Source organism: Pseudoxanthomonas sp. SGNA-20 (assembly GCF_003931635.1).
Lineage (GTDB): Bacteria > Pseudomonadota > Gammaproteobacteria > Xanthomonadales > Xanthomonadaceae > Pseudoxanthomonas.
The window spans coordinates 1-451014 of sequence record NZ_RRYK01000001.1; the positions used below are offsets into that span (position 1 = coordinate 1).

Below are 451014 nucleotides of genomic sequence, written 5' to 3' on the forward strand. Positions count from 1 at the left end.
ATCGACCGTGCCGTTGATCACGCCGCTGTCGTAGCCGAACAGGAAGCCACCGATGGTGGCCACCAGGCTGATCAGGATGATGAAGAAGGTGTTCTCGTTGCCGGCCTCGGCTTGCGCCGCGCCAGGTGCCGTGTTGCCAATGCCCGCCATCCGCGGTCCCTCCAGTAAGTGCTGGGCGCCGGGCAAAGCCCGGCGTGTGGTTTGTCGCGAGGCTCAGCCCAGGCGCACCAGCCGTGCGCCCCCGGGCCCCACCTCCGCCGCCTCACCCGGCTGCAACTCCAGTTCCAGCGGCTGCCCCCGGTATTCGAGCCGGAAGCGGCCGCCACGATGGGCCTGGAGCCTGGCCTTGCGCAACCGGCCCGCGTCCCATTCCAGCGCGACCTCGGCCGCGCCGCGGACGCGCAGGCCGGACACTCTACCGCGTGGCCAGGCCCGTGGCAGCGCCGGTAGCAGGAAAACCGTCCCGCCCCAGCTCTGCAGCAGCATCTCGGTGATGCCGGCCGTGCCGCCGAAGTTGCCGTCGATCTGGAACGGCGGGTGCGCGTCGAACAGGTTGGGATAGGTGCGCGCGGGACTGAGCAGCATGCCCAGCACCTTGTACGCGCGCTCGGCGTCGCGCAGCCGCGCCCAAAGGTTCAGGCGCCAGCCGATGCCCCAGCCGGTGGCCTCGTCGCCGCGCAGCTCCAGCGAACGCCGCGCCGCGGCCGCCAGCGCCGGGGTATCGCGCACGTTGACCTGGCTGGACGGATGCAGGGCGTAGAGGTGGGAGACGTGGCGGTGGTCCGGCTCCGGCGCTTCCATGTCCCAGTCCTCCTGCCATTCCTGCAGCTGCCCCGCCTTGCCGATGCGGTGCGGCGGCAGGCGTTCGCGCAGGTGCGCCAGGCGCGCGGCCAGGTCGGCGTCCACGCCCAGCATCCCGGCGATGGCGATGCAGCGGTCGAACAGGTCGCGCAGGATCTGCGCGTCCATGGACGGGCCGGCGCACAGGCTGGCGCCATGCGGATGCGGATTCTCCGGCGACAGCGAGGGCGCGGTGACCATCGCTCCGGTCCGCGGGTCCTCCACCAGGGTCGCGGCGAAGAACTCGGCCGCGCCGCGGAACAGCGGCCATACCTGCTCCAGGTAGCCCGGCTCGCGGCCGTAGTCCCAGCGGTCCCACAGGTGCTGCAGCAGCCAGGCCCCGCCCAACGGCCACAGCCCCCACTGCGCGCCGTCGATCGGTGCGGCCTGGCGCCACAGGTCGGTGTTGTGGTGCGCCACCCAGCCCGGCGCGCCGTACATGCGCCGGGCCACGTCCGCGCCGGTCTGCGCCAGCTCGGCGACCATGCGCTGCAGCGGCTCCACGCATTCCGGCAGCGCGTTGGCCTCGGCCGGCCAGTAGTTCATCTGGGTGTTGATGTTGATCGTGTACTTGCTCTCCCACGGCGGGGCGAGCAGGTCGTTCCAGATGCCCTGCAGGTTGGCCGGCTGGGTGCCCGGGCGCGAGCTGCAGATCAGCAGGTAGCGGCCGAACTGGTGGTACAGCGCCGCCAGTTCCGGGTCGTTGTCCTCGGCGAAGCGGGCCACGCGCTCGTCGGTGGGCAGTGCCGCCAGCTCCCCTGCGCTGCGCCCCAGGTCGATGGCCACGCGCCGGAACAGGCGCTGGTGCCCGGCCTCGTGCGCGGCCAGCAATGCATCCCACGGCTTGCGCGCCGCCGCATCGAGCTGCGCGCGGGTGATCGCCTCCGGGTCGCCACCAATGTCGTCGTAGCGGCGGAAGCTGGTGGCGGCCGCCAGCAACAGCACCACCTCGTCGGCCCCGTCGACCTCGATGCGCTCGCCACGCCAGCGCAACCTGCCGCCGCTGGCCAGCACCTTCAGCCGCGCAGCGAAGCGCAGGCCACCCTCGATGCCGAAGGCGTCGCCATTGCGCCCGCGCAGCAGCAGGCCGTCGCCGCCGTCATGCACCGCTTCGGCCTCGGCGTGGTCGCTGTCCAGGCCGATGCGCACCCGCACCCGACCCGGCTGGCTGGTGGCCAGGCGCACGGCCAGGCACTGGTCCGCCGCGGAAACGAAGGCCTGGCGGGTGTGCTGCAGCTGCCAGCCGGAACCGAAGGTGGTGGTGGCCAGGGCGCGGTCCAGGTCCAGCTCGCGCCGGTAGTCGTCCAGGTCGGAGATCTCGGGGAAATCCAGGCGCAGGTCGCCCAGCGGCTGGTACGGCATCTGCTTGCGCGGCCGGCCCATCATGGTCGCGTCGGCCAGGGCCTCGGCCTCGGCGTAGCGGCCGGCAAACAGCAGGCGCCGCACTTCCGGCAATGCCTGCAGCGCGCTCTCCGGCACCGGGTCATAGGGCTGGCCGGCGTAGAGCGTGTCCTCGTTGAGCTGCAGCCGCTCCGAGCGCCCCCCGCCCCACACCATTGCCCCGAGGCGGCCATTGCCCAGCGGCAGGGCCTCGACCCAGCGCGTGGCCGGCCGCGGGTACCACAGGCGCAGCGGACGCTCCGGCGCCGGCAAGCTGCCCGCATCCGCCGCCCCCGCGCCGCGCGATGCCGGGGCCGTGCCGCCGCCCGGCGCCGCCAGTGCCGCCGGCGCGGCACCGGCCGCCAGCGCGGCCGCGGTGGCCTTGATCAGTTCGCGGCGGGTCAGGCTCATCGGTTCGCTGCTCCCCTGCTGGTCCGGCGATGCTGCCGCGTGCCGGGCCGGCCGGCGCGCGGCAGCGCTTCAGCTGCGCGGACGACGCAGCGTGATCGGCTTGCCGGTGTAGTGCACGCTGGCGTCCGCCTCCGGTTCCAGCGCGCCGGCATCGGTGCGCGGGCCGTCGATCCAGCGCACCCGGATCTCGCGCGCGGCGACCATGCCCGGGTAGCCGCCCTGGCGCGCGCCAATCAGCAGCTCGCCCTTCGCCTCATCCCAGCGCAGCGGGATGCGCGCGAACTCGCCGCGCTCGTAGCCATAGTCGCGGCCGTCGTCCTCGTACAGCGAGAAGCTGCCGTCGGCGCCGGTGTAGACCTCGATGAGCAGCGGCGCGCCGGGCTTCTCGTCCACGTACTGCTGGACCACGGTGCGCGGCACGATCGAGCCGGCGCGCACGAACAGCGGGCTGCGCTCCAGCGGCGCCGCGGCGGCGACCTGCTGCCCGCCGGCATGGCGCTGGCCGGTGTGGAAGTCGATCCAGCTGGTTCCCGCGGGCAGGTACACCTGGCGCTCGCGTGCCTTGTAACGGGTGACCGGGGCGACCAGGAAGGCCGGGCCGAACAGGTACTGGTCGGCGATGTCGCGCACCTCCGGGTCGTGCGGGAAGTCCATGGCCAGTGCCCGGAGGATGGTGCCGTCGCGGTGCCAGGTATCCGCCGCCAGCGTGTAGATGTACGGCAGCAGGGTGTAGCGCAGCTTCAGGTAGTGCACGAAGCTGTCGTAGTGCGGCGTGCCTTCCGGCGCGAGCTCCCAGATCTCGCGGTACGGGAACTGGCCGTGCAGGCGGAACACCGGCACGAAGGCGCCGAACTGGAACCAGCGCAGGTTCTGCTCGCGCCACTCGTCCAGGTGCGCCGGGTCCTTGCGCTCGTAGCGGCGCTCGGGCGAGAACCCGCCGATGTCCATCGACACGTTGGGCGCGCCGGCCATGGATGCGTTGACCAGGCCGGAGATCTGCTCGCGCAGGTCGTCCCAGCGCGGGACGATGTCGCCGCTCCAGAAGGCGGCGGCGGCGCGCTGCTGGCCGGCGAAGAACGCGCGCGAGAGGATGAACACGCGCCTGTCGGGATCGACCTGGCGCGAACCGCGGTACACGCCCTCCGAGTGCGGCAGCGGATAGGCGTTGAAGTACTCGGTCGACGAGCCCAGGGCATTGGGCATGGTGCGCGCCTTGCGCTCGCCGACGTCGATGTTGCTGTGCAGGTCCGGCTCGGTGGCGTCCAGCCACCAGGCGTCGAAGCCCTTGCTGTTGAGCTTGGCATTGACCTGGCGCCAGAAGATGCCCTGCGCCTGCCTGGAGAAGGGGTCGTAGAACGAGTTGAGGTAGCCCTTGCCGATCCAGTCCAGTTCGCCGACCTCGACGTTGCGGCGGTACATGAAGCCGGCCGCGTCCAGCTCCTTGTAGTGCTCGGTGGTCGGGTAGAACTTCGGCCACACCGAGATCATGATCTGCGCGTGCTGGTCGTGGACGTGGCGGACCATGCCTTCCGGGTCGGGGAAGTTGGCCGGGTCGAAGTCGTGCGAACCCCAGGCGTCCTCCGGCCAGTACGACCAGTCGAGCACGATGGCGTCGATCGGCAGCCCGCGGCGGCGGTACTCGTCCAGCACGCCGGTCAGCTCGGCCTGGGTCTTGTAGCGCTCGCGGCTCTGCCAGAAGCCGTAGGCCCACTTCGGCAGGATCACCGCCTTGCCGGTCAGCCAGCGGTAGCCTGCGATCAGCTCGTCGGTGTTGCTGCCCGCGACCACGTAGTAGTCGATCATCTGCCCGGCCTCGGACCAGATCGACAGGTCGGAGGCCTCCCCGGCCGGCCGCGGGTCGCGGTGCAGCAGGGCGATGTAGGCCGGGTCGATGGTGTCCCACTCGACCCGCACCGGATAGCGGCGCCCCGGCTCCAGCTCCAGGGCGAACTCGTGGTGCCACGGGTTCCAGTTCTGGCGCCAGCGGTCGACCACCAGCTTGCCGTCCACGTACACCTTCACGTACTCGCTGTTGTACATGGAGAAGGTGTGGCGCCCACCGCTGGACGCCTCGATCGCGCCCTCCCAGGTCACCAGGGTGCGGCCGCCCTCGGCCTTGTTCTTCGCCTGCTCCGGGAACGCGGCCAGGTCCTTGATGTACTGGTAGTTGATCTCCGCCTCTCGGCGCTGCACCCGGACCTTGCCGTCGATCGAGTAGGTCGCGGTGAAGCCGCCCGGCCGGCCCTTGGCGTCGTACACCCGCAGCGACTCCTGCAGCGGGCGCAGGCCCTTCGGATCGCCGTAGCGGGTGATGGAGTTGTTGTCCCAGAGGATGCCGTAGTTGCGGGTGGAGACCAGGTAAGGGATGGCCTTGTCGATGTTGTGCTGGAGCAGCTCGACGTCGCGGCCCTTGAGGTTCATCCAGCCCTGCTGGTGCAGGCCAGTGCCGTACAGCGCTTCGTCCTGCGGCGACTGGAAGCGCTGGCGCACGCTGTAGTAGTCGCGGCCGTCGAACGTGGCCGGCTGGAACTCGCGCGCGCCGGGGCGCTCGGCCAGCAGCGGCTTGCCGTTGGCATCGAAGAAGCTGACGCTGCCATCGCCCAGGGAAACCTCGGCGGCAATGCCGGACGCCTTGACCCGTACCCTGCCCTCTTCCTGCTCGACCTCGAACGCCGGCGGCGCCGAGGGCGCTTCGGCGCGCATCAGGCTGGGACTGCGCTGGAAATCGCCGTCCACGTCGGCGCTGACGCGCACGATGCGGTCGGACACCAGCTGCAGGCGCACGTCGGCGGCCTGCGTATCGGCCGGACGCACGATCACGCCGTCAGCCTGGCGCTCCACGCTCTGCGCCAGCGCCTGCATCGGCACAAGCGCGGCCACCACGGACATGGCCAGCAGCGCACGCCGGGCATGCATGGACCTGTTGTTCTGCATCATCTTCGTTCCTCTCCCTTTGCGGCACCCGGGGACGGCGCCGGCATTGCATTGCACTCAGTAGGTCGCCAGCTTTACCCGCAGCAGCTGGGTGGCGTCGGAAAAATTGAGGCCGTAGTCGGTCTGGTCGCCGTTCCAGCGGCGGCGGAACTTCCACTGGCCATCGACGTAGGTGCCCTCGTCCACGTATTGGTAGATCTGGCGATCGGCCACTGCCGGGTCGGTCGCCACCAGGTTCACGCGCGCGTGGATGCCGGTGACCAGGAACTCGTCCGGCCCCAGCTGCACCACCAGCGCCGCGCCTACAGGCTCGGGATTGCCCGGTGGTTCGCCCTGGAACCAGAACTGCGGCACGCCGTAGGTGACCACCGCCTTCCAGCGCCCATCGATCTCCAGCGTCTGCACCGGTACGCCCGGCTGCTCGGCGGTTCCGTGCACCCGGCCGTCGAAGCTGGCCTGGGCGATCACGTCCGCGGCCGGGCCGACCAGCCGGTAGTTGAGCGCGAACGGCTCCAGCGCCTGCGCATCGACCACCTTCGCGCCCAGCGGGTAGTTGGAATACTTCGAGAAGTCGATGCCGAACGGCGACCAGCCGATGGCCTGGCGGCCCAGCGCGGCGAAGAAGTAGCGCGCGTACTCGGGGCGGTTGCCGGTCTCGGCCACGAACAGCGGGTTGTCCGGGCGCGCGTAGCGGTCCAGCACCGTGGTGTAGTGCAGGTACTCGGGCATGTAGATGTCCGGCGCCAGCAGGTCGATGTGCGGCGCGGCGGCCTTGTAAACGTCCAGCACGTTGTCGGTGGGGCCGCCGCTGGCGTACTGGCCCGGCTGGCCGGGGTTGAACGGCCCGCGCAGCGCGGCATTGATGTACATCGGTAGCGGGTACTCGGCCTTGCCCGCCTCGGCCACCTGGTCGATGAAGCGGGCGATGTGCCAGGCGTGGAAGAACTCGTCGGCGTCGGCACCGAAGACCTCGCGCCAGGTGCCCGGCGGCCTGCCCAGCTTCTCCAGCAGCGCCTGCGGCACCGGGCCCTCGAACGCCTGCTGCGCCAGCGGCGAGAAGTCGCGCACGCCGCCGTAGGTGCCCGGCTCGTTCTGCGGCTGGACCATGATCACCGTGCGCTGCGGATCGTTGGCCTTCAGGTGGCGCATCAGCTGCACGAAGGCCTTGCGGTCGGCCTCCAGGGTTTCCCGGCCGTGCGGCGACAGCGAGTCGAGCGTGCGTCCGTCGGCGGTGACCACGCGCGGGAAACGCCCGTTGTCCAGCTTCACCCACGCCGGGGCGTAGTGCGGCGCGTTGTTCTTCCAGGTGGCGAACCACAGCAGGACCAGGCGCACGTCGTGTTCGCGCGCCTGCGCCAGCAGGGTGTCGACCCAGGAGAAGTCGAAGCGCCCCTCCTCCGGCTCGACCTGCTCCCAGGCCACCGGCACCATCACCGTGTTCGGCTTCACCAGTTCGATCGCAGGCCACACGTCCTCCAGCGCCTGTGGCCAGTTGCTGGAGTTGTTCACCTGCGCGCCGAGGACCAGGAACGGCTTGCCGTCCACCAGCAGGGCGTGGCGGCCGTCGCGGGTCACGATCCGCGGGATCGGCGCTTCGGCGGCCTGTCCGCGCGCGACCGGCCGCTCGCCGTCGGCGCCCGCACCGTCCGCGGCATCCCCTGCCCCACGGTTGCCACAGGCGGCCAGCAGCATGGCCAGCGCCACGCCCAGCAGCGGCAGCACCAGGCCAGCCGCGCGGGCGCGCACCGGGTCCCGCCTGTCCGGTCCGCGGCGCCGCATCGTCCTCACCACTCCGCGGTACGGAACGGCGAAGCCGGCAGGCCGTCGCGACCGACCAGGCTGGCCTCCTGCGGATCGTCGCTCCAGCCGTAGCGCGCGCTCACCGGGCGGGACACCGCGCTGGCGCGGAGCACCACGGTATCGCCCTCGATCCGCGCCTGCGCCGGATGGAAGCGGCCGTCGGCGCCGGCCAGTTCGAATCCCCCTAGCGCGCCGCCGCGCGCGGCCAGGGCGCCGTCGGCATGGTCGAAATGCAGCACCAGCTCGCGCCCGCGCACCTCGGCGCTGCGGTACACCGGCCCGGTCCAGGCGATGTCCCGGTCGCCGTACACCTTGTGCAGGGCGATCCGTGCCAGGCGCTGGCCGACGGTGCGCTTGTCGCGCGGGTGGATGTCGTGGGTGTCGCCGACATCGGTGATCACCGCCTGCCCGGTGGCCGGCAGCGCCAGGGTCGCCGACTGCGATTCGCGCAGCGTGGCCCAGGGGCTTTCAAGCACCCGCCCCCGCGCGTCGAGCCGGTCGCCGCCGGAGTGGAACGGCGCCAGCTGCACCCACAGGAACGGCAGCTGCGGCGTGCGGAAGCCTGCGCGCCAGCCCTCGATCAGGCCGCGGAACTGGTCGCGGTAGCGGTAGGCACCCTCCGGGCTGGCATTGGTCTCGCCCTGGTACCAGATCACCCCGGCCAGCGCGTAGGGCTGCAGCGGATGCAGCATGGCGTTGTACAGCACGGTATCGACCTGGTTCTTGTCGTCGAGCATCGACACGCTCACCTGCGCGGTGCGGAACAGCCACGGCCCGCCCAGCGCGCGCGGCGCGCCACCCTGCGGCTGCACGAAGATCTCCGCCGGCGCACCCATGATGCCGCCGCCACCACCGTCGTCCTGCACCCGCACCGCCAGCGTGTTGCGGCCGGCACGCAACACTCCCGCCGGGACCTGGTAGACACGCGGCTTGTTGTAGGCATTGGCCGTGCTGCCGACCAGGTGGCCGTTGACCCAGGTGGTGTCGGTGTCGTCGATCTGGCCCACGCCCAGGACGATGCCGGCGGCCGCCTCGGCCTCGCTGAGCTCGAACGTGGTGCGGTACCAGGCCACGCCGTTCATGCCGTCGTAGCCCTGCGTTTCCCACGCCGCAGGCACCTGGATGGGCTGCCAGTCGCGGGTGTCGAGCGCGTCGGCGGCGAAGGCCTCCGAAGCCGGGTCGACCGGCTCCCACGTGGCCACGCGCTGGCGCACCGCTTCTTCCGCACGGGCCTCGGCGGCGCGGCGTTCGCGCAGCTTCGCTTCCAGCCCGGCGGTATCCAGGCCCAGCATGCCGGCGCTCATCCAGGCCTCGATCGAACTGCCACCCCAGGTACTGTCGATGATGCCGACCGGCACCTGCAGGGTGCGGCGCAGTTCGCGGGCAAAGGCATAGCCGACCGCGGAGAACGCGCCCACCGTCTCCGGAGCGGCCGCCTGCCACTGCCCGCCCTCCAGCTGGCCACGCGGCGTTTCCGCCCAGGACCGCGGCACCTTGAAGTGGCGCAGCTGCGGATCGCCGGCGCCGGCGATGTCTTCCCCGCCATGCAGGGCCTGCGCCACCGGCCACTCCATGTTCGACTGCCCCGAGGCCAGCCACACCTCGCCCAGCAGCACGTCGGCGATCCTGCGGCGCTCGCCACAGGCCTCGACCGCCAGCACGTACGGGCCGCCGGCGGCATGCGCCGGCAGGGTCGCCTCCCAGCGCCCGTCGGCGCCGGCGGTGGCACTGGCGCGCTGGCCATCAAGCTCGACCCGCACCTCGCAGCCCGGGCGCGCCTGGCCCCAGACCGGCAGCGGGCGGTCGCGCTGCAGCACCACGCCGTCGGAGAAGACCAGGGGCAGTTCCAGGGCGCCGCCCTGCGCCGCGAACGCGGCCGGCGACAGGGCGATCCAGGCCAGGATGGCAGGCACGATCCGTGGTGTCATTGCTGCAGTTTCTCCGTCAGTTCGCCTCGCGCCTGCCGCTCGCCCGGCAGGCGCAGCCATGGGTTCGCGCTCCGCCGCAAGGCGGGCGCACGTGGTCCCGGGCGGGTCGCAGGTCCGCTCCCCGCCGGGTCCTCGTGGGCCGAACGATACCGTTCCTTCCCCTCACCCGCGCCTCTTTGCCGCCAGGATCATGTGCTGCACTGCGCAAGATCCACGCCGCGCGACGTGGCCCGGTGCAGGCACGGGCACGACACGGGCATCAGAAGTTGACCCGCAGGGTGGCCGCGTAGCGGCGGTCGTTGACGTACCAGGACGTCACCCGGTCCCCGGCGCCGTTCTGTTTCATGATGGTCCGCTGCTCGGCGTTGTTGAGGTTGTTCATCTCCAGGCCCAGCTGCACGTGGTCGTTGATGCGGTAGAAGACCGAGCCGTCGAGCTGGCCGAAGTCGTCGCTGAAAACCGGCAGCTTCCACGGGATGCCGCCGTCCTCGCCGTTGTAGCCGTTGGGCCCGATCGACAGCAGGTACTCGCTGCGCCAGTTGTAGGCGAAGCGCACCTGCCACGGGCCGCGCTCGTAGAACACGGCGACGTTGTAGGAGTTCTTCGACAGGCCGTCGGCCGGCAGGTCGGCGAAGCCGGTGCCATCGGTATCCACCGGCTGGGTATCCGAATCCACCGGCACCTTCGTCGAGCTCTTGATGTACGTGTAGTTGGCGGACATGCCCAGGCCACCGAGCGGACCGGGCAGGAAGTCGAAGAACTGGTTCCAGCCCAGTTCGGCGCCCTGGATGCGTGCGGTGCCCACGTTGACCGGACGGGTGACCAGGTACTCGTACTGGTTGCCGTCGCGCCCGGGATAGGACTCCAGCCGGGTCTGGCGCCGGAAGTAGTCCTTGACGTCCTTGTGGAACAGGTTGATCCAGGCCATGCCGCCGCGGTCCGGATCGAAGTACCACTCGGCCGACAGGTCGAACTGGTTGGCCCGCATCGGGTCCAGGTACGGGTTGTCGTAGGAACTGCCGGACAGCTCGAGGTCGCCGATCGGCAGGGTGCCCTGCTCCGGCTCGGTCACGCCATCGCGGGTGCCCACGGTCAGCACCTGGTAGGCCTGCATGTCGCCGAAGTCCGGGCGGGCGATCGCCCTGGACGTGGCGAAGCGCAAGATCAGGTTGTCCACCGGCTCCCAGCGCAGGTTGAGGCTCGGCAGCACGTCGGTATAGGCGTTGCGCGCGGCGATCGGCTCGACCTCGCCCGCGCCCAGGTACGGCGCGTACGGCACGTCCGGGTACACCAGGAAGCCGTCGGCGGTGTTCTCGGTGCGGACCACGCGCACGCCGATGTTGCCGTCCAGCAGCGCGCTGTCCAGGCCGAACTCCAGCATGAAGTACGCCGCGTAGGTGTCTTCCTTCTGCCTGTTGGTGTACTCGCCGCCGACCTCGCGCTCCTCGAAGCCGCCGTAGCAGCAGCTGTAGTACGGGGTCGCCGCGTCGTGGATGTCCTTGTAGCTCGCCGGGTAGCCCAGGGCCGTGCCCAGCACCGGGGCATGGAACGCACCCGGGGTGTTGGCGCCGCCGCGGTAGAAGTTCCGGAAGGTGTTGAGGTTGACCAGGCTGGAATTGATCTTGTCGTTGAGGTCCAGGCCCGGCATCTGGTCGGACGGCAGCGCCCACCAGCTCATCCAGGTCTGGAACACCGGCTGCCAGTTGTAGCCGGTGTCGATGTTGGTGGCCTTGCGCTGGGTGGTGCGCACGCCGGTGCGGAAGCCCTTGAGGAAGCCCGCGCCGGCGAAGGCGTGGTCGAGGTCGGCGCGCCACGCCACCTCCTCGGCCACGTTGTCCACCAGGTCCTCCATGGTGAAGCCCCAGTAGTAGTTGGCCGGGTCCGTGGTGAACCCGGCATCGATGCCGATCCGGGGCACGCCGCCGAGGCCGACGTCGATCCAGGGAACGTTAACTCCCAGGGCCACGGTGGAATCCAGGGCGCGCGTATCGGCCTTGATGTACTGCAAGTCGGTGGCGAACCGGGTGCGGTCGCTGAGCTGCCAGTCCAGCCCCAGCGACAGGTCGGTGGTCCTGGACTTGCGGTGCGAGGCGCGGATGTCGGTGCCCATCGGCACGCCGCCGGCCTGGGTCAGGCGGCCGGAGCGGAAGACGTTGCCGTCCAGGGCGTACGGCTGGCTGGCATCGAGCACGACCTGCAGCGGATCGTTGGAAACGAAGATCGCGTCCTCGTACCAGAGCTCGTCGTACTTGCTCTGGAACGCGGTGCCGGTGACCTCGATGCCGGCGTCCGGGCGCCATTGCAGGGCCACGTAGGCGCCGTCGCGCTGGCGTTCGTAATCCAGGGTGCGCCAGTCCGCCCCGCGCGGCAGCCACAGCAGCTCGTTGCCGCCGTCGCCGTCCAGGTCGGTGTTGGCATTGGCGAAGAACGGGCGCACGAACAGGCCGTCGGTGCGGGTCGCCAGCTCCGAGCGCGCCACGTCCACCAGCAGGCCGAACTCGCCGGCCGAGGTCTGCCAGCGGTTGCTGTACAGCAACGAGCCGGACGGTTTGTATTCCTCGACGAAGTCGCCGTAGTTCACGCTCAGCGACGCGCTGACCTTGCGGCCGTCCTGGTCGAACGGCAGGCGGGTGCGCAGGTCGACCGTGCCTCCCAGGCCGCCCTCGATCATCGCCGCGGTCTGGTTCTTGTACACGTCCACCCCGCCCATCAGCTCGGAGGGCACGTCCTGGAAGCTGAGGTTGCGCCCGCCGGAGGCGGAGAAGCTGTCGCGGCCGTTGAGCTCCGAGCGCACCTGGGTCAGGCCGCGCACCGCCACCCCGCCGCCCTCGGCGGAGAAATGCTCCGGGTCGCCCACCGAGAGGAAGTGGTCGATGGTCACGCCGGGGATGCGCGACAGGGTCTCGGTGACGCTGCGGTCCGGCAGCGCGCCGATGTCCAGCGCGGTGACCGAATCGACGAAGGTGTCGGCGTCGCGCTTGATGTCCTGGGCCCGGTAGACCGAGCCGCGTATGCCGGTGACCCGGACCGCGTCCAGTTCCACCGCCTCCTCCCCCGCCTGCTGCGCGGACACGGGGCCGGACAGCGACAGTGCCACGCCAAGGGCCAGCAGGCTGCGGGCGGACGCGGCGCGGGCGGGCGACCGCGACCGCCGGTTGCGCGAAGAATGCTTGGACATTGCGTTCCCTCCCAGGACACGTGTGGTCAAGCATGGACGGTGGCGCCGTCCGTTCGGGTTGTCTGCGCAAGGCCGGCGTGGGGATATCGGCCTGCGGGTCCGGGAGCTGCGTGCGCGTCGGGGACCCGCGTCGCCCGAGCATAGGTTCGGGCAGGCATGCCCCACCAATGAAATTATCCCCGTGCAGGTATTCCCCGCCGGAATGGACAAGAAAAAGGCCCGCGGGTTTCCCCGCGGGCCTTGGGCTGGCTGCTTCCGCCGCGTGCGCGGCGGTCGCTCCGGTTACCAGCTGGCGCGCAGCACCAGCGAGTAGCGGCGGTCGTTCTCGAACCAGGCGCGGTTGTACAGCGTCTCGTCGATGAAGCCGTCACGACGGTAGCCACGCGGACCCATCAGCAGCTTGGTGGTGCTGTTGGTGAGGTTGTTGGCCTGCAGGCCCAGCTGGATGTTCGAGTTGATGTTGAAGAAGATCGAACCGTCCAGCTGGCCGTAGTCGTCGTTCCACACCGGCTGGCGCATCGCCGGCATCACGTCGCTGGAGGTCAGCAGGTAACGCGAACGCCAGTTGTACGCCAGGCGCATCGAGATCGGGCCACGCTCGAAGATGCCCATCACGTTGTAGCTGCGGCGCGACAGGCCTTCCAGCGGCAGGTCCACCGGGACCTCGGTCGGCGCGTTGCCGTCGGGGATGCCGACGTCGACGTTGGTGCCGCCCTTGCTGTCCACGAAGGTGTAGTTGGCCTGGATGCCGAAGCCCGGCAGGAAGTCGAAGAACTGCGAGTAACCGACTTCGAAGCCGCGGATCTTGCCCTCGTCGAGGTTGCGGGTACGGGTCATCACGTACTCGCGCCCGTCGATGATCTCGGTGCTGATGCCGGAGGCGAAGTAGTCCTTCACGTCCTTGGTGAACAGCGTGATGTACGCGCTGTTGGCCGGACCGAAGTACCACTCCAGCGCCGTGTCGAACTGGTTGGCGCGCATCGGCTTCAGCTCGGGGTTGCCGCCGCTGCCGAAGTAGCTCAGGTCGTCGAAGCTGCACAGGTCGGCTTCGTCGCGCAGGCCGTCGCGCATGGCGTTGGCGCAGCCGGCGGCGCTGGCGCCCAGCGTGATCCAGTTCTGCATCAGGCGGAACTCGGGACGGGCGATGGCCTTGGACGCGGCGAAGCGCCACTGCAGGCCATGGTCGAAGCGCACGCGCACGTTCAGGCTCGGCAGCACGTCGGTGTACGAGGTGCTGTTCTCGCTCTCGAACGGCTGGCCGTAGAACGCCTCGCGCACGGCCGGGTCGACCTGTTCGAGGTAGCCGGTGGTCATGTCCGGCATCAGGCCGCCGCCCTTGCTCGTCACGCTGGTCTTGACCACGCGCACGCCCAGGTTGCCGTCCACCGGCACGCCGAAGCGGTCGTAGTTCTCGAAGTACAGCGCGCCGTACGCCGCCTGGGTGCGCTCATGCTGCTCGTTGATCGCCGACGGCGAGTAGGCGATCGGACGCCACTGCGCGCCCGGGATGGCACCCAGCGTGTCGCGGACCTTGGCGATGTTGACGAAGTCGTCCCCGGCCGTCCAGAACTGGGTCGGCAGGTTGACCTTGCCGCCGAAGAAGTCCTTCAGCGTGTACAGCTGCGAGTTGCCGCTGTAGTACTGGTCCAGCCACGCCACCGGCGGGCGGCTCGGATCGGGGTTGCCCTCGATCTTGTTCCAGTCGTCGCTGATCACGCCCCAGTTGTAGGTGGTGTAGAAGCTGGTGTAGCTGCGGTCGGCCACGCGCACGCCGAAGCGGGCCATGCGCCACCAGTCGCTGTCGAAGCTGTACTCGAAGTCCAGGCGGCCGGCGCGCTCGCGACCCTCGTTGTCGGCCAGGTGGTCCATGGCCGAGCGCCAGAAGTAGTTCTCCTGCTGCAGCGCGAAGTTCGGGTCGTCCAGGGTGACCGACGGGTACTTGCCGGTCAGGTCCAGGGTGATGCCCTCCAGCAGGCTGGAGGTATGGACCGCGAAGTCGACGTTGTCGCTCTCGGCCTTCACGTACTGGAAGTCGGCGCGCATGACCAGCTTGTCGGTCATGTAGTGGCGCAGGCTGGTCGACCAGTCGGTGGTCTGCGAGGACTGCACGTTGTAGCGGTTGCCGGCCACGAACTGGATGCCCGGGCCCTTGTACATCGACGGGGTCTCGTCGTCCGGCGTGCCGCGCCAGCCACCGAGGCGGATCGCGCCCTTGAGGAAGCGGCCGTTGGCGTCGTACAGGAAGCGGGTGCCCGGCATCGGGATCAGGCGGTTGGTGCGGTCGGCCAGGCCGTCGCCACCGTCGTAGGCGTTGCCGTAGTGGTTCGGATCGCCGGTCCAGTTGGAGGTGTCGTTGGCCTCGCCGGCGCCGGCGTACTCCATGTAGTGCTCGCGCCAGGCCATGTCGTACTTGGACGTGATGACCTGGGTGGTGATCTCGGTGTCGTCGCTGGGACGCCACTGGAACACGAGGGCGCCGCCCTGGCGCTTGCGGTCGAAGTCGGTGCGGCGCCAGTTCACGCCGCCCGGCACGAACACGTGGTCGCGGTCGGTGCCTTCCAGCAGCAGGTCACGCTGGCTGTCGGAGGAAACCCACGTCTCCTGCTCCCAGTCGTAAACCCAGCCCTCGCCGTTGGGCAGGCCTTCCGGCTGTTCGGCCGGAGTGCGACCGCGACGGGAATACGGCTGGATCTGGATGCCGTCGGACTGGGTGGCCAGCTCGGAGTACGAGAGGTTGGCCAGGAAGCCCACCTCGCCGATGCCGGTCTGCCAGCGGTCGGAGAACAGGAACGAGGCCGACGGACGCGCGTCCTTGGCCTTGTCGCCGTAGTTGTAGTCCACGCTGCCGGCGATCTTGCGGCCCGGCTCGTCGAACGGCTTGCGGGTGCGCAGGTTGACCGTGCCGCCCAGCCCGCCCTCGATGATCTCGGCCGAGGGGTTCTTGTAGACGTCGACGCCGGCCATCAGCTCCGCCGGGATCTCCTCGAAGCTCAGGCCGCGGCCACCGTTGGCGCTGAACACGTCGCGGCCGTTGAGCTCGCCGCGGACGAAGGTCAGGCCGCGGATCATCACGCCGCTGCCTTCGGCCGAGAAGTGGTCGGTATCGTCACGCGCCGCGAAGCCGGTAACCGTGACGCCGGAAACGCGCTTCAGGGTTTCGGTGACGCTGCGGTCCGGCAGGGCGCCGATGTCCTGGGCGGTGACCGAGTCGATGATCTGCTCGGCGTCCTGCTTCAGGTCCTGCGCGCGCATGAGGCTGCCGCGCAGGCCGGTGACCTGCACCGTCTCCAGCTCGACCGCCGGATCGGAGCCCGCGTTGGCGTTGCTGTCCTGCGCGTTGGCGCCGGCGCCCGCCAGGACGATGGCCACGCCCAGGGCCAGGGCGCAGGGCTGCGGATACAGGCGCGACTTGGCGCCGCGGCCCGCAGCACGGTTCATGTGGTTCGACATCCAGTTCCCCTCCCAGAGAGTAAGGATTTCTTTCGGTTTTCAGGGCTTGCAAGAACGTCCCCCGCGGTCCGGCGGGAGTACGTGAAGCCGACGTTAACGGTACCACGTGACGCCGGTCAAGCATCGTATGGAACGCCGTTGCAGTTGTGACTTCAGGCTCCCCTTGAGGGCAATCCAAGCCTGTTGCGGGCCCCGGGGTAGACCGCGGCCGCCGCCGTGCGCAGGGCCTCGAGCACGCGTTGCGCGGCCGGCGACAGCAGGTGGCCGCGGCGGCGGATGATCCCGAACGACTCCATCCCCACCCCCAGGTCCAGCGGCAGCACCGCCAGCTGGCGCGCGGTCAGGTACGGGGCCACCGCCTCCACCGGCAGGGCGGTGAGCAGGTCGCTGGCCCTCAGCAGGTTCACCGTCACCGGCAGGGACGAGGTCTCCACCACGTTGCCCGGGGTCGCCAGGCCGTGCTCCAGGAACATGGTCTCCAGCCGCGTGCGCAGCACCGAGTCCGGCGGCGGCAGGATCCAGCCATAGGGCGCAAGGTCCGCATGCGTGAGCCGGGTGCGCCCCGCCAGCGGATGCTCGGCCCGCACGATCACCGAATGCGGCTCGTCGGCCAACGGTTCGAATTCCAGGTCGGCGCCCCCGGCCGGCTCCATGATCCGGCCGACCACCAGGTCCAGCTGGCCGTCCAGCAGCCGCGCCAGCAGCGGCCGGCTGTAGTCCATCTCGATCCGCACCAGGATGTCCGGGTGCTCGCGCTTGATCGCGGCCACCGCCGCCGGCACCAGGTTGGTCCCGGGGTTGACCACGGTGCCGATCGAAGCGCTGCCCATGCGTCCGTCGCGCAGCGCGGCAATCTCCTCCTGGGCGCGGCCGATCTCCAGCAACGCGCTGCGCGCGCGCCGGATCAGCACCTGGCCATACCAGGTCGGCTGCACGCCGCGGGCGTGGCGCTCGAACAGCGGCACGCCCAGCAGGCCCTCGATCTCGGCCAGCAGCTTGGACGCGGCAGGCTGGGTCATGCGTGCCGCCTCCGCCGCGCGCAGCACCGACCTCTGCTCCTCCAGGTGCAGCAGCAACATCAGGTGGCGGGTCTTCAACCGGGCGGGATTGGCCCAATGCGAGGCCGAGGGCGTGCGGTTCATTGGACGATCCTATATGTCCCGGGAATAGTTCGGATCGGAAATTTCATTTCCAAACATATCCCAGAAAAGCGAGCCTTACGCATGCGGCGCGCATGTTCCGGCCCCTCCCCCGCAATGCGCCGCCGCCCAATGGAGGACACTTTGCACCCCATAGCGCCGGCGCAGGCGATCGTGCGTAGGATCGCGCCACGCCACCGCGGAGCCTGCCCATGACCCCTGCCCCATCGCCGTTCCGGCTGCCGCTGGTGGCCATCCTCCGCGGGCTTCCCCCGGGGCAGGCGCCCGCCCACTTCGCGGCGCTGCTGGAAGAGGGCTACGACGCGATCGAAGTACCGCTCAATTCCCCGGACTGGGCCACCAGCATCGGCGAAGCCGTGCGCGCGCACGGCAAGCGCGCCTGGATCGGCGGCGGCACCGTGCTGCGCCGGCAGGAAGTGGACATCCTGCACGGGCTGGGCGCGCGCTTCATCGTCACCCCCAACACCAACCCCGACCTGATCCGCCACGCCGCCGCGGGCGGGCTGCAGGTGCTGGCGGGCTTCGCCACCGCCAGCGAGGCGTTCGCCGCGCTGGAGGCCGGCGCCAGCATGCTCAAGCTGTTCCCGGCCGCGACCTACGGGCCCGGCCACCTGCGCGCGCTGCGCGCGGTGTTGCCGGCCGGGGTGCCGCTGTTCGCGGTCGGCGGCATCACCCCCGATTCCCTGCCCGCCTGGCTGGCTGCCGGATGCACCGGCGCCGGCATCGGCGGCGAGCTCTACCGCCCCGGCCAGGCGCCGGAAGCCACGCGCCGCAACGCCCGTGCCTTCCGCCAGGCCTACATGGACCACGCCGCATGAAGATCACCCGCCTGACCACCTACCACGCCGCGCCGCGCTGGCTGTTCCTGAAGGTCGAGACCGACGCGGGCATCACCGGCTGGGGCGAACCCGTGGTCGAGGGCCGCGCGCGCACCGTCGAGGCGGCGGTGCACGAGCTGGGCGAATACGTGGTCGGCAAGGACCCCTCGCGCATCAACGACCTGTGGCAGACGCTCTACCGCGGTGGCTTCTACCGCGGCGGCCCGGTGCTGATGAGCGCCATCGCCGGCATCGACCAGGCGCTGTGGGACATCAAGGGCAAGGCTCTGGGCGTGCCGGTGTACCAGCTGCTCGGCGGGCTGGTGCGCGAGCGCATGAAGACCTACCGCTGGGTCGGCGGCGACCGCCCCGCCGACCTGGTCGAGCAGATCCGCGGCTACCGCGGGCTGGGCTTCGACACCTTCAAGTTCAATGGCACCGAGGAGATGAAGCTGCTCGACAGCCCGCGCGCGGTGGACCAGGCCGTCGCCAGGGTCGCCGCGGTGCGCGAGGCCTTCGGCGACAGCGTGGATTTCGGCGTGGATTTCCACGGCCGGGTCGGCGCGCCGATGGCCAAGGCCCTGCTGCGCGAGCTGGAGCCGTTCCGGCCGCTGTTCGTCGAGGAACCGGTGCTGCCGGAGCAGGCCGAGCACTACCCGCGCCTGGCCGCGTCGACCCCGATCCCGCTGGCGGCCGGCGAGCGCATGTATTCGCGCTTCGAGTTCAAGCGCGTGCTGGAAACAGGTGGACTGGCGATCCTGCAGCCGGACCTGTCGCACGCCGGCGGCATCACCGAGTGCCTGAAGATCGCCGCCATGGCCGAGGCCTACGACGTCGCCCTGGCACCGCATTGCCCGCTCGGTCCGGTGGCGTTGGCGGCCTGCCTGCAGCTGGACTTCGTCGCCCACAACGCGGTGCTGCAGGAGCAGAGCATCGGCATCCACTACAACCAGGGCGCCGACCTGCTCGACTACGTGCTCAACAAGGACGATTTCCGCTGCGACAATGGCCACATCCGCGCGCTGCCCGGACCGGGCCTGGGCGTCGAGGTCGACGAGGAACGGCTGCGCCACGCGCACGCCAACCCGCCGGACTGGCGCAACCCGGTATGGCGGCACGCCGATTCCAGCATTGCCGAATGGTAGGGAGCCCATGGAACAGAGCCCTCGGCTGGTCGTCGATTCGAAGTGTTCGCATGGCGAAGGCGTGCTCTGGTGCGCCCAGCGCCAGGCCGTGCTGTGGGTCGACATCCATGGCCGGCGCCTGTGGCTGCACCGTCCCGGCGACGGGCTGACCCGCCACTGGGACCTGCCCGACCGCCCCGGCTGCATCGGCCTGGGCCAGGGCAACTCCGTGCTGCTGGTGCTGGCCAGCGCGCTGTACCGCGCTGAAGTGGACGCCGACGCCCCCGGGCCGCTGCAGCTGCGGCACCTGACCGACATCGAGCCGGCCCTGCCCGGCCACCGCAGCAACGACGGCCGCGCCGACCGCCACGGCAACTTCGTGTTCGGCACGATGAACGAGAACCCGGGGCACGCGCCCACCGGCGCCATGTACCAGTACTCGGCGGCCCACGGCCTGCGCCGGTTGCCGCTGGGCGGCATCGGCATCCCCAACTCGATCTGCTTCGCGCACGACGGCCGCACCCTGTACTGGTGCGATACGCAGGCCGGCAGCATCCTCCAGGCCGGGTACGACCCCGACACCGCGCAGGTGGGCGCGCCCTCGCCGGTGGTTGCCGCCGGCGCCGCCGCCGGCTCGCCGGACGGCTCCTGCATCGACGCCGAGGGCCGGATCTGGAACGCGCGCTGGGGCGGCGCCCGCGTGGTCCGCTTCGCCCCCGGCGGCGGGATCGAACGCGAGATCCGGCTGCCGGTGCCGCAGCCCTCGTGCTGCGCGTTTGGCGGCCCCGGGCTGGACACGCTGTACGTGATTACCTCGCCCGAGGGCCTGGACCCCGCCGCGCTGGCGCAGGCGCCCGGCTCCGGCGGCCTGTACGCCCTGGAGCTCGGCCGCCCGCTCGGCCTGCCGGAAAGCCGGGTGGAGCTGCCTGCTTGATCGCGGTCGACTGGGGCGGGAGCAACCTGCGCGCGTATCGCCTCGACGACCATGGCCGGGTGCTGGGGCAGCGCCGCGGCGAGGTCGGCGCACTGGCCTGCGACGGCCAGCACGCGCAGACCCTGGCCGGCGTGATCGGCGACTGGGACGATCCGCTGGTCCTGCTGTGCGGCATGGTCGGCGCGCGCGGCGGCTGGATCGAGGTGCCCTACGTGCCCTGCCCCGCCGGCATCGCGACCCTGGCCGCGGGCATGGTCGAGCTGGGCACTCACGCCGGCGACGCCTTGCGCGGCCGCCGGCTGTGGTGCGTGCCAGGCATGGCCGACCATCGCGGCGCCGCCGCCGACGTGATGCGCGGCGAGGAAACCCAGGTCGCCGGCCTGCTCGCGCAGCTGGGCCCCGGCCGCCACGACGTCTGCCTGCCCGGCACCCACAGCAAGTGGGTGCGGGTCGAGGACGGCGCCATCACCGGCATTTCCACCGCGCTGACCGGCGAGCTTTACGGCCTGCTGCGCCGGCACAGCATCCTCGCGCGCAGCATGCCGGCGACCGAACCGCCGCTGGACCCGGCCGCGTTCGACGCCGGCCTGGCCGCGGCGCGCGCCGGCGGCGGCCTGCTGCACGACCTGTTCGGCGTGCGCACCGCGGCCCTGTTCGCGCGCTTCGAGGCCGAGGCCCTGCCCTCTTACCTCTCCGGGCTACTGGTCGGCCACGAACTGCAGCCGGCCCTGGCCGGCGCCGCGGACGGCCCGGCGCACCTGGTCGGCAGCGATGCGCTGCTGGAACGCTACGCCCGCGCCCTGTCCGCGCACGGCCGCACCGTGCAGCGCCACCGCGAGGACCTGGCCGCGCTGGGCCTTTACCGCCTGGCCCGCGCGCGCTTCGGCTGAGCCCCGGCGCGACGCGCCCACCCCCGCTGGATTAGAATGGCGCGTTTCCTGAAGCTTCCATTGGTCCACCCATGCCTTTCGTCGTCACCGAGAACTGCATCAAGTGCAAGTACACCGACTGCGTGGAGGTGTGCCCGGTGGACTGTTTCCACGAAGGCCCGAACTTCCTGGTGATCGACCCGGACGAGTGCATCGACTGCACCCTGTGCGAGCCGGAATGCCCCGCCAACGCGATCTTCCCCGAGGATGACGTGCCGGCCGGCCAGGAAGGCTTCGTCGCGCTCAATGCCGAACTGTCCAAGGCCTGGCCGGTGATCACCGTGCGCAAGGAACCGCTGCCGGATGCCGCCGAGTGGGACGGCAAGCCGGACAAGCTCAAGCTGCTGGAGCGCTGAGGCGCTTGCCGGCCGCGCCGGCGGCGCGGCCCACGACATCGCGATGCCGCCGGCCATGCACCACGCCGGCCGCCAGGGCTTCCTGCAGGAAGAAACGTCCGCCCCCGTGCAGAGGGCGGCATCCGCGCCGGAAACGCCATGCGCCCGCTTTGCCGGCGCGCGCCCTGGCGTCGCCGCGACGCAGGCCCGGGGGCCAGAGGCTTCCCGCGCGGCGCGGAAACGCCGTGGCCCGCGCCGCGACCGGCGCGGGCCACGTGATACGGCAATCAGCGGGCCAGCGTGGCCTGCAGCGAGGCGATCACCTGGACCGCCGCCGGGCTGGTGGCGGCCACGCCGCGCGGATCGACCGCCGACACGTACGCGCCGCCGCGTACCGCGGCCACGCGCACCAGGAAGCTCTCGCCCTGGTAGCTGACGTCGTAGCTGCCCAGCAGCTGGGCGCGGTTGCTGATGCTCAGGCCCTCGATCGCCTCCAGGGCGGCACCGACGCGTTCGAACACCTGGTCGCGCTGGCCGCCGGCGACGGTGAAGCCGCTCTGCGAATCGGCCGGCGCGGCCGGCAGCTGCGCCGGGCTGCCGCCCGGCGACGGCACCGCCATGGCGCCGGAGGTATCCGGCAGGTCCAGGTCCGGCGGCACTTCCAGCGGGCGCTGCTCGGCGTTGAGCGCGTAGTCGCCGCGCGGCCCCTTGCGGAAGACCTTGCAGCCGCCCAGCGAGGCAACCACGGTGACGCCCAGCAGCAGAGCCGCGGAAATGCGCACGAAACGTGAGGAACGGGACATCGGCAATGCTCTCCGGATGGGTCTTGGTCAGGCCGCCAGCGTAGTGCAGCGGCAGTGTGCTTCGAGTTCGGCGGCCAGTGCGGCCATGCGCGCGGCCTCGTCGTGGTGCCGTTCAGACAGCGGCAGCAGCGGCAGGCGCAGGCCCTGCCCGTAGCCGGCGGCGCGCAGCAGGGCCTTGACCGGGATCGGGTTGGGCTCGATCCCGCAGAAGGCATGCAGCGGCGCCAGCCGCGCATCCCAGTCGGCGGCCGCGCCAGGGTCGCCGGCCCGGGCCAGGTCGCACAGGCGACGGTAGGCGGCCGGGGCAATGTTGGAACCGACCGAGACCAGGCCATGCGCGCCGGACAGCATGGCCCGCGCGGCGCTGCCGTCGTCGCCGCTGAGCACGGTGAAGTGCGCGCCGGACAGCGCGACCAGGGCCTGGATGCGGGCCGGATCGGCCACCGCTTCCTTGATCGCCACGATGTTCTCGTGCCCGGCCAGTTCGGCCACCGTTTCCGCCAGCAGGTCGCAGGCAGTGCGCGCGGGCACGTTGTACAGGACCAGCGGCAGCCCGCCCTGCCCGGCCACCGCACGGTAATGCGCGAGCAGCCCGGCCTGGGTGGCGCGCACGTAGGGGGGCGTCACCACCAGGGCCGCATCCACCCCGGCCGCCGCGGCGCGGCGGGTGCGGGCGATGGTCGCGGCGGTGCCGGACTGGCCGGTGCCGGCGATGACCGGCACGCGCCCGGCCACGGTTTCCACGGCCACCTGCAGCAGGGCGTCGTACTCGGCGTCGTCGAGCATCGCCGCCTCGCCGGTGGAGCCGGCCACGACCAGGCCCTGCGCGCCCGCGGCCAGCTGCCACTGCAGCAGCCGGCGCCAGGCGTCGAAATCGATGGCGCCGTTGCCGTCGAAGGGGGTGGCAAGCGCGGTGATCAGGCCGGTGGGGTGCAAGCCGGTTTCGCTCTGGATTCTGCGGCGCAAGCGCATGTCGCGGGGCCGCCTGAAGGAGGCCCGATCATACTTGCGGCCTCAAAGCACGGGCAAGTATGCTGGCCCGGCGGCGCGCCCCCTGTCGGCGCGCCTTCCAGCATGTGAAAACACCCGCGGAAGCCTCCTTGACCGACACCCCACAGCGGCCTTCGCCGAACGAAAACCACCTCCTGATCAACGCCTACACGACGCATCCGGAGTCCCCGCTGCTGCCGGTGACCCGCCGGATCGCCGACAGCGGCTGCAACCTGGTCGATGCCCGCCTGGCCACCGTCGGCCGCGACGTGTCGATGACCGCGCTGGCGGTGGGCTCGTGGGACGCGGTGGCGAAGCTGGAGGCGATGCTCGGCCGGCTGGAGCGGGAGGAAGGGCTCAAGCTCAACTGGTACCGCACCGCTGCCAAGCAGGTGCAGTCCAACCTGCTGCCCTACATCGTGGAAGTGGTGGCCGCCGACAAGCCGGGCATCCTGTTCCAGCTGGCGGACTTCTTCGACCGCCAGGGCATCACCATCGAGAACCTGCAGAGCACCCGCTACCGCGCCATGCAGACCGGCGCGGAGATGTTCTCGGCGCAGGTCACCATCGGCGTGCCGGCGAACATGCACATCGCCGCGCTGCGCGACGACTTCCTCGAGTTCTGCGACCACCTGAACCTCGACGCGATCATGGATCCGATGAAGTTCTGAGGGGCACGAACGGCACGATGAAACCCGCCAAGCTCGACCGCGCCACCCTCAAGCTGCCGCTGGCCCTGTCCGGCGGCGGCAGCGCCACCCTCGCCGACTACGCCGGCCGCTGGCTGGTGCTGTACTTCTACCCGAAGGACAGCACCCCCGGCTGCACCACCGAGGGCCTGGACTTCAACGCCCTGCTGCCGCAGTTCCGGGAGCTGGGGGCGGACGTGCTGGGCGTGTCGCGCGACTCGGTGAAGTCGCACGACAACTTCTGCGCGAAGCAGGGCTTCCGGTTCCCGCTGGTCAGCGACGGCGACGAGGCGCTGTGCCGCGCCTTCGACGTGATCCACGAGAAGAACATGTACGGGCGCAAGGTCATGGGCGTGGTGCGCAGCACCTTCCTGATCTCGCCCGACCACCGCATCGCGCGGGAATGGCGCGGGGTCAAGGTCCCCGGCCACGCCCAGGCGGTGCTGGACGCACTGAAGGCCGAAACCGGCAAGTGACCCGCCCATCCTTCCATGCCGACCGTCGCCCTGCCCCGCAGGCCGCGACGGCTCGCCCCTGTCCGGCGTCCGGCCCCGGCCGGTCCGCCACCCTCGCCCGTTCCGCACCAGCCACCAGGAACCCACGATGACCCGAGGCAAGCGCATCTACGTGCTGGACACCAACGTGCTGATGCACGATCCCACCGCGCTGTTCAAGTTCGAGGAGCACGACATCTACCTGCCGATGCAGGTCATCGAGGAGCTGGACAACGCCAAGAAGGGCACCTCCGAGGCCAGCCGCAACGCGCGCCAGGTCAGCCGCTTCCTCAACGACCTGGTGGAAAGCGCCGGCATGCAGCGCCTGGATGGCGGGGTGCCGCTGAGCCAGCCCAACGGCCTGCAGCTGCGCGGGCGCCATGCCGCCGGCTTGCTGCGCTTCCAGACCAGCCACTTCGAGGCCGGCAAGAGCTTCGGCGCGGTGATCCCGGACAACGCCATCCTCGGCGCGATCCTGGCGCTGAAGGAGGTCACTCCGCCGGAGATCCCGGTGGTGTTCGTGTCCAAGGACATCAACCTGCGGATCAAGGCGGCGATCGCGGGCATCGTGTCGGAGGACTACGAGAACGACCGCGCCCTGGACGACTTCAGCCTGCTGTTCACCGGCGCCACCGAGCTGCCGGCGGACTTCTGGAAGCGCCACTCGGCCGACCTGCGCTCCTGGTCCGACCGCGGCCGCACCTGCTACGAGGTGGAGCTGCGCGAGGACGAGGACTGGTACCCCAACCAGTTCCTGTACCTGCCCGGCGAGGACGAGGTCGAACTGCGCGTGGCCAGCGTCGAAGGCGGCCGCGCGGTGCTGGCCCTGGTGGACGACTACCGCCACGGCCAGCACGCGGTGTGGGGCATCACCGCGCGCAACCGCGAGCAGAACTTCGCGCTCAACGCGCTGATGGACCCCGAGATCGACTTCGTCACCCTGCTCGGCACCGCCGGGACCGGCAAGACCCTGCTGGCGCTCGCCGCCGGCCTGGCCCAGACCATGGACCAGCAGCGCTACCGCGAGATCATCATGACCCGCGCCACGGTCAGCGTCGGCGAGGACATCGGCTTCCTGCCCGGCACCGAGGAGGAAAAGATGACCCCGTGGATGGGCGCGCTGACCGACAACCTGGAAGTGCTGACCCACAACCAGGAAGGCGGCGCCTGGGGCCGAGCCGCGACCAACGACCTGCTCGCCTCGCGGATCAAGATCCGCTCGATGAACTTCATGCGCGGCCGCACCTTCCTCTCGCGCTACCTGATCCTGGACGAGGCGCAGAACCTCACGCCCAAGCAGATGAAGACCCTGATCACCCGTGCCGGCCCCGGCACCAAGATCGTCTGCCTGGGCAACGTCGAGCAGATCGACACCCCGTACCTGACCGAGACCACCTCCGGCCTGACCTACGCCGTGGACCGCTTCAAGGCCTGGCCGCACAGCGCCCACATCACCCTGCGCCGCGGCGAGCGCTCGCGCCTGGCCGATTTCGCCTCCGAGGTGCTCTGAGCCCCCCCTCTCCCCGGGGAGCGGGGACAGGGGAGCCGGGCGCCCGGCAACGCCTTTCCGGCCAGCTCCGGGCAGCGACCAGGTGATGCATGGGACATCACCTGGCAAGCCCCAGGCTTGCATAGGCATGGCTGGAGGGGGACCATTGCATCCATGATCACCGCTGCCCAGATGCGGGCCGCCCGCGCCCTGCTCGGCATCGACCAGCGCCAGCTGGCCGCGCTGGCCGGCGTGTCCCTGCCCACGATCCAGCGCATGGAAGCCAGCGAAGGCACCGTGCGCGGAGTGGTCGGTACCCTGACCAAGGTGGTCAGCGCGCTCAACGCGGCCGGCGTCGAACTGATCGGCGAGGACCAGCCCAGCACGGGCCGGGGGCGTGGCGTGCGCCTCAGGGAGCCGGCCTGATGCCCCGGGAGCCCCGCCGAGCGGCATGAACACGCGGCTGCCACGCTGGGTCTGGGTCGGCGCGATCACCCTCGCCGGGATTGCCGGCATGGTGAATGCGGTCGGCTTCCTCGGTTTCGAGCACCTGGCCGTCAGCCACGTCACCGGCACCACCACCCAGCTGGGCACGGCGCTGGCGGACGGCAACTGGCGCGGCGTGCGCCACCTGTGGGCGGTGCTGATCGCCTTCAGCCTGGGCGCCATGCTCAGCGGCCTGATCATCCAGGACAGCACCCTGCGCCTGGGCCGGCGCTACGGCGTGGCCTTGGCCCTGGAGGCGGCGCTGCTGCTGGCGGCGATCCCGCTGTTCCTGCGCCAGCAGCTCAACGGCGCGCTGCTGGCGGCGATGGCCTGTGGCCTGCAGAACGCGATGGTGACCACCTACAGCGGCGCGGTGGTGCGCACCACCCACCTGTCGGGCATGTTCACCGACCTGGGCATCGGCCTGGGCCACCTGCTGCGCGGCCTGCCGCTGCCGATGCGCCGGCTGACGCTGAGCGGCCTGATCATCAGCGGCTTCCTCTGCGGCGGTATCCTCGGCACCTGGGGCTTCCGCGCGTTCGGCTACCACGCCCTGGCGATCCCGGCCGCGCTGACCGGCGCAACCGGCATCGGCTACGTGATCTACCGCAACCATGCACTGCGCCTGCTGCGCCAGCCGGGCAGCACGCCCGACGACAGCGGCGCCCCGGAACGGGAACATCGACGGGAGGGGTAATGGACGCCACCCGGCTGCGCACCTACCTGCAGCAGTTCGAACCCAAGCTGTGGACCACCCTGCGCGAGGGTTACACCCTCCAGCACCTGCGCGCGGACGCGCTTGCCGGCCTGACCGTGGCCATCGTCGCCCTGCCGCTGGCCATGGCCCTGGCGATCGCTTCCGGCACCACGCCGGAGAAAGGCCTGCATACGGCGATCATCGCCGGCTTCCTGATCTCGGCCCTCGGCGGCTCGCGGGTGCAGATCGGCGGACCGACCGCTGCCTTCATCCCGGTGGTATTCGTGGTCATCCAGAAATTCGGCTACGGCGGGCTGATCCTGTGCACCCTTCTGGCCGGACTGATGCTCATCGCCGCCGGGCTGCTGCGCCTGGGCACGCTGATGAAATACATGCCGCAGCCGGTGATCACCGGCTTCACGGCCGGCATCGCGGTGAGCATCTTCTCCTCGCAGGTCAAGGATGCGCTGGGCCTGCAGATGGAGGAGGTACCGGCGGAATTCGTCGAGCGCTGGAGCGCCTACGCCCGACACTTCGCCACCACCCAGCCGGCCACCGTGGCCATGACCGTGCTCGGCCTGGTGGTGATCGTCGGCCTGCGTTACTGGAAGCCGAAGTGGCCGGGTTTCCTGGTCGCGCTGCTGGTGTGCACGGCGGCGACCACGCTGTTCGCCCTGCCCACCGATACCATCGGCAGCCGCTTCGGCGAACTGCCCACGGCCCTGCCCGCGTTCGACTTCCCGCGCATCCCCTTCGAGCGCACCTTCGAGCTGCTGCCCAGCGCCTTCACCATCGCCTTCCTGGCCGGCGTCGAGTCGCTGCTGTCGGCGGTGGTGGCCGATGGCATGACCGGCGGCCGCCACCGCTCCAACGGCGAGCTGGTCGCGCAGGGCGTGGCCAACGCAGCCTCGGCGCTGTTCGGCGGCCTGCCGGCCACCGGCGCGCTGGCGCGCACCGCCACCAACATCCGCGCCGGCGCGCGCTCGCCGGTGTCGGGCATGCTGCATGCCGGCTACCTGCTGCTGTTCATGCTGCTGCTGGCGCCGCTGATGCGCTACGTGCCGCTGGCCGCGCTGGCCGCGGTGCTGCTGGTGGTGGCCTGGAACATGAGCGAGTACGAGCACTTCCGCACCACCCTGTCGGCGCCGTGGGGCGACCGCGTGGTGCTGCTGCTGACCTTCCTGCTGACCGTGTTCTTCGACCTGACCGTGGCGATCGAGGCCGGCGTGGTGGTGGCGGCGCTGGTGTTCATGTACCGCATGTCCGAATCGGTCGAGATCAGCTCCGGGGTGCGCATGACCGACGACGACCTGGACGAGGCCGCCGCCCGCGCCCGCGACGAACAGCAGCGCCTGCGTCTGCCGCGCGGCGTGGAGGCCTACCAGATCGGCGGCCCGCTGTTCTTCGGCGCGGCCAACCGCCTGGACAGCCTGCTCGACCAGTTCTTCGAGAAGCCGAAGGTGCTGGTCCTGCGCATGCGCCTGGTGCCGGTGATCGACGCCAGCGGCGTGCACGCGCTGCGCAAGCTGGCCGAGCGCTGCCAGCGCGAGGGCATCGTGCTGATCCTCTCCGGCCTGCGCGACCAGCCCAACCGGGTGGTCGCGCAGATGGGCCTGGACGGCGGTGCCGGCGGCCTGCACCTGGCCTCCAACTTCGACCGCGCGCTGAAGCTGGCGCAGTCCCTGGTGGCTGCGCGCGGCTGAGCCCACGCCGCGCGCCGGGCACGGCACAATGGGCGCATGCAGACCCCATCCGTGATCTCCGCCCTGACCATCGCCGGCTCCGACTCCGGCGGCGGCGCCGGCATCCAGGCCGACCTGAAGGCGTTCGCCGCGCACGGCGTGCACGGCCTGTCGGCGCTGGCCGCGCTGACCGCGCAGCACACCCGCGGCGTGACCGCGGTGCACGTGCCACCGCTGGAATTCCTGCAGGCCCAGATCGATGCCTGCTTCGACGACTTCGACATCCGCGTGGTCAAGCTGGGCATGCTGGCCAACGCCGCCGTGATCGAGGCGGTGGCCGACGCGCTCGAGCGCCACCGCCCGCCACACCTGGTGGTCGATCCGGTGATGGTCGCCACCAGCGGCGCGCGCCTGCTGGAGGAGGACGCGCTGCACGCGCTGCGCACGCGCCTGCTGCCACTGGCCACGGTGATCACGCCCAACCTGCCCGAGGCCGAGCTGCTGCTGGGCCGCAGGATCGCCGACCTCGACGCCATGGCCGGGGCCGCCACCGCGCTGCGCGCGCTTGGCGCCGCGGCGGTGCTGCTCAAGGGCGGCCACCTGCCCGGCAGCGGCGACGTGGTGGACATCCTGGTCGACGCCCAGGGCGAACAGCGCACGGCGCACCCGCGCCTGCAGGGCGAGGCGCACGGTACCGGCTGCACCCTGGCCTCGGCGGTGGCCGCGAACCTGGCCCGCGGCCTGCCGCTGCGCGAGGCCTGCCGCCAGGCCACCGACTACGTGCACGCCGCGCTGCGCGCCGGCTCGCGTCCCGGCCGCGGCGACGTGCTGGTGCTGGACCACTTCGCCGTCCTTCCCGGCCGATGAGCGAACCGACCACGGTCGAACAGGTCCTCGCCGCCGCCGACGGCCACCGCTGGACGCTGGCCCGCGTCGCCCCGCCGCAGCCGCGCGCGCGGCTGCTGTGGCTGCCGGCGCTGGGCGTGGCCGCGCGCCACTACCTGCCATTGGCCGCGGCGCTGGCCGCGCACGGCATCGCCGTGCACCTGCACGAATGGCGCGGCAACGGCAGCAGTTCGCTGCGGCCCTCGCGCGAACGGGACTGGGGCTACGCCGAGCTGCTGAGCCGCGACCTGCCGGCAAGCCTGGACGCGGTGCCCGGCGACGCACCGCTATGGCTTGGCGGCCACAGCCTCGGCGGCCAGCTGGCCTGCTGCCTGGCCGGGCTGCATCCGCAGCGCATTGCCGGCCTGGCCCTGGTCGCCAGCGGCACGCCGTACTGGCGCAGCTTCCCCGCGCCGCGGCGCTGGCTGCTGCCACTGGCCTACCGCCTGCTACCGTGGCTGGCGCGACACCAGGGCGTGCTGCACGGACGCCGCCTGGGCTTCGGCGGCACCGAGGCGCGAGGCCTGATCGCCGACTGGGCCGCGGTGGGCCGCAGCGGACGCTACGCCGCCGCCGGCACCACGCTGGACCTGGAAGCCGGCATGGCTGCACTGCAGCTCCCTGTGCAGGCGGTGGTGCTGGCCGACGACTGGCTGGGTCCGGCCTCGTCGCTGCACGGACTGCTGGCGCACCTGCCGCGCGCGCAGGCCGGAATCGTCGTGCTCGACCAGCAACAGCTGCAGGTCCGCGCCGACCATTTCAGCTGGATGCGCAGCCCCGGGACGGTGGCCTCAACCCTCGCGGAAAAAATTTTCGACCAGACGCAAAAAAGGTGTTGACGACCCTGCCCCACCCACGCATAATTTCGCGCCTCAGCAGCGCGCCCGTAGCTCAGCTGGATAGAGTACCTGGCTACGAACCAGGCGGTCGGGAGTTCGAATCTCTCCGGGCGCGCCATTTTTCAAGGACCGTCGACTTTACCGTCGACGGTCTTTTTTTTGCCCCGCGCACCGCATGCAAGCCACGGACCCGCGCGAGGCCTGGTCGACGCGGCACGCGCACACGGGCCACACGCCAGCCACTTCCGCGCAGGCGCCCGTCGATATCCGCGGCACGCGACAAAGCCCGCAGGCCTGGCACGGAAGCAACACCAGTGGCGCAGCCTCCGGAGCGACGACAGCCTGCTGCAAGCAGGCAATCCCCATGTGCGGCCGCCCGCACACGTACGCGCCAGGTCCACCATCGCCGCAGCGCGCCCTGGCGACCATGACTGCACAAGGAAGCGTCTGCGGAGCACGGCTCTGGCCGCAACATGCCACCCGCGGCTCGATGCCGGGCATGCGGCCGGCGCGGCGGACAGGCGTCGCGTGCCCCACGGACCGGCACGAGGCCATCGGGAATCCCGCAGCCACAGGACAACAGGCGCACGAAGCGGCCGCGCCGGCGACCCCCGACCAGCCATTGGCCAGTCCATCAACTGGCACCGCTGCGGTCCTTGCGCGAACCCGCGGACATGCGGACCGGTCCAGGGCACCGCCCGCCACGCGATGCCAGCGCAGCGGCAACGGCAGCACGCCACCTCCATGCCTCGCCACCCTCGCGCCCTGCACCTGCACCCCCCGCCCGGCGCCGCCCCTTCCAGCCACCAGCCGGCCCATGGACGGCAGGCGCACGCAGCACACCAGAACCTCGTGGCGCGGTGGAGTGACGGCACAAAGGCGTGACAACGTGGGCAGGCGCGCCGGCACGGCCGGGAGGGCTCACGCCCTGCCATCACCGCCGTGCGTCGCGCCATCCGTCACTGCGGCCATGTCCGCACGCCGGCTGCTCCTTGCTGGCCGGTGTGCACCAGCCGTCGCGGCTGGCCGCGACGCGCAGGATGGATGCATCCGAGCCGCAACCAGGCGCCATGAGGCATTCGGGAAAAGAAAAAGCCCGCGAGCAGGTCGCGGGCTTTCGGGATCTGGCGGAGTGAGAGGGATTCGAACCCTCGATAGAGCTTTTGACCCTATACTCCCTTAGCAGGGGAGCCCCTTCGGCCTCTCGGGCATCACTCCGTTGGAGCCCGCCGCGCTGCACCAGCGCTGCGGGCCGCGCAAGGATACAGCCTGCGCACGTGCCCGGCAAACACTTCCTGCGTCATTCGCCGGAAGCGCCCTCGTCCTGGGCGTCGGCGGGCGATTCACCGCGCTGGATGCGCTGGTAGATCTCCTCGCGGTGCACGGCGACGTCCTTCGGCGCGGTGATGCCAATCCGCACCTGGTTTCCCTTGACCCCGAGCACGGTAACGGTGATCGAATCACCGATCATCAAGGTCTCGCCTACACGGCGGGTCAGAATCAACATTTTCGTTCTCCATGGCGTCGGCGGCCTCTCGGTGCCGACGCAGGGCTTCGGGTGAAGCCGCGCGCATCCGGTGTGCAGCGTCGGGGTCGGTGGATCGTACTGCCCGCCCTACGGTGCGGCAAGCGCGTGGCCGACTGTCAGCTGACTCAGGCAATACGCTCGGCAACCCACGCAGGCACGTCGGCAAGGGCAGGCGCAAGGGCGGGCCCGTCCTCGCCACCACCCTGGGCGAGGTCCGGGCGGCCACCGCCCTTGCCTCCAATACGACCGGCGACATGCGAAAGAAGTTCGCCGGCCTTGATCCGCCCCGTTGCGCTGCCGTTCACGCCGGCGACCAGGGCGACCTTGCCCCCCTGCGCGCCGGCCAGCAGCACCACCGTGTCGCCAAGCTGCTGCTTGAGGCGGTCCACCGCCTCGCGCAGGCCCTTGGCGTCGATGCCTTCCAGGCGCGCGGCCAGCACCTTGATGCCGGACACGTCCACCGCCGAACCGGCCAGGTCGGCGGCGGCGCTGCTGGCGGCCTTGGCCTTGATCGATTCCAGCTCGCGCTCCAGCTTGCGGATGCGCTCGGCCATCGCGCGCGCGCGATCGACCACGTCGCCGCGGCTGCCGCCCAGCAGCGAGGCCGCCTCGTCCAGCGCGCGGCCCTCGCCGGCCACGTGGTCCAGCGCGGCCTGGCCGGTGAGCGCCTCGACGCGGCGCACGCCGGCGGACACGCCGCCTTCGCTGACGATCTTGAACAGGCCGATGTCGCCGGTGCGCGCGACATGGGTGCCGCCGCACAGCTCCACCGAGTCGCCCATCTTCACCACGCGCACACGCTCGCCGTACTTCTCGCCGAACAGCGCCATCGCGCCCATGTCCAGCGCGTCCTGGATGGCCATCTGCTGGATCACCACCGGATGGTTGGCGCGCACCTCGGCGTTGACCATGCGCTCGATCCGCGCCAGCTCCTCGGCCGACACCGGCTGGAAGTGCGAGAAGTCGAAGCGCAGGCGGTCCGGCGCCACCAGCGAGCCCTTCTGCTGCACGTGGGTGCCCAGCAGCCCGCGCAGGGCGCCGTGCAGCAGGTGGGTGGCGGAGTGGTTGAGCACGATCGCGCGGCGGCGCTCGGCATCGACCGCGCCGCGCAGCACCTGGCCAAGCTTCAGCCCGCCCTCGAGCACGCGCACGAAGTGGCCGTGGAACTGGCCGGCGAACTTCTGGGTGTCGGTGACCTGCAGCTTCGCGCCCTCGCCCTCCAGCACGCCGGTGTCGCCGACCTGGCCACCGGACTCGGCGTAGAACGGGGTGCGGTCCAGCAGCACGATCGCCTCCTCGCCGGCGGCGATGGCCTCAACCGGACGGCCGTCGTGCAGCAGGGCGACGATCTTCATGCCCTCGGCCTCGAGCGCGTCGTAGCCCAGGAACACGGTCGGCTCCAGGGTGGCGACCAGCTCGGCCGGCAGCTGCACGCCGCCGCCGAACTTGCCGGCCGCGCGCGCGGTCTCGCGCTGCTGCTCCATCGCCGCCTCGAACCCGTCCACGTCCACGGTCAGGCCGCGCTCGCGCGCGATGTCCTGGGTCAGGTCCAGCGGGAAGCCATAGGTGTCGTACAGGCGGAACGCGTCCACGCCCGGGATCACGCCGCTGGCCTGAGACGCGACTTCCTCGAAGATCTTCATGCCGGCGTCGAGGGTCTCGGCGAAGCGCTCCTCCTCGGCCCTGAGAGCGCGCTCGACGGTGTCGCGCGCGGCCGGCAGCTCGGGATAGGCCTGGCCCATCTGCTCGACCACCGCGTCCACCAGCTTGTGGAAGAACGGCTGGCGCACGCCCAGCATCCAGCCGTGGCGCAGCGCGCGACGGATGATCCGGCGCAGCACGTAGCCGCGGCCCTCGTTGGAGGGCAGCACGCCGTCCACGATCAGGAACGCGCTGGCGCGGATGTGGTCGGCGATCACGCGCAGCGACTTGTTCTCCAGGTCGGAGGTGCCGGTCAGCTCCGCGGTGCGGCGGATCAGCGCCTGGAACAGGTCGATCTCGTAGTTGCTGTGCACGTGCTGCAGCACCGCCGCCAGGCGCTCCAGGCCCATGCCGGTGTCCACGCACGGCGCCGGCAGCGGCACCAAGGTGCCGTCGGGCTGGCGGTCGAACTGCATGAACACCAGGTTCCAGATCTCGATGAAGCGGTCGCCGTCCTCGTCCGGCGAGCCCGGGGGGCCGCCGGCGATGTGCTCGCCGTGGTCGTAGAAGATCTCGGTGCACGGGCCGCAGGGGCCGGTGTCGGCCATCTGCCAGAAGTTGTCCGAGGCGTACGGCGCGCCCTTGTTGTCGCCGATGCGGATGATGCGGTCCTCGGGCAGGCCGACCTGGTCGCGCCAGATCGCGTAGGCCTCGTCGTCGGTGTGGTAGACCGTGACCAGCAGGCGCTCGGCCGGCAGCTTCCACACGCCGGTCAGCAGTTCCCAGGCCCAGGCGATCGCTTCCTTCTTGAAGTAGTCACCGAAGGACCAGTTGCCCAGCATCTCGAAGAAGGTGTGGTGGCGGGCGGTGTAGCCGACCGAATCGAGGTCGTTGTGCTTGCCGCCGGCACGCAGGCAGCGCTGGACGTCGGCCGCGCGCACGTAGCTGCGCTTTTCCGCGCCCAGGAACACGTCCTTGAACTGGACCATGCCCGAGTTGGTGAACAGCAGGGTCGGGTCGTTGCCCGGCACCAGCGGCGCGGACGGCACGATGGTGTGGCCCTTGCCCTTGAAGAACTCGAGGAAATCGCTGCGGATGCGCGCGGTGGTATACGGGGTGGTGGGGGTCATCTGGCTTCGGCTGGCGGACGGGTCCGGGCCGGGACGCGCCTGGCGCGCCCGGACGGACGGGAAATCAACCGGTAAAGGGTATCAGAGCGCGGCCTCCGGCCGGCGGAACGCGGGGCCCTCCCCTGTCCGCCAGGCCCTGGCGCGGCCCGCGAGCGCCGGCCTGGCCTCAGTCGTCCGGATCCCAGCGGGTGGCGGCGCGGATGGCCTCGCCGTCGAATCCGCGGCGGGCCAGCAGGTCGGCCGCCTTGCGTCGCTGGGCCAGGTCGGCCGGGCCGGCGGGCCCGAAGCGGCGCCGGACCAGGTCGCGGGCCAGCTCGGTCCAGTCGCCCTCGAAGCCGTCCATGGCGGTGGCGACCACCTCGCCGGGCAGGCCATGGGTGCCCAGTTCGGCGCGGATGTACAGCGGCCCGTAGCCGGCATTGGCGCGGCTGCGGACCAGGAATTCGGCGAACCGGGCATCGTCCTGCCAGCCCTCCCCGGCCAGGCGCTCCACCGCGGCCGAGGCCTCCTCGGCGTCCACTCCGCGGGCGGTCAGCTTGCGGGTCAGCTCCCGGCGCGAGTGCTCGCGCCGCACCAGCAGGCCCAGGGCGCGCTGCACCGGGGTCTGCGGGGTGCGCGGCTTGCGGCGGGAGGGGGAGTCTTCGGTCATCGGAGCTGGCAGTGGATGGCGCCGGGACGGGGCTCAGGGGCGGTCGGGCGGTCGCGCGGATGGCCTGCGCGAGGCAGCGAACTTCGCCGTGCCGCGGGCAGGCCGGGGTGCGGGCAGCGGCAACGCGGCGGCGGTCGCCCGCAGCAGGCGCCGCAGCAGCTCCGGCTCCTCCAGGGCCCATCCAGCCGCAGCCAGGGCCTGGCGCCGGGGTACGGCGGGGCCTCGCTGGCGTCCGGCAGCAGCGCGCGTGCCTCGGCGGTGGGCTTGAGGAGCAGCTGGTTGTCGGCGGCGACGGCGACGAAGCGGCCGTCCAGGTAGAACCCGTACTCGCCAAACATGCGGCGCGCGGCCAGCGCGGCGCCCAGTCCGGCCTGTTCCAGCACGTATTGAAGGAACTGCGGATCGGTGGCCATCGCCTCCTCCTTTCCGGCCGGCCTGCGTCCCGTCGCGCCGCCCAGGTTGCGCCATCCCTGGCACCGGACCTCCTGGATGGGGAACCGTTCCCCGCCGGCGCGTCACTGACAGCACGCCGGCAGGGAACGGAGAGACGGGTGGACTCAGTCCGCGGCGTCCTCGTCGCGGGCGGCCTCGGCCGGCTGGAACTTCTCGCGCAGCTCGGCTTCGAGCTTGGCCGCGACCTCGGGGTTCTCGCGCAGGTACTGGCGCGCGTTGTCCTTGCCCTGGCCGATGCGCTCGGAGCCGTAGCTGTACCAGGCGCCGGACTTCTCCACGAGCTTGGCTTCCACGCCCATGTCGATCAGCTCGCCCTCGCGGCTGATGCCCTCGCCGTACAGGATCTCGGTGACGATCTGCTTGAACGGGGGCGCCAGCTTGTTCTTGACCACCTTGACCCGGGTCTGGTTGCCGATGATCTCGTCGCCCTTCTTGATCGAGCCGATGCGGCGGATGTCCAGGCGCACCGAGGCGTAGAACTTCAGCGCATTGCCGCCGGTGGTGGTTTCCGGGCTCTGGCCCGGCATCATCACGCCGATCTTCATGCGCAGCTGGTTGATGAAGATCACCAGGGTGTTGGAGCGCTTGATGTTGCCGGTCAGCTTGCGCAGCGCCTGGCTCATCAGGCGGGCCTGCAGGCCGGGCAGCTGGTCGCCCATCTCGCCCTCGATTTCCGCCTTCGGGGTCAGCGCGGCGACCGAATCCACCACCAGGATGTCGACCGAGCCGGAGCGCACCAGCATGTCGGCGATTTCCAGCGCCTGTTCGCCGGTATCCGGCTGCGACAGCAGCAGGTCGTCGACGTTCACGCCCAGCTTGGCGGCGTAGATCGGATCCAGCGCGTGCTCGGCGTCGATGAAGGCGGCGGTGCCGCCCTGCTTCTGGCACTCGGCGATGGCCTGCAGGGTCAGGGTGGTCTTGCCCGAGGACTCCGGGCCGTAGATCTCGACCACGCGGCCCTTGGGCAGGCCGCCGATGCCCAGGGCGATGTCCAGCATCAGCGAGCCGGTCGGCACGACCTCCACCGGTTCGACCACGCGGTCGCCCATGCGCATCACCGAGCCCTTGCCGAACTGCTTCTCGATCTGGCTGAGGGCCGCCGCGAGGGCGCGCTTCTTGTTCTCGTCCATCTGGGTGTGTCCTCGGTGTCAGTGAGTGTGTGCGTAGTGTGGCCGGGGGCGGTCGCAAAAGCTGCGACGCACGGAGCGGCGTGGCACCAGGCTAGCGGGCCGGGCCGGGCGCGCCCATCGCCGGAGTGCCCGGCATGGCGTCGGAAGACGCCGCGTTCGCGGCCGGCTCACCGGTTGGGGCGGACCAGGCCGCAGTAAAGCCCCTCGATCGCGAAGTCCTGGTCCGGCAGGACCTCGATCGGGGCGTAGTCGGGATTGCGCGGCAGCAGGCGGATGCGGTCCTTGCCGATCTTCAGCAGCTTGACCGTGATCTCGTCGTCCACCCGCGCCACCACGATCTGGCCCGAGCGCGCTTCGCGGGTGCGGTGCACCCCGATCAGGTCGCCGTCGAAGATGCCCTCGTCGCGCATGGAATCGCCCTGCACCCGAAGCAGGTAGTCCGGCGACGGCGAGAACAACACCCGGTCCAGGACCAGGAAGCTCTCGGCCAGGTCGGTGGGGACGTCGGCGCCGATCGGCATGCCCGCGGCCACCCGCCCCAGCACCGGCAGGCGCAGGGCGTCGTCGTTGGCCGGCGGCAGCGCCAGTTCCGGCTGCAGGGCCGGCGGCAGCTGGCGGAGACGGATGCCACGGGCCCGGCCCGGGACGCGTTCGATCGCGCCGGCGGCCTCCAGGGCCTCCAGGTGGTATTGCGCGGCGCGCACGCCCTTGAAGCCGAAGGCGCGGGCGATTTCGGCCTGCGAAGGTGGCATGCCCTCGGCCTCGATGCGCTCGGCGATCAGCCGCAGGATCGCCTGCTGGGTGTCGGTCAGGTCCATGGTTAGTAGTAATACTGCTAACCGAAGCTCGGCGCAACCCGGCCACACAGTCTTGACCCGGGCATAAATTTCTTTATGTTTTACGTAAACAACCCGCTCAAGGAGGAGCGCCATGACCCCGGAAATGAAGATCCGCCGGCACGGCTACCGCCTGATGTCGCTGGCCTCGCTCGGTACCGTCGTCAGTGTCACCCTCGGAATGGGTTCCGCCCTGTGGCTGCTGTCCGGGCACGGAAGCCTGTTCGGGGCCTGGGTGGTATTCGGCCTGCCCTGGGACGAAGCCAGCCGCCTGCCGCCCGGTGACCGCGGCCTGCTGGCCCTTTCGATCCTGGTCGCCACCGCCGCCTACGTCGTGCCGCTGGCCGCAGTACGGCGGCTGGGCAAGGCGCTGTATGCCTGCGATGCGCTGTCGCCGGCGGTGGCCACCGCGTTCATGCGCCTGGCCCACTCGCTGCCGCTCTCGGCGGCGCTGGTCGTGGCCGCCGGCGTGATCGCCGCGGTGGTGCGCAGCCAGCAGGGCGACTGGGTACTGCACATCACCGTGGACACCAACCCGTACTACTTCCTGCTGGCCTGCCTGTGCCTGTACAGCGTGGCGCACCTGCTGCGCCTGGCGGTGCGGGCGGCCGAAGACGCGCGGAGCATCGTTTGATGCCGATCGTGGTCAACCTCGACGTGATGCTCGCCCGCCGCAAGATGAAGTCCAGGGAACTGGCCGACGCGGTGGGCATCAGCGAGACCAACCTGTCGCTGCTCAAGCAGGGCCACGTCAAGGGCGTGCGCTTCGCCACCCTGGAGGCGATCTGCCGGGTCCTGCAGTGCCAGCCCGGCGACCTGCTCGAGTACCGGCCGGAGGACTGATCCGGCCGGACCGCGGCGCGCCGTCAGCCCAGCAGCGCGGCCACGCCTTCCAGCGCCTTGCCCACGGTCTGCCGCCGTACCGCCTCGCGGTCGCCCTCGAAGCGGAACACCGAGGCGCTGGCATAGCCGCCGCGGCGCTTCCAGGCAATCCATACCGTGCCCACCGGCTTGTCCTCGCTGCCGCCGCCGGGCCCGGCGATGCCGGTGACCGCCACTGCGAGGCTGGCGCCGGAGTGCACCAGCGCCCCGGAGACCATCTCGATCGCGGTCTCGCGGCTGACCGCGCCGTGTTCCTCCAGGGTCTGCGGGCGCACGCCCAGCAGCGCCTGCTTGGCCTCGTAGCTGTACACGACCATGCCGCAGTCGAACCAGGCCGAGGAGCCGGCGATGTCGGTCAGGCACTTGGCGATCCAGCCGCCGGTGCAGCTCTCGGCGGTGACCAAGTGCTCGCGCGCGGCGGCGAGGCGGTCGCCGAGGGCCTGCGCCTGCTCGCGCAATTGGGCATCGGTGGGTGGAAGCATCGGCATGGTCCGTGGGAAGGAACCGCACCGTTCTACCGCAGAACCACGCCCGCTGTCGTGCGCCGGCGCAATGCGCCGGCCCGCGGGCGCCGCTCAGGCGTGCCCGCAGCCATGGCAGGGTTCGCCGCCGCCGGCCTCCATCTGCAGGGTGACGTGGGCGATGCCGTGGCGCTCGGCGATCATCCCCGCCAGCGCGCGGCGCACGGCGTCGGCATCGGCGTCCTCGCCCACCACCACGTGCGCGCTCAGCGCCGGCGTGCGCGAGGCCAGCGCCCAGACGTGCAGGTCGTGCACCCCGGCCACGCCGGCCTGGGCCTCCAGGTCGCGGCGCAGCGCCTGCAGGTCCACGCCGTTCGGCACGCCTTCCATCAGCACGTTGAGCGCCTCGCGCACCAGGATCCAGGTACGCGGCAGCACCCACAGCCCGATCACCACCGCCAGCAGCGGATCCACCCAGGTCCAGCCGGTGAAATGGATGATGCCGGCGGCCAGGATCACCGCCAGCGAGCCGAGCATGTCGCTCCACACCTCCAGGTACGCGCCCTTGAGGTTCAGGCTCTGCCCCGCGCCGGCATGCAGCAGCTTCATCGCCGCCAGGTTGCAGGCCAGGCCGACGCAGGCCACGCCCAGCATGCCCAGGCTGGCCACCGGCAGCGGCGCGCGGAAGCGCTGCCACGCTTCCCACAGGATGTAGCCGGCCAGCACGAACAGCAGGCCGCCATTGGCCAGCGCGCCCAGCGCCTCGAAGCGGGCGTAACCGTAGGTGCGGCGCGCATCCGGTGGGCGCCGCGCCAGCCGCACCGCAACCAGCGCGATGCCCAGGGCAAGGGTGTCGGTGGCCATGTGCGCCGCATCGGACAGCAGGGCGAGGCTGTTGGTCAGCCAGGCGCCGACCGCCTCGGCCGCCAACACCGTGGCGGTCAGGCCCAGCGCCCACCACAGTGGGCGCTCGTGGCGGATCTCCGCGGGCACGTGGCTATGCCCGCCCGGGCCGTGGTGGTGGTGCCCGCCGTGGCCATGCTCGTGCCCGTCGTGGCCGCCCGCGGCGTGCGCGCCGGACGGAGCATGGTCGTGGCGGCCGGAGCCATGGGCGTCGTGGCCATGCTGCCCGTGTTCGCGCGCGTCATGGCCGGCACCGGCGGGCGCATGCACGCACCCGCCTGCGCCTAGGCCTGGATCGGCGCCGGTCCGCGCCGTCTGCGGATGATGTTGGTGTGCCATGGGCCGCACTATCGGCAAAGCCTCCGGCGGAGACTATTACAAGTCCGCGGGCGGTTGCCGCGGCGCAGGCCGGTGCCCCGGCACCGGGGCACCGGCGCCGCCAGTCAGAACTTCCAGCCCACGCGTGCGTAGTAGAAGCCGCCGTTGAAGCCGTAGGGCGAATGCACCGGATAGGCCGCACCGGCCACCGATGCACCCCAGGGGTTGTCGGCCGGCGTCTCGTCGAACAGGTTCTGCGCGCCGATGTTGAAGTACAGGCCGGAGGCCAGCTCCCAGCCGACCTCCGCATCCACGATCAGCTTGCTGCCCTCGTGGATCGGAAGCCCGCCGTCCTCGGCCCGGACCACCCCGCTGTCCAGGTGGTCCTCGTACCAGGAGCCGTAATAGCCCAGGCGCAGGTTGGCATGGAACACCTCGCGCTGGTGGTTGATGCTGAAGTAACCCTTGGTCCTGGGCAGCGACTCCTCCAGCTTGTACACCCGCGCCTCGTCGATGAAGTCCGGGTCCCAGGCGTCGACCTCGGTGCGGTTCCAGTTCAGCGCAAGTGAATAGGTGGTGCGCCCGCCGAAGTGCGCGGTCTCCACGCTGGCCACCAGGTCCACGCCGGTGGTGGTGGTGTCGAAGGCGTTGCCGAAGTAGGTCACCGAGGAGATCGACGCCGCTTCCGGGTTGCCGCCGGCCACCAGCGCGGCGCGCTCGGCGTCGCTGAGGTCGAAGCTGGTGCTCAGGGCGATGCGGTCGTCCACCTCGATGCGGTAGGCGTCCACGGTCACCAGCCAGTCACCGCTGTCCCAGACCAGGCCCAGCGACAGGTTGCGCGACTCCTCCGGGCCCAGCGGCCGCGCGCCCTTGAGCTCGGCGATCGGGTTGGTCGGCGGCAGGGTGGCGATGTCCTGCAGCGAGGTGCCGCCGAACACGGTGCTGATCTGGCTGATGTTGGCCTGGCCAGGGGTCGGCGCGCGGAAGCCGGTGCTCAGCGCACCGCGCAGGGCGAAGCTGTCGCTGGCGTCGTAGCGCGCGGTGAGCTTGCCATTGGTGGTGCCGCCGAAGTCCTCGAAGTCCTCGTGGCGCACCGCCGCCGCCAGCAGGAACCGCTCGGTGGACTGGGCTTCCACGTCCACGTATACCGCCCAGTTGCTGCGGTCGAAGGTGCCGGCGGTGCGCGGGCTGAAGCCGTTGAAGCCGTTGGAGCCCAGGGCGAAGCCCTGTTCGGTGAGCGGGCCGATGCCGGTGGAGGCAGCGTCGCCCTCGCTGACCTTGAAGCTCTCCTCGCGCCATTCGGCGCCCAGCGCCAGGCGCAGCGGCCCCTGGCTGAAGCCCACGTCGAAATCGCGGCCGAGGTCGACGTTGATGCCCTTTTCGGTCTGGGTATTGCCGCCGGGGCGGAAGCGCAGGTTGGCCGGCTGGTCCGGGCCAAGCGAGGCGTTGACCGTGTTGTAGATCAGGAACTCGATGTCGTTGCGGCCGTAGCTGGCGCTGAGGTCCCAGTGCCAGGCGCCCCATGCACCCTTGGCCCCGGCCACCACCGAGTAGTCCTCCAGCTCGCCACCGAAGCGCGGGGTGAAGCCGCCCGGCAGCGTCTGCAGGAAGGTGAAGCAGTTGCCCGGCAGCGCCGCGACCTGGGCGCTGACCGTGCTGTACGGGAACAGGTTGCCGTCGGCATCGCGCAGGGGGATCACCGGGCAGCCGCCGGCGCCGGTGAGGTCGCCGACCAGCAGGGTCTGGCCGTCGTCGTTGGAGTACACGCCCGAGCGCGCGGTCGGGTCGCGGAAGTAGAAGCCGCCGTCCACCTCGCGGCTGGCGTAGTTGCCGAACAGGTAGAAGTCCACCGTGTCGCCGGAGATGCCGAGGTTGGCGACGAACCTGAGGTCGTCCTCGACCTTGGGCGAGCCCCAGACCTGCGCCGGCGCGGGCACGCCGGGGTAGCCGGCGGCGATCGCGGCGGCTGCATCGTCGCGCTGCACGCTGCGCGAGGTGTCGTCCGCCTCGCGCCACTCCAGGGTCAGGGTGGCGAAGCCGCGCGCGGTGAGCGGCAGGCCCACCTGCGCCGAATACTGGGTGGTGAAGCCGTCGCCCTCGTAATACTGGCCGGCGAAGGCCTCGAAGGCGCCGCCCTCGTTGGCCTTCTTCAGGCCGAAGTTGATCACCCCGGCGATCGCGTCGGAGCCGTATTGCGCGGCGGCACCGTCGCGCAGGACCTCCACCTGCTCCAGCGCCAGCGAGGGGAATACCGACAGGTCCGGACCCTGCGCGCCGTCGGACAGGCCGTGGCCGAGGAAGGTGATCACCGCCGAGCGGTGGAAGCGCTTGCCGTTGACCAGGACCAGGGTGTTGTCCGGTGGCAGGCCACGCAGGTTGGCCGGGCGCACCAGGCTGGCTGCATCGTCGATCGGGATGGTGCTGACGTTGAACGAGGGCACCAGCACCCGCAGCTGGTCGAGGGCATCGGTGGCGGCCTGGTTGCGGAATTCGTCGCCGCCGAGGATGTCGATCGGCACCGCCGACGAGGACACCGAGCGTGGCTGGCTGCGGTTGCCCAGCACCGACACGGTATCCAGGTTGGTGGCACTGCCCTGCGGGGCCGCGGCCTCCGGCGAAGTCCCGGCCCCGTCGGGTGCCACGGCCTGCGCCAGTACCGGGGGACTCGCCACGGCCAGGGCCGTGGCCATGACAGCCTGGACGGCAATCGCCAACCGGGCACTCGGGAACATCACGCGCCTGCTATGGAGCGGTTTCATGCTGCGCCTCCGGATTAACTGGTGGTTTTCGTTGGGCTCCCCATCCGGCACCGACATTCGGTTGGTGCGCTGCAGCATTACATCCAAACAGGCGCGCGTTGGCAAACCGAAAAATCAATCACGGGTGATTTTCGATAATCCACTTATGCAAGCGGAATTAACCAGCAAGCGATTGATTACATGGCATTTCCTTATATGCACCGAACAGGTGCGATTCATTCGCCAGCACCGTTTTGATTCGCACCATCACCAAAATGGCGCCCATCATGCTTGCGAATGAATTACTCCAGCCGGCGTTTTATCCGGCACGGAATACCGCCCCGCCCCCTTGGCCACCTGTCCCGCCCCCCGCACGGATCGCCGGCCGGCCTGCGCGCCGCGTCGTCACGCAGGCCCTCCGCGACGGGCGATAATTGGGCATGGATGGTTCCCCCGACATGTCGACTTCCCCTGCCCCACACGCCCCCGCACACCCGCCTCCCGACCCCCAGCTGATCGCCGACTGGACCTGCCGGCTGCAGAGCGCCGGCGACGAGGTCGCGCGGCTGGTCGAGGACCTGGTGGCCGCCAACGCTCCCGCGCTTGCGGAGTGCTTCTACGGCGGCCTGCTCAAGGACCCGCGCGCCAACCGCTTCCTCGACCCGGACCAGGTCCAGGGCCGGCTCAAGCCCTCGCTGCAGCGCTGGCTGCGGCAGCTGGCCAGTGCCCGCGCCGGCGATGTCGAATCGCTGCACCGCCTGCACGAGCACGTCGGCCAGGTGCACGCCCGCATCGGCATCCCGGTCGACCTGGTCGGCCGCGGCACGCGCATTCTCAAGGAGCACATGCACCAGGTGATCGGCGCCGCCACCGCCGACGCCACGCTGGCGCTGCGCGCCAGCCTGCACCTGGACGGCCTGATGGACCTGGCGCTGGAGTCGATGACCCGCGCCTACGCCCGCTCGCGCGAGGCCGCCAGCGAGCTGGACGGCTCCTTCCGCCTGTTCTCGCTGATCCAGAACGTGGGCACCGAGCGCGAGCGCCAGCGCGCCCTGCTGCTGGCCTGGGAGAACGCCCTGCTCTACGCCCTCACCGCGGACCAGCCCGGCCCGGTGGAGAACCTGCTGGTCTCCCGCTCCGAGTTCGGCCTGTGGTTCCTGCACAAGGGCATGGCCAGCTTCGGCGAGACCAGCGAGACCCGCCAGGTCGGCGAGCTGGCCGAGCGCATCGACGCGGCCCTGCGCGAGCGCCTGCCGGGATCCGGCAGCGCCGCCGAACGCCGCGCCCTGCTGGACGAGATCCGCGGCTGGGCCGCGGAGATCCGCAACCTGGTCGGGGTGCTGTTCGAAGGCATCGGCGACCTGGAGTCCGGCCGCGACGCCCTCACCCGCCTGCTCAACCGCCGCTTCCTGCCGACCATCCTGCGCCGCGAGGTGGCGCTGCAGGCCAACACCGGCCGCCAGTTCGCGGTGCTGATGCTGGACCTGGACCACTTCAAGGCGATCAACGACCAGTACGGGCACGAGGCCGGCGACCGCGCCCTGCAGCACGTGGCCGCGATCCTGGTGGAGAACACCCGCGGCAGCGACTACCTGTTCCGCTACGGCGGCGAGGAGTTCGTGGTGGTGCTGGGCTCGGTCAGCCGTACCGAGGCGGTGGCCATCGCCCACGCGCTGCGGCGCGCGATCGCCGAATCGCCGGTGCTGCTGCAGGGCGGCGTGCGCCTGCCGCTGACCGCCAGCATCGGCGTGGCCCTGCAGGACGGGCACCCGGATTACGAGCGCGTGCTGGCCCGCGCCGACGCGGCCATGTACCAGGCCAAGCGCGGCGGCCGCGACCAGGTGGTGGTGGCCGACGGCGGCCTGCCAGACCCGCCGGGACAGCGCGCCTTGCGGGGCTGAGCGCGGCCGCGGCCGCTACAATCGGCAGCCCCGCAGAACCCGCAAGCCGATGGCCAAGACCGCAGACAAGTCCGCAGCGCCCGAACACACCCCGCTGATGAAGCAGTACTTCGCCGCCAAGGCGGAGTATCCGGACCTGCTGCTGTTCTTCCGGATGGGCGATTTCTACGAGCTGTTCTACGACGACGCGCGCAAGGCCGCGCGCCTGCTCGACATCACCCTGACCCAGCGTGGCAGCTCCGGCGGCGCGCCGATCCCGATGGCCGGCGTGCCGGTGCACGCCTACGAAGGCTACCTGGCGCGGCTGGTGGCATTGGGGGAGTCGGTGGCCATCTGCGAGCAGATCGGGGACCCGGCCACTTCCAAGGGCCTGGTCGAGCGCAAGGTGGTGCGCATCGTCACCCCCGGCACGGTCACCGACGAGGCGCTGCTGGACGAGCGCCGCGACACCCTGCTGATGGCGGTGGCGCACGGGCGCAGCGGCTACGGCCTGGCCTGGGCCGACCTGTCCGCCGGCCGCTTCCTGGTCAGCGAGGTGGAGAACGCCGACCAGCTGGAGGCCGAGCTCGCCCGCCTCGAACCGGCCGAACTGCTGGTGCCGGACGAGGAAGGCTGGCCGCGGCTGTCGGCCGGTGCCATCCGCCGCCGCCCGCCGTGGCTGTTCGACCCGGACAGCGGCCGCCGCCAGCTGCTGCGTTTCTTCGGCCTGCACGACCTCACCGGCTTCGGCATCGACGACAAGCCGCTGGCGATCGCCGCCGCCGGCGCGCTGCTGGGCTACGTCGAGGAAACCCAGAAGCAGCGCCTGCCGCACCTGACCTCGATCGCACTGGAGACCTCCGGCGAGGCGATCGCGATGAACGCGGCCACCCGCCGCCACCTGGAGCTGGATTCGCGGGTCGACGGCCAGACCCGCCACACCCTGCTGGGCGTGCTGGATTCGACCATCACCCCCATGGGCGGACGCCTGCTGCGGCGCTGGCTGCACCGTCCGCTGCGCGACCGCGGCGTGCTCGGCGCCCGCCACCACGCAGTGGCCACCCTGGTCGAGCAGCGCGCCGACGCCGACCTGCGCGACGGCTTCCGCGGCCTGGGCGACGTCGAACGCATCCTCACCCGCGTGGCCCTGCGCTCGGCGCGGCCGCGCGACCTGTCCACCCTGCGCGACGCGCTGGGCCTGCTGCCCGGCATCCGCCAGGCGCTGGCGCAGCTGGATTCGCCGCGGCTTCAGGCGCTGGCGGCCGAGCTGGGGCAGCACGACGAGATCGCGCACCTGCTGGCCACGGCGATCGCCCCGCAGCCGCCGCTGAAGCTGGCCGACGGCGGGGTGATCGCCGAGGGCTACGATGCCGAGCTGGACGAGCTGCGACGGCTGTCCACCAACGCCGACCAGTTCCTGGTCGACCTGGAGGCGCGCGAGCGTGCGGCCACCGGCATCCCCACCCTGAAGGTCGGCTACAACCGCGTCCATGGCTACTACATCGAGATCAGCAAGGGCCAGGCCGACAAGGCCCCGGTGCACTACACCCGGCGCCAGACCCTGACCGGGGCCGAGCGCTACATCACCGAGGAGCTGAAGGCATTCGAGGACAAGGTGCTGTCGGCGCGCGAGCGCGCGCTGGCGCGCGAGAAGTTCCTGTACGACGCGCTGCTGGACGCGCTCAACGAGGTGCTGGAACCGCTCAAGCGCTGCGCCGCGGCGCTCAGCGAGCTGGACGTGCTGGCCTGCTTCGCCGAGCGCGCGCAGGCGCTGGACTGGTCGCAGCCGGAGCTGACCGACGCGCCCTGCCTGTGCATCGAGCGCGGCCGCCACCCGGTGGTGGAGGCGGTGCGCGAGGAACCGTTCGAACCCAACGACCTGGAGCTGTACGGCGACCGCGACGGCCAGGCGCGGCGGATGCTGGTGATCACCGGCCCGAACATGGGCGGCAAGAGCACCTACATGCGCCAGAACGCGCTGATCGTGCTGCTGGCGCACATCGGCAGCTTCGTGCCGGCCAGCCGCGCGGTGATCGGCCCGATCGACCGCATCCTCACCCGCATCGGCGCCGGCGACGACCTGGCGCGCGGCCAGTCCACCTTCATGGTGGAGATGGCCGAGACCGCCTACATCCTGCACCACGCCACCGAGCAGTCGCTGGTGCTGATGGACGAGATCGGCCGCGGCACCTCGACCTACGACGGCCTGGCCCTGGCCGACGCGGTCGCGCGCCACCTGGCCACGGTCAACCGCTGCTGGACCCTGTTCGCCACCCACTACTTCGAACTGACCGCGCTGGCCACGCCGGAGAGCGGCATCGCCAACGTGCACCTGGACGCGGTCGAGCACGGGGACTCGCTGGTGTTCATGCACGCCGTGCGCGAGGGCGCGGCCGACCGCAGCTTCGGCCTGCAGGTGGCAGCCCTGGCCGGCCTGCCCAAGGCGACCCTGGTGCAGGCGCGGCGGCGCCTGGCCGAACTGGAGCAGCGCGGCCGCGAGACCCACGCCTCGGAAATGGCGCCGCAGGCACTGGACGCCCCGCAGCAGTTCGGCCTGTTCGCGCCGGCGCCCTCCGCCGCGCAGGAGGCACTGGCCGCGCTGGATCCGGACGAGCTGACCCCGAAGCAGGCGCTGGAGGCGCTGTACCGGCTGAAGTCGCTGCTGTAGGGCGGGGGCGCCTTCGCCCTGCCGCCCGAAGGCCCGGGAGCACTTCGTCCACCGGGCCACGGCTTCACCGGCGTAGCCCGGACAAGGCCAAGGGCCGCATCCGCGGATCCGCCACGCCAGGGGACGACCGGCGACAAGGGTGGCGGCGCGTGCGCCTCGCCTGCCCGCGCTACAGCGCGCGGAAGTCGGCCGGCGGGTTCATCCAGTTGTCGTGGCGGCCGTCGGCGTAGCGGATGCCGCCGCCGACCAGCTCGTCGATGCTGGCATCGTCCAGGGTGTTGACCCGCACCGCCAGGTAGTCGCCGCCGGCCTCGGCGATGTAGCCGTGCCCGTACACATGGGTTCCGCAGCGCGTGCAGAAGCGGTGGTGGATGTTGCCCTCGCCCCAGTCGCGGCCGTAGTCGCCCAGGGCCGACTCACCCTGCAGCAGCTCGAAATCCTTTGCCTGCGCGCCCCAGGAGCGGGTCTTGGTGCAGAAGGTGCAGTTGCAGCGGCCGGTGCCGGCCGCCAGGTCGATCACCGCCTGGTAGCGCACCGCGCCGCAGTGGCAGCTGCCGTGGTAGGCCTTCTCCATCGCTCAGGCCTCCTGCATCCCGGCCGGCACCGGGTGCTGCACCGCCAGCGCGTTGTCGCGCGCGTTGGCCGCCACCGCCGCCGGGCGCGCGGCGTGCAGCTGGGCGAAAGCGACGAACGCCGGCTTCTTCTCCAGCATGCCGACCATCATGTAGTAGCCGAGGAAGGCTGCCATCAGCAGGTCGGCGGTGGTGAAGCGGTCCCCGACCAGGTGCTGGCGCCCGGCCACCGCCTGCTCCAGAGTGCGCAGCAGGTCGGCCTCGGTGCCGTAGCCGGCCGACAGCGGCCTGGCCAGCGCGCCGGCTTCCTTGGCGGTGAGCAGCGACTCCACCGGCCCGGCGAGGAAGAACAGCCAGCGGTAGTAGCTGCCGCGCTCGGGCGCACCCGGCGGCGGCGCCAGCCCCTTCTCCGGGACCAGGTCGGCCAGGTAGGCGCAGATGGCGGCGTTCTCGGTCACCACCAGGTCGCCGTGGCGGATCGCCGGCACCTTGCCCATCGGGTTGACCGCCAGGTACTCGGGCGACTTCATCGTGGTGCCGAAGTCGAGCACGACCTCTTCGTACGGCAGGCCGGTCTCCTCCAGCATCCAGCGGGTGATGCGCGCCCGGGACAGGGGGTTGGTGTAGAAGGTCAGCGTCTTGCCCATGGTCGTCTCCGTCACTGGAAGGGAATCCAAGTCTGGGACGGGCCTGCTGACAGCTGCTGTCAGCAGCGTGCGAGGGCCTGCTCAGCCCTCGCTGCGGCGCAGGCGCAGCTGTTCCCAGCGGCGCAGCAGCTGGTGGCGGGTCTGGGGATAGCGGCGGCCGGTGTCCTCCAGGTCCAGCACGCGGTCGGCGCGGAAATGGCGGAAGTCGTCGCGTTGCTCGCACCAGGCGGCGATCAGGCGCATGTCGTCGAGGAAGGCCATGGCGAAGGGCCAGACGACGCGCTCGCTCTCGCGCCCCTCGGCGTCGCGGTAGCGCAGGCGCACGGCATGGCCGTCGCGGATCGCGCGGCGCAGCGCCGGCACCCATGGCTCGGGTGCGCGCTGTTGCCAGTACGGTGCGAACAGGCCGCTGGTCTCGATCTCCAGGCGCCGCTCGCCGGGCAGCACGCCGGCGATGCGCGACAGCGCGCGGTTGGCGGCGGCCGCCAGCTCAGGGTCGCAATGCGAGGCCACCCAGCGCGCGCCCAGCACCAGCGCCTCCAGCTCCTCGGCCGGGAACATCAGCGGCGGCATCACGAACCCGGGGCGCAGGCGGTAACCGACGCCGGCATCGCCGTCGATCTGCGCGCCCTGCGAGCGCAGCGCCTCGATGTCGCGGTACACAGTGCGCAGGCTCACGCCCAGGCATTCGGCCAGTTGCGCGCCGCGCACCGCACCACGGCGCTGGCGCAGTTCCTCGAGCATCCGTAGCAGACGGGTGGCGCGCTGGGTCATCCCTACGGCAGGCCTGGCGACGGGATGCCAAGCATAGCCGCGGCGGCGCGGTTGATCGCAGTCAATGCCACGGTCGCGGGCGCATCCGATAACTGCGCCACAGCCCCACCGGAGAAGTCCATGCGCCACCGCAGCACCGTCCTTGCCGCCGCCCTCGCCCTGGCCTGCACCGGCCTGCAGGCCCAGTCGACGCAAGCCGCCGACCAGCCGGACGCGGCCGCGCTGCGCGAGACCGCCAACGCCCTGTTCGGCCCGGTCCCGCACAGGATCGAACAGGTGCGCGGCCAGCAGGTCACCGCCGCCCAGGTGGAACTGGGCAAGTCGCTGTGGTTCGAGCCGCGCCTGTCGCGCAGCCACGTGATCAGCTGCAACACCTGCCACAACGTCGCCACCGGCGGCGCCGACAACGTGCCCACCTCGATCGGCCACGGCTGGCAGAAGGGCCCGCGCAACTCGCCCACCGTGCTCAACGCGGTGCTCAACATCGCCCAGTTCTGGGACGGCCGCGCCGAGGACCTGAAGGAGCAGGCCAAGGGCCCGGTCCAGGCCAGTGTGGAGATGAACAACACGCCCGAGCGCGTGGAAGCCACCCTGCGCAGCATCCCGGCCTACGTGGAAGCGTTCCGCAAGGCCTTCCCGGGCGAGCGCGAGCCGGTGACCTTCGAGAACATGGCACGCGCGCTGGAAGCCTTCGAGACCACCCTGGTGACGCCGGACTCGCGCTTCGACCAGTTCCTCGCCGGCAAGGACAGCCTCGACGCCACCGAGCTGCGCGGCCTGTCGCTGTTCATCGACAAGGGCTGCGCGTCCTGCCATTCCGGTCCCAACGTGGGTGGCCAGGCCTACTTCCCGTTCGGCGTGGTCGCGCGCCCCGGCGCCGACGTGCTGCCGGCCGGCGACAAGGGCCGCTTCGCCGTGACCCAGACCGCCAGCGACGAGTACGTGTTCCGCGCCGCACCGCTGCGCAACGTGGAACTGACCGCGCCCTACTTCCACAGCGGCCAGGTCTGGGACCTGCACCAGGCGGTGGCGATCATGGGCAGCAGCCAGCTGGGCCACGAACTGGACGCGGCCGAGGTCGAGGCCATCGCCCGCTTCCTGAAGACCCTCACCGGGCGCCAGCCGCAGGTGACCACGCCGCTGCTGCCGCCGAGCACTTCCACCACGCCGCGTCCGGAGTGATGCTTGGCGGGCCGGGCGGCCACGCGCCGCCCCGTTCTTCCGGTCCGGCGCCCTGCGGGGCGCCGCCTGTTCCATAGGCAGGTGCTATCGGGAAATTCGCAACTAACAATTTCTCTTGATAGCCCCTGCCAACTAGCCTGTGGCCGTTCGATTCACACCGGCTACGGGCTTGCAGCAGCAGTCCCTTCGCCACAGGCGGCGCGCGGCCCGCGCCGCATCGCATCCACCGCCCGCTCCCCCGTGGGCACGAAGCAGAGGGGCAATCCCAATGACGACCGAGAAGAAGTGTCCGTTCCACGCCGGCGTCGCCGGCACAGGCACCACCAACCGCGACTGGTGGCCGAACCAGCTGCGCCTGGACCTGCTGACCCAGCACTCGGAGCGCTCCAATCCGCTGGGCAAGGACTTCAACTACCGCGAGGAGTTCAGCAAGCTCGACTACGCGGCGCTGAAGAAGGACCTGCTGGACCTGATGACCAGTTCGCAGGACTGGTGGCCGGCCGACTTCGGCAGCTACGTGGGCCTGATGATCCGCATGGCCTGGCACAGCGCCGGCACCTACCGCGTCGGCGACGGCCGCGGCGGCGGTGGCCGCGGCCAGCAGCGCTTCGCCCCGCTCAACTCCTGGCCGGACAACGTCAGCCTCGACAAGGCCCGGCGCCTGCTGTGGCCGGTCAAGAAGAAATACGGACAGAAGATCTCCTGGGCCGACCTGATGATCCTGGCCGGCAACGTCGCCCTCGAGCACGCCGGCTTCCGCACCTTCGGCTTCGGCGCCGGCCGCGAGGACACCTGGGAACCGGACCTGGACGTGTACTGGGGTCGCGAGAAGACCTGGCTGGGCGGCGACGAGCGCTACGCCCGCGGCTCGGAAGGCGTGCCCAAGCCCGAGGGCGACAGCGTGCTGGTGTCCGAGGACGACGCCGACGGCAAGATCCACAGCCGCAACCTCGAGAACCCGCTGGCCGCGGTGCAGATGGGCCTGATCTACGTGAACCCGGAAGGCCCGGACGGCAACCCCGATCCGCTGCTGGCCGCGCACGACATCCGCGTGACCTTCGGCCGCATGGGCATGGACGACGAGGAAACCGTGGCCCTGATCGCCGGTGGCCACACCCTGGGCAAGACCCACGGCGCCGGCCCGGCCGACAATGTCGGCCCGGATCCGGAAGCGGCCGACCTGGAGATGCAGGGCCTGGGCTGGGCCAACAGGTTCGGCACCGGCAAGGGCGCCGACACCATCACCTCCGGCCTGGAGGTGACCTGGACCAGCACCCCGGCGCAGTGGAACAACGACTTCTTCAAGTTCCTGTTCGACTTCGAGTGGGAGCTCACCAGGTCGCCGGCCGGTGCGCACCAGTGGGTGGCCAAGGACGTCGAGCCCTTCATCCCCGGCCCCACCCCGGACTCGCCCAGGCGCAAGCCGACCATGCTCACCACCGACCTGGCGCTGCGCTTCGACCCGGTCTACGGCCCCATCTCCCGCCGCTTCCGCGATGACCCGCAGGCCTTCGCCAATGCCTTCGCCCGCGCCTGGTTCAAGCTGACCCACCGCGACATGGGCCCCAAGGCCCGCTACCTGGGCCCGGAAGTGCCGGCCGAGGACCTGATCTGGCAGGACCCGCTGCCCAGGCCGGTGCACGCCCCCGAGGCGGCCGACATCGCCGATGCCAAGGCGAAGATCGAGGCGCTGGGCCTGCCGGCCGGCGACCTGGTCACCCTGGCCTGGGCTTCGGCCTCCACCTTCCGCGGCGGCGACAAGCGCGGCGGCGCCAACGGTGCGCGCATCCGCCTGGAGCCGCAGCGCGGCTGGCAGGTCAACCAGCGCGCGATCAAGGCGCTGGAGAAGCTGGAGGAGCTGCAGCCGCAGGTGCGGCTGTCGCTGGCCGACCTGATCGTGCTGGCCGGCGGCGTGGCGATCGAGCAGGCGGCCAAGGCGGCCGGCGTCTACGTCGAGGTGCCGTTCGCGCCCGGCCGCGTGGATGCCTCGCAGGAGCAGACCGACGTCGAGGCTTTCCGCCACATGGAGCCGTTCGCCGATGGCTTCCGCAACTACCTCAAGGCCCCGTCCGAAGTGCCGGCCGAGCACCTGCTGGTGGACAAGGCCCAGCTGCTCACCCTGACCCCGCCGGAGATGACCGCGCTGGTCGGTGGCCTGCGGGCACTGGACGCCAGCTGGGACGGCAGCCGCCATGGCGTGTTCACCGAGCGCCCGGGCGTGCTCAGCACCGACTACTTCACCAACCTGCTGGACATGGCCTACGAGTGGACGCCGGTGGACGCGGAGCGCCAGCTGTACGAAGTGCGCGAGCGCAACGGCGGCGCGGTGAAGTGGACCGCGACCCGGGTCGACCTGGTGTTCGGCTCCAACTCGGTGCTGCGCGCCCTGTCGGAGGTGTACGCGTCCGACGACGGCGCGGAGAAGTTCGCCCGCGACTTCGTCGCCGCCTGGACCAAGGTGATGAACCTGGACCGCTTCGACCTGCGCGCCTGAGCCCACACGCGGCACGCAGCATGCCCCGCCCGGGTTCCGGGCGGGGCTTTTCGTTGGTGCTTATTGGTCGCGCGCGCGCAGGTCGAGCTTGATCCGGCTGTCGCGCTCGCTGGACCAGATCACCGCTTCCTCCGCCGGCTTGCAGCGGCGGTCGCGGCTGGTACCCGGCTGGCCCGGCAGCGCCGGCCCCTTGTCGCCGCCCACCAGGCAATCGGCGGCCATCGGGACGAGTGGATCGTCCTGGACACTGGCGCAACCGGCCAGGCCCAGCGACAGCACGGCAAGGGCGGACATCCTGCGAAGCATTCGGCAACTCCGGTCGGCGGGAACACGCCCGTTCTACACCGGCACGGGTGCCCGCGCGACAGGCCGGAAGTCAGGGGTGGATCAGAACGCGTCGATGTCGCCCAGGGCCTGGATCAGGCGGCGGGCGCGCTTGTCCGGCTTGTGCTCCGGCGGGCGGTAGCCATCGCGCATGGCGGCGCGCTGCAGCCGCTGCTCCTCGCGCCGCTTCGCCGATTCGGCGCTCTCGGCGTACAACGCCTGCGCCACCGGGGCCGGGCCGCGGGTGTCGCTCAGGCCCAGTACCTGGACCTCGAAGGTTTCCTCGCCGCGGGTCACGCGCAGGGCATCGCCGACCCGGATCGCACGCGAAGGCTTGGCGCGCTGTCCGCCGACCTCGACCTTGCCGGTGTCCACCGCCTGGCGGGCCAGGCTGCGGGTGCGGAAGAAGCGCGCCGCCCACAGCCAGACGTCCAGGCGCACGTGCGCGCCGGCTTCCGTCTCAGCCATGGGAGGCACCAGCGGCGCCCACGTGGGGCGGGATCATGCAGGCCAGGTTGCAGGTACGGGTGTTCGGCATCGATTGCGTGTACGGCCGGTGCGGATGGCGGCTGCCGGCAGGCCGCGGTACGTCCGCAGTGTGCGCCCGTCGGCGCGGGGACGCCAGCGCGCGGAGGCCACCACGCAAACGGCCGCCCTGGGGCGGCCGTCGCGGACAGCGAAGACGCGGCGGATCAGCCGGCGTTCTTCTCGGCCTTGGCCTTGGCCACGGCAGCCAGGTCTTCCTTGATGCGGGCCGCCTTGCCTTCCAGGCCACGCAGGTAGTACAGCTTGCCGGCGCGGACCTTGCCGCGGCGCTTGACCTCGACCGACTCGATCATCGGACTGAAGGTCTGGAACACGCGCTCGACGCCGTAGCCGTGCGAGATCTTGCGCACGGTGAAGGACGAGTTCAGGCCGGCGTTCTTGGTGGCGATGACCACGCCTTCGTAGGCCTGCACGCGCTCGCGGTTGCCTTCCTTGACCTTGACGTTCACCACGACGGTGTCGCCCTGGCTGAACTTCGGCAGTTCGCGGTTGATCTGGGCGGACTCGAACTCCGCGATGATGGACTTGTTCAGCTTGCTCATGGTGACCGACTCTTTGTTCGGGTGGGCGTGTCTGGATGACAACTCGGGCTAACGCAGTCGCCGGATTGCGCTGCGCGTTTGTTGTTGTGGATGCCTGCTCCGGCGCCCCTCGGGGCCTGCCTCTTGCAGGAATCCGGCATTGTAGCCGGTCCGCAAGGTCCGTGGCTAGTCACCCCATGGACCGGAACCGGGCAGGGTCAGGCCGGCGGTGCCTCCTGCCCCGCCGGGTCCTGTTCCAGCGCGCGCAGGCCCTCCTCCAGCAGCTTGCGGTCGACCTTGGACAGTTCCCGCCCCTGCAGCAGGTCCGGGCGCCGCAGCCAGGTCCGCACCAGGGCCTGCTGCCGGCGCCAGCGCGCGATCGCAGCATGGTTGCCCGATCGCAGCACCTCCGGGACGGTGCCGTACGCGTGCTCGACCGGGTGGCTGTAGTGCGGGCAGTCCAGCAACCCGTCCTCGAAGCTGTCCTGGGCAGCCGAGCCGGCGTCGTTGAGCGCGCCGTCCTGCAGCCGGGCCACCGCGTCGACCACCACCGCCGCGGCCAGCTCGCCACCGGACAGCACGTAGTCGCCAATCGACAGCTCCTCGTCCACCTCGGCCTGGACCAGGCGCTCGTCGATGCCCTCGTAGCGGCCGCACAGCAGCACCAGGCGCGGCATCGCCGCCAGCTCGCGCACCCGCTTCTGCTCCAGGCGCCGGCCCTGCGGGCTCAGGTAGACCACGTGCACCGGGGTCGGGTCGGCCTGCCGCACCGCCGCCAGGCAGCGCCGCAGCGGCTCCACCAGCATGACCATGCCCGGCCCGCCGCCGAAGGTGCGGTCGTCGGTCTTGCGGTAGTTGCCGTCGGCGTACTCGCGCGGGTTCCAGCCGCGCAACTGCAGCAGTCCGCGCTCGCGCGCGCGCCCGGTCACGCCGAACGCCGTGCAGCGGTCGACCTCTTCGGGGAACAGGCTGACGACGTCAATGCGCATGGAGCGGTGATTTTGGTGATTCGGGATTCGTGATTCGGAAAAGCGGGAGGCGCTGGCAACCCAGTTCGGCTGGCAATCCGAGCTTATCGCTCTTTCAAATCACCAATTACCAATCACGAATCACGGCCCCTAGAAATCGGGATCCCAGTCGACCGTGATGGTGGCGGTGTCGAAATCCACCGAGGTGACGTAGTCGGGCCGGACGAAGGGGATCATGCGCTCGCGTTCGCCGCGCACCACCAGCACGTCGTTGGCGCCGGTGGACAGCAGGTGCGAAACCTCGCCCAGGGCCACGCCGTCGACGGTGACCACCTTCAGCCCTTCCAGGTCGACCCAGTAGTACTCGCCGGGTGCCGGCGGCGGCAGCGCCTCGCGCGGGACCAGGATCTCGGTGCCGCGCAGGGCCTCGGCGGCATCGCGGTCGTCGCAGCCGGGCAGGGTCGCCACTACGTGCTTGCCGGTGTCGCGCCCCCTGGCCCCGCGCAGCTCGCGCTCGGCGCCGTTGGCCGAACGCAGGATCCAGGGCTGGTAGCGGAAGATCTGCGCGCGCGGCTCGGTCCAGGACTCGAGCCTGACGTCGCCGCGCACGCCGAAGGCGCCCGTCACCCGGCCCAGCAGAATCAGCTTCCGCGGTGCTGGAGTGGGACGCCCTGCGTCGTTCATGTCAGGTACCGGCCGCCGCCAGGGGCGGCCGTCGCCATCAGGCGGCCTGGGCCTGGCTCTGGGCCTTGACCACTTCCTTGTACAGGCTGCGGACCTTGTCCGTCAGCTGCGCGCCGTTGCCCACCCAGTAGTCGACGCGGGCGATGTCCAGCACAACGCGCTGCTCGTTGCCCTGGGCAACGGGGTTGTAGTAGCCGACGCGCTCGATGTTGCGGCCGTCGCGGGCGCTGCGCGAGTCGGTGACGACGATGTGGTAGAACGGGCGCTTCTTGGCGCCGCCGCGGGTGAGACGGATCTTGACCATGTGTTTTTCGTGTTGCCCAGTCGCCAGGATGACGAGGTAAGCCGGCGATTCTAGCCGAACACCGCCGCCAGGGAAACCACCCCGCCCCGCCCGGCCGCCCCGCCCGGCCGCCTTGCCGGCCACCCCGCCCGGCCGCGACTCGCACCGCTGCGGGCTCCTGCCCCCGCTTCGCGGGCGCGCGATCCCTGGTGAATTACGCGCAGCATGACCAAAGTCATGCAACCGCGGCAAACCGCTCCCGTACCATCACCGGGCAGGCGTCGCGCCGGGCGCACAGCCCGGCCAGGGAAAGCGGCGCCGCGACCCCAGGCCTTGCCCCGTACACCTCCCCCACGGTGGGCCCTGCGCCCGCCGCCCTGATGGACTACCGATGAAAAAGCTGCCCCGCCTCCTCAAAGCGCTCCTGGTCCTCGGCCTGGTGCTGGCCCTGGTCCTGCTGTGGCGGGGCTGCTCCGGGAAGGAGGACGCGCCTCCGGGCGGCGGTCGCGGCGGCTGGGGCGAGCGCCCGCCGACCCCGGTGCGCGTGGCCACCGCCGAGCGCGGCCCGCTGGACCTGGAGATCAAGGCGCTGGGCACCGTCACCCCGCTGCGCACGGTGACCGTGCGCCCGCGGGTCGAGGGCGAGCTGCTGCGCATCGCCTTCGACGAGGGCCAGCAGGTCCGCGCCGGCCAGCTGCTGGCCGAGATCGACCCGGCCCCGTTCCAGGTGCGCCTGGCCCAGGCCGAGGGCGCGCAGAAGCAGAACCTGGCCGAGCTGGAGAATACCCGCATCCAGTTGCAGCGCTTCCGCGACCTGGCCGGCGCCAACTACGTCTCCGCCCAGGAAGTGGCCGACCTGCAGGCGCGCGTGCGCCAGTTCGAGGGCCGCCGCGAGAGCGACCAGGCCGCGGTGGACGAGGCCCGCCTGCAGCTGCAGTACACCCGCATCACCGCGCCGATCGACGGCCGCATCGGCCTGCGCACGGTGGACGTGGGCAACCTGGTGCGCGCCGGCGACGAGGGCGGGATCGCCACCATCACCCAGACCCGTCCGATCAGCGTGGTGTTCGCCCTGCCCGAAGGCGTGCTGCCCTCGGTGCAGGCGGCGGTGCGCGGGGGCCAGGCGCTGGCGGTGCAGGCCTGGGACCGCGACGAGCGCCAGCCGCTGGCCAGCGGCACCCTGTCCAGCCTGGACAACCGCATCGACGTGCAGACCGGCACCCTGCGCCTGCGCGCCCTGTTCGAGAACGCGGACGAGTCGCTGTTCCCCAACCAGTCGGTCAACGTGCGCCTGCGCCTGGGCAGCGCGGACGTGGTCTCGATCCCCGATGCGGCGGTGCAGTTCGGCAACCGCGGCACCTACGTGTACGTGGTGGGCGAGGACGACACCGCCAGCGTGCGCGAGGTGAAGCTGGGCGCCAGCCACGAGGGCCGGGTGGCCGTGCTCGAGGGCCTGGCGGACGGCGAGCGCGTGGTGCTCGAGGGCCTGGACCGCCTGCGCGAGGGCGGCAAGGTGCAGGTGGTCGACGCCGACGGCGTGCCGGTCGCGGCCGACGCCGGCAGGCCCGTCGACGCCGCGGCTGGTGGCAGCAAGGCGGCCGCCGCGCGATGAACCTGTCCCGCCCGTTCATCCTGCGCCCGGTGGCGACCTCGCTGCTGATGCTGGCGCTGCTGCTGTCGGGCCTGTTCGCCTACCGCCTGCTGCCGGTCTCGGCGCTGCCCCAGGTCGACTACCCGATCATCCAGGTGCTCACCCTGTACCCGGGCGCCAGCCCGGCGGTGACCACCAGCGCTGTGACCGCGCCGCTGGAACGGCGCCTGGGCCAGATCCCGGGGCTGAACCAGATGACCTCGACCAGCTCCGGCGGGGCCTCGGTGATCACCCTGCAGTTCTCGCTGGAGGTGGACCTGGGGGTGGCCGAGCAGGAGGTGCAGGCCGCGATCAATGCCGCCTCCAACTTCCTGCCCAACGACCTGCCGATGCCGCCGGTGTACCGCAAGGTCAACCCGGCCGACACCCCGATCCTGACCCTGGCGGTGACCTCGCCTTCGATGGCCCTGCCCGAGGTCTACGACCTGGTCGACACGCGCATGGCCCAGCGCCTGTCGCAGCTGCCGGGCGTGGGCCTGGTGAGCCTGGCCGGCGGGCAGCGCCCTGCCGTGCGCATCCAGGTCAACCCGCAGGCGCTGGCCGCCGCGGGCCTGGGCATGGGCGACATCCGCCGCGCGATCGGCGCGGCCAACGTGAACATGCCCAAGGGCAGCTTCGACGGCCCCACCCGCGCCACCATGCTCGACGCCAACGACCAGATGCGTTCGGCCGAGGAGTACCGGCAGCTGGTGCTGGCCTGGAACGACGGCGCGCCGCTGCGCCTGGGCGACGTCGCCACCGTGGAGAAGGGGCCGGAGAACAGCCAGCTCGCCGCCTGGTCGGGCAAGGCCCCGGCGATCCTGGTCAACATCCAGCGCCAGCCCGGCGCCAACGTGATCGAGGTGGTGGACCGGATCCACGCCCTGCTGCCGCAGCTGCGCGCCTCGATGCCGGCGGCGGTGGACGTGGCCGTGCTCAGCGACCGCACCGAGTCGATCCGCGCCTCGATCAAGGGCGTGCAGCACGAGCTGCTGCTGGCGATCGGCCTGGTGGTGCTGGTGACCTTCGTGTTCCTTCGCACGGTGCCGGCCACGATCATTCCCTCGATCGCGGTGCCGCTGTCGCTGGTGGCCACCTTCGGGGTGATGCTGCTGGCCGGGTTCTCGCTCAACAACCTGACCCTGATGGCGCTGACCATCGCCACCGGCTTCGTGGTCGACGACGCGATCGTGATGCTGGAGAACATCGCCCGGCGCATGGAGGACGGCGAAGGCCCGATGGAGGCCGCGCTCAACGGCGCGCGCCAGATCGGCTTCACCCTGGTCTCGCTGACGGTGTCGCTGGTCGCCGTGCTGATCCCGCTGCTGTTCATGGGCGACGTGGTCGGCAAGCTGTTCCACGAGTTCGCGATCACCCTGGCGGTGGCCATCGGCATCTCGCTGGTGGTCTCGCTGACCCTGACTCCGATGCTGTGCGCGCGCTTCCTCAAGGCCGGGCACGGCCATGGCGAGGCCGGCGCCGACGGCGCCCAGGGCGACATGTTCGACCGCGTGGTGGCGCTGTACGACCGCGGCCTGCACTGGGTGCTGGCGCGGCAGCCGCTGATGCTGGGCGCCACCGCGGCCACCCTGGCCCTGACCGTCGCGCTGTACATCGCCGTGCCCAAGGGCTTCTTCCCGGTGCAGGACGCCGGCCTGATCCAGGGCATCAGCGAGGCGCCGCAGTCGGTCTCGTTCGAGGCCATGGCGCGCCGCCAGCAGGCGCTGGCCGACGCCATCCTCGCCGATCCGGACGTGGCCACCCTGTCCTCCTTCATCGGCGTGGACGGCAGCAACGCCACGCTCAACAGCGGCCGCTTCCTGATCGAACTCAAGCCGCACGCCGAGCGCAGCGCCGGCGCGCTGGAGATCATCGAGCGGATCAAGCGCCGCGCCGCCGCGGTGCCGGGCATCGACCTGTACCTGCAGCCGGTGCAGGAGCTGAGCATCGAGGACCGGGTCAGCCGCACCCAGTACCAGTTCGCCCTGACCACCCCGGACCTGGACGAGCTGTCGCGCTGGACCGGCGCGATGCTGCAGGCGCTGCGCAAGCACCCGGCCCTGGCCGACGTGGCCAGCGACCTGCAGGACCAGGGCCTGCAGGCCTGGCTGGACATCGACCGCGACGCGGCCGCGCGCCTGGGCGTGTCGGTCTCGGCGATCGCCGACGCGCTGTACGACGCCTTCGGCCAGCGCCAGGTCTCGACCATCTTCACCCACGCCAACCAGTACCGGGTGGTGCTGGAGGCCGATCCGCGCTTCCAGCTGGGACCGGAGGCGATCGGCCGCATCCACGTGGCCACCGCCGACGGCCGGCAGACGCCGCTGTCGGGCCTGGCGCGCGTGGAGACCCGCCCGACCCCGCTGCAGGTCAGCCACCTGGGCCAGTTCCCGGCGGTGACCTTCTCCTTCAACCTGGCGCCGGGCGCCTCGCTGGGCGAGGCGGTGGCGGCGATCGAGCAGGCGCGTGCCGACATCGGCATGCCGGCCAGCGTCGAGCTGCGCCTGCAGGGCGCGGCGCAGGCGTTCCGCAACTCGCTCTCCAGCACCCTGTGGCTGATCCTGGCCGCGGTGCTGGTGATGTACATCGTGCTGGGCGTGCTCTACGAGAGCTTCATCCACCCGGTGACCATCCTCTCCACCCTGCCCTCGGCCACGGTGGGCGCGCTGGCGGCGCTGCTGCTGTCCGGGCGCAGCCTGGACCTGATCGCGGTGATCGGCATCATCCTGCTGATCGGCCTGGTGAAGAAGAACGCGATCATGATGATCGACTTCGCCCTGGAGGCCGAGCGCGAGCAGGGACTGGCGCCGCGCGAGGCGATCCACCGCGCCGCCCTGCTGCGCTTCCGCCCGATCCTGATGACCACCCTGGCGGCACTGTTCGCGGCCATCCCGATGGTGTTCGCCTCCGGCTCCGGCGCCGAGCTGCGCCAGCCGCTGGGCCTGGTGATGGTCGGCGGCCTGCTGGTGAGCCAGGTGCTGACCCTGTTCACCACCCCGGTGGTGTACCTGTTCTTCGACCGCCTCTCGCGCCGCCGCGAGGCGGCGGCCGAAGGCGCCGGCGCGGCGGCCTGACATGCACGAAGGCGCCTCGCCCAACCTGTCGCGGGTGTTCATCGAGCGCCCGGTCGCCACCGTGCTGCTGGCGGTGGCGGTGGTGCTGTGCGGCCTGCTGGCCCTGCGCCAGCTGCCGGTGGCGCCGCTGCCGCAGGTCGACTACCCCGCGATCCAGGTCAGCGCCAGCATGCCCGGCGCCAGCCCCGAGTCGATGGCGGCCACCGTGGCCACCCCGCTGGAGCGGGCGCTGGGCAGCATCCCCGGGATCACCCGCATCACCTCCAGCAGCAACCAGGGCAGCACCCGCGTCGACCTGCAGTTCTCGCTGGACCGCGACATCGACGACGCCGCGCGCGAGGTCCAGGCCGCGCTCAACGCCGCGCGCGCGCAGCTGCCCTCGGGCATGCCGGGCATGCCGCAGTACCGCAAGATCAATCCGTCGCAGGCGCCGATCATGACCATCGCGCTGAGCTCGGACACGCTCACCCCGGCGCAGGTGTTCGACGTGGCCTCGACCGTGCTGGCGCAGAAGATCGCGCAGGTGCCGGGCGTGGGCGAGGTCGGCGTCGGCGGCGGCTCGCTGCCGGCGGTGCGGGTCTCGCTCAACCCCGGCGCGCTGAACCAGTACGGCATCGCCCTGGAGGACGTGGCCGCGGCGATCCGCAACGCCAACGCGCTGCGCCCGCTGGGCACGGTGGCCCGCGACGACCGCCAGTGGCAGGTCGAGGCCGGGCTGCAGCTGCGCACAGCGGAGGAATACCGCGACCTGGTGGTGGCCTGGCACGACGGCCGCGCGGTGCACCTGCGCGACGTGGCCCAGGTCGGCGAAGGCACCGAGAACCGCTACGCCTCCGGCTTCCACAACCGCCGCGCGGCGGTGCTGATGATGGTCAACCGCCAGCCGAACGCGAACATCATCCGCACCGTGGACGCGATCCACGGGCAGATGGACACGCTGCGGGCGCTGCTGCCGGCAGGCGTGGACATGAAGGTGGTGATGGACCGCTCGCCGGTGATCCGCGCCACCCTGCGCGAGGCCGAGGCCACCCTGGTGCTGGCGATCGGCCTGGTGGTGCTGGTGGTGCTGGCGTTCCTGGGCAGCTGGCGCGCGGCGCTGGTGCCCTCGCTGGCGATCCCGGTCTCGCTGTTCGGCGCGCTGGCGATCATCTGGCTGGCCGGGTTCTCGCTCAACACGCTGTCGCTGATGGCGCTGATCGTGGCCGCGGTGCTGGTGGTGGACGACGCCATCGTGGTGCTGGAGAACATCTCCCGGCACCTGGCCGCCGGCCTGTCGCCGGTGGCGGCGGCGATGCGCGGCGCCGGCGAGGTCGGCGCCACCCTGCTGTCGATGAACATCGCCCTGGGCGTGGTGTTCGTCTCGATCCTGTTCCTGGACGACTTCGTCGAGAAACTGTTCCGCGAGTTCTCGCTGACCCTGGTGGCGGCGATGGCGGTGTCGGTGGCGGTCTCGCTGAGCTTCACCCCGGCGCTGTGCTCGCGCCTGCTGCGCAGCGCCGGCCCGGACCGGGTGGTGCCGCCGTGGGAGCGGCTGGGCGAGCTGCTGTTCGGCGGCCTGCGCCGGCTGTACCTGCGTTCGCTGGACCGCAGCCTCGCCCGCCTGCCGCTGATGCTTTGCCTGCTGCTGGGCACGGTGGCGCTCAATGCCTACCTGTTCGCCAAGGTGCCCAAGGGCACGGTGCCGCAGCAGGACACCGGCCAGCTGCGCGGCTTCATCCGCGGCGACGACGGCCTCTCGTTCCAGGTGATGCAGCCGAAGATCCAGGCCTACCGCGAGTTCCTGCTGCAGGACCCGGCGATCGCCGACATCGCCGGCTACATCGGCGGCGGCACCGGGGTGAACAACGGCTTCGTGATGATGCAGATGAAGCCGCTGGCCGAGCGCAAGGTCTCCAGCCGCGAGGTGATCGACCGCCTGCGCCGGAACCTGCCCAAGGTGCCCGGCGGCAACCTGTGGTTCTGGGTGGACCAGGACATCCGCATCGGCGGCGGCAACGACGACGGCAACCTGGACCTGCAGCTGCTGGCCGGCGACATCGGGCCGCTGCGCGAGTGGACGCCGAAGGTGCAGGAGGCGCTGGCGGCGCTGCCGCAGCTGGTGGACGTGGACTCCAGCGGCGACGAGGGCATGCGCCAGGTGCGCCTGGAGATCGACCGCGAGGCGGCGGCGCGGCTGGGCGTGGACATGCGCACGGTCGGCACCGTGCTCAACAACTCCTTCAGCCAGCGCCAGGTGGCCACGCTTTACGACAGCCTCAACCAGTACCGGGTGGTGATGGAGCTGGATCCGCGCTACACCACCTCGCCGGAGACGCTGGACCAGGTGTACGTGATCGCCGCCGGCGGCCACCGCGTGCCGCTTTCGGCGATCGCCAGCTGGGGCTACGGCATGGCCCCGGACCGGATCCAGCACCATTCGCAGTTCGTCTCCACCCGGATCAGCTTCGCCCTCGCCCCGGGCGTCACCCTGGGCGAGGCCACCGCGGCGATCGAGGACGCGATGGCGAAGATCATGCTGCCCACCGAGGTCCAGGCCCGGCTCGGCGACGAGGCCGGCAGCCTGCAGGACCTGCGCAACCGCCAGGCGTGGCTGATCCTGGGCGCGGTGCTGGCGGTATACCTGGTGCTGGGCGTGCTGTACGAGAGCTTGGTGCAGCCGCTGGCGATCCTGTCGATCCTGCCTTCGGCCGGGATCGGCGCGCTGGTCGCGCTGCTGCTGTTCGACGGCGAGCTCAACCTGATCTCGCTGCTGGGCCTGTTCCTGCTGGTCGGCGTGGTGATGAAGAACACCATCCTGATGGTCGACTTCGCACTCGCCGCGCAGCGCGAGGGCCAGCCGGCGCACGCGGCGATCCTGGAAGCGGCCAGGCTGCGCTTCCGCCCGATCCTGATGACCAGCGTCGCCGCCCTGCTGGGTACCCTGCCGCTGATGCTCGCCACCGGCGAAGGCTGGGAAATGCGCCGTCCGCTGGGCATCGCCATCGTCGGCGGCCTGCTGGTCAGCCAGGTGCTGACGCTCTACACCACCCCGGCGGTCTTCCTGGCGCTGGACCGCCTGCGCGCACGCGTGGCGCGCAAGGCGGGCGTCGCTTCGCCGGCGGCGTAAGCAGGGGTAGCCCGGGCAAGCAGAGCGCACCGCGCCGCTGCAACGCCAGGGCTGGCGAGGCCTGGCGCGTCGCCACGCGCTGCGGAATTGCCGCCGGGCTGCGTAGGCGCATTGCCTGGGTACGCAGCGCATCCGGGGAAACGACGCACGCACCGGGACTGCGGCATGCGTCTGCTTCCGAATGCGGACCGGGCGCGGGTTACCTGCGCGGACTGGAAGCAAGGCGGACGCATGGCCCAGGGCACTGCGATGCGATACCCGTCGCCCTCCATGTCCCCCGGCTCCGTCCCCCGCTCCCGCGGGGGCCGCAGCCTCCTCCTTTACTTCCGGGCAACGGGCATCGCACCGCGGCTCCACGTAGCCCGGGTAAGCGGAGCGCACCCGGGGGCGGCGACCGACGCACGCATGAAGGAGCCAGGGCGGAGCGGGCGAACCGGGCAGAACCGAGCCACGTACCGGGTGCGGCATGCGCTTCCCGGAGGCGGCCCGCGCCCGCCTTCGCCTGCAGTTGCGGCCTTGGCCGGGCCATGTGCCATGGAAGCAGGAGCGTTGGGGGCGGACGCATGGCCCAGTGCACTGTGATGCAATACCCGTTGCCCTCCATGTCCCCCGGCTCCGTCCCCGCTCCCGCGGGGGCCGCAGCCTCCTCCTTTACTTCCGGGCAACGGGCATCGCACCGCAGCGCTGGACCGTCGCTGGCGGCCCAGTAGAGCGCACGGCTCCATGTAGCCCGGGTAAGCGAAGCGCACCCGGGGCGGGCACCGACACACGCATGAAGGATCCAGGGCGGACGGGCGAGCCGGGGCAGAGCCGACCCACGTACGGGTGCGCCTTGCGCCTGTTCCCCGGATGCGGCCTGCGCCCCCGCCTTCGCCTGCTGTTGCGGCCTTGTCCGGGCCATGTGCCCAAGGAAGCAGGAGCGTTGGGGGCGGACGCATGGCCTAGTGCACTGCGATGCAATACCCGCGGCTTCAAACTCTGCGCACGAGCCTGTAAGCCCCGCTTGCAGGCGGGAGACTGATGCCTCCAGGGCTCCTGGCCTTGCGCGCAAGGAGCGACGCTCCAGATGCAAGGCTGCGCGCTTTGCGTGCAAGGCCTGGAGCTGCAAGTGCAAGGCTGGGGACCCTGCACACAAAAATCCTGACACCCCTCCTGGGGGCTTTGCGTGCAAGCCTCGGAGCCTCGGCTTTCGAGCTCCGGAGCCCTGCACTCGAGGCTCACCAGCCCCGACCGCGAGGCTTTTTGCCTTGCGCGCGAGGCTCCAGGGCTTGCGCTTCGGGCTCCGGGGCTTGCGTGCAAGGCTTCGAGCCTCGTCGTTGCAAGGCTTGGAGCCTTGCACGCAAGGCAGGGGAACCTTGTGGACGAAGCTTCTTGCTCCAAGTGCAAGGCCCGGAGCCTCGCGCGCAAGGCTCCGAGCCCGACGGTTGGGGTTCAGAGCCTTGCGTGCAAGGCTGGAGGGCCTTGCACGCAAGGCTTTTTGCTCCGGGCGCAAGACCGGGTGCCTCGCATACAAGGCGCCAGGCCCGACGGTCGGGATCCGGCATGCGCAGCCCGGGCAAGCGAAGCGCACCCGGAACGCTGCAGAAGCGGGGCTGGCTCCGAAGGGAGGCGAGCGGAGGCCCGGGTTGCGGCTCCATAGCGGACTACGTCGCTGACAAGACCCAAGGTCGCTGGGCCGAGGCTTCCGCCGGGACGACGTGGCTGGGGACAGTCGCGTGGCAGCGCCCCGGATGCGGCCGTTGGCCTTATCCGGGCTACGAACCGAGCACCCGACCGTCTCCCCGCCCCCTCCCCCGTGGAAGGGGGCGTATGACGAAGCGACGGGACGAAACGCGCGCGAAGACGCGCTGCGCCGGGTGTGTCCCGGCAGCGGCCATGGATGGCCGCGGTAGCGAGTACGCACATGGATGTGCGACCGAGCGGCCGGGACACACCCGGTGCAGCGCGGCTCCGTCCGAAGTCCGCCGCCCCTTATTTGGCGACCACGCATTCGTAATGCGCACGTGCAGCGCTACGTACCCAACGTTCCTGACGATGCACGGGTATGGCAAGAGAGCAGAAGACCCTGCCCCCTCCCCAAACCCCGCTCCGCACCCAGTTCCGCTCCCTAGTCCGAGTCCAGCGGACGCGGCCGTTCGGCGGCGCGCAAACGCACCGCCCCACCCCGCGAGGGAGCGACCTTGAAGGCTAGGCGAGCGGTTCCCAGCGAACCTGCGCGGCAGCGGACGCAAGCAGCGCATCCAGCTCCGGCAACGGGCCAAACTCCACCTGGTCGATGGCGGCGATGCGCTGCAGGCTGTTGGCGTTGACCGCGAAGGCGGCGGCGAAACCGCCAACCTCCGCCAGCGCGACCGGGCGCACCTGCTGCGCGCAGCCCAGCGCATCGAGGCCGGACTGCAGCAACCGTTCCGAAGTACCACGCAGCGCCGGACCTTCCGGCCAGGTGATGCCCCGCCCGTCCCAGAAGCCGATGTTCCAGACCGTGCCTTCGACCACGCGCGCGCCGGCGCCCTCGCCGTCCACGAACAGCGCATCGTCATAGCCGTCCCGCATGGCCAGGCGCCGGTGCTGGAACAGCGGGAAGGTGGCCACGTGCTTGAGGTGCGGGAACGGACGCACGAAGGCGACGCTGCGCACCCGGATCGCCTTGCCCGATGGCCGTGCCGGCGCGGTGGCGGAGACCAGCACGTCCGCCTGCAGCGCGCGCAGCGGCTGGCGGTGGTCGAAACCGCGCGCGAACACGGCCACGCGCAGGGAGCAGTCGCCGCCTTGTTCCGCCGCGGCCTGGGCCATCCAGGCCCGGACCTGGGCCTCATCAAGCGCAGCGTCGAACAGCTCGGCGTTGCCCTGGCCCAGCCGCGCCAGGTGCAGCTCCATGCCCTGGGCGCGGCCACCACGCACCTGCAACGCGGTGAAGTGGCCGTAGTTCACCTGCGCCAGCGCGCGCAGGCCCTCGGGATCGGAGGCGGCCGGGCGGCCGTTGAGCAGGAAGCTGCCCGAAGGCGGCTGCGTCATCGCGTCCTCCATCGTCCTCGACCGGGCCAGCCGGCCGGCGCCGGGGCCGCGTGGCCAGCCCGCGCGTGGATCAGCGGAACGGCATGCGGCCCATGCCGCCCATCATGCCCTGCAGGCCGCGCATCATCCCCTTCATGCCGCCGCGGCCCATCTTCGCCATCATCTTCTCCATCTGCTGGTACTGCTTCAGCAACTTGTTGACGTCGGCCGGGGTGGTACCCGAACCGCGGGCGATGCGGGCACGGCGCGAGCCGTTGAGCAGGCCCGGGTTGCGCCGCTCCTTGGGGGTCATCGAGCCGATGATGGCGATCATGCGCGGCACCTCGCGGCTCTGCGCCACCTGCTGCTTGAGGTGCTCGGGCACCTGGCCGAGGCCGGGCAGCTTGTCGATCAGGCCGGCGATGCCGCCCATGTTCTGCATCTGCTCCAGCTGGTCGCGCATGTCGTTGAGGTCGAACTTCTTGCCCTTGGCGACCTTGGCGGCCAGTTTGGCGGCCTTCTCCTGGTCGACGGTCTGCTCGACCTGCTCCACCAGCGACAGCACGTCGCCCATGTCGAGGATGCGCGCGGCGACGCGGTCGGGGTGGAACACGTCCAGGCCGTCGACCTTCTCGCCGGTGCCGACGAACTTGATCGGCTTGCCGGTGATGTAGCGCACGGAGAGCGCCGCGCCGCCGCGGGCATCGCCGTCGGTCTTGGTCAGGACCACGCCGGTCAACGGCAGGGCGTCGGAGAACGCCTTGGCGGTGTTGGCCGCGTCCTGGCCGGTCATGGCGTCGACCACGAACAGGGTCTCGGCCGGGTTGACCGCGGCGTGCAGGGCCTTGATCTCGGCCATCATCGCCTCGTCGATGGCGAGGCGGCCGGCGGTATCGACGATCAGCACGTCGACGAAGGATTTCTTCGCGTCCGCGATCGCGGCGCGGACGATGTCCTCCGGCTTCTGCCCGGCGTCGGACGGGAAGAACAGCACGCCGGTCTGTTCGGCCAGGGTCTTCAGCTGCTCGATCGCGGCCGGACGGTAGACGTCGGCGCTGACCACCATCACCTTCTTCTTGCGCTTTTCCTTCAGGTGCCTGGCCAGCTTGCCGACGGTGGTGGTCTTGCCGGCGCCCTGCAGGCCGGCCATCAGGAACACCGCCGGGGCCGGGACGTTGAGATTCAGGTCGGTCGCGGCCGAGCCCATCACCGCGGTCAGCTCGTCGCGCACCACCTTGATCAGGGCCTGGCCCGGGGTCAGCGACTTGAGCACCTCCTGGCCAACCGCGCGCACCTTGATGCGCTGGATCAGGGCCTGCACCACCGGCAGGGCCACGTCCGCCTCCAGCAGCGCGATGCGCACCTCGCGCACGGCCTCGCTGATGTTGGACTCGGTCAGCCGGCCGCGGCCGCGCAGCCGCTCGAGGGTGCCGGACAGGCGCTGGGTCAGGGATTCGAACATGCAGGCGGACCGGAAGGCGGAAAACGGCCGGCGATTATAGCCGGCACCCGGCGCAGCGCCGGCCGGCGGTTCAGCCAGGCGCCGCCTCCACCAGCCGCTCCAGGTCGGCGGCGAAGCGCGTCAGCAGCCGCACCAGCTCCTCCACGTCCCGCTCCGGCCAGTCACGGAACACCTCGCGCGCCAGCCGTGCGCGGGCCTGGTCCAAGCGCTCGGTCATGGCCTTGCCCCTGGGCGCGATCACCGCCTCGCGGATACGCCGGTCCTGCGGGTTGCCGCGGCGGGTGATCAGCTCCATCGCCTCCAGCCGGGCCACCTGGCGGCTGACGGTGGTGTAGTCGCGGCCCACCCGGTCGGCCAGCTCCACCACCCCGATCGGCCCGACCCGCTCGATCATCACCAGCAGCCGGAACAGGGCCTGGTCCAGGCGCACCCCGGCCGCGGCGATCAGCCGCTGGTCGTTGCGCGGACGGTTCATGACGCTCACCAGGGTGATCAGTGCCCCGTGCAGCGCCCGCATCCGTTCGTGAATATGTGTATCTTGCACATTACCCGCCGACGCCATTAGCGTGCCCTCCATGTGTGCATTTTGCACATTCTGGAGGACGACGATGGAAACGCGCAACGAAACCGACGTGCTGGTCTGTGGCGCCGGCGCCACCGGCCTGGTCCTGGCCATCGAACTGGCCCGCCGCGGGGTCCGGTTCCAGCTGGTCGAGGTGCGGGAGCGGCCGTTCCACGGCTCCCGCGGCAAGGGCCTGCAGCCGCGCAGCCTGGAGATCTTCGCCATGCTGGGCGTGCTCGACCGCCTGGCGGCCGCCGGCGGCCCGTACCCGCCACTGCGCCGCTACCGCCCGGACGGCCGCCATGCCGAGGTGGCGGTGGCCGAGTCCGGTCCGCCCACGCCGGCCGAGCCCCACCCGCTGCCGCTGATGGTGGCGCAGGCCACCACCGAGGCGATCCTGCGCGAGCGCCTGCTGGAGCTGGGCCACCGCCCCCGGTTCGGCCACGCCCTGGTCGGCCTGGCCCAGGACGCGGACGGCGTGACCGCGCGCATCGCCGGTCCGGAGGGCGTGCGGACCGTACGCGCCCGCTACCTGGTGGGCGCCGACGGCGGCCGCAGCTTCGTGCGCCGGGCGCTGGGCATCGGCTTTCCCGGTCGCACCCTGGGCCAGCGCGCGCTGGTCGCGGACATCGTCCTGGAGGGGCTGGGACGCGAGGCCTGGCACCAGTTCGGCGAGGGCGGCGAGCGGCTCGCCATGCTGTGCCCGCTGATGGGCACCGACCTGTTCCAGCTGCAGGCGGCGGTGCCGCCGGACGGCGAGGTCGGGCTGTCGGCTGCCACGCTGGAGGCACTGGTGCGCGAGCGCAGCGGCCTGCCCGGGCTGCGCGTGCGCGAGGTGCACTGGGCCTCGGTCTACACGATGAACGCGCGCCTGGCCGAGCGCTACCGGGACGGGCGGGTGTTCCTGGCCGGCGATGCCGCGCACGTGCACCCGCCCACCGGCGGCCAGGGCCTGAACACCAGCGTGCAGGACGCCTGGAACCTGGGCTGGAAGCTCGCCGCGGTGCTGGCCGGGGCACCGGACGCCCTGCTGGACACCTACGAGGCCGAGCGCCGGCCGGTCGCCGCCGGGATGCTGGAGATGTCCACCCGCCTGCTCGGCCAGGCCCGCCGGGGCGAGCTGCGCCGCGACCGCGAGACCCGCCAGCTGGACGTGGGCTACCGCGGCGGGCCGCTGGCCCCGGCCGCCACCTGCCCGGCCGCGGTCCAGCCCGGCGACCGCGCCCCGGACGCGCGCCTGCTGGGCGCGGCCGGACAGTCGCGGCGCGTGTTCGAGCTGCTGGCCGGCCCGCACTGGACCCTGCTGGCCACCGGCACGCCGGTGCCGGCCCGGCCCGGCCTGCGCGTGCACCGGATCGGGCCGAAGGCCGAGCTGCGCGACGTGCACGGCGACTTCGCCGCCGCCTGGGGCCTGCCACCGGGCGGCTGGGCCCTGGTCCGGCCGGATGGCTACCTCGCCCGGATCGGCACGGAGGACGACCTGCCCGAGCTGGAGGGCTGGCTGCAGCCTCTGCTGCCCGCCCCGGCAACAACTTGAGCACCCAATATTTGCATTGGCAAACATCGGGCGGTACCCTGCCGCCCCATGTCCAACTCCCCCATCTGCACCGGCGCGTCGCTGGGCCTGCTCGTGCGGCAGGTCCGCGACGCCATGCGCGCCCGCTGGGAACGGGAGCTGGCCCGCGCCGGCCACGACCTCAACTTCAGCCAGTTCCTGACCATCAAGAAGCTGGCCGACGGCGTGGCCAACGCCACCGAGCTGGCGCGCATCGCCGAACTGACCCCGGGCGCCATGACCCGCCTGCTGGACAGGCTCGAGGCCCGCGGCCTGATCGTGCGCGGCGCCGATCCGGGCGACCGCCGCGCGCTCAACATCCGCCTGACCGAAGGCGGCAAGCAGATCGCGCGCGACATCGCCCAGTGCGGCGAGCGGGTCAGCGAGGCCGCCTTCGCCGGCCTGGACGAAGCCCAGCGCGCGCAGTTCGTGCGCCTGCTGGAGCAGGTCCGCGACAACCTTTCCATTCCGGAAACCTGACCGATGCCTGCCCTCCCCCACCCCGGCCGCCGCCTGGCGGCCATCGGTACCCTGTCCCTTGCGCTCGCGCTGGCCGGCTGCGCCAGCACCGGCGGGCTGGAGCCGGCCGCGCAGTTGCGCGATGCCGACACCCATGCCGCCGCGCGCAGCCTGGACGGCGCGCCCACCAGCCCGGCCGCGTTCCCGCGCCAGGACTGGTGGCGCGCCTTCGGCGACCCGCAGCTGGACACGCTGGTCGCCGAGGCCCTCGACGGCAGTCCCTCGCTGGTGGCCGCCGACGCCCGCCTGCGCAAGGCCCGCGCCCAGGCCGGCCTCGCTTCCGCCGCGCGCAAGCCGACCGTGGCCGGCAGCGCGCAGTACGCGGTGGCCCAGCTGCCCGAGGGCCTGGCCGGCGAGGAGCTGGGCGGCCAGCTGATGCACAACGCGGTGCTGATGCTCAACTTCGACTGGCCGCTGGACGTGTGGGGCGGCAGGCGCGCCGACTACGAGGCCGCGCTGGGCGAGGCCCGCGCCAGCCAGATCGAGGCCCAGGCCGCACGCCTGTCCCTGGCCGCGAACGTGGCGCGCAGCTACATCGCCCTGGCCCAGGCCCACGAGGCGCACGACATCGCCCTGCGCGAGCAGCAGCGCAGCGAGCGCCTGCTGCAGCTGGGCCGCCAGCGCGTGGACGCCGGCATCGACGGCGCGCTGTCGCTGCGCAACGCCGAGACCGCCATCGCCACGGCCAAGGCCCAGGTGGAGGCGGCGCAGCAGCAGATCGACGCCCTGCGCACTGCCCTGGCCGCGCTGCTGGGCCAGGGCCCGGACCGCGGCCTGGACATCGCCCGCCCACGCCTGCTGCAGGCTCCCGCGCCGGCGCTGCCGGGGGTGCTGCCGAGCGAACTGCTGGGCCACCGCCCCGATGTGGTCGCCGCGCGCTGGCGGGTCGAGGCCGCGGCGCAGGGCATCAAGTCGGCCAAGGCCACCTTCAGGCCCAGCATCGACCTCAGCGGCCTGGTCGGCCTGGCCGCCACCGACTTCGCCGACCTGTTCGACGGCGACGCCGTGCTCGGCTTCGGCGGCCCGGCAATCAGCCTGCCGATCTTCGACGCCGGCGCGCGCCGCAACCGGCTGGATGCGCGCAACGCCGACTACGACCTGGCCGTGGCCCGCTACAACCAGGGCGTGGTCGATGCCCTGCACGAGGTGACCGACGCAGTCCAGGCGATCCGCTCGCTGGACGCGCAGGAACGCTCGCTGCAGGAGGCGCGCGCCTCCGCCGAGGCCGCGCTGCAGCTGGCCGAGGCCCGCTACCACGCCGGCATCGGCAGCCAGCTCGAGGTGCTGTCCGCGCAGCGTCCGCTGCTGCAGGTCGAGCAGCAGCTGGCGGCGCTGCGCGCGCAGCGCTACCTGGCCGCGGTCGACCTCGACCGCGCGCTTGGCGGCGGCCTGTCCTTCGACGCGCCCGCTACCGCATCCACCGCCTCCGAACCGAACTCCTGAGCCCCCCACGCCCATGACCACCGAAACCAATCCGCAAGTGACCGCGCCGGCCGCGCCCGCCAGCAATGGCAAGCGCCAGCGCGCCCTGAAGATCCTGCTGCTGGTCGTGGTCCTGGCCGGCGCCGCCTGGCTGGCCTGGTACCTGCTGTACGCCCGCTGGCACGAGGACACCGACGACGCCTACGCCCAGGGCAACGTGGTGAGCGTGGTGCCGCAGACCGCCGGCACCGTGGTCGGCATCCAAGCCGACGACGGCGACCGGGTCGAGGCCGGCCAGGTGCTGGTGCAGCTGGACCCGAACGACGCCCAGGTCGCCTACGACCAGGCCGTGGCCAACCTGGCCGCGACCGTGCGCCAGGTGCGCGGTTACTTCGGCAGCGCCGACGCTGCCCAGGCCGAACTGCGCGCGCGCCAGGTCGCGGTCGAGCAGGCACGCGCCGACGTGAAGCGCCGCGAGGGCCTGGTCGCCAGCGGCGCGATCTCGCGCGAGGAACTGGCCCACGCCCGCGACGTGCTCGCCGCCGCCGAGGCCGCGCTGGGCACCGCCCGGGGCAACCTGCAGCGCAGCCGCGCCCTGGTCGATGCCACCACCGTGCAGGAGCAGCCGCAGGTGCAGGCCGCCGCCTCGCAGCTGCGCCAGGCCTACCTGGGACTGCAGCGCACCGCGATCGTCGCCCCGGTGTCCGGCTACGTGGCCAGGCGCCAGGTGCAGCTGGGCCAGCGCGTGCAGCCCGGCGCCACGCTGATGACCGTGGTGCCGCTGGAGCAGATGTGGGTGGAGGCCAACTTCAAGGAAACCCAGCTGGCGCGCATGCGCATCGGCCAGCCGGTCGAGGTCAGGGCCGACCTGTACGGCGGCAGCGTCCGCTACCAGGGCAAGGTCGCCAGCCTCGGCCTGGGCACCGGCAGCGCGTTCTCCCTGCTGCCGGCGCAAAACGCCTCGGGCAACTGGATCAAGATCGTGCAGCGCGTGCCGGTGCGGATCGAGCTGGACCCGGAGCAGCTGGCCCCCCATCCGCTGCGCCTGGGCCTGAGCATGCATGTCGACGTGGACGTGCGCGATGACAGCGGCCAGGTGCTGGCGCAGTCGCGCGGCGAAGGCGAGCCGCGCTTCTCCACCGCCGTCTACCGCAGGCAGCTGGACGAGGCCAACGCGCTGATCACCCGGATCATCGAGCAGAACCTGCCGCGCGCGCACGGCTGACGGACGCCCTCCCCCATGTCCTCCACCGCCGTCACCGCCCCCGGATCCGGCGCCGCGCCACGCGCGGCCGCCGCGGCCCAGCCATTCCGTCCGCCCAGCGTGGCCCTGGCCACCCTGGGCCTGGCGCTCGCCTCGTTCATGCAGGTGCTGGACACCACGATCGCCAACGTCTCGCTGCCGACCATCTCCGGCAACCTCGGCGCCAGTGCCAACCAGGCGACCTGGGTGATCACCTCGTTCGCGGTCAGCAACGCCATCGCCCTGCCGCTGACCGGCTTCCTCAGCCGCCGCTTCGGCGAGGTGCGCCTGTTCCAGTGGGCGACCCTGGCCTTCGTCGTCGCCTCCCTGCTGTGCGGCATCTCGCAGAGCATGGGCATGCTGGTGGCATCGCGCGCCCTGCAGGGCTTCGTCTGCGGCCCGATGTACCCGGTGACCCAGGCCCTGCTGCTGTCGATCTATCCACCGGCCAAGCGCGGCCAGGCCATCGCCCTGCTGGCGATGGTCACCGTGGTCGCGCCGATCGCCGGCCCCATCCTCGGCGGCTGGATCACCGACAACTACAGCTGGGAGTGGATCTTCTTCATCAACGTGCCGATCGGCCTGTTCGCGGCCTGGGTGGTGAGCTCGCAGATGAAGGGCCGGCCCGAGCGCACCGAGAAGCCGAAGATGGACTACATTGGCCTGGCCAGCCTGGTGCTGGGCGTGGGCGCGCTGCAGATCATGCTCGACCTGGGCAACGAGAAGGACTGGTTCCAGTCCACCGAGATCGTGGTGCTGACCATCGTCGCGGTGGTCGCACTGGCGGTGTTCGTGATCTGGGAGCTCACCGAGAAGGATCCGATCGTCAACCTGCGCCTGTTCCGCCACCGCAACTTCGCCGCCGGCACGGTGGCGATGGTCACGGCCTACGCCGCGTTCTTCGCCATCGGCCTGATGGTGCCGCTGTGGCTGCAGCGGAACATGGGCTACACCGCGATCTGGGCCGGCTTCGCCACCGCGCCGATCGGCATCCTGCCGGTGCTGCTGACCCCGTTCGTGGGCAAGTACGCCACCCGCTTCGACCTGCGCATGCTGGCCAGCCTCGCCTTCGTGGCGATGGCCACCACCAGCTTCATGCGCGCCGGCTTCAACCTGGACGTGGACTTCCAGCGCGTGGCGATGATCCAGCTGGTGCAGGGCATCGGCGTGGCCCTGTTCTTCATGCCGGTGCTGACCATCCTGCTGTCGGACCTGGAGCCGCACGAGATCGCCGCCGGGTCCGGCCTGGCCACCTTCGTGCGCACCCTGGGCGGCAGCTTCGCCGCCTCGCTGACCACCTGGGCCTGGAACCAGCGCACCACCATCCACCATGCGCGCCTGACCGAGCACCTGCCCGCCAGCGACGAAGGCGTGCGCCAGCTGGCGATCCAGCTGGGCCAGGGCGACCTCACCCGCGGGGCGCTGATGCTCAACCAGGAGATCGGCCAGCAGGCCGCGCAGATCGGCTTCAACGAGATCTTCCACCTGCTTGGCATCATCTTCCTGGCGGTGATCGTGCTGGTGTGGTTCGCGCGGCCGCCGTTCACGGCCAAGGGGCCGCGGCCGGTGGGCGGCGACCACTGAGCGCGCCCGCCGCCGCGGCGGGCGCGCAGCACGGCCACACACAGTGCCGCCCCGGGCACCGCGCCAGGCTGGCATGATGGCCGGCCCATCCCTCCCGCGCCGCCGCCAGCGGTGACGCCGCGACGCTGCCTTGGCGCCCGCCGTGGCGGTCAAGGCAACCCATGGCATTCCGGTTGGCCGCGGCGCTATGCGACACTCACGCGATGACAATCGTTCTCATTGCCGCACTTGCCTACCTGACCGCCGCGGGCCTGCTGTTCCGCGCCATGGGCCAGGGCCGGCCGCAGCCGGGACGCGCCTGGCTGGCCGCGGCGGCACCGGCGGTCCTGCTGCACGCCGCCTACCACCTCCTCGTCGCCTGGCGCACGCCCGGCGGCCCGGACATGCACTTCTTCTCCGCCCTGTCGCTGGTGGGCATGGGCATGGCCGGCATGACCATGCTGGTGGGCGCGCGCGGACGCATGGCCGCGCTGGGCGTGTTCGCCTTCCCGCTGGCGGCGGCGCTGCTGGTCGCCTACCACCTGCACGGGCACACCACCTCGACGGTGCTGGGCTGGCGCCTGCAGCTGCATGCCTGGCTGGCGCTGCTGGCCTACGCCACCCTGGCCATCGCCGCGGTGCTGGCGGTGATGCTGCGCATCCAGGAGCGCGCGTTGCGCCGGCGCACCTTCAGCACCTGGCTGCGCTCGCTGCCGCCGCTGACCGAACTGGAGTCGCTGCTGTTCCGCACGATCGGCGCCGGCTTCGCCCTGCTGAGCCTGACCCTGCTGACCGGCGTACTTTTCGTCGAGGACTTCCTGTCCCAGCACCTGGTGCACAAGAGCGTGCTGAGCATGCTGTCGTGGCTGGTGTTCGGCGGCCTGCTGCTGGGCCGCTGGCGCTACGGCTGGCGCGGCGTGCGCGCGGTGCGCTGGACCCTGACCGCGATGGTGCTCCTGCTGCTGGCCTTCTTCGGCAGCAAGTTCGTGCTGGAACTGGTGCTGGGCAGGCCCTGAACCGCCATGCGCTCGACCGCACGGCGCCCACACCGGCCCACCCGTAGCCGGCCCGCTCCCCGCGGGGCGGCGGTCCTGGCCGCGGCCCTCGCCGCGCTGCTGCCCCCGGCATCGGCGCTGGCCACGCCGCCGGATGCCGGCCAGGTGCAGCGCCAGGCCGAGCGCGCGCTTGGCATGGCGCCGGTGGCGCCGCCCGCGCCCGCGACGCGCGAACAGCCCGCGGCCGACGAAGCCGGGCCGCGGTTCGAGGTCCGCCGCTTCCGCCTGGAAGGCGCCACCCTGCTGCCGGAGGCGACCCTGCAGGAAGCGCTGGCGCCCTGGCGCGACCGCCCGCTGCGCTTCTCCGACCTGCAGGCGGCCCTGCGCCGGATCGTGGCGCTCTACCGCGCCCACGGCTGGTTCGCCCGCGCCGAACTGCCGGAACAGGACATCACCGACGGCACGGTCGTCGTGCAGGTGCTGGAAGGCCGCCTTGGCCGGATCGGCGTGCTGGACGCAGGCAGCCGCGCGCGCGGCAACTTCGTGGCCGCCATGGCCGGCCGCGGCCTGCGTGCCGGCGAGCCCTATCCCGTGTGGCGGCTGGAGCGCGGCCTGTTGCTGGCCAACGACCTGCCGGGCGTGTACGTCGACGGTGTGCTGCAACCCGGCCAGGAACCGGGCACCAGCGACCTGGTGCTGCAGGTCGAGGACGGCCCGCTGTTCGGCGGCAGCCTCGCGGTCGGCAACGACGGCAGCCGCTACACCGGGCGCGCGCAGGCGATCGGCCGGCTGACCGTGGACAACCCCAGTGGCTACGGCGACCAGCTCGGCGCCACCGTGATGCGCGGCGAGGAGCTGGAGTACGCCGGCGCCAGCTACACCCTGCCGCTGGGCGCCAGCGGCCTGCGCGGCAGCCTCGGCTATACCGACCTGCATTACCGCCTGGGCAAGGAGTTCGAGGAGCTGGAGGCGCGCGGCGCCTCGCGCCTGTACCGCGCCGGCGTGAGCTATCCCCTGCTGCGCAGCGAGGCGGCCAACCTCGAGATGGAGCTGGCCTGGGCCCGGCGCCTGCAGGAAGACGCCAGCCTCGGCGAGGAGCTGCGCCGGCGCCGCCTGCACGACCTGACCCTGAGCCTGTTCGGCGATGCCGTGCACGCCGGCAGCGGCCATACCGCCTGGATCCTGGACCTGGCCCATGGCCGCGTGCGCCTGGGCCTTCCGGTCGAGCTGGAGTTCGACAGCGCCGGCGTGCACGGCGATTTCTCCCTCGCCCGGCTGGAGCTGCGCCACGACCGCTGGCTTGGCCGGGACTGGTACCTGCGCGCGCGCGTCAACGGCCAGTGGGCCGACGGCAACCTCGATTCCTCGCAGCAGTTCGTGCTCGGCGGCCCCTCGGGCGTGCGCGGCTATCCGGTCAACGAGGCGCCCGGCGACAGCGGCGCGCTGGCCCAGCTGGAACTGCACCGTGTGTTCCCGGCGCCGGGCAGCAGCGAGGTCGACGCCTTCCTGTTCGCCGACGGCGGCCGCATCCGCGCGCGCCAGGATCCCTGGGACCCGGCGCTGGTCAACCGCTACGGCCTGGCCGCGGCCGGGCTGGGCCTGCGCTGGTACCGCCGCGGCACCACCCTGGGCCTGGCGCTCGCCGCACCGCTGGGCGACAACCCGGGCGGCCTGGACGGCGCCAACCAGGATGGCACCCGCCGCGGGCCGCAGCTATGGTTCAACCTGCGCCAGCGCTTTTCGCCATGACCCACCGCTCCGGCCCCAGCGAGTACACCGCCATGCGCCCGACCCGCATCCATGTCCTGTGCCTGGCCACGGCCGCCACCCTGACGCTTGCGGCCGGCGCCGGCGCGCAAGAGCGCGATGCCCTGCCGCAGGACGGGCGCGTGGTCGCCGGCAAGGCCGACCTGGCCCGCCACGAGCGCAGCCTCACCATCACCCAGCACAGCCAGCGCGCGATCCTGGAATGGCGCAGCTTCGACATCGGCGCCGATGCCGCCGTGCACTTCGTCCAGCCCGATGCCTCGGCGGTGGTGCTCAACCGGGTGCTGGGCGGGCAGCCTTCGCGCATCGCCGGCCGGCTTTCCGGCAACGGCCACGTCTACCTGGTCAACGCCGCCGGCGTGCTGTTCGCGCCCGGCGCGCAGGTGGACGTGGGCCGGCTGGTGAGCACCGGCCTGGACATCGCCGACAGCGAATTCATGGCCAGCGACGGCCGCTTCGACCAGGCCGCTCCGGAAGGCCTGCTGCCGATGGCGCCGGGCGCAGGCAATCCGCCGCTGCCCCTGCGGGTCGCCGATCCGCAAGCGGAAGATGCCGAACCGCCGGCCGGCGCAGGCGCCGCGCCCGGCCGCGGCCTGCTGACCCTGGATGCGGGTGCCGGCGGGCACCTGCGCATCGGCCTGCAGCCGGAGCAGGTGCAGGCGCTGGTCGACGAGGGCGGCCTGCAGGAGGATGGCGGGGACCTGGTGCTGTCGGATGCCGGCAGCGCCGCCCTGGTTTCCAGCGCGGTGGCCACGGGCACCACGCCGCAGGCGCGCGGCGTGGCCGTGCGCGACGGTCGGGTGCTGCTGGTGGCCGTTCCCGCCGGCGCCGCCCCGGCGGCGCCGCAGGCCTCCGCACCCGGCCGTCCCTGAGGCGCCGCCGCGCTCAGGCGTGTTCCAGCGCGTCGGCCAGGCGCTCGACCGCGATCACTTCCAGGTCCTTGTACTTCGCGCCGCCACGCGGGGCGTTGGCCCTGGGCACGATCGCGCGCCGGAAGCCATGCGTGGCCGCCTCGCGCAGGCGCTCCTCGCCATTGGGCACCGGGCGGATCTCGCCGGACAGGCCGACCTCGCCGAAGGCGATGGTCTTGTCCGGCAGCGGCTGGTCGCGCAGCGAGGACAGCACCGCCAGCAGCACCGGCAGGTCGGCCGCGGTCTCCTGCACGCGGATGCCGCCGACCACGTTGACGAACACGTCCTGGTCGCCGACCGCCACGCCGCCATGCCGGTGCAGCACCGCCAGCAGCATGGCCAGGCGGTTCTGCTCCAGGCCCACCGCGACCCGGCGCGGGTTGGACAGCGGCGAGGAATCCACCAGCGCCTGCACCTCCACCAGCAGCGGACGGGTGCCCTCGCGGGTCACCATCACGCAGCTGCCGGGCTGGCGCGCGCTGCCGGAGAGGAAGATCGCCGAAGGGTTGGGCACTTCCTTCAGGCCCTTCTCGCCCATCGCGAACACGCCCAGCTCGTTGACCGCGCCGAAGCGGTTCTTGAACGCGCGCAGCACGCGGAAGCGGCTGCCGCTCTCGCCCTCGAAGTACAGCACCGCGTCGACCATGTGCTCGAGCACGCGCGGGCCGGCGATGCCGCCCTCCTTGGTGACGTGGCCGACCAGGAACACCGCGGTGCCGGTCTCCTTGGCGTAGCGCACCAGGCGCGCGGCGCTCTCGCGCACCTGGCTGACCGAGCCCGGCGCGGCGGTCAAGGTCTCGGTCCACAGGGTCTGCACCGAGTCGGCCACGATCAGCCGCGGCTTGGCCTCCGCCGCGTGCTGCAGGATCGATTCGACCCCGGTCTCGGCCAGCGCCTGCAGGTTGTCCAGCGGCAGGTCCAGGCGCACCGCGCGCCCGGCCACCTGGGCCAGCGATTCCTCGCCGGTGACGTACAGCGCCGGCAGCTGCGGGGCCATCTTCGCCACCGCCTGCAGCAGCAGGGTGGACTTGCCGATGCCCGGGTCGCCGCCGACCAGCACCACCGCGCCCTCGACCAGGCCGCCGCCCAGGACCCGGTCCAGCTCGCCGATGCCGGTGGACACGCGCACCTCGGCGGCCTGGGTGACGTCCTTCAGCGCGGTGACCTTCGGCGGGTCGACCTTGCCGGCCCAGCCGCTGCGGCGCGCCGCCGGCGTCGCCGTGCCCGCGGCGGAGGCCGGCTCCAGCACCACCTGCGAGAGCGAGTTCCAGGCACTGCACTCGCCGCACTGCCCTTGCCACTTGCTGTACTCGGCGCCGCATTCGCCGCACACGTAGGCGGTGCGCGCCTTGCCCGGTTTCGCCATGGCCATCGATGCCTTTCGTCCAACGAGGGCGGCAGCATACCCGCCGCGGTTCGCGCCGGCTGAGACGCACGCGCCCGGCCGGGCAGGCCAAGGCAGGCGGCCCGCCGCCGCGCGCACCGCCGATGCCCCGTCCCCGGCCCCGCTGGCCTGCGCGGCGCCTGTCCGGTTAGAATCGCGCCCCCGGCCGCTGCGGCGCCCGGCCTGCCGGAATAGCTCAGTTGGTAGAGCGGCGCATTCGTAATGCGTAGGTCGTAGGTTCGAATCCTATTTCCGGCACCAATCCCGAACGCCCGGCCCCGTGCCGGGCGTTCGTCCTTCCGGCCGCCCTAGCCTTCCACCTCCGCTCCCGGCGGCGTCATCGCCAGCGGCCCGGATCCAGCCATCAAGCGACGGCACTCCAGGCCCGGGCAGCCGCTGATTGCAGCCGGCGCGCCAACAGAGGGCACCTGGAGGCTCCTCCTCTTCCCGCCCGGACCGGCCAGCCGGTCATCCTTCCGGGAACAGCCCGCCCTGCAGCGCCGGATAGACGAGGCCATCGCCGGCCGGGCGCGCATCGGGGTTGCCGGGGTGCGGCTGCGCCGGGCCGGCGTCGAGGATGTGCAGGACCTGCCAGCCGCGGTGCTGCAGCAGGTCGGAGAGCAGGCGGCGGTGGCAGCGCCACCACACCGCCTCGGCGCACATCAGCGCGGTGCGTTGCGTGGCTGCCAGTTCCAGTGCCGCGGCCAGGCCCTCGCCGAATTCGGTGCTGGCCATGTGGTCGGCGTAGCCGCGGAAGCCGGCATTGCGCCAGGCGGCGTTGGGCGAATCCGGCCGCGGTGCGCGGCGCCCGCCCAGCTGCGGCAGCCAGCGGTAGCCGATCCCGGCCTGCGGCAGCGCGCGGGCCAGGGCGTCGCTGGCGAACCATGGGTAGCGCCGCGAGCCCGGGTAGCGGCGCACGTCGGCGATCGCGCCGATGCCGTGCGCGCGCAGCAGCTCCAGGAACGCCTCCCACTCCAGGGTGGAATGGCCGACGGTCCAGATGGTCGGCGCCGCCGGGTCCTGCCTGTCGTGCTGCCGTTGCGCCATGTCGTCCGCCGCCAGGGATCCGGCCGCCAGCATGGTCCCCGCCCGGTGAAAGCACGGTCGCCCGTGCGCCGCGCGCCCGGTGCTAACGTAACCGCCCCATCCGCAACCCGACCGTCCATGCACCGGACCGCCTTCCTGCTGCGCCCGCTCCTGCTGCTCTGCCTCGTCCTCGGCGCGCCGGCCCTGGCCGACGGGCCCGACGTGGACGCGGGCCGGCGCCAGCTGGAGACGATCGCCACCCGCCTGGAGCGCTACGAGCACGATGCCGAGCTCGCCAAGGCGCGCGAGGCGGTGCTGGAGATCCAGGCCGCGGCGCAGGCGCTGATCGACGGCCGCACCCCGGAGCTGCAGAGCCTGGACGCGCGCCTGGCCGAACTGGGCGAGGTGCCGGAAGGCCAGGACGAACCCGGCGACGTGGCCCGCGAGCGCCGCGCCCTGCAGGACCAGCGTGCGGCGGTGGATGCGGAACTGCGCCAGGCACGGCTGGCGGTCGTGGAAGGCACGCAGCTGCTGGAGCGCATCGCCACGCTGCGCCAGCAGCGCTTCTTCGGGATGCTCTCGGAGCGGACCACGCCGCCGTGGCGGCCGGCGTTCTGGCGCCAGCTCGCCGCCAGCGCCCCGCGCGACCTGGGCCGGGTACGCAAGCTGTGGCACGCCGTCGTCGAGGCCAGCCGCGAACACTGGAAGGCGGCCGGCCTGCAGCCGCTGGTGAGCCTGGGCCTGGCCGTGCTGCTGGCGGCCGGAGCCTGGTGGCTGGGCCGCCGGATCCCGGAGCTGGCCACCCGGCACGTGCCGCCGGGCCGCCTGCGGCGCTCGGCCCCGCCGACGCTGCGGGTGCTGCTGGCACTGGTCGCAGCGCTGTGCGTGGCGCAGCTGGTACGCGGCGCGCTGCTGCCGAATGCGCCGCCGGCCGCGGTGGCGGCGCTGGCCGGGCATGCGCTGGCGCTGGCGGTGTTCGTGGCGGTGGCCACCGCCCTGGGCAGCGCGCTGCTGTCGGTGGACCGGCCCTCGTGGCGCCTGCCGGCGATCTCCGACGCCGGCGCCAGGGCGCTGCGCGTGTTCCCGCTGCCGGCGGCGCTGGTGATCGCCCTGGCCAGCCTGGGCCAGGAGGTGGTCCGGCTGGCCGCGACCAGCCTGGACCTGGCGGTGGCCATCACCGGCCTGTCGGCGGCGCTGTGCGTGGCGCTGGTGCTGGTGGTGCTGCTGCGGATCCAGCGCCTGCAGCCGCTGGCCGACGCGGGCGACGCGCCGCCGGTCCACTTCCGGCCGTGGATGAACGTGGCCGTCAGCCTGGGCTGGATCGGCAACGCGGTCGCGTTCCTGGGCCTGGTGGCCGGCTACGTGGCGCTGTCGGCCTTCGTCGGCATGCAGGTGATCTGGGCGGTGATGGTGGCCGCCACGGCCTGGCTGGCGATGCGCTTCGTCGACGACCTGGTGTGCACGGTCCTGGCCTCGCGCGGCGCCGCCGGCAGGCGCATCAACACCCGCTTCGGGATCGAGCCGCGCCTGGTGGACCGCGCCGCGGTGCTGCTGTCGGTGGCCTTGCGCGCGGTGGTCGCGCTGGCGGCGCTGATCGCGCTGGCCATGCCCTGGGGCGCCGGCGGCACCGACCTGGTCGACCGCAGCATGCAGCTGCTGCGCGGCATCACCATTGGCGAGCTGGTCCTGAGCCCGCGCAACATCGTCCGCGCCCTGCTGGTGTTCGCCGGCGCCAGCCTGCTGCTGCACCTGTTCCGGCGCTGGCTGGAACGCCGCCTGCTACCGACCACGCGCATGGACGAGGGCATGCGTGCCTCGGTCGCGACCCTGGTCGGCTACGCCGGCATGGTGCTGGCGATCGCGATGGCGCTGGCGGCGATCGGGGTTGGCCTGGAGCGGATCGCGTGGATCGCCAGCGCGCTGTCGGTGGGCATCGGCTTCGGCCTGCAGGCGATCGTGCAGAACTTCATCTCCGGCCTGATCCTGCTGGCCGAGCGCCCGGTCAAGGTCGGCGACTGGGTGGTGGTGGGCGACGCCGAGGGCGACATCCGCCGGATCAACGTGCGCGCCACCGAGATCCAGACCGGCGACCGCACCACGGTGCTGGTGCCCAACTCCGAGCTGATCACCAAGGCGGTGCGCAACCGCACCTACGCCAACGCCGAGGGCCTGGTGAAGATCCAGCTGCCGATGCCGCTGTCGACCGACCCGGACCGGGTGCGCGACCTGCTGCTGGAAGTGTTCCGCGAACACCCGGCGATCCTGGAAACGCCCGCGCCCTCGGTGGCGATCGACAACATCACCAACGACCGCATCGTGTTCAGCGCCAGCGGCTACGTGCCCTCGCCGCGCCAGGCCTCGGCCACGCGCAGCGCGCTGCTGTTCGAGATCCTGCGCCGGCTGCGCGCGCAGGAGATGCCGCCGGGCTGAGCCGGCGCGCCGCGCTCAGTCGACCAGGCGCAGGCGCAGTTCCTTCGGCAGGGCGAAGACCATGTTCTCCGGCTCGCCCTCCAGCTCGGTGACGCCGCCGGCGCCCAGCTCGCGCAGGCGCTCGATCACCCCGTCCACCAGCACCTGCGGCGCGGAGGCGCCAGCGGTCAGGCCGACCCGCTGCTTGCCGGCGATCCAGGCCGGATCGATCTCGTGGGCGCCGTCGATCAGGTACGACTCCACGCCCTCGCGCCGGGCCAGCTCGGCCAGGCGGTTGGAGTTGGAGCTGTTGGGCGAGCCGACCACCAGCACCAGGTCGCAGCGGCGCGCCAGTTCGCGCACCGCATCCTGGCGGTTCTGGGTGGCGTAGCAGATGTCGTCGTTCTTCGGCCCCTGGATCGCCGGGAAGCGGCGCTGCAGGGCCTCGATGATGCCCCGGGTATCGTCCACCGAGAGCGTGGTCTGGGTGGTGTAGAACAGGTTCTCCGGCTGGCGCACCTCCAGCCTGGCCACGTCCTCCACGCCTTCCACCAGGTAGATGCTGCCGCCGCCGCACTGGGCTTCCCACTGGCCCATCGTGCCCTCGACCTCCGGGTGGCCGGCGTGGCCGATCAGGACCACGTCGCGCCCGGCGCGGCAGTGGCGCGCCACCTCCAGGTGCACCTTGGTCACCAGCGGGCAGGTGGCGTCGAACACCTTCAGCCCGCGGCGCGCGGCCTCGTTGCGCACGTCCTTGGACACGCCGTGGGCGCTGAAGATCACGGTGTTGCCGTCGGGGACCTCGTCCAGCTCCTCGACGAAAATCGCGCCGCGGGCGCGCAGGTCGTCGACCACGAAGCGGTTGTGCACCACCTCGTGGCGCACGTAGATCGGCGCGCCGAGGGTCTCGATCGCGCGCTTGACGATCTCGATCGCGCGGTCGACGCCGGCGCAGAAGCCGCGGGGGTTGGCGAGGATGACGTCCATGGGCGGGATTATCCGATATCCGGGCCGCGGCGGCCGGCCGCGGCGCTGGCGGGGTTCAGGAAGCCGGCTTGCGGCGGGCGCCGGCCAGGCCGAACAGGGCGATGCCGATCGCGCCGCCGACCACCGCGCAGTCGGCGATGTTGAACGCCGGCCAGTAATAGTCGCGCCAGTGCCACTGGATGAAATCGACCACGTGGCCGTGGACCAGGCGGTCGATCACGTTGCCCAGGGCGCCGCCGATCACCAGCGCGTACGGCAGGGCCTGGCGCCAGTCGCCGCGCGGGGTGCGCCACAGCCACCAGCCCATCAGCCCGCTGATGGCGAAGGCCAACACGCTGAAGAACACGATCTGCCAGCCGCCAGCGTTGGCCAGGAAGCTGAACGCCGCGCCGGTGTTGTAGGTGCGGTACCAGTTCCAGAAGCCCTCGATCACCGGCACGGCGGTGAACTCGGGCAGGCTGGACAGCACCCAGGCCTTGCTCCACTGGTCCAGCACGATCACCGCCGCCGACAGCAGCAGCCACGGCAGCGCGTTCGGGCGCGGGGCGGGACGCGGGCTCAGAACCACCTCCGCGCTTCGCCCGGGCCCTCGATGTTGGACACGCAGCGGCCGCAGGCCTCCGGGTGCCCCGGATGCGTGCCGACGTCGGCGCGGTAGTGCCAGCAGCGCACGCACTTGGGCTTGCTGGTGGGCTGGGCGGTGACGAAGATGCCGTCGGTCTGCGCCGGCACCACGGTCACGTCGCCGCTGATGAACAGGAAGCGCAGTTCCTCGGCCAGCGGCTGCAGGTGGGCCGCGGTCTCGGCGCCGGCGGTCACGGTGATCTCGGCCTCCAGCGCGGCGCCGATCTGGCCGTTGGCGCGCATCGGCTCCAGCACCTTGGCCACCTGCTCGCGCAGCGCCAGCAGGCGCTCGAAGTCGGCCGCGCCCAGCTCCGCGTCCTCCGGCATGGGCGCCAGGCCCTCGTACCAGGTGGCGAACAGCACGTTCTCCTCGCGCTGGCCGTCGCCGGTGTCCTTGGGCAGGTAGCCCCACAGCTCGTCGGCGGTGAAGCTGAGGATCGGCGCGATCCAGCGCACGAAGGCCTCGGCGATGCGGTACATCGCGCTCTGCGCGCTGCGGCGGCCGCGCGAGTCCTCGCCCATCGTGTACAGGCGGTCCTTGGTCACGTCCAGGTACAGCGAGCCCAGGTCCACCGAGCAGAAGTTCAGCAGCGCCTGCACGATGCCGGCGAAGTCGTAGCGCTCGTAGGCGGCCTTGATCTTCTCCTGCACCTCCCAGGCGCGGTGCACGATCCAGCGGTCCAGCGCGACCATGTCGTCCAGCGGGCGCAGGTGCCGCGCCGGCTCGAAGCCATGCAGGTTGGCCAGCAGGAAGCGCGCGGTGTTGCGGATGCGGCGGTAGGCGTCGGCGTTGCGCTTGAGGATCTCCTGCGACAGCGACATCTCGTTGGAGTAGTCGGCCGAGGCGATCCACAGGCGCAGGATGTCCGCGCCCAGGGTCTTCATGATGTCCTGCGGCTCGATGCCGTTGCCCAGCGACTTGGACATCTTGCGGCCGTGCTCGTCCACGGTGAAGCCGTGGGTCAGGCACTGCCGGTACGGCGCGGCCTTGTCGATCGCCACGCCGGTCAGCAGCGAGGACTGGAACCAGCCGCGGTGCTGGTCCGAGCCTTCCAGGTACAGGTCGGCCGGCTTGCCCAGGCCGCGCTCCAGCAGGACCGCCTCGTGGGTCACGCCGGAGTCGAACCAGACGTCGAGGATGTCGGTGATCTTCTCGTACTGGCCGGCTTCGTCGCCCAGCAGCTCGACCGGGTCCAGCGAATACCACACGTCGATGCCGCCCTGCTCCACCCGGTCGGCCACCTGGCGCATCAGCTCGCTGCTGCGCGGGTGCGGCTCGCCGGTCTCGCGGTGCACGAACAGCGCGATCGGCACGCCCCAGGTGCGCTGGCGCGAGATGGTCCAGTCCGGGCGGCCCTCGACCATGGCGGAGATGCGGGCCTTGCCCCACTCCGGGTACCACTTGACCGTGTCGATCGCGGCCAGGGCATCGGCACGCAGGTTGGACTGGTCCATCGAGATGAACCACTGCGGCGTGGCGCGGAACGCGATCGGGGTCTTGTGGCGCCAGCAGTGCGGATAGCTGTGCTCGAGCCTGCTCGCGGCCAGCAGCACGCCGGCCTCGCGCAGCACCTCGACGATGACGTCGTTGGCCTTCCAGATGTGCTGGCCGGCCAGCTCCACGCCGCGCGCGGCCGGGGTCGACGGCAGGTACACGCCGCGGCCGTCGACCGGATTGAGCTGGGCCGCCGTGTACTTCTCGATCAGGCCGTAGGCCTTGCCGACCACGTAGTCGTCCTGGCCGTGCCCGGGCGCGGTGTGGACCGCGCCGGTACCGTCCTCGGCCGACACGTGGCTGCCGAGGATCACCGGGATGTCGCGCTCGGCGTAGAACGGATGCGCCAGCAGCTGGTGCTCCAGCGCGGAACCGGCGGCGCGACCATGCACGGTCACGCCGGCCACGCCGTAGCGCTGCAGCGCGCGCTCGGCCAGCGCGTCGGCCAGCACCAGCCAGCGGCGGCGGCCATCCTGTGCCGGGCCTTCGACCAGGGCGTACTCCAGGTCCGGACCCAGCGACACCGCCAGCGAGGCCGGCAGGGTCCACGGGGTGGTGGTCCAGATCGGCACCGCGACCTCGACGCCTTCCGGCAGCTCGACGCCGAAGGCGCGCGCCACCGCCTGCGGGTCGCGCGCCAGGTAGGCCACGTCGATCGCCGGGGAGACCTTGTCCTGGTACTCGATCTCGGCCTCGGCCAGGGCCGAGCCGCAGTCGAAGCACCAGTGCACCGGCTTCACGCCGCGGGTCAGGTGGCCGTTGTCGACGATCCTGGCCAGGGCCCGGATCTCGTTGGCTTCGAAGCGGAAGTCCAGGCTGCGGTACGGGTTGTCCCAGTCGCCGATCACGCCCAGACGCTTGAAGTCCTTGCGCTGGATCTCGATCTGCGACTGCGCGTATTCGCGGCACTTCTGCCGGAACTCGGTCGCGTCGAGCTTGACCCCGACCTTGCCGTACTTCTTCTCGATCGCGATCTCGATCGGCAGGCCGTGGCAGTCCCAGCCCGGCACGTACGGCGCGTCGAAGCCGGCCAGGTGGCGCGACTTGACGATGATGTCCTTGAGGATCTTGTTGACCGCATGCCCGAGGTGGATCGCGCCGTTGGCATACGGCGGGCCGTCGTGCAGGACGAACAGCGGGCGGCCCTTGGCATGGGCGCGCAGCTTCTCGTAGAGGCGCTCGGACTCCCAGCGCGCGAGGATCTCGGGCTCGCGCCGCGGCAGGTCGCCGCGCATGGGGAAGTCGGTGGCGGGCAGGTGTAGGGTGGCTTTGTAGTCCTGGCTCACGCCGTGGCTCGCAGTCGTTCGGATTCGGAAAGGATGGCGCGCGCCTGCTCGGCATCGCGCTGCATCTGCGCGGTCAGGGCCGGCAGGTCGGGGAATTTCTCCTCGTCGCGCAACTTGGCGACGAACTCGACCTCGATGTGGCACCCGTAGAGGTCGCCGGCGAAGTCGAACAGGTGGGCTTCCAGCAGCGGCTCCACGCCCTCGACCGTGGGCCGGGTACCGAAGCTGGACACCGACGGCCACGGCTGCGCGGCCACGCCGTGCACCCAGGTCGCGTAGATGCCGGACAGCGCCGGCGCCTTGGGGAACCGCAGGTTCGCGGTCGGGAAACCGAGGGTGCGGCCGAGCTGGCGGCCGCGCACCACGCGCCCGCCGATCGCGTAGGGCCGGCCCAGCAAGGAATGCACGCGGGCGAAGTCGCCGGCGACCAGGGCCTCGCGGATGCGGGTGCTGGAGACGCGCTCGCCCTGGGCCTGCACCGGCTCGATCTCGCCGGCGTGGAAGCCCAGTTCCGCGCCCATGGCCTGCAGCAGGGCCAGGTCGCCGCCGCGGCGGTGGCCGAAGCGGAAGTCGGGGCCGATCCACACCTCGCGCGCGCCCAGCCGGCCGGCCAGCACGCGGCGCACGAAGTCCTCGGCCGGCATCGCCGCCAGCGCGGCGTTGAAGCGCAACAGGCCCAGGTGGTCCAGGCCCTGGTCCAGCAGCAGGCGGATGCGGTCGCGCGGCAGGGTCAGGCGCGGCGGCGGGCTGCCGCGGCCGAAGAACTCGCGCGGCAGCGGTTCGAAGCTCAGCGCGACCGCCGCCACGTCCAGCGCGCGTGCGCGCGCCACGGCATGCCGCACCAGCGCCCGATGGCCGAGGTGGAGGCCGTCGAAGGCGCCGATGCAGACCACGCTGCCGCGCGGGCACAGCGACCCGCCATCGACGTCACGGAACAGCCTGCTCATCTGCTTGGGTATGACCTGGGACGCCCCGCGGCGCCAGCCGGCGCCGGCCCGGGGCCGAGCCTGCAAGTATAGCGGCCGGCGCGGGACAAAGGCCCGCGCCGGTCCGCCTCAGCCGCGCAACTCGCGCGGGCGCAGGCCCAGGGCCAGCAGCAGCGCGCCATAGGCCGCCGCGCCGGCGCCGACCATCACCGCCAGCCGCCACGCGCGCTCCCACCAGGCCCAGGCCGACCAGTCCGGCCACAGCCAGCCCAGTCCCAGCACCACCACGGCCAGGGCCAGCGCACCGGCGCCGACCTGCAGCAGCAGGCGGCCCCAGCCGGGCTGGCGCCGGTAGACCCCGGCGCGGCGCAGCATCCAGGCCAGCTGCAGGGCATTGGTCCAGCCGGCCACCGCCACCGCCAGCGCCAGCAGCGCATGGGCGCCGCGCACCGTGCCCAGGGCCGCCACCGCGCTGCCGCCGGCGGCGGCCAGCGCCTGGCGGCCGGTGTCGGTGGCGTACAGCAGGAGGGCGAAGAACAGCAGGGTGCTGGCGACGTTGACCAGCACCGCGAACACCGCCGCGCGCACCGGCGAGCGGGTGTCCTGGCGCGAGTAGAACGCCGGGGCCAGCACCTTCACCAGCAGGAAGGCCGGCACCGCCAGCGATTGCGCGACCAGGCTCAGCGCGCTCATGCGCGCGTCTTCCGCGCCGAACTCGCCGTACTGGAACAGGGTGGCCACCAGCGGCCGGGCGCACAGCACCAGGCCCAGGGTGGCCGGCACGCCGATCAGCACGCACAGGCGGAAGCCCCAGTCCAGGCCGCGCGAGAACCCGTCCGGGTCGGCGCTGGCGTGGCGCGAGGACAGGTGCGGCAGGATCACGGTGCCGATCGCCACCCCGAACATGCCCAGCGGGAACTCCAGCAGGCGGTCGCTGTAGTACAGCCAGGTCATGCTGCCGCCGACCAGCAGCGAGGCCAGCTGGGTATTGATCAGCAGGTTGAACTGCACCACCGAGGAACCGAACAGGGTCGGCACCATCAGCGTCATCACCCGGCGCACGCCGGCATGGGCCAGGTCCAGGCGCGGCCGCGGCAGCAGCCCCAGCTGCGCCAGCGCCGGCAGGTGGAAGGCCAGCTGCAGGATGCCGGCCACCAGCACGCCCCAGGCCAGCACCTTCACCGAACCACCCAGCCAGTGCCCGCCGACCACCGCGGCGGCGATCAGCGCCAGGTTCAGCAGCACCGGCGACAGGGCCGGCACGCCGAAGCGCTGCCAGGTGTTGAGGATGCCGCCGGCCAGCGAGGCCAGGGAGATGAACAGCGCGTACGGGAAGGTGATGCGCAGCATCTCCACGAACAGCGCGTAGGTCTCCGGCTCCTCGACGAATCCCGGGACCAGCAGCCGCCCCACCCAGGGCGCGAACAGCAGGACCGCGGCCACCAGCACCAGCAGGGCGGCCAGCAGGGCACCGGTCACGCGGTCGACCAGGGCACGGACCGCGTCGGCGCCGTACTTCTCCTTGTACTCGGCCAGCACCGGCACGAAGGCCATCGAAAACGAGCCCTCGGCCGAGAGCCGGCGCATGAAATTGGGGATGCGGAACGCGGCGATGAACGCGTCCATTGCCGGGCTGGCGCCGAACACGATGGCGTAGACCTGGTCGCGCACCAGGCCCGACACCCGGGAAACGAAGGTCAGGGAGCTGAACAGTGACGCGGAACGCAACAGGCGGGAGCCGCTCATCGACCGGCCTCCGGGCCGTCTACGGCGGGCCGACCACAACGGTTGACCCAAGCCCTTGAATAAACCATAATTTCGCGTTCGCTGTACTCCACCATACCGTTTTCGTACCCGTTTTTCAGGAATCCACCGCCGTGGCCAACATCAAGTCCGCCAAGAAGCGCGCCAAGCAGACGGTCGTGCGCAACGCGCGCAACACCGCCCAGCGCTCGCAGCTCCGCACCGCCGTCAAGAAGGTCCTCAAGGCCCTGGACGCCAACGACGCCGCCGGCGCCGAGGCCGCCTTCGCCATCGCCCAGCCGCTGCTGGACCGCTTCAGCGCCCGCGGCCTGATCCACAAGAACAAGGCCGCCCGTCACAAGAGCCGCTTGACCGCGCGTATCAAGGCCATCAAGGCCGCCGCCTGATCCCTGGCGGAGGGCGGGCCGCGCAGCGCGCGCCGGCCCTTCCGCGCCAGCCAGGCATACGAAAAACCCGGCTTCGGCCGGGTTTTTCGTTGCGCGGAATCCAGACTCAGGCCGATGCATCTTCATCGGCCTCGGCTTCAGCGTGGCGCTGCCGGTCCAGGAAACCCATCACCTGCTGCATGATCGGCCAGGTGCCCTCGCGGCCCAGGGCCGAGACCAGGAACCAGGGCTGGGTCCAGCCCAGCTCGGCGACGATGGCCTCCGCACGTTCGCGGGCCTCGTCCTCGAACATCAGGTCGGCCTTGTTCAGCACCAGCCAGCGCGGCTTGGCCAGCAGCCCGGGATCGTGCCGCTCCAGTTCGCGCTCGATCGCGCGCACCTGCTCCACCGGTGACATGACCTCCACGCCCTCGTAGCCGTCCATCGGCGCGATGTCGACCAGGTGCAGCAGCAGGCGGGTGCGCTGCAGGTGGCGCAGGAACTGCGCGCCGAGGCCGGCGCCGTCGGCGGCGCCCTCGATCAGGCCCGGGATGTCGGCGATCACGAAGCTGCGGTGCGGCTCGACGCTGACCACGCCCAGGTTCGGATAGAGGGTGGTGAACGGATAATCCGCCACCTTCGGGGTGGCGGCGGAGACCGCGCGCACGAAGGTGCTCTTGCCGGCATTGGGGAAGCCCAGCAGGCCGACGTCGGCCAGCAGCTTCAGCTCCAGCTTCAGCGTGCGCTGCTCGCCCGGCTCGCCCGGGGTCGCCTGGCGCGGGGCGCGGTTGGTCGAGCTCTTGAAGTGCATGTTGCCCAGGCCGCCCTTGCCGCCGCGGGCCACCAGCAGGCGCTGGCCGTGCGCGGTCAGGTCGCCGATGACCTCGTCGGTCTCGACGTTGGTCACCACGGTGCCGACCGGGACGGTGATGAACAGGTCCTCGCCGCCCTTGCCGTACATCTGCCGGCCCATGCCGTTCTGCCCGCGCTGGGCGCGGAAGCGGCGCTCGTGGCGGAAGTCGACCAGGGTGTTGAGGTTCTCGTCGGCGACCAGCCAGACGCTGCCGCCATCGCCGCCGTCGCCGCCGTCCGGACCGCCCAGCGGGATGAACTTCTCGCGGCGGAAGCCGACGCATCCGTTGCCGCCATTGCCGGCGATCACCTCGATTTCAGCTTCGTCGACCAGTTTCATGGGGCAGCAGGACTCGGGAGGGGGAATGCGACGGGGCACAGTCTAGCCGGCCCGGCCCGGCGCGGACGGCGCGGGCCGCGGGCGCCCCAGAAACGGAAAGCCCCGCCTAAGCGGGGCCTGCCGTGCGGTCCGGCCGCGCCAGGCGCGGCCAGCAATCAGGCTTCAGCGACGACGCTGACGGTGCGGCGCTTGGCCGGACCCTTGGTCGTGAACTGGACCTTGCCGTCGACCAGCGCGAACAGCGTGTGGTCGCGGCCCAGGCCGACGCCGGCGCCCGGGTGGAACTGGGTGCCGCGCTGGCGGACGATGATGTTGCCGGCTTCGACGGCCTGGCCGCCGAACACCTTCACGCCCAGGTACTTCGGATTGGAATCGCGGCCGTTGCGCGAGGAGCCTACGCCCTTTTTGTGTGCCATGACGGGATCTCCCTACTGATTAGCCGGCGATGCCGGTGATTTCGATTTCGGTGTAGTGCTGGCGGTGGCCCTGCCGCTTCATGTGGTGCTTGCGGCGGCGGAACTTGATGATCTTGACCTTGTCGGCGCGGCCGTGGCCGACGACCTTCGCGGTCACGCTCGCGCCCTTGAGGGCGTCACCGACCTTGATCCCGTCGCTGTCGCCCAGCAGCAGGATGTTGTCGAACTTGATCTCGGAGCCAGCCTCGGCCTCGAGCTTCTCGACGCGGAGCTTCTCGCCCTGCGCCACGCGGTACTGCTTACCGCCGGTTACCAGAACTGCGTACATGACCAGGCATTCCTCTGTTGTTATTGTGGTCAACCCTGCCCGCGGATGGGCGGACAGAAGCGGAATTGTAGGGGTCCGGCCAGGCCCGGGTCAAGCCACCCCCATGGACCTGAACGGCGGCCCCGGCCCGCCGCCGGGCGGGTTGCGGGCGCGGCCCGTTGCCCCCAAATCGGGCGTTCCCTTACGCTGGCGCATTGCCTCCGCAGAGCCCCCACTGATGGATGCCATCAAGATCCGCGGCGCGCGGACCCACAACCTCAAGAACATCGACGTCGACCTGCCGCGCGACAAGCTGATCGTGATCACCGGCCTGTCCGGGTCCGGCAAGTCGTCGCTGGCGTTCGACACCATCTACGCCGAGGGCCAGCGGCGCTACGTGGAGTCGCTCTCGGCCTACGCCCGGCAGTTCCTCAGCGTGATGGAGAAGCCGGACGTCGACCACATCGAGGGCCTGTCCCCGGCCATCTCGATCGAGCAGAAGTCGACCTCGCACAACCCGCGCTCGACCGTCGGCACCATCACCGAGATCTACGACTACCTGCGCCTGCTGTACGCGCGGGTGGGCATCCCGCGCTGCCCGGACCACGGCTACCCGCTGGAGGCCCAGACCGTGGGCCAGATGGTCGACCAGGTGCTGGCCCTGGACCCGGAGCAGCGCTGGATGCTGCTGGCCCCGGTGGTGCGCGAGCGCAAGGGCGAGCACGTGCAGGTATTCGAGCAGCTGCGCGCCCAGGGCTTCGTCCGGGTGCGGGTCGACGGCACCCTGCACGAGATCGACGCGGTGCCGGCCCTGGCCCTGCGCCAGAAGCACACCATCGAGGCGGTGATCGACCGCTTCCGCCCGCGCGAGGACATCAAGCAGCGCCTGGCCGAGTCGTTCGAGACCGCGCTCAAGCTGGGCGACGGCATGGCCATGGTCATGTCGCTGGACAACCCGGACGCGCCGCCGCAGCTGTTCTCGTCCAAGTACTCCTGCCCGGTGTGCGACTACTCGCTGCCGGACCTGGAGCCGCGCCTGTTCTCATTCAACGCGCCGATGGGCGCCTGCCCATCCTGCGACGGCCTGGGCATGGCCGAGTTCTTCGACCCGGCACGGGTGGTCGCGCACCCGGAGCTGTCGCTGGCCGCCGGCGCGGTGCGCGGCTGGGACCGCCGCAACGCCTACTACTTCCAGCTGATCAACTCGCTGGCCAGGCACTACCGCTTCGACCCGGACACCCCGTGGAACCAGCTGCCCGAGCACGTGCAGCAGGCGATCCTGTACGGCAGCGGCGACGAGGTGATCACCTTCACCTACCTCACCGAGGCCGGCGGCCGCACCCAGCGCAAGCACCGCTTCGAGGGCATCATCAACAACCTCGAGCGCCGCTACCGCGAGACCGAGTCGGCGGCGGTGCAGGAGGAGCTGGGCAAGTACATCTCCGAGCGCGCCTGTCCCGAGTGCGGCGGCGCCCGGCTCAACCGGGCCGCGCGCAACGTGTTCGTCGCCGACCGCGCCCTGCCCGAGCTGGTGGTGATGCCGATCGACGAGGCCCTGGCCTTCTTCCGCGACCTGAAGCTGCCGGGCTGGCGCGGCGAGATCGCGGCCAAGATCGTCAAGGAGATCAACGAGCGGCTGGGCTTCCTGGTCGACGTCGGCCTGGACTACCTGACCCTGGAGCGCAAGGCAGACACCCTGTCCGGCGGCGAGGCCCAGCGCATCCGCCTGGCCAGCCAGATCGGCGCCGGCCTGGTGGGCGTGATGTACGTGCTCGACGAGCCCTCCATCGGCCTGCACCAGCGCGACAACGAGCGCCTGCTGGGCACCCTCACCCGCCTGCGCGACCTGGGCAACACGGTGATCGTGGTCGAGCACGACGAGGATGCGATCCGCGCCGCCGACCACGTGCTGGACATCGGCCCCGGCGCCGGCGTGCACGGCGGCGAGGTGGTCGGCCAGGGCACCTTGGAGGACCTGGTGCGCTCGCCGCGCTCGCTGACCGGCCAGTACCTGTCCGGAAAGCGCAGGATCGAGGTGCCGGCCAGGCGCCACAAGCCGAACCCGAAGATGACCCTGCGCCTGTACGGCGCCAGCGGCAACAACCTCAAGGACGTCGACCTGGAGATCCCGGCCGGGCTGTTCACCTGCGTCACCGGCGTGTCCGGCTCGGGCAAGTCGACCCTGATCAACGACACCCTGTTCGCGCTGGCGGCCAACGAGATCAACGGCGCCTCGCACCCGGTGGCGCCGTACCGCGAGGTCGAGGGCCTGGACCTGTTCGACAAGATCGTCGACATCGACCAGTCCCCGATCGGCCGCACCCCGCGCTCCAACCCGGCCACCTACACCGGCCTGTTCACCCCGCTGCGCGAGCTGTTCGCGCAGGTGCCGGAGGCGCGCGCGCGCGGCTACTCGCCGGGCCGCTTCAGCTTCAACGTGCGCGGCGGCCGCTGCGAGGCCTGCCAGGGCGACGGCCTGATCAAGGTCGAGATGCACTTCCTGCCGGACGTGTACGTGCCCTGCGACGTGTGCGGCGGCAAGCGCTACAACCGCGAGACCCTGGACATCCTGTACAAGGGCCACAGCATCCACGACGTGCTGGAGATGACGGTCGAGGACGCGCTGCGGCTGTTCGAGAACGTCCCGCCCATCGCCCGCAAGCTGGAGACCCTGGTCGACGTGGGCCTGAGCTACGTCAAGCTCGGCCAGAGCGCGACCACCCTGTCCGGCGGCGAGGCGCAGCGCGTGAAGCTGTCCAAGGAGCTGTCGCGGCGCGATACCGGCCGCACCCTGTACATCCTCGACGAGCCGACCACCGGCCTGCACTTCCACGACATCGAGCACCTGCTGGGCGTGCTGCACCGGCTGCGCGACGAGGGCAACACCGTAGTGGTGATCGAGCACAACCTGGACGTGATCAAGACCGCCGACTGGGTCGTGGACCTCGGCCCGGAAGGCGGACACCGCGGCGGCCAGATCATCGCCACCGGCACGCCGGAGGAGATCGCCGCCAACCCGGCCTCGCACACCGGCCGCTTCCTGGCCAAGCTGCTGCCGGAAACGAAGACGCCGCGCGGCAGCAAGCCCGCCGCCGTGGCGAAGGATCCGGTGCTGCCGCCGCGCAAGAGCGCGGCGAAGAAGGCCCCGGCAAGGAAAACCAAGAGCAGGACCGCATGACCGCAACCTCCCCCACCCCGCAGCCGCGCCTGCTGGCGCGCGTGCCGATCAGCGTGCGCTGGCGCGACATGGACGCCATGGGCCACGTCAACAACGCCAAGTACGTGTCCTACCTGGAAGAAGCGCGCGTGCGCTGGATGCAGGGCGTGCCGGGCGTGTCCATGAGCGACCGCATCGCCCCGGTCGTGGCCGCCACCAACGTCAACTACCGCGCGCCGATCGTGTGGCCCAACGACATCGTCGTGGAGCTGTTCGTCGAGCGCCTGGGCAACAGCAGCGTCACCATCGGCCACCGCATCCTCGACCAGAAGGACGAGCGCATCCTGTACTCGGACGGCAACGTGGTGGTGGTCTGGATGGACACCCAGACCGGCCGCAGCGCGCCGCTGCCGGACGCGATCCGCGCCGCCGCGGCCTGACCGCCTGTCCGGCGCCGGCCGGGCGCCGGCTCCGCCTTCGTTTTCTGGGAACGCCGCGCCTGCCGGGCGCGGCGGGCCTCAGCGCGCGCCCGGGTCGCGCACCACCAGCATGTCCACCGGCGAGGTCTCGAGCAGGCGCTGGGCCACGCTGCCCAGCAGCACGTCGGCCATCGCGCTGCGCCCGCGCGAGGCGACCACCGCCAGGTCGACCGGGAACTGCGCGGCGTACAGCCGCAGCAGCAGGGACGGGTCGCCGCGCTCGGCCACCAGGCTGACCGCGCTGGCGCCGCCGGGCGGCTCGCACGCGGCGATGAAGGCCCGGCCCTCGGCTTCGGCGCGGCTGCGCGCGGCGGCCCGCAGTTGGTCGCGGGCGGCGTCGGCCAGCCCGGCCAGCGGCGCCTCGTAGCCGTGCAGCACGCTGACCGCGGCATCCGGGAACAGCGCCGCCGCGGTGCGGAACGCATGCGCCGAGGCCGCCGACCAGTCGCTGGCCACGGCCATGCGCCGGTACGGCCCGTGCGTGCGCCGGCGCACCACCAGCACCGGCAAGGGCGAGCGCCGCGCCAGCTGGTCCACGGTCGAACCCAGCACCAGCCGGCCCAGCGGCTCCAGCCGGGCGACGCCGGTGACCACCAGGCCGCAGCCTTCCTCGCGCGCCACTTCCAGCAGGCGCTCGGCGACCCGGCCGCCCTGCTCGACCCGCAAGGTAACGTCGACGCCGCGCGCGGCCGCGTCGTCGCGCAGCTGCTTCTCCGCCGCGTGCACCGGGTCGCTGCCGCGGTACCAGTCCGGCGGATCGCGGACCAGCATGGCGTGGGCCTCGACCGCGTTGGCGTCGACCACGTTGGCCACCACCAGGCGCGCGTCCCAGGCCCGGGCCAGCTGCAGCGCGCGGTCCAGCGCGCGGTCGCTGCGCGCGTCCAGGTCGCTGGCCAGCAGGATCGAACGTGGCCAGCCCTTCGATTCGCTCATGCCTCCCCTCCCTTCAGGCCGCGGCTTGGGCCTGGAGCCATGTGGCACGCCCCGCGCGGGGCGGCTCAGTGATGGTGGTGCGCGTGCGGGTCGGCCGCGGCCGGCCCGGGCGCGGCGCGGCGCACGGCCAGCTCCACCGGCACCTCGCGGCCGTCGGCCAGCAGCAGCACCAGCGGCACGCGCTCGCCCTCGGCCAGGGCCTTGCCCGGCTGCATCAGCATCAGGTGCAGGCCGCCCGGCTGCAGCACCGCCTCGTCGTGCGCCGGCAGCGGCAGCCGCTCCAGCTCGCGCATGCGGCTGAGGCCGTCGACCTGGGTGGTCTCGTGCACGCTGACCTCGGCGAACGCCGGGCTGCGTGCGCCGACCACCGCCACCGCCTCGCCGCAGTGGTTGGCGATGCGGCCGAAGCCGGCCAGCATGCGCGGCTGCGGCACCGGCGACAGCCGGATCCAGCCGTCCTCCATCACCACGCAAGCGGCCTTCGCATCGTCCGATGCGGGCGTGGCGGCGCGGTTGGCGGCGGGGAGCGCGGCCAGGGCGGCCGCGATGGCGATCGGGAGCAGTCGTCGGATGTCCATGGCCCCTATCATAGCCGCCCCATACGCATGCCACCGGACCGCCCATGAACGCCTTCGTGCAGACCATCGACCACGGCCGCATCCGCGAACTGCGCCTGGCGCGCCCGCCGGTCAACGCGCTGGATCCGGCGTTGTGCCGGGCGCTGATCGCCGGCCTGGAGACCGCGGTGGCCGAGGACATGGACGCGGTGGTGGTGTCCGGCGCGCCGGGCATGTTCTCCGCCGGCCTGGACGTGCCCTACCTGATGTCGCTGGGCGAGGACCGCCACGCCCTGCAGGCGGCCTGGGGCGCGTTTTTCGGCGCGGCGCGCGCGCTGGCCGGGTTGCGCATCCCGGTGGTGGCGGCGGTCACCGGACATGCACCGGCCGGCGGCTGCGTGCTGTCGCTGTGCTGCGACTACCGGATCATGGCGCGCTCGCCGGATCCAGCCAGACCGTTCGCCATCGGCATGAACGAGACCCAGGTCGGCCTGGCCGTGCCCGATGGCGCGCAGCAGCTGATGCGGCGGGTGGTCGGCCACCACCGCGCCGAGCGCCTGCTGGTCGCCGGGGCCATGGTTCCGGACCAGGAAGCGCTGCGCATCGGCCTGGTCGACGAGCTGGTCGCGGTGGAGGAAGTGGTGCCGCGCGCCCTGGCCTGGCTGGAGCCGCTGCTGCGCCTGCCGCGCGCGCCGATGCTGCAGACCCGCGCCCTGGCCCGCGCCGACCTGGTGCGCGCGCTGGACCCGGACCACCTGCACCTGGACCGCTTCGTCGACGGCTGGTACGAGCCGGACACCCAGGCCGGCCTGCGCGCCCTGCTGGCGAAGCTCGGCAAGGCCTGAGCGCTCAGCCCGGCCACGGCTCCAGGTGCTCGGCCAGCACCTGGGCCAGCCAGTCCATCACCTCGCGCACCCGGCGCGGCATGTGCCGCTGCAGCGGATACAGAAGGCTGACCGGCATCGGCGCGGCCGGCAGCTGCGGCAGCACCTCGACCAGGCGGCCGTCGGCCAGCGCCTCGCGCACGCCGAAGCGCGGCAGCTGGATCAGGCCCAGCCCGGCCAGGGCCGCGCCGACATAGGCCTCGCCGTTGTCCACGATGACCGCACCCGGCAGCTCCAGGCTGGCATGGCCGCCGCCGGGCAGCGGGTACTCGAACCCCTCCGGCTTCTGGCCGAAGGCCACCGCGAACTGCACCAGGCGGTGGGAGGCCAGGTCCTCCAGCGTGCGCGGCATGCCGTGGCGCTCCAGGTAGGCCGGACTGGCGCAGGTGACCACCGGCGCCAGGCCCAGGCGCCGCGCGACCAGGCTCGGATCGACGACGTCACCGGTACGCACCACGCAGTCATAGCCCTCGCGCACCACGTCGACCCGGCGCTCGCCGGCGCCCAGCTCGATCTGCAGCCCCGGGTGCGCCTCCAGGAACGCCCCCAGCCGCGGCAGCACCAGCTGCCGGGCCATGCCGCCGGACATGCCGATCCGCACCCGGCCGCTGAGCTGCTGCGGCTCGCGCCGGAACATGCTTTGCAGCTCCTCGGCCTCGCCGAGGAAGTCGCGGCAGCGCTCCAGGAACAGCGCGCCGTCGCCGGTCAGCTGTACCCGCCGCGTGGTGCGGTGGAACAGCTGGGTGCCCAGCTCCGCCTCCAGCCGGCGCACCGCCGTGGACACGCTGGCCTTGGGCAGGCCCAGGCTGTCGGCGGCGCGGGTGAAGCCGCCAAGTTCGGCGACGCGGAGGAAGATGCGGTAATGCTCGAGTTGGTCCATGGACTGTTCGCCCCAGGCGAACAAAGAAATCGGTTGAGCCGAGTTTATCAGCCAATCTGGCACCAATAGCCTGTGCGTGTCCCATTCCTCCCCACGCACGGAGCCTCGCCATGGATACCCCCGCCTCCCCCGTCACCCTGATCACCGGCGGCAGCCGCGGCCTCGGCCGCAACGCCGCCATCCACCTGGCCCGCGCCGGCCACGACCTGATCCTCACCTACCGCAGCAAGGCCGCCGAGGCCGAAGCCGTCGCCGCCGAGCTGCAGGCGCTCGGGCGCCGGGTCGCGGTGCTGCCGCTGGACGTGGCCGACAGCGGCAGCTTCGCGGCCTTCGCCGGACACGTGCGCGAGGTGCTGGCCGGCTGGGGCCGGCAGCGGTTCGAGCACCTGGTCAACAACGCCGGCACAGGCCTGCACGTGCCCTTCGCCGAGACCACCGAGGCGCAGCTGGACGAGATGTACCGGATCCACTTCAAGGGCCCGTACCTGCTGACCCAGGCCCTGCTGCCGCTGCTTGCCGACGGCGGCCGCATCCTCAACATCTCCAGCGGCCTGGCCCGCTTCAGCATGCCCGGCACTTCGGCCTACGGCTCGATGAAGGGCGCGGTGGAGGTGCTGACCCGCTACCTGGCACGCGAACTTGGCGAGCGCCGGATCAGCGTCAACACCCTGGCCCCGGGCGCGATCGAGACCGACTTCGGCGGCGGCCGCCTGCGCGACGACCGCCAGCTCAATGCCTGGGTCGCCTCGCAGACCCCGCTGGGACGCGTCGGCCAGCCGGACGACATCGGCGGCGCGGTGGCCGCGCTGCTGGGCCCGGGCACGGCCTGGATCAACGGCCAGCGCATCGAGGCCTCCGGCGGCATGCTGCTCTGAGCCCGGATGCCGGCCTGGCGGGCTGCGGCCCGCCGGGTGGCCTACTGGGCGCTGCGCGCCACCGGGCGCGAGGGATCGGCGATCCAGCCGCTCCAGGACCCGGCGTAGACCCGCGCGCCGGACAGCCCGGCGTGCTCCATCGCCAGCAGCAAGTGGCAGGCGGTGACGCCGGAGCCGCACATCAGCACCGCATCCGGCGGCGCCCAGCCATGCAGCAGCGGCTCCAGCTCGGCGCGCAGTTCCTGCGCGGGGCGGAAGCGGCCATCGCGCAGGTTCAGGGTGAAGGGACGGTTGACCGCGCCGGGCACGTGGCCGGCGACCGGATCGATCGGTTCGACCTCGCCGCGGAAGCGCTCGGCACCGCGCGCGTCCAGCAGCCAGCCGGCCGGCTCGCCCAACCGCTGCAGCACGTCCGCCGCGGTGGCGATGCGGGCCTGGTCGTAACCGGGCGAGGGATACGGCGGCAGCGGCGCCGGCGCTCCGGCGCCATCGCCGGATTCGGGCAGGCCGGCAGCGCGCCAGGCGGCCAGGCCGCCGTCCAGCACCGCCACCCGGGCATGGCCCAGCAGGCGCAGCAGCCACCAGGCGCGTGCCGCGGCCATGCTGCCGTCGCCGGCGTCGTAGACCACCACCTGGTGCTCCGGGCCGATGCCCCAGGCGCCCACGCGCCGGGCGAAATCCTCCGCGCGCGGCAGCGGATGCCGGCCTTCGCCCTGCACGTCGTGGTCGGACAGGTCGCGGTCCAGGTCGGCGTGGCGCGCGCGCGGCAGGTGCGAGGCCGCGAACGCGGCGGCGCCGGCCTGCGGATCGGCCAGCACCGCGCGCGCGTCGAGCAGGCGCAGGCCGGGGTCGTCCAGCCGCGCCGCCAGCGCGGGCACGTCCACCAGGGTGGTCCAGTGCATGCCGCTCATCTCCCCTCCTCCAGGCGTCTCCTCAGGTTGTACAGGATCGCCGCGGTCGCGCCCCAGATGCGCTGTTCCGGCCAGTCGTACTCCAGCACGGTGCGGGTGCGTCCGCGGTAGTCCATGTCGATCCGGCGCAGGCGCGCCGGCTCCATCAGGTAGTCCAGCGGCACCTCGAACACCTGCGCCACCTCGCCAGGCTCCGGGCGCGGCACGAAGTCCGGGTCGACCGCCGCCACCACCGGGGTGATGCGGAAGCCGCTGATGGTCAGCAGCGGGTCCAGGTAGCCCAGCGGCGCGACCTGGCACACCGGCAACGCGATTTCCTCGTGGCTCTCGCGCAGCGCCGCCGCCAGCACGCCGCGGTCCGCCGGCTCCACCCTTCCGCCGGGGAAGCTGACCTGGCCGCCATGGTGGCGCAGGCCGTCGGTGCGCAGGGTCAGCAGCACCCGCGTGCCCTCCACGCGCGGGACCAGGCCGACCAGCACCGCGGCCTCGGCCGGGGCATGCGGGCCGAGCAGGTCGGCCAGTTCGTCGCGGTTCCAGCCCGGCTCGCGCGGCGGCTGGCGCAACGGGTGCAGCACCCGCTGCAGGCCGTCCCGCTCGCGCAGGCGCTGCACGAAGACCTGGCGTTGCCGCTGGCGCTGCTGCAAGACCTCCTCCATCAGGCGCCGGCGCTGGCCCTCGTCCATCCGGCTCCAGGCACCGATTTCCTCGCCGCTGCGCAGGCAACCTTCGCACAGACCGTCACGGTCCAGGCGGCACAGCCCGATGCACGGGCTGGAAACGGTAGCCAGGTCTGGGGAAACGCTCACGTCACGGGATCCTGCAGGGCCGGAAACGACTGCGCCGGCACGAAGCCGGCGCAGCAACACGGACGGCGGTGGCCGCCGCGTATTACTTGACCGACACCAGCTTGATCTCGAACACCACCGCCACGTTCGGCGGGAAGCCGGTGCGCGGGTCGGCGCCGTAGGCCTTGTCCGGCGGCAGGGCGACTTCCCACTTGGAGCCGGCCGGCATCTGCAGCAGGACCTCGCGCATGGCCGCCATCTCGACCTCGCTGACCTTGATCGACGGGATCTGCTGTGCCGGGCGCGCCTGCTCCGGGCGCTGGCCGTAGGGGTACGGACCGGCAACCTCCAGCTGCACGGTGCTGGCCTGGGTCGGCTTGGCACCGTTGCCGGCCTCGACCACCTTGTAGGCCACGCCGCTGGGCAGGGTCTTCACGCCCGCCTGGCCCTTGTAGCTGGCGATGAACTGGTCGGAGCGGGTCTTGTTCTCCGCGGCGGCCTTGTCGTACTGGGCCTTGGCCTCCTGCATGCGGGCCTGCTCGCGCTTCTGGAAGGCTTCCAGGGCCGGGCGCAGCTGCTCGGCGGTGATCGCCGGCTCCTTCTTGGCCAGGGCGTCCTGCAGGCCCTTGACCACCGAATTGACGTCGAGCTGCTCGCCGCGGGCCTGCAGTTCGGCAAGGTTGTTGCCGTAGTCATAGCCGAAGTAGTAGCTCAGCTTGCCCTTCTCGGACGTGGTGTCCTGGGCGAGGGCACTGCCGGCCACGGCCATGGCGGCAAGGGCGACAGCGATCGGACGCAACTTCATCAAGTTCTTCTCCGGAAGGGGGACGGTCGGCCCCGGGTGTTCGACGCGCTAGGATAGCCGCCGCTTGGTTGCCCGCGCCAGAGCGCGCGGGACAGGCCTGTGACCGTGGCGGACCCGCGAAGTTCCGCCGCTTCCTTCACATTCCCGAACCGTACCGACAAGGAGCCCCATGGCGTCCAGTCCCGTCACCGTCCGCGACGCCGATGGCGTCCGCACCATCACCATCGACCGTCCCGAGCGGCTCAACGCCCTGGACCGGCAGACCCTGGAGGCGCTGGACGCGGCCTTTGCCGCGGCGTCGGCCGATACCGCCGTGCGCGTGGTGGTACTCACCGGCGCCGGCCCCAAGGCCTTCGTGGCCGGCGCCGACATCGCCGAGATGAACCAGCTCGGCCCGATCGAGGCACGCGAGTTCTCCCTGCTGGGCCAGCGCCTGATGCGCCGGATCGAGCGCATGCCCAAGCCGGTGATCGCCGCGGTCAACGGCTACGCCCTGGGCGGCGGCCTGGAACTGGCCATGGCCTGCCACCTGCGCATCGCCGCCGACAGCGCGCGCCTGGGCCAGCCGGAAATCAACCTGGGCCTGGTCCCGGGCTTCGGCGGCACCCAGCGCCTGCTGCGCCTGTGCGGCCGCGCCGCGGCGCTGGAGCTGTGCCTGCTCGGCAAGCCCATCGATGCCGCCCGCGCCCTTCAGCTGGGCCTGGTGAACCGTGTGGTCCCGGCCGCGGAACTCGAGTCCGAGGTCGCCACCCTCGCCGGCAGCCTGGCCACGGCCGCGCCGCTGGCGCTGCGCGCGGTCCTGGACGCGGTGGTGGTCGGCGGCGAGTGCGCGATCGAGGAAGGCCTGCAGTTCGAGACCGCGCAGTTCGCCCTGCTGTTCGCCACCGAGGACATGCGCGAGGGCACCTCCGCCTTCCTCGGCAAGCGCACCCCGCAGTTCCGCAACCGCTGACCGGGCGATGGCGACGATGCAGGACCCGGCCCGCCAGGCGCAGCGCGCGCGCCTGCTCGCGCTGCTGGCCGATGGCGACCTCGACGCCGCGCTGCAGGCCGGGCTGATGGACTACCCCGCCTCGCCCGCCGCAGCGGAGGACGCGCCGCTGCTTGCGGCGCAACAGCGCCTGCGCACGGCCTGGGCCGCGCGCGAGCGGCACCGCGCGCGCGCCGCGCGGCTGGAGCGGATTGCCGCCGAGCGCGAGGCCCGGCGCCGCGCCGCGGCCGTTCCGGCCGACGCGCCCGCGTCCAACCCGGCCCTGCCGCCCGCGGCGGCGGCGGCCCTGGCCCGCGCGCGGGCGCGCGCGGCGGCGGGGCGCAAGCCATGAGCAAGGTGGTACGCAAGCGCGCCTCGGGTCCCGGCGCCGCCGTCCCGGGACCGGCCGCCCGGCCCGCGGCCGCGAACAAAGCCGGCACGGCCGCGAAGGCGCGCGAGGCCGCGGCCAAGCCGCGCATCCGCGCCCGCGCCGGGCGGTTGGCGCCGGCGGAAGTACGCGAGCTGTTCTCGCGCCTGCGCGAGCTCAACCCGCATCCGACCACCGAGCTGGAATACAGCACGCCGTTCGAGCTGCTGGTGGCGGTGGCGCTGTCGGCGCAGGCCACCGACGTGGGCGTGAACAAGGCCACCCGCCGCCTGTTCCCGGTGGCCAACACGCCGCAGCGGATCGTCGAGCTCGGCGAGGAAGGGCTGAAGCGCTACATCTCCACCATCGGCCTGTTCAACGCCAAGGCCAGGAACGTGGTGGCCGCCAGCCGCATCCTGCTGGAGAAACACGGCGGCCAGGTGCCGCGCGACCGCGCGGCGCTGGAGGCGCTGCCCGGGGTGGGCCGCAAGACCGCCAACGTGGTGCTGAACACCGCCTTCGGCGAGCCGACCATCGCGGTGGACACCCACATCTTCCGGGTCGCCAACCGCACCGGGCTGGCACCGGGCAAGGACGTGCGCGAGGTGGAGGAAGGCCTGCTGCGGGTGGTGCCGCCGGAATTCCTGCAGGACGCGCACCACTGGCTGATCCTGCACGGTCGCTACACCTGCAAGGCGCGCCGGCCGGAATGCCCGCGCTGCCCGATCCGCGACCTGTGCAGGTACGAGCACAAGACCCTCGCCCTGCCCGGGGATTGAACGCGCCGGGCCCGCCCGCACCCGGGGGCCGGTCGGAGGCGGCGACGGCCGGCTGCGGCGCGCTCAGTCGTGCCGCCGCTCCCGCAGCCACTTGGTCGCGATCCACTTCTCCCCTTCGACCACGGGCGCGCCGGCATGCAGCGTGCGCGTCATCGGGTGCGCGCGGTCGTAGCTGAAGAACACCGCGTTCCCCTTCACCGCCGCCACCTCCAGCCGGGCGTCGGGGAATGAGGTGGCGCCGCCGCGGCGCGGCGTGTTGAGGTACATCACCAGCGTGGCCACGCGCTGGCCGCCGCGACGCAGCAACACCTCGCCGCCCGGCTCGGCCGGGTCGAAGTAGTCGTAATGCGGGCGATACTCCGCGCCCGGCGGGTAGTGCAACACCTGCAATCCCTCGCCGTTCTCCAGCGGCCAGTCCAGCAGCCGCGCGATGCGCGCCTCGATGCGCCGGCACAGCGCGTTCTCCCCGCGGGTGAAGAAGGTGCCGCGGCTGGTGCGGTCGGCGTGCACCTGGTCGCCGCCGGTGCGCATGTCCACCGTGGTCGAGCGGCGCAGCCCGGGCCGCGAAAGCTCGACCAGCGCGTCGCACTCCTCGTCCGACAGCAGCCCGCCGAACACCACCACGCGCGGCAGCATCAGGCTCATCAGCACGTGCACCTCGCGGTCGCCGGCGTCGAGCACCGAGGGGCCGTTGATGCCGATCGGCACCGGCACCGGGCAGGGCAGCGGCAGCCCGGCTTCCTGCGACCTGCGCTCGAGGAAGCGGGCGACCGCCTCCTGCACCGCGTCCACCGCGTCCTGTTCGTCCCAGCCCGCCTCGCGCAGCGGGCGCAGCACGTCTTCCGGGTCGGCGCCGGCCACCGCCTGCCGCACCACCCACTGCTCGAGTTCGTCGGGAAGCTGCCTGCGATCCATGCACGCCATTGTGCCGCAGCCGCGCGCGGATGCAGCAGGCCGCGCGCGTCGCATGAACAACATACGGCTGCAACAAAGCTGCTGAAACATGGCGTGCACGGCGACGCGATCGCCGACGGCCGCCCATTGCCCGCAGCGGATGCGCGCGACGCGGGCGGTAACCGCTTTGTCACGCAAGTTTCCTATACAGCCTTCTTAACGCTTTTTTGCTCGCCCGGACCACCCGTCCAACGACCGGAGATAGAGGAAATGCCTGTCCGCAACAACACCAAGACCCTGCTGATGACTTTCGGCGCCGCACTGGCCCTGAGCGCCTGCGGCGGCGGCGCCGACAGCGTCGTTTCCCCGGGCGAAGGCGCCTTCCCGCCGGCTCCGCCGCCGACCACGCCGCCGCCGACCACCCCGCCGCCGACCTCGCCGCCGCCGGCCGCCGGCCCGGCCGAGAACTGCCCGACGGGCTTCGCCAACGTCGGCACCGTCGCCGGCGGCACGCTGCGCGCCTGCCAGCTGCCCAACCGCATCGTCGGCAACCTGGTCATCGAGAAGCTGGACGGCGTGATCTACGCGATCAACGGCCAGGTCAACGTCGGCGACGACGCAGGCGGCAACGCCTCGGCCCCGGTGGCTGGCGCGCAGACCGGCATCCTGACCGTGGAACCCGGCGTGCGCTTCTTCGGCTCGGCCGGCGCCGACTTCCTGGTGGTCAACCGCGGCTCGCAGATCTTCGCCGAGGGCACCGCCAGCGACCCGATCGTGTTCACCTCGCGCGCCAGCGTCGAGGGCGAGACCAACGTGGACTCCATCGGCCAGTGGGGCGGCGTGGTCATCCTGGGCCGCGCGCCGATCAGCGCCTGCCCGGGCGAGACCGTGTCGGGCACGCCGGAGTGCCAGGCGCTCATCGAGGGCGTGAACAACGTCTTCTACGGCGGCAACAACCCGAACGACAACAGCGGCCGCCTGCGCTACGTGCGCGTGCAGCACTCCGGCTATACCATCGCCGCCAACAACGAGCTCAACGGCATCACCTTCGGCGGCGTCGGCCGCGCCACCACCGTCGACCACATCCAGGTGCACAACAGCTCCGACGACGGCATCGAAATCTTCGGCGGCACGGTCAACCTGCGCCACATCGTGCTGACCGGCAACGACGACGACAGCCTGGACACCGACACCGGCTGGGACGGCGGCGCGCAGTTCGGCATCGTGGTGCAGCGCGCCAACGGCGGCGACCGCATGAACGAGTGGAGCGCCATCCGCCGCGAGCCCTACTCCAAGCCCAGGATCGCCAACTTCACCTACGTCGGTCGCGCCGGCGGCGGCGTGGCGATCGAGCTGAACCAGGGCACCCAGGCCAGCTTCTACAACACCGTGGTGACCCGCCCGGCCGGCGGCAGCGGCAACGGCGCCACCTGCCTGAACATCGCCGACGCCAACACCACCGGCACCTTCCACTCGGTGTTCTTCTCCTGCCCGACCGCCTTCTCCGGCGCCACGGCGGAGGCCGCGTTCAACGCCGGCACCAACAACGTCGCCAACGGCACCTCGACCCTGGCCTCGACCTTCGTCAACGGCGCCAACGAGTCGGCGGTGACCCCGTACGCCAACCTGAGCGGGGTCCATTCCTTCTTCCAGAACGTGGACTACATCGGCGGCGTGAAGAACTCGGCCGACACCTGGTGGCAGGGCTGGACCTGCGGCCTGACGGCGGACAAGCCCTGCTGACGCAGGCCTCCGCCGCGCTACGCGGCGCGGCGGCGTCCTTCGCCGCCGCGCCGCACGACGTTTCCCTTCCGCCTGCCCTCCGCAGCCAAGGCTATCCTCCATGATGTCCAAACTACCCCGCATCGGACCGCCCCGCTCCAGCCTGTGCCTGGCCGTCGCCGCCGCGCTGGCGACGCCCGCCTGGGCCGAGCAGTCCGCCGACGCCGCCACCGCGGCCGTGGCCGCCGCGGTCCAGCTCGATTCCGTCCAGGTACGCGGGGAGCACATCCCCGAGCCGATGCAGCACACCACCGAAGTGGCCACCTTCGTGACCCGCGAGGACCTGCAGCGCACCGGCGACAGCGACGCCGCCCAGGCGCTGACCCGCGTCAGCGGGCTGAGCGTGGTCGGCGAGAAGTTCGTCTACGTCCGCGGCCTCGGCGAGCGCTACTCCTCGGCCCTGTTCAACGGCTCGCCGCTGCCCAGCCCCGAGCCGCTGCAGCGCGTGGTGCCGCTGGACCTGTTCCCCAGCGAGGTGCTGGAGGGCGTGACCGTGCAGAAGACCTACTCGGCGCGCTACCCCGGCGAGTTCGGCGGCGGCGTGATCGACCTGCGCGGCCTGACCGTGCCCGAGGAGGGCTTCCTCAAGCTGTCCATCGGCACCGGCGGCAACAGCGTCACCACCGGCGAAAAGGGCCTGACCTATTACGGCGGCGACGACGACTGGTGGGGCTACGACGACGGCACCCGCAAGATGTCGCCCGAGCTCAGGCAGGCGCTGGCCACCGGCCGGCGCGTGGACCTGGGCGCGGACTTCGACCGCGCGGACATCCGCACCATCGGCCGCAGCATCAACGACCCCAACCTGTACCTGCTGCAGCAGAAGGACAGCATCGACCCGGACTTCAGCTTCGGCGGCAGCGCCGGCAACTCGATGGAGGTCCAGGACGGCGTGGACCTGGGCTTCGTGGCCGTGGCCAACTTCAGCAACGAGTGGCGCACCCGCACCGGACGCCAGCAGGACGGATACTTCACCGACGACGAGGTGGAGTTCAACAGCAGCTACGACTTCGCCTCCACCCGCAACAACGCCCGCGTCAACGCCATGTTCGGCGCCGGCCTGAAGGGCGAGAGCCACGAAGTGACCTTCACCTCGCTGTACGTGCACGACACCGTCAAGCAGGCGCGCAGCCGCGCCGGCGAGGACAACCTGGCCGGCTTCGAGGTCCGCGACGACTACACCGAGTGGTTCGAGCGCACGCTGGTCAACAACCAGGTCAGCGGCACCCACCGCTTCGGCGAGTACGACGACCTGACCGTCGAATGGCGCGGCGCCGTTTCCCGCGCCAACCGCGAGTCGCCGTACGAGACCGGCATCAGCTACGAGAACGTGGAGGGCTACTGGAGCCACGACGCCTCGCGCGTGCAGAACTACATCCGCTTCGGCGAGGTGGAGGACGAGGTGGCCAGCGGCGGCGTGGACGTGGGCTGGCGCCTGCCGACCGAGCGCGAGTTCGTCCTCTCGGGCGGCGCGTCCTACTCGGACAACGACCGCAGCGCCTGGCAGCGCGAGTTCCGTTTCCTGGCCCTGGACGGCGCCCTGCCCTTCTACAACCGCTACCAGCGCATCGACTACCTGTTCTCGGACTACAACCTGAGCCAGGACCTGCTGCGCCTGCGCGAGACCACCGGCAACACCGGCGCGGCCGCCTACGACGCCACGCTCAAGGTGCGCGCCGCGTACCTGCAGCTGGAGGGCGAGGTGGTGCCGATGGTGCGCGCCAGCCTCGGCGTCCGCTACGAGGACGCCACCCAGGCCGTGCATCCGTACGACATCTTCACCGGCCAGCGCATCGAGTCGCCGGCGCCGCTGGAGGAGGACTACCTGCTCCCTGCGGCCACGGTGACCTGGAACTTCGCCGACAACCAGCAGCTGCGCTTCGGCGTCTCGGAAACCATCGCCCGTCCGCAGTTCCGCGAGATGGCGCCGCAGCAGTACAACGACCCGGACAACGACCGCCTGTTCTACGGCAACCCGAACCTGGTCGACAGCAAGCTGCGCAACTTCGACCTGCGCTACGAGTGGTTCTTCGGCGCCGGCGAGTACCTGACCGCCGGCCTGTTCCACAAGGAGATCGAACGGCCGATCGAGGCCAACGTGAACGAGGCCGGCGGCGTGGTGTTCCAGAGCTTCGTCAACGCGCCCTCGGCCACCGTGCAGGGCTTCGAGTTCGACGCCAAGAAGTACTTCGACCTGCCGATCCAGGCGGCCTGGTGGGGGGACAACCGCCTGTACGTGGCCGGCAACTACACCTGGTCGGACTCGGAGGTCGAGGCCGGCGAAGGCGACACCGTGCATCCCTACGGCTACGCCACGCCCATCCCGGCACGCCTGTTCGTCCGCGACGGCAGCCAGCTGCAGGGCCAGTCCGAGCACATCGCCAACCTGCAGCTGGGCATCGAGAGCGCCAGCTCGGGCTTCCAGGCGACCCTGGTGGCCAACCACGTCAGCGAGCGCATCCTGGCGCGCGGCCGTCCCGGCCAGCCGGACTACATGGAGAAGCCGGGCACCACGCTGGACCTGGTGGTGCGCAAGGGCTTCGACCTGTGGGACCGCCGCGGCACGCTGGCGTTCACCGCGCGCAACCTGCTGGAGACCGACCACGAGGAGTACCAGGAGCGCGGCGGCCGGCGCGTGGACGTGTACACCTACGAGCCGGGCGTCAGCTACAGCGTGAGCCTGTCGGTGGACTTCTGACGCGGGTGCCACGTGCGTCCCGACGGCCCGGCCCCGCGCCGGGCCGCTTTGTTTCAGTTCCGTGCATCGCGCGCGCGGACTGAAACCGGCACGTCACATTTCTGACTCATCCTGTCATCGAACCGGGGCTTTCCGGCCCCGCGCACCTATCGACGTGCCACGACCGCTCCCGAACTCGCTCCTGCGGCACTGGCCGGCGCTGGCCGAGGCCGCGCTCGTGCTCGTGCTGCTGCTGCAGCTGGCACGGCTGCTTTGGCTGGCGTTCGCGCCGGCGCCGGCGTCGGCCGGGGCGGCGCCGGTGGCGGTGGCGGCCGAGGCGCCGGCGCTGGCCGGCCTGGATCCGTTCTTCGGCAACGCACCGGAGGCGGCCGGCGAGGCCGGCAGCTGGCGGCTGTTCGGCCTGCGCGTGGCGGCCGACGGCGGCTCGGCCATCCTCGCCCGCGACGGCGGCCCGCAGCAGGCCTACCGCGTCGGCGACGCGCTCGCCCCGGGCGTGGTGCTGGAGGCGGTGGCCGCCGACCACGCCGTGCTGCTCGATGCCGGCGTGCGTCGCCGGCTGGAGCTGCCGGCGGTCCAGGGCGCCGGCCCGGGCGGCGGGCCTGCACCGGCCGCCCTGCCCGCTTCCGCGCCTGCGCCTGCGCCGGCCGCCCTGCCCGCTCCTGCGCCGGCCACCGCGGCCGCGCCCGAGCAGGAGACGCGCGACGTCGACCCCGCGCGCCTGCTCGCCGAGGCCGGGCTGCGCACCTACCAGGAGGCCGGCCGCGTGGCCGGCTACACGCTGATGCCCCGCGGCGACGCCGCGCTGCTGCGCGCCGCCGGCCTGCAGCCCGGCGACGTGCTGCTCAGCGTCAACGGCCAGGCGCTCGATCCGGAGCACCTGCCGGAAGTGGCCGAACAGCTCAAGTCCAACCCGCGCGCCGTCATCGCCTACCGACGCGATGGCCAGGTGCGGACCGTCACCCTCGGAACCGGCTCCCCATGACCCCACGCCCCGCCGCCCTGCTGCTGATCGCCGCGGGCGCACTCGTCTTCCCGGTGCCGCCGGCGCAGGCCCAGGCCGCGTCCGCGCCGGCGCTGCGCATGCAGAACGTGGAGCTGTCCGCGTTCATCCAGGACGTGGCGCGCGCCACCGGCACCACCTTCATCGTCGATCCGCGCGTGCAGGGCACGGTCACCGTCACCCGCGGCGACGCCATGTCCAACGAGGACCTGATGGGCGTGCTGCTGGCGGTGCTGCGCGGCAACGGGCTGATCGCCGTGCCCGCGGGCCCGGCCACCTACCGCGTGGTGCCGGACGACACCGCCGCGCAGCAGCCCGGTACGCCGCTGGGCTTCGCCACGCGCGTGTTCCCGCTGCAGCGCATCGACGCACGCGCCGCGGCCGAGACGCTCAAGCCGCTGGTCGGCCGGGGCGGCGTGGTGGTCGCGCTGCCGCAGGGCAACCAGTTGCTGGTGGCCGACTACGCGGACAACCTGCAGCGCATCTTCGGCCTGGTCGAGCGCATCGACCGCGACAGCGCCAGCATCGACACCGTCGCCCTGCGCAACACCTCGGCGCGCGAGCTGGCCGCCACCCTGGCCGGGCTCTACGGCGGCACCACCGACCGCAGCGCGGCCGCGCCGCTGTCCGTGGTGCCGGTGGAGAGCAGCAACTCGCTGCTGCTGCGCGGCAACCCGGCGCTGGTGCAGCGCGCCGCGCAACTGGCGATGGAACTGGACGCCCGCGCCGAGCGCAGCGGCGACGTGGCCGTGGTCCGTCTGCAGCACGCCAGCGCCGAACAGCTGCTGCCGGTGCTGCAGCAGCTGATCGGCCAGGCCCCGGACCCGGTGGCCGCCGCGTCCGGCGCCGACGCGGCGCGCATCCCGTCGGCCCCGGCCGGGGCCGCCACCGACGCGGCCAGCACCCAGATCATCGCCCCGGCCAGCGGCAAGCGCCCGGTGATCGTGCGCTACCCCGGCGCCAATTCGCTGATCGTGCACGCGGACCCGGACACCCAGCGCGTGCTGCTGGACGTGATCCGCCAGCTGGACGTGCGCCGCGAGCAGGTGCTGGTCGAGGCGCTGGTGGTGGAGATCTCCGACGAGGCCGCGCGCAAGCTCGGCGCGCAGCTGCTGCTGGCCGGCCGCGACGGACGCGTGCCCATCGGCCTGACCCAGTTCTCCAATGCAGGGCCGGGCATGGCCGCGCTGGCCGGCGGCGCGCTCGCCGGCGATTCGGAGAGCGAGGCGGCCGATCTGGCCCGCCGCGCCGCGGCGCAGGCGCTGCTCGGCCTGAGCGGCGGCCTGGTCGGCCTGGCCGACCGCAGCGACGACCGCCTGTTCGGCCTGATCATCAACGCGGTCAAGAGCGACACCGGCTCCAGCCTGCTGTCCACGCCCTCGATCCTCACCCTCGACAACGAGGAGGCGCGGATCATGGTCGGCCAGGAGGTCCCGGTCACCACCGGCGAGGTGCTGAGCACCAACAACGACAACCCGTTCCGCACCATCGACCGCCAGGACGTGGGCATCCAGCTCACGGTGCGGCCGCAGATCAACAGCGGCGGCGGCATCACCCTGTCGATCAAGCAGGAGGTGTCCTCGGTCAACGGCACCGTCAGCACCACCAGCGACGAGCTGGTGCTCAACAAGCGCGAGGTGGAGACCAACGTGGTGGTCGACGACGGCGCCATCGTCGCCCTGGGCGGCCTGCTGGACCAGAGCGACGAGGCGCGCACCGAGAAGATCCCGGTGCTCGGCGACATTCCGGCGCTGGGCGCGCTGTTCCGCAGCAGGTCGCGCAGCCGCAGCAAGACCAACCTGATGGTGTTCCTGCGCCCGACCATCGTCCGCGACGCCGCCGACGCGCAGCGCCACACCGCGGCCCGCTACGGCTACCTGCGCGAGCAGCAGCTGCGCGGGGACCCCACCGCGCTGGCCGAGCTCGACGCGGTGGTGCGCGACTACCTGCGCGCCAACCCGCCGGTCGCGCCGGTCGCGGCCCCCGCCCCCGCCCCCGCCCCCGCCCCCGCCAAGGCGCCGGTGCAGCCAGGCGCGGCCACGGACGGCGGTTCGCCGCGATGAGCACGGCCGCGCCTGCCCTGGCCTACGCCTTCGCCAAGCGCCACGGCGTGCTGCTGCTCGGCGCCGGCGGCCACGTCGCGCTGCGCGAGGGCAGCGACCCGCAGGCGCTGGCCGAGGTGCGGCGCGTGCTCGGCGTGCCCCTGCAGGTGGATGTGCTGGAGCGCGCCGAGTTCGACCGCCGACTCTCGGAGATCTACGCCGACGCCGCGCTCGGCAACGCTCCCGGAGTGGAGGCGCTGGACCTGCACGGCAACCTGGACTCGCTGGTGGAGGACATCCCCAGCACCGCCGATCTGCTGGAGAGCCAGGGCGACGCGCCCATCATCCGCCTGATCAACGGCGTGATCGCCGAGGCCGCGCGCATCGGCGCATCGGACGTGCACATCGAGCCGTTCGAATCGGCGCTGCGCGTGCGCTTCCGCGTGGACGGGGTGATGCGCGAGGCGGTGAGCCTGCCGGCGCGGGTGGCGCCGCTGCTGGTCTCGCGGGTCAAGGTCATGGCCCGGCTGGACATCGCCGAGAAGCGCGTGCCGCAGGACGGCCGCGTGTCGCTTGCCATGGGCGCCAAGGCGCTGGACGTGCGCGTCTCGACCCTGCCCACCCGCGGCGGCGAGCGCGTGGTGCTGCGCATCCTGGACAAGGATCAGGGCGCGCTTTCGCTGGAGCAGCTGGGCATGGAGCCGCCGGCGCTGGCCGCGCTGCGCGACGCGCTGCGCACGCCGAACGGCATCGTCATGGTCACCGGCCCCACCGGCTCGGGCAAGACGACCACGCTCTACGCCGCGCTGGCCGCGCTCAACGACGGCGAGCGCAACATCCTCACCGTCGAGGACCCGGTCGAGTACGCCATCGAGGGCGTCGGCCAGACCCAGGTCAACGCGCGCGTGGGCATGACCTTCGCCGCCGGCCTGCGCGCCATCCTGCGCCAGGACCCCGACGTGGTGATGGTCGGCGAGATCCGCGACGGCGAGACCGCGCAGGTCGCGGTGCAGGCCAGCCTGACCGGCCACCTGGTGCTGTCCACCGTGCACACCAACGATGCCGCCGGGGCCATCACCCGCCTGCGCGACATCGGCATCGAGCCCTTCCTGCTGGCCTCGAGCCTGCGCCTGGTGATGGCCCAGCGCCTGCTGCGCCGGCTGTGCCCGCACTGCCGGCGGCCGCGCGGCGACGACCGCCTGGACGCGGCGCTGGGCGGCGGGCGCGCCGGCGGCACCGTGTACGAGGCCGTCGGCTGCCCGCGCTGCAACCACACCGGCTACGCCGGCCGCATCGGCATCCACGAATTCATCGTCGTGGACGAGCGCATCCGCCGCCTGGTCGCCGAGGACGCCGGCGAGGACGCCATCGCCGAGGCCGCGTTCGCCTCCGGCGGCGGGCGGCTGGCCGACGCGGCGCGGCGCTGCGTGGCCGCCGGCGTCACCACGCCGGAGGAGGCCGTGCGCGTGACCCGCCAGGAGAACCCGGGCGATGTCGGCGTTTGAGTATTCCGCGCTCGACGGCCGCGGCCGCACCCGCACCGGCACGGTGGCCGCGGCCAGCGCGCGCGAGGCGCGCGCGCTGCTGGAACAGCGGCAGCTGGTGCCGGTGCGCCTGGAGCCGGCGCGTCAGGCCGCCGCGCGCGCCGCCGGTGGCCGCTTCACCGCGCGCGACCTGGCGCTGCTGACCCGCCAGCTGGCCACGCTGGCCGCCAGCGCGCCGCTGGAAGAGGCGCTGCGCACCATCGGCAGCCAGAGCGACCGCCGCGGCGTGCGCCGGGTGGTGATGGCCACGCACGCGCAGGTGCTGGAGGGCTACCGCCTGGCCGACGCCATGGCGCAGCAGGGCAACGCCTTCCCGCCGCTGTACCGGGCCATGGTCGCCGCCGGCGAGAGCTCGGGCGCGCTGCCGCAGATCCTGGAACGGCTGGCCGAGCTGCTGGAGCGGCAACAGCAGCTCCGCGCGCGCCTGGCCGGCGCGCTGGTCTACCCGGCGGCGCTGGCGTTCACCGCGGTGCTGGTGGTGGCGGCGCTGATGGGCTTCGTGGTGCCCAAGGTGGTGGAGCAGTTCGACTCGATGGGCCGCGCGCTGCCGTGGCTCACCCGCGCCGTGATCGCCGTGTCCGACGCGATCGCCCAGTGGGGCTGGCTGGGGCTGGCGCTGCTGGCGGTGGCGGGCGTGGCCTTCCTCCGGTTGCTGCGGCGCGAGGACTTCCGCATGCGCTTCGACGGCCTGCTGCTGCGCCTGCCGCTGCTGGGCCGGGTGCTGCGCGACCTGCATGCCGCGCGCATGGCGCGCACGCTGGCCATCATGCTCGAGAGCGGGTTGCCGCTGCTCGAGGGGCTGTCCATCACCGCGCGCACCGTGGGCAACCGCGTGCTGCGCGCGGCCACCGCCACCATGGTCACCGCAATCGACGAGGGCAGCAGCCTGTCGTCCGCCATGCGCCGCGCCGGCGTGTTCCCGCCCACCCTGCTGTACATGGCCGGCAGCGGCGAGGGCAGCGGCCGCCTGGCGCCGATGCTCGGACGCGCCGCCGACTACTTGGAGCGCGAGATCGACACCGTCTCGGCCGCCGCGCTGAGCCTGCTCGAGCCGGCCATCATCGTCGCCCTTGGCGGCGTGGTCGCGCTGATCGTGCTCTCCATCCTGCTGCCCATCCTCCAGTTCAACTCGCTCGCGCTCGGCTGAGCGCGCCCCGACCCCGCACCGAGGAACCGCCCATGCGACCGCCCCGCCGCTTCCGCCCGCATCCGGACGCCGCCGGCTTCACCCTGATCGAGCTGATGGTGGTCATCGTCATCATCGGCCTGCTGGCCACGGTGGTGATGATCAACGTGCTCCCCAGCCAGGACCGCGCCATGGCCGAGAAGGCCCGCGCCGACGTGGCGCTGCTGGAGCAGGCGCTGGAGACCTACCGCCTGGACAACCTGGCCTACCCGCGCAACGACCAGGGACTGCAGGCGCTGCTGCAGGCGCCGGCCGGGCTGGCGCGGCCCGAGCGCTACCGCAAGGGCGGCTACATCCGCCGGCTGCCGGACGATCCGTGGGGCAACCCCTACCAGTACCGGATCCCGGGCCGGCGCGGCGCGTTCGACGTCTATTCCTTCGGTGCCGACGGCGCCGAGGGCGGCGAAGGCGAGAACGCGGACATCGGCAACTGGCAGTGACCGCGCGCGCGCGCCCACGCCGCCACCTCCCCGCGCCGCGGCGCAGGCGCGCGCGCGGCTTCACCCTGCTGGAGCTGCTGGTCGCCGTGGCCATCGCCGGCCTGGCCGCCACCGCGGTGCTGCTCTCCCTGCCGGACGACGACGCCACCCTGCACCGCCAGGCCGACGGCTTCGCGCAGCGCCTGGGCCACGCGCGCGACGAAGCCATCCTCGGCGGGCGCACGGTGCAGGTGCAGGTGGACGCGGCCGGCTACCGCTTCGCGCGCCACGACTTCGGCGCCTGGGTGCCGCTGGAGGACGGTCCGTTCGCCGCCCGCGCCTGGCAGGACGGCGTGCGCGCGCTGCTGCCCGCGCGCCAGGACCGGCTGGGCTTCCGCTTCGATCCCACCGGCGCGGCCGAGCCGCAGGCGGTGGCGCTGGCCCTCGGCCAGGCCCGGGTGGAGGTGTCCGTCGATCCTGCCGGCAAGGTGGACGTGCATGGCCGCCCGCACTGAAGGGCCCGCCCGCGCGCCGGGCTTCTCCCTGATCGAACTGCTGGTGGCGCTGGCGGTGCTGGCGCTGGTCGTGGCCGGGCTGCTGAACCTGGCCGGCGAGAGCGCGCGCACCGCGGCGCATGTGGAGCAGCGGATACTGGCGGGCATCGTCGCCGACAACCTGGCCGCCGAGGCCATGCTGGCCGACGCCGCCACGCTGGCCGCCCCGGCCGACGGCGTGGCGCACCTGGGCGGGCGCGACTGGCGCTGGCGGCGCACGGCCACCGTAACCGGCGCGGACGGCCTGCTGCGGGTGGACATCGTGGTCGTCGGCGAGGACGGCGGCCAAGCCGCCGATGCGTGGGTGTTCCGGTGAAGGCGCGCGGCTTCACCCTGGTCGAAGTGCTGGTCGCGCTGGCGGTGTTCGCCCTGCTCGCGGCCGCGGCGGTGGCCATCCTGGCCTGGGCCGGGGACCAGCAGGCCGCGCTGCGCGCGCGCATGGAGCGGCTGGGCGAGCTGCAGCGGGCGCATGCGCTGCTCAAGGCCGACCTGTCGCAGGCCGCGGTGCGGCGCACGCGGTTGCCGGACGGCGGTATCGCGCGCAACGCCTTCGACGCCGCGCCGCCGGGCGACCTGTCGCGGCCGTTGCTGGGCTTCGTGCGCCGCGGCCGCGAGAACCCGGACGCCGAACCGCGCGCCTCGCTGCAGTACGTGGAGTACCGCGTGGTCGACGGCCGGCTGGAGCGCAGCGCGCGCCCGGCCCTGGACGGCACCGCCGCGGCCGCGCCGCAGGTGCTGCTGACCGGCGTGGAGGACGTGCGTGCCGGCTTCTACTCGCACGGGCAGTGGAGCGACGGCTGGATCGGCGGGGCGCAGGCGCTGCCGCGCGCGGTGCGTCTGGACCTGCGCCTGCGCGACTTCGGCCCGGTGCGCCAGGTGTTCGTGCTGCCGGAGGCCCCGCCGTGAGCGCGCCCCGTCCCGCCCGCCAGTCCGGCACCGCGCTGCTGTCGGTGCTGCTGATGGCCGCGCTCATGGGCGTGCTGGTGGTGGCGATGCTGGACGACATCCGCTTCGGCCTGCGCCGCACCGCCAACGCCGACGCAATGGCGCAGGCGCAGCGCCTCGCCTTGGGCGCCGAGGCGCTGGCGCGGCGCAAGGTCGCGGCGCTGGCGCGCGAGGACGTGGCCGTGGCCGCCTGGAATGGCCGGCCGTTGGCGTTTCCCGTCGAGCACGGCCTGGTCCGCGCGCGGCTGCGCGACGGCAGCGACTGCTTCAACCTCAACAGCGTGGTGGAAGGCGCCGCGGGCCAGTGGCGCCGGCGCGAGCTGGGCGTGCGCCAGTACGTGGCGCTGCTGCAGGCGCTGGATTTCAGTGCGGCGCAGGCGCAGGCGCTCGCCGACGCGCTGGCCGACTGGATCGACAGCGACCACCGCCGCGCGCCGTTGGGCGCCGAGGACGGCAGCTACGCCGCGCTGCAGCCCCCCTACCGCACCGGCGGCACGCTGCTGGCCGAAGTCAGCGAGCTGCGCGCCGTGCAGGGCTACACGCCGCCCGTGTACGCGCGCCTGCGTCCGTACGTGTGCGCGCTGCCGCGGCCGGACCTGTCGCCGGTCAACGTCAACGCGCTGGCCCCGGCGCGCGCGCCGGTGCTGAGCATGCTCACCTTGGGTGCGCTGACCCCGGCGCAGGCGCGCCGGGTGCTGGAGTCGCGCCCGGCCCGCGGCTGGCGCGACGCGGCCGCCTTTTGGGCCGACCCGGCGCTGCTGCAGGCGCCGGTGCCCAACGAGGTCTACGACCAGGTGTCGCTGCGCAGCCACTGGTTCGTGCTCGACGCCGAGGTCGAGTACGCCGGCGCGCAGGTCGTCCTCAGCGCGCTGCTGGAACAGGACGGCAGCCGCGAAGCACGCTTGGCCGCCCGCCGCTGGACCCGAGACGAATGATGAAACCGCCTTCCGCCACCCGCTTGACCCTGCTCGCGCGCGACCCGGCGCAGCCTTCCACCTGCCTGCGCATCGACCCGTCCGGGCGCATCCTCGCGCGGCAGCCGCTGCTTCCGGGGCAGGCACCGCCGCCGCCTCCGGGCGAGTCCGTGCGCGAGGTCGTGGCCGTGCCCGGCGAGTCGGTGCGGCTGCTGTGGCTGGAGCTGCCCGCGCGCCATCCGGCGCAGGCGCTGGCCGCCGCGCGGTTGCAACTGGAGGACCACGTCGCCGGTGCGGTCGAGGGACTGCACGTGGCCATCGCGCCGGCGGCCGCCGGCCCGCGCCTGCTGGGCGCGGTGGAGGACGCCACCCTGCGCGGCTGGCTGCAGCGTTGCGCACAACTGGGCATCTCGCCGCACGCGGTGGTGCCGGACTGCCTGCTGCTGCCCGAGGCCGACGACGGCACGCTGCTCGCCGCGCCGGCCGGGGACATGCTGGCCGTGCGCGGGCCTCGGCTGGCGTTCACCGCCGAGCCCGGGCTCGCACGCGCGATCGCGGGGGCGCGCCCGTTGCGGATGCTGGAACCCGGCGAGGCGGAGGCGCGCTTCGCCGCCGCCGCGGCCGGCGAACCGCCGCTGGACCTGCTGCAGTACGGCCACGCCCGCCGCGACCCCCGCGCGCGGCGCCGGCGCCGGCGGCTGGCGGTGCTGGCCGCGCTGGCGCTGTGCTCGCCGGTGCTGGTCGATGGCGCCCTGGCGCTGCGCTATGCGCTGGGCGCGCACTGGATGCAGGCGCGCGCCGACGCGCTGGCGGTGCAGCAGGTCCCGGCGCTGGCCGCCAGCGCCGACCCGTCGGCCGCGCTGCACGCACTGCACGCCGAGCTGGCCGCGCCCGCGGTGCTGGCGCAGCACTCGGCGGCGCTGTTCGGGGCGCTGCCGGCCGTGCCCGGCGCGCAGCTGGACAGCTACGAGTTCGCCACCGCCACCGGCGTGCGCGCCGGGCTGCTGCACGCGGGCGAACAGGACCTGGAAACGCTGCGCGAGCGCCTGGCCCCGGCGGGGCTGGCGCCGGTGCCGCTGGAGAGCCGGCCGGTGGACGGCGGGATGCGCAGCCTGGTGGGCGTGGAGGCATTGCGATGAGCGCAACGGGCAGAGGGACTTTCGCGCGCATGCACCCGTGGTGGGACGCCCGCGCGCCGCGCGAACGGTGGATGCTGGGGGCGATGGCCGCGATGCTGGCGGCCTTCGCCTACTGGTACGGGCTGCACCTGCCGCTGCGCGGGGCGGCGGAGGCGGCGCGGCTCCGGCACGACCGGGCCGCGGCGGAGCTGGCGCGGGTGCGATCGGAGGCGGCGGGAGTCGCGGCGCTGGAAGAGCGCATGCCGGCGCGGCCAAGCGACGCGGCGGCGCTGCGGGCGGCGGTGCTGGCCGCGGCGGCGAAGGCCGGGCTGGCGGTGTCGCGCGAGCGCGACGACGGCGGCTTCGGCATCGAGGCCGATGCGGCCAGCCCGGGGCAACTGTTCGCGTTCCTGGATGCGTTGCGCCAGGACCACGGGCTGGCGCCGGCCACGCTCAGCGCGGCCAAGAGCGAAGGCCGGCTGCGCGTGCAGGCGCAGTTCGTGATGGCCGCGCATTGAGACATCCGCATGAAAAGGAAGAGCCCCGCGCAGGCGGGGCTCTTCCGGAAGCCAGGCGGCTTACCAGCTGAACTGGGTGCGGACCGCGTACTGCCCGGTCTCGTCCCCGGTGGCTTCGTTGTCGCCCCGGGTGTAGTTGAACATGAAGCGCAGGTTGGGGTTGACGTAGTAGTTGACGCCGAGGATGACGCTGGTGGCCTGGCGGTCGTCGATGTCCCGGTTCTCGATGGTGTCGTAGCGGGCGGTCAGCTCCCACAGGCCCCTGTCGGTGACCTTGGGCGCGCCGAACACGCCGGTGGCGGACTTGTACGCCTTGTGCCCGCCGTTGATCAGCCAGCTGCCCTGCAGGTACCAGGTGGTCACGTCCTGGTCGCCGCCGATGGGCTGGCCGAACACGGCGTTGACGTACTCGCCCTGGAAGAACAGCGGACCGAACGCGCCGGCCGCTTCCAGGCCGTAGGCGGTGACGGTGTTGCGGCTGGCGCCGGTGGTGGTGGCGATGGCCTGCGACGGGCCGCGGCGGCCGGCGTAGCTGGCCGAGGCGACGAGGTCGGCCGAGCCCTGGTTGGCGTCCTCGCGGCTGGCCCAGCCGCCGAAGTGCAGGGTGTCGTTGTCGGTATTGATCGGCGCCCAGGTGACGCGGCCGGCCGCGCCCATGCCCTCGTTGCGGCTGCCCGAGGCACCGCGCAGGTTGAACACGGTGAAGCCGGCGGTGTAGTTCTCGCCTGCGCGCTGGTAGCCCACGCCCTGCTGGAACTGGCGGCCGTTGAACAGGCCGGTGGCCGAGGCGAAGGGCCGCTCCATCATCAGCAGGTCGTTGGAACTGGTCAGTTCCTCCATCGAGCGGTACGGCTTGAAGTGGCCGATGGTGACCTTGCCGCCCCACAGGCCGGTGGCGATGTAGGCGTCGCGCAGGCCTTCGAGGTTGGTGCCGGCGGCGAAGTCCTGCTCCAGCTTGTAGTCCCAGCCCAGCGCCTTGCCGGCCAGGGTCAGGCGCGCGCGGCGGAACTCGCTGGTGCCGGTGGCCGAGGCCTGGTCGCGGTCGAAGGCGTAGGCGTCGAAGTGGATACGGCCGCCGAGCGAGGCCTCGAACTGCTTGTCGGGCGAGGTGACCTTCAGGCCGCCCTTGGTCTCCACCTTGGGCGTGGTGGTGGCGATGTTCTCGATGCTCTGCTGGGTGCCGACGTTGATGTCCGACTGCGCGTCGGTGCGCGCCTCCAGTTCGGCCACGCGGGCCTGCAGCGCGGCCAGCTGCGCCTTCAGTTCGGCCAGCTCGGCGCTGTCGGCGGCGGCGGCGTCGAAGGCGGCCGTGCCGGCGGCCAGCGCCAGGGCCAGTGCCAGGGGTGAATGACGCATGGATGCTCTCCGGATGATGAGGGGGTGCCCCGGCCGGTGCGCGCGGGGAAGGTCGCGCCGCCAGGTTCCGCGCGCAGCATGTGGCGGAAACATGACCGGCGTATGACGCCGCCTGTCACATGACGGGAAGGCGCGGCGCAGGATGCCGCCGCCGGTCATCCGCCCGTCATGGTTACGACATCTGGCTGTCATGCATCGCCTGTGCAATGGCCGGGCCGACGCGGGTCCCGCCGCGCCCCCTCTGCTGCCCCAACAGGAGCCCCGCTTGAACGCCATGTCCAAGTTCCGCGCCGCCGCCGCGCTGGTCGCGCTGTCCTTCGCCGCCCAGGCGCACGCCAACGACGTCACCGGTGCCGGCGCGTCGTTCGTCTACCCGGTGATGTCCAAGTGGTCGGCCGACTACAAGGCCGCCACCGGCAAGCAGGTCAACTACCAGTCCATCGGCTCGGGCGGCGGCATCGCCCAGATCAAGGCCGGCACCGTCGACTTCGGCTCGTCCGACGCGCCGCTGCCGCCGCAGGAGCTGGCCAAGTACAACCTCGCGCAGTTCCCGTCGGTGATCGGCGGCGTGGTTCCGATCGTCAACGTGCAGGGCGTCGCGCCGGGCGCGCTGAAGCTGGACGGCCACACCCTGGCCGGCATCTTCCTGGGCAGGATCACCCGCTGGAACGACCCGGCCATCGCCGCCCTCAACCGCGGCCTGGCGCTGCCCGACACCAAGATCACCGTGGTGCACCGTTCCGACGGCTCGGGCACCACCTTCAACTTCGTCAACTACCTGTCCAAGATCAGCCCCGAGTGGAAGCAGAAGGTGGGCGAGGGCACCTCGGTGCAGTGGCCGACCGGCATCGGCGGCAAGGGCAACGAGGGCGTGGCCGCCTACGTGAAGCAGATCAAGGGCGGCATCGGCTACGTCGAGCTGTCCTACGCGCTGCAGAACAAGCTCTCCCACGTGCAGCTGAAGAACGCCGCCGGCCGCTTCGTGCAGCCCAGCGACGAGACCTTCGCCGCCGCCGCGGCCAGCGCCGAGTGGGGCAAGGCCCAGGACTTCTACCTGGTGATGACCAACGCCCCGGGCGAGAACGCCTGGCCGATCACCGCCACCAACTTCATCCTCATGCACAAGAAGCCGAAGAACGCCGCCGGCGCCCGCAACGCCAAGGCCTTCTTCCAGTGGGTCTACGCCAACGGCGACGCCCAGGCCCGCCAGCTGGACTACGTCCCCCTGCCCGACGCCCTGGTCAAGCAGATCGAGGCGTACTGGGCCCAGAACATGAAGTACTGAGCAAGGGGCGGCGAGCCCCTCTCTCCCCTCGCCGCCCGGCACAGGGGCGCGGACCGGACGGTCCGCGCCCTTTCCTTTCCACGGCCCCCGGGACCGTCCAGCGGGGCCGCGGGGAAATGTCATACGGGTGTAACAAAAACATCATTTCATTACGTCCACGCCGGCCCGGCCGGCGCTCCTTCCTGTCGTGAGATCCCCGATGCTTCCCGCCCCGGTCCGCCTCGCCGCCCTGTCCCTGGCCCTGTCCCTGGCCGCCACCGCCTGCTCGCCCTCCGGCGACGGCGCCCCCGCCTCCGCGGCTCCGGCCCAGGCCGGCGCCGCGCCCGCCGGCCAGCAGACGCCGGTCGCGGCCGAGATTTCCGGCGCCGGCGCGTCGTTCATCTACCCGCTGGTGTCGAAGTGGTCGGCCGACTACCACGCCGCCACCGGCAACAAGATCAACTACCAGTCCATCGGCTCGGGCGGCGGCATCGCCCAGATCAAGGCCGGGACGGTGGACTTCGGCTCGTCCGACAAGCCGCTGTCCAGCGAGGAGCTGGCCGAGGCCGGCCTGGGCCAGTTCCCCTCCGCCATCGGCGGCGTGGTGCCGGTGTTCAACCTGCAGGGCGTCGAGCCGGGCCAGCTGCGCCTGACCGGCGCGCTGCTGGCCGACATCTTCCTGGGCAAGATCGCCACCTGGAACGACCCGGCCATCGCCGCGGCCAACCCCGGCGTGGCGCTGCCGGCGGAGAAGATCACCGTGGTGCACCGCTCCGACGGGTCGGGCACCACCTTCAACTTCAGCAACTACCTGGCCAAGGTCAGCCCGGAGTGGCAGCAGAAGGTCGGCGAGGGCACCTCGCTGCAATGGCCCACCGGCGTGGGCGGCAAGGGCAACGAGGGCGTGGCCGCCTACGTGAAGCAGATCAAGGGCGGCATCGGCTACGTCGAGCTGGCCTACGCGCTGCAGAACGGCATGCCCTACGCCTCGCTGCAGAACGCGGCCGGCCAGTGGGTGCAGCCCAGCGCCGAGAGCTTCGCCGCCGCCGCGGCCAGCGCCGACTGGGCCAATGCCCGCGACTTCAACCTGGTGATCACCAACGCTCCGGGCGAGAAGTCCTGGCCAATCACCGCCACCAACTTCATGCTCATGCGCAAGCAGGCCAAGGACCCGGCGCGCAACGCCGCCACGCTGGCCTTCTTCAAGTGGGCCTTCGAGCAGGGCCAGGCGCAGGCCGACGAGCTGCACTACGTGCCGCTGCCGCCGGAGCTGGTGCAGCAGATCGAGGCCTACTGGGCCAGCGAGTTCAAGTAAGCCGGCACGCCCGCGCCACACCGCGTCCCCTGCGCCGCCGGGCGGCGGTCCGACCCTCCCCGGACCGCCGCCCCCGCGCGCACCTATTCCCAGCGAGCCGATGAACACCATCACCCTGCACGCCAGCCAGGCCGACGCGCGCGAGCGCAGCGACGCCCGCGCCGACCGGATGTTCCACTACGCCCTGACCGCCTGCGTGGCCTTCGTGCTGGTCGCCCTGGCCGGGGCGGCGCTGTCGATGCTATGGGGCGGGCGGGACGCGCTGCAGACCCAGGGCCTGAGCTTCTTCTACTCGGCCGAATGGAACCCGGTCGAGAACCGCTTCGGCGCCCTGGTGCCGATCTACGGCACCCTGGTCACCGCGCTGATCGCGATGCTGATCGCGGTGCCGGTGAGCTTCGGCATCGCCTTCTTCCTCACCGAGGTGGCACCGCGCTGGCTGCGCGGGCCGGTCGGCACGGCCATCGAGCTGCTGGCCGGCATCCCCTCGATCATCTACGGCATGTGGGGCCTGTTCGTGCTGGTCCCGGTGATGACCGAATACGTCACTCCCTGGCTTAACGACACCCTCGGCACCGCGCCGCTGATCGGCCCGCTTTTCCAGGGGCCGCCACTGGGGATCGGCCTGCTGACCGCCGGGTTCGTGCTGGCGATCATGGTGATCCCGTTCGTGTCCTCGGTCATGCGCGAGGTGTTCCTGACCGTGCCGGCGCGGCTGAAGGAATCGGCCTACGCGCTGGGGGCCACGCGCTGGGAGGTCAGCTGGGACATCGTCCTGCCCTACACCCGCTCGGCGGTGATCGGCGGCGTGTTCCTCGGCCTGGGCCGCGCCCTGGGCGAGACCATGGCCGTGGCCTTCGTGATCGGCAACGCGGTGCGCCTGTCGCCCTCGCTGCTGGAGCCGGGCACGACCATCGCCGCGCTGATCGCCAACGACTTCGGCGAGGCCACCGAGACCTACCGTTCCGCGCTGGTGCTGCTGGGCTTCGTGCTGTTCATCGTCACCTTCGTGGTGCTCGCCATCGCCCGCCTGATGCTGCTGCGCCTGGCCCGCCGGGAGGGCAACTGATGTCCGCCACCACCGCGCTGTACCTGCGCCGCCGCGTCGTCAACGTCGTCGCCCTGGTGCTGTCCTGCGCCACCGCGCTGTTCGGCCTGTTCTTCCTGGGCTGGATCCTGTGGACGCTGGTGGCCAAGGGCATGGCCGGCATCGACTGGAACCTGTTCACCCGCATGACCCCGCCGCCGATGCAGGAAGGCGGCCTGGCCAACGCGTTCTTCGGCAGCGCGGTGATGTGCGTGATGGCGATCGCCATCGGCACCCCGCTGGGCATCGCCGCCGGCACCTGGCTGGCCGAGTACGGCAACGCGCGCAAGGCCGGCACCGTGGTGCGCTTCGTCAACGACATCCTGCTGTCGGCGCCATCGATCGTGCTGGGCCTGTTCGTGTACACGCTGTACGTGATGCAGACCGGCGGCAACTTCTCCGCCTTCGCCGGCGCGCTGTCGCTGGCCTTCATCGTGCTGCCGGTGGTGGTGCGCACCACCGACGAGATGCTGCGCCTGGTGCCGGTGCAGATGCGCGAGGCCGCGCTGTCGCTGGGCATCCCGCAGTGGAAGGTGATCGTGCAGGTGCTCTACCGCAGCGCCAGCGCCGGCATCGTCACCGGCGTGCTGCTGGCCCTGGCCCGCATCTCCGGCGAGACCGCGCCGCTGCTGTTCACCGCGTTCGGCAACCAGTACTGGAGCACTCATGTCTTCCAGCCCATGGCCTCGGTGCCGGTGGTGATGAACCAGTTCGCCGCCAGCCCGTACGAGTCCTGGCAGGTGCTGGCCTGGGCCGGCGCCCTGGTCCTGACCGTCTTCGTGCTGCTGGTGAGCCTGGCCGCACGCGCCCTGCTGCTGCGCAACCGGATCTCCCATGACTGACCCCGCCCTGGACCTGGCCATGAACCTCCCCGAGACCACCTCCGCCAAGCCGCTGTCGCTGGCCGCCGTCGCCCGTCCGGAGGCCGCCGCGGCGCCGGTCAAGCTCGCGGCACGCGGGCTGGACTTCTACTACGACCGGTTCCATGCGCTGAAGGGCATCGACCTGGAGATCCCGGAGAAGCGCGTCACCGCGCTGATCGGCCCCTCCGGCTGCGGCAAGTCCACCCTGCTGCGGGTGTTCAACCGGATCTACGCCCTGTACCCGAAGCTGGAGGCGCGCGGCCAGGTGCTACTGGACGGCGAGGACATCCTCTCGCCGAAGTACCCGATAAACCGGCTGCGCTCGCGCGTGGGCATGGTGTTCCAGAAGCCGGTGCCGTTCCCGATGACGATCTTCGAGAACGTGGCCTACGCCATCCGCCACCACGAGCGGCTGTCGAAGGCCGAGCTGGCCGGGCGCGTGGAGCAGGCCCTGCGCCAGGCCGCGCTGTGGGACGAGGTCAAGGACAAGCTGCGGCAGTCCGCGCTGGGCCTGTCCGGCGGCCAGCAGCAGCGCCTGTGCATCGCCCGCGCCGTGGCCCTGCGCCCGGACGTGCTGCTGCTGGATGAGCCGACCTCCGCCCTGGACCCGATCTCCACCAGCCGCATCGAGCAGCTGGTGGAGGAGCTCAAGCGCGACTACACGATCGTCATCGTCACCCACAACATGCAGCAGGCCGCGCGCGTATCCGACTACACCGCGTTCATGTACCTGGGCGAGCTGGTGGAACACGACCGCACCGAGACGATCTTCTCCAGTCCCTCGAAGCGGCAGACCGAGGACTACATCACCGGCAGGTTCGGCTGACGCCGAACCTGCCGGTGCGGGATTGGGGATTCGTGATTGGTGATTCGTAAGAGCAAACCAACGCTGCCACCTGAATCCCTAGTCCCGAATGCCTAATCCCGAACCAAGCACCGGAGGTGCTGAATGCATATCGTCAGGAGCTACGACGAGGAACAGCGACAGCTGGTCGAACAGATCATCGACATGGGGCATGTCGCGGTGGCGCAGCTGGAGGCGGCGCTGGACGTGGTCGAGCGCCGCGACGACTCCGCAGCGCGGCGGGTGGTCGCCAACGACGACGCCATCGACGATGCCGAGCGGCGGATCAGCCACGAGGTGATGCTGCTGGCCCTGCGCGGACCGCTTGCGCGCGACCTGCGCGAGATCCTGGTCGGGGTGCGCATCCCCGCGGACATCGAGCGCATCGGCGACTACGCCGCCAATGTGGCCAAGCGCTCGATCGCCCTCAACACCGCGCCCCCGCTGCCGCATACCGCTGGCCTGCGGGCGCTGGGCATGCTGGCCGCCGGCCAGGTCCGCCAGGCCCTGCGCGCCTACCGCGAGGGCGATGGCGAACTGGCCCTGCAGGTGCGAGACAACGACGCGCGCCTGGACCAGCAATACACCGCCCTGTTCCGCGAGCTGCTCACCTACATGATGGAGGACCCGCGCACCATCACCCCATGCACGCACCTGCTGTTCATGGCCAAGAACCTGGAGCGGATCGGCGACCATGCCACCAACATCGCCGAGAACGCCTGGTTCCTGCTGCACGGGGAACCGCCCCCCGAGCCGCGCGACAAGCGCGACGGGACCGCGGCGGCGGCCCCGCCCTGAACCGGCACGCGGTCCCGCGGGCCGGCGGTGCCCCCGCCGGGGCCGCCGTGAAGTACCCTTGCGGGCATGACCGAAAGCGATCTGGACGACCTGCACAAGGACGAGACCCCGGCCGCGCCTCCCGGCGCGATGGCGCGCCGCTTCCGCGGCTTCCTGCCGGTGGTGGTGGACGTGGAAACCGGCGGCTTCGACTGGAACCGCCATGCCCTGCTGGAGATGGCGGCGGTCCCGATCGAGATGGACGAGCAGGGCCTGCTGGTGCCCGGCAAGACCGCCAGCGCGCACTTCATCCCCGCGCCCGGCACCGAGATCGATCCCAAGTCGCTGGAAGTGACCGGCATCGACCTGGACCACCCGTTCCGCCTGGCCAAGCCCGAGCGCGACGCACTGGGCCACGTGTTCAACCAGGTCCGCGCCGCGGTGCGCCGGCACGGTTGCCAGCGCGCGATCCTGGTCGGCCACAACGCCCACTTCGACCTGAACTTCGTCAATGCCGCGGTGGCGCGCAGCGGGCACAAGCGCAACCCGTTCCACCCGTTCAGCGTGTTCGACACGGTGACCCTGGCCGGCGTGGCCTACGGCCAGACCGTGCTGGCGCGGGCGATGCAGGCGGCCGGGTTCGAATGGGACGCCAAGGAAGCGCATTCGGCGGTGTACGACGCCGAGCAGACCGCGCGCCTGTTCTGCCGCATCGCCAACGCCTGGCCCTCGCCGCTGCCGGGCTGAGCGCCGCCGTTCAGCCCAGCTGCAGGCGGTCGCGGCCCTCGCGCTTGGCCCGGTACAGGGCCGCGTCGGCGCGCCGGTACAGGTCCTCGGCGTCCTCGCCCGGGCGCAGTTCCACCAGGCCCAGGCTGAAGCTCACCTCCAGGTCCTCCAGGCCGGCCCAGGGCCGGTGTGCGCGGGTCCGCGCCTGCAGCCGCTCGCAGGCAGGCAGTGCTTCCTCCAGCCGGGTATCGGGCATCAGCAGCGCGAACTCCTCGCCGCCCAGCCGCGCCACCAGGTCCGAGCCGCGGCGCTGGCCGTGCAGCAGCTGGCCGAACTCGCGCAGCACCTGGTCGCCCACGCTGTGCGAGCGGGTGTCGTTGATCCGCTTGAAGTGGTCGATGTCCAGCAGCGCCAGGCACAGCGGATGCGCGCCACGCCGGGCCAGGGCCAGGTCGCGGGCCAGGGTTTCCTCGAACTGGCGCCGGTTGGGCAGGCCGGTCAGGGCGTCCTCGCGGGCCTGGCGGGCATAGCCCTCGGCCTGCTCGCGCAGCTGCTCCAGCAGGCCGGCACGCTCGCGGTCGATTTCCTGCAGCCGCTGCGCCTGCGCCTTCAGGTCGGCGGTGCGCGCGTCCACCAGCTGCGCCAGGCGCCGGTTGCTGGCCTGGTAGCTGTGCACGCGGTAGCGGTACAGGCCGTACAGCAGCAGCAGCGCCAGCAGCACGCCGCCGATGCGCACGTCGCTGCGCTGCCACCACAGCGGCCGCACCTGGAACGACCAGCGCGCCGCCTGCGGGCTCCACGCCCCGCCCGGGTGCGCGGCCTGCACCTCCAGGGTGTACTGCCCCGGCGGCAGGCCGATGAATTCCACGTCGCGGCGGGTGCCGCGCTCGATCCAGCCGCCGTCCAGGCCGTGCAAGCGGGTGCGGTAGCGGATCCGCTCCGGCAGCAGGTAGCTGAGGCCGGCATAGGTCACCGCCAGGCGGCTGCCGCCCGGCAGTGCGGTGGTCGCGCGCCAGTCCAGCACCTGCCCGTCCACGCTCACCGCCTCGATCACCGGCGGCGGCGCCGGCCGGTCGGCGTAGCGCGCCAGCCGCTCCGGGTCGACGCTGGCGGCGCCGGCGGCGGTGGCGAGCCAGATGCTGCCGTCGCGCCGCCGGATCGCCGCCGGCGAGGAGCTGCCATTACCCTGCGAGCTGGGCAGGCCGTCGATCTCGGTGTAGTGCTGCAGCGGCAGGCGGCCGCTGCCGGCCCCGTCGGCGGCGGCCTCCAGCGCCGCCAGCGGCACCCGCAGCACGCCGCGATTGCTGGTGATCCAGGCATCGCCGGCGGTGTCGGCCAGCAGCGAGAACACCGCGTCCACCGGCAGGCCCTGCTCCAGCCCGACCCGCGCCGGACGGCCATCGCGGATGCGGAACAGGCCGCGGTCGCTGGCCACCCATACCGCACCGCCGACCTTGTGGAAGCCGAACACGGTGCGCGGGTCGCCGCCGGCGCGCTCCAGCGGCAGCTTTTCCACCGTGCCATCGGCGCGCAGCACGCTGGCACCCTCGACCGAACCGATCCACAGCTCGCCGTCGATCGCCGCCAGCGCGGTCACCAGGCCCTGCGGCATCCCGGGCACCGGCGGCGGCGGAAGCACGCCGGCGTCGTCGACCACCACCACCCCGCGGCGGGTGCCGACCCAGGCCCGGCCGTCGCCGTCCACCGCGATCGCGCGCACGTGGCCGCTGGGCACGCCCTCGGCCTGGCCGTAGTGCTGCAGCAGCCGGCCCTGGCGCAGGCGGAACACGCCATCGGCGAAGGTACCGACCCACAGGTCGCCCTCGCGGCCCTCGGCCAGGCTCAGGATCGAGGGCACCGGCGCGTTGCCGCCCGGCAGCGGCACCGGGTGGAAGCGGCCGTCGGCGCCGAGCCGGTCCAGGCCGCCGCCGCCGCCCACCCACAGCGTGCCGGCCGAGTCCTCCAGCAGCGCGCGCACGTATTCGCCGCCGAGGCCGTCGCGCCGGGTCCAGCCGGTGAACAGCGCCTCGCGCAGGCGGAACAGGCCGCCGTTGGCGCCGATCCAGATGCCGCCCTCGGCATCCTCCAGCAGGCTGGGGATGCGGCCGTTGGTCAGCCGCTCCGGCGGCAGCCATTCCTGCCCGTGCGGGCCGATCCGGGCCACGCCGCGGTTCTCGGTGCCCAGCCACAGGTAGCCCTCGCGGTCCTGCAGCATCGAGGTGAAGTAGCCGGCGCCGGGCAACACGTGCACCGCGGCGAAGCGGCCGTCCCCGCGGCGGCGGAACACGCGTTCGCCGGCCGCCAGCCACAGCGTGCCGTCGGGGGCGATGTAGGGCCAGACCAGGCCCGCGGGCAGGCCATCGGCGGGACCGAAGCGCCGCCACTGGCCATCCACCGCGCGCACGACCAGGCCTTCCAGGGTGCCGATCCACAGGTTGCCGGACGCATCCACGGCCATGCGCGGGAAGCTGGCCGGCAGCGGGATCCCCGGCGGCGGCGCGATGTACTCCAGGCGCCCGTCCGGCTGCACGCAGCCCAGGCCATGGTTCTCGAACAGCAGCCACAACCGGCCGCCGCCGTCCATCACCATGTCGTGGACCAGGGCGCGGGGCCACTCCGGCGGGCGTTCCAGGTATTCCCAGGCGCCATCCGCGCCCAGGCGGCCGAGGTTGCCCCGCGAGTCGCTAAGCCACAGCCGCCGCTGCGGGTCCAGGTACAGCGCGCCGACGCCGTTGTCGCGCAGGCCCGGCCGGGTGCCGCGGTGGAACGGGGTGAACTCGACGCCGTTGTAGCGGACCACGCCCTCCCAGGTCGCGAACCAGAGGTAGCCCTCGGCGGTCTGGGCCATGTCGCGCACGGAGTTGTGCAGCAGGCCGTTGCGCGTGCTCCAGGCGTCGATCGCGTAGTCGCGCAGCGGCGGTGGACCCGGCGGCGCGGCCAGCACCACCGCCGGCAGCCACGCCAGCAGGCACAGCAGCAGGGCCTGCGCGATGCGCAACCGGCATCCGCGGGTGGTCCACCGGGATCCGCTCGGCCGCATCACGCCCCCTGTCCCCGCCGCCCCCTCAGCCGCCGCGCTGGCGGACCGCCTCGAACAGGCAGATGCCGGCGGCCACCGACACGTTGAGGCTTTCCACGTCGCCGGGCATGGGGATGCGGACCAGGCCGTCGCAGGTCTCGCGGGTCAGCCGGCGCAGGCCATCGGCCTCGCCGCCCAGCACCAGGGCGACGTTGCCCTTGAGGTCCACGCCGTAAAGGGTGTCGTCGACCTCGCCGGCCAGGCCGTAGGCCCACACGCCCAGCTTCTGCAGCTCGCGCAGGGTGCGTGCGAGGTTGGTGACCTGCACCACCGGCAGGCGGTCGGCGGCGCCGGCCGAGGTCTTGCGCACGGTGGCGTTCACCGGTGCCGACTTGTCCTTGGGGATGACCACCGCGGTGGCGCCGGCGGCCAGCGCGCTGCGCAGGCAGGCGCCGAGGTTGTGCGGGTCCTGCACGCCATCGAGCACCAGCAGCAGGGCCTTGCCTCCGGCGGCCTCGACCAGGCCGGGCAGCTCGCTTTCGTCCCAGGTCCTGGCGGCGGCGTAGCGCGCGGCGACGCCCTGGTGGCGGACGTTGCCGCCGATGCCGTCCAGCGCCTGGGTGGCGACCTTGCGCACCTCGATCCCGTAGCGGCGGGCCTGCTCCTCGATCTCGACCAGGCGCGGATTGCGCGCACCGGAGTCGACCAGGACCTCGCGCACGTGCTCCGCATCGTTCTCGATGGCGGAGGCCACGGCGTTGACGCCCACCACCCACTGGTTCTGCTTGCTCATCGACTGCACGGCCACGTAAGGAAGGCCGGCATTATCGCATCCCCCCGCGATCGCCGCCGGCGCGGGCCTTCAGCCGTGCGCGGGCCACCAGGCCGGCGCCGCGGCTCCGCTCCAGCAGCGGGGCGAACTAACCGCCGAAGGCCTTCCGGCAGATCCGGCAGTGGCAGGTCGAGGCGGCACCCGGGGTACCGGTGGCGCGGAAGCGGACCGCACCGCAGTGGCAGCCGCCGCCATCGTCCGGGCTTGCGCCATGGCCGCCCACGGCCCCGTCCTCAGTACTTGCGCTTGGGCCGCTTCGCCGGCTGGCCGCGCGGTGGCAGCGGCGGCAGGCCGCCGTCGGCGTCGTCCGGGACCAGGCGGAAGTCGATCTTGCGGTCCTCCATGCTGGCCTTGAGCACCACGATCCGCACCCGGTCGCCGAGGCGGAACTCCAGCCCGCGGCGCTCGCCGGTGAGCATCTTCCGCATCGGGTCGAACTGGTAGTAGTCGTGCGGCAGCTGGGTCACGTGCACCAGGCCGGTGACCTTGGACTGCTCCAGCTCCACGAACAGGCCGAAGCTGGTCACGCCGCTGACCACGCCGTCGAACTGGCCGCCGACGTGCTTCTCCATCCACGCCGCGCGGTAGCGCTCGTCGACTTCGCGCTCGGCTTCGTCGGCGCGGCGCTCGCGCTCGGAGCACTGCAGCGCCAGGCCGGCCATGTCGCGGGCCGAGTACAGGTAGCCGTCGGGCTTGCCGCGCTTGAGCGCGTGCTTGATCGCGCGGTGCACCAGCAGGTCCGGGTAGCGGCGGATGGGCGAGGTGAAGTGGGCGTAGGCCTCCAGCGCCAGGCCGAAGTGGCCGACGTTGTCCGGCGAGTACACCGCCAGGCTCTGGCTGCGCAGCAGCACCGACTCCAGCAGGGTGGCGTCGGCGCGGTCGCGCACCTTCTTCAGCAGGCGGGTGAAGTCGCCGGGCGTGACCTTGCTCCACGGCGGCAGGCTCAGCCTGAACTCCTTGAGGAACTCCAGCAGGTCCGCGTACTTGGATTCCGGCGGCTTCTCGTGGATGCGGAACGGCGCCGGGATCCGGGTCTTCAGCAGGTAGCGCGCGGCCTCGACGTTGGCCGCGATCATGCATTCCTCGATCAGCTTGTGCGCGTCGTTGCGCGGCAGCATGCCAGCCTGGGTGACCTCGCCGCGGTTGTCGAGCACGAAGCGCACCTCGGTGGTCTCGAACTCGATCGCCCCGCGCCGGGCGCGGGCGGCGGCCAGCACCTGGTAGAGCTGGTACAGGCGCTCGACCTGCGGCATCAGTGCGCCGACCTGCGCCTTCGCCTCCGGGTCGTCCTCGCCCACCGCCTTCCACACCTGGGTGTAGGTCAGGCGCGCGTGCGAGTTCATCACCGCCTCGTAGAACTTCGAGCGCACCACCTCGCCCTCGTGGTCGACCTGCATGTCGCACACGAAGCACATGCGGTCGACCTTCGGGTTCAGCGAGCAGATGCCGTTGGAGAGCGTCTCCGGCAGCATCGGCACCACGAAGCCGGGGAAGTACACCGAGGTGGCGCGTTTCTGCGCCTCCTCGTCCAGCGGCGTGCCCGGGCGCACGTAGTGGGAGACGTCGGCGATCGCCACCACCAGGCGGAAGCCCTGGCGGTTGGGCTCGCAGTACACCGCGTCGTCGAAGTCCTTGGCGTCCTCGCCGTCGATGGTCACCAGCGGCAGGTCGCGCAGGTCCACGCGGTCGCCGATCATCGACGGCTCGACCTGCAGCGGGATCGCGGTGGCCTCGTCCAGCACCTCCGGCGGGAACTCGTGCGGCAGGTTGTGGCCGTGGATCGCGGTCTCCACCACCAGCGACGGGGTCAGGCTGTCGCCCAGCACCGCCACCACCTTGCCGATCGGCGGGCGCCGGGTGTCCGGCGGGGCCACCAGCTCGCACACCACCAGCTGGCCTTCGCGCGCGCCGCCGGTGGCGTCCGGCGGGATGTGCAGGTTGCGCTGCATGCGCGCGTCGTCGGGGACCACGAAGCTGATGCCCGCCTCGCTGCCGAAGCGGCCGATCAGCCGGTGCACGCCGCGCTCGAGCACGCGGGCGATGCTGCCCTCGCGGCGGCCGCGGCGGTCGATGCCGGTGACGTTGGCCAGCGCGCGGTCGCCGTGCATGACCTTGCGCATCTCGTACGGGGCCAGGAACAGGTCGTCGCCGCCGCCGTCCGGGCGCAGGAAGCCGAACCCTTCCGGGTTGGCGATCACGGTGCCGGGGATCAGGTTGGTCTGCTCGAGCGGGGCGAAGCCGCCGCGCCGGTTCTGCACCAGCTGGCCATCCCGCACCATCGCGCCCAGGCGCTTGCCGAGGGCCTCGAACCGTTCCGGATCGCCGTCCAGCCCGAGCAGGGCCGCCAGCTGCGCATGGGTCTGCGGGCCATCCGCCTCCTCCAGGGTGGCGAGGATCGCCTCGCGGCTGGGGATCGGATTGTCGTAGCGCTGGGCCTCGCGCTCGGCGAAGGGATCGGGCACCGCCGCGATCACCCGCCGTGGCGCGCGCACCGCCGCCCCGGCCTTGCCCGGCCGCGCCGCGGGCGCCGGCTCCGGCATCCACGGTGGCAGCTTGTTGCCTGCCTGGCGCCCTGCGCCGGCCTTGCCGCCCGCCGTCCTGCTTCCCTTTCCTGCGCCGGCGCCGCCGGCTCCCTTGCGGCTGCCGCCGCGACTTCCAGTCTTCTTCATGGGCCGATCCTACACCCCGGCTGCTGTACCGGACCCGGGGTCCGCCGCGACCGCCGTGCACGGACCGTTGACATTGCCTTCGCGCGCCTCCAGAATGCGCCGCCTCACCTGCCCAGGTGGCGGAATTGGTAGACGCACTAGTTTCAGGTACTAGCGGGTAAAACCGTGGAGGTTCGAGTCCTCTCCTGGGCACCAAGACACCGGCTTTCGGGCCTACGAAGAACCCCGCCAACGGCGGGGTTTTTTGCATCCGGCGTTCCGCCCCGCGCCGCGCGGGGACTGTTGACAGGTGCAACCGCCTCCCGCAGAATTGCCGCCCTGCGCCGCCCAGGTGGCGGAATTGGTAGACGCACTAGTTTCAGGTACTAGCGGGTAAAACCGTGGAGGTTCGAGTCCTCTCCTGGGCACCAACGGCGCAGCGGCCAGACGGCCATCGATGAACCTCGCCCCGGCGAGGTTTTTTCGTATCAGGGCCCGCGAACGTGGGCATCACCAGGCCCCCGGCGTCCTTCTGGCACGATCCGGGTCCGCGCAGGGGGATGCATAGGCATGGACCCACAACAGATCATCTTCCTCGCCATCCTCGGCGCCGCGCTGGCACTGTTCGTCAGCGGGCGCATGCGCGTGGACCTGGTGGCGATGCTGGCCCTGCTCGCGCTGGCCTTCACCGGCATCCTCGACGCGCGCCAGGTCCTGGCCGGGTTCTCCAGCGAGCCGGCGATCATCGTGGTCTCGGTCTTCGTGCTTTCCGCCGGCCTCTCCGCGACCGGCATCACCGACCGCATCGGCGCGGCGATCGGGCGCGCGGCCGGCGGCAGCGAGTGGCGCACGATCGCGGTGGTGATGCCGGCGACCGCCGCCCTGGCCGCGTTCTCGCACCACGTCATGGTCACCGCGATGATGCTGCCGATCCTGATGCGGCTGGCGCGGGAACGGCAGCTGGCGGCCTCGCGCCTGCTGATGCCGATGTCGCTGGCCGCCTCGCTGGGCACCACCCTGACCCTGTTCAGCGCGCCGGCCTTCCTGCTGGCCAGCGACCTGCTGCAACGCGCCGGCGGCGAGGGCCTGGACATCCTCGCCGTGACCCCGATCGGCGCGGTGCTGGTGGTGCTGGGCACGGTCTACATGCTGCTGGCGCGCTGGCTGGTGCCGCGCCGCCAGGGCGAGGCCCCGCAGGGCGACTACATGCGCCTGGAGCGCTACTACACCGAGCTGCTGGTCGAGGAAGGCTCGCCCTGGGTCGGGCGCACCCGGCGCGAGTTCGACGAGGCCTTCAGCGAGCGCCTGCAGGTGGTGGACTGGCTGCGCTACGGCATGCGCCGGCGCCGGCAGTCCGGCGACAGCCCGCTCGCGGCCGGCGACGTGCTGCTGGTGCGTGCCTCGCCGGACGAGATCGCCTCGATCAAGGACGAGCCGGGCCTGGCCCTGCACGCGGTGGCCAAGTACGGCGACAGTCCGCGCCAGGGCGGCCAGGCCGAGCTGCTGGGCGACGAGCAGCTGGTGCAGGCGGTGGTCGCGCCGCACTCGGAGTTCATCGGCCGCAGCGTGGCCGACATCGACTTCCTGCGCACCCTGGGCGTGGTCGTGGTCGGCCTGTGGCGGCGCGAGGGCTGGCTGCACGGCGAACTGTCGGAGATGCGCCTGGAAGAAGGCGACCTGCTGGTGCTGTGGGGCCGCGAGGCCGACATCCGCCCGCTGTCCTCCCACCATGGCTTCATGATGCTGATGCCGTTCCAGGGCCGCGGCCAGGCCCGCCGCCGCGCGCCGGTGGCGCTGGCGATCATGGCCGCCACCGTGGCCGCCGCGGCCACCGGGCTGCTGGCCCCGCAGGTCGCCTTCCTCGCCGGCGCGGTGGCCATGGTCCTGTGCCGCTGCGTGCCGGTGGAGGAGGCCTACCGGCAGGTCGACGTGCGCATCTACGTGATGATCGCCGGGGTGATCCCGCTGGGCATCGCCATGGAGCGGACCGGCACCGCCCAGGCCGTGGCCGACCTGCTGATGGCCCACGCCGCCCAGTGGCCGGTGTTCGGGCTGCTGCTGGTGATGTTCTGGACCGCCGCCCTGCTCACCCAGATCCTGTCCGACGCCGCCACCACCGTGCTGCTGGCGCCGATCGCGCTGGCGGTGGCCGAGGCCCTGGGCCTGCCCCCTGCCCCGTTCGTGGTCTGCACCGCGATGGGCGCGGTGGCCTCGTTCCTGACCCCGATCGGCCACCACGGTAACCTGCTGATCCTCAACCCGGGCCGCTACACCTTCGGCGACTTCCTGAAGGCGGGGGTGCCGCTGACCCTGCTGATCGGCCTGGCCTCGGCCTGGATGGCCCGCGCCCTGTGGCTCGGCGGCCCGCTGCTGCCTTCCCTGCCCTGAGCGGCGGGCGCCGGGCGGCGGCACGCGGGTAGAATCGCGCTCCTGTCCCGCAGCTGTGCCCGCAATGACCGAAACCATCCGCCCCGCCTTCCACGGCTTCGAACAGATCCCGCTGCGCGAGTACGCCGAGCGCGCCTACCTGGACTATTCGATGTACGTGGTCCTGGACCGCGCCCTGCCGTTCCTCGGCGACGGGCTCAAGCCGGTGCAGCGGCGCATCATCTATTCGATGAGCGAGCTGGGGCTCAACGCCGCGGCCAAGCCGAAGAAGTCGGCGCGCACCGTCGGCGACGTCATCGGCAAGTACCACCCGCACGGCGACTCGGCCTGCTACGAGGCCCTGGTGCTGATGGCCCAGCCGTTCTCGTACCGCTACCCGCTGATCGAGGGCCAGGGCAACTTCGGCTCGCCCGACGACCCCAAGTCGTTCGCGGCCATGCGCTACACCGAGGCCAAGCTGACCCCGATCGCCGAGGTGCTGCTGGGCGAGCTGGGCCAGGGCACGGTGGACTGGACGCCGAACTTCGACGGCACCCTGGAGGAGCCGAGCTGGCTGCCGGCGCGCCTGCCGCACCTGCTGCTCAACGGCACCACCGGCATCGCCGTGGGCATGGCCACCGACGTGCCGCCGCACAACCTCAACGAGATCGTCAGCGCCTGCGTGCGCCTGCTCGACGACCCGGACGCCAGCGTCACCGACCTGTGCGAGCACGTGCGCGGCCCGGACTACCCGACCGAGGCGGAGATCATCACCCCGCCGGCCGAGCTGCGCGCCATGTACGAGAGCGGCAGCGGCAGCGTCCGCGCCCGCGCCACCTGGCAGAAGGAGCACGGCAACTTCGTCGTCACCGCCCTGCCCTACCAGGTCTCCCCGTCCAAGGTGATCGAACAGATCGCCGCGCAGATGCGCGCCAAGAAGCTGCCGTGGCTGGAGGACATCCGCGACGAGTCCGACCACGCCAACCCGGTGCGGGTGGTGCTGGTGCCGCGCTCCAACCGCGTGGACGCCGAGCAGCTGATGGGCCACCTGTTCGCCACCACCGACCTGGAGAAGAGCTACCGGGTCAACCTCAACGTCATCGGCCTGGACGGCAAGCCGGCGGTCAAGAACCTGCGCACCCTGCTGGAGGAGTGGCTGACCTTCCGCACCGACACCGTGGTGCGCCGGCTCAAGCATCGCCAGGAGAAGGTCGAGCGCCGCCTGCACCTGCTGGAAGGCCTGCTGGTCGCCTTCCTCAACCTCGACGAGGTGATCCGCATCATCCGCACCGAGGACGAGCCCAGGCCGGTGCTGATGGCCCGCTTCGGGCTGACCGAGGAACAGGCCGACTACATCCTCGAGACCAGGCTGCGCCAGCTGGCCCGGCTGGAGGAGATGAAGATCCGCGGCGAGCAGGAGGAGCTGGCGAAGGAGCTGGAACGCATCCTCGCCACCCTGGACAGCAAGGCCAAGCTCAAGAAGCTGGTCAAGGACGAGCTGCTGGCCGACGCCAAGAAGTTCGGCGACGCCCGCCGCTCGCCGCTGGTGCAGCGCGAGGCCGCGCACGCCATCGACGAGACCGAGCTGGTGCCCAGCGAGCCGGTCACCGTGGTGTTGTCGCAGAAGGGCTGGGTGCGTGCGGCCAAGGGCCACGACGTCGATGCCGCCGGCCTGTCCTACCGCGAGGGCGACGCCCTGCTGGCGGCGGTGCGCGCGCGCAGCACCTGGCAGGTGGCCTTCATCGACTCCCAGGGCCGCAGCTACTCGACCCCGGCGCACACCCTGCCCTCGGCGCGCGGCAACGGCGAGCCGCTGACCGGCCGCTTCTCGCCCGCCAGCGGCGCCTCCTTCCTGGCCCTGGCCAGCGGCGAGGACGAGACCCGCTTCGTGCTGGCGTCCTCGCATGGCTACGGCTTCGTGACCCGCTTCGAGAACCTCACCGGCCGCAACAAGGCCGGCAAGGCGCTGATCAACCTGGCGCCCGGCGCGACCGTGCTGCAGCCGGCTTTGGTCGGCAACCTCGGGACCGACCGCATCGTCGCGGTGACCAGCGCCGGCCACCTGCTGGCGATCCCGGCCGCCGAACTGCCGGAGCTGGACAAGGGCAAGGGCAACAAGCTGATCGACATCCCGCGCGCCAAGCTCGGCACCGAGCGGGTGGTGGCGGTGGCCGCGGTCGGCCCGGCGCAGAAGCTGCAGGTCTACAGCGGCCAGCGCACCATGACCCTGTCGTTCAAGGACCTGGATGCGTATCTGGGTGCGCGGGCGACGCGGGGTGGATTGCTGCCGCGGGGGTGGCAGAAGGTGGATGGCCTTGACGTCGAGTAGCACGTCGTAGCCTGGCACCCGCAGCGTGCGGCGGCGCGGCAGGCGCCGTCGCAGGCATCCCGTGCAGTCCCGCGCCACCCCACAGGAGTCGCACGATGGAACCGGAATTCTGGCTGCAGCGCTGGCGCGAGGGCCGCACCGGCTTCCATCGCGACGCGGTGATGCCGCTGCTGGAAAAGCACTGGCCCAGGCTGGGAGCGGCCGACGGCGCGCCGGTATTCGTGCCGCTGGCCGGCAAGACCCTGGACATGCACTGGCTGGCCGCGCGCGGGCATGGGGTGCTGGGTTGCGAGCTGTCGCCGCTGGCGGTGGAGGCGTTCTTCGCCGAGGCCGGCCTGGCCCCGGAACAGGAACGGGACGCGGACGGGCTGCACCATCGCGCCGGCCGCATCGACCTGGTCGAGGGCGACGTGTTCGCGCTGGCCGACGCCACCCTGGCGCGGATGCAGGCGGTCTACGACCGCGCCGCGCTGATCGCCCTGCCGACCGCCCTGCGGCGCCGCTATGCCAGCCAGGTCTACGGCCGCCTGCCGCGCGGCTGCCGCGGCCTGCTGATCACCCTGGAATATCCGCAGGAGCAGATGCAGGGCCCGCCGTTTTCGGTGGCGGAAACCGAGGTCCGCGGGCTGTTCGCCGCGGACTGGGAGGTGGAGCTGCTGGAGCGGCGCGACATCCTCGCCCAGGAGCCGCGCTTCGTCGCCGATGGCGTCACCGCGCTGGCGACCGCGGTCTACCGCCTGCGGCGCCGCTAGCCCCGGCCCGCCAGCGGGGGCCGCGGCACCACGCCACGCTCAGCCGTGGGCCGGGGCGCCGTCGCCCTCGAGCTTGGACAGCTGGTAGTTCTCCAGCCCGATCATGCGGATCAGGCGCAGTTGCTGCTCCAGCCACCAGGCGTGGTCCTCCTCGGTGTCCTTGAGCTGGGCCAGCAGGATGTCGCGGCTGACGTAGTCCTGCCTTTCCTCGCACAGCTTCATCGCCGCGGCGAGGTTGGCACGCACCTCGTACTCCACCCGCAGGTCGGCCTGCAGCATCTCCACCACGGTGGTGCCGGGCTGGAACCCGTGCGGGCGCATGTCCGGCTCGCCTTCCAGGAACAGGATCCGGCGCAGGATCGCGTCCGCGTGCTCGGTCTCTTCCTGCATCTCGTGGTTGATGCGTTCGTACAGCGCCTTCAGGCCCAGGTCCTCGTACCTGCGCGAATGCAGGAAGTACTGGTCGCGCGCGGCCAGCTCGCCGCGCAGCAGTTCCTTGAGGCATTCGATGACTTCGGGGTCGCCTTTCATGGGGGTGCTCCGGTGGAACGCAGGGGCGCAGTGTGCCGCAAGCGCCGCGGCCATGTTTCAATCGGAATCAGTCGCAGTTGCACTGCCTTCGCACCCGCCGCCCACCGGGAGCCCCGCATGCGTCGATGGCTATTGCGCGCGGCCTGCGCGCTGCCGCTGGTCCTGCTGGCCCTGGCCGCGGCCGCCTGGCTGCTGCTGCGCGGCAGCCTGCCGCGCCTGGAGGGCAGCATGGCACTGCCGGGCCTGGCGGCGCCGGCCACGGTGCAGCGCGATGCCCTGGGCATCGTCACCATCGACGCCGCCAGCGCCGGGGACGCCGCCCGCGCCCTGGGCTACGTGCACGCGCAGGAGCGCTTCTTCGAGATGGACCTGCTGCGCCGCGCCGCCGCCGGCGAACTGGCCGGACTGTTCGGCCCGCGGGCGCTGGACACCGACCGCAGGCGCCGCATCCACCGGCTGCGCGCCCGCGTGGAAGCGCGCCTGGATGCCTTCGCCGGCACGCGGATGCCGCAGCTGCAGGCCTACACCGAAGGCGTCAATGCCGGGCTGGAGGCACTGCCGGTGCGACCCTGGCCCTACCTGCTGCTGCGCCAGCCGCCCCGGCCGTGGCAACCAGCCGACACGGCCCTGGCCGGCTACGCCATGTACTTCGACCTGCAGGACGCGGAGAACCGCCGCGAGCTGGCGCTGTGGCGGCTGGGCCGGCGCCTGCCGGCACCGCTGCGCGAGCTGCTGCTGCACGACGGCAGCCAGTGGGACGCGCCGCTGCTGGCCCAGCCGCGTGGCGAGGCCGCGCTGCCGGACGCGGCGGCGGTCGACCTGCGCCGGCTGCCAGCTCCGCCCGCCGCCGGCCAGCCGCTGCACGAGCCTGCCAGCCCCGGCAGCAACAACTGGGCGGTGGGCGCCGCGTTGACCACCGACGGCCGCGCCATCGTCGCCGACGACATGCACCTGGGCCTGCGTGCCCCCAACCTCTGGTTCCGAGTGCGGCTGCGCTATCCGGACCCGGCCGCGCCCGGCGGCCGGGTCGACGTCAGCGGCTTCTCCCTGCCCGGCCTGCCGGCGGTGGTCGTGGGCAGCAATGGCCACGTGGCCTGGGGCTTCACCAACGCCTATGCCGACACGGCGGACTGGTTCCCGGTGCGCCCCTGTGGCGAAGGCCAGGCCCAGGACTGCGATCCGGTGGCGCGGCACGTGGAAACCATCCGCGTGGCCGGCGGCGACGACGTGCAGCTGGAGATCCGCGAGACCGCGGCCGGTCCGCTGGTCCACGCCGACATCGATGGCCAGGCCCTGGCCCTGCGCTGGGTGGCGCACCTGCCCGGCGCGCTCAACCTGGGCCTGGCCGGCTTCGCGTACGCGGCCGACCTCGACCAGGCCCTGGCGATCGCCGACCAGGCCGCGATCCCGGCGCAGAACCTGGTCATCGCCGACCGCCACGGCGCCATCGCCTGGCGCATCCTCGGCCCCTTGCCCGCCCGCGCACCCGGCTGCACCGGCCTGCGGCCCGACGGAAGCACCGCTACCTGCACGCCGTGGCCGCTCGCCAGCGCCAGCGTGCCGGTCCTGCGCGACCCGCCCGGGCAGCGCCTGTGGACCGCCAACGCCCGCACCCTCGACGGCGAGGCGCTGGCGCGCGTGGGTGATGGCGGCTATGCGCTGGGCATCCGCGCCTGGCAGATCCGCGAGCGCCTGCACGCGGCGGACCGTTTCGACGAGCAGGCGCTGCTGGCCATGCAGCTGGACGACCGCGCCCTGCTGCTGGAGCCGTGGCACGACCTGCTGCTGGGCGAAGCCCGGCGCGCGCCCGCGGGCTCGGCGCTGCGCGCCCTGGCCGATGCCGGCGGAGACTGGAACGGCCATGCCGCGCCGGAGTCGGTGGCCTACCGCCTGGTCCGCGCCTGGCGCCTGGCAGTGCACGCGCGCATTGCCCGCGGCCTGGCCGCGCCCGCGCTGGCACGGCTGGGGCCGGAGTTCGAGCTGCCTGCGTTGCCGCAGCTGGAAGGCGTGGCCTGGCCGCTGCTGCGGCAGCGCCCGCCGCACCTGCTTCCGGCAGGCTTCGACAGCTGGGAAGCGCTGCTGGAGGATGCCGCCGCCGAGGTGCGCGACGCGCTGGCCGCGGCCGGGCCCCTGGCCGCACGCCGCTGGGGCGAGGAAAACACTGCTCGCATCTGCCATCCGCTGTCCGCGGCCGTGCCCGCGCTGCTGGCCCGGCGCCTGTGCATGCCGGCCGACGAACTGCGCGGCGACCGCATCGTGCCGCGCGTCGCCGCGCCCGCGTTCGGCGCCTCGCAGCGCATGGTGGTGGCGCCCGGCCGCGAGCAGGACGGCCTGGCGCACATGCCCGGCGGCCAGGGCGGGCATCCGCTGTCGCCATTCCGCGGCGCCGGCCACGACGACTGGGTCCACGGCCGGCCCACCCCGTTCCTCCCGGGGCCGGCAAGATACACGCTCACCCTGCGGCCGGTCGCCGCGCGGGAATGAAACCACCGCAAGCACACCACCCATGCCGGATTCCACCCTCGATCCTGCCCTGCGACAGGCGCTGTCGCGCCGCTTCGAACGCATCGTGGTGTTCAGCGGCGCCGGCATGTCCGCCGACAGCGGCATCCCCACCTTCCGCTCCGGCAGCAATGGCCTGTGGCACGAGTTCGATCCGCAGCAGCTGGCCACCCCGCAGGCCTGGCGCCGCGACAGCGCCCTGGTCTGGGGCTGGTACGAATGGCGGCGCGGGCTGGTGATGCAGGCCGCGCCCAATCCGGGCCACCTGGCCGTGGCGCGGATGCAGCAGGCCCTGGGCGCACAGGTGGTCACCCAGAACGTGGACGACCTGCACGAGCGCGCCGGCGTGGCCGACGTCCTGCACCTGCATGGCAGCCTGTTCGCGCCACGCTGCTTCGACTGCGCGGCTCCGCACCCGCTGCCTTCACCTCCGGGCGCGGCGCAGCGGCGGCTGGAGCCGCCGCGCTGCGCGCACTGCGGCGGTGAAGTGCGTCCGGGCGTGGTCTGGTTCGGGGAAATGCTCGACGACACCGTCTTGCGGCAGGCGCAGGAACGCATCGCCGGCTGCGACCTGTTGCTGGTGGTCGGCACCTCCGGCGTGGTCCAGCCGGCCGCCGGGCTGGTCGGGCTGGCGCCGCGTGATGCGGTGGTGGTCGAAGTCAATCCGCAGCCGGGCGCGCCGGGTGCGCGCCGTATCCACCGGCTGCCACTCAATGCGGCCGTGGGGCTGCCATTGCTGGCTGAGCTATTGCTGCGGCCCTGAAGCCCCCGCCGGGTTGGCGGGGCGCCAGGGTGGGTTGAGAGGCCGGGACTTCCACATGGCCGGCACACCGGCCCTCACCCCCGCCTCTCTCCCGGGGAGAGAGGAGGGACAGCGGTGCGTCACCCCGCCAGTGCCTCGTTGTGCACGCCGGCCACCGCGCGGCCGGAGGGGTCTGCCATCTTCGCGAAGCTCGCGTCCCAGGCGATCGCCGCCGGCGAGGAGCAGGCGATCGACTTGCCGCCGGGCACCGTCTCCGCCGCGGCCTGGCCGGGGAAGTAGCGCTCGAAGATCGTGCGGTAGAAATACGCCTCCTTGGTCTGCGGCGGGTTGACCGGGAAGCGCTTGTCGGCCGCGGCCAGTTCGCGGTCGGAGACCTGCGCCTCGGCGTGCGCCTTGAGCCCGTCGATCCAGCCGTAGCCAACGCCGTCGCTGAACTGCTCCTTCTGCCGCCACAGGATCTCCGGCGGCAGGTAGCCGTCGAAGGCGGCACGCAGGATGCCCTTCTCCATCCGCTGCGGACCGGCATCGCCCTTGCGCACCATCTTGTGCGCGGCGTCCATGCGCATGGCCACGTCGAGGAACTCGCGGTCCAGGAACGGCACCCGCGGCTCCACGCCCCAGGCCATCATCGACTTGTTCGCGCGCAGGCAGTCGTAGTAGTTGAGCGCATCGAGCTTGCGCACCAGCTCCTCGTGGAACTCGCGCGCGTTGGGCGCCTTGTGGAAGTACAGGTAGCCGCCGAACACCTCGTCGCTGCCCTCGCCGGACAGCACCATCTTCACGCCCATGGCCTTGATCCGCCGCGCCAGCAGGAACATCGGCGTGGACGCACGGATGGTGGTGACGTCGTAGGTCTCGATGTGGCGGATCACTTCCGGCAGCGCGTCCAGGCCTTCCTCGAAGGTGTACTCGAAGCCGTGGTGCACGGTGCCCAGGGCGTCGGCGGCGACCTTGGCCGCGGCCAGGTCCGGCGAACCCTCCAGGCCGATGGCGAAGGAATGCAGGCGCGGCCACCAGGCCTCGCTGCGGCCGCCATCCTCGACCCGGTGGCGCGCGTAACGCGCGGCCACCGCCGCCACCAGCGAGGAATCCAGCCCCCCGGACAGCAGCACGCCGTAGGGCACGTCGGTCATCAGCTGGCGGTGCACCGCCGCCTCGAACGCCTCGCGCAGCTCCTGCAGCGGCACCGACACGCCCTCCACCGCGGCGTAGTCGCGCCACGGCCGCTGGTAGTACTTCGTGAGCTCGCCGGTGGCGGTGTCGTACCAGTGCCCCGGCGGGAACTGGGCCACGTCCGCGCATTCGTCCACCAGCGCCTTCATCTCCGAGGCCACGCGCAGGCGGCCCTCGCGGTCGTGGCCCCAGTACAGCGGCACCACGCCGATCGGGTCGCGCGCGATGATGGCGCGCCCCCTGGCCTTGTCCCACAGGGCGAAGGCGAAGATGCCATTGAGCCGGTTGAGGAACGAAGCCGGCGCGTCCTCGCGGTACAGCGCGTTGATCACCTCGCAGTCGGAGGCGGTCCGGAACGCGTACGGCTGGCGCAGTTCGTCCTTCAGCAGGGCGTGGTTGTAGATCTCGCCGTTCACCGCCAGCGCCAGTTCGCCATCCTCCGACAGCAGCGGCTGCGAGCCGCCGGCCGGGTCGACGATGGCCAGGCGCTCGTGCACCAGGATCGCCCCTTCGTCCACGTACACGCCGCTCCAGTCGGGGCCGCGGTGGCGCTGGCGCTGCGACAGGTCCAGCGACTGCCGGCGCAGCTGCTGCAGGTCATCGCCCGGTTGCAGGCCGAAGATGCCGAAGATCGAACACATGGGAAGGGACTCCTGGATGTTGGCGCGTGGTGGTGGTCGCACTCCGGTGGCGGGCACAAAAAAACCCGCATCGGCCGATGCGGGTTTTCTCGTTCCCCGGGCAGTTCCTGCTTATGCCCGGTGGCGCCCCCGCATCGGCCGCGCACGGTTATTCGCCGCAATATTGTTGCGGTTGGCATTGGCCGGATTGGCGCGGCTGATCGAAGGCATGGGCCGCACGTTAACCCCGCGCCGGGCCCGCCGCAACCGTTGCCTTGGCAACTGACGCCTCGCTCACGCGGCGGCCCCAATACTCCGCCCACGGCGCATCCGGCGCCGGCCGCCGCACCGCCCGGGGAGACACCGCCTTGCCTGGAACCAGTCGCCGCCTGACCCGCACCACCCAGGTCGTTACCCGCCTGGCGCGCCATCGCCGCATCCTGACCGGGATGGACTGGAGCCAGGCGCCGCCGGTGGAACCGACCGTGGCCCACGTATCGGAGGTCGCCGAGGCCAAGGCCTTCGCCGCCGACCTGGAGGCGCTGGGCCCGGCCTTCATCAAGCTGGGGCAATCCCTGTCCACCCGCCCGGACCTGGTGCCCGCGGCCTACATCGACGCACTGGACCGGATCCAGGACGAGGTCGCGCCGGTGCCGACCGCGGTGATCGAGAAGACCATCGAGGAGGAGCTGGGCGCCAAGGTCGGCCGCATCTTCGCCAGCTTCGACCCGGTGCCGCTGGCCGCCGCCTCGCTGGCCCAGGTGCACCGCGCGACCCTGCGCGACGGCCGCGAAGTGGCGGTGAAGGTGCAGCGCCCGGGCATGGAAGCCGCCATCCGCCTGGACCTGGAAGTGCTGGCCGGACTGGCCGGCACCGCCGATGCGCTGACCCAGGCCGGGCGCCGCCTGCGCTTCGCCGACTGGATCGCCGAGTTCCGCAAGATCCTGCTGCTGGAGCTGGACTACCGGCGCGAGGCCGAGAACCTGGAGCGCTTCCGCGAGCGCCTTTCCGAATACCCGCACCTGTTCGTGCCGGCGCCGGTCTGGGGCCTGAGCACCTGCAAGGTGCTGACCATGGAACTGGTGCACGGCGAGAAGGTCACCTCGGTCACCGGCCTGCAGCGCACCGAGCTGGACCTGCGCACGCCGGCTTCGGAACTGATGCGCGCCTACCTGGACCAGGTGTTCGTCAACGGCGACATCCATGCCGACCCGCACCCGGGCAACGTGCTGCTGTGCCGCGACGGACGCCTGGCGCTGATCGACCTGGGCATGGTCGCGCAGGTGGCGCCGCGCATGCGCGAGCGCCTGCTCAAGCTGCTGTTCGCCGCGGTCGACGCGCGCGGCGAGGACGTGGCGCGCGAGCTGGTGGCGATCGGCACGCGCCTGGAGCAATTCGACGATGCCGCCTTCAGCCGCGACACCGGGCAGCTGGTGGCGCGCTACGCCACCGGCGGCCGCCGCACCTCGGAGGGCCGGCTGCTGCTGGACCTGGTGGCCTGCGCGGCCGAACGCGGCCTGCGGGTGCCGCCGGAGATCAGCCTGCTCGGCAAGACCCTGCTCAACCTCGAGCGGGTGGCCGACGCGCTGGACCCGGAAATGGACGTGCGCGAGCTGGTGGAGGAACACCTGCAGTCGATCATGCGCAAGCAGCTGAGGCGCTCGTTCTCCAGCGCCAACATGGCCAGCGAGGCGCTTGAGGTGCAGGCGCTGCTGCGCGACGCGCCGCGCAAGATCTCCGACACCCTGTCGCTGCTGGCCGAGAACAAGATGCAGGTCCGCCTGGACGGCCTGGACCACTCCAGGATCATGGAGAACCTGCAGAAGATCGCCAACCGCATCGCCGCCGCGGTGGTGACCGCGGCGCTGCTGCTGTCCTCGGCGATGCTGATGAGGATCGAGACCAAGACGACCCTGTTCGGCTACCCGGTGCTGGCGGTGCTGCTGTTCCTGGTCGGCGCCGGGCTGGGCATCGCCATTGCGCTCAGCGCGCTGATCTTCGACCGCCGCGCCAAACCGGCCGAACGCAGCGGCCCGACCTGAGGCTCAGCGCGCGCCGGGCTGCAGCAACAGCCGCTCGAGCAGGCGCTGGTACAGGCCAGGCAGCGCCTCCAGCTCGGCCACCGACACGTGCTCGTCGACCTGGTGGATGGACGCGTTCACCGGCCCGACCTCGATGCACTGCGCGCCCAGCGGCGCGATGAAGCGCGCGTCGGAGGTGCCCCCGCCGGTGCTTTCCTCCGGCGGCGCGCCCGCCACTTCCGCCAGCACCTCGCGCGCGGCGCGGCGCAGCGGGCCTTCGGGCGTGTAGAACGGCTCGCCGCTGCGGTGCCAGCGCAGCTCGTAACCGAGCCCATGGCGGTCCAGCAGTGCGGCGATCTCCGCCTCCAGCCGCGGCGCGTCCCAGTGCGGGTTGTAGCGCAGGTTGAACAGCACCTGCAGCTCGCCGGGGATCACGTTGTTGGCGCCGGTGCCGGCGTGGATGTTGCTGACCTGCAGGCTGGTCGGCGGGAAGCTCTCGTAGCCTTCGTCCCAGACCCGCGCCACCAGTTCGGCCAGCGCCGGCGCGGCCTGGTGGATCGGGTTGCGCGCCTTGTGCGGATAGGCGACGTGTCCCTGCACGCCCTTCACCGTGAGCGTGGCCGACAGGCTGCCGCGGCGCCCCACCCGCAGCAGGTCGCCCAGCCTGGCGGTCGAGGACGGCTCGCCGGTGATGCACCAGTCGATCCGTTGCCCGCGCTGGCGGAAGGTCTCGGCCACGCGGCGCACGCCGTCGATGGCATCGCCCTCCTCGTCCGAGGTCAGCAGCAGCGCCAGCGTGCCGGGATGGCCGGGATGCGCGGCGACGAAGCGCTCGGCCGCGACCACGAACGCGGCCACGCTGCCCTTCATGTCGGCCGCGCCGCGGCCGTACAGCACGCCGTCGCGCACCTGCGGCTGGAATGGATCGCTGGCCCAGGCCTCGCGCGGGCCGGGCGGGACCACGTCGGTATGTCCCAGCAGCACCAGCACCGGGCCCTCGCCGCTGCCATGCGTGGCCCACAGGTTGTCGACCTGGCCGTAGCGCAGCGATTCGCAGGCGAAGCCGGCGCGCCGCAGGCGCGCGGCCAGCAACGCCTGGCAGCCGGCGTCGTCCGGCGTCACCGAGGGACGCGCGATCAGTTCGCAGGCCAGGTCCAGGACTTCGCTCATGCTCTCGATCCGTATCCGGGTTGCGGCCGGCCGCCGCGGTATGGCCTCAGCCGACGCCGAACAGCTTCTTGAAGCCGTTGTCGGAGAAGCCCTGGCTGAAGCTGCCGTCCTCCCGGACCACCACCGGGCGGCGCACCAGCTGCGGATGCTCGCGCAGCAACAGCTTCCACTCCGCCTCGCTGCCCGGCGACTTGCGGTTCTCAGGCAGCTGGCGCCAGGTGGTGGAGGACTTGTTGACCAGGGCATCGAAGCCGCCGGCCTTGCCCGCCCACTCCACCAGGGTCTCCGGCGAGGGCTTGTTGTCGCGGTAGTCGACGAAGGTGTACGGCACGCCGAAGCGGTCCAGCCACTTGGTCGCCTTCTTGCAGGTATCGCAGTTCTTCAGGCCGTAGATCGTGTTGCTCATGCAGTCTCCGGGGCGCGGCCGCGCTCAGCGCGCGACCACGGGCAGTTCGATGTAGCTGGCGGCGTCGGCCGAGTGGTGCACGGCGTTCTCCGCCACCACCGGCTCGGACTCGGTCTCGTTCGCGCCGCCGGTGTTGAGGTTGCGGGCGAACTTGGGGAAGTTGGAACTGGTCACTTCCACGCGGATGCGGTGGCCCTTGCCGAACTGGATCGAGGTGGCGATCGGGGTCGGCCGCAGCTCGTAGACCTGGCCCGGCTGCATCAGCCGCGGCGACTCGTAGCCGTCGCGGTAGCGCGCGCGCAGCATGGTGTCGCCGACGATCCACGCGGTGCCGTCCGGGGCCACGTCCACCAGCTTCACCGCAAAGTCGGTGTCCGGCGCGCTGGAGGAGACCTTGAGCACCGCGTCGACGAAGCCGGTCACTTCCAGCGGCTGCTCCAGCGGCTCGCTGGTGTAGACCAGAACATCGTGGCGGGCCTCCACCTGGCGCTGGTCGAAGGCGCCGGGCGTCACCAGGCCGCCGTTGCAGCAGTCGCCGCCGCCGATGGTCTGCACCGGGTTGGCCGGGTCGTAGACAAAGCGGTCGGCCGGCGCGCCGGCGGGCGGCGGTCCGGGCGACAGCCGGCCGTCGCCGTGCAGCGAGTTGGCGCGGCCGTCCGAATGCAGGTACAGGCGCAGCGGCCTGGCCGCCTTCGGCGGCCAATGCTCGTCGGCCTGCCACTTGTCCAGGCCGATGGTGAAGTAGCGCACCTTCGGCGTGCTGGACGGGAAGGCCTTCTTCTCGCCCTTCAGCCAGCGGTCGAAGAACGCCCAGATCTGCTCGCTGACCGGGAAGCTGGCGTCGCCGACCTTGCGCGCGCCGACCGTGTAGTCGGGGCCCAGCTGCCAGAACTGGCAGTGCGGGTTGGGGCCGACCACCACGTACTGGTTGGCGCTGGCCTCGGCGTCGGTGCCGGCGTTGCGTGCGTGGTTGAACAGCTCCAGGTTCGGGCCGATGGACACGTCGTACCAGCTGTTGAACCACAGCGCCGGCACGCCCCAGCCCATGGAGTCGTGGTACAGGCCACCCTGTTCCCAGGCCGGGTCGGCCGGGCCGTTGCGGCGGATCAGCGCCTCGAAGGTCGCCGGCGGCTCGCCCAGCGAGGACAGCAGTTCGCTGTACGGCAGGTGCCAGATGTGCCTGGCCCAGTCGACCTTGGGCTTGGTCGCGTGCAGGTCGTTGTACTGGGCCACGCGCGCACGCAGCGGGCCGTCGAGGTCCTGCGGCAGCTGCGCGCGCAGCGGGTTGTCCACCCCGTACATCCACACCGCAAACAGGATGCGCGGCACGCCGCCGGTGTAGAAGTTGCCCTGCTCGCGGAAGCGTCCGACCTTGCCGATGCCGGCGCCGGCGGCCATCGGCACCATCGCCGCGTGCGCCGGGTGGTCCAGCGCCGCCAGCGCCAGCTGCCATTCGGCCGAGGACGAGCAGCCCAGGGTGCCGACCTTGCCGTTGGACCAGGGCTGGGCCGCGATCCAGTCCAGGGTGTCCCAGCCGTCGGTCTGCGGATGGCCGAGGATCTCGTAGTCGCCCTGGCTGAAGTAGCGGCCGCGCTCGTTCTGCACCACGAAGGCGTAGCCGCGGCGCACGGCCTCGATCGCCAGCTGCGCCGAGCGCCCGCGCGGGTTGTGCTCGTTGTACGGGGTCTTCCACAGCACCGTCGGCAGCTTGCCGGTGGCGCCCTTCGGCCGCCAGACGTTGGTGGACAGGCCGACGCCGTCGCGCATCGGCACCAGCACCGCGGTCTCGGCCTCGGCGATCTCCGCCAGCTCGGCGCGCAGGCCGTCCTCGCTGTAGCGGGACAGCTCCCCGGCGCATGCCAGCGGCACCACCGCCGCCAGCACCGCCGCCAGCCAGCCAACCCGCTTCCCCTTCCTGCGTTCCGCCTTCATGGGCATTCACCCCCCGGGAGTGGACGATCTGGATCCTCAGCCGCGCAGCAGCTCGTTGATGCTGGTCTTGGCGCGGGTCCTGGCGTCGACCTGCTTGACGACCACCGCACAGTACAGCGAATGGCTTCCGTCGGCAGCCGGCAGCGAGCCGGACACCACCACGCTGTACGGCGGCACGTAGCCATAGCTGATCTCGCCGGTGGCGCGGTTGTAGATGCGGGTCGACTGGCCGAGGAACACGCCCATGCCGATCACGCTGTGGTGGCCGACGACCACGCCCTCCACCACCTCCGAGCGCGCGCCGATGAAGCAGTGGTCCTCGATGATGGTCGGGCTGGCCTGCAGCGGCTCGAGCACGCCGCCGATGCCGGCGCCGCCGGAGATGTGGCAGTGCTTGCCGACCTGCGCGCAGGAACCGACCGTGGCCCAGGTGTCGACCATGGTGCCCTCGCCCACGTGCGCGCCGATGTTGACGAAGCTGGGCATCAGCACCACGTCCTTGCCGAAGTAGGTGCCGCGGCGGGCGACGGTGCCCGGCACCACGCGCACGCCAAGCTTGCGGAACTCGGCCTCGCCCCAGCCCTGGAAGCGCAGCGGCACCTTGTCCCAGTACGGGCCGGGCGCGCCTTCCATCACCACCATGTCGTTGACCCGGAAGTACAGCAGCACGGCCTTCTTGAGCCATTCGTTCACCTGCCAGCCGCCGTTGCCGTCCGGCTCGGCCACGCGGAACTCGCCGCTCTCCAGGCCGCCGATCACGCGTTCGACCAGCGGCCGGGTGGAGCCGTCGATCTCGTCCAGGGTCAGGCTGGCGCGGCGTTCGAACGCGTCCTCGATCGAGAAGCGCAGCTCGGCCAGGCCGGGCTTCTCGGCGGCGGCGACGGCGCGCTTGCGCGGCGCGGCGGGCTTGCGGGTGGCGGGGGTCTTCTTCGGCGTCGTTGCCATCAGCGTGCGGCTCCTGTGCTGTCGGGATCCAGCCGCGTGCGGAGCTCGGCGCGCAGGGCCTCCTGCGCGGCGCCGTCCAGCGGCCGGTCATGCTCGTCGGTGATCTGGAAAAGGTCCTCGGCGCGCTCGCCGAAGGTGGCGATGCGCGCGTCGTGCACGCGCAGCCGGCAGGCGCGCAGCGCCAGCGCCACCTCCGCCAGCAGGCCCGGGCGGTCCGGGCAAACCAGCGACAGCAGGCTGCGGCGGCCGTCGGCGGTGGTGTTGAACTCCACCGTCGGCGGGAAACGGAAATGGCGCAACTGCCGCGGCGCGGCGCGCCGGGTGGCGCGCACCTGGTCCAGCTCGCCGGACAGGGCCTGGGCCAGGGCCGCCTCCAGCTGCACCGGGTCGCCGCTGGCGAAGCTGTCGGCCGGCAGCACCTCGAAGGTGTCGAACACGGTGCCGTTGGGGCCCATCAGCACGCGCGCCTGGTGGATGCCGTAGCCGTGCCGGTCCAGGGTGGCCACGATCGCGGCGAACAGGCCGTCGCGGTCGGGCGAATGCACGAACACCTCCAGCGCGGTGCCGGCGATGCGCCGCACCGCGACCCGGGTGTCGCCCATGCGCACGTCCACCAGCAGCATGGTCTGCCAGGCCAGCTGCTCGGGTCGGAAGCGCAGGAAGGCCTCGTCCGGCATCTGCGCGAACTGGCGGTCGATGGTGGCGTCGTCGAAGCCGGCCGCGCGCACCAGGGCACGGGTCTCCTCGCGCGCCTCGGCCACCCGCGCCTCCACGTCCAGCGGCGCCTCCAGGCCCTCGCGCAGCATGCGCCGGGTGGCCAGGTAGAGGTCGGCCAGCAGGCGGTCCTTCCATGCGTTCCAGACCTTGGGGCTGGTGCCGGCGATGTCGGCGCAGGTCAGCAGGTACAGGTAGTCCAGGCGCTCGCGCTCGCCCATCAGGATGGCGAAGCGGCGCACCACCTCCGGGTCGGCGATGTCCTGCTTCTGCGCGGTCACCGACATGCGCAGGTGCTGCTCCACCAGCCAGGCCACGAGCCCGGTGTCGGACTCGCTGAGCCCGTGCGCGGCGCAGAACTCGCGCGCGTCCACCGCGCCCAGCTCGGAATGGTCGCCGCCGCGGCCCTTGGCGATGTCGTGGAACAGGCCGGCCAGCAGCAGCAGCTCGGGTTTGCGCAGGCGCGGCCAGACCTCGTGGGCGATGGAGAAGCGCTCGTCCGGCTGGCCGCTGGCGAAACCCGCCATGTTCCGCAGCACCATCAGGGTGTGCTGGTCCACGGTGTAGGCGTGGAACAGGTCGAACTGCATGCGCCCGGAGACCCGGGCGAAGGCCGGCAGGTACTGGCCGAGCACGCCCAGCCGCGCCAGCCGGGTCAGGGTCTCGACCGGGCGCGGCCCGCGCAGCAGGGCCATGAAGCGGGCGCGCGCCGCCGGGCCGGCCTCGGTATAGGGCGGCAGCCGCGGCAGCGCCTCGGCCAGCGCGCGCGCGGTGCGCGAGTGCAGGCCGCAGATCTCCGGATGCGCGGCCCAAGTCGAGAACAGCCCCAGCACCTCGCGCAGGTCGCCCTCCGGCCAGTACGGCGCGGCGGCCGCGAGGTAGCCGCGCTTGAGCCCGAAGTCCGGGTTCAGCGGCACCGCCTCGGCCTCGCCGTCGAAGGTCTCCTCGAAGCGCTGCAGCAGCCGGTCGCTGATCCGGCGCACGATCGCGGCGCTGCGGTAGAAGCCCTGCATCATCTTTTCGACCGCCAGGCTGTGGGCGTCGTCCTCAAGCCCCAGGCGCCGCGCCAGCAACTTCTGGTAGTCGAAGCCCAGCCGCTCCTCGGGGCGCCCGGCCACCAGGTGCAGGCCGAAGCGCAGGCGGCCCAGGGCGCGGCGCTCGCGCGCCAGCGCCGCGGCCTCGTCCTGGCCCAGGTGGCCCAGCTCCACCACCGCGTGCAGGTCGCTGACGCCGAACGCGCGCAGCGCCATCCAGCCGAGGGTGTGCAGGTCGCGCAGGCCGCCGGGGCCGTCCTTGATGTTGGGCTCGAGGTTGTCGGAGGTGTCGCCGAAGCGCTGGTGGCGCGCCTGCAGCTCCTCGCGCTTGGCCAGGAAGAACTCGCGCGGCGGCCATACCCGCTGCGGGGAGATGGCGTCGGCCAGGGCCGCCTGCGCGGCGGCGTCGGCCACCAGCGGGCGCGCCTCCAGCAGCGCGGTCATCACCGTCTGGTCGGCGGCCGCGGCGGTGCACTCGGCGGGCGAGCGCACGGCGTGGCCGACCGGCAGGCCGGCGTCCCACGCCAGGGCGAAGAAGCGGGAAAGCGCGGCCTCGTGCGCCTGCTGCGCGCCGGCCTCGGCCAGCACCAGCAGGTCGATGTCCGAGCGCGGGAACAGTTCGCCGCGGCCGTAGCCACCCACCGCGAACAGGGCCAGCCCGGGAGCCTCGCCCAGGCAGCGCGCCCAGGCCTGGCGCAGGACCAGGTCCACCGCGCGCGCGCGCAGCGCCAGCAGGCGGTCGATGTCGGCCTCGGGGCCGTAGCGGCGGGCCAGCCGCGCGTCGGCGGCGGCCAGCTGGGCGCGGGCGGTGGCGGCCCAGTCGGCGTCGCTGGTCGCGGCGACGCCAGCCACGTCCACCGGGCCGGGACCGCTCACGCCGGCGGCTGCTGGCCCGGCGCCAGCGTCAGCACGTCCACCCCGTCCTCGGTGACGGCGACCATGTGCTCCCACTGCGCGGAGAGCTTGCGGTCCTTGGTGACCACGGTCCAGCCGTCGGGCAGCACGCGGGTGTAGCGGGTGCCCTCGTTGATCATCGGCTCGATGGTGAAGGTCATGCCCGGCTTGAGCACCAGGCCCTCGCCCGGGCGGCCGTAGTGCAGCACCTGCGGCTCGTCGTGGTAGACCTTGCCGATGCCGTGGCCGCAGTACTCGCGCACCACCGAGAAGCGCTCGGATTCGGCGTAGCTCTGGATGGCGTGGCCGACGTCGCCCAGGGTGGCACCCGGCTTCACCGCGCGGATGCCGCGCCACATCGCCTCGAACGTGGTCTCGACCAGGCGCCGGGCCATCACCGACGGGGTGCCGGCGTAGTACATGCGGCTGGTGTCGCCGTGCCAGCCGTCCTTGATCACGGTGACGTCGATGTTGACGATGTCGCCGTCCTTGAGGACCTTGGTGGCGCTCGGGATGCCGTGGCAGATGACGTTGTTGACGGAGATGCAGGTGGCCTTGGGGTAGCCCCGGTAGCCGACGTTGGCCGGGATCGCGTCCTGCACGTTGACGATGTAGTCGTGGCAGATGCGGTCCAGTTCCTCGGTGCTCACCCCCGGCTTCACGTGCGGGGTGATCATTTCCAGCACCTCGGCGGCCAGGCGGCCGGCGACGCGCATCTTCTCGATTTCTTCGGGGGTCTTGAGGTGCAGGGTCATGGCGGGGATTATCGCCTATTCGCGCCCCTCCGGCGGCCCTTCCGCGCCCGCACGCGGCCTGCCACGCCCCCGCACCCCGGGTCGTTTGCCCCGCCCCCGCCCCGGCAGGTATACTTCCGCGCCTCTGTTTGCCCCCGCCAGGGGGACGCCCACGCCGGGCGCAGGGTACCGGGCTCCGTCCCGGCCGGCGAATACACACCTGACGCCAATGCCCGTGCCGGGGTGCCTGCCAGACAGGTTCGGCCACGGAAGCGCCAGGGAGGCCCAACCCCGGAACCCATGCCCGCGGCGCCACGCCCGGGCGCCCGCACATTGCCCAGACAGGCCGCGGGGCGGTTCCACTGCCAGGAGTTCTGCAATGCCCCAGATCACCATGCGCCAGATGCTGGAAGCCGGCGTCCACTTCGGCCACCAGACCCGTTACTGGAACCCGAAGATGGCCCCGTACATCTTCGGTGCGCGCGGCAAGATCCACATCATCAACCTCGAGAAGACCGTCCCGCTGTTCCAGGACGCGATGAACTTCATCTCGGGCATCGCGCAGAAGCGCGGCACCATCCTCTTCATCGGCACCAAGCGCAGCGCGCGCGACGCCATGAAGGAAGAGGCCGAGCGCTGCGGCATGCCGTACATGACCCAGCGCTGGCTGGGCGGCACCCTGACCAACTTCCGCACCGTGAAGCAGTCGGTGGCCCGCCTGAAGGAGCTGGAGGCCGCCGAGACCGACGGCACCTTCGAAAAGCTGGTCAAGCACGAGGTGCTGGCCCTGCGCCGCGAGCGCGAGAAGCTGGAAGCCTCGCTGGGCGGCATCAAGGACATGAACCGCCTGCCCGACGCCCTGTTCGTGATCGACATCGGCCACGAGGACATCGCCATCAAGGAAGCCAAGAAGCTGGGCATCCCGGTGGTGGCCGTGGTCGACACCAACTACGACCCCAACCTGGTCGACTACGCGATCCCGGGCAACGACGACGCCATCCGCGCCGTGCAGCTGTACGCCCGCGCCGCCGCCGACGCGGTGCTGGAGGGCAAGGCCGCCGCCCCGCACGCCGCCACCGTGACCGAGAGCGACTTCATCGAGGCCGACGAGGCCAAGGGCGCCCGCCGCGCCCCGGCCAAGAAGGGCCCGCGCAAGGGCAAGGCCGAGGAAGGCGAGGCCGCCGCGGCCGAGTAAGCCGCACCCGGCGGCCGCCCCGCGCGGCCGCCATCCCCCCGCGGGCCCGCCCCAGGCAGGCCCGCTTGCGGGCGGGCCGCCCCGCGCAGGCATGCGCGACGGCCCTCCGCCCGCTCCGCCCCGGCGCGGAGCCACCTTCATCCCGTTAGAGAGGAATTCCCGTGGAAATCACTGCTTCCCTGGTCAAGGAACTGCGCGAGCGCACCGGCGCCGGCATGATGGAGTGCAAGAAGGCCCTGACCGAGAACAACGGCAACATCGACGCCGCCGCCGAGTGGCTGCGCAAGGCCGGCCTGGCCAAGGCCGACAAGAAGGCCGGCCGCGTGGCCGCCGACGGCCGCATCGCGGTCGCCCAGGACGGCGGCAAGGCCGTGCTGGTGGAGATCAACTCCGAGACCGACTTCGTGGCCAAGGACACCAACTTCCTGGCCTTCGCCGAGGCCGTCGCCCAGGCCGCGCTGGCCTCCGGCGCCGCCGACGTCGAGGCCCTGAAGGCCGCCAAGCTGGCCTCCGGCGAGACCGTCGAGGAAGCCCGCGCCGCGGTCATCGCCAAGGTCGGCGAGAACGTGCAGGTCCGCCGCCTGGCCCTCATCGACAGCGCCAACAACGTCGCCGCCTACGTCCACGGCGGCCGCATCGGCGTGCTGGTCGAGGTCAAGGGCGGCGACGCCGAGCTGGCCCGTGGCATCGCCATGCACGTGGCGGCCATGAACCCGCCGCACATCAAGGCCTCCGACGTCCCGGCCGAGTTCATCGCCAAGGAGAAGGAAATCGAGCTGGCCAAGATGTCCGAGAAGGACAAGGCCAAGCCGGCCGAGATCCTGGAGAAGATCATCTCCGGCAAGATCAACAAGATCGTCAACGAGGTGACCCTGTACGGCCAGCCGTACGTGCTGGACACCAACCAGAGCGTCGAGCAGGTGCTGAAGGCCGCCGGCGCCGAGGTGGTCCGCTTCGAGCGCCTGGCCGTGGGCGAAGGCATCGAGAAGAAGGAAGACGACTTCGCCGCCGAGGTCATGAAGCAGGCCGGCCTGGCCTGATCAGCCTCCTGGCGCAGTCCCCGAGGAAAAGCCGCGGCCCCGCCGCGGCTTTTCCGCATTAAAGGCCCCGGCGAGCCAGCCGATACCGGTAGCGGAGGCAGCCATGCGCCAGCGCATGGACCGCCACGTTGGGACCGTGGACCCACGCCACGGCGGCAGGTTTCCCCCTGACAGCCACAGACGATGCACCCGGACCTCGAAGCCAGCCTCGTGCACTGCCGCAACCTGCCGTCGCCGCCGGCGATCGCCCTGCAGATCATCGAACTGGCCCAGGACCCCGACGCGGACCTGGCCACCGCCGCGCGGGTGATCGCCATGGACCCCGCGCTCAGCGCGCGCCTGCTGCGGGTGGCCAATTCCCCGCTGTACGCAGGGCGCCGCCGGGTCGAGACCCTGGCCCAGGCGACCACCATGCTGGGCCTCAACGCCACCCTGAGCCTGGCCCTGGGCTTCTCCCTGGCCCGCGGCCTGCGCGCCACCGACGGCGCCGCCGCCGAGCAGGAACGGCTGTGGAAGCGCAGCGTGCTGTCGGCCCTGGCCGCTCGCCTGCTGGGCGAGCACGCCGGGCTGGAACGGCTGGAGGACCTGATGCTGGCCGGCCTGCTGCAGGACATCGGCGCCCTGGCCCTGCTGCAGGCCCGCCCCGATGCCTGGCTGGCCCTGCAGGACGGCGGCCGCGTCCCGGCACCGCTGGAGCGCGAGCGCGAGGTGCTCGGCGACGACCATGCCGCGGCCGGCGCCTGGCTGGCCCGGCAGTGGCAGCTGCCCGACCACCTGTGCGACGCGATCGCCGCCAGCGAGGGCTGCCCGGCCCCGGCCAACGCCTTCCAGGCGTGCGTGTTCGCCTCCGGCGCGGTGGCCACCCTGTGGCTGGCCGACGATGACCCCGACGGTGCCCTGCGCACCGCGGCCGAGGCCCGGATCGAGGCCGGCGGCATCGGCGGCCCCGGCACCCTGGACAGCCTGCTGGCGCAGATGGCCTCGGCGGCGCAGGGCTTCGGCGCCCTGTTCGACATGCGCATCGTGCAGCCGGCGCACCTGCAGGCGATCATCGAGCAGGCGCGCGAGCTGCTGGTGCTGCGCAACCTGCGCGAGATCCAGGAGGCCGCCCGCGCCCGCCGCGAGGCCGACGCCTCGCGCGAGCACATCCGCCACCTGACCGAACAGGCCCGGCGCGACCCGCTGACCGGGGTCTACAACCGCATGCAGCTGGAGGAGGCGCTGGAGCGCGAGTTCGCCGCCGCCAGCGCCGCCGGCCAGCCGCTGTCGATCGCCTTCGTCGACCTGGACGGCTTCAAGCAGATCAACGACCGCCACGGCCACCTGGTCGGCGACCAGGTCCTGCGCCAGTTCGCCCAGACCCTGCAGCGCCTGCTGCGCAGCACCGACCTGGTCGCGCGCTACGGCGGCGAGGAGTTCCTGGTGGTGCTGGCCCATTCCAACGAGGCCGCCGCGGCACGGGTGCTGCGGCGGATCCTCGAGGAGACCGCGCGCACCCCGATGGCGGTGGTCGATGGCCACCCGCTGTACGTGACCTTCTCCGCCGGCGTCGCCAGCCGCGACGGCCACGACAGCCCGTTCGCCGACGCCCGCGCCATGCTCCAGGCCGCCGACCAGGCCCTGTACCTGGCCAAGCGCCGCGGCCGCAACCAGGTGGGCCAGCACGGGCAGTGAGGATGTGCGGGCGCAGGCGCCGGGGTTTCCGCTAGAATCCCCGCGTTTGTCCACCCCACTCCCGAGGCCCCCCATGTCCGATCTCGTCCACCGTCGCGTGCTGCTGAAACTTTCGGGAGAGGCGCTGATGGGGTCGGAGGACTACGGCATCGACCCGGTGGTGATCCGGCGCATCGCCGGCGAGGTGATGGAGGCCCGCGAGGCCGGTGCCGAGATCGCCCTGGTGATCGGCGGCGGCAACATCTTCCGTGGCGCCGGCCTGGCCGCCGGCGGCATGGACCGGGTGACCGGCGACCAGATGGGCATGCTGGCCACGGTGATCAACGCCCTGGCCATGCAGGACGCGCTGGAGAAGCTCGGCGGCAAGGTCCGGGTGATGAGCGCGATCAAGATCAACGACGTGTGCGAGGACTACATCCGCCGCCGCGCCGTGCGCCACCTGGAGAAGGGCCGCATCGCGATCTTCGCCGCCGGCACCGGCAACCCGTTCTTCACCACCGACTCGGCCGCCGCCCTGCGCGCGATCGAGATCAACGCCGACCTGCTGCTGAAGGCCACCAAGGTCGACGGCGTGTACGACAAGGACCCGAAGAAGCACCCCGACGCAGTGCGCTTCGAGGAACTGGACCACAACGAGGTCATCGCCCGCGACCTGCAGGTGATGGACACCGCCGCCTTTGCCCTGTGCCGCGACCACGGCATCCCGCTGCGGGTCTACGACCTGTCGGTGCCGGGCAACCTGATGGGCATCCTGCGCGGCGAGCCGATCGGCACCCTGGTCCGCGCCCGCCGCTGACCGCGGCCGCCGCACCCCGACCCCGCGAAGGGCCGCGCACGCGCGGCCCTTTTTCGTGCCTTGCCGCCGCGCCCGGGGCCAGGGATGGCATTACCCGTATAATCGGCCGATTCGGCTCCACCAGGAAACACGGCGATGATCAACGAAATCAAGCAAGACGCGCAGGCACGCATGGCCAAGAGCATCGAGGCCCTGCGCCACAACCTCGTCAAGGTCCGCACCGGGCGCGCCTCCACCGGCCTGGTCGACTCGATCAGGGTCAGCGCGTACGGCAGCGAGGTCCCGCTGTCGCAGGTGGCCGCCGTCTCCGTGTCCGACGCCCGCTCCCTGGTCATCCAGCCCTGGGACAAGGGCATGGTCGGCCCGATCGAGAAGGCCATCCTCGGCTCGGACCTGGGCCTGACCCCCAACACCGCCGGCACCACCATCCGCCTGAACCTGCCGCCGCTGACCGAGGAGCGCCGCCGTGAGCTGGCCAAGGTCGTGGCCGGCGAGGGCGAGGACGCCAAGGTCGCCATCCGCAACATCCGCCGCGACGCCAACCAGAAGGTCAAGGACCTGCTGAAGGAAAAGCAGATCAGCGAGGACGACGTGCGCCGCGCCGAGGACGAGATCCAGAAGATCACCGACAAGGCGATCAAGGACGTCGACGAGGTGGTCAAGGCCAAGGAACAGGAACTGATGGCGGTCTGAGCGGTCTGCCATCCGCATGACCCTCATGTCCGCCCCAGAACGCACCCCGGTCCCCCGCCACCTTGCCGTCATCATGGACGGCAACGGCCGCTGGGCGCAGCGCCGCCGCCGCCCGCGCGTGGTCGGCCACCGCGCCGGCGCGCGCGCGGCCGAGCGCACCATCGACTTCTGCCTGGACCGGGGCATCGGGGCGCTGACCCTGTTCGCCTTCTCCAGCGAAAACTGGGGCCGGCCCGAGGAGGAAGTCAACGCCCTGATGAAGCTGTTCCTGGGCGCGCTGGAACGCGAGGTCGGGGCGCTGGACAAGCGCGGCGTGCGCCTGCGCTTCATCGGCGACCGCGAGCGCTTTTCCCCGGCGATCCGCGAGCGCATGGCCGCCGCCGAGGCGCAGACCGCCGGCAACGGCCGCCTCGAGCTGGCCGTTGCCGCCAGCTACGGCGGGCGCCAGGACATCGCCTTCGCCGCCCGCGCCCTGGCGCGCGAGGTGGCCGCCGGGCGCCTGGACCCGGAGCGGATCGACGAGGCGGCCATGGCCGCCCACGTCGCCCTGGCCGACCTGCCCCCGCCGGACCTGTTCATCCGCACCGGTGGCGACCACCGGATCAGCAACTTCCTGCTCTGGCAGCTGGCCTACACCGAGCTGTGGTTCACCGACACGCTCTGGCCCGACGTGGACGCCAGCGTGCTGCAGCGTGCCCTGGACGACTTCGGCCGGCGCGAGCGCCGGTTCGGCCTGACCAGCGCGCAGATCGCCGCAGCGGAGACCTCCGCATGACCCGCACCCGCGTGATTGCTGCCCTGGTGATGGCCCCAACGGCCATCGCCGCCATCCTGCTGCTGCCCACCCCGTGGCTGGCCGCCGTGGCCGCCCTGGCCATGCTGACCGGCCTGTGGGAATGGCTGAAGCTGGCCGGGGTCGACGACAGCCTGCCGCGCACCGTGCTGGTGGGCCTGAACCTGCTGCTGATGGTCCTGCTGGTCTGGGCCTCGCGCAGCGAGGCCGGCTTCTCGCCGGTGCTGTTCCAGCTGGCGACCCTGGCCGGCGCCGCCGGCTGGGTGCTGTCCCTGCTGTGGCTGTGGCGCCCGGGCTTCGGCGCCGCCGACCGCCCCGCCAACCGCGCGCTCAAGCTGGCCGCCGGCACCCTGGCCGTGGTCCCGGCGTGGTGCGCCCTGTGCCTGGTGCACTCGGACAGCTTCGCCGCCCTCGGCGGTCCGGGCGAGCCGATGGCCCACCGCTGGCTGCTGGCCGCGCTGGCCCTGGTCTGGGCGGCCGACACCGGTGCCTACTTCGCCGGCCGCCACCTGGGCCGGCGCAAGCTGGCGCCGACCATCAGCCCCAACAAGACGGTCGAGGGCGCGCTGGGCGGCATTGCCGGCGCGGTGCTGGTGGCCCTGGCCTTCGGCGCCCTGGCCGGCGCCGGCGTGGCGCAGTGGCCGGGCCTGGCGCTGGTCGCGCTGGTCGCGGCCCTGGCCTCGATCGTCGGCGACCTGGTCGAGAGCCTGCTCAAGCGCCAGGCCGGGGTGAAGGATTCCGGCGACCTGATCCCGGGCCACGGCGGCGTACTGGACCGCATCGACGGCGTCCTCGCCGCCCTGCCGGTCTTCGCCATCGGCAAGGAAATCGCCGGGTTCTGAGCGAGGCCTTCCCCATGTCTTCCCCCGCCGACATCCGCCGGGTCGCCGTCCTCGGAGCCACCGGCTCCATCGGGACCTCGGCCCTCGATGTCATCGCCCGCCATCCCCGGCGCATGCGCGCCACCGTGCTGGCCGCCGGCGGCCGGGTCGATGCCCTGGTCCAGCTGTGCATCGCCCACCGCCCCGAGCACGCGGTGATCGCCGACCCGGCACTGTTCCCGCGCCTGCGCGACGGGCTGCGCGCTGCCGGCCTGGCCACCCGCGCCCACGCCGGCAGCGAGGCCCTGGAGGCGCTGGCCGCCGGCCCCGATTGCGACACCGTGGTCGCCGCCATCGTCGGCGCCGCCGGCCTCGGCTCCACCCTGGCCGCGGCCCGCGCCGGCAAGCGCCTGCTGCTGGCCAACAAGGAATCGCTGGTGCTGGCCGGCGAGCTGGTGATGGCCGCCGCGCGCGACGCCGGCGCCACCATCGTGCCGATCGACAGCGAGCACAGCGCGGTGTTCCAGTGCCTGCGCGCCTGCCGCGGCCAGGACGTGCGCCGGATCGTGCTGACCGCCTCCGGCGGCCCGTTCCGCGGCCGCAGCCGGGCCTCGTTGGCCGAGGTCACCCCGGCCCAGGCCGTGGCCCATCCCAAGTGGTCGATGGGCCCGAAGATCTCGGTCGACTCGGCCACCCTGATGAACAAGGGCCTGGAGGTGATTGAGGCCCACCACCTGTTCGGCCTGCCCGGCTCGCGGATCGACGTGCTGGTTCACCCGCAGAGCCTGGTCCACGCCCTGGTCGAGTACGTGGACGGCTCCACCCTGGCCCAGCTGGGCCTGCCGGACATGCGCACCGCCCTGGCGGTGGGCCTGGGCTGGCCGGAGCGGATCGAGTCCGGCGTGGCCGGGCTGGACCTGCTGGCCCAGGGCCGGCTGGAGTTCGAGCCGCCGGACATGGACGCCTTCCCCTGCCTGCGCCTGGCGCGCGGGGCGATGGATGCCGGCGGCACCGCCCCGGCGGTGCTCAACGCCGCCAACGAGGAGGCGGTTTCAGCCTTTCTTCAGGGGCGCGTGGGTTTCCTAGCCATTCCCGCGCTGGTCGAGGATGCCCTCGCCGCATTGCCGGCCGCGCCCGCCAGTTCCCTGGAGGCGCTGCTGCAGGCCGACGCGGACGCGCGCCGAGTGACCCGCCAGATGATCGACCACCGTTCCCCCAGCGGTGCCCCAGCCACCCCGCTCCAGGATGCCCGCCATGGGTGAGTTCCTCGGCTCCGTCTGGTGGCTCATCGTCAGCCTCGGGCTGCTGGTGACCTTCCATGAGTTCGGCCACTACTGGGTGGCCCGCCGCTGCGGCGTGGACGTGCTGCGCTTCTCCGTCGGCTTCGGCAAGCCGCTGTGGTCGCGCCGCAACCGCGCCGGCACCGAGTTCGCCATCGCCGCCATCCCGCTGGGCGGCTACGTGAAGATGCTGGACGAGCGCGAGGGCGATGTCCCGGTCACCCGCCAGGCGCATGCGTTCAACCGCCAGAACGTGTGGCGGCGGATCGCGATCGTGGCCGCCGGCCCGCTCGCCAACCTGCTGCTGTGCGTGGCCCTGCTGTGGGTGATGTTCATGGTCGGCCGCCAGGACTACGCCCCGGTGCTGGGCCGGGTCGGGGGCGTGGCCGCCGAGGCCGGTCTGCAGCGCGGTGACCGCCTGGTCGCGGTCGACGGCCGCCAGGTCGCGACCTGGACCGATGCCAGCCTGGCCCTGGCCGCCCCGGCGCTGGACCGCCGCGACATCGAGGTCACGGTCGAGGATCCCGCCGGCCGTGTCGCCACCCGCACCCTGCGCCTGTCGCGCCTGCCGGACCAGCTGGACGAGCGCCGCCTGGCCGAGCACGCCGGCCTGGCCTGGCAGTTCATGCTGGCCCCGGCCCGGGTCGACCAGGTCCGCGCGGACGGCGCCGCCGCCGGCGCCCTGCTGCCGGGCGACGTGATCCTGGCGATCGACGGCCAGGCGGTGAACGCCGCCGACGAGGTCGCGCCGCTGGTGCGCGCCCTGGGCGAGCGTGGCGGCCCGGGCATGATCGAGGTCGAGCGCGAGGGCGAGCGCCTGGCGATCGAGCTGGAGCCGCGGCGCAGCACCGATCCGGCCCGCGCCGGCGCGTGGGAGCTGGGCATCGTCCTGGCCCCGCCGCAGGCCCCGGCCTATGACGCGGTGCAGCGCTACGGCCCGCTGGCGGCCCTGCCGGTGGCGCTGCGCGAGACCGGCCGCCTGGCCTCCGACTCGCTGGGCATGATGCGGCGCATGGTCACCGGCGAGGCCTCGGTGAAGAACCTCTCCGGCCCGGTCACCATCGCCCGTGCCGCCAACGCCTCGGCCAAGCGTGGCGCCGACTGGTTCCTGTACTTCCTGGCCCTGCTGTCGCTGAGCCTGGCCATCATCAACCTGCTGCCGATCCCGGTCTTGGACGGCGGCCACCTCCTGTATTATTCGATCGAGTTGATCAAGGGCAGTCCGTTGAGCGAGCGGGCGATGGCCACCGGCCAGTACGTCGGCCTGGCCCTGCTGGCCGGCCTGATGGGCCTGGCCTTCTACAACGACCTGCTCGGCCTGCTCCCGCGATGACCCTGACGACCACCGGCGCGCGGCGCCGGCGATTCCTGCCCCGATACCCGTTTTCCACCGGATGTGACATGACGCGATTCCCCGTTCGCCGCCTGCTCGCCCTCGCCCTCGCCTCGTCCCTGAGCCTGTCGGCGATGGCGCAGACGGCCGAGCCGTTCACCGTCGCGGACATCCGCATCGACGGGCTGCAGCGCATCGCGGCCGGCACGGTCTTCACCTACCTGCCGGTGGAGCGCGGCGAGACCCTGGACGCGTCCAAGGCCGGCGACACCGTGCGCGCCCTGTACCGCACCGGCTTCTTCGAGGACGTGCGCCTGGACCGCCAGGGCGACATCCTGGTGATCACCGTCACCGAGCGCCCGGCGATCAACAAGCTCACGCTCAACGGCAACAAGGACATCAAGAGCGAGGACCTGCTGCGCGGCCTGCAGGACATCGGCCTGGCCGAGGGCGAGACCTTCGACCGCCTGGCACTGGACCGCGTCACCCAGGAGCTGACCCGCCAGTACAACAACCGCGGCAAGTACAACGTCCAGATCACGCCCACGGTCAGCCAGCTGGACCGCAACCGCGTGGACGTGACCATCGACATCAAGGAAGGCAAGGCGGCCAAGATCCGCCACGTCAACCTGGTGGGCGCCGAGTCCTTCGACACCGAGGAGATCCTGGATACCTGGGAGTCCAAGGAAAGCTCGTGGATGTCCTGGTACCGCCGCGACGACCAGTACTCCAAGGAAAAGCTCTCCGGCGACATGGAGAAGCTCAACTCCTGGTACCTGGACCGCGGCTACGTGGACTTCAGCATCGACTCCACCCAGGTGTCGATCAGCCCCGACAAGCGCGAGATGTACCTGAGCACCTCGATCACCGAGGGCGAGGTCTACAAGATCTCCGAAATCAAGGTCACCGGCGACACCATCCTGCCGCAGGACGTGGTCGAGCGCATGGTGATCCCCAAGGCCGGCGACACCTTCTCGCGCGTGCTGCTTGAAGCCAGCGCCGACGCCATCACCAACACCCTCAGCAACATCGGCTACGCCTTCGCCCGGGTCAACCCGATCCCGACCCCGAACCGCGCCGACCGCACCGTGGCGATCAACCTGCAGGTGATCCCCGGCCCGCGCGTGAACGTGCGCCGGATCGTGTTCAAGGGCAACACCCGCACCTCCGACGAGGTCCTGCGCCGCGAGATGCGCCAGTTCGAGAACGCCTGGTATTCGCAGGCGGCGATCGACCGCTCCACCGTGCGCCTGCGCCGCCTGGGCTACTTCGAGACCGTCGAGGTCGAGACCCCGCAGGTGCCGGGCAGCGGCGACCAGGTGGACGTGGTGTTCAACGTCAAGGAGACCACCTCCGGCAGCTTCGTGTTCGGCCTCGGCTACTCGCAGCTGGCCGGCATGACCGCCTCGGTGCAGCTGTCGCAGAGCAACTTCCTCGGCGGCGGCAACCGCGTGTCGGTGGAGGCGCAGCGCAGCGACTACCTGCAGCGCTACGCGTTCTCCTACATCAACCCGTTCTTCACCGACGAGGGCGTGTCGCTGGGCTACAACGTCTGGTGGCGCGAGCTGGACTACTCGGACTTCAACACCGCCCAGTACAACAGCACCAACGCCGCGGTGCAGACCGTGCTGGGCCTGCCGATCACCGAGCACAGCTCGGTCTCGCTGCTGTTCGGCATCGACAGCAACCAGATCCAGGCCTGGGGCGGCTACACCCCGCAGGCGATCGTCGACTACCTCGACGCGGTCGGCCAGCGCACCTTCCACGCCTGGCGCACCGAGCTGGGCTGGGCGCGCGACACCCGCAACGACTTCTTCATGCCCACCCGCGGCACCTACCAGCGCGTGGGCCTGGAAACCACCCTGCCCGGCTCGACCGCCGAGTACTACAAGCTCAGCTACGAGTTCTCGCGCTACTGGCGCCTGAGCCCGGCGTTCGTGCTGCGCACCGGCCTGGACCTGGGCTATGGCGACAGCTACGGCAGCGAGACCACCCGCCACCTGTGCGTCCCGGTCGACGGCACCACCGCCGATCCCTGCACGCCGGACGCGGCCGGCTACCGCAAGACCGTCACCGCTTCCGGGCTGCCGTTCTTCGAGAACTTCTACGCCGGCGGCACCCGCTCGGTGCGCGGCTTCCGCGACAACACCCTGGGTCCGCGCTCGGAGGTCATCGCCGGCTACCGCGGCCAGCCGATGGGCGGCTCGCTGAAGACCGTCGGCCAGATCGAGATGGTGTTCCCCAAGCTGTTCGACAGCAATGCCGCGCGCGTCTCGGCCTTCGTCGACTTCGGCAACGTGTACAACGGCATCGACGACTTCGACAGCGGCGAGCTGCGCGCCTCCGCCGGCGTGGCCCTGCTGTGGCGCGCCCCGGTGGGCCCGATCTCGATCAGCTACGCGTTCCCGTTCCGCAAGAAGGAAGGCGACGAGCTGGAGCGCCTGCAGTTCACCTTCGGCGGCGGCTTCTGACGCCAGCGCCAGCAGGCACAGGCACGAAGGGCGCCTTGCGGCGCCCTTCGTGTTTCCGGCGGCCCGATCCGGCCGCCGCAGGCCGGGACCGGTGGCGTAGCCCGGACAGGGCCGCAGGCCGCATCCGGGAGGACACGCCCGCCAAGTACCGGACGCGCTTCGCCGATCCGGGCTACGCGGGCGCCGGGCCGCCTTCCCCGCCCGCGGCCGGTGGGCGTGCCGCGGCATCCTCGATCCGGCCCAGCTGGTCCAGCACCGCGGTCGCGTAGCAGCCGGCCGGCAACGCGAACGCCAGTTCCAGCAGGTCATCGGCAAGCCAGCGCCAGGCCAGTCCCTGCGGGCGCAGGCGCAGCGCGCGCCGCTCCTGCTCCAGGCCGGCGCGTTCCAGGCCCTCGCGCAGCTTCAGCGATGTCGGGTCGTCCATCGCCGCCAGCTCCAGCGCCTGGCAGGCGCCTTCGCTGCGCGGCGCGCCGCGGCCCCACAGCGGACCGCTGGGATGGATGTCGAACGCGGCCAGGCGCCTGGCGATGTCTTCCGTCATCGGCTCTGGTCCGAACACGCTGCGGCTGCCCTCCAGGGCCCAGACCTCGCCGTCCAGGCCGCGGTCCCAGCTGCCGTCGGCCACGCGCGCGGCCAGCACCTGGTTGAACAGCGCCGAGCGCGCCGCCGACAGCAGCATCGAACGCTGCTCGCGCCCCACCCGCTTGCCGGCGAACATCGCCAGCGCCTTGGCGATGTTGCCGCCGCCATGGCCGAAGCGCTGGTCGCCGAAGGCATTGGGCACGCCGCGGGCGGCGACCTGCCGCAACCGCTCCTCGATCGCCGCGTGTTCGCCCTGCACCCCGCGCAGCACCAGCACGAAGCGGTTGCCGGCCAGCGCCCCGCGCGGCAGCTTGCGCCTGTGGCGGGCCTGGGCCAGCACGCGCAGGCCCTCGCGCTCCAGCGCATCCAGCGGTGGCGGCTCGCGCCCGGGCAGCTGCACGCTGAAGCGCTGCACGGTGACCGCGTGGCGGTCCTTGAGCCCGGCATAGCCGACCGCCACCTCCGGCACCCCGGCCCAGCGCGCGATCTCCCCGGCGACGAAGCCGGTGTTCATGCCGCGCTTCTCGATGGTCAGCAGCAGGTGCTCGCCGTCGCCGCTGGCCTCGAAACCGTCCAGTTCCTCGACCCGGAAATCCTCCGGGACGGAGCGGATCCGCGCCGCCAGCACCGGCGCGCCGAAGGCCTGCATCGGCGCGTTCACGCGCGCACCAGCAGCGCCACCGCCTGCGCGGCGATGCCCTCGCCGCGGCCGGTGAAGCCCAGCTTCTCGCTGGTGGTGGCCTTGACGCTGATCGCGTCCAGGTCCACGCCGCAGGCCTCGGCGATGCGCTGGCGCATCTGCGCCGCGTGCGGGCCGACCTTGGGCCGCTCGCAGACGATGGTGATGTCGGCGTTGCCCAGCTTCCAGCCGCAGCCGGCCACCAGGCCGACGCAGTGGCGCAGCAGCACCAGGCTGTCGGCGCCGCGCCAGCGCTCGTCGCTGGGCGGGAAGTGCACGCCGATGTCGCCCAGCGCCAGCGCGCCGAGGATGGCGTCGCACAGCGCATGCAGGGCCACGTCGCCGTCGCTGTGCGCGACCACGCCGCGCTCGTGCGGCACGCGCACGCCGCCAAGCATCACGTGGTCGCCCTCGCCGAACACGTGGACGTCGTAGCCCTGGCCGATGCGGAAGGGAGGGATGTCGATTGCCATGTCGCAGGTTCCGGTCGTTGCCGGACGGTCCGGCACGTCGTGCCTATTGTGCCCTCCGGGTGGCAGGACCGGGCGTATCCCCTCAGCCAGCGAGGATGTCGGGCCAGAACGCCACCAGGTTCTGCAGCGCATGCGGCAGCGCCGCGGCGGCGAAGGCGTGGCGGAAGGAGCGCCGGCGCCAGGTCATCCAGCAACAGCTGAAGACGAAGAACGGGAACCAGGTGCCGATGAACCAGATCGGCGCGACCAGGCCATGCAGCAGCCCCCAGAGCAAGCCTGCGAGCAAGGCCCTGGACGGGATGCTCCAGCGCCCTGGCATCAGCGCCAGCATCCCGCCCAGCAGCAGGGTCTCCACCACCGGCGCGAACAGGACGCCCCCGATGAAGGCGCGCCATCCGGTACCGGCGTCGACCTGGTCCATTCCGTCCCTCGGAAGGCCTGCAAGCTCCAGCACGGCAAGCCCGAGCGCGACGCAGGCCAGGGCACCGGCGAGGGAGACCAGGAAGGCCAGGAACGACCGCCACAACAGGCGGCCATCCGGGTCAGCCAGCAACGCGTCGCGGAAGAACCTTCCCACCTTCGCCATCACGACCTCCCTGTCGTGCCGGCACCGCTCAGCGGCGCGAAAGCTCGAACTCGAACCGTGCCAGGTCGGCGGGCGTGGTGACCTTGAAGTTGTCCTCGCGGCCTTCCACCAGCAGCGGGCGCTGGCCCTGCAGTTCGAACGCCATGGCCTCGTCGGTGACCTCCACCCCTGCGGCCGCGGCGGCCTCCAGGGCGCGGGTCAGCTGCAGGCGCCGGAACAGCTGCGGGGTCAGCGCGCGCCACAGCCGCTCGCGCGGCTCGGTGCGGTCGATGCCGCCGTCGTCGCCGGCGCGCTTGAGGGTGTCGCGCACCGGCGCGGCCAGGATCGCGCCGACCGGATCGAGCCGGCCGCGCTCCAGCAACCGGTCCAGGTCCTTCAGCGCCAGGTTGGGACGGGCGGCATCGTGGACCAGCACGAAATCGTCCGGGCGCACCGATTCGGGCAGCGCCTGCAGCGCGGCCAGCACCGAGGCGGCGCGGCTGTCGCCGCCGGTGCAGGCCAGCAGCGGCTTGCCGCGGTACTCGTGCCAGCCAGGCCAGCGCGGGTCGTCGCCGGACAGCGCCACCACCACCCCGGCCACCGCCGGGTGCGCCAGCAGCGCGTCGAGGGTGTGCACCAGCAACGGCTTGCCGGCCACTTCCAGGTATTGCTTGGGGACCTCGCCGCCGAAACGGGTGCCGCGGCCCGCCGCGGGCACCACCGCCCAGATGCCGCCCATCAGTCCTCCTCCGCCGCCGGCGGGGGCGGCAGCGGGCGCGGCGGGGTGTCCTCGACCACGCGATAGAACACCTCGCCCGGCTTGATCATGCCCAGCTCGCTGCGCGCGCGCTCCTCGACCGCGGCCACGCCCTCCTTGAGGTCGCGCACCTCGGCCGCGAGCGCGGCGTTGCGTTCCTCCAGGCCCGCGTTCTCGCGGCGCTGGGCCTCGACCTGCGCCGCCAGCGCGGTGACCTCGCCCGCGTTGCCGATGCCGAACCAGAGCCGGTACTGCAGCCATCCCAGCAGCAGGACCAGCCCCAGGAGCACCCATCGCAACACGGGCGATCCTCCCTCAGCGCTTCAGCGAGACGAAGGCGTCGCGGCCGGCGTAGCGGGCCGAGCCGCCCAGCGCTTCCTCGATGCGCAGCAGCTGGTTGTACTTGGCCACGCGGTCGCTGCGGCACAGCGAGCCGGTCTTGATCTGGGTCGCTGTGGTGGCCACGGCGATGTCCGAGATCGTGGTGTCCTCGGTCTCGCCCGAGCGGTGCGAGACGATCGAGGCGTAGCCGGCCTTGTGCGCCATGGCGATGGCGTCCAGGGTCTCGCTCAGGGTACCGATCTGGTTGACCTTGATCAGGATCGCGTTGGCGGTGCCCGAGTCGATGCCCTGCTTGAGGATCTTCGGGTTGGTCACGAACAGGTCGTCGCCGACCAGCTGCACCTTGCTGCCCAGGCGCTCGGTCAGCTGCTTCCAGCCGGCCCAGTCGTCCTCGGCCAGGCCGTCCTCGATGGTGATGATCGGGTACTGGGCGACCCAGTCGGCCAGGAAGTCGACGAACTGCTCGGAGGACAGGCGCTTGTTCTCGCCCACCAGGTGGTACTTGCCGTTGTCGTAGAACTCGCTGGAGGCCACGTCCAGGCCCAGCAGCACGTCCTCGCCGGCCTTGTAGCCGGCCTTGCCAATGGCCTCCAGGATGGTGTCCAGGGCCTCGACATTGCTGCGGAAGTCCGGGGCGAAGCCGCCCTCGTCGCCCACCGCGGTGCTCAGGCCGTGGCCCTTGAGCACGGACTTGAGCGAGTGGAACACCTCGGTGCCGGCGCGCAGGGCCTCGGAGAACGAGGAGGCGCCGACCGGCAGGATCATGAACTCCTGGAAGTCGACGTTGTTGTCGGCGTGGGCGCCGCCGTTGATGATGTTCATCATCGGCACCGGCAGCGACACGTTCGACTCGGTGATCGAGGCGATGTACTGCCACAGCGGCTGCTTCTTCGAGGCGGCCACGGCATGGGCGGCGGCCAGCGACACGCCCAGCAGCGCGTTGGCGCCCAGGCGGCCCTTGTTCTCGGTGCCGTCCAGGTCGATCAGGCGGCGGTCCAGGCCCTGCTGGTCGGCGGCGTCGAAGCCGGCCAGGGCCTCGGCGATGGCGCCGTTGACGTTGGCCACCGCGTTCTTCACGCCCTTGCCCAGGTAGCGGGTCTTGTCGCCGTCGCGCAGCTCCACCGCCTCCTTGGTGCCGGTGGAGGCGCCGGACGGCACCGCGGCACGGCCGAAGGAACCATCGGCCAGGGTGACCTCGGCTTCGAGGGTGGGGTTGCCGCGGCTGTCGAGGATTTCGCGGGCGTGGATCTTGGCGATGCTGGTCATTGGGATGGCTAGCGTCCGGTGGGTGGAGTCGTCCGGAAGTTTAACGGAGCCGGGCCCGGCTTTGGCGGCTTTTCCCGGGCTTTTCCGCCACTTGCGGCGGCCCGCCTTCGTTGCCGCGGAAACGGCCGCCCCGGAACGCAGGACGGGCGCCCTGGGGCGCCCGCCTGGTCGTGCCCTGGCCACCCCCACGGGGCGGTTTCAGAGGGTCTGTTCGATGAAGCCGTGCTTCTTGGTGATCGAGTCCAGCGCCAGCAGGGTTTCCAGCAGCGCCTCCATCTTGCCCAGCGGCCAGGCATTGGGGCCGTCGGACAGGGCCTTGGCCGGATCCGGGTGGGTCTCGGCGAACAGGCCGGCCACGCCCACGGCCACCGCCGCGCGCGCCAGCACCGGCACGAACTCGCGCTGGCCACCGGAGCTGGTGCCCTGGCCGCCCGGCAGCTGCACCGAATGGGTGGCGTCGAACACCACCGGGCAGCCGGTCTGCCGCATCACGCTCAGCGAGCGCATGTCGCTGACCAGGTTGTTGTAGCCGAAGCTGGCGCCGCGCTCGCACACCAGGATCTGCTCGTTGCCGGTGGACTTGGCCTTCTCCACCACCGGCTTCATGTCCCACGGCGACAGGAACTGGCCCTTCTTGATGTTCACCGGCTTGCCGGCCGAGCACACGTTGCGGATGAAGTCGGTCTGCCGCACCAGGAACGCCGGGGTCTGCAGCACGTCCACCACCGCGGCCACCTCCTGCAGCGGGGTGTATTCGTGCACGTCGGTCAGCACCGGCACGCCGATCTGGCGCTTGACCTCGGCCAGCACCTTCAGGCCCTCCTCCAGGCCCGGGCCGCGGAAGCTGCTGCCGGAGGTGCGGTTGGCCTTGTCGAAGCTGGACTTGAAGATGAAGTTGATGCCCAGCTTGCCGGTGATCTCCTTGAGCCTGCCGGCCACGTCCAGCTGCAGCTGCATCGATTCGATCACGCAGGGGCCGGCGATCAGGAACAGCGGCTGGTCCAGGCCGACTTCGAATCCACACAGTTTCATTGCTTCTTCCTCTTCCGGGGACGGCGGCCGGCGCGCGGCGCCGGCGACTGGACGATCGGTTCACCCCGGCCGGCGCGAAGGGCGCGCCAACCGGGCGGCGGGCCTCAGGCCCGCGCCTCCTTCAGCAGCTTGCCGCCGGCCTTCTTCTCGCGCGCGGCGCGGATGAAGCCGACGAACAGCGGATGGCCCTCGCGCGGGGTGGACAGGAACTCCGGGTGGGCCTGGCAGGCCAGGAACCACGGATGCTCGTTGCGCGGCAGCTCCACCATCTCCACCAGGGTGTCGTCCATCGACTTGGCCGAGATGACCAGGCCGGCGTCCTCCAGCTGGGTACGGTAGCGGTTGTTGAACTCGTAGCGGTGGCGGTGGCGCTCGGCGACCACGTCCTTGCCGTACAGCTCGCGCGCCAGGGTGCCCGGCTTGAGCCGCTGCTCCTGCAGGCCCAGGCGCATGGTGCCGCCCAGGTCGGACTTCTCGTCGCGCTTCTCCACCTCGCCGGTGCTGGTGCGCCACTCGGTGATCAGGCCGATCACCGGGTGCGGGCACTGCTTGTCGTTCTCGGTGCTGTTGGCGCCTTCCAGCCCGGCGCGGTGGCGGGCGAAGTCCACCACCGCCGCCTGCATGCCGTAGCAGATGCCGAAGTACGGGATACCGTGCTCGCGCGCGAACTTCGAGGTCAGGACCTTGCCCTCGAAGCCGCGGTCGCCGAAGCCGCCCGGGACCAGGATGCCGTCCACGTCGGCCAGCAGCGCCTCGGCGCCTGCGGTCTCCATGTCCTGCGACTCCAGCCACTTCAGGTTGACCCGGGTGCGCTGGCGCAGGCCGCCGTGCTTGAGCGCCTCGCCCACCGACTTGTACGCGTCCTTGTGGTCCACGTACTTGCCGACCACGGCGATGGTGACCTCGTCCACCGGGTTGACCGTGGCGTCGACCGCGGCCTCCCACTCGTGCAGGTCGGCCGGGCGCGGCGGCTGCAGGCGCAGGCGGTCGACCACCAGCGCGTCCAGGCCCTGGGCGTGCAGCTCCAGCGGCAGCTTGTACAGCACGTCCACGTCCTGCACCGAGATGACGGCGCGCTCGGGGACGTTGGTGAACAGCGCGATCTTGCGGCGCTCGCCATCCGGCAGCGGCTGCTCGGAACGGCACAGCAGCACGTCCGGCTGGATGCCGATCGAGCGCAGTTCCTTGACCGAGTGCTGGGTCGGCTTGGTCTTCAGCTCGCCGGCGGCGGCGATCCACGGCACCAGGGTCAGGTGCATGAACAGCGCCTTCTCCGGGCCGCGCTCGGCACGGATCTGGCGGATCGCCTCCAGGAACGGCAGCGACTCGATGTCGCCCACCGTGCCGCCGATCTCGACCAGGGCCACGTCGTAGCCCTCGGTGGCCTCGTCGATGCAGCGGCGGATCTCGTCGGTGATGTGCGGGATCACCTGCACGGTGGCGCCGAGGTAGTCGCCGCGGCGCTCCTTGCGGATCACCTCGGCGTAGATCCGGCCGGTGGTGACCGAATTCTTGCGGCTCAGGCGGGTGCGCACGAAGCGCTCGTAGTGGCCCAGGTCCAGGTCGGTCTCGGCGCCGTCGTCGGTGACGTAGACCTCGCCGTGCTGGAACGGGCTCATGGTGCCCGGGTCCACGTTGATGTAGGGGTCCAGCTTCATCATCGTGACCCGCAGGCCACGGGCCTCGAGGATGGACGCGAGCGAAGCGGCGGCGATGCCCTTGCCTAGCGAGGACACCACGCCGCCGGTAACGAAGATCAGGGGAGTCATTTGGCGGGGCTCCGGAAAGCCGTAGTTTACCGGCTCGACCGCCCGAGCCCAAGCCGGCGGCTACCCGCCGGCGCGCCCGGAGCCGACGAAAAAGCCCGCCGGGCAAGGGCCGGCGGGCCTGGAACAGGTCCTGAACGGGCGCCTTCAGCGCCGTTCGCGCTGCTCTTCTTCCTCTTCGCGCTGCGGGCGCGACTTGTTGCGCGGGTCCTGGCCGGACCGGGCCGCCTCGCGGCGGCGGGCGCGCTCGTCGGCCTCGGCATTGTCCCTGGCCTCCTGGGCCTTGTGCTCGGCCAGCGCACCCTGGCGGCCCTCGGCCTTGCGCTCCTGGGCCAGCGCCGGGACGGCGATGGCCGCGACCGCCACCGCGGCGGCCACTGCGCTCCAGATCAGGCGTCGGTTCATGGCGTTCCTCCGCTTGGGGGGGCATTGCGCCGGCCACGGGGGGCGGCCGGCCGCGGCTCGTGCCGCGGCCCCGGTTATACGTCCGCGCGCCCTGCGCCGGCCTGAACGGGCTGGCGGGCGTGCAAAAACGGCAGACAGGCCGCACACTTGCGCGTCTTTACCGCGTCACCGAAGGTTCCATGAGCAGCCGTTACAACGCCGCCGACATCGAAGTCCTGTCCGGCCTGGACCCGGTCAAGCGCCGGCCCGGCATGTATACCGACACCTCGCGCCCCAACCACCTGGCGCAGGAGGTGATCGACAACGCGGTGGACGAGGCGCTGGCCGGGCATGCGCGCTCGGTCGAGGTCACCCTGTACCGCGACGGCAGCTGCGAGGTGGCCGACGACGGCCGCGGCATGCCGGTGGACATCCACCCCGAGGAGAAGATCCCGGGCGTGGAACTGATCCTCACCCGCCTGCACGCGGGCGGCAAGTTCAGCAACAAGAACTACACCTTCTCCGGCGGCCTGCACGGCGTGGGCGTGAGCGTGGTCAACGCCCTGTCCACCCTGGTCGAGGTGCACATCAAGCGCGACGGCGCCGAGCACCGCATCACCTTCCGCGACGGCAACCGCGCCACCCCGCTGGAGGTGGTCGGCACCGTCGGCAAGAAGAACACCGGCACCCGCGTGCGCTTCTGGCCGGACCCGAAGTACTTCGACAGCCCGAAGATCAACGTCCGCGCCCTGCGCCACCTGCTGCGCGCCAAGGCCGTGCTGTGCCCCGGCCTGACCGTGACCCTGTTCGACGAGGCCTCCGGCGAGCGCGACACCTGGCACTACGAGGACGGCCTGCGCGACTACCTCAAGGGCGAACTGGCCGGCCGCGAGCTGCTGCCGCCGGAGCTGTTCACCGGCTCGCTGAAGAAGGAGACCGAGGTGGTGGACTGGGCCGTGGCCTGGGTCCCGGAGGGCGAGCTGGTCCAGGAGAGCTACGTCAACCTGATCCCCACCGCCCAGCACGGCACCCACGTCAACGGCCTGCGCTCGGGCCTGACCGACGCGCTGCGCGAGTTCTGCGACTTCCGCAACCTGCTGCCGCGCGGGGTCAAGCTGGCGCCGGAGGACGTGTGGGACCGCGTCGCCTTCGTGCTGTCGCTGAAGATGAGCGACCCGCAGTTCAGCGGCCAGACCAAGGAGCGCCTGTCCTCGCGCCAGGCCGCCGGCTTCATCGAGAGCGCCGTGCACGACGCCTTCAGCCTGTGGCTGAACCAGAACGTGGACATGGGCGAGCGCATCGCCCAGATCGCGATCGAGCGCGCCAGCGCGCGCCTGAAGACCGAGAAGCAGGTCGTCCGCAAGAAGGTCACCCAGGGCCCGGCCCTGCCCGGCAAGCTGGCCGATTGCATCAGCCAGGACCTGTCGCGCACCGAGCTGTTCCTGGTGGAAGGCGACTCGGCCGGCGGCAGTGCCAAGCAGGCGCGCGACAAGGACTTCCAGGCCATCCTCCCGCTGCGCGGCAAGATCCTCAACACCTGGGAAGTGGCCTCCGGCAGCGTGCTGGCCTCGCAGGAAGTGCACGACCTGGCCGTGGCCATCGGCTGCGATCCGGGCAAGGACGACCTGTCGGGCCTGCGCTACGGCAAGATCGTGATCCTGGCCGACGCCGACTCCGACGGCCTGCACATCGCCACCCTGCTGTCGGCGCTGTTCCTGCGCCACTTCCCGGCCCTGGTCGCCGCCGGCCACGTGTTCGTGGCCATGCCGCCACTGTTCCGCGTGGACGTGGGCAAGCAGGTGTTCTACGCCCTGGACGAGGAAGAGAAGCGCCTGCTGCTGGAGAAGATCGCCCGCGAGAAGATCAAGGGCCAGGTCAGCGTGACCCGCTTCAAGGGCCTGGGCGAGATGAACCCGCAGCAGCTGCGCGAGTCCACCATCCACCCCGACACCCGCCGCCTGGTGCAGCTGACCGTCGACGACGGTGAACAGACCCGCGCGCTGATGGACATGCTGCTGGCCAAGAAGCGGGCAAGCGATCGCAAGGCGTGGCTGGAGACGAAGGGCGATCTGGCCTCGTTAGAGGTCTAAAAGCCTCGCACGTCCAGACTGCTGGGCCGTGGCGACGGCCCAGACGTCGTCGCACTTCAACGGCGCAGGGGCGCGGCCTCGTTAGAGGTCTAAAAGCCTCGCACGTCCAGACTGCTGGGCCGTGGCGACGGCCCAGACGTCGTCGCACTTCAACGGCGCAGGGGCGCGGCCTCGTTAGAGGTCTAAAGCCTCGCACGTCCAGACTGCTGGGCCGTGGCGACGGCCCCGACGTCGTCGCATTTCAACGGCGCAGGGGCGCGGCTTCGCTGGAGGTCTGAAGGGCTCGGGATCCGGGATCCGGGATTCGGAGTTCGCGGAACGTGGCGCGGGCAGGGCCAGGGCCGCTGCCTTGGCTAGTCCTCCGCCAGCTTCCACGCCAGCACCGTGCCGTCGCGACGGTCGGGTCGCGTGCCGGGGCGGTCGGCGGCATAGGGCTCGCCGCTGCCGGGCAGGATGCCCAGGTAGCGGTGGGTCTTCATCGACAGCAGCATGAACTGGCCGCGCAGCAGGTCCTGCCACATGAAGCGGCTGTCCACCGGATGCTCGGGCAACAGGCGCACGTCGGCGGACAGGCCGATGCCGACCACGGTCAGGAAGCCGCTGCCATCCATCGCTTCCAGCGCCACCTGGCCATTGCCGCGGTCATGCACGCGGAAACGGGCAGACGGCGACCGCGCCTTCCCGTCGTCGGCCGCCACCGGTTGCACCACGCCCAGCGGATGGACTGCGGCCACGCTGCCATCGCCCAGGTTCTCCAGCCTCACCACCTTGCCCAGCGGGATGTTGCGCGAGCGGTCGGCCAGCGGCTCGTGCAGGTCGAAACGGTCGAAGTCCGCATATCCGCCTTCGCGCCCGGCGCTGTTGTACGCGAACAGCGCGTAGCGCGAGCCCTGGAAGGTCTTGAGCTGGTACGGCAGCCGCACCGGCTCGCCGATGTCGTGGAAGCGGCGCCCGTCCGCACTCCAGGAGAACCAGGCCAGGTCCTCGTCGTGGTCGCCGCGCACGCGCAGGTGCACGCGGGCCCGGGGCAGTGGCACCTCGACCCGGCGGTCCTGCGCCTGCGAATACCAACGCAGCACGCGGCGTCCGTCCTCCTGCACCACCGCCAGCCACGCCGCCGGCATGTTCAGCAGGCCCAGCCCGGCCACGTCGCCCGGCTGCAACCCGGATGCATCCAGCACCACGGTGGCCGTGGCCTCCGGGCCCACCACGCGCTGGGTCAGGCTGTTGCGCGCATGCAGGAAGCCTTCGGCCGGCAGCGCGTGCAGGCGCAGGTGGCCCGGGCGCTCGCGCAGCGACCACTTGCCGTCCAGCGGCTGGTGGTTCCACTGCCACACCGGCTGCAGCCGCGCCGCGGAGAAGGCGTCGCTGCGCACGTACGGCGCATGCGGCCGGATGCGTGGGTCCACCACCGGCTTGGTCCAGGTACGCGGCGTGCGCCCCAGGTTGCCCGGCAGGCCGAAGTACGGCCAGCCATCGTGCCAGGTGACCGGCGACAGGAAGGTGGTGCGGCCGACGGACTTGAGGTCCATCATCGAGAAGCCCCACCACCTGCCGTCCGGCGCCTGCACGATGCCGCCCTGGTGCAGCGGCACGGCGCCCAGCGCGTTGTCCGCGGGCTTGTGCGAAGAGAACGACGCGCCGTCGGCCGGAACCGGCGAGCGCTGGCCCACGCTGTCCTCCCACCAGCCGCGCTGGAAGCCCATGCTCTCGCTGGCGCTGATCGCCACCGTCTCCCATGGACCGTCGAGGCGGTCGGCGCGCGCGGCCTGCATGCGCCCGACCGGGGCGTAGTTGGCGCTGATGATGTAGTAGCGCCCGTCGATCTTGTAGAAGTGGTGGCCCTCGCCCATGCCATTGCCGGCCGGGATGATGACCCGCTCGCTGCCCTCGACCACGCCGGACAGGTCCGGCTTGAGCTCCACCAGCCGCACCTCGTTGTAGTTGAACACCGCCCACACCCGGCCGTCGTCGTCGAACAGCACCGACAGGTCATGCAGGTTGCGGTCGATCACCGTGTGGTCCCACGGCCCCGCCGGGTCGCTGGCGGTGAACACGTGCAGGCCGCGCTCGTTGATGTTGGCGAAGACATGGAAGCGGCCATCGTGGTAACGCAGCACCGGCGCCCAGATGCCCTGGCCGTACAGGTCCTTGCCGTCCTCCAGCCGGTACTCGGGTCCGGGCGGGAACTCCGTGAGCGCGTACGAGACGAATTCCCAGTTCACCAGGTCGCGCGAGCGCAGCAGCGGCAGGCCAGGCACCGCGTGCATGGTGGTGCCGGTCATGTAGAACCAGTCGTCCACCCGGACCAGGTCCGGGTCGGAGAACTCGTCGTAGAAGATCGGGTTGGTGTAGGTGCCGTTGCCGTTGTCGGCGGTCCAGCTGGCTGGCGCAGCGACCGCGGACACGCCGCCCGCCAGCAGCAACATCAGCAGGCACGCCAGCCCGAATGGTCGCGCGAACACCATCACTTGCCTCCCCGCGCGGCGCGCCCTGGGCGCCGTCGCATCAATCCAGCTGCAGCACGAAGCCGCCGGCAGCCGGCAGCTCCAGTTCCAGCGGCCGGCCGGGCGCCAGCTCCACCTGCCGTTCCGCGAAGCCCGGCGCGTCGCCGCCATCGGTGAGCAGCTGGCCGCGCAGCACGCCACCGCCCAGCTTGCCGGCGTCCAACACGATCCTGCGCGGTCCCGGCCCGGCATTGATCCCGGCCACGTAGCGGCGCCCGCCGCCTTCGCGCACGAACACCGCGTACCGGCCCGGGTAGCCATCGATGAAGCGGCTGTCGTCCCATGCCTCCGGCAGGCCGGCAAGGAAGTGGCGCACGTACTCCGGCACCTGCGCCATGCCCTCGGCGGTCTCGGCGTAGTGCTGGATGCCGGAGACGAACAGCACCGACTGCGCCAGCTCGAACGCCGCGCTGGTGCGGCGCTGGACGCGGTCGTTGAGCTTGACCATGGCCAGCGGGGTGAAGTCCATCGGGTCGAACACGTTGCGGGTGAACGGCAGGGTCGCCGCGTGCACCGGCACGCGGTCGGCATTGGCCTGCTCGAAGGTGGCGAACTCCAGCCCGCGCACCGCTTCCATGGTCTGCAGGTGCGGCCAGGTGCGCTGCCAGCCGCGCGGCAGGGTCGAGCCGTGGAAGTTCATCTGGAAGCCGTACGGAGCCGAGTCGGCCAGCAGGTCCAGGTAGTAGGCGATCATCGACGAGCCGTCGCCGCCGAAGAAATCCACCTTCAGCCCGGCCACGCCCATGGCCTTGAGCTTGTCGAACTCGCGCACCCGGCTGGCATGGTCCAGCAGGCGGCTGCGCGGGGTCTGCGGCGCCTCGTTCCAGTCGCCGGCCGAGTTGTACCAGACCAGCACCGACACGCCCTTGCCGCGTGCGTAGTCCACCAGCTCGCGCATCTTCGCCTCGCCGATCTGCACGTCCCACAGCGCGTCCACAAGGGTGTAGCGCCAGCCCATGCGCGCGGCGTAGTCGACGAACTGCTTCTGCACCTCGAACACGGTGTGGTCGTCGCCCAGCAGCGGCCAGCTCCACGAGGCCTTGCCCGGCACCGAGGGCGCGGCCACCGCCGGCGGGTCGGCCAGGTCGGTGCCGAGGGTGGAATCGGCCACGGTGGCCAGGTCGCCCACCGCGACGATGCGCCACGGCGAACGCCACGGGAACGCCTCGATCCACGGCAACGCCGCCCCGCCCGGCAGGGCTTCGCGTGCGTCGGGGAAGCCGAGCAGGTACTCGCCCGGAACCGCGCCATCGAGCAGGCGGCTGCCGGCATCGCCGCGGCGCAGGCTGCCCTCGCTGAGCAGGATCCAGTCCTGCCCGCTGCGGAACAACGCCGGGAACACCCAGCCATGCCCCAGCGGCGAAGGCGTGCCCACCGCAACGTCCTGCAGGTAGTACTCCTCGTAGGAGGGATTGGTGCGGCCGAAGCCGGTCTTGGGCTCGGCCAGCGGCTGCAGCCAGGCATGGGCATCGGCCGGCAGGCGGAACGTGGCCGCATCGCGCTTCCAGGTATCCAGCCCCGGTACCGGGCGCTGCAGCTCGTAGCGGAACGCGGCGCCATCGTTGGACAGCTGCCAGGCCACGGCCAGCTCGTGGCCCCGCCCATCCTCCCAGCGGAACACGCGGCGGTTGGCGCGGTAATGGTTGTGGCGGCGCTTGCCGGACAGCAGCTCGTAGTCGTCGGCCACCGCCTGCACCGGATCGGCACCGGCGAAGGCCAGCCCGCGCGACAGGTCCACGCCCTCGCCCACCATGCCCAGCGGCGACGGCGCGATCACCTCGCGGCCTTCGCGCAGCAGCCGCCAGGTGGGGCGGCCGGCCTCGTCCAGCGCCATCTCCACGCGCAGCCTGCCGTCCGGACTTGCGACCTCGCCCAGCGCCGGCGTGGCCGCCTGCAGCGGCAGCCAGGCGCCCGCCAATGCCAGTGCCGCCAGCACGCGCGCGGCGCGCGCACGGAGCCACTTGTCAGCCATGACCGCCTCCACTCGCTTGACCGCCCCGCGCCAGCAGGCGCTGCAACAGGCAGAACGCCAGCAGCAGCACGCCGATGGCAATGCGCGTCCACCACGAGCTGAGGGTGCCGTCGAACACGATCAGGGTCTGGATCAGGCCCAGCACCAGCACCCCGAACAGCGAACCCAGCACGTAGCCGCTACCGCCCGCGAGCAGGGTGCCGCCGATCACCACCGCGGCGATCGCATCCAGCTCCAGGCCCATGCCGTGCAGGCTGTAGCCGCTGAGCATGTAGAACGTGTAGACCACGCCGGCCAGCGCCGAGCAGAAGCCGCTGAGGGCGTAGACCTTGATCAGGGTCGCGTCCACCGGCAGGCCCATCAGCTCCGCCGACTGCGCGCTGCCGCCAATGGCGTACACCGTGCGCCCGAAGCGGGTGGAACCGGCCAGCACCACACCGGCCGCCACCACCGCCAGCGCCACCAGCGCCGCCACCGAGAGCGAGGCACCGCCGCCCAGCGGCACCCGGGTGCTGGCCACGGCCACGTGGAAGGCATGGTTGATGCCAATCGAATCCACGCTGACCAGGGTCGCCGCGCCGCGCGCCAGGAACATGCCGGCCAGGGTCACCACGAACGGCTGCAGCCGGTAGCGTTCGATCAGCACGCCCATCAGCGCGCCAAAGCCGGTGCCGATCAGCAGCACCAGCGGGATTGCCGCCAGCGGATGCCAGCCGTGTTTCTCCACCAGGCTGGCCAGCAACACCGTCGTGAAGGCCACCACCGCGCCCACCGACAGGTCGATGCCGCCGGTGAGGATCACGAAGGTCATGCCGACCGCGACGATCAGCAGGAAGGCGTTGTCGATCAGCAGGTTCAGGAACACCTGCGGCGACAGGAAGCCTTCGTAGAGGATGCCGCCGGCGGCGGACATGGCCACGAACAGGGCCAGGGTCACCGCCAGCGACAGCAGGCCGGGCTCGCGCAGCCGGCGCAGCAGGTTGCCGGCCCCCGGGGCGCGCATCGCGATGCTCATGCGCGTGCCTCCCTGCGGCTGAACAGCGTCCTGGCCTTGGCCCGGAACTGCGGCGACTGCAGCAGCAGCACCGCGGTCACCAGCAGCGCCTTGACCACCAGGTTGACCTGCGGCGGCACGCCGATGGCGTAGATGGTGGTGGTCAGGGTCTGGATGATCAGCGCGCCCAGCAGGCTGCCGCCCAGGCTGAAGCGGCCACCGGACAGGGCGCTGCCGCCCAGGGCCACGGCCAGGATCGCGTCCAGCTCCAGCAGCTGGCCGGCGTTGTTGGCATCGGCGCTGGCCACGTTGGAGCTGACCAGCAGCCCGGCCAGGCCGGCGCTGAAGCTGCAGAACACGTACAGCGACAGGGCGATGGCGCGGGCGCGGATGCCGGCCACGTGGGCCGCGGCCGGGTTGTGGCCGATGGCGCGCACGAACAGCCCCAGCGCGGTGCGGTCCAGCAGCAGCTTCAGGCCCACGAACACCGCCGCCAGCACGAACAGCGAGAACGGCAGGCCGAACAGGAAGCCGTTGCCGAGGAAGGCGTAGGGCGCGTAGTAGATGGTGAGGATCTGCCCATCGCCGATCAGCTGGGCCACCCCGCGCCCGGCCACCATCAGGATCAGGGTGGCGATGATCGGCTGCATCCCGACCCTGACCACCAGCACGCCATTCCACAGCCCGCACAGCGCGGCCACCGCCAGCGCCGCGGCGATCGCGCCGAACAGCGGTGCCAGGCCCCCGCTGCCGCCGGCCTGCATGCGGGCGATGGTCCAGGCCGCGACCGTGGCGCTGATCGCCAGCACCGCGCCCACCGAGATGTCCAGGCCACGCACCGCGATCACCAGGGTCATGCCCAGCGAAACCAGCGCAAGTGGAGCCGCCCGGTTGGCGATGTCGACGAGGTTTCCGTACAGGTGCCCGTCGCGCCACTGCAGCGCCAGGAAACCGGGGTTGAACAGCGCGTTGCCCAGCAGCAGCAGGACCAGGGCCAGCGCCGGCCACAGCAGCGGATGCGCCATCAGGCGCTCGCGCAGGCCCGGCCGCGCGGACTGCGGCCGCGGCTGTGCCGGTTGCACCAGGGGAGCCTGTTCCTCGCTCATGCGTGCCCCGCGATCAGGTCCAGGACCCGGCTGCCATCGCTGCCGCCGTCCAGCTCGCCGGCCTTGCGCCGCTCGCGCAGCACCGCGATGCGGTCGCTGAGCCGGGTCAGCTCCTCGATCTCGGCGGAAATGAACAGCACCGCCATGCCCTGCCGCGCCAGTTTCACCACCTCGGCCATGATCTCCTGCTTGGCGGCGATGTCGATGCCGCGGGTCGGTTCGTCAAGGATCAGCAGCGAGGGCTGCGTGGCCAGCCAGCGCGCCAGCACCACCTTCTGCTGGTTGCCGCCGGACAGCGCGCCCACCGGCGTCTCGATGTCGGCGGTCTTGATCCCGAGCAGGCGCACGAATTCGCGCGCCATCTCCTCCTGCCTGGCCTGCGGCAGCGCGCGCCACCAGCCGCGCCGCGCCTGCAGCGCCAGCACGATGTTCTCGCGCACCGACAGCCCGGCGACGATGCCTTCGGTCTTGCGTTCCTCCGGGCACAGCGCCAGCCCGCGCGCCACCGCCTCGGCCGGATGCCGCAGCTGCACCGCCTGGCCGCCGATGCGCAATTCGCCCGCGTCGGCGCGATCGAGGCCGAACAGCAGCCGCGCCAGTTCGGTGCGGCCGGAACCCAGCAGCCCGCCCAGGCCCAGCACCTCGCCGGCGCGCAGCTGCAGGTCCACCGGATGCAGCGCGCCGCGCCGGGCCAGGCCGCGCGCCTCGGCCACCACCTCGCCCGCCGCAACGCTTTCCCCCGGCTCGCGCCCCCCGGCCAGCGCCACCTCGCGCCCGACCATGGCCGCCACCAGCGCGCCCTGCGGCAGCTCCGATGCGGCGTATTCGCCCACCAGGGTGCCGTTGCGCAGCACGGTGATGCGGTCGGAGACCGCATACACCTGGTCCAGGAAATGGGTGACGAACAGGATCGCCATGCCGCGGTCGCGCAGCCGGCGCATCACCGCGAACAGCGCCTGCACCTCGTCCTCGTCCAGGCTGGAGGTGGGCTCGTCCAGCACCAGCACCTTCGCCTGCACGCCCAGCGCGCGGGCGATGGCCACCATCTGCTGCACCGCCACCGGGTAGCTGCCCAGGCTGCGGTCCACGTCGATGTCCAGGCCCAGGTGCGCCAGCAGTTCGCGCGCGCCGGCGCGCACCTTCGGCCAGTCGATCAGGCCGCTCCAGCGCCGCTTCGGGTAGCGCCCGGCGAACAGGTTCTCGGCCACCGACAGGTTCGGGCACAGGTTCACTTCCTGGTAGACCGTGCTGATGCCCAGCGACTGCGCTTCCAGCGGCGTGCCCGGGGCGACCTCGCGGCCGTCCAGCTCGATGCGGCCGGCGTCGGGACGCTCGACCCCGGTGACCAGCTTGATCAGGGTGGACTTGCCGGCGCCGTTCTGGCCCATCAGCGCGTGGATCTCGCCGGCACGCAGCACCAGCCCGGCGTCGTCCAGCGCCAGGGTGGCGCCGAAGCGCTTGCGCAGGCCCGAGGCCTGCAGCACGACCGGCGCGGCCGCGCTCCCGCCGCGGCCGCCATCGCCCTGCGCGTGCCCTTGCGCCGGCGCCATCAGTACTTCCGGTTGGGCAGTTCGGCGGCGGCCTGGTCCATGGTGTACACGCCCTCCTCCACCACCACGCGCTTGGGCACCTGCCGCCCGGCGTGCACGTCGCGGATCAGCTGCGCCAGCTGCGGGCCCAGCAGCGGGTTGCACTCCACGGTGGCGTTGAGCTTGCCGGCCTTCATCGCCTCGAACGCGCCGCGCACGCCGTCGATGGAGACGATGCGGATGTCCTGGCCCGGCTTCAGCCCGGCCTCCTCGATCGCCTGGATCGCGCCGATGGCCATGTCGTCGTTGTGCGCGAACAGCACGTCGATGCGGCCACCCTCGGCCTTGAGGAAGGCCTCCATCACTTCCTTGCCCTTGGCGCGGGTGAAGTCGCCGCTCTGCGAGCGCACGATCTGGAAGCGCGGATCGGTGGCGATCACTTCCTTGAAGCCGCGCATGCGGTCGTTGGCCGGGGCCGAACCCACGGTGCCCTGCAGCTCGACCACGCGGATCGGCCCTTCCTTGTCCTTGCTGTCCTCGATCAGCCAGCGCGCGGCCCGGCGGCCTTCCTCGACGAAGTCCGAGCCGATCAGGGTCACGTACAGCGAGTCGTCGGACACGTCCACCGCGCGGTCGGTCAGCACCACCGGGATGCCGGCGGCCTTGGCCTCGCGCAGCACCGTCTCCCAGCCGGACTCGACCACCGGCGAGAACGCGATCACGTCCACGCGCTGGGCGATGAACGAGCGGATCGCCTTGATCTGGTTTTCCTGCTTCTGCTGGGCGTCGGAGAAGCGCAGGCGGAACTCGGGCGCGGCCAGCGCCTCCTTCACCGAGCGGGTGTTGGCGGTGCGCCACTCGCTCTCGGCGCCGACCTGGCTGAAGCCGACGGTGATCGGCTTGCCCTCGCCGCCTTCGCCGCCGCTGCCCTCGCCGCCGCCGGAACAGCCGGCCAGCGCCATGGCGCCCAGCGCCAGCATCCCGAACACGAACTTCCTCATCGCTCCCTCCCGATCGATTCGTTGTTGTGCCGCGTGCCGCGACCCTCGCCGCGGCTGGCCGTGCGCGCCCTCCAGCGCGCGCGGCCGCGGTTGGCCCTCAGGCCGATGTATAGGCGGTCTTGACCGTGGTGTAGAACTCCACCGCGTAGCGCCCCTGCTCGCGCGGTCCGTAACTGGAAGCCTTCCGTCCCCCGAAGGGTACGTGCGGATCGACCCCGGCGGTAGGGAGGTTGACCATCACCATGCCCGCCTGGGCGTGCCGCTTGAAATGGGTGGCGTGCCGGAGCGAGGTGGTGCAGATGCCCGCGCACAGTCCGAACTCGGTGTCGTTGGCCAGGGCCAGGGCGTGCTCGTAGTCGGCCGCGCGCAGCAGCGCGGCCACCGGGCCGAAGATCTCCTCGCGCGAGATGCGGTCGCTGGCGCGCGCGGCGAACAGGGTCGGCGCCAGGAAGTGGCCGCGGGTGGGACAATCCACCCGACCACCGCCGGCCAGCAGCTCGGCCCCGTCCTCGTGCCCGGCGCGGATGTAGCCCAGGTCGGTGTCCAGCTGCGCCTGGCTGGCGACCGGGCCGATGTGCACCTGCGGGTCCAGCGGATCGCCGACCCGCAGCTGGGCCATGCGCGCCTGCATCTTCACCACGAACCGGTCGTACACCGCCGCCTCGACGATCAGCCGGCTGGAGGCGGTGCAGCGCTGCCCGGTGGAGAAGAACGCGCCGTTGACCGCGCATTCCACCGCCTGGTCCAGGTCGGCGTCGGCCAACACCACCAGCGGGTTCTTGCCGCCCATCTCCATCTGCACCTTCAGTGCCCGCCCGGCCGCCTGCTCCAGCAGGGCGCGGCCGGTGGGCACCGAGCCGGTGAAGGTCAGCGCGTCCAGCTTCGGGTGCGCGACCAGGGCCTGGCCCACGGTGCGGCCGCTGCCCAGGACCATGTTGAACACGCCCTCCGGCAGGCCGGCACGCGACAGGATCTCCGCCAGGGCCCAGGCGCAGCCGGGCACGATCTCGGCCGGCTTGAACACCACGGTGTTGCCGAACGCCAGCGCCGGGGCGATCTTCCAGGCCGGGATCGCCAGCGGGAAATTCCATGGCGCGATGATGCCGACCACGCCCACCGGCTCGCGGGTGACCTCCACGTCCACGCCCGGGCGGGTGGAGGCCAGCTTCTCGCCGGGGATGCGCAGCGCCTCGCCGGCGAAGAACTTGAAAATCTGCCCGGCGCGCGCGGCCTCGCCGATGCTCTCGGCCAGGGTCTTGCCTTCCTCGCGCGCCAGCAGCCGGCCCAGTTCCTCCTTGCGGGCGAGGATCTCGCTGCCGACGAAGTCCAGCACCTCGGCGCGCTGCTGCGGGGCGGCCAGCGACCAGGCCGGCAGCGCCGCGGCCGCCGCGTCCACCGCCTGGCCGACCGCGGCGGCATCGAGCACGCCGTAGTGGCCGACCGGGGCGTCGAGGTTGGCCGGGTTCTCGTCGACGTGGCTGCCCCCGCCTTCCACCCACTGGCCGGCGATGTAGCTGGAATAACGCGGTTCGTTCACGTACTGCTCCTGTTGCCGGCCGCGCTCACAGCGCGCGCACGCCGCCGGGGGCGAAGCCGGCCGGCACCACCTGCAGCGGGTTGGCCAGCGGCGCGCCCAGTTCTGCGATCTCGATCTCGAACACGTCGCCCGGCTGCGCGCGCACGCCGTCGGCGAAGCTCAGGGTGGCGGTGCCGAAGAAGTGCAGGTGCACGTCGCCCGGGCGCCGGTGCGCGGCGTACTTGAAGTGGTGGTACTCCAGGTTCTCCAGCGAGTGGCACATGTTGGCCTCGCCGGTAAGGAAGGGCTTCTCCCACACCACCGCGCCGTCGCGGCGCAGGCGGCTGGTGCCGCGCAGGTCCGCCGGCAGCGGGCCGGTGCGCAGTTCCGGGCCCACCGCGCAGGTGCGCAGCTTGGAATGGGCCAGGTACAGGTAGTTCTGGCGTTCGGTGACGTGGTCGGAGAACTCGTTGCCCAGGGCATAGCCCAGCCGGTGCGGGGTGCCATCCGGGCCGATCACGTACAGCCCCACCAGCTCCGGCTCCTCGCCACCGTCCAGGGCGAAGTCCGGCGAGCGCAGCGGCGCGCCCGGCGGCACCACGATCTGGCCGTCGCCCTTGTAGAACCACTCCGGCTGCGCGCCCGCCGTGCCCGGGGCCGGCATGCCACCCTCCACGCCCCACTGGAACATGCGCATGGAGTCGGTCAGCGTGCCTTCCTCGGCCTGCTGCTGCAGCTTCTGGTGCATGGCGTCGCGCGCGGCGGCGCTGCCCAGGTGGGTCAGGCCGGTGCCGGTGACCAGGCAATGCGCCGGATCGGGATGGTGCAGCGGGCCCAGCACCCGCCCCTCGCGCAGCAGCGGCGCGTAGGCGAGCGTGGTGGCCCCGGCGCGGGTGGCGGCCTCGTCGTCCAGGCTGCGGCCGGCGGCGATGGCGGCATTGGCCAGCGCCCAGGTCGAGTCGACGCCGTCCAGCAGGCGCACCACCTCGCCCTCGATCACGCCGACGCGGATGTCACCGCCATCGCCCCGCAGCTGGATCAGTCGCATCGGCCGCCCTCGTCATGGGATGGGAAGGCATGCCGCTTCCGGGAGAGACGGAAGCCACCGCGCATGCCTCGGCCGATTCTGCCGGCTGGACGAATATGCATCCAATGCAAATTCGTGCATAACATATATGAACATTCGTATCGACTGGAGTGTCATACGTGCCGCAGAACGTGCCGTGGTTCGTCCGCGCCCGCCTCAAGACCCGGCAGCTGATGCTGCTGATCGCGATCGACGAGGAAGGCAACATCCACCGCGCGGCCGAAACCCTGGCCATGTCGCAGCCGGCCGCCTCCAAGCTGCTGAAGGACCTGGAGGACATGCTGGGGGTGGCGCTGTTCGAGCGGCTGCCGCGCGGGATGCGCCCGACCTGGTACGGCGAGACCATGATCCGCCACGCCCGCATCGCCCTGGCCAGCCTGGGCGAGGCCGGCGCGGAGATCGAGGCGCTCAGGGGCGGCTGGGCCGGCAGCGTGGCGATCGGCGCGATCGCCGGGCCGGCGATGAGCCTGCTGCCCACCGCGCTGGCACGGGTGGCGCGCACCGCCCCGGACCTGCGGGTGTCGCTGCTGGTGGAAAGCTCGGACGTGCTGCTGGAGCGGCTGCAACAGAACCGCCTGGACTTCCTGGTCGCGCGCCTGTTCGAGCAGCACGACAAGACCCACCTGCAGTACCAGGCCCTGGCCGAGGAGGAGATCTGCGCGATCGTGCGCCCCGGCCACCCGATCCTCGGGAGGAAGCGCCTGGACCTGGCCGGCCTGGCCCAGGCCAGCTGGATCGTGCCGCCGGAAGGCAGCGTGCTGCGCCACCGCTTCGAGCTGATGTTCCGCAGCGCCGGACTGCAGCCGCCGCAGCACGTGCTGGCGACCACCGCCCTGGTGTTCATCACCAAGATGCTGCAGGAAAGCGACTACCTGGCCGTGGTCCCGGTGGACGTGGCGCGGCATTACGCCGCCTACGGCATGGTCAAGATCCTGCCGGTGGAGCTGTCCTGCCACATGGACTCCTTCGGCATCATCACCCGCACCGACTGGCTGCTCTCGCCCGGCGCGCGCACGGTGCTGCAGGCGCTGCAGGAAACCGCGGCCGAGGTCTACGGCACCGCTGCGTAGCCCGTACAGGGCCGGAGGCCGCGCCCGGGTGCGGGAACGACTCAATCGTGGAACGGCTCGACCACCACGCGCCGGCCAAGCATGAAGGCATCGGCCACGTGGCGCAGCGGCGCCAGGTCCACGTCCGATTCGCCGGCACGGACCAGCCTGGCGAAGTGGCGGTACAGCTCCGGGTACTCCTGCTCCGGCTCGGCATGGACCACCTGGCCATTGACCGCCAACCGCGCGCCGCCATGCGACAGCAGCATGGTCCCCGCCCCGGTCTCCGCCTCGATGTCCCAGCTCTGCGGCCCGGTCTGGCGCCAGTCGAACTCGGCGCGCAGGTCCAGGCCCTGGGTATCGCTGAAGCGGATGCTGGCGGCGATCGGCGCGGCGCGGTTCTGCGGGAACTCCAGCGTCGCCTCGGTGGCGAATACCGGCCGCGGCAGGATCCGGGTGACGATCGACAGCGCATTGATGCCCGGGTCGAACACGCCCAGGCCGCCGGCCTCCCAGATCCAGGCCTGGCCCGGGTGCCAGTGGCGCACGTCCTCCTTCCAGGTCACCCGCATCGAGCGCACCGTGGTGCCGGCCAGGAACGCGCGCGCCGCCTCCACCGCCGGCGCGTGCCGCGAGTGCCAGCTGGCAAACAGGGTCACGCCCTTGGCGCGCGCCTGCGCCGCCAGGTCCTCCACCTCCGACAGCGTGGCCCCCGGCGGCTTCTCCAGGAACACGTGCTTGCCCGCCTCCAGCGCCTTCACCGCGGCCGCGTAGCGGTACTGCGGCGGCATGCACAGCGAGACCGCGTCGATCTCCGGAACCGCCGCCAGCATTTCCTCGATCGAGCCGAAGTTGGCGATCCCGTCCACCCGGCCGTTGCGGCTGGCCGCGGCCACCAGGCGGTAGTCGGCATTGGCCGCGACCGCGGGCAGGTGCTGGTCGCGCACGATCTTGCCGACACCGACGATGGCGAGGTTGATGCTTGGCACGGGCGTGTCCTCCATGGCTGTGGCGCGCGGCAGGGCCGCGCATGCGTTCGGGTGCGTGGCGCGGCTCAAGCCTGCGCCAGCGCTGCTTCCACCGCGTCCCAGGCGCAGCCGCGCCCGGCGTTGGCGAAGCGGTATTCGATCACGCGCCGGAAGCGCGTGCCCGGGCGCAGGATCGCGTCCGGGAACTGCGGCCGGTTCGGCGCGTCGGGATAGCCCTGCGGCTCCAGGCACAGGCCGCGGCCGAGCCCCGGATGCTGCCGGTCCAGGCCGTGGCCGTCGTACAGCTGCAGTGCCGGCGCGTCGCAGTCGATGCGCAGGGCGATGCCGCTGTGCGGCGAGTAGAGCGTGGCGCAGGTGGTCGCACCCTCCTCCAGCACCAGGCAGTGGTCGTAACCGCCGGCCACCTCCAGCTGCGGATGGCCACTGGCGGCCGCGGCCTCGAGCGTGCGCGCGGCACGGAAATCGAACGGCGTGCCGGCGGCCGCGGCCACCTGGCCGAGCGGGATCAGCTCGCCGTCCACCGGCAGGAAGCCGCGGGTTGGCGCCTGCAGCCACTGCGCCGCGGCCGGCACCGCCGGATCGCCGGCCAGGTTCCAGTACGGATGGTGGGTGGGATTGAACGGCGTGGGCGCGTCGCACTCCGCTTCCAGCTCCAGGCGCAGGCGCGCGCCGTGGAGGCTGTAGACCGCGCGCATGTCGAGGTTGCCCGGATAGCCCTCCTCGCCGTCCGGCGAGTGGTAGCGCAGCTCCAGCCGGCCGGGATCGTGCGCGGCGACCCGCCAAAGCCGCCGGCCAAAGCCCAGGTGCCCGCCGTGCAAGTGGTTGCGTCCCTCGTTGGCGCTGACCCGGCAGGCCTGGCCATCGACCGTGAACGCGGCGCCGCCAATGCGGTTGCCGAAGCGCCCGACCACGATGCCCAGGTAGGCCGGATCGGCGAAGTACGCACGCGCGTCCGGCAGCCCCAGCACCAGCGCCACCGGGCCGCGCTCACCGGGGAATTCCAGCCGCGCCAGGATCCCGCCCAGGTCCAGCACCTCGGCGCGCAGCCCGTTGCCATCGCCCAGCACGTGCGCGTGCACGGCCCTGCCGTCGTCCAGTTCGCCAAAGGGCCGCCTGTGCGCCATCCGCCTTCCCAGTCCGCGCCGGCCGCTGCCGGCGGCGGGCAGGATAGCGACCGCACCGGGCGTCGACCAATCCCGCCCCGGGCATGCCAACCGCGCGAAAAGGAATACCCCTTGCCCCTCCAGGGGGCCTGGCGCGGGATACGCGAACGGGTATGGCTGCGCCCGACAAAGTAATTGGCAGGTTATCGGGGCCCTGACTATGCTCGACCGGCCTGCGCCCGCCGCCACCGGCGCCGGGCGCATCGCCCGGACGTCGTGCCGATCCGTCGCGGCTGCCCGCAGCCTCGCCGTCCCGGTGCGCGTCCAACCCAACCGTCCACCGAGAAAGCGAGGCAAGACGATGCTCAACAACCCGTTGTCCCGGCTGGCGCTGGCCACCGCGCTGCTGTTCGCAGGCACCGCCAGCGCGCAGGCGCCGGTCCAGGCCAGCGCCACCCTGCGCGCCGACCAGCCCGGCGAGACCGTCAGCCGCTACATCTTCGGCCAGTTCGCCGAGCACCTGGGCTACGGCATCTACGGCGGCATCTGGGTCGGCGAGGACTCGGAGATCCCCAACACCCGCGGCTACCGCAACGACGTGCTGGCCGCGCTGAAGCAGCTGCAGGTGCCGGTGGTGCGCTGGCCCGGCGGCTGCTTCGCCGACGAGTACTACTGGCGCGACGGCATCGGCCCGCGCGAGAAGCGGCGGGTCAAGATCAACACCCACTGGGGTGGCGTGGAAGAACCCAACAGCTTCGGCACCCATGAGTTCATGGACTTCGCCGAGCTGCTGGGCACCGACGCCTACGTCTCCGGCAACACCGGCAGCGGCTCGCCGCGCGAGATGGCCGAGTGGGTCGAGTACATGACCTACGAGAAGGGCTCCTCGCTGGCCGAGGAGCGCCGCGCCAACGGCCGCGACAAGCCGTGGAAGGTGCCCTTCTTCGGCATCGGCAACGAGCTGTGGGGCTGCGGCGGCAACATGACCCCGGAGCACGCCGCCAACCTGCACCGCCAGTTCCAGACCTTCGTCAAGGTCCCGGCCGGGCAGCAGGTCACCAAGGTCGCCGCCGGCGCCAACAGCGACGACTACAACTGGACCGAGGTGATGATGAAGATCGCCGGCAAGCACATGGATGCCTTGTCGGTGCATTACTACACCGTGCCCGGCGGCTGGCCGCCGCGCGCCTCCAGCTTCGAGTTCGACGAGGCCGCCTGGTTCCAGACCCTGGAAAGCGCGCTGAAGGTCGACGAGCTGCTGCGCAGGCACATCGAGGTGATGGACAAGTACGACCCGGAGAACAAGGTCGCCCTGTACCTCGACGAGTGGGGCACCTGGTACGAGGCCTACCCCGGCACCAACCCGGGCTTCCTGCAGCAGCAGAACACCCTGCGCGACGCCCTGGTGGCCGCGATCCACTTCGACGCGATGAGCAAGCACGCGCGCCGGGTGAAGATGGGCAACATCGCGCAGATGGTGAACGTGCTGCAGGCGATGATCCTCACCGAGGGCGGGAAGATGGTGCTCACGCCCACCTACCACGTCTTCGAGATGTACAAGCCCTGGCAGGACGCGACCTACCTGCCGCTGGAGCTGAAGGCGCCGCAGTACCGCCACGGCAACAGCGCCATCCCCGGCGTGCACGGCTCGGCGGTGCGCGCGAAGGACGGGCACGTGTACGTGGCCCTCAGCAACCTCGACCCCAACCGGCCGGCGAGCATTTCCGCCAGCGTCAGCGGCCTGCAGGCCCGCGCCGTCAGCGGCCGCGTGCTGACCGCCGACGCGATCACCGCGCACAACACCTTCGACCGCCCCGAGGTGGTGAAGCCCGCCGCCTTCAATGGCGCCAGCCTCAACGGCAACACCCTCAAGGTCGAACTGCCGGCCAAGTCGGTGGTGGTGCTCCGGCTGGAGTGAGATCCGCCGTCAACGCGTGACCCGCGAAGGGCGCCGCAAGGCGCCCTTCTTCTTGCCCCCTGCCATCGCGAGAGGTTCGGGAGACGCGCTCCAGGATGGCGGGCCGGTGGCGACGGCCCTGGCCTCGTCGCGCCCCGGGATCGCAGGTACCCGGCCGCATCCGGGTACCGCAACGCCGGAAACCGGAAGCGTTTCGCTGTTCCGGGCTACGGCCAGGTGTTCTTCCGCAGCAGCTGGACCAGGTTGCCGCAGGTGTCGTCGAGCACGGGATGGTCACCGGGCCCATCGCCACCGGCGGCTGGGTGAAGCGCACGCCGGCGGCCAGCAGGCGCTCGTACTCGGCCTGGATGTCGTCGACGATGAAGGCAGCCACGACTTGCCTGTCAACGCCGGTACCGGCGCCTATTTCCAGCCCACCCCGTGCTCCACCACCTCGCGCACCCGGAATCCGGCGATGCGGCGGATCAAGTCCAGCGGCAGCGGCGCATCGAGCGGGAACTGGATGGTGTTGCCGGACGTCGCGGAGCCGCCCAGCTCGGCGGCGAAGTGCGCCACCGCGCCGACCGCAGGGTGCAAGCTGACGTGCCGCTTGTGGACCGAATAGACGTAAAGCACGGTGCCAAGGCTGAAAGCCGGCTTGCCCCACTTCAGCGACTCCCGTGCCTGCGGTGCCGCCTCGCGCAGGCACTGGCGCATCTCGCGCAGCCGCGCCTGCGCATTCCCCGGCGCGGCCGCGGCGATGTACCCCTCGACGGTCGTCGGCTTGCCCGGCTTTTCCATGCTGCCTCCTCCGGCGTGCAGGCTTGCGGAAGGCTCCACCGCCCCGCCCGATGCGGCCCTCGCCGGATCGCGCGGGGCCTACGCCAGCAGCAGTGCAGCGGCGAACGGCGCAAGGCATGCCAGGCCGATCGCGAAGGCCACGATACTCCGCCAGTCCCTCGCCGCGCGATTCCGGGCCATCCGGATGCCGCCGGAGACGACCAGCACCGACAACACCACCAGCCCGCCCACCAAGGTCCAGGTGGCCGCCTGCCACGCCCGCGGGTCCTGCGGGAAGGTGAACAGCACGGCTGCCGCGCCCACCACGACCGCGGCCGCCAACAGGGTCAGCACGTCCGCCGCCAGGAAGCTGCGCATTGCCACCAGGGCGGCCCCGGCCTTACCCAAGGAGATCCACGCCCCTGTGCCCCTCCGGCACGCCCTGGACCAGGAGGACATCCCCCTCCGTGTTCTTCGTGCGCAAGGGACGGATGGCCTGGTACGCCTCCGACTCGTACCAGCTCCTGGCCAGTTCCATGGAGGGGAACTCGATGATGACCAGGTCCCCCGACCATGACCCCTCGAGCGGCTGGTAGGGACCTCCATGCACGCGGTACTTGCCGGAGAAAGGAGCCAGCGTGTCGTCGATGCGTTGCAGGTATTCCTTGATCTCGTCGCAGAACCGGGTCTCGCGTATTACCGCAACAGCATAGGCAGTCATCGATTACTCCATGGCAGCAACGCTATTCCTGCGCGCTCCGGCGGCTTGGGCCGCAGGACATGGCCCACGCCTCCGGCAGGGCGCGACGGGTCGCCGGCATTGTAGACAACCGCCGTCCGTGCCCGGCCACTGCAGGGCGCGGGAACAGGACGGCTGCAATCGGCTCCACCCGCGGCAGTCAGCCCCCGTCGCCCGGATACTCCACGGACGAACGCGGCGCGTCCGCCAGCTGCTCGTCCAGCGACTGCCGGTAGCGGATGCAGCCGCGCAGGAACACGGGCCACTCCGGCACCACCGGCCTGGCGGTGGACTGCTCCGGCAACAGGCTCCAAAGGTCCGGGTGGTACCAGCACAGCGCATGCCCGGAGCTGTCGCGATGGGCGCGGATCGCGTTGCGCAGCCTCACCACCTCCGCGACCAGCTGCTCGCGGCTCATGCCATCCAGGTCGGAATCCATGGCGCACCTCCAGCGTGGAAAGCCGGACCAGCGTGCACCTTTCCCTGCCGGCGCGCGAGGCGCGCCTGCGGACCACGCCGCCGCGACCCACCCTATCCCGCGTACGCCGCCCACTGCGCCACGATCCGGCGGAAGTCCTCCTCGGCCGTGGCGAAGTCCGCCTCGCTGGCGAACGCCACCAGCGCCCGGTCGACCGAAGGCCAGGCCAGCAGCCCGCGCGGGTCGTCCACCGCCTCGCGCACCGTGCTGCCGGCCTGCACCTTCGCGCCGCAGTGGAACACCACCTGCAGCAGGTCCGGGCGCCGGCAGTTGATCGTGGCGAACCAGCCATGGCGGTGGAAGCTCGGCGAGTTCCACTTGATGCCCTCGCCGATCGCCGGATCGGCCGCGAGGATGGCCGCCCGGATCCGCTGCAGCAGCGGCGCCAGCGGATGCGAGAGCCGCGCGACCAGCGCGTCCACGCCCGGCGTGTCGTCTTGCTCCCGCCGCGCCGCGCCACCCGTGCCCTGCTTCCTTGCTGCCGCCATGCATGCGCTCCCTGTTGGCGTCCCGCGATGCGGGACGGAAGGAATGGATATGCCCCGGGGTCCTGCCCGCATGGGCGAGGGTATTCCGCGCGCCGGCGCGGCGCATCCGCCGTGCACCACCCGCGACCCCGTTCCGGCAGGGGACACCACGCGAGGATCCGGCCCAGCCGGGCTGGCCCAGGCGCGGACCATTCCGCATTGCAATCCTCATATCCCAACCGGCGGAATTGTTATTTTTCGGGCATATCCCGGCCCGGTAGCATCCGTGCGCAACAGGTGGGCCGCGCGGGAGTCCCTCCCCGCCTGCCCGCCCTCTCCTCCTGGGCAGGGATCCCGAGCGCATGAGCGACTCCAGCAAAAAGCCCTTACGCAGCCAGCAGTGGTTCGGCCGCGAGGGCAAGCAGGGCTTCTACTACCGCAGCTGGCTCAAGGGCCTGGGCCTGCCACACGACATGTTCGATGGCCGCCCGGTGATCGGCATCTGCAACACCTGGTCGGAGCTGACGCCCTGCAACAGCTCCTTCCGCGAGCTGGCCGAGCACGTCAAGCGCGGGGTGTACGAGGCCGGTGGCTTCCCGCTGGAGTTCCCGGTGATGTCCCTGGGCGAGACCCAGGTGCGGCCCACGGCCATGCTGTTCCGCAACCTCGCCTCGATGGACGTGGAGGAATCCATCCGCGCCAACCCGATCGATGGCGTGGTGCTGCTGATGGGCTGCGACAAGACCACGCCCTCGCTGCTGATGGGCGCGGCCAGCGTGGACCTGCCGACCATCGGCGTGTCCGGCGGCCCCTCGCTGTCGGGCAACTGGCGCGGCAAGCCGGTGGGCTCGGGCACCGGGGTGATCGAGATGTCGGAGATGGTCCGCGCCGGCACCCTGACCCAGGCCGAGTTCAACGAGGCCGAGGCCTGCATGCAGCGCTCCAGGGGCAGCTGCATGACCATGGGCACGGCCTCGACCATGGCCTCGATGGTGGAGGCACTGGGCATGTCGCTGCCGGAGAACGCGGCAATCCCGGCCGTCGACTCGCGCCGCTTCCGCCTGGCCCACCTTTCCGGCCGCCGCATCGTGGAGATGGTGCGCGAGGACCTGCGCATGTCGAGGATCCTCACGCGCAAGGCCTTCGCCAACGCGATCCGCGCCAACGCCGCGATCGGCGGCTCGACCAACGCGGTGATCCACCTGCTGGCCCTGGCCGGCCGCCTGGGCGTGGAACTGAGCCTGGAGGACTGGGACGAGATCGGCTCGCGCCTGCCCTGCCTGGTCAACCTCAAGCCGTCGGGCGAGTACCTGATGGAGGACTTCTACTACGCCGGCGGCCTGCCGGCGGTGCTGCGCGAGATCGCGCAGTACCTGGACCTGGACGCACTGACGGTCAACGGCCGCACCCTCGGCGAGAACATCGCCGACGCGCCGTGCTGGAACCGCGAGGTGATCCGCCCGCTCGACCAGCCGCTGCGCGCCGAGGCCGGCATCGCCGTGCTGCGCGGCAACCTGGCCCCGGACGGCGCGGTGATCAAGCCCTCGGCCGCCTCGCCGCACCTGCTGAGGCACCGCGGCCGCGCGGTGGTGTTCGAGGACATCGAGGACTTCAAGGCGCGGATCGACGACGAAGCGCTGGACATCGACGAGACCTGCGTGATGGTGCTGAAGAACTGCGGTCCGCGCGGCTACCCGGGCATGGCCGAGGTCGGCAACATGCCGCTGCCGCCCAAGCTGCTGCGCCGTGGCATCACCGACATCGTGCGCATCTCCGATGCGCGCATGAGCGGCACCGCCTACGGTACGGTGGTGCTGCACGTCTCGCCGGAAGCCGCCGCCGGCGGCCCGCTGGCGCTGGTGCGCGAGGGCGATTTCATCGAGCTGGACGTGGAGGCCCGCCGCCTGCACCTGGACGTGGACGCGGCCGAGCTGGAGCGCCGCCGCGCCGAGTGGACCCCGCCGCCGCCACCGGCCCGTGGCTGGGCCAGGCTGTACGTGGACCACGTGCAGCAGGCGCACCTGGGTGCCGACCTGGACTTCCTGGTCGGCGGCAGTGGCGACACCGTCGCCCGCGACTCGCACTGAGCGCCGCCATGCCGCGCGGTGTGTTCCTCCCTTCCGGAAGCCCCGCCGCCACCGCCACCCCGGCGGTTTCCCCTTGCGACGGGGTCTTTTTCTCCTGGCAGACGCCGCCATGGCCGCGCCCGGCCCGCGCCTGAGCCGGCGCGGCTTCGTCGCCGCCCTGGGCGGCGCCGCGGCCAGCCTGCCCCTGCTGCCGGCGTTGGCCCTGCCGCCGCCGCTGCCCTGGCAGCGCGGGCCGGTGCGCTTCTTCCCGCTGTCCGACGTGCGCCTGGGCGAAGGCCTGTTCGCCCGCTCCAGCGCGCTCAACCTGCGCTATCTGGCCGCGCTGGACATGGACCGGCTGCTGGCACCATTCCGGCTCGAGGCCGGCCTGCCCTCGCCCGCGTCCAGGTACCCGAACTGGGAATCCATGGGCCTGGATGGCCATACCGCCGGCCATTACCTCTCGGCGCTGGCGCAGCAGGCCGCGCAGGGCAGCGCGGAGATGCGCCGGCGGCTGGACTACATGGTCGCGGCCCTGGCCGAGGTCCAGGCCGCCAACGGCGACGGCTACGTCGGCGGCGTGCCCAACGGCCGCGTGCTGTGGGAGCGCATCGCCAGCGGCGATTTCCAGGCCGAGTCGTTCGCGCTGGAAGGCGCCTGGGTGCCGTTCTACAACCTGCACAAGACCTTCGCCGGGCTGCGCGATGCCTGGGTGCTGGCCGGCAACGGGCAGGCGCGCGAGGTGCTGGTGCGCTTCGCCGACTGGGCCGGGGCGCTGGTGGCCAACCTCGACGACGACCAGCTGCAGCGCGTGCTCGATACCGAGCATGGCGGCATGAACGAGGTGCTGGCCGACGTCTATGCCATCACCGGCGAACGCCGCTACCTGGCGCTGGCGCGGCGCTTCTCGCACCGCGCCATCCTCGAGCCCCTGCTGCGGCGCGAGGACCGGCTGGACGGGCTGCACGCCAACACCCAGATCCCCAAGGTGATCGGCTTCGCCCGCATCGGCGAGCTGGACGGCGACGCGGCCTGGATCGAGGCGGCGCAGTTCTTCTGGGAGCGGGTGGCGCTGCACCGGAGCATCGCCTTTGGCGGCAACAGCGTGCGCGAGCACTTCAACCCGGCCGGCGACTTCAGCGGCATGGTGGCCTCGCGCGAGGGCCCGGAGACCTGCAACAGCTACAACATGCTGCGCCTGACCCTGCTGCTGGAGCGGCTGCGCCCGGACCCGCGGCATGCGGATTTCTACGAACGGGTGCTGTTCAACCACATCCTCTCCACCCAGCATCCCGACCACGGCGGGCTGGTGTACTTCACCCCGATCCGGCCGCGGCACTACCGCGTGTATTCGCAGCCGCAGCAGTGCTTCTGGTGCTGCGTGGGCAGCGGCATGGAGAACCACGGCCGCCACGGTGCCTTCGTGTACTCCTACGATGCCGATGTGCTGCGGGTGAACCTGTACCTGGACTCGGAACTGCGCTGGGCCGAATCCGGCCTGGTGCTGCGCCAGCGCACGCGCTTCCCCGAGGAGCCGCGCAGCGTGCTGGAACTGGCGCTGGATACGCCGCACAGCTTCGCCCTGGAGTTGCGCCATCCGCACTGGCTGGCGGGCCCGCTGCGGGTGAGGATCAATGGCCGGTCCTGGCCGGTGGAATCCAGGCCCTCGTCCCATGCGCGGATCGAGCGGCGGTGGCAGGACGGCGACCGCATCGAGGTCGAGCTGCCCATGGCCACCCGCATCGAGGCCCTGCCCGACGGCTCGGACTGGGTGGCGGTGATGCACGGCCCGCTGATGCTGGCCGCGCGCACCGGCGGGGAGGATCTGGAAGGCCTGATCGCCGACGACGGCCGCGGCAGCCATATCGCCCCCGGCCCCTACCTGCCGCTGGACCAGGCGCCGATGCTGGTGGGCGAGCGCGAGGCGCTGGCCGCGGGCATCCGCCCGGTGCCGGGGCAGCCGCTGGTGTTCAGCGCCGACGCCCTGGTGCGGCCGATGTCGTTCCGCGGCCTGCGCCTGGAGCCGCTGTACCGCGTCCACGACGCCCGCTACATGGCCTACTGGCGCACCACCACCCCGGAGCGGTATCCGGCCGTGGTCGCCGCGATCGAGGCGGCCGAACGCCAGCGCCAGGCCCTGGAAGCCCGCACCCTGGACCAGGTCCAGCCCGGCGAACAGCAGCCCGAGGTCGACCACGCCTACCAGGGCCGCGACAGCAGGACCGGGAACATGCTCGGCCGGCCCTGGCGCGATGCCGGCGACCGCTTCTCCTACTTGCTGCGAGCCCGCCGTCCGGTTCCCGAAAGCACCCCACCGACCCTGCAGCTGACGGTGTTCGGCGGCCAGTGGAATGCCGGCATGGACGTGCTGGTCGACGGCCGCAAGCTCGGCAGCATCGTGCTCGACGGCAAGGGCAAGGACGACCTGGTGGTCGAGGAGTTCACGCTGCCTGCCGGGACAGCGGCCGCGCTGCGCGGCGATGGGACGCGGGTGGAGTTCGTCGCCCATGGCGGGAAGCGCACGCCGTGGGTGTTCGAGGTGCGGGTGGTGGAAGGCGCGGCCGGCAGGTGAGCGGCCCGGGCCAGCGGGCGTAGCCGGGGGTAGCGAAGCGCCCGGGATATCGCCACGCCGGAGGCGATCCGCACACCCGGAGTCTCCGCGTGCAGCCGGTGCAGCTGCGCAGGCTGGCGTGGCTGCTGGACGCCCTCGCCCGCTGAGCCGCGTGCGCGTGGCGCGGTGCCGGCCGCGGATACGAAAAAGCCCCGCGGCGGGCGGGGCTTTCGGGCCAAGGCATTTTTTCCACCTGCCTGGAGGTGGTGGGCGGTACAGGGTTCGAACCTGTGACCCCTACCATGTCAAGGTAGTGCTCTACCGCTGAGCTAACCGCCCGTTTGCCGCTGCCGGACGGCGTCGCCGTCTGCAGGGGCGCGCATTCTACCCTGCCCCGGGCCGAATCCACAACAGGGGGCGGGCCTCAGCCGGCCAGGGCCGCTTCCTTGAGCTTGCGGATCTCGTCGCGCAGGCGCGCGGCGTCCTCGAACTCCAGGTCGCGGGCGTGCTGGTACATGCGCTGCTCCAGCTCGTTGATCCTGGCCAGGGCCTTGGCCGGGTCCAGGGTGGAGTAGTCGGTGGCCGGCTCGGCCACCTGGCGCGCCTTGCCGCGGCCCTTGCCCTTGGACTTGGCCTCGCCGGGCTCGGGGCGCGCGCCCTCCATGACGTCCATGATCTGGCGCACCACCTGGCGCGGGACGATGCCGTGCTCGGCGTTGTACTGCTCCTGCTTCTCGCGGCGGCGGTTGGTCTCGTCGATCGCCGCCTGCATCGAGCGGGTGATGGTGTCCGCATACAGGATCGCCCTGCCGCGCAGGTTGCGCGCGGCGCGGCCGATGGTCTGGATCAGCGAGCCGGACGAACGCAGGAAACCCTCCTTGTCCGCGTCGAGGATCGCCACCAGCGAGACCTCGGGCATGTCCAGGCCCTCGCGCAGCAGGTTGATGCCCACCAGCACGTCGAACTTGCCCAGGCGCAGGTCGCGGATGATCTCCACGCGCTCGACCGTGTCCACGTCCGAGTGCAGGTAGCGCACCTTGATATCGTGCTCGGCCAGGTAGTCGGTGAGGTTCTCGGCCATGCGCTTGGTCAGGGTGGTGACCAGCACGCGGTCGCCCATGGCCACGCACTTGTTGATCTCGCCCATCAGGTCGTCGACCTGGGTGGCGACCGGGCGGATCTCCACCTGCGGGTCGACCAGGCCGGTCGGGCGCACCACCAGTTCGACCACCTGGTCGCCGGCCTCGCGCATCTCGTACGGGCCAGGCGTGGCCGAGACGTAGATCGAGCGCGGCGCACGCGCCTCCCACTCCTCGAACTTCAGCGGGCGGTTGTCCAGCGCCGAGGGCAGGCGGAAGCCGAACTCCACCAGGGTTTCCTTGCGCGAGCGGTCGCCCTTGTACATGGCGCCGATCTGCGGGATGGTCACGTGCGACTCGTCCACCACCAGCAGCGCGTCGGCCGGCAGGTAGTCGAACAGGGTCGGCGGCGGCTCGCCAGGCGCCTTGCCGGTCAGGTGCCGGGAGTAGTTCTCGATGCCCGAGCAGTAGCCGACCTCGGCCATCATCTCCAGGTCGAACTGGGTGCGCTGGGCCAGGCGCTGGGCCTCGACCAGCTTGTTCTGCGCGTACAGCTGCTCCAGCCGCTCCTTCAGCTCGAGCTTGATGGTCTCGATCGCGTTGAGCACCCGCTCGCGGGTGGTCGCGTAGTGGGTCTTCGGGTAGATGGTGTAGCGCGGGATGCGGCGCAGGATCTCGCCGGTGAGCGGGTCGAACAGGGAGATGTTCTCGATCTCGCCGTCGAACAGCTCGATGCGCACCGCCTCGGCGTCGCTTTCGGCCGGGTGCACGTCCACCACCTCGCCGCGCACGCGGAAGGTACCGCGCTGCAGCTCGTACTCGTTGCGGGTGTACTGCAGCTGGGTCAGGTGGCGCAGCAGCTCGCGCTGGTCGATGCGCTCGCCGCGCGACAGGATCAGGCGCAGCGACAGGTAGTCCTCCGGCGCGCCCAGGCCGTAGATCGCCGAGACCGTGGCCACCACCAGCACGTCGCGCCGCGACAGCAGCGCCTTGGTCGCGGCCAGGCGCATCTGCTCGATGTGGTCGTTGATCGAGCTGTCCTTCTCGATGAAGGTGTCGGTCGAGGGGACGTAGGCCTCGGGCTGGTAGTAGTCGTAGTAGCTGACGAAGTACTCGACCGCGTTGTTCGGGAAGAACGCCTTGAACTCGCCGTACAGCTGCGCGGCCAGGGTCTTGTTGTGGGCCATCACCAGGGTCGGCTTCTGCACCTGCTGGACCACGTTGGCGATGGTGTAGGTCTTGCCCGAGCCGGTGACGCCCAGCAGCACCTGCTTCGCCAGGCCGGCCTCGAAGCCTTCGACCAGCTTGTCGATGGCATACGGCTGGTCGCCCGCCGGGGCGTACGGGGAGACCAGTTCGAATCGTTCGCTCATGCGCCAGGCAGCGTCCTCGGAAGACCATCCAGTATAGGAGCGCGGTTGTCCGCGGCGCGTGGAACGCAGTGGCGCGGCCACGAAGTGTGCTGCAGGCACGGCGCCGCGCCCCTGCCCGCGCGGCCTGCCGTCCCGTCCTCCCCGGGCCGTGGCGCCCAGCCGTTCGAGGTGGGCGGTGGTCACGCCCACGCCGCGGCGGGCCGGCCGGCAGGACGCCGGCGGCCGCGCGCCCTGGAGGGGGTACGCCTGCCGGGGCGCGCCGCACCGCTTCGCCGCGTGACCGCAGCCCCCCCGTGACCATGCGCCGGGACCGGTGCGCGGCACCGGCTGGCAAGTGACGGCTCGGCCTGGATCGGCCGGTGCACTTCCGGGGGCGCCCCATGGCGACCTGCGCCCATGTGGCGGCACCGCCCGCGATCTCCAGCCAAAGTCCTACACGGGATTCCGGCCACGCCTGATTCCGCGCCACCTGCGGCCGCGCCATGCTGGGTCGCCCGGGCGAAATGGATTTCCGCTTATGCGCAAGGATGCGCCGGGCGCCCCAGCCGGCTTCACCCTGGTGGAACTGATGACCACGCTGGCCGTGGCGGCCATCCTTGCCGGGCTCGCCGTCCCGGGCATGCAGCGCTTCCTGGAATGGCAGCGCGCGACCGGTGCCATGCACGCGCTGACCACCCAGCTGGCGCTGGCGCGCAACGCCGCCGTGAGCGCGCGGACGCCGGTCACGCTATGCCCCACCCGCGGCGGCGGCCGCTGCGCGGAAAGCACGGACTGGAGCACGGGCTGGCTGCTGTACCGTGACCCGGCGCGCCTGCCGCAGCCGCGGGTGCCGGACGACGTGCTGCGCGACGAGCACGCCCCTGTGCACGGCTCGATCCGGATCTTCTCCACCCAGGGCCGGGTACGGGTGCGCTACCAGCCGGACGGCCTGGCGCCGGGGACCAACGTCACCTTCCGGATCTGCAGCGGCGAGCGCCTGCATGCGGAGGTGGTGGTCAACAACAGCGGCCGCACGCGCTGGGCGCAGGCCCCGGCGGATACGCCCTGCGGTCCGCCGGGCTAGCCTCAGCCCGCGCGGCACAAGGCTTCCGGCGCGCGGAGGCGGGCGCGGCGCGCCCGCGCGCGCAATTCCGGCCACGTACCCCCTTGCCGCGCCGGAAACCATCTGTCTACAATACGCGCCCCCGCCCGAATAGCTCAGCCGGTTAGAGCACTTGACTGTTAATCAGGGGGTCGTTGGTTCGAGTCCAACTTCGGGCGCCAGTATTCAAGCACTTAGGGCCGCGAAAGCGGCCCTTTTTGCTATTGCGGAAACCGGCGGAAGTGGCGATCGCCCGGCTGCTGGCCGTGAGTCCAGGCCGTTCTGCGTGCGCGCCCGCGCGTGCACCCCGCCCCTCCTCCCAGCGGCCCCGCTTGCCGCAGGATCAATCGCGCGGCCTGCCGCCACCGGGCGCGCCGAGCGCGGACACCCCAGGCCTGCGGGCATTGCCGCCATCCCCCGCACATCGCGCCGCGCCGCCCCGGCTTAACCCGGCAGGGCTTCCGCCGCCGCAGCCGGCCACCGGATGCACGAAGGGGGCCGCATTGCTGCGGCCCCCTCGCATGGCATCCGTGGCTACCGCTGCGGGTCGTGGGCCGGGGGATGCAGCGGTTCGGGCACGCCGCATCCGGGGCCGGTCACCAGCATTCGCCGACGCCGGCGGTGCCGCTGACGCTGCGCTTGCCCTGGGCGTTGATCGACAGGGTCCCGCACTTGGGATCCTTCTGCCGGCTGGTCGGGGTGGCCGACAGGGTGTAGGCCTTGGCGGTCACGCCGGTGAGCGACACCTGGTAGAACGGCTCCACGTCCGGGCCGCACTGCGCCGGGTCGGGCGCGCTGGCGTAGCTCAGGTTGGTCGTGTAGTAGCGCTCCAGGAACTGGGCGCGCTCCTGCAGGCAGGCGGCCGCGGCGGCGCGGCGGGCACGCACGACGTGGCCCTGGTACATGGTGTTGGCGATCGCGGCCAGCACCGCGATGATCGCCACCACGATCATCAGCTCGATCAGGGTGAAGCCCCGCGCCCGGCGCGTTCCGGCGGCCCGCATGCGGTTCCGGTCAGTTGCCATTGATCAGTTCCCTCCAGGAGACACGTCGCACCAACGCCTGCGAGCCGCTGGTCATGATCTTCGAATAGCTGCCGTCGTCCAGGCTCGTGTACATGTACGAGCCGAGGAAGATCGGGTTGTTCGGGCCGCTGTCGTAGGCCACGCCCGAGTACGGGGTGTCGGTGTTGCCGCCGTAGTAGTCGCCGTTGTCGCCAACGGTCCCGTTCCCGTTCATGTCGAAGAACGCGCTGCCGAGCCGGCCGCCGGTGAACGGGTCGATCGCCATCGTGTAGCCGCGACCCGTGGGCGAACACGGATCCGTGGAATCGGGATACCGCGTCGTGCCGATAAGCGCCATGCCCTGGAAGAAATTGGGCACCACCATGCGCTCGCCCTTCGGCGTACCGCCGGCAGCCTCGGCGGGGGACTGGAGGTCGATGTACCAGCCATTCGTCCCGGGCGCACCCACCTTCTCGATCACCCGACCGACGCTGTCTTGGTGGGTGATGCGGGACTGCGAAAGCGTAGCCCTGGTCACCGCGGCATCCCGGTCGATGATGCCGTACCAGCTCTGCACGACCTGGTTGGCGGTACTGCTCGTATCAGCCGTACTGAGATAGCGTCCCGTGCCGAAGAATACCCAGGTTTCAGGCGGGTTGTAGGGATTCTTCGCGACCAGGGGCGCGGCGGTGATGGGCTGGCCGGCCTGGGTCGTGAACAGCCGCGTGACCGTGTTGTTGTCGAGGTCGAACTTCCACAGGTTGCCGTTCATGTCCCCGGCATACACGGTGTCGAAGTTGCCGTCAGGCTTGCTGGGAATAACGGTGCCATGGTCGTCCCAGACGTTCACGCCGGAAAGGCCGTTGTCCCCGTCTGCCCCGGTGCTCTTCGTGTTCGCATTCGCTCCGGTCACGGCGTTGAGCATGATGAGCGCGGACTCACCACTGCTGCTGTTGGGGCCGTTACCGATGAACACTCGCCAGTCGTTGTCCCCGACCTTGGCGATGATCGGCCGGCCGAGGGCATTGCCGAGCAGCGATCCAATTGCCGGATCCGACGCGGTCTTCTCCCAGAGCAGGCTGGGCGAAGCCGGATCCGTCACGTCCAGCGCGAAAATGCTCTTGCCACCACGCCCCATCGTGCCGACGAGGATTGTCTTCCAGGTGCCGTTGTGCTTGACGTCGGCCACGGTAAGTTCGCCGTCCACCGAGTATGCGTGATCGTACTCCGGGTGCCAGTACGGGTATTTGTTGGTGGACGGGTCGTTCTGGGTGAGCACGCCCATCGCCTCTGTCGGCATGAATGCAAAGAGCTCCTTGCCACACTCGGCGTTGGCGCCCGTGCACGAATCCGGCGCCTTGAACGCATGCAACATCCCGTCGTTCGCCCCGACATAGACCACCGGGGTACGCGAAGACTGCTGCGAGACGAAAGTCGCGTAGCTCGCGTCTCCCGCGTACAGGTTCGCGTTGGGGCGTCCCACGTAGACAGGGGTGGAGTTGATGATGTCGCCGAGCATGCCACGGCGGTCGCGGAAGGCCCTCAGGCTCCCACTCACCGTCGACTGCCGCTCGTGGGTGCGATCGCCGAGGATGTACTTGAGCTGGTTGTCGTTCAGCGTCGAGAACGCCCCCGGCTTGGCCAGCGTCGGGCTGGTCAGCGTGTTGCCGGTCCAGTTGGTGATGAAGTTGGCCAGGGTGCCACTGTTGTTGTAGAGGATCTGCCGCTGGGTGTAGTTCAGCGTGGTGGCGTTGGCATTGACCTTCAGGTCGCCCGCCGCCTGGCCGAGCCAGTCCGACGCGTCCCAGATGTCGGTCAGGTTGCCCGTTGCCGTATCGACGTCGCTGGCCGTAAGCCGCCCAGCCCAGCCATTGGAGATGTACTTGGCCTGGTAGGTACGCGCCCCGACTTCCAGTTTGGTCGTGTTGCTTGCGAAGGAGCTGGCGGAGCCACTCGCGTCATCGACGATCTTTCGGAACGCCGCGCGCAGGCTTTCCACCATCTTGTCGGCCTCGCTGGCGACATAGAAATTGTCGGGGCGCGGATAATCGGTCACGGTCGACGTGACCCCGCCGTTAGCGCCAGCCGTGAGGTACTCACCCGAGGTATGCCAGCTCCCGGCTGGCAGGTTGTCCGTCAAAGGACGGAAGCCACTTGGGACACGAAACCCACCGTACTTGGCCGCCAGCCAATACTGATTGCCGGTCTTGGGCTCGAGCCTTTGATTCTCACGCACGTCCACCCAATAGGTAGAAAGGGTCTGCATGCCCTTGGTGTTCGGCTTGGCCGCATCGTCCGGACGAAGGTCGTTCGTATGGGCGTAGTACGCCAGACCGGCGATGTACGCGGAATTGCCGCGCCCCGAAAATTCCGCGGATGCCGCCTTGTTTATCCCCTCGAGCTGAAACACCCTGTTGGTGTACTGCTGCGCCAGAGTCTTGTCGTCAGAGGGAAGGTCATGGTCCGCGTGCGTGTAAACGTCGCCGATGCCGAGGACCGCGTTCACCTGGCAGGAGTACCGTATCGGATCGTCCCAATTGGTGATGACCGGGAATCCATCGGCCTTGTTGTAATCAAGATTATTCGTGTAATCCGCAAGGTTGCCCTGCCCCCTGAAGTACCGCAGGGCGGCGTAATAAAGCTCACTGACCGGGTCATTGCCCTTCGGGTTCTGCCCTGTCATCTGGCCGAACTTGTTCAGGTAATTGATCACGCCGCTGTCCGCGACACCAAAGCCCGTACCGTTCGCATCATCCGGATCCGGATTGCGCACGAGCACGCCCGTGGACGAGTTCCACTCGCTGTTCACGTTCGCGAGTCGCCCCAGCTCGGGATAGTTGGTGTACGGGCCGACGAACTTCTGGCGCGCGCGCATCACGCCACCGTTCCGCTGGTTGCCGGTCTCATTGAGAAAACCAAAGATGCTGTAGCGGATACGTTCCGCATACTCTTGGATCAAGCCCTCCGGCTTCCAGCCTTGGGCATACTGCTTGCAGTTCGACTCGACCCCGACCGATGCGTCGCACACCTTGACTCGCACGCTGACTTCGTAAACTGTCCCCGCATCACTGGGAACAGCGGCCACGTCCACAACCTTCCGCTCCCATCTTGGATTCCGCGGCGTGCCGTTGTTCTGGCAACCCTGCTGACCCTTCCTGCAACTTTCCCAGTGGCTCTGCTCGGCCACGCCCTTCGTCAGGAGATGAATGGCCGGGTTGTATGCAGTTGGCGTGTTATCAAGATTCCCCGAGGAGCTGAACCTCATCTTGTTGCCGAGACCCTCAATACGGACAGTCAGATTGTCCCACTGCGCAGCCGTCACGTTCGCCACCAACGTCGCATTGTTCCCGCTCGCTGGCAGTCTGCGATTCGGATAAAGCCCATATCCTGGCGCATGACGCGCCTTCTCCAGCCAAGTTTCACCGGGCTCGTCCTTGACCCGATAACCTCCGGTCAATGCCGACCTGAAAGGATCGATTGTCTGGGTGGCCGCCCAGTTCATGTAGTTCCCACTCCATTGCCCGGCAGTCGGGCAATTGAAAGAGCTCGCCAGCCCGACCGGATAGAAGTGCCGTTCCGATTCGGTAGCACTGTAATGGTAGGCGTAGCACTTGTCCGGATCGAAGTAGCCCGAATAGCGACGCGTGGCGTCGTAGTTCCCGATATTTGCCTGGCTGTGAATCGTCGGATACTCCACCGACGGCACCAGCACCAGGTTACCCGGCACGCTGCTACCCACCGTAAGCGGCTTGTTTTCGATATTGACGCCGGATACGGACGATATCGAGCAGAACACCGCCATCAAGCCGATGGCGAATGCTGCGAATCGGCTTGCGCTCCCATGGCCAGACGCTGCCGCCATACGACGATGGTGGAGATTCTTCATGGCAATATTCCCTGCACCTCTGCGCAGCTGGCTCATCGAATTCATCACTTGGCCACCACGTTGGCTTGCAGAACGACCACGGCGCGATCCCCGTTCGTGGAGGGGTTGTGGCTGCGGGCAAAGATCCTGTACATGGCCTCCTGCACCACCGATCCGCCACCACCGCCGTACTGCATCGATCCGGCGCTGGAACCGAGGCCCAGTTCGTCATGGCTGTCACGCAAGCCCATGTACTGCACGTAGTACTGGGGCGCGCCGGCCGATTTGTTCCCGGTGCCTAGCTGGTCGGTCGCATTGAACCAGCAGTCGCTGGTCAGGCTGCTTCCTGTGCAGGTCGTTCCGCCGGTATACGCGGTCGCCGGCATCCCGCACTTGGAATCGTCGATCCCGGTGATGCCGCCCTTGGCCGGGTCGTTGCCGCACTTGACCCCGATCACCCAGCCGTTGCCGTTGGTCAGGACCGCGTTGCGGACCTTGTCCTCGGCCTCGCGCAGGGCCGACTCGGCCTGCTGGAAGGCAAGGCTGCGGTCGAACATGTTGGCGCTCATGCGCTCTTCCAGCAGGGTGCCGCGCAGCACCGCCAGGCCCAGCAGGGTCATGACCAGCAGCAGGACGAGCACGACGACCAGCGAAGCGCCGCGCTGGCGCGGGGGGAAGGCAAGGGGCTGTTTCATAGCACGCGGTTCCGCAGGGCGACGACGTTCTCGACGACGCGGGTGAGGTGCTGGCCACCGGTGCCCGTGCGCTCGGTTTCGCGCAGGACCAGGGTCATCCGCACGGCGCGCACGTTGCGCCAGTCGGCGGCGGTGGTCAGGACGGAGGCGCTCACGTACCCGGCATCGGTCAGGTAGTGGAACTGCAGGTTGGCCACGCCCTGCACCACTTCCTCGGCGGCGGCCCCGTTGACCTGGCGGTACAGGGAGTAGCCGTTGTCGGGGTTGCCGTCGGGGTCGCGCAGGAACCAGCGCACGCCCTGCAGGGAGATGACCGAGGAGAACTTGGGGAAGGCGTAGGCGGTGGCCGCGCCGGCGCAGGTGCCGGTGTTCGGCATCGGGAAGTAATCGCACGAGTTCGTGCCGGCGCCGGAGGCGAAGCTGAGGGAGCCGCCGGCCGTGCTGTCGCCATTGGCGCGGGCCACGGCCAGCACGCGCATGTCGCAGATCATCACCGGGTCGCCGCTCTTGAACAGCGGGGTCGCCGGGGCGACGGTCACGCTGGTGGCGCCGGAGGCCAGGTCCGCGGTCAGGCCGCGGAGGTCGTCGCCGGGGCGCAGGATCTGGATCACGTCCGTGCCCGAGACGTGGGTCGGGCCGCCGTCCTCGAAGCCGTACAGCGGGTAGTCCACGGCCAGGTACCAGTCGGCGCCGTCCGGGGTGGCCGTGGCGGCGGCGGTGGTGATGTTGGCGGGCGCCAGGGTGGCGTCGCAGGGATTGGCGCCGGCCTCGCGGATGTCGCGCGAGAGCAGCTCGAACGCCACCTGCGCGCTCTCCTGGATGCGCGCCAGGTTCTGGGTGCTGCGGTAGGTCGCCTTGTTGGAGATGAACACGCCGATGGCCGCGCCGACCACCAGCAGGCCCAGCACCAGGGCGATCATCAGTTCGATCAGGCTCACGCCGGCCTGGCGGGCGCGCGCGGCGCCGCGGGGGATGCGGTTGACGGGTGTCATAGGGCGCTCACCGTGACGACCTGGCGGGTGGAACTGCCTTCGCCGGTCTCGCTTGCCTGGCCGCTCGCGTTGGCGGTACTGCCGCGGCTGTCGTCCCACTGGATGGTGACGGTGCAGGTGCCGCCGCCGACGGCATTGCCCGCGCAGGCGACGTTGGCGCAGGTGGTGGTGTCCCCGGCCTGGCCCATGCTGGTCTTGAGCGCGACCAGCCAGACGTTGAGCTCGCCCTGGGCGGACTGCTGGCCGGCCGGCAGCGAGGCGTCCGGGTTGGCCGGGGTGCACTGCATGCCGCTGGTGTTGTAGTAGCCGGCGATGGCGTTGGTGCGGTTGGCGCGCAGCACGTCGAGGATGGCGTAGGTCTGCATCACCGCCTGGGTGCGCTCCAGCGAGCTCTGGCCGTTGCGCAGGGCGGTGGCCTGCATCGCGGCGATGCCCAGCAGGCCGATCCCGAGGATCAGCACCGAGATCATCACCTCCAGCAGGCTCACGCCCGCCTGGCGGCGCCAGCGCGGGCCCGGCCGGCGCCCGGCACGCGTGCCGGCGGCGGTCTGGATCCGGATCATGGGCAGGCTCCCTGCGTGGTATGCGCCGCGGCAGTCACGTTCAGGCGGCTGCCGCCGGCCAGTTCCACCCGGCGCAGGTTCTCGCGCGGGCGGTTGGTCGGCATGCACACGGTGAAGGTGGTCGACAGCAGGCCGCCGCTGGAATTGCGGGCCAGGCCGTCGGGACGGAAGTCCACGCTGTTGACCCCGCTGGGGGTCTTGATCTTCAGCTGGCTCTTGACCGCGGTCGTGCGCAGCAGCTCCGGGGTCGCGCCGGAGGCCTGCACCACCCAGCCGGTCCATTCGCCGTTGCCGGTGGCACAGGTCGCGCCGTCGCTGCTGCGGCACAGGCGCACGGTGCGGTTGCGGCGCAGCGCCTCGGTGCGCGCCAGCTGGAGGTCGGCCACCAGCTCGTTGGCCTGGCTGGTCAGGCGGTTGCCGTTCATCACCACGGCGAAGTTGGGCACGGCCAGCGCGGCCACGATGGCCAGCACCGCCAGGGTGACCATCAGTTCGATCAGCGAGAAGCCCCCCGGCCGCGCACGCAAGCGGGTTCCGCGCCGCCGGACCAATGGCCCATGCGAAGGATGCATGCCCGATTTCCCCCAGTTGGATGCAAACGCAACTTAGCGGAGCATGCCCGCAGCCTCTAGCCGCAACCGACGAGCGGCCCGAACCCGGGAACCAGCGGCGGCTCCCGCCGCCGCCCGTGGCAAGGCATCATGCCCGCATGCCCGCACCGTCCGGCCGCCCTGCCCCGCAACCCGATCCGCCGCTGGACGCGCTATGGCGCGCCCCGGCGATCGTCTGGGCGGTGGTCGCCGGCATGGGCGTGGCCGCCCTGCTGGCCATCGCCCAGCCGCCGCTGACCGACCGCTGGGTGTACTTCGGCCTGGCCTGCCTGATGGTGCAGTGGACCCTGCTGCTGGCCTTGGCCGCGCTATACCTGGTGCGTGGCCTGCTGGCCCGGCTGCGGCCGCTGCACGTGGCCGGGATCGCCCTGCTGCTGCTGGTGCTGTCCAGCTGGCTGGTGCACGCCATCGCCCAGGCGCTGGTGGCGCTGGTGGTGCCTGGTCCGGTGCCGCCGGGCTGGAGCCTGCCGCGCATGGCCGGCCTGACCCTGTGCGTGGGCCTGCTGGGCCTGGCCGTGTTCTACCACCATTGGCGCGCCACCCAGCTGGCGGTGCAGGCCAAGCAGGCGCAGCTGGAGGCGTTGCAGGCGCGGATCCGGCCGCACTTCCTGTTCAACACCCTCAACACCGGCGTGGCCCTGGTGCGCGAGCGCCCGGGCGAGGCCGAGCGCCTGCTGCTGGACCTGTCCGACCTGTTCCGCGCCGCCCTGGCCGGGCCACCGACGATCCCGCTGGAGGACGAACTGGCGCTGGCCCGCCGCTACCTGGAGATCGAGCAGCTGCGCTTCGGCCCGCGCCTGCAGGTGAAGTGGGAGGTGCCGGCGGTGCTGCCGGCGGTGCCGGTGCCGACCCTGTCAGTGCAGCCGCTGGTGGAGAACGCGATCCGCCACGGCATCGAGCGCTCGCCCCGCGGCGGCGAGGTGCGGATCGTGGTGGTCTCCACCGGTTCGGGCGTGCGGGTCACGGTCAGCAACAGCCTGCCGTCCGCGGCCGGGCCGGCCACCCACGGCCACCAGGTGGGGCTGAGCTCGGTGCGCGCGCGGGTGCAGGCGCTGACCGGCGACCGCGGCGGGGTGGAGACCCACGCCAGCGGCGGCCGCCACGTGGCGGTGCTGTACCTGCCCACGCCCGGACCCGGGGCAGACGACCCGGCTCAGGCCACCACGCGGTAGCAGGGCCGGTACTCGCCGGCGATCTTCATCCGGCGCTGCTCGACGAAGGCGCGCAGCAGCCCGTCCAGGGCCTGCATCATGTCCGGCGCGCCGTGGATCTCGAACGGGCCGTGCTGCTCGATCCGGCGCATGCCCTCTTCCTTGACGTTGCCGGCGACGATGCCGGAGAAGGCGCGGCGCAGGTCCGCGGCCAGCGCCGAGGCCGGGCGCCCGTGGTGCAGGTCCAGCGCGGCCATGGCCTCGTGGGTGGGCACGAACGGGCGCTGGAACTCCAGCGGGATCGACAGGCCCCAGTTGAAGTAGAACGAGTCCTTGTGGGCGATGCGCGCCTCGCGCACCTGGCGGATGCCGGCGAACATCTTCTTCGCCACCTCCGGCGCGTCGCCGATCACGATCTCGTAGCGCGAGGTGGCCGCCTCGCCCAGGGTCAGGCGGATGAAGCGGTCGATCTGCTCGAAGTACGGCGCGGCGATGGTCGGGCCGGTGAAGATCAGCGGGAACGGCACGTGCGCGTTCTCCTCGCGCAGCAGGATGCCCAGCAGGTACAGGATTTCCTCGGCCGTGCCCACGCCGCCGGGGAACACGATGATGCCGTGGGCCATGCGCACGAACGCCTCGAGCCGCTTCTCGATGTCCGGCATGATCACCAGCTCGTTGACGATCGGGTTCGGCGACTCGGCGGCGATGATCCCCGGCTCGGTGATGCCGATGTAGCGGGTGTGGGTCTTGCGCTGCTTGGCGTGGGCGATGGTGGCGCCCTTCATCGGGCCCTTCATCGCGCCCGGGCCGCAGCCGGTGCAGATGTCCAGGCCGCGCAGGCCCAGCTCGTAGCCGACCTGCTTGGTGTACAGGTACTCGTCGCGCGAGATCGAGTGGCCGCCCCAGCACACCACCAGGTTGGGCTCGGCCGGGCGCAGCACGCGGGCGTTGCGCAGCAGGCCGAACACGGCGTCGGTGATGCCCTCGGAGCTCTCCAGCTCGGTCGCGTACTCCGGGCCCAGCTCGATCGCGGTCCAGGCCAGGTCGCGGACCACCGCGAACAGCAGTTCGGCCACGCCGCGGATGATCTGGCCGTCGACGAAGGCCATCGCCGGCGCGTTCTGCAGGTCGATGCGGACGCCGCGGTCCTGCTGGGTGACCTGGATGTCGAAGTGCGGGTACAGGTCGCGCGCGGCGCGCGGGTCGTCGCTGGCGCTACCGCTGGTCAGCACCGCCAGGGCGCAGCGCCGCAGCAGCTCGTGCATGCCGCCGCTGGAGGCGTCGCGCAACCGCGCCACCTCGGTCCGCGACAGCACGTCCAGCCCGCCGCGCGGGTAGATCCTGGCGTCCTGGACCGGGAGGGTGCTGGTGGCGGGCTCGTTCATCGGGGTCCTGCGAGTGTGGCAAACCGGTCGGCGACTCTAGCGCAGCCCCGGGCGCCGCACCACCGCGCAAAAGGAAACGGCCGGGTTGCCCCGGCCGTTTCCGTGTCACCTTGAAGCAGCAGCCATCAGAACTGGTACTTCAGGGTCAGCATGGCGCCCCAGCGGGACACCGCGCGGCTCGGCAGACCCTTGCCATCGTACGGCACCAGCGAAGCGGTGTTCAGGCCGTAGATGTACTTGCCGTCGTCGGTGATGCCGTTGACGTAGGCCAGGCGGCGGGTGCTGTAACCGTTGTCGATGTAGTTGGTCACGCCCCAGTCCTTGTTGAGCAGGTTCAGGAAGTTGTAGATGTCCAGGCGGACGATCGACTTGTGCTCCCTGAAGAAGCCCGGCAGCTCCTGCTGGATCGACACGTCCAGCTGGTTCACCCAGGGCATCCGCGCGCCGTTGCGCTCCGCGATCTCGCCGCGGTGCTTGGACAGGTAGCGGTCGCCGTCGATGAACTTGTGGAAGGCCTCGATCTGCTCGGCGGTGGCGTTGCCGTAGCTGACGTACGGGTCGTTCTCGCGCAGCGGGATGTAGGCCAGGTCGTAGTTGGAGTCGCCGTCGCCGTTCACGTCGGTGCCGTAGGTCCAGCTGTACGGCATGCCGTCGTGGCCGTTGTAGAACGCGGTGATGCTGGTCTTGTAGTCACCGAAGAACGCGTGCTCCCAGCCCACGGCCAGCTTGACCTGGGTGGCGATGGTGCGGTCGGCGGTGCTGGAGACCACGTTCTCGTGGTCCACGCGGGCGACGTAGCTGTAGCCCGACGAGGCCTGCGAGCTGTTGCCCGGGTTCACTTCCTCGGCCTTGGTGAAGGTCGTGCTCAGGTTGGCGTACCAGCCGTCGCTGAACTTCTTGTCCAGGGCGAAGGTGATGGCGCGCGAGCCGCCCTTGTCGGTGTTGGTCAGCAGGGTCGAGTTGGTGGTGAACGCGCGGTTGCTGCCGTGGTTCTTGCCGCTGGCCGAGCTGCTGGTGGTGAAGCCGTTCACCCAGTACGAGGCGCGGCCGTCCGGCAGGGTGCCGTTCGGGGTGCCGATGTTCGGCGCCAGGTACAGGATCGCGTCCTTGTTCTTGATCCACTGCAGCTCGACGGTGGCGACCAGGTCCCACCACGGCAGGGCGGCGTCGAAGCCCAGGTTGGCCTTCCACGCGGTCGGCAGCTTGAAGTCCGGATCAAGCGTGTCGACGGCCATCTGCGGCGCCGAGCCGTTGCCCGGGACGTTCTGGTTGTACGGATCCGGGCTGAACGGGGCGGTGGCCGGGTTGGAGGTGTTGTACGCGTAGACGGTCAGGCCGTTGTTCTGGTACGGGTTGTTCAGCCACACCGCCGGCGGCTTGGTCTGGAACAGGCCGAAGCCACCGCGCACCTGCATGAACTGCTCCTCGTTCAGCAGGTAATTGAAGGCCACGCGCGGCTGCACGACCTTGTTCCTGGAACCCAGGCGGTGGTTGTTGCGGTAGCCGAAGGCTTCCTCGAAGGCCGCGTTGTACAGCGGGGCGTGGTCTTCCTTCGGGATGTCGACGCGGACGCCGTAGGTCAGCGACAGCTTGTCGGTGGCCTGCCAGGTGTCCTGCACGAACGGGCTGAAGGTGCTGATGGTCACCGCGCCCGGGACGTCCTCCAGGCCGTAGCCCGGGGCCGGGGTGCGCAGGTCGTAACGCGAGTAGTTGCAGGGGGTGCTGCCGTCGGCGCAGGCCAGGAAGTTGGCCAGCGTGAACTGGTACACGCCGTGCAGGTCGCGGCCGAACATGTTGTAGACGTCGTTCTCGACGTACTCGAAGCCGCCCTTGACGACGTGGTCGCCCAGGTACCAGTTGCCGAACAGCGAGGCGGTCAGCTTCTTGGTCGAGATCGCGTTCTCGTGGCGGTACTTGTCCTCGCCCAGGAAGATCGCCGGGCCGCTGGTGGCGGTGCCGGTGTAGACCTCCACGTGCGGCTGGTTGGTGAACGCGGCCGCCTCCTGGTCGAACTTCTGGTAGCTGATCTTGGCTTCGGTGCTGAAGTTCTCGGACCAGTCGCTGAACAGCTGCAGCGAGGTGTTCTCGGTCAGGCTGTCGTAGTTGTACCAGTGGCTGGACAGGACCACGCGGTTGCCCGACTGGTTGTACGGGTTCGGCTTGACCTCCTCGGTGCGCTGGTAGGTCAGGCTGGCGCGGTGGTAGTCGTTGATGTTCCAGTCCAGCTTGGCCAGGAAGCGCTCGTTCTCCAGGTCCATCGCGCCGATGTACGCGCCCGGGAACAGGCCCAGGCGGGTGGCGGCGTCGATCACGTCGTTGACCTGCTGCTGGGTCACGGCGCCGGTGCTCAGGCCGTCGGAGTCGGTGCCGCCGATCGCGGTCACTTCCTGCTTCTCGGCCGACACGAAGAAGAACAGCTTGTCCTTGACGATCGGGCCGCCCAGGGTGAAGCCCTTGGTGCTGTCCTTGTCGAAGCCGGTGTAGCGCTTGCCGTCGCGCTTGCCGATCATGCTGTCGGCATCCTTGAACGCGTAGTAGGCCGAGCCGTGCAGCTCGTTGGTGCCCGACTTGGTGACCGCGTTGATCTGCGCGCCGATGGTGCTGAAGGCCACGTCGTAGTCGGTGACGGCGATGTCGAACGCGGCGATGGTGTCGATCGAGATCGGCGAGCCGGTGTACGGCATGCCGTTGGCGTTCAGGCCGAAGGGGTCGCCCTGGGAGATGCCATCGACCTGGATCTCGTTGAAGCGGTTGTTCACGCCGGCGGCGGAGATGGCGCCGGTGCCGGCGTCGACCGACAGGCGCGGGTCGAGGCGGGCGAAGTCGTCCAGCGAGCGGTTGCCGGCGGCGGCGGTCTCGAGCTGGCGGCCGCTGATGGAGGTGCTGACGCCCTTGTTGTCCGGGTTGAAGGTGTCCAGCAGGCGCGAACCGGTCACCTGCACGGCGGCGATCTCGGTCACGTTGCCCAGGGCGGCGTTGACGGTGCCGACCTTGTTCAGCTCCAGGTACACGCCTTCCTCGGTCGTGGTGCCCTGGGCCGAAGTGATGGTGACGGTGTACGGGCCACCCGGGCGCAGGCCGCGCGCGGTGTAGCGGCCGTTGGCGTCGGTGGTGGCGCGGCTGACCGTGCCGGACTCGACGTGGACGATCGTCACCTCGGCGCCGGCGACCGGCTGGCCGCTGGTGGAGGTAACAGTACCGGCGACACCAGAGGAAGTGCTCTGGGCGAACGCAGGAGCAACAGCGAGGGCGGCGACCAGTCCAAGGGCGAGCTTGGACATCCGGGGTCGACGGTGATCGGTCATGGCTAAAGGCCTCGGGAGGGTGGCGGAAAAAGTTTCAGCCCGAACAAGGGCTAATAGGATCAATGGCTTCCCCGCGCGCGGCGCTGCGCGCGGTTAACACTAGGTTAACATGGTAGGTGCGTACTGTGACGGTTTCATTACAAATTTTTACTGCGCCGCAGCATGGTTTGCGACGAAACCGCCGCCCGGCGACCGATCAAGCGGCCGCCACCTGGGCCAGGTAGACGGCCACGCCGTCCAGCAGCATCTGCACCGAAATGGCCACCAGCAGCATGCCCATCAGGCGCTCGACCGCGGTCAGCGCGCGCCGGCCGAGCAGCCGGTAGAGGAACGGCGAGGCCAGCAGGATCGCGGCGGTCGCGGCCCAGGCCAGGAACAGCGCCAGGCTCCACTCCCACAGCCGGTCCGGCTCGCGGCTGCCCATCAGCATCACCGCGGCCATGCCCGAGGGGCCGGCCACCAGCGGGATCGCCAGCGGCACGATGAACGGCTCGCCGTCCGGGATCTCGCCCATCAGCCCTTCCGGGCGCGGGAAGATCATGCGGATGCCGATCAGGAACAGGACGATGCCGCCGGCGATGGAGACCGACTCCTGGCGCAGGTGCATCAGCTCCAGGGCGTACTTGCCGCACCACAGGAACAGCATCAGCACGGCCAGCGCGATCAGCAGCTCGCGCACCAGCACCTTGCGCTGGCGCTGCGGCGCCAGCGGCTTGAGCACGCTGAGGAACACCGGGACGTTGCCCAGCGGATCCAGGATCAGGAACAGCAGCAGGGCCGCGGACATGATGGTCATGCCGGCACCCCCTCCAGCCCGGCCAGCACCCGGCCGCGGTAGTCCTTGCCTGCGGCCGAGAGCAGCATGACGCAGCGCTCGGCATAGGCCTGCGGATCGCGCAGGTCGGCGGCCAGGTCGTCGGCGTAGGCGCGGGCGCGCAACGGGGTGCGCATCGGCCCCGGCTGCAGGCCGCAGACGCGCACCGGGTCGTTGGCCAGCTCGGCGGCCAGCATGCGCAGCAGCGCGTGCAGCCCGTGCTGGGCCACGCCGTAGCCGCCCCAGTACGCCTGCCCCACCCGCGCCGGGTCGTCCACCGCCAGCACCACCGCCGGGTCCGGCGCCTGGCGCAGCAGCGGCAGGCAGGCCTGCAGCAGCCACCACGGCGCGGTCAGGTTGACGTGGATGGCGCGGGCGAACTGGGCCGGGTCCTGGTGTTCCAGCGGCGTCAGGCCGCGGAACTCGGCGGCGCAGTGCAGGATGCCATCCAGGCGGCCCAGCTCGGCCTCGATGCGCCCGGCCAGCTCGGCGTAGTCGTCCGGCGTGGCGCCCTCCAGGTCCAGCGGGTACAGCAGCGGCTCCGGGCCCGCCGCGGCGACGGCGTCGTACACGCGGTTGAGCCGCGGCAGCTTGCGGCCCAGCAGGACCACGGTGGCGCCGGCTTCGGCGCAGGCACGGGAAGCCACGCTGCCCAGCCCGCCATGGGCACCGGCCACGAGCACGACACGACCTGCCAGCGGCCTTGGCGCCGCCACGGGAAGACCAACCAGGCTCATTGCGTCTGCGCTTCGCTGACCATCCGCTGCAGCTCGCCGGACTCCAGCAGCTCCAGGGTGATGTCGCAGCCGCCGATCAGCTCGCCGTGCAGGAACAGCTGCGGGAAGGTCGGCCAGTTGGAATAGCGCGGCAGGTTGGCGCGGATCTCCGGCTCCTCCAGCACGTTGACCGTGTGCAGGTCCTTGGCCCCGGCGGCCTGCAGGGCCTGCACCGCGCGGGCCGAGTACCCGCACATCGGGAACGCCGGAGTGCCCTTCATGAACAGCACGATTGGCCGGCTCTCGACCTCGGCCTGGATGCGATCCATCACCGCCATTGCGAGTCTCCTGACGCCGGGGCCTGGACGGCCGTCGGCTACACTGAAGTTGCAATTGTAATCCCAGCGCGGCCGCCCCGACGCCGCGCCTCCCCCGGAAAGTCCCCCGATGCCGTTCGAGTTGCCCGACCTGCCCTACGCGCGCACCGCGCTGGAGCCCCATGTTTCCGCCGCCGCGCTGGAAGCGCACCGTGGCGTGCACCGCGAGCATGTGGAGGCGCTCAACCGCCTGCTGCCTGGCTCCGGGCTGGAGGCGCTGGCGCTGCCGGAGCTGCTGCGCCGGGCCCAGGGCCGGCTGGCGGAGGCCGCCGCCGAGGCCTGGAACCACGCTTTCTACTGGAGCTGCATGTCGCCACGCGGCGGCGGCGAACCGCGCGGCGCGCTGGCCGACCTGCTGGCACGCCGCTACGGCAACCTCGCCGGCTTCCGCGCCGAGTTCGAGCGCATGGCCCTGGCCCAGCCCGGGCCCGGCTGGGCCTGGCTGGTGCAGCGCCCCGACGGCAGCCCCGGCATCCTGGTCACCCGCGGCGCCAGCACCCCGGCCACCGGCAGCGACACCCCGCTGCTGGCCTGCGACCTGTGGGAACACGCCTGGTGGATGGACCACCAGGACGACCGCGCCGCCTACCTGGCCGGCTTCTGGAAGGTGGTGGACTGGGAGGCCGTGGCCCGCCGCCTGCGCTGACCGGCCACGGCGCGGCTCAGCCGCGCAGCAGGGCCACGACCGGCACGACCTGCGCCTGCCGCTCCAGCGCCGCGCCGGCGGCCTCCAGCGCATCGGCCAGCGCCTGCGGCGTGTCGGCGCGGAAGGTGGCATGGCCGACCTTGCGCCCTGCGCGCGGCTCCTTGCCGTAGTCGTGCCAGTGGCCGCCGGCCTGGCCGAGCACGCCGGCCGCGTCCGGCATCGCGCCGATCCAGTTGAGCATGCAGGCATGGCCGCGCATCGCGGTGCTGCCCAGCGGCAGGCCCAGCACGGCGCGCAGGTGGTTCTCGAACTGCGAGGTCTCCGCGCCCTCGATCGTCCAGTGCCCGGAGTTGTGCACGCGCGGCGCCATTTCGTTGGCCAGCAGCTGGTCGCCGCGGCGGAACAGCTCCAGCGCGAACACGCCGACGTAGCCCAGCTTCTCCGCCAGCAGGCGGGCGTAGCGAAGCGCGGTGTCCTGCACCCGGGCCGGCACCGGCGCCGGCGCCAGGCTGGCCGAGAGCACGCCGTCGACATGCCAGTTGGCGGTCAGCGGCCAGGCGCGGAATTCGCCGTCGCGGCCGCGCACGGCAACCACGCTGACCTCGCCGTCGAACGGCACGAAGGCCTCGAGGATCAAGCCTACCCGCGCCGCCTGCGCGCCCAGCGCCTCCCAGGCGGCATCGGCGTCGGCGTGGCTGCGGATGCGGAACTGGCCCTTGCCGTCGTAGCCCAGGCGGCGGGTCTTGAGGATGCACGGCACGCCGACCTCGTCCAGCGCGCGCTCCAGCCCTTCGCGGCTGTCGACCGCGGCGAACGCCGGCACCGGGATGCCCAGTTCGCGGAACAGGGTCTTCTCGGCCAGGCGGTCCTGGGCCACGGCCAGCGCGTCCGGCGCCGGGAACACCGGCACCTTGCCGGCCAGGGCACGGGCACTGTCGGCCGGCACGTTCTCGAAATCGAAGGTGACCACGTCGACCTCGCCGGCCAGCGCCTGCAGCGCGGCGGCATCGTCGAACGCGGCGTTGAGCAGCGGCGCGCACTCGCCGGCGCAGGCGTCGGCGGCCGGGTCCAGCACCTTGAACTGCAGCCCCAGCGGCAGGCCGGCCAGCGCCATCATCCGCGCCAGCTGCCCGCCCCCGAGGATCCCCACGCGTTGGCGACGGCTCATGCGCGGCGACTCACTGCCGCGGGTCGTCATTGGCCATGACGTCCTCGGTCTGGCGCTGGCGGAAAGCTTCCAGCGCGCGGGCGATGTCCGGATGGTCGGCGGCCAGCATCGCCGCGGCGAACAGGCCGGCATTGGCGGCGCCGGCGTTGCCGATGGCGAAGGTCGCGACCGGGATGCCGGCCGGCATCTGCACGATCGACAGCAGCGAATCCAGGCCGTTGAGCGCGCGGCTCTGCACCGGCACGCCCAGCACCGGCACCGGGGTCTTGGAGGCGAGCATGCCCGGCAGGTGGGCCGCACCGCCGGCGCCGGCGATGATCGCGCGCAGGCCGCGCGCCTGGGCGCTGGCGGCGTACTCGAACAGCACGTCGGGGGTGCGATGCGCGGACACGACGCGGACTTCGTGCGGAACCCCGAGGGCCTCGAGCTTCTGCACGGCGTGCTGCATCGTCTCCCAGTCGGAGCGGGAACCCATCACGACGCCGACCAGGGGCGCGGCGGCGGTGGGCGCGGGCGGATTGGGCTGGGCTGGCATGGCCGTCCTCGGTGGCAAGGCCGTATTCTAGCCGCCTCCGCTCCCCGACCGAATGCCATGGACCGCAAGCTGCTCGACCTGCTCTGTTCGCCCGACACCCGCCAGCCGCTGGCCCTGCTGGAGTCGCGCGGGCTGGAAGCGCTCAACCGCGCCATCGCCGCCGGCCAGGTGAGCCGCGCCGACGGCACGCCGCAGCGCGAACCGCTGCGCGAGGCCCTGGTCACCCGCGACCGCCGCCACGTCTACCGGATCGAGGACGGCATCCCGGTGCTGCTGGTCGAGGAAGCCCTGGCCACGGCCCAGGTGGCCGACTTCCCGCCGGCATGAGCCGGCCGGACCTGCTCCCGCCCCCGGAAGCGGTGGTGCTGGAGGACGTGCGCCGCGCCCTGGCCGAGGACATCGGCGACGGCGACGCCACCGCCGCCCTGCTGCCGGACCAGCCCGAGCGGGCCTACCTGCTGTGCAAGGAAGACGCGGTCGTCGCCGGCCGCCCCTGGTTCGAGGCCACGCACCGCGTGCTCGACCCGCAGGTCCGCATCGAATGGCACGTGGCCGAGGGCCAGCGCGTGGCCGCCGGCACCGTGCTGGCCGTCCTGCATGGCCGCACCCGGGCGCTGGTGAGCGCCGAGCGTACCTCGCTCAACTTCATGCAGACCCTCAGCGGCACCGCCACGGTGACGGCCCGTTACGTCGAGGCCGTGCGCGGCACCGGCACCACCATCCTCGATACCCGCAAGACCCTGCCCGGCCTGCGCCAGGCGCAGAAGTACGCGGTGCGCGCCGGCGGCGGCGGCAACCACCGCATGGGCCTGTACGACGCGGTGATGCTCAAGGAGAACCACGTGCGCGTGGCCGGTTCGGTCGGCGCCGCGATCCAGGCCGCGCGGGCGGCGCGGCCCGACCTGCCGCTGATCGTCGAGGTCGAAACCCTGGACGAGCTGCGCGAGGCGCTGGAAGCCGGCTGCGACCGCATCCTGGTCGACGACTTCGACGCCGCCACCCGCCGCGAGGCGGTGCGCATCGCCCGCTCGGCGCCGTTCGCCGGCCGCACCCCGCTGGAGGTCTCCGGCAGCGTCGGCCTGGAAGGCCTGCGCGCGATCGCCGAGGACGGCGTGGACTTCATTTCCATCGGCGCCCTGACCAAGCACGTGCGCGCGATCGACCTGTCGCTCAAGCTCGGCCCGCCGCCCGCCTGAGCCGCGGTCACGCCGCGCCCACCGCCAGCGGCTAACCTCGGGGCCACGGGAAAGGAGTCCGCATGCGCCCCAACCTCCCCTGCCTGATCCTGCTCGCCCTGGCCGGGCTGCTCCTGGCCCCGGCGCCGGCCCGCGCCGCGGTCGAGGCCTGCGACCTGCCACCGCGCTATGGCGTCGAGCGCACCGCTGCTGCGGTGGCCCGGGTCGCCTGCCAGGAGTACCGGCTGTGGTACCGGCCCTTCATCGACAGCGAGGGCCGGGTGATCGCGCTGGCCCTGGGCGAAGGCGACCGCACCCGGCTCGCGGACGATGCCACCCCGGCCTGGCAGCAGGTCGCGCGCTACTGGCGCGAGAGCGGCACCCTGGCGCAGATGGGCGCGCTTCCCGGCGCCACCAGCTGCTTCCTGCCGCCGGGCGACCGCCACTACGACAGCGACTGCCGCGCCTTCCTGCTCGACCACCCCTGGTCGGCGGCGTTCATCTCCTGGGTCGTGCGCCGCGCCGGGGTGCCGAACTTCGCTGCCTCGCCGCGGCACATGGACTACATCGCCCAGGCCTACCGCGATCCGGAGCACAGCCCGTACCGCTACGCCGATCCGTTCGCGGACAAGCCCGCGCCGGGCGACCTGCTGTGCTTCCTGCGCGGGAACGACGAGGGCCGGGGCGCCGCGGGACTGCGCGCCGGCCTGTCCGGCAGCGGGCCACTGCCGCGGCAGTCGCACTGCGAGGTGGTGGTCGCGGCCAATCCCGGCGGCGACCGCACCCTCTATTCGATCGGCGGCAACGTGCTCAATTCCGTGGTGATGCGCCAGCTGCCGCTGGATCGCACCGGACGCCTGGAGCGCAGCGTCGCCGGCCTTGTCGGCGCCGGCCAGACCGCCGGCGCCGACTACGACGGCACCATGCCCGCGGCCGCCTGCGGCCCCGCCCGCCCGGAGGCCTGCAGCCTCAACCGGCGCGACTGGGCGGTGCTGCTGAAACTGCGGACGCAGGCGGAACTGGATGCGCTGTGGTCCGGCGCCCCGCCGGTGCCGGCAACGCCCGCACCGGCACCGGCGGCTGGACCGGAACCCGTTGCCGCGCCCGCATCCGGATCCACGCCACCGGACGCCACCGCGGACGGCGACTGACCGGTGCGCACGCGGCGGCGCTGGGCTAGAGTCCGCGCATGCCCAGCCTGATCCTGCTGATGATTGCCGGCGCCGCGATGGTCGCGTTCTGGAACGCGGCGCGCGCGGCGGCCGAACGCGCCGAGGCCCTCGGCCGCGATGCCTGCGCCGCCGCCGGCGTGCAATGGCTGGACCACAGCGTGCACGCCGCCGGCCTGCGCCTGTACCGGCGCGAGGACGGCTGGCTTGGCCTGGAGCGCACCTTCCGCTTCGACTATTCGCACGACGGCACCGACCGCCACAGCGGACGGCTGGTGCTGCGCGGCGGGCGCCTGGTGTCGTTCACCGGGCCCTCGTCCGGGGCCACGGTCGTTCCCCTGCCTGCGCGCGGCCGCGCCGGCCTGCAGGACTGAAACGGCCGCGCCGGCCAAGGGCCGGCGCGTGCATCGGGCTTACTTGACCACCCGCAGGTGCGGGCGCTTGCCGGCCGGCGGCGGTTCCGGCGCCGGGGGCGTGTCGTCCGGGCCGTCGTGCTCGTCGCTCGCCGCATCGGGTGGCAGGCCGGTGTCCTCGGGCAGGACCATGCCCTGCCCGGTCTCGCGCGCGTACACCGCCAGCACCGCGCTGACCGGCACGCTGACCGGCTGGCTGACGCCACCGAAGCGCGCGGTGAAGCCGATCCAGGCGTTGTCGATGTGCAGGCCGACCACGGCGCGGTCGGCGATGTTGAGCACCACCTTGCCGTCGCGCACCGCACCCGGCGGCACCTGGACCCCCGGCACCGACGCATCCACCAGGATGTGCGGGGTCATGCCGTTGTCGTTGATCCACTCGGTGAGCGCCCGCAGCAGGTACGGACGGTAGGAGGTCATGCGGGGGACGTCGTCGCTCATGCGGACAGTCTACGCGACCGCGGCGGCCGGGGGCCGCCGCGGCGCCGTTCAGACCGGAAGGTCGCGCAGCTTCCGTTCCTGCTCGGTGAGGCTGCGGGCGAAACCGGGGTTGCGGAAGATGCGGTTGCCGTAGTCCTCGATGGCCTTGCCGTCCTTCGGCAGCGGCACGTCCAGCGCCGGCAGGCGCCAGATGATCGGGGCCATGGCGCAGTCGGCCAGGCTCATCTCGGGGTTGAGGAAGAACTTGCTGGCCTTGAACAGCGGCAGCGACTCGGTCAGCAGCTCGCGCAGGCGCTTGCGGCCGGCCTCGGCCTGCTGCTTGTTGCCCAGCTGGATGGCCTGCACCTGCGGCACCCAGTCGTGCTCGATGCGCAGCATCGCCAGGCGCAGGCGCGCGCGCGACAGCGGGTCCACCGGCATCAGCGGCGGGTGCGGGTAGCGCTCGTCCAGGTATTCGCTGACCACCGAGGCGGCGTACAGCACCAGCTCGCGCTCCACCAGGGTGGGCACCGAGTGGTAGGGGTTGAGGTGGATCAGGTCCTCGGGCGGGTTCTGGGCATCCACCGCCACCAGGTCGTAGGTCACGCCCTTGGCCGCCAGGACCAGGCGTACTCGATGACACAGGACGTCATCGACGGAGGAAAACAAAGTCAGGGTATTGCGCATGCGCACGCTCGCTGCCATCTGGGCCTCCGACGACCGGGCTCCGCCGGTCGCACCAACGCCGGCGGCCCCTCGCCGCCGGTCGTGATAATCCCCCGAGTGTGCCGTTCCGGCGCCAAAAAGCGCAAGGCCGGGGGAGACCCGGCCTTGGCTGCGAACCCTGGAGGGGGGACCTCAGTGCACGTCCCGCCAGTATTCCTGCTTGAGCAGGTAGGCCAGGAACGAGAGCACCACCAGGAACAGGATCACCCAGATGCCGATGGCCTGGCGCTTGAGCGCAGCCGGCTCGCCGGCGTACTCCAGGAAGTTGGTGATGTCGCGCACCGCCTGGTCGAACTCCTGGGTGCTCACCTTGCCCGGGGAGGTCACCACCAGCCGCTCCGGATGGCGCTCGCCCGCCTCGTCCGGCTCGCCGTACTCGGCGTGCTGCAGGCCCTGCAGCTCCCACAGCGGGTTGGGCATGGAGACGTTCGGGAACAGCTTGTTGTTCCAGCCCAGCGGGCGGGTCTCGTCCAGGTAGAAGGACTTGAGGTAGGTGTACAGCCAGTCGGTGCCGCGCACGCGCGAGATCAGGCTCAGGTCCGGCGGCATCTTGCCGAACCACTTCTCGGCGTCCGCCGGGGCCAGCGCGACGTGGATCTGCTCGCCGTACTTGGCGCCGGTGAAGTTGAGGTTCTGCATCACCTCTTCTTCGGTCAGGCCGAGGTCCTCGCCCATGCGCGAGTAGCGCAGGTACTTCAGCGAGTGGCAGCCGGAGCAGTAGTTCATGTACAGCGCCGCGCCGCGCTGCAGCGAGGCGCGGTCGGACAGGTCGTTGCCGGCCTGCTGCAGCTGGCCGCCGGAGGCGGCCAGCGCGGAGGCCGAGGACAGCAGCCCGATCGCGGCCGAAGCCAGGAGTGCAATCCACTTCTTAGTCATGCGTCGTCACCCGTTCCGGCACCGGCTTGGTCTTGTCGATCTTGGTCCAGATCGGCATGGTCAGGAAGAACAGGAAGTAGTAGGCGGTCAGGAAGCGGCCGACGATGGTCTCGACCGGATCCGTGCCCGGGCCGGCGCCGATCTTGCCCAGCCACACGAAGCTGAAGGCGAAGCCCAGCAGCAGCGCCCAGGACAGCACGCCGCGGTAGCGGTAGGACTTGGCCCTGGAGCGGTCCAGCCACGGCACCGCGAACAGGATCGCGATCGCGCCGAACATCACCAGCACGCCGCCGAGCTTGTCCGGGACCACGCGCAGCATCGCGTAGAAGGGCGTGTAGTACCACACCGGCTTGATGTGTTCCGGGGTGACCAGCCTGTTGGCCTCGGTGAAGTTGTCGTGCTCGAGGAACCAGCCGCCAAACGCCGGGGCGAAGAAGATGATGAAGGCCGCCACCAGCAGCATCAGGCACACGTAGAAGGTGTCCTTCACCGTGTAGTACGGGTGGAACGGCACGCCGTCGGCCGGCGCGGTGGGCGACCAGCGGTTGCCCTTCGGGCCCTTCTTGATCTCCACGCCGTCGGGGTTGTTGGAACCGACCTCGTGCAGCGCACCCAGGTGCAGCACGACCAGCAGCAGCAGCACCAGCGGCAGCGCGATCACGTGCAGGGCGAAGAAGCGGTTGAGGGTGGCGTCGGAGGGCAGGTAGTCGCCCATGATCCACTCGGTCAGGCCGTTGCCGATCACCGGGATCGCGCCGAACAGCGAGATGATCACCTTGGCGCCCCAGAACGACATCTGGCCCCACGGCAGCACGTAGCCCATGAAGGCCTCGGCCATCAGCACCAGGTAGATCAGCATGCCGAGGATCCACACCAGCTCGCGCGGCTTCTGGTACGAGCCGTACATCAGGCCGCGGAACATGTGCAGGTAGACGACGATGAAGAACAGCGAGGCGCCGGTGCTGTGCATGTACCGGATCAGCCAGCCCCACTCGACGTCGCGCATGATGTACTCGACCGAGGCGAAGGCTTCCGCCGCGCTGGTCTTGAAGTGCATCGTCAGGAAGATGCCGGTCACGATCTGGTTGACCAGCACCACCAGCGACAGCACGCCGAAGATGTACCAGATGTTGAAGTTCTTCGGCGCGTAGTACTCGGACATGTGCTTCCGGTACATCGGCGCCAGGGCCGGCGCGCGCGCGTTGACCCAGTCCATCACGCCGGTGGCGGCGCGGGTGAAGATGTTGGCCATGGCTTATGCCCCCTGCGGATCGACGCCGATGACGATGGTGTTGTCGTCGGCGTAGTGGTGCGGCGGCACGACCAGGTTGGTCGGCGCCGGCACGCCCTGGAACACGCGCCCGGCCATGTCGAAGCGGGACTTGTGGCACGGGCAGAAGTAGCCGCCCTTCCACTCCGGGTCGTACGGCTCGGGCTTGATCTCGGCGGCCATCTCCGGCGAGCAGCCCAGGTGGGTGCACAGGCCCACCAGCACCGAGATCTCGGGCTTGAGCGAGCGCAGCACCGGGTTGGCCTGGCGCACGTACTCCGGCTGCTGGTCCGGATTCTCCGACTGCGGGTCGCGCAGGCGGCCGTCCAGCGTAGGCAGTGCGTCGAGCACGGCCTTGGAACGCTTGACGATCCAGATCGGCTGGCCGCGCCACTCCAGGATCAGCCGCTGGCCCTCCTGCAGGGCACTGATGTCGGCGGTCACCGGGGCGCCGGCCAGCTTGGCCCGGGCGCTCGGGTTCCACGACTTGATGAACGGCACTGCGGCGAAACCGGCGCCCACGGCCCCCACCACGGCGGTGGTGGCGGTCAGGAACCGGCGTCGGCCCGTGTTCACGGGCGCTTGGACCTCATCGTTGGCCATCCGGCACTCCGAAAATCTTCAGCTGGTAGCGTTGGCTGCCCGCGACCATGGCTGGTCGCAAAAGACAGGGAAGTGTAACGGAACGCTTAATGGGCCGACAATGGCGGCCTGTCCCTCGCATGCTGCGTCCCGGTCGCATGCCCGTCCCCGCGGCCTCAGCGCGCCGCCAGCACGCCGCGGTAGCGCTCGGCCAGCACGCCCACGCGCTGCACGTAGCGCTGGGTCTCGCTGTACGGCGGCACCCCGTTGTAGCGGTCCACCGCGCCCTCGCCGGCGTTGTACCCGGCCGCGGCCAGGGTCAGGTCGCCGTTGTAGCGCTTCAGCAGCCAGGCCAGGTACTGGGTCCCGCCGCGGATGTTCTGGCGCGCGTCGAAGCTGTCGCTGACCCCGAAGCGCTGGGCGGTGGCCGGCATCAGCTGCATCAGTCCCTGGGCACCGGCGTGCGACAGCGCCATCGGGTTGAAGGCCGATTCGGCGTGGATCACCGCCCGCACCACCGCTTCCTCCACCCCGAACTCGCGCGCGGCCGCGGCGATCTCGTCGCGGTAGGCGTCGGTGTTCAGGCGCACGGTGGCGAAGCTCACCCCCGGCTGGACCGCGCAGGCGTAGCAGGTCTCCATGAAGCTGTAGGCCACCGCGCGCACGCCGCTGGCGCCGGAACCGCGGGCCGGGGGCCGGCTGCTGAAGTGGCGCACCCCGTCCTTGACGTAGGAATAAACCTGGCCGCTGACCCGGCGCCGGGGCGGCGTGGCCGCGGTCGCGGGGCTGGCAGCGGATGCCGGGGTGGTGATGGCCGCCGGGACCAGGGTGGCCGGTGCGGCAGCCGTACTGGCCGTACTGGCCGTACTGGCCGTACTGGCCGTACTGGCCGTACTGGCCGGGGCGGCCGCGGGCGGCGCGGCGGGCCTGGGGCTGCGGCGATCGGGCGTGAAATGGCTGGCCACGGCGCAACGGGCGCCGGGCACGCGCTTGGTCACGTAGCTGGATACACCGTCACTGCCGACGCACCGGTATACGGTGCCCGCGCTGGCCGGAAGCGCAGCCAGCCCGAGCAGCAGCAGGACGGCTGCCTTCCCCAGGTTCCCCATGGGCCGGGAGTATCCCGGCTGCCGGCCGCCTTGCCAAGTCGCGGGCCGTCAAACCGGGGCGCCGGTCCGGCTTCGCGGCTACAATGCCGGCCCCTGCCCGCCTGGATTAACCGCCATGACCGGGATGACCGCCACGCCGGAGCGCGCTCCGGACGCCGCCATCGCGCCCGCCACCACCCCCGCCCCGTCCCTGGTCCCGCTGCCGGGCGCCGCCTCGCGCGCCATTCCCGGCGGGGCCCGCGGCAAGCTCTACATCAAGACCCACGGGTGCCAGATGAACGAGTACGACTCGGCCCGCATGGCCGACGTGCTCGCCGAGCACGAGGGCCTGGAACTGACCGACAACCCGGAGGAGGCCGACGTCGTCCTGGTCAACACCTGCTCGATCCGCGAGAAGGCCCAGGAGAAGGTGTTCAGCCAGCTCGGCCGCTGGAAGGCGCTCAAGGACGGCGGCCGCGACGTGATCATCGGCGTCGGCGGCTGCGTGGCCTCGCAGGAAGGCGAGGCGATCATCCGCCGCGCGCCCTACGTGGACCTGGTGTTCGGTCCGCAGACCCTGCACCGCCTGCCGGAGCTGATCCGCGCCCGGCGCGAGCAGAAGCGCCCGCAGGTGGACATCTCCTTCCCGGAGATCGAGAAGTTCGACCGCCTGCCCGAGCCGCGCGCCGAAGGCCCCAGCGCCTTCGTCTCGATCATGGAGGGCTGCTCCAAGTACTGCAGCTTCTGCGTGGTGCCCTACACCCGCGGCACCGAGGTCAGCCGCCCGTTCGAGGACGTGCTGGTCGAGGTCGCGCAGCTGGCCGCCCAGGGCGTGCGCGAGATCAACCTGCTGGGCCAGAACGTCAACGCCTACCGCGGGCCGATGGGCGAAGGCACGGACGAAGTCGCCGACCTTGGCCTGCTGATCCGCACCATCGCCCAGATCGAGGGCATCGGCCGCATCCGCTTCACCACCTCGCACCCGCTGGAGTTCTCCGACTCGCTGGTGGAGGCCTACCGCGACGTGCCGCAGCTGGCCAACTACCTGCACCTGCCGGTGCAGTCCGGCAGCGACCGCATCCTCAGCGCGATGAAGCGCGGCTACACCGCGCTGGAGTTCAAGCAGAAGATCCGCAAGCTGCGCGCGGTGCGCCCGGACATCTCGATCAGCTCGGACTTCATCGTCGGCTTCCCCGGCGAGACCGACGCGGACTTCGAGAAGACCATGAAGCTGATCGAGGACGTGGGCTTCGACCAGAGCTTCTCCTTCATCTATTCGCGCCGCCCCGGCACCCCGGCCGCGGACCTGCCCGACGACGTCAGCGACGAGGTCAAGCATGCGCGCCTGGCGCACCTGCAGGCCACGATCAACGCCAATGCCGCGCGCATCTCCGGGGCCATGGTCGGCACGGTGCAGAAGGTGCTGGTGGAAGGCCCGTCGAAGAAGGACCCGGCCGAGCTGACCGGCAAGACCGAGAACATGCGCTCGGTGAACTTCCCCGGCAATCCGCGCCTGGTCGGCCAGTTCGTGGACGTGCGCATCACCGCGGCCCTGACCAACTCGCTGCGCGGCGAGGTGGTGGTGGCCTGAGGCCTCTGGCGCGGCGGCCCGTCCGCCGGCCGGGGCACCACCGGCGGGAGCGGGGTTTTCACTGGCTCCGCTACCTGCCCCGCGCTAACCTTTCCGCCCCCGACCGAACGGCGCCCGCGCGTCCCGCGCGCAGGCCGCGCCCCGCCGATGACCACCCCGACCCAGCGCGACTTCACCCTCGAACCCGCCGACACCGAGCGCCTGGCCAACCTGGCCGGGCCGTTCGACCAGCACCTGCGCCAGATCGAACTGCGCCTGGGCGTGGAGATCGCCAACCGCGGCAACGTGTTCCGCGTCACCGGCCAGTCCGAGGCGGTGTCGCGCACCGAGCACCTGCTGCAGGCGCTGTACGCGGAGGCCGGCGAGACCACCTTCGACAGCCACGCCATCCACCTGCGCCTGAACGAGGCCAACGTCGACCGCATCGACGAGGTCGGCTACCAGCCGCAGGAGGTGACGGTGAAGGTGCGCCGCGGCACCATCCGCGGCCGCGGCGCCAACCAGGCCCGCTACCTGCATTCGATCGCCACCCACGACATCAACTTCGGCATCGGCCCGGCCGGCACCGGCAAGACCTTCCTGGCCGTGGCCATGGCGGTGGACGCGCTCAACGAGTCGCGGGTGCAGCGCCTGGTGCTGGTGCGCCCGGCGGTGGAGGCCGGCGAGAAGCTCGGCTTCCTGCCCGGCGACCTGACCCAGAAGGTCGATCCCTACCTGCGCCCGCTGTACGACGCCCTGTACGAGATGCTGGGCGTGGAGAAGGTGGTCAAGCTGCTGGAGAAGAACGTCATCGAGATCGCGCCGCTGGCCTACATGCGCGGCCGCACCCTCAACGACGCCTTCGTGATCCTGGACGAGGCCCAGAACACCACCATCGAGCAGATGAAGATGTTCCTGACCCGCCTGGGCTTCGGCTCCACCGCGGTGGTCACCGGCGACATGACCCAGGTCGACCTGCCCAAGCACGTCAAGTCGGGCCTGAAGGACGCGATCGAGGTGCTGCGCGGGGTGGAAGGCGTGAGCTTCACCTTCTTCGAGGGCCGCGACGTGGTCCGCCACCCGCTGGTGGCGCGCATCGTCAACGCCTACGACCGCCGCGACCGCGAGGCCCCGGCCCGGCAGGAAGAGGAACGCGGGTAGGCGCCGTGCTCGCGGCCGCGGCCGCCGCGCGCGATACTGCGCGTCCATTCCCGTCGATCCTGCAGCCATGACCAAGGGCCCCGTCCGTCTCGATGTCGCGGTGAGCTACGCGGTGCCGCGCGCCGGCGTGCCCGCCGCGCAGAGCTTCCGCAAGTGGGTGGCCGCCGCGCTGGCCGGACGCATCCGCGAGGCCGACCTGGCCATCCGCATCGTCGACGCGCCCGAGGGCCAGGCACTCAACCGCCACTACCGCGGCAAGGACTACGCCACCAACGTGCTGAGCTTCCCGGCCGAGCTGCCGGAAGGCCTGCCCAAGGGGGTCAAGTTCCCGCTGCTGGGCGACCTGGTGATCTGCGCGCCGGTGGTGGCGCGCGAGGCGGCCGAGCAGGGCAAGGCCCTGGCCGCGCACTACGCCCACCTCACCGTGCACGGCACCCTGCACCTGCTGGGCTGGGACCACGAGGACGACAAGGAGGCCGAGGCCATGGAACAGCTGGAGCGGGAGATCCTCGCCAGCCTGGGGCTGCCGGACCCGTACGCGGCCGAGCGCGGGGACTGAGCCGTGTCCACGCGCCTCCCCGCCGCCGCCCTGCTCCTGGCCCTCGCCCCGGCCGCCGCCGCCGATCGCCCCGCCGCCCCCGACCTGGGCGCGCTGATCGAGTGCCGCGGCTCGTACGAAGCGTTCATGCAGCTGGCGCCGGTCCAGGCCGACCCGCTGGCCGCGGTCGCGCTCGGCTGGCGCCCGCAGGCCCAGGCCAACCCGTTCATGCTCGAGTACCGGCTCAACACCCCGGTCGAGGTGTTCGGGCACCGCACCGACCACATCGCCCTGGCCGGCGACGCCATCCTCGCCGTGCTCGACCTGGGGGACCCGCGGGTGCTGGCGCGGGAACTGCGCCTGGAAACCGGGATCGACACCCCGCAGAAGGCCCTGTTCGGGCTGGAGGTGCGGGCCGAGGAGGTTGCCGCGGAGGACGGCGGCTGGATCGAGTCGGCCGTGATCAACGTCTCGAACGTGGATTCCCACCCGGGCAAGACCCTGGCCGGCTGCAGCTACAGCCGCGATCCGCTGGAACCCGGGGAGCCCGCGCCTGCGACCGGCGCCTCGCCCGGCGTCGCCCTTCCACGCTAGACTGGGACCCAACGCCCCCGCATCGGGGCGCCGTTTCCACCCCAGATGTCAGAAGACGACAGTAGCAGCCACCACGCTTCCGAGCCGCACGAGCGGCGACGCAACTGGCTCGAGCGCATCAGCGCCGCCTTTTCCGGCGAACCCGACACCCGCGAGGACCTGGTCGCCCTGCTGCGCGACGCCCAGGGCAACGGGCTGATCGACGCCGACACCCTGCGCATGATGGAAGGCGCGCTCTCGGTCTCCGAGCTGACCGTGGGCGACGTCATGGTGTCGCGGTCGCAGATGGTCTCGCTTTCGGCCGACGCGCCCTTCTCCGAACTGATCGCCCAGGTGGTCGAATCCGGCCACTCGCGCTTCCCGGTGCACGGCGAGGACCGCGACGAGATCCTCGGCATCCTGCTGGCCAAGGACCTGCTGCGCGGCGTGGCCGCCAACCGGGGCCCGTGCGAGATCAACCCGCTGCTGCGTCCGGCGGTGCTGATCCCCGAATCCAAGAAGCTCAACGTCCTGCTCAAGGAGTTCCGGCTCTCGCGCAACCACATGGCGATCGTGGTCGACGAGTACGGCGGCGTGGCCGGCCTGGTCACCATCGAGGACGTGCTGGAGCAGATCGTCGGCCAGATCGACGACGAGCACGACGAGGCCGCCGACGACAGCGCGCTGATCGCGGTGCAGGCCGACGGCCAGTACATCGTCGACGCGCTGACCCCGATCGGCGACTTCAACCAGCGCTTCGGCGCGGACTTCCCCGACGACGAGTACGACACCATCGGCGGCCTGGTGACCGAGGCCATCGGCCACCTGCCCGAGGTCGGCGAGGAGCTGACCCTGGACCGCTTCGCGTTCCGCGTGATCCGCGCCGACGCGCGTCGGGTGCGCGCCTTCCAGGTCGGCGTGCTGCCGGCCGAGACGGTGGACGGGCACTGATGCCGGCGCGTGCCTGGGCCGCCCTGCTGCTGGCCGGCCTGCTGGCGCTGCTGGCCCCGGTGGCCGCGGCCGCGCCCCGCATCGGGGTGCTGACCATGCAGCCGGGCGAGGTGTTCTTCGAGCGCTTCGGCCACGACGCCATCGTCGTGGCCGACCCGGCCAGCGGCGAGGCGGTCTCGTACAACTTCGGCTACTTCGACCCGACCGAGCCGGACTTCGTCGCCCGCTTCGTGCGCGGCGAGATGATGTACATGCTGGTGGCGCTGCCGCTGGAGCAGGACCTGGAGCAGTACCGCCAGTCCGGCCGCGGCGTGACCCTGCAGTGGCTGGACCTGGAGCCGGAACAGGCGCGCGCGCTGGCCGCAAGCCTGGCCGAACGCGCCCGTCCGGAGAACGCGCGCTACCGCTACGACTACTTCACCGCCAACTGCGCCACCCAGGTGCGCGACGCGCTCGACCAGGCACTGGGCGGTGCGCTGCGCAGCCAGCTGGCGGGACGTTCACGCGGCAACACCTACCGCAGCGAGGCGGTGCGCCTGGCGCGGCCAGCGCCGTGGATGTGGCTGGGCTTCGACCTCGGGTTGGGCCCGTACGCCGACCGCCCGCTGTCGCGCTGGGAGGAAGCCTTCGTGCCGATGCGCCTGGCCGACAGCCTGCGCGAGGCGCGCCGGGCCGACGGCCGCCCGCTGGTGCTGTCCGAGCACGAACTGCTGCCGCACCTGATCGCTCCCGAGCCCGTGGAGCGCCCGCGCCGGGTGTGGCCGTGGCTGCTGGCCGGCCTGGCCGGTGCCGCCGCGATCCTCGCCCTGCGCCGCCGCCCGCGCGCGCTGGCTGCCTTCGCCGCGCCGCTGTGGCTGCTGTGCGGCATCGGCGGCGCGCTGATGGCCTTCATCTGGCTGGGCACCGCGCACGAGGCCGGCTGGGCCAACCGCAACCTGTTCCTGCTCGACCCGCTGTGCCTGCTGCTGCTTCCCGGCGCCTTCGCCCTGCTGCGCGGACGCGTGCCCGGGCGCTTGTTCCGGGCGTTGCCGTGGGGCGTGGCCGCGATCGCCTGCCTCGGCTGGGTGCTGCAGTGGCTGAGCCTGCAAGCGCAGTCCAACCAGCCGTGGATCGCGCTGCTGCTGCCGCTGCACCTGGCCCTGGCACTGGCGCTGGGCCGCCGCGCCTGAGCCGGGCTTGCCGGCGGCACGGGCAGCCCGCAGGATGCCGCGCATGAGCACGCCCTCGCCCCTGCCCGCCTGCGTCCTGGCCTGCGCCTGGTACGACGGCGACGGCCAGCGCCAGGACCTGTCGCTGGAAGAGGTCGGCCAGCGCATCGTCGGGCAGGCCCCGGGCTTTGCCTGGATCGGCCTGTACGAACCGGCGCACGAGATCCTCGCCCGGCTGCAGGCCGCGCTGGGCCTGCACCCGCTGGCGGTGGAGGACGCGGGCAAGGCGCACCAGCGGCCCAAGGTCGAGGCCTATGGCGACACCCTGTTCCTGGCCGCGCACACCGCGCAGATGGACGGGGGCCGCATCGCCTACGGCGAGACCCACGCCTTCCTTGGCCGGCGCTTCCTGCTGACCGTGCGCCATGGCGCCTCGCTGTCCTACGCCCCGGTACGCGCGCGCCTGGAGCGCGAGCCGGAGCTGCTGCGCCCCGGGCCGGCGATGGCGCTGTACGGCGTGCTCGACTTCATCGTCGACAACTACGCCCCGATCGTCGATGCCCACCGCGACACCCTGCACGCGCTGGAGCGCGACATCTTCTCCGATACCTACCGCCGCGAGATCGTGGTGCGCCTGTACGACCTCAAGCGCGAACTGACCAACATGCGGGTGTCGGTGTCGCCGCTGCAGGACGTGCTGGCCCAGCTGGTGCGCAGCCAGGCGGCGCAGGGCCAGCTGGTGCCGGAGGACGTGCGCCTGTACCTGCGCGACGTGCACGACCACGTGGTGCGGATCAACGACGCCATCGACAGCCTGCGCGACATGCTCGGCACCGCGCTGAGCGTGAACCTGTCGCTGGTCACCCTGGCCCAGGGCGAGACGGTCAAGCGCCTGGGCGCCTGGGCCGCGCTGCTGGCCGCGCCGACCCTGGTCACCAGCTGGTACGGCATGAACTTCGCGCACATGCCCGAGCTGGCGCCGCGCTGGGCCTACCCGGCGCTGGCGGCCGGCGTGGGCCTGGTGTGCGTGGTCCTGTACCGCCTGTTCAAGCGCGCGCGCTGGCTCTAGCGGCCACCCTCCAGCATCGCCGCGAAGGCCGCCAGCGCCTGCTCGCCGACCACGTCGCCGGCCAGCAACGGCAGCTCCTGCAGCGGGATTTCCGGCAAGGCGGTGCGCAGCGCCTCCAGGTGCACCTGCTCCTGCCTGCGGCGCTCGGCCAGCAGGCCGCCGCCATCGGCCGGCGAACGCCGGTTGACCACCAGCGCCGCGACCTCGATCCCGGTCCTGGCCAGCTGCGCCTGCAGCTCGATGGTCTCCAGCACCGGCAGCCGCTCGGCCGCCAGCACGATGGCGAAGGCGGTGGTGGCCCGGTCGGCCAGCACCTGGCGCATGTGTTCGAACAGGTGGCGGCGCCGCTGCAGCACCGCGCGGATTTCCTGGTCGCGCGCGCCCGGATCGGCCGGCCCGCGCGCCCCGCCGCCGAGTGCACGCGCCGCAACGCCATCGTCGCCGCCGAGGTGGCGCAGCACCTGGCCGAAGTGTTCGCTGCGCGACTGCCGCCGCAGCAGTCCGTCGGTCCATGCCGCCATCATCTCCGGCAGGGCCATCAGCCGCGCCGTGTGCCCGGACGGGGCGGTATCGAACACCAGCAGGTCGTGGCGCGACAGGCCGTCCTGCAGCAGCCCGGCGATGCGCTCGAGGATCGCGGCCTCATGCATTCCCGGCGCCTCGCGCGCCAGCTCCAGGTGGCGGTCGACCTCGCCGGAAAGATGCGGCGGCATCAGCCGGCGCAATGCCTGGCCTACCTGCCGCAGGTGTGCATCGACCGTGCTCTCCGGATCGATTTCGACCGCCTCCAGGTTCGGCGACAGCGGTACCGGTTCGCCGCCGACGCGCCGCTGCCACAGGTGGCCGAGGTTGTGCGCCGGGTCGGTCGACACCAGCAGCACCCGGCGCCCGGCGCGCGCCTGGGCCAGGGCCACCGCCGAGGCGACCGTGGTCTTGCCCACGCCCCCCTTTCCACCGACGAACAGGATGCGGCGCGACGCCGCCAGCCTCAGCAGCATCCGACGTGGTCCAGCGGCGAGCGCTCCATGCCCATGCGCCGGTGCCAGTCGTGGAAGCGCTCGTACAGCACAGGCATCAGTTCCAGCGTGTACCACGCCGCCGGATTGGGCAGGCCCAGCGCCTCGGAGCAGACCAGCAGCATGAACAGGTCGTCCTCGTCGCGCCGGGCGCGGGCGAAGGTGCGCCGGTATGGCGCGGCGTAGAACTCGGCGAGGAGTTCCGAAAGCCGCGCCAGCGGCGAGCCCGTGCGCGCGCCGTGCCCGGCCATCATTCGCGCTCGGTGGCCAGCGTGCCGTCAGGCGCCGCCGCCGGGTCGCGGCCCTGGCGCATGGCCAGCACGGCCTCGAACGAGACCCACAGCGCGGCCACCAGGATGACCACGTCCATGCCCAGCAGCAGCCAGTTGCCCTGGTCCAGGAACGTGCGCAGCTGCACGACGAGGGCGTACACCGACATCAGCAGCAGGAACGCCAGCGGCACCAGGGTATAGACCGGATTGCGGCCCTTGCGGACCAGGATCACCGAGACCACGGCCAGGGTGAGCGCGGCCAGCAGCTGGTTGGTGGTGCCGAACAGCGGCCAGATGACCATGCCGCCCGCGCCGTCGCTGCCGGCGCCGAACGCCAGGGCCATGCACACCGCCAGGGCGACCAGCGTGCCGAGGAGGGTGCCGACCTTGAACCCGGCCAGCTCGGCCGCTTCCTGCACCACGAAGCGCTGCAGGCGCAGGCCGGTGTCCATGGTGGTGGCGGCGAACAGGATGGCCATGGTCGCCAGCATGGTCGAACCCAGCTGCTCCGGCAGGCCCAGGCCCCGGACCAGCAGGTTGTCGCCGCCGTCGACGAAGGCGGTGACGCCGCCGGCGCCGAACTTGCTGTAGATCTCCTGCCAGTCCACCAGGGTGGCGAAGCCGGCGGTGCAGCACACGATCGCCGCCAGCGAGAGCATGCCCTCGCCGACGGCGCCGAAGTAGCCGACGAAGCGCGCGTCGGTTTCCTTGTCCAGCTGCTTGGAAGTGGTGCCGGAGGCGACCATGCCATGGAATCCGGAGATCGCGCCGCAGGCGATGGTCACGAACAGCAGCGGTACGATCGACGGCGTGCCTTCCGGAACCGCTTCGTTGAAGGCCGGCGCCACCACGGTCGGCGCGGCGAACACCACCGCCAGGTAGAGGATGGCCAGGCCCACGAACAGCTGCAGGCCATTGATGTAGTCGCGCGGCTGCAACAGCACCCATACCGGCAGCAGGGATGCGATGCCGGCGTACAGGAACAGCAGCACGATCCAGGTCGAGCGCGGGCTCATGCCCAGCACCGACTCCGGCAGCACGACCGGGTAGCTGTTGCCGATCAGGATCAGCGAGTACAGGACGATGACGCCGCCGATCGAGGGCCACAGCAGCCCCATCTTCCAGCGGTAGATCATCTGCCCGATCACCAGCGCCACCACGATCGCGCCCCAGACCGGGATCACCGAAGTGGGCGTGGACACCAGCAGGTTGGCGATCACCACCGCGAAGGCCGCGTTGACCATCAGCAGCAGCAGGAAGATCACCACCAGGAACAGGTTGCGCCCGCGGCGGCCGATGTAGCTGCCGCTGAGCATGCCCATCGACTTGCCCTTGTTGCGGGCGCTGGCCCACAACGCGCCGAAGTCGTGCACGCCGGCGAAGAATACCGTGCCCAGTACCACCCACAGGAACGCCGGCCCCCAGCCCCAGATCACGGCGATGGCCGGACCCACGATCGGGGCCGCGCCGGCGACGGAGGTGAAGTGGTGGCCCCAGAGCACGAAGCGGTTGGTCGGGACGTAGTCCACGCCGTCGCGCATGGTGTGTGCCGGGGTCGGATAGTCCGCCTGCAGGCGGTAGACCTTCTCGGCGATGAACTTGGAGTAGAAGGCATAGCCCAGCGCCATCGCGCCAAGCCCGATCAACAACAGGACGATCGCATTCACGGTTACGCTCCCTGTCCGAACGGCCGTCCGAGGGTAACCCGTCCGCCGCCGCCCGCGTCAACGAAGCCGTGCTGCGCCGCAACACCCCCCCTTGCCCCGTCACCTGCCCTGAATCCGCCTAAGACCAAAGTTGCAACGGTGCGCGGCGCATGGCGCATTGACCCTGCACTGCAGCAAGAACAACCTGTGCTTCCCCCCCGTCGGAGACCCTCCGTGAAGGCATTCTCGAAGGTTGCGTGGGCGGCGTTGGCGCTGCTCGGCGCGTTCTGCCTGGCCACGATCGCCCTGCGCCGCGGCGAACAGATCAACGCCCTCTGGATCGTGGTTGCGGCCGTTTCGATCTACCTGGCCGCCTACCGCATCTACGGCCAGTTCATCGCCAACCGGGTCATGGGCCTGGATCCCAGCCGGGCCACGCCCGCCGTGCTGCACAACGATGGCCTGGACTACGTGCCTACGAACAAGCACGTGCTGTTCGGCCACCACTTCGCCGCCATCGCCGGCGCCGGCCCGCTGGTCGGCCCCGTGCTCGCCGCGCAGATGGGCTACCTGCCCGGCCTGCTGTGGCTGGTGGTCGGCGTGGTGCTGGCCGGCGCGGTGCAGGACTTCATGGTCCTGTTCATCTCCTCGCGCCGCGACGGCCGCTCGCTGGGCGACCTGGTGCGCGAGGAGATGGGGCGCATCCCCGGCACCATCGCCCTGTTCGGCGCCTTCCTGATCATGATCATCATCCTGGCGGTGCTGGCGATGGTGGTGGTCAAGGCGCTGGCGGAGAGCCCGTGGGGCATGTTCACCGTGATCGCGACCATGCCGATCGCGATCTTCATGGGCATCTACATGCGCTACATCCGTCCCGGCAGGATCGGCGAGATCTCGGTGGTCGGCCTGGTCCTGTTGCTGGCCGCGATCTGGCTCGGCGGCCAGGTCGCCTCGCACCCGACCTGGGGCCCGGCCTTCACCTTCACCGCGACCCAGATCACCTGGATGCTGATCGGCTACGGCTTCGTCGCCTCGGTCCTGCCGGTGTGGCTGCTGCTGGCGCCGCGCGACTACCTGTCCACCTTCCTCAAGATCGGCACCATCGTCGCCCTGGCCATCGGCATCGTGATCGTGATGCCGGAACTGCGCATGCCCGCGCTCACCCAGTTCGCTGCCAGCGGCGACGGCCCGGTGTGGAAGGGCGGCATGTTCCCGTTCCTGTTCATCACCATCGCCTGCGGCGCGGTGTCCGGCTTCCACGCCCTGATCAGCTCCGGCACCACGCCCAAGCTGCTGGCCAACGAGGGCCACGCCCGCTACATCGGCTACGGCGGCATGCTGATGGAATCGTTCGTGGCGATCATGGCCCTGGTCGCGGCCTCGATCATCGACCCGGGCGTGTACTTCGCCATGAACAGCCCGGCGGCGGTGATCGGTGCCGACGCAGCATCGGCCGCGGCCCACATCACCCAGCAGTGGGGCTTCACCATCACCCCGCAGGACCTGGAGGCCACGGCCGCGGCGATCGGCGAACCGACCATCCTGCACCGCGCCGGTGGCGCACCTACGCTGGCGGTAGGCATCGCCCAGATCCTGCATGAGGCCATCCCCGGCGGCAGCGACGCGATGATGGCGTTCTGGTACCACTTCGCGATCCTGTTCGAGGCGCTGTTCATCCTCACCGCGGTGGATGCCGGCACCCGCTCGGGCCGCTTCATGCTGCAGGACCTGCTGGGCAACTTCATCCCGGCGCTGCGCCGCACCGAGTCCTGGGGCGCGAACATCATCGCCACCGGCGGCTGCGTCGCGCTGTGGGGCTACCTGCTCTACACCGGCGTGGTCGATCCGTTCGGCGGCATCCAGACCCTGTGGCCGCTGTTCGGCATCTCCAACCAGATGCTGGCCGGCATCGCGCTGATGCTGGGCACGGTGGTGCTGTTCAGGATGAAGCGCGACCGCTACGCCTGGGTCACCGCCCTGCCGGCGGCCTGGCTGCTGATCTGCACCACCTGGGCCGGCCTGATCAAGATCTTCGACGGCAACCCGGCCCAGGGCTTCCTCGCCCAGGCGCGCAAGTTCCAGGACGGCATCGCCGCCGGCCAGGTGCTGGCCCCGGCCAAGACCATGGACCAGATGCACCAGGTGGTCACCAACGCCTACGTCAACACCGGCCTGACCGCGCTGTTCCTGCTGGTGGTGCTCGCGATCCTGGTCTATGCCGTCCGCGCGATCCTGGCCGCCCGCGCCAACCCGCAGCGCACGGACCGCGAGACCGCCTACGTCGCGCTCACCGCGGAACAGCAGGCCGCGCAGGCCCACCTGTAAGGAGGACGCCATGGGTACCCAGCTCGTCCCCGTCGCCCACTACGCCACGCACAAGCGGGTGTGGCGGCGGCTGGTCCAGACCGCGCGGCTGTGCTGCGGCATCCCGGACTACGACAACTATGTCCGGCATATGCTGGAGAAGCATCCGGACAAGGAGCCGATGGATTACAAGACCTTCTTCCGCGAGCGGCAGGAAGCCCGTTACGGGGGCCGCAGCGGCTTCCGCTGCTGCTGAAGGTCGCAGCAGATGCCACCGGAAAGGCGAAGCGCAGGCTTCGCCTTTTCCTTTTCCGGGATGCTGCCAGGGCATGGGTACGGGGAAAAAAGAAAGGCGAAGCCGGGGCTTCGCCTTTCCGGTGCGCAGCTGGAAGGGTGGCCTACTGCCCGGCCATCATCCGCAGGATCTGCCCCAGCCAGTACGCGATCATCGTGCCGGTGGCATAGCCCACCGTGCCCAGCAGCACCCCCACCGGGGCCAGCGTCGGATGGAAGGCCGCGGCCACCACGGGCGCCGAGGCGGCGGCGCCGATGTTGCCCTGCGAACCGATGGCGAAATAGAACAGCGGCGCGCGCACCAGCCTGGCCGCCCCCCACAGCACCAGGATGTGCACGCCCATCCACACCACGCCCAGCGCCAACAGGCCGGGCCGCTCGGCCAGGCGGGTGAAGTCCATCTGCATGCCGATGCTGGCGATCAGGAAGTACAGGCACGCGCTGCCGATCTTGGCCATGCCCGCGTTTTCCAGCCGCCGCACCGGGGTGAAGCTCAGCCCCAGGCCGGCGAAGGTGGCCAGCAGCACCACCCAGACGAAGGCCGAGTCCAGGCTGTACTGGCTGGCGTTGGGCACGTGCGCGCCGAACCAGGCGGCCACCGGCGCGGACACGGCGTGGGCCGCGCCGACGATGCCGAAGCCGATGCCCAGGATCACCATCAGGTCGGTGAGGGTCGGGATGCGCGCGTTGGCCGCCTCGTAGGCCTCCAGGCGCTTCTTCATCTCGTCGATGGCCGAGGTGTCGGCGCCGCTGCGCGCATCGATCGTCGCCGCGCGCCCGGCCAGGAACAGCAGGGTCGCCATCCACAGGTTGGCGATGGCCACGTCCACCACCGCGAACTGGCCGAACAGGGTGGCGTCGACCTGGTACACCTCGCGGATCGCCACCATGTTGGCGCCGCCGCCGATCCAGCTGCCGGCCAGCGCCGCCATGCCCTTCCACACCTCGCCGGCCACGACGTCCGGCCAGAACCACTGGAACAGCTGGAAGGCCACGATCGCGCCCAGGAACAGGCCGAAGGTGGCGGCGCAGAACACGAACAGCAGCCGTGGACCGAGCCTGAGCACGCCCTTCAGGTCGATGGTCATGGTCAGCAGGACCAGGGCCACCGGCAGCAGCACGCGGCTGCCGATCGGGTTGTAGACCGCGCCCTGGCTGCCGTCGATCAGGCCAACGGTGTTGTAGATCGCCGGCACGAAGTAGCACAGCAGCAGCGCCGGCACCCAGGCGAAGAACTTCTTCCAGAACGGGGTGGGCCCGCTGGCCAGCCAGAAGATCAGGCCCAGGGTGGCCGCGATCAGGCCGAACACGACGATGTCGTTGGCGATCAGGGCAGTCGACGTTTCGGCGGTTTCGGGCGTCATGTACAGCTCCGTTGCTTGCGGTGCGGCGGGGCCGCGCAAAGCGGAAAGCCGGCTCGCGCCGGCTTTCCGTCTGGTTCACTGGCCGATGTGCTTCTTCAGCCAGGCGTTGACGGTGTCGTGCCAGAGCACGCTGTTGGCCGGCTTGAGCACCCAGTGGTTCTCGTCCGGGAAGTACAGCAGCTGCGACTCGATCCCCTTGCGCTGCAGCGCGGTGAAGGCGGACAGGCCCTGGTCCACCGGCACGCGGTAGTCCTTCTCGCCCTGCACCACCAGCATCGGCACGCGCCACTTGGCGACGTGGTTGACCGGGTTGAACTTCTCGAAGTTCTCCGGCTTGTCGTACGGGGTGCCGCCGTTCTCCCACTCGGTGAACCACAGCTCCTCGGTCACGTAGCCCATGGCGCGGGTGTCGAACACGCCGTCGTGGTTGACCAGGCACTTCCACGGCGAGCTTCCATCGGACTCGAACCAGTTGCCGGCGATCCAGTTGATCATGTAGCCGCCGTAGCTGGCGCCAAGGGCGCAGGCGCGGCCGCCGTCCAGGAACGGGTACTTCTGCTGCGCCGCGGCCCAGCCCTTCTGCAGGTCCTCCAGCGGCTTGCCGCCCCAGTCGCCGCTGATGGAATCGGTGAAGGCCTGGCCGTAGCCGGTGGAGCCGTGGAAGTCGATCATCACCACGGCGTAGCCCTGGCCGGCGTAGGTCTGCGGATTCCAGCGGTAGCTCCAGCCGTCGCCGAAGCTGCCCTGCGGGCCGCCGTGGATCAGGAACGCCACCGGGTAGCGCTTGCCTTCCTCGTAGTTCCACGGCTTGACCACGTAGCCGTGCACGGTCTCGTTGTTCCAGCCGGCGAAGGTGAACTGCTCGTACTCGCCGAAGGCCACCTCCGGCAGCATCTCGCCCGCGCTGGGGGTGATGGCGCGCTGCGCGGCCGGGCTGGACAGCGCGGCGGTGAACAGCTGGTCGCCACTCTTGAGGGAGTTGCGGGTGAAGGCCAGGGTGTCGCCGGCGATGTCGAAGGCGGAGATGCTGCCCTCGCCCACCACCTGCTCGACCTTGCCGCTGGCCACGTCCACCGCGAACAGCGGGTGCTGGCCCAGGTGCTGGGCGGTGGTGTAGATGGTCTTGCCGTCGGCGGACAGCACGATGCCATCGGCGCTGCGGTCCCACCTCGGCGCGATCTCGCGCACCTTGCCACTGGCCAGGTCCATCGCCATCAGGCCGAAGCGGTCGGCCTCGAAGCCCGGGCGCTTCATCGCGCGGTAGTACAGGGTCTTGCCGTCGGCGCTGAACACCGGGCCGGTGTCCCAGGCCGGGTTGGAGGCGGTCAGGTTCTTCAGCGGCTGGCCGTCGCGGTACAGGTACAGGTCGAAGTTGGTCGACCACGGCTCCTGGCGGTCGGCCACGCGCATGGAGAACACCAGCGACTTGCCGTCCGGCGACCAGGTGTACTCGTCGGAACCGCCGAACGGACGCGACGGCACGTGGCCCACCGGGTCGTTCTTCGCCGCGCCCACCAGCACCGGTGCCGGCGCCTTGTCGCCGTTGGCCGGCGTGGTCACGAACAGGCGGCTGTGGCGGCCGTCGGCCCAGGTGTCCCAGTGGCGCACGAACAGCTGCTCGTAGAGCACGCCGCTGGTCCTGGACTTCTCGCGCTCGTCCAGGCGCGAGACCGTGCAGTCCAGGTCGGCGCCGCAGTCGGGGAACACGTCCATGCTCACCGCGATGCGCTTGCCGTCCGGGGAGACCTTGTAGCTGCCGATGTCCAGCGGATAGCGGGTCAGCTGCCGCGGCTGCCCGCCGGTGACCGGGATCGAGTACAGCTGCTGGGTGCCGTCCTTCGCGCTGAGGAAGTACACCGACTGGCCATCGGCGGAGAACGCGGGCGAGTTGACGCTCCAGCCTTCCGGGGTCAGGCGCCTGGGCGGTGCCAGGTCGCGGGTGCGCAGGTCGCGGATCCACAGGCCGGTGCTGGCCTTGCCCAGGTCCTCGCCGATCTCGCGCTTGGCGAACACCACGCGCGCGCCGTCCGGCGACAGCACCGGGGAAGAGACGCGGTCCAGCTTGTGCAGGTCGCGGACGTCGAAGCCGCGGGCGGCCTCGGCCTCGTTGGCCACGCCGAGGACGAGCAGGCCGGCCAGGGCCAGGGCGAGGGGCGTGCGTGCGGACATCGGGGACTCCTTGGAATGAAGGCGATCCCGGATGCTAGGCAGCGCCGCCGGGCCGGCGCAAAGGCGGAAGGTCATGCCGGCCTTCCGCCCGGTTTGCCGAGCCTGCCGGCTCAGCCCGCCTGTTCTGCGCGCTTGCCGGTGCGGTACAGCAGCCAGCCGACCAGGGCCAGCACCACCAGGCCCACCCACTGCCCGGCGGCGCCCAGGTCCACCGGCAGCGCCAGCACCTCGGCGTCCTGGCTGATCACGATCGGCAGGGCGATGCCGATGCCCATCAGCGCCTCGCCGGTGATCAGGCCGGCCGAGAACAGCACGCCGGGACGGTGCACGCGGTCCAGCGCCGCCTCGTCGTCGGGGCTGGCCTTGTGGAAGCGCTCGACCAGGTGCGCCAGCAGGCCGCCGAGGAAGATCGGCACCATCAGTTCCAGCGGCAGGTAGATGCCGATGGCCGCGGCCAGCACCGGCACGCGGAAGCGCTTGCCGGTCTTCTTCAGCCAGCCGTCGATCGCGATCACGATCGCGCCGATCACCGCGCCGATGCCGATCATGGTCCACGGCAGCTCGCCGCCGAACAGGCCCTTGGCCACCGAGGCCATCAGGTTGGCCTGCGGCGCCGGCAGGGTCTTGGAGCCGATGCCGTAGGCCTCCTGCAGCAGGTTCAGCACCGGGGCCATGATCAGCGCGCAGGAGAAGGCGCCGATGCCCAGCATCAGCTGCTGCTTCCACGGGGTGGCGCCGACCAGGTAGCCGGTCTTCAGGTCCTGCAGGTTGTCGCCGCCCACGGCCGCGGCGCAGCACACCACCGCGCCGATCATGATCGCCGCGACCGCGCCCAGCGGCGCGCCGCCGACCTGGGTCTGGCCGTCGGCGCCCAGCAGCACCAGCAGCACCACCGAGGCGAACAGGATGGTGGCGATGGTGATGCCCGAGACCGGGTTGTTGGACGAGCCGACCAGGCCGGCCAGGTAGCCGGACACGGACACGAACAGGAAGCCGGCCGCGATCATGATCAGGGTCATGGCCAGGCTGGCCACCCAGAAGCCGACGATGGCGTGGTACAGCAGCCACAGCGGCACCACGAAGGCCACCAGCGCCACCAGCATCCACTTCATCGGCAGGTCGCGGTCGGTCTCGGCGATCACCGCGCCGTGCATCGCGCCCTTGCGCGCGGCGGCGAAGCCGCTCTTGATGCCGGCCAGCAGGGAGTTGCGCAGCGAGAACAGGGTCCACACGCCGCCGATCAGCATCGCGCCCACGCCCAGGAAGCGGACCTTGGCCGACCAGATGGCGAAGGCCGCGTCAGCCGCCGGTGCACCGGCAATCGCGCTGGCCAGGGCCGGATCGCTGTCGAGGAAGAAGGCGTGGTACAGCGGGATGGCGATGTGCCAGGACAGGATCGCGCCGGACAGCACCACGATGCCCACGTTCAGGCCGACGATGTAACCCACGCCCAGCAGCGCCGGCGACAGGCCGGTGCCGAGATAGCCGATCACCTTGTTGTTGGCGAAGTAGCCGGCCACCGCCCAGCTGTCCGGGATCAGGCGCAGGCCGTTGGCGGCGGCCAGCTTGACCAGGCCACCGATGGCGGCGGAGATGCCGAGGATCTTCAGGCCCGGGCCGGGATTCTCGCCGGCCTTGAGCACTTCGGCCGCGGCCTTGCCCTCGGGGAACGGCAGCGGCTCCTCGACGATCATCGTGCGCCGCAGCGGCACCGAGAACAGCACGCCCAGCAGGCCGCCGAGGCCGGCGATGCCCAGTACCCACCAGTAGTCGAAGTCCGGCCAGTAGCCCATCAGGACCAGGGCGGGGATGGTGAAGATCACGCCGGCGGCGATCGACGAGCCGGCCGAGGCGCCGGTCTGGACGATGTTGTTCTCCAGGATGGTGCCGCCGCCCAGCAGGCGCAGCACGCCCATGGACACCACCGCCGCGGGGATCGCGGTGGCCACGGTCAGGCCGGCGAACAGGCCGAGGTAGGCATTGGCCGCCGACAGCACCACCGCGAGCACGATGGCGAGGACGACGGCGCGGAAAGTCAACTGTGGCGTGCCCGGGCCGGCCATTCTGTTACCCCTGCATACAAAGAGGCCGCCACGTTATCGGCCCCGGGGCGGCAGGTCCAGTACCGGTGCCGTCCCTTTCCGGACCGGCAGGCGCACAAACGCGGCGCGGACGGCCAGGGCCGTCCGCGCCGGGACATTCCGGGACCGGGCCGGCGCCGCCGGGGCGGCGCGGGCCGGCTCAGAACGGGATGTCGTCGTCGGCGAAGCCGTCGTCGAAGCCGCCCGCCGCCGGGGCGGCCGGGGCCGGCGCCGGGGCGCTGCGCTGGCCGCCACCGTACTCGCGGCGCGGCGGGGCGCTGCGCTGCGGCCGGTCGCCGCCGGCATAGCCACCCTCGCCGCCACCGCCGCCACGGCCACCGAGCATCTGCATCTCGTCGGCGATGATCTCGGTGATGTAGCGCTCCTGGCCGTCCTGGCCGGTGAACTTGTCGTAGCGGATCGAGCCTTCCACGTAGCACTGCGAGCCCTTGCGCAGGTACTCGCCGGCGATCTCGCCGAGCTTGCCGAAGAACTTCACCCGGTGCCACTCGGTGCGCTCCTGGGTGTTGCCATCGCGGTCCTTGCGCACGCTGGTGGTGGCCAGGCGGATGGTGGTCACGGCCATGCCGGACTGCGTGTACTTGGTTTCGGGATCGTCGCCGAGGTTGCCGACCAGGATCACCTTGTTGATGCCGCGCGCCATAGTTCTGATTCCGTGTGCAGGACCCGACCGGATCCGGGGAAGGTAGGAGAGTATAGCCGCCCCTCCCGCGCCATCGCCGGAGAGCGGATCCTTGCGTAGGGATATTCCGCAGGTGCGTGCCGATCCCTGCGCCCGGCCCCGCGTTGCCCGCCCGTGGCCGGCGGACCGCCCCGCTTCCGTCGCGGCCAGCCTGCCCCTGCCCACGCTCCGGCCCAGGGCAGGACCACACGCTGCGCGTTCAGGTATCCGAACGCGCAGCGCGCCCCGCGCCAGGCAGGCACCGGTCCGAAGGGCGCGCCAGTGGCCAGCCCCCCCCTGCTTGGGGCTGCCCGCTGCCGGCGGCTTATAATTTCGCGCCTGTATTCCAGGCGGCCAGCATGGCAGACCACTTCAGCTCCCCCTCCTACGCCTCCCTGCCCCAGATCCAGGCCCTCGCGGCCGCCGACATGGCCGCGGTCGACAGCCTGATCCGCACCCGCCTGGCGTCGGACGTGGTCCTGATCAACCAGATCGCCGAGCACATCGTCTCGGCCGGCGGCAAGCGCCTGCGCCCGATGCTGGTGGTGCTGGCCGGGCAGGCCACCGCCGGCAGCTTCGGCACCACCGCCGACCACCACCAGCTGGCGGCGATCATCGAGTTCATCCACACCTCCACCCTGCTGCACGACGACGTGGTCGACGAATCCGACCTGCGCCGCGGCCGCAGCACCGCCAACGCGATCTGGGGCAACGCCGCCAGCGTGCTGGTCGGCGACTTCCTGTACTCGCGCAGCTTCCAGCTGATGGTCGAGCTGGACCGGATGGAGGTGATGCAGGTGCTGGCCGACACCACCAACCGCATCGCCGAAGGCGAGGTGCTGCAGCTGCTGCACGTGCGCAACCCGGACACCGACGAGGCCGCCTACCTGCGCGTGATCGAGCGCAAGACCGCGGTGCTGTTCGCCGCCGGCACCCGCCTGGGCGCGCTGGCCTCCAATGCCGACGCCGCCACCCAGCAGGCGCTGTACGACTACGGCATGGCCCTGGGCTATGCCTTCCAGATCGCCGACGACGTGCTCGACTACACCGCCGATGCCGCCACCCTGGGCAAGAACCTCGGCGACGACCTGGCCGAGGGCAAGGCCACCCTGCCGCTGATCCACGCCATGACCCATTCCGGCGAGGCCACCCGCCAGCGCCTGCGCCAGATCGTGCAGGAAGGCGACACCTCGGCCATGGACGAGGTGCTGGCCGCGATCCGCGCCACCGGCGGCCTGGAGTACAGCCGCAAGCGCGCGATGGACTACGCCGCCGAGGCCGAGGCGGCGCTTGCCGGGCTGCCGGAGAGCGAGGCCCTGCAGGCGCTGCGCGGCCTGGCCCGCTACGCGGTCGAGCGCAGCCACTGATCCCCGGGGCGCCGCGCGGCCCATCCCTTTGCACCTGCTCGCGCGGCCCGTCCGCGCGCCGCACCGCGGCCTGCCGCAGTGCACCCCCGCGGCCCCGGCTACGTCGCTCAGGCCACGCCAAGCCCGGGAATGGCGCTGATGCCGTCCGGATCGAACCCGGCCAGGGCCGCGAAGTGGCGGCCTCGCTCGGTGTAGTCGCGATAGGCGCCGAAACTCGGCGCGCCCGGCGACAGCAGGACCAGGCCGCGGCCGGCCAGCAGCCGCTGCGCGCGGGCCACCGCGTCGGCCAGGTCGTCGGCCGCTTCCAGCGCGAACAGGCCCTCGGCGGCCAGCGGTGCCAGCAAGTCATGGATGCGCGGGCCATTGGCGCCCATGGTGACCACCGCCCGTGGCGGCTGCGCACGCAGGCGCTCGGCGAAGCCGTGCCAGTCCAGGCCGCGGTCGTGGCCGCCCAGCAGGATCGCCACCGGCGAGCCGCGATGGCAGTCCAGCGCCGCCAGGCTGGCGTGCGGGGTGGTGCTGATCGAATCGTTGACGTAGCCGATGCCGTCGCGCTCGCCCAGCCACTGCAGGCGGTGCGGCAGCGGGCGGAAGTCCATCGCCGCCGGCGCCAGCGGCGCGGCGTCCACGCCCAGCGCCTCGATCGCCGCCAGCACCGCGCACAGGTTGCCGCGGTTGTGGCGCCCGGGCAGCGGCACGGCCGCGGTGTCGAACACGAAGGCGTCGCCGCGGTACAGGGCGTCGTCGCGCAGGTGCCAGCCGTCCTCGCGGTTGAACCACACGATGCGGCTGTCCGGAAGCTGCAGTCGCGCCAGGCGCGGATCGGCGGCGTTGAGCACCGCGGTGCGCGGCCGCGCTCCGGTGACCAGGCGCAGCTTGTCCTCGATGTAGCGGTCTTCGCTGCCGTGCCAGTCCAGGTGCTCGGGGAACAGGTTGAGCACCACCGCCACCTCCGGATGCGCACCACTGCGGGCGACGTCGCCGGTCTGGTAGCTGGACAGTTCGATCGCCCAGAACTCCGGCGCCGGTTGCGGATCCAGTACTTCGAGCAATGGCAGGCCGATGTTGCCGGCCAGGGCGGTGCGGTGGCCGCCGGCGCGCAGCAGGTGGGCCAGCAGCGAGGTGGTGGTGCTCTTGCCCTTGGTACCGGTCACGCACACGGTGCGTGCATCGGCATGCTCGCCGAACCACAGCGTAGTCCCGCCAATGAAGCACGTGCCGCGCGCGGCGGCGGCCAGGGCCTCGGGCTTGTACGGGCTGATGCCCGGCGACTTCACCACGATGTCGAACGCGGCCAGCGCATCGGCATCGACCTGGGTGCGCGGCTGCAGCAGCGGATCGCCCAGGCCGGCGACGGTGGCCGCCTCGGCCTCGTTGCAGAACAGCGCCAGCGGCAGCTGCGGCAGCCGCGTGCGGATCGCCTTCCAGGCGGCGCGGCCTTCGCGCCCCCAGCCCCACAACGCGACGCGCCGTCCCTCAAGCTGCGAAATGCGCACTCACCCGCTCCCACAGCGCGGCCGGCACGCGGTGCTCGCCACCGGCCTGCAGCAGCGGTTCGATCGCCAGTTCCGCCGGATCCAGCTGCGGCCGGATCTCGCGCGCGTAGCGCGCCACCAGCGCGTCCTCGCGCCATTCGGCACGGCCGGCCAGCTGCTCCATCGCCGCGCGCGATTCCCTGCCCTCGCCCACGCACTCGAACGGCTTGTGGTCCTGGAACTCCAGCAGCGCGTCGTAGCCGGCGGCCTGGCCCGGATCGTCCAGCAGGTTGCGCCCGAAGATCCTCACCAGCCGGGGCTTGGGCATGAACGGTGCCAGCGCCAGGAACACGAAGTGGCACTTCGGGCACAGCCCGCACCAGCGCTGCGCCGGCTTTTCGCCGAGGATGTGGAAGTTGCGGTTGCAGCTGGAGAAATGCGCGTCGTAGCGGTCGCTGCGCGCGAACTGCCGCGCCACCGCCAGCTCCGACAGCGGGCGCAGCAGCGAGTAGTAGTGCAGGTCGGCCGCAACCACGCGCTCGACGTGCTCGCCGAAGGCCTGCTCGAAGGCCCAGCCCTTGGACCACTGGTGGTTCACCTCGCCGGTGCCCGGGATCAGGCTGCCGTAGCTGGCCGAGCGCTCGTTGGAGAACACCACCTGGCTGTGGCCGGTGAGCAGCGCGGCCAGCACCAGGATCGCCGAGTTCACCGCGGTCACCGGGATATGGCCGTTGTACGCGCCCTGGCGGTTGATCTCGAACAGCGCCGGCGCCAGCGCGCGGCCGATGTTGAGCGTGGCCAGGCCGGTGCGCTCGGCGCAGGTGCGGATCAGCTGCGAGCCGCCGATCCAGGCCACGGTCTGCTCCACCCCGGCGGCGCGCAGCGCCTCGATGCTGACCAGCGAGTCCTTGCCGCCACCGATGGCCACCAGTGCGCGTTCCGGCAGCCCGGCGGCCGGTGCCTGCCCGGTTGCGGCGCCGTCACGCGGGAAGCGGATGCGCCCGCGCAGGTCCAGGCCGTTGCGGTAGGCGAACTCGCCCAGGCCGTTGAGGTACACCTGCTCCATCAGCGCGGCGGTGGCCTCGTCGATGGGGTAGCCGTCGATCCGGATCTGCGGCGGCACCGCGGCCTTGTAGTAGCTGACGCCCGCGACCAGGTGCAGCAGGCGCAGGGCCTGTTCCACCGCCGCGGCGCGGGTGGCGTCCAGCGCGAACGGGGCGCCGGGGATGGTGACGGTTTCCACCAGCTCCGGGCCTTCGTCGAAGGCGTAGGCCAGCTCGGCCACGCCGGTCGCCGGGTCGAAGCCGCAGCGGACGAAGCGGAAAACGCGGATGGAATCGCGGTCGAATGCAGTCATGCAGGATCCAGGGTGGAGCACGCCGGGCGCCGCGGTGCGGGGCCGCCAGGCAGGAAATCGGGGGTGGCGGCCGCGCCGCGGCCCGCCACGGAAGCCGCCAGCGTAGCGCCAAGCGCGGCCGAAGGCAGCCTTGACCGCCGCGCGCCGGGGCCACGGGCGGCGCCGGCCACGGCGGCGGCGCCCGGGAGCAGGCCCGTGTCAGGCCACGGGCCCATCGATCACGTCCTCCGGCGGCAGCTCGCGCAGGTTGTAGCGGCTGGCCATGGCATGGCCGTAGGCGCCGGTGTCGGCCAGCAGCATCACGTCGCCCGGGGCGGTGTCGCGTGGCAGCCGGCGGCGCTTGCCGAACAGGTCGCTGGACTCGCAGATCGGGCCGACCACGTCGAACTGGCCATCGGCCGGGGCATCGATCCGCTGCAGGTTCACGATGTCGTGCCAGGCGTCGTACATCGCCGGGCGCACCAGCGCGTTCATGCCCGCGTCCAGGCCCACGCGCACGATGCCGTCCTTCTCCACCACCTGGGTGGCGCGCGCCAGCAGCACGCCGGCCTCGGCCACCAGGAAGCGGCCCGGCTCGACCACCAGGCCGAACGCCGGGTGCACCGCGCGCACCTCGGCCAGGCTCGCGGCCCAAGCCTCCAGGTCGAACGGTTCGTCGTCCGGCGCGTACGGGATCGGCAGGCCGCCGCCGATGTCCAGGGTCGCCACGGTGCCGATGCGGCGGGCGAAGCCGGCCAGCTCGTCGCACATCTGCCGCCAGTGGCCCATGTTCTCCACCCCGCTGCCCAGGTGCGCGTGCAGGCCGGTGATGACGATGCCAAGCGCGCGCGCCTCGGCCACGAACTCGTCCACCCGCTGCGCGGACAGGCCGAACTTGGCCTCCTTGCCGCCGGTGTTGACCTTCTGGTGGTGGCCGTCGCCGTGGCCCAGGTCGATGCGCAACCACAGCGAGCGGCCGCGGAAGGTCTCCGGCCAGTTGCGCAGCAACTCGACGTTGTCGACGGTGACGGTCACGCCCAGCGCCAGCGCCTGCTCGTATTCCCCGCGCGGGGCGAAGCTGGGGGTGAACAGCACCCGCGACGGCTCGATCCCCGGCACCGCGGCGAACACGTGGTGCAGCTCGGCCAGCGACACGCACTCCAGGCCGAAGCCCTCCTCCGCCAGCACCTTGAGGATCGCCGGGTGCGGATTGGCCTTGATCGCGTAGTAGCGGCGGTCCACCGCGGCCACCGCCTGCAGCTGCCGCGCGCGCTCGCGCACGGTCGGCAGGTGGTAGACGTAGCGCGGCGTGCCGGCTTCGGCCAGCTGCAGCAGGCGCGGCCGCTCCAGCTTCCACCACGGCTGCGGGCGCGGCCGCACCGCGCCGTTGATCTCGCGCCAGCGCGGGCCGAACACCTCGGTTTCCTGCACCGGCATGGCGCCGCTGTCGATCAGCGCGGCGTGCAGCTGCGGCAGCAGGCCGTCGGCGTCGGCCTCGTCGATCACGAAGGTCAGGTTCAGGTCGTTGGACGACTGCGAGATCATGTGCACGCGCTCGTGCACGAAGCTGGAGAACACCTCGGACAGCCGGTGCAGCAGCGAGCGCATGCCGCGGCCGACGAGGGTGATGGCGGCGCACGGCACGATCACCTTCACCCGCCCGATCTTCCCCAGGTCCTCGGCCAGCGCCGAGAGCACGTTCTGGCTCAGCAGGTTCTCGCTCGGATCCAGCGACACGGTGACGTTGGTCTGCGAGGTGCCGATCATGTCCACCGACAGCCCGTGCTTGCGGAACAGCGCGAACACCTCGGCCAGGTAGCCGACCTGCTGCCACATGCCGATGTCCTCCACCGACACCAGGACCACGCCGTTGCGGCGGCTGATCGCCTTCACGCCGGCCACGGTGGCGGCGCTGCGGTCGATCACCGTGCCTGGCAGCTCCGGGCGCTCGGTGTCCAGGATCGCCATCGGCACGCCGGAGTCGCGGCATGGCTTGATCGAGCGCGGGTGCAGCACCTTGGCGCCGGTGGTGGTGATTTCCTGCGCCTCGGCGTAGCCCAGGCGGCTGAGCAGGCGCGCGTCCGGGACCTCGCGCGGGTTGGCGCTGAACATGCCGGGCACGTCGGTCCAGATCTCCACGCGGCTGGCGCCCAGCAGCGCGCCGAAGTACGCGGCCGAGGTATCCGAACCGCCGCGGCCGAGGATCGCGGTGCCGCCGTCCTGGTGGCGGGCGATGAAGCCCTGGGTGATGAGCACGCGCGTGGGCTGCCGCGCGAAACGCGCGCGCCAGTCTCCGTCGGACTCCCAGTGGCAGTTCACCGACAGCCGCTGCGCCCACTCGCTCTGGTTCGGCTGCGGCGGCAGCGCGCGCAGCCAGTCGCGCGCGTCCATCCAGCCGATGTCCAGTCCCTGCTTGCGCAGGTAGGCCGCGCCCAGGGTGGACGAGAGCAGTTCGCCCTGGGCCAGCACCTCGGCCTGCCAGTCCAGCGGCCGGGTCGCGGCGCGCGGGTCCTCGAGCAGGCCGCGCAGCACGGCCAGGCGCTCGCCCAGCGCCACGTCGGCATCCAGCTCCAGTTCGGCGAGGAATTCGCGGTGGCGCGCTTCCAGCGCGGCCACGCGCGCGGCGGCGTCCTCGCTGCCGTCGGCGATCGCGGTCAGTTCGTTGGTCACCCCCGACAGCGCCGATACCACCACCAGCACGCGGCCGCCGGTGACCTCGGCCCGCTGTTTCGCCAGTTTGCCGATCGTGTCCCAGCGATGGCGACGGGACACCGAGGTACCGCCGAACTTGAGGACGATCCAGCCGCCTTGGGCGGCGTCTTGCGCGGGCGAAGCTGCGGACATTGAGTTGGCTTGACCACCCGACCACCGGGCATGAGCCGCCGATTCTAAGCGCAATCCACGCGCATCCCGGGCGTGCCGGCGCACTTCGTTGCAGCTTCCATCAGGCTGCGGGAAGCGTCACACCGGCAACCAATTCCCCGCCACGCCCGAGGCATCGCGCGCGCACTCGCGCAGGCATGCACGCTGCGCCTAACCTGCTCTTCCCCACCGAGGACGCCTGCCATGCCGACCCGCCGCTTCCTGCAGCTCGACGTGTTCGCCCATGCCCCCGGCGCCGGCAATCCGCTGGCGGTGATGCTCGACGCCGAAGGCCTGGACGAGGCGCGCATGCAGGCCTTCGCCGCCTGGACCAACCTCTCGGAGACCATCTTCTTCCTGCCACCGACCACCGCGCAGGCCGATTACCGCGTCCGCATCTTCACCCCGGTGATGGAGTTGCCGTTCGCCGGGCATCCCAGCGTGGGCGCGGCCTGGGCCGCGGTGGATGCCGGCCTGGCGCGCCCGCGCGCCGGGCGCCTGGTGCAGGAATGCGCCGCCGGCCTGCTGCCGGTGCGTGCCGACCAGGCCGGCGATGCGCTGCATCCGGCGGTGCGCAGCCCGCGTGCGCAGCGCCGCGACCTGGCCGCGCCGGACTGGCTGCTGGCGGACACGGTGTTCGGCGCGCGCCGCGGCGCGCTGCCGCCGGCGCTGTGGAACAACGGCCCGGACTGGTGGCTGCTGGAACTGGCCGATGCCGCCGCGGTGCGTGGCCTGCGGCCGGACCTGGGCGCGATCGCGGCGCTGCCGGGCAAAGGCAAGCTGGCGGTGTTCGCCCCGGGCGACGGCGAGGCCGACCTGGCGGTGCGCGCCTTCGCACCCGGCGTCGGCATCCCGGAGGACCCGGCCACCGGCAGCGTCAACGCCCTGGTCGCCGCCGCCCTGCACCGGGCCGGGCGCCTGCCCGGCCGCGGCGGCCGCTACCTGGCCAGCCAGGGCCGCGAACTGGGCCGCGATGCACGCCTGCGGCTGGAGGTCGACGGCGACGGCGAGGTCTGGGTCGGCGGCCCGGTGCAGGCGGTGATCCGCGGAACGGTGGACTGGTAATCTCGGGCGCCCTGCCCACCCCCGAGGTTCCCCGATGCCCCTGCGCCCCTTCGTCCAGGTGGACGTGTTCGCCGACCGGCCTGGCGCCGGCAACCCGCTGGCGGTGGTGCTGGACGCCACCGGCCTGGACAACGCGGCAATGCAGGCCATCGCGCGCTGGACGCGGCTGCCGGAAACCACCTTCGTGTTCCCGCCGACCCAGCCCGGCGCCAGCTATGCGCTGCGCATGTTCAGCCCGAAGCGCGAGGTGCCGTTCGCCGGCCATCCCAGCGTAGGCACCGCGCACGCGGTGCTGGAGGCCGGGCTGGCCAGGCCGGACGCGGATGGCCTGCTGCTGCAGGAGGGGGTGGCCGGGCTGCTGCCGTTGCGGGTGGAGGAATCCGGCGGCGTACGCCGCATCGCCATCCGCACCCCGCGCGCGCACCTGGTGGAAGTGGCCGACGCGCGCGCCTCGCGCATGCTCGAGGCGCTGGACTGGCTGCCCCCCGGCGAACTGCCGCCGGCGCTGATGGACGGCGGCCGCCGCTGGTGGGTGGCCGAGGCCCGCGACGAGGCCAGCCTGCGCAACGCGCAGCCGGACTGGGACGCGATCGCCGGCCTGGCCCGTGCCACCGACAGCATGGGCGTGCTGGCCTTCGCCCGCTGCGCCGGGCGCGACTACCAGGTCGCCGCGCGCGCCTTCGTCGGCGGCCCGGCGATCTTCGAGGACGCCGCGTCCGGCGCGGCCAACGCCACCCTGGCCGCATGGCTGGCGCTGCGCGACGCCCTACCCGGCAGCGGCGGCCGCTATACCGTCAGCCAGGGCCGCGAGGTCGGCTACGACGCGCGCCTGGACATGTACGTCGACGGCGACGGCCAGGTCTGGTCCGGCGGCCAGGTGGCCAGCGTGGTGCGCGGCCAGATCGACTGGCGCTGAGCGCATCCCCGGAAACGACGCGGGCGCCCCGTGGCGCCCGCGTCATGGACCATCGAGGGCCCTCAGGCCTGCCGTACCAGCCACAGCACCGCCACGGCCACCAGCAGCACGCCCAGGCCGAAGCGCCGCAGCGCGTCGTCCGGCCGTTGCAGCAGCCGCAGCATCGCCTGCCGCCACGCGCGCGGCGCGGCGAACAGGAACAGCCCTTCGAGCACGGCGGCCAGGCACAGCGCCGGGACCAGCGTTTCCAGCATCAACGATCGCTCTTGAGGTACTGCAGGAACGGGTCGTTGCGGTCCAGCACCACCACGCCCTGGCCGTCGGCGAACGCGCGGCGGTAGGCCTCCAGGCTGCGGTAGAAGGCGTAGAACGCCGGATCGGCCGCCGCCGCCTGCGCGTACAGGCGCGCCGCCTCGGCATCGCCCTCGCCGCGCAGGCGCTGCGCGTCGCGCTCGGCCTCGGCCACGATCACCGCCTGGTCGCGGTCGGCCTGCGCGCGCACGGTGCGCGCCTGCTCCTCGCCCTCGGCGCGCAGCGCGCTGGCCACCTGCTTGCGCTCGGCGCGCATGCGGTCGTAGACCTGCTTGATCACGTCCGAATCGGTGGGCAGGTCGATCTGCTTGAGGCGGATGTCGACGATGCGCATGCCCAGGGTCAGGGCGCCGCGGTTGATGCCCTCCAGCTGGCGCTGGATGACCCCGCTGCGGTCGCCGGACACCAGCTGGGTCAGGGTACGGGCGTTGATCTCGTTGCGCAGCGAGTCCTTGATGATCGGCGCCAGGCGGTCGGCGGCGGCGCTCTCGTCGCCGCCGGTGGCGCGGTAGAACGCGCGCACGTCGTCGATGTAGCCAATGGCCACGAAGTCGACGCTGACGTCCTTGCGCTCGGAGGTCAGGTAGCGCTCCGGGGAGAAGTCGATCAGGCTGAAGCGGCGGTCGAACACGCGCGCGGTCTCGACCAGCGGCACCTTGAAGTGCAGGCCCGGGCCGATGTCGGTACGGGCCACCCGGCCCAGGTTCAGGACCAGGCCGACCTGGTCCTCGCGCACCACGAACACCGAGCCCATCAGGCCCAGCAGGCCGGCCACCGCCAGCGCGATCCACAGGGGATACTTCATCGGCTCACCTCCCCGCGCCCGGTGCGGGTCCCGTCACGGGTCCCGTCGCGCAGGTTGTCGGGACTGCTTTCGATCACCGGCAGCAAGGCCTCGCCGGCCGGCGCCGGCGCGGCGGTGCCCGCCTGCGGCTGGCTGGCGGCGTTGGCCCCCGGCATCGGCACGTAGATCAGCTGGCGGCTGTCGCCGCCGACCACCTTGCGGTTGCGCGACAGCACGTCCTGCACGGTCTCCAGCCACAGGCGCTTGCGGGTCACCTCCGGCGCGCTGCGGTACTCCTCGCGCAGCAGCGAGAAGCGGGCCACGTCGCCCTCGGCCTGGGCGATCTTGGCCGCCTTGTAACCCTCGGCCACGGTGCGGCGGCGGGCCGCCTCGCCGCGCGCCTCGGGCACCACGCGCGCGGCGTAGGCACGCGCCTCGTTGATCAGCTGGTCCTTGATCTGCTGGGCGCTGTTGACCTCGTCGAACGCCGGCTTGACCTCCTCCGGCGGACGCGCGTCCTGCAGGTTGAGTTCGGTCACCACCAGGCCGGTGCGGTAGGCGTCCAGCGAGGCCTGCAGCTGCTCGGCGGCGCTCACCGACAGCGGGCCGCGGGCGCCGAGCACGGTGTCCAGGGTGGCGCGGCCGACCTGCTCGCGGACCACGCTCTGCGCCACCTGCTCCAGCACCCGGTCGGCGTCGCGCGAGCCGAACAGGTACAGGCGCGGGTCGCCGACCCGGTACTGCACGTTCATGGCCACGTTGACGATGTTCTCGTCGCGGGTCAGCACCGGCACGGTGTTGCTGAAGGTCTTGATCTGGGTCGCGTTGACCTTGACCACGCGCTCGATCGGCCACGGCCACTTGAGGTTCGGGCCGGGCTGCATGACCCGCGCGAACTGGCCGAAGCGCAGGACCACGCCGCGCTGCTGCTCGCCCACCAGCTGGAAGCTGGTCAGCACCACCAGCAGGGCCACGGCCAGCAGGATCCAGCGGCCGATGCCACCGCCGGCGCCTCCGAACAGGTCGCGCAGCCGGTCGAAGCCGCCACCCAGGCCGTTGCCGCCACCGGAGGGGCGGCGCGGGGGCCAGGGGTTGCGGCGGTTGTTGTCGGGGGAGTCCCCACCCTTGCCGGGTGTATTCCAGACCATGAACGCTCCGAGATGAGGGGCCCTGTGGCGGTGGGGGACCGCCAGGCAGGTCGCCGTCCGATTCTAGCAAGTCGCAGGCGGACGCCCGTCCGGACGGGCCGGGCGCCGCCGGGCGCTCAGCGCCCGTCCGTCTCCCATTCCTCGCGCGCCGGCTCCGGCAGCAGCGCGCGCAGCGGCGCGCCGTCGGCGCGCGCGGCCAGGCGCTCGGCCTCGCCGCGCGGCAGGTCCACCTGCAGCAGCCAGCCGTGCTCGTCGGCGTGCTCGCCGCGGACCGCGCCCAGCGCGTGCAGGTGCGAACGCAGGCGCCCGGCGGACGGCGGCAGGCGCAATTCGCCGGCGGCGCGCTGCAGGTCCAGGCGCCGGGCCAGGGCGTCCTGCAGCAGGTCCAGGCCCAGGCCGTCGCGCGCGGAGATCCACACCCGCTCGCGGTGCCCGGGTTCGTCGGCGGCGGAGGAGGCGTGGTCGTGGCGCGGCTGCGCGCCTTCGATCCGGTCGATCTTGTTGAACACCAGCAGCTGCGGCAGCTCGCCGGTGCCGACCTCGGCCAGGACCGCGTCGACCTGGGCGATGCGCTCCTCGCGGTGCGGGTCGGCGGCGTCGACCACGTGCAGCAGCAGGTCGGCCTCGCGTGCCTCCGACAGGGTCGAGCGGAACGCGGCCACCAGTTCGTGCGGCAGGTCGCGGACGAAGCCGACGGTGTCGGCCAGCACGACGCTGCCGCCGGGCAGGGAGATGCGGCGCACGGTCGGGTCCAGGGTCGCGAACAGCTGGTCGGCGGCGTAGGCGCCGGCGCCGGTCAGGGTGTTGAACAGGGTCGACTTGCCGGCGTTGGTGTAGCCGACCAGGGCCACCCGCGGCAGTTCGCTGCGCACGCGGGCGCGGCGCATCTGCGCGTGCTGCACCTCGACCTTGTCCAGCCGCTTCTGCAACTGCTCCAGGCGCTTCTGCAGCAGGCGGCGGTCGGTTTCCAGCTGGGTTTCGCCGGGGCCGCGCAGGCCGATCGAGCCGCCGCGCTGGCGCTCCAGGTGGGTCCAGCCGCGCACCAGGCGGGTGGCCATGTGCTTGAGCTGGGCCAGCTCGACCTGCAGCTTGCCCTCGTGGCTGCGCGCGCGCTGGGCGAAGATGTCCAGGATCAGGCCGGTGCGGTCCACCACCCGGCGCTGCAGGGCGCGCTCGAGGTTGCGCTCCTGCACCGGGGTCAGCTGGTGGTTGACCAGGATCAGGTCGGCGCCGGTGGCCTCGGCCGCGGCCTTGACCTCCTCGAGCTTGCCGCTGCCGATCAGGGTCGCCGGGTTGGGCCGGTCGATGCGCGCGGTCAGCGTGGCCGCGATGCTCGCGCCGGCCGAGCGGGCGAGGTCGGCGAACTCCTCCAGCACGTCCTCGGGCGCCGCCCCGCCCGCGTGGGGCTGGATCAGCAGCGCGTGTTCACCCTTGCGGGATCGTTCGAACAATCAATGCTCCCGGGCGCTCATGCGCCCTCGTCGCCGTCCTCTCCACCCTCGGCCGGCTGCTGCACGTATCCGCCGCCGGGGCCAACCCGGACGTTGCGCGACGGAACCACGGTGGAAATGGCGTGCTTGTAGACCATCTGGCTCACGGTGCTGCGCAACAGCACCACGAACTGGTCGAAGGATTCGATCGTACCCTGCAGCTTGATCCCGTTGACCAGGTAGACCGAGACCGGAACGCGCTCGCGGCGCAAGGCGTTCAGGAACGGGTCCTGCAGTGACTGCCCCTTGGACATCTGGCTCCCCTTATTCCTTTTTGTTGTTGTGGGTGGTGGTTCCGTGGACCTCCCCGGGTCCAGGGGGCATGTTACACAAGCGGGGTGCCGGCGTCCGGCCAGTCGCGGCCGGTGAACCGCGCCACCGTCGCGCGCAGGCGTGACGGGTCCTGGCGGGGGTCGAACCAGAGCGTGTCCAGCTCGCCGCGCAGCCAGGTCAGCTGGCGCTTGGCCAGCTGCCGGGTGGCGAAGATCGCGCGGTCGCGGAAGCCGGCGGCATCGCCCTGCCCATCCAGGAATTCCCAGGCCTGGCGGTAGCCCACGGCGCGCAGCGCCGGCAGGTCCATCGGCGCCGGGTGGTCGCGCAGCCGCGGCAGCGCGCGCAGGCGCCGCACCTCGTCGAGGAAGCCGGCGGCCAGCATCGCATCGAAGCGTGCGGCGATGCGCGCGTGCAGTTCGGCACGGCTGTCCGGGGCCAGCACCAGCTTCAGCACCTTCAACGGCAGCCGCGGCGGCGGCGGGTCGCGCTGCCAGGCGCTGATCGGCCGGCCGCTGACCCGGTACACCTCCAGCGCGCGCTGGATGCGCTGGGCGTCGCCGGGACGGATGCGCGCGCCGGCATGCGGGTCGACCGCGGCCAGTTCGGCATGCAGCGCTGGCCAGCCACGCGCCTCGGCCTCGGCCGCGATCGCGGCGCGCACCTGCGGGTCGGCCGGCGGCATCGCCGCCAGTCCGCGCAGCAGGGCCTGGAAGTACAGGCCGGTGCCGCCGGCCAGCACCGGCAGGCGCCCGCGCGCGGCGATGCCGAGCACCGCGGCGCGCGCGTCCTCGGCGAACTCGGCCGCCGAATACGGCTGCCACGGCTCGCGCACGTCGATCAGGTGGTGCGGCACGCCGGCGCGCTCGGCCGCGTCCGGCTTGGCCGCGCCGATGTCCAGGCCGCGATAGACCAGGGCCGAGTCGACGCTGACGATCTCCCCGTCCAGGCGCCGCGCCAGCTCGACCGCGAACGCGGTCTTGCCCGAGGCGGTCGGGCCCATCACCGCGATCGCCAGGGGCCGGGTGTCGGCAGGCATCGCCCGGGTCAGTCCTCGTCCGGCCAGCGGATCCCCGCCGGCGCCGGATCCTTGCGCGGGGCCGGCACCGCGGCCACCGCCTCCCACACCTTCAGCGCGTCGACCGTGGCGGCCACGTCGTGCACGCGCACGATGCGCGCGCCGCGCTGGGCCGCGACCAGGTGCGCGGCGACCGAGCCGGCCACGCGCTCGGCCGGGACCTGGCGCCCGGTCAGCGCGCCGATGGTGCGCTTGCGCGAGATGCCCGCCAGCACCGGCACGCCCAGGCTGGTGAAGCGTTCCAGCTGCGCCAGCAGGGCCAGGTTGTGGCCGTCGTCCTTGCCGAAGCCGAAGCCCGGGTCGACCACCAGGCGCGCGCGCGGGATGCCGGCCAGCTCGGCGGCGAAGATGCGGTCGGCCAGGTAGCGGTGGACCTCGGCGACCACGTCGTCGTAGTGCGGCGCTTCCTGCATCGAGCGCGGCTCGCCGCGCATGTGCATCAGCACCACCGGCACCCCGGCCACGGCTGCCGCGTCCAGCGCGCCCTCGCGCTCCAGCGCGCAGATGTCGTTGATCATGCCGGCGCCGACGGCCACCGCCGCGCGCATCACCTCCGGCTTGGAGGTGTCGATGCTGATCGGCACGCCGGTGCGCGCGGCCAGGCCCTCGATCACCGGGATCACCCGGCGCAGCTCCTCCTCGACGGAAACGCCTTCCGAACCGGGACGGGTGGACTCGCCGCCCACGTCCAGCAGGTCGGCGCCCTCCTCGACCAGGCGCAGGCCGTGGGCGATGGCCGAGGCGGCATCGGCGTGCGCGCCGCCGTCGGAGAACGAGTCCGGGGTGACGTTGACGATGCCCATGACCCGGGTGCGGTCCAGGCGCAGGATGCGGCCGGCGCAGTCCAGCCGCGGCGATGTGTCGAACATGGCGATGTCCCCTGGTGCGGCGCGCCGCCTAGCGGTCGTCGCCGAAGATCGCGGCGTCGACCCGGGCGGCGCGGCGCCGCGCGTACAGGCCGAAGCCGAAGGCCAATGCCGCGACCACCAGGCTGGCGCCGACCAGCACCAGTGGCAGCCGGCCCAGCGCGTAGAACAGGGTGGTCACGGAGAGCACGGTCGAGGCCCCGGCGAAGGCGCCGGCGCCGACGTTGCGCCACGGGTTGCGGACGTAATAGCTCGGCCGGGGCGTTTCCGCCCCGGCCGGGTCGCGACGCGGCTCGGGCGGAATCCCGGCCATGCCTCAGGTCTGGGTCGCCGGGCCGCCGACCGGCGGCAGCGGACGCGGATCGCCGCCCTTGTCGCCGCCATCCTTGCCCGAGCGGCCCCAACCGGCCGGCGGCGGCGGCTCGCGGCCTTCCATGATCGCGTCGATCTGCGGGCCGTCGATGGTCTCGTACTGCAGCAGGGCCTGCGACATCGCGTGCAGCTTGTCGATGTTCTCGCTGAGGATCTTCCTGGTCCGCGCGTAGGCCTTGTCCAGGATCGAGCGCACGACCTCGTCGATCTTGCGCGCGGTCTCGTCGGACACGTTCTTGTGCTGGGTCACCGAGCGGCCGAGGAACACCTCGTCCTCCTCCTCGCCGTAGGCGATCGGGCCCATCTCGTCGCTCAGGCCCCACTTGGTGACCATGTTGCGCGCCATCTTGGTCGCGCGCTCGATGTCGTTGGAGGCGCCGGTGGTGACCTTGTCCTCGCCGAAGATCAGCTCCTCGGCCACGCGCCCGCCGTACAGCGAGCACAGCTGCGACTCGATCGCCACGCGGTTCATCGAGTAGCGGTCGCCCTCGGGCAGGTACATGGTCACGCCCAGGGCGCGGCCGCGCGGGATGATGGTGACCTTGTAGACCGGGTCGTGCTCGGGCACCAGGCGGCCGACGATGGCGTGGCCGGCCTCGTGGTACGCGGTCAGGCGCTTCTCTTCCTCGCTCATGGCCATCGAGCGGCGCTCGGCGCCCATCAGGATCTTGTCGCGCGCGCGGTCGAAGTGGTCCATGCGCACTTCCTTGGCGTTCTCGCGCGCGGCGAACAGGGCCGCCTCGTTGCACAGGTTGGCCAGGTCGGCGCCGGAGAAGCCCGGGGTGCCGCGCGCGATCACCAGCGGCTCGACGTCGTCGGCCAGCGGCAGCTTGCGCATGTGCACCTTGAGGATCTGCTCGCGGCCCTTCACGTCCGGCAGGCCGACCACCACCTGGCGGTCGAAGCGGCCCGGGCGCAGCAGCGCCGGGTCGAGCACGTCGGGGCGGTTGGTCGCGGCGATCACGATCACGCCCTCGCCGCCCTCGAAGCCGTCCATCTCCACCAGCAGCTGGTTGAGGGTCTGCTCGCGCTCGTCGTGGCCGCCGCCCAGGCCGGCACCGCGGTGGCGGCCGACCGCGTCGATCTCGTCGATGAAGATGATGCAGGGGGCGTGCTTCTTGGCCTGCTCGAACATGTCGCGCACGCGGCTGGCGCCCACGCCCACGAACATCTCCACGAAGTCCGAGCCGGAGATCGAGAAGAACGGCACCCGCGCCTCGCCGGCGATGGCCTTGGCCAGCAGGGTCTTGCCGGTGCCCGGCGGGCCGACCATCAGCACGCCGCGCGGGATCTTGCCGCCCAGGCGCTGGAACTTGGACGGATCGCGCAGGAACTCGACCAGCTCGGCGACCTCCTCCTTGGCCTCGTCGCAGCCGGCCACGTCGGCGAAGGTGACCTTGACCTGGTCCTCGCCCTGCAGCTTGGCGCGCGACTTGCCGAAGGACATGGCGCCCTTGGCGCCGCCTCCGCCGCCCTGCATCTGCCGCATCATGAAGATCCAGAAGCCGATCAGCAGCAGCACCGGCAGGAAGTTCAGCACGATGCCCCAGAAGCCCGGTCCGGTGGACGGCTTCTCGCGCACGATGTCCACGTTCTTGCTGACCAGCTGGTCGATCAGCTTGCCGTCCATCGGCCCGACCACCTGGCCCTCGGTGCCGTCGGTGCGGCGGTAGCGGATGGCGTTGGCGGTGAAGGTGCTCTCGTCGGTGAACACCACCGAGCGGATGCGGCCGGCGTCCACGTCCTGCAGGAAGCGGGTGTAGCTGGGGGTCTCGCCCGCGGCCACGGTGCCGCCGCCGCGCGGCGAAAGGCTCTGGAAGACCACCATCAGCACGACGGCGACGACCACCCAAAGCAGCAGATTCTTGGTCAAGTCGTTCATCCTCATCGGCTCCGGTGTCCCGTTCTTTCCTGCATGTCCTGAAAAATTGCCGCCGGCGTCCGGGCCAGCTTACTTCATCTGTGCCAGCTTGCCCTGGCCGAGGGCATAGACTTCCGGCGAACGCTTGCGCGAGGCCGCCGGCTTGCGGATCGCCACCTTGGCGTAGCGGCGCCGCAGCTGGCGCACGTACTCGTCGAACCCGACTCCCTGGAACAGCTTGATCAGGAAGGCGCCGCCGGGGCGCAGGTGGTTGTCGGCGAAGTCCAGCGCCAGCTCGGCCAGGTACATGGCCCGCGGCTGGTCGACCGCGTCCACGCCACTCATATTGGGGGCCATGTCCGAAAGGACAAGATCCACGGGCTGGCCGTCCAGCAGCGTCTCCAGCTGGGATAAGACGGCATCCTCCCTGAAATCCCCATGAAGGAACTCGACCCCGGCCAGGGGCGGCATCTCCAGGATGTCCAGGGCCACGACCCGGCCGCTGTCGCCCAGGGCCTGGCGCACGTACTGCGACCAGCCGCCCGGGGCGGCGCCGAGGTCGACCACGACCATGCCCGGCCGCAGCAGGCGGTCGCGCTCCAGCAGCTCCTCGAGCTTGTAGGCGGCGCGCGAACGCAGGCCCTCGGCCTGGGCCTTCTTCACGTAGGGATCGGAGAAGTGCTCGCGGAGCCAGCGGTGGCTGCTCTTGCTGCGGGAGCTGCGTGACATGCGATGGGAAGCCGGGCGCGCTGCCCGCGGCGTGACGGGTCGCCATGATACCCTGATCCGCCCGCAAGCCCCTCCGCATCCGCATGTCCGTTGCCCTTACCCCTGCCCAGACCCGTTTCCTCCGTGGCCAGGCCCACAGCCTCAAGGCCCTGATGCAGGTGGGCGGCAAGGGCATCACCCCGGCCCTGGTGGCCGAGCTGGACCAGGTCCTGGAGCGGCACGAGCTGGTCAAGGTGAAGGTCGGCGCCGAGGACCGCGAGGCCCGCGACGCGATGATCGCCGAGCTGGCCGGCCAGACCGGGGCCGCCCTGGTGCAGCGCATCGGGCATACCGTCACGCTGTACCGCCCGTCGAAGGAAGCGCCCGCGATCGTGCTGCCGCGCGCGTAAGCGGCGCCAGGAGCCGTCCATGCAGCTGAGCCACGAACGCCCGGATTACGGGTTCGTCCTGCGCGGGGCCGACGCCACCAGCGCCCGCGTGAACGACCAGGTGCTGACCCGCAGCTTCGCCATTGCCCCGGACCACCTGCTGGAGGACTGGGACGCCCCGGCCTCGGCCGCCGCCCTGGAGCCGGCCCACCTCGCGCCCCTGCTGGCCCTGGAGCCGGAACTGGTGGTGCTGGGCACGGGCGCACGCCAGGTCTTTCCCCCGGCCGCGGCCCTGGCCGCCTGCCTGACCCGCGGCATCGGCATCGAGGCCATGGACAACGCCGCCGCCGCCCGCACCTACAACGTGCTGGCCGGCGAGGGCCGCCGCGTGGTGGTGGCCATGCTGCTGGGCTGAACCGGGCGCACGCGGCTGGCGGGCACGAACGGCCCGCGACGGATCACACGAGGCTGGATCCGGGACGCAGTGCGCCTGGCTTTCAGCCCACCCAAGCCTCGTCCTGCGCCCTCCTGAAGCCACTGGGTCCCGGCTTTCGCCGGGACGACGGAGCCTGCCGGGCCGGGGATCCGCCCCTGCGTGCCAGCTGCGCGTGTTACTTCTTCGGCAGGTAGAGAAGCGGATCCACGGGTTTTCCGTTGTAGCGGGTCCGGGGCGCGCGCTTGCGATCCGCCAGGGTCGCGCGCGGACCGGACGCCCGGCGCATGCAGGCGCCGGGCTGGGGATCCGCCCCTGCGTGCCAGCTGCGCCGGTTACCTCTTCGGCAGGTACAGCTGCGGATCGACCGGCTTGCCGTTGTAGCGGATCTCGAAATGCAGCTTGTCCCGGTCGGTGCCGGTACGGCCCATTTCCGCGATCTGCTGCCCGGCCTTCACCGCCTGGCCTTCGGCCACCAGGCGCTTGCGGTTGTGGCCGTAGGCCGACAGCCACTGCTCGTTGTGCTTGACGATGATCAGCTCGCCATAGCCGACCAGGCCGGCGCCGGAATACACCACCACGCCGTCGGCAGCGGCATTGACCGCCTGGCCGCTGCTGCCGGCGATGTCGATGCCCTGGCGGGTGGCATTGCCCTCGACGAAGGTGGCGATGACCACGCCCTGCGCCGGCCACTGCCAGCGGATGCCACTGGCCACCGGGGCCGCGGCCGGCCGCTGCGCGCCGGAGGTGCCGGTGGAGGCGGCCGGGGCCTGGGCCTGCGTCCGCGTCCCGCCGCTGCTGGCGGTGGTGCCGGAGGCGGCAGGCTTGCTGCTGCCGCTGCCGGCGCCCAGGGCCAGGCGCTGGCCTGGGTAGATGGTGTACGGCGGGGCCAGGTTGTTCCAGCGCGCCATGTCCGCCACCGTGGTGTTGTGGCGGCGGGCGATGGAATAAAGCGTGTCCCCGCGCTGGACCACCACGGACTTGCCGGGCTGGCCCTTCGAGGAGGCCGCGGCCTGCCCGGCGCTCGTGCCTCCGGACTGGGGCGTGCGCACCACGGTGCTCTTGGCGCAGGCGGCCAGCATGGCCAGCAGCACCAGCGCGGCCAGCAGGCGCGCGAACGGGGTCAGACCCTCGGGTTTCATGCGAACTTCGCCCTCCACACAAGCACGGCCACCGCGGCGGCGACCAGCGCGGTCGCGACCCACCCCAGCGGCTCGATCCAGCGCCGCAGCGCCTCGGCCGCGCGCGCGCCGCCGAAGCGGATCGCCGCCGCCAGCAGGTACACGCGCTTGCCGCGCCCGACCAGCATGCTCAGGAAATACGGCAGCAACGGCACCCCGACGATACCCGAGGCCCACGTGAAGACCTTCATCGGGATCGGCATGAACCCGCCCAGCACCAGGAACCAGAACACCGCCCAGGGCGACTCCACCATCTTCGCCTGGATCGTGGCGATGCCCTCCTCGATCTTCGAGAGCATGCCCATCCATTCCAGCAGCGGCTTGACCGCCTCGAAGGCGAAGTGGCCCAGGGCGTAGCCGACCATGGCGCCGGCCATCGAGCCGGCCAGGCTCAGGCTGGCGAACCGCCAGCCCCGCTTCGGCTGGGCCACGCACATCGGCGCCAGCATCACCTCCGGCATCACCGGGAAGAAGATGGCCTCGATGAAGCTGAGGACGGTCAGGTAGGTCGGGGCGCGGGGATGGGCGGCCCAGCTCAGGGCGCGGTCGTAGAGGGGGCCGAATACCTGCATGCGCTCAGTCCAGGGTTCCTGCCAGCAGCGGCACGAACACCACCGGCGCCAGCGTCTGTTCTTCGATCGATCCATCCGGCCGCTTGGCCAGCCGCAGCAGCGACTGCGCCGAGGCGCCACCCACCGGCGCCACCAGGACGCCGCCTACCGCCAGCTGGTCCAGCAGCGCCTGGACCAGGGCCGGGGCGGCAGCGGTGACCAGGATCGCATCGTACGGGCCGTGCTCGGCCCAGCCCACCCGGCCGTCATCGTGCTTGCTGCGCACGTTCAGGCCCAGGGCGCGGAAGCGCCGGCGCGCCTGCCGCAGCAGTTCGCCGATGCGCTCGACCGTGTACACCTCCAGCCCCAGCGCGGCCAGGATCGCCGCCTGGTAGCCGGAACCGGTACCGATCTCCAGCACCCTCTTCGGCTGCGCCGCCAGGATCGCCTCGGTCATGCGCGCCACCACCCAGGGCTGGGAGATGGTCTGGCCGTGGCCGATCGGCAGCGCGGTGTCCTCGTAGGCGCGGCTGGCCAGGGCCTCGTCCACGAACAGGTGGCGCGGCACCACGCGCACCGCGTTGAGCACGTTCTCGTCGGTGATGCCGCCGTTGGCGCCGCCCTCGCGCAGGCGCTGGACCAGGCGGTCGCGCACGCGCTGGGAGGTCATGCCGACCCCGACGGCCTCCGGCTGCAGGCGCAGGCGCGGGGTCACGCCGAGGCCTCCGGGTCGTTGCCTGCCAGCGCCGCGGTCAGGCCGCCGACCCAGCCGGCGACCTTCTCCAGCGCCTGGTAGCGGGTCAGGTCGACGTGGATCGGGGTGATCGAGATGTGCCCGGTGCGCACGGCGTGGAAGTCGGTGCCAGGGCCGGCGTCCTGTTCCGGGCCGGCCGGGCCGATCCAGTACACGGTGCGGCCGCGCGGATCGGGCTGGGCCACGCAGGCCTCGGCGCGGTGGCGGTTGCCCAGGCGGGTGACCTCGAAGCCGCGCAGCGCGTCCCAGGCCAGGTCCGGCACGTTGACGTTGAGGATGGTGTCGGCCGGCAGCGGGTCGGCCTTCAGCCGCGCCACGATCTCCACCGCCGCGCGCGCCGCGGTCTCGTAGTGCTTCGCCTCGTGGTTGCGCGTGTCCAGCGACACCGCCACCGCCGGCAGGCCGAGGAAGCGGCCTTCCATCGCCGCCGACACGGTGCCGGAATAGATGACGTCGTCGCCCAGGTTGGCGGTGTTGTTGATCCCGGAGACCACGATGTCCGGCTCGAACTCGAACATGCCGGTCAGGGCCAGGTGCACGCAGTCGGTCGGCGTACCGGCCACCGAGCAGGTGTAGTGGTCGAGCCGCTTGACCCGGATCGGCAGGTCCAGGGTGAGCGAATTGCTCGCGCCGGACCGGTCGCGGTCGGGCGCCACCACATAGACCTCGTGCCCCGCGTCGCGCAGCCCCTGGGCCAGGGCGTGGATGCCGGGGGCATCGACGCCATCGTCGTTGCTAACCAGTACGCGCATGGGCTTCCTCGAAAACGACCCGATGATACCGGAAGCGTCGCGCCCGTCGCCCGGCAGCGGTTCGCAGTGCGGCTGCGCTACCCTTCGCCAATGCACGAGGATGAAGACGATGCCGCCCTGTTCCGCGCCGCGGTCGGCAAGGTGGACCCGCTGCGGACCGACGCCGCGCCGCCGCCGGAACGGCCGCGGCCGCGTCCGGCCGTGCGCCGCGAGGACGACGGCGGCGACGCGCGCGGCATGGCCGGACTGCTCGCCGGGTCGCCGGATGCGGTGCTGTTGCGCGGCGATGCCAGCGCGTTCCGCCGCGAGCGGGTCAACGCGCGCGACTGGCAACGCCTGCGCCGCGGCCAGTTCGCCGCCCAGGACGAACTGGACCTGCACGGCGCCAGCGCGCTGGAGGCGGAGATGCTGGTGGCGCGCTTCCTGGCCGAATCGCTGGACGCCGGCTTCGGCTGCGTGCGCATCGTCCACGGCAAGGGCGGCGCCGGCGGCGTGCCGGTGCTGAAGAACCTGGTCGACCGCCTGCTGCGCCAGCGCGGCGAGGTGCTGGCCTTCCATTCCGCGCCGCCGGCCCAGGGCGGCACCGGCGCGCTGCTGGTGCTGCTGTCGCGGCGCTGAGCCCGGGCGGAGCCGGGGCACTTGCCGGGGACGCTAGAATGCGCGCCATGGACCATCCCGAATTCACCGCCGCCGCCCTGGCCGAGCGCTTCTCGCTGCAGCTGCAGGGCGACGGCGCCACGCCCGTGCGCGGCGTCGCCACCCTCGCCAGCGCCGGCCCCGGCCAGCTGGCCTTCCTCGCCAACCCGCGCTACCGCGGCCAGCTCGCCACCACCGCCGCCGCGGTGGTGGTGGTGCGCGCCGAGGACGCCGGGGACGTACGCGGCACCGCGCTGATCGCGCGCGACCCGTACGTGGCCTTCGCCCGCATCTCCGCCCTGTTCGAGCGGGTGCCGGCGCGCGCGCCCGGCATCCATCCCAGCGCGGTGGTCGATCCGACCGCCGAGGTCTCGCCGGACGCGCATATCGGCCCGTTCGTTTCCATCGGCGCCCGGTCGAAGGTCGCCGCCGGCTGCGTGGTCGGCCCCGGCTGCGTCATCGGCGACGACTGCGAACTGGGCGAAGGCTGCGAGCTGCAGGCCCGGGTGACGCTGTACACCCGCGTGCGCCTGGGCAAGCGCGTGCGCATCCTCCCTGGCGCGGTGCTGGGCGCGGCCGGCTTCGGCCTGGCCATGGACGCCGGCCACTGGGTCAACGTGCCGCAGCTGGGCGGCGTGGTGGTCGGCGACGACTGCGAGATCGGCGCCAACAGCTGCATCGACCGCGGCGCGCTGGACGACACCGTCCTCGAGGAGGACGTGCGCATCGACAACCTGGTCCAGATCGGCCACAACGTGCGCATCGGCGCGCACACCGCCATGGCCGGCTGCTCGGCCGCGGCCGGCAGCGCGAAGATCGGCCGCTATTGCCTGGTCGGCGGCGGCGCCGGCATCCTCGGCCACCTCGAGGTGGCCGACAAGGTGCTGGTCACGGCCATGTCGCTGGTCACCCATTCCATTCGCGAGCCGGGCGAGTACTCCTCCGGCACCCCGCTAACCGACAACCGCACCTGGCGGAAGAACGCCGCCCGGTTCAAGCAACTGGACGCGCTGGCGCGCCGCGTCATCGCCTCCTCCCAGGGAAGCCCCGAATGAACGAAACCGTGCAGTTGCCCATCGACGTCACCACCATCCGGACGCTGATTCCGCACCGCTATCCGTTCCTCCTGGTCGACCGGGTCGACGAGCTGGACATCGAGGGCAAGCGCATCGTCTGCCGCAAGAACGTCTCGATCAACGAGCCCTACTTCCAGGGCCACTTCCCGGGCCAGCCGATCATGCCCGGCGTGCTGATCATCGAGGCCCTGGCCCAGGCCGGCGGCGTGCTGACCCAGCTGTCCATGGGCCGCGACGCGCAGTCCAAGCTGTTCTACATGGTCAAGGTCGAGAACGCCCGCTTCAGCAAGCAGGTGGTGCCCGGCGACGTGCTGGAGCTGCACGTGTGCGTCAAGCGCGTGATCCGCAACATGGCCGTGTACTACGGCGAAGCCAAGGTCGACGGCGAGGTAGTCGCATGCGCCGAGGTGCTGTGCGCCGGCACCCGCGAGTGACCAGGAAACTTCCATGAACGACAAGGCCCGGATCCATCCCACCGCCGTGATCGATCCCTCCGCCCGCCTGGGCGAGGGCGTCAGCGTCGGCGCCTACACCGTGATCGGCCCGGAGGTCGAAATCGGCGACGGCTGCCAGATCGGCCCGCACTGCAGCTTCACCGGGCCCACCCGGATCGGCCGCGAGAACCGCTTCATCGGCCATTGCGCGATCGGCGGCGAACCGCAGGACAAGAAGTTCGCCGGCGAGCGCACCGAGCTGGTGATCGGCGACCGCAACGTGTTCCGCGAGTTCGTCACCGTCAACCGCGGCACCGGCGGCGGCGGCGGCGTCACCCGCATCGGCAACGACAACTGGCTGCTGGCCTACAGCCACGTCGCCCACGACTGCATCGTCGGCAACAACTGCGTGTTCTCCAACAACACCACCCTGGCCGGCCACGTCACCGTGGGCGACTGGGTGATCATCAGCGGCTTCGCCGGTGCCCACCAGTTCTGCCGCATCGGCGACCACGCCTTCCTCGGCATGGGCGCGCTGGTCAACGGCGACGTGCCGCCGTTCACCATGGTCGGCGGCAACTCGCTGGGGCGCCCGCGCGGCATCAACAGCGAGGGCCTCAAGCGCCGTGGCTTCGCGCCCGAGCGCATCGCCGCGATCAAGCGCGCCTACCGCACCCTGTACGTGGCCGGGCTGCCGCTGGCCGAGGCCCGCGAGCAGCTCGGCGTGCAGGCCCAGGCCAGCGACGACGTGCGCCAGCTGCTTGAGTTCATCGACGGCGGCGAGCGTCCCCTGCTGCGCTGATGGCCATGCCCGCGCCCGCCCCCGCAGTCCGCACCCGCGGCGGCCTGGCCCCGCGGATCCTGCTGGTCGCCGGCGAAGCCTCCGGCGACGGCCTCGGCGCCGGCCTGGTCGAGGCCCTGCGCCGGCGCTACCCGGACGCCAGGTTCGCCGGGATCGGCGGCGACGCCATGCGCCGCGCCGGCGTGGAGACCTGGTACGACGCCAGCGAGCTGGCGGTGATGGGCCTGGCCGAGGTGCTGCGCCACCTGCCGCGGCTGCTGAAGCTGCGTGGCGAGCTGCGCAGCCGCGGCCTGGCCTGGGGCCCGGACGTGGTCGTGGGCATCGACGCCCCGGACTTCAACCTCGGCCTGGAGCGCTGGTTCCGCCAGCGCGGCGTACCGGCCGTGCACTACGTCAGCCCCTCGGTCTGGGCCTGGCGCGAGAAGCGCGCCGGGAAGATCGGCGCCAGCGCCGACCGCGTGCTGTGCCTGTTCCCGATGGAGCCGGCGATCTACGCCCGCCATGGCGTGGACGCGCGCTTCGTCGGCCACCCGATGGCCGACGCCATGCCGCTGCACCCGGACCGTGCCGGCGCCCGCGCGCGCCTGGGCCTGCCAGTGGACGCGCCGGTACTGGCGGTGCTGCCGGGCAGCCGCCTCGGGGAGATCGGCCGCCTGGGCGACACCTTCCTGCGCGCGGCCTGGCAGGTCAGCGAGGTGCTCAAGCCGCTGCACGTGGCGATCCCGGCCGCCAACGCCGCCGGCCGCGAACTGCTCCAGCAGCAGCTGCGGCGCTCGCCGCTGCGCTCCAGCCACACCCACCTGTTCGACGGCCGCGCGCGCGACGTGCTCGCCGCCGCCGACGTGGTCCTGCTGGCCTCCGGCACCGCCACCCTGGAGGCCATGCTGTCCAAGCGGCCAATGGTGGTCGGCTATCGCGTCTCGCCGCTGACCTACCGCATCGTCAAGGCGCTGGGCCTGCTCAAGGTCGAGCGCTACGCCCTGCCCAACGTGCTGGCGGGCAAGGACCTGGCCCCGGAACTGATGCAGGACGACTGCACCCCCGACGCGCTGGCGGCGGCGGTGCTGCACTGGTTCAACCAGCCGGACGCGATCCAGGCGCTGCTGCCGGAGTACGAACGCCTGCACCGGGAATTGCGCCGCGATGCCTCGGCCTCGGCGGCCGACGCCATCGCCGAGCTGCTCGGCGGCCACGGGGGCGCGGCATGAGCCGGCGCGCCCTGCGCGTGGCCCGCAGCTTCATGCCCGAGGGGGCCGACGGCGGGCTGTTCCCGATCGACCGCAGGCAGCTGCGCGTGGCCGGCGTGGACGAGGCCGGGCGCGGCCCGCTGGCCGGCCCGGTGGCGGTGGCCGCGGTGGTGCTGGATCCGCGCCGGCGCATCCGCGGCCTGGACGATTCCAAGAAGCTCAGCCACGCCCAGCGCGAGGACCTGTACCCGCGCATCGTCGAGCGCGCCCTGGCCTGGCACGTGGAGCTGGTCCCGGTCGAGGAGATCGACCGCCTGAACATCCTGCAGGCGACCCTGGAGGGCATGCGCCGCTGCGTGCTGGCGCTGGGCGAACACGCCCAGCTGGCGCGGATCGACGGCAACATGCTGCCGCGCTCGCTGCCGTGCATGGCCGAGGCGATCGTCGGCGGCGACGCCCTGGAGCCGGCGATCATGGCCGCCTCGATCCTGGCCAAGGTCAGCCGCGACCGGCTGATGTGCCAGCTGCACGAGGAATTCCCGGTCTACGGCTTCCACGAGCACAAGGGCTACGCCACCCCCGCGCACCTGGCGGCGCTGGCCAGCCACGGCCCCTGCGTGCACCACCGCCGCAGCTTCGCGCCGGTGCGGCAGGCGGCCGGCGAACAGGTCCCGGCCCCGGCCGAGGCCGTCCAGCCCGGCGACCTGGCGCTGGCCTGACCCCTGCGGCCCGGCCGGCGCGGCAAACGAAACGGCCCGCGTGAGCGGGCCGTTTGCATGTGGCGCTTAGTGGTGGTGGCCGCCGTCGCCGTGCACGTGCCCGTGCTCGACCTCCTCGGCGCTGGCCTCGCGCACCTCGACGATCTCCACGTCGAAGTGCAGGTCCTTGCCCGCCATCGGGTGGTTGAGGTCCACGTCCACCACGCTGTGGCCGACCTTGTGCACGGTCACCGCGCGCGGGCCGAAGTTGGTCTGCAGCACCACCTGCATGCCCGGGGCCAGCCTGGTATTGCCGAAGTGCTTCTTCGGGATGCGCTGGGTCAGGCCCTCGCGGCGCTCGCCGTAGGCCTCGGCCGCCGGGACGTCGACGCTGAAGCTGTCGCCGGCCTGCTTGTCCATCATCGCCTGCTCCAGGCCGGGGATGATGTTGCCGTGCCCGATGAGGATCGCGATCGGCTCACGCTCCTTCGAGCTCTCCAGCGGCTCCTGGCCGACCTCGGAGACGGTGTAGTGGAAACGGACGACGCGGTCTTTTTCGATCTTCATGCGGAACTCGGGAATGGCTGCCGGCGGCAGCAGGGGTGGGCGGCTTGCCGGCCGCGGGAACCGCGGCCATGATGGCCGCCGTGAGGAAAGCCCCGCATTATCCCGTCCCCATCCCCTCGTTGCCAGCCGTGGCATGGGGTGCCCTGGCGGCGGTGGTGCTGCTTGCCGCCGGCTGCGGCGGCGGCAAGACCACCCGCCCTTCCGCCCAGGCCCCGGTGCAGACCCGCCACTGGCCGCAGGTCGCCCCGGCCAACCCGGCGGCGGCCAATGCCGTGGTCCTGCGCGCCCTGAGCCTGGTCGGCACCCCGTACCGCTACGGTGGCAACACCCCGGAGAGCGGTTTCGACTGCAGCGGGCTGGTCAACTACGTCTACCGCGACATGCTGGACCTGCGCCTGCCGCGTACCTCGCGCGAACTGGCCCAGGTCCAGGGCCCGCGGATCGCCCCGGAAAAGCTGGCCGCCGGCGACCTGGTGTTCTTCGGCAGCGGGCGCCAGGTCAACCACGTGGGCATCTACGTCGGCGAAGGCCGCTTCGTCCACGCCCCCACCAGCGGCGGCACCGTCCGCCTGGACCACCTGGACGGCTACTACTGGCGCGACCACTACAGCGGTGCGCGGCGGGTGTTGCGTTGAAACGTGACGCCTATTGGAACGATTCACGGGATTTTAACTTTTTGTGAACATCAACCCGGCGTGAAGCCGGCATCATCCCCCGGTCCTTTTTTCGTAACGACCGCGTGACGACCGAAGCCCGCGCCCTGCGCACTCCTGCCGCCACCCAGGCCCGCTCCCGCGCGCGCCTGCTGTTCCTGCTGTGCACCGTCCTGCCGGTCGCGCCGGCCATGGCCGCGCCCGAGCCGGCGCCGGTGGAGCCGGAGCCGCTGGCCCCGGCCACGATCCTGGAAGTGCCCGCCCCCGTGCCCCAGGCCGTACCGGCCACGGCGGCGGTGCCTGCCGCGGCGGCCGCGCCGCAGGCCGGCGGCCTGCGCGGCAAGGCCGACGCCGCGGCCAGCGCCACCCTGGCGGTGCTGCTGCCCCACCTGTCGCGCAACGACGGCATGCTGCTGGACCGTTCGGCGAATTTCGCCGGCGACGTCAACCGCCTGCTCAACCAGGAGGGCGAACAGGCCGGCGGCAAGCTGGAGCAGGTGGTCAAGGCGGCCATGGGCCTGCTGGGGACCCCGTACCGCTGGGGCGGCTCCGGCCCGGACGGCTTCGACTGCAGCGGCCTGGTCAGCTACGTGTTCCGCAACGCCCTGGGCATCGAACTGCCGCGCGCCTCGCGCGACATGGCGACCCGCTCCGACGGCAAGCTGATCCGCAGCCGCGACGAACTGAACCCCGGCGACCTGGTGTTCTTCGGCGCCCGCGGCCGCATCAACCACGTCGGCATCTACGTCGGCAGCGGCCAGTTCCTGCATGCGCCCAGCCGCGGCAAGGACGTGCGCGTGGACAGCCTGGCCTCCGGCTACTGGGGCAGCCGCTTCGTGCAGGCGCGCCGGGTCGAGATCTGACCCATCCCGCACCGCCGTTCCAGCGAAGGCCGCCGCAAGGCGGCCTTCGCCGTTTCCGGACCCGTTCCGCCCTGGCGCGCGCCAGGTACCGCCCGGCACCAATCCCCGGCCTGCGCCGGTAGCGCCGCCAGGCCCGGGGCGCTAGTCGCGCACATCGGTGGGCTCGATCCCGACGTTGCTGGAAGCCCGTTCGTACACCTGGCGGTCCAGCAGCCCGGTTTCCTTGGCCACCAGCACCGGCACCAGCATCTGCCCGGTGACGTTGGTCATCGTCCGCATCATGTCCAGCACCCGGTCGATCGCCACAAGCAGGGCGATGCCCTCCAGCGGCAGCCCGGCGGCGCTGAGCACCAGGGTCACCATCACGATCGCCGTGCCCGGCACCCCGGCGGTGCCGAAGCTGCCCAGCACCGAGGCCAGCAGGATCACGAAGTACTGGTTGGCGCTCAGGTCCAGGCCGAAGTACTGGGCCACGAACACGCTGGTCAGGGCCGGGTAGATCGCGCCGCAGCCGTCCATCTTGATGCTCGCGCCCAGCGGCACGGCGAAGGCGGCGTAGTCCTTGTCCACGCCCAGGTTGTGGGTGGCGCAGCGCATCGCCACCGGCATCGAGGCGAAGCTGGAGGAACTGACGAAGGCCACCTGCATGCCCGCGGCCGCGCCGCGGAAGAACTTCAGCGGATTGAGTCCATGCGCCAGCAGCAGACCGCCGTAGCCCAGCACGATGTGCAGGGCGCAGGCCAGGTACAGGGCGAACACGAAGGTGCCCAGCGGCAGCAGCTTCTCGAACCCGTAGCTGCCGACCAGTCCGGCGATCAGGCCGAAGGTACCCAGCGGGGTCATCTCCAGCACGAAGCGGGTGACCTGGACCATGGCGTCGCTGGCCTCGCCCACCAGCGCGCGCAGGCGCGCGGTCTTCTCGCCCAGCTTGACCAGGGCGAAGCCCAGCAGGCCGGCGAAGAAGATCACCTGCAGGATCTTGCCCTCGGCCAGGGCCTTGAACGGGTTGGTCGGGACCACGTCCAGCAGCACCTGCACCGGGGTCGGCACCTCGCGCGGGGTGTAGTCGGCGGGCATCTCCAGCCCGCTGAGCCCGGTGCCGGGCTTGAGCACCAGGCCCACCGCCAGGCCCACGCACACCGCCAGCGCCGCGGTGGCGGCGAACCACGCGAAGGTGCGCCCCCCCAGCGCCGCCACCGACTTCTGGCCGTGCAGCGAGGCCACCGCGTTGACCACCGCGAACAGCACCAGCGGCACCGCGATCATGCGGATCAGGTTGACGTAGACCGTGCCCAGCGGGCCCAGCCAGGTCTGCGCCGCCGGGCCCAGCAGCCAGCCGGCCAGGGCGCCGAGCACGAAGCCGCCAAGCACGCGCTGCCAGAAGGGAATGGCCAGCCAGGCCTTGACCAGGTTCATCTGCAATCCGGGATGCTGCAATGGCGGAACGATACCCGGATGCAACCGGGCTGGCGATGCTGCCACTGGAACGCCGATATGTCATAGGCACGACATTGGCAACGTCCGATAATGCGCGCCCCACCCACCACGCACGCACCGTGGCCGTGGCCGCGCGCCAGCGCGGACCTGGCGCGGCCACCTGCGCCGATTCCGGACCCGCAATGCCCCGTCATACCCGCGCCCTGCCCCTGGCCCTGCTCTCCGCCCTGCTGCCCGCCGCCTGCGCCAGCACCCCGCCCACGGCTCCTGCGCCGGCCAGCGCACCGCGGGTGCAGGTTCCGGCCATCGCCCATCCCGATGGCGAGACCCCGCAGTGGTGGTACCGCAACGGCGCCGCGGCCGCCGCGGCCAATGGCGCCATGTCGGGCAAGGCGAAGAACGTCATCCTGTTCCTCGGCGACGGCATGAGCCTGACCACGGTGGCCGCCGCGCGCATCCTCGAGGGCCAGCGCAAGGGCGGCCCGGGCGAGGAGAACCTGCTGAGCTGGGAGCGTTTCCCGCACACCGCCTTCAGCAAGACCTACAACGTCGACGCGCAGACGCCGGACTCGGCCGGCACCATGACCGCCATCACCACCGGCGTGAAGACCCACATGGGCGCGATCGGCGTGTCCGCCGGCAAGCGCAACGACTGCGCCGACAGCCTCGGCAAGCAGCGCCTGACCTGGCTGCACCTGGCCGACGCCGCGGGCATGGCCACCGGCATCGTCAGCACCGCGCGCCTGACCCACGCCACCCCGGCCGCGACCTGGGCGCACGCGCCCGACCGCAACTGGGAAAACGACGCGGCCATGCCGGCCGAGGCCCATGCCCAGGGCTGCATCGACATCGCCCGGCAGATGGTCTCCACCCCGTACGGCCCCGGCCCGAAGGTGATGCTCGGCGGCGGCCGCGGCCAGTTCCTGCCGGCCGGCACGCCCGACCCCGAATATCCGGACAAGACCGGCCTGCGCCGCGACGGCCGCGACCTGGTCGCCGAATGGAAGGCCGCCCACCCCGGCGGCGTGTACGTGTGGAACCGGCAGCAGCTGCAGGCCGCGGCCGACGCCCCGGCGGTGCTGGGCCTGTTCGAGCACGACCACATGCAGTTCGAGCACGAGAAGGACCGCGCCGCCGAGCCCACCCTGGCCGAGCTGACCGCCGAGGCGATCCGGCGCCTGTCGCGCGAGCCGGGCGGCTTCGTGCTGATGGTCGAGGGCGCGCGCATCGACCACGCCAACCACCACGGCAACGCCTTCCGCGCCCTGGACGAGACCGTGGCCCTGTCCGAGGCCGTGCGCGTGGCTGCGGAAATGACCTCGCCCGAGGACACCCTGATCCTGGTCACCGCCGACCATTCGCACTCGCTGAACTTCGTCGGCTACCCGGCCCGCGGCAACCCGATCCTCGACAAGGTCCGCGACGCGCCCGGCGAGGACGGCAAGCCCGGCGCCTACGCCCTGGACAACACCGGCCTGCCCTACACCACCCTCAGCTATGCCAACGGCCCCGGCCACACCGGCGCCAGCAACCGCCAGCCGGCCGGTCCGAAGACCTATCCGCACAACCCCTCGTCCTCGCAGCCGGCGCAGGGCCGCCCCGACCTGACCCAGGTCGACACCACCCATCCGGACTACATGCAGGAGGCGCTGGTGCCGCTGAAGTCCGAATCGCACGGCGGCGAAGACGTAGGCATCTGGGCACGCGGCCCGGGCAGCGAGGCGGTGCGCGGCACCCTCGAGCAGAACACGATCTTCCACCTGATCGTGCAGGCCACCCCGAAGCTGCGCGAGCGCCTGTGCGCCGCCGGCACCTGCGACGCCAACGGCGTGCCGGTGGAACTGCCGCAGCCGGAGCAGTTCCGCCGCAAGGACTGAGCCGGAAAACGCGACGGGCCGCTTCCTGCGAAGCGGCCCGCCTGCTTTGCGGGTGTCCGGTCCGGGACCGGCTCAGAACGGCTTGGCCAGCACCAGCCAGACGATGGCCAGCAGCACCAGCACCGGCAGTTCGTTGAACACCCGCAGCGCGCGCGCCGAGGCCAGCGGCTTGCCGGCGGCGGCGTTCTTCAGCCAGCGCCCGGTGAGCACGTAATAGACCACCAGCAGCACGACCAGGGCCAGCTTGGCGTGCAGCCAGCCGGCCGGCGAACCGACCATGGTGGGGAAGCCGCCGACCACGCGGTGGCCCAGCCACAGCACCAGGCCGGCGACGAAGGCCAGCCCGAACATGTTGTGGCCGAAGCGGTACAGGCGGCGCCCCATCAGCAGCAGGCGCGCGCGCACCGCCGCCTGGTCGCCGGCCTCGGCCACGTTGACCAGGATCCGCGGCAGGTAGAACACCGACGACATCCAGGCCACCACGAACAGGATGTGGAAGGACTTCACCCAGAGATAGGCCGAATACATGCGCGTCACCTGCGGTTGGGATGCGCGGATTGTCGGCCATCGCGCGCGCGGCGTCGAACCCGGTGCGTGGCGCGGCATATCGGCTCCGGCCTTGCCGGGGATCCGCCTGCCGGAAGCCGCCGGACCTGCCATCGGCGGGTGTCGCGGGACCGGAACCCCTAAACTGCGGCGCCTGGCGCAAGCGGCGACGGCGACTGCCACGCCCGGTCCCGTCGCTTCGGATTCCGCCTGCGCCCCTCCCCGCCACGCTCCCGAACCCATGACCAAGACCTACGACCGCGCCTACTTCGACCGCTGGTACCGGCAGCACCACATCCAGGACCCGCGCCGGCTCGAGCGCAAGGTGGCGCTGGCGGTGGCCACTGCCGAGTACTACCTGGAGCGCCCCATCCGCACGGTGCTGGACATCGGCTGCGGCGAAGGCGCCTGGCGCGCGCCGCTGCTGAAGCTGCGGCCGAAGGCCAGCTACCTGGGCTTCGATTCCAGCGAGTACGCCGTCGCCCGCCACGGCGCACGCCGCAACCTGCACCTGGCCCGCTTCGGCGATTTCGAATGGCTGCGCCCGTGCGCGCCGGTGGACCTGCTGGTGTGCGCGGACGTGATCCACTACCTGCCCACGCGCGAGCTCGGCCGGGGCCTGCCCGGCCTGGCCGAGCTGTGCGGCGGCGTGGCCTTCCTCGAGGCGTTCACCGCCGAGGACGAATTCGAGGGCGATACCGAAGGCTTCCAGCCGCGCAAGGCCAGCTGGTACCGCAGGAAGTTCCAGCAGGCCGGACTGACCCCGGTCGGTTCCTACTGCTGGCTGGGCCCGCGCATGGCGGCCACTGCCGCCGCACTGGAGCGCGGCTGAGGCTCAGCCGGCGCAGCGCCGCGCCCAGGCATCGAGCACTGCCTCGATCGCCGCCAGGCCATCGGTCAGCGCAGCCGGCCCCGGCTGCAGGACCAGCGGCGAGCGGATCTCGTGCAGCTCGCCGTCGCGCACCGCCGGGATCGCATCCCAGCCCGGGCGCGCGGCGACCTTGTCCGGACGGAACTTCTTGCCGCACCAGGAGCCGAGGATGATGTCCGGCGCGCGCGCCACCACCACCGCCGGATCGGCCAGGATGCGGTCGCGCGCCAGCGGCTGCGCGGACAGCTCCGGGAAGACGTCCTCGCCGCCGGCGATGCGCACCAGCTCCGCCACCCACTGGATGCCGGTGATCAGCGGCTCGTCCCATTCCTCGAAGTAGACGCGCGGCCGCACGCCCCGCTGCTGCGCGCGTTCGCGCGCCGCATCCAGGCCGCGCCGCAGCTCGCCGGCCCAGGCGTCGGCCTTTGCCGCGGCACCGACCAGGGCACCGAGGCGGCGGATGTAGTCGAGGATGCCGTCGACGCTGCGGTGGTTGGCGATCCAGACTTCCACGCCACGCCGCACCAGCTCGGCGGCGATGTCGGCCTGGATGTCGGAGAAGCCGATCGCAAGATCCGGCCTGAGCGCCAGGATCGCCTCGACCCTGGCGCTGGTGAATGCGCTGACCTTGGGCTTCTCGCGCCGCGCCTGCGGCGGGCGCACGGTGAAGCCGCTGATGCCGACGATGCGGTCCTGCTCGCCCAGCGCGTAAAGGGTCTCCGTCGGCTCCTCGGTGAGGCAGACGATGCGGCGCGGCCCCATCACCCCACCCGCTTGCGGAAGTACACCACCCGCTCGGTCTCGACGAAGCCGCAGGCGCGGTGTGCGGCGTGGCTGGCGGTGTTGTCCAGCAGCGCGTCGGAAGCCAGCTCGGTGCAGCCCAGCGCGCGCGTCCAGCCTTCCACCGCGCGCAGCAGGGCGCGGCCCACGCCACGGCCACGCCAGGCCGGCGCCACGTACCAGGCCTCGAGGAAGCCCACCGGTGAACTGGTGGTGCCGTTGACGTAGTCGTGCCGCAGCGAGGCCTCGGCCAGGCCCACCAGTTCGCCGCCGACCTCGGCCACGAACATCCCGCCGTCGGCCGCGTGCAGCAGGTCGGAGGCCTCGCTGGCCAGCAGTTCCGGGTCCACCTCCGGCCACAGCGCGGCGCGCATCCCCGCCCAGGCCGGCAGGTCGGCCTTGCGCGGCGGGCGCACGCGCAGCTGCAGGTTCATGGCTGCAGCATCCGCTTGGACCAGGCGCCGTCCCCGCCGCGCTCGTAGCTCCAGCGCTCGTGCAGGCGGAAGCCGGCGCCGTACCAGAACTCGAACGAACGCGGCACCACCCGGAACCCGCTCCAGCCCGGCGGGCGCGGCACCGGGCCGTCGCGGAAGCGCGCCTCGGCCTCGGCCAGCGCGGCCTCGAACTCGGCGCGCGAGCCCAGGGTCTGCGACTGCCGCGAAGCCCAGGCGCCAAGCTGGCTCATGCGCGGGCGGCTGGCGAAATAGGCATCGGCCTCGGCGGCGTCCACCTGGCCGACCTCGCCTTCGATGCGCACCTGCACGCCCGCCTCGCGCAGGTGCCGCCACAGGAACAGCAGCGCGGCGTGCGGGTTGGCGCGCAGGTCGCGGCCCTTGGGGCTGTCCAGGTGGGTGTAGAACACGAAGCCACGCTCGTCGTGGGCCTTGAGCAGCACCGTGCGCGCGTGGGGCCGGCCCTGGGCGTCGGCGGTGGCCACGGTCATCGCATTGGGATCGGCCATGCCGCTGGCGCGCGCCTCCTCCAGCAGTTGTCCGAAGGTCTGCAGGGCCTCGGCGTACAGCGGATCGGTCATGGCGGCTCCATGCGCGGCAGGGGCCGGTATTGTGGCGCCATGGACAGCGACGCGCACACCGCAGGCTTCCCCGCAGCCCTGGTCCGCGCCGTGCTGGCCTCGGTGCCCGCGCGCCCGGGCCTGCAGGTGCTGGGGATCAGCGGCCTGCAGGGCAGCGGCAAGTCCACCCTGGCCGCGCAGGTGGTGGCGGAGGCCGCCGCCGCCGGGCTGTCCGCCGCCTGCCTGTCGCTGGACGACGTCTACCTGGACCGCGCCGCGCGCCAGCGCCTGGCGGCTGGGGTACACCCGCTGCTGGCCACCCGCGGCCCGCCCGGCACCCACGACCTGGCCCTGGCGCTGGCCACGATCGACGCCCTGCGCGCCGGTCGCACGGTGCCGCTGCCGCGCTTCGACAAGCTGGCCGACGACCGCCTGCCGGCGGAGCGCTGGCCGCGCCCGCAACGACCGCTGGACCTGCTGGTGTTGGAGGGCTGGTGCCTGGGCGTGCCCGCCGAGGACAACGCCGCGCTGGTGGAGCCGGTCAACGCGCTGGAGGCGCGCGAGGACCCGGACGGCACCTGGCGCCGCTACTGCAACACCGCGCTGGCACGCGACTACCCGGCGCTGTGGGCGCGGCTGGACCGGCTGTGGTTCCTGCAGCCGCCGGACTTCCAGGCCGTGTACGCGTGGCGCTGGCAGCAGGAACAGGCGCTGCAGGCCGCCAGCGGCCGCCGCGGCATGGACCGCCCGGCGCTGGAGCGCTTCGTCCAGCACTACGAGCGGGTCAGCCGCCAGGCCCTGCGCACCCTGCCCGGCCTGGCCGACGCGGTGCTCCGGCTCGACCACGCCCGCCGCGTTAAGGATGCGCCCGCGCCGGCAGCGTAGATTGGCCACCGGGCGGCCTGTCCAATTTCGGATTCGTCTGATGGTCGCGTATGCGCGGGGCGCGGGACATTCCTGCCCCATGGGGGAACGGAGCGGTAGCACGGAGCTGGGCCAGCCCGTCGGGCGCCACGGTGCCGGCTGTCCGTCGTGCCGTCCCGCGTCCCCACTGTCCTGGCCGCCCCCTGCCGGAAACGCCCACTCCCCCGGGGCATCCACGATGGCGGCCCGTCCGGGCCCGAGGGCCCGGACGCCTTTTCCCCGCAGCTGCCGCCTGGCCCTCGCCGGCACCGCCCTGATGCCCGGCCCGGTGCTGGCGGCAACGGCGTCCGGCAATACCCCCATCCTCGCCCTTGGCTGCGTCCTCGCCGGCCTGCTTGCCGGCGTGCTGGCGACCCTCGGCTGGCTGGCCTGGCGCCGCCAGCGCCAGCGCCTGCCGGGACTGCCGGACGCGACCGCGCTGCTGGAGGCCGTGCCCTGCGTGGCTTTCCTCAAGGATGGCGACGGTCGCTACCTGGCCGTGAACCAGGCCTTCGAAGCCCACTACCACTGCCGGCGCGAGGACGTGCTCGGCCGCACCCTGGCCACCTCGCGGCAGGTGCACGGCAAGGACGCGGAGGTGCTGATGCAGGCCGAGAGCCGCCTGCACCAGTCCGGCGAGCCGGTCGCCTGCGAGATCGACCACAGCGGCCCCGACGCGGCGCGCAAGCTGCGCCTGCGCCTGCACCCGGTGCGCGGCCGCCACGGCGTCAGCGCGCTGCTGGGCACCCTGGCCGACGTCACCGACCTGTACGAGGCACGCCGCGCCACCGAGGCCGCCACCCATACCGCCGGCACCTTCCTGTCGCTGGTCAGCCACGAGATCCGCACGCCGATCGCCGGCGCCCTGGGCATCGTCGAACTGCTCGCGCACACCCCGCTCAACCAGGAGCAGGTGCACATGCTGGGCATGCTCGAGGAATCGGTGGAAAGCCTGCTGGAGATCATGGGCGACATCCTCGATTTCTCCCGCCTGCAGGCCGGCGAGCTGCAGCTGGACCAGGGCACGTTCGACCTGCGCGACCTGCTGGACGACGTGGTCGCCGCGGCCGCCGCGCCCGCCGCCGAGAAGGGCCTGCGCCTGCATGCCAGCGCCGACCGCCGCCTGGCCGCGGCCTACCGCGGCGACGCCGGGCGCCTGCGCCAGGTATTGGCCTACCTGCTGGCCAGCGCAGTGCGCGCCAGCGGCGGCGGCCAGGTGGAGCTGCAGGCCGAAGTGCTGGCCGATGCCGGCGACGTCCAGCGCCTGCGCCTGTCGGTATCCGACTCCGGCGATGGCGGTGGCGCGCTGCCGATGCCCGCCACCGGCGCTCCGCGCCGCGATGACACCGCGCGTCCCGGCGGCCTGGCGCTGGGCCTGGCGATCTGCCACCACCTGGTCCGGCTGATGCGCGGCGAACTGCTGCTGTCGCGGGTCGAGGGCGAAGGCGGGCTGGCCTGCCTGGAACTGGAACTGCCGGTGGAACGCCCGCGCATGCCGCTGCCCGAGCTGAGCGGGCGGGTGGCGCTGGCCTGCACCCGCGATCCGCGCACCGGCCACGCCCTGGCCCAGGGCCTGGCCGCGCTGGGCCTGCAGCCGCTGGAGGCCACCCCTTCGGGCGTGGAGCAGCTGCATGCCGGCGATGCCGACCTGTTCCTGGTCGACGCGCCGCTGGTACGCGACGGACGCCTGCCGCCGGGCGTGGCCCATGTCTGCCTGCAGGATCCGCGCGAGCCGGCAAATGCCCCGGAAGGCTGCGTGGTGCTGCCGGTGGCGCCGCTGCTGTCGCGCAACCTGGAACGCGCCTGCCGCGCCGCGCTGGCGCTGCCGGAGCCGGAAGCGGCCGGGGTCGCGCCGGTGAGCCGGGCGGCGGTGCGCATCCTGGTTGCCGAGGACCACCCGATCAACCGCGCGGTGATCTCGCGCCAGCTGCAGCGCCTGGGCTACCCGCACGAGGTGGTCGACGACGGCCGCGCGGCGCTGGAGGCGCTGGCGGCGCGGCACTACGACCTGCTGATCACCGATTGCCACATGCCGGAAGTGGACGGCTACGCCCTGGTCCGGCAGTTGCGCCAGGACGAGCGCGAGCGCGGCCTGGCGCGGATCCCGGTCATCGCCCTGTCCGCCAGCGTCCTGCCCGGGCACGTGGGCAAGTGCATGGAGGCCGGGATGGACGATTTCCTGGCCAAGCCGGTGCAGCTGCACGAACTGGAACTGAAGCTGGCGCGCCACCTGCACGTGGCCCCGGTCCCGGCCGAACCGGCGGCCGAGCCGCAGCCGGCCGTCGGCAGCGCGGCCTACCGCCAGCTGGCGCTGCTGATGGACGCGTTCGGCTCGGTGCGCCAGGTGCGCGAGATCCTGCACGGGCTGCTGGAAACCTGCCGCGCCGACCTGGAGGCTCTGGACCAGGCGCTCGCGCGCGGCGACACTCGTACCCAGTCCGAACTGCTGCACCGCATTTCCGGATCGCTGCGGCTGGTCGGCGAACCGCCCGGGGGAGGCGCCCCGGCGGCGCCGGCCACGCCGGCCGCGCGGCGCGAAGCGGTGCTTCGCCACGTGCGCTGGCTGGAGGAACTGCTGCAAAGCCTCGGCCCGCCCGGGCCCGCACTCGCGGCGCGCCGCTGAAGGCGCCACGACCACGGAAAGGTCCGCCCCGAATGAACAAGCTGCGCATCATCCTTGCCGACGACCATCCGGTGGTCCGCGCCGGACTGCGCCTGCTGCTGGAATCCAGCGCGGGCGCCGAGGTCGTGGCCGAGGCCGGCAGTCCGGGCGCGCTGTTCCAGGCCCTCGGCCAGGCCGAGGCCGACCTGCTGCTGACCGACTTCATCATGCCCGGCGGCGACGGTGCCGACGGCCTGGCCATGCTCTCGCGCCTGCGCGCGCACTGGCCGCAGCTGCCGGTGGTGGTGCTGACCATGGCCAACAACGGCAACGTGCTGCAGGCGATCCTCGGCACCGGGGTGCGCGGCCTGCTGGACAAGTCCGACGCGCTGTCCGAGCTGACCGTGGCGATCAGCGCGGTGGCCAACGGACGCCGCTACGTCGGCGCCGGCGTGCGCGCCGCCCTGGACGCGCACCTGCGCAGCGACGCCGGCACGACGCCGCTGTCGCGGCGCGAAACCGAGGTCCTGCGCCTGTTCGCCTCGGGCATGACGGTCTCGGAGATCGCCCGCCACCTCAACCGCAGCGTCAAGACCATCAGCCACCAGAAGGTCGGCGCGATGAACAAGCTGGGCCTGCGCAACGACCTGGAGATCTACGCCTACGCCCGCGAGAACGGCCTGATCCCCTGAGCCAGGCCCGCGGCACCGCAGCCGTGCGCACCACCGCGCCCGGCGTGGCCCCGCGCCCGCCGCGGCCCACGCGCGGACGCTGACGACACCGGATCCGCCCCTCCCCCGGGGCATGCACAGAGCAATGGACAGCCACATGGACGAATGCTTCCCCGCCCCCGCCTTCGCGCCGCGCAAACATCCTTTGCGAGGATTCGCATGGAACGACGACGCAGTTCCCAGTCATCCTCCCGCCATGGACACGGACTCGGCCCTTGCACTGCTCGCGTCGCGGCCTCGCCCCCACTCCGTGCCGGCCCCGCCAGGCGTGCCCCCCGTGCACGACTGGGAAAGCCTGCTTCCGGAAGCGGTCGCGATCGCCTGGAAACGCGACCCTGAAACGATGGGGCACTTGCTGGCGGCGCTGCTGGCACGGCACCTGGCAGGCCACGGCGAAAGCCTCGATACCACCCTGGACGAACTGCACCTGATGATCGCAATGGAACTGCAGGCACTGGCCGGCTACCCGGACTAGCCGCGCGCCTTCGTTTCAGCGGTGACCGAGCGCCTTTGCTAGCATCGGTCGCCATGAATCCAGCCCCCAACCTCGTGCTCGTCGGCCCGATGGGCGCCGGCAAGTCGTCGATCGGCCGCCGCCTGGCGGACCGCTTCGGCCTGCAGTTCGTCGACGCCGACAGCTACCTGGAACAGCGCACCGGCGCCAGCATCAGCGCGATCTTCGACCACGTCGGCGAAGCCGGCTTCCGCGAGCGCGAAAGCGCGGTGCTGGCCGAGCTGCTGGCCGGCAACGGGCTGCTGGTGGCCACCGGCGGCGGCGCGGTGCTCGCCGCCGGCAACCGCCAGCTGATGCGCGAGCGCGGCTTCGTGGTCTACCTGTGCGCGGGCGTGGAATCGCAGCTCAAGCGGCTGGCGCGCGATCGCAGCCGGCCGCTGCTGCAGCGCGGCGACCGCGAGCAGGTGCTGCGCGGGCTGGCGGCCGCGCGCGAGCCGCTGTACCGCGAAGTCGCCGACCTGGTGATGGACACCGACGGCCTCACCGCGGTCGAGGCCGCCACCCGCCTGGCGCTGCGCCTGGCCGAGTCGTGGACCATCAGCGGGGTCGCCGCATGAGCGCCGCGCGCACGGTCCAGGTCGGCGGCAGCCATCCCTACGCGATCAGCATCGGCCCGGGCCTGCTGCAGGACGGCACGGCGCTGGGCACGCACGCGCGCGGCCGCCACGTGCTGCTGGTCAGCGACAGCCAGGTCGCGCCGCTGTACGCGGCCGGCGTGGAAGCGGCGCTGCGCGCCGCGCGCCCGGAGCTGGCGATCGCCACCCACGTGATCCCGGCCGGCGAATCGCACAAGACCCTCGCCACGCTCGCCGGCGTGTTCGACGCACTGGCCGCGCTGGGCGCGACCCGCGACGCGGCGGTGTTCGCACTTGGCGGCGGCGTGGTCGGCGACCTGGCCGGCTTCGCCGCGGCCTGCTGGATGCGCGGCGTGGACTGCGTGCAGCTGCCGACCACCTTGCTGTCGATGGTCGACTCCTCGGTCGGCGGCAAGACCGCGGTCGACATCCCGCAGGGCAAGAACCTGGTCGGCGCCTTCCATCCGCCGCGCGCGGTGGTGGCCGACACCGCCGCCCTGCGCACCCTGCCGCCGCGCGAGCTGCGTGCCGGGCTGGCCGAGGTGGTCAAGTACGGCGCCCTCGGCGACCCGCTGTTCTTCCAGTGGCTGGAAGCGCAGCGCGACGCCCTGCTGGCCGGCGACGACCATGCCCTGGCCGAGGCCATCGCCCGCAGCTGCGAGCACAAGGCGGCGATCGTCGAGCGCGATCCGCTGGAGAAGGGCGAGCGCGCCCTGCTCAACCTGGGCCACACCTTCGGCCATGCGATCGAGGCCGAGCAGGGCTATTCCGGCGGCGGCAGCGCGGCGCTGGTGCACGGCGAGGCGGTCGCGGTCGGCATGGTGCTGGCCGCGCGCATGTCGGCGGCGCTGGGCATGGCTCCGGACGAGGACACCGCGCGCCTGGCAAGGCTGCTGGAGGCGCTGGGCCTGCCGACCCGGATCCCGGCCGGGCTGGAGCCGGAAGCGCTGCTGGCGCGCATGCGCCTGGACAAGAAGAACGTGGCCGGGCGCCTGCGCCTGGTGCTGTGGCGCGGGATCGGCCGCGCCGAGGTGGTCCCGGAGGTGGACGAGGCCGCGGTCCTGGCCCTGCTGCGGGACGGCTGAGGCCGGCTGCCGGGCCTTGCGCGGACGCCGGCCCGGCACCGGCTACAATCCGGTCCCATGCGCATCCTCCTGCAGCAGCGCCCGGCGCCGGGCGAAGCCCCCCGTTACCTGCAGCTGACCCTGCAGCCGGACCTGTTCGGCGGCTGGGAACTGCTGCGCGAAAGCGGCCAGATCGGCGGCAAGTCGCAACTGCGGCGCGAGCAGTACCTGCTCCAGGACGAAGCCATCGCCGCCTTCGAGAAGGCCCGCGACGCCCAGATCAAGCGCGGCTTCCAGGTGATGTTCGTCAGCGGCGCCGACGCCCCGCGGCGGGCCTGAGCGCGCCTCCCTCCTTCCCGCACCAAGGTTCCGAAGTGTCCGAAATCCTCGCCAACGACCGCCTGCTGCGCGCCCTGCGCCGGCAGCCCGTGGACCGCACCCCCGTGTGGCTGATGCGCCAGGCCGGCCGCTACCTGCCCGAGTACCGCGCCACCCGCGCCGCCGCCGGCAGCTTCCTGGCCATGGCCAAGACCCCGGAACTGGCCTGCGAGGTCACCCTGCAGCCGCTGCGCCGCTTCCCGCTGGACGCGGCGATCCTGTTCTCGGACATCCTCACCGTGCCCGACGCCATGGGCCTGGGCCTGTACTTCGCCGAGGGCGAGGGCCCGAAGTTCGAGCGGCCGGTGCGCGACGAGGCCGACGTGGCCCGCCTGGCGGTGCCGGACATGGAGACCGAACTGCGCTACGTGATGGACGCGGTGCGCGTGATCCGCCGCGAGCTTGCCGGCGCGGTGCCGCTGATCGGCTTCTCCGGCAGCCCCTGGACCCTGGCCTGCTACATGGTCGAGGGCGGCGGCAGCGACAACTACGCGAAGATCAAGGCCATGGCCTTCAACCGCCCGGAGCTGCTGCACAAGCTGCTGGGCGTGGTCACCGACGCGGTCATCGCCTACCTGGCCGCGCAGCGCGCCGCCGGCGCGCAGGCGCTGCAGGTATTCGACACCTGGGGCGGCGTGCTCTCGCCGACGCTGTACCGCCAGTTCTCCCTGCCCTACCTGCAGCGCATCGCGCGCGAGCTGCAGCGCGGCGAGGGCGAGGACCGCACCCCGCTGATCCTGTTCGGCAAGGGCAACGCGCCATACCTGGAGGCGCTGGCCGCCACCGGCACCGACGCGGTGGGCGTGGACTGGCTCGTGGACCTGGGCGAGGCCGCGCGCCGCACCGGCGGCCAGGTCGCGCTGCAGGGCAACCTCGACCCGGCCACCCTGTACGCCAGTCCGGAGGTCATCGCCCGCGAGGCCGCGCGCGTGCTGGACAGCTATGCCGAGGGCAACGGCGGCTCGCGCGAGGGCCACGTGTTCAACCTCGGCCATGGCATGTCGCCGGACATGGACCCGGAGCACGTGCTGGCCCTGGTCGAGGCGGTGCACGCGCACAGCGCACGCTGACCGGCCTCAGCCGGTGCCGCGGCTGCGCAGCCGCGGCCGCCCCAACGACGGCGCCTTGGGCGCAGCGCGGCGGTCGGCCGGCGCCAGGTACTCGATCCGGATCTCGCGCAGGTGCGGCGGCACCTGCGGCTCGATCGCCTCCGGCGCGACGCAGCCCGGGTACACGGCCGCGGCCAGTGCGGCGGCCAGCTCGCCGGCACGCGCCGCTTCCTGGTGCAGGACCTGCGCAGCGTCGACCAGCGCCACCGCGCTCGGCGCCGCGGCTGTGTCGCCGCGATAGCTGGCCAGTACCGGCGGCGCTTCCGGATCCGGCAGCACGTCGACCAGCTCCACCCGCTGTGGCAGCCAGCAGGCCCCGGTGCTGCGGATGCGCAGCTGCGCCGACACCTCGCCCATGAACTCCCGCACCCGCTCCAGCAGCTGCTCCGGCGGCACCCTCGCCGGGGCGCTGGCGCGCGCCTTGACCAGGTAAAGGTTGCGGGCGAACAGCAGCATCACCGAACCCAGCTGCTGGCGCGGGTATGCCACCGCTACCGCCCGCGCCGGCACGCGCCCGCGGCCATCCTCGCCGGGCAGTTCGAGCGCCTGCAGCGCTTCGGCGTGCGCGGGCGAGCCCAGGCTGTGGCCGGCCTGCAGCATCTGCCCGCGCTCGTGCGCGGCCAGCTCGTCCAGCCGGTAGGCGGCGGCCGGTCCGGCCGGGTAGACGTACAGGTCCAGCCAGGAGTCAGCGGACACGTAGCGCACCGAAACCCCCAGCCCCTGGTCCGGGTAGCGGGTTTCCCCGCTCGCCTTCCATTCCCCGACCTGCAGCGGGTAGAGCACCCGGGTCTGGGTGATCAGCCCGCCCAGCAGCGGCGGCGGTGCGCTTTCCGCGGTGGCCGCGCCCGGCGCCCAGGCCAGCAGCGCCGCCAGCACGCCCCGCGCCGGCCAGCGCCCGCGCATTGCTCAGGCCTCCGCCGGTTCCGGCAGCACCGCGGCGATCGCCGCGGCCAGCATCTCGCCGGTCACCGGCTTGCGCAGGAAGCCGTCGAAGCCGGCGGCGCGGGCCAGCTGCTCGGCCTCGCCATCGGTGCGCGCGGTCACCGCGACCAGCGGCGAGGCGAAGCCCTGCGCGCGCAACTGCCGGGCCAGGGCCATGCCGTTCATGCCGGGCAGGTCCAGGTCGAGGAAGGCCACGTCGAAGTGCGCCACCGCCACGTCCGCCAGCGCCGCCAGCGCGTGCGGGGCGTGGGCGACGCGGTGCCCGCGCGCGCGCAGCAGGCTGCAGATGACCTCGGCCACGGTGGCGTCGTCCTCCACCAGCAGCAGGTCCAGCGGCCGCCGCGTGCGCTCCGGGGCCGGCGCCGGACGCGGCGGGGCCTCGGGCGCCGGCGCGTTCGGCAGCGGCAGCTGCACCCGGAACGCGGTGCCGCGCCCGGGCGCGCTGTCGACGTCGATCCGCCCGCCCATGGCCAGCGCCAGTTCCTTGCAGATCGCCAGGCCCAGGCCGCTGCCGCCGTAGCGCGCCGCGGTGCGCGCGCCGTCGGCCTGCTCGAAGCGCCGGAACAGGCGCGCCTTCTGCTCCTCGCTCAGGCCCGGGCCGGTGTCGCGGACCACGAACACGATGCCCTCGGGCGAGATCCGCCCCAGCTCCAGCACCACCTCGCCGCGGTCGGTGAACTTGACCGCGTTGCCCAGCAGGTTGAGCAGGATCTGGCGTACCCGGCCCGGGTCGCCACGCACCGCCGGCGGCATGTCCGGCGCCACCCGCAGGTGGAAGGCCAGGCCGCGCTGCTCGGCCACCGGCGCCATCAGCCCGCCGACCTCGGCGGCCAGCGCGTGCGGATCGAAGTCCTGCGAGTCCAGCTGCAGCTTGCCGGCCTCGATCCGGGCCAGGTCCAGGGCGTCGTTGACCAGCCGCAGCAGGTGGTCGCCGGCGCGGCGGATGGATTCGACGTAGCTGCGCTGGCGCGCGTCCAGCGGCGTCTCCAGCAGCAGTTCGCTCATGCCCAGCACGCCGGTCATCGGCGTGCGCACCTCGTGGCTGAGGGTGGCCAGGAACCGGCTCTTGGCCATCGACGCCTGCTCGGCCAGCTCGCGCTTGTGCATGACCAGCTGCCACTGGCTGCGTGAACGCACCCGGCGCAGGTACAGCCAGGCGCTGCCGACGATCGCCAGCAGCACCAGCAACAGCGCGCCCAGCAGCGCCCAGCTGGTGCGCCACCACGGCGGCGCCACCGCGAACCCGAACTCCAGCACTTCCGACCAGCTGCTGTGGTGGCCCAGCGAGGCCTGCAGCTGCAGCCGGTAGCGGCCCGGCGGCAGCTGCGAGAACAGGCGCGCGCCGCCACGCATCTCCACCCAGTCGCTGTCGTAGCCCAGCAGCCGCGAACGGTAGCGGTGCGAGCCGGGGTCGTCGTAGGACAGCAGGCGCAGCACCACTTCCAGGTCGTGGTCGTACGGGCCGAGGGTGAAGCCGCCGGACTGCGGCAGGTCCATCCAGCCCTCGCCGCTGCGCACGCGCAGGGCGTCGACCACCAGCCGCGGCGACACCGGCGGCGGATCCGGCAGGGTGGTGTCCAGCAGCAGCAGCGAGCCGTCGCCGGTGGAGGCCACCAGCACGCCGTCCTCGTCGATCGCGATCGCGCGTTCGACGAACTCCTGGCTGGGCAGGCCCTCGCGCACGCCGAACGGGCGCACCCGCGCCGGCTGCCCGCCGGCCGGCGGGTCCACCCGGAACAGGCCGCGGCGGGTGGCCAGCCACAGCCGCCTGCGCGCGTCCACGCGCATGCCGGTGGCCTCGGTCGCCGGGATGCCCTCGGCCACGCCCAGGCGCGCCTGCCGGGTCCAGCGCCCCTGCCGGCGCTGCCACAGCTCCAGCCCGGACAGGCGCTGCAGCCACAGCTGGTCCGGCCCGTCCAGGACGAAGCCGTAGATGGTTTCCTCCTCGCCCGGCGGGTTCAGCCCCGGCAGCGGCACGAAGGCCTGGGTGCGCGGCTCCCAGCGCAGGATCCAGGCGCCCTCGGCGATCAACGGCACGCCTTCCGGGCCGATCGCCACGGCGGAGAAGTCCGCGCTGTCCAGGCCCGGGGTGCGGCCTGGGCGCAGCTCGGCCAGCACCTTGCCCTCCGGGTTGCGTTGCTGCAGGCCGGCGCCGGTGAAGGCCAGCCACAGGGTGCCGTCGGGCGCCTCGAGGATCCATTCCAGCGGACCGCGGCCCATCACCGCGTCGACCGGGCTTTGCGCCGTCCACAGCTGCGACGCACTTCCGTCCAGCCGCACCAGGGCGCCGCTGCGCCCCAGCCACAACCGGCCGCGGCTGTCCTGCAGCGCGCTGCGCACGCTGGCGTGGCTGACCGTGCCGAGGGCGCCGAGGGTCTCGGCGAACTCGGCGCGCGAGGTGTCCAGGCGTCCGCCGGTACCGGCGTTGCCGGTCAGCCAGACGCCGCCGCCGGCGGCCGACGCCACCACCCGGTAGGCGCCGCCGGCGAAACCCTGCCCCGGCCCCAGCACCGCGGTGCGGCGCCAGTCCGCGCGCAGGTAGCCCAGGCCCTGGGCCGGCAGGCCCACCCACAGGCCGCCGTCCACGTCGTGCAGCATGGCCTGGATCACGCTGTTCGGCCCGGGCACGTCGAAGCCGTGGCCCACCGCCACCGGCTGCCCGCCGCGCGGCACGTGCCACAGCCCGACGGTGGTCGCCACCCAGTAGCCGCCCTGGCCATCGCCGCTCATCGCGCTGACCGCGCGCCGGCCGCGGAACTCCTCGGCCCATGCCGGGGTGTCCCAGGTGCCGTCGTCGCGCATCCGGTGCAGGCCGTGCGGGGTGCCGATCCAGGTGGCCTGGCCGTCGCGCCACAGCGCCGTCACCGGCGGGAACGGCTCGGGCCCGGGCAGCGGCAGGCGGCGCACCCGCGAGGCCTTGTTCATGCAGTAGGCCAGGCCGTTGAGCGTGGCCACCAGGATGGTTTCCCCGTGCGGGTCCATGGAGATGCCCATGACCGCGCGGTCCAGAGAAGCGTCGATCTCCGGGTCGCGCGCGCGCATGCGCTTGAGCCGGTCCTCGCCGTCGATCCGGTACAGGCCGCCGCCGAACGTGCCCAGCCAGACCTCGTCGCCGCGCCCGGTGATGGTGAAGACGTCGTCGCTCTCCAGCTCCGGGTGGGTCGCGCTGCGGTAGTGGCGGAAGCCGCTGCGGCTGGTGTCCATCACGCTGACGCCGCCGCCCTCGCTGGCCACCCAGATGCGGTTGCGGCCATCCACGTACAGGGCCTGGATCAGGTTGCCGGGCAACGAGGCCGGATCCTCCGGATCGTGCTGCCAGACGCGGAAGCCGACGCCGTCGTAGCGCGCCAGGCCATCCCAGGTGGCGACCCACAGGTAGCCATCGTGGTCGCGGGCGATCGCCGGGACCATGGCCGACGGCAGCCCGTCCCCGGGCCCGAGGACCCGGAAGCGCGGCAATTCGGGCACCGCGGCGCGCAAGGCACCGGACAGCGCCAGCAACAGGCACAGCCACAACAGCCGCATGGTGTCCTCGAGGCCAACCCCGGAACGAATCGTCGCAATGGCGGCAGGCAGGCGCAAGCCACGCCGCGCCCGCTGCACCTAGAATGCGGCCGATGCCGTCCATCCGCGCCCGTGTCGCCCGCTCCGCCGCCGCCCTGCTCGCGGCCTGCGGGCTGCTGGCCGCGGCCGCCGCGGCGGCGCCGGCGCGCTATGCCCTGGACCCGGTGCATACCCGGGTGCTGTTCGCCGTGTCCCATGCCGGGTTCTCGCAGGCGCTGGGCACGGTGTCCGGCAGCGAGGGCACGCTGGAGTTCGATCCGGAGGACTGGAGCAGCGCGCGCCTGGACGTGCGCGTGCCGCTGCAGCGCCTGGACCTGGGCGACCCGGACTGGAACCGCGCCACCCTGGCGCGCAACCTGCTCGATGCCGGGCGCTGGCCCGAGGCGCACTTCGTCTCCGAGCGGGTCGAGCCGCTGGGGCCCGACCGCTTCGTCGTCCACGGCCAGCTGACCCTGCGCGGGGTGACCCGGCCGCTGGCGCTGGAGGTCAGCTTCAACGCGCTGCGCCGCCACCCCATGCCGCCGTTCCGGCGCACCGCCGGGTTCTCGGCGCGGGGCACGCTCAGCCGCAGCGCATTCGGCGTGGATGCCTGGCCGACGATGATTGGCGACGAGGTCGAGCTGCGGATCGAGGCCGAGGCCGTGCGCAGCAGCCGCGCGCCGGAGCCGGGCCAGGCAGGCGCAGCCGATCCGCCCGCGGACGCTGGTGTGCCCCCGCCGCCGTCGCCCCTGCCACCCGAACGCCCACCCGAGCCCGAGGAACCCGTCCAGCCATGAGCCTGAAGAACACCGACCGCTGGGGCGGCATCAGCCAGCTGCTGCACTGGACCATCGCCGTGCTGATCCTGCTGATCGGCGTGGTCGGCCTGGTGATGGGCGAGCTGCCGCGCTCGCCGAAGTACTTCTGGGTCTACACCGTGCACAAGTCGCTGGGCCTGACCGTGCTGGCCCTGGTGCTGGTGCGGATCGGCTGGCGCCTGTACGCAGGCGCCCCGGCCCCGGTGCCCGGCACGCCGCGCTGGCAGGCCTGGCTGGCCGGCGTGGTGCACCTGCTGCTGTATGGCATGGCCCTGGCCATGCCGCTGTCCGGCTGGCTCTACGACTCGGCCAGCGGGCTGCGCCCGTTCCGCTGGTTCGGCCAGGTCGAGGTGCCCAAGCTGGTGGCCCCGGACCGGGCCCTGGCCGATGCCGCCCACGGCTGGCACGAGTGGCTGTTCTGGCTGCTGGTCCTGCTGGTGCTGGTGCACGCCGGGGCCGCGCTGTACCACCATTTCGTCAGGCATGATGCAACCCTGGCGCGGATGCTGCCGCGCCGGATGACCACGCAACCCCCGCGCGAGGACGCCCCGTGAAGCCGATGCTGACCACCCCTGTCGCCGTCGCCGCCCTGCTGGCCGGAATGCTGGCCGCCGCACCGGCCATCGCCAGCGAATACGTCCAGGCCGAGGGCTCGACCCTGGCCTTCGCCAGCCGTTACGACGGCGAGCTGTTTACCGGCCGCTTCCACGAGTTCAACACCCGCCTGCGCTTCGACCCGGCCAAGCCGGCCGAGGGCAAGCTGGAGGTGAGCATCAACCTGGCCAGCGCGGCCACCGGCAACACCGACCGCGACTCGACCCTGCGCACCGCCGACTTCTTCGACATCGGCCGCCATGCCCAGGCGCGCTACACCGCCAGCGGCTTCCGCAAGCTGGCCGACGGCCAGTACGCCGCCGATGGCACCCTGGAACTGCGCGGCGTCAGCAAGCCGGTGACCCTGACCTTCAGCTGGGATGCCTCGGGCCCGCAGCCGGTGCTGACCGGCCGCGCCGTGGTCCAGCGCCTGGACTTCGGCGTCGGCGGCGGCGACTGGGCCGACACCGACCTGATCCCCAACGCGGTCAACGTCAGCACCAAGGTGGTGTTCAAGCAGCCGTGACCGGCCCGCGCGCGGCCGCTCAGCCGGCCAGCCACTGGCGCAGGCGGGCCACGTCGAACGGCCAGTCCAGCTCGCGCCCGCCGGCGTCGCGCAGCACCGGCACGCGCGTGCCGTAGCGCGCCTCCAGCGTGGCGTCGTCGTCGATGAACACGCTCTGCGGCTCCGGTGCGCGCGCCGCGGCCAGCACGGCCAGCGCCTGGTCGCAGAGGTGGCAGTCGTCGCGCTGGTAGAGCACCAGGCCCATTCCCGATCCCCGTGAGGCTGCGTTGGGCGGCTACCTTAGCCGCTGGCCCGCGGCGCGTCATGCCAGTTTCTCCGGCAACCAATACAATGGCGGCCCGTTCCCGTGGTTGCCGCGATGGCCGTCAGCACCTTCGACCTGTTCAAGATCGGCATCGGTCCCAGCTCCTCGCACACCGTCGGCCCGATGCGCGCCGCCGCGCGCTTCGTCGGCCACTGGCTGGTGGAACCGGGGCGGGTGGCCGAGGTGGCGCGGATACGCGCGGAGGTGTTCGGCTCGCTGGCCCTGACCGGCCGCGGCCATGGCACCGACAAGGCGCTGCTGCTGGGCCTGGAGGGCCACCAGCCGGACACCGTCGACCCGGACGCCATCCCCGGCCTGCTGGCGCGCATCCGCGGCGAAGGCAAGGTGCGCCTGGCGCCCGGCCATGCGGTGGCGTTCGACGAGAAACGCGACCTGGTGATGAACAAGCGCCAGAAGCTGCCGTTCCACTCCAATGGCATGCGCTTCACCGCCTACGACGCCGATGGCGCGGTGCTGGCCACGCGCGACTACTACTCGGTCGGCGGCGGCTTCGTGGTCAACCCGGACGAGGCGGCCGAAGACCGCATCGTGCCGGACGACACCGCCCTGCCCTACCCCTTCTCCAGCGGTGAGGAGCTGCTGCGGCGCTGCGCCGACAGCGGCCTGAGCATCGCCCGGGTGATGTTCGCCAACGAACTGGCCTGGCGCGGCGAGGAAGAGATCCGCGACGGCCTGCGCGCGATCTGGAACGCGATGCAGGCCTGCGTGGCTCGCGGCATCCGCGCCGAGGGCACCCTGCCCGGCGGCCTGCACGTGGCCCGCCGCGCGCCGGGCCTGTACCGCGAACTGTCGTCCAAGCCGGAGGCGGCCATGCGCGATCCGCTGACCACGCTGGACTGGGTCAACCTCTACGCGCTGGCGGTGAACGAGGAGAACGCCGCCGGCGGGCGCGTGGTCACCGCGCCCACCAACGGCGCGGCCGGGATCATCCCCGCGGTGCTGCACTACTACGACCGCTTCTGCCCCGGCAGCAGCGAGCAGGGCGTGTTCGACTTCCTGCTCACCGCCGCCGCGATCGGCATCCTCTACAAGGAGAACGCCTCGATCTCCGGCGCCGAGGTCGGCTGCCAGGGCGAGGTCGGCGTGGCCTGCTCGATGGCCGCCGCCGGCCTGGCCGCGGCGCTGGGGGCCACCCCCAACCAGGTCGAGAACGCGGCCGAGATCGGCATGGAGCACAACCTCGGCCTGACCTGCGACCCGATCGGCGGACTGGTGCAGATCCCCTGCATCGAGCGCAACGCGATGGGCGCGGTGAAGGCGATCAACGCCGTGCGCATGGCCATGCGCGGCGACGGCCAGCACAAGGTCTCGCTGGACAAGGTGATCCGCACCATGCGCGACACCGGCCGCGACATGCAGGACAAGTACAAGGAAACCAGCCGCGGCGGCCTGGCGGTCAACGTCATCGAGTGCTGAGCCGCGCGCGGCGGCTCAGGCGGCGATGCGCAGCACGTCGTCCAGCAGCGCCGCCGCGGTGATGTCCGCGCCCGCACCCGGGCCCTGGATCAGCAGCGGCTGCTCGCGGTAGCGGTCCGAACGGATCGCCACGCGGTTGTCGGTGCCGGCACCGGCGGCCAGCGGATGTGCGGCCGGCAGCACCTGCAGCGAAGCCTGGGCGCCGTCGGCGTCGAAGCGGCCGACGAAACGCAGCACCCCGCCCTGCGCGCGCGCCTGCTGCAGGCGCGCGGCCAGCGCCGCGTCCAGCTGCGGCAGCGCCGCGGCCACCGCATCGGCCGGCAACTGCGCCAGCGCCGGCGGCACCAGCGATTCCACCTGCACCTGGCGCACCTCCAGCGCCAGGCCGGCGGCGCGCGCCAGGATCAGCAGCTTGCGGCGCACGTCCTCGCCGGACAGGTCCACGCGCGGATCCGGCTCGGTGTAGCCGGCGCTGGCGGCCTCGGCCACCAGCGCCGAGAACGGCCGGCTGCCGTCGTAACGGTTGAACAGCCAGGCCAGCGAGCCGGACAGCACGCCTTCCACCGCATGGATATGGTCGCCGCCGGCCACCAGCCCGCGCAGGCTGCGCAGCAGTGGCAGCCCGGCGCCGACCGTGGCGCTATCGCCGTAGCTGGCACCGGTGCGCGCCTGCGCCTCGCAGATCGCCTGCGAGCGCGCCAGCAGGCCACCATGGCCCAGCTTGTTGGCGGTGACCACGTTGACCCCGCGCGCCAGCCACTCCGGATGCCAGTTGGCCACCAGCTCGCTGGCGGTGGCGTCGACCAGCACGTCGCCGGGACGCAGGGCCTCCGCCTCGGCCCAGCCCTGCAGTTCGGCCGCGCGCGGCGGCGCGGCATTGGCCACCGCCAGCGCAGCCTCCAGGTCGCGCCCGGCCTTCAGCACCGCGCGCGAATTCGCCAGCCACGCCACTGGCGGCAGCGCCAGGCCGCGCTGCTGCAGCAACCGGTAACGGGCCACGAAGGCGCTGCCGACCGCGCCGGTGCCCAGCAGTGCCAGGCGCCGCGTGGCAGGCGCGGCGCGCGGACGCGGCGGCTGCAGGCCAGGACCGGCCAGCGCGCTCATGCGCTGGCCCGTTCCGGCTGCGCCGGGATCGCGGCCTCGGCCGCGGCCAGCGCGGCGGCCACGTCGGCAACCAGGTCGGCCTCGGCCTCGATGCCCACCGACAGCCGCAGCAGGCCGTCGGAGATGCCGGCCTTGGCGCGCGCCTCGGGCGTCATCGCCGCATGGGTCATGGAGGCCGGATGCGCGACCAGGCTCTCCACCCCGCCCAGCGATTCGGCCAGGGTGAACCAGCGCAGGCTGTCGACGAAGGCACGCACCGCCGGCTCGCCGCCGCGCAGCTCGAAGCTGAGCATCGCGCCGAAGCCGGCCTGCTGGCGCGCGGCCACGGCATGGCCCGGATGCGAGGCCAGGCCCGGGAAGTACACCTTCTCCACCGCCGGATGCCCGTCCAGCAGGGCGACGATCGCCGCCGCGTTCTCCTGGTGCACGCGCATGCGCGCATCGAGCGTGCGCAGGCCGCGCAGGGTCAGGAAGCTGTCGAACGGCGAGCCGGTCAGGCCCAGCGCATTGGCCCACCACACCAGCTGCTGGTGGGTTTCCGCATCGGCCGCCACCACCGCGCCGCCGACCACGTCGCTGTGGCCGTTGACGTACTTGGTGGTCGAATGCAGCACCAGGTCCGCGCCCAGCGCCAGCGGCTTCTGCAGCGCCGGCGACAGGAAGGTGTTGTCGACCACCACCCGCGCGCCGGCGCGGTGCGCGGCGTCGATCACCAGGCGCAGGTCGGTGATGCGCAGCAGCGGATTGGACGGGGTCTCCACCAGCACCAGCTTCGGCGAGGTCGCCAGCGCATCGGCCAGCGAGCACGGATCGGTGAGGTCGGCGGTGACCAGCTCGAAATGGCCCTTGGCGGCCAGCGCGTTGAACAGGCGCCAGCTGCCGCCGTAGGCGTCGTGCGGCACCACCAGGCGGTCGCCCGGCTGCAGCAGCGCGTGCAGCACCAGGCAGATCGCGCCCATGCCGGTGGCGGTGACCACGCCGCCGGTGCCGCCTTCCAGTTCGGACAGGGCCTCGGCCAGCAGGTCGCGGGTCGGATTGCCGCTGCGGGTGTAGTCGTACTGGCGCTTGTTGCCGAAGCCGTCGAAGCTGAAGTTGCTCGACAGCACGATCGGCGGGGTCACCGCGCCGTAGGCGGTGTCGCGGTCGATGCCGGCGCGCACCGCGGTGGTGGCCGGACGACAGGGGGAGGAAGGGGCGGGGAAGGACTGGGTGCTCATGCGGCGGCTCCGGTGCCGCGCAGGACGGCGGCGAGAATGAGGTCGATGCGGTCGGTTTCCTTGAGGAAGGCGTCGTGCCCGTACGGCGAGCGCAGCACGCGCAGCTGGCCGCGCCCGGCCAGGCCCTCGACCAGGTTCACCGAATCGGTCAGCGGCACCAGGCGGTCGCCTTCCACGGCGACCACGGTGACCGGCACCTGCACCGCGGCCGGATCGATCCGGTGCAGGTCGATGGACTCGGACAGGCGCAGGAAGGCGGTGACCGGGGTACGCGCCACGTACTGCGCGCCGGCGGCATCGAGGTAGTCCTCGGCGGCGCAGCGCACGCGGCCGTTGACGATTTCCGGCGCACTGTCGAAGCGCTCGCCGAACTCCTCCGGCGTGCGGTAGCTGAGCATGGCGAACTGCCGCGCCAGGGCCAGGCCGGCGGCATCGGCGCACTGCAGCTGGCCCAGCGCCACCGCGCGCCGCTGCAGCGCGCGCCAGGCACAGGCGTACGGATGCGGGCGGTGCACGCCGCTGACCGCCACCAGGTGGCGCAGGCGCGCAGGATGCCGCGCGCCGAACTGCAGGCCGACCATCGCCCCGTAGGAATAACCGACGAATGCGTGCAGCCGCCCGATCTCCAGCGCGTCCAGCAGCAACGCCGCGGCATCGGCCTGGTCGGCGGTGTCCACCGGCACGTCCAGGCGGCCGTCGGCGGCGACGTAATCGAACGCCAGCACGCGGAAGCGCGCCGGGTCCAGGGTGCGACCCGGCGCCACCAGCTCGTTGGCCCAGCCCTTCTCCGGGAACTGCGCGCTGGCCGAGACATGGCGGTGCGCGGAAATGCCACCGGCCACCAGCACCACCGGTGCGTCGGCCGGTCCCTGCAGCTCGTAGCGCAGCGCCACCGCCTGCACGCCGGCATGGCGCATCGGCAGGGCCACGGCGATCTCGCCGCGCTGGGCGGTGGTACAGGGAGGTTCGCGGGTGGCGGCGGAGGCGGTGTTCACGGGCGTGGCGGATCCGGGAAAGGTCACGCCACCGAGCCTGCGCGGCCCGCGTTCGACATGCCTGGCGGCACGTTCGAACCATCTTCCGGTGGACGCGGAGGTCCCCGCAGGATTTGGCACCGTTGCGCAACGCTTGCGCGTCCGCTGGCTGCCCCGGCATCAAAGGGCCTGTCCCTCCGCCGGTCTCGATGGCGCGGCCAGATTGCCACCCCCTCCCGGGCGTGTCAATCGCTTCATCTTGATGCAGAGATGAAACTAATTGCACGTCGCGCCGGAAGCGTGCGGATAATCACGCCCATGCCCCCGGCCCGCCCCGCCCCGCTCCTCCCGCAGCTCGCCGGCCGGCACGCCGGAGGCGGCCGGTGAGGCGGCTACGCGCACGGCGCTGGCTGTTGCTGGTGCTGGCCGGCCTGGCCCTGGGCGCCAGCCCCGCCGGGGCTTCACGCTTCTGGCGCGGCGACCAGGGCGGCGCCGGACATTACCGCGAGGTTCCGCCTGCCGACGCCGCCGCCAACGAGGCCGGGCCGCGCTACCGCGGCGAGGACGGCCCGCCGGTGCAGCTGCGTCTGGTCGACCGCGGCAGCCACCACGAGGTGCGCGCCGGCAACCGCCTGCCCGGACCGGTGGAGGTGGTGTTGCGCCTGCGCGAGGGCGAGAACGTCACCAGCGCGCCGGCGATGCCCGTGCGCACGGTGGTGCCGGCGCATGCCGAAGCGGTGGTCGCCCGCCTCTATGCCAGCGACCCGCGCCACGGCGGCAGCTTCGACGTGGTACTGGAACAGATGCCGGGCGACCCGCGCGCACGCCCGCTGGACTACGAATACCGCCTGCCGTTCGAGCACCCGCGGGTGCGGGTGGACCAGGGTTTCGGCGGCAGCTTCAGCCATGCCGACGCGCAGAACCGCTACGCGGTGGATTTCGCCATGCCCGAGGGCACCCCGGTGCTGGCCGCGCGCGAGGGCGTGGTGATGCAGGTCGAATCGGACCATGCCGGCACCGGCCTGGACCGCGGGCGCTACGGCGGCCGCGCCAACTACGTGCGCATCCTGCATGCGGACGGGAGCATGGCCCTGTATGCCCACCTCAAGGCCGACGGGGTGCTGGTGCGGGTCGGGCAGCGGGTGCGCCAGGGCCAGCGCATCGCCCTGTCGGGCAATACCGGTTTCAGCACCGCCCCGCACCTGCACTTCGCGGTACAGGTCAACCGCGGCATGCGCCTGGAATCGGTGCCGTTCCGCATGTTCGCCGGCCCCTCGGAACTGCGTTTCGCCCGCGACGCCGATAGCGACGGCCACTGATCCGGCGCGGGCCCTGCCCGGCCCCACTGCATCCCCCATCGAGCCCACCGCGCGTTGCATGGCTTGACACGGGCCAAGTGTATTGTTGCATTGATACACATGGATGCCTCCTCGCTGCACATCAACCCGGGGCTGCCGGACCCGATCTACCGGCAGATCGCCGAGCAGATCCGGCGCCTCGCCAGCGCCGGCCACCTGCGCCCCGGCGATGCCCTGCCCTCCGTGCGCGAGGTCGCCGCGGTCCATGCCATCAACCCGATGACGGTCTCCCGCGCCTACAGCCAGCTCGAGGCCGAAGGCGTGCTGGAGCGCCTGCGCGGCAAGGGCATGGTCGTGGCCCACGGTGCCCGCCCCATCGGGAGCGTGGCCGCACGCATGCAGCAGCTCGAGCCCGCCCTGCGCGAGGCCGCCCGCCACAGCCGAGAACTGGAACTCCCCGTCGACCGTGTGCTCGCGCGGTTGCGCCAACTCCTGGAAGAGGACGACGCATGAATGCCCTGGCCGTGCCCGCACCCGTACTGGACACCGGAATGCCGCTCTCCGCGCGTGGCATCCACCTGGCCTATGGCCGCCACGAGGTACTGCGCGGGATCGAACTGGACGTACCGCAGGGCGAGGTGCTGGCCCTGGTCGGCCGCAACGGCGCCGGCAAGAGCAGCCTGATCGGCTGCCTGCTGGGCCTGCTGCGGCCGCGGGCCGGCGAGGCGCGGGTGATGGGCGCCCCGGCGCTGGCCCTGGACGAGGTGCGCAAGGCGCGCCTGGGCTACGTGCCGCAGCAGCCGCAGGCGTTCTCGTGGATGAAGGTCGGGCAGCTGTTCGACTACCTGTCGCAGCTGTATCCGGACTGGGATCCGGCGCACGCCGCGGGCCTGTTGCGCCGCTGGGACATCGACCCGTCGCGGCCGATCGGCAAGCTCTCGCCCGGCCAGGCGCAGCGCCTGGCGATGGCGCGTGCCCTGGCCCCGCGCCCCTGGCTGCTGGTGCTGGACGAGCCGGCCTCGGCGCTGGACCCGGTGGCGCGCCGCGAACTGCTGCGCGAGCTGGTGACCCAGGCCATGGACTCGGGCACCACGGTGCTGTTCTCCAGCCACATCGTCAGCGACCTGGAACGCGTCGCCTCGCGGGTGGCCTTCCTGCAGGAGGGCCGGCTGCTGCTCGACCGCGCCCTGGACGAGGTCAAGGACGAAGTCGTGCGCATCCACGTGCCGGCCGCCGCGGCCGCACGCGTGCCGGCCGCGCTCCCGGGCGAGCTGGTGCGCCGCCAGACCGCCGGCGGCGAGCTGCAGCTGGTCGTGGCCGGCCGCAAGGGCTGGCAGGACCTGCTGCTGGTGGAAGGCGTGCGCGTCGACCGCCTGGGCCTGGAGGACCTGTTCATCGAGGTGGCCGGATGAGCGCCGCGACCGTCCCCCTGCGCAGGCCCAGTCCTGTCCCCGGCCCGCTGCGCACCGCCCTGGTCACCGGCGGCTGGACCTGGGGCGTGGTCGCGCTGGCCATCGCGCTCGGCCTGGCGCTGTCGCTGCTGGGCAACAAGGGCAAGGCATTCGTGGTCTCGAGCATGCTGGCCGTGGCACTGACCATGTTCTGGGCCTTCCTGGCAGGCGGCCGCCTGGTCGCGATGGCCATCGCAGGCTGGCAGCTGCGCCTGCCGAACGCGGTCCGCCACGCGCTCGCTACCGGCATGGTCATGCTGGCGCTGGCGGTCGCGCTTCCGGCCGCCGTGCTGGCGCTGGCCCTGGATGGGAGCTTCGCCATGGCCGCTGCGATCCTGTCCATCGGCGCCGCCATCGGGCTGTTCTGGGCCAGCATGCCGCCGTGGACGATGCTGGCGATGATTGGCCTCAGCACGTTCATCGGCGCGATCCCGAAGAGCGCGTTCACTGCCATCGCCGGGATCGTCCAGGGGCCGGGACCGCTGGCCATGGTCGCCGCCGCGATCCTGCTGCTGTGCGTCCCGTGCTGGCTGCTGATACCGCGCAGGATCGGGGAGGGTTCGGCCTGGACGGTCCCGGTGGCGGTGCAGCTGGGTCGCGGCAACCCCTTCGCCTCCACCGCCAGCCAGAACACCGGCGTGCTGACCCCGGAAACCCCGATCGGGACCGGCCTGGCACAGGCACCCGACGAAGTCATGGGGATCGCCCTGGGCCCGGGCTTCGGCCGCAACTCGCTGCGTAACGTCGTTGTGTCGCAGGCGCCGGTCGTCGGCGTGATCCTGCTGTGGCTGTTCGCAGACGGCACCCTCACCACCACCAAGGTGCACATGGGCCTGGTCTGGGGGCCGGCGCTGGTCATCAGCAGCGGCATGGCGCCGCTGGCGCGCCTCCTCACCGTGTTCTGGCAGCCACGCCAGGGCCTGCACGAACTGGCGCTGCTGCCGGGCATGCCGGCACGGCCGGTGCCGGTGCTGGCCAGGCAGCTGGCGCTGCAGGTCCTGGTCCGGGCCGTACCCGCGCTCGCCATGGTGCTCGCCTTCGCCGTGTCCCGGGGCACCCCGGTGGAGCACTGCGTGCTGCTGGCCAGCGCCAGCCTGGGCAGCCTCTCGCTGCTGTGGGGCTGGACCCTCGTGGCCCTGCACACCCAGGCCGGACGCTGGTCGATCCTGGCGCTGTCGATCCTGCTGGCCCTCGCCAGCATGGCGCTGATGACTGCAGGGGACATCGCCGGACCCATGCCGCGGGTGACGGCGGCCTATGCAGTGGCACTGGTCGCCGGCGTGGCCCTGCAGTTCATCGGCATCCGCCGCATGCGCGCACTGCCGCATCCCTGGCTGGGCAACTGAACCTGCCCGTGCGGGCCTGGCGGCGACGCCCGGCCCGCGACGGCGGCGGCCCGTATAATTGCCGGCTTCCTGCCCGACCCAGCGCCTCCCGGCGCCATCCCCCATGTCCGATGTCCCAACCGAAGCCGCGCGCCGGCGCACTTTCGCGATCATTTCGCACCCCGACGCCGGCAAGACCACGCTGACCGAAAAGCTGCTGCTGTTCGGGGGCGCGATCCAGATGGCTGGCTCGGTCAAGGGCCGCAAGGCCGCCCGCCACGCCACCTCCGACTGGATGGCGCTGGAGAAGGAGCGCGGCATCTCGGTGACCTCCTCGGTGATGCAGTTCCCCTACGAGGGCCGCATCGTCAACCTGCTCGACACCCCCGGCCACGCCGACTTCGGCGAGGACACCTACCGCGTGCTCACCGCGGTGGACTCGGCGCTGATGGTGATCGACGTGGCCAAGGGCGTGGAGGAACGCACGATCAAGCTGATGGAGGTGTGCCGCCTGCGCGACACGCCGATCATGACCTTCGTCAACAAGCTCGACCGCGAGGGCAAGGACCCGATCGAGCTGCTCGACGAGATCGAGACCGTGCTGGGCATCAAGTGCGCGCCGGTGACCTGGCCGATCGGCATGGGCCAGCGCCTGAAGGGCGTGGTCCACCTCATCACCGGCGAGGTCCACCTGTACGAGCCGGGCCGCAACTTCACCCGCCAGGACTCGACCATCTTCCCGTCGCTGGACGCGCCGGGCCTGGAGGAGAAGATCGGCGCGGACATGCTCGCCAGCCTGCGCGAGGAACTGGAGCTGGTGCAGGGCGCGGCCGATCCGTTCGACAAGGACAAGTACCTGCGCGGCGAACAGACCCCGGTGTTCTTCGGCTCGGGCGTGAACAACTTCGGCGTGCAGCCGCTGCTGGACTTCTTCGTCGAGCACGCGCCGCCGCCGCAGCCGCGCGCCACCACCGGCCGCGAGGTCGCCCCGCAGGAGGAGAAGCTGACCGGCTTCGTGTTCAAGATCCAGGCCAACATGGACCCGCAGCACCGCGACCGCGTCGCGTTCATGCGCGTGTGCTCGGGCCGCTTCACCGCCGGCATGAAGGCCTTCCACGTGCGCAGCGGCAAGGAAGTGAAGCTGGCCAACGCCCTGACCTTCATGGCCTCCGACCGCGAGATCGCCGCCGAGGCCTGGCCGGGCGACGTGATCGGCATCCACAACCACGGCACCATCTCCATCGGCGACACCTTCACCGAGGGCGAGGCGCTGTCGTTCACCGGCATCCCCAACTTCGCCCCGGAGCTGTTCCGCCGCGCGCGGCTGAAGGACCCGCTCAAGCTCAAGCAGCTGCAGAAGGGCCTGGCCCAGCTGTCGGAGGAGGGCGCGACCCAGTTCTTCCGCCCGCTGATGAGCAACGACCTGATCCTCGGCGCGGTCGGCATGCTGCAGTTCGACGTGGTCGCCTACCGCCTCAAGGACGAGTACGGCGTGGACGCCAACTTCGAGCCTGTCGGCGTGGCCACCGCGCGCTGGATCCAGTGCGACGACGCGAAGAAGCTGGAGGAGTTCCGCGAGAAGAACGCCATGAACCTGGCGATCGACGCGGCCGGCGAGCTGGTCTACCTGGCCCCGACCCGGGTCAACCTGCAGCTGGCGCAGGAACGCGCGCCTTCGGTGCGCTTCCTGGCCACCCGCGAGCATGCGCACAGCGTGAGCGTGGACTGACCACGGCAACGGCGGCCGGCCTTCCCGGCCGCCGTTCGATGGCGCGCCTTACCGTACGGGTGCAAAACGCGCTGCGTTTGCTATAACGTGCGCGCCATGCCGGTCGCCCCTTCGCCTGCGCCAGACTCCAACCAGGACGCGACGTCGCTGCGCGACGAGATCGCCAATGCGCTGACCCACGGGCTCGGCGCCGCCGCGGCCCTGGCCGCCGGCGCGGTGCTGATCACGCTGGCGGCAATCTACGGCGACGGCTGGCAGCTGGCCAGCGCGATCGTGTTCGGGTTGGCGCTGCTGCTGCTGTACACCGCCTCCACCCTCTACCACGCGATCCAGCACCCGGTGGCCAAGGGCCGGCTGAAGGTGTTCGACCACTGCGCGATCTACCTGCTGATTGCCGGCACCTACACGCCCTTCACCCTGATCGGGCTGCGCGGCCCGTGGGGCTGGAGCCTGTTCGCCGCGATCTGGACCCTGGCCGTGGCCGGGGTGGTGTTCAAGCTGTTCTTCACCGGCCGCTTCAAGCGCCTGTCCACCGCGATCTACATCGCCATGGGCTGGCTGGTGGTCGTGGCGGCCAAGCCGATGCTGTCCTCGCTCGACGGCTGGACCCTGGGCTGGCTGCTGGGCGGCGGCGTCGCCTACACCCTGGGCACGGTCTTCTACCACCGCGAGTCGATCCCCTACTCGCATGCGATCTGGCACCTGTTCGTGATCGCCGGCAGCGTCTGCCACTTCGTCGCCGTCAGCGCCCAGGTGCTGTCGCCGCGCCTGCACGCGCTCTGAGGTCCCGCGCGGCCCCCGCGTTCGCGTGCCGTGCACGGCGCGCGCCGATACTGGGCGCATGGAACGCGCGCCTCCCCCACCGTCGCGCTTCGCCCGCCTGCGCCGCTGGCGGCCCTCGCGCACGGCCGGCTACGTGCTGGGCGCGCTGGCACTGGCATTGCTGGTGCTGGTGCTGCTGTTCGACTGGAACTGGTTCAAGCGCCCGCTCGAGCGCGCGGTGGGCGCGGCGACCGGACGCGAGTTCCGCATCGGCGGCGACCTGGACGTGGACCTGGGCCGCACCATCACCGTTTCCGCCGACCGGCTGAGCCTGTCCAACGCGGCCTGGTCCAAGCAGCCGCGCATGGCCGCGGCCGAACGGGTGGAAGTCGACATCGCGCCCTGGCCGCTGCTGGCGCTGCGCCTGCGGATGAAGGAGATCCGGGCGGTGCGCCCGGACATCCTGCTGGAAACGGATCCGGACGGCGAAGGCGGCAACTGGGAGCTCGGCGACGGCGACGACGAACCCGATCCGGATCCGCGCTGGCGGCTGGAGCGGCTGTGGATCGAGGACGGCCGCCTGCGCTTTGCCGACGCGGCCGCGCGCACGGACATCGACATCACCCTGGACAGCGTCGAAGGCGGCGACCGCGGCCAGGCGCCGGTCGCGGTCGCCGGCAAGGGCCACTGGCGCGGCGCCGCGTTCCGGCTGCAGGGCCAGGCCGCCTCGCCGCTGGAACTGGCCGACAGCGACACCCCCTACCGGATCGATCTGGACGCCCGCGCCGGCCGCACCCGGGCCAGTGCCAGCGGCACGCTCACCAACCCGTTCCGCTTCCGTACGTTCGACCTGCGCATGAAGCTCTCCGGCGCCGACCTGGAGGAACTGTACCCGCTGCTGGGCCTGGCCCTGCCGCCCTCGCCGCCGTACGCACTGGACGGTCGCCTGCGCCGCGACGGCGAGCTGTGGCGCTACGAGGGCTTCAAGGGCACGGTAGGCGACAGCGACCTGTCCGGCGACGTGCGGATCGACGCCTCCGGCGAGCGCCCGCTGTTCACCGCGCAGCTGCTCTCGCGCAAGCTTGATTTCGACGACCTGGCCGGCTTCCTCGGCGCGCCGCCGTCCGCGGGCGGCGACGAGACCGCCAACCCCGAGCAGGCGGCCGAAGCCGCACGCCGCGCCGCCAGCCCGCGCCTGTTCCCCGACAAGCCCTACGACCTGGCCAAGCTCAACGCCATGGACGCGGACGTGCGCTGGCGCGCGCAGGCAATCCACGCCCCCAGCCTGCCGATGATCGAGGACATGGACGCGCACCTGGTGCTGCAGGGCGGCCTGTTGCGGCTGCAGCCGCTGGATTTCGGCGTGGCCGGCGGCAAGGTGCGCGCGGACATCCGCATGGACGCGCGCAAGGCACCGATCCGCACCCGCCTCCAGGCCAGCCTGCGCGGGCTGGAACTGCCGAAGCTGTTCGCCAATGCCGAACTGGCGCAAGGCACGGCCGGGCGCATCGGCGGCGAGGTGCGGCTGGCCGGCGCCGGCAACTCGGTGGCTGCGCTGCTGGCGCAAGCGGACGGCGACGTCGCCGTGGGCATGGGCCGCGGCCGGGTCAGCAACCTGGTGATGGAACTGGCCGGGCTGGACATCGCCGAATCGCTTAAGTTCCTGCTCACCGACGACCGCCAGGTGCCGATCCGCTGCGCCTTCGCCGACTTCGCCGTGGACGACGGGCTGATGACCTCGCGCGCACTGGCGTTCGACAGCACCGACACGATCATCGTCGGCGAGGGCACGATCAGCCTGAAGGACGAAAGCCTGGACCTGCTGCTGCGCCCGCGCCCCAAGGACCGCAGCATCCTCAGCCTGCGCTCGCCGCTGCGGCTGGGCGGCACGCTCAAGGATCCCTCCTTCCGCCCGGACATGAAGGCGCTGGGCGTGCGCGGCGCGATCGCCCTGGCGCTGGGCAGCATCACCCCGCCGGCCGCGCTGCTGGCGACCTTCGAGACCGGCCCGGGCGAGGACAGCGACTGCGGCGGCAAGTACGCGCGCTGAAGCCGCGCGCTCAGCCTGCGATGTAGCGCTGCAGCTGCTCCAGTTCGACCTGCTGGTCGGCGATCACCGCCTTGACCAGGTCGCCGATCGAGATCACCCCGGTCACCCGGCCCTGCTCGACCACCGGCAGATGGCGGATGCGGCGCTCGGTAACCAGCTGCATGCAGGCTGGCACCGGGGTGTCGGGCCTGACCGTGACCACGTCGCCGGTCATGATCGCGCTGACCGGGGTATCGGCCGAGGAACGGCCCTGCAGCACGATCTTGCGCGCGTAGTCGCGCTCGGAAAGGATCCCGGCCAGCTCGTCGCCACGCATCACCAGCACCGCGCCGATCGACTTCTCCGCCATCAGCCGCACCGCCTCGATCACCGGCGCGTCGGGGGTTACGGCGAATACCTCAGCCGGCTTCTCCGCCAGCAGTTGACGTACCGTGCGCATGGGCGCCTCCGTCCGCGGACTGTGGGGCCGAGGATACTCCCGCCGGCGCGTGCCAGGCGTCGACCAGGTACAGCGGCCGTTGCTTGGCCTCCTCGTACAGCCGGCCCAGGTACTCGCCGATGGTGCCCAGCGCGATCAGCTGCACGCCGCCGAGGAACAGGATCACCACCATCATCGTCGGCCAGCCGGCCACCCGGTCGCCCCACACCAGGGTCTTGAACACCACCACGATCCCGGCGAAGAACGCCACCAGCGCGGTGAGCAGGCCCAGGTAGGTGGCGATCCGCAGCGGCGCGGTGGAGAAGCTGGTGATGCCTTCCAGGGCGAAGTTCCACAGCCGCCACAGCCCGAACTTGCTGCGCCCGGCCACGCGCGCGCCGCGCCGGTACGGCAGGGCCACGCGGCGATAGCCGACCCAGCCGAACAGCCCCTTCATGAAGCGGTGGCGTTCGCGCAGCTGGCGCAGCGCGGCCAGCACGCGCGGCGACAGCAGGCGATAGTCGCCGGTGTCGGCCGGCACCGGGGTGTGCGACAGGCGCCCGATCACGCGGTAGAACGCGGCGGCGGTGCCGCGCCGCAGCCAGCTGTCGCCCTCGCGCGCGACCCGGGTGCCGTAGACGTCGTCGTAGCCCTCGCGCCAGCGCGCGACGAACTCGGGGATCAGCTCCGGCGGATCCTGGCCGTCGGCGTCGAGGATCATGGCCGCGCCCTCGGTGACCTGGTCCAGCCCGGCGGTCAGCGCGATCTCCTTGCCGAAGTTGCGCGACAGCCGCAGCAGCGCCACCTCCGGGTCGGCGGCGGCGATCTCCTGCAGCCGCTGCCAGGTGGCGTCGCGGCTGCCGTCGTCCACGTACAGGATGCGGCTGGCCACGCCCTCCAGCCCGTCCAGGGCACGGCGGATGCGCGGGTGCAGCAACGGCAGCGAGTCGGCTTCGTTGAAGCACGCCACCACCACGGTCAACAGGTCATGCTGCTGGTTGTCCATCCTGCCCATCGTACAGGCCCGCGCGGCGTGGCTCAGTCCAGCCGTTCCAGGTAGGCGGGGCCGCCGAGCTGGCGCACCTGGCGCTGGATCCACGCCGCGCGCCGCTGCACGTAGGGGCCGGGGCGCACGGCGTTGTAGCGGCGCGGCGAGGGCAGCACCGCGGCCAGGCGCGCGCACTCGCCTGGCGACAGGCGCGAGGCGTCCTTGCGCCAGTAGCTGCGCGCGGCGGCCTGGGCGCCGTAGATGCCATCGCCGAACTCGGCGATGTTGACGTAGACCTCCAGGATCCGGCGCTTGGGCCACAGCGCCTCGATCAGCACCGTGTACCAGGCCTCCAGGCCCTTGCGCACCCAGCTGCGGCCCTGCCACAGGAACAGGTTCTTGGCCACCTGCTGGCTGATGGTGCTGGCGCCGCGCACCCGGCGGCCGCGCGCGTTGTTCTCCATCGCCTTCTCGATCGCGTCCAGGTCGAAGCCCCGGTGGCGGGCGAAGTTCTGGTCCTCGGCCGCGATCACCGACATCGGCAGCGCCGGGGCGATGTGCTCCAGGTCGCGCCAGTCGTAGGCCACCCGGAAGTCCCGTTCGCCCGCGCGCCAGGCCTCGGCCTGGCGGGCCAGCATGAAGGCCGAGGCCGGCGGGTCGATGAAGCGCAGCAGCGCCACCTGGGCCGTGGTCGCGGCCACGAACAGCACCGGCAGCCACAGCAGCACGCGCAGCCAGCGACGGCGCCTGCGGCGGGGCGGATTGGAGGCGGGCTCGGCGATGGCGGCGGTTCCGGTGACGCGGTGGATGCGCGGCGCGATGGTAGCGGCTCCGGCGTGAGCGTCCAGCACCGCTTGGAAACCGCGGCCGCCGGCCGCATTGTGTGGCGATGGATACCAACAGCCCCTCCCCCGTCCCCGCCGCCGGCGACCTGCGCGGCCGCTTCCTCCTGCCCGCCGCCGGCGTTCGCGGCGTCTACGTGCGCCTGGCCGGCAGCTGGCGCGAACTGCTGTCCCATGCCGCCTACCCGTCCGGCGCCACCGCGCTGCTGGGCGAGGCGGTGGCCGCCGCGGCGCTGTTCACCAGCCATGTGAAGGTCGACGGCCGGCTGTCGGTGCAGCTGCGCGCCAGCGGCCCGCTGCGCTCGCTGTTCGCCGAGTGCACCGCCGCCGGCACCGTGCGCGGCATCGCCCGCCTGGAGGACGGGGCCGACGCCCCGCGCGCGCCCTCGCAGCTGGGCGAGGACACGCTGCTGGCAGTCACCGTGGAGAACCCCGGGCTGGACCCGCGCGAACCGCTGCGCTACCAGAGCCTGGTGGCCCTGGGCGGCGCCGAGTCCCTGGCCGAGGCCTTCGAGGACTACTTCCGCCAGTCCGAGCAGCTGCCCACCCGCCTGCTGCTGGCCGCCGACGGCGAGCACGCCGCCGGCCTGATGCTGCAGAAGCTGCCCGGCGAGGAAGGCGACGCCGACGCCTGGAACCGCGTCGGCGCCCTGTTCGAGACCCTGGGCGAGGCCGAGCTGCTGGCGACCCCGCCGCGGCTGCTGGTGCACCGCCTGTTCCACGAGGAAGACCCCCAGCTGCTGGAGGAGCACGCGGTCGCCTTCGGCTGCTCCTGCTCGGTGGAGCGGGTGGAGGGCATGCTGCGCAGCCTGGGCGAGGAGGAGTTCCGGGCGGCCGCCGCGGCCACCGGCCAGGTCGACGTCCGCTGCGAATTCTGCGGCCGCGAGTACCACTTCCCCCTGGACCGGATTGGGGTATTGTTTGGGTCGCCGGCGCAGCCCAACGCACCGGCGCCGGAGCGCCTGCAGTAAGCGCATGGCGCCGCTCCACCGACGAGCTGGCTGTCCACGGGGAGGATCGGCGCTTGTTAATCATTCGTAAAGCCCATACGATGCAGGCTCTGACCGCACGGGAACTCCCGTGCCGTCCGCTGGTCTGAAAGGAAGCCATGTCCCTGCGCCGTCCGCCCCTGCTGGCCCTTGCCCTGTCCGCGCTGATCGCGGCGGCGGGCGCGCATGGCCAGGTGCGGGCGGGTTCCGAGCAGGCCGTGCTGCCGGTGTGGAACAAGGGCAGCGGCAAGGTCGAGGCCCTGCTGCTGCTGGAGCCGGCGCGTGGCAACCGCCCCGGTTCGCCGGGTTCGACCTGGCGCTTCGGCAGCGAGTCGCTGGACGCGGCCTTCGGCCTCGGCGCCGGCGACTCGCTGGGCCTGCTGTGCAGCAATACCAGCGGCACCAGCGTGAACAGCCTGGCCAGCAGCTGCCTGCTGGCGTCCCTGGGCAACGACCACGAGGCCAGTGGCCGCCGCCTGTCGGCCAGCGCCAGCGTCGGCCGCCAGGGCAACCGCCTCGGCGTGGCCGCCGGGACCGTGCGCGATGCCTCCCTGCCGGGCTGGCTGTCGGCCGAAGCCTCCGGCACCCCGCTGGCCGGTGCCGGCAAGCTCGAGCAGAACGACCTGCAGGTGTTCGGCCAGAAGGACATCGGCAGCGAGGCCTACGTCTCCATCGCCGGCACTTATGCGCGCGCGCGTCTGGTACCGGTAACCGAAGCGCCGGGCCTGGCCCATCGCTGGGACAGCAAGTCGCTGAGCGTGGGCGGCGGCTACGGCCCGTTCAGCGCCAACATCATCGGCCGCGTGGTCGAGGTCAACGGCCAGCCGGGCAACAAGTGGGAAGGCCTGGGCCTGGGCCTGACCTGGCGCACGCCATGGAGCGGCCAGCTCACCGTCGGCGCCGAGAACGTGGTCACCCGCGGCAAGAACCCGTTCGCCCCGTCCAACCTCGACGCCGAGGAAGGCACCGTCCCCTACGTGCGCTACGAGCAGGGCCTGTGACCTGCTGAGCGGGCAGTTGGCGCCACGGCGGCGCGGCGCGCAGGCTCCCGGCGCACGCAACCATCGATCCATTCCTTCCCTGTCCGGATGACCGGCACGTCCGCGTGCGCGATCGGCTGCGGACCTGCCGCACGCACGTCCGGGGTGCCCGGCGCGCATCCGCATGCCGATGCGTGCCCCTGCCCCGGCGTCCGCCGGTCGCCTCACGGAAGAAGCCGGCCATCGCGCTGCGATGGCCGGCTGTGGACTGCGTTCCGGGTTACTGCCGCAGCGCCTCGATCGGGTCCAGCTGCGAGGCCTTGCGTGCCGGGTAGTAGCCGAAGAACAGCCCGGTGGCCACCGAGAACGCCGCGGCCAGGGTGATCACCTTGCCGTTGAGCTGGATCGGCAGGTCGGTGTTGAAGTGCCCGACCAGCAACGCGCCGGCGATGCCGAACAGGATGCCCAGCAGGCCGCCGCCCAGCGACAGCAGCATGGCCTCGGCCAGGAACTGCCGGCGCACGTCCGAAGGACCGGCGCCCACCGCCAGGCGCAGGCCGATTTCCTTGATCCGCTCGGTCACCGACACCAGCATGATGTTCATGATGCCGATGCCGCCGACGACCAGCGAGATCGTCGCCACCGCGCCAAGCAGCCAGGACATCTGCCGGGTGGTCTCGTTGCGGGTGGCCACCAGCTGCGACACGTTGCGCACCTGGAAGTCGTCGGCCGCGCCCGGGTCGATGCGGTGGCGCTGGCGCAGCAGCGACTCCACCTCGCCCTGCACGTAGGCCAGGTCGTCGGCATGGGCCACGGTCAGCGAGATGTCCATCACCGCGCCTGGCGGCAGGCCCATGGCGCCCATCAGGCGGCGGCGCGCGGTCTCCAGCGGCACCATCACCACGTCGTCCTGGTCGCGGCCGAAGCCGCTCATGCCCTTGGGCCTGAGGGTGCCGACCACGGTGAAGTTGGTGCGGCCGATGCGCACCGTCTCGCCGATGCCGGTGCCGGCGCCGAACAGCTCGCGGCGCACGGTCTCGCCCAGCAGCACCACCTTGTCGCCGTTGAAGTGCTGCGGCTCGAACGCGCTGCCGCTGGCGATCTGCCAGCCGTTGATCTGCAGGAAGTCCGGCTGGATGCCCTGCCAGCTCGTGGACCAGTTGTTCTCGGCGTAGACGATCTGGCTGCTGCCGCGCAGCGAGGCGGCCACCAGCTCCACCTCGGGGATCTCCTCGCGGATCGCCTCGGCGTCGCCCTCGGTGAGGGTGAAGAAGCTGCTGGCGCTCATGCGCACGCCGCCCATGGCGCGCTGCACCTGCGGGCCGATGTCCAGCTTCTGCGCGCCCAGGCCGGCGAGCTGGCGCTCGATCTCCGCCTGCGTGCCCTGCCCGACCGACACCATCACGATCACCGCGGCGATGCCGATGATCACGCCCAGCGAGGTCAGCGCGCTGCGCATCCAGTTGCCGCGCAGCGCGAAGACCGCGGTGCGCAGGATGTCCATGAAGGTCATGGGCCCACCTCCTCGTGCGTGGCCTCGTGCAGCTGGCCGTCGCGCATCACGCAGATGCGGTCGGCATGGCGGGCGACGTGCGCGTCGTGGGTGATCAGGACCACGGTGTGGCCTTCGTCGCGCAGGCGCTTGAACAGGGCCAGGATTTCCTCGCCGGTGCGGCTGTCCAGCGCGCCGGTGGGCTCGTCGGCCAGCAGCAGCGGCGGGTTGTTGATCAGCGCGCGGGCGATCGCCACGCGCTGCTGCTGGCCGCCGGACAGCTCGTTGGGACGATGGTCCACGCGCGTACCCAGGCCCACCGCCTCGAGCGCCGCGCGCGCCCGCTCGTGGCGTTCGGCCACAGGCACGCGGGCATAGCCCAGCGGCATGGCCACGTTCTCCAGCGCGGTCATGCGCGGCAGCAGGTGGAAGCCCTGGAACACGAAGCCGATCTTCTCCCGGCGCAGGGTCGCCAGTTCCTCCGCGTCCAGGGTGGACACGTCCACCCCGTCGCACAGGTACTGGCCGCCGCTGGGCGTGTCCAGGCAGCCGATCAGGTTCATCAGCGTGGACTTGCCCGAGCCCGACGGTCCCATGATCGCCAGGAACTCGCCGGGCATCACCACCAGGTCCACGTCGCGCAGGGCCGCGACCTCGGCTTCGGTGCCGGGCGAGTACACCTTGCGCAGGCCCCGGGTCTGGATCACCGGCGTGGCCGCCGGGGCGGCGGCCGCGCTCGCGCTCACGGCGTTCATCGCGCCGCCGCCCGTTCGCCGGTGACCAGCAGGTCGCCTTCCGTGACGTTGCCTGAGATCTCGGTGCTGCTGCCGTCGCTGGCGCCCAGGCGCACCATCACCGGCACCGGCTTGCCGCCCTCCAGGCGGTACACGGTGGCGCGGCGCGCGCCGGCGAGGTTGGCCAGTTCGCGTTCCACGGCCTCGCGCTGGGCGGGCTGCAGGGTGGCGAAGAAGCCGGCGAAATCCTGCTGGAAGCGCTCGAGCATGCGCTGGCGCATCTGTCCGCCGGCGCTGGGCTGCTGGGCGCGGGCGCCGCCCATCATCATCATCGGCGGGCCGCCGGCGCCCGGGCGCTGCTGCGACGTGGCCTGGCGCGAGGCCTCCATCGCCTTGCGCATTTCCTCCTGGCGCTGGCGCGCGGCGGCCAGGTCGGCCTCGAACGCGCTCTTCTGCGCCGGGGCCAGGTCCATGCCGGCCACGAACGCTGCCAGGTCCTCGAGCATGCCGGCGCCGCGCGGGCCGCGTCCCGGGGCCGCGGCGGGCTGGTCGGCCGGCTTGTAGCGCAGCGCGGCGTTGGACACCTTGAGCACGTCGTCGCGGCGGCTGACTTCGATCTCGGCGTTGACGGTCAGGCCCGGCAGCAGGGTGCCGTCGCTGTTGTCCACGCTCACCACCACCGGGTAGGTCACCACGTTGTTGTTGGTGGTCGCCGCCAGGCGCACCTGCTGCACCTCGCCACGGAACTGGCGGTCGGGGAAGGCGTCGACGGTGAAGCTCACGCGCTGGCCGGGCTTGACCTGGCCGATGTCGGCCTCGTCCACCGACAGCTCGATCTTCATCTTCGACAGGTCCTCGGCGATGGTGAACAGCTCCGGGGCCTGCAGGCTGGCGGCCACGGTCTGGCCGGGCTCGATGCTGCGGGTCAGGACCACGCCATTGACCGGCGAGCGGATCACGGTGCGCTCCAGGTTGACCCGGGTGGTCTCGGTGGAGGCGGCCTGCTGCCGGATCTGGGCCTGGGCCGAGGCGACCTGGGCCCGGGCCTGGTCCAGCGCCGCCTTGGCCAGGTCCACGTCGCTGCGCGCGATCAGCTGGCGCTCGACCAGGGCGGCCTTGCGCTGGTAGTCGGCCTCGGCGTTGGCCAGGGCGGCCTGGGCCTGGCGCAGGCTGGCCTGGGCGCTGGCGATCTGGGCATTGCCCTGGGCGATCTGCGCCTCGTAGGTCTTGGGGTCGATCCGGGCCAGCACCTGGCCCTCGGTCACCCGGTCGTTGTAGTCGACCAGCACCTCCAGCACCTGGCCGGAAATCTGGCTGCCCACGGTCACGGTCGATGTGGCGCTGAGGGTGCCGGTTGAGGAGATGGCCACGCGGATGTTGCCGCGCTCCACCGGCGCGGTGCGCCACGCCGCTTCGGCGTCGCGGCTCGCGCCCCCCCAGTACCAGGCAGCGCCTCCGAGGAGGACCAGGACGAGCACGCCGCCGGCCAACGGCAGCCAGCGGGGACGGGAATTCGGACGCGAGGTTCGGCTCATGGGCGCATGGATGGGAGGACTACCCCGGTTAACGCACGACCCGGGGATCGGTTGACGCCCGCCGGTGGGAAACGTTCAGCCCTGCAGGTACGGGTCGGTGCCCGGTGGCGGCTGGCTGCTGAAGCGGACCCGGGCAGTGGTGCCGCTGTCCAGGGTGCTCTCCAGCTCGATGGTCCAGCCGAAGCGCTCGCACAGCCGGCGCACGATCGACAGGCCCAGGCCGGTGCCGACCGGGTACTCGGGGCGGGCGCGGTAGAACGGCTCGAACGCCCGCGCCAGGGCCTCGGCCGACATGCCGATGCCGGTGTCGCGCACCTGTACCAGGCCCTCGTGTACGGTGACTTCGACCAGGCCGCGGTCGGTATAGCTGCAGGCGTTGCGCAGCAGGTTGCCGAGCACCACGTGCAGCACCCGCGGCGGGGCGTAGATGCGCGGCGCGCCCTCGCAGGCCACCTGCAACTCCACCGGCTTGTCGCCCAGCAGCATGCGCGCCTTGAGCGCCTCCTCGTAGACCACCTCGCACACGTCGAACCACTCGCTCTGCGGGACCACGTCCGGCTCGCGGGCCAGGATCAGGAAGGCATCGACCACCGCCTCCATGTCGCGCCCGGCGCGCTGGATCCGGCGCAGGCTGCGCGCCAGGCGCGGCTCCAGGGTCTCGTCGGCCAGGGCCATGTCGCTGGCCACCCGGATCACGGTCAGCGGGGTGCGCAGCTCATGGCTGGCGTCGCGGGTGAAGTTGCGCTCGCGGGTCAGCTGCGCCTCGACCCGCTCGCCCAGCGCGTGCAGCGCCCCGGCCAGCTGCCGCGCCTCGCCCCGCATGTCTGCCGGCAGCCGGTCCGGCGCCAGCGCGGCGATGTCCGGCCGCCGCGGATCCCAGCGCGAGACCTGGCGCGCCAGCCAGGCCACCGGCGAGACCAGGCGCTTGGACGATTTGTAGGTAAGCCAGGTCGCGCCGTAGATCGCGAACAGCGCCAGCATCGCCGGCAGCACCGCGAACCACCAGGCCAGGCGGTTGGCCTGCTCGCGCAGGAAGGCGACGTACAACGTGCCCTGCGGCTTGCGCTCGACCCAGACCATCTGGCCTTCGGACTTGAGCTCGTGGAAGCCCGGGGCGAGCCCGCGCAGGTAGGCCGGCAACGCTTCGGCCGAGCCACCCGGCTCGACCAGGTAGGCGCGCAGCGAGAAGGTATTGGGCGGCGGCTGTGCGGCCGCGGATTCGCGCAGTTCCCAGTAGTGGCGGGCCTCCTCCTGCAGCGAACTGCGGATGAAGCTGTACTTGAACAGCGTGCCGACCACGAAGAAGGCGATCACGATCGCCAGGCTCGCCATCACCACCTGCAGGATGAAGGCGATACGGATCTTGCGGGAAAGGCCGTGGGGCATGGGGGCATTCAACACGGGACGGCGCGAGTGTAGGCCCGCGCGCATCGCCGTTCCGTGAGTGGGTGGACCGGGACCCGCGCCCCCGTGGCCAAGGCGGCCGGACAGCCGGCCGCCGTCTTGCGTTCCATTCCCCCTGTTTCCCCTTCGGCTACCTGGTCACGCGGTGACCGGCTGCGCGATGTCCGCCACCCGGTACCCGGCGCTCTGCACGGTATGCAGCAGCGGGCGGTCGAACGGCTTGTCGATCACCTTGCGCAGGTTATACAGGTGGCTGCGCAGAGTGTCCGAATCGGGCAGGCTGTTGCCCCAGATCTCGCGCTCGATCTCCTGGCGGCTGACGACCCTGGGCGACTCGCGCATCAGGATGGTCAGCAGCTTCAGGCCGATTGGCGACAGCTGCAGCTCCACGCCGCCGCGGGTCACGCGCATGCTGACCGGATCCAGCACCAGGTCGGCCACGGTCAGCACCTCCGAGCCCACCTGGCGGCGCTCGCGCCGGATCAGCGCGCGCAGGCGCGCCTCCAGCTCCTGGATCGCGAACGGCTTGGTGAGGTAGTCGTCGGCGCCGTGGCCGAGGCCGGTGAGCTTGTCGTCCAGGGTGTCGCGCGCGGTCAGCATCAGCACCGGCGTCGACTTGCGCGCATCGCTGCGCAGCCGGCGGCAGACCTCGATGCCGTCCAGGCGCGGCAGCATCAGGTCAAGCACCACCGCGTCGTAGCTGTTCTCGGCCGCCAGCCGGTAGCCGTCCAGTCCGTCGGCGGCGTAGTCGACTTCGAAGCCACGGCTTTCCAGGTATTCCCCGATCATCTCGGAGATGTTGCGGTTGTCCTCGACGACCAGCACCAGCCCTGAGGTTTCTTTGCCCTGACGCATGTTTCGGACGCTCCGTATCGGATTTTCAGCTTTGTGAAACATGCCGCAGCCCCGGTGGATGGGGCGTGAAGGCGGCGACCGCTACAGCAACGGCCGCAGCGCCGGCCAGACATTGTCCAGCAGCCGCGGCTGGGCCGCGGCGGTGGGGTGCAGGCCGTCAGCCTGCATCAGCCCTTCTTCCAGGGCCACGCCCTCCAGGAAGAACGGGACCAGGGCCACGCCCTGGCGCTGGGCCAGGCCCTCGTAGGTGCGGCGCAGGCGCTCGCGGTAGGCCGGGCCGTAGTTGGGCGGGACGTCGATGCCCAGCAGCAGCACCCGGGCGCCGGCGGCGGTGCCAAGCTCGACCATGCGCCGCAGGTTGGCCTCCAGCTGGGCCGGGGCCAGGCCGCGCAGGGCGTCGTTGCCGCCCAGCTCGATCACCAGCACCGAAGGACGGTGTTTTTCCAGCAGCGCAGGCAGGCGGGTCAGGGCGCCGGCGCTGGTCTCGCCACTGATGCTGGCGTTGACCACCGGCCGTGCCAGGGACGGCTCGGCCTGCAGCTTCCGCTCCAGCAGGCTGACCCAGCCGGTGCCTCTGGGTATGTTGTGCTCTGCGCTGAGGCTGTCACCGACCACCAGCACCGGGCCCCTGGCCCGGGCCTGAGGCGCGGCCAGCAGCGGACCTGGCAGCAGCAGCGCCGCCAGCAGGACCGCCAGCGCGCGGCCCATGGCCGTCCCCCACCTGAACTTGCGCATCCGGAGCCTCCCATCGATACCCAGACCCTGACCAGCATAGCCAGCGCCATCGAGGTCCGCGGCGTGGGCAAGTCCGCGGCCGGCCCCGAGGGCGAGGTCCGCATTCTCGACAGCGTCGACCTGACCGTGGCTGAAGGCGACAGCGTCGCCATCGTCGGCGCCTCCGGCTCGGGCAAGACCACCCTGCTGGGCCTGCTGGCCGGGCTGGACCTGCCCACCCGCGGCAGCATCGCCCTCGCCGGCCAGCGCCTGGACCAGCTGGACGAGGAAGCCCGCGCCGCGCTGCGCGCGCGCGAGGTCGGCTTCGTGTTCCAGAGTTTCCACCTGCTGCCCTCGCTGGCCGCCGAGGAGAACGTGGCCCTGCCACTGGAACTGGCCGGGCGCGAGGATCCGGCGCGGGTGGCCGAGGTGCTGGCCGCGGTCGGCCTGGAGCACCGCCGCCGGCACCATCCGCGGCAGCTTTCCGGCGGCGAGCAGCAGCGCGTGGCCCTGGCCCGCGCCTTCGTTGCCAGGCCGCGGATCCTGTTCGCCGACGAGCCCACCGGCAACCTCGACCAGGCCACCGGCCAGCACGTCAGCCAGCTGCTGTTCGAGCTCAACCGCAGCAACCGCACCACCCTGGTCATGGTGACCCACGACCTGGCCCTGGCACGGCGCTGCCACCACGTCTACCGGCTCGACCGCGGCCGCCTGGTGCGGCTGGACGAAGGCGGGGAAGGCGCATGAACGTGCTGCGCCACGCGGCGCGCTCGCTGCGCCGCGAGTTCCTTTCCGGCGACCTGCTGACCCTGTTCGCCGCGCTGGTGCTGGGCGTGGCGGCGATGACCGCGGTCGGCACCCTGGTCGACCGGGTCACCCTGGCGCTGGCCTCCAGCGCGGCCGAGGTGGTCGGCGGCGACCTGGGCGTGCAGGGACGCACCGACCCGCCCGCCGAATTCACCGCCGAAGCGCGCGCGCGTGGCCTGGCGGTCGCGCGTCTGGTGACCTTCCCCAGCGTGCTGTTCCATGGCGATTCTAGCCAGATGGCCACGATCAAGGGCGTGGACGGTGCCCATCCGCTGCGCGGCCGCCTGCGCGTGGCGAGCGATACGGCAGGCCTGCAGGTTGCCGATGCCGGCGGCCCACCGCCGGGCGAGGCCTATGCCGATCCGCGCATCCTGGCCGGCCTGGGCGTGGAGGTGGGCGACAGCATCGAGCTGGGCAGCAGCCAGGTGCGCATCACCCGCGTGCTGTTGTCCGAACCGGATGCCTCCGGCGGGCTGATGGAGATGGCGCCGCCGCTGCTGGTGCACCGCGACGACGTCGAGGCCGCCGGCCTGCTCGGCCCAGGCAGCCGCGCCGGCTACCGGCTGATGTTCGCCGGCCCGCCGGCGGCGATCGCGGGCATGCGCGAATGGCTGCAACCGCGCCTGCAGCCCGGCCAGCGCCTGGTCGGGGTGGAGGACGCGCAGCAGGGCCTGCGCAATGCCTTCGACCGCGCCGGCCGCTTCCTCGCCCTGGCCGCGCTGCTGGCAGTGCTGCTGGCCAGCGTGGCCACCGCGCTGGCCGCCAACCGCTTTGCCCTGCGCCGGGTGGACGCGGTGGCGATCCTGCGCTGCCTGGGCGCGCGCCAGCGCGACATCCTCGCCTCGCTGGCGGTGCAGCTGGTGCTGCTGGCCATCCCCGCCTGCGCCCTGGGCGTGGGCCTGGGCATGCTCGCCCAGGTCGCCCTGGTCGAGGTGCTGGGCAGCCTGGTGCCGGCGCGGCTGCCGCTGCCGCAGGCCGCGCCGATGCTGGCCGGCGCCGGCATCGGCCTGCTGATCCTGCTCGGCTTCGGCCTGCCGCCGCTGCTGCGCCTGCGCGGGGTGCCGCCGATGCGCGTGCTCAACCGCAGCTTCGCCGCCCTGCCCGCGACCTCGCTGCTGGCCTACGTGGCCGCGCTCGCCGCCACCGTGGCGCTGGCGGTGTACGCCACCGGCGATGCGCGGCTGGCCGCCTGGGTGCTGGGCGGCCTGGCGGTGCTTGCCCTGCTCGCGGCCGCCGCGGGCGCCAGCCTGCTGTGGCTGCTGGGACGGCTGCAATCGCGCCTGCATGGCCCGTGGCGGCTTGGCCTGGCCGCGCTGGCGCGGCGCCGCGGCCTGGCCGTGGTGCAGCTGGTGGGCCTGTCGCTGTCGCTGTGCGCGCTGTTGCTGCTGGCGGTGGTCGGCCCCGGCCTGCTCGGGCAATGGCGCGAGCGCCTGCCGCCGGATACGCCCAACCACTTCCTGCTCAACGTGCAGCGCGACCAGGCCGAGGCGGTGGAACAGGCGCTGCGTGGAATGGGCGTGGCCGATCCGGACCTGCAGCCGTTCGGCACCGGGCGCCTGGTGGCGATCAATGGCAAGCCGCCACAGCGGACCGCGGTGGACGAACGCGACGACGGCAACGACGCCGACCGCCCGGTGAACTTCTCCTGGCGCCATGGCTTCCCGCCGGCCAATACGCTGCTGGAGGGCAGGTTCTGGAGCGAGACCAGCGACGCCGCCGAGGCCTCGATCGAACAGGGCTGGGCCGGCCGCTACGGCATCGGCCTGGGCGACAGCCTGACCCTGCAGCTGGGCGAACAGGAACGCACGTTCACCGTCACCAGCATCCGCAAGGCCGACTGGGATTCGTTCCGGGTCAACTTCTTCGTGCTGCTCAATGCAGGCGCGGTGGGCGACGCGCCATACAACCTGATCTCCAGCTTCCACCTGCCCTCGGGACGCACCGCGGCGCTGGCGCCGGTCGTGCGCGAGTTCCCGAACGTCTCGGTGCTGGAGATCGAGGCGTTGCTGGAGCGGGTGCGCGAGGTGATCGAACGCGTGGCCCAGGCGGTGCAGCTGGTGATGGGCTTCAGCCTGGCCGCCGGCGTGCTGGTGCTGCTGGCGGCGCTGCAGGCCACCGCCGGCGAACGCCGCTACGACAGCGCGGTGCTGCGCACGCTCGGCGCGCGCCATGGCCAGCTGCGCGGCGCGGTACTGGTGGAGTTCGGGATGCTGGGGCTGGTCGCGGCGCTGCTGGCGGTGTCGGCGGCGGCGGTGATCGGCGCGCTGGTCTCGCGCCAGTTGTTCGAGCTGGCGCTGTCGCCGCCGTGGCCGGCGCTGCTGGGCGGCGGCGCGATCGGCATCGCGCTGAGCCTGGTGGCCGGCTGGTCGGGCACCCGCGCCATCCTGCGCACGCCGCCGATGCTGGCGTTGCGCCAGTACTGAGGCCACTGCCGCGGCCCGCCCGGGCCGCGGCGGTGGATTATCCTGCGCGCCTCATCCCTGCCCTGCGGCCCGACGATGCCCGCCCTGCCCCTGTCGAACTACCTCGTCCCGGTGCTGTTGCTGCTGGCCAGCAACGTGTTCATGACCTTCGCCTGGTACGGCCACCTCAAGTACAAGAGCGCGCCGCTGTTCATGGCGATCGTGGTCAGCTGGGGCATCGCCTTCTTCGAGTACAGCCTGATGGTCCCGGCCAACCGCATGGGCAGCGGGGTGTACTCGGTGGTCCAGCTCAAGACCATCCAGGAGATCATCACCCTGGTGGTGTTTGCCGGCTTCTCGGCCTGGTACCTGGGCCAGCCGCTGAAGTGGAACCACTACGCGGCCTTCGCCCTGATCGTGGGCGCGGCCTTCCTGATGTTCTACGACGGCGGCAGCGCGGCCTCGCACTGAACCGCATGCGGCGTACTCAGGCCTGCCTGGGCGCGAACATGATCACCGCCATCCCGGCCAGGCACAGGGCCACGCCCAGCAGGTCCCAGCGGGTGGGGCGCACGCCGTCCACCGCCCACAGCCAGGCCAGCGCGGTGCCGATGTAGACCCCTCCATAGGCGGCGTACACGCGCCCGGTGGCCGTCGGATGCAGGGTCAGCAGCCAGGCGAAGACCGCCAGGCTCAGTGCCGCCGGCAGCAGCAGCCAGGCGCTACCGTCATTGCGCAGCCATGACCACACCAGCCAGCAGCCGAGGATCTCGGCGATGGCGGTGGCCACGAACAGCGCGAAGGTGGTCACGCCGCCCCCGCGCCCTCGCGTTCGGCCTGCTTGACCTGTTGCCACAGCGCTTCCTGTTGCTCCAGGGTGAGGGTCGGCAGCGGCGTGCCGGCGGCCGCGGCCAGTGCCTCCATCGCGCGGAAGCGGCGTTCGAACTTGTGGTTCGCGCGGCGCAGCGCGGCGCCCGGATCGACCTTGGCGTGCCGGGCGACGTTGGCGGCGACGAACAGCAGGTCGCCGATCTCGTCCTCCAGGCGCTCGCGGTTGGCGGCCACGTCGCCGCGCGCGAACTCGGCGCGCACCTCGGCGATCTCCTCCTGCAGCTTCTCCAGCACCGGCTCCGGGCCGGGCCAGTCGAAGCCGGTGCGCGCGGCGCGCGACTGCAGCTTCACCGCGCGCTGCCATTCCGGCAGGCCGCGGGAGATGCCGGCCAGGACCGAGGTGTCCTGCTCGCCGGCGGCTTGGCGCTCGGCGCGCTTGATCGCCTCCCAGTTGAGGGTCTGCTCCTCGGCATCGGCGAAGCTGGCCTCGCCGAACACGTGCGGGTGGCGGCGCACCATCTTGTCGCTGATCGCGTTGGCCACGTCGTCGAACGCGAACGCGCCCTGTTCGGCGGCCATCTGCGCATGGAACACCACCTGCAGCAGCAGGTCGCCCAGTTCGCCCTTCAGCGCGGCCAGGTCCTTGCGGTCGATCGCGTCGGCGACTTCGTACGCCTCCTCGATGGTGTACGGGGCGATGGTGGAGAAATCCTGTTCCAGGTCCCAGGGACAGCCGCCCTGCGGGTCGCGCAGGCGGGCCATGATCGCCAGCAGGCGGTCGATTGGTCGTTCGGTAGGCATGGCGCGAACTCTAGCAGGGAACCTGGCCGGCTCCAGCTCCAGCTCCAGCAACAGCAAGAGCAAGAGCAAGGGCGCTGGCTTCGGAGGGGGCCGCCGCATCCACGCATGCCGGTGCACTGCGCGGACGGACGTCCTGTCCGTACGCGCGGCCGTGGCACGTCCATGTGCCACTTGCCCCGGCATGCGCGGATACGGCGTCCTCGGTGAGCGTCAGGTCGGCCAGCTTCGTTGACGCCCGGTCAAGTTCCGCAGGCCTGGCGAGACCGTAGGCGCCATTTGGCCAGGAGTGGCCGGGCCAAGCCCCCCGAAGCGCCAGCAGGACCTGCCAGGCCGGGCAGGCCGTGGCCGCGGTAGCGGGTGCGCGCATGGACGTGCGCCCGGGCGGCCACCGCAGGCCTGGCCTGTCGCGGCGCCGTCCGAAGCTACGCGCCCGGAGAACGCATTCGGCGGGAGCAGCGGATAAAAAGTCCGGTGCGCAAAAGGAAAAGCCGGCGCCTTCGCGGCGCCGGCTTCCGGTCACAGGGGGCGCTGGGTCGCGCCAGGCCTCAGCCGCCGCGCGCCTGCAGGGCGGCCACGGCCGGCAGGGTCTTGCCTTCCAGGAACTCGAGGAAGGCGCCGCCGCCGGTGGAGATGTAGCTGACGTCCTTTTCGATGCCGTACTTGTCCACCGCCGCCAGGGTGTCGCCGCCGCCGGCGATGGAGAACGCCTTCGATTCGGCGATGGCGCGGGCCAGGGTCTCGGTGCCCTTGCCGAAGGCATCGAACTCGAACACGCCCACCGGGCCGTTCCAGACCACGGTGCCGGCGGACTTGATGAGCCCGGCGTACTGCGCGGCGGTCTGCGGGCCGATGTCCAGGATCATGTCCTCGGCGCCGACCTGGTCGACCGGCTTGACCGTGGCCGGGGCGTCGGCGGCGAACGCCTGGGCCACCACCACGTCCACCGGCAGCGGGATCTGCGCGCCGCGCGCCTGGGCATCGGCGGCGATCTTCTTCGCCGTCTCCAGCAGGTCGGCCTCGTACAGCGACTTGCCGACGTTGTAGCCGGCCGCGGCGATGAAGGTGTTGGCGATGCCGCCGCCGACGATCAGCTGGTCGACCTTGCCGACCAGGTTGGTCAGCAGCTCCAGCTTGGTCGAGACCTTGCTGCCGGCGACGATGGCCAGCAGCGGGCGCGCCGGGTTGTCCAGCGCCTTGGCCAGTGCATCCAGCTCGGCCATCAGCAGCGGCCCGCCGGCGGCCACCGGGGCGAAGCGGATCACGCCGTGGGTCGAGGCCTGGGCGCGGTGCGCGGTGCCGAAGGCGTCCATCACGAACACGTCGCACAGCGCCGCGTACTTCCTCGCCAGCGCCTCGTCGTCCTTGCCCTCGCCGACGTTCATGCGGCAGTTCTCCAGCAGCACGACCTGGCCAGGCTTGACCTCGACGCCGTCGACCCAGTCCTTCACCAGCGGTACGTCCACGCCCAGCAGCTCGGACAGGCGCGCAGCCACCGGCGCCAGCGAATCAGCCTCGCTCCACTGGCCTTCCTTGGGCCGCCCCAGGTGCGAGGTGACCATCACCGCGGCGCCCTTCTCCAGTGCCAGCTTGAGCGTCGGCACCGAGGCGGTGATGCGCTGCTCGGAGGTGATGCGACCGTTGTCGATCGGCACGTTGAGATCCTGGCGGATCAGCACGCGCTTGCCGGTCAGGTCGAGGTCGGTCATCCGGATGATCGTCATGCTCACGTCTCTGTGTGGGGGATCAAGGTGGGTCGCGCCGGCGCGGCGCGCGGGTGCGGGCATTTTCCGGGACGGGACGTGGCGGCGGCAAACCCGGCGCTCAGGGCGCCCGCGGCGGCTGCCGCAGCAGGCTCATTCCCAGCAGCGCCACCAGCACCGCGCCACCGACCAGCAGCGCCCACAGCAGCCAGCTCTTCCAGTCGTGCTCGACCAGCGGCTCCAGGGCGCGCTCGCCGGCCAGCTCCTGGGCCTCGCCGGCCAGGTAGGCCGGGGCCGGCTCCCAGTCGGGGCCACGCTGGGCGCGCAGCGCGTCCAGCAGCGGCTTGATTGGCGCCTCGCCGCGCTGGCGGCGGGCACTGCCGGCGGCCAGGGTGTAGGGCGGCTGGCCCTGGGCCAGGAACACCAGTACCTCGGACCGGTAACCCAGGCGCAGCACCGGCATGCCCTCGCCCACCGGGGTCGTCGGGACCAGCCGCCAGTACCGGTCGCGCACCGCCGCGGCCAGCGCGCGCGGTTCCGAGCGCGCCCCGGCGCGGTCGTCGCCCACCTGGTAGGCAACCCAGGGGCCGGCGCGCCAGGTCCAGGAAGCGTCGGGGTCCTCGCGGCTGTACAGGGTCCACTGCACCGCGGCGTTGTCCGGCAGGCGCACGTCGGCGCGCTCCACCGGGAAGCGTCCGGGCAGGCGGAACTCGAAACCCTCCCGCCCGGCCACGCTGCGACGCTCGCCGCGCAGCTCCTGCCAATCCCACTGCAGCTGCGCCTCCGCCGGCGCCAGCTCGGCCGCGACCCCGGTAAGCTCCGGCCCGGGGCCGGCGCGCAGCGGCAGCAGGCGCAGGTAGCGGGCCTGGCCATCCAGGGCGATGCGGCCCTGGCGCAGGCGTTCGCCGCCGCGCTCCAGGTCCAGCAGGGTGGTGCTGCCGTTGAGCGTGCGCCAGTTGCGCAGGTCGTCGCTGCCCTCGACCTTGTAGCCGGCCTGCAGCGGCTGCGATGGCGTCTTCCACTCCAGCAGCAGCGCGCGCACCGGCTCGCGCACGCGGCTGGCATCGACCAGCCAGCTGCCGGCGCCGCCGGCGGGCGTACGCGCCGGGAACCCCGCCTGCACCCGGCGGATGTTGCCCTCGTCGTCGCGCTCGGCGATCAGGTGGATGTCGTTGCCGGCGCCGTCCTGCGCCGGCAACGGGAACCAGGGCAGCCCCGTGGTACGCGGCGCCTGCGCCAACGGCTGCGCCGGCGACAGCACCGCCGCGGCCACCGCCTGGCCCTGGGCGTTGAATACCTCCACGTCGCGCAGGCCGCGCTCGTGCGCCCCCAGGTACACCGCCTCGTCGAGCAGTACCCGGTAGGCCCCGGCGTTGTCCTGGCCCAGGGCCAGCGGCCACTGCCGCGCATAGTCCTGCGCCGGGGCGCTGGCCTGTGCGCCTCCGGCCAGCACGGAAACCAGCGCCAGTGCGTACCAGGATCGTTTGCTCATGCGTCCGTCTCCACGTTGTCCCCGGCGCGCGGCGGCGCCGGGGCGAGGTAGCCGACGATCATGCACAGCACGCCGTAGGCGATGAAAGACACGATGCCGGCCAGGTTGCCCAGGTGGGTGCGGTCGACCAGCACCAGCTTGGCCAGGACCACACCCATCAGCACCGCGCCGGCCAGCCACAGGCCGCGCTGGCCGCGGCGCGAACCGAGCACCCAGCCGAGCACGCCCAGCACGCTCCAGGCCACGGTCAGGCTGGTCTGGGCCAGGGCGCTGGACAGCAGGCCCGGGGTCCAGCCGATGCCACCCCAGTAATGCACGCAGCGCAGGGTGGAGGCGCTCAGCAGCAGGAAGCCGCCGCCGGCCAGCAGCGCCGGCCGCCAGCGCGGCAGCAGCGCCCCGGCATGCCTGCTGCCCAGCCAGGCCGCACCCAGGCCCAGGGTCGCCAGCTGCACCAGCTCGCCCGGGTTGAGCAGTGGCAGCCAGGGCAGCGGCGCCGGGGACAGCGGGCGCTTGAGCATCGCCAGCCAGATCGCGGCGGCGACCGCGAAACCGGACCACGACACCGGCGTGCGCATCGGTGCGGCGACCGCGGCATCGCGCGGCAGCGCCAGCCAGTCCCAGCGCCACTGCGCGAGCGCGATCAGCACCAGCCACGGCAGGGCCGCCAGCGCGACCTCCCAGCCCTGGCCGAGGCTGGCCTCGAGCGCGACCCAGCGCCCCTCCAGCGATGCCAGCAGGGCCCACAGCAGCCACCAGGCCAACTGCGCGGTGCCAGCACTGCGGCCGGCATCCAGGCGCAGGCAGGCCAGCCCACGCAGGCCCAGCAGGCCGAACACCAGCCACGCCAGCGCACCGAAGCTCCCGCCCAGCGGATGCTGGTGCCGCTCCGACTGCCAGAACAGCACCGGCGCGGCCAGCACGACCGCCGCCAGCAGGGTCTGGGCCAGCAATGCGGCCGGGCGGCGGCGATGGACTTCCGCCGCCAGCCAGCCGGTCGCGCCGGCCAGCACCAGGGCCAGGTCGGCGCGCAAGGCCGGAGCGGCGAAGCGCGAGATCTCGTGCGCGCAGTCGCCGGCCCACCACGCCGTGCCCCACAGGAAGAACAGTGCCGCCGGCACGGTCCGGCCATGGGCACGTGCCGCCCAGGCGCTGGCCCAGCCGCCCAGCGCCAGCAGGAACATGCCCATCGCCGTCGGATTGGACACGGCACGCAGGTCCCCGTGCGCATTGTCCAAGCCGAGCAGCAACGCCAACGCCGCCAACAGCTGCAGCGCCACGCCGCTGGCCTGCGGCAGCCAGCGCTGCCGGCGCAGGCCCAGCCACACCAGCCCGGCGCCCTCCAGCGCGAACACGCTGGCGGTGGCGCGCGCGCTCAGGCACAGCGGCACCGCCAGGGTGGCGAAGCCCACTGCCAGCACCGCCCAGGACTGCGCCAGCAGCTCGTAGCCGGAGCGCCGCAACAGCGCCCGCGCCAGCATCGCGTACAGCACGGCCAGGCCCAGCGCGCAGAACGCCAGCGGCATGCGCTGGTCTTCCAGCAGCGCCGCCTGCAGCGAGAACGCCACCAGCGGGGTGCCGAACACCAGGCAACCGTCGACCAGGTCGCGCCGTCCCGCCGGCCGGCGCCGCGCGAACAGCAGCGGCACCACCAGGTAGAACGCGAAGAACAGGGCGAGGAACGGCTGGGTGCTGGCGTACTTCTCCGGCGCGTAGGCGCTGGCGCCCCACAGGCTGCCGATGCCGAAGGTGGACGCGAAGCCAAGCAGGTTGAGCAGGCGCCAGGACCTGAACCAGGCGATCGCCACCACCGCGGCGTTGGCCAGCGCGTAGTAGGAAAACAGGGCGACGTGGTTGCCGCCGCCGGTGGACAACCACACCGGCGCCAGGAAGCCGGCCAGCAGGGCGAACGCGGCCAGCGCCTGCGCGTTCTGCAGCACCGCCAGCAGGGCCGCGCCCGCGACCAGGATCACGCTCAGGGCGAACGCCGGGCCGGCGTCGACCAGGCCGTAGAGCCTGGACGACGCGAACACCACCAGCAGCAGAGTGCCGATCGCCCCGCCCTGCACGCTCAGGGCAAAGACCCGGTTGCCCTCGCGCCGGCGCCAGGCAAAGCCCAGTGCGAGCAGCGCCGCCGCGGCCACGGCGGACAGGCGCAGCGCCACCGGCAACTGCAACAGGCCCTGGTCGGAAGCGTACTTCAGCAGCGCCGCCACGCCGGCCAGCGCCACCAGCACACCGATCTTCACCGGCACGTTGCCCACGGTGAACCAGCGCTTGACCACGCGCAGCAGCACGTTCTCCGCGGGGACGCGCGGCGCGCCCGCGTCGCCGCCGGCATGCGCCGCTGCCGTTCCGGCCGGTGGCAGCGGTGGCGGTGCCGCGGACGGGCGTAAGCCGGCCGCGGTGGACGGCACGGCCGCCGCCACGGAACCCGCCGCGGCCGCCGGTGCATGCGCGGCTTCCGCGGGTGGTGGCGAGGCCGCCATGCCCGTCGGCGCCGGCGGGCGCAGGGCGGCAAGCGCACGCTCCAGTTCCGCCACCCGCCGGCGCAGGCCGAGCACTGCAAGGCCCAGCACGCCCAGCAGCACCGGCACCGCCAGTACCGCCAACACCACCAGCACGATGATCGCTTCCAAGCTATCCCCCGTCATGGATGGGCCGCCCCTCCCCGGCAGGCGCTGCGGGCATGCTACCGGAGCGTCCTGGCTTGCCGGCGGCCCGGCTCAAGTCCGGTCGCGGCGGGCCGATGAAGCCCGGTCATCTTTCATATGAAACCGTCCCCCATCCCCGCATGAACACGCCAGCCACGCCTGCCCAGGCCAGCGTCGACGACCACATCCGTTCCGTGGCTGGCCTGTCCGGCCGCATGCTGGGCGAGCTGCGGCAATCGCTGCGGCGGATCGAGGAAATCAACCGCACCACCCTGGTGATCTCGATGAACGCGCGCGTGGAATCGGCGCGCATGGGCGCGGCCGGGCGCGGCTTCGCGGTGATCGCGCAGGAGATGGATGCGCTCTCGCGCCGGGTGGCCGAGACCGCCGGCGAGATCGACCGCCGCGCCGAGGCCACCCGCGCCGACATGCAGGCTACCCTGGCGCGGCTGGAGGACGAGGTGCGGCATACGCGCCTGGCCGGGCTGGCCCTGGTCAACATCGATCTGATCGACCGCAACCTCTACGAGCGCAGCTGCGACGTGCGCTGGTGGGCGACCGACGCGGCGGTGGTCGCGGCCGCGCGCCCGGGCGCCACCGCGGAGGAACTGGCGCACGCCTCGCGGCGCATGGGCCAGATCCTGGATTCGTACACGGTGTACTTCGACCTGGTGCTGGTCGGCCTGGACGGGTGCGTGCTGGCCAACGGCCGCCCCGGCCAGTACCGCTCCGCCGGCATGGACGTGCGCGACGCGCCCTGGTTCGAAAGCGCCAGGCGCTGCGCCAGCGGCGAGGAATTCGGCTTCCAGGAGGTGCATGCCAGTGCGCTGGCCGGCGGCGAGCGGGTGCTGGTCTACGCCTGCGGCGTGCGCGAGGGCGGACGCGTCGACGGCCGCCTGCTGGGCGTGCTCGGCATCGTGTTCCGCTGGGACGCGCTGGCGCAGACGGTGGTGCAGCGCACTCCGCTGTCGCAGCAGGAATGGACGCGCAGCCGGGCATGCATCGTCGACGGCCAGGGCCGGGTGCTGGCCGACTCGGCCGGGCGCATCCTGCAGGAGGTGATCGACTTCCCCGGGCGCGACGAACTGCTGCGCCAGCCGCTCGCGGCACGGGTGGTGGAGTTCCAGGGCCGCCCGCACTGCGTCGCGCACGCGGCCTCGCCGGGCTACGAGACCTACCGCAGCGGCTGGCACTCGCTGATCCTGCAGGCACTCTAGGCAGCCGCCGCCGGCGCAAAAAACAAGCCCCGGCAGGGCCGGGGCTCGTCCTTTGCAGCGCTTGCGGTGCGGCTTACTTGCCGGCCACCACGCGGGCCATCTCCAGGCACTTGTTGGAGTAGCCCCACTCGTTGTCGTACCAGGCCACCAGCTTGACGAAGGTCGGGTCGAGCTGGATGCCGGCGTCGGCGTCGAAGATCGAGGTGCGGGTGTCGCCGCGGAAGTCGGTGGCCACCACCTTGTCCTCGGTGTAGCCGAGGATGCCCTTCAGCGCGCCCTCGCTCTGCGCCTTGATCTCGGCCTTGATCTCCTCGTAGGTCGCCGGCTTCTCCAGCTCGGCGGTCAGGTCGACCACCGACACGTCCGAGGTCGGCACGCGGAAGCTCATGCCGGTGAGCTTCTTGTTGAGCGAGGGGATCACCTTGCCCACCGCCTTGGCCGCGCCGGTGGAGGACGGGATGATGTTCTCGAGGATGCCGCGGCCGCCGCGCCAGTCCTTGTTGGACGGGCCGTCGACCGTCTTCTGGGTGGCGGTGGCGGCGTGCACGGTGGTCATCAGGCCGCGCTTGATGCCCCACTTGTCGTGGATCACCTTGGCCAGGGGCGCCAGGCAGTTGGTGGTGCAGCTGGCGTTGGAGATGATCGCCTCGCCGGCGTAGGTGTCGTGGTTGACGCCGTAGACGAACATCGGCGTGTCGTCCTTGGACGGGGCCGACATGATCACCTTCTTCGCGCCGGCGGCCAGGTGCTTGCCCGCGCTGTCCTTGTCCAGGAACAGGCCGGTGGACTCGATCACCACCTCGGCGCCCACCTCGTCCCACTTCAGGTTGGCCGGGTCGCGCTCCTGGGTCAGGCGGATCTTCCTGCCGTTGACGACCAGGGTGTTGCCCTCGACCTGCACCTCGCCCTTGAAGCGGCCGTGCACGGAGTCGTACTTCAGCATGTAGGCCAGGTAGTCGGGCTCCAGCAGGTCGTTGATCGCCACGATCTCGATGTCGTCGCCGAAGTTCTGCACGGCAGAACGCAGAACGTTGCGGCCGATGCGGCCGAAGCCATTGATGCCTACCTTGATCGCCATTCTGATGACTCCTGACGCCGCGCCGGGGCGCGGCCCGTGGTGGATGAAGGGGGTAATGCAGCGGATGGCCATTCTAGCGCACCGGCACCGGCGCCACCTGCGCCCGGCTTGACTGGAATCAAGGCGCGCCCCGGGGACCGGGCGGAGACTTCCCGCCACACCCAACACGCAGAGTGTTACCGATGAAACACAAGCTTCTCCCGCTGCTTGCCGCTTCCCTTGCCGCCGTCGCCGCCGCCCCGGCCTTCGCCCAGTCCGCCGGCGACTGGACCCTGGGCGTGGGCCTGCACCAGGTCGACCCGAAGTCCGACAACGGCAAGCTGGCCGACGGTACCCTACCGCTGGCCATCGACAGCGACGCCAAGCCCAGCGTGACCTTCGAGTACTTCGTCAAGGACAACCTCGGCGTCGAGGTCCTGGGTGCGCTGCCGTTCAAGCACGAGATCGCGGTCAAGGGCGTGGGCAAGGTCGGCCAGACCAAGCACCTGCCGCCGACCATCACCCTGCAGTACCACTTCAACAGCGCCGGCAAGGTCTCGCCGCTGCTGGGCGTGGGCATCAACTACACCACCTTCTTCAGCGAGGACACCACCGGCGCCCTGGCCGGCACCAAGCTGAAGCTGGACGATTCCTTCGGCCTGGCCGCGCACGCCGGCCTGGACTTCAAGGTCAGCGAGAAGGCCTCGGTGCGCGTCGACGTGCGCTGGGCCGACATCGACACCGACGTCAAGGTCGACGGCGCCAAGCTCGGCACCGCCAACATCGACCCGCTGGTGTACGGCGCGTCCTACGTCATGAAGTTCTGAGCGACAACGCTTCCCTTGGCGGGGAAAGGCGGTGGTGCGGGACAGTCGGTTAAAGTTGGCCGATGACGTCCCGCACCGCTTCCACCCGTCCGATCCGCGCCCGGCGCCACTCGGCGTGGCTGCCGGGCTTCCTGTTGCTGCTGTCCGTGGCCCTGCCGGCGCAGGCCTGGGGACCGCTCGGCCACCGCCTGGTGGCGCGCCTGGCCGAGGAACAGCTCTCGCCGGCCGCGCGCGCCGAAGCCCAGCGCCTGCTGCGCGGCGAGCCCGAACCCGGCCTGGCCGGAATCGCCAACTGGGCCGACAACCTGCGCGGGTCCGATCCGGTGCTGGGCCGGCGCACCGCCGCCTGGCACTACGTCAACATCGGCGAGGCCGACTGCCATTACGAGCGCCAGGCCCATTGCCCCGACGGCAACTGCGTGAACGAGGCGCTCGAGGCGCAGGCGCGCATCCTCGCCGACCGTAGCCGCAGCGACGCGGAGCGCCTGCAGGCGCTGAAGTTCGTCGTGCACCTGGCCGGCGACGCGCACCAGCCGCTGCACGCCGGCTACCGCCACGACCGCGGCGGCAACAACTACCAGGTCAACTACCGCGGCAAGGGCAGCAACCTGCACTCGCTGTGGGACAGCGGCCTGCTCGCCACCCGGCGGCTGGACGAGGAGGCCTGGCTGCAGCGCCTGCGCACCCTGCCCGCGCCGGCGGTCGAACCGGTCGGCCGCCCGCCGCGCCCCGGCTTCCCGCTGCCCTGGGTCGAGCAGTCCTGCCGCACCGGCCTCGCCCCCGGGGTGTACCCGCAGGGCCACGTGGTCGACGATGCCTACGTGGACGCGCACCTGCCGACCCAGGAGGCGCAGCTGCGCCTGGGTGCGGCGCGCCTGGCCGAGGTGCTGGAAGCCACCCTGGGCGATCCCGGATAACCCGGCCGCCGCCCGGCCCGACCGCATCGCTTTCGCCGCAACCCCACCGGAGAAACGCCATGTCCAAGCCGAGCCTCCTGCTGCGCCTGTGTACCACCACCGCGCTGGCCGTCGCCGGCCTGGCGGCGGGCAGCGGCGCATCCGCAGCCGGCGGCGCGCCGCTGACGGTGTTCGCCGCGGCCAGCCTGCAGGAATCGCTGGACGAGGCGGCCGCCGCCTACCGCCAGGCCACCGGCGTGCCGGTGCGCGTGTCCTACGCGGCCAGCTCCACCCTGGCCCGGCAGATCGAGCAGGGCGCGCCGGCGCAGGTGTTCTTCTCCGCCGACGATGCCTGGATGGACTACCTCCAGCAGCGCGGGCGGATCGATCCCGGCAGCCGCCAGGAACTGCTGGGCAATACCCTGGTGCTGGTCGCCCCGCGCACCGCGGCGGCGCCGGCGGTGGACCTGGCCCGGCCCGGCGCCCTGGCGGCGGCCCTGGGCAAGGGCCGGCTGGCGGTCGCGCAGACCCAGACGGTGCCGGCCGGCAAGTACGCGCGCCAGGCGCTGCAGGCGCTGGGCCACTGGCCGGCGGTCCAGGGCCGGCTGGCCGAGGCGGAGAGCGTGCGCGTGGCGCTGATGCTGGTGGCCCGCGGCGAGACCCCGCTGGGCGTGGTCTACGCCTCCGACGCCCGCGCCGAGCCGCGGGTGCAGGTGGTGGCGACCTTCCCCGCCGGCAGCCATCCGCCGATCATCTACCCGGTCGCCGCGGTGGCGCCGGCCACGCCCGCCGCGCGCGGATTCGTGCGCTGGCTGGCCGGGCCGCAGGCGCGGGCGATCTTCGCCCGGCACGGTTTCCATCCCCAGGACTGAGCATGGCCCTGCCCGGCTTCACCCAGGACGAGATCACCGCCATCGCGCTGAGCCTGAAAGTGGCCGCCGTGGCCGCCCTCGCCAGCCTGCCGTTCGGGGTGGCGGTGGCGTGGCTGCTGGCGCGCCGGCGCTTCCCCGGCAAGTCGCTGCTGGACGCGCTGGTGCACCTGCCGCTGGTGCTGCCGCCGGTGGTGATGGGCTACGCGCTGCTGGTGCTGTTCGGCCAGCAGGGCCCGGCCGGGCGCTGGCTGGAGGACACCTTCGGCATCAGCCTCGCCTTCCGCTGGACCGGCGCGGCGCTGGCCTGCGCGGTGATGGGCTTCCCGCTGATGGTGCGCGCGATCCGGCTGTCGATCGAGAACGTGGACCGGCGCCTGGAGCAGGCCGCGGCCACCCTGGGCGCGGCGCCGTGGCGGGTATTCCTCACCGTGACCCTGCCGCTGGCCTGGCCGGGCCTGGTGGCCGGCGCCGCCCTGGGCTTCGCCAAGGCGCTGGGCGAGTTCGGCGCCACCATCACCTTCGTCTCCGCCATCCCCGGCGAGACCCGCACCCTGTCCTCTGCGATCTACGGGCTGATGCAGGTACCGGGCGGCGAATCGGGGATCTGGCGCCTGGCCGCGGTGGCGCTGGTGATCTCGCTGGGCGCGCTGCTGTTCTCCGAATGGCTGGTGCGGCGCCAGCGCGGGGGCGAGGAGGAATGAGCATGGACCAGCCCATGCGCGGAGCCGCGCCATGCTGAAGGTCGACATCCATCTGCGCCGCGGCCGCTTCCAGCGCCACGTGCGGATCGACGAGCAGGCGCGGGTGCTGGCGCTCGCCGGCCCGTCCGGTGCCGGCAAGACCAGCGTGCTCAATGCCATCGCCGGGCTGGTGCGGCCGGAATCGGGTTACATCGAGATCGACGGCCGCGTGCTGTACGACAGCGCGCGCGGCATCGACGTGCCCACCCATCGCCGCCAGGTCGGCTACGTGTTCCAGGACGCGCGCCTGTTCCCGCACCTGGACGTACGCCGCAACCTGCTCTATGGCCGCCACCGCGGCGGCCAGGCCGGCTTCGCCTTCGACGCGGTGGTCGAGTTGCTGGGCATCGGCCACCTGCTGGACCGGCGCACCCGCCACCTGTCCGGCGGCGAATCGCAGCGCGTGGCGATCGGCCGCGCCCTGCTGTCGCAGCCGGCGGTGCTGCTGTTCGACGAGCCGCTGTCGGCGCTGGACCCGGCGCGCCGCGAGGAACTGATCCCGTGGCTGCGGAAGGTGCGCGACGAGGTGCGCCTGCCGATGCTCTACGTCAGCCACCATCCCGACGAAGTGCGGCGCCTGGCCGACGCCATCCACGTGCTGGATTGACGCGCCGTTGCCGCGCGCGTGCGCAGGCTGGCGGCGTCCACGAAGGAGCCGAGCATGGCCCTGCCCCGCAAGACCGCGTTCCCGGTGGAGAAGATCCGGCGCTTCCTCGAGCCCGGCCCGGTGGTGCTGGTCACCACCGCGTGGAAGGGCCAGCGCGCGATCATGACCTGCGGCTGGCACATGATGCTCGGCTACGACCTGGTCGGCACCTACATCTGGGACGCCAACACCAGCCATGCGCTGGCACGGCGCAGCCGCCAGTGCGTGATCAACCTGCCCACCGCGCCGCTGCTGGACGCGGTGGTCGGCATCGGCAACTGCAGCAGCGCGCAGGTCGACAAGTTCCAGCGCTTCGGCCTGACCGCGCAGGCGGCCGAGCTGGTCGGTGCGCCGCTGATCGGCGAATGCCACGCTAGCTTCGAATGCCGCCTGCGCCGCACCCACCTCAACGACGACTACCCGCTGTTCGTGTGGCAGGTCGTGCGCGCGCACGTGGCGGCGCGGCCGCAGCGCCCGCGCACCGTGCACTACCGCGGCGACGGCCGCTTCATGCTGTCCGGCGATGAAACCAGCCGGCGCCGCCTGTTCCGCCCGGAAATGCTGGGGCAGTAGTCAGGGCGAGGACCGCCGGTTGGAAACCCGCGCCTGGCCCTGCTGCAGCTCGAAGGTGAAGGCCCAGGCCAGGGTGACCGGCACCGGCTTGACCGCGCTCACCGCGCCGGTGCAGCCGCCCCCGTTCCAGTCGCGGTTGCGGGTGGCCGCGTCCGGGTATTCGCACAGCAATGCCGGCTCGAATTCCCAGGCCGCGACCGCTTCGAGCACCGCCGTGCCCAGCGGTTCCGGTGCTTCCTCGGGCGCGATGCAGCCCGGCGCGCCGACCAGGTGCACGTTGCGCACCTCGCCGTCCTCGCCCACCGCCAGCGACACGCACAGGGTCGCGGAGAACGGACTGGGCGGGCGGTAGTGCGCCGGGAACGCCGGGCTGTCGTTGGCCAGGATCCGCGGGAACACGAAGCCCTGGTGGGGTGCCAGCTCGTAACGGGTGTCGGTAGTCGGCACGATCATGCGCTGGCCCACGCCGGCGCTGGCATCGGGTTGGGCCTCGTCGATCCCGCCGCGGCTGGCGCAACCGGCCGCGGCCAGCGCCAGCAGGCCGCCGCACAGCCACCGCGCGGCACGTCCGCCGCCGCAAGCGTGATGGAACCGCATCGTCATTCCTGGCCCCCCTGGTCCGTGGCCCGCTTGTCCGGGGCAAAACTGATCGGCACGCGCACGCGGCGGACCCTGGCCACGCCGTCGTCCGCGTCCGGCCTGAACTTCCACTGCCGCGCCGCTTCCACCGCCGCGGCCTCGAACACCCCGGCCGGCGCGGCGCGCTCCACTTCCACCGCCGCCACGCTGCCGTCGGCGGCCAGGTCCAGCAGCAGGCTCACCTCGCCGGCGATCCCGGCCTCGGCGGCCTCCTTCGGATAGCGCGGCGGCGGCATGAACGCCGCCGGTACCGGCAGCCAGTCCCCCTCCTGCGCGGCGGCCGCGGCCGGCCGCGCGGCCCAGGCCAGGCCGCCGATGCCGCAGGCGAGCGCGCACGCCACCAGCGCGGCGGCAAGCCGCTGCCGCGGTGACGCCGCCGGGCGCCGCAGCAGTTCGATCCGCTCCCTGAGCGCATGCAGCGGCGGCCAGTGGCAACCCAGCGGCAGCGGCGCGTGCGGCAGCTGCGCCTTGAGCATGGCCTCGCCGTACACGCGCCGCTGGCGGGGATGGCGCGCGATCACCGCGGCATCGCAGGCCAGTTCCTGGTCGTGGCGGAAGCGCCGCAGCGCGGCCGGCAGCAGCGGGTGGAACCAGAACAGGCAGCGCAGCAGCGCGGCCAGTGCATTGGCCGGCAGGTCGCCGCGGCGCACGTGCAGGCGTTCGTGCTGCAGGACCAGCTCGCGCTCGGCCGCGCTGTAGCGCCGCTCGAAATCGGCCGGCAGCACGATCCGCGGCCGCAGCAGGCCCACCACCGCCGGCAGCGCCGGGTGGGTGCCGCGGGCCTGGAACAGCCCGTCCGGGCGCGCCTGCAGCGGCCCCAGCGCGCGCCGGAAACGCCACTGCTGCCAGGCCATGAGCGCGGCGCTGGCGAGCACGCCGGCCAGCCACAGCGGCAGCAGCCAGGCCCGCCAGGCCGGCGACGTGGCTGCGGCCGCGGCGGCCACGCCGGCCTGCACCGGCTCCAGCCAGGCCGCGGCCACCGGCAGCGGCAGCGTGGTGCCCTTCGGCAACGACGCGGCCAGCACCGCGACCGGGACGCAAGTCCACAGCAGGTAGGCTCCCTGCGCGCCCCACAGCGCGCGCGCCGGACGGCGCAGCGCCAGCACCAGCGCGCCGGCCACGGTCAGGGCCAGGGTGGCGCGCAACAGCAGGACCAGCTCAGCGTCCATCGTCCCCGCCCTCCTCCAGCCGCGACACCAAGCGCTTGAGCTCGGCGATGTCGGTGGCCGACAGCCGGCCGCGCTCGCTGAAATGCGCCACCAACGGCGCCACCCGGCCGCCGAACAGGCGGGCCAGCAGGCCTTCGCTCTGCTGCTCCACCCAGGCCTCGCGGCTCAGCACCGGCGAATAGAGGTAGCGCCGGCCCTCGCGCTCGGCGCTGATCGCGCCCTTGTTGAGCAGGCGGTTGAGCAGGGTCTTGATGGTGGGCTCGGCCCAGCCGGTGGCCGGTGCCACCGCCGCGACCACGTCCTCGGAGCTGCGCGGGCTGGACTGCCACAGCACTTCCATGACCGTGGCCTCTGCATCGGTTACGGGGATCGGTTCGTGCGCCATGCGGACCTCCGTTTACGCCTGTAATCGAGATTGGATTACAAGCGTAAACGCAAGCCCGCGTCAAGCCCTCGGGCGCTGGCATGATCCCCCCGTACCGGGGATGGAGAGAACGCATGCGCTGGAACCCGAGTCGGCCCCTGCTTGCGGGCCTGTTGCTGCTGGCCTGGCACGGCGCGGCCGCTGCCACGGCCGGTGACGAGGCCCGCGACTGCCCGGTCCTGCCACCCGCAGCCGGCCTGCAGGCGGAACTGCCCGATCCACTGCGCCTGCCCGATGGAAGCCGCGCGCATGAACCGGGGCAATGGCACTGCCTGCGACAGCAGACCCTGCATGCGCTGGAGGCCCAGGTCTACGGCAGCAAGGGGCCGGCACCGGAGGCGGTGGCCGGCACGGTCACCCCGGAGCGGATCGAGGTCGAGGTGCGCCACGGCGGCCGCAGCGAGCGCTTCGCCGCGCGCCTGCACCTGCCCCCGGGCGAGGGGCCTTTCCCGGCGATGCTGGTGATGGCCGGGGTGGCCGGGGTCAGCCCGGAACTGCTGGCCAGCGAGGGCGTGGCCTGGATCGAGTTCCCCAGCACCGACATCGGTGCCGAGACCGGCCAGGGGCGGCGCAAGGAGGGCGCGTTCTACCGCCTGTACGGCGACGAGGTCGCCGGCACCGGCACGCTGATGGCCTGGGCCTGGGGCGTGAGCCGGGTCATCGATGTGATCGCCGCCGACGACGGCCGCCTGCTGCGCGCCGATGCGATCGGCGTCAGCGGCTGCTCGCGCCACGGCAAGGGGGCGCTGGCGGCCGGCGCCTTCGACCCGCGCGTGGCCCTGACCGTGCCGATCGAATCCGGCGCTGGTGGCGTGCCCACCTGGCGCCACGCACCGGAGGGCGCGCAGCCGGCCACCAGCGCCTTTGGCGAGCAGCCCTGGCTGGGCGACGCGTTCGGCACCTACGCCGACGACCCGCGGCGGCTGGCGGTGGACCAGCACCAGGTGCTGGCCCTGGTCGCGCCACGCGGCCTGCTGGTGCTGGACAACCCACATATCGCCTGGCTGGGTGCGCCGGCCGCACGCGCCAGCGTGCTGGCGGCACGGGAGGTGTACGGACTGCTCGGCGCCACTGGCAACCTTGGCTACCACGCGGAGGTGGAGAGCGCGGCGCACTGCGCCTGGCGCCCGGAATGGGACGCGCCGGCACGCGCTGCGGTCCGCCGCCACCTGCTGCGCCAGCCGGCACCCGACCTGCCGCTGCCGGCGCCCTGAAGCTGCCCGGAATGCGCACGCCCCGCGCCGGCAGGACGGCCGTCCGCTTGAACCCGGCCAATCCGCCTCCATCCTGTTAGCGACTTCCACCACGCCACCGCCCATGAGCACCCGCGCCGACCAGATCCGCCAGGCCCTCGCCGCCCTGCAGCCCCTGCACCTGGAGGTGCTGGACGAGAGCCACATGCACAGCCGCGGCCTGGAGACCCACTACAAGGCGGTGATCGTCAGCGAGGCCTTCGCCGGCAAGCGCCCGGTGCAGCGCCACCAGGCGGTGTACGCGGCCATGGGCGGGCTGATGCAGCAGATCCATGCACTGGCCCTGCACACCTACACCCCGGCCGAATGGGAGGCCGACGCCAGCGTGCCGGAGTCGCCGCGCTGCCGCGGCGGCAGCAAGCACGACAAGCCGGCCGCGCACTGAGCCGCACCCGCATCCGCGGGCAGGCAAGCCACCGGCACGTGGTGGCGGGCGGGCAGCGCCGGCGGCATGTCCGCCGGCGCCGGCTTCGGCCACAATGCGCACGCCCCGGACCGTTGTTCGTGGCCTTGCCCGCAACGCGAACCGTGTCCGCATCCGCACCGATCCCCGTCCCCGAACCGCCGCCCTGCAATGAGCGCGGCGACGTGCTGCTCGCCGCCGGCCGCGGCCGGGCGCCGGGCGCGGCGCCGGACTTCGTCCTGGTGTTGGCGGTCGACCTCGGCCGGATCCTGCTGGTGCGCAATGCCGCGCGCCAGGTGCTGGAACTGCCCGGCGGCTGGGTCGATCCCGGCGAGCCGCCGCTGCGCGCGGCCGCGCGCGAACTGCTGGAGGAAACCGGCCACGCCGCCGGCGCGCTGGAGCCGGCCGGCTGGCTGCGCATCCGCTCGCCTCGCTCGCCGTGGCCGCTGACCGGCCTGCTGTTCGCGACCCGCGGCCTGCAGCGGCGCCACGGCCACGCCCTGGACCCGGAGATCGAGAGCCTGCACTGGGCGCGCCTGCCGGCGCTGCCGGGCGGGGTTTCCGCCATCGACGCCTGGCTGGTCGCGCAGTTCGGCCGGCGCTGACCGGAAACGGAAAGGGGACGCCTGCGCGTCCCCTTCCCTTTGCATCGCGGTTCCGTCGGGCGGGCACGTGGCCCGGCCGACGGATGGCCAGGACTCAGAGCGCCCTGGCCGCGGCCACCACCGCCTCGGTGGTGATGTTGAAGTACTTGTACAGCTCGCCGGCCGGGGCCGAGGCGCCGAAGCGGTCCAGGCCGATGACCGCGCCGTCCAGGCCCACGTACTTGCGCCAGAAGTCGGTGACGCCGGCTTCCACCGCCACGCGCTTGCGCACGGACTTCGGCAGCACCGACTCGCGGTAGGCCTCGTCCTGGCGGTCGAACACGGTGGTCGAGGGCATCGACACCACGCGCGCCTTGATCCCGGCCGCGTCCAGCTGCGCCTTGGCCTCCATCGCCAGCGACACTTCCGAACCGGTGCCGATCAGGATCACGTCGGGGTTGCCGCCTTCGGCGTCGGCCAGCACGTAGCCGCCGCGCTCGACCAGCTTCACCTGCTCCTCGCTGCGTGCCTGGTGCGGCAGGTTCTGGCGGCTGAACACCAGCACGCTCGGGCCGTCCTTGCGCAGGATCGCCTGCTTCCAGGCCACCGCCGACTCGACCGCGTCGCACGGGCGCCACACGTCGTTGTTGGGGATGTAGCGCAGCGAGGCCAGGTGCTCGACCGGCTGGTGGGTCGGGCCGTCCTCGCCAAGGCCGATGGAGTCGTGGGTGAACACGTGGATCACGTGCGCCGGGACCAGCGCGCTCATGCGCAGCGCGTTGCGGGCGTAATCGCTGAACACCAGGAAGGTGGCGTCGAACGGCAGGAAGCCGCCGTGCAGGGCGATGCCATTGGCAATCGCGCTCATGCCGAACTCGCGCACGCCGTAGTGCACGTAGTTGGCCTCGCGGTCGGCCACGGTCACCGACTTGCTGGCCTTCCACTGGGTCAGGTTGGACGGGGCCAGGTCGGCCGAGCCGCCGATCAGCTCCGGCAGCAGCGGCGCGAACGCGGCGATCGCGTTCTGCGAGGCCTTGCGCGAGGCGATGGTCGCGCCCTCGGCCTGGACCTTGGCGATGAAGGCGTCGGCCTGGGCCACGAAGTCGGCCGGCAGTTCGCCGCGCGAGCGGCGGACCAGTTCCTCGGCCTCGGCCGGGTACTGCCTGGCGTACTTGTCGAACAGCTGCTCCCACTCGGCCTGGCGCAGCTGGCCGGCGCCGTTGGCGCGCCAGCCGTCGTAGATCTCCTGCGGGATCTCGAACGGCGCATACGGCCAGTCCAGGGCCTTGCGGGTGGCCTCGACCTCGTCCTTGCCCAGCGGCGCGCCGTGCGATTCCTCCTTGCCGGCCTTGTTCGGCGAACCGAAGCCGATGGTGGTCTTGCAGCAGATCAGGCTCGGCTTGTCCTCCACCGCGATGGCCTGCTCGATCGCCGCCTTGATCGCCTCCGGGTCATGGCCGTCCACGCCGCGCACCACGTGCCAGCCGTAGGCCTCGAAGCGCGCCGGGGTGTCGTCGGTGAACCAGTCGTGCACCTCGCCGTCGATCGAGATGCCATTGTCGTCCCAGAAGGCGGTGAGCTTGCCCAGGCCCCAGGTGCCGGCCAGCGATGCGGCCTCGTGGGACACGCCTTCCATCATGCAGCCGTCGCCCATGAACACCCAGGTGCGGTGGTCGACGACCTCGAATTCGGGGCGGTTGTAGCGCTGCGCCAGCAGCTTCTCCGCCAGGGCGAAGCCCACGGCGTTGGCGAAGCCCTGGCCCAGCGGGCCGGTGGTGGTCTCCACGCCCGGGGTTTCGTAGCGCTCCGGGTGGCCGGCGGTCTTGCTGTGCAGCTGGCGGAAGCGCTTGAGCTCCTCGATCGGCAGGTCGTAGCCGCTCAGGTGCAGCAGCGCGTAGTGCAGCATGGAGCCGTGGCCGTTGGACAGCACGAAGCGGTCGCGGTTGAACCAGTCCGGGTTGGACGGGTTGTGGCGCAGGTAGTCGTTCCACAGCACTTCGGCGATGTCGGCCATGCCCATCGGCATGCCGGGGTGGCCCGACTTGGCGGCCTCGACCGCATCGGCGGCGAGGAAACGGATGGCATTGGCGAGCTGGCGGCGGGTCGGCTTCGTCATGTGGGATTCGGCTAGTTCGATGGCAACCGCGGGATGCGGGCCGGCCATTGTTGCATCCCGCGCCCGTCCTGTCCCGTCGCAAGCCCTTGATTTGGCGCCCTGAACGCAGCGTTTCCCGACATTTCCGGCGAGGGAACGTTCCCGCCACGGTTTTGCCTGCAACCGTTGCCCTCAGGTGGCCGCCTCCGGGCCGGCCGCGGCGCCGCCGTCCTCCGGCTCGCCGGCGGCCACCAGCGCGGCCAGGGTCAGGTCACCGCTGACGTTGAGCGTGGTCCGGCACATGTCCAGGAAATGGTTCACGCCCAGGATCAGGCCGATGCCGATCGGGTTCACCCCGACCATGGCGCAGATCAGCGCCACCACCGGCAGCGAGCCGGAGGGCACGCCGGCGGTGCCGATGCCGCCGAGGATGCACACCAGCATCACCATGAACTGCTGGCCCAGGCTCAGGTCCACGCCGAAGAACTGGGCCAGGAAGATCACGGTCACGCCCTCGAACAGCGCGGTGCCGTTCTGGTTGGCGGTGGCGCCGACGGTCAGCACGAAGCGCGACACCTTGCGCGGCAGGCCGATCTCGTCGGCCACGCGCAGCGCGGTCGGCAGGGTGGCGTTGCTGGAGGCGGTGGAGAAGGCCATCACCGCCGCTTCCTGGATGTCGCGGAAGAACTTCAGCGGCGAGCGCCCGGCCATGCGCACCGCCAGGCCGTAGCCGACGAACATGTGCAGGCCCAGCGCCAGCACCACCACGCCCACGTACGCGCCCAGCCGCAGCAGCAGGTCGAAGCCGAAGATCGCCGCGAGGTTGAACATGAAGCAGAACACCGCGTACGGCGCCAGCCGGATCACCAGCCCGATCAGGGTCATGGAGATCTCGAAGATGCCCTCGATGCCGCGCTTGAGGGTGGCGACCTTGTCGTCGTCGGTCAGCACCATGCCCACGCCGAACATCAGCGCGAAGAACATCAGCGCCAGGATCGAGCCGTTGTCCGAGGCGGCGGCCACGACGTTGCTGGGCACGATCGACAGCAGCATGTCGATGCCGCGCGGTTGCGACTCGATGCTGGCGACGATGTCGCGGCTGCGCTCGGCGTTCTGCGCCAGCAGCTGCGAGGCCAGGGTCGGGTCGACGCCGGCGCCCGGGCGCAGCAGGTTGACCAGCACCAGCCCCAGCAGCACCGCCGCGCCGGACAGCACCACGGTGTAGGCCAGGGTCTTCCAGCCGATCCGGCCGAGCGCGCGGATGTCGCCCATCTCGGCGATGCCCAGCACCAGCGCCGAGAACAGCAGCGGCACGATCAGCATGAAGATCAGGTTGAGGAACAGCCCCGACGCCGGGGTGGTGACGTAGCGGGTGAACGCCTGGACCCAAGCGGCATCGGCGCCGGCGGTCAGGTGCACCACCAGGCCCAGCAGCAGGCCGGCGGCAAAGCCCACGCCCATCTTCAGCGGCATGGGCCAGGGGCGTCCTTTGGAGGTCATGCGGTATTCCTGGAAACGTGCGAAACCGGCAGGTTAGCAGACGCGCTCAGGCGTCCCGCGCGGGCGGGTACAGCGGCGGCAAGGGCGGTTCGGCGCCGGCCGCGGCCGCGCCGGCCCAGCGCGGCCCGTCGCGGAACGCCGCGCGCAGCGCCAGGCGCGCGCCGGCCGGATCGCCGTCGCCGGCCCACAGCGCGCGGCGCATGGCCTGCAAGGCCTCGCGCTGCACCGGATCGGCCAGGCGGCCGACCACTTCGTCCAGGTCGGCCGCCGGCGGCCGCGCCATCGCCTGCAGCAGGCGCACCGCCTCGCCGAAGCTTTCCGTGTCCAGGGCGCGGCGCAGCTCGGCGGTGGTCGGCACCACGCCGGGTCCCGCGCGGACGGGCGATGCCGGGCGGCGGCGCTGGCGCGCGCGCAGCCACAGCGCCCAGCCGAGGGTGGCCAGCCACAGCTGGCCCAGGACCAGGGCCAGCCAGCGCCAGGCGGCGCCTTCGGCGGGTCCGGCCAGGGTCGCCGGCAACGCCTGGGTGGTCTCGCCTGCCGGCGCCGGCACGGCCCCGTCCGGCGCCGGCAGGGCGCGCCCGGGTGCGGCCGCGGCCACCTCCAGTTCCAGGTCCGGCAGGGTCGCCTGGCGCGCCTGCCCGGCGCCTGCATCCCACCAGTCCACCGCCAGGCCGGGGATCCGCAGCGGCCCCGCGCGCAGCGGCACCACCGCGAAGCGGCGCACCACGGTCAGCTGCGGCCGGCCGTCGACGAAGCGCTCGGTGGTCTCGGCGCGTTCGGCGAACACCTGGGCGCCCTCCACCTGCGGCACCGGCAGGTCCAGCGGCTGCGCGCCGGAGGCGCCTTCGGCGCGGGCCTCGACCGCCAGTTCCAGCGCCTCGCCGGCGCGCGCGGCGGACGGCGGCTGCAGGTAGCGCAGGCGCAGGTCGCGCAGCGGCAGCCACGGCTGCGGCGCGCCGGGCGGCTGCGCGCGCACCTGCAGCCGCTGCGGCTGGCCGCTGGCGGCCAGGGTGCGGTCGGTGCCGAAGAAGTCGTCGAAGAACCGCGGCGCGGCCTTGCCGCGGAACCGCGGCGCCGGCACCTCCAGCGGGCCGCTGCGCTCGGGCACCAGCAGGAACCGCCGCTCCACGTACTGGTAGTCGCGGCCGCCGATGCGCTCGCGCCCGGTGGCATCGTCGCCCACGCGCTGCAGCGAGGCGCCTTCGGGTGGCTCCTGGGTCAGTTCGCCGGACAGCAGCGGGGTGGCGAAGTACAGGCGCACGCTGACCCCGACGCTTTGCTGCACCCACGGTGCCTCCTCCTCGACCCGGGTCTCGAGGAACACCTCGCCGCGCGCATCCTGGCGCTCGCCCCCCACGCGCAGCGCCAGCGGCGGCGTGCGTTCGGCGCCCACCCGCAGCGCTGGCACCTCCAGCGCGCCGGCGCGGCGCGGCACCAGGCGCACGCCAAACAGCACGCCACGCCCGGCGGTATCGCTGCGGAACGGCGAGCCCACCTCGAAGTCGGCCTGCAGCGGCGCGTAGTCCGGCGCCACGCCGGGCTGGTCAGTCTGGATGTTGAGGGTGACGGTCTCGCCCTCGCGCACCTGGCTGCGGTCCAGCCAGGCGCGGGTTTCGGCACCGGCGACGCCGGCCAGCAGCCACAGCAGCGCCAGGCAGGCGCCGCGCAGCCGCCGCGAAGTGCGCTGGTCGCGCCGCGGGTATAGCGGGTCGTTCATCGTCCCTCCTGTTGGCGGCGCTCATGCTCGAGCCGGAACTTGGCGCGCAGCAGGCCACCGGGATCGTCCGGCACGCGCTGCAGCCAGGCCTCGTGCGCCTGGCGCTGCTCGCGCTGCGCGCGCTGTTCCTCCCCGCCGGCGTCCACCGGCTGCGCCTGTCCTTCTTCCTGGCCGCGCCGCTCCAGCGCCTGGCGCATGCGCTCGCGCTGCTCGCGATCGGCCTGCTCCTGGCGGGCGCGGGCTTGCGCAGCGTCCTCCTGCCCGCCCTCGCCGTCCCCGCCGGGTTGCGGCCGCTCCCGCGCCGGTGGCTGCGGCGGCGCGTCCTGTCCGCCGGCCTGGCTATTGCCGCGCGGGTCATCCGCCGGATCCCGGCCGCGCCCGGCCGGGTCCTTGCCGGACTGGCCGGCATCGCCGGACTGTCCGCCGCCGCCCTGCGGCGGCTGCCGGCGCATCGCCGCCTCGACCACCTGGCGGTTGGCGCGCGCATCCTCCATGCCCGGCGCCTGGGCCAGGGCGCGGTCGTAGGCCTGCAACGCCTCCTCGTAACGCCCCTGGCGCGCCAGCGCGTTGCCGAGGTTGTACTGCGCCTCGGCCCCGCGCGCGCCGGCGGCGGCGAAGGCCTCGGCGGCGGCGGTGAAGTCGCCGCGGCGGTAGGCCTCCACGCCGCGTTGCAGCTGCCGCTGCGCCTGCTGGTCCGGACGCAGCCAGGGGCTGTCCTGCGCCAGCGCCGGCGTCGCTGGGAGCGCGCCCAGCAACAGCACCAGTGCCAGCAGCGGCGCACCACGGCGGAACGCCAGCGCGCCCAGCAGCAGCAACGGCAGCAGCAACCAGTAGCCCTGGTCCAGCCAGGCCAGCGCGCCGTCCGTCCCGGCCGTTCCTTCCACCTCCACCGGCTGCAGCACGCCCAGTGCCTGCAGGTCGGCATCGCCCATGGCCAGCGGCGCGTAGCGGCCCTGCCCGGCGGCTGCCAGCGCACGCAGGGCCGCGTCGTCGCGCTGCGAAGTACGCAGCCTGCCGCTGGAATCGCGGTAGGCGCCGCCCCCGGGCGTGCCCAGGCCCAGCACCGAGACCTCGTAACCGGAAGCGGCGGTGGCCGCGGCGATCTGCCGCGCGCGTTCGTCGGCACCGGCGGCCAGCAGCAGGATCTGGCCGCGCTCGAAGCCGGCCTGGCGCAACAGGGTCGCGGCCTGGGTGATCGCGCGGTCGGCGCGCTGGCCGTCCGCCGGCATCACGTCCGGCGCCAGCGCGTCGAGGAACAGGGCGATGTTGCCGGTGTCGGCGGTCAGCGGCGCCACCGTGTAGGCATCTTCGGCCCAGGCGACCAGACCGATCTCGCCGCCGCGGCGCTGGTGCAGCAGCCGCTCCAGCTTCAGCCGGGCATGCGCCAGGCGCGAGGGAGGCAGGTCGGGGGTGGCGATCGCGGCCGACAGTTCCAGCGCCACCACCAGCGGCATGTGCGGGCGCACCAGCGGCTGCCCTTGCTGGCGCCAGCCTGGCCCTGCCAGGGCGAGGATCGCCAGCAGCAGGGCCAGCGAAACCCCGGCCAGGCGCAGCCAGGCGCGGCCCTGCCCCGGCACCAGCAGCGCCGGCAGCAGGTGCGGATCGACCACCCCGCGCCAGTCGCGGTCGCGGCGCAGGCCCCAGGCAACCCACAGCAGCGGCAGCAGGAGCAGCGCCCACAGCCACAGCGGGCGCTGGAAATGCAGCAACGGCAGCCATGCGCTCATGCCGCCGCGCCCCCTGCTTCGCGCCGGCGGCCTGCCGGCATGGCGAAGGCCAGCAGGGCCAGGGCCAGGGCGCCGGCCAGCGGCCAGGCATAGGCCTCCCGCCGCGGGCGTACCGGGGCGGCGTCCACGTCCACCGGTTCCAGGCGCTCCAGCTCGGCGTAGATGCCGGCCAGCTCGTCGGCGTCGCGCGCGCGGAAGAAACGGCCGCCGGTGGCCTCCGCGACCGCGCGCAGGGTGTCCTCGTCCACGTCCTCGCCGGGCTGGACCGGCACGCCGAACAGCGAGAAGCCACCGCCGCTGCCGCCGAAGGCGATGGTGTGCACGCGCACGCGTTCGGTGGCGGCCAGCTCGGCCGCCTTCAGCGGCGGCAGCACGCCGGCGGTGTTCACGCCGTCGGTCAGCAGCACCAGCACCCGCTGGCCCTCGGGCTGTTCGCGCAGGCGCTTCACCGCCAGGCCGATCGCATCGCCCAGCGCGGTCTCGCGCCCGGCCATGCCGGCGGCGGTGTCGCGCAGCTGCTCGCGCACCGCGGCCAGGTCCAGGGTCAACGGGGTCAGCATGTAGGCGCGCTGGCCGAACACCAGCAGGCCCACGCGATCGCCACTGCGGCGCTGCAGGAAGTCGGCGATCACCGCCTTGGCCGCGGTCAGCCGGTCCACCGGCTGCATCCCCAGCATCATGTCGACCTCGCTCATGCTGCCGGACAGGTCCACCGCCAGCAGCATCTGCCGCGCCTGCTGCTGCGGCGCGACCGCCTCGCCCAGCTGCTGCGGGCGGGCGGCGGCAGCGCACAGCAGCAGCCAGGCCAGCAGCGCCAGCCCGCCGCGCACGCCCGCCGCGCCGCCGACCGGGGCCACGTCCTGCAGCTGTGCGCTCCACGGCACCCGCAGCGCGGCACCGGCATCGCGCCGCGGCGGCAGCAGCAGGCGCACCAGCAGCGGCAACGGCAGCGCCGCCCAGGCCCAGGCCCAGGCGAATCCGGCAAAGCCGTCCCAGGCCTGTGCCAGCCACGCGCTCATGTCCGCCCCCGGCGCGCGTCCATCAGTTCCAGGAAGCGCGCGTGCGCCAGCGCGGCGACCTGTTCCACCGCGGCGGCATCCGCCTGCGGGCGGAAGGCGCCGTCGAGCAGCAGCCGCCCGGGACCGGCGCTGAATGCCTGGCCGCGGGCGCCATCGAGGAAGCGCAGCCAGTCCTCGCCCTGCAGCCGTTCCGCGCCCGGCTGCGCCTGGCGCGCGGCGCGGCGCAGCAGCGCCGACAGCTGCGCCAGCCGCTGCGGCGGCGCGCCCTCGCCGGTTTCGCGCAGGAACCAGCGTGACCAGCGCCGGCGGCGCCGCCAGCGCCACGCCCGGTACCCGGCCAGCGCCAGCAGCAGCACCAGCAGGCCCGCGCCCAGCCACCACCAGCCCGGGGCCGGCGGCCACCAGCCAGGAGCGGGCGGCAGGTGGAGGTCGCGCAGGGGCAGCCGTGCAGGATCCATGGCGGTCATGCCTCGCCCGGCGCGGATCGCGACGGCTGCATCCAGTCGCTGGCCGCCGCATCGGTGGCCAGGCAGTGCACGCGCCAACCATGGGCCGGCAGCGTGCGTGCCAGCACCTCGGCCGACAACACCAGCGCCGCATGCCACTGCGCCCGCGCCTGTTCGCGCTGCAGCGGCAGGTGCAGGCGCCGCCCGCCCGCCTCCACCGCCAGCGCGCGCTGCGGCGGCGTGGTTTCCAGTGCGTCCTGCAGCAGCACCAGGTCGGCCTCGTGGTGGCGGCCCAGCGCGGCCCAGCGCTGCAGTGGCACCCGCGCGGCGGCCTGCGGATCGGCCAGCACCACCACGCGTGCGCCCGGACGCAGCAGGCGCTGGGCATGTTCCAGGGCCAGTTCCAGCCCGGCATCGTCCTGCGGCGGTTGCGCGTACCAGCGCACCAGCGCCTCCAGCACCCGCATCACCCCGCGCATGCCGGCCGCCGGCGGGATGGCGGCCTCGCCGCCGCGCAGGGCCGCGATGCGGTCGCCGGCGCGCAGTGCGGCCCAGGCCGCCACTGCGCCGGCACGCGCGGCCTGCACCGACTTGAAGCGCACCCGGGTGCCGAAGTACAGCGCCGGCGAGGTGTCGGCCACCAGCAGGGCCAGGCGCTCGCGCTCGGCCTGGAACAGCTTGGTGTGGGCGCGGCCGGTGCGCGCGGTCAGGCGCCAGTCCATGCGCCGCACGTCGTCGCCGGCCACGTATTCGCGTGACTCGGCGTACTCCATGCCGCGCCCGCGCAGGCTCGAGGGCGCGGCGGCGCGCAGGCCGGCGCGGCTGACCCCGGGCGTGCCCGCACGCGGGATTTCATGGCGCAGCGCGACCAGTTCCTCCAGCCGCGGCGCGAGGCCTTCGCCGGCCGCCTCCTGGCGCGGACGCGCCACCACGTTCATGGCGGCGGCACCTGCTCCAGCAGCGCCGCCACCAGGCGATCGCCGTCCCAGCCCTCGGCCAGGGCCTCGTAGCTGGGCAGCACGCGGTGGCGCAGCACGTCCGGGGCGACGGCGCGGATGTCCTCGGGGGTGAGGTAGTCGCGCCCGGCCAGCCAGGCGCGGGCACGGGCGCAGCGCTCCAGCGCGATGGAGCCACGCGGGCTGGCACCCCAGGCGATGCGCCGGGCCAGCGCCGGGTCGTAGCGGCCGGCATCGCGCGAGGCCAGCACCAGTTCCACCAGGTAGCGCTCCAGCGCCGGGGCCATGTGCAGCCCCAGCACCTGCTCGCGCGCGGCGAACACCACCGCCTGCGGCATGCGCGCCGGCGCGGCCGCCGGCGCGTGCAGTTCGCTGCGCGCCTGGGTGCGGGCCAGGCGCAGGATCTCGGTCTCCATCGCCGAGTCCGGGTAGCCGATGCGCACGTGCATCAGGAACCGGTCCAGCTGCGCCTCCGGCAGCGGGAAGGTGCCTTCCTGCTCGATCGGGTTCTGGGTGGCCATCACCAGGAACAGCCGCGGCAGCGGGTAGGTCCGCCGGCCCACGGTGACCTGGCGCTCGCCCATGGCCTCCAGCAGCGCCGACTGCACCTTGGCCGGGGCGCGGTTGATCTCGTCGGCCAGCAGCAGCGGGTGGAACACCGGCCCGGGCTGGAACTCGAAGCGTGCCTCCTGCGGGCGCCAGATCTCGGTGCCGGTGAGGTCGGCCGGCAGCAGGTCCGGGGTGAACTGGACGCGGGCGAAGTCCGCCTCCAGGTGCGCGGCCAGGGTGCGGATGGCGGTGGTCTTGGCCAGGCCGGGCGCACCCTCCACCAGCAGGTGGCCGTCGGCCAGCAGCGCGATCAGCAGGCGCTCGACCAGCGCGTCCTGGCCGACGATGCTCGCCGCCAGGCTCTCGCGCAGGCGCAGGAAGGCCGCGTGCGCGGCGTCGGTGGCACCGGGCTGGCCGGCCGGTTCGGCGTTGGGATTGTCCATGCCCCGATTCTGACCGATCCGGGCGCGGCCTGGTTCCATCGCCGCCGCTCCGGCGCCGGAAACGGGAACGGGGCCCGTGGGCCCCGTTCCGTTCGTGCCAGAGGGCGGCCGTCAGGCGCGCTTCTCGACCCGCATGACCTTCGGGGTCAGGAAGATCAGCAGCTCGGCCTTCTCCTTCAGGCGGCTCTTCTTCTTGAAGAGGTTGCCCAGGAAGGGCACGTCGCCCAGGAACGGCACCTTGGACACGCTGTTGCTGTCGGTGAACTCGTAGACGCCGCCGATGACCACGGTCTGGCCGTCGTCCACCAGCACCGCGGTGTTGATCTCGCGGGTGGCGATCTCCGGCACCTGGCCGATCGAGGTGTCGATGTACTGCAGGATCTCGTCCTTCAGCACGTTGACCACCATGAACACGCGGTTGTCGCTGGTGATGGTCGGGGTGACCTTCAGCTCCAGGACCACGTCCTTGAACTGCACGTTCGGGGTGGCCACGCCCTGGGTGCCGCCGCCGGTCAGGGTCACGTAGCCGACCTCGCGGCCCTGGCGGATCACCGCCTCGCGCTGGTTGGAGGTGACCACGCGCGGGTTGGACAGCACCTCGCCGCGGCCTTCCTGCTGCAGCGCGCTCAGCTCCAGGTCCAGCGCGAAGTTGTTGCCCAGCAGGGTGTAGGCCAGGGCGCCGGCGTTCTCGGCCGAGGCCGGCAGGTTCACGTTGAGGTCGCCGGGGACGGTGACGCCGCCGTTGACGATGCCCGCGGTCTCGCCCAGCGACCCGCCGATGGCGGCGGTGTTGTTGCCGCTGCGGCGGCCCTGCACGCCGAAGCGCGCGCCCAGGTCGCGGGCGAAGGTGTCGGTGGCGATGACGATGCGGCTCTCGATCAGCACCTGGTCGACCGGACGGTCGATCACGTTGATCAGCTCGCGCATCTGCGCGACCTTCTTCGGGATGTCGCTGACCATCAGGGTGTTGGTGCGCTCGTCGGCGACCAGGCGGCCGCGCGAGGACAGGAAACCGTTCTCGCGGTTGCCGCCGTCGCCGCCGGAGCCGCCGCCCACGCCGCGGGCCTCGGTCAGCGCCTTGAAGATGGCGCCGGCCGAGTGGTAGTTGATCTGGATGTAGTCGGTGACCAGGTCGACGCGGTTCTCCAGGTCGATGCGGGCGTCCTCGCGGGCCTTCTCGAACGCGGCCAGCTCCGGCTGCGGCGCCACCCAGATCACGTTGCCGTCGCGGCGCTTGTCCAGGCCCTTGGCGCGCAGGACGATGTCCAGCGCCTGGTCCCACGGCACGTGCACCAGGCGCAGGGTCACGTTGCCCTGCACGGTGTCGGAGGCGACGATGTTGAGGTTGGACTCCTCGGCGATCAGCTGCAGGACGGTGCGCACCGGCACGTCCTGGAAGTTGAAGGTCACCGGGCGGCCGGAATAGGCGCGGCCGGCGACCTTGGCCTGGGCGCTGGCCAGGCTCTCGCTGTTGACCGCGCCGACCGCCGGGGCGCTGGCGCGCGGGGCGATCTCGACCACGTACTCGTTGCCGGTCTGGTAGGCCAGCGACTCGTACTCGCCGCGGGTGGCCAGCACCAGCTGCGCGCCGCCAGCGTACGGGCGGGCGTCGATGCGCTGCACCGGGGTGGCGAAGTCGGTGACGTTCAGCGGACGCTGCAGCTCGGCCGGCAGCACCGCGTTGGCGACGTCGACCACGACGCTGCCGTCCTGGGTGCGCAGGTCCGGGGCCACGCCCTCGCCGTCGAAGCGCAGGACCAGGCGCCCGGCGCCGCCGTCGCCGCGCTTGAAATCGATGTGGGAAACGCTGGCCTTGGCCGCCGTCCCCGTGGCGGCAGCGGCCGGCTGCGCGGAGGCCGCCGGGTTGGCGGCGAAGCCGGTGGTGGCGGCGAGGGCCAGCGCCAGCCCGAGTGCACAGGCCCTGAAGGTCGCCGGGTGCCGCGGCTTGCACAGACTCCGGTCGTTGGAAAAGGTCATCGTGCTATCCCCTAATCATTGATCTTCGAGCGCGATCGAGGCCGGACGCTCCAGCCATCCCCCCGCGCCATCCGGCACCAGCTCGACCAGCTCGACCCGGTCCTCGTACACCCCGACCACGCGGCCGTCGTTCTGCCCCATGTAGGTCCCCGGCCGGACGCGGTGGGTGACCTTGTCCGGCGCCATCACCAGCGCGAGCAGGCCGGGGCCCTGGCCGATCGTGCCGACCATGTCCAGGCTGTCCAGCGGGAACTGCTCGAGCGGCTGCTTGGGCCGGTTCGGGTCGGGACGCAGGCCGGCTCCCCCTTCCGGGTTCCGCCAGGCGTCGCTGAACGGGTCGCGCATGTCCTGCGCGGCGTACTCGAAGGTCTCGAACTGCTGCATCACCGGCAGCGGTTCCAGCGGCGGCGCCGGGCGCGCGCGCACGTCGGCGACCCACCGCTCCAGGTTGGGCGCCTCGCCCGGCGTGCTGGTGATCCCGCGGCCGCAGGCGCCCAGTCCCAGGACCAGGGCCGCCAGGCCGCACGTGCGCACGCACATCCCCAAGAAACGACTGGCGTGCATCTCAGCGACCTCCCGCGTTTGCATTCGCGCCCTCGACGTCGGAAATCTCGTTCTCGTCGAGGTAGCGGTACGTCTTGACCGTGCCGGAAAGCTCCAGCGCGCCGGTGCGGCTGACGCCGCCGCCGCGCTCCATCGGCTTGAGCGAGATGTCGTGCATGGTCAGGATCACCACCCGCGGCAGCGAGGCCACGCCGCTGACGAAGGCGCCGAACTGGTGGTAGTTGCCCACCATGCGCAGCCTGATCGGCTTCTCGGCGTAGAACTCGCGCGGCATCTCGTCAAGCGGCTGGAACAGCTCGTTGGACAGGCCGCTGGACAGCGCGGTCTGGGAGATGTCGACGATGAGGTCGGGCATCTCGGTCTTGCTGGGCAGCTGGCGCAGCATCTGCTGCAGCACCTGCTCCATCTGCGCCAGCTGCTGGCGCAGCGGCTCCAGGTTGGCGGCGCGGCCCTGTTCGCGCTCGAACTCCTGGCGCAGGGAGGCCTCCTCGCTCTCCAGGCCCAGCAGCTCGTCGCGCTTGCCGCTGATCAGGGCGAACCAGGCCACCGCCATGATGATGATCGCGACCAGCACGCAGAACACCACCTTGGCCTGCTGCGGCCAGGAGCCGATGTTGTTGAAGTCGAGTTCGCTGAGCTTGACCTTCTTCTTGCTCATGACGCCGGTCCTCCCGCGGCGTTGGCCGCCGGCTTGTTCCCCTGGTCCACGGCCGCCTCGGCGGCCTCGCCGGCCGGCTGCGCCGCGTCGGCCGCGGCCGGGTCCGCGGCGGCGGCCGCCGCCTCGGCCTCGGCCTGCGCGGCCAGCGCCTCCGGATCGATTGCCTGCCCGCCGTTCGCGTCGGCGCCGGGGTTGGCGAGCTGGACCTTCAGGGTGAAGTCGTACGGCAGCGAGCGGGCGCCACTGGTCATCGGCGCCTTGTTGTCCTTGCGCGCCTCGATGATCGACAGGTCCGGCTTGGTCATCCAGCCGGAGGTCTCGAGGTTGCGCATGTAGTTGGAGACGCGCGCGTTGGACTGCGCGGTGCCCTGCAGGGTCAGGATGTTGCCTTCCTGCTTGAGCGCGGTCAGGACCACGCCGTCGGGGATGGTGCGCACCAGCGAATCGAACAGGTGGACCATCTGCGAGCGGTTGGCCTGCAGCTCCTCGATCACGGCCTTGCGGTCCAGCAGCCGCTTCTTCTTCTTGTCGAGCTCGGCGATTTCCTTGTTCTGCTCCTTGACCTTCCCGATCTCGGCGCGCAGGAAGTCGTTGCGCTGGTGCTGGCCGCTGACTTCCATGTCGTAGTGGAACCACACCAGGATCGACAGCAGGATGCCGCCCAGGGCGGCGGCGCCGAGCATGGCCTGGAACTCGCGCTGGCGCTGCTTGCGGCGCTCGGCGCGCCACGGCAAGAGGTTGATGCGTGCCATCAGTCGAAGCTCCTCAGGGCCAGGCCGGTGGCGATCATCAGTGCCGGCGCGTCCTGGGCCAGCGCGTGCGCCTGCACGCGCGGCCCGAGGGTCATCTGCGCCAACGGGTTGGCGACCTGGGTCGGCACGCCCAGCTGCTCCTCGACCATCTCCGGCAGCCCGGCGATGGAGGCGCAGCCGCCGGCCAGCACGATCTGGTCGACGCGGTTGAACTCGCTGCCGGCGTAGAAGAACTGCAGCAGGCGGCTGACCTGCTGCACGGCCGCTTCCTTGAACGGCTCCAGGACCTCCAGCTCGTAGGTCTCCGGCAGCCCGCCCTGGCGCTTGGCCTGGCCGGCTTCCTCGTAGGTCAGGCCGTAGCGGCGCATCACCTCGTCGGTGAGCTGCTTGCCGCCGAACAGTTGTTCGCGGCTGTACAGGCTGCGGCCGCCGCGCAGGACGTTGAGCGTGGTCATGGTCGCGCCGATGTCGATCAGGGCGACCACGCCGTCGCGGCCGACCGGCAGGTCGTCGGCGATCAGGGCGAACGCGTTCTCGACCGCGAAGGCCTCCACGTCCATCACCTTGGCGGTCAGCCCACCGAGCTCCAGCGCCGACTGGCGCAGCTCGACGTTCTCCGAGCGCGAGGCGGCCAGCAGGACCTGGACGGTCTCGGGGTTGTTCGGCATCGGGCCGAGCACCTCGAAGTCCAGGTTCACTTCCTCGATCGGGTACGGGATGTAGTTGACCGCCTCGAACTCGACCTGGGCCTCCAGTTCGTCCTCGTCAAGGTCGGCCGGCATCGGGATCACCTTGGTGATCACCGCCGCGCCGGCGACCGCCGCGGCGGCGTTCCTGGCCTTGGTGCCGGAACGGGTGACGGCGCGCCGGATGGCCTCGCCCACCGCCTCGACCTCGACGATGTTCTTCTCCACCACCGCGTTCGGTGGCAGCGGTTCGACTGCGTAGTGTTCGACGCGGTAACGGTTGCCGCTGCGCGACAGCTGCAGCAGCTTGACCGCAGTCGAGCTGATGTCGACGCCGATCAGCGGCGACTGGCTTTTCGGGATGAGCCCCACGGTTTCTCCCCTGCCGACGGGCACTTGGACGCAACTGCTGTGCCCGCGCATTAAAAATGGCCTTTTCAGGCTTGGCAACCCTCCCGCGGCAATGGGTCGCTCGACCCGCTACCGGCTGTCTGGCTGCCTGACCTGGTTCCCCAAGGATGCCCCCCCGGCGGCATCCTGCGCTCATCTATACTCTGCGGCCGCGAAATCTGCAATCGGAACCGTGATGCCCCGTCTCCGCCGCGTGCTCCGCTGGGCCCTGGTCGCCACCGCCGGCCTGGCCCTGGCCGGGCTTGTCGTCCTGGCCCTGCTCTACCGGAGCATCGCGGCCGACCTGCCCGACGTCTCCGCCCTGCGCCAGATCGAGCTGCAGGAGCCGCTGTACGTGCATACCGCCGACGGCAAGCTGATGGCGGTGTTCGGCGAGGCCCGGCGCTACCCGGTGACCATCGACCAGGTGCCGCTGCGCCTGCGCCAGGCGTTCCTGGCGATCGAGGACGCGCGCTTCTACGAGCACGGCGGCGTCGACTACAAGGGCACCGCGCGCGCCATCTGGCTGATGCTCACCACCCGCAGCCTCAAGGTCCCCGGCGGCTCCACCATCACCCAGCAGGTGGCGCGCCAGGTCTACCTGAGCCCGGAGGTCAAGCTCAAGCGCAAGGCCGCGGAAATGCTGCTGGCCATGCGCATGGAGCGGGAGCTGAGCAAGGACGAGATCCTGGCCCTGTATCTCAACAAGAGCTTCTTCGGCAACCGCGCCTACGGCGTGGCCGCGGCCGCCGAGTTCTACTACGGCAAGAAGCTGGACGAGCTGGACCTGGACGAGATGGCCTCGCTGGCCGGCATCCCCAAGTTCCCCTCCTCCGGCAACCCGCTCAACAACCCCGAGCGCGCGAAGATCCGCCGCGACTACATCCTCGACCGCATGGCCGAGCTGGGCTTCGTCAGCGCGGCCGAGGCCGCCCAGGCCAAGGCCGTGCCGATGCACGCCGGCGCCCACGAGCCGCCGCTGGAGGCCTCGGCGCCGTACGTGGCCGAGATGGTCCGCCAGGAGATGATCGAGCGCTACGGCCCGGAGGCCCTGACCCAGGGCTACCGCGTCACCACCACCATCGACTCCGCGTTCCAGGCGGCGGCGGACAAGGCGGTGCGCGACGGCCTGCGCCTGTACGACCACCGCCACGGCTGGCACGGGGTGGAGCGCCACGTCGAGCTCCCCGCCGATGCCGACGACGCGGTGCTGGCGCGCGAGCTGCGCGGCACCGCGGCGCAGGCCGACCTGCTGCCTGCGATCGTGGCCGCCACCGCCGCCGACGGCAGCGCCGAGGTGGTGCTGGCCGATGGCAGCCGCGCCACCCTGGCCGCCGGTTCGGCGCGCTGGACGAACAAGAACCCGGCCGCCCTGCTCAAGCGCGGCGACGTGGTGCGGGTACGCCAGGACGGCGACGCCGGCCTGGTCCTGGACCAGGTGCCGCGCGGCCAGGCCGCGCTGGTGTCGCTGGACGCCAACACCGGCGCGTTGCGCGCCCTGGTCGGCGGCTACAGCTTCTCCGGCAACAAGTTCAACCGCGCCACCCAGGCCCGGCGCCAGCCCGGCTCCAGCTTCAAGCCGTTCGTGTACGCGGCCGCGTTCGAGAAGGGCTTCAACCCGGCCTCGATCGTGCTCGACGCCCCGGTCGTGTTCCGCGACCGCCGCGGCAAGACCTGGTCGCCGCAGAACGACGACGGCGGCTTCCGCGGCCCAATGCGCCTGCGCGAGGCCCTGGTGCAGTCGCGCAACCTGGTCTCGGTGCGCATGCTCGACGCCATCGGCGTGGACTTCGCCCGCACCTACATCACCCAGTTCGGCTTCGACGAGGCGGAACTGCCGCCCAACCTGTCGATGTCGCTGGGCACCGCCTCGCTGACCCCGCTGTCGGTGGCGCGCGGCTACGCGGTGTTCGCCAACGGCGGCTCGCGGGTGGATCCGTGGTTCATCGACGAGGTCCGCGACCGCGACGGCAAGGTCATCTTCAAGGCCGAGCCGGCGGTGGCCTGCCGCGGCTGCGGCGGCGGTTCGGCCTCCGCCGCGGCGCCGCAGGTGGTGGACGGCTTCAACTTCGGCGCGCTGCCCGCGCCGGGCCAGGCACAGGCGCAGCCGGCGCCGGCGCGCGAGGCCCTGCCGCAGCCGCCGGCCGGCAAGATCGCGCCGCGGGCGATCGACGAGCGCACCGCCTACCAGCTGGTGTCGATGATGCGCGACGTGGTCCTGCGCGGCACCGGCACCGCGGCCCGGGTGCTGGGCCGCGAGGACGTCGGCGGCAAGACCGGCTCCACCAACGACCACCGCGACGCCTGGTTCTCCGGCTTCGGCGGCAACCTGGCCACCACGGTCTGGGTCGGCCGCGACGACTTCAAGTCACTGGGCTACCGCGAGTATGGCGGCAAGGCCGCGCTGCCGATCTGGATCGACTACATGAAGGTGGCGCTGGAAGGCCAGCCGGTGACGCCGAACGAGCCGCCGGAGGGCATGGTCAAGGTCTATGTCGACGGCTCCGGGCGGGTTTCGACCTTCGGCGAGGGCCTGGCCGAGTACATCAAGGTCGAGGACCTGGAGCGGTTGCAGAACAACCTCGACTACCTGGCGCCGGAGCACATGGACGAAGAGGCGTTCGACATCTTCTGAACGCCCGCGCGGCGCCGTGACCGCACCGTCACCGCGCTGCGCTACAGTCGTTCCCAGGTTCTGACGGGGGAATCGCCATGGGCCGCGCGCGCCAGCATGCGGAAGCCAGGCAGGGCGAACGCCGCCGCCGGCTCGCCAACGAGGCGGCGCGGCTGATGGCCGAGAGCGGCATCCGCGACTACAACCAGGCCCGGCGCAAGGCCGCCAGCCGCCTGGGCATCCACGACGAGGCCTCGCTGCCGCGCAACCAGGAGATCGAGGAGGCGCTGCGCGAGTACCAGCGCATCTTCCTCGGCCCGGCGCAGGCCGACGCGGTGCGGGTGCGGCGCGAGGCCGCGGCCCGCGCCATGGAGTTCTTCGCCGCCTTCCAGCCGCGCCTGGTGGGCCCGGTGCTGGACGGCACCGCCGACGCCGGCTCGCCGGTGGCCCTGCACCTGCACGCGGACGACCCGGAGGCGGTGGCCCGCTTCCTGGCCGAGCACCGGATCCCGGCCGAGCCGCGCGGGCGCCGCGTGCGCCTGGACCGCCGCCGCGAGCTGCAGGTCACCGCCTGGCTGTTCGAGGCCGAGGACCTGGCCTTCGAGCTGACCGTGCTGCCTGGCGCGGTGCTGCGCCAGGCGCCGCTGTCGGCGCTGGACGAGCGGCCGATGCCGCGCGCCTCGCTGGCCCAGGTGCGCGGCCTGCTGGCCGGCGGCTGAGCCGGCGGCCGCGCAAAAGGAAACGCCCCGCGGGTGCGGGGCGTTCCTGGTCGCGCTACGGCGCCGCTCAGCGCTGGGCGAACGGCTTGTAGTCGCGCACGTCCGAACCGGTGTAGATCTGGCGCGGACGGCCGATCTTCGCCTCCGGGTCGACCTGCTGCTCCAGCCAGTGCGACACCCAGCCGGCGGTGCGGCCGATGGCGAACATGACGGTGAACATCTCGGTCGGGATCTTCAGCGCCTTGTAGATGATGCCGCTGTAGAAGTCGACGTTCGGGTACAGCTTGCGCTGGATGAAGTACTCGTCCTTCAGCGCGGCCTCTTCCAGCTTCATGGCCACTTCCAGCAGCGGGTCGTTGACGCCCAGCTCGCCCAGCACCTTGTGGGTCATCTCGCGGATGATCTTGGCGCGCGGGTCGAAGTTCTTGTACACGCGGTGGCCGAAGCCCATCAGGCGGAAGCCCGAGTTCTTGTCCTTCGCCTTGGCGATGGCGGTGTCGACCTTGTCCGGGGTACCGATCTCCTCGAGCATCTTCAGCACCGCCTCGTTGGCGCCGCCGTGCGCGGGGCCCCACAGCGCGGTGATGCCCGCCGCCACCGAGGCGTACGGGTTGGCGCCGGTCGAGCCGACCAGGCGCACGGTCGAGGTGGAGGCGTTCTGCTCGTGGTCGGCGTGCAGGATGAACAGCAGGTCCAGCGCCTTGGCCACGACCGGGTTCAGCTCCAGCGGCTCGCTCGGCACCTCGAACATCATGTGCAGGAAGCGGCTGACGTAGTCGAGGTTGTTGCGCGGGTAGCGGATCGGCCAGCCGATCGAGTAGCGGTAGGCGGCGGCGGCCAGGGTCGGCATCTTCGCCAGCAGGCGGATGGCGGCCAGGCGGCGCTGCTCCGGATCGTTCAGGTCCAGGGTGTCGTGGTAGAACGCCGACAGCGACGCCACGGTGCCGGCCAGCATGGCCATCGGGTGCGCGTCGTAGTTGAAGCCCTGCAGGAAGTTCTTCAGGGACTCATGCATCATCGTGTGATGCGTGACCTCGTGCTCGAACTTCTTGAACTCGGCCTCGGTCGGCAGCTCGCCGTTCATCAGCAGGTAGGCCACCTCCAGGAAGCTGGAGTGCTCGGCCAGCTGCTCGATCGGGTAGCCGCGGTACAGCAGCACGCCCTTGTCGCCATCGATGTAGGTGATGGCCGACTTGCAGCTGGCAGTGGCGGTGAAACCGGAGTCGTAGGTGAAAAGGCCGGTTTCCTTCGTCAGCTTCGAGATGTCGATGCAGCCGTTGCCCAGGGTCGGCTTGAGCACCGGCAGGGTCACCGACTTGTCGCCGGCATTCAACGTGACCTGGTCGAGATTGGACACGGTGTGCGCTCCTCTTTGGGGTAAGCGCGATCCTTCGCGCGGGAGCGCAAGGGTCGCGGTAGGGGGGTCCGTGGCGGCACGCCGCGGAACGCCGGGATTATCGCATACCCATACGCCCCGGTCCGCTGGACGGAAGTCGTAGAAGCCGGGCGCAGGCGGCACGGTCCGTCCCATCGCGGCAAAACGCGCGCACGACGAAGCGGCCGCACGAGTGCGGCCGCTCCATCTGCATCACATCGGCCGGGTCGCCGCCGGTGGCGGCGCGCCCGGGATCAGCGCGCGTAGCGGCGCTGGAACTTGTCGATGCGGCCGCTGGTGTCCACGATCTTGTGCTTGCCGGTGTAGAACGGGTGCGAGGCCGAGGAGATTTCGATCTTGACCAGCGGGTACTCGTTACCGTCTTCCCACTTGACCGACTCCTTGGCGGTGGCGGCCAGGGTCGAACGGGTCAGGAACTTGAAGTCGGAGGTGACGTCGTGGAAGACGACTTCGCGGTACTCGGGATGGATGTCGGCCTTCATGGCGGCGCACCGTAGGCTGTAGCGGACTGAGCCCGGTATTCTAGCGGCTCGCCCCCGGCTGGTGCAAGCCGGGGGAAGGTCGCGGAACCCGCCCGGCTCAGCCGGCGGCCAGGGCCGCCCGCACCCGGGCGTCGAACCGGGCCTGGTCGTAACGCAGCAGGATCCGCGCATTGTCCGGGGCGCCGGTCTGGCGGTTCCAGTCCACCGCGGTCAGGCCGCGGGTCAACCGGCCTTCGGTCTCCACCGCCACCGGACGCTCGGCGGTCTCCAGCGCACCGTCCGGCTCCAGGGCCCAGGCCATGGCCAGCGCGTCGGCCGAATGCCAGTGGTCGCCGCGGCGGTCCTCGGACCAGAGCCGGGTCTGGCGCGAGATCGCGTCGTAGAACCTCGCGCGCGGGGAGTCGGCGGCCAGCCACTTCTCCACCTCGCGGTGGTGGAAGCCATGGGCCAGGGTGGCCTCCCAGTCGGCCAGGTCGTACTTCGGGAAACCGGACAACACCACGTGCGCGGCCTCCGGGTCGAAGCCGACGTTGAACTCGGCCACCGGGGTGATGTTGCCGTGGGCGCTGACCGCGCCGCCCATCACCACCAGCCGCGCCACGCGCTGCGGCAGGGTCGGGTCCAGGCGCAGGGCCAGGGCCAGGTTGGTCAGCGGCCCGAGCGCGACCAGCACCAGGCGCCCGGCGTGCTCGTGCGACAGGCGCAGGATCGCCAGCGCCGCGTGTTCGTCCTCGGCCTGGCCGGCCGGGTCGGGATAGCCGACGTCGCCGAAGCCATCGCGGCCGTGCACATGGGCCGCGTCCTCGCGCGGGGCGTGCACCAGCGGGCGGTCGCAGCCGGCGAACACCGGCACCTGCAGCTGGCCGGCGACCTCGCGCAGCTTCAACGCGTTGCGCACCGTGTGCTGCAGGCCGACGTTGCCGGCGGCGATGGTCAGGCCCACTACCTCGTGGCGCGGGTCGTTGAAGGCCATCAGCAGGGCAAGCGCGTCGTCGACGCCGGGGTCGGTGTCGATCAGCAGCGGGATACGGTCGCTCATCGTGTTCTCCATGAGAGGGCCGCGCAGTGTCGCGCCGCCGCGCGCGCAGGGCAATGCCGGGGGAACACGCGTGCGATGTCAGGCGCCGGCGTAGCGCGCCGCTCCGCCGACCCAGCGCGCGATCACGCGGTCGGCGGTCTCCGGCGCGGAGGCAAGCAGGCGGTCGGCGAGCTGGTGGACCTTCGGCAGCAGGTCGGCGTCGCGCGCCAGGTCGGCGATGCGGAACGCGGCCAGGCCGGTCTGGCGCGTGCCCAGCAGTTCGCCGGGGCCGCGCAGCTTCAGGTCTTCCTCGGCGATCACGAAGCCGTCGCCGGTCCGGCGCAGCACGTCCAGGCGCTGGCGCGCCATCGCCGACAGCGGCGGCTGGTACAGCAGCACGCAGGTCGAGGCCGCCGCGCCGCGCCCCACCCGGCCGCGCAGCTGGTGCAGCTGGGCCAGGCCCAGGCGCTCGGCGTTCTCGATGATCATCAGCGAGGCGTTGGGCACGTCCACGCCGACCTCGATCACGGTGGTGGCCACCAGCAGGTCGGTCTGGCCGTCCTTGAACGCGCGCATCGCCGCCTGCTTCTGCGAGGCCTTCATGCGGCCGTGGACCAGGCCCACGCGCACGCCCGGCAGCTGCGCGGTCAACTGCTCGAAGGTGCGCTCGGCCGCCTGCGCCTGCAGCCCCGGGCCCTGGCCGTTGCCGGCGTCCTCGGCCTCCTCGATCAGGGTGCAGACCCAGTACACCTGGCGGCCCTCGGCGCAGGCCACGCGGATGCGCTCGACCAGTTCCGGGCGGCGGTCGGCACTGACCGCCACGGTCTGCACCGGGGTGCGGCCGGGCGGCAATTCGTCGATCGCCGACACATCCAGGTCGGCGTAGGCGGTCATCGCCAGGGTGCGCGGGATCGGAGTGGCGGTCATCACCAGCTGGTGCGGCACGTGGCCGTGGGCCGGGCCCTTGTCGCGCAGCGCCAGGCGCTGCTGCACGCCGAAGCGGTGCTGCTCGTCCACGATCACCAGCACCAGGTCGTGGAAGGCCACGCCCTCCTGCATCAGCGCATGGGTACCGACCACCACCTGGGCGGCGCCTGAGGCTACGTCGGCCAGCGCCGCCGCGCGCGCCTTGCCGGTGACCTTGCCCGCCAGCCAGGCGACGCGGATGCCCAGCGGCTCCAGCCAGGCGCGCAGGTTGGCCAGGTGCTGCTCGGCCAGCAGCTCGGTAGGCGCGGCCAGCGCGACCTGGCCGCCACGCTCCACCGCCAGGGTCGCGGCCAGCGCCGCGACCACGGTCTTGCCCGAGCCGACGTCGCCCTGCACCAGCCGCTGCATCGGGCTGGGGCCGGCCAGGTCGGCGCGGATCTGTTCGAACACCCGGCGCTGTGCCCCGGTCAGGGCGAACGGCAGGCTTGCCTGCAGCCGCCGCGCCAGCTCGCCGGGGCCGTCCAGGGCGCGGGCGCGCAGCTGCTGCTGCGCCAGCCGCTGCCGGCGCAGGCCCAGGTGGTGGGCCAGCAGCTCCTCCAGCGCCAACCGGCGCTGCGCCGGATGGGTTCCGGCGGCCAGCGCCGCCAGGTCCTCGCCGGGCGCCGGCCGGTGCAGCACCAACAGCGATTCACGCAGCCCCGGCAGGCCGGCCAGGCCGGGCATGCCCGGCGGCAGCAGTTCCAGCGCCTCGGCCGGCGGCAACCGCTCCAGCGCCTGCGCGATCAGCTTGCGAAGGGTTGCCGGGCCCACGCCCTCGATCGCGGGATAGACCGGGTCCAGGGTGTCGCCCAGGCCCGGATCCTCGTCCGGCGCCAGGATCCGGTAGCTGGGATGGACCATCTCCAGCCCGTGCTGGCCGGGCCGCGGCGTGCCGAAGCAGCGCAGGCGCACGCCCGGGCGGAACTGCGCCACCTGCGCGGCGCGGAAATGGAAGAAGCGCAGCACCAGGGTGCGGCGCGAGCCGTCGCCCACCGCCACCCGCAGCACCGGACGGTAGCGGAAGCCGCGCTCGACCGCCTCGACCGTGCCTTCGACCTGGGCCGGCTCGCCGGGACGCAGGTCGGCGATCCCGGTCAGGCGGGTACGGTCCTCGTAGCGCAGCGGCAGCCAGAACCACAGGTCCTGGACCGTGGCCAGCCCGCGCGCGGCCAGGCTCCCGGCGAGCCGGGCGCCTACGCCGCGCAGGGACGCCAGCGGCGTGGCGCCCTGCCCTGCCAGCGCTGGCGCGGGGACCCGGGGTGCCACGCCTGCGCGGTCAGTCCAGCACCATCACCGCGTCGGCCTCGAACGCCACGCCCTTGGGCAGCGCGGCCACGCCGATGGTGGAACGGGCCGGGTACGGCGCGGTGAAGTACTGCTGCATCACCGCGTTGACCGCGGCGAACTGGGACAAGTCGGTCAGGTACAGGCCCAGGCGCACGATCCGGTCCAGCGAACCGCCGGCCGCCTCGGCCACCGCCTTGAGGTTCTCGAACACCTGCCGCGCCTGTGCCTCGATGCCGCCCTCGACCACCTCGCCGGTGGCCGGCACCAGCGGGATCTGGCCGGAGAAATACACCGTGTTGCCGCTGCGCACGGCCTGCGAGTAGGGGCCGATGGCGGCCGGGGCGTGGTCGGTGTGGACGATCTGCAGCATGGGGGCGGATTCCCGGGTGGTGTAGGACAGGGGCGGATTCTAGCGTCCCGCGCCGCCGCCGGCCCGGGGTGGCGGCGGCCGCTACTGGCGGCGCACGCCCTGGACGACGTTGAGCCGGCGCAGGCGGCGGATGACCTCGGCCAGGTGGGTGCGGTCGCGCACCTGGATGGCGAAGCGCAGCTGCGCGGCGTTCATGTCGCGGTCCAGGTAGTCCACCCGCTCGATGTTGGACTGGCTCTGCGCCACCGCCGCGGCCAGCTGCGCCAGCACGCCGGTGTGGTTCTCCACGTCCACGATCAGCGAGGTGTCGTAGTCGCCGGTGACGTTCGGGTCCCAGTCGATCGGCACCCAGCGTTCGGGCGACTTGCGGAACTCGGCCAGGTTCGGGCAGTCCAGGCGGTGCACCACCACGCCCTTGCCGGAGGTGTGGTAGCCCATGATCTCGTCGCCGGGTATCGGCTGGCAGCAGTTGGCGAAGCTGACCACCCCGCCCTCGGTGCCGTTGATCAGGATCTTCTCCTGCGAGTGCTTGGACTGGGCGCCGCCGCGCAGCTCGGCATAGGCCATCAGCGCCTGCGCCGCCTGGCTGGGCATCCAGTTGCCCAGCGCCACCTCGGCCAGGAACGCCTCCAGGCGCGGGAAGCGGTGCTCGGCCAGGAACGACTCCAGGCGCTTGGCCGGCAGGCGCTCCAGCGAGCTGCCCATCGCCTCCAGCGCGCGGTCGAGCATGCGGTGGCCCAGCTGCACCGCGTCCTCGTGCTCCAGCTGCTTGAGCTGGTGACGGATGGATGTGCGCGCCTTGCTGGTGACCACGAACTCCAGCCACTGCGGCTTGGGCGCGGCCGACTTGGCGGTGATGATCTCCACGGTCTGGCCGCTGGAGAGCTTGGTCTTCAGCGGCACCAGCTTCTTGTCCACGCGTGCGGCCACGGCCTGGTTGCCGACGTCGGTGTGCACCGCGTAGGCGAAGTCCAGGGCGGTGGAGTTGCGCGGCAGGGCCAGGATCCGGCCCTTGGGGGTGAACAGGTAGACCTCGTCCGGGAACAGGTCGACCTTGACATTCTCCAGGAACTCCAGCGACGAGCCGGCGGCGCGCTGCGACTCGATCAGCTCCACGATCCATGCGTGGGCGCGGCTCTGCGCGCTGTTGGGGCTGTCGCCGCCGTGCTTGTAGGTCCAGTGCGCGGCGATGCCGCGCTCGGCGATCAGGTCCATCTCCTCGGTGCGGATCTGCACCTCGATCGGCGAGCCGTAGGGGCCGAACAGCACCGTGTGCAGCGACTGGTAGCCGTTGGCCTTGGGGATGGCGATGAAGTCGCGGAAGCGCCCGTCCAGCGGCTTGAACTGGGCGTGCACCGCGCCGAGGGCGTGGTAGCAGTCGGCCACCGAGCGCACCACCACGCGGAAGCCGAACACGTCCATCACCTGGTCGAAGCTTTTGCCCTCGCTGCGCATCTTGTTGTAGATGCTCCAGGGGGTCTTGATCCGGCTGACCAGGCGGTGCTCCAGGCCTTCGCGGGCCAGGCCCTGCGACAGCTGCACCTCGACCTGGGCCATCGACTCGCGGCGCACCACCGGCTGGCTGCGGATGTGCTTCTCGATGATGGCGTGGCGCCAGGGATGCAGGGCGCGGAAGCCGAGGTTCTGCAGCTCGGACTTGACCAGGCTCATGCCCAGGCGCTGCGCGATCGGGGCGTAGATCTCCAGGGTCTCGCGCGCGATCCGCGCCCGCGCCTCGCGGCTCTGCGCGCCCAGGGTGCGCATGTTGTGCAGGCGGTCGGCCAGCTTGATCATGATCACGCGCAGGTCGCGCGACATGGCCAGCAGCATCTTGCGGAAGCTCTCGGCCGCCGCCTCCTGGCGGTCGCGGAACTTGAGCTTGTCCAGCTTGGTGACGCCGTCCACCAGCAGGGCCACGTCCTCGCCGAACTGGGCGGCCAGCTCCTCGCGGGTGAGCGGGGTGTCCTCGATGGTGTCGTGCAGGATCGCGGCGACCAGGGTCTCCACGTCCAGGCCCAGCTCGGCCAGCACCGTGGCCACCGCCACCGGGTGGGTGATGTAGGGCTCGCCGGACTTGCGGGTCTGTCCGGCATGGGCCGTGGCCCCCACCCGCCAGGCCTCGCGCAGCAGCGGCAGCTGCTCGACCGGGAGGTAGGAAGCGGCGCGCTCCAGCTCGAGGACGTAGTCGGGGACCGGCTCGCCGGTGGCCGGCGGCGCGCTCGCGACTGCCTGTGCTGAAGTGCCTGGGTTCATGCGCAAAAGCCTATGCCAGCGGGCTGTCGGCGGCAAACCTTGCGGCGCCCGCGGCGACGTGCATCCGCCCCGTTTCCGCGCCTCAACCGAGCCTCCACGCCCGCTCCACGCCCGGCAGCGCGTCCAGCTTGCCCAGCAGGGTGGCCAGCTGGCCGTAATCGTTCACCCGCAGGCGCAGGCGCAGCTGCAGGCGGCCGTCGGCGTGCAGGTCCGAGCGGATGTCGGCCACGTGGGCGTCCTCCTGGGCGATCAGGGTGGTGACGTCCTTCAGCAGCCACTTGCGGTCCACCGCCCGCACCGCCACGTCGACCTCGTAGCCGCTGCCGCCAGAGCACCACTCCACCGGCAGCACGCGCTGCGGCTGGGCCGCGGCCAGGCGGGCGAAGGAAGCGCATTCGGCGCGGTGCACGGTCACGCCGCGGCTACGCGTGAGGTAGCCGGTGATCGGCTCGCCCGGCACCGGCTGGCAGCAGCGCGCCAGCTGCACCAGCAGGTTGCCCACGCCCTCCACGGTGAAGCCAGGCCGCGGCCTGGCACGCGCCGCCTGGCGGCTGGCCGGGCGTGGCGGCAGCGCCGGCGCGGCCTGGATGGCGGCGGCCTCGGCCGCGCGCTCCAGCTCGTGCAGCGCGCGCCCGATCTGGTGCGGGCCGACGTCGCCGAGGGCGACCTGGATGTACAGGTCGTCCACCGTCTCGGCATGGAACTTCTTCGCCACCGGGGCCAGGTCGGCGGCCTGCAGGCCCAGGCGCTTGAGCTCGCGCTCGAGCAGCTCGCGGCCGGCGGCGACGTTGCGCGAACGGTCCAGCTTGTGGAACCAGGCGCGGACCTTGTCGCGCGAGCGGCCGCTGGCCAGGTAGCCGTTGGCCGGCAACAGCCAGTCGCGCTTGGGGTCCGGCTCCTTGCCGGTCAGGATCTCGACCTTGTCGCCGCTGCGCAGGCGGTAGCCCAGCGGCACGATGCGGCCGTTGACCTTGGCCCCGCGGTAGCGGTGCCCGACCATGGTGTGCACGTGGTAGGCGAAGTCCAGCGGGGTGGAGCCGCGGGGCAGGTCGATCACCTCGCCCTTGGGGGTCAGCGCGTAGACCCGCTCCTCGACCAGCTCGGCGTCCAGCGCCGCGGCCAGGCCCTCGTCGCGGTTTTCGGACGCATGCTCCAGCAGCTGCCGCATCCACGCGATCTTGCGCTCGAACGCGCGGCCGGCGCCCTTGCCGGCCGCGCTGCCGCCGGTCTCCTTGTAGCGCCAGTGCGCGGCCACGCCCAGCTCGGCCTGCTCGTGCATCTCGCGGGTGCGGATCTGCACCTCCAGCGTGCGTCCCTCCGGACCGACCACCGCGGTGTGCAGCGAACTGTAGCCGTTGGGCTTGGGCCGGGCGATGTAGTCGTCGAACTCCCCCGGCACCGGCACCCACAGCGAATGGACCACGCCCAGGGCGGCGTAGCAGGCGGCCACGTCGGCCACCATCACCCGCACCGCGCGCAGGTCGTAGAGCTTGTCCAGCGGCAGCTGCTTCTTCTGCATCTTCCGCCAGATGCTGTAGATGTGCTTGGGCCGGCCGCTGATCTCCGCGGCCAGCCCGTGCTCGGCCAGGGCCCGGCCCAGCTGGGCCTTGACCGATTCGATGTAGCGCTCGCGGTCGGCGCGGCTTTCGTCCAGCTCGTGGGCGATGCGGCGGTAGGTGTCCGGCTCCAGCGCCCGGAACGCCAGGTCCTCCAGTTCCCACTTCAGTTGCCAGATGCCCAGGCGGTTGGCCAGGGGGGCGTGGATGTCGCGGGTCAGCTGCGCCAGCGCGCGCTGCTCCTCGCCCGGCAGGTCCTGGGCGGCGCGCATCCGCGCCAGCTGCCGCGACAGCAGCACCGGCACCACGCGCAGGTCCTGGATGATCGCCAGCAGCAGCCGGCGCAGGCCCTCGCCGTTGCGCCCGGCCTCGCGCCCGGCGTGCAGGGCCCAGACCTGGTCGGCCGCGTCCTGGCCGTCGAGCAGGCCGGTCACCGCCGGCCACTGCGCGCATACCCTGGCGGCCACCACCGCACGCAGCCCCGGCAGGTCGTACAGCAGGGCGGCGGCCAGCGCCGGCTCGTCGGCGTCCAGGGCGACCAGGTTGCGCAGGGTATCGGCGATCACCGGCCACGGCAGCGAGGCCTGGTGCCCGGTGCCCCCGGCGTCCCATGCCTGCAGCAGCAGCTCGCGCAGGCTGGCCGGCAACCGGGACGCGGCCGGGTCCCGCAGCAGGGCATGCAATCCGTCGATGGAGGGGCGCGACAAGGCCATTCCGGCGCGTGGGGTTGTGCCTACACTAACGATCAATGCACCGCGCCAACAAGCCGGCCCCGCCATGGACGGACGCCGGGGCGCTGCGTACGCCAAAACAGATGCGGCCGCCCTGGGGCGGCCGCAAGAGGGGGTACCGCGGCGGCCGCTTATTCCAGCAGCGAGCGCAGCATCCAGGCGTACTTCTCGTGGGTCTGCAGGCGCTGGGTCAGCAGGTCCACGGTCGGGTCGTCGCCGGCCTCGTCGGCGATCCTGAGCACGCTGCGCGCGGTGCGGCACACCGCCTCGTTGCCCTCGACCAGCTGCTGGACCATGCCCTTCCAGTCCGGCACGCCGTCGGCGCCCTGCTCCTCGCGGATCGAGGTCAGGCGGGTGAACTCGGCGTAGGAACCGGGGGCGTTGAAGCCCAGCGCGCGGGTGCGCTCGGCGACCTCGTCCAGCGCGTTCCACTGCTCGGTGTACTGGTCCATGAACATCGCGTGCAGCGAGTTGAACATCGGGCCGGTCACGTTCCAGTGGAAGTTGTGGGTCTTCAGGTAGAGGGTGAAGGCGTCGGCCAGGAAGCGCGCCAGTCCCTCGGCGATCTCCTTGCGGTCGTTGGCGTCGATGCCGATCTCGATGCGCGAGGTGGACGCGACCGGGTTGAGGCCGGTGGCCTTGCGCGGCTTGGTGGAAGCGGTGGATTTCGTGGCGGGCTTGGCCTTTGCCATGTTGCACTCCTGGGGCTTGGGTCCACGGAATGGGTGGGGACTGTCAGAATAGACACTAACCCCGAAAGCGTTATGCAAAGTTTCACACGGCCCCATAGATGGAATCGATAACCGACGACCTGCGACAGGCCCTCGACGATGGTCGGGTTGCGATTTCCGGTGCCCTCAGCCGCGACCGCGGCCGCCTGCACGGGCTGTGGTCGCGCTGGCGCGGCAAGCCGGCCGACGCCGAACTGCGGGCGCGCTTCGAGCAGGCACTGGCGGCCTCGGTCGCCGCCTGCCGCGCGCGCGCCGAAGGGCTGCCGCAGGTCCCCCTGGACCCGGCCCTGCCGATCACCGCCGAGGCCGAGCGCATCGTCGAACTGGTGCGCCAGCACCAGGTGGTGGTCGTGGCCGGCGAGACTGGCTCGGGCAAGACCACCCAGCTGCCCAAGCTGTGCCTGGCCGCCGGGCGCGGCGTGGCCGGGACCATCGGCTGCACCCAGCCGCGCCGGATCGCCGCCCGTGCGGTGGCCGCGCGCGTGGCCGAGGAGCTGAAGACCCCGCTGGGCGGGATGGTCGGCTACCAGGTACGCTTCACCGACAACGTCGGCCCCGATACCCGGGTCAAGTTCATGACCGACGGCATCCTGCTGGCGGAGATCGCCTCCGACCGCTGGCTGTCGGCCTACGACACGATCATCGTCGACGAGGCCCACGAACGCAGCCTCAACATCGACTTCCTGCTGGGCTACCTCAAGCAGCTGCTGCGCAAGCGCCCGGACCTCAAGCTGATCGTCACCTCGGCGACGATCGACACCGCGCGCTTCGCCCGCCACTTCGACGACGCGCCGGTGGTCGAGGTCGCCGGCCGCACCTACCCGGTGGAAGTGCGCTACCGGCCGCCGGACGGCCCGCTGGAGGAGCCGCCGGCGCAGACCGGCCGCAAGCCGGCGCGGCACGAGCGCGAGGCCGACCCGGTGGCGGCGATCACCGCCGTGGTCGACGAGATCACCGCCGAGGACCCGCGCGGCGACGTGCTGGTGTTCCTGCCCGGCGAGCGCGAGATCCGCGACGTGCACCGCGCCCTGGAGAAACGCCAGTACCGTTCCACCAAGGTGCTGCCGCTGTACGCGCGGCTGTCGGCCAGGGACCAGGACCGGGTGTTCAACCCCGGCCCGCAGCGGCGCATCGTGCTGGCGACCAACGTCGCCGAGACCTCGCTGACGGTGCCGCGGATCCGCTACGTGATCGACCCCGGCGATGCCCGGGTCAAGCGCTACAGCCCGCGCTCGAAGATCGACCGCCTGCACGTGGAGCCGATCAGCCAGGCCAGCGCCAACCAGCGCAAGGGCCGCTGCGGCCGCGTGTCCGAGGGCGTGTGCTACCGCCTGTATTCGGAGGCCGACTTCCTCTCCCGCCCGGAATTCACCGACCCGGAGATCCGCCGTTCCAGCCTGGCCGGGGTGATCCTGCGCATGCTGCAGCTGGGCCTGGGCCGGATCGAGGACTTCCCGTTCCTGGAGCCGCCGGACGAACGCGCCATCGCCGACGGCTGGCAGCAGCTGATCGAGCTGGGCGCGGTCGAGGACGCCGGCAACGGCCAGCGCCGGCTGACCGCGATCGGCCGGCAGATGGCGCGCCTGCCGGTGGACGTGAAGCTGTCGCGCATGCTGGTGGCGGCACAGGCCCATGGCTGCCTGCGCGCAATGCTGCCGATCGCCGCCTTCCTCGGCGTGCAGGACCCGCGCGAGCGCCCGGCCGACGCGCGCGAGGCCGCCGACAACGCCCATGCCCAGTTCGCCGATCCGCGCTCGGAGTTCGTCGGCATCCTGCGCCTGTGGCAGGCCTACGACGACGCCCATGGCGAGCTGACCCAGTCGAAACTGCGCGACTGGTGCACCAAGCGCTTCCTCGGCTTCCTGCGCATGCGCGAATGGCGCGAACTGCACCGCCAGCTCAGGCTGCTGTGCAACGAGCTGGGCTGGAGCGAGGAGGAGCCGGAACGCTCCCTGCTGCCGTTGCTGGCCGGCGCGCCGGCCCCGGGCGAGGCCCGCCAGGGCAACCGCCCCAGCCGCGGCGAGCTGCACCGCGCCGCGCGCCTTGCGCGCGAGGGGAAAACGGAGTCGGAGCCGCTTTCCCCCGCTTCACGCTCGCCATCGCCGCCTCCCCGCTCGGAAAGTGGCTCTGACCCCGTTTCCGGGGAAGGCCGCTTCGGCGCGCGCGAGCGTGCCGCCGCCTACCAGGCGCTGCACCGCGCCCTGATCGCCGGCCTGCCCACCCAGCTCGGCCACCGCACCGAGAAGGGCGACTTCCAGGCCCCGCGCCAGCGCCGCTTCCAGCTGTTCCCCGCCTCGCCGCTGGCCAAGAGGCCGCCGCCGTGGGTGCTGGTCGCGACCCTGCTGGACACGCAGAAGGTCTGGGGCCTGACCGCGGCGGCGGTCGAGCCGGACTGGGCGATCGCCGAGCTGCCGCACCTGCTGGCGCGCAAGCACTTCGACCCGCGCTGGTCGCGCGCCCAGGGCAACGTGCTGGCCTCCGAGCAGATCAGCCTGTTCGGCCTGGTACTGGCGCCCAAGCGCCCGGTCCACTACGGCCGCATCGACCCGGCCGGCGCCCACGACCTGTTCGTGCGCCAGGGCCTGGTCACCGGCGAGATCGACACCAGGGCCTCGTTCGTGGCCGCCAACCTCAAGACCCTGGAGCAGGCGCGCGAGGAAGAGGCCAAGCTGCGCCGCGCCGGCCTGGTCGCCGACGAGGACTGGCAGGCGCGCTGGTACCTGGACCGGATCCCGGCCGAGATCCACTCGGCCACCGCGCTGGATGCCTGGTACCGCAAGCTGGAGCAGGAGAAGAAGCAGGCCCTGCGCTGGTCGCTGGCCGACCTGCTACCCGGCGAGGGCCAGCAGGGCGACCTGTATCCGAAGTACTTCGCGCTGGGCGACGCGCGCCTGCCGCTGCACTACAGGTTCGAGCCGGGCGCGGCCGACGACGGCGTCACCCTGGAGGTGCCGCTGCCGCTGCTCAACGCGCTGGATCCGGCGCGGCTGTCGTGGCTGGCGCCAGGCTTCGTCGCCGACAAGGCCGCCGGCCTGATCCGCACCCTGCCCAAGGCCATGCGCCGCAACTACGTGCCGGCGCCGGACTTCGGCCGCGCCTTCGCCGAGGCTTTCCCGCAACCCAGCGCCGACTCCATTGCCGGCGAGCTGGCGCGCTTCCTCACCCGTACCACCGGCAGCCCGGTGTCGGCGCTGGACTTCGACGAGGCCGCGCTGGAACCGCACCTGCGCATGAACCTGCGCCTGCGCGAGCTGCCGGACCGCGGTGGCAAGGTGCTGGCCGAGTCGCGCGACCTGGACGACCTGCGCGCGCGCTTCGGCGAACGCGCCGCGCGCGCCTTTGCCGCCCGCGCCGCCAACGCGCTGGCCACCAGCACCCGCGAGCTGCGCGAGTTCCCCGGGGAGCCGCTGCCGCTGCAGGTCACCGGCGAGGCCGGCGTGCCCGGTTTCCCGGCGCTGGTGGACGAAGGCACGCATGCGGTGCTGCGGGTGTTCGCCGACCGCGCCCAGGCCGAGGCCGCACACCCGCGCGGCGTCGACCGCCTGCTGCGCATCGCCCTGGCCGACAAGGCCAGGCAGGCGCGCAAGCAGCTGCCGGTCTCGCCCAAGCTGGGCCTGCTCTACGCGGCGATCGAGCAGTTCGGCGGATCGCCGCAGGACAAGGCGCAGGAAAAGGAACAGTTGCGCGCCGACCTGGTCGAGGCCGCGCTCAACGCGGTGCTGGCCGACGGGCTCGGCGAAATCCGCGACCACGCCGCATTCCAGAAGCGCGCCGAGGCCGCCGGCCGCCAGCTGTTCGCCGAGGCCATGCAGCGCCTGCAGCTGGCCGAGCAGATCCTGGCCGCGGTGGCCGCGCTCAAGCCGAAGCTGGAAGCCCCGCTGATGGGCTGGGCCGGCGCCAACCTCGACGACCTGCGCGCGCAACTGGACGGCCTGGTGCATCCGGGCTTCCTGCGCCACACCCCGGCCGAGGCACTGGCGCAGTTCCCGCGCTGGCTCAAGGGCATGAGCCTGCGCGCCGAGCGCGCCCTGCGTGATCCGGCGCGCGACCAGGCGCGCATGCTGGAGCTGAAGCCGTTCACCGATGCCCTGGCCGCGGCCGCCGCGCGCGGCGTGGCCGACCAGCCGGGCTGGCAGTCATTGCGCTGGGAGGTGGAGGAGTTGCGGGTGCTGCTGTTTGCGCAGGAACTGGGTTCGCGCGGCGGCGTCTCGCCAAAGAAGCTGGCGCAGAAGCTAGCCGCGCTGGCGGATTGAGCCCGGATGCAAGCGATTCTGTTCATGCCGGCACCGGCGCGCGCCGGTATCCTTGGCCCATGCAGGAATCCTTGAACGCCACGCCGTCGCGCGCCGGCAGCGCGACCGTGGCGCGCGATGCGTTGTCCGTGCTGCGCCAGGTGTTCGGCTACGATGCCTTCCGCGGCCAGCAACGGGACATCATCGAACACGTCGCCGCCGGCAACGACGCCCTGGTGCTGATGCCCACCGGCGGCGGCAAGTCGCTGTGCTACCAGGTGCCGGCGCTGCTGCGCGAAGGCACCGGCATCGTGGTCTCGCCGCTGATCGCGCTGATGCAGGACCAGGTCGAAGCGCTGCTGCAGCTGGGCGTGCGCGCCGCCTGCCTCAACTCGACCCTGGACGCCGAACAGGCCCGGCAGGTCGAGCGCGAACTGCTCGACGGCACGCTCGACCTGCTCTACGTCGCCCCGGAGCGGCTGCTGACACCGCGCTTCCTGTCGCTGCTGGAGCGCAGCCGCATCGCCCTGTTCGCGATCGACGAAGCCCACTGCGTCTCGCAGTGGGGCCACGACTTCCGCCCCGAGTACCGCGAGCTGACGGTGCTGCACGAGCGCTGGCCGCAGGTACCGCGCATCGCCCTGACCGCCACCGCCGACCCGCCCACCCGGCGCGAGATCGCCGAGCGCCTGGCGCTGGAGGAAGCGCGTTGCTTCCTCAGCTCCTTCGACCGCCCGAACATCCGCTATTCGGTGGCGCACAAGGACAACCCGCGGCGGCAGCTGCTGGACTTCCTCGGCGGGCATCGCGGCGAATCGGGCATCGTCTACTGCCTGTCCCGGCGCAAGGTCGAGGAGACCGCGCAGTTCCTCGCCGGCCAGGGCATCTCCGCCCTGCCCTACCACGCCGGCCTGCCGGCCGAGGTGCGCGCCGGGAACCAGCGCCGCTTCCTGCGCGAGGACGGCATCGTGATGTGCGCGACCATCGCCTTCGGCATGGGCATCGACAAGCCGGACGTGCGCTTCGTCGCCCACCTGGACCTGCCCAAGTCGATCGAGGGCTATTACCAGGAGACCGGCCGCGCCGGCCGCGACGGCGAGCCGGCCGAGGCCTGGATGGGTTATGGCCTGGGCGACGTGGTCCTGCTGCGGCAGATGATCGAGCAGTCCGAGGCCGGCGAGGAACGCAAGCGCCTGGAACGGCGCAAGCTGGACCAGCTGCTGGGCTATTGCGAGACCGCCGGCTGCCGCCGCCAGGCGCTGCTGGCCGCGTTCGGCGAGGCCTACCAGGCGCCGGATGGCCGCCAGGGCTGCGGCAACTGCGACAACTGCCTGCAGCCGGTGCGCACCTGGGATGCGACCGAGGCCGCGCGCAAGGCGCTCAGCTGCGTGTACCGCACCGGCCAGCGTTTCGGCGCTGCGCACCTGATCGAGGTGCTGCGCGGCGCGGACACCGAGAAGATCCGCCAGTTCCGCCACCACGAACTGTCCACCTACGGCATCGGCAGCGACCTGGACGCCAATACCTGGCGCAGCGTGTTCCGCCAGCTGGTGGTCGCCGGGCTACTGGAGGTCGATGCCGAGGGCCACGGCGGCCTGCGCCTGGGCGCGGCCGCGCGGCCGGTGCTCAAGGGCGAGCGCCAGGTGCTGATGCGCGAGGAACCGGCGCGCCGTTCCGGCCGCGGCGGCAGCGACCGCCCGAGCCAGAGCACGCTGCATGTGGATTCGTACGATCGCCCGCTGTTCGACGCCCTGCGCGCCTGGCGCGCCGCGCTGGCGCGCGAGCAGAACGTGCCGGCCTACGTGATCTTCCACGACCGCACCCTGCGCGACATCGCCCAGCTGCGCCCGGCCACGATCGGCGAACTGGCGCGGGTCGGCGGCGTCGGCGGCGGCAAGCTGGCGCGCTACGGCCAGGACGTGCTGGACGTGATCCGCGAGTACGGCTAGCGCTTCGCGGTGCCGGGCTCAGCGCGTCGGCTGCGGCAGGTTGGCCTGGATCCTGGCCAGCAGCGCTTCCAGCCCGGATTCCGGCTCGCCGGACAGGCGCCTGCGCACCTCCTGCTCGACCGCCGGCTCCAGCGCCGCCAGCAACCGCACCTCGCCGGCCACGCGCGCGGCCACCGGCACGCCGTCGCGGAACAGCAAGCGTGCGCCGCCGATGCGCGGCACCTTGTCCCCGGCCAACACCGTGCCCGACAGGTTCAGCGGATCCAGTGCGCTGACTTCCACCAGCTGCCCGTCCGGCGGCCGGTTGCGCACCTTGCGCAGCGGCGCGATCGCCTCCGGCAGCGCGAACTGCTCGCCACTCAGGCCCTCGATGAAGCGTCCGCCGCGCACCTCGCCGCGCGCCTCCAGGCGGTGGTAGACGCGCAGCAGCTCGCGCCACGGCGGCAGCCAGGCCGCCTCGCGTTCGAGGATGCGCCAGCCGACCACGCCATAGCGGCGCAAGAGCACCCGCGCCACGTGTTCCACCGCCTCCGGGTCCGGGCGCCGGCGGCCACCGTCTTCCGCCGCCGCGGGCCGGCGCACCAGGGCCCAGCGCCCGGCATCCTCGATCGCGTTGAGTGCACCGCGACGGCGGCCGCGCCCCGGCGAGGGCCGCTTCGACGGCGGCACCAGCAGCGCGCGCAGCCCTGCGAAGCTGTCGCAATGGGCCATGCCGCGCGCCACCAGCTCGGCCAGCGCGTCTTCCAGCTCGGTGCGCAGCAGGCCGGTGGCGTCCAGCAGTTCGTCGAAGAACGAGGCGCCATGCGTGGCCAGGCAGTCGGCCACCTTGCGTGCGCGCGAGGACAGTCCCGGCAGCCCGGGATCCAGCGGCGGCGCCAGCGCCGCCCAGTGGCCGACATGCCGGCGCGGCAGCAGCAGCACCGGGGTATTGCGCAGCGAGGTACCGGCGCGGTTGCCCTCGGCCTCGTTGCCGGCGGCACGCAACCGGGTCCATAGCGTGCGCCCGCCGCTGCACAGGTCGTCCAGCCAGGCCGGCGCGTAGTCGCGCAGCCGCGCCGGCAGGAGCTCCGCTTCCCAGGCCGGGGCCGGTGCCTCGTAGCCTTCCAGCTGCGCCAGCACGCCGGCCAGCGCATCCGGCCCGCTCACCCGCGCCTCCGGCGCCACCCGCTGCCACTGGAACAGGAAGCGCATGAAGTCGCGCGGCGCCACCGGCTCGATCTCGCGGCGCAGGCGCTTCAGGGTGAGGCGATGGATGCGCGCGAGCAGGTAGCGTTCGCACCACTCCTGCGCCGGCGCGCCGGGGCTGAAGCGCCCCTGCATCGCATAGCCCTCGCTCTGCAGGGCCAGCAATGCCTGTTCGACCGCGGCCGGCGGCAGGGCCAGGCTGGTGGCCAGTGCCGCCACGGTCACCGGCCCCAGCCCGGTCAGGCGTGCGCGCAGCAGGGCGATCGCCGCCCCCTCGGCAGTCCAGGCCACGCGCGCGAACTCATCCGGCACCGCAAGCGCGGGTTCCCGCCGCGCCTGCGGATGCAGCGCCAGCAGCTGTGGCAGGCGCTCGGCCGCCACCCACCAGCGCTGGCCGCCGGCTTCCACGCAGGCGGCGCGGCCGTCGCCGGCCAGCGCCTGCAACAGCGCCGGCCACTGCGGTTCGCGCGCCACCTCTTCGCCAGTGACGAAGCCCAGCCCGGTCAGCACCTCGTGCATGCCGTCGGCGTCGCGCGCCTGCGGCCAGGCCTCGCGTCGCACCTGCCCGATCGCTTCGGTGTCCAGGCGCCCCAGGTCCGAAGCCGATTCCGGATCGGCGTAGCGCCGCGCCTGCACCGCCTGGGTACGGCGTTCCTCCAGCGGCGCATCGTCGAGGAAGGCATAGGGCCGCGCATTGATCGCCTCGACCGCCAGCGGCGAAGGCGCGGCCAGGTCACGCGCCACCACCGCGATGCGCCCGGACTCCAGCCCGCGCAGCAGCTCCAGCCAGCCGTCCAGGTCCATGGCCTCGTGCAGGCAGTCGTGCAGGGTCTGCGCCACCAGTGGATGGTCCGGCACCTGGCGCTCGCCGACGATGTTCTCCAGGCAGGCGACCTGGTCGGGGAACACCGTGGCCAGCAGGTCCTCGGACTTCATCCGCTGCAGTTGCGGGGGCACCCGCTTGCCGCCGCCGGAATAGCGCGGCAGGGCCAGCGCGGTGCCCGCGTTCCAGCGCCAGCGCACGGCGAACATCGGCGCGTCCAGCAGCGCCTGCACCAGCACGTCGGTGGCCGAGGACGAATGCAGGTACCTGGCCACCTCGGCCAGCGGGAAGCTGTGGCTGGTGGACAGCGACAGCACGATCGCATCCTCGGTGGCCGCGGCCTGCAACTCGAAGTTGAACTGGCGGCAGAAGCGCTTGCGCAGCGCCAGGCCCCAGGCGCGGTTGATCCGGCTGCCCCAGGGGCTGTGCACCACCAGGTGGGTGGAGCCGGTCTCGTCGAAGAAGCGCTCCAGCACGATCGCGTCCTGGGTGGGCATGGCACCCAGCGCCACCAGGCTGGCGCCGAGGTAGTCGACCAGCTGGCGCGCGGCTTCCGCGCCGAGCCCGACGTCCTCCTGCAGCCACCGGCGCGCCGCGGCGATGCCCTCCGGCGCCAGCGGCGCCTCCGCCTGCGCGGCATCCGCGCCACGCAGCCGCGCGGCCACCTCCGCGCGCAGGCGCGACACGCCCAGTGACAGCTCGTCGCTGCGCCCGGGCGCCTCGCCCAGCCAGAACGGGATGCTGGGGGGTTGCCCCTGCGCGTCCTCGACCCGCACCTTGCCGGACTCGACCCGCAGGATGCGGTAGCTGGCATTGCCCAGCTGGAACACGTCGCCGGCCATGCTCTCGACCGCGAAGTCCTCGTTGACCGTGCCGACGAAGGTCGACTGCGGTTCCAGCACCACGGCGTAGTCGCCGGCTTCGGGGATGGTGCCGCCGGACATGCCCGCCACCCGGCGCGCACCCTCGCGGCCGCGCAGGCGGCGGTGCACGGCATCGCGGTGGACCCAGCCGGCGCGCGCGCCGCGGCGGTCGCTGAAGCCGTTGGCCAGCATCGCCACCACCTCGTCGTAGCGACCACGCTGCAGCCGCGCGTATGGCCAGGCCCGGCGCAGGCGTTCGAACAGCGCGTCCTCGTCCCACTCGGCGGCGGCGACCTCGGCCACGATCTGCTGCGCCAGCACGTCCAGCGGCGCTTCCGGGATCCGCAGTGCATCCAGCTCGCCGCGGCGCACGCAGTCCAGCAGCGCGGCGCATTCGACCAGGTCGTCGCGGGTGGTGGGGAACAGGCGCGCGCGCGGCACGCCGCCGACATGGTGGCCGGCGCGCCCGGCGCGCTGCAGGAAGGCGGCGATCGAGCGCGGCGAGCCGAACTGGCACACCAGGTCCACGTCGCCGATGTCCAGGCCCAGCTCCAGCGAGGCGGTGGCGACCAGCACCTGCAGCTGCCCGGCCTTGAGCTTCTGCTCGGCGGCCAGGCGCAGTTCCTTCGACAGGCTGCCGTGGTGGGTGGCGACCGCGTCATGGCCAAGCAGGCGCCCCAGGTGGAACGCGGCGCGCTCGGCCATGCGCCTGGTATTCACGAACACCAGCGTCGTGCGGTGCTCGCGCACCAGCTCGGCAACGCGCAGGTAGACCTGCTCCCACTGGTCGTTGGACATCACCGCCGACAGCGGCGTGGGCGGCAGTTCCAGGGCCAGGTCGCGCTGGCGGGTGTAGCCGATATCGACGATGGCGCAGTCGGGGACGTCGCGCTTCGCGCTACCGCCATGCACCGCGCCGCCGCGCTGCCAGCCGCCGCCAGCGGCGGGCAGGCGGTCGCGGCCGGGATGCACGTTGCCGGCGCCCACCAGGAAGCGCGCCACCTCCTCCACCGGCTTCTGCGTGGCCGAAAGGCCGATCCGCACCAGCGGCCGCGCGCACAGCGCCTCCAGCCGTTCCAGCGACAGCGCAAGGTGGCTGCCGCGCTTGTTGCCGGCCAGGGCATGGATCTCGTCCACGATCACGCTGCGCACCGTGCGCAGCATCGCCCGCCCGGATTCGGAGCCCAGCAGCACGTACAACGACTCGGGCGTGGTCACCAGGATATGCGGCGGCCTGCGCCGCAGCCGCGCACGCTCCGACTGCGGGGTGTCGCCGGTGCGCACGGCAGTGCGGATCCCCACCTCGGGCAGGCCCAGTTCGCGCAGCGCCACGCCGATGCCGGCCAGCGGTGCTTCCAGGTTCAGGGCGATGTCGTTGGACAACGCCTTGAGCGGGGAGACATAGACCACCCGGGTCTCGTCCGCCAGCCCGCCCTGCTCCTGGGCTTCGCGCACCAGGGCGTCGATCGCGGCAAGGAAGGCGGTCAGGGTCTTGCCCGAGCCGGTCGGCGCGGCCACCAGGGTGCTGCGCCCGGCCATGATCGCCGGCCACGCCGCGGCCTGGGCCTCGGTCGGGCCCGGGAAGGCGGCGTCGAACCAGCGGGCGACGGCGGGATGGAAGGCGGCGGTGCTCATGGGGCCCGGGAACGGCCTGCGACGCGCGGGCGCGGGGGGGTGTGCAGGAGGACTATGGGCCCGCCAGGCGATGGCTTCAACGCGGCCTCCGCGCCCGTCGCGCTGCCGTTCAGCGGCGCGGTGGCCGGGAACGCCAGGGACGCGGTATGGTCGCCGACAGGGGAGGACTCAGCGTGACCCGATGGCCGCCCCCGCGGCCGGAGAGAATGCAATGGTGAAGGAAAACCCTCGGCAGCCCGCACCCCAACGGGCAGGACTGCAGCAACGCCTTCACGATTTCGGGAAGGCGTACCGCAAGGCAAGGCAATGGCGTTCCCCCCCCGTCACCGCGCTGCTGGCGGCATGGCGATTCGCGCTGACGGGTGACAGTGGCCGTTTCGTGTCGCACGACGGGGCGCGGCTGTCGCGGATTTATCGCGGCGAGGACTGAAGCGCTCCGTTCCCGACCGGCAGCCACGCCGGCTCACCACGTCGTCCGACGCTGCACGCGGCCGGGACGGGCGTTCTCGTCCCTGCGCCGCGCGTGCCGGCTTCCGCGCACCGGCGTGGTGCGGCAGCCTCCCTTTTTCCGTGCTCAGCGGCGGTAGACGTCGTCGCTGGTCCTGTTGGCCTGGATCGTGCGCACCGACTGCGTGCTGCGCACGTCGCCGCATTCGCTGCAGGCGCGGGTGACCACGACCTGGTAACGCTCCTCGGTCCAGCTCTCCTTGCGCACCAGGGTCTTGCCTTCGTTGGGGCCGGAGATCGAGCGCCCCACCACCGACTCGCGCCGGCGCGGCGTGGCCGCGACCAGGGTTTCCTCGCGGCCGGTCTCGGATACCGCGTACGGCGCGCCGCAGGCCGCGCAGCGCGCGTCCGCGGCCAGCCAGGCCTCCATCGGCAGCCGTCCGGCGTACCAGGCGAACGGCGCCGCACCGGCGATGAACACGTAGCGCAGCACCGGGTAATCGCGCGCCAGCCAGAACCACAGGATGGCGGCGACCGCGATCACCGCCATCGTCCCGGCGACCAGGCCGTAGGCGTGGATCCGGTTCCTGTGGGCCACCTGTTCGGCGCTCAGCGCCGCCTCGTCTGCGCTCATCCTCAGCTCCGGGTAGGGGCGTGGGCAACAAAAAACCCCGTGCGGCGACGGGGTCCAGGGCGACCGGCCTGGCAGGCCGGCGCGGAAGCAATGGTGGGCCGTGTTGGAATCGAACCAACGACCAGCGGATTAAAAGTCCGATGCTCTACCGACTGAGCTAACGGCCCACGGAGCCCGGCCAGGCCGGGGCCGCGCATTTTACCCGATCAGGCGGCTGCTGCGCCTGCCGGCGGCAACGGCGGCGTCCGCCGGCGACGCGCGCCTCAGCCGGCGGCCGCGACGTAGCGGGTCGGATCGGCCACGCCGGCGGCGGCAAAGCCGGCCGCGCGCAGCTGGCAGGCGTCGCAGTGGCCGCAGGCGCGGCCCTGCTCATCGGCGCGGTAGCAGGACACGGTCTGGGCGAAGTCCACGCCCAGGCGCAGGCCCTCGCGCACGATTTCGTCCTTGCCCATGCGGATCAGCGGTGCGTGCACGCGGATGCCCGCGCCTTCCACGCCGGCCTTGGTGGCCAGGTTGGCCAGCCGCTCGAAGGCCGCGACGAACTCCGGGCGGCAGTCCGGGTAGCCGGAATAGTCCACCGCGTTGACGCCGCAGAAGATGTCGGCCGCGCCCAGCACCTCGGCCCAGCCCAGCGCCACCGACAGCATGACGGTGTTGCGCGCCGGCACGTAGGTGACCGGGATGCCCTCGCCGCCGGCCTCCGGCACCTCGATGTCGTCGGTCAGCGCCGAGCCGCCGATGCTGCGCAGGTCGATGGCCACGGTCTTGTGCTCGACCGCGCCCAGGGCGCTGGCCACGCGCGCGGCGGCATCCAGTTCGGAGGTATGGCGCTGGCCATAGCGCACGCTCAACGCGTGCACGGCGAATCCCTGTTCGCGGGCGATGGCCAGGACGACGGCCGAATCCATGCCACCGGAGACGAGGGCGACGGCTTTCTTCATGGGAACTGCTTTGTGTGGGGTGGCCCATTGTAGGGCCGCATCCGGGTCAGCGCCCCGGCTCGTCGTTCCAGAGGATCTTGTGCAGCTGCATCTGGAAGCGCACCGGCAGGCGGTCGGCGACGATCCAGTCGGCCAGGTCGCGCGCCTCCAGCTGGCCCTTGGAGGGCGAGAACAGCACGTCGCAGCGTGCGGCCAGGCCGTGCTCGGCGACCATGTCGCGCGCCCACTCGTAGTCGGCGCGGCCGCACAGCACGAACTTGACCTGGTCGCGCGCGGTCAGCAGCGGGAGGTTCTCCAGGCGGTTGCGCGCCATCTCGGCCGAACCGGGGGTCTTGAGGTCGACTACCCGCGACACCCGCGGGTCGACCCCGGCGATGTCCAGCGCGCCGGAGGTCTCCAGCGAGACGTCGTAGCCGGCGTCGCACAGGCGCCGCAGCAGGTCCAGGCAGCGCTTCTGCGCCAGCGGCTCGCCACCGGTCACGCAGACGTGGCGCACGCCATGGCGGGCGACCTCGGCGAGGATGTCGTCGATCTCCCACCACTGCCCGCCATGGAAGGCGTAGGCGGTATCGCAGTACTGGCAGCGCAGCGGGCAGCCGGTCAGGCGCACGAACACGGTCGGCCAGCCGGCGGCGTTGGCCTCGCCCTGCAGGGACAGGAAGATCTCGGTGATCCGCAGGCGGTTCTGCGGAGTGGGGGTATTCATGGGGCAATTGTAAGCCCACGGGCCCGTGGCCATGGCCGCCGGCGCCGGAACGAAGCGCGGCATGCGGCGCATGCCGGGGCTGGAAGCGGAATGTGGCGGTCGCCCGCGGGGCGACGCGGATCAGCGCAGCTGGCTGATCTGGATCGAGCGCAGGCGGTCGGCGGCGATCCGCGCGGCATCGCTGCCCGGATACTGCGATTCGACCTGCTGCAGGGTGGCCTGGGCCTGGCGCACCTCGCCTTCGCCGAACTGGGACAGGCCCAGCTTCAGCAGCGCGCCGGGCGCCTTGTCGTGGGTCGGGTAGCGCTCCATCAGGACGCGGAACTGCTGCCCGGCCAGGGCGTAGTTGCCGGTGGCGTAGTAGCTCTCGCCCAGCCAGTACAGGGCGTTGGGCGCGTAGACACCGGCCGGATGCGTGTCCAGGAAGGCCTGGAAGGCCTCGGCCGAACGGGCGTAGTCACCGGCCTTGAGGGTATTGAACGCGGCCTCGTAAGCGGCGCGCTCGTCGGCACCCAGGGCCAGCGAGCCCGGATCGCCATGGACCCGCGGGGCATCACTGCCGGCGGTGGCCGTCGCGGCCGGGGCAGCCGGTGCGGTGGGCGCGGCGGCGCCGGTGGTGGCGGCCGGCGGTGCGGGCAGTTCCCCGCCTTCCAGGCGGTTGAGGCGGCCGTCCAGGTCCAGGTACTGGTCGCGGCTGCGCTGCTGCATCTGCTGCTGTTCGTACTGCAGCTGTTCCAGCGCCGAGCGCAGTTCCTGCACCTCGCTGCGCAGCTGCGCCAGCTGGTTGAGCAGGTCCTGGGTGGCCTGGGTGTTGTTGGCCTGTGCCTCGAGCCGTGCGACCCGGTCGGCCAGGCTCAGCTTCTGCGCAGACGCGGGCGTGGCGGCCGCGAGGGCCGCCACGACCAGCATCATGCCGATGGCACGAGGGCGAAGCATCGCTTAGCGAGCGGTGTAGACGATCTCGACGCGACGGTTCTGCGCCCAGCAGCTCTCGGTCGACTCGGTGCAGACCGGACGCTCCTCGCCATAGCTCACGACCTCCAGCTGGCTGGCCGAACCGCCGGCCGCCTGCAGGGCGGAGTTGACGGCGTTGCCGCGGCGCTCGCCCAGGCCCTGGTTGTAGGCGCGGCTGCCGCGCTCGTCGGCATGGCCCTGCAGGGTGATGCGCGAGGACGGACGGTCACGCAGGTACTTGGCGTGGCAAGCGACGATGGCCTGGAACTCCGGCTTCAGGGCGTCCTGGTCGAAGTCGAAGTACACGACGCGCTGGCGCAGGCAGGCATCGGTATCCAGGTCTTCCGGACCATAACGGCCGTCGTCGGCGACCGGGGCGGTCGGGGCGGGAGTCGGCGCCGGTTCCGGAGCCGGCTGCTCCTTGACCTTCTTGGAGCAGCCCGCGAGGGCTGCAACGGACAGGAGGGAAACCAGCAGAACGCGGGTGGAACTGTTCATGATCATTTCCTTGTGATGCACAGTGGGTGGTGGTTGAGATAAGCGTGCAACGGGCGAATCTTACAACCGATTTTTAACGCGCGCTGCGGTAGGGCGACCACGCAGGTTCGCGCACGTCGCCGTCGGCCAGGACCAGGCGCTGGCGCACCCGGGCGTCGGCCGAAACTGCGTACAGCACTCCCCGGCCACCCTCGCGCGCGGCGTAGATCAGCATGCTGCCGTTGGGGGCGAAACTCGGAGACTCGTCCAGGGAACCGGTGGAGATGGTGCTCCAGCGGGGCGCGCCCAGGCTGGAGTCCATCAGTGCGATGCGGTAGGTGTTGCCCGAGCCCTGGGCGACCGCGATCTTCTTGCCGTCCGGCGAGATGGTGGCGGTGGCGTTGTAGTTGCCCTGGAAGGTCACCCGGGTGGCGGCGCCGCCGCTGGACGGCACCTGGTAGATCTGCGGGCGGCCGCCGCGGTCGGAGGTGAAGTAGATGGTGGAACCGTCGGCGCTCCAGGTCGGCTCGGTATCGATGCCGAAGTGGTTGGTCAGCTGGGTCAGCTGCTTGCTGGCCAGGTCCATCACGTAGATCTCGGGGTTGCCGCTGCGCGACAGCGACAGGGCCAGCTTGCGCCCGTCCGGCGAGAACGACGGCGCGCTGTTGATGCCGCGGAAGCTGGAGACCAGCTCGCGCGCACCGGTGGCGATGTCCTGGATGTAGATGGAGGAGTTGCCGCGCTCGAAGCTGACGTAGGCCAGCTTGCGCCCGTCCGGGCTCCACGCCGGCGACAGCAGCGGCTCGGCCGAGCGCACCACCACCTGCGGGTTCCAGCCGTCGGAGTCGGCCACCACCAGCGCGTAGCGCATCGCGCCGCCGGTGCCGCTGGCGGTGACGTAGGCGATGCGGGTCCAGAACGCGCCGCGCACGCCGAGGATCTTCTCGTAGATCGCGTCGGCCATCTGGTGGGCGACGTCGCGCATGGCACTGGCGCGGGCGGTCATCGCCAGGCCCAGCAGGCGCTCGGAACGGGCCACGTCGAACAGCTCGTACTCGACGCGGTAGCCACCCTCGCCGGCGTCCAGCACGCGGCCGACCACCAGGTAGTCCTGCTTGAGCTGGCGCCAGGTGGGGTACTGGATCTCGCCGCCGCGGGTCGGGCGCTCGACCATCTGCTCCACCGGCAGGGTGCGGAACTGGCCCGAGCGCGCCAGGTCGTCGCGCACCACCTTGGCCACGTCGGTCTGCGGCGGGGTGCCGCCGCCCTCGTACGGCATCGGCACCACTGCGATCGGCAGCGCCGAGGCGTTGCCGCCGATGATGTCGATCTCCAGGCCCTGCTGCTGGGCGGTCGCCAGGCCCGGCACGACCAGGCAGACAAGCAGGAAGAACCAGCGCAGGGATGCTTTCATGGGCAGGGCTTGGACACTCTTGGGGGACGCTAGGGATACCAGCGGTGGCGTGAACATATTCGCAATCATGAACGAAAACCGCGTGAACACCCAGCCAACGGCCTGAACCGCCCGCGGCCGCCGCCGGCGGGCACGGCCCCGCGACCGGGGGCTTCCCTGGCTACGGAGCGCGGCGGCCGACAAAGACCGCCATGGAAGGAAGAAGTTCCCACGTCCGCCTCAGCGGTCCCGGGCCTCGAAGTTCAGGATCAGGGTGCGCTGGAACACCGATTCGAAGCCGCGGTAGGGCAGCGGCTGGGCGCGCAGGACGGCCGCCTCCAGCGAGCGCTGGCCGGCCTCGTCGTAGGGGCAGCCGGGCTGCACCTTCACGTCGATCACCTCGCCACCGGGCAGCTGGCGGATCTGCACCCGGCAGCGCTGGCCCAGGGGCACGGTGTCCGGGCGGATCCACTGGTTGGTCACCGCCTGCTGGATCGCGGCGGCGTACTTGGCGGTCAGGTCCTCGCTGGTGCCGCCCTGCCCCGGCGAGCCCTGGCTGGCCTGGGCAGGCGCGGACTGGCGCTGCTGGACCTGCTGCAGCTGGCGCAGGCGCTGCTCGGCGCGCTCGGCCTCGCGCGCGGCCTGCTCGCGCTGGCGGCGGATCTCGGCCAGCTTCTTCTGGCGCTCGGCCTCCTCGGCCTGGGCGGCCAGGCGGCGCTGGTTCTCGGCTTCCTTCTGCCGCTGCTGTTCGGTCAGGTCGATCTGCTGCTGGCGGCGGCGCTCTTCCTGTTCCTTCTCGGCCTTTTCCTTGGCGATCGCGTCGCGGCGGGCCTCGTCCTGGTCGACGGTGTCCGGCTGCGGGATGAAGTCCTGGGCCTTCTGCTGCGGCTGCACCGTGGCGTCCTGCGGACGCGGCTCGGGCAGCGGCTGCGGCGGTGGCACGGTTTCCTCGGGCGCGGTCTCGGCCACCGGCTCCGGCAGCGGCTCCGGCTTGGGCGCTTCCTCGGCGCGGCGCTGGGCCGCGGCCAGGTCGGCCGGGCTCATCACCAGCGAGGCCTCGATCGCCGGGGAACCGGCCGCCGGCTCCACCTTGCGCTGTGGCGACCACCACCAGGCCAGCCAGAACAGCAGGGCCACGCCGATGTGCAGGGCAAGCGCCAGCAGCAGCGGGCCGGCAAGGCCGCTCTCGCGGTCTTCGGGGCGATGGTAGAAGGCGTCGGCGTGCATGCTCACCTGCGGGCCGGCCTCAGCGACCGCCCGGCTGGCTCATCAGGCTCACCCGCGGCACGCCGGCGGCCTGCACCAGGACCATGGTGTCCATCACCTTCTGGTACTCCACCCCGCCCGGGGCGGCGACGAACACCGGCAAGTCCTTGTTCTGGGCCACGAACGCCGCCAGCCGCGCGCTCAGCTCGGTGGCGTCGATCGGCTGCGCCTTGCCGCCTTCCAGGGTCAGGAAGTAGCGGCCCTCGGCGTCCACGGTGACGATCACCGGGTCCTTCTTGCTGTCCACCGAGCGGGCGTTGGACTTGGGCAGGTCCACGTCCACGCTCAGGCTCAGCAGCGGGGCGGTGACCATGAAGATGATCAGCAGCACCAGCATCACGTCGATGTAGGGAACGACGTTGATCTCGGACTTGAGCTTGCGGCGCTTGTGCCGGGCGAATGTGCTCATGGCGTGCTCCCGTCGGGGCGGCGGCTCATTCGTCGCCGCCGGCCTGGCGCTGCAGGATCGAACTGAACTCGTCGGCGAAGCTCTCGTAGCGCTGCGACAGGCGCTCGACCCGGGTGGTGTAGCGGTTGTAGGCCCACACCGCGGGGATGGCCACGAACAGGCCGATGGCGGTGGCGAACAGCGCCTCGGAAATGCCCGGCGCCACCGAGGCGATGCCGACCTGCTGGCCCTGGCTGACCATGTCGTGCATGGTCACCATGATGCCGAACACGGTGCCGACCAGGCCCACGTACGGGGCGGTGGAGCCGATGTTGGCCAGCAGCTCCAGGTTGCGCTCCAGCTGGCCGACCTCGCGGGTGAAGGCCACGCGCATGGCGCGCTGCGCGCCCTCGAGCTGGGCGCGGCCGTCGTGGCGGCGCTTGTCGCGCAGGCGCGCGAACTCGCGGAAACCCGCCTCGAAGATCGCCTCCAGGCCCACGACCACGCGGTTGCGGTCGGTCGCCGCGGCGTACAGCTTGCCGAGGTCGGCGCCGGACCAGAACCGGTTCTCGAACTCGTCCGCTTCCTGGTCGGCGCGCTTGAACGCGCCCAGCTTGCGGAAAATGATCACCCAGCTGATCAGCGAACCGGCCAGCAGCAGCAGCACGATCAGCTTGACCGGCAGGCTCGCCCGCAGCATCAGGTCCAGGTAGTTGATGCCGCCATGGGCGGCGGTAGCCGCCGCCTCGGTGGCCGCCGCGGCCGCGTCCGGCGGCAGTGCCTCCACCACGGTGGCCAGCAGGGCCAGGCTCGATCCGATCATCCTTTGTTCCTCAATGGCTTCGTCTTGGTGCAATGCCAGCGGGGCGATGGCCCCGCCGCGGGCGATACGGTCAGCGCATCGGACCGGCCTGCAGCGTCCGGAGTTCCTCGTACAGCGCCGGGTCCATCGGGCAGGGCCGGAAATCGGCCGCGCGCAGGGACGCCACCTTGACCTCGGCCTCCAGCAGGGTCTCCTCCCCGCGCAGGATGCGCTGGGAGAACACCACGCTGGCGCGGCCGAGCCGGGACACTTCCGCGGTTACCTCGAGCAGGTCGTCCAGCCGCGCCGGGCGCAGGAAGTCCAGCCGCATCGAGTGGACCGCGAATACCAGTCCGGCCGCCTGCAGGGCGTGCTGGCCACGGCCCATGGCGCGCAACGCATCGCTGCGCGCGCGCTCCAGGAAGGCCACGTAGCGGGCGTGGTAGACCACGCCACCGGCGTCGGTATCTTCCCAGTAAACCCGTATCGGAATGCTGAACATCGGCAGGGGAGGCAGCGTCCAAGCGCGAAAGCATGACGCTTCCGCGCCCCTTCGGCCAGCCCCTGCGTCACTGGCGCATCGCCATCGATCCGCACCACGGGCCCATCAGCCCGCCGCCCTGCCCGGCCAGCCGCCAGCACAAATCCCAGCCCGGCAAACCCGGCCGGAGCCATGCCCCAGCGCCCCACTCGCCGGCATGGCAGGAGCCGCGGCGGGACGGACGGAGGGGGGCAGGCTGCCGGCGCCCCCACCGGCAGCCTGCCTGCCGCCTTCCTCCCCTGGAAAGCCATCCGCCGCCCGTCCCGCCGGGGACCTCACAGCCAGACACAGTCCCAGAAGGGGTAATCCATCAGTTCCGAGGCCAGCCCGGCCTGCAGCGGCGCCACCAGCAGGCGCCGCGCCACCGCCCGCGGGTCCTCGTCGGGCGCCAGCTCGCGCGCCTTGAAGCCCGGTTCCCACAGCGGCCCGGCACGGAACAGGGTCTTGTTGACCTGCACTGCGCTGCAGGACTTCATCCGGCTGACCGCCTTCTCCATCGGCATCTGCTCGCCGCCCTGGACCAGCCACGCCACCCGGTCCGGCAGCAGCACCCAGGCCAGCAGTCGGGCATCGCCCAGCGCCGCCGGGTCGCGGAAGGCGCGCACGGCCGTCCAGGCCACGTGGAAGTCGGCAAAGCAGGCGTATCGGCCACGGGTCACCACGGACACGTGGAAGACACCGCCTTGCAGCGGAACGTCGGACCCCTCCTCCACCAGGATGCCGGGGCCGGGATTGGCGACTGGCATGTCCATGCGCCGAGATTGGCGCGCCGACAGGCCCGAAAAAAGCGGGAAAATCCGCGCCATCAAGTAGGAATCCGCCGATCATCGACTTTCGGATGAGGGCACGGCGGCGGCCGGCGCCGCGGACCGGCGACGCATGTCCGCGCCATCCGATCCGAGGGTGCCTGGCCGGACCGGTACGGCTGCGCGCGCAGTGGCCGCGGCAGCCGGGCGGTGCCTCCGGTGGCCGGGCGCGATCTGCCGCGACCAAGGCAGCCGGCGCGGCCAGCCGCCGGCCACCGGCCTACGGTCGCCGCCGCACCACGGCGACAACCCGGGCCGGCCCGCACGGATGGCGGGGCGTCGGGTACTCAGTCCTTGGTGACGCGGTTGATCTCGGCCAGGCTGGTGATGCCCTGGCGGACCTTGAGCAGGGCCGACTGGCGCAGGTCGCGCACGCCGGCCTTCTGCGCCACCTCGGCGATCTGCATGGCGTTGCCGCCGGCCAGGACGATGGCCTGGATCTCCTCGCTCATCGGCATCACCTGGTAGATGCCGACGCGACCCTTGTAGCCCTCGGTGCACTCCTCGCAGCCCACCGGCTCGTACACGGTGAAGCCCTCGCGGATTTCCTCGGGGGTGAAGCCCTCGGCCAGCAGGGCGTGCTCGGGCAGGTCCACCGGGCGCTTGCACTTGGAGCACAGCCGGCGCGCCAAGCGCTGGGCGATCACCAGGGTCACCGACGAGGTGATGTTGTAGGGCGCGATGCCCATGTTCATCAGGCGCGCGATGGTCTGCGGCGCGTCGTTGGTGTGCAGGGTCGACAGCACCATGTGGCCGGTCTGCGCGGCCTTGATCGCGATCTCGGCGGTCTCCAGGTCGCGGATCTCGCCGACCATGATCACGTCCGGGTCCTGGCGCAGGAAGCTGCGCAGGGCCGCGGCGAAGGTCATGCCGCGCTTGTTGTTCTGCTGGACCTGGTTGACGCCGGGCAGGCGGATTTCGACCGGGTCCTCGGCGGTGGAGATGTTGCGGGTCTCGTCGTTGAGGATGCCCAGCGCGGTGTACAGCGACACCGTCTTGCCCGAGCCGGTCGGGCCGGTGACCAGGACCATGCCGTAGGGCTTGTGGATCGCGTCCAGGAACAGCTTCTGCTGCTCCGGCTCGTAGCCGAGCTTGTCGATGCCCAGCTTGGCCGCGCTGCCGTCGAGGATACGCAGCACCACCTTCTCGCCGAACAGGGTCGGCAGGGTGCTGACACGGAAGTCCACCTGCTTGGTCTTCGACAGGTTGAGCTTGATGCGGCCGTCCTGCGGCACGCGCTTCTCGGCGATGTCCAGCTGCGCCATGACCTTCAGGCGCGCGGCGATGCGCTGGTTGAGCTTGACCGGGGCCCGCGCCACGGTCTTGAGCAGGCCGTCGATGCGCAGGCGCACGCGGTAGTCGGTTTCGTAGGGCTCGAAGTGGATGTCCGAGGCGCCGCGGCGGATGGCGTCAACCAGGACCTTGTTGACGAACTTGACCACCGGCGTGTCGTCGCCCTTGGCGTCGACACCCGATTCGCCGATCCCGTCCTCGTCGCCCGCGCCGACCTCGAGGTTCTCCAGGCCCTCGTCGTCCTCGCCCAGGCCGCTGTCCAGCTGGGCGCTGGCGTTCTGCCACTGCTCCAGGGTGCGGCGGATCTGGTCCTCGTCGACCAGGATCGGCTCGACCGCCAGGTTGGTATGGAACTGGATCTCGGCCAGCGCGCCGGTCTGGGTGGGGTTGCTGACGCCCACGAACAGCTTGCTGCCGCGCTTGAACAGCGGCAGCACGTGGTGCTTCTGCACCAGCTCCTCGCTGACCAGCTTCATCGCGTTCTGCGACGGGTCGAAGGCGGAGGTATCGAGCAGCGGGATGCCGAACTCGATGGAGTTGGCGGCCGCCAGCTGGGCCGGGGTGACCAGCCTCTTCTCGGCAATGAACTGGGCCAGCGGCACCTTGGCCTCGGCGGCCTGGGCCATGGCGGCGCGGGCGGCCGCCTCGTCCATGGCTCCGTCCTGGACCAGGCGACGGGCAATACCCGTGATTCCGACAAGATTGGCGGACATCGCATTCATATGGAGGTGGCTTTCCCCTTGGCCATGGAAAGAGTACTGCAAAACCCCGGCCGATCCGCCGGCGATCACCGCCGGACGACCGGACCCGGCGCGTTCCGTCCCTCCCCGACAGGCATTACGATAGCGCCGGGGATCCCGGGGAAACCAGCTTGAACAGCCTGAGCATCATCCTTCCGGCCAAGAACGAGGCCGAGGGCCTGCGCCGCACGCTTCCGGCCATCCGGGAGCTGTTCCCGCAGGCCGAGCTGATCGTGGTCGACGACGGCTCCACCGACGACACCGCGGCCATCGCCGCCAGCCATGGCGCCCGCGTGCTCGGCGCCCCCTATTCCATGGGCAATGGAGCCGCGGTCAAGCGCGGCGCGCGCGCCGCGAGCGGGGAGATCCTGGTGTTCATGGACGCCGACGGCCAGCACGACCCCGCCTGCATCCCCCGCCTGCTGGACAAGCTGGCCGAGGGCTACGACATGGTGGTTGGCGCCCGCGACGGCAGCGGCCAGGCCAACCTGCACCGCGGCCTGGCCAACCGCTTCTACAACTGGCTGGCCACCCGCATGACCGGCCACCAGGTCATGGACCTGACCTCGGGCTTCCGCGCGGTACGGGCGGACAAGTTCCGCCAGTTCCTGCACCTGCTGCCCAACGGCTTCAGCTACCCGACCACCAGCACCATGGCCTTCTTCCGCAGCGCCTACCCGGTGGCCTACGTGCCGATCCCGGTGGCCAAGCGCGTCGGCAACGGCAGCCACATCCGCCCGGTCAAGGACGGCATCCGCTTCCTGCTGATCATCTTCAAGATCGCCACCCTGTACTCGCCGCTGAAGCTGTTCATCCCGGTATCCCTGTCCTTCTTCGCCACCGGCCTGGGCTACTACGCCTACACCTTCGCGACCCAGCACCGCTTCACCAACATGAGCACCCTGCTCTTCAGCGCGGCGGTAATCGTGTTCCTGATCGGCCTGATCTCCGAGCAGATCACCAACCTGACCTACCTGCGCGATGAGTGACGCGTCCAGCGCCAGCAGCTTGCGGGGCCAGTTCCGGTGGCTGGCCCGCACGCCCCTGCATCCGCAATGGCTGCTGGCCACCCAGGATCCAGGTCCACGACTGCGACAGTGCCGCGGCACGGTCCTCGACATCGGCGCCGCCAACCGCTGGCTCGCACTGCATCTTCCCGAGGACACCCGGTACATCGCGTTCGACTACCCGACCACGGCCGTGGGCATGTACGGCTGCCGGCCTGATGTGTTCGGGGACGCGCATCGCCTGCCCTTCGCCGACGCCACGATCGACGCGGTAGCATGCTTCGAGGTGCTGGAGCACACCCGAGACCCGGACGCAGTGCTCGCCGAGATTGCACGCGTGCTCAAGCCCGGTGGATTCGCCGAACTGAGTATGCCGTTCCTCTATCCCGTGCATGACGTTCCTTATGACTTCCAGCGCTGGACCGTCCACGGGTGGGAGCGCAGCGGGAGTCGCTGCGGCCTGGAAGTCGAACGCCTGCAGCCAACCAACTCGGCGCTGCAGGCCAGCGCCGTGCTCGCCTGCCTGGCGCTGGCCGCCCCGGCGGCCGGCGCGCACGGCCTGCGTCGACTGCTACTGCTTGCCCTTCTCGGACCGCTGGTCCTGGCAATAAACCTGGCCGCCACGATGCTGGGCTGGTTCTGGCCAGAGTGGCCAGCCCTGACCACGTCCTACCGGGTTACCCTGCGCAAGCCGCAATGAACCCCTCCCCGCGTCCTCGCCTGCTGGTCCTGGCCTCCACATACCCGCGCTGGGCAAACGACCACGAACCCGGTTTCGTCCATGAGCTGGCGAAGCGGTTGGTGGACCATTTCGAGGTAATGGTCTTGTGCCCGCACGCGCCAGGCGCGGCGACGCGCGAAACGCTCGACGGCGTGGAGGTAGTGCGCTACCGCTATGCGCCGGAATCGCTGGAGCGCCTGGTGAACGACGGCGGCATTGTCACCAACCTGCGCCGGCACCCCTGGATGCTGGCCCTGCTGCCCGGCTTCCTGCTGGGACAACTGCTGGCCCTCGCGAGCGTGGTCCGTCACCGCCCGCCCGCGGCCATCCACGCGCACTGGATCATTCCCCAGGGCTTCGTCGCCGCCCTGGCCGGCACCCTTGGCCTACATCGCAGCCCCATCCTGGTCACCTCGCACGGCGCAGACCTCTATGCCTTGGGCGGTTGGCTGCCGCGCAAACTGAAGCAATGGACGCTGCGCAGGTGTACCCGGGCCACGGTGGTCAGTACCGCCATGCTGGAACCACTGCACTCGCTTGGCATGGCCCCGGCGCACACGAGCGTCGCCCCCATGGGCGTGGACTGCCGGCGCTTCGCGCCGCATCCCGGAACCCCGCGTAGCCCGCGAGAACTGCTCTTCGTCGGACGCCTGGTCGAGAAGAAGGGCCTGCGCCACCTTCTGGACGCCATGCCGATGGTCGTTGCCAAGCATCCGGGGACCACGCTAACAATCGCCGGCTTTGGTCCGGAACTCGAGGAACGCATGGCCCAGGCCCGCCATCTTGGAATCGCGGACAAGGTCCGCTTTCTCGGCGCGGTCACTCATGACCGCTTACCGGACCTCTACCGACGCGTGGCAATGCTGGTCGCGCCGTTTGTTCCAAGCGAATCCGGGGATCGAGACGGCCTAGGGCTAGTTAGCGCGGAGGCATTGGCTTGCGAATGCCCGGTAGTCACCACTCGAATTGATGCGGTGAAAGAAGTATTCGACGGCATTTGGCCGCCCCATTGCGTCACGCCAGGCTCACCGGATGAACTAGCCGAAGCAATATGCAAGGTACTAGATCGCCACGATGACGCAGTTTCCTGGGCACAGGAACAGGCTATCAGGATCCGCAAGAAGCACGATTGGTCATCCGTTTCGGATGACTATGCTTCGATGCTAAAGGACCTCGCCCCCCCACATTGAAGAGCGCGCGATAAGCCATGAAAGTACTTGTGCTAACAAAGCGCCAGTACACCGCCAAAGACCTACTTAATGACAGGTACGGGCGCCTTTACGAGCTCCCGGAGGCTCTGGCCAGACAGGGACATGAAGTCACTGGTCTTACCACAAGTTATCGCTCGCGTACCTCTACATACCACCTGTCTCCAGCGGGTGTTGACTGGCACTCAATAAACGCAAGTCCATTAGCCCCACTGGAATGGGCCGGGCAGCTGCGCAAGATCGAGAAGCCGGATGTCATATGGGCGTCGTCAGACGCACCGCATTGCATCGCAGCCGCCATCTTGAGCAAGCGCTGGGATGTTCCGGCCGTCCTCGACCTGTATGACAACTACGATTACTTCGGCCTGACGCGGATCCCAGGTATCACCACCGCCTTTCACCGCGCTTGCCGAAGTGCAGCCCACCTGACCATGGCGAGCCATACTTTGGCTTCGCATGTACGGGAGAGGATCACAATGGGCGTACCGGTCACCGTGATACCCAACGGTGTGCGCACCGACTTGTTCAGACCCATGGCGCGGCGGCATTGCCGGGAAGTGCTGGGCCTCCCACCTGATGCGTGTCTTGTGGGAACCGTCGGAGCGATCCACCGCAACCGGGGAATAGGCGACCTTTTCGAAGCATTTGACCTACTAGCAAAAGAGGACCCCAACCTCCACCTAGTAATTGCGGGCCCCCGAGACAAGACCATCGACCGCTATCGCAGCTCTCGCATCCTTGATCTGGGCATCATAGATTGGCGCCAGGTCCCCACGGTTATAAACGCACTCGACATTGCCGTGGTCTGCAACAGGAACGACGGGTTTGGAAAATACTGCCATCCACTGAAACTCACAGAGGCCCTCGCATGTGGCGTACCAGTCTGCGCTGCAGAAACCGGGGACGCCGCCCTACTCCTCTCAAACAATCCAGAAGCTCTTTACACGCCTGGAGATCCCTACGAATTAGCTCAGCAGATACATAACCAATTAACCAACACCTCCAAGGCTTTAGCACCCAAACCTGATTCGTGGAAGAAAGTTGGGGAGAAACTGGCGAGCTGCCTTCACCTGGCAACGACTGCTAGCGAGCGACACCCCGCTCTCTAATAACCCTCTGCAAGACCTCGAAATAGCTTGCGCACGCATTTTCAGCGGAAAATTCAGCTCCCCGCGCCCTCAGAACGTCTGGATCCACACGAAAAATTCCATCCAACGAATACTCCAACGCCTCCTCGAGAGCACGAGCATCTCCGGGGGGCACGAGCTGTCCGTAGCGCCCGCCATCCAGAATCTCACTCGGCCCATAGGGACACGCAGTGGAAACAACCTGCACGCCGCACAGCATCGCCTCCACTAGTACGTTGCCGAACCCCTCGCAATCCGAACTTAGCACCAGAACACGAGCCTTCTTTAGCCAACTGCCGGGGTCTGACTGCACTCCAGCAATGAAGAAATCTGCCTCATGATTCAATCTTGAACGAAGCTCCTGCTCCTGAGACCCACCCCCAACCAGTAACAGTCGAACAGCCATCCTGCTACGGAGGCCCTGCCACGCACGGACAAGGATATCCAAACGCTTGACGGGCTCCATGCGACCGATCCAAATGATTACTGGCACGTCATCATCCGGCCATGGCCAATCCTCCGGAGGTGCAGCAGAGGCATCTTCAGCACCCGGCATGCTCACAGGGTTATAGATGCAGTCACATTTAGACTTTTCTCCCACCAGCGACGACAATTCGTGGGCCAATCCTTTACTAACAGCAATCAGTGCATCGGCACCCGGATAGAACACACGCACAAAATGGTGAAGCAGCCACCGTTTCGCACGCCCAATGCTCGAAATCCGTCCTCCCGCCTTCGACAGCGAATGTTCCGAGCACACTACTGCCGACCTAATTAAACCAAGGCTCTTTAGAAGCAAAGCCAAGACCGCGATATCAGCAGCGAACGTAATTATCACGTCGGGTTGCCACCTGCGCAGGTGGTACATCAGCCCCAGCGGGAAGTAGGCAGCACCACCCGGAGCAATCTCAATCGCTCGCGTTGCTTCTTGCAACAGAACGCGACCACCAGTCGTAATCCGTCCTACAACGATGGAAACATCTAGCCCCCGCTTCGCAAGGCCTTGTGACAGCGCCACCAAGACACGTTCGATACCGCCGGCCTCGAAACGGCTAGCAAGCAACCATACCTTCAAGATTTCTCCCAGCCGGGCATATAGCGCGTTCTGATGACGGACCTATGAAGGCGAATCCAAGTCATCCTGCCCTACGCCCAATCAAACAGAGTGCTACGACCGCTAGGGCCAGCGTCGACCATTCCACGGTCACCACTACCCAAGCAACGGAAGACAATTGGCCGTCGACCGCCACTCCAGATCCTAAGACCAAGAGTGACAACATCCACGCCACGTCGACGATAACCCTATAAACGCCCGTCCCCTTCGCCATCAATACACTACAAACTACCAAACGAAGCGATTGCGCAGGAACACCCCACACCAGCACAGCCAGAACACCGCTCACACCCTCATAGGAAGTGCCCAGCGCAACTTCCAATAGGGGTGCCAACCATGCACAGGCAGCGATTGCCACTATTGAATACCCCGCCGCTAGCACAGCCATAGAAACCAGAAGCCCCGAGTCTTTTCCCGGGCGTGCAAAGAGCCTTGGCAGAGAAGACAACACCAAGGCGATTACCGGGGTCACGACAGCACTAAGCATCCTTGAGGCCGCAGCATATATACCCGCCCCCCCTCCGGGTAGCAACTTCAAAGCGACAATCTTATCCAGATCTGGCTGTGCCCCCGAAGTTAGGCCTAGTGCGGCATATACGCCAGCCTCCCGCCACTGCCTTCCACTCAGCGCCCTCCAATGCCTAACGGGAGGCAACACCACACCGCCAAAGATAAGAACGAGAAGCAAGGAGACCACAGCAGCCGTCAAATGAACGAGTCCCACCCCGAGCGCAGGCTCAATGCCACTACCAACCCACAGGAAAGCCATTAATGACGCACGACACAGCAGAGGCATGGTCAACCAACGCTGCCCTTGTGCAACCGCACCTTCCCCCTGACGCGCCATCGAGATGAATTGCAGGACGGGATGGAGGAAAAACTCGGCAATGCCAACGCCCAGAACCAGCCACACACCACCTGACAGAAGACCAAGGCATTGACAAATAAGCACATACATGCAGAAAAGTAGTGGCGCAAACAACCGCCACGTACCCAGCCCTACGCACAGCGCATCGAACGAGGCAGAGCGCGCCGAGTCACGCAGCACTAGCAGCTGAGTACCGAAGCTGGACAAACCACCGAGCAAAACCGCCAATGCTCCAACTGCAACATAACCAGCGAAATTTTCTGCACCCAGCAACCTAGCTACCAGGAGCATGTGAATTGCCAACACCGAGAGCCGAACAAAAAGGACCGCAGTTGTCGCAATAGCATTGCGCGCCACCGTTCCACGGAGCGCCCTTGCAAGGCTCTTAAATAGCGCCATCGACCTCACGCCGAAGCCCGCTTGCCATAGAACTCTCAGGCTAGCACGCACTATTCTTTGCGCATAGGAACTCTGGCAGATCATTAGGCAGCACGAAACCGGCTTCGCGCGCCTTCTCGAGCACGAATGTGACGTGCTCTAGGCGCCCCTCCTCCGCCAGGACTTTCACCACCTGCCGCGCGTATGCCTCGTCGCCCTGATCCAAGCTAATTAACACTGCATTAGCAAAGGCATTCGCAGCCAGCTCCGGCTCTCCGGCATATCGCAGGAGATAATCGCCAAACTGTGCGTACTTGTGCGGCGTCAGCACGGCCCTGCCCATCAGTACCCGCACGGCCTCGGTCAAGCGCCGATCGTCCAGCTGAACCCCTTTGTACCTCTGCTCGATTAATCCATGAAAGGCAATAAGTGATTCAGGCGACAGCGGGCGATCTCTCAACTTTGCAACTAGACGATCCCACGCAGGCTCTGCCCCCGGAAGCTCATATTTTGCGCGCAATAGCACCAACGTTTGATCCGGAAGGACACCACTCCTTGGCAGCGCAGCCTCCCGCTCAAAAATCTGCATCGCCAGGCTGAAGAAAGGGGAATCCATGGAACCGCCCGACATCTCGTAGTACACGATCCCCAGGTCCTGGAGCGCCCGGGGCGAGTCGGGGTTCATGTTTACGTGCTCGACCGCCAACAGAAGCCTGTCACCCCAAGTTGCAGACCGGATTGCACCAAGGAATCCCAGTGCCAATACGACAGCCACCGTGCCGGCCACCTTGATGGCTGGGCTGTCGCGCACCGGGATCCGACGAATACCCTCGGCCAACACCAATAACACACCCAGCAGCGCAAAGTAGTTGCGGTGCTCGAAGACCAGCTCCAACGGCACCACGTTGGACGTCATTGCGTGGCCCGCAAAGAACCACAATACGCCGAGCGCCGCTAGAGGCGCCCGCTTGCGCCAGTACGCAGCAAGCAGTAGCAGTCCACCCAGCAGCAGGCCACCGGCAAGCGTCGTCCAGGGGTGCAACAGAGACGTAGAGGCCTCGAAATCATCGTAGTAGAACGGCATGCGCGCCGGGATAGGCAGCAGAATCTGGCCCAGGTACATGGGCAGGATCCGAAGCTGGCTCAACAGCCTTTGGACAATGTCGAAATCCCGAGTGAAGTAAGCGTTCGGAGCGGCATAGTGCGGAACCACCACCGTTACGAAGATCGCCACGCCGACCATGCAACCCAACGCATAGGCCCAACGCCAGAAGCGCTGTTGCACCTGCGTGGCACCGCCAAAAGCGAGCACGGTCAACTCAAGCGCCAAGGTAAACAGCGGCAGCAGGAGCGCGCTCTCCTTGGCACCTAAGGCAAGCAGCAGCAACGGCGCGCAGGCCGCCAGCCATGGCCAGCCGTGATCGCCAGCAATCTGCAGTCGGCGGCCACGCAGGTACGCCAACAGGGCCAGCAATGTAAAGGTAAGGCATAGGGTCTCCATCCGCTGCACCACGTACAGCACGGCGGAAACCTGAAGCGGATGCACGGCCCAAGCCAACGCCAGGGCAGCGGCAGAGAGATGCAAGTACTGCTGTACCCCAACCAACGCCAGCAACCTCAGGCATAACACGTAGACCAGCACGGCATTGGCCAGATGCACCACTAGGCCACCCAGCTTCCATCCCCAAGGGTCCAGGCCACCCAAGGCGTGGTTGATCGCGAAGCTGGCCATGGCCAACTGCCTACCGGTGCCTCCCGGATCAAAACTGGTGGCGGCCTTCCATAACTCGCCCCAAGCAAGGCTAGTTAGATGCACACGCTGATTGCCGACCAGCGCCGGAAAGTCATCAAATATGAAAGGCCCACCCAGCCCAGGCCAGTAGACCAACGCAACTAGGCCCGGCAGCGCCAGCAAGGTGGCGACATGCAGACTCAATAGGCGTGCACGCCCATCCACCCATCTCCCCACGGGAACCTCTCTACTGCGTCGTGATCAGCTGCACCCGTCCGGACGCAGGTAGCTGGCAATAGCCGGATCTACCTTGCAAGACCACTGGCCGGACGCGTTGCGCGCAAGCTCAATCGCCTTACCAGCCACTTTCGGATTTCCCTTGAGCGTACAGCGGATGAACCCGGTTTCACCAGGCATCATGTTCAGATTACAGCGCGGAGTGCTCGTTGGTAATCCAACATCGGCCAGATCAAACGTATTGAGGTTTTCAACCAATATGTGCGCCTCGAAACTATTCAGGCCACCCCGGATCTCGGCGAGCCCAGCAGCCAGCTGACTCCTCGCTACGTAGTTCTGGTAAGCAGGCAATGCAATGGCGGCAAGGATGGCAATGATCGCCACCACGATCATCAGTTCAATGAGAGTGAACCCACCTTCCCGACGCATGAGACCCCCGATTCATGCTCGATCCAAAGAAGAAAGGGGGCGTCGCCGCCCCCTTTCATGCACGTGCGAGATTACTTGGAGCAGCCGCCCGGCAGGAACTTGTCGTCTAGGGTCGTGTCGGCCTTGCAGTTCCAAGCACCAGAGGTGTTGCGAACCAGCTTGATGGTCTTGGTCGCAACCTTCGGGTTGCCCTTCAGTGCGCAGCTGATCTCCTGACCGGACTGAGAGTTATAGCTACCTCCCGGAGTGATGGTGCAACGGGCGGTGTTCTGCTGCAGCCCCAGGTCATCGAGAGAGACCGGGCCGCTCTTGCCCGACTGGATGGCTTCCTCATAGGCAGTCACGCCGCCGCGGATGTCGGCCAGGCCAGCGGTGACCTGCGACTTGGCGACATAGTTCTGGTAGGCCGGCAGCGCGATGGCGGCCAGGATGGCGATGATCGCAACGACGATCATCAGTTCGATCAGGGTAAAGCCCTGCTGCTTCTTCATGTTGATTCCCCTAGAACGGTTGTTGGCGGGCGCGGAACCTCCCGTGCCCTTCAAGCGAGCCCGTGATCGACGACCACGTATCTGTCCCCACGCAGGTTACGTGCCAACTCCCCCACGCGACGCCCGCGGCGGCATCTTACCAATCTTGCGCGGCAAACACCGAGCCCTGGCCGTCCCCAATGCGTGATCCGCACCACAAACCTGCTCCATGGCGCATTTGGCAAAAAGTGACGTTTCGCGTCACCTGAAGGCACGGCGTAGACGCCCCCCCCCTCGATCAGCGGCTATCCGGCCCGAGGACCATCGGCGAGGGGGCACAGGTCCTCCAGGAGGGCCGCCCAGGCCAGCCGGCGGCGGGGTGCCTGCCGCCCCAATACCCGCTACCATGCCGGTTCGTGCCGGCATGGGGATGCCGGCTGGGGAGAACAAGCACATGTCCGCAACCCGTTCTGCCGTCAAGTCCGCGCCGGCGGCTCGCTCCACCAGCGAGCTCGCGCAGTTCGTCTGGGAGGGCACCGACAAGCGCGGCGTCAAGATGAAGGGCGAGCAGTCGGCCCGGAACGCCAACATGCTCCGCGCCGAGCTGCGCCGGCAGGGCATCACGCCCACTGTGGTCAAGCCCAAGCCCAAGCCGCTGTTCGGCTCCGCCGGCAAGGCCATCACCCCCAAGGACATCGCCTTCTTCAGCCGCCAGATGGCGACCATGATGAAATCCGGCGTGCCCATCGTCACCGCGCTCGAGATCATTGGTGGCGGCAACAAGAACCCGCGGATGAAGAACATGGTCGGCGGCATCCGTGCCGATATCGAGGGCGGCTCTTCGCTGCACGAGGCGATCAGCAAGCACCCGGTGCAGTTCGACGAGCTGTACCGCAATCTGGTCCGGGCCGGCGAAGGCGCCGGCGTGCTGGAGACGGTGCTCGACACCATCGCCAACTACAAGGAGAACATCGAGGCCCTGAAGGGCAAGATCAAGAAGGCGATGTTCTACCCGGTGATGACCATTGCCGTGGCCATCATCGTCAGCGCGGTCCTGCTGGTTTTCGTGGTCCCGCAGTTCGAGGAGACCTTCAAGGGCTTTGGCGCCGACCTGCCTGCCTTCACCCAGCTGATCGTCAATGCCTCGCGCTTCATGGTCGCCTACTGGTGGGCCGTGCTGATCGCGGCCGTAGGCGCTATTGGCGCTTTCATCTACGCCTACAAGCGCTCGCCCAGCTTCCAGCATTTCCTGGACCGGGTGCTGCTCAAGATCCCGGTGATCGGCGAGATCGTGAACAACAGCGCCATCGCCCGCTTCGCCCGCACCACGGCGGTGACCTTCAAGGCCGGCGTGCCGCTGGTGGAGGCCCTGGACTCGGTCGCCGGCGCCACCGGCAGCTCGGTCTACGAGAAGGCCATCCTGCGGATCCGCGACGACGTGGCGGTGGGCTACCCGGTCAACCTGGCCATGAAGCAGACCAACCTGTTCCCGCACATGGTGGTGCAGATGGCGGCCATCGGCGAGGAGGCCGGCGCCCTGGACACCATGCTCTTCAAGGTGGCGGAGTATTATGAGCAGGAGGTCAACAACGCCGTCGACGCGTTGGCCAGCCTGATCGAACCGATGATCATGGTGGTGCTGGGCGTCCTGGTGGGCGGCATGGTCGTCGGCATGTACCTGCCCATCTTCAAGCTCGCTTCCACCATCTGACCAAGACACTCCATGGCGTTCCTGGACCAACAGCCCCTGCTGGGTTATCCGCTCGTTGCCGGCGTGGGGCTGGCGGTCGGCAGCTTCCTCAACGTGGTCATCCTGCGCCTGCCGCGCCGGCTGGAGTGGGAGTGGAAGCGCGACGCCCGCGAGATCCTCGGCCAGCCGGAGATCTATGATCCGCCCCCGCCCGGGGTGGTGGTGGAGCCTTCCCACGACCCGGTCACCGGCGACCGGCTCAAGTGGTGGGAGAACATCCCGGTCCTGAGCTACCTGCTGCTGCGCGGCCGCTCCCGCTACAGCGGCCAGCGCATCTCGCTGCAGTACCCACTGGTGGAACTGCTCACCGGCGTGCTGACCGTGCTGTGCGCCTGGCGCTTCGGCTTCGGCTGGCAGGGCTTCGGCGCGATGCTGCTGACCTGGTTCCTGGTCGCGCTGTCGGGGATCGACCTGCGCACCCGGCTGCTGCCCGACCAGCTCACCTTGCCACTGATGTGGCTGGGCCTGATCGCCAGCCTCGACAACCTCTACATGCCGGCCAAGCCGGCGCTGCTGGGCGCGATCGCCGGCTATGTGTCGCTGTGGAGCGTGTGGTGGCTGTTCAAGCAGCTCACCGGCAAGGAAGGCATGGGCCATGGCGACTTCAAGCTGCTGGCGGCGCTGGGCGCCTGGTGCGGCCTGAAGGGCATCCTGCCGATCATCCTGCTCTCCTCGGTGGTGGGCGCCATCGTCGGCAGCATCTGGCTGGCCTGGAAGGGCCGCGACCGCGCCACCCCGATCCCGTTCGGCCCCTACCTGGCCATCGCCGGCTGGATCTATTTCTTCTGGGGCGATGCGATGATGGGCGCCTACATGCGCCTGGCCGGCCTCGGCTGACGGCGCGGGCCGCCTCCGCGGCGGCCATTCCTGCACCACCCGCCCCGCACCATCCACATGAGCAACCTGATCATCGGCCTGACCGGGGGCGTGGCGTCCGGCAAGAGCGAGCTGACCCGGCGTTTCGAGGCGCTGGGCGTGCACGTGGCCGATGCCGACGTGGTTGCGCGCGAGGTGGTGGAACCGGGGCAGCCGGCCCTGGCGGCAATCGTGCGCGAGTTCGGGCCCGGCGTGCTGCAGCCCGATGGGCGCCTGGACCGGCGCCAGCTGCGCGAGCGGATCTTCTCCGACCCGGCCGCGCGGCGGACGCTGGAAGCCATCACCCACCCCGCCATCCGCGCGGCTTTGGAAACCCAGTGCCGCCAGGCCCCGAGCCCCTATGCCATTGCCGCGATCCCGCTGCTGGCCGAAGCCGGCGGCCGCGTTGGCTATCCCTGGCTGGACCGGATCCTGGTGGTGGACGCCCCGGAAGCCGTCCAGCACGCCCGCCTCATGCGCCGCGACGGCGTGGACGAAGCCCTGGCCGGGCGGATGATCGCCGCCCAGGCCTCACGCCAGGAACGGCTGGCGCTGGCCGACGACCTGGTGGTCAACGACGGCGAGCCCTCGCACCTGGACGCGATGGTGGCCGAGCTGCACGCCCGCTACAGCGCCCTGGCCGGGGCGCCTGCCCGCGATCCGGGCAGCGCCGACCCGCTCAGGCCGTAACCGGCTCCCACAGCGCGCGGATCGCCGCGATTCCCTGCGCGCCCTGGCGCCGCGCCGCCTCGACGTCGTCCGGCCCCAGGCCGCCGATCGCGTAGATCGGCAGGCCCACGTGCTGGCGCAGTCCGGCGAATCCCTCCCAGCCGATCGGCGAGGCATCCGGATGGGTGGCGGTGGCGCGCACCGGGCCAAGCACGGCGAAATCGCAGCCCAGCGCCTGGGCCGCCCTCAGTTCTTCCAGCGTATGGCAGGACGCGCCCACCGCCTGCCCCGCCGGCAGCGGCCGTTCGCCCAGCAGCCCCAGCTGCTCGCTGCCCAGATGCACGCCGGTACCCAGCTCCCGGGCCAGGGCCACGTCGCGGTTGAGCAGCAGCTCGGCGCCGCTGCGCCGGCAACGCTCCAGGGCCGCGCTGGCCAGCTCGCGCCAGGCCGCCGGTTCCAGGCCGGGGGCGCGCAGCTGGACCCGGGGGATCCCCGATTCCAGCGCTGCGTCCAGCGCCGCCAGCCACGCCGGCAGGTCGCCGCCGGGGGCGGGCGTGACCAGGTAAAGCTCCGGCTGGCGCAGCACCCCGACCACCGGCACGTCGGCCGAGGGCATGGAGTAGCGCGGCAACCGTTCCGGCTCGACCCAGGTCATCGCCTGCCCTTCCCTGCCGCGCGGGGAACCTTTCCAGCGCGCGATCCGGAACACCTCCAGGCGCAGGTGCTTGCTCGGGTACTGCTGCGGCACCTCGATCAGGCGCTCGCCCACCTCGACCTCGATCCCAAGTTCCTCGACCAGTTCGCGCGCCAGGGCTTCCTGCGAAGTCTCGCCGGGCTCGCGCTTGCCGCCGGGGAATTCCCACAGGCCGGCCAGGTCGCTGTCCTTGCCGCGCTGGGTGAGCAGGATGCGGCCGCGGACGTCGGTGATGACGCCGGCCACGACGTGGATCGATCGCAACGGTGCTTCCATGGCCGAAGCTTAACCGGGACGGGGCGGGCTCCGATATCGCACGCCGCCCCCGGCGGAGGGCAAACGCGTGGCGCCGGTAACAGTTCCGGCACTCCGTGCCCGGGGCCGTGGCCGCCTGGCGCCACCCGGCCCGGAAACGCGAACGCCCCCTTGCGGGGGCGTCCGGGTTCCGGCGTGGAGGCCGGGATGCCTGCCCGGGCTCAGCCCAGCTGGCCGTGGCAGTGCTTGTACTTCTTGCCGCTGCCGCAGGGGCAGGGATCGTTGCGGCCGACCTTCGGCTCCTCGCGCACGACGGTGCCGCCGGCCTGGGCGCCGGCGAGCGCCGCGACCTCGTCCTCGGTGCCGTAGCCCTCCTCCCGGGCGTGCTGGAACTGGGCCTGGCGCAGCGCGGCCTCGGCCTGGGCGCGTTCCTGGGCCTCCAGCGCGGCGACCTCCTCCTCGCTGCGGATCCGCACCCGCGCCAGCAGGCTGATCACCTGGCGCTTGACGTTGTCCAGCATCTCCGAGAACAGCTCGAAGGCCTCGCGCTTGTACTCCTGCTTGGGCTGCTTCTGCGCGTAGCCGCGCAGGTGGATGCCCTGGCGCAGGTAGTCCATGCGCGCCAGGTGCTCCTTCCAGCCCTGGTCGAGCACGGTCAGCATGATGTGCTTCTCCAGCGCGCGCATGGTCTCGCTGCCCAGCTGGCGTTCCTTTTCCTCGAACAGGGCGGCCACCGCCTGTTGCACGTGGCGCTCGACGCCTTCCGCGTCCAGCTCCTCGCTGGACCTGGCCAGGCCCCGCAGGTCCATGCGCAGGCCCAGTTCGCCCTCCAGCGCGGCCTCCAGGCCGGGCAGGTCCCACTGCTCGTCCACCGACTCCGGCGGCACGAAGCGGGTCACCAGCTCGTTGACCACGTCGCCGAGGATGCCGTCGATGTTCTCCTTGACCGAGTCGGCCTCCAGCAGCTCGTCGCGCTGGGCGTAGATGACCTTGCGCTGGTCGTTGTTGACGTCGTCGAAGTCCAGCAGGTTCTTGCGGATGTCGAAGTTGTGGGCCTCGACCTTGCGCTGCGCCTTCTCGATCTGGCGGGTGACCAGGCGGTCCTCGATGACGTCGTCTTCCTTCATGCCCATCATGCGCATCGCCTTCTGCACCCAGTCGGAGGCGAAGATGCGCATGAGGTTGTCTTCCAGCGACAGGTAGAAGCGGGACGAACCCGGGTCGCCCTGGCGGCCAGAGCGGCCGCGCAGCTGGTTGTCGATGCGGCGGCTCTCGTGCCGCTCGGTGCCGATGATGTGCAGGCCGCCGGCGGCCTTGACCTGCTCGTGGCGCTTGCGCCAGTCGGTGCGGACCTTCTCCTTCTCTTCCTCGGACGCGTCCTCGCCCAGCGCCGCCAGTTCGGCTTCCAGCGAGCCGCCGAGCACGATGTCGGTGCCGCGGCCGGCCATGTTGGTGGCGATGGTCACCGCGCCGGGGCGGCCGGCGTGGGCCACGATCTGCGCCTCGCGCTCGTGCTGCTTGGCGTTGAGCACCTCGTGCGGGACGCCGGCCTTGCGCAGGTACTCCGAGAGCATCTCGGAGGTCTCGATCGAGGTGGTGCCGACCAGCACCGGCTGGCCGCGCTTGTGGCAGTCCTGGATGTCGGCCAGCACCGCGCGGAACTTGCCCTGGCGGTTGAGGAACACCTGGTCCGGATGATCGACGCGCTGCACCGGGCGGTGGGTCGGGATCACCACCACCTCCAGGCCGTAGATGCTCTGGAACTCGTAGGCCTCGGTGTCCGCCGTGCCGGTCATGCCGGACAGCTTGTTGTACATGCGGAACAGGTTCTGGAAGGTGATGCTGGCCAGCGTCTGGTTCTCGCGCTGGACCGGCACCCCTTCCTTGGCCTCGACCGCCTGGTGCAGGCCGTCGGACCAGCGGCGCCCGGCCAGGGTGCGGCCGGTGAACTCGTCGACGATCACCACCTCGCCATCGCGCACGATGTAGTCCACGTCGCGCTGGAACAGCGCGTGCGCGCGCAGGGCGGCGTTGAGGTGGTGGACCACGGAGAGGTTGTTGGCGCCGTACAGGCTCTCGTCCTCGGCGAGGATGCCGGCGCGGCGCAGCAGCTCCTCGGCGTGCTCCATGCCCGCCTCGGACAGGTGCACCTGCTTGCCCTTCTCGTCGACCCAGTAGTCGCCCTCGGCATCCTCGGACTCCTGGCGCTTCAGCTGGGGCACGATGCGGTTGACCCGGATGTACAGCTCCGGTGATTCGTCGGCCGGGCCGGAGATGATCAGCGGGGTGCGCGCCTCGTCGATCAGGATCGAGTCGACCTCGTCGACGATCGCGTAGTGGAGGCCGCGCTGGAAGCGGTCCTGCTTCGACAACGCCATGTTGTCGCGCAGGTAGTCGAAGCCGAACTCGTTGTTGGTGCCGTAGGTGATGTCGGCGGCGTAGGCGGCCTTCTTGTCCGAATGCGGCATGCCCGGGTAGACCACGCCGACCGACAGGCCCAGCCAGTTGTACAGGCGGCCCATCCAGGCCGCGTCGCGGCGGGCCAGGTAGTCGTTGACGGTGACCACGTGCACGCCCTTGCCTTCCAGGGCGTTGAGGTAGACCGGCAGGGTCGCCACCAGGGTCTTGCCCTCGCCGGTGCGCATCTCGGCGATCTTGCCCATGTGCAGGACCATGCCGCCGATCATCTGCACGTCGTAGTGGCGCATGCCCAGCACGCGGGAGCTGGCCTCGCGGCAGACCGCGAACGCCTCCGGCAGGATCTTGTCCAGCGGCTCGCCGTTGGCGATGCGCTGCTGGAACTCCGGGGTCTTGGCCTTCAGCTGATCGTCGGAGAGCTTCTGCATCTCCGGCTCCAGGGCGTTGATCCTGGCGACGATACGGTCCAGCTGGCGCAGGAGCCGTTCGTTACGGCTGCCGAAGACACGGGTGAGCAGTTTGTTGATCATCGAAAAGGCCAATTGGGAATGAACACCGCGGGCGCCGGGGGCGCTGTCGGCGCCGGAGCAGGTGCCCCGGCCGGCGGCAATTGTTCATTGTAGCTTGGGACGCAGATCGCCGAACTCAAGCGCCCGTTCGTCGGGCCGGAGGCCAGCGCCGGAAACGAAAAGGCCCGCCCCGGGGAGAGGGGCGGGCCTTGCGGGTGCGGGCCGGCTCAGCCGCGGCTGCGGCGCGCCACCGGGGCGCGGTTGTTGTCGCCCAGGAACTTGCGCGGGTTGACCACCCGGCCGTTTTCCCACACCTCGAAGTGCACGTGGGCGCCGGTCGAGCGGCCGGTGGAACCGGCCTTGGCCACTTCCTGCCCGGCGCGCACCAGGTCGCCGGCCTTCACCACCAGCCGCGAGTTGTGCGCGTAGCGGGTGACGTAGCCATTGCCGTGGTCGATCTCCACGGTCTTGCCGTAGCCGTTGCGGGTGTCGGCGAAGCTGACCACGCCGTCGGCCACGGCCATGACCGGGTCGCCGACGTTGGCGTTGAAGTCGATGCCCTTGTGGAACTGGCCGCCGCGGCCGAACGGGTCGGCGCGCCGCCCGAAGCTGGAGGTGATGTAGCTGCGCCGCACCGGCGAGCGCGAGGGCACGGCGTTGGATTCCAGCTGCAGGTCGAACAGCAGCGATTCCATCACCGAGAGCTGACGCCCGGAGGCGGCAAACTGGCGCTCGACCTCGTCCAGCCCCTGCAGCAGTTCTTCCTTCGGCATGTCGCGCGCGATTTCCGCGCCACCCTGGCCAGGCGTGCCCTGGAAGTCGAACTCGCCGTCCTCCAGCTGGCCGGCCTCGGTCAGGCGCTCGCCGAGGGCGTTGAGGCGGTTGGCCTGGGCCTGCAGCTCGCCCAGGCGCGCGGCCAGGGCATTGATTTCCTGCTGGGACTGGCGGCGGATCTGTTCCAGCTCCTGCTGCTGGCGCGCCAGTTCCGAATCGGTATAGGAGGCATTGGCGAGGCCGACCCCGGCACCGGCTCCAAACCCGGCCAGGCCGCCCACCGCCAGAAGGATGCCGGACATCAGGGCCGGGCGCTGCACGCCCCAAGCCTGGATACGGCCCCACAACCCGGCCTTATGGCCCGAAAGCGGGTTCCTTACGATCAGTTTGTAGCTCATGCTTTAGGTATGCCTGATTTGAAGCCCAACGCCCGCAGGGCCACCATTCCGCTTCCCGCGGCCGAAGCCGCGCTGGCGGGCGAAACTGGCGCCTCCCTGCGTCGTGCCCTGTGGCTCGACGCGCTGGACCAGCAGTTGCGTCCCCTGCTGCCCCCCGGTGCGGCAGCCCACTGCAGGCTGGCCAACGTCTCCGGCGAACAGCTCGTTTTTGTCACCGATTCGCCGGTCTGGCGGGCGCGATTGCGCCTGGCAGAAACCCAGCTCCTCGATGCGGCCCGGTCCATCGGGCTGAACCCCACTGCAGTCATCCTCAAAACGACCACCGTGCCATTGCATGCGCCAGCGGCGCCCGCAACGTCCCCCTTGGTTTCAGCGACCGCCCTGAAAGCCGTGAGCGACGCATTGGCATCCTTGCGGGATCCCCTTCCGGGAGATCCCGACGGCTCCAAGGGTTGATCCCCATCCTCCCCGGAACCGTCCCCGCCAGATGGCGCGTTGGTAACGCAACCAACCAGAGGGTCGGGGCATCCTAGCCTCACATTCCGCTCACGTCGTTAGCACTTCGTTAAGAAGTCGTTATCAGCCGGGGCCAGCCCCGTCCGGGTTCACGCTTCGGCCATTTGCATGAAGATTGCACCAGGATGGTGCAAGGAGTCGCGCCGGGCGGCCTGCGACGCCCACGGGCACGCGCCAACCGCACAATGGCTTGCGCGGCAAGGGTTCCGGCGGGAATGGCGGCAGCCCGCGACGCGGCGGGCGGGGGCTCAAGCCAGGGCGGCGGTGCCGTAGGCCAGCGGGGCCTGTGCCCCGGCTTCCTCGAAGCTGACCTTTTCCCAGGCGCTGGCGTCGGCGAGCAGGGCGCGGGCCAGCTTGTTGTTGAGCGCGTGGCCGGACTTGTATCCCTCGTAGGCGCCCAGCACCGGGCCGCCGACCAGGTACAGGTCGCCAATCGCGTCGAGGATCTTGTGGCGGACGAACTCGTCGGCGTAGCGCAGCCCGTCCTCGTTCAGCACCCGGAACTCGTCCAGCACGATGGCGTTGTCCATCGAGCCGCCCAGGCCCAGGTTGAGGTCGCGCATGTATTCAAGGTCGCGCATGAAGCCGAAGGTGCGCGCGCGGGAGATCTCGCGGATGTAGGCCGCGGTGGAGAACTCAAGCACATGGTGCGACTGCTTGGCCGGGATCATCGGGTGGTCGAACTGGATGGTGAAGTCCAGCCGGAACCCGTCGTAGGGCGAGAACCGGGCCACCTTGTCGCCGTCGCGCACTTCCACTTCCTTGAGGATGCGGATGAAGCGCTTGGGTGCGTCCTGTTCCTCGATCCCGGCGGACTGCAGCAGGAACACGAACGGGCCGGAGGAGCCGTCCATGATCGGCAGCTCGGCCGAGGACAGCTCCACGATCATGTTGTCCACGCCCAGGCCGGCGGCCGCCGACATCAGGTGCTCGACGGTCTGGATCTTGGCCTCGCCGCAGGTCAGGCCGGTGCACAGCGTGGTCTCGGTGACCAGGCTGGCGGCCGCGGGCACCTCGACCACCGGGTCCAGGTCGGTGCGGCGGAACACGATGCCATGGTCGACCGGCGCCGGGCGCAGGGTCATGTAGACCTTGTTGCCGCTGTGCAGGCCGACGCCTGTGGCGCGGATCGTGTTCTTGAGGGTGCGCTGCCGGGTCATGGAATGGGAACTGCGACTTCGGGTGGTGGTCGCTTGGCGCGACGAGAATAGCATGCGACCGCATGAACCCCGGCCCAGCGGGGCCGCGGGGAACCCGCATCGGCGCGGTTTTTCAGCGGTTTCCGGTATCCCCGGCGCCGCGGCCACAAAACCTGCCGGGCCTTGCGGCCCGGCAGCAGTGAGGACACACGGCGCCCCGGCGATGCCACCACGTAGGTGGCACCGGGGCAAGCCCCGGCGGCGGACATGGCGTTCCGCCTTCGGGGGTATTGCTCAGTCGGCCTGGCGGCGCAGGAACGCCGGGATGTCCAGGTAGTCGCTGGGCAGCTCGGCGGCGGCCGGGGTGCTGGCCGGGGCGGCGGTACCGGCGGCGCTGCCGGAACGGCGCAGGCCCAGCACGTTGACCGCGTTGGCGACCGGGTCGGCGTTGAAGCCGTCGTCGATCGGCAGGCCGGTGGTGCCGTCGCGGACCACGCGCATCGGGCGCGGCGCTTCCTGGCGCATGCCCAGGTCGCGGCCGCCGAATTCGCGCTCGCGCACCGGCTGGCGGGCGGCGGCGCGGTTCAGGCCGGTGGCGACCACGGTCACGCGGACCTCGTCCTGCATGTCCGGATCCAGCACGGTGCCGACCACGACGGTCGCGTCCTCGGAGGCGAAGGCCTCGATGGAGCGGCCGATCTCGTCGAACTCGGCCATGGTGAAGTCCGGGCCGGCGGTGATGTTGACCAGGATGCCGTTGGCGCCAGCCAGGTTGACGTCGTCCAGCAGCGGGTTCTGGATGGCGGCCTCGGCGGCGGCCTGGGCGCGGTCGTCACCGCGGGCCGAGCCGGTGCCCATCATCGCCAGGCCCATCTCGGACATCACGGTGCGCACGTCGGCGAAGTCGACGTTGATCAGGCCCGGGCGCACGATCAGGTCGGCGATGCCCTGCACCGCGCCCTGCAGCACGTCGTTGGCGGCGCGGAAGGCCTGCACCATGGTGGCGTTGCGGCCAAGCACGGTGATCAGCTTCTCGTTGGGGATGGTGATCAGCGAGTCGCAGTGCTGGCTCAGTTCCTCGATGCCCTTGAGCGCCACCTGCATGCGGCGGCGGCCCTCGAACGGGAACGGCTTGGTGACCACGGCCACGGTCAGGATGCCCATCTCCTTGGCCAGCTGCGCCACCACCGGCGCGGCGCCGGTGCCGGTGCCGCCGCCCATGCCGGCGGTGATGAACACCATGTCCGCGCCTTCCAGCGCGGCGATGATCTGCTCGCGGTCCTCCAGCGCGGCCTGGCGGCCGACCTCCGGGTTGGCGCCCGCGCCCAGGCCCTTGGTGACGTTGCTGCCGAGCTGCAGCTGCAGCTTGGCGCCGCAGTTCTTGATCGCCTGCGAGTCGGTGTTGGCGATGATGAATTCAACGCCGTCGACGCTGCTGTTGACCATGTGCGCGACCGCGTTGCCGCCGCCGCCGCCGACGCCGATGACCTTGATCACCGCGTTTGGAGCCATCTTCTCGATCAGTTCAAAGCATGCCATGTCCGTTGTCCTCTAGTGGAGCCGTGATTGGTGATTCGGGATTCGTGGTTCGATGAATCCACCCTCGCCTTCTCCGGCGTTCTTCTTGGTTTTCTTGTCCGCGTGGTCGATCCGCATCCACCGAGCCGCCACGCCCGTTACTGCCAGTTACCTTCTGCCTTCCCTTCCGCCTTCCTGCCGTACTTCTTCCGCTCTGCTTCCAAACCCACCGGGCCGTGATTCGGTGCCACGACCGGCAACCCGCGCTGTTACCAATCACGGATCACCAATCCCGGACCCCGGCCATCAGAATTCCCCCCGGTACCAGTTGCGCAGCTTCTTCAGGAAGCTGCCGGCGCGGCCGCTGGGCAGCGAGGGACGCCGGGGGTGCTCGATCTGGCTGCCCATCAGCAGCAGGCCCACGCCGGTGGCGTGCACCGGATTGCCCACCACCTCGCCCAGCCCGGAGACGTGCTGCGGGATGCCGATGCGCACCGGCATCTGCAGCATTTCCTCGGCCAGTTCGATCACGCCTTCCATCTTCGAAGCGCCGCCGGTCAGGACCATGCCGGCGCGCACCAGTTCCTCGAAACCGGAGCGGCGCAGCTCGGCCTGGACCATCTCGAAGATTTCCTCGTAGCGACCCTGCACCGCCTGCGCCAGCGAGGCGCGCGGCATGCGCCGCGGCGGACGGTCGCCAACCGACGGCACCTGGATGCTTTCCTCGGCGGTGGCCAGCTGGGCCAGGGCGCAGCCGTAGCGCACCTTGATCTGCTCGGCCTCCGGGGTCGGGGTGCGCAGCATGTGCGCGATGTCGTTGGTGACGTGGTCGCCGGCGATCGGCAGCGAGGCGGTGTGGCAGATCGCGCCCTGCACGAACACCGCGATGTCGGTGGTGCCGGCGCCCATGTCGACCAGGACCACGCCCAGCTCGCGCTCGTCGGCGGTCAGCACCGCCACCGAGGAGCCCAGCGAGGACAGGATCAGGTCGTCCACCTGCAGGCCGCAGCGCTGCACGCACTTGGTGATGTTCTGCGCCGCCGACTGCGCGCAGGTCACCAGGTGCGCGTGCACCTCCAGGCGCACGCCGGTCATGCCGACCGGGTTGCGGATGCCCTCCTGGGAGTCGTCCAGCACGTACTCGCGCGGGATCGCGTGCAGGATGCGCTGGTCGGCCGGAATCGCCACCGCCTTGGCCGCGTCGAGCACCCGGTCCAGGTCCTGCCAGGTCACCTCGCCCTCGCGGATCGGGACGATGCCCGGCGAGTTCTTGCACTGCACGTGGTTGCCGGAGATCGAGGCGTACACCGAGCGGATCTCGCAGCCGGCCATCAGCTCGGCCTCCTCGACCGCGCGCTGGATCGACTGCACGGTGGACTCGATGTCGACCACCACGCCGCGCTTGAGCCCGCGCGACTCGTGCGAGCCGATGCCGATCACCTCGATCGGGTTGCCCGGCGAATACTCGCCCACCAGCGCCACCACCTTGGATGTGCCGATGTCGAGGCCGACGATGAGGGACTTGTCGCCTTTGCGGTTCATGTACTGCTCGCCTGTGCTGCCTGCGTCCGCGCGGCCAGGGCCCGCGGGAGCGCAGAAGGAGGATGGGAAGAGGTACGCGGCTGCCCCCATGCGAGGGTGAAGCCGTTGGTGTAGCGGAGGTCGGCGCGCTCCAGCGGGCGCGCCTGGCCGGCGAGCAGCTGCGGCAGCACGCGGGCGAAGCGCTGCAGGCGCGCCTGCGCGTCGTCGCGGCCGACCAGCACCTCGGTGCCGTTGTCCAGCGCCAGCGACCAGCTGCCACGCGCGTCCACCGCGACGTGGGTGACGTGGTAGCCCAGCGGCGCGAACAGCGACTGGCTCTGCGTATAGACCTCGACCACGTCCGCGGTGCGCGCGTCCGGGCCGTCCAGGTGCGGCAGGCGCGCATCGGCCAGGTCGGCCGGGCGCGGGAACAGGTGGCCGCGCTCGGAAAGCATGCGGTCCTCGCCCCAGTGCGCGAACGGCCGGTGCTCGACCACGCTCACCTCCAGCACGTCCGGCCACTGCTTGCTCACGTGGGCGCTCTCCACCCACGGCAGGCGTTCCACCTCCCGCTGCGCGTCCTCCAGCCGCACCGCGAAGTAGCCGGCGCGCGCGTACGGCGCCACCGCCGCGCGCAGCTGCTCGGCCTGCACCCGCTCGAACTGCCCGGTCACGCGCAGCCGCGACAGCGGCCAGCGCTCGGCGCCGACCCAGCCGTTGAGCACGGCCACCACCGGCAGCGCGACCAGCGCCAGCGCCAGCAGCCAGGCGCAGATGCGCAGCAGGGCGTTCATGCGGAAGACCTCCGGTCTTCCGTGGGATTCGGGATTGGGGATTGGGGATTCGAAAAAGCAACAGCCACGCGAAGCCGGGCCGACAGACGGCCAGCACGGCGCGACGCCGCTTCCACGAATCCCCAATCCCGGATCACGAATCCCGGCTTTTTCATACCGTCTGCTCCAGGATCCGCCAGCACAGTTCCTCGAAGCCGATGCCCAGCTGGGCCGCGGCCTTGGGCACCAGCGAGTGGCTGGTCATGCCCGGTGCGGTGTTGACCTCCATCAGCATGAAGCGGCCGTCGGCGTGGCGCATGACGTCCACCCGGCCCCAGCCGCTGCAGCCGGCGGCGCGGAAGCCTTCCAGCGCCAGGGCGCGGATCTGCGCTTCCTCCCCGCCCTGCAGGCCGGGGCACAGGTACTGGGTGTCCTCGGCGATGTACTTGGCGTGGTAGTCGTACCAGCCGGAGGCCGGGACGATGCGGATGCTGGGCAGGGCCACCTCGCCGAGGATGCCCACGGTGTACTCGCCACCGGTCAGCATCTGCTCGGCCAGCAGCTCGCCCTCGTAGCCGGCGGCGAATTCCAGCGCCGGCGCCAGCTCATCCTCCGAGCGGATCGGGAACACGCCGACGCTGGAACCTTCGCAGGAAGGCTTCACGAACACCGGCAGGCCCAGCTCGCGCACCGCGGCGGCCAGGTCGCCGCCGGCGGGGATGCGCACGAAGCGCGCGGTCGGCAGGCCGGCGGCGATCCACAGCAGCTTGGTGCGGATCTTGTCCATGGTCAGCGCGCTGCCCAGCACGCCGGGGCCGGTGTACGGCACGCCCAGCCCCTGCAGCAGGCCCTGGACCACGCCGTTCTCGCCGTCGCCGCCGTGCAGGATGTTGAACACGCGGTCGAAGCGCTCCTGCGCCAGGGCCTCCACCAGCGCGGGGATGCCGTCCACCGGCTGCGCGTCGATCCCGCGGACGCGCAGCGCCTCCAGCACGTTGCTGCCGGAATTCAGCGAGACCTCACGCTCGGAGCTGGTACCGCCCATCAGCACGGCGACGCGGCCGAACACGGCCGGGTCGGCGAAGCGCGGCGGCGGCAGGGCGGTCGCGCTCATGCCTTGCCTCCCTTGCCGAGGAAGCCCTCGGCCGCCACCTGCTGGGCGATGTAGCCGATGTCGCCGGCGCCCATCATCAGCAGCAGGTCGCCGTCCTGGAGCACGTCCGGCAGGACCTCGCGCAGCTCGGCCGCGCGCCCCACCACCACCGGCTCGCTGCGGCCGCGGGCACGGATGGCGCGGGCCAGGGCGCGCGAATCGGCGCCGGGGATCGGCTGCTCGCCTGCCGGGTAGACCTCGCTGAGCACCAGCGCGTCGGCTTCCGACAGCACCGCGGCGAAGGCATCGAACTGGTCGCGGGTGCGGGTGTAGCGGTGCGGCTGGAACGCCACCACCAGGCGCTTGTCCGGCCAGCCGCCGCGCGCGGCGGCGAACACCGCGGCCAGTTCGCGCGGATGGTGGCCGTAGTCATCGACCACCCGCACCTTCGCCCCGGAGGCAGTGGTGACCTCGCCCAGGTCGTTGAAGCGGCGGCCGATGCCGGCGAACTTCTCCAGCGCCGCCGCGATCGCCTGCGGCGCCACGCCCAGCTGCCAGCCGACCGCGGCCGCGGCCAGCGCGTTGAGCACGTTGTGCCGGCCCGGCAGGGCCAGGCTCACCGGCACGCTCACGCCCTCCGGCAGGCGCAGGGTGAAGCGCATGCGCGCGCCTTCCTGGACGATGTCCTCGGCGCGCACGTCGGCATTCTCGGCGGTGCCGTAGGTCATCACGTGGCGCGGGGTTTCCGCGGCCAGGCTGGCCACTTCCGGATCGTCGATGCACAGCACCGCCAGGCCGTAGAACGGCAGGCGCTGCAGCAGCTCGGCGAAGGCCGAGCGCAGGCGCGCGAAGTCGCCGCCGTAGTTCTCCAGGTGGTCGGCGTCGATGTTGGTGATCACCGCGATCAGCGGGTTCAGGCGCAGGAAGCTGCCGTCGCTCTCGTCGGCCTCGGCCACCAGCCACTGGCCGCCGCCCAGCTTGGCGTTGGCGCCGGCCGCCAGCAGCTGGCCGCCGATCACGAAGGTCGGATCCAGTCCGCCTTCGCTCAGCACCGCCGCGGTCAGCGAGGTGGTGGTGGTCTTGCCGTGGGTGCCGGCGACGGCGATGCCACGGCGGAAGCGCATCAGCTCGGCCAGCATCGCCGCGCGCGGCACCACCGGGATGCGCTGGCTGCGCGCTTCCATCAGTTCGGGGTTGTCCTCGCGGATGGCGGAGGACACCACCACGCAGTCGGTGCCCAGTACGTTGGCGGCCGAGTGGCCGCGCACGATGCGCGCGCCCAGGCCGGCCAGGCGCCGGGTGGCGGCGTTCTCGGCGGCGTCCGAACCGGACACCTCGTAGCCCAGCGTCAGCATCACTTCGGCGATGCCGCTCATGCCGGTGCCGCCGATGCCGACGAAGTGCACGCGCGGGAACGCGCGCACCAGGTTGTCGGTGTCGTGGAGGCGGCGGATCATGCGGAAACTCCAGGGGATCGGGGGGAAGGAAGGGCCTCTTCGAGCACGATCCCGGCGATGTGCCGGGCGGCATCGGGACGGGCCAGGCCGCGCGCGGCCACGGCCATGGCCAGGCGGCGCTGCGGATCGGCGGCCAGCGCGCGCAGCGCCGACTCCAGGTTCGCGGCCAGGCCCTCGCCCTGCTTGAACAGCAGCGCGGCGCCGTGCTCGACCAGGTATTCGGCGTTGCGGGTCTGGTGGTCGTCCACCGCGGCGGCGAACGGCACCAGCACGCTGCCCACGCCGGCGGCGCACAGTTCGGCCAGGGTCGAGGCGCCGGCGCGGCACACGACCAGGTCGGCCCAGGCGTAGGCCGCGGCCATGTCGGCAATGAACGCCTCCACGCTGGCCTGCACGCCTGCGGCGGCGTAGGCCGCATGGGCCTCCTCGCGCAGGCGCTCGCCGCACTGGTGGCGCACCTCGATGGCCACGTCGGCCAGCGCCGCCAGCGCCACCGGCACCGCCTCGTTGAGCGCGCGCGCCCCCTGGCTGCCGCCCAGCACCAGCAGGCGCAGCGGGCCGCTGCGGCCGGCCAGGCGCTGCTGCGGTTCCGGCAGCGCGGCGATCGCCTCGCGCACCGGGTTGCCGACCACTTCCTCGCGCGCGAACGCGCCGGGTAAGCCGGACAGGGTGCGGCGCGCCAGGCGCGCCAGCACGCGGTTGGTCATGCCGGGCGCGCGGTTCTGTTCGTGCACCAGCAGCGGGATGCCGGCCAGGCGCGCGGCCAGGCCGCCGGGGCCGGAGGCGAAGCCGCCGAAGCCGATCACCGCGCGCGGCCGGCGCTGGCGTAGCACCGCGGACGCGGCGCGCACCGCACGCAGCAGGCGCAGCGGCGCGGCCAGCAGGGTGGCCCCGCCCTTGCCGCGCACACCGGCCACCGGCAGGGTGTCGATCTGGATGCCGTGTTGCGGCACCAGGCGCGTCTCCATCGCGCCGGCTGCACCCAGCCAGGTCACCGGCACGCCCATGGCGCGCAGCTCATGGGCCACGGCCAGCGCCGGGAAGATGTGGCCGCCGGTGCCGCCGGCCATCAGCATGACCGGGCGCTCCTGCGCGGGAACATGCACGGCGCCGCTCATGCGAAGCCTCCGAAGGTCGGTTCCACGCGCGAGGTGCCGCGGCCGCCGGCCGGGGTGGCGCGCGGGGTGGTGCGCGGCGGCGCCGGGCGCGCGGCCAGCGGTGCGGAAGGCGCCGCCGGGGCGTCCGCGGCGGCCACCGGCACGATCGATTCCGGACGCAGGCGCGCCACCTGGCGCTCGGCGCGCTCCAGCTCGTAGGAGACGCGCAGCAGCAGGCCGATCGCCGCGCAGGTCATCATCACGCTGGAGCCGCCGGAGGAGATCAGCGGCAGGGTCAGGCCCTTGGTCGGCAGCAGGCCCAGGTTCACGCCGATCGAGACGAAGCTCTGCATGCCCAGCCACAGGCCGACGCCGAAGGCGATGTAGCCGGCGAAGTGGCGGCGCATCTCCACGCACTTCATGCCGATGTACAGGGCGCGGCCGACCAGCAGCACGTACAGGCCGATGACGCCGCACACGCCGACGAAGCCCAGCTCCTCGGCGATGACCGAGAAGATGAAGTCGGTATGCGCCTCCGGCAGGTAGTTGAGCTTCTGCACCGAGGCGCCCAGGCCCACGCCGAACCACTCGCCGCGGCCCACGGCCATCAGCGCGTTGGACAGCTGGTAGCCGGCGCCGAGCTGGTCCTGCCAGGGGTCCATGAACGAGGTGATGCGGCGCAGGCGGTACGGCTCGATGATCGCGATCGCCACCAGCGCCGGCAGCAGCACCAGGATGGGCGCGGACATGCGCGGCAGGTTGACGCCGCCCAGTACCAGCATGCCGGCGGTGATGCCCAGCAGCAGGGTGGCCGAGCCGAAGTCCGGCTGCGCCAACAGCATGCCGACCAGCAGCACCGCCACGCCCAGCGGCTTGAGCATCGCCGGCCAGGTGGCGTTGACCTCGTCGCGGAAGCGCACCAGGTAGCTGGCCAGCCACACGATGTAGATGACCTTCACCGCCTCCACCACCTGGAAGCGGGACAGGCCCAGGTTGATCCAGCGGCGGGCGCCGTTGACGCTCACGCCCAGCCCCGGCAGCCACGGCAGCAGCAGCAGCAGGAAGCAGCACAGCAGCAGCTGCTGGTTGTACTTCTCCACCAGCTTCAGCTCGGTGCGCATGGCCACCACCGCCAGCACCGCGCCGATCATCACGAACAGCACGTGCCTGACCAGGTAGTGGAACGGCCCCGCGCCCAGGTTCTCGGCGATGGCGATCGAGGCCGAGGCGACCATCACCACGCCCAGGCTGCCGAGCGCCAGCACGGCGAAGCACAGCCACGGGTCGTAGCGGCCGCCGATGGCCTCCAGCCGGGTCGCCTGGCGGGACAGGTCGTTCATCAGCGCACCTTCAACGTCGCCAGGCCGACCAGGACCAGCACCACCGAGATGATCCAGAAGCGCACGATCACGCGCGGCTCCGGCCAGCCCTTGAGCTCGAAGTGGTGGTGGATGGGCGCCATGCGGAACACGCGCTTGCCGGTGAGCTTGAAGCTGGCGACCTGGATCATCACCGACAGGGTCTCGATGACGAAGATGCCGCCCATCACCACCAGCACCAGTTCCTGGCGCACGATCACCGCGATGGTGCCGAGCACGGCGCCCAGCGCCAGCGCGCCGATGTCGCCCATGAACACCATCGCCGGGTAGGTGTTGAACCAGAGGAAGCCCAGGCCCGCGCCGGCGATCGCCGCGCAGATGATCACCAGCTCGCCCGCGCCCGGCACCTGCGGGATCTGCAGGTAGTTGGCGAACACGGCGTGGCCGGAGGCGTAGGCGAACACGCCAAGGCCCACGGCCACCAGCACGGTGGGCATGATCGCCAGGCCGTCCAGGCCGTCGGTCAGGTTGACCGCGTTGGAGAAGCCCACGATCCAGAAGTAGGCGATGGCCACGAACGAGATGCCCACCAGCGGCAGCGCGATCGACTTGAACAGCGGCACGTAGAAGGTGGTGGCCGCCGGCACGTCGGCATACAGGTACAGGTAAAGGCCGGCGGCCAGGCCGAAGACCGACTGCAGCAGGTACTTCCAGCGCGACTTCAGGCCGTTGGGATCGCGCTTGACGATCTTGATCCAGTCGTCGTACCAGCCGATCGCGCCGAAGGCCAGCATCACCAGCAGCACGGTCCACACGTACTTGTTGCGCAGGTCGCCCCACATCAGCACCGCCAGCATGACGGTGATCAGGATCATGGAGCCGCCCATGGTCGGGGTGCCGGCCTTGGAGAAGTGCGACTGCGGGCCGTCCTTGCGGATCGGCTGGCCGCCCTTGAGCTGGCCGAGCTTGCGGATCACCGCCGGGCCCAGCCACAGCGACAGGAACAGCGCCGTCAGTGCAGCGAGGATGCCGCGGAAGGTCAGATAGGCGAACAGCCCGAAGAAGTTCTCCAGGCCCTGCAGCCAGCGCGCCAGTTCAAGCAGCATGCGTAGCGTCTCCCTGCGCCAGCAGCGCGTTCACGATCCGGTCCATCGCGCTGCCGCGCGACCCTTTCACCAGCACCCGCAGGCGCCGTCCTTCGGCGCCGGCCGCATCCGCCGGCGCGCATGCCGCCAGGTCCGCGGCGATGGCCGCCGCAAGCGCCTGGTGGCTGTCGAAATGGCGGCCTTCCGCGCCGAAGGCACGCGCGGCATGGGCGCTCAGTTCGCCCAGCGCATACAGCCGGGCGATGCCGGCCTGGCGCGCGCGCAAGCCGGCGTCGGCATGCAGCGCCGCGGCCTCCGGGCCCAGCTCGCGCATGTCCCCCAGCACCAGCCAGGCCTCGTCGCCGCTGGCGGCCAGGGCGTCGATCGCCGCGGCCACCGAGCCGGGGTTGGCGTTGTAGCTGTCGTCCACCAGCACCACCCCGCCCGCCAGGCCATGCGCGACCTGGCGGCCGGCCACCGGCCGCGCCTGCGCCAGGCCCTCGGCGATCGCCGCCAGCGGCACGCCGCAGGCCAGGCCGATCGCGGCGGCGGCCAGCGCGTTGCGCACGTTGTGGCGGCCCGGCAGCGCCAGCTCGATCGCGGCCTCGCCCTGTGGCGTGGCCAGCACGAAGCGGCTGCCGTCCGCGCCCACCTGGACCTCGCGCGCGGTCACCTCGGCGCTGGCGTCCAGGCCGAAGCGCAGCAGGCGGCGGCCGGTTTCGGCGGCGCGCACCACCTGCTGCTCGAACCAGGCACCGAAGGCATCGTCGGCGTTGACCACCGCGGTGCCGCCGGCCGGCAGCGCGGCGTAGATCGCGCCCTTGGTGGTGGCCACGCCCAGCAGGTCGCCCATCCGCTCCAGGTGGGCCGGGGCGATGTTGTTGACCACGGACACGTCCGGGCGGGCGATGTCGGTCAGGTAGGCGATGTCGCCCGGCTTGCCGGCGCCCATCTCGTAGATGGCGAAGTCGGCGTCCTCCGGGGCGTCGATCACCGCCAGCGGCAGGCCGATCTCGTTGTTGCGGTTGCCCGGGTTGGCGTAGGCGTGGCCGGCCTGCCGGAGCACCGACAGCACCAGGGTCTTCACGCTGGTCTTGCCGTTGCTGCCGGTGATGGCCACCACCTTCGCGTCGCGGCCGCGCTGCATGCCGGCTGCGATCCGCGCCAGCGCAAGCTCGCTGTTCTCGACCAGCACCTGCGGTGCATCAACGTCCAGCAGGCGTTCGACCAGCAGCGCGACCGCGCCGCGCGCCAGGGCGTCGGCGGCGAAGTCGTGGCCGTCGAAGCGCTCGCCGCGCAGGGCCAGGTACAGGCTGCCGGGCTGCAGCGCGCGGGTGTCGTGGACGATGGCGTCGACGGCCGCGTCCGGGCCGTGCAGCTCGCCGCCGGCCCAGTGCGCGAGCAGGGAAAGCGGGGTGCGCTTCATGCCTGCACCTCCGCCGCGCTCCACGCGTCCAGGGCGGCGCGCGCCACCTCGGTATCGTCAAAGGGATGCCGCACGCCGGCGATCTCCTGGTAAGGCTCGTGCCCCTTGCCGGCGACCAGGACCACGTCCTGTGCGCCGGCCCGGGCGATGGCGCGGGCGATGGCCTGCGCGCGGTCGCGCTCCACCTGCACCGCTTCGGGCGCGGCGAAGCCGGCCATGATCCCGGCGACGATCGCGTCGCCATCCTCGCCGCGCGGGTTGTCGTCGGTGACGATGACCTGGTCGGCGTACCGTTCGGCGATGCGCGCCATCATCGGGCGCTTGCCGCGGTCGCGCTCGCCGCCGCAGCCGAACACACAGGCCAGCCGCGCGCCGGCATGCGCGCGCAGGCTGGACAGCGCCTGCTCCAGCGCGTCGGGGGTGTGGGCGTAGTCGATCACCACCAGCGGGCGCACGCCGTCGCCGCCGAGGCGGTTCATGCGCCCGGCCACCGGCTGCAGCCGCGACAGGACCGCGGCCACGCCCGCCGCGCCGTCGCCCAGCGCGTGCAGCACGCCGCCCACCGCCAGCAGGTTGTCGACGTTGAACCTGCCCAGCAGCGGCGACCGCACCGGGTACGCCTCGTGGCCGTCGTACAGTTCGAAGCCGATGCCGCGCGCGTCGAACTGCAGCGCGCGCGCCTGCAGGCTCGCATCCTCGCGGCCGCGCGAACTGACCCCGACCACGCGCACCCCGGCCGGAAGCCGCGCGGCCAGCGCCCGCGCGTAGTCGTCGTCCAGGTTCAGCACCGCGGCCTTGAGCCCCTCGCGGAAGAACAGCTTCGACTTGGCCGCGCCGTAGCTGGCCATGTCGCCGTGGTAGTCGAGGTGGTCGCGGGTGAGGTTGGTGAACACCGCCACGTCGTAGTGCACGCCGTCCACCCGGCCCTGGTCCAGGGCATGCGAGCTGACCTCCATCGCCACCGCCTCGGCGCCGGCGTCGCGCAGCTCGCCCAGCAGGGCGTGCATGTCCAGCACCAGCGGCGTGGTGAAGCCGGTCGGTCGCACCTGCCCGTGCAGGCCGGCGCCCAGGGTGCCGATGCTGCCGGCGCGCAGGCCACGCTGGTGCCAGGCCTGGGCCAGCAGCTGCACGGTGGACGTCTTGCCGTTGGTGCCGGTGACCCCGACCATGGCCATCGCGTGCGAGGGATGGCCGTGGAACAGGTCGGCCATCGCGCCCAGGCGCGAGCGCAGGCCCGGCACCGGGATCGCGTCCTCCGGCGCGGGGGATTCGGCCGGGGCCGGCGGTTCGAACAGGATCGCCGCGGCGCCCGCCTCGCGCGCCTGCGCGGCGAAGGCCAGGCCGTGGGTGCCGAAGCCGGCGATCGCCACGAAGGCATCGCCCGGGCGTACCTTGCGGCTGTCCATCACCAGCCCGGAAACGGCGATGTCGCGCGGCAGCGCGACGTCGGGCAGCAGGCGCGACAGGAGCATGGAGCGGCTCATGGCAGCCCCCCGGTGCCGGACATCGCCGGTGGCAGGGTCGGGTCCTCGGCGCCCGGGTCGTCGATCGCCTCCGGCAGCGGCGGCAGCGCCGCCTGGCGCTTGGCCTCGCCCTTGGCCTGCGCCGCCAGCCAGGTCTCGATGTCGTCCGGCGGCACGTCCATCACCCGCAGCGCGTCTTCCATCACCGCGCGGAACACGGGGCCGGAGACCAGGCCGGCGTAGTAGGAGCCGGCCTGCGGGTCGTTGATCACGACCACGGTGGCGAAGCGCGGGTTGGACGCCGGAACCAGTCCGGCGAAGGTGGTGGTGTAGCGGCGCGAATAGCCGCCGGCGGCGGCCTGGCGCGCGGTGCCGGTCTTGCCGGCGACGTGGTAGCCGAGGATCGCGGCCTGGGTGGCGGTGCCGCCCGGCTCGGTCACGGTCTGCATCATGCGCACGACCTGGTCGGCGATTTCCGGCGGCACCACCTGGCGCGGCTCGTTGATCTGGCCCTTGACGAAGGTCGGGGTGATCAGGCGGCCGTGGTTGCCCAGCGCGGCATAGGCCTGCGCGATCTGCAGCGGCGTGACCGACAGGCCATAGCCGTAGGACATGGTGGCCTTGGTCAGGCCGTCCCAGCGCGCCGGCGGGCGCAGCACGCCGGCGGCCTCGCCCGGGAAGCCGCTGCGCGGCGGGCTGCCGAAGCCGAAGCCGCGCACGAAGTCGTAGAAGTACTGGTCGCTCAGCTGCTGCGACAGCATCACCGCGCCCAGGTTCGAGCTCTTGGTGATGATGCCGGTGACGTCCAGCACGCCGTAGTTGCGGTGGTCGCGGATGGTGAAGCGGCCCAGGCCCATGTAGCCGGGGCTGGTGTCGAACTTGGTGCCCGGATGCACCTTGCCGGCGGCCAGCGCCGCGGCCGCGGTGATCGGCTTCATGGTCGAGCCCGGCTCGATCAGGTCGGTGACCACGCGGTTGCGGCGGCTGTCCGGGTTGCCGGTGACCGCGTTGGGGTTGTAGCTGGGCAGGTTGACCATCGCCAGCACTTCGCCGGTGGCCACGTCCAGCACCACCGCCGAGCCGCTGGCGGCCTTGTGCTGGTCCAGCGCGTGGCGCAGCTCGCGGTAGGCGAGGAACTGGATGCGGCGGTCGATGCTCAGCACCAGGTCCTTGCCCGGCTCGGCCGGGCGCACCAGGTCGATGTTCTCGACGATGCGGCCGTGGCGGTCGCGGATCACGCGCTTGGCGCCGGGCTTGCCGCGCAGCCATTCGTCGAACGCCAGCTCCAGGCCTTCCTGGCCGCGGTCGTCGATGTTGGTGAAGCCCAGCACGTGGGCCATCGCCTCGCCCTGCGGGTAGAAGCGGCGGAACTCGCGCTGCGAAGCCACGCCCGGGATGTTGTGGGCGAGGATCGCCTTGGCCTGGTCCGGGTTGATCCGGCGCTTGAGGTAGACGAACTCCTTGTCCGCGCGCTGGGACAGGCGCGTGGTCAGCTGGTCCAGCGGCACGTCCAGGGCCTTGGCCAGCTCCGGCAGGCGCTCGGGGTAGCGCAGCAGCTCCTGCGGGTTGGCCCAGATCGACTCCACCGGGGTGGACACCGCCAGCGGCTCGCCGTTGCGGTCGGTGATCATGCCGCGCGAGGTCGGGATCGGGATCTCGCGCACGAAGCGCGCCTCGCCCTGGCGCTGGTAGAACTCCGCGTCCACCAGCTGCACCCAGGCCGCACGGCCGACCAGCGCCACCGAGCACAGGCCCAGGGCGACGCCGACCAGCAGCATCCGGCCCCGCAGGTTGAACGGGGCGCGGTTGCGGTTGCGGACCGGGCGGCGCTCGCTCATGGGCGCACCACCACGATGTCCTCGGCCTCGGGGAACTTCATGCCCAAGCGCTCGCGCGCGACCTGGTCGATGCGGTTGGCCTGGGCCCAGGTCGCCTGCTCCAGCTGCAGGCGGCCGAATTCGATGTTGAGCTCGTCGCGCTGCCGCTCCAGCCGGGTCAGCTCGACGAACAGCTGGCGGTGGCGGTAGCGCTCGTAGACCACGGCGATGCCGGTGGCGACCGTGGCCAGCAGCAGGATGGCGACCAGGAAGCGGGTCATGCCGCGCGCCTCCCCTGCCCGTCCAGCTTCTCGGCCACGCGCAGCACCGCGCTGCGCGCGCGCGCGTTCACCTGCAGCTCTTCCTCGCCGGCGCGGATCGCGCCGCCCAGGGCGGCCAGCGCCGGCACGAACGCCTGCGCCTCCGGCAGCCGGCGGTTGGCCGGCGGGGCCTTGGCATGGCGGGCGATGAACTGCTTGACCATGCGGTCTTCCAGCGAGTGGAAGCTGATCACCGCCAGCCGCCCGCCCGGGCGCAGCGCGGCCAGGGCCGCGTCCAGCCCGGCCTCCAGGTCGGCCAGCTCGCGGTTGATGTGGATGCGGATGGCCTGGAAGCTGCGGGTCGCCGGGTGGCTCCTGTCCTTGCCGCGCGGCACCACGCCGGCGATCAGGTTCGCCAGCTGCGCGGTGCGGGTGATCGGCTCCTGCGCGCGCGCGGCCACGATCGCACGGGCGATGCGCCGGCTCTGCTTCTCCTCGCCATAGGTCCACAGGACCTCGGCGATCTCGCGCTCGTCGGCGCGCGCCAGCCACTCGGCAGCACTCTCGCCCGAGTCGGGGTCCATGCGCATGTCCAGCGGGCCGTCCTTGCCGAAGGAAAAGCCGCGCTCGGCCACGTCCAGCTGCGGCGAGGACACGCCCAGGTCCAGCAGGATGCCGTCCAGCTCGCGCGCCTCGTCCCACTGCGCCATGCCGGCGAAGCTGCCGCGGCGGATCGACACGCGCGGATCGCCACCGAAGCCGGCCTCGGCCACCGCGATCGCTTCGGGATCCTTGTCCATCAGCAGCAGGCGGCCTCCCGGACCGAGTCGCTCCAGCACGCCGCGCGCATGGCCGCCGCGACCGAAGGTGCCGTCCAGGTAGCGGCCATCGGGCAACACGCGCAGGCCCTCCAGTACCTCGGCGAACAGCACCGGCAGATGTGCCGCCGGCGCCGACGGGTCCGCAGGGTGGCCGGGCTGCGCAGTCCGCATCCGGTCCCCCGCCATCACAACCTCAGGTCGAGCATGTGCTCGCTCAAGTCCTCGTCGGACAGGGTCCGCTGGATCTGGGCGTGGTGTGCCTGCTCGCTCCACAGTTCGAACTTGTCGCCCATGCCCAGCAGTACCGCCTTCTTCTCGATGCCGACCGCCGCGCGGTGGCTGGCGGGAATGGAAATGCGGCCATTGCCGTCCAGCTCCACCGGGGTGGCGGCGCCGACCAGCTTCAGCTGCAGCTGGCGGTGCGCGGCACGGGTGCTGGGCAGCTTGTTGACCTCGTCGCGCACCCGCTCCCACTCCTTGTACGGGTACAGGTAGAGCGAGCCGGCCTCGAACGGGTTGTAGGTGATCACCAGGCGGTTGCCGCACTCGCGCGCGACCAGGTCACGGTAGGCCGTGGGAATGGCCACCCGTCCCTTGTCGTCCACTGTGATGGCGGTCTCGCCTTGGAACACTTCGCTACCCGCATCGGCTGCTGGGGCTATCCACGGAAAACCACGAAACTCCCGGTTTTCCCACTGGCGCCCACCTTAGCACCGCCAACAGGGTTGTCAACAGGCTGTGGAGCGCGAAATCGCCTGTCGCGTCAATGGCTTGCGAAGATGTTCACAGACAAGTTCAAAGGTTTTCCACAAGTCGCTGTTTAGTCTCAAATTTTGAGATTGGGCGGTTTGCGGGACCTGTTAAGGCCGCGTGGAGCCCTGATGGCCGGCCGGCATACGCCCCGGTGCGGAAACCGGGCAATTTGCGCGAATTGCGCAAGGCAGGCATCCCAGGCGATGGGATGCCTGCTCCGGGGGACGGAAAGGTAGGGGCATCAGACATGGCCCCGCCCCCGGACAGGAGGCGGGGCGGGATGGGGGCGGAGCCGGCCGATAAGCCGGGTTCTGTCGTGGACAGTCATTCCTCTAGGCGCCGCGTCACCGCGACGCTCAAGCAACCTACCCGGAGACACCGCGGGCCACGGCATCGTCTCCCTATTTGGTCTTGCTCCCGGTGGGGTTTGCCGTGCCGGCCTGTTGCCAGGCTCGCGGTGCGCTCTTACCGCACCGTTTCACCCTTGCCTGATCCCTTCGCCCTTGCGGGCTCCGGGCCATCGGCGGTCTGCTCTCTGTTGCACTTTCCGTCGGCTCGCGCCGCCCAGGCGTTACCTGGCACCGTGCCCTGTGGAGCCCGGACTTTCCTCGGCATGCTTGCGCATGACGCGACTGTCTGGCCGACTCCGCGGGGACGTATTCTACGGCTTCGCCGTACGAATACCCCACGCTTTGCTGAAGCAAAGCGCGGGCCCCGCGAATCTTCACCTCCAATCCCCCGCCGCTGCCGCGGCGGCCCCCTTACCAAGGGGGCCTGGGGCGAACGGAGCGGTGGCAAGGAGGGGCGTACATGCATATGTGTACCCGGCCGGGGGGCGTGCAGCGGGGTAACCCGGTTCCGGAGCGCCGCGGCTCCGCCCGGAGCCGGCGACTTGCGGCCGCTCCTCCAGCCCTGCACGCAGCCGCGGCTTACTCCCCGGGGCCGGCGCCGTAGAGCGCCTTGCGCGGTGCGCCGGTGATCTCCGCGGCCAGCTTGGCCGCGGTCGATGGCGGCAGCTGCCTGGCCAGGATGGCGTGGACGCGGCGACCTTCGGCCAGCCTGGCGTCGGCATCCTCGCCCACGCCCTGCACCACCAGCACGAACTCGCCCTTGCGCTGGTCCGGATCGTCCTGCACCCGCCGGTGCAGCTCGGCCAGGGTGCCGTCGAGCACGGTCTCGAACAGCTTGGTCAGTTCCCGCGCCAGCACCGCCGGACGCTCCTCGCCGAAAGCCTGGCGCAGGTCGGCCAGCGACTCCTCGATCCGGTGCGAGGACTCGTAGAACACCAGGGTGCGCGGCTCCCCGGCCAGCGCCGCCAGGCGCTCGCGGCGGGCGCTGGCCTTGGCCGGCAGGAAGCCCTCGAAGGCGAAGCGGTCGCTGGGCAGCCCGGCCACGCTCAGCGCGGCAATCAGCGCCGAGGGCCCTGGCACCGGGCTGACCTTCACCCCGGCCGCGCGCGCGGCACGCACCAGGCGGAACCCCGGATCGCTGACCAGCGGCGTGCCGGCATCGCTGACCAGGGCCAGCGACTCGCCGGCCAGCAACCGCGCCACCAGGCGCTCGGCCATCTGCGGCTCGTTGTGCTCGTGCAGCGCGACCAGCGGAGTGGAAATGCCGAAGTGCGCCAGCAGCTGGCCGCTGCGGCGGGTGTCCTCGGCGCAGATCGCCGCCACCTCGCGCAGCACCTGCTGCGCCCGCGGCGAAAGATCGCCGAGGTTGCCGATGGGCGTGGCGACGACATGCAGGGTGGCGGAGGGCATCACGGGTCCGGGCAGCGGGGGAAAGGTAGAATCCTAAGCCCTTTCCGAACCGCCTCCGGCCCAACGGATGGATATGCCGATTCCCGCGACGTCGAAGTCCCCGTCCTTCCGCCCGCGCCTGCTCGCCACCGGCCTGGCCGCGCTGCTGGCCGCCGGTTGCGCCAGCGTCCCGGCCACCACCTCCGCGCCGGAGCATGCCGCGGCCCTCGCCCTGCTGGAGCAGGGACAGGCCCGCGAAGCCGCGACCCGGCTGGAGGCGCAGGCGCAGGCCGCCAGCGGCGCCCGCCGCGAGGCCCTGCTCGCCGATGCCGCCTTCGCCTGGCACGAGGCCGGCGACGCGGCGCGCGCGCGCAGCCTGCTGGCCCAGGTCGACGCGCGCAGGGTGGCCGGCGCCAGCCGCGGCCGCCTGGCCCTGCTTGGCGCCGAACTGGCCATCCAGGACGGACGCCCGGCCGAGGCCGCCGCCGCGCTGGCCGGCGGCGATCCGGCCACGCTGCCGGCGGCGCTGCAGCCGCGCTGGCAGCTGGCCCGCGCGGCCGCGCTGGAGGCAGGCAACGACGCGCGCGGCGCCGCCGCGGCGCGCGCCCGCGCCGACGCCGGCCTGGCCGGCGAGGCGCGGCTGGAGAACCGCCGCCAGATCGACCGCCTGCTGGGCACGCTGGACGACGCCGGCCTGGGCGCATTCGCCGCCGCGCTGCCGGCCGGCGATCCGCTGTACAAGTTTGCCGCCCGGGCCATGGTGCAGCGCGGCCTGCCGCTGCCGCGCCCGCTGGATCCGGGCGAGGGCTGGAATTTCGACTCGCGCCCGCCGGCCGCCGCCGACGGCTACCGCCCGCCGCGCCGCCTGGCGGTGCTGCTGCCGCTGAGCGGACCGCTGGCCACCGCCGCCGCGCCGGTGCGCGATGGCCTGCTGGCCGGCTACTACGGCGAAACCCGGCAGCGCCCGGAGGTCGTGTTCTACGACACCGCCGGCACGCCCGCCGGCGCCCAGGCGGCCTATGCGCGCGCGGTGGCCGAGGGCAGCGACTTCGTGGTCGGGCCGCTGGGCCGCGACGAGGTCGGCGCGGTGTTCCGCGGGCAGGCACTGGAAGTCCCGAGCCTGGCGCTGAACCGCGGCGACGCGCCGCCGCCGCCGGGCCATGCGATGTTCTCGCTGGCGCCGGAGGACGATGGCCTGGCGGCCGCGGACTACCTGCTGGCGCGCGAGCGCCGCAACGTGCTGGTGCTGGCGGGCACCGACGAGAACGCGCTGCGCGCGGTGGAAGCCTTCCGCAGCCGGCTGGCCGACCGCGGCGGCCACATCGCCGCCACCCTGTCGGTGGGCGAGCAGCCGGGCGACCTTGGTGCCGCCCTGGTCGAGGCCGCGGCCGCCGGCGCGGACAGCGTGTTCCTGGCGGTGCGCGGCCCGCAGGCGCGGGCGCTGGCGCCGCAGCTGGCGCTGGCCGGGTTCGCTGCGCGCACCCGGGTCGGCACCTCGCAGCTGGCCTCCGGCACCGGTCGCGCCGAGGAGGACGCGGTGCTCGACGGCATCGTCTATCCCACCGAGGCCTGGGCGACCCGCGGCACCACCGGCCTGCCCGGCGCCAGCCGCGCGGCGGAGATGCTGCCGACCGCACGCGGCCCGGCCGCGCGCCTGTTCGCCTTCGGCTACGACGCCTGGCGCATCAGCGCCTACCTGGAAAGCCTGCTGTCCGGCACCAACGGCCAGCTGCGCGGCGCCACCGGCGACCTGCGCCTGGATGGCTTCGGCAACGTGGTGCGGCAGCCGGCCTGGGCCACCTTCAGCGGCGGCCAGCCGGTCCCGCTGGGGAACTGAGGCCGGCCCCATGCGGCGCCCAGGGACGGGCTCCGGACAGGTCGACCGCCGCGCCCGCGGTGCCCAGGTGGAGGCCGCGGTGCGGACGCGGCTGGAAGCCGCCGGCCTGCGTACGCTGGACCGCAATGTCGGCTACCGCGGCGGCGAGCTCGACCTGGTGATGCGCGACGGCGCCACCGTGGTGTTCGTCGAGGTGCGCTACCGCGCCGGCTCCGCCTTCGGTGGCGGCTTGGCCTCGGTCGATGCCGGCAAGCGCCGGCGCCTGGTCCGCGCCGCGCAGCTGTACCTGGCCGGCCATCCACGGCTGGCGGACTGCCCCTGCCGCTTCGACGTGGCCGAGGCCAGCGGCGATCCGGCGGCGCCCTCGATCCGCTGGCTCAAGGATGCGTTCCGCGCGGACGATGCCTGAGCCGCCATGCCTGCGGCCTACAATCCCGGGATGACAACCGCCCTGCCCGCGGCGCTGGACGCCGAACTTTCCGCCCTGCTCGGCCCGCAGGGCTGGCGCACCGACGAGGCCGCGCGCCGCGCCCACGGCGAGGATGATTCGCGGCGCCAGGCCCTGCCCGATGCGGTTGCGGTGCCCGCCGACACGGCACAGGTGGCCGCGGTCGTGCGCGCCTGCCGCGCACATCGCGTGCCGGTGGTCGCGCGCGGCGCCGGCACCGGCACCGCCGCCGGCGCGGTGCCGTTCGCCGGCGGCGTGGTGGTCTCGTTCGCGCGCATGGACCGGATCCTCGACATCCGCCCCGACGACCGCTGCGCGGTGGTCCAGCCCGGCGTGCTCAACGGCGACCTGCAGCAGGCACTGCAGTCGCACGGCCTGTTCTGGGCGCCGGATCCCTCCAGCGCCGAGCGTTGCACCATCGGCGGCAACCTCGCCTGCAATGCCGGCGGCCCGCGCGCGGTGAAATACGGCACCACCCGCGACAACGTGCTGGGCCTGGCGGCGGTGACCGGCACCGGCGAGGTCATCCGCTGCGGCGGCCCCTGGACCAAGGACGCCACCGGCTACGACCTCACCCACCTGATCGTCGGCAGCGAAGGCACCCTGGCCCTGATCGTCGAAGCCACCCTGCGCCTGCTGCCGCGACCGAAGGCGCAGGCCGGCCTGCGCGTGTTCTACCGCGACGCGGCCGGCGCCGCCGCGGCGGTCTCGCGGCTGATGCGCCAGCCGCAGGTGCCGGCGATGCTCGAGTTCATGGACCGCAGTGCGATCGCCCTGCTCCGCCGCAACGGCACGGACGTGCCGGACGCGGGCGCCATGCTGCTGGTCGAGGCCGACGGCGACGAGGACACCCTGCCGCTTGCATTGCAGGCGCTGGCCGATGCCGCCGGAGGCGAAGGCCTGCTGTCGCTGGACGTGGCCATGGACGGCGCCGCACGCGACCGCCTGTGGGCCGCGCGGCGCGCGCTCTCCCCGGCGCTGCGCAGCATCGCGCCGGGCAAGATCAACGAGGACGTGGTGGTGCCGGTGTCGCGCATCCCCGACCTGGTCGCCGCGGTCGAGGCGCTGTCGGCGGAGCATGCGCTGCCGATCGTGGCCTTCGGCCATGCCGGCAACGGCAACCTGCACGTCAACATCATGTACCACCCGGAGGACCCGGACGAGGACGCGCGCGCGCATGCGGCGCTGGAGGCGCTGTTCGCGCAGGTGATCGCCCTGGGCGGCACGCTGTCGGGCGAGCACGGCATCGGCGTGGCCAAGCGCGACTGGATGGACCGCGCCTTCGACGCGGCCACCCTGGCGGCGATGCGCGCAGTGAAGGCGGCGCTGGATCCGGATGGCATCCTCAACCCGGGCAAGGTGCTGCCTCCGGCGCACGGCTGAAACAGCACCCGCAATCGTTGGCCGGCAAGGAGCACGCGTGGACACCAGCCAGTTCGACCGCATCACCATCGGGCAGTTGCGCCAGGCCGGCGGCCTGAAGTGGCGCGCCTTCCCCGACTGCATCGGCGCCTTCGTCGCGGAAATGGACTTCGGCGTGGCCGCGCCGATCCGCCAGGCGCTACACGATGCGGTGGAAGCCGGCCAGCTCGGCTACCTCTCCGCCGCGCCGGTGCGCGCCCTGGCCGAAGCCTGCGCGCAGTGGCAGCGCGCACACCATGGCTGGGAGGTGGAGCCTGCGCAGGTGCGCGCGGTACCGGACGTGCTGGCCGCGCTGGAGATCACGCTGCGCCACTTCCTGCCGGCGGGCGCGCCGGTGGCGTTGCCGATGCCGTGCTACATGCCGTTCGTGCCGCTGCTGGAGCTGCTCGGCAACCCGGTGGTGCCGGTGCCCATGCACCGCGGCCGGGACGAGTGGACGCTGGACGAGGACGCGCTGGAGGCCGCGCTGGCCGGCGGCGCGCGCATGCTGCTGCTGTGCAATCCGCATAACCCGATCGGCAAGGTCTACCCGCGCAAGGAGCTGGAGCGCATCGCCGCGGTCGTCGCCCGCCACGACGCGCGCGTGTTCGCCGACGAGATCCATGCGCCACTGGTGTATCCCGGCGCGCAGCACGTGCCCTATGCCTCGCTCGGCGGGGAAGCCGCACGCCAGGCGATCACCGCTGTTTCCGCGTCCAAGGCCTGGAACCTGGCCGGGATGAAATGCGCGCAACTGGTGTTCACCAACCCTGCCGACCTGGAGGTGTGGCGGCGCATCGGCCACTTCGCCGGCAACAGCACCGCCACCCTGGGCGTGGTCGCGCACACCGCGGCCTGGCGCGAGGGCGATCCCTGGCGGCTGGCGGTGCTGGACTACCTGCGCGGCAACCGCGACCTGCTGGGCCGGCTGCTGGCCCAACTGCTGCCGCGGGTCGGCTACATCGCCCCGCAGGGCACCTACCTGGCCTGGCTGGACTGCCGCGCGCTGGGCCTGGACCAGCCACCGGCGCAGTTCTTCCGCCGCCACGCCCAGGTCGCGCTGACCGATGGCGCCGAATGCGGCGCAGGCGGCGAAGGCCATGTGCGGCTCAACTTCGCCATGCCCCGCCCATTGCTGGAGGAAGCCGTGCGGCGCATGGCCGCGGCGGTGGATGCACGCGGCTGAGGCCGCTCAGCCGAAATGCTCGTAGCCGGCGCGTGGCGGCTGCCACGGCTGGCCTTGCGCCTCCAGCGCGCGCACGCCCTGGCCGGCGACGATGCGGCCGATGCGGCTGGCGTCGACGCCCACCTGCTCCAGCGCCAGCTGGACCTGTTCGCGCAGGTTCGCCGGCGCGGTGAAGCAAAGCTCGTAATCGTCGCCGCCGGTGGCCTGCAGCACCCGTGAAGCGTCGCCGAAAACTTCGCGCAGCGCGGCCGATGCGGGCAGCGCATCCAGCCGCACCTCGGCGCCGACGCCACTGCGCGCGCAGACATGGCCCAGGTCGGCCAGCAGCCCATCGGAGATATCGACGCAGGCATGGGCCAGGCCCAGCAGGGCGCGGCCGGCTTCCACCCGCGGCGTGGGCCGCGCCAGGCGCGAATCGAGCGCCGCACGCGCGCTTGATGCCACCTCGCCGGCAGGCGCCGGTCCCGGGACATGCCCGCCCAGCACCAGCGCCCCGGCGGCCTCGCCAGGCGTGCCGGTGACCCAGATATCGTCCCCCACCCGCGCGCGGTCGCGGCGCAGGGCGGCGCCCTGCTCGACCAGGCCCATCGCGGTCACGCCGATCGACAGCGGGCCGCGGGTGGTGTCGCCGCCGACCAGGGCGATGCCATGGCGACCGGCCAGGTCCAGGAATCCGTCGACAAAGGCCCCGACCCACGCGGCGTCTGCACGCGGCAGCGAGAGCGAAAGCGTGCACCACGCCGGCTTCGCCCCCATCGCGGCCAGGTCGGACAGGTTCACCGCCAGGGCCTTCCAGCCGATATCGGCGGCCGCGGTCCCGGCCGGGAAATGCACGCCCTCGTTGAGGGTATCGGCAGTCACCACCAGGGCATGGCCCGGCGGCGGCTGCAGCAGCGCGGCATCGTCGCCGATGCCCAGCAGCACGTCGGCGCGCGTGGCGGCGCGCTCGCGGATCAGCCCGATCAGGTCGAACTCGGCCATGGCGGCTCCGGCGTGCAGGACGGGCGCGCCGCCGGCGGCGCGCACCGGGAATGGCTCAGCGGCCGCCGCGCGAGGCCTGCACTTCGGCCGCGCGCCACTGCGCGCTGGCGCGGTCGAGCACGCCGTTGACGTAGGTGTGGCCGTGCTCGGAACCGAAGCGCTTGGCGATCTCGATCGCCTCGTTGATCACCACCCGGTACGGCACGTCCTGGCGGTGCAGCAGCTCGTACGCGGCCAGGCGCAGCACGGCGCGCTCGATCGCGTCCACTTCCTCCACGCCGCGGTCCAGGTGCGGGGCCAGGGCCTCGTCCAGGCTGGCGCGGTGCGCGAGCACGCCGGTGACCAGGTCCTCGAAATAGGCCAGGTCGGCGATCTCGTGCGCCTGCTCGTGGGCGAACTGGGCAATCACCTGCTGCGCATTGCCGCCGGAGATCTGCCAGGCATAGATGGCCTGCAGCGCACGGCGGCGCGCGCGCGCGCGCAGGACCGGATCGACGCCGGTGCGGGAACGGAACGGACGGTTCATGGCAGGCGCTCCAGCAGGTTGACCATTTCCAGCGCGGCCATCGCCGCTTCCTCACCCTTGTTGCCGTGGCTGCCGCCGGCGCGGGCCTCGGCATCCTCGAACCGCTCCACCGCCAGCACGCCGTTGAGCACCGGCACGCCGGTGTCCAGGGCCACGCGCATCAGGCCCTCGGCGCACAGGTCGGCGACGTGCTCGTAGTGGCGGGTATCGCCGCGGACCACGCAGCCCAGGGCGATGATCGCGGCGTGGGTGCCGGCGTTGGCCAGCTTGCGCGCGGCCATGGGCAGTTCCCAGGCGCCGGGCAGGCGGACCACATCCACCGCGTCCTCGGGCACGCCATTGTCGGCCAGGCTGCGGCGGGCACCGGCCACCAGGGCGTCGGTGATGCGCGCATTCCAGCGGCTGGCCAGGATCGCGAAGCGGGCGCCGGCAGGCACGCGCAGGTCGCCTTCGTACAGGGTCATGGTTCGGGGATCCTCAGGGGTCGCACAGTTTACCGGACATGGCCGCCCGGGGCCGCGGGCGGCCGCATTGGCGCTAGGGGGACAGGTACTCGACGACTTCCAGGCCGTAGCCGGCCAGGCCCACCTGGCGGCGCGGGGTGCCAAGCACGCGCAACCGGCCCAGGCCGAGGTCGGCCAGGATCTGGGCGCCGGCGCCGTTGCGCCGCCACTGGCCCACGTCCCTGGGATCGCGGCGGGCCTCCGGCTCGGCGCGCAACCGCGCCAGCAGGGCCTCGGGATCGCGCGGGGCCGACAGCACCACCATCACCCCCTGCCCCTCGGCGGCGATCGCGCGCAGGGCGTCGGTGCCGGCCACGCCGAAGTCCTCGCGCCGCCAGTGCAGCAGGTCGGCCAGCGGGTTCTCCACCTGCACGCGCACCAGGGTCGGGGTGTGGCGGTCCGGCGTGCCGCGGACCAGGGCGAAGTGCAGTTCGTGGGCGATGCGGTCGCGGTAGGTGACCAGGCGGAACGGACCGAACTCGGTGTCGATGTCGCGCTCGTCCACCCGCTCGACCGTGTGCTCGTTGGCCAGGCGCCAGGCGATCAGGTCGGCGATCGAGCCGATCTTCAGCCCGTGCTGGCGCGCGAACTCCTCCAGCTGCGGGCGCCGGGCCATGGTGCCGTCGGCGTTCATGATCTCCACCAGCACGCCGGCCGGCTCCAGCCCGGCCAGCATCGGCAGGTCGCTGGCCGCCTCCGTGTGGCCGGCGCGGGTGAGCACGCCGCCGGGCTGGGCGATCAGCGGGAACACGTGGCCCGGCTGGCTCAGGTCCGAGGGCTTGGCGTCCGGGCGCACCGCGGTGCGGATGGTGTGGGCGCGGTCGTAGGCGGAGATGCCGGTGGTCACGCCCTCGGCCGCCTCGATGCTGACCGTGAAGTTGGTATGGAACTGCGCGGTGTTGCGCTGGACCATCGGCGCCAGGCCCAGCTGCGCGCAGCGCTCGCGGGTCAGCGACAGGCACACCAGGCCGCGGGCATGGGTGACCATGAAGTTGATGTCGGCCGGGCGCACCAGCTCGGCGGCCATGATCAGGTCGCCCTCGTTCTCGCGGTCCTCGTCGTCGACGATGACCACCATGCGCCCGGCGCGGATCTCCTCCAGCAGCTCGGGGATCGTGGCGAAGTTCATGCCGGCTCCCCGCGCGCGCCCAGCAGGCGCTCGACGTAGCGCGCCACCAGGTCGATCTCCAGGTTCACCGCCTCGCCCACCCGCGTTTCGGCGAAGCGGGTATGGGCCACGGTGTGCGGGATCAGCGCCACCTCGAAGCCCTCGCCGTCGACCTCGTTGACGGTCAGGCTGACGCCGTCGACGCAGATCGAACCCTTCTTCGCGACGTACCTCAGCAGGGGCGCGGGCGCGGCGAAGCGCCAGCGCTGGGCGCGCGCGTCCTCGTGCACCGACACCACCCGCCCGATGCCGTCGACGTGGCCGCTGACCAGGTGCCCGCCCAGGCGGTCGGACGGGCGCATGGCCCGCTCCAGGTTCAGCGCCGCGCCCACGGGCAGCTCGCCCAGGGTGGTCAGGGACAGTGTTTCGGTGGAAGCGTCGGCCTGGAAGCCCTGCGCGTCGAACGCGACCACGGTCAGGCACACGCCGTTGACCGCGATGCTCTCGCCCAGGCGCACGTCGCCGCCGCCGGAGCCGAGCCACGGCAGGGTGCCGGTGGCGAAGCTGAAGCGGACGTCGCCGCCGCGCGGCTCGCGCGCGGCCAGGCGGCCCACGCCCTCGATGATCCCGGTGAACATCAGTGCAGTCCTCCGTGGCGACGCGCGCGCGCCGGCGCGGCATGGAGGAGGGTGGTCGGTTGCAGCATGGAGCGTCTCCCGCGTTCGATGGCGAAAAACGTCCAGGGGCAAAAAGCACGCACACCCGGTCCTTGCGGCCGGGCGCGGCGTCTTCTCTCATCCGGACTCTAGGGCGCGACCTGCGCGCCACAACCGTCGGCTCCGGCATTGGACCGGATCTGCTGACCCTCCGGATGGCCGGAGGCGCTCGCGGGCTCGCGCCTGTCCCGTTGCCGGGAACGGCGCCTACCGCCGGTGGGGAATTCCACCCCGCCCTGAAGACGTTTGGTTCTGTACTGGCTGCCGGCCAGGCCGGCGGTGGGATTCTACCACCCTGCCCGCCAGGCCCCGCGGCAACGGCGGGACGCAGCGTCGCGGCGCGCTCAGTCCCGGGCCGGGCGCAGCAGCAGGCGGCGGTCCTCGCCCACCATCACCGACTCGACCAGTTGCAGGCGCAGGCGCTGGGCCATGGCCTCGATCCCCAGCCCCGCGAACAGCGGCCGCGCGGTATCGCCCAGGAGCAGCGGTGCCTGGTACAGCAGCAGCTCGTCGACCAGGCCGGCGCGCAGCAGCGCCCCGCACAGGGCCGGGCCTGCCTCGACCTGGACCTCGTTGATGTCGCGCGCCGCCAGCAGCCGCAGCGCGGCCTCCAGGTCCAGGCGGCCATCACGCAGCGGCACCGCGGCGAACTCCGCGTCCAGGCCCGGCGGCGGCACCGCGTCCGGGCCGTGCAGGTAGAGCGTGGGCGCCGAGCCGTCGCGCACCCTGGGCATGGCCAGGCTGCGCAGGCGGCTGTCGAGCACCACCCGCAGCGGTGGCTGGAACGGGGTGTCGTCGCCCAGGCGCACGGTCAGCGCCGGATCGTCGGCCAGCACGGTGTCCGCACCAGTGAGGATCGCGCCGCTGCGCGCCCGCCAGCACTGCACATCGGCGCGCGCGGCCGCGCCGGTGATCCACTTGGACTCGCCGCTGGCCATCGCGGTGCGTCCGTCGAGGCTGGCGGCAAGCTTCACGCGCACCCATGGCCGGCCACGGGTGAAGCGCGACAGGAAGCCGCGGTTGAGTTCGCGCGCCTGCCGCTCCAGCAGCCCGGATGCCACCGCGATACCCGCGGCCTGCAACCGGGCGAAACCGGCGCCATCGACCCGCGGGAACGGATCGCGCATGGCCGCCACCACCCGTGCCACGCCGGCGGCGACCAGTGCCTCGGCACACGGCGGCGTGCGGCCATGGTGGGCGCAAGGCTCCAGGGTGACGTAGGCGGTACCGCCGCGCGCACGATCACCGGCCTCGCGCAGGGCGAACACCTCGGCGTGCGGCTCGCCGGCGCGCGGATGCCAGCCCTCGCCGACCACCTGGCCGCCGTTGGCGACCACGCAGCCGACCACGGGGTTGGGCCGCGCGGTGTACTGGCCACGCGCGGCCAGCTGCAGCGCGCGCGCCATGCAGGCATGGTCGAAGGCGTCGAAGAGGTCGTTCATGGATGTTCCCTGCAGTCGATCGCAAGCACGTGCACCTCCAGCGGCCCCAGGCGCAGCAGCTCGTGCTCGCGCCAGCCCAGCGTGCGGTACCAGCCGGCGATGTCGGGCTTGCAGTACAGGTGGAGGACCTGCGTGCCCAGCGACCCGGCCTCGGCCACCGCGCGCGCCACCAGGGCGCGGCCGACGCCGGCGCCGCGCGCCTCCGGCCGCACGTACAGGCTGGCCAGCCAGGGCGAGTACTGCGGGATGTGCGGATGGTCCTCGGCCAGCAGGCTCACCGAGCCCAGCCAGTCGCCGGCCCCGTCCAGGGCAACCAGGGTCGAGGGGATGGTGGCGGCCCGGTCGTGCGCACGCAGTTCGGCCAGCGCCTGCGCCACCGTCCAGTCCGGCAGCAGCGTGCCGAAGGCCCGCACGTGGGCCGCCGCCAGCGCAGCGGCGTGCTGCGGATGCGCGGCGAGCCAGTCGATGCGCACCGGAGTGCTCAGCGCTTCTTCGCCCGTTCGGCGACGCGCCCCTGGCCGGGCGTGACCACGCCGGCCGCTTCCAGCAGCGGCAGCTGCTCGCTCGAGGGCAGGCCGCGCTCCAGCTTCTCGATCTCCTCGCGGAAATCGTCCACGTCCTGGAAGCTGCGGTAGACCGAGGCGAAGCGCACGTAGGCCACGTGGTCGAGCTTGCGCAGCTCGTCCATCACGAATTCGCCGATGCGCCGCGACGGCAGCTCGCGTTCGCCGCTCATGCGCACCGCATGCACCACGGCGCGCACCGCGGCCTCGACCTGCTCCTCGGCCACCGGGCGCTTCTGCAGCGCGCGGTCGAAGCCCTGGCGCAGCTTCTTGGCGTCGAACTGCTCGCGGCGGCCGTCGCTCTTGATGATCGACGGCAGCTTCAGCTCGACCGTTTCCAGGGTGGAGAAGCGCTCTCCGCAGGCCTCGCATTCGCGGCGGCGGCGGATGGTGGCGCCGTCCTCGGACACGCGCGAGTCGATCACGCGGGTGTCGTTGTGCTGGCAGAAGGGGCAATGCATGGGTGTTCCTCAGCGGGCGCGGCCCGCGCGCGGCTTGCTGGCCATGGGCGCGCCGGCCGCGGCGGCCGCCGCCACGGGCATCGCCGGGTCCCGGGCGGCGACCGCCCGGGACCGGCCGCGGTTCAGCCGTAGACCGGGTACTTGCGGCACTGCTCGGTGACCTTCGCCTTGACGGCTTCGATCACGCTGTCGTCGTTCGGCGCGTCGAGCACGTCGGCGATCCAGTTGGCCAGGTCGATGCAATCCTGCTCGGTGTAGCCGCGGGTGGTCACCGCCGGGGTGCCCAGGCGCAGGCCCGAGGTCACGAACGGCGAGCGCGGGTCGTTGGGCACCGAGTTCTTGTTGACGGTGATGTGGGCGCGGCCCAGCGCGGCCTCCGCGTCCTTGCCGGACACGTCCTTGCCGATCATGTCCACCAGCATCAGGTGGTTCTGGGTGCCGCCGGAGACGATCTTGTAGCCGCGCGCGATCAAGGTGTTGGCCATGGCCTGGGCGTTCTTCACCACCTGCTGCTGGTAGGCCTTGAACTCCGGCTCCAGCGCTTCCTTGAACGCCACGGCCTTGGCCGCGATCACGTGCATCAGCGGACCGCCCTGGATGCCCGGGAACACGATCGACTGCAGCTTCTTGGAGATGTCCTCGAACTTGTCGCCCGCGCCCCCGGCGGAGGCCAGGATGATGCCGCCGCGCGGGCCGCGCAGGGTCTTGTGGGTGGTCGAGGTGACCACGTGCGCGTGCGGCAGCGGGTTCGGGTACACGCCGGCGGCGACCAGGCCGGCGACGTGGGCCATGTCCACGAACAGGTAGGCGCCGACCTTGTCGGCGATGGCGCGGAAGCGCGCCCAGTCGACCACCTGCGAATAGGCGGAGAAGCCGGCCACCACCATCTTCGGCTTGTGCTCCACGGCCAGGCGCTCGACCTCGTCGTAGTCGATCAGGCCCTGGTCGTCCACGCCGTACTGGATGGCGTTGAAGATCTTGCCGGAGGCGTTGACCTTGGCACCGTGGGTCAGGTGGCCGCCATGGGCCAGCGACATCCCCAGGATGGTGTCGCCCGGCTGCAGGAGGGCGAAGTAAACCGCCTGGTTGGCCTGCGAGCCGCTGTGCGGCTGCACGTTGGCGTAGTCGGCGCCGAACAGCTGCCTGGCGCGGTCGATGGCCAGCTGCTCGGCCACGTCGACGTACTCGCAGCCGCCGTAGTAGCGCTTGTGCGGATAGCCCTCGGCGTACTTGTTGGTCAGCACGCTGCCCTGGGCCTCCAGCACGCGCGGGCTGGCGTAGTTCTCGCTGGCGATCAGCTCGACATGGTCCTCCTGGCGGCGGGCCTCGTCGGCGATGGCCTGGGCCAGTTCGGGGTCGTAGGACGCAATACGGGCATCACGCGAGTACATCGGCGGCTCCAGCAGGCAGGAAAAAGGGGAAAGGCCGGCCAATTGTATGCCGGCCGCCGCCCCGGCGCCCGTACCGCGGCGGACGCGGCGGCCGCAAACGCAACCGGCCACCCGAGGGTGGCCGGCTGGCGGTCCATACGCCCCTCCGGGGGCATGGCTCAATGGTGCAGGATCAGGTCGGCGATGATGCCGGTGGCGATCGCCACCAGGAGCATGTTGCCGTGGTCGTCGCGCACCCAGTGGTGGCCGTGCGGCGGCGGGCGCAGGTGGTAGTGGGAGTAGTCGTGCACCACGTAGACCGGGCCGTGGTAGTGGTCGTGGAAGCGCTGGCCGCGGGCCCAGACGTGGCGCGGCGGCGGGGGCGGCGCCGGGCGGTGGTGGACCACGACCCGCGGCGGCGCGTGGTGGTGCCCGGGGCGGTAATGGGAACGGTTGTCGCGGCGGTGGTGCGCCGGGCCGCGGTCGTGGCCCCGGTTCCAGCCATGGCGGTCATGGTGGCGGTCACCGGCCGCTTCGGCCTGGGGGACCGCTGCGCCGAGGCCCAGCACGACCGCGACGGTCAGGGCGATCAGGTGGGTGCGCTTCATGGGGCGGCTCTCCCGCTGTGGTGACGCCTCCATCTTGCTCACGCCGCCTGAACGGATCGCCCCGCGAAACCGGTTCCAGCCGGGTCCGCGCCGCGCGCGTTCAGGATCCAGCCAGCCGCCGGCGGCGCCCGGCAGGCGCCCCGGCGGCGGGCTATAATTCGCGATTCCCCAGATTCCTACGCCGCCTGCCCGCCGGGCCAGGCGGATTGCGCACGGAGAGACCATGTCCTCGCAGTACATCTACACCATGAACCGGGTCAGCAAGGTGGTCCCGCCCAAGCGGCAGATCATCAAGGACATCTCGCTGAGCTTCTTCCCGGGGGCCAAGATCGGCCTGCTGGGCCTCAACGGCGCCGGCAAGTCCACCGTGCTGCGGATCATGGCCGGCGTGGACACCGATTACGAGGGCGAGGCCCGCCCGCAGCCGGGGATCAAGGTCGGCTACCTGCCGCAGGAGCCGCAGCTGGATCCGGAGCACACCGTGCGCGAGGCGGTCGAGGAAGGCGTGGGCGAGATCCTGCAGGCGCAGAAGCGCCTGGACGAGGTCTACGCCGCCTACGCCGAGGAAGGCGCCGACTTCGACGCCCTGGCCAAGGAGCAGGAGCGCCTGGAGGCGATCCTCGCCAGCGGCGACGCCCACACCCTGGAGCAGCAGCTGGAAGTGGCCGCCGACGCCCTGCGCCTGCCGCCGTGGGACGCGAAGATCGGCAACCTGTCCGGCGGCGAGAAGCGCCGCGTGGCCCTGTGCCGCCTGCTGCTGCAGAAGCCGGACATGCTGCTGCTGGACGAGCCGACCAACCACCTGGACGCCGAGTCGGTGGAGTGGCTGGAGCAGTTCCTGCAGCGCTACACCGGCACCGTGGTGGCCGTGACCCACGACCGCTACTTCCTCGACAACGCCGCCGAGTGGATCCTCGAGCTGGACCGCGGCCGCGGCATCCCGTGGAAGGGCAACTACACCGAGTGGCTGCAGCAGAAGGAAGAGCGACTCAAGCAGGAAGAGAACCAGGAGAAGGCGCGCCAGAAGGCGATCGCCAAGGAGCTGGAGTGGGCGCGCCAGAACGCCAAGGGCGGCCGCTCCAAGGGCAAGGCGCGCCTGGCCCGCCTGGAGGAGCTGCAGTCGGTCGAGTACCAGAAGCGCAACGAGACCAACGAGATCTTCATCCCGCCGGGCGAGCGCCTGGGCAACAACGTCATCGAGTTCCGCAACGTCTCCAAGCGCTTCGGCGACCGCCTGCTGATCGACGACCTGAGCTTCATCGTGCCGCCGGGCGCGATCGTCGGCATCATCGGCCCCAACGGCGCCGGCAAGTCGACCCTGTTCAAGATGATCACCGGGCAGGAGCAGCCGGATTCGGGCCAGATCATCATCGGCCCGACCGTGAACCTGGCCTACGTGGACCAGAGCCGCGACGCGCTGGACCCGGACAAGACCGTGTTCGAGGAAGTGTCCGGCGGGCTGGACATCCTCAACATCAACGGCGTGGAGATCCAGTCGCGCGCCTACATCGGCCGCTTCAACTTCAAGGGCCAGGACCAGCAGAAGCGGGTCGGCTCGCTGTCCGGCGGCGAGCGCGGCCGCCTGCACATGGCCAAGACCCTGCTGCAGGGCGGCAAC

General features: G+C 71.7%; 390 protein-coding genes, 8 tRNA genes, 1 other RNA gene, 2 pseudogenes and 2 riboswitches (1 of these 403 only partly in view). Of the genes and pseudogenes, 171 read left to right on the top strand and 230 right to left on the bottom strand.

Features of this window, described 5'->3' with window-relative positions; translation table 11 throughout:
- The 8 genes and pseudogenes from EIM48_RS00005 to EIM48_RS00040 all read right to left on the bottom strand — a co-directional run.
- Nucleotides 1-150 (bottom strand): annotated as a pseudogene (locus tag EIM48_RS00005) (MFS transporter); the annotation flags it as partial.
- Nucleotides 151-213: 63 nt separating this feature from the next.
- On the bottom strand, nucleotides 214-2631 hold the full coding sequence (locus EIM48_RS00010; protein ID WP_125110838.1) for a glycoside hydrolase family 95 protein: 2418 nt from the start codon (nucleotides 2629-2631) through the stop codon (nucleotides 214-216).
- Nucleotides 2632-2700: 69 nt separating this feature from the next.
- Nucleotides 2701-5568, bottom strand: coding sequence for a TIM-barrel domain-containing protein (locus EIM48_RS00015; protein ID WP_125110839.1), 2868 nt, complete (start codon nucleotides 5566-5568; stop codon nucleotides 2701-2703).
- 54 nt (nucleotides 5569-5622) lie between these two features.
- A complete protein-coding gene (locus EIM48_RS00020; protein WP_233581635.1) occupies nucleotides 5623-7257 on the bottom strand; it encodes a DUF5597 domain-containing protein in 1635 nt (544 codons plus the stop codon).
- A 92-nt stretch (nucleotides 7258-7349) separates the two neighbouring features.
- Nucleotides 7350-9293, bottom strand: coding sequence for a sialate O-acetylesterase (locus EIM48_RS00025; protein WP_125110841.1), 1944 nt, complete (start codon nucleotides 9291-9293; stop codon nucleotides 7350-7352).
- Nucleotides 9294-9552: 259 nt separating this feature from the next.
- The gene (locus EIM48_RS00030; protein ID WP_125108310.1) at nucleotides 9553-12471 is read right to left on the bottom strand and encodes a TonB-dependent receptor; all 2919 of its coding nucleotides are present in this window, start codon (nucleotides 12469-12471) and stop codon (nucleotides 9553-9555) included.
- A 282-nt stretch (nucleotides 12472-12753) separates the two neighbouring features.
- Nucleotides 12754-15921: a TonB-dependent receptor gene (locus tag EIM48_RS00035; protein ID WP_125110842.1), complete on the bottom strand. Its 3168-nt coding sequence runs from the start codon at nucleotides 15919-15921 to the stop codon at nucleotides 12754-12756.
- Between the two features lie 152 nt (nucleotides 15922-16073).
- The gene (locus EIM48_RS00040) at nucleotides 16074-17063 is read right to left on the bottom strand and encodes a LysR substrate-binding domain-containing protein (protein ID WP_125110843.1); all 990 of its coding nucleotides are present in this window, start codon (nucleotides 17061-17063) and stop codon (nucleotides 16074-16076) included.
- 209 nt (nucleotides 17064-17272) lie between these two features.
- On the opposite strand from EIM48_RS00040, the gene EIM48_RS00045 reads away from it, so the two are divergent.
- The 5 genes from EIM48_RS00045 (at nucleotide 17273) to fdxA (ending at nucleotide 21242) form a co-directional block, all read left to right on the top strand.
- Nucleotides 17273-17899 carry a 2-dehydro-3-deoxy-6-phosphogalactonate aldolase gene (locus EIM48_RS00045; protein WP_019398766.1) on the top strand — a complete coding sequence of 209 codons (627 nt, stop codon included), beginning with the start codon at nucleotides 17273-17275 and terminating at the stop codon, nucleotides 17897-17899.
- Nucleotides 17896-19044 (top strand): galactonate dehydratase, encoded by a 1149-nt coding sequence (gene dgoD / locus EIM48_RS00050; RefSeq protein ID WP_125110844.1) that lies wholly within the window; start codon nucleotides 17896-17898, stop codon nucleotides 19042-19044. Before EIM48_RS00045 ends, dgoD begins: the two co-directional genes overlap by 4 nt.
- Before the next feature lie 7 nt (nucleotides 19045-19051).
- Nucleotides 19052-19957, top strand: a complete 906-nt coding sequence (locus EIM48_RS00055; protein WP_028915424.1) for an SMP-30/gluconolactonase/LRE family protein — start codon at nucleotides 19052-19054, stop codon at nucleotides 19955-19957.
- Complete coding sequence (locus EIM48_RS00060; protein WP_028915423.1) at nucleotides 19954-20847, top strand: 2-dehydro-3-deoxygalactonokinase; 894 nt, start codon at nucleotides 19954-19956, stop codon at nucleotides 20845-20847. The genes EIM48_RS00055 and EIM48_RS00060 overlap by 4 nt, the downstream gene beginning before the upstream one ends.
- A 71-nt stretch (nucleotides 20848-20918) precedes the next feature.
- On the top strand, nucleotides 20919-21242 hold the full coding sequence (fdxA, locus tag EIM48_RS00065; protein WP_019398762.1) for a ferredoxin FdxA: 324 nt from the start codon (nucleotides 20919-20921) through the stop codon (nucleotides 21240-21242).
- Between the two features lie 266 nt (nucleotides 21243-21508).
- Here fdxA and EIM48_RS00070 read toward each other — a convergent pair whose 3' ends face one another.
- Together EIM48_RS00070 and dapA are read right to left on the bottom strand one after the other, a co-directional pair.
- On the bottom strand, nucleotides 21509-22024 hold the full coding sequence (locus EIM48_RS00070) for a hypothetical protein (protein WP_019398761.1): 516 nt from the start codon (nucleotides 22022-22024) through the stop codon (nucleotides 21509-21511).
- Between the two features lie 27 nt (nucleotides 22025-22051).
- Complete coding sequence (gene dapA, locus EIM48_RS00075) at nucleotides 22052-22960, bottom strand: 4-hydroxy-tetrahydrodipicolinate synthase (protein WP_037034999.1); 909 nt, start codon at nucleotides 22958-22960, stop codon at nucleotides 22052-22054.
- A gap of 95 nt (nucleotides 22961-23055) precedes the next feature.
- Between dapA and EIM48_RS00080 the strand changes: the two genes are divergently transcribed.
- The 9 genes from EIM48_RS00080 to EIM48_RS00120 all read left to right on the top strand — a co-directional run bounded on the left by EIM48_RS00080 (nucleotide 23056) and on the right by EIM48_RS00120 (nucleotide 30393).
- Nucleotides 23056-23685, top strand: coding sequence for a glycine cleavage system protein R (locus tag EIM48_RS00080; protein WP_026010545.1), 630 nt, complete (start codon nucleotides 23056-23058; stop codon nucleotides 23683-23685).
- Between the two features lie 17 nt (nucleotides 23686-23702).
- Entirely contained in the window at nucleotides 23703-24179 is a 477-nt protein-coding gene (locus tag EIM48_RS00085; RefSeq protein WP_028915421.1) for a peroxiredoxin, read from the top strand.
- A gap of 127 nt (nucleotides 24180-24306) precedes the next feature.
- Nucleotides 24307-25707 carry a PhoH family protein gene (locus EIM48_RS00090; protein ID WP_019398757.1) on the top strand — a complete coding sequence of 467 codons (1401 nt, stop codon included), beginning with the start codon at nucleotides 24307-24309 and terminating at the stop codon, nucleotides 25705-25707.
- Nucleotides 25708-25860: 153 nt separating this feature from the next.
- On the top strand, nucleotides 25861-26112 hold the full coding sequence (locus EIM48_RS00095) for a helix-turn-helix transcriptional regulator (RefSeq protein WP_028915420.1): 252 nt from the start codon (nucleotides 25861-25863) through the stop codon (nucleotides 26110-26112).
- A gap of 25 nt (nucleotides 26113-26137) precedes the next feature.
- Complete coding sequence (locus EIM48_RS00100) at nucleotides 26138-26869, top strand: YoaK family protein (protein WP_028915419.1); 732 nt, start codon at nucleotides 26138-26140, stop codon at nucleotides 26867-26869.
- A complete protein-coding gene (locus EIM48_RS00105; RefSeq protein ID WP_028915418.1) occupies nucleotides 26869-28572 on the top strand; it encodes a SulP family inorganic anion transporter in 1704 nt (567 codons plus the stop codon). The genes EIM48_RS00100 and EIM48_RS00105 overlap by 1 nt, the downstream gene beginning before the upstream one ends.
- A gap of 36 nt (nucleotides 28573-28608) precedes the next feature.
- Nucleotides 28609-29418: a bifunctional hydroxymethylpyrimidine kinase/phosphomethylpyrimidine kinase gene (thiD, locus tag EIM48_RS00110; protein ID WP_028915417.1), complete on the top strand. Its 810-nt coding sequence runs from the start codon at nucleotides 28609-28611 to the stop codon at nucleotides 29416-29418.
- Nucleotides 29415-30275, top strand: coding sequence for an alpha/beta fold hydrolase (locus EIM48_RS00115; protein ID WP_125110845.1), 861 nt, complete (start codon nucleotides 29415-29417; stop codon nucleotides 30273-30275). Before thiD ends, EIM48_RS00115 begins: the two co-directional genes overlap by 4 nt.
- A gap of 41 nt (nucleotides 30276-30316) precedes the next feature.
- Nucleotides 30317-30393 (top strand) — tRNA-Arg (locus EIM48_RS00120).
- A gap of 1007 nt (nucleotides 30394-31400) precedes the next feature.
- On the opposite strand, the gene EIM48_RS00125 is transcribed toward EIM48_RS00120, so the two are convergent.
- From EIM48_RS00125 to lexA, 7 genes are all read right to left on the bottom strand, one after another.
- A tRNA-Ser gene (locus tag EIM48_RS00125) sits at nucleotides 31401-31493 on the bottom strand.
- Between the two features lie 82 nt (nucleotides 31494-31575).
- On the bottom strand, nucleotides 31576-31782 hold the full coding sequence (gene csrA / locus EIM48_RS00130; RefSeq protein WP_026010543.1) for a carbon storage regulator CsrA: 207 nt from the start codon (nucleotides 31780-31782) through the stop codon (nucleotides 31576-31578).
- A 146-nt stretch (nucleotides 31783-31928) separates the two neighbouring features.
- Nucleotides 31929-34574, bottom strand: coding sequence for an alanine--tRNA ligase (gene alaS / locus EIM48_RS00135; protein WP_125108317.1), 2646 nt, complete (start codon nucleotides 34572-34574; stop codon nucleotides 31929-31931).
- Between the two features lie 166 nt (nucleotides 34575-34740).
- A complete protein-coding gene (recX, locus tag EIM48_RS00140) occupies nucleotides 34741-35223 on the bottom strand; it encodes a recombination regulator RecX (RefSeq protein ID WP_125110846.1) in 483 nt (160 codons plus the stop codon).
- Complete coding sequence (locus EIM48_RS00145) at nucleotides 35220-35636, bottom strand: TfoX/Sxy family protein (protein WP_233581603.1); 417 nt, start codon at nucleotides 35634-35636, stop codon at nucleotides 35220-35222. Before EIM48_RS00145 ends, recX begins: the two co-directional genes overlap by 4 nt.
- Nucleotides 35637-35780: 144 nt before the next feature.
- A complete protein-coding gene (gene recA, locus EIM48_RS00150) occupies nucleotides 35781-36806 on the bottom strand; it encodes a recombinase RecA (RefSeq protein WP_019398747.1) in 1026 nt (341 codons plus the stop codon).
- 167 nt (nucleotides 36807-36973) lie between these two features.
- Nucleotides 36974-37624, bottom strand: a complete 651-nt coding sequence (lexA, locus tag EIM48_RS00155; protein WP_019398746.1) for a transcriptional repressor LexA — start codon at nucleotides 37622-37624, stop codon at nucleotides 36974-36976.
- Between the two features lie 112 nt (nucleotides 37625-37736).
- Between lexA and EIM48_RS00160 the strand changes: the two genes are divergently transcribed.
- The gene (locus tag EIM48_RS00160; RefSeq protein WP_125108319.1) at nucleotides 37737-38276 is read left to right on the top strand and encodes a hypothetical protein; all 540 of its coding nucleotides are present in this window, start codon (nucleotides 37737-37739) and stop codon (nucleotides 38274-38276) included.
- A complete protein-coding gene (locus tag EIM48_RS00165; RefSeq protein ID WP_028915412.1) occupies nucleotides 38276-38485 on the top strand; it encodes a helix-turn-helix transcriptional regulator in 210 nt (69 codons plus the stop codon). The genes EIM48_RS00160 and EIM48_RS00165 overlap by 1 nt, the downstream gene beginning before the upstream one ends.
- 23 nt (nucleotides 38486-38508) lie before the next feature.
- Here the strand turns inward: EIM48_RS00165 and EIM48_RS00170 are convergent, their stop codons facing one another.
- The 3 genes from EIM48_RS00170 to EIM48_RS00180 form a co-directional block, all read right to left on the bottom strand.
- A complete protein-coding gene (locus EIM48_RS00170; RefSeq protein WP_026010542.1) occupies nucleotides 38509-39006 on the bottom strand; it encodes a CinA family protein in 498 nt (165 codons plus the stop codon).
- A 93-nt stretch (nucleotides 39007-39099) separates the two neighbouring features.
- Nucleotides 39100-39978, bottom strand: a complete 879-nt coding sequence (locus EIM48_RS00175) for a cation diffusion facilitator family transporter (protein WP_125111216.1) — start codon at nucleotides 39976-39978, stop codon at nucleotides 39100-39102.
- 353 nt (nucleotides 39979-40331) lie between these two features.
- Complete coding sequence (locus EIM48_RS00180) at nucleotides 40332-42896, bottom strand: TonB-dependent receptor (RefSeq protein WP_028915411.1); 2565 nt, start codon at nucleotides 42894-42896, stop codon at nucleotides 40332-40334.
- Between EIM48_RS00180 and EIM48_RS00185 the strand changes: the two genes are divergently transcribed.
- The 3 genes from EIM48_RS00185 (at nucleotide 42889) to mutS (ending at nucleotide 47492) form a co-directional block, all read left to right on the top strand.
- Nucleotides 42889-43245: a hypothetical protein gene (locus tag EIM48_RS00185; RefSeq protein ID WP_125110847.1), complete on the top strand. Its 357-nt coding sequence runs from the start codon at nucleotides 42889-42891 to the stop codon at nucleotides 43243-43245. The two genes, EIM48_RS00180 and EIM48_RS00185, sit on opposite strands and share 8 nt — an antisense overlap.
- Nucleotides 43246-43402: 157 nt before the next feature.
- Nucleotides 43403-44845: a GGDEF domain-containing protein gene (locus tag EIM48_RS00190; RefSeq protein ID WP_019398739.1), complete on the top strand. Its 1443-nt coding sequence runs from the start codon at nucleotides 43403-43405 to the stop codon at nucleotides 44843-44845.
- 49 nt (nucleotides 44846-44894) lie between these two features.
- On the top strand, nucleotides 44895-47492 hold the full coding sequence (mutS, locus tag EIM48_RS00195) for a DNA mismatch repair protein MutS (protein WP_125110848.1): 2598 nt from the start codon (nucleotides 44895-44897) through the stop codon (nucleotides 47490-47492).
- Between the two features lie 169 nt (nucleotides 47493-47661).
- Here the strand turns inward: mutS and EIM48_RS00200 are convergent, their stop codons facing one another.
- The 3 genes from EIM48_RS00200 to EIM48_RS00210 form a co-directional block, all read right to left on the bottom strand.
- A complete protein-coding gene (locus tag EIM48_RS00200) occupies nucleotides 47662-48066 on the bottom strand; it encodes a GFA family protein (RefSeq protein WP_125108323.1) in 405 nt (134 codons plus the stop codon).
- A gap of 3 nt (nucleotides 48067-48069) precedes the next feature.
- Nucleotides 48070-48711 (bottom strand): glutathione S-transferase, encoded by a 642-nt coding sequence (locus EIM48_RS00205; RefSeq protein WP_019398736.1) that lies wholly within the window; start codon nucleotides 48709-48711, stop codon nucleotides 48070-48072.
- Between the two features lie 81 nt (nucleotides 48712-48792).
- Nucleotides 48793-49485 carry a YafY family protein gene (locus tag EIM48_RS00210; RefSeq protein WP_125076608.1) on the bottom strand — a complete coding sequence of 231 codons (693 nt, stop codon included), beginning with the start codon at nucleotides 49483-49485 and terminating at the stop codon, nucleotides 48793-48795.
- Between the two features lie 120 nt (nucleotides 49486-49605).
- Between EIM48_RS00210 and EIM48_RS00215 the strand changes: the two genes are divergently transcribed.
- Together EIM48_RS00215 and katG are read left to right on the top strand one after the other, a co-directional pair.
- The gene (locus EIM48_RS00215; protein ID WP_019398734.1) at nucleotides 49606-50667 is read left to right on the top strand and encodes a cytochrome-c peroxidase; all 1062 of its coding nucleotides are present in this window, start codon (nucleotides 49606-49608) and stop codon (nucleotides 50665-50667) included.
- Nucleotides 50668-50935: 268 nt separating this feature from the next.
- On the top strand, nucleotides 50936-53161 hold the full coding sequence (katG, locus tag EIM48_RS00220) for a catalase/peroxidase HPI (RefSeq protein ID WP_028915407.1): 2226 nt from the start codon (nucleotides 50936-50938) through the stop codon (nucleotides 53159-53161).
- Between the two features lie 60 nt (nucleotides 53162-53221).
- On the opposite strand, the gene EIM48_RS00225 is transcribed toward katG, so the two are convergent.
- The 6 genes from EIM48_RS00225 to rpsP form a co-directional block, all read right to left on the bottom strand.
- On the bottom strand, nucleotides 53222-53455 hold the full coding sequence (locus EIM48_RS00225) for a hypothetical protein (RefSeq protein ID WP_125110849.1): 234 nt from the start codon (nucleotides 53453-53455) through the stop codon (nucleotides 53222-53224).
- 93 nt (nucleotides 53456-53548) lie between these two features.
- A complete protein-coding gene (locus tag EIM48_RS00230) occupies nucleotides 53549-53953 on the bottom strand; it encodes an RNA-binding S4 domain-containing protein (RefSeq protein WP_019398731.1) in 405 nt (134 codons plus the stop codon).
- Nucleotides 53954-54177: 224 nt separating this feature from the next.
- Nucleotides 54178-54573, bottom strand: coding sequence for a 50S ribosomal protein L19 (gene rplS, locus EIM48_RS00235; RefSeq protein WP_019398730.1), 396 nt, complete (start codon nucleotides 54571-54573; stop codon nucleotides 54178-54180).
- Between the two features lie 197 nt (nucleotides 54574-54770).
- Nucleotides 54771-55541 carry a tRNA (guanosine(37)-N1)-methyltransferase TrmD gene (trmD, locus tag EIM48_RS00240; RefSeq protein ID WP_125110850.1) on the bottom strand — a complete coding sequence of 257 codons (771 nt, stop codon included), beginning with the start codon at nucleotides 55539-55541 and terminating at the stop codon, nucleotides 54771-54773.
- 129 nt (nucleotides 55542-55670) lie between these two features.
- Nucleotides 55671-56204 (bottom strand): ribosome maturation factor RimM, encoded by a 534-nt coding sequence (gene rimM, locus EIM48_RS00245; protein ID WP_050992169.1) that lies wholly within the window; start codon nucleotides 56202-56204, stop codon nucleotides 55671-55673.
- Nucleotides 56205-56241: 37 nt separating this feature from the next.
- A complete protein-coding gene (gene rpsP, locus EIM48_RS00250; RefSeq protein ID WP_028915405.1) occupies nucleotides 56242-56508 on the bottom strand; it encodes a 30S ribosomal protein S16 in 267 nt (88 codons plus the stop codon).
- A gap of 370 nt (nucleotides 56509-56878) precedes the next feature.
- Here rpsP and EIM48_RS00255 point away from each other — a divergent pair, with 370 nt between their 5' ends.
- The 3 genes from EIM48_RS00255 to EIM48_RS00265 are packed head-to-tail and all read left to right on the top strand — an operon-like array spanning nucleotide 56879 to nucleotide 64297.
- On the top strand, nucleotides 56879-58099 hold the full coding sequence (locus EIM48_RS00255; protein WP_125076604.1) for an efflux RND transporter periplasmic adaptor subunit: 1221 nt from the start codon (nucleotides 56879-56881) through the stop codon (nucleotides 58097-58099).
- Entirely contained in the window at nucleotides 58096-61191 is a 3096-nt protein-coding gene (locus EIM48_RS00260; RefSeq protein ID WP_028915403.1) for a multidrug efflux RND transporter permease subunit, read from the top strand. Before EIM48_RS00255 ends, EIM48_RS00260 begins: the two co-directional genes overlap by 4 nt.
- A 1-nt stretch (nucleotide 61192) precedes the next feature.
- Nucleotides 61193-64297, top strand: a complete 3105-nt coding sequence (locus EIM48_RS00265; RefSeq protein ID WP_125110851.1) for an efflux RND transporter permease subunit — start codon at nucleotides 61193-61195, stop codon at nucleotides 64295-64297.
- Nucleotides 64298-66484: 2187 nt separating this feature from the next.
- On the opposite strand, the gene EIM48_RS00270 is transcribed toward EIM48_RS00265, so the two are convergent.
- The 3 genes from EIM48_RS00270 to EIM48_RS00280 form a co-directional block, all read right to left on the bottom strand.
- On the bottom strand, nucleotides 66485-67312 hold the full coding sequence (locus tag EIM48_RS00270; protein WP_233581604.1) for an aminotransferase class IV: 828 nt from the start codon (nucleotides 67310-67312) through the stop codon (nucleotides 66485-66487).
- Nucleotides 67313-67382: 70 nt separating this feature from the next.
- The gene (ffh, locus tag EIM48_RS00275; RefSeq protein WP_125110853.1) at nucleotides 67383-68753 is read right to left on the bottom strand and encodes a signal recognition particle protein; all 1371 of its coding nucleotides are present in this window, start codon (nucleotides 68751-68753) and stop codon (nucleotides 67383-67385) included.
- A gap of 70 nt (nucleotides 68754-68823) precedes the next feature.
- The gene (locus tag EIM48_RS00280) at nucleotides 68824-69228 is read right to left on the bottom strand and encodes a MarR family transcriptional regulator (RefSeq protein ID WP_233581605.1); all 405 of its coding nucleotides are present in this window, start codon (nucleotides 69226-69228) and stop codon (nucleotides 68824-68826) included.
- A gap of 133 nt (nucleotides 69229-69361) precedes the next feature.
- On the opposite strand from EIM48_RS00280, the gene EIM48_RS00285 reads away from it, so the two are divergent.
- From EIM48_RS00285 to EIM48_RS00320, 8 genes are all read left to right on the top strand, one after another.
- On the top strand, nucleotides 69362-70852 hold the full coding sequence (locus EIM48_RS00285) for an FAD-dependent oxidoreductase (protein WP_125110855.1): 1491 nt from the start codon (nucleotides 69362-69364) through the stop codon (nucleotides 70850-70852).
- 48 nt (nucleotides 70853-70900) lie between these two features.
- Nucleotides 70901-71350, top strand: a complete 450-nt coding sequence (locus EIM48_RS00290; RefSeq protein ID WP_125110856.1) for a MarR family transcriptional regulator — start codon at nucleotides 70901-70903, stop codon at nucleotides 71348-71350.
- Between the two features lie 3 nt (nucleotides 71351-71353).
- Nucleotides 71354-72832 carry an efflux transporter outer membrane subunit gene (locus EIM48_RS00295; RefSeq protein WP_019398720.1) on the top strand — a complete coding sequence of 493 codons (1479 nt, stop codon included), beginning with the start codon at nucleotides 71354-71356 and terminating at the stop codon, nucleotides 72830-72832.
- Between the two features lie 13 nt (nucleotides 72833-72845).
- Nucleotides 72846-74036, top strand: a complete 1191-nt coding sequence (locus tag EIM48_RS00300) for an efflux RND transporter periplasmic adaptor subunit (RefSeq protein ID WP_125110857.1) — start codon at nucleotides 72846-72848, stop codon at nucleotides 74034-74036.
- Between the two features lie 15 nt (nucleotides 74037-74051).
- Nucleotides 74052-75638: a DHA2 family efflux MFS transporter permease subunit gene (locus EIM48_RS00305; RefSeq protein WP_125110858.1), complete on the top strand. Its 1587-nt coding sequence runs from the start codon at nucleotides 74052-74054 to the stop codon at nucleotides 75636-75638.
- Between the two features lie 203 nt (nucleotides 75639-75841).
- Nucleotides 75842-76633 carry a cytochrome c biogenesis protein CcsA gene (gene ccsA, locus EIM48_RS00310; RefSeq protein WP_125076598.1) on the top strand — a complete coding sequence of 264 codons (792 nt, stop codon included), beginning with the start codon at nucleotides 75842-75844 and terminating at the stop codon, nucleotides 76631-76633.
- A 6-nt stretch (nucleotides 76634-76639) separates the two neighbouring features.
- Nucleotides 76640-78361, top strand: a complete 1722-nt coding sequence (locus tag EIM48_RS00315; RefSeq protein ID WP_125110859.1) for a ShlB/FhaC/HecB family hemolysin secretion/activation protein — start codon at nucleotides 76640-76642, stop codon at nucleotides 78359-78361.
- The gene (locus EIM48_RS00320; RefSeq protein WP_125110860.1) at nucleotides 78358-79251 is read left to right on the top strand and encodes a filamentous hemagglutinin N-terminal domain-containing protein; all 894 of its coding nucleotides are present in this window, start codon (nucleotides 78358-78360) and stop codon (nucleotides 79249-79251) included. Before EIM48_RS00315 ends, EIM48_RS00320 begins: the two co-directional genes overlap by 4 nt.
- 13 nt (nucleotides 79252-79264) lie before the next feature.
- Here the strand turns inward: EIM48_RS00320 and radA are convergent, their stop codons facing one another.
- Nucleotides 79265-80662, bottom strand: coding sequence for a DNA repair protein RadA (radA, locus tag EIM48_RS00325; RefSeq protein ID WP_199728361.1), 1398 nt, complete (start codon nucleotides 80660-80662; stop codon nucleotides 79265-79267).
- A gap of 197 nt (nucleotides 80663-80859) precedes the next feature.
- Between radA and EIM48_RS00330 the strand changes: the two genes are divergently transcribed.
- Nucleotides 80860-80935, top strand: a tRNA-Thr gene (locus tag EIM48_RS00330).
- Nucleotides 80936-81142: 207 nt separating this feature from the next.
- On the opposite strand, the gene EIM48_RS00335 is transcribed toward EIM48_RS00330, so the two are convergent.
- The gene (locus EIM48_RS00335; RefSeq protein WP_026010538.1) at nucleotides 81143-81721 is read right to left on the bottom strand and encodes a DUF488 domain-containing protein; all 579 of its coding nucleotides are present in this window, start codon (nucleotides 81719-81721) and stop codon (nucleotides 81143-81145) included.
- 117 nt (nucleotides 81722-81838) lie between these two features.
- Between EIM48_RS00335 and EIM48_RS00340 the strand changes: the two genes are divergently transcribed.
- Entirely contained in the window at nucleotides 81839-84130 is a 2292-nt protein-coding gene (locus tag EIM48_RS00340) for a DUF3772 domain-containing protein (RefSeq protein ID WP_125110861.1), read from the top strand.
- Nucleotides 84131-84145: 15 nt separating this feature from the next.
- Here the strand turns inward: EIM48_RS00340 and ispH are convergent, their stop codons facing one another.
- The 5 genes from ispH to murJ form a co-directional block, all read right to left on the bottom strand.
- Complete coding sequence (gene ispH, locus EIM48_RS00345; protein WP_125110862.1) at nucleotides 84146-85096, bottom strand: 4-hydroxy-3-methylbut-2-enyl diphosphate reductase; 951 nt, start codon at nucleotides 85094-85096, stop codon at nucleotides 84146-84148.
- A gap of 55 nt (nucleotides 85097-85151) precedes the next feature.
- On the bottom strand, nucleotides 85152-85658 hold the full coding sequence (gene lspA / locus EIM48_RS00350) for a signal peptidase II (protein WP_125076628.1): 507 nt from the start codon (nucleotides 85656-85658) through the stop codon (nucleotides 85152-85154).
- Nucleotides 85655-88501: an isoleucine--tRNA ligase gene (ileS, locus tag EIM48_RS00355; RefSeq protein ID WP_125076595.1), complete on the bottom strand. Its 2847-nt coding sequence runs from the start codon at nucleotides 88499-88501 to the stop codon at nucleotides 85655-85657. Before ileS ends, lspA begins: the two co-directional genes overlap by 4 nt.
- Nucleotides 88498-89448, bottom strand: coding sequence for a bifunctional riboflavin kinase/FAD synthetase (locus EIM48_RS00360; protein WP_028915389.1), 951 nt, complete (start codon nucleotides 89446-89448; stop codon nucleotides 88498-88500). Before EIM48_RS00360 ends, ileS begins: the two co-directional genes overlap by 4 nt.
- A gap of 108 nt (nucleotides 89449-89556) precedes the next feature.
- A complete protein-coding gene (gene murJ, locus EIM48_RS00365; protein WP_019398867.1) occupies nucleotides 89557-91173 on the bottom strand; it encodes a murein biosynthesis integral membrane protein MurJ in 1617 nt (538 codons plus the stop codon).
- A 131-nt stretch (nucleotides 91174-91304) separates the two neighbouring features.
- On the opposite strand from murJ, the gene rpsT reads away from it, so the two are divergent.
- Nucleotides 91305-91577, top strand: a complete 273-nt coding sequence (gene rpsT, locus EIM48_RS00370) for a 30S ribosomal protein S20 (protein WP_019398868.1) — start codon at nucleotides 91305-91307, stop codon at nucleotides 91575-91577.
- 106 nt (nucleotides 91578-91683) lie between these two features.
- Here the strand turns inward: rpsT and cgtA are convergent, their stop codons facing one another.
- From cgtA to rplU, 3 genes are all read right to left on the bottom strand, one after another.
- Nucleotides 91684-92748 (bottom strand): Obg family GTPase CgtA, encoded by a 1065-nt coding sequence (gene cgtA, locus EIM48_RS00375; protein WP_125110863.1) that lies wholly within the window; start codon nucleotides 92746-92748, stop codon nucleotides 91684-91686.
- Between the two features lie 155 nt (nucleotides 92749-92903).
- Nucleotides 92904-93164: a 50S ribosomal protein L27 gene (gene rpmA, locus EIM48_RS00380; protein ID WP_019398870.1), complete on the bottom strand. Its 261-nt coding sequence runs from the start codon at nucleotides 93162-93164 to the stop codon at nucleotides 92904-92906.
- A 19-nt stretch (nucleotides 93165-93183) separates the two neighbouring features.
- On the bottom strand, nucleotides 93184-93492 hold the full coding sequence (gene rplU / locus EIM48_RS00385; protein WP_019398871.1) for a 50S ribosomal protein L21: 309 nt from the start codon (nucleotides 93490-93492) through the stop codon (nucleotides 93184-93186).
- Nucleotides 93493-93709: 217 nt separating this feature from the next.
- Here rplU and uvrA point away from each other — a divergent pair, with 217 nt between their 5' ends.
- Nucleotides 93710-96649 (top strand): excinuclease ABC subunit UvrA, encoded by a 2940-nt coding sequence (gene uvrA, locus EIM48_RS00390; RefSeq protein ID WP_125110864.1) that lies wholly within the window; start codon nucleotides 93710-93712, stop codon nucleotides 96647-96649.
- A complete protein-coding gene (locus EIM48_RS00395; RefSeq protein WP_019398873.1) occupies nucleotides 96646-97068 on the top strand; it encodes a thioesterase family protein in 423 nt (140 codons plus the stop codon). The genes uvrA and EIM48_RS00395 overlap by 4 nt, the downstream gene beginning before the upstream one ends.
- Before the next feature lie 78 nt (nucleotides 97069-97146).
- On the opposite strand, the gene EIM48_RS00400 is transcribed toward EIM48_RS00395, so the two are convergent.
- Both EIM48_RS00400 and EIM48_RS00405 read right to left on the bottom strand, forming a co-directional pair.
- On the bottom strand, nucleotides 97147-98040 hold the full coding sequence (locus EIM48_RS00400; protein ID WP_125110865.1) for a universal stress protein: 894 nt from the start codon (nucleotides 98038-98040) through the stop codon (nucleotides 97147-97149).
- A gap of 65 nt (nucleotides 98041-98105) precedes the next feature.
- Entirely contained in the window at nucleotides 98106-98618 is a 513-nt protein-coding gene (locus EIM48_RS00405; protein WP_125110866.1) for a copper chaperone PCu(A)C, read from the bottom strand.
- Between the two features lie 44 nt (nucleotides 98619-98662).
- Here EIM48_RS00405 and EIM48_RS00410 point away from each other — a divergent pair, with 44 nt between their 5' ends.
- On the top strand, nucleotides 98663-99442 hold the full coding sequence (locus EIM48_RS00410) for an enoyl-CoA hydratase/isomerase family protein (RefSeq protein ID WP_019398876.1): 780 nt from the start codon (nucleotides 98663-98665) through the stop codon (nucleotides 99440-99442).
- A gap of 4 nt (nucleotides 99443-99446) precedes the next feature.
- Here the strand turns inward: EIM48_RS00410 and EIM48_RS00415 are convergent, their stop codons facing one another.
- Nucleotides 99447-100361: a LysR family transcriptional regulator gene (locus EIM48_RS00415; RefSeq protein WP_084220849.1), complete on the bottom strand. Its 915-nt coding sequence runs from the start codon at nucleotides 100359-100361 to the stop codon at nucleotides 99447-99449.
- A 110-nt stretch (nucleotides 100362-100471) separates the two neighbouring features.
- Here EIM48_RS00415 and EIM48_RS00420 point away from each other — a divergent pair, with 110 nt between their 5' ends.
- Nucleotides 100472-101236 carry an SDR family oxidoreductase gene (locus tag EIM48_RS00420; protein WP_125110867.1) on the top strand — a complete coding sequence of 255 codons (765 nt, stop codon included), beginning with the start codon at nucleotides 100472-100474 and terminating at the stop codon, nucleotides 101234-101236.
- A 41-nt stretch (nucleotides 101237-101277) separates the two neighbouring features.
- On the opposite strand, the gene EIM48_RS00425 is transcribed toward EIM48_RS00420, so the two are convergent.
- The 3 genes from EIM48_RS00425 to EIM48_RS00435 form a co-directional block, all read right to left on the bottom strand.
- Nucleotides 101278-102147 carry a sulfurtransferase gene (locus EIM48_RS00425; protein ID WP_028915383.1) on the bottom strand — a complete coding sequence of 290 codons (870 nt, stop codon included), beginning with the start codon at nucleotides 102145-102147 and terminating at the stop codon, nucleotides 101278-101280.
- Nucleotides 102144-102953, bottom strand: coding sequence for a CoA pyrophosphatase (locus EIM48_RS00430; RefSeq protein WP_125076589.1), 810 nt, complete (start codon nucleotides 102951-102953; stop codon nucleotides 102144-102146). The genes EIM48_RS00425 and EIM48_RS00430 overlap by 4 nt, the downstream gene beginning before the upstream one ends.
- A gap of 82 nt (nucleotides 102954-103035) precedes the next feature.
- Nucleotides 103036-103737 (bottom strand): FKBP-type peptidyl-prolyl cis-trans isomerase N-terminal domain-containing protein, encoded by a 702-nt coding sequence (locus EIM48_RS00435; RefSeq protein WP_019398881.1) that lies wholly within the window; start codon nucleotides 103735-103737, stop codon nucleotides 103036-103038.
- A gap of 169 nt (nucleotides 103738-103906) precedes the next feature.
- Here EIM48_RS00435 and EIM48_RS00440 point away from each other — a divergent pair, with 169 nt between their 5' ends.
- The 3 genes from EIM48_RS00440 to nth are packed head-to-tail and all read left to right on the top strand — an operon-like array spanning nucleotide 103907 to nucleotide 105853.
- Complete coding sequence (locus tag EIM48_RS00440) at nucleotides 103907-104689, top strand: enoyl-CoA hydratase-related protein (RefSeq protein WP_019398882.1); 783 nt, start codon at nucleotides 103907-103909, stop codon at nucleotides 104687-104689.
- Nucleotides 104690-104705: 16 nt separating this feature from the next.
- Nucleotides 104706-105059: a hypothetical protein gene (locus tag EIM48_RS00445; RefSeq protein ID WP_125076627.1), complete on the top strand. Its 354-nt coding sequence runs from the start codon at nucleotides 104706-104708 to the stop codon at nucleotides 105057-105059.
- The gene (nth, locus tag EIM48_RS00450; protein ID WP_125076588.1) at nucleotides 105056-105853 is read left to right on the top strand and encodes an endonuclease III; all 798 of its coding nucleotides are present in this window, start codon (nucleotides 105056-105058) and stop codon (nucleotides 105851-105853) included. The genes EIM48_RS00445 and nth overlap by 4 nt, the downstream gene beginning before the upstream one ends.
- Nucleotides 105854-105916: 63 nt before the next feature.
- On the opposite strand, the gene EIM48_RS00455 is transcribed toward nth, so the two are convergent.
- Nucleotides 105917-106768: a 2OG-Fe(II) oxygenase gene (locus EIM48_RS00455; RefSeq protein WP_162125603.1), complete on the bottom strand. Its 852-nt coding sequence runs from the start codon at nucleotides 106766-106768 to the stop codon at nucleotides 105917-105919.
- Nucleotides 106769-107017: 249 nt separating this feature from the next.
- Between EIM48_RS00455 and EIM48_RS00460 the strand changes: the two genes are divergently transcribed.
- From EIM48_RS00460 to gspM, 13 genes are all read left to right on the top strand, one after another.
- A complete protein-coding gene (locus tag EIM48_RS00460; RefSeq protein WP_125076586.1) occupies nucleotides 107018-108490 on the top strand; it encodes a hypothetical protein in 1473 nt (490 codons plus the stop codon).
- A gap of 103 nt (nucleotides 108491-108593) precedes the next feature.
- The gene (locus EIM48_RS00465; RefSeq protein WP_125110868.1) at nucleotides 108594-111227 is read left to right on the top strand and encodes a TonB-dependent receptor; all 2634 of its coding nucleotides are present in this window, start codon (nucleotides 108594-108596) and stop codon (nucleotides 111225-111227) included.
- Between the two features lie 154 nt (nucleotides 111228-111381).
- A complete protein-coding gene (locus EIM48_RS00470; protein WP_158675186.1) occupies nucleotides 111382-112209 on the top strand; it encodes a type II secretion system protein N in 828 nt (275 codons plus the stop codon).
- Nucleotides 112206-114290 carry a type II secretion system secretin GspD gene (gene gspD / locus EIM48_RS00475; RefSeq protein WP_125110869.1) on the top strand — a complete coding sequence of 695 codons (2085 nt, stop codon included), beginning with the start codon at nucleotides 112206-112208 and terminating at the stop codon, nucleotides 114288-114290. Before EIM48_RS00470 ends, gspD begins: the two co-directional genes overlap by 4 nt.
- Nucleotides 114287-115774 (top strand): type II secretion system ATPase GspE, encoded by a 1488-nt coding sequence (gene gspE / locus EIM48_RS00480; RefSeq protein WP_125110870.1) that lies wholly within the window; start codon nucleotides 114287-114289, stop codon nucleotides 115772-115774. Before gspD ends, gspE begins: the two co-directional genes overlap by 4 nt.
- Nucleotides 115761-116960 carry a type II secretion system inner membrane protein GspF gene (gene gspF / locus EIM48_RS00485; RefSeq protein WP_125076581.1) on the top strand — a complete coding sequence of 400 codons (1200 nt, stop codon included), beginning with the start codon at nucleotides 115761-115763 and terminating at the stop codon, nucleotides 116958-116960. The genes gspE and gspF overlap by 14 nt, the downstream gene beginning before the upstream one ends.
- Nucleotides 116961-116992: 32 nt before the next feature.
- Nucleotides 116993-117439, top strand: coding sequence for a type II secretion system major pseudopilin GspG (gspG, locus tag EIM48_RS00490; protein WP_125110871.1), 447 nt, complete (start codon nucleotides 116993-116995; stop codon nucleotides 117437-117439).
- Nucleotides 117436-117933, top strand: a complete 498-nt coding sequence (locus EIM48_RS00495; protein WP_125076579.1) for a GspH/FimT family pseudopilin — start codon at nucleotides 117436-117438, stop codon at nucleotides 117931-117933. Before gspG ends, EIM48_RS00495 begins: the two co-directional genes overlap by 4 nt.
- Nucleotides 117917-118288 (top strand): type II secretion system minor pseudopilin GspI, encoded by a 372-nt coding sequence (gene gspI / locus EIM48_RS00500; protein ID WP_125110872.1) that lies wholly within the window; start codon nucleotides 117917-117919, stop codon nucleotides 118286-118288. Before EIM48_RS00495 ends, gspI begins: the two co-directional genes overlap by 17 nt.
- Nucleotides 118273-118878: a type II secretion system minor pseudopilin GspJ gene (gspJ, locus tag EIM48_RS00505; protein ID WP_125076577.1), complete on the top strand. Its 606-nt coding sequence runs from the start codon at nucleotides 118273-118275 to the stop codon at nucleotides 118876-118878. Before gspI ends, gspJ begins: the two co-directional genes overlap by 16 nt.
- The gene (gene gspK / locus EIM48_RS00510; RefSeq protein ID WP_158675187.1) at nucleotides 118875-119852 is read left to right on the top strand and encodes a type II secretion system minor pseudopilin GspK; all 978 of its coding nucleotides are present in this window, start codon (nucleotides 118875-118877) and stop codon (nucleotides 119850-119852) included. The genes gspJ and gspK overlap by 4 nt, the downstream gene beginning before the upstream one ends.
- Nucleotides 119852-120970 carry a type II secretion system protein GspL gene (gene gspL, locus EIM48_RS00515; protein ID WP_158675188.1) on the top strand — a complete coding sequence of 373 codons (1119 nt, stop codon included), beginning with the start codon at nucleotides 119852-119854 and terminating at the stop codon, nucleotides 120968-120970. The genes gspK and gspL overlap by 1 nt, the downstream gene beginning before the upstream one ends.
- 29 nt (nucleotides 120971-120999) lie before the next feature.
- Nucleotides 121000-121467 carry a type II secretion system protein GspM gene (gene gspM / locus EIM48_RS00520; protein ID WP_158675189.1) on the top strand — a complete coding sequence of 156 codons (468 nt, stop codon included), beginning with the start codon at nucleotides 121000-121002 and terminating at the stop codon, nucleotides 121465-121467.
- A gap of 60 nt (nucleotides 121468-121527) precedes the next feature.
- Here the strand turns inward: gspM and EIM48_RS00525 are convergent, their stop codons facing one another.
- The gene (locus EIM48_RS00525; protein WP_125110875.1) at nucleotides 121528-122823 is read right to left on the bottom strand and encodes a porin; all 1296 of its coding nucleotides are present in this window, start codon (nucleotides 122821-122823) and stop codon (nucleotides 121528-121530) included.
- Between the two features lie 274 nt (nucleotides 122824-123097).
- On the opposite strand from EIM48_RS00525, the gene pstS (EIM48_RS00530) reads away from it, so the two are divergent.
- The 7 genes from pstS (EIM48_RS00530) to rnt all read left to right on the top strand — a co-directional run bounded on the left by pstS (EIM48_RS00530) (nucleotide 123098) and on the right by rnt (nucleotide 129720).
- Nucleotides 123098-124108, top strand: a complete 1011-nt coding sequence (pstS, locus tag EIM48_RS00530; protein WP_125111219.1) for a phosphate ABC transporter substrate-binding protein PstS — start codon at nucleotides 123098-123100, stop codon at nucleotides 124106-124108.
- Between the two features lie 199 nt (nucleotides 124109-124307).
- Nucleotides 124308-125402: a phosphate ABC transporter substrate-binding protein PstS gene (gene pstS, locus EIM48_RS00535; protein ID WP_125076573.1), complete on the top strand. Its 1095-nt coding sequence runs from the start codon at nucleotides 124308-124310 to the stop codon at nucleotides 125400-125402.
- 100 nt (nucleotides 125403-125502) lie between these two features.
- Nucleotides 125503-126471 carry a phosphate ABC transporter permease subunit PstC gene (pstC, locus tag EIM48_RS00540; protein ID WP_125110876.1) on the top strand — a complete coding sequence of 323 codons (969 nt, stop codon included), beginning with the start codon at nucleotides 125503-125505 and terminating at the stop codon, nucleotides 126469-126471.
- Complete coding sequence (gene pstA, locus EIM48_RS00545; protein WP_028915374.1) at nucleotides 126471-127331, top strand: phosphate ABC transporter permease PstA; 861 nt, start codon at nucleotides 126471-126473, stop codon at nucleotides 127329-127331. The genes pstC and pstA overlap by 1 nt, the downstream gene beginning before the upstream one ends.
- Nucleotides 127324-128178, top strand: a complete 855-nt coding sequence (pstB, locus tag EIM48_RS00550) for a phosphate ABC transporter ATP-binding protein PstB (protein WP_186828151.1) — start codon at nucleotides 127324-127326, stop codon at nucleotides 128176-128178. The genes pstA and pstB overlap by 8 nt, the downstream gene beginning before the upstream one ends.
- Nucleotides 128179-128301: 123 nt before the next feature.
- On the top strand, nucleotides 128302-128994 hold the full coding sequence (gene phoU / locus EIM48_RS00555) for a phosphate signaling complex protein PhoU (RefSeq protein WP_019399266.1): 693 nt from the start codon (nucleotides 128302-128304) through the stop codon (nucleotides 128992-128994).
- A gap of 129 nt (nucleotides 128995-129123) precedes the next feature.
- The gene (rnt, locus tag EIM48_RS00560) at nucleotides 129124-129720 is read left to right on the top strand and encodes a ribonuclease T (protein WP_186828153.1); all 597 of its coding nucleotides are present in this window, start codon (nucleotides 129124-129126) and stop codon (nucleotides 129718-129720) included.
- A gap of 10 nt (nucleotides 129721-129730) precedes the next feature.
- Here rnt and EIM48_RS00565 read toward each other — a convergent pair whose 3' ends face one another.
- From EIM48_RS00565 to rnr, 3 genes are all read right to left on the bottom strand, one after another.
- On the bottom strand, nucleotides 129731-132697 hold the full coding sequence (locus tag EIM48_RS00565) for a two-component regulator propeller domain-containing protein (protein WP_125110877.1): 2967 nt from the start codon (nucleotides 132695-132697) through the stop codon (nucleotides 129731-129733).
- 67 nt (nucleotides 132698-132764) lie between these two features.
- Entirely contained in the window at nucleotides 132765-133511 is a 747-nt protein-coding gene (rlmB, locus tag EIM48_RS00570) for a 23S rRNA (guanosine(2251)-2'-O)-methyltransferase RlmB (protein WP_028915372.1), read from the bottom strand.
- 272 nt (nucleotides 133512-133783) lie between these two features.
- A complete protein-coding gene (rnr, locus tag EIM48_RS00580; RefSeq protein ID WP_051403714.1) occupies nucleotides 133784-136219 on the bottom strand; it encodes a ribonuclease R in 2436 nt (811 codons plus the stop codon).
- 110 nt (nucleotides 136220-136329) lie between these two features.
- On the opposite strand from rnr, the gene EIM48_RS00585 reads away from it, so the two are divergent.
- From EIM48_RS00585 to EIM48_RS00605, 5 genes are all read left to right on the top strand, one after another.
- A tRNA-Leu gene (locus EIM48_RS00585) sits at nucleotides 136330-136414 on the top strand.
- Between the two features lie 130 nt (nucleotides 136415-136544).
- Nucleotides 136545-136629, top strand: a tRNA-Leu gene (locus tag EIM48_RS00590).
- Between the two features lie 139 nt (nucleotides 136630-136768).
- On the top strand, nucleotides 136769-138586 hold the full coding sequence (locus EIM48_RS00595) for an SLC13 family permease (RefSeq protein ID WP_125110878.1): 1818 nt from the start codon (nucleotides 136769-136771) through the stop codon (nucleotides 138584-138586).
- A 64-nt stretch (nucleotides 138587-138650) separates the two neighbouring features.
- Complete coding sequence (parC, locus tag EIM48_RS00600; protein WP_125110879.1) at nucleotides 138651-140894, top strand: DNA topoisomerase IV subunit A; 2244 nt, start codon at nucleotides 138651-138653, stop codon at nucleotides 140892-140894.
- 95 nt (nucleotides 140895-140989) lie between these two features.
- A complete protein-coding gene (locus EIM48_RS00605; RefSeq protein ID WP_125076566.1) occupies nucleotides 140990-141646 on the top strand; it encodes a thiopurine S-methyltransferase in 657 nt (218 codons plus the stop codon).
- 39 nt (nucleotides 141647-141685) lie between these two features.
- Here EIM48_RS00605 and bfr read toward each other — a convergent pair whose 3' ends face one another.
- Nucleotides 141686-142177, bottom strand: coding sequence for a bacterioferritin (gene bfr, locus EIM48_RS00610; RefSeq protein WP_125076565.1), 492 nt, complete (start codon nucleotides 142175-142177; stop codon nucleotides 141686-141688).
- A 117-nt stretch (nucleotides 142178-142294) separates the two neighbouring features.
- Between bfr and EIM48_RS00615 the strand changes: the two genes are divergently transcribed.
- Together EIM48_RS00615 and EIM48_RS00620 are read left to right on the top strand one after the other, a co-directional pair.
- The gene (locus EIM48_RS00615; protein WP_125110880.1) at nucleotides 142295-144661 is read left to right on the top strand and encodes a penicillin acylase family protein; all 2367 of its coding nucleotides are present in this window, start codon (nucleotides 142295-142297) and stop codon (nucleotides 144659-144661) included.
- A 22-nt stretch (nucleotides 144662-144683) separates the two neighbouring features.
- Nucleotides 144684-145442, top strand: a complete 759-nt coding sequence (locus EIM48_RS00620) for an NAD-dependent deacylase (protein WP_125076564.1) — start codon at nucleotides 144684-144686, stop codon at nucleotides 145440-145442.
- A gap of 119 nt (nucleotides 145443-145561) precedes the next feature.
- Here EIM48_RS00620 and asnB read toward each other — a convergent pair whose 3' ends face one another.
- Nucleotides 145562-147256, bottom strand: a complete 1695-nt coding sequence (asnB, locus tag EIM48_RS00625; protein ID WP_125110881.1) for an asparagine synthase B — start codon at nucleotides 147254-147256, stop codon at nucleotides 145562-145564.
- On the opposite strand from asnB, the gene EIM48_RS00630 reads away from it, so the two are divergent.
- Together EIM48_RS00630 and EIM48_RS00635 are read left to right on the top strand one after the other, a co-directional pair.
- Nucleotides 147237-147521 carry a hypothetical protein gene (locus tag EIM48_RS00630; RefSeq protein WP_125076563.1) on the top strand — a complete coding sequence of 95 codons (285 nt, stop codon included), beginning with the start codon at nucleotides 147237-147239 and terminating at the stop codon, nucleotides 147519-147521. The genes asnB and EIM48_RS00630 overlap by 20 nt on opposite strands.
- An 82-nt stretch (nucleotides 147522-147603) precedes the next feature.
- Nucleotides 147604-149277 (top strand): AarF/UbiB family protein, encoded by a 1674-nt coding sequence (locus EIM48_RS00635; RefSeq protein WP_125110882.1) that lies wholly within the window; start codon nucleotides 147604-147606, stop codon nucleotides 149275-149277.
- Between the two features lie 3 nt (nucleotides 149278-149280).
- On the opposite strand, the gene dapE is transcribed toward EIM48_RS00635, so the two are convergent.
- The 6 genes from dapE to map are packed head-to-tail and all read right to left on the bottom strand — an operon-like array spanning nucleotide 149281 to nucleotide 157106.
- Entirely contained in the window at nucleotides 149281-150426 is a 1146-nt protein-coding gene (dapE, locus tag EIM48_RS00640) for a succinyl-diaminopimelate desuccinylase (RefSeq protein ID WP_125076562.1), read from the bottom strand.
- Between the two features lie 46 nt (nucleotides 150427-150472).
- Complete coding sequence (locus EIM48_RS00645; RefSeq protein WP_019398603.1) at nucleotides 150473-150832, bottom strand: arsenate reductase; 360 nt, start codon at nucleotides 150830-150832, stop codon at nucleotides 150473-150475.
- 24 nt (nucleotides 150833-150856) lie between these two features.
- Nucleotides 150857-152764: a CocE/NonD family hydrolase gene (locus tag EIM48_RS00650; protein ID WP_125108359.1), complete on the bottom strand. Its 1908-nt coding sequence runs from the start codon at nucleotides 152762-152764 to the stop codon at nucleotides 150857-150859.
- 36 nt (nucleotides 152765-152800) lie between these two features.
- Nucleotides 152801-153709, bottom strand: a complete 909-nt coding sequence (gene dapD / locus EIM48_RS00655) for a 2,3,4,5-tetrahydropyridine-2,6-dicarboxylate N-succinyltransferase (RefSeq protein ID WP_019398605.1) — start codon at nucleotides 153707-153709, stop codon at nucleotides 152801-152803.
- Entirely contained in the window at nucleotides 153709-156333 is a 2625-nt protein-coding gene (glnD, locus tag EIM48_RS00660) for a [protein-PII] uridylyltransferase (RefSeq protein WP_125110883.1), read from the bottom strand. The genes dapD and glnD overlap by 1 nt, the downstream gene beginning before the upstream one ends.
- Entirely contained in the window at nucleotides 156330-157106 is a 777-nt protein-coding gene (gene map / locus EIM48_RS00665; protein WP_125110884.1) for a type I methionyl aminopeptidase, read from the bottom strand. The genes glnD and map overlap by 4 nt, the downstream gene beginning before the upstream one ends.
- 358 nt (nucleotides 157107-157464) lie before the next feature.
- Here map and rpsB point away from each other — a divergent pair, with 358 nt between their 5' ends.
- The 10 genes from rpsB (at nucleotide 157465) to bamA (ending at nucleotide 169181) form a co-directional block, all read left to right on the top strand.
- The gene (rpsB, locus tag EIM48_RS00670) at nucleotides 157465-158280 is read left to right on the top strand and encodes a 30S ribosomal protein S2 (protein WP_125110885.1); all 816 of its coding nucleotides are present in this window, start codon (nucleotides 157465-157467) and stop codon (nucleotides 158278-158280) included.
- A gap of 161 nt (nucleotides 158281-158441) precedes the next feature.
- Nucleotides 158442-159320 carry a translation elongation factor Ts gene (gene tsf, locus EIM48_RS00675; protein ID WP_019397591.1) on the top strand — a complete coding sequence of 293 codons (879 nt, stop codon included), beginning with the start codon at nucleotides 158442-158444 and terminating at the stop codon, nucleotides 159318-159320.
- Between the two features lie 183 nt (nucleotides 159321-159503).
- Entirely contained in the window at nucleotides 159504-160994 is a 1491-nt protein-coding gene (locus EIM48_RS00680) for a GGDEF domain-containing protein (protein ID WP_125110886.1), read from the top strand.
- 73 nt (nucleotides 160995-161067) lie between these two features.
- The gene (gene pyrH / locus EIM48_RS00685) at nucleotides 161068-161790 is read left to right on the top strand and encodes a UMP kinase (protein ID WP_026010286.1); all 723 of its coding nucleotides are present in this window, start codon (nucleotides 161068-161070) and stop codon (nucleotides 161788-161790) included.
- A 135-nt stretch (nucleotides 161791-161925) separates the two neighbouring features.
- Nucleotides 161926-162483 carry a ribosome recycling factor gene (gene frr, locus EIM48_RS00690; protein ID WP_019397588.1) on the top strand — a complete coding sequence of 186 codons (558 nt, stop codon included), beginning with the start codon at nucleotides 161926-161928 and terminating at the stop codon, nucleotides 162481-162483.
- Nucleotides 162484-162508: 25 nt separating this feature from the next.
- Nucleotides 162509-163258: a polyprenyl diphosphate synthase gene (uppS, locus tag EIM48_RS00695; RefSeq protein WP_026010285.1), complete on the top strand. Its 750-nt coding sequence runs from the start codon at nucleotides 162509-162511 to the stop codon at nucleotides 163256-163258.
- Nucleotides 163255-164118: a phosphatidate cytidylyltransferase gene (locus tag EIM48_RS00700; RefSeq protein WP_028915359.1), complete on the top strand. Its 864-nt coding sequence runs from the start codon at nucleotides 163255-163257 to the stop codon at nucleotides 164116-164118. The genes uppS and EIM48_RS00700 overlap by 4 nt, the downstream gene beginning before the upstream one ends.
- 14 nt (nucleotides 164119-164132) lie before the next feature.
- On the top strand, nucleotides 164133-165359 hold the full coding sequence (locus EIM48_RS00705) for a 1-deoxy-D-xylulose-5-phosphate reductoisomerase (protein ID WP_125110887.1): 1227 nt from the start codon (nucleotides 164133-164135) through the stop codon (nucleotides 165357-165359).
- Nucleotides 165352-166710 (top strand): RIP metalloprotease RseP, encoded by a 1359-nt coding sequence (gene rseP / locus EIM48_RS00710; RefSeq protein WP_026010284.1) that lies wholly within the window; start codon nucleotides 165352-165354, stop codon nucleotides 166708-166710. Before EIM48_RS00705 ends, rseP begins: the two co-directional genes overlap by 8 nt.
- Nucleotides 166711-166778: 68 nt before the next feature.
- Nucleotides 166779-169181: an outer membrane protein assembly factor BamA gene (bamA, locus tag EIM48_RS00715; protein ID WP_026010283.1), complete on the top strand. Its 2403-nt coding sequence runs from the start codon at nucleotides 166779-166781 to the stop codon at nucleotides 169179-169181.
- A gap of 172 nt (nucleotides 169182-169353) precedes the next feature.
- On the opposite strand, the gene truD is transcribed toward bamA, so the two are convergent.
- The 9 genes from truD to EIM48_RS00760 form a co-directional block, all read right to left on the bottom strand.
- Nucleotides 169354-170412, bottom strand: a complete 1059-nt coding sequence (gene truD, locus EIM48_RS00720; RefSeq protein ID WP_050992119.1) for a tRNA pseudouridine(13) synthase TruD — start codon at nucleotides 170410-170412, stop codon at nucleotides 169354-169356.
- An 8-nt stretch (nucleotides 170413-170420) separates the two neighbouring features.
- Complete coding sequence (gene ispF / locus EIM48_RS00725; RefSeq protein WP_019397581.1) at nucleotides 170421-170915, bottom strand: 2-C-methyl-D-erythritol 2,4-cyclodiphosphate synthase; 495 nt, start codon at nucleotides 170913-170915, stop codon at nucleotides 170421-170423.
- Nucleotides 170916-170997: 82 nt separating this feature from the next.
- A complete protein-coding gene (locus EIM48_RS00730; protein ID WP_232207884.1) occupies nucleotides 170998-171501 on the bottom strand; it encodes a hypothetical protein in 504 nt (167 codons plus the stop codon).
- A gap of 28 nt (nucleotides 171502-171529) precedes the next feature.
- Nucleotides 171530-172222 carry a 2-C-methyl-D-erythritol 4-phosphate cytidylyltransferase gene (gene ispD, locus EIM48_RS00735; RefSeq protein ID WP_125111220.1) on the bottom strand — a complete coding sequence of 231 codons (693 nt, stop codon included), beginning with the start codon at nucleotides 172220-172222 and terminating at the stop codon, nucleotides 171530-171532.
- Complete coding sequence (gene ftsB, locus EIM48_RS00740; protein WP_050992118.1) at nucleotides 172219-172539, bottom strand: cell division protein FtsB; 321 nt, start codon at nucleotides 172537-172539, stop codon at nucleotides 172219-172221. The genes ispD and ftsB overlap by 4 nt, the downstream gene beginning before the upstream one ends.
- A 13-nt stretch (nucleotides 172540-172552) precedes the next feature.
- Complete coding sequence (gene eno, locus EIM48_RS00745) at nucleotides 172553-173845, bottom strand: phosphopyruvate hydratase (RefSeq protein WP_019397577.1); 1293 nt, start codon at nucleotides 173843-173845, stop codon at nucleotides 172553-172555.
- A gap of 198 nt (nucleotides 173846-174043) precedes the next feature.
- On the bottom strand, nucleotides 174044-174877 hold the full coding sequence (gene kdsA, locus EIM48_RS00750; protein ID WP_125108364.1) for a 3-deoxy-8-phosphooctulonate synthase: 834 nt from the start codon (nucleotides 174875-174877) through the stop codon (nucleotides 174044-174046).
- Nucleotides 174878-174981: 104 nt separating this feature from the next.
- The gene (locus EIM48_RS00755; protein ID WP_028915353.1) at nucleotides 174982-176646 is read right to left on the bottom strand and encodes a CTP synthase; all 1665 of its coding nucleotides are present in this window, start codon (nucleotides 176644-176646) and stop codon (nucleotides 174982-174984) included.
- A gap of 144 nt (nucleotides 176647-176790) precedes the next feature.
- On the bottom strand, nucleotides 176791-177048 hold the full coding sequence (locus tag EIM48_RS00760) for a hypothetical protein (RefSeq protein ID WP_019397708.1): 258 nt from the start codon (nucleotides 177046-177048) through the stop codon (nucleotides 176791-176793).
- 179 nt (nucleotides 177049-177227) lie between these two features.
- On the opposite strand from EIM48_RS00760, the gene parE reads away from it, so the two are divergent.
- On the top strand, nucleotides 177228-179117 hold the full coding sequence (gene parE, locus EIM48_RS00765) for a DNA topoisomerase IV subunit B (RefSeq protein ID WP_028915352.1): 1890 nt from the start codon (nucleotides 177228-177230) through the stop codon (nucleotides 179115-179117).
- Between the two features lie 353 nt (nucleotides 179118-179470).
- Here the strand turns inward: parE and EIM48_RS00770 are convergent, their stop codons facing one another.
- From EIM48_RS00770 to araD1, 8 genes are all read right to left on the bottom strand, one after another.
- The gene (locus EIM48_RS00770; RefSeq protein WP_199728363.1) at nucleotides 179471-181585 is read right to left on the bottom strand and encodes a glycoside hydrolase 43 family protein; all 2115 of its coding nucleotides are present in this window, start codon (nucleotides 181583-181585) and stop codon (nucleotides 179471-179473) included.
- Nucleotides 181586-181625: 40 nt separating this feature from the next.
- Nucleotides 181626-183596, bottom strand: coding sequence for a glycoside hydrolase family 97 protein (locus tag EIM48_RS00775; RefSeq protein ID WP_028915785.1), 1971 nt, complete (start codon nucleotides 183594-183596; stop codon nucleotides 181626-181628).
- Nucleotides 183589-184611, bottom strand: coding sequence for a galactofuranose ABC transporter, permease protein YjfF (yjfF, locus tag EIM48_RS00780; protein WP_019397712.1), 1023 nt, complete (start codon nucleotides 184609-184611; stop codon nucleotides 183589-183591). The genes EIM48_RS00775 and yjfF overlap by 8 nt, the downstream gene beginning before the upstream one ends.
- Nucleotides 184608-185696: an ABC transporter permease gene (locus EIM48_RS00785; RefSeq protein ID WP_199728364.1), complete on the bottom strand. Its 1089-nt coding sequence runs from the start codon at nucleotides 185694-185696 to the stop codon at nucleotides 184608-184610. Before EIM48_RS00785 ends, yjfF begins: the two co-directional genes overlap by 4 nt.
- Entirely contained in the window at nucleotides 185693-187246 is a 1554-nt protein-coding gene (locus tag EIM48_RS00790; RefSeq protein ID WP_125076552.1) for a sugar ABC transporter ATP-binding protein, read from the bottom strand. The genes EIM48_RS00785 and EIM48_RS00790 overlap by 4 nt, the downstream gene beginning before the upstream one ends.
- Nucleotides 187246-188226 carry an ABC transporter substrate-binding protein gene (locus tag EIM48_RS00795; protein ID WP_019397715.1) on the bottom strand — a complete coding sequence of 327 codons (981 nt, stop codon included), beginning with the start codon at nucleotides 188224-188226 and terminating at the stop codon, nucleotides 187246-187248. The genes EIM48_RS00790 and EIM48_RS00795 overlap by 1 nt, the downstream gene beginning before the upstream one ends.
- Nucleotides 188227-188323: 97 nt before the next feature.
- Nucleotides 188324-189763, bottom strand: a complete 1440-nt coding sequence (locus EIM48_RS00800; protein ID WP_125110888.1) for an aldehyde dehydrogenase family protein — start codon at nucleotides 189761-189763, stop codon at nucleotides 188324-188326.
- 25 nt (nucleotides 189764-189788) lie between these two features.
- Nucleotides 189789-190790 carry an AraD1 family protein gene (gene araD1 / locus EIM48_RS00805; protein ID WP_125110889.1) on the bottom strand — a complete coding sequence of 334 codons (1002 nt, stop codon included), beginning with the start codon at nucleotides 190788-190790 and terminating at the stop codon, nucleotides 189789-189791.
- 158 nt (nucleotides 190791-190948) lie between these two features.
- On the opposite strand from araD1, the gene EIM48_RS00810 reads away from it, so the two are divergent.
- Entirely contained in the window at nucleotides 190949-191899 is a 951-nt protein-coding gene (locus tag EIM48_RS00810) for a LysR family transcriptional regulator (protein WP_019397718.1), read from the top strand.
- Between the two features lie 41 nt (nucleotides 191900-191940).
- Here the strand turns inward: EIM48_RS00810 and EIM48_RS00815 are convergent, their stop codons facing one another.
- Nucleotides 191941-192867: a Gfo/Idh/MocA family oxidoreductase gene (locus EIM48_RS00815; protein ID WP_026010324.1), complete on the bottom strand. Its 927-nt coding sequence runs from the start codon at nucleotides 192865-192867 to the stop codon at nucleotides 191941-191943.
- A 65-nt stretch (nucleotides 192868-192932) separates the two neighbouring features.
- On the bottom strand, nucleotides 192933-193991 hold the full coding sequence (locus EIM48_RS00820; RefSeq protein WP_125108369.1) for an aldose epimerase family protein: 1059 nt from the start codon (nucleotides 193989-193991) through the stop codon (nucleotides 192933-192935).
- Nucleotides 193992-194331: 340 nt separating this feature from the next.
- On the opposite strand from EIM48_RS00820, the gene EIM48_RS00825 reads away from it, so the two are divergent.
- On the top strand, nucleotides 194332-195888 hold the full coding sequence (locus EIM48_RS00825; RefSeq protein ID WP_125108370.1) for an alpha-L-arabinofuranosidase C-terminal domain-containing protein: 1557 nt from the start codon (nucleotides 194332-194334) through the stop codon (nucleotides 195886-195888).
- Nucleotides 195889-196290: 402 nt separating this feature from the next.
- Here EIM48_RS00825 and EIM48_RS00835 read toward each other — a convergent pair whose 3' ends face one another.
- The 5 genes from EIM48_RS00835 to EIM48_RS00855 all read right to left on the bottom strand — a co-directional run bounded on the left by EIM48_RS00835 (nucleotide 196291) and on the right by EIM48_RS00855 (nucleotide 198352).
- Nucleotides 196291-196668 carry a DUF1801 domain-containing protein gene (locus EIM48_RS00835; protein WP_019397722.1) on the bottom strand — a complete coding sequence of 126 codons (378 nt, stop codon included), beginning with the start codon at nucleotides 196666-196668 and terminating at the stop codon, nucleotides 196291-196293.
- 78 nt (nucleotides 196669-196746) lie between these two features.
- A complete protein-coding gene (locus tag EIM48_RS00840; RefSeq protein WP_019397723.1) occupies nucleotides 196747-197025 on the bottom strand; it encodes a hypothetical protein in 279 nt (92 codons plus the stop codon).
- Between the two features lie 22 nt (nucleotides 197026-197047).
- A complete protein-coding gene (locus tag EIM48_RS00845; RefSeq protein WP_019397724.1) occupies nucleotides 197048-197368 on the bottom strand; it encodes a DUF1330 domain-containing protein in 321 nt (106 codons plus the stop codon).
- Nucleotides 197369-197546: 178 nt separating this feature from the next.
- Nucleotides 197547-197825 (bottom strand): hypothetical protein, encoded by a 279-nt coding sequence (locus EIM48_RS00850; RefSeq protein WP_019397725.1) that lies wholly within the window; start codon nucleotides 197823-197825, stop codon nucleotides 197547-197549.
- 92 nt (nucleotides 197826-197917) lie between these two features.
- Nucleotides 197918-198352 (bottom strand): DUF1801 domain-containing protein, encoded by a 435-nt coding sequence (locus EIM48_RS00855; RefSeq protein WP_158621845.1) that lies wholly within the window; start codon nucleotides 198350-198352, stop codon nucleotides 197918-197920.
- Between the two features lie 341 nt (nucleotides 198353-198693).
- Between EIM48_RS00855 and EIM48_RS00860 the strand changes: the two genes are divergently transcribed.
- Both EIM48_RS00860 and EIM48_RS00865 read left to right on the top strand, forming a co-directional pair.
- Nucleotides 198694-200418 carry an IlvD/Edd family dehydratase gene (locus EIM48_RS00860; protein WP_019397727.1) on the top strand — a complete coding sequence of 575 codons (1725 nt, stop codon included), beginning with the start codon at nucleotides 198694-198696 and terminating at the stop codon, nucleotides 200416-200418.
- Between the two features lie 109 nt (nucleotides 200419-200527).
- Nucleotides 200528-202969, top strand: a complete 2442-nt coding sequence (locus tag EIM48_RS00865; RefSeq protein ID WP_125110891.1) for a glycoside hydrolase family 127 protein — start codon at nucleotides 200528-200530, stop codon at nucleotides 202967-202969.
- Nucleotides 202970-203212: 243 nt separating this feature from the next.
- On the opposite strand, the gene EIM48_RS00870 is transcribed toward EIM48_RS00865, so the two are convergent.
- Nucleotides 203213-203287, bottom strand: a tRNA-Val gene (locus EIM48_RS00870).
- A gap of 85 nt (nucleotides 203288-203372) precedes the next feature.
- A complete protein-coding gene (uvrB, locus tag EIM48_RS00875) occupies nucleotides 203373-205400 on the bottom strand; it encodes an excinuclease ABC subunit UvrB (RefSeq protein WP_125110892.1) in 2028 nt (675 codons plus the stop codon).
- A 517-nt stretch (nucleotides 205401-205917) separates the two neighbouring features.
- Between uvrB and EIM48_RS00880 the strand changes: the two genes are divergently transcribed.
- Complete coding sequence (locus tag EIM48_RS00880; RefSeq protein WP_125110893.1) at nucleotides 205918-206463, top strand: GspH/FimT family pseudopilin; 546 nt, start codon at nucleotides 205918-205920, stop codon at nucleotides 206461-206463.
- A 123-nt stretch (nucleotides 206464-206586) separates the two neighbouring features.
- A tRNA-Asn gene (locus tag EIM48_RS00885) sits at nucleotides 206587-206663 on the top strand.
- 414 nt (nucleotides 206664-207077) lie between these two features.
- Here EIM48_RS00885 and EIM48_RS00890 read toward each other — a convergent pair.
- The 6 genes from EIM48_RS00890 to EIM48_RS00915 are packed head-to-tail and all read right to left on the bottom strand — an operon-like array spanning nucleotide 207078 to nucleotide 214127.
- A complete protein-coding gene (locus EIM48_RS00890) occupies nucleotides 207078-207506 on the bottom strand; it encodes a type IV pilin protein (RefSeq protein WP_305000365.1) in 429 nt (142 codons plus the stop codon).
- Nucleotides 207496-211407 (bottom strand): PilC/PilY family type IV pilus protein, encoded by a 3912-nt coding sequence (locus EIM48_RS00895; protein ID WP_233581606.1) that lies wholly within the window; start codon nucleotides 211405-211407, stop codon nucleotides 207496-207498. The genes EIM48_RS00890 and EIM48_RS00895 overlap by 11 nt, the downstream gene beginning before the upstream one ends.
- A gap of 8 nt (nucleotides 211408-211415) precedes the next feature.
- A complete protein-coding gene (locus EIM48_RS00900; RefSeq protein WP_125110894.1) occupies nucleotides 211416-212045 on the bottom strand; it encodes a PilX N-terminal domain-containing pilus assembly protein in 630 nt (209 codons plus the stop codon).
- Nucleotides 212042-213037 carry a PilW family protein gene (locus EIM48_RS00905; protein WP_125110895.1) on the bottom strand — a complete coding sequence of 332 codons (996 nt, stop codon included), beginning with the start codon at nucleotides 213035-213037 and terminating at the stop codon, nucleotides 212042-212044. Before EIM48_RS00905 ends, EIM48_RS00900 begins: the two co-directional genes overlap by 4 nt.
- On the bottom strand, nucleotides 213034-213600 hold the full coding sequence (pilV, locus tag EIM48_RS00910; protein WP_019397735.1) for a type IV pilus modification protein PilV: 567 nt from the start codon (nucleotides 213598-213600) through the stop codon (nucleotides 213034-213036). The genes EIM48_RS00905 and pilV overlap by 4 nt, the downstream gene beginning before the upstream one ends.
- Nucleotides 213597-214127: a GspH/FimT family pseudopilin gene (locus tag EIM48_RS00915; protein ID WP_019397736.1), complete on the bottom strand. Its 531-nt coding sequence runs from the start codon at nucleotides 214125-214127 to the stop codon at nucleotides 213597-213599. The genes pilV and EIM48_RS00915 overlap by 4 nt, the downstream gene beginning before the upstream one ends.
- Before the next feature lie 182 nt (nucleotides 214128-214309).
- On the opposite strand from EIM48_RS00915, the gene EIM48_RS00920 reads away from it, so the two are divergent.
- Complete coding sequence (locus tag EIM48_RS00920) at nucleotides 214310-215383, top strand: histidine kinase (protein WP_125110896.1); 1074 nt, start codon at nucleotides 214310-214312, stop codon at nucleotides 215381-215383.
- On the opposite strand, the gene ppnN is transcribed toward EIM48_RS00920, so the two are convergent.
- The 5 genes from ppnN to grxD form a co-directional block, all read right to left on the bottom strand.
- Nucleotides 215365-216747 (bottom strand): nucleotide 5'-monophosphate nucleosidase PpnN, encoded by a 1383-nt coding sequence (gene ppnN, locus EIM48_RS00925; protein WP_019397738.1) that lies wholly within the window; start codon nucleotides 216745-216747, stop codon nucleotides 215365-215367. The genes EIM48_RS00920 and ppnN overlap by 19 nt on opposite strands.
- A gap of 125 nt (nucleotides 216748-216872) precedes the next feature.
- Complete coding sequence (locus EIM48_RS00930; protein ID WP_232207886.1) at nucleotides 216873-220028, bottom strand: carboxypeptidase regulatory-like domain-containing protein; 3156 nt, start codon at nucleotides 220026-220028, stop codon at nucleotides 216873-216875.
- Nucleotides 220029-220248: 220 nt separating this feature from the next.
- On the bottom strand, nucleotides 220249-220848 hold the full coding sequence (locus EIM48_RS00935; protein WP_019397740.1) for a YhgN family NAAT transporter: 600 nt from the start codon (nucleotides 220846-220848) through the stop codon (nucleotides 220249-220251).
- The gene (locus EIM48_RS00940) at nucleotides 220845-221603 is read right to left on the bottom strand and encodes an SDR family NAD(P)-dependent oxidoreductase (RefSeq protein ID WP_026010329.1); all 759 of its coding nucleotides are present in this window, start codon (nucleotides 221601-221603) and stop codon (nucleotides 220845-220847) included. Before EIM48_RS00940 ends, EIM48_RS00935 begins: the two co-directional genes overlap by 4 nt.
- Complete coding sequence (grxD, locus tag EIM48_RS00945) at nucleotides 221600-221920, bottom strand: Grx4 family monothiol glutaredoxin (protein ID WP_019397742.1); 321 nt, start codon at nucleotides 221918-221920, stop codon at nucleotides 221600-221602. Before grxD ends, EIM48_RS00940 begins: the two co-directional genes overlap by 4 nt.
- A 109-nt stretch (nucleotides 221921-222029) precedes the next feature.
- On the opposite strand from grxD, the gene EIM48_RS00950 reads away from it, so the two are divergent.
- On the top strand, nucleotides 222030-222605 hold the full coding sequence (locus tag EIM48_RS00950) for a Fe-Mn family superoxide dismutase (RefSeq protein ID WP_019397743.1): 576 nt from the start codon (nucleotides 222030-222032) through the stop codon (nucleotides 222603-222605).
- Between the two features lie 16 nt (nucleotides 222606-222621).
- Here EIM48_RS00950 and EIM48_RS00955 read toward each other — a convergent pair whose 3' ends face one another.
- Together EIM48_RS00955 and purE are read right to left on the bottom strand one after the other, a co-directional pair.
- On the bottom strand, nucleotides 222622-223773 hold the full coding sequence (locus tag EIM48_RS00955; protein ID WP_125110897.1) for a 5-(carboxyamino)imidazole ribonucleotide synthase: 1152 nt from the start codon (nucleotides 223771-223773) through the stop codon (nucleotides 222622-222624).
- A 10-nt stretch (nucleotides 223774-223783) separates the two neighbouring features.
- Nucleotides 223784-224308 (bottom strand): 5-(carboxyamino)imidazole ribonucleotide mutase, encoded by a 525-nt coding sequence (gene purE, locus EIM48_RS00960; protein WP_019397745.1) that lies wholly within the window; start codon nucleotides 224306-224308, stop codon nucleotides 223784-223786.
- Between the two features lie 57 nt (nucleotides 224309-224365).
- On the opposite strand from purE, the gene EIM48_RS00965 reads away from it, so the two are divergent.
- From EIM48_RS00965 to EIM48_RS00980, 4 genes are all read left to right on the top strand, one after another.
- Nucleotides 224366-224635 carry a Trm112 family protein gene (locus EIM48_RS00965; protein WP_019397746.1) on the top strand — a complete coding sequence of 90 codons (270 nt, stop codon included), beginning with the start codon at nucleotides 224366-224368 and terminating at the stop codon, nucleotides 224633-224635.
- Nucleotides 224632-225504, top strand: a complete 873-nt coding sequence (nadC, locus tag EIM48_RS00970; RefSeq protein ID WP_125110898.1) for a carboxylating nicotinate-nucleotide diphosphorylase — start codon at nucleotides 224632-224634, stop codon at nucleotides 225502-225504. The genes EIM48_RS00965 and nadC overlap by 4 nt, the downstream gene beginning before the upstream one ends.
- A 62-nt stretch (nucleotides 225505-225566) precedes the next feature.
- Nucleotides 225567-226634 carry a DUF2272 domain-containing protein gene (locus EIM48_RS00975; protein WP_028915839.1) on the top strand — a complete coding sequence of 356 codons (1068 nt, stop codon included), beginning with the start codon at nucleotides 225567-225569 and terminating at the stop codon, nucleotides 226632-226634.
- A 38-nt stretch (nucleotides 226635-226672) separates the two neighbouring features.
- Nucleotides 226673-227026 (top strand): DUF3301 domain-containing protein, encoded by a 354-nt coding sequence (locus tag EIM48_RS00980; protein ID WP_019397749.1) that lies wholly within the window; start codon nucleotides 226673-226675, stop codon nucleotides 227024-227026.
- 39 nt (nucleotides 227027-227065) lie between these two features.
- Here EIM48_RS00980 and EIM48_RS00985 read toward each other — a convergent pair whose 3' ends face one another.
- The 6 genes from EIM48_RS00985 to EIM48_RS01010 form a co-directional block, all read right to left on the bottom strand.
- Nucleotides 227066-227506 (bottom strand): ClpXP protease specificity-enhancing factor, encoded by a 441-nt coding sequence (locus EIM48_RS00985; RefSeq protein WP_026010332.1) that lies wholly within the window; start codon nucleotides 227504-227506, stop codon nucleotides 227066-227068.
- Nucleotides 227507-227554: 48 nt separating this feature from the next.
- Nucleotides 227555-228190: a glutathione S-transferase N-terminal domain-containing protein gene (locus tag EIM48_RS00990; RefSeq protein WP_026010333.1), complete on the bottom strand. Its 636-nt coding sequence runs from the start codon at nucleotides 228188-228190 to the stop codon at nucleotides 227555-227557.
- A 153-nt stretch (nucleotides 228191-228343) separates the two neighbouring features.
- A complete protein-coding gene (locus EIM48_RS00995) occupies nucleotides 228344-229087 on the bottom strand; it encodes a cytochrome c1 (protein ID WP_028915840.1) in 744 nt (247 codons plus the stop codon).
- The gene (locus tag EIM48_RS01000) at nucleotides 229080-230339 is read right to left on the bottom strand and encodes a cytochrome bc complex cytochrome b subunit (RefSeq protein ID WP_028915841.1); all 1260 of its coding nucleotides are present in this window, start codon (nucleotides 230337-230339) and stop codon (nucleotides 229080-229082) included. Before EIM48_RS01000 ends, EIM48_RS00995 begins: the two co-directional genes overlap by 8 nt.
- Before the next feature lie 3 nt (nucleotides 230340-230342).
- Nucleotides 230343-230960, bottom strand: coding sequence for a ubiquinol-cytochrome c reductase iron-sulfur subunit (petA, locus tag EIM48_RS01005; protein WP_019397754.1), 618 nt, complete (start codon nucleotides 230958-230960; stop codon nucleotides 230343-230345).
- A gap of 155 nt (nucleotides 230961-231115) precedes the next feature.
- Nucleotides 231116-232048, bottom strand: coding sequence for a lytic transglycosylase domain-containing protein (locus EIM48_RS01010; protein ID WP_125108376.1), 933 nt, complete (start codon nucleotides 232046-232048; stop codon nucleotides 231116-231118).
- 124 nt (nucleotides 232049-232172) lie between these two features.
- On the opposite strand from EIM48_RS01010, the gene miaB reads away from it, so the two are divergent.
- The 7 genes from miaB (at nucleotide 232173) to EIM48_RS01045 (ending at nucleotide 239037) form a co-directional block, all read left to right on the top strand.
- Nucleotides 232173-233618 carry a tRNA (N6-isopentenyl adenosine(37)-C2)-methylthiotransferase MiaB gene (gene miaB / locus EIM48_RS01015; protein WP_199728376.1) on the top strand — a complete coding sequence of 482 codons (1446 nt, stop codon included), beginning with the start codon at nucleotides 232173-232175 and terminating at the stop codon, nucleotides 233616-233618.
- Nucleotides 233619-233765: 147 nt separating this feature from the next.
- Nucleotides 233766-234758, top strand: coding sequence for a PhoH family protein (locus EIM48_RS01020; RefSeq protein WP_019397758.1), 993 nt, complete (start codon nucleotides 233766-233768; stop codon nucleotides 234756-234758).
- A gap of 67 nt (nucleotides 234759-234825) precedes the next feature.
- Nucleotides 234826-235317, top strand: coding sequence for an rRNA maturation RNase YbeY (gene ybeY, locus EIM48_RS01025; protein ID WP_019397759.1), 492 nt, complete (start codon nucleotides 234826-234828; stop codon nucleotides 235315-235317).
- A gap of 3 nt (nucleotides 235318-235320) precedes the next feature.
- On the top strand, nucleotides 235321-235890 hold the full coding sequence (locus tag EIM48_RS01030; RefSeq protein WP_028915845.1) for a hypothetical protein: 570 nt from the start codon (nucleotides 235321-235323) through the stop codon (nucleotides 235888-235890).
- Nucleotides 235891-235935: 45 nt separating this feature from the next.
- A complete protein-coding gene (locus tag EIM48_RS01035; RefSeq protein ID WP_019397761.1) occupies nucleotides 235936-236820 on the top strand; it encodes a transporter associated domain-containing protein in 885 nt (294 codons plus the stop codon).
- Complete coding sequence (locus tag EIM48_RS01040; RefSeq protein WP_019397762.1) at nucleotides 236820-237989, top strand: DUF4105 domain-containing protein; 1170 nt, start codon at nucleotides 236820-236822, stop codon at nucleotides 237987-237989. The genes EIM48_RS01035 and EIM48_RS01040 overlap by 1 nt, the downstream gene beginning before the upstream one ends.
- Nucleotides 237990-238032: 43 nt before the next feature.
- A complete protein-coding gene (locus EIM48_RS01045) occupies nucleotides 238033-239037 on the top strand; it encodes a magnesium and cobalt transport protein CorA (RefSeq protein WP_125110899.1) in 1005 nt (334 codons plus the stop codon).
- Here EIM48_RS01045 and EIM48_RS01050 read toward each other — a convergent pair.
- The 3 genes from EIM48_RS01050 to EIM48_RS01060 are packed head-to-tail and all read right to left on the bottom strand — an operon-like array spanning nucleotide 239034 to nucleotide 241992.
- Nucleotides 239034-240035, bottom strand: a complete 1002-nt coding sequence (locus EIM48_RS01050) for an ArsA family ATPase (protein ID WP_125110900.1) — start codon at nucleotides 240033-240035, stop codon at nucleotides 239034-239036. The two genes, EIM48_RS01045 and EIM48_RS01050, sit on opposite strands and share 4 nt — an antisense overlap.
- Entirely contained in the window at nucleotides 240026-240304 is a 279-nt protein-coding gene (locus tag EIM48_RS01055) for a cory-CC-star protein (RefSeq protein ID WP_125110901.1), read from the bottom strand. Before EIM48_RS01055 ends, EIM48_RS01050 begins: the two co-directional genes overlap by 10 nt.
- A complete protein-coding gene (locus EIM48_RS01060; protein WP_125110902.1) occupies nucleotides 240304-241992 on the bottom strand; it encodes a carbon starvation protein A in 1689 nt (562 codons plus the stop codon). The genes EIM48_RS01055 and EIM48_RS01060 overlap by 1 nt, the downstream gene beginning before the upstream one ends.
- A gap of 213 nt (nucleotides 241993-242205) precedes the next feature.
- On the opposite strand from EIM48_RS01060, the gene EIM48_RS01065 reads away from it, so the two are divergent.
- Entirely contained in the window at nucleotides 242206-244296 is a 2091-nt protein-coding gene (locus EIM48_RS01065) for a carbon starvation CstA family protein (RefSeq protein WP_125110903.1), read from the top strand.
- 10 nt (nucleotides 244297-244306) lie between these two features.
- A complete protein-coding gene (locus tag EIM48_RS01070; RefSeq protein WP_019397765.1) occupies nucleotides 244307-244531 on the top strand; it encodes a CstA-like transporter-associated (seleno)protein in 225 nt (74 codons plus the stop codon).
- Nucleotides 244532-244673: 142 nt separating this feature from the next.
- Here EIM48_RS01070 and EIM48_RS01075 read toward each other — a convergent pair whose 3' ends face one another.
- The 4 genes from EIM48_RS01075 to ssb form a co-directional block, all read right to left on the bottom strand.
- A complete protein-coding gene (locus EIM48_RS01075; RefSeq protein ID WP_125110904.1) occupies nucleotides 244674-245933 on the bottom strand; it encodes a DUF819 family protein in 1260 nt (419 codons plus the stop codon).
- Between the two features lie 75 nt (nucleotides 245934-246008).
- Nucleotides 246009-248102, bottom strand: a complete 2094-nt coding sequence (locus EIM48_RS01080) for a S9 family peptidase (RefSeq protein WP_125110905.1) — start codon at nucleotides 248100-248102, stop codon at nucleotides 246009-246011.
- A gap of 110 nt (nucleotides 248103-248212) precedes the next feature.
- Complete coding sequence (locus EIM48_RS01085) at nucleotides 248213-250165, bottom strand: oligopeptide transporter, OPT family (RefSeq protein WP_125110906.1); 1953 nt, start codon at nucleotides 250163-250165, stop codon at nucleotides 248213-248215.
- 178 nt (nucleotides 250166-250343) lie between these two features.
- Nucleotides 250344-250847: a single-stranded DNA-binding protein gene (gene ssb, locus EIM48_RS01090; protein ID WP_028915853.1), complete on the bottom strand. Its 504-nt coding sequence runs from the start codon at nucleotides 250845-250847 to the stop codon at nucleotides 250344-250346.
- A 377-nt stretch (nucleotides 250848-251224) separates the two neighbouring features.
- On the opposite strand from ssb, the gene EIM48_RS01095 reads away from it, so the two are divergent.
- Entirely contained in the window at nucleotides 251225-252232 is a 1008-nt protein-coding gene (locus EIM48_RS01095) for a polyprenyl synthetase family protein (protein WP_019398783.1), read from the top strand.
- Nucleotides 252233-252339: 107 nt separating this feature from the next.
- Here EIM48_RS01095 and murD read toward each other — a convergent pair whose 3' ends face one another.
- The 3 genes from murD to EIM48_RS01110 form a co-directional block, all read right to left on the bottom strand.
- Nucleotides 252340-253728 carry a UDP-N-acetylmuramoyl-L-alanine--D-glutamate ligase gene (murD, locus tag EIM48_RS01100; protein WP_125110907.1) on the bottom strand — a complete coding sequence of 463 codons (1389 nt, stop codon included), beginning with the start codon at nucleotides 253726-253728 and terminating at the stop codon, nucleotides 252340-252342.
- A complete protein-coding gene (gene murL, locus EIM48_RS01105) occupies nucleotides 253709-255064 on the bottom strand; it encodes a UDP-N-acetyl-alpha-D-muramoyl-L-alanyl-L-glutamate epimerase (protein WP_125110908.1) in 1356 nt (451 codons plus the stop codon). Before murL ends, murD begins: the two co-directional genes overlap by 20 nt.
- Nucleotides 255065-255262: 198 nt before the next feature.
- Entirely contained in the window at nucleotides 255263-257887 is a 2625-nt protein-coding gene (locus EIM48_RS01110; RefSeq protein WP_125110909.1) for a bifunctional aspartate kinase/diaminopimelate decarboxylase, read from the bottom strand.
- Between the two features lie 222 nt (nucleotides 257888-258109).
- Here EIM48_RS01110 and EIM48_RS01115 point away from each other — a divergent pair, with 222 nt between their 5' ends.
- Nucleotides 258110-258970 carry a PhzF family phenazine biosynthesis protein gene (locus tag EIM48_RS01115; protein WP_125110910.1) on the top strand — a complete coding sequence of 287 codons (861 nt, stop codon included), beginning with the start codon at nucleotides 258110-258112 and terminating at the stop codon, nucleotides 258968-258970.
- A gap of 34 nt (nucleotides 258971-259004) precedes the next feature.
- Entirely contained in the window at nucleotides 259005-259886 is an 882-nt protein-coding gene (locus tag EIM48_RS01120) for a PhzF family phenazine biosynthesis protein (protein ID WP_125110911.1), read from the top strand.
- A 62-nt stretch (nucleotides 259887-259948) separates the two neighbouring features.
- On the opposite strand, the gene EIM48_RS01125 is transcribed toward EIM48_RS01120, so the two are convergent.
- The 10 genes from EIM48_RS01125 to rlmE form a co-directional block, all read right to left on the bottom strand.
- Nucleotides 259949-260140, bottom strand: coding sequence for a DUF2065 family protein (locus tag EIM48_RS01125; protein WP_232211035.1), 192 nt, complete (start codon nucleotides 260138-260140; stop codon nucleotides 259949-259951).
- Nucleotides 260140-261003 (bottom strand): protease modulator HflC, encoded by an 864-nt coding sequence (gene hflC, locus EIM48_RS01130; RefSeq protein WP_125110912.1) that lies wholly within the window; start codon nucleotides 261001-261003, stop codon nucleotides 260140-260142. The genes EIM48_RS01125 and hflC overlap by 1 nt, the downstream gene beginning before the upstream one ends.
- Nucleotides 261000-262130, bottom strand: coding sequence for an FtsH protease activity modulator HflK (hflK, locus tag EIM48_RS01135; RefSeq protein ID WP_019398776.1), 1131 nt, complete (start codon nucleotides 262128-262130; stop codon nucleotides 261000-261002). Before hflK ends, hflC begins: the two co-directional genes overlap by 4 nt.
- 116 nt (nucleotides 262131-262246) lie before the next feature.
- On the bottom strand, nucleotides 262247-263581 hold the full coding sequence (hflX, locus tag EIM48_RS01140) for a ribosome rescue GTPase HflX (protein WP_125110913.1): 1335 nt from the start codon (nucleotides 263579-263581) through the stop codon (nucleotides 262247-262249).
- A gap of 17 nt (nucleotides 263582-263598) precedes the next feature.
- Complete coding sequence (gene hfq, locus EIM48_RS01145) at nucleotides 263599-263874, bottom strand: RNA chaperone Hfq (protein ID WP_019398774.1); 276 nt, start codon at nucleotides 263872-263874, stop codon at nucleotides 263599-263601.
- 71 nt (nucleotides 263875-263945) lie between these two features.
- Nucleotides 263946-264929 (bottom strand): tRNA (adenosine(37)-N6)-dimethylallyltransferase MiaA, encoded by a 984-nt coding sequence (gene miaA / locus EIM48_RS01150; RefSeq protein ID WP_125110914.1) that lies wholly within the window; start codon nucleotides 264927-264929, stop codon nucleotides 263946-263948.
- A gap of 8 nt (nucleotides 264930-264937) precedes the next feature.
- Nucleotides 264938-265837, bottom strand: coding sequence for a dihydropteroate synthase (folP, locus tag EIM48_RS01155; RefSeq protein WP_125110915.1), 900 nt, complete (start codon nucleotides 265835-265837; stop codon nucleotides 264938-264940).
- Between the two features lie 28 nt (nucleotides 265838-265865).
- A complete protein-coding gene (locus EIM48_RS01160; protein ID WP_125110916.1) occupies nucleotides 265866-266147 on the bottom strand; it encodes a hypothetical protein in 282 nt (93 codons plus the stop codon).
- 3 nt (nucleotides 266148-266150) lie between these two features.
- Nucleotides 266151-268088, bottom strand: a complete 1938-nt coding sequence (gene ftsH / locus EIM48_RS01165) for an ATP-dependent zinc metalloprotease FtsH (RefSeq protein WP_019399873.1) — start codon at nucleotides 268086-268088, stop codon at nucleotides 266151-266153.
- Nucleotides 268089-268157: 69 nt separating this feature from the next.
- Nucleotides 268158-268796 (bottom strand): 23S rRNA (uridine(2552)-2'-O)-methyltransferase RlmE, encoded by a 639-nt coding sequence (rlmE, locus tag EIM48_RS01170; protein ID WP_019399872.1) that lies wholly within the window; start codon nucleotides 268794-268796, stop codon nucleotides 268158-268160.
- Nucleotides 268797-268879: 83 nt separating this feature from the next.
- On the opposite strand from rlmE, the gene yhbY reads away from it, so the two are divergent.
- Entirely contained in the window at nucleotides 268880-269185 is a 306-nt protein-coding gene (yhbY, locus tag EIM48_RS01175) for a ribosome assembly RNA-binding protein YhbY (protein ID WP_028915862.1), read from the top strand.
- Between the two features lie 19 nt (nucleotides 269186-269204).
- The gene (locus EIM48_RS01180) at nucleotides 269205-269579 is read left to right on the top strand and encodes an Mth938-like domain-containing protein (protein ID WP_125110918.1); all 375 of its coding nucleotides are present in this window, start codon (nucleotides 269205-269207) and stop codon (nucleotides 269577-269579) included.
- Between the two features lie 353 nt (nucleotides 269580-269932).
- Here the strand turns inward: EIM48_RS01180 and EIM48_RS01185 are convergent, their stop codons facing one another.
- The 4 genes from EIM48_RS01185 to surE are packed head-to-tail and all read right to left on the bottom strand — an operon-like array spanning nucleotide 269933 to nucleotide 272835.
- The gene (locus tag EIM48_RS01185; protein WP_232211040.1) at nucleotides 269933-270679 is read right to left on the bottom strand and encodes a peptidoglycan DD-metalloendopeptidase family protein; all 747 of its coding nucleotides are present in this window, start codon (nucleotides 270677-270679) and stop codon (nucleotides 269933-269935) included.
- 56 nt (nucleotides 270680-270735) lie between these two features.
- Entirely contained in the window at nucleotides 270736-271350 is a 615-nt protein-coding gene (locus tag EIM48_RS01190) for a YqaA family protein (RefSeq protein WP_019399868.1), read from the bottom strand.
- A gap of 4 nt (nucleotides 271351-271354) precedes the next feature.
- On the bottom strand, nucleotides 271355-272044 hold the full coding sequence (locus EIM48_RS01195) for a protein-L-isoaspartate(D-aspartate) O-methyltransferase (protein WP_125110919.1): 690 nt from the start codon (nucleotides 272042-272044) through the stop codon (nucleotides 271355-271357).
- A complete protein-coding gene (surE, locus tag EIM48_RS01200) occupies nucleotides 272041-272835 on the bottom strand; it encodes a 5'/3'-nucleotidase SurE (RefSeq protein WP_019399866.1) in 795 nt (264 codons plus the stop codon). Before surE ends, EIM48_RS01195 begins: the two co-directional genes overlap by 4 nt.
- A 90-nt stretch (nucleotides 272836-272925) precedes the next feature.
- Here surE and EIM48_RS01205 point away from each other — a divergent pair, with 90 nt between their 5' ends.
- From EIM48_RS01205 to EIM48_RS01230, 6 genes are read left to right on the top strand one after another with little or no spacing between them, the layout of a single operon-like run.
- Complete coding sequence (locus EIM48_RS01205; RefSeq protein WP_019399865.1) at nucleotides 272926-273453, top strand: Smr/MutS family protein; 528 nt, start codon at nucleotides 272926-272928, stop codon at nucleotides 273451-273453.
- A 47-nt stretch (nucleotides 273454-273500) separates the two neighbouring features.
- On the top strand, nucleotides 273501-274526 hold the full coding sequence (gene lpxD, locus EIM48_RS01210; protein ID WP_026010778.1) for a UDP-3-O-(3-hydroxymyristoyl)glucosamine N-acyltransferase: 1026 nt from the start codon (nucleotides 273501-273503) through the stop codon (nucleotides 274524-274526).
- Nucleotides 274523-274981 carry a 3-hydroxyacyl-ACP dehydratase FabZ gene (fabZ, locus tag EIM48_RS01215; RefSeq protein WP_019399863.1) on the top strand — a complete coding sequence of 153 codons (459 nt, stop codon included), beginning with the start codon at nucleotides 274523-274525 and terminating at the stop codon, nucleotides 274979-274981. Before lpxD ends, fabZ begins: the two co-directional genes overlap by 4 nt.
- 13 nt (nucleotides 274982-274994) lie before the next feature.
- Nucleotides 274995-275783 (top strand): acyl-ACP--UDP-N-acetylglucosamine O-acyltransferase, encoded by a 789-nt coding sequence (gene lpxA, locus EIM48_RS01220; protein WP_019399862.1) that lies wholly within the window; start codon nucleotides 274995-274997, stop codon nucleotides 275781-275783.
- Nucleotides 275784-275788: 5 nt separating this feature from the next.
- Complete coding sequence (gene lpxB / locus EIM48_RS01225) at nucleotides 275789-276991, top strand: lipid-A-disaccharide synthase (protein ID WP_232207945.1); 1203 nt, start codon at nucleotides 275789-275791, stop codon at nucleotides 276989-276991.
- A 32-nt stretch (nucleotides 276992-277023) separates the two neighbouring features.
- Nucleotides 277024-277689 carry a ribonuclease HII gene (locus EIM48_RS01230; RefSeq protein WP_232211041.1) on the top strand — a complete coding sequence of 222 codons (666 nt, stop codon included), beginning with the start codon at nucleotides 277024-277026 and terminating at the stop codon, nucleotides 277687-277689.
- Nucleotides 277690-277755: 66 nt separating this feature from the next.
- On the opposite strand, the gene EIM48_RS01235 is transcribed toward EIM48_RS01230, so the two are convergent.
- Nucleotides 277756-278235 carry a peptidylprolyl isomerase gene (locus tag EIM48_RS01235; protein WP_028915868.1) on the bottom strand — a complete coding sequence of 160 codons (480 nt, stop codon included), beginning with the start codon at nucleotides 278233-278235 and terminating at the stop codon, nucleotides 277756-277758.
- 44 nt (nucleotides 278236-278279) lie between these two features.
- On the opposite strand from EIM48_RS01235, the gene EIM48_RS01240 reads away from it, so the two are divergent.
- Together EIM48_RS01240 and EIM48_RS01245 are read left to right on the top strand one after the other, a co-directional pair.
- Nucleotides 278280-278870 carry a C40 family peptidase gene (locus EIM48_RS01240; protein WP_125110920.1) on the top strand — a complete coding sequence of 197 codons (591 nt, stop codon included), beginning with the start codon at nucleotides 278280-278282 and terminating at the stop codon, nucleotides 278868-278870.
- Between the two features lie 104 nt (nucleotides 278871-278974).
- On the top strand, nucleotides 278975-279751 hold the full coding sequence (locus EIM48_RS01245) for a C40 family peptidase (RefSeq protein WP_199728365.1): 777 nt from the start codon (nucleotides 278975-278977) through the stop codon (nucleotides 279749-279751).
- A 141-nt stretch (nucleotides 279752-279892) separates the two neighbouring features.
- Here the strand turns inward: EIM48_RS01245 and EIM48_RS01250 are convergent, their stop codons facing one another.
- The gene (locus tag EIM48_RS01250) at nucleotides 279893-281167 is read right to left on the bottom strand and encodes a dicarboxylate/amino acid:cation symporter (protein WP_125110921.1); all 1275 of its coding nucleotides are present in this window, start codon (nucleotides 281165-281167) and stop codon (nucleotides 279893-279895) included.
- A gap of 203 nt (nucleotides 281168-281370) precedes the next feature.
- Here EIM48_RS01250 and EIM48_RS01255 point away from each other — a divergent pair, with 203 nt between their 5' ends.
- Nucleotides 281371-283065: an alkaline phosphatase gene (locus EIM48_RS01255; protein ID WP_125110922.1), complete on the top strand. Its 1695-nt coding sequence runs from the start codon at nucleotides 281371-281373 to the stop codon at nucleotides 283063-283065.
- Nucleotides 283066-283137: 72 nt separating this feature from the next.
- Here the strand turns inward: EIM48_RS01255 and EIM48_RS01260 are convergent, their stop codons facing one another.
- Nucleotides 283138-283593: a CopD family protein gene (locus EIM48_RS01260; protein ID WP_028915871.1), complete on the bottom strand. Its 456-nt coding sequence runs from the start codon at nucleotides 283591-283593 to the stop codon at nucleotides 283138-283140.
- Between the two features lie 259 nt (nucleotides 283594-283852).
- Between EIM48_RS01260 and EIM48_RS01265 the strand changes: the two genes are divergently transcribed.
- On the top strand, nucleotides 283853-284443 hold the full coding sequence (locus tag EIM48_RS01265; RefSeq protein WP_028915872.1) for a class I SAM-dependent methyltransferase: 591 nt from the start codon (nucleotides 283853-283855) through the stop codon (nucleotides 284441-284443).
- 3 nt (nucleotides 284444-284446) lie between these two features.
- On the opposite strand, the gene EIM48_RS01270 is transcribed toward EIM48_RS01265, so the two are convergent.
- The 3 genes from EIM48_RS01270 to pdxH are packed head-to-tail and all read right to left on the bottom strand — an operon-like array spanning nucleotide 284447 to nucleotide 286295.
- On the bottom strand, nucleotides 284447-285244 hold the full coding sequence (locus EIM48_RS01270) for a helical backbone metal receptor (RefSeq protein WP_019399853.1): 798 nt from the start codon (nucleotides 285242-285244) through the stop codon (nucleotides 284447-284449).
- Nucleotides 285244-285696 (bottom strand): aminoglycoside 6'-N-acetyltransferase, encoded by a 453-nt coding sequence (gene aac(6'), locus EIM48_RS01275; RefSeq protein WP_028915873.1) that lies wholly within the window; start codon nucleotides 285694-285696, stop codon nucleotides 285244-285246. Before aac(6') ends, EIM48_RS01270 begins: the two co-directional genes overlap by 1 nt.
- Nucleotides 285693-286295, bottom strand: a complete 603-nt coding sequence (gene pdxH, locus EIM48_RS01280) for a pyridoxamine 5'-phosphate oxidase (protein ID WP_019399851.1) — start codon at nucleotides 286293-286295, stop codon at nucleotides 285693-285695. Before pdxH ends, aac(6') begins: the two co-directional genes overlap by 4 nt.
- Before the next feature lie 39 nt (nucleotides 286296-286334).
- On the opposite strand from pdxH, the gene EIM48_RS01285 reads away from it, so the two are divergent.
- The 8 genes from EIM48_RS01285 to hemE all read left to right on the top strand — a co-directional run bounded on the left by EIM48_RS01285 (nucleotide 286335) and on the right by hemE (nucleotide 294111).
- On the top strand, nucleotides 286335-287159 hold the full coding sequence (locus tag EIM48_RS01285; RefSeq protein WP_125076076.1) for a kinase: 825 nt from the start codon (nucleotides 286335-286337) through the stop codon (nucleotides 287157-287159).
- 295 nt (nucleotides 287160-287454) lie between these two features.
- Entirely contained in the window at nucleotides 287455-289800 is a 2346-nt protein-coding gene (locus EIM48_RS01290; RefSeq protein WP_125110923.1) for a PAS domain-containing sensor histidine kinase, read from the top strand.
- A gap of 32 nt (nucleotides 289801-289832) precedes the next feature.
- Nucleotides 289833-290471: a response regulator gene (locus tag EIM48_RS01295; RefSeq protein WP_125110924.1), complete on the top strand. Its 639-nt coding sequence runs from the start codon at nucleotides 289833-289835 to the stop codon at nucleotides 290469-290471.
- A 316-nt stretch (nucleotides 290472-290787) separates the two neighbouring features.
- Nucleotides 290788-290985 (top strand): hypothetical protein, encoded by a 198-nt coding sequence (locus EIM48_RS01300; RefSeq protein WP_125110925.1) that lies wholly within the window; start codon nucleotides 290788-290790, stop codon nucleotides 290983-290985.
- A 53-nt stretch (nucleotides 290986-291038) separates the two neighbouring features.
- Nucleotides 291039-291581 (top strand): shikimate kinase, encoded by a 543-nt coding sequence (locus EIM48_RS01305; protein ID WP_028915878.1) that lies wholly within the window; start codon nucleotides 291039-291041, stop codon nucleotides 291579-291581.
- Nucleotides 291578-292684: a 3-dehydroquinate synthase gene (gene aroB / locus EIM48_RS01310; RefSeq protein ID WP_125110926.1), complete on the top strand. Its 1107-nt coding sequence runs from the start codon at nucleotides 291578-291580 to the stop codon at nucleotides 292682-292684. The genes EIM48_RS01305 and aroB overlap by 4 nt, the downstream gene beginning before the upstream one ends.
- Before the next feature lie 57 nt (nucleotides 292685-292741).
- Nucleotides 292742-293002 carry a WGR domain-containing protein gene (locus EIM48_RS01315; RefSeq protein WP_019399844.1) on the top strand — a complete coding sequence of 87 codons (261 nt, stop codon included), beginning with the start codon at nucleotides 292742-292744 and terminating at the stop codon, nucleotides 293000-293002.
- A gap of 44 nt (nucleotides 293003-293046) precedes the next feature.
- A complete protein-coding gene (gene hemE, locus EIM48_RS01320) occupies nucleotides 293047-294111 on the top strand; it encodes a uroporphyrinogen decarboxylase (protein ID WP_125111225.1) in 1065 nt (354 codons plus the stop codon).
- Nucleotides 294112-294117: 6 nt separating this feature from the next.
- Here the strand turns inward: hemE and EIM48_RS01325 are convergent, their stop codons facing one another.
- On the bottom strand, nucleotides 294118-295053 hold the full coding sequence (locus EIM48_RS01325) for a hypothetical protein (RefSeq protein WP_125108394.1): 936 nt from the start codon (nucleotides 295051-295053) through the stop codon (nucleotides 294118-294120).
- Between the two features lie 3 nt (nucleotides 295054-295056).
- The gene (locus EIM48_RS01330) at nucleotides 295057-298617 is read right to left on the bottom strand and encodes a hybrid sensor histidine kinase/response regulator (RefSeq protein ID WP_125110927.1); all 3561 of its coding nucleotides are present in this window, start codon (nucleotides 298615-298617) and stop codon (nucleotides 295057-295059) included.
- A 92-nt stretch (nucleotides 298618-298709) separates the two neighbouring features.
- On the opposite strand from EIM48_RS01330, the gene EIM48_RS01335 reads away from it, so the two are divergent.
- From EIM48_RS01335 to EIM48_RS01345, 3 genes are read left to right on the top strand one after another with little or no spacing between them, the layout of a single operon-like run.
- A complete protein-coding gene (locus tag EIM48_RS01335) occupies nucleotides 298710-299432 on the top strand; it encodes a YceI family protein (RefSeq protein WP_051403776.1) in 723 nt (240 codons plus the stop codon).
- Nucleotides 299429-300007, top strand: coding sequence for a cytochrome b (locus EIM48_RS01340; RefSeq protein WP_028915883.1), 579 nt, complete (start codon nucleotides 299429-299431; stop codon nucleotides 300005-300007). The genes EIM48_RS01335 and EIM48_RS01340 overlap by 4 nt, the downstream gene beginning before the upstream one ends.
- Nucleotides 300008-300012: 5 nt before the next feature.
- Entirely contained in the window at nucleotides 300013-300573 is a 561-nt protein-coding gene (locus EIM48_RS01345; RefSeq protein ID WP_125111226.1) for a YceI family protein, read from the top strand.
- A 19-nt stretch (nucleotides 300574-300592) separates the two neighbouring features.
- Here the strand turns inward: EIM48_RS01345 and EIM48_RS01350 are convergent, their stop codons facing one another.
- Nucleotides 300593-300817 carry a glutaredoxin family protein gene (locus EIM48_RS01350; protein ID WP_019399837.1) on the bottom strand — a complete coding sequence of 75 codons (225 nt, stop codon included), beginning with the start codon at nucleotides 300815-300817 and terminating at the stop codon, nucleotides 300593-300595.
- Between the two features lie 114 nt (nucleotides 300818-300931).
- On the opposite strand from EIM48_RS01350, the gene EIM48_RS01355 reads away from it, so the two are divergent.
- Nucleotides 300932-302314: an L-serine ammonia-lyase gene (locus EIM48_RS01355; protein WP_125110928.1), complete on the top strand. Its 1383-nt coding sequence runs from the start codon at nucleotides 300932-300934 to the stop codon at nucleotides 302312-302314.
- Nucleotides 302315-302329: 15 nt separating this feature from the next.
- Here the strand turns inward: EIM48_RS01355 and EIM48_RS01360 are convergent, their stop codons facing one another.
- Genes EIM48_RS01360 through EIM48_RS01370 form a run of 3 tightly spaced genes read right to left on the bottom strand, consistent with a single transcriptional unit; the run spans nucleotide 302330 to nucleotide 305630 of the window.
- On the bottom strand, nucleotides 302330-303418 hold the full coding sequence (locus EIM48_RS01360; protein WP_125110929.1) for a homoserine dehydrogenase: 1089 nt from the start codon (nucleotides 303416-303418) through the stop codon (nucleotides 302330-302332).
- A complete protein-coding gene (locus tag EIM48_RS01365; protein WP_028915886.1) occupies nucleotides 303415-304635 on the bottom strand; it encodes an O-succinylhomoserine (thiol)-lyase in 1221 nt (406 codons plus the stop codon). Before EIM48_RS01365 ends, EIM48_RS01360 begins: the two co-directional genes overlap by 4 nt.
- Complete coding sequence (locus EIM48_RS01370; protein ID WP_019399833.1) at nucleotides 304632-305630, bottom strand: homoserine O-succinyltransferase; 999 nt, start codon at nucleotides 305628-305630, stop codon at nucleotides 304632-304634. Before EIM48_RS01370 ends, EIM48_RS01365 begins: the two co-directional genes overlap by 4 nt.
- Nucleotides 305631-305705: 75 nt before the next feature.
- Nucleotides 305706-305825, bottom strand: a riboswitch (SAM riboswitch).
- A 167-nt stretch (nucleotides 305826-305992) separates the two neighbouring features.
- Here EIM48_RS01370 and EIM48_RS01375 point away from each other — a divergent pair.
- The 7 genes from EIM48_RS01375 to EIM48_RS01405 all read left to right on the top strand — a co-directional run bounded on the left by EIM48_RS01375 (nucleotide 305993) and on the right by EIM48_RS01405 (nucleotide 314224).
- Nucleotides 305993-306928 carry a M23 family metallopeptidase gene (locus EIM48_RS01375; protein WP_233581607.1) on the top strand — a complete coding sequence of 312 codons (936 nt, stop codon included), beginning with the start codon at nucleotides 305993-305995 and terminating at the stop codon, nucleotides 306926-306928.
- Between the two features lie 99 nt (nucleotides 306929-307027).
- Nucleotides 307028-307420, top strand: coding sequence for a GntR family transcriptional regulator (locus EIM48_RS01380; protein ID WP_019399831.1), 393 nt, complete (start codon nucleotides 307028-307030; stop codon nucleotides 307418-307420).
- Nucleotides 307417-308319: an ABC transporter ATP-binding protein gene (locus tag EIM48_RS01385; protein ID WP_125110930.1), complete on the top strand. Its 903-nt coding sequence runs from the start codon at nucleotides 307417-307419 to the stop codon at nucleotides 308317-308319. The genes EIM48_RS01380 and EIM48_RS01385 overlap by 4 nt, the downstream gene beginning before the upstream one ends.
- Complete coding sequence (locus EIM48_RS01390; RefSeq protein WP_158675190.1) at nucleotides 308316-309704, top strand: hypothetical protein; 1389 nt, start codon at nucleotides 308316-308318, stop codon at nucleotides 309702-309704. The genes EIM48_RS01385 and EIM48_RS01390 overlap by 4 nt, the downstream gene beginning before the upstream one ends.
- Before the next feature lie 103 nt (nucleotides 309705-309807).
- Nucleotides 309808-311412: a peptide chain release factor 3 gene (locus EIM48_RS01395; RefSeq protein WP_125110932.1), complete on the top strand. Its 1605-nt coding sequence runs from the start codon at nucleotides 309808-309810 to the stop codon at nucleotides 311410-311412.
- 96 nt (nucleotides 311413-311508) lie between these two features.
- Nucleotides 311509-312195, top strand: coding sequence for a hemolysin III family protein (locus EIM48_RS01400; RefSeq protein ID WP_037035345.1), 687 nt, complete (start codon nucleotides 311509-311511; stop codon nucleotides 312193-312195).
- Between the two features lie 58 nt (nucleotides 312196-312253).
- Nucleotides 312254-314224: an AsmA family protein gene (locus EIM48_RS01405; RefSeq protein ID WP_125076057.1), complete on the top strand. Its 1971-nt coding sequence runs from the start codon at nucleotides 312254-312256 to the stop codon at nucleotides 314222-314224.
- A 10-nt stretch (nucleotides 314225-314234) separates the two neighbouring features.
- Here EIM48_RS01405 and EIM48_RS01410 read toward each other — a convergent pair whose 3' ends face one another.
- From EIM48_RS01410 to mtgA, 3 genes are read right to left on the bottom strand one after another with little or no spacing between them, the layout of a single operon-like run.
- Complete coding sequence (locus EIM48_RS01410; protein ID WP_028915894.1) at nucleotides 314235-314663, bottom strand: CBS domain-containing protein; 429 nt, start codon at nucleotides 314661-314663, stop codon at nucleotides 314235-314237.
- The gene (locus tag EIM48_RS01415) at nucleotides 314623-315648 is read right to left on the bottom strand and encodes a glycosyltransferase family 2 protein (protein ID WP_125110933.1); all 1026 of its coding nucleotides are present in this window, start codon (nucleotides 315646-315648) and stop codon (nucleotides 314623-314625) included. The genes EIM48_RS01410 and EIM48_RS01415 overlap by 41 nt, the downstream gene beginning before the upstream one ends.
- 32 nt (nucleotides 315649-315680) lie before the next feature.
- The gene (gene mtgA / locus EIM48_RS01420) at nucleotides 315681-316412 is read right to left on the bottom strand and encodes a monofunctional biosynthetic peptidoglycan transglycosylase (protein ID WP_026010770.1); all 732 of its coding nucleotides are present in this window, start codon (nucleotides 316410-316412) and stop codon (nucleotides 315681-315683) included.
- Nucleotides 316413-316519: 107 nt separating this feature from the next.
- Here mtgA and EIM48_RS01425 point away from each other — a divergent pair, with 107 nt between their 5' ends.
- Nucleotides 316520-317443 (top strand): Hsp33 family molecular chaperone HslO, encoded by a 924-nt coding sequence (locus EIM48_RS01425; protein WP_125110934.1) that lies wholly within the window; start codon nucleotides 316520-316522, stop codon nucleotides 317441-317443.
- Nucleotides 317444-317580: 137 nt separating this feature from the next.
- The gene (locus EIM48_RS01430; protein ID WP_019399822.1) at nucleotides 317581-318462 is read left to right on the top strand and encodes a hypothetical protein; all 882 of its coding nucleotides are present in this window, start codon (nucleotides 317581-317583) and stop codon (nucleotides 318460-318462) included.
- Between the two features lie 259 nt (nucleotides 318463-318721).
- Here EIM48_RS01430 and EIM48_RS01435 read toward each other — a convergent pair whose 3' ends face one another.
- The 6 genes from EIM48_RS01435 to EIM48_RS01460 form a co-directional block, all read right to left on the bottom strand.
- On the bottom strand, nucleotides 318722-319954 hold the full coding sequence (locus EIM48_RS01435) for an ABC transporter permease (protein WP_125110935.1): 1233 nt from the start codon (nucleotides 319952-319954) through the stop codon (nucleotides 318722-318724).
- The gene (locus EIM48_RS01440; RefSeq protein ID WP_028915896.1) at nucleotides 319951-320688 is read right to left on the bottom strand and encodes an ABC transporter ATP-binding protein; all 738 of its coding nucleotides are present in this window, start codon (nucleotides 320686-320688) and stop codon (nucleotides 319951-319953) included. Before EIM48_RS01440 ends, EIM48_RS01435 begins: the two co-directional genes overlap by 4 nt.
- Nucleotides 320685-322202: an efflux RND transporter periplasmic adaptor subunit gene (locus EIM48_RS01445; RefSeq protein ID WP_125110936.1), complete on the bottom strand. Its 1518-nt coding sequence runs from the start codon at nucleotides 322200-322202 to the stop codon at nucleotides 320685-320687. The genes EIM48_RS01440 and EIM48_RS01445 overlap by 4 nt, the downstream gene beginning before the upstream one ends.
- Nucleotides 322203-322277: 75 nt before the next feature.
- A complete protein-coding gene (locus EIM48_RS01450; protein ID WP_125110937.1) occupies nucleotides 322278-323588 on the bottom strand; it encodes a HAMP domain-containing sensor histidine kinase in 1311 nt (436 codons plus the stop codon).
- Between the two features lie 156 nt (nucleotides 323589-323744).
- Nucleotides 323745-324461: a response regulator transcription factor gene (locus EIM48_RS01455; protein WP_026010766.1), complete on the bottom strand. Its 717-nt coding sequence runs from the start codon at nucleotides 324459-324461 to the stop codon at nucleotides 323745-323747.
- 81 nt (nucleotides 324462-324542) lie between these two features.
- On the bottom strand, nucleotides 324543-325196 hold the full coding sequence (locus EIM48_RS01460; RefSeq protein WP_026010765.1) for an arylesterase: 654 nt from the start codon (nucleotides 325194-325196) through the stop codon (nucleotides 324543-324545).
- A 63-nt stretch (nucleotides 325197-325259) separates the two neighbouring features.
- Between EIM48_RS01460 and EIM48_RS01465 the strand changes: the two genes are divergently transcribed.
- From EIM48_RS01465 to EIM48_RS01475, 3 genes are all read left to right on the top strand, one after another.
- Nucleotides 325260-325922 (top strand): ATP-binding cassette domain-containing protein, encoded by a 663-nt coding sequence (locus EIM48_RS01465; RefSeq protein ID WP_233581608.1) that lies wholly within the window; start codon nucleotides 325260-325262, stop codon nucleotides 325920-325922.
- Nucleotides 325919-328405, top strand: coding sequence for an FtsX-like permease family protein (locus EIM48_RS01470; RefSeq protein ID WP_125110938.1), 2487 nt, complete (start codon nucleotides 325919-325921; stop codon nucleotides 328403-328405). Before EIM48_RS01465 ends, EIM48_RS01470 begins: the two co-directional genes overlap by 4 nt.
- A gap of 75 nt (nucleotides 328406-328480) precedes the next feature.
- Entirely contained in the window at nucleotides 328481-328855 is a 375-nt protein-coding gene (locus EIM48_RS01475) for a DMT family protein (RefSeq protein ID WP_125076042.1), read from the top strand.
- Between the two features lie 16 nt (nucleotides 328856-328871).
- Here EIM48_RS01475 and EIM48_RS01480 read toward each other — a convergent pair whose 3' ends face one another.
- The 5 genes from EIM48_RS01480 to EIM48_RS01500 form a co-directional block, all read right to left on the bottom strand.
- Nucleotides 328872-329195 (bottom strand): YnfA family protein, encoded by a 324-nt coding sequence (locus EIM48_RS01480; RefSeq protein ID WP_028915901.1) that lies wholly within the window; start codon nucleotides 329193-329195, stop codon nucleotides 328872-328874.
- A complete protein-coding gene (gene mazG, locus EIM48_RS01485; protein WP_125111229.1) occupies nucleotides 329192-330016 on the bottom strand; it encodes a nucleoside triphosphate pyrophosphohydrolase in 825 nt (274 codons plus the stop codon). Before mazG ends, EIM48_RS01480 begins: the two co-directional genes overlap by 4 nt.
- Before the next feature lie 545 nt (nucleotides 330017-330561).
- On the bottom strand, nucleotides 330562-331737 hold the full coding sequence (locus EIM48_RS01490) for a phosphoglycerate kinase (RefSeq protein ID WP_125110939.1): 1176 nt from the start codon (nucleotides 331735-331737) through the stop codon (nucleotides 330562-330564).
- 100 nt (nucleotides 331738-331837) lie between these two features.
- Nucleotides 331838-333208, bottom strand: a complete 1371-nt coding sequence (locus tag EIM48_RS01495) for a DUF3999 domain-containing protein (protein WP_199728366.1) — start codon at nucleotides 333206-333208, stop codon at nucleotides 331838-331840.
- Nucleotides 333205-335844 (bottom strand): DUF2339 domain-containing protein, encoded by a 2640-nt coding sequence (locus EIM48_RS01500; protein ID WP_125110940.1) that lies wholly within the window; start codon nucleotides 335842-335844, stop codon nucleotides 333205-333207. Before EIM48_RS01500 ends, EIM48_RS01495 begins: the two co-directional genes overlap by 4 nt.
- Before the next feature lie 155 nt (nucleotides 335845-335999).
- On the opposite strand from EIM48_RS01500, the gene EIM48_RS01505 reads away from it, so the two are divergent.
- Entirely contained in the window at nucleotides 336000-337076 is a 1077-nt protein-coding gene (locus EIM48_RS01505; RefSeq protein WP_028915903.1) for a methyl-accepting chemotaxis protein, read from the top strand.
- Between the two features lie 73 nt (nucleotides 337077-337149).
- On the opposite strand, the gene gap is transcribed toward EIM48_RS01505, so the two are convergent.
- Entirely contained in the window at nucleotides 337150-338154 is a 1005-nt protein-coding gene (gap, locus tag EIM48_RS01510; RefSeq protein ID WP_019399806.1) for a type I glyceraldehyde-3-phosphate dehydrogenase, read from the bottom strand.
- Nucleotides 338155-338336: 182 nt separating this feature from the next.
- Between gap and EIM48_RS01515 the strand changes: the two genes are divergently transcribed.
- The 6 genes from EIM48_RS01515 (at nucleotide 338337) to EIM48_RS01540 (ending at nucleotide 342687) form a co-directional block, all read left to right on the top strand.
- Nucleotides 338337-338960, top strand: a complete 624-nt coding sequence (locus tag EIM48_RS01515; protein WP_019399805.1) for an OmpW family outer membrane protein — start codon at nucleotides 338337-338339, stop codon at nucleotides 338958-338960.
- 62 nt (nucleotides 338961-339022) lie between these two features.
- Entirely contained in the window at nucleotides 339023-339877 is an 855-nt protein-coding gene (locus EIM48_RS01520) for a S1/P1 nuclease (RefSeq protein WP_019399804.1), read from the top strand.
- A 59-nt stretch (nucleotides 339878-339936) separates the two neighbouring features.
- A complete protein-coding gene (modA, locus tag EIM48_RS01525) occupies nucleotides 339937-340728 on the top strand; it encodes a molybdate ABC transporter substrate-binding protein (protein ID WP_125076030.1) in 792 nt (263 codons plus the stop codon).
- 8 nt (nucleotides 340729-340736) lie between these two features.
- Nucleotides 340737-341429, top strand: a complete 693-nt coding sequence (gene modB, locus EIM48_RS01530; RefSeq protein WP_164514529.1) for a molybdate ABC transporter permease subunit — start codon at nucleotides 340737-340739, stop codon at nucleotides 341427-341429.
- A 31-nt stretch (nucleotides 341430-341460) separates the two neighbouring features.
- A complete protein-coding gene (locus EIM48_RS01535) occupies nucleotides 341461-342075 on the top strand; it encodes an ATP-binding cassette domain-containing protein (protein ID WP_019399801.1) in 615 nt (204 codons plus the stop codon).
- A gap of 54 nt (nucleotides 342076-342129) precedes the next feature.
- Nucleotides 342130-342687: a flavin reductase family protein gene (locus EIM48_RS01540; RefSeq protein ID WP_026010760.1), complete on the top strand. Its 558-nt coding sequence runs from the start codon at nucleotides 342130-342132 to the stop codon at nucleotides 342685-342687.
- Here EIM48_RS01540 and EIM48_RS01545 read toward each other — a convergent pair whose 3' ends face one another.
- The 3 genes from EIM48_RS01545 to EIM48_RS01555 are packed head-to-tail and all read right to left on the bottom strand — an operon-like array spanning nucleotide 342688 to nucleotide 344865.
- The gene (locus EIM48_RS01545; RefSeq protein WP_028915908.1) at nucleotides 342688-343284 is read right to left on the bottom strand and encodes a lipoprotein; all 597 of its coding nucleotides are present in this window, start codon (nucleotides 343282-343284) and stop codon (nucleotides 342688-342690) included.
- Nucleotides 343285-343286: 2 nt separating this feature from the next.
- The gene (locus EIM48_RS01550; protein WP_019399798.1) at nucleotides 343287-344495 is read right to left on the bottom strand and encodes a TonB family protein; all 1209 of its coding nucleotides are present in this window, start codon (nucleotides 344493-344495) and stop codon (nucleotides 343287-343289) included.
- Entirely contained in the window at nucleotides 344485-344865 is a 381-nt protein-coding gene (locus tag EIM48_RS01555; protein ID WP_026010759.1) for a BlaI/MecI/CopY family transcriptional regulator, read from the bottom strand. Before EIM48_RS01555 ends, EIM48_RS01550 begins: the two co-directional genes overlap by 11 nt.
- A gap of 128 nt (nucleotides 344866-344993) precedes the next feature.
- Here EIM48_RS01555 and EIM48_RS01560 point away from each other — a divergent pair, with 128 nt between their 5' ends.
- The 3 genes from EIM48_RS01560 (at nucleotide 344994) to EIM48_RS01570 (ending at nucleotide 347180) form a co-directional block, all read left to right on the top strand.
- Entirely contained in the window at nucleotides 344994-346133 is a 1140-nt protein-coding gene (locus EIM48_RS01560; RefSeq protein ID WP_199728367.1) for a topoisomerase, read from the top strand.
- Nucleotides 346134-346236: 103 nt separating this feature from the next.
- On the top strand, nucleotides 346237-346557 hold the full coding sequence (locus tag EIM48_RS01565) for a BolA family protein (RefSeq protein ID WP_019399795.1): 321 nt from the start codon (nucleotides 346237-346239) through the stop codon (nucleotides 346555-346557).
- 143 nt (nucleotides 346558-346700) lie between these two features.
- Complete coding sequence (locus tag EIM48_RS01570; RefSeq protein ID WP_147208128.1) at nucleotides 346701-347180, top strand: NUDIX hydrolase; 480 nt, start codon at nucleotides 346701-346703, stop codon at nucleotides 347178-347180.
- 94 nt (nucleotides 347181-347274) lie between these two features.
- Here EIM48_RS01570 and tkt read toward each other — a convergent pair whose 3' ends face one another.
- The 13 genes from tkt to EIM48_RS01635 all read right to left on the bottom strand — a co-directional run bounded on the left by tkt (nucleotide 347275) and on the right by EIM48_RS01635 (nucleotide 362620).
- Nucleotides 347275-349275, bottom strand: coding sequence for a transketolase (gene tkt, locus EIM48_RS01575; RefSeq protein ID WP_019399793.1), 2001 nt, complete (start codon nucleotides 349273-349275; stop codon nucleotides 347275-347277).
- A gap of 171 nt (nucleotides 349276-349446) precedes the next feature.
- On the bottom strand, nucleotides 349447-350754 hold the full coding sequence (locus tag EIM48_RS01580; protein ID WP_125110941.1) for a dicarboxylate/amino acid:cation symporter: 1308 nt from the start codon (nucleotides 350752-350754) through the stop codon (nucleotides 349447-349449).
- 46 nt (nucleotides 350755-350800) lie between these two features.
- A complete protein-coding gene (locus EIM48_RS01585; RefSeq protein ID WP_125110942.1) occupies nucleotides 350801-352471 on the bottom strand; it encodes a BatD family protein in 1671 nt (556 codons plus the stop codon).
- Nucleotides 352468-354198, bottom strand: coding sequence for a tetratricopeptide repeat protein (locus EIM48_RS15700; protein ID WP_125110943.1), 1731 nt, complete (start codon nucleotides 354196-354198; stop codon nucleotides 352468-352470). The genes EIM48_RS01585 and EIM48_RS15700 overlap by 4 nt, the downstream gene beginning before the upstream one ends.
- The gene (locus EIM48_RS01595) at nucleotides 354195-355217 is read right to left on the bottom strand and encodes a VWA domain-containing protein (protein WP_125110944.1); all 1023 of its coding nucleotides are present in this window, start codon (nucleotides 355215-355217) and stop codon (nucleotides 354195-354197) included. Before EIM48_RS01595 ends, EIM48_RS15700 begins: the two co-directional genes overlap by 4 nt.
- Complete coding sequence (locus EIM48_RS01600) at nucleotides 355214-355675, bottom strand: DUF4381 family protein (RefSeq protein ID WP_125110945.1); 462 nt, start codon at nucleotides 355673-355675, stop codon at nucleotides 355214-355216. The genes EIM48_RS01595 and EIM48_RS01600 overlap by 4 nt, the downstream gene beginning before the upstream one ends.
- Before the next feature lie 5 nt (nucleotides 355676-355680).
- Nucleotides 355681-356601, bottom strand: coding sequence for a DUF58 domain-containing protein (locus EIM48_RS01605; protein ID WP_125110946.1), 921 nt, complete (start codon nucleotides 356599-356601; stop codon nucleotides 355681-355683).
- Complete coding sequence (locus tag EIM48_RS01610) at nucleotides 356598-357611, bottom strand: MoxR family ATPase (RefSeq protein WP_125110947.1); 1014 nt, start codon at nucleotides 357609-357611, stop codon at nucleotides 356598-356600. The genes EIM48_RS01605 and EIM48_RS01610 overlap by 4 nt, the downstream gene beginning before the upstream one ends.
- A gap of 111 nt (nucleotides 357612-357722) precedes the next feature.
- Nucleotides 357723-359588 carry a type IV pilus secretin PilQ family protein gene (locus EIM48_RS01615; RefSeq protein ID WP_125108420.1) on the bottom strand — a complete coding sequence of 622 codons (1866 nt, stop codon included), beginning with the start codon at nucleotides 359586-359588 and terminating at the stop codon, nucleotides 357723-357725.
- Nucleotides 359589-359603: 15 nt separating this feature from the next.
- Entirely contained in the window at nucleotides 359604-360122 is a 519-nt protein-coding gene (locus EIM48_RS01620) for a pilus assembly protein PilP (protein ID WP_232207870.1), read from the bottom strand.
- A 31-nt stretch (nucleotides 360123-360153) separates the two neighbouring features.
- Entirely contained in the window at nucleotides 360154-360810 is a 657-nt protein-coding gene (locus tag EIM48_RS01625; RefSeq protein ID WP_019397030.1) for a type 4a pilus biogenesis protein PilO, read from the bottom strand.
- Nucleotides 360807-361562 (bottom strand): PilN domain-containing protein, encoded by a 756-nt coding sequence (locus EIM48_RS01630; protein ID WP_019397031.1) that lies wholly within the window; start codon nucleotides 361560-361562, stop codon nucleotides 360807-360809. Before EIM48_RS01630 ends, EIM48_RS01625 begins: the two co-directional genes overlap by 4 nt.
- Nucleotides 361562-362620: a pilus assembly protein PilM gene (locus EIM48_RS01635; protein WP_019397032.1), complete on the bottom strand. Its 1059-nt coding sequence runs from the start codon at nucleotides 362618-362620 to the stop codon at nucleotides 361562-361564. Before EIM48_RS01635 ends, EIM48_RS01630 begins: the two co-directional genes overlap by 1 nt.
- A gap of 214 nt (nucleotides 362621-362834) precedes the next feature.
- On the opposite strand from EIM48_RS01635, the gene EIM48_RS01640 reads away from it, so the two are divergent.
- Nucleotides 362835-365273, top strand: a complete 2439-nt coding sequence (locus EIM48_RS01640) for a penicillin-binding protein 1A (RefSeq protein ID WP_125076014.1) — start codon at nucleotides 362835-362837, stop codon at nucleotides 365271-365273.
- A gap of 77 nt (nucleotides 365274-365350) precedes the next feature.
- Nucleotides 365351-365971, top strand: coding sequence for a hypothetical protein (locus tag EIM48_RS01645; protein ID WP_028915916.1), 621 nt, complete (start codon nucleotides 365351-365353; stop codon nucleotides 365969-365971).
- Between the two features lie 67 nt (nucleotides 365972-366038).
- On the opposite strand, the gene EIM48_RS01650 is transcribed toward EIM48_RS01645, so the two are convergent.
- From EIM48_RS01650 to EIM48_RS01685, 8 genes are all read right to left on the bottom strand, one after another.
- Nucleotides 366039-367328, bottom strand: coding sequence for a citrate synthase (locus tag EIM48_RS01650; RefSeq protein WP_028915917.1), 1290 nt, complete (start codon nucleotides 367326-367328; stop codon nucleotides 366039-366041).
- Between the two features lie 272 nt (nucleotides 367329-367600).
- A complete protein-coding gene (locus EIM48_RS01655; protein ID WP_125110948.1) occupies nucleotides 367601-367849 on the bottom strand; it encodes a type B 50S ribosomal protein L31 in 249 nt (82 codons plus the stop codon).
- A 97-nt stretch (nucleotides 367850-367946) separates the two neighbouring features.
- A complete protein-coding gene (locus tag EIM48_RS01660) occupies nucleotides 367947-368888 on the bottom strand; it encodes a nucleoside hydrolase (protein WP_028915919.1) in 942 nt (313 codons plus the stop codon).
- A gap of 78 nt (nucleotides 368889-368966) precedes the next feature.
- Nucleotides 368967-371099, bottom strand: a complete 2133-nt coding sequence (recG, locus tag EIM48_RS01665) for an ATP-dependent DNA helicase RecG (RefSeq protein ID WP_125110949.1) — start codon at nucleotides 371097-371099, stop codon at nucleotides 368967-368969.
- Between the two features lie 10 nt (nucleotides 371100-371109).
- Entirely contained in the window at nucleotides 371110-371490 is a 381-nt protein-coding gene (locus EIM48_RS01670) for a RidA family protein (RefSeq protein ID WP_019399241.1), read from the bottom strand.
- Nucleotides 371491-371571: 81 nt separating this feature from the next.
- Nucleotides 371572-373743 (bottom strand): bifunctional (p)ppGpp synthetase/guanosine-3',5'-bis(diphosphate) 3'-pyrophosphohydrolase, encoded by a 2172-nt coding sequence (locus EIM48_RS01675; protein WP_125110950.1) that lies wholly within the window; start codon nucleotides 373741-373743, stop codon nucleotides 371572-371574.
- A gap of 82 nt (nucleotides 373744-373825) precedes the next feature.
- A complete protein-coding gene (locus tag EIM48_RS01680) occupies nucleotides 373826-376012 on the bottom strand; it encodes a bifunctional (p)ppGpp synthetase/guanosine-3',5'-bis(diphosphate) 3'-pyrophosphohydrolase (protein WP_199728368.1) in 2187 nt (728 codons plus the stop codon).
- A 149-nt stretch (nucleotides 376013-376161) separates the two neighbouring features.
- A complete protein-coding gene (locus tag EIM48_RS01685; protein ID WP_019399244.1) occupies nucleotides 376162-376722 on the bottom strand; it encodes a Dps family protein in 561 nt (186 codons plus the stop codon).
- A 98-nt stretch (nucleotides 376723-376820) separates the two neighbouring features.
- Between EIM48_RS01685 and hrpA the strand changes: the two genes are divergently transcribed.
- Both hrpA and recQ read left to right on the top strand, forming a co-directional pair.
- Entirely contained in the window at nucleotides 376821-381014 is a 4194-nt protein-coding gene (gene hrpA / locus EIM48_RS01690; RefSeq protein WP_125110952.1) for an ATP-dependent RNA helicase HrpA, read from the top strand.
- Between the two features lie 59 nt (nucleotides 381015-381073).
- Nucleotides 381074-382942: a DNA helicase RecQ gene (gene recQ, locus EIM48_RS01695; RefSeq protein ID WP_233581609.1), complete on the top strand. Its 1869-nt coding sequence runs from the start codon at nucleotides 381074-381076 to the stop codon at nucleotides 382940-382942.
- 18 nt (nucleotides 382943-382960) lie between these two features.
- Here recQ and EIM48_RS01700 read toward each other — a convergent pair whose 3' ends face one another.
- A complete protein-coding gene (locus tag EIM48_RS01700; protein ID WP_125110953.1) occupies nucleotides 382961-387448 on the bottom strand; it encodes a DEAD/DEAH box helicase in 4488 nt (1495 codons plus the stop codon).
- Nucleotides 387449-387659: 211 nt separating this feature from the next.
- On the opposite strand from EIM48_RS01700, the gene EIM48_RS01705 reads away from it, so the two are divergent.
- Complete coding sequence (locus tag EIM48_RS01705; protein ID WP_125076004.1) at nucleotides 387660-387878, top strand: hypothetical protein; 219 nt, start codon at nucleotides 387660-387662, stop codon at nucleotides 387876-387878.
- Between the two features lie 144 nt (nucleotides 387879-388022).
- On the opposite strand, the gene EIM48_RS01710 is transcribed toward EIM48_RS01705, so the two are convergent.
- The 13 genes and pseudogenes from EIM48_RS01710 to pilB form a co-directional block, all read right to left on the bottom strand.
- Nucleotides 388023-388529 (bottom strand): hypothetical protein, encoded by a 507-nt coding sequence (locus EIM48_RS01710; protein WP_019399248.1) that lies wholly within the window; start codon nucleotides 388527-388529, stop codon nucleotides 388023-388025.
- Between the two features lie 91 nt (nucleotides 388530-388620).
- Nucleotides 388621-388696: transfer RNA gene (locus EIM48_RS01715), tRNA-Lys, on the bottom strand.
- Between the two features lie 96 nt (nucleotides 388697-388792).
- Nucleotides 388793-389491, bottom strand: a pseudogene (gene queC / locus EIM48_RS01720) (7-cyano-7-deazaguanine synthase QueC); the annotation flags it as partial.
- A gap of 25 nt (nucleotides 389492-389516) precedes the next feature.
- Nucleotides 389517-390176 (bottom strand): 7-carboxy-7-deazaguanine synthase QueE, encoded by a 660-nt coding sequence (queE, locus tag EIM48_RS01725; RefSeq protein WP_028915926.1) that lies wholly within the window; start codon nucleotides 390174-390176, stop codon nucleotides 389517-389519.
- A 120-nt stretch (nucleotides 390177-390296) separates the two neighbouring features.
- On the bottom strand, nucleotides 390297-391112 hold the full coding sequence (gene ybgF, locus EIM48_RS01730) for a tol-pal system protein YbgF (protein WP_199728369.1): 816 nt from the start codon (nucleotides 391110-391112) through the stop codon (nucleotides 390297-390299).
- A gap of 3 nt (nucleotides 391113-391115) precedes the next feature.
- Nucleotides 391116-391628 (bottom strand): peptidoglycan-associated lipoprotein Pal, encoded by a 513-nt coding sequence (pal, locus tag EIM48_RS01735; RefSeq protein ID WP_026010651.1) that lies wholly within the window; start codon nucleotides 391626-391628, stop codon nucleotides 391116-391118.
- Nucleotides 391629-391701: 73 nt separating this feature from the next.
- Nucleotides 391702-393021: a Tol-Pal system beta propeller repeat protein TolB gene (gene tolB / locus EIM48_RS01740; RefSeq protein WP_019399253.1), complete on the bottom strand. Its 1320-nt coding sequence runs from the start codon at nucleotides 393019-393021 to the stop codon at nucleotides 391702-391704.
- A gap of 219 nt (nucleotides 393022-393240) precedes the next feature.
- Nucleotides 393241-394227, bottom strand: coding sequence for a cell envelope integrity protein TolA (gene tolA / locus EIM48_RS01745; protein ID WP_019399254.1), 987 nt, complete (start codon nucleotides 394225-394227; stop codon nucleotides 393241-393243).
- Between the two features lie 19 nt (nucleotides 394228-394246).
- Nucleotides 394247-394675, bottom strand: a complete 429-nt coding sequence (gene tolR, locus EIM48_RS01750) for a protein TolR (protein ID WP_019399255.1) — start codon at nucleotides 394673-394675, stop codon at nucleotides 394247-394249.
- Between the two features lie 25 nt (nucleotides 394676-394700).
- On the bottom strand, nucleotides 394701-395477 hold the full coding sequence (gene tolQ / locus EIM48_RS01755; protein WP_028915928.1) for a protein TolQ: 777 nt from the start codon (nucleotides 395475-395477) through the stop codon (nucleotides 394701-394703).
- A 70-nt stretch (nucleotides 395478-395547) separates the two neighbouring features.
- Nucleotides 395548-395958 carry a tol-pal system-associated acyl-CoA thioesterase gene (ybgC, locus tag EIM48_RS01760; protein WP_019399257.1) on the bottom strand — a complete coding sequence of 137 codons (411 nt, stop codon included), beginning with the start codon at nucleotides 395956-395958 and terminating at the stop codon, nucleotides 395548-395550.
- A 314-nt stretch (nucleotides 395959-396272) separates the two neighbouring features.
- A complete protein-coding gene (locus EIM48_RS01765) occupies nucleotides 396273-396749 on the bottom strand; it encodes a transposase (protein WP_019399258.1) in 477 nt (158 codons plus the stop codon).
- A gap of 341 nt (nucleotides 396750-397090) precedes the next feature.
- Nucleotides 397091-398818, bottom strand: coding sequence for a type IV-A pilus assembly ATPase PilB (gene pilB, locus EIM48_RS01770; protein WP_125108429.1), 1728 nt, complete (start codon nucleotides 398816-398818; stop codon nucleotides 397091-397093).
- A 149-nt stretch (nucleotides 398819-398967) separates the two neighbouring features.
- Here pilB and EIM48_RS01775 point away from each other — a divergent pair, with 149 nt between their 5' ends.
- The 4 genes from EIM48_RS01775 to EIM48_RS01790 are packed head-to-tail and all read left to right on the top strand — an operon-like array spanning nucleotide 398968 to nucleotide 402881.
- Complete coding sequence (locus EIM48_RS01775) at nucleotides 398968-399825, top strand: glycosyltransferase family 2 protein (RefSeq protein ID WP_125108430.1); 858 nt, start codon at nucleotides 398968-398970, stop codon at nucleotides 399823-399825.
- Nucleotides 399818-400543, top strand: a complete 726-nt coding sequence (locus EIM48_RS01780) for a class I SAM-dependent methyltransferase (RefSeq protein WP_125110954.1) — start codon at nucleotides 399818-399820, stop codon at nucleotides 400541-400543. The genes EIM48_RS01775 and EIM48_RS01780 overlap by 8 nt, the downstream gene beginning before the upstream one ends.
- Nucleotides 400540-401754 carry a glycosyltransferase gene (locus tag EIM48_RS01785; RefSeq protein ID WP_125110955.1) on the top strand — a complete coding sequence of 405 codons (1215 nt, stop codon included), beginning with the start codon at nucleotides 400540-400542 and terminating at the stop codon, nucleotides 401752-401754. The genes EIM48_RS01780 and EIM48_RS01785 overlap by 4 nt, the downstream gene beginning before the upstream one ends.
- A 17-nt stretch (nucleotides 401755-401771) precedes the next feature.
- The gene (locus EIM48_RS01790) at nucleotides 401772-402881 is read left to right on the top strand and encodes a glycosyltransferase family 4 protein (RefSeq protein ID WP_125110956.1); all 1110 of its coding nucleotides are present in this window, start codon (nucleotides 401772-401774) and stop codon (nucleotides 402879-402881) included.
- Here the strand turns inward: EIM48_RS01790 and EIM48_RS01795 are convergent.
- The 5 genes from EIM48_RS01795 to EIM48_RS01815 form a co-directional block, all read right to left on the bottom strand.
- Nucleotides 402856-403974 carry a glycosyltransferase gene (locus tag EIM48_RS01795; RefSeq protein WP_125110957.1) on the bottom strand — a complete coding sequence of 373 codons (1119 nt, stop codon included), beginning with the start codon at nucleotides 403972-403974 and terminating at the stop codon, nucleotides 402856-402858. The two genes, EIM48_RS01790 and EIM48_RS01795, sit on opposite strands and share 26 nt — an antisense overlap.
- Before the next feature lie 61 nt (nucleotides 403975-404035).
- Nucleotides 404036-405280 (bottom strand): hypothetical protein, encoded by a 1245-nt coding sequence (locus EIM48_RS01800; protein WP_125110958.1) that lies wholly within the window; start codon nucleotides 405278-405280, stop codon nucleotides 404036-404038.
- A 40-nt stretch (nucleotides 405281-405320) separates the two neighbouring features.
- On the bottom strand, nucleotides 405321-407195 hold the full coding sequence (locus EIM48_RS01805) for a hypothetical protein (RefSeq protein ID WP_125110959.1): 1875 nt from the start codon (nucleotides 407193-407195) through the stop codon (nucleotides 405321-405323).
- Between the two features lie 57 nt (nucleotides 407196-407252).
- Nucleotides 407253-407657, bottom strand: coding sequence for a pilin (locus EIM48_RS01810; protein WP_125110960.1), 405 nt, complete (start codon nucleotides 407655-407657; stop codon nucleotides 407253-407255).
- A gap of 71 nt (nucleotides 407658-407728) precedes the next feature.
- Complete coding sequence (locus EIM48_RS01815) at nucleotides 407729-408148, bottom strand: pilin (protein WP_125110961.1); 420 nt, start codon at nucleotides 408146-408148, stop codon at nucleotides 407729-407731.
- Nucleotides 408149-408581: 433 nt separating this feature from the next.
- On the opposite strand from EIM48_RS01815, the gene EIM48_RS01820 reads away from it, so the two are divergent.
- The 3 genes from EIM48_RS01820 to coaE are packed head-to-tail and all read left to right on the top strand — an operon-like array spanning nucleotide 408582 to nucleotide 411422.
- Nucleotides 408582-409838, top strand: coding sequence for a type II secretion system F family protein (locus EIM48_RS01820; RefSeq protein ID WP_125110962.1), 1257 nt, complete (start codon nucleotides 408582-408584; stop codon nucleotides 409836-409838).
- A 12-nt stretch (nucleotides 409839-409850) separates the two neighbouring features.
- A complete protein-coding gene (locus EIM48_RS01825) occupies nucleotides 409851-410714 on the top strand; it encodes an A24 family peptidase (RefSeq protein ID WP_028915938.1) in 864 nt (287 codons plus the stop codon).
- 57 nt (nucleotides 410715-410771) lie between these two features.
- Entirely contained in the window at nucleotides 410772-411422 is a 651-nt protein-coding gene (coaE, locus tag EIM48_RS01830) for a dephospho-CoA kinase (RefSeq protein ID WP_125110963.1), read from the top strand.
- Here coaE and EIM48_RS01835 read toward each other — a convergent pair.
- The 3 genes from EIM48_RS01835 to EIM48_RS01845 form a co-directional block, all read right to left on the bottom strand.
- On the bottom strand, nucleotides 411412-412371 hold the full coding sequence (locus tag EIM48_RS01835) for a Nudix family hydrolase (RefSeq protein WP_125110964.1): 960 nt from the start codon (nucleotides 412369-412371) through the stop codon (nucleotides 411412-411414). The genes coaE and EIM48_RS01835 overlap by 11 nt on opposite strands.
- Before the next feature lie 200 nt (nucleotides 412372-412571).
- Nucleotides 412572-415298 carry a preprotein translocase subunit SecA gene (secA, locus tag EIM48_RS01840; RefSeq protein WP_125110965.1) on the bottom strand — a complete coding sequence of 909 codons (2727 nt, stop codon included), beginning with the start codon at nucleotides 415296-415298 and terminating at the stop codon, nucleotides 412572-412574.
- Nucleotides 415299-415504: 206 nt separating this feature from the next.
- Nucleotides 415505-416449, bottom strand: coding sequence for a M23 family metallopeptidase (locus EIM48_RS01845; protein WP_125110966.1), 945 nt, complete (start codon nucleotides 416447-416449; stop codon nucleotides 415505-415507).
- Nucleotides 416450-416458: 9 nt separating this feature from the next.
- On the opposite strand from EIM48_RS01845, the gene EIM48_RS01850 reads away from it, so the two are divergent.
- The gene (locus tag EIM48_RS01850) at nucleotides 416459-416905 is read left to right on the top strand and encodes a DUF721 domain-containing protein (protein ID WP_125110967.1); all 447 of its coding nucleotides are present in this window, start codon (nucleotides 416459-416461) and stop codon (nucleotides 416903-416905) included.
- Nucleotides 416906-417213: 308 nt separating this feature from the next.
- Here the strand turns inward: EIM48_RS01850 and lpxC are convergent, their stop codons facing one another.
- Nucleotides 417214-418125 (bottom strand): UDP-3-O-acyl-N-acetylglucosamine deacetylase, encoded by a 912-nt coding sequence (gene lpxC, locus EIM48_RS01855; RefSeq protein WP_019398557.1) that lies wholly within the window; start codon nucleotides 418123-418125, stop codon nucleotides 417214-417216.
- Nucleotides 418126-418398: 273 nt separating this feature from the next.
- Nucleotides 418399-419643 carry a cell division protein FtsZ gene (gene ftsZ / locus EIM48_RS01860; RefSeq protein ID WP_125110968.1) on the bottom strand — a complete coding sequence of 415 codons (1245 nt, stop codon included), beginning with the start codon at nucleotides 419641-419643 and terminating at the stop codon, nucleotides 418399-418401.
- 30 nt (nucleotides 419644-419673) lie between these two features.
- Here ftsZ and EIM48_RS01865 point away from each other — a divergent pair, with 30 nt between their 5' ends.
- Nucleotides 419674-419862 carry a hypothetical protein gene (locus EIM48_RS01865; RefSeq protein WP_125110969.1) on the top strand — a complete coding sequence of 63 codons (189 nt, stop codon included), beginning with the start codon at nucleotides 419674-419676 and terminating at the stop codon, nucleotides 419860-419862.
- 66 nt (nucleotides 419863-419928) lie between these two features.
- Here EIM48_RS01865 and ftsA read toward each other — a convergent pair whose 3' ends face one another.
- From ftsA to rsmI, 15 genes are all read right to left on the bottom strand, one after another.
- On the bottom strand, nucleotides 419929-421164 hold the full coding sequence (gene ftsA / locus EIM48_RS01870) for a cell division protein FtsA (RefSeq protein WP_019398559.1): 1236 nt from the start codon (nucleotides 421162-421164) through the stop codon (nucleotides 419929-419931).
- Nucleotides 421161-421937 carry a cell division protein FtsQ/DivIB gene (locus tag EIM48_RS01875; RefSeq protein ID WP_125110970.1) on the bottom strand — a complete coding sequence of 259 codons (777 nt, stop codon included), beginning with the start codon at nucleotides 421935-421937 and terminating at the stop codon, nucleotides 421161-421163. Before EIM48_RS01875 ends, ftsA begins: the two co-directional genes overlap by 4 nt.
- 151 nt (nucleotides 421938-422088) lie before the next feature.
- Nucleotides 422089-423030 (bottom strand): D-alanine--D-alanine ligase, encoded by a 942-nt coding sequence (locus EIM48_RS01880; protein ID WP_125110971.1) that lies wholly within the window; start codon nucleotides 423028-423030, stop codon nucleotides 422089-422091.
- Nucleotides 423027-424466, bottom strand: a complete 1440-nt coding sequence (gene murC / locus EIM48_RS01885; protein ID WP_028915943.1) for a UDP-N-acetylmuramate--L-alanine ligase — start codon at nucleotides 424464-424466, stop codon at nucleotides 423027-423029. Before murC ends, EIM48_RS01880 begins: the two co-directional genes overlap by 4 nt.
- Nucleotides 424463-425584, bottom strand: a complete 1122-nt coding sequence (gene murG, locus EIM48_RS01890; RefSeq protein WP_125110972.1) for an undecaprenyldiphospho-muramoylpentapeptide beta-N-acetylglucosaminyltransferase — start codon at nucleotides 425582-425584, stop codon at nucleotides 424463-424465. The genes murC and murG overlap by 4 nt, the downstream gene beginning before the upstream one ends.
- The gene (gene ftsW, locus EIM48_RS01895) at nucleotides 425581-426903 is read right to left on the bottom strand and encodes a putative lipid II flippase FtsW (protein ID WP_125110973.1); all 1323 of its coding nucleotides are present in this window, start codon (nucleotides 426901-426903) and stop codon (nucleotides 425581-425583) included. The genes murG and ftsW overlap by 4 nt, the downstream gene beginning before the upstream one ends.
- Nucleotides 426903-427988: a phospho-N-acetylmuramoyl-pentapeptide-transferase gene (mraY, locus tag EIM48_RS01900; protein ID WP_028915946.1), complete on the bottom strand. Its 1086-nt coding sequence runs from the start codon at nucleotides 427986-427988 to the stop codon at nucleotides 426903-426905. The genes ftsW and mraY overlap by 1 nt, the downstream gene beginning before the upstream one ends.
- Entirely contained in the window at nucleotides 427978-429393 is a 1416-nt protein-coding gene (murF, locus tag EIM48_RS01905) for a UDP-N-acetylmuramoyl-tripeptide--D-alanyl-D-alanine ligase (protein WP_125110974.1), read from the bottom strand. The genes mraY and murF overlap by 11 nt, the downstream gene beginning before the upstream one ends.
- Nucleotides 429390-430877, bottom strand: a complete 1488-nt coding sequence (locus EIM48_RS01910) for a UDP-N-acetylmuramoyl-L-alanyl-D-glutamate--2,6-diaminopimelate ligase (RefSeq protein ID WP_026010510.1) — start codon at nucleotides 430875-430877, stop codon at nucleotides 429390-429392. Before EIM48_RS01910 ends, murF begins: the two co-directional genes overlap by 4 nt.
- Entirely contained in the window at nucleotides 430874-432694 is a 1821-nt protein-coding gene (locus tag EIM48_RS01915) for a penicillin-binding protein 2 (protein WP_019398568.1), read from the bottom strand. The genes EIM48_RS01910 and EIM48_RS01915 overlap by 4 nt, the downstream gene beginning before the upstream one ends.
- A complete protein-coding gene (ftsL, locus tag EIM48_RS01920) occupies nucleotides 432691-432954 on the bottom strand; it encodes a cell division protein FtsL (protein ID WP_019398569.1) in 264 nt (87 codons plus the stop codon). The genes EIM48_RS01915 and ftsL overlap by 4 nt, the downstream gene beginning before the upstream one ends.
- A complete protein-coding gene (gene rsmH, locus EIM48_RS01925) occupies nucleotides 432951-433925 on the bottom strand; it encodes a 16S rRNA (cytosine(1402)-N(4))-methyltransferase RsmH (protein WP_125110975.1) in 975 nt (324 codons plus the stop codon). The genes ftsL and rsmH overlap by 4 nt, the downstream gene beginning before the upstream one ends.
- A gap of 14 nt (nucleotides 433926-433939) precedes the next feature.
- The gene (mraZ, locus tag EIM48_RS01930) at nucleotides 433940-434386 is read right to left on the bottom strand and encodes a division/cell wall cluster transcriptional repressor MraZ (protein ID WP_019398571.1); all 447 of its coding nucleotides are present in this window, start codon (nucleotides 434384-434386) and stop codon (nucleotides 433940-433942) included.
- A 405-nt stretch (nucleotides 434387-434791) separates the two neighbouring features.
- Nucleotides 434792-435155: RNase P RNA component class A (gene rnpB / locus EIM48_RS01935), an RNA gene on the bottom strand.
- Nucleotides 435156-435436: 281 nt separating this feature from the next.
- Nucleotides 435437-436267: a 16S rRNA (cytidine(1402)-2'-O)-methyltransferase gene (gene rsmI, locus EIM48_RS01940; protein ID WP_125110976.1), complete on the bottom strand. Its 831-nt coding sequence runs from the start codon at nucleotides 436265-436267 to the stop codon at nucleotides 435437-435439.
- A gap of 73 nt (nucleotides 436268-436340) precedes the next feature.
- Between rsmI and EIM48_RS01945 the strand changes: the two genes are divergently transcribed.
- Genes EIM48_RS01945 through EIM48_RS01960 form a run of 4 tightly spaced genes read left to right on the top strand, consistent with a single transcriptional unit; the run spans nucleotide 436341 to nucleotide 441118 of the window.
- On the top strand, nucleotides 436341-438083 hold the full coding sequence (locus EIM48_RS01945) for a penicillin-binding protein activator (protein WP_084220894.1): 1743 nt from the start codon (nucleotides 436341-436343) through the stop codon (nucleotides 438081-438083).
- A 10-nt stretch (nucleotides 438084-438093) separates the two neighbouring features.
- The gene (locus EIM48_RS01950; protein ID WP_019397180.1) at nucleotides 438094-438492 is read left to right on the top strand and encodes a YraN family protein; all 399 of its coding nucleotides are present in this window, start codon (nucleotides 438094-438096) and stop codon (nucleotides 438490-438492) included.
- A gap of 30 nt (nucleotides 438493-438522) precedes the next feature.
- The gene (locus EIM48_RS01955; protein ID WP_125110977.1) at nucleotides 438523-439914 is read left to right on the top strand and encodes an FAD-linked oxidase C-terminal domain-containing protein; all 1392 of its coding nucleotides are present in this window, start codon (nucleotides 438523-438525) and stop codon (nucleotides 439912-439914) included.
- Nucleotides 439915-439951: 37 nt separating this feature from the next.
- Nucleotides 439952-441118 carry an aminotransferase class I/II-fold pyridoxal phosphate-dependent enzyme gene (locus EIM48_RS01960; RefSeq protein WP_019397182.1) on the top strand — a complete coding sequence of 389 codons (1167 nt, stop codon included), beginning with the start codon at nucleotides 439952-439954 and terminating at the stop codon, nucleotides 441116-441118.
- A gap of 6 nt (nucleotides 441119-441124) precedes the next feature.
- On the opposite strand, the gene thiL is transcribed toward EIM48_RS01960, so the two are convergent.
- The 10 genes from thiL to EIM48_RS02010 all read right to left on the bottom strand — a co-directional run bounded on the left by thiL (nucleotide 441125) and on the right by EIM48_RS02010 (nucleotide 449396).
- Nucleotides 441125-442099 carry a thiamine-phosphate kinase gene (gene thiL / locus EIM48_RS01965; RefSeq protein ID WP_125110978.1) on the bottom strand — a complete coding sequence of 325 codons (975 nt, stop codon included), beginning with the start codon at nucleotides 442097-442099 and terminating at the stop codon, nucleotides 441125-441127.
- Between the two features lie 55 nt (nucleotides 442100-442154).
- Nucleotides 442155-442625: a transcription antitermination factor NusB gene (gene nusB, locus EIM48_RS01970; RefSeq protein WP_019397184.1), complete on the bottom strand. Its 471-nt coding sequence runs from the start codon at nucleotides 442623-442625 to the stop codon at nucleotides 442155-442157.
- A complete protein-coding gene (gene ribH, locus EIM48_RS01975) occupies nucleotides 442622-443089 on the bottom strand; it encodes a 6,7-dimethyl-8-ribityllumazine synthase (protein WP_019397185.1) in 468 nt (155 codons plus the stop codon). Before ribH ends, nusB begins: the two co-directional genes overlap by 4 nt.
- A 73-nt stretch (nucleotides 443090-443162) precedes the next feature.
- Nucleotides 443163-444257 (bottom strand): 3,4-dihydroxy-2-butanone-4-phosphate synthase, encoded by a 1095-nt coding sequence (ribB, locus tag EIM48_RS01980; protein ID WP_028915954.1) that lies wholly within the window; start codon nucleotides 444255-444257, stop codon nucleotides 443163-443165.
- Nucleotides 444254-444874: a riboflavin synthase gene (locus EIM48_RS01985; protein WP_019397187.1), complete on the bottom strand. Its 621-nt coding sequence runs from the start codon at nucleotides 444872-444874 to the stop codon at nucleotides 444254-444256. Before EIM48_RS01985 ends, ribB begins: the two co-directional genes overlap by 4 nt.
- A gap of 144 nt (nucleotides 444875-445018) precedes the next feature.
- A riboswitch (FMN riboswitch) is annotated at nucleotides 445019-445200 on the bottom strand.
- A 96-nt stretch (nucleotides 445201-445296) separates the two neighbouring features.
- Nucleotides 445297-446394, bottom strand: a complete 1098-nt coding sequence (ribD, locus tag EIM48_RS01990) for a bifunctional diaminohydroxyphosphoribosylaminopyrimidine deaminase/5-amino-6-(5-phosphoribosylamino)uracil reductase RibD (protein ID WP_125110979.1) — start codon at nucleotides 446392-446394, stop codon at nucleotides 445297-445299.
- Nucleotides 446391-446867, bottom strand: coding sequence for a GNAT family N-acetyltransferase (locus EIM48_RS01995; RefSeq protein WP_125110980.1), 477 nt, complete (start codon nucleotides 446865-446867; stop codon nucleotides 446391-446393). The genes ribD and EIM48_RS01995 overlap by 4 nt, the downstream gene beginning before the upstream one ends.
- An 8-nt stretch (nucleotides 446868-446875) precedes the next feature.
- Complete coding sequence (nrdR, locus tag EIM48_RS02000; RefSeq protein WP_019397190.1) at nucleotides 446876-447418, bottom strand: transcriptional regulator NrdR; 543 nt, start codon at nucleotides 447416-447418, stop codon at nucleotides 446876-446878.
- Nucleotides 447419-447540: 122 nt separating this feature from the next.
- Nucleotides 447541-448809, bottom strand: coding sequence for a serine hydroxymethyltransferase (gene glyA, locus EIM48_RS02005; protein ID WP_028915958.1), 1269 nt, complete (start codon nucleotides 448807-448809; stop codon nucleotides 447541-447543).
- A gap of 158 nt (nucleotides 448810-448967) precedes the next feature.
- A complete protein-coding gene (locus EIM48_RS02010; protein ID WP_125110981.1) occupies nucleotides 448968-449396 on the bottom strand; it encodes an RcnB family protein in 429 nt (142 codons plus the stop codon).
- A 223-nt stretch (nucleotides 449397-449619) separates the two neighbouring features.
- On the opposite strand from EIM48_RS02010, the gene ettA reads away from it, so the two are divergent.
- Nucleotides 449620-451014, top strand: partial view of an energy-dependent translational throttle protein EttA gene (ettA, locus tag EIM48_RS02015; RefSeq protein ID WP_019398294.1) — the 5' portion only. The gene runs 270 nt beyond the window's last position; 1395 of the gene's 1665 nt are visible here — the first part of the coding sequence; the start codon lies at nucleotides 449620-449622; its stop codon lies off the right edge, out of view.

What these genes read in the sequence shown, in the direction of transcription:
- secA (WP_125110965.1), bottom strand. Translation starts at nt 415,298, where the DNA reads ATGATCAACAAACTGCTCACCCGTGTCTTCGGCAGCCGTAACGAACGG.
- pal (WP_026010651.1), bottom strand. Translation starts at nt 391,628, where the DNA reads ATGAACAGTTCCACCCGCGTTCTGCTGGTTTCCCTCCTGTCCGTTGCA.
- EIM48_RS01585 (WP_125110942.1), bottom strand. Translation starts at nt 352,471, where the DNA reads ATGAACGACCCGCTATACCCGCGGCGCGACCAGCGCACTTCGCGGCGG.
- EIM48_RS01985 (WP_019397187.1), bottom strand. Translation starts at nt 444,874, where the DNA reads ATGTTCACCGGGATCATCGAGGGCGTGGGCCGCCTGGCCGCGCGCGAG.
- EIM48_RS00255 (WP_125076604.1), top strand. Translation starts at nt 56,879, where the DNA reads ATGAAAAAGCTGCCCCGCCTCCTCAAAGCGCTCCTGGTCCTCGGCCTG.
- EIM48_RS01185 (WP_232211040.1), bottom strand. Translation starts at nt 270,679, where the DNA reads ATGCTGGCCGCCTGCGCCAAGAGCACCGTGGTGCGCACGCCCCAGTCC.
- EIM48_RS00615 (WP_125110880.1), top strand. Translation starts at nt 142,295, where the DNA reads ATGCGTCGATGGCTATTGCGCGCGGCCTGCGCGCTGCCGCTGGTCCTG.
- EIM48_RS00865 (WP_125110891.1), top strand. Translation starts at nt 200,528, where the DNA reads ATGGCCGCGCCCGGCCCGCGCCTGAGCCGGCGCGGCTTCGTCGCCGCC.
- EIM48_RS01595 (WP_125110944.1), bottom strand. Translation starts at nt 355,217, where the DNA reads ATGAGCGCGTGGCTGGCACAGGCCTGGGACGGCTTTGCCGGATTCGCC.
- rpsB (WP_125110885.1), top strand. Translation starts at nt 157,465, where the DNA reads ATGCCCCAGATCACCATGCGCCAGATGCTGGAAGCCGGCGTCCACTTC.
- EIM48_RS00460 (WP_125076586.1), top strand. Translation starts at nt 107,018, where the DNA reads ATGCCTGTCCGCAACAACACCAAGACCCTGCTGATGACTTTCGGCGCC.
- ffh (WP_125110853.1), bottom strand. Translation starts at nt 68,753, where the DNA reads ATGTTCGAATCCCTGACCCAGCGCCTGTCCGGCACCCTCGAGCGGCTG.
- csrA (WP_026010543.1), bottom strand. Translation starts at nt 31,782, where the DNA reads ATGTTGATTCTGACCCGCCGTGTAGGCGAGACCTTGATGATCGGTGAT.
- hrpA (WP_125110952.1), top strand. Translation starts at nt 376,821, where the DNA reads ATGGAATCGATAACCGACGACCTGCGACAGGCCCTCGACGATGGTCGG.
- EIM48_RS00465 (WP_125110868.1), top strand. Translation starts at nt 108,594, where the DNA reads ATGTCCAAACTACCCCGCATCGGACCGCCCCGCTCCAGCCTGTGCCTG.
- EIM48_RS01120 (WP_125110911.1), top strand. Translation starts at nt 259,005, where the DNA reads ATGCCCCTGCGCCCCTTCGTCCAGGTGGACGTGTTCGCCGACCGGCCT.
- EIM48_RS00900 (WP_125110894.1), bottom strand. Translation starts at nt 212,045, where the DNA reads ATGAAACAGCCCCTTGCCTTCCCCCCGCGCCAGCGCGGCGCTTCGCTG.
- EIM48_RS01850 (WP_125110967.1), top strand. Translation starts at nt 416,459, where the DNA reads ATGCCTGATTTGAAGCCCAACGCCCGCAGGGCCACCATTCCGCTTCCC.
- EIM48_RS00860 (WP_019397727.1), top strand. Translation starts at nt 198,694, where the DNA reads ATGAGCGACTCCAGCAAAAAGCCCTTACGCAGCCAGCAGTGGTTCGGC.
- EIM48_RS01475 (WP_125076042.1), top strand. Translation starts at nt 328,481, where the DNA reads ATGCCCGCCCTGCCCCTGTCGAACTACCTCGTCCCGGTGCTGTTGCTG.
- EIM48_RS00030 (WP_125108310.1), bottom strand. Translation starts at nt 12,471, where the DNA reads ATGTCCAAGCATTCTTCGCGCAACCGGCGGTCGCGGTCGCCCGCCCGC.
- pstC (WP_125110876.1), top strand. Translation starts at nt 125,503, where the DNA reads ATGAACACCATCACCCTGCACGCCAGCCAGGCCGACGCGCGCGAGCGC.
- EIM48_RS01085 (WP_125110906.1), bottom strand. Translation starts at nt 250,165, where the DNA reads ATGGCCGGCCCGGGCACGCCACAGTTGACTTTCCGCGCCGTCGTCCTC.
- tolA (WP_019399254.1), bottom strand. Translation starts at nt 394,227, where the DNA reads ATGCACGCCGACGCCTTCTACCATCGCCCCGAAGACCGCGAGAGCGGC.
- EIM48_RS00950 (WP_019397743.1), top strand. Translation starts at nt 222,030, where the DNA reads ATGCCGTTCGAGTTGCCCGACCTGCCCTACGCGCGCACCGCGCTGGAG.
- EIM48_RS01125 (WP_232211035.1), bottom strand. Translation starts at nt 260,140, where the DNA reads ATGCTGGAAACGCTGGTCCCGGCGCTGTGCCTGGCCGCCGTGCTCGAA.
- EIM48_RS00230 (WP_019398731.1), bottom strand. Translation starts at nt 53,953, where the DNA reads ATGGCTGAGACGGAAGCCGGCGCGCACGTGCGCCTGGACGTCTGGCTG.
- EIM48_RS00020 (WP_233581635.1), bottom strand. Translation starts at nt 7,257, where the DNA reads ATGCTGCTGGCCGCCTGTGGCAACCGTGGGGCAGGGGATGCCGCGGAC.
- EIM48_RS01260 (WP_028915871.1), bottom strand. Translation starts at nt 283,593, where the DNA reads ATGTATTCGGCCTATCTCTGGGTGAAGTCCTTCCACATCCTGTTCGTG.
- EIM48_RS00340 (WP_125110861.1), top strand. Translation starts at nt 81,839, where the DNA reads ATGCACCGGACCGCCTTCCTGCTGCGCCCGCTCCTGCTGCTCTGCCTC.
- EIM48_RS01095 (WP_019398783.1), top strand. Translation starts at nt 251,225, where the DNA reads ATGGCAGACCACTTCAGCTCCCCCTCCTACGCCTCCCTGCCCCAGATC.
- EIM48_RS00905 (WP_125110895.1), bottom strand. Translation starts at nt 213,037, where the DNA reads ATGACACCCGTCAACCGCATCCCCCGCGGCGCCGCGCGCGCCCGCCAG.
- EIM48_RS00180 (WP_028915411.1), bottom strand. Translation starts at nt 42,896, where the DNA reads ATGGCCACGGCCCTGGCCGTGGCGAGTCCCCCGGTACTGGCGCAGGCC.
- EIM48_RS00360 (WP_028915389.1), bottom strand. Translation starts at nt 89,448, where the DNA reads ATGAGCAGGCTGTTCCGTGACGTCGATGGCGGGTCGCTGTGCCCGCGC.
- EIM48_RS00825 (WP_125108370.1), top strand. Translation starts at nt 194,332, where the DNA reads ATGCTCAACAACCCGTTGTCCCGGCTGGCGCTGGCCACCGCGCTGCTG.
- gspF (WP_125076581.1), top strand. Translation starts at nt 115,761, where the DNA reads ATGTCGGCGTTTGAGTATTCCGCGCTCGACGGCCGCGGCCGCACCCGC.
- gspL (WP_158675188.1), top strand. Translation starts at nt 119,852, where the DNA reads ATGAAACCGCCTTCCGCCACCCGCTTGACCCTGCTCGCGCGCGACCCG.
- ftsL (WP_019398569.1), bottom strand. Translation starts at nt 432,954, where the DNA reads ATGACCCGCTTCCTGGTCGCCATCCTGCTGCTGGCCACGGTCGCCACC.
- EIM48_RS00295 (WP_019398720.1), top strand. Translation starts at nt 71,354, where the DNA reads ATGCCTGCCCTCCCCCACCCCGGCCGCCGCCTGGCGGCCATCGGTACC.
- EIM48_RS01270 (WP_019399853.1), bottom strand. Translation starts at nt 285,244, where the DNA reads ATGGGGCCGCGCCGCATCGTCTGCCTCACCGAGGAGCCGACGGAGACC.
- truD (WP_050992119.1), bottom strand. Translation starts at nt 170,412, where the DNA reads ATGCAGGCCTTCGGCGCGCCGGTGCTGGCGGCGCGGATCCGCTCCGTC.
- EIM48_RS00085 (WP_028915421.1), top strand. Translation starts at nt 23,703, where the DNA reads ATGAAACCCGCCAAGCTCGACCGCGCCACCCTCAAGCTGCCGCTGGCC.
- pstS (WP_125076573.1), top strand. Translation starts at nt 124,308, where the DNA reads ATGCTTCCCGCCCCGGTCCGCCTCGCCGCCCTGTCCCTGGCCCTGTCC.
- EIM48_RS01655 (WP_125110948.1), bottom strand. Translation starts at nt 367,849, where the DNA reads ATGAAGGCCGACATCCATCCCGAGTACCGCGAAGTCGTCTTCCACGAC.
- uvrA (WP_125110864.1), top strand. Translation starts at nt 93,710, where the DNA reads ATGGATGCCATCAAGATCCGCGGCGCGCGGACCCACAACCTCAAGAAC.
- EIM48_RS00940 (WP_026010329.1), bottom strand. Translation starts at nt 221,603, where the DNA reads ATGAGCCTGGTTGGTCTTCCCGTGGCGGCGCCAAGGCCGCTGGCAGGT.
- EIM48_RS00055 (WP_028915424.1), top strand. Translation starts at nt 19,052, where the DNA reads ATGGAACAGAGCCCTCGGCTGGTCGTCGATTCGAAGTGTTCGCATGGC.
- lexA (WP_019398746.1), bottom strand. Translation starts at nt 37,624, where the DNA reads ATGGACCTGACCGACACCCAGCAGGCGATCCTGCGGCTGATCGCCGAG.
- murG (WP_125110972.1), bottom strand. Translation starts at nt 425,584, where the DNA reads ATGAGCGGCGCCGTGCATGTTCCCGCGCAGGAGCGCCCGGTCATGCTG.
- thiL (WP_125110978.1), bottom strand. Translation starts at nt 442,099, where the DNA reads ATGGCCGAGTTCGACCTGATCGGGCTGATCCGCGAGCGCGCCGCCACG.
- EIM48_RS00410 (WP_019398876.1), top strand. Translation starts at nt 98,663, where the DNA reads ATGAACGCCTTCGTGCAGACCATCGACCACGGCCGCATCCGCGAACTG.
- EIM48_RS01265 (WP_028915872.1), top strand. Translation starts at nt 283,853, where the DNA reads ATGACCAAGACCTACGACCGCGCCTACTTCGACCGCTGGTACCGGCAG.
- ccsA (WP_125076598.1), top strand. Translation starts at nt 75,842, where the DNA reads ATGACAATCGTTCTCATTGCCGCACTTGCCTACCTGACCGCCGCGGGC.
- EIM48_RS01835 (WP_125110964.1), bottom strand. Translation starts at nt 412,371, where the DNA reads ATGGAAGCACCGTTGCGATCGATCCACGTCGTGGCCGGCGTCATCACC.
- murJ (WP_019398867.1), bottom strand. Translation starts at nt 91,173, where the DNA reads ATGAGCGGCTCCCGCCTGTTGCGTTCCGCGTCACTGTTCAGCTCCCTG.
- pyrH (WP_026010286.1), top strand. Translation starts at nt 161,068, where the DNA reads ATGTCCGATCTCGTCCACCGTCGCGTGCTGCTGAAACTTTCGGGAGAG.
- rlmE (WP_019399872.1), bottom strand. Translation starts at nt 268,796, where the DNA reads ATGTCACGCAGCTCCCGCAGCAAGAGCAGCCACCGCTGGCTCCGCGAG.
- glyA (WP_028915958.1), bottom strand. Translation starts at nt 448,809, where the DNA reads ATGTACTCGCGTGATGCCCGTATTGCGTCCTACGACCCCGAACTGGCC.
- EIM48_RS01680 (WP_199728368.1), bottom strand. Translation starts at nt 376,012, where the DNA reads ATGGCCTTGTCGCGCCCCTCCATCGACGGATTGCATGCCCTGCTGCGG.
- bamA (WP_026010283.1), top strand. Translation starts at nt 166,779, where the DNA reads ATGACGCGATTCCCCGTTCGCCGCCTGCTCGCCCTCGCCCTCGCCTCG.
- EIM48_RS00595 (WP_125110878.1), top strand. Translation starts at nt 136,769, where the DNA reads ATGGACCCACAACAGATCATCTTCCTCGCCATCCTCGGCGCCGCGCTG.
- EIM48_RS01910 (WP_026010510.1), bottom strand. Translation starts at nt 430,877, where the DNA reads ATGAGCCGCTCCATGCTCCTGTCGCGCCTGCTGCCCGACGTCGCGCTG.
- rnr (WP_051403714.1), bottom strand. Translation starts at nt 136,219, where the DNA reads ATGAAGAAGACTGGAAGTCGCGGCGGCAGCCGCAAGGGAGCCGGCGGC.
- EIM48_RS00785 (WP_199728364.1), bottom strand. Translation starts at nt 185,696, where the DNA reads ATGAGCGAGGAACAGGCTCCCCTGGTGCAACCGGCACAGCCGCGGCCG.
- EIM48_RS01425 (WP_125110934.1), top strand. Translation starts at nt 316,520, where the DNA reads ATGGATACCAACAGCCCCTCCCCCGTCCCCGCCGCCGGCGACCTGCGC.
- EIM48_RS00855 (WP_158621845.1), bottom strand. Translation starts at nt 198,352, where the DNA reads ATGGCGGCAGCAAGGAAGCAGGGCACGGGTGGCGCGGCGCGGCGGGAG.
- gspG (WP_125110871.1), top strand. Translation starts at nt 116,993, where the DNA reads ATGCGACCGCCCCGCCGCTTCCGCCCGCATCCGGACGCCGCCGGCTTC.
- miaA (WP_125110914.1), bottom strand. Translation starts at nt 264,929, where the DNA reads ATGCCTGCCGACACCCGGCCCCTGGCGATCGCGGTGATGGGCCCGACC.
- EIM48_RS00315 (WP_125110859.1), top strand. Translation starts at nt 76,640, where the DNA reads ATGCGCTCGACCGCACGGCGCCCACACCGGCCCACCCGTAGCCGGCCC.
- EIM48_RS00990 (WP_026010333.1), bottom strand. Translation starts at nt 228,190, where the DNA reads ATGGCAGCGAGCGTGCGCATGCGCAATACCCTGACTTTGTTTTCCTCC.
- EIM48_RS00400 (WP_125110865.1), bottom strand. Translation starts at nt 98,040, where the DNA reads ATGAGCGAATCGAAGGGCTGGCCACGTTCGATCCTGCTGGCCAGCGAC.
- EIM48_RS01550 (WP_019399798.1), bottom strand. Translation starts at nt 344,495, where the DNA reads ATGGACGCTGAGCTGGTCCTGCTGTTGCGCGCCACCCTGGCCCTGACC.
- EIM48_RS01020 (WP_019397758.1), top strand. Translation starts at nt 233,766, where the DNA reads ATGACCACCCCGACCCAGCGCGACTTCACCCTCGAACCCGCCGACACC.
- EIM48_RS01355 (WP_125110928.1), top strand. Translation starts at nt 300,932, where the DNA reads ATGGCCGTCAGCACCTTCGACCTGTTCAAGATCGGCATCGGTCCCAGC.
- EIM48_RS01800 (WP_125110958.1), bottom strand. Translation starts at nt 405,280, where the DNA reads ATGGCGCTATTTAAGAGCCTTGCAAGGGCGCTCCGTGGAACGGTGGCG.
- EIM48_RS00850 (WP_019397725.1), bottom strand. Translation starts at nt 197,825, where the DNA reads ATGGATTCCGACCTGGATGGCATGAGCCGCGAGCAGCTGGTCGCGGAG.
- EIM48_RS00955 (WP_125110897.1), bottom strand. Translation starts at nt 223,773, where the DNA reads ATGAGCCGTCGCCAACGCGTGGGGATCCTCGGGGGCGGGCAGCTGGCG.
- EIM48_RS01160 (WP_125110916.1), bottom strand. Translation starts at nt 266,147, where the DNA reads ATGGCCGGGATTCCGCCCGAGCCGCGTCGCGACCCGGCCGGGGCGGAA.
- EIM48_RS01000 (WP_028915841.1), bottom strand. Translation starts at nt 230,339, where the DNA reads ATGGCCAACATCTTCACCCGCGCCGCCACCGGCGTGATGGACTGGGTC.
- EIM48_RS00080 (WP_026010545.1), top strand. Translation starts at nt 23,056, where the DNA reads ATGCTGGCCCGGCGGCGCGCCCCCTGTCGGCGCGCCTTCCAGCATGTG.
- ftsZ (WP_125110968.1), bottom strand. Translation starts at nt 419,643, where the DNA reads ATGGCATGCTTTGAACTGATCGAGAAGATGGCTCCAAACGCGGTGATC.
- murC (WP_028915943.1), bottom strand. Translation starts at nt 424,466, where the DNA reads ATGATCCGCCGCCTCCACGACACCGACAACCTGGTGCGCGCGTTCCCG.
- EIM48_RS00790 (WP_125076552.1), bottom strand. Translation starts at nt 187,246, where the DNA reads ATGGCGCCGGCGCAAGGGCACGCGCAGGGCGATGGCGGCCGCGGCGGG.
- EIM48_RS00760 (WP_019397708.1), bottom strand. Translation starts at nt 177,048, where the DNA reads ATGAACCGACGCCTGATCTGGAGCGCAGTGGCCGCCGCGGTGGCGGTC.
- EIM48_RS00420 (WP_125110867.1), top strand. Translation starts at nt 100,472, where the DNA reads ATGGATACCCCCGCCTCCCCCGTCACCCTGATCACCGGCGGCAGCCGC.
- EIM48_RS01445 (WP_125110936.1), bottom strand. Translation starts at nt 322,202, where the DNA reads ATGAGCCGAACCTCGCGTCCGAATTCCCGTCCCCGCTGGCTGCCGTTG.
- EIM48_RS00890 (WP_305000365.1), bottom strand. Translation starts at nt 207,506, where the DNA reads ATGGCAACTGACCGGAACCGCATGCGGGCCGCCGGAACGCGCCGGGCG.
- EIM48_RS01360 (WP_125110929.1), bottom strand. Translation starts at nt 303,418, where the DNA reads ATGAGCGCGCTGGCCGGTCCTGGCCTGCAGCCGCCGCGTCCGCGCGCC.
- rsmH (WP_125110975.1), bottom strand. Translation starts at nt 433,925, where the DNA reads ATGCGGACTGCGCAGCCCGGCCACCCTGCGGACCCGTCGGCGCCGGCG.
- EIM48_RS01400 (WP_037035345.1), top strand. Translation starts at nt 311,509, where the DNA reads ATGCCGGTCGCCCCTTCGCCTGCGCCAGACTCCAACCAGGACGCGACG.
- EIM48_RS01055 (WP_125110901.1), bottom strand. Translation starts at nt 240,304, where the DNA reads ATGGCCGGGCACGGCGCGCGCACGGGCTCGCCGCTGGCGCGGCTTTCG.
- EIM48_RS01395 (WP_125110932.1), top strand. Translation starts at nt 309,808, where the DNA reads ATGTCCGATGTCCCAACCGAAGCCGCGCGCCGGCGCACTTTCGCGATC.
- EIM48_RS01645 (WP_028915916.1), top strand. Translation starts at nt 365,351, where the DNA reads ATGGGCCGCGCGCGCCAGCATGCGGAAGCCAGGCAGGGCGAACGCCGC.
- EIM48_RS01075 (WP_125110904.1), bottom strand. Translation starts at nt 245,933, where the DNA reads ATGACGCCCGAAACCGCCGAAACGTCGACTGCCCTGATCGCCAACGAC.
- EIM48_RS01810 (WP_125110960.1), bottom strand. Translation starts at nt 407,657, where the DNA reads ATGCGTCGGGAAGGTGGGTTCACTCTCATTGAACTGATGATCGTGGTG.
- EIM48_RS01705 (WP_125076004.1), top strand. Translation starts at nt 387,660, where the DNA reads ATGGTGAAGGAAAACCCTCGGCAGCCCGCACCCCAACGGGCAGGACTG.
- EIM48_RS15700 (WP_125110943.1), bottom strand. Translation starts at nt 354,198, where the DNA reads ATGAGCGCATGGCTGCCGTTGCTGCATTTCCAGCGCCCGCTGTGGCTG.
- nth (WP_125076588.1), top strand. Translation starts at nt 105,056, where the DNA reads ATGAGCAAGGTGGTACGCAAGCGCGCCTCGGGTCCCGGCGCCGCCGTC.
- ftsW (WP_125110973.1), bottom strand. Translation starts at nt 426,903, where the DNA reads ATGAACGACCTGTCCCGCCAGGCGACCCGGCTGGAGGCCATCGGCGGC.
- EIM48_RS01815 (WP_125110961.1), bottom strand. Translation starts at nt 408,148, where the DNA reads ATGAAGAAGCAGCAGGGCTTTACCCTGATCGAACTGATGATCGTCGTT.
- EIM48_RS00105 (WP_028915418.1), top strand. Translation starts at nt 26,869, where the DNA reads ATGGACGCCACCCGGCTGCGCACCTACCTGCAGCAGTTCGAACCCAAG.
- EIM48_RS00100 (WP_028915419.1), top strand. Translation starts at nt 26,138, where the DNA reads ATGAACACGCGGCTGCCACGCTGGGTCTGGGTCGGCGCGATCACCCTC.
- EIM48_RS01040 (WP_019397762.1), top strand. Translation starts at nt 236,820, where the DNA reads ATGCCGGCGCGTGCCTGGGCCGCCCTGCTGCTGGCCGGCCTGCTGGCG.
- EIM48_RS00045 (WP_019398766.1), top strand. Translation starts at nt 17,273, where the DNA reads ATGACCCCTGCCCCATCGCCGTTCCGGCTGCCGCTGGTGGCCATCCTC.
- EIM48_RS01875 (WP_125110970.1), bottom strand. Translation starts at nt 421,937, where the DNA reads ATGAACGCCCTGCTGCGCATCTGCGCCTGGCTGCTGGCGCTGGCGCTG.
- ribD (WP_125110979.1), bottom strand. Translation starts at nt 446,394, where the DNA reads ATGAACGACCTCTTCGACGCCTTCGACCATGCCTGCATGGCGCGCGCG.
- ybgF (WP_199728369.1), bottom strand. Translation starts at nt 391,112, where the DNA reads ATGCTTCGCCCTCGTGCCATCGGCATGATGCTGGTCGTGGCGGCCCTC.
- EIM48_RS00200 (WP_125108323.1), bottom strand. Translation starts at nt 48,066, where the DNA reads ATGGAGAAGGCCTACCACGGCAGCTGCCACTGCGGCGCGGTGCGCTAC.
- EIM48_RS00525 (WP_125110875.1), bottom strand. Translation starts at nt 122,823, where the DNA reads ATGCGTCATTCACCCCTGGCACTGGCCCTGGCGCTGGCCGCCGGCACG.
- EIM48_RS00280 (WP_233581605.1), bottom strand. Translation starts at nt 69,228, where the DNA reads ATGAACCGTCCGCGCAACGACCAGCGGCTGATCGCCGCGGCCGGGGTG.
- EIM48_RS00040 (WP_125110843.1), bottom strand. Translation starts at nt 17,063, where the DNA reads ATGAACCGCACGCCCTCGGCCTCGCATTGGGCCAATCCCGCCCGGTTG.
- EIM48_RS01610 (WP_125110947.1), bottom strand. Translation starts at nt 357,611, where the DNA reads ATGGACAATCCCAACGCCGAACCGGCCGGCCAGCCCGGTGCCACCGAC.
- EIM48_RS01820 (WP_125110962.1), top strand. Translation starts at nt 408,582, where the DNA reads ATGTCCGCAACCCGTTCTGCCGTCAAGTCCGCGCCGGCGGCTCGCTCC.
- hfq (WP_019398774.1), bottom strand. Translation starts at nt 263,874, where the DNA reads ATGTCCAAGGGGCAGTCACTGCAGGACCCGTTCCTGAACGCCTTGCGC.
- EIM48_RS01415 (WP_125110933.1), bottom strand. Translation starts at nt 315,648, where the DNA reads ATGGACAACCAGCAGCATGACCTGTTGACCGTGGTGGTGGCGTGCTTC.
- ribB (WP_028915954.1), bottom strand. Translation starts at nt 444,257, where the DNA reads ATGAACTTCGCCACGATCCCCGAGCTGCTGGAGGAGATCCGCGCCGGG.
- EIM48_RS00070 (WP_019398761.1), bottom strand. Translation starts at nt 22,024, where the DNA reads ATGTCCCGTTCCTCACGTTTCGTGCGCATTTCCGCGGCTCTGCTGCTG.
- gap (WP_019399806.1), bottom strand. Translation starts at nt 338,154, where the DNA reads ATGGCGATCAAGGTAGGCATCAATGGCTTCGGCCGCATCGGCCGCAAC.
- EIM48_RS00300 (WP_125110857.1), top strand. Translation starts at nt 72,846, where the DNA reads ATGACCACCGAAACCAATCCGCAAGTGACCGCGCCGGCCGCGCCCGCC.
- EIM48_RS00190 (WP_019398739.1), top strand. Translation starts at nt 43,403, where the DNA reads ATGTCGACTTCCCCTGCCCCACACGCCCCCGCACACCCGCCTCCCGAC.
- EIM48_RS01410 (WP_028915894.1), bottom strand. Translation starts at nt 314,663, where the DNA reads ATGCGCACGGTACGTCAACTGCTGGCGGAGAAGCCGGCTGAGGTATTC.
- EIM48_RS01545 (WP_028915908.1), bottom strand. Translation starts at nt 343,284, where the DNA reads ATGCGGTTCCATCACGCTTGCGGCGGCGGACGTGCCGCGCGGTGGCTG.
- yjfF (WP_019397712.1), bottom strand. Translation starts at nt 184,611, where the DNA reads ATGAGCATCGCGATGCGCGCCCCGGGGGCCGGCAACCTGCTGCGCCGG.
- EIM48_RS01350 (WP_019399837.1), bottom strand. Translation starts at nt 300,817, where the DNA reads ATGGGCCTGGTGCTCTACCAGCGCGACGACTGCCACCTCTGCGACCAG.
- EIM48_RS00160 (WP_125108319.1), top strand. Translation starts at nt 37,737, where the DNA reads ATGACCCCGGAAATGAAGATCCGCCGGCACGGCTACCGCCTGATGTCG.
- tolR (WP_019399255.1), bottom strand. Translation starts at nt 394,675, where the DNA reads ATGAGCACATTCGCCCGGCACAAGCGCCGCAAGCTCAAGTCCGAGATC.
- EIM48_RS00605 (WP_125076566.1), top strand. Translation starts at nt 140,990, where the DNA reads ATGGAACCGGAATTCTGGCTGCAGCGCTGGCGCGAGGGCCGCACCGGC.
- EIM48_RS00930 (WP_232207886.1), bottom strand. Translation starts at nt 220,028, where the DNA reads ATGTCCAAGCTCGCCCTTGGACTGGTCGCCGCCCTCGCTGTTGCTCCT.
- EIM48_RS01435 (WP_125110935.1), bottom strand. Translation starts at nt 319,954, where the DNA reads ATGACCTTCATGGACATCCTGCGCACCGCGGTCTTCGCGCTGCGCGGC.
- pilB (WP_125108429.1), bottom strand. Translation starts at nt 398,818, where the DNA reads ATGAATGCGATGTCCGCCAATCTTGTCGGAATCACGGGTATTGCCCGT.
- EIM48_RS00285 (WP_125110855.1), top strand. Translation starts at nt 69,362, where the DNA reads ATGGAAACGCGCAACGAAACCGACGTGCTGGTCTGTGGCGCCGGCGCC.
- EIM48_RS01540 (WP_026010760.1), top strand. Translation starts at nt 342,130, where the DNA reads ATGGCCCTGCCCCGCAAGACCGCGTTCCCGGTGGAGAAGATCCGGCGC.
- EIM48_RS00880 (WP_125110893.1), top strand. Translation starts at nt 205,918, where the DNA reads ATGCGCAAGGATGCGCCGGGCGCCCCAGCCGGCTTCACCCTGGTGGAA.
- grxD (WP_019397742.1), bottom strand. Translation starts at nt 221,920, where the DNA reads ATGGCGGTGATGGATCGCATCCAGGCCGAGGTCGAGAGCCGGCCAATC.
- radA (WP_199728361.1), bottom strand. Translation starts at nt 80,662, where the DNA reads ATGGCCATGGCGAAACCGGGCAAGGCGCGCACCGCCTACGTGTGCGGC.
- EIM48_RS00290 (WP_125110856.1), top strand. Translation starts at nt 70,901, where the DNA reads ATGTCCAACTCCCCCATCTGCACCGGCGCGTCGCTGGGCCTGCTCGTG.
- EIM48_RS01050 (WP_125110900.1), bottom strand. Translation starts at nt 240,035, where the DNA reads ATGCTGCTGAGGCTGGCGGCGTCGCGCCGCATCCTGTTCGTCGGTGGA.
- tolB (WP_019399253.1), bottom strand. Translation starts at nt 393,021, where the DNA reads ATGAAAGCATCCCTGCGCTGGTTCTTCCTGCTTGTCTGCCTGGTCGTG.
- EIM48_RS00025 (WP_125110841.1), bottom strand. Translation starts at nt 9,293, where the DNA reads ATGACACCACGGATCGTGCCTGCCATCCTGGCCTGGATCGCCCTGTCG.
- rpsP (WP_028915405.1), bottom strand. Translation starts at nt 56,508, where the DNA reads ATGGTCAAGATCCGTCTCACCCGCGGCGGCGCCAAGAAGCGCCCGTTC.
- eno (WP_019397577.1), bottom strand. Translation starts at nt 173,845, where the DNA reads ATGACCAGCATCGCCAAGATCCACGCCCGCGAAATCCTCGACAGCCGC.
- rsmI (WP_125110976.1), bottom strand. Translation starts at nt 436,267, where the DNA reads ATGCCCTCCGCCACCCTGCATGTCGTCGCCACGCCCATCGGCAACCTC.
- EIM48_RS00730 (WP_232207884.1), bottom strand. Translation starts at nt 171,501, where the DNA reads ATGGCGAAGGTGGGAAGGTTCTTCCGCGACGCGTTGCTGGCTGACCCG.
- EIM48_RS00935 (WP_019397740.1), bottom strand. Translation starts at nt 220,848, where the DNA reads ATGACCATCATGTCCGCGGCCCTGCTGCTGTTCCTGATCCTGGATCCG.
- EIM48_RS01460 (WP_026010765.1), bottom strand. Translation starts at nt 325,196, where the DNA reads ATGCGCAAGTTCAGGTGGGGGACGGCCATGGGCCGCGCGCTGGCGGTC.
- parC (WP_125110879.1), top strand. Translation starts at nt 138,651, where the DNA reads ATGACCGAAACCATCCGCCCCGCCTTCCACGGCTTCGAACAGATCCCG.
- coaE (WP_125110963.1), top strand. Translation starts at nt 410,772, where the DNA reads ATGAGCAACCTGATCATCGGCCTGACCGGGGGCGTGGCGTCCGGCAAG.
- EIM48_RS01180 (WP_125110918.1), top strand. Translation starts at nt 269,205, where the DNA reads ATGCAGCTGAGCCACGAACGCCCGGATTACGGGTTCGTCCTGCGCGGG.
- EIM48_RS01600 (WP_125110945.1), bottom strand. Translation starts at nt 355,675, where the DNA reads ATGGATCCTGCACGGCTGCCCCTGCGCGACCTCCACCTGCCGCCCGCT.
- EIM48_RS01235 (WP_028915868.1), bottom strand. Translation starts at nt 278,235, where the DNA reads ATGAAGATCGAAAAAGACCGCGTCGTCCGTTTCCACTACACCGTCTCC.
- EIM48_RS00035 (WP_125110842.1), bottom strand. Translation starts at nt 15,921, where the DNA reads ATGTCGAACCACATGAACCGTGCTGCGGGCCGCGGCGCCAAGTCGCGC.
- EIM48_RS00775 (WP_028915785.1), bottom strand. Translation starts at nt 183,596, where the DNA reads ATGGCTGACAAGTGGCTCCGTGCGCGCGCCGCGCGCGTGCTGGCGGCA.
- recA (WP_019398747.1), bottom strand. Translation starts at nt 36,806, where the DNA reads ATGGACGAGAACAAGAAGCGCGCCCTCGCGGCGGCCCTCAGCCAGATC.
- aroB (WP_125110926.1), top strand. Translation starts at nt 291,578, where the DNA reads ATGAGCGCCGCGCGCACGGTCCAGGTCGGCGGCAGCCATCCCTACGCG.
- EIM48_RS01915 (WP_019398568.1), bottom strand. Translation starts at nt 432,694, where the DNA reads ATGAGCGAGCGCCGCCCGGTCCGCAACCGCAACCGCGCCCCGTTCAAC.
- gspM (WP_158675189.1), top strand. Translation starts at nt 121,000, where the DNA reads ATGCACCCGTGGTGGGACGCCCGCGCGCCGCGCGAACGGTGGATGCTG.
- EIM48_RS01190 (WP_019399868.1), bottom strand. Translation starts at nt 271,350, where the DNA reads ATGCAGGTATTCGGCCCCCTCTACGACCGCGCCCTGAGCTGGGCCGCC.
- EIM48_RS00965 (WP_019397746.1), top strand. Translation starts at nt 224,366, where the DNA reads ATGGACCGCAAGCTGCTCGACCTGCTCTGTTCGCCCGACACCCGCCAG.
- EIM48_RS01115 (WP_125110910.1), top strand. Translation starts at nt 258,110, where the DNA reads ATGCCGACCCGCCGCTTCCTGCAGCTCGACGTGTTCGCCCATGCCCCC.
- dapD (WP_019398605.1), bottom strand. Translation starts at nt 153,709, where the DNA reads ATGGCAACGACGCCGAAGAAGACCCCCGCCACCCGCAAGCCCGCCGCG.
- EIM48_RS01670 (WP_019399241.1), bottom strand. Translation starts at nt 371,490, where the DNA reads ATGCTGCAGATCGTCCACACCGACCACGCCCCGGCCGCCATCGGCCCC.
- pstA (WP_028915374.1), top strand. Translation starts at nt 126,471, where the DNA reads ATGTCCGCCACCACCGCGCTGTACCTGCGCCGCCGCGTCGTCAACGTC.
- kdsA (WP_125108364.1), bottom strand. Translation starts at nt 174,877, where the DNA reads ATGAAACTGTGTGGATTCGAAGTCGGCCTGGACCAGCCGCTGTTCCTG.
- EIM48_RS00210 (WP_125076608.1), bottom strand. Translation starts at nt 49,485, where the DNA reads ATGACCCAGCGCGCCACCCGTCTGCTACGGATGCTCGAGGAACTGCGC.
- purE (WP_019397745.1), bottom strand. Translation starts at nt 224,308, where the DNA reads ATGCCAGCCCAGCCCAATCCGCCCGCGCCCACCGCCGCCGCGCCCCTG.
- EIM48_RS01945 (WP_084220894.1), top strand. Translation starts at nt 436,341, where the DNA reads ATGCCGATTCCCGCGACGTCGAAGTCCCCGTCCTTCCGCCCGCGCCTG.
- EIM48_RS01625 (WP_019397030.1), bottom strand. Translation starts at nt 360,810, where the DNA reads ATGAGCAAGAAGAAGGTCAAGCTCAGCGAACTCGACTTCAACAACATC.
- EIM48_RS00770 (WP_199728363.1), bottom strand. Translation starts at nt 181,585, where the DNA reads ATGGTGTTCGCGCGACCATTCGGGCTGGCGTGCCTGCTGATGTTGCTG.
- asnB (WP_125110881.1), bottom strand. Translation starts at nt 147,256, where the DNA reads ATGTGTTCGATCTTCGGCATCTTCGGCCTGCAACCGGGCGATGACCTG.
- folP (WP_125110915.1), bottom strand. Translation starts at nt 265,837, where the DNA reads ATGTTCGACACATCGCCGCGGCTGGACTGCGCCGGCCGCATCCTGCGC.
- EIM48_RS00115 (WP_125110845.1), top strand. Translation starts at nt 29,415, where the DNA reads ATGAGCGAACCGACCACGGTCGAACAGGTCCTCGCCGCCGCCGACGGC.
- EIM48_RS00645 (WP_019398603.1), bottom strand. Translation starts at nt 150,832, where the DNA reads ATGAGCAACACGATCTACGGCCTGAAGAACTGCGATACCTGCAAGAAG.
- EIM48_RS00630 (WP_125076563.1), top strand. Translation starts at nt 147,237, where the DNA reads ATGCCGAAGATCGAACACATGGGAAGGGACTCCTGGATGTTGGCGCGT.
- EIM48_RS00980 (WP_019397749.1), top strand. Translation starts at nt 226,673, where the DNA reads ATGCCCAGCCTGATCCTGCTGATGATTGCCGGCGCCGCGATGGTCGCG.
- queE (WP_028915926.1), bottom strand. Translation starts at nt 390,176, where the DNA reads ATGAATACCCCCACTCCGCAGAACCGCCTGCGGATCACCGAGATCTTC.
- EIM48_RS01070 (WP_019397765.1), top strand. Translation starts at nt 244,307, where the DNA reads ATGGGTACCCAGCTCGTCCCCGTCGCCCACTACGCCACGCACAAGCGG.
- EIM48_RS00795 (WP_019397715.1), bottom strand. Translation starts at nt 188,226, where the DNA reads ATGAGGAAGTTCGTGTTCGGGATGCTGGCGCTGGGCGCCATGGCGCTG.
- ftsA (WP_019398559.1), bottom strand. Translation starts at nt 421,164, where the DNA reads ATGAACCGCAAAGGCGACAAGTCCCTCATCGTCGGCCTCGACATCGGC.
- EIM48_RS01845 (WP_125110966.1), bottom strand. Translation starts at nt 416,449, where the DNA reads ATGAGCTACAAACTGATCGTAAGGAACCCGCTTTCGGGCCATAAGGCC.
- EIM48_RS00335 (WP_026010538.1), bottom strand. Translation starts at nt 81,721, where the DNA reads ATGGCGCAACGGCAGCACGACAGGCAGGACCCGGCGGCGCCGACCATC.
- uvrB (WP_125110892.1), bottom strand. Translation starts at nt 205,400, where the DNA reads ATGAGCGAACGATTCGAACTGGTCTCCCCGTACGCCCCGGCGGGCGAC.
- EIM48_RS01675 (WP_125110950.1), bottom strand. Translation starts at nt 373,743, where the DNA reads ATGAACCCAGGCACTTCAGCACAGGCAGTCGCGAGCGCGCCGCCGGCC.
- EIM48_RS00755 (WP_028915353.1), bottom strand. Translation starts at nt 176,646, where the DNA reads ATGACTCCCCTGATCTTCGTTACCGGCGGCGTGGTGTCCTCGCTAGGC.
- bfr (WP_125076565.1), bottom strand. Translation starts at nt 142,177, where the DNA reads ATGAAAGGCGACCCCGAAGTCATCGAATGCCTCAAGGAACTGCTGCGC.
- araD1 (WP_125110889.1), bottom strand. Translation starts at nt 190,790, where the DNA reads ATGCGACTGATCCAGCTGCGGGGCGATGGCGGTGACATCCGCGTCGGC.
- EIM48_RS01950 (WP_019397180.1), top strand. Translation starts at nt 438,094, where the DNA reads ATGCGGCGCCCAGGGACGGGCTCCGGACAGGTCGACCGCCGCGCCCGC.
- EIM48_RS00260 (WP_028915403.1), top strand. Translation starts at nt 58,096, where the DNA reads ATGAACCTGTCCCGCCCGTTCATCCTGCGCCCGGTGGCGACCTCGCTG.
- EIM48_RS00445 (WP_125076627.1), top strand. Translation starts at nt 104,706, where the DNA reads ATGCAGGACCCGGCCCGCCAGGCGCAGCGCGCGCGCCTGCTCGCGCTG.
- alaS (WP_125108317.1), bottom strand. Translation starts at nt 34,574, where the DNA reads ATGACCCCCACCACCCCGTATACCACCGCGCGCATCCGCAGCGATTTC.
- EIM48_RS00405 (WP_125110866.1), bottom strand. Translation starts at nt 98,618, where the DNA reads ATGGACATCCGACGACTGCTCCCGATCGCCATCGCGGCCGCCCTGGCC.
- dapE (WP_125076562.1), bottom strand. Translation starts at nt 150,426, where the DNA reads ATGAGCGAAGTCCTGGACCTGGCCTGCGAACTGATCGCGCGTCCCTCG.
- tkt (WP_019399793.1), bottom strand. Translation starts at nt 349,275, where the DNA reads ATGACGAAGCCGACCCGCCGCCAGCTCGCCAATGCCATCCGTTTCCTC.
- ybgC (WP_019399257.1), bottom strand. Translation starts at nt 395,958, where the DNA reads ATGTTCAGCATTCCGATACGGGTTTACTGGGAAGATACCGACGCCGGT.
- EIM48_RS00425 (WP_028915383.1), bottom strand. Translation starts at nt 102,147, where the DNA reads ATGAGCGGCATGCACTGGACCACCCTGGTGGACGTGCCCGCGCTGGCG.
- miaB (WP_199728376.1), top strand. Translation starts at nt 232,173, where the DNA reads ATGACCGCCACGCCGGAGCGCGCTCCGGACGCCGCCATCGCGCCCGCC.
- EIM48_RS00415 (WP_084220849.1), bottom strand. Translation starts at nt 100,361, where the DNA reads ATGGACCAACTCGAGCATTACCGCATCTTCCTCCGCGTCGCCGAACTT.
- EIM48_RS01495 (WP_199728366.1), bottom strand. Translation starts at nt 333,208, where the DNA reads ATGAGCAAACGATCCTGGTACGCACTGGCGCTGGTTTCCGTGCTGGCC.
- EIM48_RS01335 (WP_051403776.1), top strand. Translation starts at nt 298,710, where the DNA reads ATGCCGTCCATCCGCGCCCGTGTCGCCCGCTCCGCCGCCGCCCTGCTC.
- EIM48_RS00090 (WP_019398757.1), top strand. Translation starts at nt 24,307, where the DNA reads ATGACCCGAGGCAAGCGCATCTACGTGCTGGACACCAACGTGCTGATG.
- EIM48_RS01560 (WP_199728367.1), top strand. Translation starts at nt 344,994, where the DNA reads ATGCGCTGGAACCCGAGTCGGCCCCTGCTTGCGGGCCTGTTGCTGCTG.
- EIM48_RS01295 (WP_125110924.1), top strand. Translation starts at nt 289,833, where the DNA reads ATGAACAAGCTGCGCATCATCCTTGCCGACGACCATCCGGTGGTCCGC.
- katG (WP_028915407.1), top strand. Translation starts at nt 50,936, where the DNA reads ATGACGACCGAGAAGAAGTGTCCGTTCCACGCCGGCGTCGCCGGCACA.
- EIM48_RS00320 (WP_125110860.1), top strand. Translation starts at nt 78,358, where the DNA reads ATGACCCACCGCTCCGGCCCCAGCGAGTACACCGCCATGCGCCCGACC.
- EIM48_RS00435 (WP_019398881.1), bottom strand. Translation starts at nt 103,737, where the DNA reads ATGAAGTTGCGTCCGATCGCTGTCGCCCTTGCCGCCATGGCCGTGGCC.
- EIM48_RS00895 (WP_233581606.1), bottom strand. Translation starts at nt 211,407, where the DNA reads ATGAGCCAGCTGCGCAGAGGTGCAGGGAATATTGCCATGAAGAATCTC.
- EIM48_RS01470 (WP_125110938.1), top strand. Translation starts at nt 325,919, where the DNA reads ATGAACGTGCTGCGCCACGCGGCGCGCTCGCTGCGCCGCGAGTTCCTT.
- EIM48_RS01535 (WP_019399801.1), top strand. Translation starts at nt 341,461, where the DNA reads ATGCTGAAGGTCGACATCCATCTGCGCCGCGGCCGCTTCCAGCGCCAC.
- gspI (WP_125110872.1), top strand. Translation starts at nt 117,917, where the DNA reads ATGGCCGCCCGCACTGAAGGGCCCGCCCGCGCGCCGGGCTTCTCCCTG.
- cgtA (WP_125110863.1), bottom strand. Translation starts at nt 92,748, where the DNA reads ATGAAACTGGTCGACGAAGCTGAAATCGAGGTGATCGCCGGCAATGGC.
- EIM48_RS01785 (WP_125110955.1), top strand. Translation starts at nt 400,540, where the DNA reads ATGAACCCCTCCCCGCGTCCTCGCCTGCTGGTCCTGGCCTCCACATAC.
- lpxA (WP_019399862.1), top strand. Translation starts at nt 274,995, where the DNA reads ATGAACGACAAGGCCCGGATCCATCCCACCGCCGTGATCGATCCCTCC.
- lpxD (WP_026010778.1), top strand. Translation starts at nt 273,501, where the DNA reads ATGGACCATCCCGAATTCACCGCCGCCGCCCTGGCCGAGCGCTTCTCG.
- EIM48_RS01110 (WP_125110909.1), bottom strand. Translation starts at nt 257,887, where the DNA reads ATGTCCGCAGCTTCGCCCGCGCAAGACGCCGCCCAAGGCGGCTGGATC.
- murF (WP_125110974.1), bottom strand. Translation starts at nt 429,393, where the DNA reads ATGAAGCGCACCCCGCTTTCCCTGCTCGCGCACTGGGCCGGCGGCGAG.
- EIM48_RS01325 (WP_125108394.1), bottom strand. Translation starts at nt 295,053, where the DNA reads ATGCGCGGGCGCTGGCCGGCGCGGGGCGTGCTGGCGGCGCTGCTGGCC.
- EIM48_RS01505 (WP_028915903.1), top strand. Translation starts at nt 336,000, where the DNA reads ATGAACACGCCAGCCACGCCTGCCCAGGCCAGCGTCGACGACCACATC.
- pilV (WP_019397735.1), bottom strand. Translation starts at nt 213,600, where the DNA reads ATGATCCGGATCCAGACCGCCGCCGGCACGCGTGCCGGGCGCCGGCCG.
- surE (WP_019399866.1), bottom strand. Translation starts at nt 272,835, where the DNA reads ATGCGCGTACTGGTTAGCAACGACGATGGCGTCGATGCCCCCGGCATC.
- EIM48_RS01330 (WP_125110927.1), bottom strand. Translation starts at nt 298,617, where the DNA reads ATGCGGCTGTTGTGGCTGTGCCTGTTGCTGGCGCTGTCCGGTGCCTTG.
- EIM48_RS01290 (WP_125110923.1), top strand. Translation starts at nt 287,455, where the DNA reads ATGCCCGGCCCGGTGCTGGCGGCAACGGCGTCCGGCAATACCCCCATC.
- EIM48_RS01640 (WP_125076014.1), top strand. Translation starts at nt 362,835, where the DNA reads ATGCCCCGTCTCCGCCGCGTGCTCCGCTGGGCCCTGGTCGCCACCGCC.
- EIM48_RS01630 (WP_019397031.1), bottom strand. Translation starts at nt 361,562, where the DNA reads ATGGCACGCATCAACCTCTTGCCGTGGCGCGCCGAGCGCCGCAAGCAG.
- trmD (WP_125110850.1), bottom strand. Translation starts at nt 55,541, where the DNA reads ATGCGCATTGACGTCGTCAGCCTGTTCCCCGAAGAGGTCGACCGCTGC.
- nadC (WP_125110898.1), top strand. Translation starts at nt 224,632, where the DNA reads ATGAGCCGGCCGGACCTGCTCCCGCCCCCGGAAGCGGTGGTGCTGGAG.
- EIM48_RS01440 (WP_028915896.1), bottom strand. Translation starts at nt 320,688, where the DNA reads ATGAACGCCGTGAGCGCGAGCGCGGCCGCCGCCCCGGCGGCCACGCCG.
- EIM48_RS01880 (WP_125110971.1), bottom strand. Translation starts at nt 423,030, where the DNA reads ATGAGCGCGACCGCCCTGCCGCCGCCGCGCTTCGCCGACCCGGCCGTG.
- EIM48_RS01010 (WP_125108376.1), bottom strand. Translation starts at nt 232,048, where the DNA reads ATGGGGAACCTGGGGAAGGCAGCCGTCCTGCTGCTGCTCGGGCTGGCT.
- EIM48_RS01380 (WP_019399831.1), top strand. Translation starts at nt 307,028, where the DNA reads ATGGATGCCTCCTCGCTGCACATCAACCCGGGGCTGCCGGACCCGATC.
- dgoD (WP_125110844.1), top strand. Translation starts at nt 17,896, where the DNA reads ATGAAGATCACCCGCCTGACCACCTACCACGCCGCGCCGCGCTGGCTG.
- EIM48_RS00650 (WP_125108359.1), bottom strand. Translation starts at nt 152,764, where the DNA reads ATGAAGGCGGAACGCAGGAAGGGGAAGCGGGTTGGCTGGCTGGCGGCG.
- EIM48_RS01455 (WP_026010766.1), bottom strand. Translation starts at nt 324,461, where the DNA reads ATGCGTCAGGGCAAAGAAACCTCAGGGCTGGTGCTGGTCGTCGAGGAC.
- gspE (WP_125110870.1), top strand. Translation starts at nt 114,287, where the DNA reads ATGAGCACGGCCGCGCCTGCCCTGGCCTACGCCTTCGCCAAGCGCCAC.
- EIM48_RS01405 (WP_125076057.1), top strand. Translation starts at nt 312,254, where the DNA reads ATGGAACGCGCGCCTCCCCCACCGTCGCGCTTCGCCCGCCTGCGCCGC.
- parE (WP_028915352.1), top strand. Translation starts at nt 177,228, where the DNA reads ATGAGCAGCCGTTACAACGCCGCCGACATCGAAGTCCTGTCCGGCCTG.
- EIM48_RS00995 (WP_028915840.1), bottom strand. Translation starts at nt 229,087, where the DNA reads ATGACTAAGAAGTGGATTGCACTCCTGGCTTCGGCCGCGATCGGGCTG.
- EIM48_RS01045 (WP_125110899.1), top strand. Translation starts at nt 238,033, where the DNA reads ATGAGCACGCCCTCGCCCCTGCCCGCCTGCGTCCTGGCCTGCGCCTGG.
- rlmB (WP_028915372.1), bottom strand. Translation starts at nt 133,511, where the DNA reads ATGAGCAAGCAGAACCAGTGGGTGGTGGGCGTCAACGCCGTGGCCTCC.
- EIM48_RS00455 (WP_162125603.1), bottom strand. Translation starts at nt 106,768, where the DNA reads ATGGATCGCAGGCAGCTTCCCGACGAACTCGAGCAGTGGGTGGTGCGG.
- EIM48_RS00680 (WP_125110886.1), top strand. Translation starts at nt 159,504, where the DNA reads ATGCACCCGGACCTCGAAGCCAGCCTCGTGCACTGCCGCAACCTGCCG.
- mraY (WP_028915946.1), bottom strand. Translation starts at nt 427,988, where the DNA reads ATGCTGCTTGAACTGGCGCGCTGGCTGCAGGGCCTGGAGAACTTCTTC.
- EIM48_RS01390 (WP_158675190.1), top strand. Translation starts at nt 308,316, where the DNA reads ATGAGCGCCGCGACCGTCCCCCTGCGCAGGCCCAGTCCTGTCCCCGGC.
- frr (WP_019397588.1), top strand. Translation starts at nt 161,926, where the DNA reads ATGATCAACGAAATCAAGCAAGACGCGCAGGCACGCATGGCCAAGAGC.
- EIM48_RS01365 (WP_028915886.1), bottom strand. Translation starts at nt 304,635, where the DNA reads ATGAGCACCCAGTCCTTCCCCGCCCCTTCCTCCCCCTGTCGTCCGGCC.
- EIM48_RS00620 (WP_125076564.1), top strand. Translation starts at nt 144,684, where the DNA reads ATGCCGGATTCCACCCTCGATCCTGCCCTGCGACAGGCGCTGTCGCGC.
- rplS (WP_019398730.1), bottom strand. Translation starts at nt 54,573, where the DNA reads ATGAGCAAGCTGAACAAGTCCATCATCGCGGAGTTCGAGTCCGCCCAG.
- ispF (WP_019397581.1), bottom strand. Translation starts at nt 170,915, where the DNA reads ATGGCAATCGACATCCCTCCCTTCCGCATCGGCCAGGGCTACGACGTC.
- ybeY (WP_019397759.1), top strand. Translation starts at nt 234,826, where the DNA reads ATGACCAAGGGCCCCGTCCGTCTCGATGTCGCGGTGAGCTACGCGGTG.
- nrdR (WP_019397190.1), bottom strand. Translation starts at nt 447,418, where the DNA reads ATGCATTGCCCCTTCTGCCAGCACAACGACACCCGCGTGATCGACTCG.
- EIM48_RS01205 (WP_019399865.1), top strand. Translation starts at nt 272,926, where the DNA reads ATGCACGAGGATGAAGACGATGCCGCCCTGTTCCGCGCCGCGGTCGGC.
- EIM48_RS00985 (WP_026010332.1), bottom strand. Translation starts at nt 227,506, where the DNA reads ATGAGCGACGACGTCCCCCGCATGACCTCCTACCGTCCGTACCTGCTG.
- EIM48_RS00270 (WP_233581604.1), bottom strand. Translation starts at nt 67,312, where the DNA reads ATGACGCAGCCGCCTTCGGGCAGCTTCCTGCTCAACGGCCGCCCGGCC.
- EIM48_RS01450 (WP_125110937.1), bottom strand. Translation starts at nt 323,588, where the DNA reads ATGCCCCACGGCCTTTCCCGCAAGATCCGTATCGCCTTCATCCTGCAG.
- EIM48_RS01685 (WP_019399244.1), bottom strand. Translation starts at nt 376,722, where the DNA reads ATGGCAAAGGCCAAGCCCGCCACGAAATCCACCGCTTCCACCAAGCCG.
- EIM48_RS01765 (WP_019399258.1), bottom strand. Translation starts at nt 396,749, where the DNA reads ATGGACATGCCAGTCGCCAATCCCGGCCCCGGCATCCTGGTGGAGGAG.
- EIM48_RS00265 (WP_125110851.1), top strand. Translation starts at nt 61,193, where the DNA reads ATGCACGAAGGCGCCTCGCCCAACCTGTCGCGGGTGTTCATCGAGCGC.
- EIM48_RS00165 (WP_028915412.1), top strand. Translation starts at nt 38,276, where the DNA reads ATGCCGATCGTGGTCAACCTCGACGTGATGCTCGCCCGCCGCAAGATG.
- petA (WP_019397754.1), bottom strand. Translation starts at nt 230,960, where the DNA reads ATGGCCAACGATGAGGTCCAAGCGCCCGTGAACACGGGCCGACGCCGG.
- EIM48_RS01790 (WP_125110956.1), top strand. Translation starts at nt 401,772, where the DNA reads ATGAAAGTACTTGTGCTAACAAAGCGCCAGTACACCGCCAAAGACCTA.
- EIM48_RS01230 (WP_232211041.1), top strand. Translation starts at nt 277,024, where the DNA reads ATGCCCGAGGGGGCCGACGGCGGGCTGTTCCCGATCGACCGCAGGCAG.
- EIM48_RS00920 (WP_125110896.1), top strand. Translation starts at nt 214,310, where the DNA reads ATGCCCGCACCGTCCGGCCGCCCTGCCCCGCAACCCGATCCGCCGCTG.
- EIM48_RS00015 (WP_125110839.1), bottom strand. Translation starts at nt 5,568, where the DNA reads ATGATGCAGAACAACAGGTCCATGCATGCCCGGCGTGCGCTGCTGGCC.
- hflC (WP_125110912.1), bottom strand. Translation starts at nt 261,003, where the DNA reads ATGAAGTATCCCCTGTGGATCGCGCTGGCGGTGGCCGGCCTGCTGGGC.
- EIM48_RS01955 (WP_125110977.1), top strand. Translation starts at nt 438,523, where the DNA reads ATGACAACCGCCCTGCCCGCGGCGCTGGACGCCGAACTTTCCGCCCTG.
- EIM48_RS01825 (WP_028915938.1), top strand. Translation starts at nt 409,851, where the DNA reads ATGGCGTTCCTGGACCAACAGCCCCTGCTGGGTTATCCGCTCGTTGCC.
- tolQ (WP_028915928.1), bottom strand. Translation starts at nt 395,477, where the DNA reads ATGATCGGATCGAGCCTGGCCCTGCTGGCCACCGTGGTGGAGGCACTG.
- EIM48_RS01315 (WP_019399844.1), top strand. Translation starts at nt 292,742, where the DNA reads ATGCGCATCCTCCTGCAGCAGCGCCCGGCGCCGGGCGAAGCCCCCCGT.
- rplU (WP_019398871.1), bottom strand. Translation starts at nt 93,492, where the DNA reads ATGTACGCAGTTCTGGTAACCGGCGGTAAGCAGTACCGCGTGGCGCAG.
- EIM48_RS01430 (WP_019399822.1), top strand. Translation starts at nt 317,581, where the DNA reads ATGTCCCTGCGCCGTCCGCCCCTGCTGGCCCTTGCCCTGTCCGCGCTG.
- modA (WP_125076030.1), top strand. Translation starts at nt 339,937, where the DNA reads ATGTCCAAGCCGAGCCTCCTGCTGCGCCTGTGTACCACCACCGCGCTG.
- ribH (WP_019397185.1), bottom strand. Translation starts at nt 443,089, where the DNA reads ATGACCCTGTACGAAGGCGACCTGCGCGTGCCTGCCGGCGCCCGCTTC.
- pstB (WP_186828151.1), top strand. Translation starts at nt 127,324, where the DNA reads ATGACTGACCCCGCCCTGGACCTGGCCATGAACCTCCCCGAGACCACC.
- EIM48_RS00145 (WP_233581603.1), bottom strand. Translation starts at nt 35,636, where the DNA reads ATGGCCACCGATCCGCAGTTCCTTCAATACGTGCTGGAACAGGCCGGA.
- EIM48_RS00205 (WP_019398736.1), bottom strand. Translation starts at nt 48,711, where the DNA reads ATGGGCAAGACGCTGACCTTCTACACCAACCCCCTGTCCCGGGCGCGC.
- EIM48_RS00225 (WP_125110849.1), bottom strand. Translation starts at nt 53,455, where the DNA reads ATGTCCGCCCTTGCCGTGCTGTCGCTGGGCCTGGCCGGTTGCGCCAGT.
- fdxA (WP_019398762.1), top strand. Translation starts at nt 20,919, where the DNA reads ATGCCTTTCGTCGTCACCGAGAACTGCATCAAGTGCAAGTACACCGAC.
- EIM48_RS00010 (WP_125110838.1), bottom strand. Translation starts at nt 2,631, where the DNA reads ATGAGCCTGACCCGCCGCGAACTGATCAAGGCCACCGCGGCCGCGCTG.
- EIM48_RS01605 (WP_125110946.1), bottom strand. Translation starts at nt 356,601, where the DNA reads ATGAACGTGGTGGCGCGTCCGCGCCAGGAGGCGGCCGGCGAAGGCCTC.
- uppS (WP_026010285.1), top strand. Translation starts at nt 162,509, where the DNA reads ATGTCCGCCCCAGAACGCACCCCGGTCCCCCGCCACCTTGCCGTCATC.
- fabZ (WP_019399863.1), top strand. Translation starts at nt 274,523, where the DNA reads ATGAACGAAACCGTGCAGTTGCCCATCGACGTCACCACCATCCGGACG.
- EIM48_RS01385 (WP_125110930.1), top strand. Translation starts at nt 307,417, where the DNA reads ATGAATGCCCTGGCCGTGCCCGCACCCGTACTGGACACCGGAATGCCG.
- recQ (WP_233581609.1), top strand. Translation starts at nt 381,074, where the DNA reads ATGCAGGAATCCTTGAACGCCACGCCGTCGCGCGCCGGCAGCGCGACC.
- EIM48_RS01340 (WP_028915883.1), top strand. Translation starts at nt 299,429, where the DNA reads ATGAGCCTGAAGAACACCGACCGCTGGGGCGGCATCAGCCAGCTGCTG.
- lpxB (WP_232207945.1), top strand. Translation starts at nt 275,789, where the DNA reads ATGCCCGCGCCCGCCCCCGCAGTCCGCACCCGCGGCGGCCTGGCCCCG.
- EIM48_RS01255 (WP_125110922.1), top strand. Translation starts at nt 281,371, where the DNA reads ATGCCCCGTCATACCCGCGCCCTGCCCCTGGCCCTGCTCTCCGCCCTG.
- ispH (WP_125110862.1), bottom strand. Translation starts at nt 85,096, where the DNA reads ATGGACGTCATCCTCGCCAACCCCCGCGGCTTCTGCGCCGGCGTCGAC.
- EIM48_RS01660 (WP_028915919.1), bottom strand. Translation starts at nt 368,888, where the DNA reads ATGAGCGACCGTATCCCGCTGCTGATCGACACCGACCCCGGCGTCGAC.
- EIM48_RS00975 (WP_028915839.1), top strand. Translation starts at nt 225,567, where the DNA reads ATGCGCCCCAACCTCCCCTGCCTGATCCTGCTCGCCCTGGCCGGGCTG.
- EIM48_RS00820 (WP_125108369.1), bottom strand. Translation starts at nt 193,991, where the DNA reads ATGGCGCACAGGCGGCCCTTTGGCGAACTGGACGACGGCAGGGCCGTG.
- mutS (WP_125110848.1), top strand. Translation starts at nt 44,895, where the DNA reads ATGGCCAAGACCGCAGACAAGTCCGCAGCGCCCGAACACACCCCGCTG.
- pdxH (WP_019399851.1), bottom strand. Translation starts at nt 286,295, where the DNA reads ATGACCGATCCGCTGTACGCCGAGGCCCTGCAGACCTTCGGACAACTG.
- hflK (WP_019398776.1), bottom strand. Translation starts at nt 262,130, where the DNA reads ATGGTCTGGAATACACCCGGCAAGGGTGGGGACTCCCCCGACAACAAC.
- EIM48_RS00700 (WP_028915359.1), top strand. Translation starts at nt 163,255, where the DNA reads ATGACCCGCACCCGCGTGATTGCTGCCCTGGTGATGGCCCCAACGGCC.
- pstS (WP_125111219.1), top strand. Translation starts at nt 123,098, where the DNA reads ATGTCCAAGTTCCGCGCCGCCGCCGCGCTGGTCGCGCTGTCCTTCGCC.
- EIM48_RS00395 (WP_019398873.1), top strand. Translation starts at nt 96,646, where the DNA reads ATGACCGCAACCTCCCCCACCCCGCAGCCGCGCCTGCTGGCGCGCGTG.
- EIM48_RS01710 (WP_019399248.1), bottom strand. Translation starts at nt 388,529, where the DNA reads ATGAGCGCAGACGAGGCGGCGCTGAGCGCCGAACAGGTGGCCCACAGG.
- EIM48_RS00095 (WP_028915420.1), top strand. Translation starts at nt 25,861, where the DNA reads ATGATCACCGCTGCCCAGATGCGGGCCGCCCGCGCCCTGCTCGGCATC.
- EIM48_RS01305 (WP_028915878.1), top strand. Translation starts at nt 291,039, where the DNA reads ATGAATCCAGCCCCCAACCTCGTGCTCGTCGGCCCGATGGGCGCCGGC.
- lpxC (WP_019398557.1), bottom strand. Translation starts at nt 418,125, where the DNA reads ATGACCCGGCAGCGCACCCTCAAGAACACGATCCGCGCCACAGGCGTC.
- EIM48_RS01035 (WP_019397761.1), top strand. Translation starts at nt 235,936, where the DNA reads ATGTCAGAAGACGACAGTAGCAGCCACCACGCTTCCGAGCCGCACGAG.
- murL (WP_125110908.1), bottom strand. Translation starts at nt 255,064, where the DNA reads ATGACTGCATTCGACCGCGATTCCATCCGCGTTTTCCGCTTCGTCCGC.
- EIM48_RS00215 (WP_019398734.1), top strand. Translation starts at nt 49,606, where the DNA reads ATGCGCCACCGCAGCACCGTCCTTGCCGCCGCCCTCGCCCTGGCCTGC.
- EIM48_RS01520 (WP_019399804.1), top strand. Translation starts at nt 339,023, where the DNA reads ATGACGTCCCGCACCGCTTCCACCCGTCCGATCCGCGCCCGGCGCCAC.
- EIM48_RS00705 (WP_125110887.1), top strand. Translation starts at nt 164,133, where the DNA reads ATGTCTTCCCCCGCCGACATCCGCCGGGTCGCCGTCCTCGGAGCCACC.
- EIM48_RS02010 (WP_125110981.1), bottom strand. Translation starts at nt 449,396, where the DNA reads ATGAAGCGCACCCACCTGATCGCCCTGACCGTCGCGGTCGTGCTGGGC.
- EIM48_RS00835 (WP_019397722.1), bottom strand. Translation starts at nt 196,668, where the DNA reads ATGGAAAAGCCGGGCAAGCCGACGACCGTCGAGGGGTACATCGCCGCG.
- EIM48_RS01250 (WP_125110921.1), bottom strand. Translation starts at nt 281,167, where the DNA reads ATGAACCTGGTCAAGGCCTGGCTGGCCATTCCCTTCTGGCAGCGCGTG.
- EIM48_RS01515 (WP_019399805.1), top strand. Translation starts at nt 338,337, where the DNA reads ATGAAACACAAGCTTCTCCCGCTGCTTGCCGCTTCCCTTGCCGCCGTC.
- EIM48_RS01565 (WP_019399795.1), top strand. Translation starts at nt 346,237, where the DNA reads ATGAGCACCCGCGCCGACCAGATCCGCCAGGCCCTCGCCGCCCTGCAG.
- EIM48_RS00440 (WP_019398882.1), top strand. Translation starts at nt 103,907, where the DNA reads ATGGCGTCCAGTCCCGTCACCGTCCGCGACGCCGATGGCGTCCGCACC.
- EIM48_RS01080 (WP_125110905.1), bottom strand. Translation starts at nt 248,102, where the DNA reads ATGTCCGCACGCACGCCCCTCGCCCTGGCCCTGGCCGGCCTGCTCGTC.
- ssb (WP_028915853.1), bottom strand. Translation starts at nt 250,847, where the DNA reads ATGGCGCGCGGCATCAACAAGGTGATCCTGGTCGGCAACCTCGGCGAC.
- EIM48_RS00845 (WP_019397724.1), bottom strand. Translation starts at nt 197,368, where the DNA reads ATGACTGCCTATGCTGTTGCGGTAATACGCGAGACCCGGTTCTGCGAC.
- EIM48_RS01780 (WP_125110954.1), top strand. Translation starts at nt 399,818, where the DNA reads ATGAGTGACGCGTCCAGCGCCAGCAGCTTGCGGGGCCAGTTCCGGTGG.
- ppnN (WP_019397738.1), bottom strand. Translation starts at nt 216,747, where the DNA reads ATGAACGAGCCCGCCACCAGCACCCTCCCGGTCCAGGACGCCAGGATC.
- ftsH (WP_019399873.1), bottom strand. Translation starts at nt 268,088, where the DNA reads ATGAACGACTTGACCAAGAATCTGCTGCTTTGGGTGGTCGTCGCCGTC.
- thiD (WP_028915417.1), top strand. Translation starts at nt 28,609, where the DNA reads ATGCAGACCCCATCCGTGATCTCCGCCCTGACCATCGCCGGCTCCGAC.
- phoU (WP_019399266.1), top strand. Translation starts at nt 128,302, where the DNA reads ATGCATATCGTCAGGAGCTACGACGAGGAACAGCGACAGCTGGTCGAA.
- EIM48_RS01490 (WP_125110939.1), bottom strand. Translation starts at nt 331,737, where the DNA reads ATGACGATCATCCGGATGACCGACCTCGACCTGACCGGCAAGCGCGTG.
- EIM48_RS01700 (WP_125110953.1), bottom strand. Translation starts at nt 387,448, where the DNA reads ATGAGCACCGCCGCCTTCCATCCCGCCGTCGCCCGCTGGTTCGACGCC.
- mazG (WP_125111229.1), bottom strand. Translation starts at nt 330,016, where the DNA reads ATGCCTACCGAACGACCAATCGACCGCCTGCTGGCGATCATGGCCCGC.
- EIM48_RS01615 (WP_125108420.1), bottom strand. Translation starts at nt 359,588, where the DNA reads ATGACCTTTTCCAACGACCGGAGTCTGTGCAAGCCGCGGCACCCGGCG.
- EIM48_RS00305 (WP_125110858.1), top strand. Translation starts at nt 74,052, where the DNA reads ATGTCCTCCACCGCCGTCACCGCCCCCGGATCCGGCGCCGCGCCACGC.
- EIM48_RS01285 (WP_125076076.1), top strand. Translation starts at nt 286,335, where the DNA reads ATGGACAGCGACGCGCACACCGCAGGCTTCCCCGCAGCCCTGGTCCGC.
- rseP (WP_026010284.1), top strand. Translation starts at nt 165,352, where the DNA reads ATGGGTGAGTTCCTCGGCTCCGTCTGGTGGCTCATCGTCAGCCTCGGG.
- map (WP_125110884.1), bottom strand. Translation starts at nt 157,106, where the DNA reads ATGACCCTGCACCTCAAGACCCCCGAAGAAATCGAGAAGATGCGCGTC.
- nusB (WP_019397184.1), bottom strand. Translation starts at nt 442,625, where the DNA reads ATGAACCGTCCGTTCCGTTCCCGCACCGGCGTCGATCCGGTCCTGCGC.
- gspD (WP_125110869.1), top strand. Translation starts at nt 112,206, where the DNA reads ATGACCCCACGCCCCGCCGCCCTGCTGCTGATCGCCGCGGGCGCACTC.
- EIM48_RS01345 (WP_125111226.1), top strand. Translation starts at nt 300,013, where the DNA reads ATGCTGACCACCCCTGTCGCCGTCGCCGCCCTGCTGGCCGGAATGCTG.
- yhbY (WP_028915862.1), top strand. Translation starts at nt 268,880, where the DNA reads ATGTCCGTTGCCCTTACCCCTGCCCAGACCCGTTTCCTCCGTGGCCAG.
- recX (WP_125110846.1), bottom strand. Translation starts at nt 35,223, where the DNA reads ATGACCGAAGACTCCCCCTCCCGCCGCAAGCCGCGCACCCCGCAGACC.
- EIM48_RS01580 (WP_125110941.1), bottom strand. Translation starts at nt 350,754, where the DNA reads ATGACCTCCAAAGGACGCCCCTGGCCCATGCCGCTGAAGATGGGCGTG.
- EIM48_RS00170 (WP_026010542.1), bottom strand. Translation starts at nt 39,006, where the DNA reads ATGCTTCCACCCACCGATGCCCAATTGCGCGAGCAGGCGCAGGCCCTC.
- rimM (WP_050992169.1), bottom strand. Translation starts at nt 56,204, where the DNA reads ATGAACGACGCAGGGCGTCCCACTCCAGCACCGCGGAAGCTGATTCTG.
- EIM48_RS00840 (WP_019397723.1), bottom strand. Translation starts at nt 197,025, where the DNA reads ATGCGCAGCTTCCTGGCGGCGGACGTGCTGACCCTGTTGGCGGCCGCG.
- rpmA (WP_019398870.1), bottom strand. Translation starts at nt 93,164, where the DNA reads ATGGCACACAAAAAGGGCGTAGGCTCCTCGCGCAACGGCCGCGATTCC.
- rnt (WP_186828153.1), top strand. Translation starts at nt 129,124, where the DNA reads ATGGCGCGCCGCTTCCGCGGCTTCCTGCCGGTGGTGGTGGACGTGGAA.